The sequence below is a fragment of the Arthrobacter sp. LjRoot78 genome, assembly GCF_964254335.1.
Lineage (GTDB): Bacteria > Actinomycetota > Actinomycetes > Actinomycetales > Micrococcaceae > Arthrobacter.
On record NZ_CAXUTG020000001.1, the window covers coordinates 165,839 to 616,202 of the forward strand.

420 protein-coding genes, 5 tRNA genes, 1 other RNA gene and 3 pseudogenes (2 of these 429 cut by a window edge) are annotated in these 450,364 nt (G+C 66.5%); 255 read left to right on the top strand and 174 right to left on the bottom strand.

Features of this window, described 5'->3' with window-relative positions:
• Both pheA and ACSQ1X_RS00865 read left to right on the top strand, forming a co-directional pair.
• Nucleotides 1–5 carry the 3' end of a prephenate dehydratase gene (gene pheA, locus ACSQ1X_RS00860; protein WP_055801992.1) on the top strand. It extends 979 nt beyond the left edge of the window, so the window shows 5 of its 984 coding nt (coding positions 980–984); its start codon lies off the left edge, out of view; it ends in the stop codon at nt 3–5.
• A gap of 93 nt (nt 6–98) precedes the next feature.
• Nucleotides 99–308 (top strand): hypothetical protein, encoded by a 210-nt coding sequence (locus ACSQ1X_RS00865; RefSeq protein ID WP_055801989.1) that lies wholly within the window; start codon nt 99–101, stop codon nt 306–308.
• A gap of 36 nt (nt 309–344) precedes the next feature.
• Here ACSQ1X_RS00865 and ACSQ1X_RS00870 read toward each other — a convergent pair whose 3' ends face one another.
• Complete coding sequence (locus ACSQ1X_RS00870; protein ID WP_436056303.1) at nt 345–1,439, bottom strand: diacylglycerol/lipid kinase family protein; 1,095 nt, start codon at nt 1,437–1,439, stop codon at nt 345–347.
• 77 nt (nt 1,440–1,516) lie between these two features.
• Here ACSQ1X_RS00870 and serS point away from each other — a divergent pair, with 77 nt between their 5' ends.
• Nucleotides 1,517–2,797, top strand: a complete 1,281-nt coding sequence (gene serS, locus ACSQ1X_RS00875; RefSeq protein WP_055801983.1) for a serine--tRNA ligase — start codon at nt 1,517–1,519, stop codon at nt 2,795–2,797.
• 28 nt (nt 2,798–2,825) lie between these two features.
• Here the strand turns inward: serS and ACSQ1X_RS00880 are convergent, their stop codons facing one another.
• Nucleotides 2,826–3,770 carry a hypothetical protein gene (locus ACSQ1X_RS00880; protein WP_436059232.1) on the bottom strand — a complete coding sequence of 315 codons (945 nt, stop codon included), beginning with the start codon at nt 3,768–3,770 and terminating at the stop codon, nt 2,826–2,828.
• A gap of 370 nt (nt 3,771–4,140) precedes the next feature.
• Here ACSQ1X_RS00880 and ACSQ1X_RS00885 point away from each other — a divergent pair, with 370 nt between their 5' ends.
• A complete protein-coding gene (locus ACSQ1X_RS00885; RefSeq protein ID WP_436056304.1) occupies nt 4,141–5,001 on the top strand; it encodes an HAD family hydrolase in 861 nt (286 codons plus the stop codon).
• A 37-nt stretch (nt 5,002–5,038) separates the two neighbouring features.
• Here the strand turns inward: ACSQ1X_RS00885 and ACSQ1X_RS00890 are convergent, their stop codons facing one another.
• The 6 genes from ACSQ1X_RS00890 to ACSQ1X_RS00915 form a co-directional block, all read right to left on the bottom strand.
• Complete coding sequence (locus ACSQ1X_RS00890; RefSeq protein WP_436056305.1) at nt 5,039–6,802, bottom strand: glycoside hydrolase family 35 protein; 1,764 nt, start codon at nt 6,800–6,802, stop codon at nt 5,039–5,041.
• A 34-nt stretch (nt 6,803–6,836) separates the two neighbouring features.
• Nucleotides 6,837–7,535: a DUF624 domain-containing protein gene (locus ACSQ1X_RS00895; protein WP_436056306.1), complete on the bottom strand. Its 699-nt coding sequence runs from the start codon at nt 7,533–7,535 to the stop codon at nt 6,837–6,839.
• A 5-nt stretch (nt 7,536–7,540) separates the two neighbouring features.
• Complete coding sequence (locus ACSQ1X_RS00900) at nt 7,541–8,482, bottom strand: carbohydrate ABC transporter permease (RefSeq protein WP_436056307.1); 942 nt, start codon at nt 8,480–8,482, stop codon at nt 7,541–7,543.
• Nucleotides 8,482–9,420 (bottom strand): carbohydrate ABC transporter permease, encoded by a 939-nt coding sequence (locus ACSQ1X_RS00905; RefSeq protein WP_436056308.1) that lies wholly within the window; start codon nt 9,418–9,420, stop codon nt 8,482–8,484. Before ACSQ1X_RS00905 ends, ACSQ1X_RS00900 begins: the two co-directional genes overlap by 1 nt.
• A gap of 2 nt (nt 9,421–9,422) precedes the next feature.
• Complete coding sequence (locus ACSQ1X_RS00910) at nt 9,423–10,700, bottom strand: ABC transporter substrate-binding protein (RefSeq protein WP_436056309.1); 1,278 nt, start codon at nt 10,698–10,700, stop codon at nt 9,423–9,425.
• 69 nt (nt 10,701–10,769) lie between these two features.
• Nucleotides 10,770–11,783, bottom strand: a complete 1,014-nt coding sequence (locus tag ACSQ1X_RS00915) for a hydroxyacid dehydrogenase (protein ID WP_436056310.1) — start codon at nt 11,781–11,783, stop codon at nt 10,770–10,772.
• A gap of 165 nt (nt 11,784–11,948) precedes the next feature.
• Here ACSQ1X_RS00915 and ACSQ1X_RS00920 point away from each other — a divergent pair, with 165 nt between their 5' ends.
• Genes ACSQ1X_RS00920 through ACSQ1X_RS00935 form a run of 4 tightly spaced genes read left to right on the top strand, consistent with a single transcriptional unit; the run spans nt 11,949 to nt 17,730 of the window.
• Nucleotides 11,949–13,928, top strand: a complete 1,980-nt coding sequence (locus ACSQ1X_RS00920; RefSeq protein WP_436056311.1) for a heparinase — start codon at nt 11,949–11,951, stop codon at nt 13,926–13,928.
• Nucleotides 13,918–15,069: a LacI family DNA-binding transcriptional regulator gene (locus tag ACSQ1X_RS00925; RefSeq protein ID WP_436056312.1), complete on the top strand. Its 1,152-nt coding sequence runs from the start codon at nt 13,918–13,920 to the stop codon at nt 15,067–15,069. Before ACSQ1X_RS00920 ends, ACSQ1X_RS00925 begins: the two co-directional genes overlap by 11 nt.
• Nucleotides 15,066–15,767, top strand: coding sequence for a ThuA domain-containing protein (locus ACSQ1X_RS00930; RefSeq protein WP_436056313.1), 702 nt, complete (start codon nt 15,066–15,068; stop codon nt 15,765–15,767). The genes ACSQ1X_RS00925 and ACSQ1X_RS00930 overlap by 4 nt, the downstream gene beginning before the upstream one ends.
• Before the next feature lie 37 nt (nt 15,768–15,804).
• The gene (locus ACSQ1X_RS00935; RefSeq protein ID WP_436056314.1) at nt 15,805–17,730 is read left to right on the top strand and encodes a DUF2264 domain-containing protein; all 1,926 of its coding nucleotides are present in this window, start codon (nt 15,805–15,807) and stop codon (nt 17,728–17,730) included.
• A gap of 40 nt (nt 17,731–17,770) precedes the next feature.
• On the opposite strand, the gene ACSQ1X_RS00940 is transcribed toward ACSQ1X_RS00935, so the two are convergent.
• A complete protein-coding gene (locus ACSQ1X_RS00940) occupies nt 17,771–18,370 on the bottom strand; it encodes a MarR family transcriptional regulator (protein ID WP_436056315.1) in 600 nt (199 codons plus the stop codon).
• A gap of 6 nt (nt 18,371–18,376) precedes the next feature.
• Nucleotides 18,377–18,931 (bottom strand): hypothetical protein, encoded by a 555-nt coding sequence (locus tag ACSQ1X_RS00945; protein WP_436056316.1) that lies wholly within the window; start codon nt 18,929–18,931, stop codon nt 18,377–18,379.
• Between the two features lie 175 nt (nt 18,932–19,106).
• On the opposite strand from ACSQ1X_RS00945, the gene ACSQ1X_RS00950 reads away from it, so the two are divergent.
• The gene (locus ACSQ1X_RS00950) at nt 19,107–21,554 is read left to right on the top strand and encodes a phosphoketolase family protein (RefSeq protein WP_436056317.1); all 2,448 of its coding nucleotides are present in this window, start codon (nt 19,107–19,109) and stop codon (nt 21,552–21,554) included.
• A gap of 52 nt (nt 21,555–21,606) precedes the next feature.
• Here ACSQ1X_RS00950 and ACSQ1X_RS00955 read toward each other — a convergent pair whose 3' ends face one another.
• The 3 genes from ACSQ1X_RS00955 to ACSQ1X_RS00965 form a co-directional block, all read right to left on the bottom strand.
• Complete coding sequence (locus ACSQ1X_RS00955) at nt 21,607–22,371, bottom strand: DUF429 domain-containing protein (RefSeq protein ID WP_436056318.1); 765 nt, start codon at nt 22,369–22,371, stop codon at nt 21,607–21,609.
• Between the two features lie 3 nt (nt 22,372–22,374).
• Nucleotides 22,375–23,715, bottom strand: coding sequence for a carboxylesterase family protein (locus ACSQ1X_RS00960; protein WP_436056319.1), 1,341 nt, complete (start codon nt 23,713–23,715; stop codon nt 22,375–22,377).
• Between the two features lie 145 nt (nt 23,716–23,860).
• A complete protein-coding gene (locus ACSQ1X_RS00965) occupies nt 23,861–24,352 on the bottom strand; it encodes an inorganic diphosphatase (RefSeq protein WP_055801965.1) in 492 nt (163 codons plus the stop codon).
• 151 nt (nt 24,353–24,503) lie between these two features.
• Between ACSQ1X_RS00965 and dacB the strand changes: the two genes are divergently transcribed.
• Nucleotides 24,504–25,976, top strand: a complete 1,473-nt coding sequence (dacB, locus tag ACSQ1X_RS00970) for a D-alanyl-D-alanine carboxypeptidase/D-alanyl-D-alanine endopeptidase (protein ID WP_436056320.1) — start codon at nt 24,504–24,506, stop codon at nt 25,974–25,976.
• Here dacB and ACSQ1X_RS00975 read toward each other — a convergent pair.
• Nucleotides 25,973–26,158, bottom strand: a complete 186-nt coding sequence (locus ACSQ1X_RS00975) for a hypothetical protein (RefSeq protein ID WP_055801960.1) — start codon at nt 26,156–26,158, stop codon at nt 25,973–25,975. The two genes, dacB and ACSQ1X_RS00975, sit on opposite strands and share 4 nt — an antisense overlap.
• A 156-nt stretch (nt 26,159–26,314) precedes the next feature.
• Here ACSQ1X_RS00975 and ACSQ1X_RS00980 point away from each other — a divergent pair, with 156 nt between their 5' ends.
• The 14 genes from ACSQ1X_RS00980 (at nt 26,315) to ACSQ1X_RS01045 (ending at nt 40,118) form a co-directional block, all read left to right on the top strand.
• On the top strand, nt 26,315–27,433 hold the full coding sequence (locus ACSQ1X_RS00980) for a zinc-dependent metalloprotease (protein ID WP_055801957.1): 1,119 nt from the start codon (nt 26,315–26,317) through the stop codon (nt 27,431–27,433).
• A 69-nt stretch (nt 27,434–27,502) separates the two neighbouring features.
• A complete protein-coding gene (gene tilS, locus ACSQ1X_RS00985) occupies nt 27,503–28,564 on the top strand; it encodes a tRNA lysidine(34) synthetase TilS (RefSeq protein WP_436056321.1) in 1,062 nt (353 codons plus the stop codon).
• A 29-nt stretch (nt 28,565–28,593) separates the two neighbouring features.
• On the top strand, nt 28,594–29,145 hold the full coding sequence (hpt, locus tag ACSQ1X_RS00990; RefSeq protein ID WP_028270320.1) for a hypoxanthine phosphoribosyltransferase: 552 nt from the start codon (nt 28,594–28,596) through the stop codon (nt 29,143–29,145).
• A gap of 203 nt (nt 29,146–29,348) precedes the next feature.
• Entirely contained in the window at nt 29,349–31,418 is a 2,070-nt protein-coding gene (ftsH, locus tag ACSQ1X_RS00995; RefSeq protein ID WP_436056322.1) for an ATP-dependent zinc metalloprotease FtsH, read from the top strand.
• 9 nt (nt 31,419–31,427) lie between these two features.
• Complete coding sequence (gene folE / locus ACSQ1X_RS01000; RefSeq protein WP_436056323.1) at nt 31,428–32,072, top strand: GTP cyclohydrolase I FolE; 645 nt, start codon at nt 31,428–31,430, stop codon at nt 32,070–32,072.
• An 11-nt stretch (nt 32,073–32,083) separates the two neighbouring features.
• Complete coding sequence (gene folP, locus ACSQ1X_RS01005) at nt 32,084–33,019, top strand: dihydropteroate synthase (RefSeq protein WP_436056324.1); 936 nt, start codon at nt 32,084–32,086, stop codon at nt 33,017–33,019.
• 9 nt (nt 33,020–33,028) lie between these two features.
• Nucleotides 33,029–33,388: a dihydroneopterin aldolase gene (gene folB, locus ACSQ1X_RS01010; RefSeq protein ID WP_055801946.1), complete on the top strand. Its 360-nt coding sequence runs from the start codon at nt 33,029–33,031 to the stop codon at nt 33,386–33,388.
• Nucleotides 33,385–33,939 (top strand): 2-amino-4-hydroxy-6-hydroxymethyldihydropteridine diphosphokinase, encoded by a 555-nt coding sequence (gene folK, locus ACSQ1X_RS01015; RefSeq protein ID WP_055801943.1) that lies wholly within the window; start codon nt 33,385–33,387, stop codon nt 33,937–33,939. The genes folB and folK overlap by 4 nt, the downstream gene beginning before the upstream one ends.
• A gap of 3 nt (nt 33,940–33,942) precedes the next feature.
• On the top strand, nt 33,943–34,470 hold the full coding sequence (locus ACSQ1X_RS01020; RefSeq protein ID WP_055801939.1) for a DUF3180 domain-containing protein: 528 nt from the start codon (nt 33,943–33,945) through the stop codon (nt 34,468–34,470).
• Nucleotides 34,451–34,963 (top strand): PH domain-containing protein, encoded by a 513-nt coding sequence (locus ACSQ1X_RS01025; RefSeq protein WP_436056325.1) that lies wholly within the window; start codon nt 34,451–34,453, stop codon nt 34,961–34,963. The genes ACSQ1X_RS01020 and ACSQ1X_RS01025 overlap by 20 nt, the downstream gene beginning before the upstream one ends.
• A 14-nt stretch (nt 34,964–34,977) precedes the next feature.
• Entirely contained in the window at nt 34,978–36,639 is a 1,662-nt protein-coding gene (locus ACSQ1X_RS01030; protein WP_436056326.1) for a PH domain-containing protein, read from the top strand.
• On the top strand, nt 36,632–37,591 hold the full coding sequence (locus ACSQ1X_RS01035) for a Rossmann-like and DUF2520 domain-containing protein (protein ID WP_436056327.1): 960 nt from the start codon (nt 36,632–36,634) through the stop codon (nt 37,589–37,591). Before ACSQ1X_RS01030 ends, ACSQ1X_RS01035 begins: the two co-directional genes overlap by 8 nt.
• Before the next feature lies 1 nt (nt 37,592).
• Nucleotides 37,593–38,522: a 4-phosphopantoate--beta-alanine ligase gene (locus ACSQ1X_RS01040; protein WP_436056328.1), complete on the top strand. Its 930-nt coding sequence runs from the start codon at nt 37,593–37,595 to the stop codon at nt 38,520–38,522.
• Nucleotides 38,523–38,624: 102 nt separating this feature from the next.
• Nucleotides 38,625–40,118: a DHA2 family efflux MFS transporter permease subunit gene (locus tag ACSQ1X_RS01045; protein WP_436056329.1), complete on the top strand. Its 1,494-nt coding sequence runs from the start codon at nt 38,625–38,627 to the stop codon at nt 40,116–40,118.
• An 87-nt stretch (nt 40,119–40,205) separates the two neighbouring features.
• On the opposite strand, the gene ACSQ1X_RS01050 is transcribed toward ACSQ1X_RS01045, so the two are convergent.
• The 3 genes from ACSQ1X_RS01050 to ACSQ1X_RS01060 form a co-directional block, all read right to left on the bottom strand.
• Complete coding sequence (locus ACSQ1X_RS01050) at nt 40,206–41,042, bottom strand: alpha/beta fold hydrolase (RefSeq protein WP_436056330.1); 837 nt, start codon at nt 41,040–41,042, stop codon at nt 40,206–40,208.
• 61 nt (nt 41,043–41,103) lie between these two features.
• The gene (locus ACSQ1X_RS01055) at nt 41,104–41,988 is read right to left on the bottom strand and encodes an alpha/beta fold hydrolase (protein ID WP_436056331.1); all 885 of its coding nucleotides are present in this window, start codon (nt 41,986–41,988) and stop codon (nt 41,104–41,106) included.
• Nucleotides 41,985–42,932, bottom strand: coding sequence for an alpha/beta fold hydrolase (locus ACSQ1X_RS01060; protein WP_436056332.1), 948 nt, complete (start codon nt 42,930–42,932; stop codon nt 41,985–41,987). Before ACSQ1X_RS01060 ends, ACSQ1X_RS01055 begins: the two co-directional genes overlap by 4 nt.
• A gap of 102 nt (nt 42,933–43,034) precedes the next feature.
• Between ACSQ1X_RS01060 and lysS the strand changes: the two genes are divergently transcribed.
• The 9 genes from lysS to dhaM all read left to right on the top strand — a co-directional run bounded on the left by lysS (nt 43,035) and on the right by dhaM (nt 53,823).
• A complete protein-coding gene (gene lysS / locus ACSQ1X_RS01065; protein WP_055801911.1) occupies nt 43,035–44,567 on the top strand; it encodes a lysine--tRNA ligase in 1,533 nt (510 codons plus the stop codon).
• Between the two features lies 1 nt (nt 44,568).
• On the top strand, nt 44,569–44,781 hold the full coding sequence (locus ACSQ1X_RS01070; RefSeq protein WP_055801908.1) for a hypothetical protein: 213 nt from the start codon (nt 44,569–44,571) through the stop codon (nt 44,779–44,781).
• Between the two features lie 136 nt (nt 44,782–44,917).
• Nucleotides 44,918–45,244: a histone-like nucleoid-structuring protein Lsr2 gene (locus tag ACSQ1X_RS01075; RefSeq protein WP_436056333.1), complete on the top strand. Its 327-nt coding sequence runs from the start codon at nt 44,918–44,920 to the stop codon at nt 45,242–45,244.
• A gap of 393 nt (nt 45,245–45,637) precedes the next feature.
• Nucleotides 45,638–48,130, top strand: a complete 2,493-nt coding sequence (locus tag ACSQ1X_RS01080; RefSeq protein ID WP_436056334.1) for an ATP-dependent Clp protease ATP-binding subunit — start codon at nt 45,638–45,640, stop codon at nt 48,128–48,130.
• 248 nt (nt 48,131–48,378) lie between these two features.
• The gene (locus ACSQ1X_RS01085; protein ID WP_436056335.1) at nt 48,379–50,499 is read left to right on the top strand and encodes a prolyl oligopeptidase family serine peptidase; all 2,121 of its coding nucleotides are present in this window, start codon (nt 48,379–48,381) and stop codon (nt 50,497–50,499) included.
• Nucleotides 50,500–50,521: 22 nt separating this feature from the next.
• Entirely contained in the window at nt 50,522–51,040 is a 519-nt protein-coding gene (locus tag ACSQ1X_RS01090; RefSeq protein ID WP_371745950.1) for an amino-acid N-acetyltransferase, read from the top strand.
• A gap of 475 nt (nt 51,041–51,515) precedes the next feature.
• On the top strand, nt 51,516–52,517 hold the full coding sequence (gene dhaK, locus ACSQ1X_RS01095; RefSeq protein WP_436056336.1) for a dihydroxyacetone kinase subunit DhaK: 1,002 nt from the start codon (nt 51,516–51,518) through the stop codon (nt 52,515–52,517).
• 2 nt (nt 52,518–52,519) lie between these two features.
• A complete protein-coding gene (gene dhaL / locus ACSQ1X_RS01100; RefSeq protein WP_436059233.1) occupies nt 52,520–53,152 on the top strand; it encodes a dihydroxyacetone kinase subunit DhaL in 633 nt (210 codons plus the stop codon).
• Nucleotides 53,149–53,823 (top strand): dihydroxyacetone kinase phosphoryl donor subunit DhaM, encoded by a 675-nt coding sequence (gene dhaM / locus ACSQ1X_RS01105; RefSeq protein WP_055801897.1) that lies wholly within the window; start codon nt 53,149–53,151, stop codon nt 53,821–53,823. Before dhaL ends, dhaM begins: the two co-directional genes overlap by 4 nt.
• A 32-nt stretch (nt 53,824–53,855) precedes the next feature.
• Here dhaM and ACSQ1X_RS01110 read toward each other — a convergent pair whose 3' ends face one another.
• Nucleotides 53,856–54,353: a hypothetical protein gene (locus ACSQ1X_RS01110; RefSeq protein ID WP_436056337.1), complete on the bottom strand. Its 498-nt coding sequence runs from the start codon at nt 54,351–54,353 to the stop codon at nt 53,856–53,858.
• Nucleotides 54,354–54,430: 77 nt separating this feature from the next.
• A complete protein-coding gene (locus ACSQ1X_RS01115) occupies nt 54,431–55,249 on the bottom strand; it encodes an A/G-specific adenine glycosylase (protein WP_436059234.1) in 819 nt (272 codons plus the stop codon).
• A 254-nt stretch (nt 55,250–55,503) separates the two neighbouring features.
• Between ACSQ1X_RS01115 and ACSQ1X_RS01120 the strand changes: the two genes are divergently transcribed.
• Nucleotides 55,504–56,193, top strand: a complete 690-nt coding sequence (locus ACSQ1X_RS01120; protein ID WP_436056338.1) for a hypothetical protein — start codon at nt 55,504–55,506, stop codon at nt 56,191–56,193.
• A gap of 77 nt (nt 56,194–56,270) precedes the next feature.
• On the opposite strand, the gene disA is transcribed toward ACSQ1X_RS01120, so the two are convergent.
• Nucleotides 56,271–57,347 (bottom strand): DNA integrity scanning diadenylate cyclase DisA, encoded by a 1,077-nt coding sequence (gene disA / locus ACSQ1X_RS01125; RefSeq protein WP_055801889.1) that lies wholly within the window; start codon nt 57,345–57,347, stop codon nt 56,271–56,273.
• A 358-nt stretch (nt 57,348–57,705) separates the two neighbouring features.
• On the opposite strand from disA, the gene ACSQ1X_RS01130 reads away from it, so the two are divergent.
• Nucleotides 57,706–59,319 (top strand): peptide chain release factor 3, encoded by a 1,614-nt coding sequence (locus ACSQ1X_RS01130; RefSeq protein ID WP_055801886.1) that lies wholly within the window; start codon nt 57,706–57,708, stop codon nt 59,317–59,319.
• A 99-nt stretch (nt 59,320–59,418) separates the two neighbouring features.
• Nucleotides 59,419–60,813, top strand: coding sequence for a GAF domain-containing serine/threonine-protein kinase (locus ACSQ1X_RS01135; RefSeq protein WP_436056339.1), 1,395 nt, complete (start codon nt 59,419–59,421; stop codon nt 60,811–60,813).
• 8 nt (nt 60,814–60,821) lie between these two features.
• Here ACSQ1X_RS01135 and ACSQ1X_RS01140 read toward each other — a convergent pair whose 3' ends face one another.
• Nucleotides 60,822–62,024, bottom strand: coding sequence for a PucR family transcriptional regulator (locus ACSQ1X_RS01140; RefSeq protein ID WP_055801881.1), 1,203 nt, complete (start codon nt 62,022–62,024; stop codon nt 60,822–60,824).
• A gap of 99 nt (nt 62,025–62,123) precedes the next feature.
• Between ACSQ1X_RS01140 and ACSQ1X_RS01145 the strand changes: the two genes are divergently transcribed.
• Nucleotides 62,124–63,245 (top strand): ferredoxin reductase, encoded by a 1,122-nt coding sequence (locus tag ACSQ1X_RS01145; protein ID WP_436056340.1) that lies wholly within the window; start codon nt 62,124–62,126, stop codon nt 63,243–63,245.
• A gap of 13 nt (nt 63,246–63,258) precedes the next feature.
• Nucleotides 63,259–64,437 carry a fatty acid desaturase family protein gene (locus tag ACSQ1X_RS01150; protein ID WP_055801875.1) on the top strand — a complete coding sequence of 393 codons (1,179 nt, stop codon included), beginning with the start codon at nt 63,259–63,261 and terminating at the stop codon, nt 64,435–64,437.
• Between the two features lie 86 nt (nt 64,438–64,523).
• Here the strand turns inward: ACSQ1X_RS01150 and ACSQ1X_RS01155 are convergent, their stop codons facing one another.
• Nucleotides 64,524–65,165, bottom strand: coding sequence for a class I SAM-dependent methyltransferase (locus ACSQ1X_RS01155; protein ID WP_436056341.1), 642 nt, complete (start codon nt 65,163–65,165; stop codon nt 64,524–64,526).
• A gap of 459 nt (nt 65,166–65,624) precedes the next feature.
• Between ACSQ1X_RS01155 and ACSQ1X_RS01160 the strand changes: the two genes are divergently transcribed.
• Complete coding sequence (locus tag ACSQ1X_RS01160; RefSeq protein ID WP_436056342.1) at nt 65,625–68,042, top strand: heavy metal translocating P-type ATPase; 2,418 nt, start codon at nt 65,625–65,627, stop codon at nt 68,040–68,042.
• Between the two features lie 11 nt (nt 68,043–68,053).
• Entirely contained in the window at nt 68,054–69,415 is a 1,362-nt protein-coding gene (locus ACSQ1X_RS01165; RefSeq protein ID WP_436056343.1) for a phenylacetate--CoA ligase family protein, read from the top strand.
• A 30-nt stretch (nt 69,416–69,445) separates the two neighbouring features.
• On the opposite strand, the gene ACSQ1X_RS01170 is transcribed toward ACSQ1X_RS01165, so the two are convergent.
• Both ACSQ1X_RS01170 and ACSQ1X_RS01175 read right to left on the bottom strand, forming a co-directional pair.
• Complete coding sequence (locus ACSQ1X_RS01170; protein ID WP_436056344.1) at nt 69,446–70,999, bottom strand: multicopper oxidase family protein; 1,554 nt, start codon at nt 70,997–70,999, stop codon at nt 69,446–69,448.
• Nucleotides 71,000–71,112: 113 nt separating this feature from the next.
• On the bottom strand, nt 71,113–71,430 hold the full coding sequence (locus tag ACSQ1X_RS01175) for an SHOCT domain-containing protein (RefSeq protein WP_055801828.1): 318 nt from the start codon (nt 71,428–71,430) through the stop codon (nt 71,113–71,115).
• Nucleotides 71,431–71,615: 185 nt separating this feature from the next.
• Between ACSQ1X_RS01175 and ACSQ1X_RS01180 the strand changes: the two genes are divergently transcribed.
• Nucleotides 71,616–72,377 carry an SDR family NAD(P)-dependent oxidoreductase gene (locus ACSQ1X_RS01180; RefSeq protein WP_436056345.1) on the top strand — a complete coding sequence of 254 codons (762 nt, stop codon included), beginning with the start codon at nt 71,616–71,618 and terminating at the stop codon, nt 72,375–72,377.
• 3 nt (nt 72,378–72,380) lie between these two features.
• Here the strand turns inward: ACSQ1X_RS01180 and radA are convergent, their stop codons facing one another.
• A complete protein-coding gene (gene radA / locus ACSQ1X_RS01185; protein ID WP_055801821.1) occupies nt 72,381–73,754 on the bottom strand; it encodes a DNA repair protein RadA in 1,374 nt (457 codons plus the stop codon).
• A gap of 88 nt (nt 73,755–73,842) precedes the next feature.
• On the bottom strand, nt 73,843–74,970 hold the full coding sequence (locus tag ACSQ1X_RS01190) for an FUSC family protein (protein ID WP_436056346.1): 1,128 nt from the start codon (nt 74,968–74,970) through the stop codon (nt 73,843–73,845).
• Between the two features lie 236 nt (nt 74,971–75,206).
• Between ACSQ1X_RS01190 and pstS the strand changes: the two genes are divergently transcribed.
• The 4 genes from pstS (at nt 75,207) to pstB (ending at nt 79,389) form a co-directional block, all read left to right on the top strand.
• Nucleotides 75,207–76,328, top strand: coding sequence for a phosphate ABC transporter substrate-binding protein PstS (gene pstS / locus ACSQ1X_RS01195; RefSeq protein WP_436056347.1), 1,122 nt, complete (start codon nt 75,207–75,209; stop codon nt 76,326–76,328).
• 193 nt (nt 76,329–76,521) lie between these two features.
• Nucleotides 76,522–77,454 (top strand): phosphate ABC transporter permease subunit PstC, encoded by a 933-nt coding sequence (gene pstC, locus ACSQ1X_RS01200; protein ID WP_028270368.1) that lies wholly within the window; start codon nt 76,522–76,524, stop codon nt 77,452–77,454.
• Nucleotides 77,455–78,564 (top strand): phosphate ABC transporter permease PstA, encoded by a 1,110-nt coding sequence (pstA, locus tag ACSQ1X_RS01205; protein WP_436056348.1) that lies wholly within the window; start codon nt 77,455–77,457, stop codon nt 78,562–78,564.
• A 45-nt stretch (nt 78,565–78,609) separates the two neighbouring features.
• Complete coding sequence (gene pstB / locus ACSQ1X_RS01210; protein ID WP_011690076.1) at nt 78,610–79,389, top strand: phosphate ABC transporter ATP-binding protein PstB; 780 nt, start codon at nt 78,610–78,612, stop codon at nt 79,387–79,389.
• 81 nt (nt 79,390–79,470) lie between these two features.
• Here the strand turns inward: pstB and ACSQ1X_RS01215 are convergent, their stop codons facing one another.
• From ACSQ1X_RS01215 to ACSQ1X_RS01225, 3 genes are all read right to left on the bottom strand, one after another.
• On the bottom strand, nt 79,471–80,487 hold the full coding sequence (locus tag ACSQ1X_RS01215; RefSeq protein WP_436056349.1) for an anion permease: 1,017 nt from the start codon (nt 80,485–80,487) through the stop codon (nt 79,471–79,473).
• Between the two features lies 1 nt (nt 80,488).
• Nucleotides 80,489–81,106, bottom strand: a complete 618-nt coding sequence (locus ACSQ1X_RS01220) for a DUF47 domain-containing protein (protein ID WP_055801806.1) — start codon at nt 81,104–81,106, stop codon at nt 80,489–80,491.
• A 340-nt stretch (nt 81,107–81,446) separates the two neighbouring features.
• Nucleotides 81,447–82,106 carry a hypothetical protein gene (locus ACSQ1X_RS01225; RefSeq protein ID WP_055801804.1) on the bottom strand — a complete coding sequence of 220 codons (660 nt, stop codon included), beginning with the start codon at nt 82,104–82,106 and terminating at the stop codon, nt 81,447–81,449.
• Nucleotides 82,107–82,350: 244 nt separating this feature from the next.
• On the opposite strand from ACSQ1X_RS01225, the gene ACSQ1X_RS01230 reads away from it, so the two are divergent.
• Nucleotides 82,351–82,423, top strand: a tRNA-Lys gene (locus tag ACSQ1X_RS01230).
• A gap of 74 nt (nt 82,424–82,497) precedes the next feature.
• Here ACSQ1X_RS01230 and ACSQ1X_RS01235 read toward each other — a convergent pair.
• A complete protein-coding gene (locus ACSQ1X_RS01235) occupies nt 82,498–83,301 on the bottom strand; it encodes a dioxygenase family protein (RefSeq protein WP_028270374.1) in 804 nt (267 codons plus the stop codon).
• 217 nt (nt 83,302–83,518) lie between these two features.
• Here ACSQ1X_RS01235 and ACSQ1X_RS01240 point away from each other — a divergent pair, with 217 nt between their 5' ends.
• From ACSQ1X_RS01240 to araA, 5 genes are all read left to right on the top strand, one after another.
• Nucleotides 83,519–85,177, top strand: coding sequence for a substrate-binding domain-containing protein (locus ACSQ1X_RS01240; protein ID WP_436056350.1), 1,659 nt, complete (start codon nt 83,519–83,521; stop codon nt 85,175–85,177).
• A 4-nt stretch (nt 85,178–85,181) separates the two neighbouring features.
• Entirely contained in the window at nt 85,182–86,195 is a 1,014-nt protein-coding gene (locus tag ACSQ1X_RS01245) for a LacI family DNA-binding transcriptional regulator (RefSeq protein ID WP_436056351.1), read from the top strand.
• A 128-nt stretch (nt 86,196–86,323) separates the two neighbouring features.
• Nucleotides 86,324–88,087, top strand: coding sequence for a ribulokinase (araB, locus tag ACSQ1X_RS01250; RefSeq protein ID WP_436056352.1), 1,764 nt, complete (start codon nt 86,324–86,326; stop codon nt 88,085–88,087).
• Complete coding sequence (locus ACSQ1X_RS01255) at nt 88,084–88,764, top strand: L-ribulose-5-phosphate 4-epimerase (RefSeq protein ID WP_436056353.1); 681 nt, start codon at nt 88,084–88,086, stop codon at nt 88,762–88,764. The genes araB and ACSQ1X_RS01255 overlap by 4 nt, the downstream gene beginning before the upstream one ends.
• Nucleotides 88,765–88,796: 32 nt before the next feature.
• Entirely contained in the window at nt 88,797–90,332 is a 1,536-nt protein-coding gene (gene araA / locus ACSQ1X_RS01260) for an L-arabinose isomerase (protein ID WP_055801792.1), read from the top strand.
• 4 nt (nt 90,333–90,336) lie between these two features.
• Here araA and ACSQ1X_RS01265 read toward each other — a convergent pair whose 3' ends face one another.
• Complete coding sequence (locus tag ACSQ1X_RS01265) at nt 90,337–91,446, bottom strand: trypsin-like peptidase domain-containing protein (RefSeq protein ID WP_436056354.1); 1,110 nt, start codon at nt 91,444–91,446, stop codon at nt 90,337–90,339.
• 161 nt (nt 91,447–91,607) lie between these two features.
• Here ACSQ1X_RS01265 and arfA point away from each other — a divergent pair, with 161 nt between their 5' ends.
• Entirely contained in the window at nt 91,608–93,125 is a 1,518-nt protein-coding gene (gene arfA / locus ACSQ1X_RS01270; RefSeq protein ID WP_436059235.1) for an arabinosylfuranosidase ArfA, read from the top strand.
• A 17-nt stretch (nt 93,126–93,142) separates the two neighbouring features.
• On the opposite strand, the gene ACSQ1X_RS01275 is transcribed toward arfA, so the two are convergent.
• Nucleotides 93,143–94,141 carry a family 43 glycosylhydrolase gene (locus ACSQ1X_RS01275; RefSeq protein ID WP_436056355.1) on the bottom strand — a complete coding sequence of 333 codons (999 nt, stop codon included), beginning with the start codon at nt 94,139–94,141 and terminating at the stop codon, nt 93,143–93,145.
• 147 nt (nt 94,142–94,288) lie between these two features.
• On the opposite strand from ACSQ1X_RS01275, the gene ACSQ1X_RS01280 reads away from it, so the two are divergent.
• The 4 genes from ACSQ1X_RS01280 to efeB all read left to right on the top strand — a co-directional run bounded on the left by ACSQ1X_RS01280 (nt 94,289) and on the right by efeB (nt 98,942).
• Nucleotides 94,289–95,293, top strand: coding sequence for a LacI family DNA-binding transcriptional regulator (locus ACSQ1X_RS01280; RefSeq protein ID WP_055801783.1), 1,005 nt, complete (start codon nt 94,289–94,291; stop codon nt 95,291–95,293).
• Between the two features lie 133 nt (nt 95,294–95,426).
• Entirely contained in the window at nt 95,427–96,281 is an 855-nt protein-coding gene (gene efeU, locus ACSQ1X_RS01285; protein WP_436056356.1) for an iron uptake transporter permease EfeU, read from the top strand.
• A 34-nt stretch (nt 96,282–96,315) separates the two neighbouring features.
• Complete coding sequence (gene efeO, locus ACSQ1X_RS01290) at nt 96,316–97,545, top strand: iron uptake system protein EfeO (RefSeq protein ID WP_436056357.1); 1,230 nt, start codon at nt 96,316–96,318, stop codon at nt 97,543–97,545.
• Nucleotides 97,542–98,942, top strand: a complete 1,401-nt coding sequence (gene efeB / locus ACSQ1X_RS01295; protein ID WP_436056358.1) for an iron uptake transporter deferrochelatase/peroxidase subunit — start codon at nt 97,542–97,544, stop codon at nt 98,940–98,942. Before efeO ends, efeB begins: the two co-directional genes overlap by 4 nt.
• Here efeB and ACSQ1X_RS01300 read toward each other — a convergent pair.
• From ACSQ1X_RS01300 to ACSQ1X_RS01315, 4 genes are all read right to left on the bottom strand, one after another.
• Nucleotides 98,935–100,152 carry a fumarylacetoacetate hydrolase family protein gene (locus tag ACSQ1X_RS01300; protein WP_436059236.1) on the bottom strand — a complete coding sequence of 406 codons (1,218 nt, stop codon included), beginning with the start codon at nt 100,150–100,152 and terminating at the stop codon, nt 98,935–98,937. The two genes, efeB and ACSQ1X_RS01300, sit on opposite strands and share 8 nt — an antisense overlap.
• Complete coding sequence (locus tag ACSQ1X_RS01305) at nt 100,149–101,621, bottom strand: aldehyde dehydrogenase (NADP(+)) (RefSeq protein WP_436056359.1); 1,473 nt, start codon at nt 101,619–101,621, stop codon at nt 100,149–100,151. The genes ACSQ1X_RS01300 and ACSQ1X_RS01305 overlap by 4 nt, the downstream gene beginning before the upstream one ends.
• Nucleotides 101,618–102,964, bottom strand: a complete 1,347-nt coding sequence (locus ACSQ1X_RS01310; protein WP_436056360.1) for an L-fuconate dehydratase — start codon at nt 102,962–102,964, stop codon at nt 101,618–101,620. Before ACSQ1X_RS01310 ends, ACSQ1X_RS01305 begins: the two co-directional genes overlap by 4 nt.
• Before the next feature lie 134 nt (nt 102,965–103,098).
• Nucleotides 103,099–103,827: a GntR family transcriptional regulator gene (locus ACSQ1X_RS01315; protein WP_436056361.1), complete on the bottom strand. Its 729-nt coding sequence runs from the start codon at nt 103,825–103,827 to the stop codon at nt 103,099–103,101.
• Between the two features lie 301 nt (nt 103,828–104,128).
• Between ACSQ1X_RS01315 and ACSQ1X_RS01320 the strand changes: the two genes are divergently transcribed.
• The 6 genes from ACSQ1X_RS01320 to ACSQ1X_RS01345 all read left to right on the top strand — a co-directional run bounded on the left by ACSQ1X_RS01320 (nt 104,129) and on the right by ACSQ1X_RS01345 (nt 108,135).
• Complete coding sequence (locus ACSQ1X_RS01320) at nt 104,129–105,412, top strand: MFS transporter (RefSeq protein ID WP_235505833.1); 1,284 nt, start codon at nt 104,129–104,131, stop codon at nt 105,410–105,412.
• A gap of 100 nt (nt 105,413–105,512) precedes the next feature.
• On the top strand, nt 105,513–105,845 hold the full coding sequence (locus ACSQ1X_RS01325; protein ID WP_028270391.1) for an ArsR/SmtB family transcription factor: 333 nt from the start codon (nt 105,513–105,515) through the stop codon (nt 105,843–105,845).
• Nucleotides 105,832–106,809, top strand: a complete 978-nt coding sequence (locus tag ACSQ1X_RS01330; RefSeq protein ID WP_436056362.1) for a TIGR03086 family metal-binding protein — start codon at nt 105,832–105,834, stop codon at nt 106,807–106,809. Before ACSQ1X_RS01325 ends, ACSQ1X_RS01330 begins: the two co-directional genes overlap by 14 nt.
• A gap of 40 nt (nt 106,810–106,849) precedes the next feature.
• Nucleotides 106,850–107,332: an SRPBCC family protein gene (locus tag ACSQ1X_RS01335; RefSeq protein ID WP_436056363.1), complete on the top strand. Its 483-nt coding sequence runs from the start codon at nt 106,850–106,852 to the stop codon at nt 107,330–107,332.
• Complete coding sequence (locus ACSQ1X_RS01340) at nt 107,329–107,658, top strand: YciI family protein (protein WP_055801753.1); 330 nt, start codon at nt 107,329–107,331, stop codon at nt 107,656–107,658. The genes ACSQ1X_RS01335 and ACSQ1X_RS01340 overlap by 4 nt, the downstream gene beginning before the upstream one ends.
• A 42-nt stretch (nt 107,659–107,700) precedes the next feature.
• Nucleotides 107,701–108,135, top strand: a complete 435-nt coding sequence (locus ACSQ1X_RS01345) for an SRPBCC family protein (RefSeq protein WP_436056364.1) — start codon at nt 107,701–107,703, stop codon at nt 108,133–108,135.
• 38 nt (nt 108,136–108,173) lie between these two features.
• On the opposite strand, the gene ACSQ1X_RS01350 is transcribed toward ACSQ1X_RS01345, so the two are convergent.
• Both ACSQ1X_RS01350 and ACSQ1X_RS01355 read right to left on the bottom strand, forming a co-directional pair.
• On the bottom strand, nt 108,174–109,136 hold the full coding sequence (locus tag ACSQ1X_RS01350; protein ID WP_055801751.1) for a 1-phosphofructokinase family hexose kinase: 963 nt from the start codon (nt 109,134–109,136) through the stop codon (nt 108,174–108,176).
• Between the two features lie 108 nt (nt 109,137–109,244).
• Nucleotides 109,245–110,096: a helix-turn-helix transcriptional regulator gene (locus tag ACSQ1X_RS01355; protein ID WP_436056365.1), complete on the bottom strand. Its 852-nt coding sequence runs from the start codon at nt 110,094–110,096 to the stop codon at nt 109,245–109,247.
• A 75-nt stretch (nt 110,097–110,171) separates the two neighbouring features.
• On the opposite strand from ACSQ1X_RS01355, the gene ilvD reads away from it, so the two are divergent.
• Nucleotides 110,172–112,034 carry a dihydroxy-acid dehydratase gene (gene ilvD, locus ACSQ1X_RS01360; protein ID WP_436056366.1) on the top strand — a complete coding sequence of 621 codons (1,863 nt, stop codon included), beginning with the start codon at nt 110,172–110,174 and terminating at the stop codon, nt 112,032–112,034.
• A 58-nt stretch (nt 112,035–112,092) separates the two neighbouring features.
• Nucleotides 112,093–112,728 (top strand): DedA family protein, encoded by a 636-nt coding sequence (locus ACSQ1X_RS01365; protein ID WP_055801744.1) that lies wholly within the window; start codon nt 112,093–112,095, stop codon nt 112,726–112,728.
• A 60-nt stretch (nt 112,729–112,788) separates the two neighbouring features.
• Here ACSQ1X_RS01365 and ACSQ1X_RS01370 read toward each other — a convergent pair whose 3' ends face one another.
• From ACSQ1X_RS01370 to ACSQ1X_RS01400, 7 genes are all read right to left on the bottom strand, one after another.
• A complete protein-coding gene (locus ACSQ1X_RS01370) occupies nt 112,789–114,234 on the bottom strand; it encodes a DUF222 domain-containing protein (protein WP_436059237.1) in 1,446 nt (481 codons plus the stop codon).
• Between the two features lie 235 nt (nt 114,235–114,469).
• Nucleotides 114,470–115,561 carry a Gfo/Idh/MocA family protein gene (locus tag ACSQ1X_RS01375; RefSeq protein WP_436059238.1) on the bottom strand — a complete coding sequence of 364 codons (1,092 nt, stop codon included), beginning with the start codon at nt 115,559–115,561 and terminating at the stop codon, nt 114,470–114,472.
• Between the two features lie 38 nt (nt 115,562–115,599).
• A complete protein-coding gene (locus ACSQ1X_RS01380) occupies nt 115,600–116,298 on the bottom strand; it encodes a ThuA domain-containing protein (protein ID WP_436056367.1) in 699 nt (232 codons plus the stop codon).
• Nucleotides 116,295–117,530, bottom strand: a complete 1,236-nt coding sequence (locus tag ACSQ1X_RS01385; RefSeq protein WP_436056368.1) for a Gfo/Idh/MocA family protein — start codon at nt 117,528–117,530, stop codon at nt 116,295–116,297. Before ACSQ1X_RS01385 ends, ACSQ1X_RS01380 begins: the two co-directional genes overlap by 4 nt.
• Before the next feature lie 20 nt (nt 117,531–117,550).
• Nucleotides 117,551–118,447: a carbohydrate ABC transporter permease gene (locus tag ACSQ1X_RS01390; RefSeq protein WP_436056369.1), complete on the bottom strand. Its 897-nt coding sequence runs from the start codon at nt 118,445–118,447 to the stop codon at nt 117,551–117,553.
• Between the two features lie 2 nt (nt 118,448–118,449).
• Nucleotides 118,450–119,295 carry a carbohydrate ABC transporter permease gene (locus ACSQ1X_RS01395; RefSeq protein ID WP_051628832.1) on the bottom strand — a complete coding sequence of 282 codons (846 nt, stop codon included), beginning with the start codon at nt 119,293–119,295 and terminating at the stop codon, nt 118,450–118,452.
• Nucleotides 119,296–119,393: 98 nt separating this feature from the next.
• Nucleotides 119,394–120,719 carry an extracellular solute-binding protein gene (locus ACSQ1X_RS01400; protein ID WP_436056370.1) on the bottom strand — a complete coding sequence of 442 codons (1,326 nt, stop codon included), beginning with the start codon at nt 120,717–120,719 and terminating at the stop codon, nt 119,394–119,396.
• A gap of 236 nt (nt 120,720–120,955) precedes the next feature.
• Here ACSQ1X_RS01400 and ACSQ1X_RS01405 point away from each other — a divergent pair, with 236 nt between their 5' ends.
• The 10 genes from ACSQ1X_RS01405 (at nt 120,956) to ACSQ1X_RS01450 (ending at nt 128,726) form a co-directional block, all read left to right on the top strand.
• Nucleotides 120,956–121,993: a LacI family DNA-binding transcriptional regulator gene (locus tag ACSQ1X_RS01405; RefSeq protein WP_436056371.1), complete on the top strand. Its 1,038-nt coding sequence runs from the start codon at nt 120,956–120,958 to the stop codon at nt 121,991–121,993.
• A 131-nt stretch (nt 121,994–122,124) separates the two neighbouring features.
• Nucleotides 122,125–122,427 (top strand): DUF4193 domain-containing protein, encoded by a 303-nt coding sequence (locus ACSQ1X_RS01410; protein ID WP_028270561.1) that lies wholly within the window; start codon nt 122,125–122,127, stop codon nt 122,425–122,427.
• A 112-nt stretch (nt 122,428–122,539) separates the two neighbouring features.
• A complete protein-coding gene (locus ACSQ1X_RS01415; RefSeq protein ID WP_011690112.1) occupies nt 122,540–122,842 on the top strand; it encodes an urease subunit gamma in 303 nt (100 codons plus the stop codon).
• A 10-nt stretch (nt 122,843–122,852) separates the two neighbouring features.
• The gene (locus ACSQ1X_RS01420) at nt 122,853–123,197 is read left to right on the top strand and encodes an urease subunit beta (RefSeq protein WP_436056372.1); all 345 of its coding nucleotides are present in this window, start codon (nt 122,853–122,855) and stop codon (nt 123,195–123,197) included.
• Nucleotides 123,194–124,939, top strand: a complete 1,746-nt coding sequence (ureC, locus tag ACSQ1X_RS01425; RefSeq protein WP_436056373.1) for an urease subunit alpha — start codon at nt 123,194–123,196, stop codon at nt 124,937–124,939. Before ACSQ1X_RS01420 ends, ureC begins: the two co-directional genes overlap by 4 nt.
• A 23-nt stretch (nt 124,940–124,962) precedes the next feature.
• Nucleotides 124,963–125,448, top strand: coding sequence for an urease accessory protein UreE (gene ureE, locus ACSQ1X_RS01430; RefSeq protein ID WP_436056374.1), 486 nt, complete (start codon nt 124,963–124,965; stop codon nt 125,446–125,448).
• A complete protein-coding gene (locus ACSQ1X_RS01435) occupies nt 125,429–126,130 on the top strand; it encodes an urease accessory protein UreF (RefSeq protein ID WP_436056375.1) in 702 nt (233 codons plus the stop codon). The genes ureE and ACSQ1X_RS01435 overlap by 20 nt, the downstream gene beginning before the upstream one ends.
• Nucleotides 126,131–126,142: 12 nt before the next feature.
• A complete protein-coding gene (ureG, locus tag ACSQ1X_RS01440; RefSeq protein ID WP_390249295.1) occupies nt 126,143–126,760 on the top strand; it encodes an urease accessory protein UreG in 618 nt (205 codons plus the stop codon).
• 83 nt (nt 126,761–126,843) lie between these two features.
• On the top strand, nt 126,844–127,674 hold the full coding sequence (locus ACSQ1X_RS01445) for an urease accessory protein UreD (protein WP_436056376.1): 831 nt from the start codon (nt 126,844–126,846) through the stop codon (nt 127,672–127,674).
• Complete coding sequence (locus tag ACSQ1X_RS01450; RefSeq protein WP_436056377.1) at nt 127,674–128,726, top strand: HoxN/HupN/NixA family nickel/cobalt transporter; 1,053 nt, start codon at nt 127,674–127,676, stop codon at nt 128,724–128,726. Before ACSQ1X_RS01445 ends, ACSQ1X_RS01450 begins: the two co-directional genes overlap by 1 nt.
• A 5-nt stretch (nt 128,727–128,731) precedes the next feature.
• Here the strand turns inward: ACSQ1X_RS01450 and ACSQ1X_RS01455 are convergent, their stop codons facing one another.
• The gene (locus ACSQ1X_RS01455; protein WP_436056378.1) at nt 128,732–129,541 is read right to left on the bottom strand and encodes an MBL fold metallo-hydrolase; all 810 of its coding nucleotides are present in this window, start codon (nt 129,539–129,541) and stop codon (nt 128,732–128,734) included.
• A 146-nt stretch (nt 129,542–129,687) separates the two neighbouring features.
• Here ACSQ1X_RS01455 and ACSQ1X_RS01460 point away from each other — a divergent pair, with 146 nt between their 5' ends.
• Nucleotides 129,688–130,272 carry an HhH-GPD-type base excision DNA repair protein gene (locus tag ACSQ1X_RS01460; RefSeq protein ID WP_436056379.1) on the top strand — a complete coding sequence of 195 codons (585 nt, stop codon included), beginning with the start codon at nt 129,688–129,690 and terminating at the stop codon, nt 130,270–130,272.
• Between the two features lie 74 nt (nt 130,273–130,346).
• On the top strand, nt 130,347–131,834 hold the full coding sequence (locus tag ACSQ1X_RS01465; RefSeq protein WP_436056380.1) for an FAD-dependent oxidoreductase: 1,488 nt from the start codon (nt 130,347–130,349) through the stop codon (nt 131,832–131,834).
• Nucleotides 131,835–131,921: 87 nt separating this feature from the next.
• Here the strand turns inward: ACSQ1X_RS01465 and ACSQ1X_RS01470 are convergent, their stop codons facing one another.
• Entirely contained in the window at nt 131,922–132,530 is a 609-nt protein-coding gene (locus ACSQ1X_RS01470; RefSeq protein ID WP_436056381.1) for a TetR/AcrR family transcriptional regulator, read from the bottom strand.
• A gap of 155 nt (nt 132,531–132,685) precedes the next feature.
• Here ACSQ1X_RS01470 and ACSQ1X_RS01475 point away from each other — a divergent pair, with 155 nt between their 5' ends.
• Nucleotides 132,686–134,143 carry an APC family permease gene (locus ACSQ1X_RS01475; RefSeq protein ID WP_436056382.1) on the top strand — a complete coding sequence of 486 codons (1,458 nt, stop codon included), beginning with the start codon at nt 132,686–132,688 and terminating at the stop codon, nt 134,141–134,143.
• The gene (locus tag ACSQ1X_RS01480) at nt 134,133–135,794 is read left to right on the top strand and encodes an amidohydrolase (protein ID WP_436056383.1); all 1,662 of its coding nucleotides are present in this window, start codon (nt 134,133–134,135) and stop codon (nt 135,792–135,794) included. The genes ACSQ1X_RS01475 and ACSQ1X_RS01480 overlap by 11 nt, the downstream gene beginning before the upstream one ends.
• 105 nt (nt 135,795–135,899) lie before the next feature.
• Here ACSQ1X_RS01480 and ACSQ1X_RS01485 read toward each other — a convergent pair whose 3' ends face one another.
• Together ACSQ1X_RS01485 and ACSQ1X_RS01490 are read right to left on the bottom strand one after the other, a co-directional pair.
• Nucleotides 135,900–136,769, bottom strand: a complete 870-nt coding sequence (locus tag ACSQ1X_RS01485; protein ID WP_436056384.1) for an IclR family transcriptional regulator — start codon at nt 136,767–136,769, stop codon at nt 135,900–135,902.
• 136 nt (nt 136,770–136,905) lie between these two features.
• Entirely contained in the window at nt 136,906–138,159 is a 1,254-nt protein-coding gene (locus ACSQ1X_RS01490; protein ID WP_436056385.1) for a glycoside hydrolase family 1 protein, read from the bottom strand.
• 290 nt (nt 138,160–138,449) lie between these two features.
• Here ACSQ1X_RS01490 and ACSQ1X_RS01495 point away from each other — a divergent pair, with 290 nt between their 5' ends.
• The 13 genes from ACSQ1X_RS01495 (at nt 138,450) to ACSQ1X_RS01555 (ending at nt 156,897) form a co-directional block, all read left to right on the top strand.
• Nucleotides 138,450–140,003: an ABC transporter substrate-binding protein gene (locus ACSQ1X_RS01495; RefSeq protein ID WP_436056386.1), complete on the top strand. Its 1,554-nt coding sequence runs from the start codon at nt 138,450–138,452 to the stop codon at nt 140,001–140,003.
• A 75-nt stretch (nt 140,004–140,078) separates the two neighbouring features.
• Nucleotides 140,079–141,032: an ABC transporter permease gene (locus tag ACSQ1X_RS01500; protein ID WP_436056387.1), complete on the top strand. Its 954-nt coding sequence runs from the start codon at nt 140,079–140,081 to the stop codon at nt 141,030–141,032.
• On the top strand, nt 141,029–143,068 hold the full coding sequence (locus ACSQ1X_RS01505) for a dipeptide/oligopeptide/nickel ABC transporter permease/ATP-binding protein (RefSeq protein ID WP_436056388.1): 2,040 nt from the start codon (nt 141,029–141,031) through the stop codon (nt 143,066–143,068). Before ACSQ1X_RS01500 ends, ACSQ1X_RS01505 begins: the two co-directional genes overlap by 4 nt.
• The gene (locus ACSQ1X_RS01510; protein WP_436056389.1) at nt 143,065–144,072 is read left to right on the top strand and encodes an oligopeptide/dipeptide ABC transporter ATP-binding protein; all 1,008 of its coding nucleotides are present in this window, start codon (nt 143,065–143,067) and stop codon (nt 144,070–144,072) included. Before ACSQ1X_RS01505 ends, ACSQ1X_RS01510 begins: the two co-directional genes overlap by 4 nt.
• Nucleotides 144,073–144,083: 11 nt before the next feature.
• A complete protein-coding gene (locus ACSQ1X_RS01515) occupies nt 144,084–146,813 on the top strand; it encodes a family 78 glycoside hydrolase catalytic domain (protein WP_436056390.1) in 2,730 nt (909 codons plus the stop codon).
• On the top strand, nt 146,810–147,643 hold the full coding sequence (locus ACSQ1X_RS01520; RefSeq protein ID WP_436056391.1) for an alpha/beta hydrolase fold domain-containing protein: 834 nt from the start codon (nt 146,810–146,812) through the stop codon (nt 147,641–147,643). Before ACSQ1X_RS01515 ends, ACSQ1X_RS01520 begins: the two co-directional genes overlap by 4 nt.
• 177 nt (nt 147,644–147,820) lie before the next feature.
• The gene (locus ACSQ1X_RS01525; RefSeq protein WP_436056392.1) at nt 147,821–148,180 is read left to right on the top strand and encodes a VOC family protein; all 360 of its coding nucleotides are present in this window, start codon (nt 147,821–147,823) and stop codon (nt 148,178–148,180) included.
• A gap of 102 nt (nt 148,181–148,282) precedes the next feature.
• Entirely contained in the window at nt 148,283–150,910 is a 2,628-nt protein-coding gene (locus ACSQ1X_RS01530; RefSeq protein WP_436056393.1) for a glycoside hydrolase family 78 protein, read from the top strand.
• Nucleotides 150,907–151,899: an alpha/beta hydrolase fold domain-containing protein gene (locus ACSQ1X_RS01535; protein WP_436056394.1), complete on the top strand. Its 993-nt coding sequence runs from the start codon at nt 150,907–150,909 to the stop codon at nt 151,897–151,899. The genes ACSQ1X_RS01530 and ACSQ1X_RS01535 overlap by 4 nt, the downstream gene beginning before the upstream one ends.
• 101 nt (nt 151,900–152,000) lie before the next feature.
• The gene (locus ACSQ1X_RS01540; RefSeq protein ID WP_436056395.1) at nt 152,001–152,882 is read left to right on the top strand and encodes an alpha/beta hydrolase fold domain-containing protein; all 882 of its coding nucleotides are present in this window, start codon (nt 152,001–152,003) and stop codon (nt 152,880–152,882) included.
• Nucleotides 152,883–152,955: 73 nt separating this feature from the next.
• Nucleotides 152,956–153,843: a fumarylacetoacetate hydrolase family protein gene (locus ACSQ1X_RS01545; RefSeq protein WP_436056396.1), complete on the top strand. Its 888-nt coding sequence runs from the start codon at nt 152,956–152,958 to the stop codon at nt 153,841–153,843.
• On the top strand, nt 153,843–155,675 hold the full coding sequence (locus ACSQ1X_RS01550) for an FAD-dependent monooxygenase (RefSeq protein ID WP_436056397.1): 1,833 nt from the start codon (nt 153,843–153,845) through the stop codon (nt 155,673–155,675). Before ACSQ1X_RS01545 ends, ACSQ1X_RS01550 begins: the two co-directional genes overlap by 1 nt.
• Nucleotides 155,653–156,897 carry a DUF3500 domain-containing protein gene (locus ACSQ1X_RS01555; protein WP_436056398.1) on the top strand — a complete coding sequence of 415 codons (1,245 nt, stop codon included), beginning with the start codon at nt 155,653–155,655 and terminating at the stop codon, nt 156,895–156,897. The genes ACSQ1X_RS01550 and ACSQ1X_RS01555 overlap by 23 nt, the downstream gene beginning before the upstream one ends.
• Nucleotides 156,898–157,029: 132 nt before the next feature.
• Here ACSQ1X_RS01555 and ACSQ1X_RS01560 read toward each other — a convergent pair whose 3' ends face one another.
• The 3 genes from ACSQ1X_RS01560 to ACSQ1X_RS01570 all read right to left on the bottom strand — a co-directional run bounded on the left by ACSQ1X_RS01560 (nt 157,030) and on the right by ACSQ1X_RS01570 (nt 160,524).
• A complete protein-coding gene (locus tag ACSQ1X_RS01560) occupies nt 157,030–158,097 on the bottom strand; it encodes a quercetin 2,3-dioxygenase (RefSeq protein ID WP_436056399.1) in 1,068 nt (355 codons plus the stop codon).
• Between the two features lie 129 nt (nt 158,098–158,226).
• Nucleotides 158,227–159,969: a DUF222 domain-containing protein gene (locus ACSQ1X_RS01565; RefSeq protein ID WP_436056400.1), complete on the bottom strand. Its 1,743-nt coding sequence runs from the start codon at nt 159,967–159,969 to the stop codon at nt 158,227–158,229.
• A 150-nt stretch (nt 159,970–160,119) separates the two neighbouring features.
• On the bottom strand, nt 160,120–160,524 hold the full coding sequence (locus tag ACSQ1X_RS01570) for a (R)-mandelonitrile lyase (protein WP_436056401.1): 405 nt from the start codon (nt 160,522–160,524) through the stop codon (nt 160,120–160,122).
• 180 nt (nt 160,525–160,704) lie between these two features.
• Between ACSQ1X_RS01570 and ACSQ1X_RS01575 the strand changes: the two genes are divergently transcribed.
• The 4 genes from ACSQ1X_RS01575 to ACSQ1X_RS01590 all read left to right on the top strand — a co-directional run bounded on the left by ACSQ1X_RS01575 (nt 160,705) and on the right by ACSQ1X_RS01590 (nt 163,706).
• A complete protein-coding gene (locus ACSQ1X_RS01575) occupies nt 160,705–161,079 on the top strand; it encodes a carboxymuconolactone decarboxylase family protein (RefSeq protein WP_436056402.1) in 375 nt (124 codons plus the stop codon).
• Between the two features lie 100 nt (nt 161,080–161,179).
• The gene (locus tag ACSQ1X_RS01580) at nt 161,180–161,389 is read left to right on the top strand and encodes a hypothetical protein (RefSeq protein ID WP_436056403.1); all 210 of its coding nucleotides are present in this window, start codon (nt 161,180–161,182) and stop codon (nt 161,387–161,389) included.
• Nucleotides 161,390–161,462: 73 nt separating this feature from the next.
• Nucleotides 161,463–162,506, top strand: a complete 1,044-nt coding sequence (locus tag ACSQ1X_RS01585) for an NAD(P)-dependent alcohol dehydrogenase (protein WP_436056404.1) — start codon at nt 161,463–161,465, stop codon at nt 162,504–162,506.
• 237 nt (nt 162,507–162,743) lie between these two features.
• Entirely contained in the window at nt 162,744–163,706 is a 963-nt protein-coding gene (locus tag ACSQ1X_RS01590) for a putative protein N(5)-glutamine methyltransferase (RefSeq protein ID WP_436056405.1), read from the top strand.
• Here ACSQ1X_RS01590 and ACSQ1X_RS01595 read toward each other — a convergent pair.
• The 7 genes from ACSQ1X_RS01595 to ACSQ1X_RS01625 form a co-directional block, all read right to left on the bottom strand.
• On the bottom strand, nt 163,643–164,698 hold the full coding sequence (locus ACSQ1X_RS01595; RefSeq protein ID WP_436056406.1) for a glycosyltransferase family 4 protein: 1,056 nt from the start codon (nt 164,696–164,698) through the stop codon (nt 163,643–163,645). The two genes, ACSQ1X_RS01590 and ACSQ1X_RS01595, sit on opposite strands and share 64 nt — an antisense overlap.
• Before the next feature lie 13 nt (nt 164,699–164,711).
• Nucleotides 164,712–166,871 (bottom strand): amylo-alpha-1,6-glucosidase, encoded by a 2,160-nt coding sequence (locus ACSQ1X_RS01600; protein WP_436056407.1) that lies wholly within the window; start codon nt 166,869–166,871, stop codon nt 164,712–164,714.
• A gap of 331 nt (nt 166,872–167,202) precedes the next feature.
• Nucleotides 167,203–167,697: a hypothetical protein gene (locus tag ACSQ1X_RS01605; protein ID WP_436056408.1), complete on the bottom strand. Its 495-nt coding sequence runs from the start codon at nt 167,695–167,697 to the stop codon at nt 167,203–167,205.
• Between the two features lie 176 nt (nt 167,698–167,873).
• Nucleotides 167,874–168,137 carry a GlsB/YeaQ/YmgE family stress response membrane protein gene (locus tag ACSQ1X_RS01610; RefSeq protein ID WP_011690132.1) on the bottom strand — a complete coding sequence of 88 codons (264 nt, stop codon included), beginning with the start codon at nt 168,135–168,137 and terminating at the stop codon, nt 167,874–167,876.
• Between the two features lie 133 nt (nt 168,138–168,270).
• Nucleotides 168,271–169,101, bottom strand: a complete 831-nt coding sequence (locus ACSQ1X_RS01615) for an aldo/keto reductase (protein WP_436056409.1) — start codon at nt 169,099–169,101, stop codon at nt 168,271–168,273.
• A gap of 64 nt (nt 169,102–169,165) precedes the next feature.
• On the bottom strand, nt 169,166–170,137 hold the full coding sequence (locus ACSQ1X_RS01620) for an aldo/keto reductase (RefSeq protein ID WP_436056410.1): 972 nt from the start codon (nt 170,135–170,137) through the stop codon (nt 169,166–169,168).
• An 80-nt stretch (nt 170,138–170,217) separates the two neighbouring features.
• Entirely contained in the window at nt 170,218–171,063 is an 846-nt protein-coding gene (locus tag ACSQ1X_RS01625; protein ID WP_436056411.1) for an aldo/keto reductase, read from the bottom strand.
• 187 nt (nt 171,064–171,250) lie between these two features.
• Here ACSQ1X_RS01625 and ACSQ1X_RS01630 point away from each other — a divergent pair, with 187 nt between their 5' ends.
• Both ACSQ1X_RS01630 and ACSQ1X_RS01635 read left to right on the top strand, forming a co-directional pair.
• Complete coding sequence (locus ACSQ1X_RS01630) at nt 171,251–172,147, top strand: helix-turn-helix transcriptional regulator (RefSeq protein ID WP_436056412.1); 897 nt, start codon at nt 171,251–171,253, stop codon at nt 172,145–172,147.
• 86 nt (nt 172,148–172,233) lie between these two features.
• The gene (locus ACSQ1X_RS01635; RefSeq protein WP_436056413.1) at nt 172,234–172,431 is read left to right on the top strand and encodes a hypothetical protein; all 198 of its coding nucleotides are present in this window, start codon (nt 172,234–172,236) and stop codon (nt 172,429–172,431) included.
• 10 nt (nt 172,432–172,441) lie between these two features.
• Here the strand turns inward: ACSQ1X_RS01635 and ACSQ1X_RS01640 are convergent, their stop codons facing one another.
• Together ACSQ1X_RS01640 and ACSQ1X_RS01645 are read right to left on the bottom strand one after the other, a co-directional pair.
• Nucleotides 172,442–172,651, bottom strand: coding sequence for a dodecin (locus tag ACSQ1X_RS01640; protein WP_028270601.1), 210 nt, complete (start codon nt 172,649–172,651; stop codon nt 172,442–172,444).
• Between the two features lie 77 nt (nt 172,652–172,728).
• Nucleotides 172,729–173,673 (bottom strand): SGNH/GDSL hydrolase family protein, encoded by a 945-nt coding sequence (locus ACSQ1X_RS01645; RefSeq protein WP_235505824.1) that lies wholly within the window; start codon nt 173,671–173,673, stop codon nt 172,729–172,731.
• Between the two features lie 111 nt (nt 173,674–173,784).
• Here ACSQ1X_RS01645 and ACSQ1X_RS01650 point away from each other — a divergent pair, with 111 nt between their 5' ends.
• On the top strand, nt 173,785–174,042 hold the full coding sequence (locus ACSQ1X_RS01650) for a metal-sensitive transcriptional regulator (protein ID WP_055801628.1): 258 nt from the start codon (nt 173,785–173,787) through the stop codon (nt 174,040–174,042).
• Here ACSQ1X_RS01650 and ACSQ1X_RS01655 read toward each other — a convergent pair.
• Entirely contained in the window at nt 174,039–174,749 is a 711-nt protein-coding gene (locus tag ACSQ1X_RS01655; protein ID WP_055801625.1) for a FadR/GntR family transcriptional regulator, read from the bottom strand. The genes ACSQ1X_RS01650 and ACSQ1X_RS01655 overlap by 4 nt on opposite strands.
• Before the next feature lie 152 nt (nt 174,750–174,901).
• On the opposite strand from ACSQ1X_RS01655, the gene ACSQ1X_RS01660 reads away from it, so the two are divergent.
• From ACSQ1X_RS01660 to ACSQ1X_RS01690, 7 genes are all read left to right on the top strand, one after another.
• Nucleotides 174,902–176,413: a four-carbon acid sugar kinase family protein gene (locus ACSQ1X_RS01660; RefSeq protein WP_436056414.1), complete on the top strand. Its 1,512-nt coding sequence runs from the start codon at nt 174,902–174,904 to the stop codon at nt 176,411–176,413.
• Between the two features lie 29 nt (nt 176,414–176,442).
• Nucleotides 176,443–177,342, top strand: coding sequence for an NAD(P)-dependent oxidoreductase (locus tag ACSQ1X_RS01665; RefSeq protein ID WP_436056415.1), 900 nt, complete (start codon nt 176,443–176,445; stop codon nt 177,340–177,342).
• A 95-nt stretch (nt 177,343–177,437) separates the two neighbouring features.
• Nucleotides 177,438–178,904 (top strand): GntP family transporter, encoded by a 1,467-nt coding sequence (locus tag ACSQ1X_RS01670; protein ID WP_055801618.1) that lies wholly within the window; start codon nt 177,438–177,440, stop codon nt 178,902–178,904.
• Nucleotides 178,904–179,800: a class II fructose-bisphosphate aldolase gene (locus ACSQ1X_RS01675; protein ID WP_436056416.1), complete on the top strand. Its 897-nt coding sequence runs from the start codon at nt 178,904–178,906 to the stop codon at nt 179,798–179,800. Before ACSQ1X_RS01670 ends, ACSQ1X_RS01675 begins: the two co-directional genes overlap by 1 nt.
• Before the next feature lie 42 nt (nt 179,801–179,842).
• Entirely contained in the window at nt 179,843–180,235 is a 393-nt protein-coding gene (locus ACSQ1X_RS01680) for a DUF1304 domain-containing protein (protein ID WP_436056417.1), read from the top strand.
• 105 nt (nt 180,236–180,340) lie between these two features.
• Nucleotides 180,341–181,681, top strand: a complete 1,341-nt coding sequence (locus ACSQ1X_RS01685) for an acyltransferase family protein (protein WP_055801610.1) — start codon at nt 180,341–180,343, stop codon at nt 181,679–181,681.
• Nucleotides 181,678–182,034, top strand: a complete 357-nt coding sequence (locus tag ACSQ1X_RS01690; RefSeq protein WP_055801607.1) for a GNAT family N-acetyltransferase — start codon at nt 181,678–181,680, stop codon at nt 182,032–182,034. Before ACSQ1X_RS01685 ends, ACSQ1X_RS01690 begins: the two co-directional genes overlap by 4 nt.
• Nucleotides 182,035–182,073: 39 nt before the next feature.
• Here ACSQ1X_RS01690 and ACSQ1X_RS01695 read toward each other — a convergent pair whose 3' ends face one another.
• Complete coding sequence (locus ACSQ1X_RS01695) at nt 182,074–182,298, bottom strand: ANTAR domain-containing protein (protein WP_436056418.1); 225 nt, start codon at nt 182,296–182,298, stop codon at nt 182,074–182,076.
• 107 nt (nt 182,299–182,405) lie between these two features.
• Nucleotides 182,406–182,588, bottom strand: coding sequence for a hypothetical protein (locus ACSQ1X_RS01700; protein ID WP_436056419.1), 183 nt, complete (start codon nt 182,586–182,588; stop codon nt 182,406–182,408).
• A gap of 128 nt (nt 182,589–182,716) precedes the next feature.
• On the opposite strand from ACSQ1X_RS01700, the gene ACSQ1X_RS01705 reads away from it, so the two are divergent.
• The 9 genes from ACSQ1X_RS01705 (at nt 182,717) to ACSQ1X_RS01745 (ending at nt 192,847) form a co-directional block, all read left to right on the top strand.
• Nucleotides 182,717–183,400 carry a hypothetical protein gene (locus ACSQ1X_RS01705; protein WP_436056420.1) on the top strand — a complete coding sequence of 228 codons (684 nt, stop codon included), beginning with the start codon at nt 182,717–182,719 and terminating at the stop codon, nt 183,398–183,400.
• Between the two features lie 176 nt (nt 183,401–183,576).
• Entirely contained in the window at nt 183,577–185,547 is a 1,971-nt protein-coding gene (locus ACSQ1X_RS01710) for a glycosyltransferase family 2 protein (RefSeq protein ID WP_436056421.1), read from the top strand.
• Nucleotides 185,544–185,873, top strand: a complete 330-nt coding sequence (locus ACSQ1X_RS01715) for an STAS domain-containing protein (RefSeq protein ID WP_055801594.1) — start codon at nt 185,544–185,546, stop codon at nt 185,871–185,873. Before ACSQ1X_RS01710 ends, ACSQ1X_RS01715 begins: the two co-directional genes overlap by 4 nt.
• A complete protein-coding gene (locus ACSQ1X_RS01720) occupies nt 185,873–186,307 on the top strand; it encodes an ATP-binding protein (protein WP_055801591.1) in 435 nt (144 codons plus the stop codon). Before ACSQ1X_RS01715 ends, ACSQ1X_RS01720 begins: the two co-directional genes overlap by 1 nt.
• Before the next feature lie 205 nt (nt 186,308–186,512).
• Nucleotides 186,513–188,102 (top strand): pyridoxal phosphate-dependent decarboxylase family protein, encoded by a 1,590-nt coding sequence (locus ACSQ1X_RS01725; RefSeq protein WP_436056422.1) that lies wholly within the window; start codon nt 186,513–186,515, stop codon nt 188,100–188,102.
• Nucleotides 188,099–189,463 (top strand): lysine N(6)-hydroxylase/L-ornithine N(5)-oxygenase family protein, encoded by a 1,365-nt coding sequence (locus ACSQ1X_RS01730; RefSeq protein WP_436056423.1) that lies wholly within the window; start codon nt 188,099–188,101, stop codon nt 189,461–189,463. Before ACSQ1X_RS01725 ends, ACSQ1X_RS01730 begins: the two co-directional genes overlap by 4 nt.
• A complete protein-coding gene (locus tag ACSQ1X_RS01735; protein ID WP_436056424.1) occupies nt 189,460–190,062 on the top strand; it encodes a GNAT family N-acetyltransferase in 603 nt (200 codons plus the stop codon). The genes ACSQ1X_RS01730 and ACSQ1X_RS01735 overlap by 4 nt, the downstream gene beginning before the upstream one ends.
• Nucleotides 190,059–191,954 carry an IucA/IucC family protein gene (locus ACSQ1X_RS01740; protein WP_436056425.1) on the top strand — a complete coding sequence of 632 codons (1,896 nt, stop codon included), beginning with the start codon at nt 190,059–190,061 and terminating at the stop codon, nt 191,952–191,954. The genes ACSQ1X_RS01735 and ACSQ1X_RS01740 overlap by 4 nt, the downstream gene beginning before the upstream one ends.
• A 116-nt stretch (nt 191,955–192,070) precedes the next feature.
• Nucleotides 192,071–192,847, top strand: a complete 777-nt coding sequence (locus ACSQ1X_RS01745; RefSeq protein WP_055801577.1) for an SDR family NAD(P)-dependent oxidoreductase — start codon at nt 192,071–192,073, stop codon at nt 192,845–192,847.
• Here ACSQ1X_RS01745 and ACSQ1X_RS01750 read toward each other — a convergent pair.
• Nucleotides 192,791–193,924 (bottom strand): FUSC family protein, encoded by a 1,134-nt coding sequence (locus ACSQ1X_RS01750; protein WP_436056426.1) that lies wholly within the window; start codon nt 193,922–193,924, stop codon nt 192,791–192,793. The two genes, ACSQ1X_RS01745 and ACSQ1X_RS01750, sit on opposite strands and share 57 nt — an antisense overlap.
• 145 nt (nt 193,925–194,069) lie before the next feature.
• Nucleotides 194,070–195,662, bottom strand: a complete 1,593-nt coding sequence (locus tag ACSQ1X_RS01755) for an MFS transporter (RefSeq protein WP_055802430.1) — start codon at nt 195,660–195,662, stop codon at nt 194,070–194,072.
• Between the two features lie 615 nt (nt 195,663–196,277).
• Between ACSQ1X_RS01755 and ACSQ1X_RS01760 the strand changes: the two genes are divergently transcribed.
• Entirely contained in the window at nt 196,278–196,517 is a 240-nt protein-coding gene (locus ACSQ1X_RS01760; RefSeq protein ID WP_055801571.1) for a hypothetical protein, read from the top strand.
• A gap of 76 nt (nt 196,518–196,593) precedes the next feature.
• Nucleotides 196,594–196,848 (top strand): hypothetical protein, encoded by a 255-nt coding sequence (locus ACSQ1X_RS01765; RefSeq protein ID WP_028270621.1) that lies wholly within the window; start codon nt 196,594–196,596, stop codon nt 196,846–196,848.
• Nucleotides 196,849–196,979: 131 nt separating this feature from the next.
• Here ACSQ1X_RS01765 and ACSQ1X_RS01770 read toward each other — a convergent pair whose 3' ends face one another.
• Complete coding sequence (locus ACSQ1X_RS01770; protein WP_436056427.1) at nt 196,980–199,520, bottom strand: ATP-dependent DNA ligase; 2,541 nt, start codon at nt 199,518–199,520, stop codon at nt 196,980–196,982.
• 40 nt (nt 199,521–199,560) lie between these two features.
• Here ACSQ1X_RS01770 and ACSQ1X_RS01775 point away from each other — a divergent pair, with 40 nt between their 5' ends.
• The gene (locus ACSQ1X_RS01775) at nt 199,561–200,589 is read left to right on the top strand and encodes a Ku protein (protein WP_436056428.1); all 1,029 of its coding nucleotides are present in this window, start codon (nt 199,561–199,563) and stop codon (nt 200,587–200,589) included.
• A gap of 44 nt (nt 200,590–200,633) precedes the next feature.
• Here the strand turns inward: ACSQ1X_RS01775 and ACSQ1X_RS01780 are convergent, their stop codons facing one another.
• The 7 genes from ACSQ1X_RS01780 to ACSQ1X_RS01810 all read right to left on the bottom strand — a co-directional run bounded on the left by ACSQ1X_RS01780 (nt 200,634) and on the right by ACSQ1X_RS01810 (nt 206,572).
• Complete coding sequence (locus ACSQ1X_RS01780) at nt 200,634–200,900, bottom strand: DUF7218 family protein (RefSeq protein WP_055801563.1); 267 nt, start codon at nt 200,898–200,900, stop codon at nt 200,634–200,636.
• A gap of 2 nt (nt 200,901–200,902) precedes the next feature.
• Entirely contained in the window at nt 200,903–201,550 is a 648-nt protein-coding gene (locus ACSQ1X_RS01785) for an SRPBCC family protein (RefSeq protein ID WP_055801560.1), read from the bottom strand.
• Between the two features lie 249 nt (nt 201,551–201,799).
• Nucleotides 201,800–202,078, bottom strand: coding sequence for an HPr family phosphocarrier protein (locus ACSQ1X_RS01790; protein WP_055801558.1), 279 nt, complete (start codon nt 202,076–202,078; stop codon nt 201,800–201,802).
• A gap of 56 nt (nt 202,079–202,134) precedes the next feature.
• Nucleotides 202,135–204,189: a PTS fructose transporter subunit IIABC gene (locus tag ACSQ1X_RS01795; RefSeq protein ID WP_436056429.1), complete on the bottom strand. Its 2,055-nt coding sequence runs from the start codon at nt 204,187–204,189 to the stop codon at nt 202,135–202,137.
• Nucleotides 204,190–204,191: 2 nt separating this feature from the next.
• Nucleotides 204,192–205,175, bottom strand: coding sequence for a 1-phosphofructokinase family hexose kinase (locus tag ACSQ1X_RS01800; RefSeq protein ID WP_436056430.1), 984 nt, complete (start codon nt 205,173–205,175; stop codon nt 204,192–204,194).
• The gene (locus ACSQ1X_RS01805) at nt 205,172–205,981 is read right to left on the bottom strand and encodes a DeoR/GlpR family DNA-binding transcription regulator (protein ID WP_055801549.1); all 810 of its coding nucleotides are present in this window, start codon (nt 205,979–205,981) and stop codon (nt 205,172–205,174) included. Before ACSQ1X_RS01805 ends, ACSQ1X_RS01800 begins: the two co-directional genes overlap by 4 nt.
• A 333-nt stretch (nt 205,982–206,314) precedes the next feature.
• Nucleotides 206,315–206,572, bottom strand: a complete 258-nt coding sequence (locus tag ACSQ1X_RS01810; protein WP_028270630.1) for a DUF6458 family protein — start codon at nt 206,570–206,572, stop codon at nt 206,315–206,317.
• Nucleotides 206,573–206,911: 339 nt separating this feature from the next.
• Here ACSQ1X_RS01810 and ACSQ1X_RS01815 point away from each other — a divergent pair, with 339 nt between their 5' ends.
• From ACSQ1X_RS01815 to ACSQ1X_RS01840, 6 genes are all read left to right on the top strand, one after another.
• The gene (locus tag ACSQ1X_RS01815) at nt 206,912–208,132 is read left to right on the top strand and encodes a beta-ketoacyl-[acyl-carrier-protein] synthase family protein (protein ID WP_436056431.1); all 1,221 of its coding nucleotides are present in this window, start codon (nt 206,912–206,914) and stop codon (nt 208,130–208,132) included.
• A gap of 42 nt (nt 208,133–208,174) precedes the next feature.
• A complete protein-coding gene (locus tag ACSQ1X_RS01820; RefSeq protein WP_436056432.1) occupies nt 208,175–208,792 on the top strand; it encodes an alpha/beta hydrolase in 618 nt (205 codons plus the stop codon).
• A 174-nt stretch (nt 208,793–208,966) separates the two neighbouring features.
• On the top strand, nt 208,967–209,977 hold the full coding sequence (locus ACSQ1X_RS01825; RefSeq protein WP_436056433.1) for a LacI family DNA-binding transcriptional regulator: 1,011 nt from the start codon (nt 208,967–208,969) through the stop codon (nt 209,975–209,977).
• Nucleotides 209,978–210,125: 148 nt separating this feature from the next.
• Nucleotides 210,126–210,866, top strand: coding sequence for an HAD family hydrolase (locus tag ACSQ1X_RS01830; protein ID WP_436056434.1), 741 nt, complete (start codon nt 210,126–210,128; stop codon nt 210,864–210,866).
• A 51-nt stretch (nt 210,867–210,917) separates the two neighbouring features.
• A complete protein-coding gene (locus ACSQ1X_RS01835) occupies nt 210,918–213,278 on the top strand; it encodes a glycoside hydrolase family 65 protein (protein WP_436056435.1) in 2,361 nt (786 codons plus the stop codon).
• A 79-nt stretch (nt 213,279–213,357) separates the two neighbouring features.
• Complete coding sequence (locus tag ACSQ1X_RS01840; RefSeq protein ID WP_436056436.1) at nt 213,358–213,810, top strand: DUF2871 domain-containing protein; 453 nt, start codon at nt 213,358–213,360, stop codon at nt 213,808–213,810.
• A 36-nt stretch (nt 213,811–213,846) separates the two neighbouring features.
• On the opposite strand, the gene ACSQ1X_RS01845 is transcribed toward ACSQ1X_RS01840, so the two are convergent.
• Nucleotides 213,847–215,169, bottom strand: a complete 1,323-nt coding sequence (locus ACSQ1X_RS01845; protein WP_436056437.1) for an MFS transporter — start codon at nt 215,167–215,169, stop codon at nt 213,847–213,849.
• 72 nt (nt 215,170–215,241) lie between these two features.
• Between ACSQ1X_RS01845 and ACSQ1X_RS01850 the strand changes: the two genes are divergently transcribed.
• The 8 genes from ACSQ1X_RS01850 (at nt 215,242) to ACSQ1X_RS01885 (ending at nt 225,876) form a co-directional block, all read left to right on the top strand.
• The gene (locus ACSQ1X_RS01850; protein WP_436056438.1) at nt 215,242–215,832 is read left to right on the top strand and encodes a hypothetical protein; all 591 of its coding nucleotides are present in this window, start codon (nt 215,242–215,244) and stop codon (nt 215,830–215,832) included.
• 125 nt (nt 215,833–215,957) lie between these two features.
• On the top strand, nt 215,958–216,860 hold the full coding sequence (locus tag ACSQ1X_RS01855; RefSeq protein WP_436056439.1) for a hypothetical protein: 903 nt from the start codon (nt 215,958–215,960) through the stop codon (nt 216,858–216,860).
• A complete protein-coding gene (locus ACSQ1X_RS01860; protein WP_436056440.1) occupies nt 216,844–217,593 on the top strand; it encodes a LamB/YcsF family protein in 750 nt (249 codons plus the stop codon). Before ACSQ1X_RS01855 ends, ACSQ1X_RS01860 begins: the two co-directional genes overlap by 17 nt.
• Nucleotides 217,594–217,768: 175 nt before the next feature.
• Nucleotides 217,769–221,479 (top strand): nitrate reductase subunit alpha, encoded by a 3,711-nt coding sequence (locus tag ACSQ1X_RS01865; protein ID WP_436056441.1) that lies wholly within the window; start codon nt 217,769–217,771, stop codon nt 221,477–221,479.
• On the top strand, nt 221,479–223,206 hold the full coding sequence (gene narH / locus ACSQ1X_RS01870) for a nitrate reductase subunit beta (RefSeq protein ID WP_436056442.1): 1,728 nt from the start codon (nt 221,479–221,481) through the stop codon (nt 223,204–223,206). Before ACSQ1X_RS01865 ends, narH begins: the two co-directional genes overlap by 1 nt.
• Nucleotides 223,203–223,823: a nitrate reductase molybdenum cofactor assembly chaperone gene (gene narJ / locus ACSQ1X_RS01875; protein ID WP_436056443.1), complete on the top strand. Its 621-nt coding sequence runs from the start codon at nt 223,203–223,205 to the stop codon at nt 223,821–223,823. The genes narH and narJ overlap by 4 nt, the downstream gene beginning before the upstream one ends.
• Before the next feature lie 2 nt (nt 223,824–223,825).
• Nucleotides 223,826–224,653: a respiratory nitrate reductase subunit gamma gene (gene narI, locus ACSQ1X_RS01880; RefSeq protein WP_436056444.1), complete on the top strand. Its 828-nt coding sequence runs from the start codon at nt 223,826–223,828 to the stop codon at nt 224,651–224,653.
• Nucleotides 224,653–225,876, top strand: coding sequence for an MFS transporter (locus ACSQ1X_RS01885; protein ID WP_436056445.1), 1,224 nt, complete (start codon nt 224,653–224,655; stop codon nt 225,874–225,876). The genes narI and ACSQ1X_RS01885 overlap by 1 nt, the downstream gene beginning before the upstream one ends.
• Before the next feature lie 89 nt (nt 225,877–225,965).
• On the opposite strand, the gene ACSQ1X_RS01890 is transcribed toward ACSQ1X_RS01885, so the two are convergent.
• Nucleotides 225,966–227,309 carry a DUF445 domain-containing protein gene (locus ACSQ1X_RS01890; protein ID WP_436056446.1) on the bottom strand — a complete coding sequence of 448 codons (1,344 nt, stop codon included), beginning with the start codon at nt 227,307–227,309 and terminating at the stop codon, nt 225,966–225,968.
• Nucleotides 227,310–227,359: 50 nt separating this feature from the next.
• Here ACSQ1X_RS01890 and ACSQ1X_RS01895 point away from each other — a divergent pair, with 50 nt between their 5' ends.
• Complete coding sequence (locus ACSQ1X_RS01895) at nt 227,360–228,259, top strand: glycerophosphodiester phosphodiesterase (protein ID WP_436056447.1); 900 nt, start codon at nt 227,360–227,362, stop codon at nt 228,257–228,259.
• Nucleotides 228,260–228,273: 14 nt separating this feature from the next.
• On the opposite strand, the gene ACSQ1X_RS01900 is transcribed toward ACSQ1X_RS01895, so the two are convergent.
• Together ACSQ1X_RS01900 and ACSQ1X_RS01905 are read right to left on the bottom strand one after the other, a co-directional pair.
• Nucleotides 228,274–229,917, bottom strand: coding sequence for an ABC transporter permease (locus tag ACSQ1X_RS01900; protein ID WP_436056448.1), 1,644 nt, complete (start codon nt 229,915–229,917; stop codon nt 228,274–228,276).
• A 5-nt stretch (nt 229,918–229,922) separates the two neighbouring features.
• Entirely contained in the window at nt 229,923–230,831 is a 909-nt protein-coding gene (locus ACSQ1X_RS01905; RefSeq protein WP_436056449.1) for an ATP-binding cassette domain-containing protein, read from the bottom strand.
• A gap of 123 nt (nt 230,832–230,954) precedes the next feature.
• Here ACSQ1X_RS01905 and ACSQ1X_RS01910 point away from each other — a divergent pair, with 123 nt between their 5' ends.
• The 4 genes from ACSQ1X_RS01910 to ACSQ1X_RS01925 are packed head-to-tail and all read left to right on the top strand — an operon-like array spanning nt 230,955 to nt 232,849.
• Nucleotides 230,955–231,431 carry a DoxX family protein gene (locus tag ACSQ1X_RS01910; protein ID WP_436056450.1) on the top strand — a complete coding sequence of 159 codons (477 nt, stop codon included), beginning with the start codon at nt 230,955–230,957 and terminating at the stop codon, nt 231,429–231,431.
• On the top strand, nt 231,428–232,183 hold the full coding sequence (locus tag ACSQ1X_RS01915; RefSeq protein ID WP_200939340.1) for an AzlC family ABC transporter permease: 756 nt from the start codon (nt 231,428–231,430) through the stop codon (nt 232,181–232,183). Before ACSQ1X_RS01910 ends, ACSQ1X_RS01915 begins: the two co-directional genes overlap by 4 nt.
• Nucleotides 232,180–232,491 (top strand): AzlD domain-containing protein, encoded by a 312-nt coding sequence (locus tag ACSQ1X_RS01920; RefSeq protein ID WP_055801484.1) that lies wholly within the window; start codon nt 232,180–232,182, stop codon nt 232,489–232,491. Before ACSQ1X_RS01915 ends, ACSQ1X_RS01920 begins: the two co-directional genes overlap by 4 nt.
• A gap of 52 nt (nt 232,492–232,543) precedes the next feature.
• Nucleotides 232,544–232,849, top strand: coding sequence for a hypothetical protein (locus tag ACSQ1X_RS01925; RefSeq protein ID WP_436056451.1), 306 nt, complete (start codon nt 232,544–232,546; stop codon nt 232,847–232,849).
• 39 nt (nt 232,850–232,888) lie between these two features.
• Here ACSQ1X_RS01925 and ACSQ1X_RS01930 read toward each other — a convergent pair whose 3' ends face one another.
• Complete coding sequence (locus ACSQ1X_RS01930) at nt 232,889–233,137, bottom strand: hypothetical protein (RefSeq protein WP_055801478.1); 249 nt, start codon at nt 233,135–233,137, stop codon at nt 232,889–232,891.
• Nucleotides 233,138–233,305: 168 nt separating this feature from the next.
• Between ACSQ1X_RS01930 and ACSQ1X_RS01935 the strand changes: the two genes are divergently transcribed.
• The 5 genes and pseudogenes from ACSQ1X_RS01935 (at nt 233,306) to ACSQ1X_RS01955 (ending at nt 235,194) form a co-directional block, all read left to right on the top strand.
• Nucleotides 233,306–234,043, top strand: a complete 738-nt coding sequence (locus ACSQ1X_RS01935) for a GAF and ANTAR domain-containing protein (RefSeq protein WP_055801475.1) — start codon at nt 233,306–233,308, stop codon at nt 234,041–234,043.
• 79 nt (nt 234,044–234,122) lie between these two features.
• On the top strand, nt 234,123–234,362 hold the full coding sequence (locus ACSQ1X_RS01940) for a hypothetical protein (RefSeq protein ID WP_436056452.1): 240 nt from the start codon (nt 234,123–234,125) through the stop codon (nt 234,360–234,362).
• Between the two features lie 12 nt (nt 234,363–234,374).
• Nucleotides 234,375–234,602 (top strand): annotated as a pseudogene (locus ACSQ1X_RS01945) (GAF domain-containing protein); the annotation flags it as partial.
• Nucleotides 234,582–234,842: an ANTAR domain-containing protein gene (locus ACSQ1X_RS01950; RefSeq protein ID WP_436059239.1), complete on the top strand. Its 261-nt coding sequence runs from the start codon at nt 234,582–234,584 to the stop codon at nt 234,840–234,842. The pseudogene ACSQ1X_RS01945 and the gene ACSQ1X_RS01950, both read left to right, overlap by 21 nt.
• A gap of 61 nt (nt 234,843–234,903) precedes the next feature.
• Nucleotides 234,904–235,194 carry a hypothetical protein gene (locus ACSQ1X_RS01955; protein WP_436056453.1) on the top strand — a complete coding sequence of 97 codons (291 nt, stop codon included), beginning with the start codon at nt 234,904–234,906 and terminating at the stop codon, nt 235,192–235,194.
• Here ACSQ1X_RS01955 and ACSQ1X_RS01960 read toward each other — a convergent pair.
• Entirely contained in the window at nt 235,177–235,812 is a 636-nt protein-coding gene (locus ACSQ1X_RS01960; protein WP_436056454.1) for a TetR/AcrR family transcriptional regulator, read from the bottom strand. The genes ACSQ1X_RS01955 and ACSQ1X_RS01960 overlap by 18 nt on opposite strands.
• A gap of 113 nt (nt 235,813–235,925) precedes the next feature.
• Between ACSQ1X_RS01960 and ACSQ1X_RS01965 the strand changes: the two genes are divergently transcribed.
• The 8 genes from ACSQ1X_RS01965 to ppsA all read left to right on the top strand — a co-directional run bounded on the left by ACSQ1X_RS01965 (nt 235,926) and on the right by ppsA (nt 246,055).
• The gene (locus ACSQ1X_RS01965) at nt 235,926–236,276 is read left to right on the top strand and encodes a thiamine-binding protein (RefSeq protein ID WP_436056455.1); all 351 of its coding nucleotides are present in this window, start codon (nt 235,926–235,928) and stop codon (nt 236,274–236,276) included.
• 56 nt (nt 236,277–236,332) lie between these two features.
• Entirely contained in the window at nt 236,333–237,010 is a 678-nt protein-coding gene (locus ACSQ1X_RS01970) for an O-methyltransferase (RefSeq protein ID WP_436056456.1), read from the top strand.
• An 85-nt stretch (nt 237,011–237,095) separates the two neighbouring features.
• Nucleotides 237,096–237,575, top strand: a complete 480-nt coding sequence (locus ACSQ1X_RS01975; RefSeq protein WP_055801463.1) for a Dps family protein — start codon at nt 237,096–237,098, stop codon at nt 237,573–237,575.
• A 22-nt stretch (nt 237,576–237,597) separates the two neighbouring features.
• Nucleotides 237,598–238,680, top strand: a complete 1,083-nt coding sequence (locus ACSQ1X_RS01980; protein WP_436056457.1) for an acyl-CoA dehydrogenase family protein — start codon at nt 237,598–237,600, stop codon at nt 238,678–238,680.
• Nucleotides 238,674–240,041 carry a PIG-L family deacetylase gene (locus ACSQ1X_RS01985; RefSeq protein ID WP_436056458.1) on the top strand — a complete coding sequence of 456 codons (1,368 nt, stop codon included), beginning with the start codon at nt 238,674–238,676 and terminating at the stop codon, nt 240,039–240,041. The genes ACSQ1X_RS01980 and ACSQ1X_RS01985 overlap by 7 nt, the downstream gene beginning before the upstream one ends.
• Nucleotide 240,042: 1 nt before the next feature.
• Nucleotides 240,043–240,846: a glycosyltransferase gene (locus ACSQ1X_RS01990; protein WP_436056459.1), complete on the top strand. Its 804-nt coding sequence runs from the start codon at nt 240,043–240,045 to the stop codon at nt 240,844–240,846.
• A gap of 105 nt (nt 240,847–240,951) precedes the next feature.
• Nucleotides 240,952–243,681, top strand: coding sequence for a cation-translocating P-type ATPase (locus ACSQ1X_RS01995; RefSeq protein WP_436056460.1), 2,730 nt, complete (start codon nt 240,952–240,954; stop codon nt 243,679–243,681).
• Nucleotides 243,674–246,055: a phosphoenolpyruvate synthase gene (ppsA, locus tag ACSQ1X_RS02000; RefSeq protein WP_436056461.1), complete on the top strand. Its 2,382-nt coding sequence runs from the start codon at nt 243,674–243,676 to the stop codon at nt 246,053–246,055. The genes ACSQ1X_RS01995 and ppsA overlap by 8 nt, the downstream gene beginning before the upstream one ends.
• Here ppsA and ACSQ1X_RS02005 read toward each other — a convergent pair.
• Nucleotides 246,007–247,980, bottom strand: a complete 1,974-nt coding sequence (locus ACSQ1X_RS02005; RefSeq protein ID WP_436059240.1) for a heavy metal translocating P-type ATPase — start codon at nt 247,978–247,980, stop codon at nt 246,007–246,009. The genes ppsA and ACSQ1X_RS02005 overlap by 49 nt on opposite strands.
• A gap of 259 nt (nt 247,981–248,239) precedes the next feature.
• On the opposite strand from ACSQ1X_RS02005, the gene ACSQ1X_RS02010 reads away from it, so the two are divergent.
• Nucleotides 248,240–249,256 (top strand): polysaccharide deacetylase family protein, encoded by a 1,017-nt coding sequence (locus ACSQ1X_RS02010; RefSeq protein WP_436056462.1) that lies wholly within the window; start codon nt 248,240–248,242, stop codon nt 249,254–249,256.
• A gap of 86 nt (nt 249,257–249,342) precedes the next feature.
• Complete coding sequence (locus ACSQ1X_RS02015) at nt 249,343–252,501, top strand: beta-phosphoglucomutase family hydrolase (RefSeq protein ID WP_436056463.1); 3,159 nt, start codon at nt 249,343–249,345, stop codon at nt 252,499–252,501.
• Between the two features lie 36 nt (nt 252,502–252,537).
• On the opposite strand, the gene ACSQ1X_RS02020 is transcribed toward ACSQ1X_RS02015, so the two are convergent.
• From ACSQ1X_RS02020 to ACSQ1X_RS02050, 7 genes are all read right to left on the bottom strand, one after another.
• On the bottom strand, nt 252,538–253,542 hold the full coding sequence (locus ACSQ1X_RS02020; protein WP_055801446.1) for a zinc-dependent alcohol dehydrogenase family protein: 1,005 nt from the start codon (nt 253,540–253,542) through the stop codon (nt 252,538–252,540).
• Between the two features lie 35 nt (nt 253,543–253,577).
• A complete protein-coding gene (locus ACSQ1X_RS02025) occupies nt 253,578–254,486 on the bottom strand; it encodes a universal stress protein (protein WP_436056464.1) in 909 nt (302 codons plus the stop codon).
• A gap of 68 nt (nt 254,487–254,554) precedes the next feature.
• On the bottom strand, nt 254,555–255,685 hold the full coding sequence (locus ACSQ1X_RS02030) for a YihY/virulence factor BrkB family protein (RefSeq protein ID WP_436056465.1): 1,131 nt from the start codon (nt 255,683–255,685) through the stop codon (nt 254,555–254,557).
• Nucleotides 255,686–255,766: 81 nt separating this feature from the next.
• The gene (locus ACSQ1X_RS02035) at nt 255,767–256,363 is read right to left on the bottom strand and encodes a DUF3618 domain-containing protein (RefSeq protein ID WP_436056466.1); all 597 of its coding nucleotides are present in this window, start codon (nt 256,361–256,363) and stop codon (nt 255,767–255,769) included.
• A gap of 32 nt (nt 256,364–256,395) precedes the next feature.
• On the bottom strand, nt 256,396–256,818 hold the full coding sequence (locus tag ACSQ1X_RS02040; RefSeq protein ID WP_055801436.1) for a phage holin family protein: 423 nt from the start codon (nt 256,816–256,818) through the stop codon (nt 256,396–256,398).
• Nucleotides 256,815–257,873 carry a hypothetical protein gene (locus ACSQ1X_RS02045; RefSeq protein ID WP_436056467.1) on the bottom strand — a complete coding sequence of 353 codons (1,059 nt, stop codon included), beginning with the start codon at nt 257,871–257,873 and terminating at the stop codon, nt 256,815–256,817. The genes ACSQ1X_RS02040 and ACSQ1X_RS02045 overlap by 4 nt, the downstream gene beginning before the upstream one ends.
• A 164-nt stretch (nt 257,874–258,037) precedes the next feature.
• The gene (locus ACSQ1X_RS02050) at nt 258,038–259,087 is read right to left on the bottom strand and encodes an NAD-dependent epimerase/dehydratase family protein (RefSeq protein WP_436056468.1); all 1,050 of its coding nucleotides are present in this window, start codon (nt 259,085–259,087) and stop codon (nt 258,038–258,040) included.
• Between the two features lie 226 nt (nt 259,088–259,313).
• Here ACSQ1X_RS02050 and ACSQ1X_RS02055 point away from each other — a divergent pair, with 226 nt between their 5' ends.
• Nucleotides 259,314–260,231 (top strand): spermidine synthase, encoded by a 918-nt coding sequence (locus tag ACSQ1X_RS02055; RefSeq protein WP_055801427.1) that lies wholly within the window; start codon nt 259,314–259,316, stop codon nt 260,229–260,231.
• 237 nt (nt 260,232–260,468) lie between these two features.
• Here the strand turns inward: ACSQ1X_RS02055 and ACSQ1X_RS02060 are convergent, their stop codons facing one another.
• Together ACSQ1X_RS02060 and ACSQ1X_RS02065 are read right to left on the bottom strand one after the other, a co-directional pair.
• A complete protein-coding gene (locus tag ACSQ1X_RS02060; RefSeq protein WP_436056469.1) occupies nt 260,469–261,203 on the bottom strand; it encodes a GAF and ANTAR domain-containing protein in 735 nt (244 codons plus the stop codon).
• Between the two features lie 175 nt (nt 261,204–261,378).
• Nucleotides 261,379–262,275 (bottom strand): LysR family transcriptional regulator, encoded by an 897-nt coding sequence (locus ACSQ1X_RS02065; RefSeq protein WP_055801421.1) that lies wholly within the window; start codon nt 262,273–262,275, stop codon nt 261,379–261,381.
• Nucleotides 262,276–262,407: 132 nt separating this feature from the next.
• Here ACSQ1X_RS02065 and ACSQ1X_RS02070 point away from each other — a divergent pair, with 132 nt between their 5' ends.
• The gene (locus ACSQ1X_RS02070) at nt 262,408–263,787 is read left to right on the top strand and encodes an MFS transporter (RefSeq protein ID WP_055801420.1); all 1,380 of its coding nucleotides are present in this window, start codon (nt 262,408–262,410) and stop codon (nt 263,785–263,787) included.
• Nucleotides 263,788–263,868: 81 nt separating this feature from the next.
• Nucleotides 263,869–264,618 (top strand): 3-hydroxybutyrate dehydrogenase, encoded by a 750-nt coding sequence (locus tag ACSQ1X_RS02075; protein WP_055801419.1) that lies wholly within the window; start codon nt 263,869–263,871, stop codon nt 264,616–264,618.
• A 36-nt stretch (nt 264,619–264,654) separates the two neighbouring features.
• Here ACSQ1X_RS02075 and ACSQ1X_RS02080 read toward each other — a convergent pair whose 3' ends face one another.
• The 3 genes from ACSQ1X_RS02080 to ACSQ1X_RS02090 form a co-directional block, all read right to left on the bottom strand.
• The gene (locus tag ACSQ1X_RS02080) at nt 264,655–265,290 is read right to left on the bottom strand and encodes a LysE family translocator (protein WP_055801416.1); all 636 of its coding nucleotides are present in this window, start codon (nt 265,288–265,290) and stop codon (nt 264,655–264,657) included.
• 26 nt (nt 265,291–265,316) lie between these two features.
• The gene (locus tag ACSQ1X_RS02085; protein ID WP_055801414.1) at nt 265,317–265,595 is read right to left on the bottom strand and encodes a hypothetical protein; all 279 of its coding nucleotides are present in this window, start codon (nt 265,593–265,595) and stop codon (nt 265,317–265,319) included.
• Nucleotides 265,596–265,770: 175 nt separating this feature from the next.
• Complete coding sequence (locus ACSQ1X_RS02090; RefSeq protein ID WP_436056470.1) at nt 265,771–267,234, bottom strand: amino acid permease; 1,464 nt, start codon at nt 267,232–267,234, stop codon at nt 265,771–265,773.
• Nucleotides 267,235–267,506: 272 nt separating this feature from the next.
• Between ACSQ1X_RS02090 and ACSQ1X_RS02095 the strand changes: the two genes are divergently transcribed.
• Nucleotides 267,507–268,229, top strand: a complete 723-nt coding sequence (locus tag ACSQ1X_RS02095) for a hypothetical protein (RefSeq protein WP_436056471.1) — start codon at nt 267,507–267,509, stop codon at nt 268,227–268,229.
• 25 nt (nt 268,230–268,254) lie between these two features.
• Here the strand turns inward: ACSQ1X_RS02095 and ACSQ1X_RS02100 are convergent, their stop codons facing one another.
• Nucleotides 268,255–269,172 (bottom strand): SDR family oxidoreductase, encoded by a 918-nt coding sequence (locus ACSQ1X_RS02100; protein ID WP_436056472.1) that lies wholly within the window; start codon nt 269,170–269,172, stop codon nt 268,255–268,257.
• A gap of 10 nt (nt 269,173–269,182) precedes the next feature.
• A complete protein-coding gene (locus ACSQ1X_RS02105; RefSeq protein WP_436056473.1) occupies nt 269,183–269,521 on the bottom strand; it encodes a hypothetical protein in 339 nt (112 codons plus the stop codon).
• 246 nt (nt 269,522–269,767) lie between these two features.
• Between ACSQ1X_RS02105 and ACSQ1X_RS02110 the strand changes: the two genes are divergently transcribed.
• The 4 genes from ACSQ1X_RS02110 to ACSQ1X_RS02125 all read left to right on the top strand — a co-directional run bounded on the left by ACSQ1X_RS02110 (nt 269,768) and on the right by ACSQ1X_RS02125 (nt 274,620).
• Entirely contained in the window at nt 269,768–270,595 is an 828-nt protein-coding gene (locus ACSQ1X_RS02110; RefSeq protein WP_055801401.1) for an IclR family transcriptional regulator, read from the top strand.
• Nucleotides 270,596–270,830: 235 nt separating this feature from the next.
• Nucleotides 270,831–272,528 carry a urocanate hydratase gene (gene hutU / locus ACSQ1X_RS02115; protein ID WP_436056474.1) on the top strand — a complete coding sequence of 566 codons (1,698 nt, stop codon included), beginning with the start codon at nt 270,831–270,833 and terminating at the stop codon, nt 272,526–272,528.
• A 97-nt stretch (nt 272,529–272,625) separates the two neighbouring features.
• Complete coding sequence (gene hutH, locus ACSQ1X_RS02120; protein WP_055801398.1) at nt 272,626–274,218, top strand: histidine ammonia-lyase; 1,593 nt, start codon at nt 272,626–272,628, stop codon at nt 274,216–274,218.
• 165 nt (nt 274,219–274,383) lie between these two features.
• Nucleotides 274,384–274,620 (top strand): hypothetical protein, encoded by a 237-nt coding sequence (locus ACSQ1X_RS02125; RefSeq protein ID WP_055801395.1) that lies wholly within the window; start codon nt 274,384–274,386, stop codon nt 274,618–274,620.
• Nucleotides 274,621–274,655: 35 nt separating this feature from the next.
• Here ACSQ1X_RS02125 and ACSQ1X_RS02130 read toward each other — a convergent pair whose 3' ends face one another.
• From ACSQ1X_RS02130 to ACSQ1X_RS02160, 7 genes are all read right to left on the bottom strand, one after another.
• A complete protein-coding gene (locus ACSQ1X_RS02130; protein ID WP_055801392.1) occupies nt 274,656–274,889 on the bottom strand; it encodes a hypothetical protein in 234 nt (77 codons plus the stop codon).
• Nucleotides 274,890–275,067: 178 nt separating this feature from the next.
• Nucleotides 275,068–275,928 (bottom strand): phosphogluconate dehydrogenase C-terminal domain-containing protein, encoded by an 861-nt coding sequence (locus ACSQ1X_RS02135; RefSeq protein ID WP_436056475.1) that lies wholly within the window; start codon nt 275,926–275,928, stop codon nt 275,068–275,070.
• Between the two features lies 1 nt (nt 275,929).
• Entirely contained in the window at nt 275,930–276,775 is an 846-nt protein-coding gene (locus ACSQ1X_RS02140; protein WP_436056476.1) for a sugar phosphate isomerase/epimerase family protein, read from the bottom strand.
• A complete protein-coding gene (locus ACSQ1X_RS02145) occupies nt 276,772–277,608 on the bottom strand; it encodes a triose-phosphate isomerase family protein (protein WP_436056477.1) in 837 nt (278 codons plus the stop codon). Before ACSQ1X_RS02145 ends, ACSQ1X_RS02140 begins: the two co-directional genes overlap by 4 nt.
• Nucleotides 277,592–278,062 carry a ribose-5-phosphate isomerase gene (locus ACSQ1X_RS02150; protein ID WP_028270688.1) on the bottom strand — a complete coding sequence of 157 codons (471 nt, stop codon included), beginning with the start codon at nt 278,060–278,062 and terminating at the stop codon, nt 277,592–277,594. The genes ACSQ1X_RS02145 and ACSQ1X_RS02150 overlap by 17 nt, the downstream gene beginning before the upstream one ends.
• Entirely contained in the window at nt 278,059–279,834 is a 1,776-nt protein-coding gene (locus ACSQ1X_RS02155) for a dihydroxyacetone kinase family protein (RefSeq protein WP_436056478.1), read from the bottom strand. The genes ACSQ1X_RS02150 and ACSQ1X_RS02155 overlap by 4 nt, the downstream gene beginning before the upstream one ends.
• 115 nt (nt 279,835–279,949) lie before the next feature.
• Nucleotides 279,950–281,314 carry an MFS transporter gene (locus ACSQ1X_RS02160; RefSeq protein ID WP_436056479.1) on the bottom strand — a complete coding sequence of 455 codons (1,365 nt, stop codon included), beginning with the start codon at nt 281,312–281,314 and terminating at the stop codon, nt 279,950–279,952.
• Between the two features lie 211 nt (nt 281,315–281,525).
• On the opposite strand from ACSQ1X_RS02160, the gene ACSQ1X_RS02165 reads away from it, so the two are divergent.
• Both ACSQ1X_RS02165 and ACSQ1X_RS02170 read left to right on the top strand, forming a co-directional pair.
• Nucleotides 281,526–282,269: a FadR/GntR family transcriptional regulator gene (locus ACSQ1X_RS02165; protein WP_436056480.1), complete on the top strand. Its 744-nt coding sequence runs from the start codon at nt 281,526–281,528 to the stop codon at nt 282,267–282,269.
• Between the two features lie 133 nt (nt 282,270–282,402).
• Nucleotides 282,403–284,385 (top strand): hypothetical protein, encoded by a 1,983-nt coding sequence (locus tag ACSQ1X_RS02170; protein ID WP_436056481.1) that lies wholly within the window; start codon nt 282,403–282,405, stop codon nt 284,383–284,385.
• Nucleotides 284,386–284,400: 15 nt separating this feature from the next.
• On the opposite strand, the gene hutG is transcribed toward ACSQ1X_RS02170, so the two are convergent.
• Together hutG and ACSQ1X_RS02180 are read right to left on the bottom strand one after the other, a co-directional pair.
• Nucleotides 284,401–285,387: a formimidoylglutamase gene (hutG, locus tag ACSQ1X_RS02175; protein WP_436056482.1), complete on the bottom strand. Its 987-nt coding sequence runs from the start codon at nt 285,385–285,387 to the stop codon at nt 284,401–284,403.
• Nucleotides 285,388–285,495: 108 nt separating this feature from the next.
• Nucleotides 285,496–286,938 (bottom strand): NCS2 family permease, encoded by a 1,443-nt coding sequence (locus ACSQ1X_RS02180; protein WP_436056483.1) that lies wholly within the window; start codon nt 286,936–286,938, stop codon nt 285,496–285,498.
• A gap of 112 nt (nt 286,939–287,050) precedes the next feature.
• Here ACSQ1X_RS02180 and ACSQ1X_RS02185 point away from each other — a divergent pair, with 112 nt between their 5' ends.
• Nucleotides 287,051–287,701: a copper resistance CopC family protein gene (locus ACSQ1X_RS02185; protein ID WP_436056484.1), complete on the top strand. Its 651-nt coding sequence runs from the start codon at nt 287,051–287,053 to the stop codon at nt 287,699–287,701.
• On the opposite strand, the gene ACSQ1X_RS02190 is transcribed toward ACSQ1X_RS02185, so the two are convergent.
• Entirely contained in the window at nt 287,698–288,330 is a 633-nt protein-coding gene (locus ACSQ1X_RS02190; protein ID WP_436059241.1) for an FAD-dependent monooxygenase, read from the bottom strand. The genes ACSQ1X_RS02185 and ACSQ1X_RS02190 overlap by 4 nt on opposite strands.
• Nucleotides 288,331–288,803: 473 nt before the next feature.
• Here ACSQ1X_RS02190 and ACSQ1X_RS02195 point away from each other — a divergent pair, with 473 nt between their 5' ends.
• The 5 genes from ACSQ1X_RS02195 to ACSQ1X_RS02215 all read left to right on the top strand — a co-directional run bounded on the left by ACSQ1X_RS02195 (nt 288,804) and on the right by ACSQ1X_RS02215 (nt 295,791).
• On the top strand, nt 288,804–289,835 hold the full coding sequence (locus ACSQ1X_RS02195; RefSeq protein ID WP_028270697.1) for a universal stress protein: 1,032 nt from the start codon (nt 288,804–288,806) through the stop codon (nt 289,833–289,835).
• A 147-nt stretch (nt 289,836–289,982) separates the two neighbouring features.
• Nucleotides 289,983–292,634: a PEP/pyruvate-binding domain-containing protein gene (locus ACSQ1X_RS02200; protein ID WP_436059242.1), complete on the top strand. Its 2,652-nt coding sequence runs from the start codon at nt 289,983–289,985 to the stop codon at nt 292,632–292,634.
• 103 nt (nt 292,635–292,737) lie between these two features.
• Nucleotides 292,738–293,922 (top strand): LolA family protein, encoded by a 1,185-nt coding sequence (locus ACSQ1X_RS02205; protein WP_436056485.1) that lies wholly within the window; start codon nt 292,738–292,740, stop codon nt 293,920–293,922.
• Nucleotides 293,919–294,941 carry an ABC transporter ATP-binding protein gene (locus ACSQ1X_RS02210; protein WP_436056486.1) on the top strand — a complete coding sequence of 341 codons (1,023 nt, stop codon included), beginning with the start codon at nt 293,919–293,921 and terminating at the stop codon, nt 294,939–294,941. Before ACSQ1X_RS02205 ends, ACSQ1X_RS02210 begins: the two co-directional genes overlap by 4 nt.
• Nucleotides 294,931–295,791, top strand: coding sequence for an ABC transporter permease (locus ACSQ1X_RS02215; RefSeq protein WP_436056487.1), 861 nt, complete (start codon nt 294,931–294,933; stop codon nt 295,789–295,791). Before ACSQ1X_RS02210 ends, ACSQ1X_RS02215 begins: the two co-directional genes overlap by 11 nt.
• Here ACSQ1X_RS02215 and ACSQ1X_RS02220 read toward each other — a convergent pair.
• The 5 genes from ACSQ1X_RS02220 to ACSQ1X_RS02240 form a co-directional block, all read right to left on the bottom strand.
• Nucleotides 295,788–297,233 carry a C40 family peptidase gene (locus tag ACSQ1X_RS02220; RefSeq protein ID WP_436056488.1) on the bottom strand — a complete coding sequence of 482 codons (1,446 nt, stop codon included), beginning with the start codon at nt 297,231–297,233 and terminating at the stop codon, nt 295,788–295,790. The two genes, ACSQ1X_RS02215 and ACSQ1X_RS02220, sit on opposite strands and share 4 nt — an antisense overlap.
• Nucleotides 297,234–297,501: 268 nt before the next feature.
• Complete coding sequence (locus tag ACSQ1X_RS02225; protein WP_436056489.1) at nt 297,502–298,428, bottom strand: cation diffusion facilitator family transporter; 927 nt, start codon at nt 298,426–298,428, stop codon at nt 297,502–297,504.
• A 14-nt stretch (nt 298,429–298,442) separates the two neighbouring features.
• Entirely contained in the window at nt 298,443–298,871 is a 429-nt protein-coding gene (locus ACSQ1X_RS02230) for a metallopeptidase family protein (protein WP_436056490.1), read from the bottom strand.
• A 9-nt stretch (nt 298,872–298,880) separates the two neighbouring features.
• Entirely contained in the window at nt 298,881–299,837 is a 957-nt protein-coding gene (locus tag ACSQ1X_RS02235; protein WP_436056491.1) for a DMT family transporter, read from the bottom strand.
• 109 nt (nt 299,838–299,946) lie between these two features.
• On the bottom strand, nt 299,947–300,846 hold the full coding sequence (locus tag ACSQ1X_RS02240) for an ArgP/LysG family DNA-binding transcriptional regulator (protein WP_436056492.1): 900 nt from the start codon (nt 300,844–300,846) through the stop codon (nt 299,947–299,949).
• A gap of 69 nt (nt 300,847–300,915) precedes the next feature.
• Between ACSQ1X_RS02240 and ACSQ1X_RS02245 the strand changes: the two genes are divergently transcribed.
• Nucleotides 300,916–301,518, top strand: coding sequence for a LysE/ArgO family amino acid transporter (locus ACSQ1X_RS02245; protein ID WP_436056493.1), 603 nt, complete (start codon nt 300,916–300,918; stop codon nt 301,516–301,518).
• An 82-nt stretch (nt 301,519–301,600) separates the two neighbouring features.
• Nucleotides 301,601–302,146, top strand: coding sequence for a methyltransferase family protein (locus tag ACSQ1X_RS02250; protein ID WP_436056494.1), 546 nt, complete (start codon nt 301,601–301,603; stop codon nt 302,144–302,146).
• 48 nt (nt 302,147–302,194) lie between these two features.
• On the opposite strand, the gene ACSQ1X_RS02255 is transcribed toward ACSQ1X_RS02250, so the two are convergent.
• Complete coding sequence (locus ACSQ1X_RS02255; protein WP_436056495.1) at nt 302,195–303,217, bottom strand: PHP domain-containing protein; 1,023 nt, start codon at nt 303,215–303,217, stop codon at nt 302,195–302,197.
• 173 nt (nt 303,218–303,390) lie between these two features.
• On the opposite strand from ACSQ1X_RS02255, the gene ACSQ1X_RS02260 reads away from it, so the two are divergent.
• From ACSQ1X_RS02260 to ACSQ1X_RS02310, 11 genes are all read left to right on the top strand, one after another.
• A tRNA-Glu gene (locus ACSQ1X_RS02260) sits at nt 303,391–303,463 on the top strand.
• A gap of 93 nt (nt 303,464–303,556) precedes the next feature.
• A tRNA-Asp gene (locus ACSQ1X_RS02265) sits at nt 303,557–303,630 on the top strand.
• A 48-nt stretch (nt 303,631–303,678) separates the two neighbouring features.
• Nucleotides 303,679–303,754 (top strand) — tRNA-Phe (locus ACSQ1X_RS02270).
• Between the two features lie 459 nt (nt 303,755–304,213).
• Entirely contained in the window at nt 304,214–304,423 is a 210-nt protein-coding gene (locus ACSQ1X_RS02275; protein ID WP_436056496.1) for a hypothetical protein, read from the top strand.
• A 398-nt stretch (nt 304,424–304,821) separates the two neighbouring features.
• Nucleotides 304,822–306,417 (top strand): glycoside hydrolase family 68 protein, encoded by a 1,596-nt coding sequence (locus ACSQ1X_RS02280; RefSeq protein ID WP_055801323.1) that lies wholly within the window; start codon nt 304,822–304,824, stop codon nt 306,415–306,417.
• Nucleotides 306,418–306,638: 221 nt separating this feature from the next.
• The gene (locus tag ACSQ1X_RS02285) at nt 306,639–307,088 is read left to right on the top strand and encodes a hypothetical protein (RefSeq protein ID WP_436056497.1); all 450 of its coding nucleotides are present in this window, start codon (nt 306,639–306,641) and stop codon (nt 307,086–307,088) included.
• 88 nt (nt 307,089–307,176) lie between these two features.
• Nucleotides 307,177–307,638: an Asp23/Gls24 family envelope stress response protein gene (locus ACSQ1X_RS02290; RefSeq protein WP_436056498.1), complete on the top strand. Its 462-nt coding sequence runs from the start codon at nt 307,177–307,179 to the stop codon at nt 307,636–307,638.
• Nucleotides 307,635–307,826 carry a hypothetical protein gene (locus ACSQ1X_RS02295; protein WP_436056499.1) on the top strand — a complete coding sequence of 64 codons (192 nt, stop codon included), beginning with the start codon at nt 307,635–307,637 and terminating at the stop codon, nt 307,824–307,826. Before ACSQ1X_RS02290 ends, ACSQ1X_RS02295 begins: the two co-directional genes overlap by 4 nt.
• A complete protein-coding gene (locus ACSQ1X_RS02300; protein ID WP_055801313.1) occupies nt 307,823–308,206 on the top strand; it encodes a hypothetical protein in 384 nt (127 codons plus the stop codon). The genes ACSQ1X_RS02295 and ACSQ1X_RS02300 overlap by 4 nt, the downstream gene beginning before the upstream one ends.
• On the top strand, nt 308,203–308,871 hold the full coding sequence (locus tag ACSQ1X_RS02305; protein ID WP_436056500.1) for a hypothetical protein: 669 nt from the start codon (nt 308,203–308,205) through the stop codon (nt 308,869–308,871). The genes ACSQ1X_RS02300 and ACSQ1X_RS02305 overlap by 4 nt, the downstream gene beginning before the upstream one ends.
• Entirely contained in the window at nt 308,868–309,479 is a 612-nt protein-coding gene (locus ACSQ1X_RS02310; protein ID WP_436056501.1) for a hypothetical protein, read from the top strand. The genes ACSQ1X_RS02305 and ACSQ1X_RS02310 overlap by 4 nt, the downstream gene beginning before the upstream one ends.
• A 40-nt stretch (nt 309,480–309,519) precedes the next feature.
• Here the strand turns inward: ACSQ1X_RS02310 and ACSQ1X_RS02315 are convergent, their stop codons facing one another.
• The gene (locus ACSQ1X_RS02315; protein WP_156372367.1) at nt 309,520–311,385 is read right to left on the bottom strand and encodes a glycoside hydrolase family 13 protein; all 1,866 of its coding nucleotides are present in this window, start codon (nt 311,383–311,385) and stop codon (nt 309,520–309,522) included.
• 109 nt (nt 311,386–311,494) lie between these two features.
• Between ACSQ1X_RS02315 and ACSQ1X_RS02320 the strand changes: the two genes are divergently transcribed.
• The 5 genes from ACSQ1X_RS02320 (at nt 311,495) to ACSQ1X_RS02340 (ending at nt 316,161) form a co-directional block, all read left to right on the top strand.
• The gene (locus ACSQ1X_RS02320) at nt 311,495–312,781 is read left to right on the top strand and encodes an ABC transporter substrate-binding protein (RefSeq protein ID WP_436056502.1); all 1,287 of its coding nucleotides are present in this window, start codon (nt 311,495–311,497) and stop codon (nt 312,779–312,781) included.
• A 6-nt stretch (nt 312,782–312,787) separates the two neighbouring features.
• Nucleotides 312,788–313,825, top strand: a complete 1,038-nt coding sequence (locus ACSQ1X_RS02325) for a carbohydrate ABC transporter permease (RefSeq protein WP_436056503.1) — start codon at nt 312,788–312,790, stop codon at nt 313,823–313,825.
• Nucleotides 313,822–314,718 carry a carbohydrate ABC transporter permease gene (locus tag ACSQ1X_RS02330; protein ID WP_436056504.1) on the top strand — a complete coding sequence of 299 codons (897 nt, stop codon included), beginning with the start codon at nt 313,822–313,824 and terminating at the stop codon, nt 314,716–314,718. The genes ACSQ1X_RS02325 and ACSQ1X_RS02330 overlap by 4 nt, the downstream gene beginning before the upstream one ends.
• An 8-nt stretch (nt 314,719–314,726) precedes the next feature.
• Nucleotides 314,727–314,996: a hypothetical protein gene (locus ACSQ1X_RS02335; protein ID WP_436056505.1), complete on the top strand. Its 270-nt coding sequence runs from the start codon at nt 314,727–314,729 to the stop codon at nt 314,994–314,996.
• Nucleotides 314,997–315,096: 100 nt separating this feature from the next.
• Nucleotides 315,097–316,161, top strand: coding sequence for a LacI family DNA-binding transcriptional regulator (locus ACSQ1X_RS02340; RefSeq protein WP_055801293.1), 1,065 nt, complete (start codon nt 315,097–315,099; stop codon nt 316,159–316,161).
• A 12-nt stretch (nt 316,162–316,173) separates the two neighbouring features.
• Here the strand turns inward: ACSQ1X_RS02340 and ACSQ1X_RS02345 are convergent, their stop codons facing one another.
• Both ACSQ1X_RS02345 and ACSQ1X_RS02350 read right to left on the bottom strand, forming a co-directional pair.
• On the bottom strand, nt 316,174–317,142 hold the full coding sequence (locus ACSQ1X_RS02345) for a hypothetical protein (RefSeq protein WP_436056506.1): 969 nt from the start codon (nt 317,140–317,142) through the stop codon (nt 316,174–316,176).
• A 10-nt stretch (nt 317,143–317,152) separates the two neighbouring features.
• Entirely contained in the window at nt 317,153–317,959 is an 807-nt protein-coding gene (locus tag ACSQ1X_RS02350; RefSeq protein WP_055801287.1) for an exodeoxyribonuclease III, read from the bottom strand.
• Nucleotides 317,960–318,281: 322 nt separating this feature from the next.
• Between ACSQ1X_RS02350 and ACSQ1X_RS02355 the strand changes: the two genes are divergently transcribed.
• From ACSQ1X_RS02355 to ACSQ1X_RS02370, 4 genes are read left to right on the top strand one after another with little or no spacing between them, the layout of a single operon-like run.
• Nucleotides 318,282–319,781: a CoA-acylating methylmalonate-semialdehyde dehydrogenase gene (locus ACSQ1X_RS02355; RefSeq protein ID WP_055801285.1), complete on the top strand. Its 1,500-nt coding sequence runs from the start codon at nt 318,282–318,284 to the stop codon at nt 319,779–319,781.
• Nucleotides 319,781–320,893, top strand: coding sequence for an enoyl-CoA hydratase/isomerase family protein (locus ACSQ1X_RS02360; protein ID WP_436056507.1), 1,113 nt, complete (start codon nt 319,781–319,783; stop codon nt 320,891–320,893). The genes ACSQ1X_RS02355 and ACSQ1X_RS02360 overlap by 1 nt, the downstream gene beginning before the upstream one ends.
• Entirely contained in the window at nt 320,886–321,818 is a 933-nt protein-coding gene (gene mmsB, locus ACSQ1X_RS02365; RefSeq protein ID WP_436056508.1) for a 3-hydroxyisobutyrate dehydrogenase, read from the top strand. Before ACSQ1X_RS02360 ends, mmsB begins: the two co-directional genes overlap by 8 nt.
• A gap of 36 nt (nt 321,819–321,854) precedes the next feature.
• Nucleotides 321,855–322,634: an enoyl-CoA hydratase gene (locus ACSQ1X_RS02370; protein ID WP_436056509.1), complete on the top strand. Its 780-nt coding sequence runs from the start codon at nt 321,855–321,857 to the stop codon at nt 322,632–322,634.
• A 30-nt stretch (nt 322,635–322,664) separates the two neighbouring features.
• Here ACSQ1X_RS02370 and ACSQ1X_RS02375 read toward each other — a convergent pair whose 3' ends face one another.
• From ACSQ1X_RS02375 to ACSQ1X_RS02390, 4 genes are all read right to left on the bottom strand, one after another.
• On the bottom strand, nt 322,665–323,297 hold the full coding sequence (locus ACSQ1X_RS02375) for a class I SAM-dependent methyltransferase (protein ID WP_436056510.1): 633 nt from the start codon (nt 323,295–323,297) through the stop codon (nt 322,665–322,667).
• 142 nt (nt 323,298–323,439) lie between these two features.
• On the bottom strand, nt 323,440–323,868 hold the full coding sequence (locus tag ACSQ1X_RS02380; RefSeq protein ID WP_436056511.1) for a DUF1761 domain-containing protein: 429 nt from the start codon (nt 323,866–323,868) through the stop codon (nt 323,440–323,442).
• Between the two features lie 87 nt (nt 323,869–323,955).
• Nucleotides 323,956–324,462: a MarR family winged helix-turn-helix transcriptional regulator gene (locus ACSQ1X_RS02385; RefSeq protein WP_028272670.1), complete on the bottom strand. Its 507-nt coding sequence runs from the start codon at nt 324,460–324,462 to the stop codon at nt 323,956–323,958.
• Between the two features lie 25 nt (nt 324,463–324,487).
• The gene (locus ACSQ1X_RS02390; protein WP_436056512.1) at nt 324,488–326,266 is read right to left on the bottom strand and encodes an AMP-binding protein; all 1,779 of its coding nucleotides are present in this window, start codon (nt 326,264–326,266) and stop codon (nt 324,488–324,490) included.
• Nucleotides 326,267–326,425: 159 nt separating this feature from the next.
• Between ACSQ1X_RS02390 and ACSQ1X_RS02395 the strand changes: the two genes are divergently transcribed.
• On the top strand, nt 326,426–327,559 hold the full coding sequence (locus ACSQ1X_RS02395) for an acyl-CoA dehydrogenase family protein (RefSeq protein ID WP_436059243.1): 1,134 nt from the start codon (nt 326,426–326,428) through the stop codon (nt 327,557–327,559).
• 53 nt (nt 327,560–327,612) lie between these two features.
• Here ACSQ1X_RS02395 and ACSQ1X_RS02400 read toward each other — a convergent pair whose 3' ends face one another.
• A complete protein-coding gene (locus ACSQ1X_RS02400; RefSeq protein WP_436056513.1) occupies nt 327,613–328,185 on the bottom strand; it encodes a dihydrofolate reductase family protein in 573 nt (190 codons plus the stop codon).
• 61 nt (nt 328,186–328,246) lie between these two features.
• Entirely contained in the window at nt 328,247–328,789 is a 543-nt protein-coding gene (locus ACSQ1X_RS02405) for a GNAT family N-acetyltransferase (protein ID WP_436056514.1), read from the bottom strand.
• Between the two features lie 171 nt (nt 328,790–328,960).
• Between ACSQ1X_RS02405 and ACSQ1X_RS02410 the strand changes: the two genes are divergently transcribed.
• From ACSQ1X_RS02410 to ACSQ1X_RS02425, 4 genes are all read left to right on the top strand, one after another.
• Nucleotides 328,961–329,362 carry a cytochrome c oxidase subunit 4 gene (locus tag ACSQ1X_RS02410; RefSeq protein ID WP_055801251.1) on the top strand — a complete coding sequence of 134 codons (402 nt, stop codon included), beginning with the start codon at nt 328,961–328,963 and terminating at the stop codon, nt 329,360–329,362.
• 346 nt (nt 329,363–329,708) lie between these two features.
• Nucleotides 329,709–330,002 carry a hypothetical protein gene (locus ACSQ1X_RS02415; RefSeq protein ID WP_436056515.1) on the top strand — a complete coding sequence of 98 codons (294 nt, stop codon included), beginning with the start codon at nt 329,709–329,711 and terminating at the stop codon, nt 330,000–330,002.
• Nucleotides 330,003–330,146: 144 nt separating this feature from the next.
• Nucleotides 330,147–330,881 carry a TetR/AcrR family transcriptional regulator C-terminal domain-containing protein gene (locus ACSQ1X_RS02420; RefSeq protein ID WP_436056516.1) on the top strand — a complete coding sequence of 245 codons (735 nt, stop codon included), beginning with the start codon at nt 330,147–330,149 and terminating at the stop codon, nt 330,879–330,881.
• A gap of 24 nt (nt 330,882–330,905) precedes the next feature.
• Entirely contained in the window at nt 330,906–331,916 is a 1,011-nt protein-coding gene (locus ACSQ1X_RS02425) for a hypothetical protein (protein WP_436056517.1), read from the top strand.
• Nucleotides 331,917–331,931: 15 nt separating this feature from the next.
• Here ACSQ1X_RS02425 and ACSQ1X_RS02430 read toward each other — a convergent pair whose 3' ends face one another.
• Complete coding sequence (locus ACSQ1X_RS02430) at nt 331,932–332,978, bottom strand: helix-turn-helix transcriptional regulator (protein WP_436056518.1); 1,047 nt, start codon at nt 332,976–332,978, stop codon at nt 331,932–331,934.
• Nucleotides 332,979–333,098: 120 nt separating this feature from the next.
• On the opposite strand from ACSQ1X_RS02430, the gene ACSQ1X_RS02435 reads away from it, so the two are divergent.
• Together ACSQ1X_RS02435 and ACSQ1X_RS02440 are read left to right on the top strand one after the other, a co-directional pair.
• The gene (locus tag ACSQ1X_RS02435; RefSeq protein ID WP_436056519.1) at nt 333,099–333,497 is read left to right on the top strand and encodes a DUF1304 domain-containing protein; all 399 of its coding nucleotides are present in this window, start codon (nt 333,099–333,101) and stop codon (nt 333,495–333,497) included.
• Between the two features lie 235 nt (nt 333,498–333,732).
• Nucleotides 333,733–335,439, top strand: coding sequence for an alpha/beta fold hydrolase (locus ACSQ1X_RS02440; protein ID WP_436056520.1), 1,707 nt, complete (start codon nt 333,733–333,735; stop codon nt 335,437–335,439).
• A gap of 1 nt (nt 335,440) precedes the next feature.
• On the opposite strand, the gene ACSQ1X_RS02445 is transcribed toward ACSQ1X_RS02440, so the two are convergent.
• From ACSQ1X_RS02445 to ACSQ1X_RS02460, 4 genes and pseudogenes are all read right to left on the bottom strand, one after another.
• Nucleotides 335,441–335,692 carry a KGG domain-containing protein gene (locus tag ACSQ1X_RS02445; protein ID WP_436059244.1) on the bottom strand — a complete coding sequence of 84 codons (252 nt, stop codon included), beginning with the start codon at nt 335,690–335,692 and terminating at the stop codon, nt 335,441–335,443.
• A gap of 155 nt (nt 335,693–335,847) precedes the next feature.
• Nucleotides 335,848–336,360 (bottom strand): annotated as a pseudogene (locus ACSQ1X_RS02450) (SDR family NAD(P)-dependent oxidoreductase); the annotation flags it as partial.
• Nucleotides 336,361–336,476: 116 nt separating this feature from the next.
• Nucleotides 336,477–336,902: an NAD(+)--rifampin ADP-ribosyltransferase gene (arr, locus tag ACSQ1X_RS02455; RefSeq protein WP_436056521.1), complete on the bottom strand. Its 426-nt coding sequence runs from the start codon at nt 336,900–336,902 to the stop codon at nt 336,477–336,479.
• 30 nt (nt 336,903–336,932) lie between these two features.
• Nucleotides 336,933–337,328, bottom strand: a complete 396-nt coding sequence (locus ACSQ1X_RS02460; protein ID WP_436056522.1) for a hypothetical protein — start codon at nt 337,326–337,328, stop codon at nt 336,933–336,935.
• A 157-nt stretch (nt 337,329–337,485) separates the two neighbouring features.
• Here ACSQ1X_RS02460 and ACSQ1X_RS02465 point away from each other — a divergent pair, with 157 nt between their 5' ends.
• Both ACSQ1X_RS02465 and ACSQ1X_RS02470 read left to right on the top strand, forming a co-directional pair.
• On the top strand, nt 337,486–338,052 hold the full coding sequence (locus tag ACSQ1X_RS02465; RefSeq protein ID WP_436056523.1) for a dihydrofolate reductase family protein: 567 nt from the start codon (nt 337,486–337,488) through the stop codon (nt 338,050–338,052).
• Between the two features lie 10 nt (nt 338,053–338,062).
• Entirely contained in the window at nt 338,063–339,136 is a 1,074-nt protein-coding gene (locus ACSQ1X_RS02470) for a DNA polymerase IV (RefSeq protein ID WP_055801222.1), read from the top strand.
• A gap of 77 nt (nt 339,137–339,213) precedes the next feature.
• Here the strand turns inward: ACSQ1X_RS02470 and ACSQ1X_RS02475 are convergent, their stop codons facing one another.
• Both ACSQ1X_RS02475 and ACSQ1X_RS02480 read right to left on the bottom strand, forming a co-directional pair.
• On the bottom strand, nt 339,214–340,083 hold the full coding sequence (locus ACSQ1X_RS02475; RefSeq protein ID WP_436056524.1) for an AraC family transcriptional regulator: 870 nt from the start codon (nt 340,081–340,083) through the stop codon (nt 339,214–339,216).
• 92 nt (nt 340,084–340,175) lie between these two features.
• Complete coding sequence (locus ACSQ1X_RS02480) at nt 340,176–340,928, bottom strand: hypothetical protein (protein WP_436056525.1); 753 nt, start codon at nt 340,926–340,928, stop codon at nt 340,176–340,178.
• Between the two features lie 344 nt (nt 340,929–341,272).
• Between ACSQ1X_RS02480 and ACSQ1X_RS02485 the strand changes: the two genes are divergently transcribed.
• Together ACSQ1X_RS02485 and ACSQ1X_RS02490 are read left to right on the top strand one after the other, a co-directional pair.
• Nucleotides 341,273–341,575: an antibiotic biosynthesis monooxygenase family protein gene (locus tag ACSQ1X_RS02485; protein WP_055802414.1), complete on the top strand. Its 303-nt coding sequence runs from the start codon at nt 341,273–341,275 to the stop codon at nt 341,573–341,575.
• Between the two features lie 19 nt (nt 341,576–341,594).
• Nucleotides 341,595–341,906: a hypothetical protein gene (locus ACSQ1X_RS02490; protein ID WP_436056526.1), complete on the top strand. Its 312-nt coding sequence runs from the start codon at nt 341,595–341,597 to the stop codon at nt 341,904–341,906.
• Between the two features lie 202 nt (nt 341,907–342,108).
• On the opposite strand, the gene ACSQ1X_RS02495 is transcribed toward ACSQ1X_RS02490, so the two are convergent.
• Together ACSQ1X_RS02495 and ACSQ1X_RS02500 are read right to left on the bottom strand one after the other, a co-directional pair.
• Entirely contained in the window at nt 342,109–342,738 is a 630-nt protein-coding gene (locus ACSQ1X_RS02495) for a suppressor of fused domain protein (RefSeq protein ID WP_436056527.1), read from the bottom strand.
• Nucleotides 342,739–342,794: 56 nt separating this feature from the next.
• Nucleotides 342,795–343,931 (bottom strand): FAD-dependent oxidoreductase, encoded by a 1,137-nt coding sequence (locus tag ACSQ1X_RS02500; RefSeq protein ID WP_055801210.1) that lies wholly within the window; start codon nt 343,929–343,931, stop codon nt 342,795–342,797.
• A 339-nt stretch (nt 343,932–344,270) separates the two neighbouring features.
• Between ACSQ1X_RS02500 and ACSQ1X_RS02505 the strand changes: the two genes are divergently transcribed.
• Entirely contained in the window at nt 344,271–344,930 is a 660-nt protein-coding gene (locus ACSQ1X_RS02505) for a hypothetical protein (protein ID WP_436056528.1), read from the top strand.
• 1,057 nt (nt 344,931–345,987) lie between these two features.
• Here the strand turns inward: ACSQ1X_RS02505 and ACSQ1X_RS02510 are convergent.
• The 3 genes from ACSQ1X_RS02510 to ACSQ1X_RS02520 all read right to left on the bottom strand — a co-directional run bounded on the left by ACSQ1X_RS02510 (nt 345,988) and on the right by ACSQ1X_RS02520 (nt 348,014).
• Entirely contained in the window at nt 345,988–346,395 is a 408-nt protein-coding gene (locus ACSQ1X_RS02510) for a hypothetical protein (protein WP_436056529.1), read from the bottom strand.
• 290 nt (nt 346,396–346,685) lie between these two features.
• Nucleotides 346,686–346,904, bottom strand: a complete 219-nt coding sequence (locus ACSQ1X_RS02515; RefSeq protein ID WP_436056530.1) for a hypothetical protein — start codon at nt 346,902–346,904, stop codon at nt 346,686–346,688.
• An 894-nt stretch (nt 346,905–347,798) separates the two neighbouring features.
• Nucleotides 347,799–348,014: a hypothetical protein gene (locus tag ACSQ1X_RS02520; RefSeq protein ID WP_055801205.1), complete on the bottom strand. Its 216-nt coding sequence runs from the start codon at nt 348,012–348,014 to the stop codon at nt 347,799–347,801.
• Between ACSQ1X_RS02520 and ACSQ1X_RS02525 the strand changes: the two genes are divergently transcribed.
• Entirely contained in the window at nt 348,013–348,696 is a 684-nt protein-coding gene (locus ACSQ1X_RS02525; protein ID WP_436056531.1) for a DUF4166 domain-containing protein, read from the top strand. The two genes, ACSQ1X_RS02520 and ACSQ1X_RS02525, sit on opposite strands and share 2 nt — an antisense overlap.
• Before the next feature lie 1,896 nt (nt 348,697–350,592).
• Nucleotides 350,593–351,187, top strand: a pseudogene (locus tag ACSQ1X_RS02530) (recombinase family protein).
• Between the two features lie 123 nt (nt 351,188–351,310).
• Here ACSQ1X_RS02530 and ACSQ1X_RS02535 read toward each other — a convergent pair.
• From ACSQ1X_RS02535 to ACSQ1X_RS02570, 8 genes are all read right to left on the bottom strand, one after another.
• Nucleotides 351,311–351,514: a cold-shock protein gene (locus tag ACSQ1X_RS02535; protein ID WP_013599688.1), complete on the bottom strand. Its 204-nt coding sequence runs from the start codon at nt 351,512–351,514 to the stop codon at nt 351,311–351,313.
• Between the two features lie 144 nt (nt 351,515–351,658).
• Complete coding sequence (locus ACSQ1X_RS02540; RefSeq protein ID WP_436056532.1) at nt 351,659–352,573, bottom strand: alpha/beta fold hydrolase; 915 nt, start codon at nt 352,571–352,573, stop codon at nt 351,659–351,661.
• Nucleotides 352,574–352,584: 11 nt separating this feature from the next.
• Nucleotides 352,585–355,299 (bottom strand): PEP/pyruvate-binding domain-containing protein, encoded by a 2,715-nt coding sequence (locus tag ACSQ1X_RS02545; protein ID WP_436056533.1) that lies wholly within the window; start codon nt 355,297–355,299, stop codon nt 352,585–352,587.
• A 9-nt stretch (nt 355,300–355,308) separates the two neighbouring features.
• Nucleotides 355,309–355,626 carry a hypothetical protein gene (locus tag ACSQ1X_RS02550; protein WP_436056534.1) on the bottom strand — a complete coding sequence of 106 codons (318 nt, stop codon included), beginning with the start codon at nt 355,624–355,626 and terminating at the stop codon, nt 355,309–355,311.
• Between the two features lie 91 nt (nt 355,627–355,717).
• Nucleotides 355,718–356,869, bottom strand: a complete 1,152-nt coding sequence (locus tag ACSQ1X_RS02555; RefSeq protein ID WP_436056535.1) for a GGDEF domain-containing protein — start codon at nt 356,867–356,869, stop codon at nt 355,718–355,720.
• Nucleotides 356,870–357,009: 140 nt separating this feature from the next.
• On the bottom strand, nt 357,010–358,065 hold the full coding sequence (locus ACSQ1X_RS02560; protein WP_436056536.1) for a zinc-dependent alcohol dehydrogenase family protein: 1,056 nt from the start codon (nt 358,063–358,065) through the stop codon (nt 357,010–357,012).
• An 85-nt stretch (nt 358,066–358,150) separates the two neighbouring features.
• Nucleotides 358,151–358,777: a response regulator gene (locus ACSQ1X_RS02565; protein ID WP_436056537.1), complete on the bottom strand. Its 627-nt coding sequence runs from the start codon at nt 358,775–358,777 to the stop codon at nt 358,151–358,153.
• Nucleotides 358,774–359,934, bottom strand: a complete 1,161-nt coding sequence (locus ACSQ1X_RS02570; RefSeq protein WP_436056538.1) for a sensor histidine kinase — start codon at nt 359,932–359,934, stop codon at nt 358,774–358,776. Before ACSQ1X_RS02570 ends, ACSQ1X_RS02565 begins: the two co-directional genes overlap by 4 nt.
• A 240-nt stretch (nt 359,935–360,174) precedes the next feature.
• Between ACSQ1X_RS02570 and ACSQ1X_RS02575 the strand changes: the two genes are divergently transcribed.
• Nucleotides 360,175–360,768 carry a GlcG/HbpS family heme-binding protein gene (locus tag ACSQ1X_RS02575; protein WP_436056539.1) on the top strand — a complete coding sequence of 198 codons (594 nt, stop codon included), beginning with the start codon at nt 360,175–360,177 and terminating at the stop codon, nt 360,766–360,768.
• An 82-nt stretch (nt 360,769–360,850) separates the two neighbouring features.
• Nucleotides 360,851–361,486, top strand: coding sequence for an ankyrin repeat domain-containing protein (locus ACSQ1X_RS02580; RefSeq protein WP_436056540.1), 636 nt, complete (start codon nt 360,851–360,853; stop codon nt 361,484–361,486).
• A 150-nt stretch (nt 361,487–361,636) separates the two neighbouring features.
• Here ACSQ1X_RS02580 and ACSQ1X_RS02585 read toward each other — a convergent pair whose 3' ends face one another.
• The 3 genes from ACSQ1X_RS02585 to ACSQ1X_RS02595 form a co-directional block, all read right to left on the bottom strand.
• Nucleotides 361,637–362,821, bottom strand: a complete 1,185-nt coding sequence (locus ACSQ1X_RS02585) for an acetyl-CoA acetyltransferase (RefSeq protein ID WP_436056541.1) — start codon at nt 362,819–362,821, stop codon at nt 361,637–361,639.
• Nucleotides 362,818–363,522, bottom strand: coding sequence for a CoA transferase subunit B (locus tag ACSQ1X_RS02590; RefSeq protein ID WP_436056542.1), 705 nt, complete (start codon nt 363,520–363,522; stop codon nt 362,818–362,820). The genes ACSQ1X_RS02585 and ACSQ1X_RS02590 overlap by 4 nt, the downstream gene beginning before the upstream one ends.
• Nucleotides 363,523–363,588: 66 nt before the next feature.
• Nucleotides 363,589–364,308, bottom strand: a complete 720-nt coding sequence (locus tag ACSQ1X_RS02595; protein ID WP_436056543.1) for a CoA transferase subunit A — start codon at nt 364,306–364,308, stop codon at nt 363,589–363,591.
• 201 nt (nt 364,309–364,509) lie between these two features.
• Here ACSQ1X_RS02595 and ACSQ1X_RS02600 point away from each other — a divergent pair, with 201 nt between their 5' ends.
• The 3 genes from ACSQ1X_RS02600 to ACSQ1X_RS02610 all read left to right on the top strand — a co-directional run bounded on the left by ACSQ1X_RS02600 (nt 364,510) and on the right by ACSQ1X_RS02610 (nt 367,466).
• Nucleotides 364,510–365,295, top strand: a complete 786-nt coding sequence (locus ACSQ1X_RS02600; protein ID WP_436056544.1) for an IclR family transcriptional regulator — start codon at nt 364,510–364,512, stop codon at nt 365,293–365,295.
• Nucleotides 365,296–365,593: 298 nt separating this feature from the next.
• Nucleotides 365,594–366,559, top strand: coding sequence for a plastocyanin/azurin family copper-binding protein (locus ACSQ1X_RS02605; RefSeq protein WP_436056545.1), 966 nt, complete (start codon nt 365,594–365,596; stop codon nt 366,557–366,559).
• A 16-nt stretch (nt 366,560–366,575) separates the two neighbouring features.
• Nucleotides 366,576–367,466: an NADP-dependent oxidoreductase gene (locus ACSQ1X_RS02610; protein ID WP_436056546.1), complete on the top strand. Its 891-nt coding sequence runs from the start codon at nt 366,576–366,578 to the stop codon at nt 367,464–367,466.
• A gap of 13 nt (nt 367,467–367,479) precedes the next feature.
• Here ACSQ1X_RS02610 and nadE read toward each other — a convergent pair whose 3' ends face one another.
• Nucleotides 367,480–368,301: an ammonia-dependent NAD(+) synthetase gene (gene nadE, locus ACSQ1X_RS02615; protein ID WP_436056547.1), complete on the bottom strand. Its 822-nt coding sequence runs from the start codon at nt 368,299–368,301 to the stop codon at nt 367,480–367,482.
• Nucleotides 368,302–368,365: 64 nt separating this feature from the next.
• Entirely contained in the window at nt 368,366–369,412 is a 1,047-nt protein-coding gene (locus ACSQ1X_RS02620) for a LacI family DNA-binding transcriptional regulator (RefSeq protein WP_436056548.1), read from the bottom strand.
• A gap of 241 nt (nt 369,413–369,653) precedes the next feature.
• Here ACSQ1X_RS02620 and ACSQ1X_RS02625 point away from each other — a divergent pair, with 241 nt between their 5' ends.
• The 16 genes from ACSQ1X_RS02625 to ACSQ1X_RS02700 all read left to right on the top strand — a co-directional run bounded on the left by ACSQ1X_RS02625 (nt 369,654) and on the right by ACSQ1X_RS02700 (nt 391,650).
• Nucleotides 369,654–370,502, top strand: coding sequence for a sugar phosphate isomerase/epimerase family protein (locus tag ACSQ1X_RS02625; protein WP_436056549.1), 849 nt, complete (start codon nt 369,654–369,656; stop codon nt 370,500–370,502).
• Nucleotides 370,499–371,509, top strand: coding sequence for a Gfo/Idh/MocA family protein (locus ACSQ1X_RS02630; protein ID WP_436056550.1), 1,011 nt, complete (start codon nt 370,499–370,501; stop codon nt 371,507–371,509). The genes ACSQ1X_RS02625 and ACSQ1X_RS02630 overlap by 4 nt, the downstream gene beginning before the upstream one ends.
• A 206-nt stretch (nt 371,510–371,715) precedes the next feature.
• On the top strand, nt 371,716–373,239 hold the full coding sequence (locus ACSQ1X_RS02635; protein ID WP_436056551.1) for an ABC transporter substrate-binding protein: 1,524 nt from the start codon (nt 371,716–371,718) through the stop codon (nt 373,237–373,239).
• 6 nt (nt 373,240–373,245) lie between these two features.
• On the top strand, nt 373,246–374,187 hold the full coding sequence (locus ACSQ1X_RS02640; RefSeq protein ID WP_436056552.1) for an ABC transporter permease: 942 nt from the start codon (nt 373,246–373,248) through the stop codon (nt 374,185–374,187).
• A complete protein-coding gene (locus tag ACSQ1X_RS02645) occupies nt 374,184–376,043 on the top strand; it encodes a dipeptide/oligopeptide/nickel ABC transporter permease/ATP-binding protein (protein ID WP_436056553.1) in 1,860 nt (619 codons plus the stop codon). Before ACSQ1X_RS02640 ends, ACSQ1X_RS02645 begins: the two co-directional genes overlap by 4 nt.
• Before the next feature lie 50 nt (nt 376,044–376,093).
• Complete coding sequence (locus ACSQ1X_RS02650; RefSeq protein ID WP_436059245.1) at nt 376,094–376,939, top strand: ATP-binding cassette domain-containing protein; 846 nt, start codon at nt 376,094–376,096, stop codon at nt 376,937–376,939.
• A gap of 76 nt (nt 376,940–377,015) precedes the next feature.
• Complete coding sequence (locus ACSQ1X_RS02655) at nt 377,016–377,876, top strand: sugar phosphate isomerase/epimerase family protein (protein WP_436056554.1); 861 nt, start codon at nt 377,016–377,018, stop codon at nt 377,874–377,876.
• 31 nt (nt 377,877–377,907) lie between these two features.
• Nucleotides 377,908–379,074, top strand: coding sequence for a Gfo/Idh/MocA family protein (locus ACSQ1X_RS02660; RefSeq protein WP_436056555.1), 1,167 nt, complete (start codon nt 377,908–377,910; stop codon nt 379,072–379,074).
• 130 nt (nt 379,075–379,204) lie between these two features.
• Nucleotides 379,205–380,266, top strand: coding sequence for a LacI family DNA-binding transcriptional regulator (locus ACSQ1X_RS02665; protein ID WP_055801139.1), 1,062 nt, complete (start codon nt 379,205–379,207; stop codon nt 380,264–380,266).
• 115 nt (nt 380,267–380,381) lie between these two features.
• Entirely contained in the window at nt 380,382–381,788 is a 1,407-nt protein-coding gene (uxaC, locus tag ACSQ1X_RS02670; RefSeq protein WP_436056556.1) for a glucuronate isomerase, read from the top strand.
• On the top strand, nt 381,785–383,227 hold the full coding sequence (locus ACSQ1X_RS02675) for a mannitol dehydrogenase family protein (protein ID WP_436056557.1): 1,443 nt from the start codon (nt 381,785–381,787) through the stop codon (nt 383,225–383,227). The genes uxaC and ACSQ1X_RS02675 overlap by 4 nt, the downstream gene beginning before the upstream one ends.
• 208 nt (nt 383,228–383,435) lie before the next feature.
• Nucleotides 383,436–385,274 (top strand): beta-glucuronidase, encoded by a 1,839-nt coding sequence (uidA, locus tag ACSQ1X_RS02680; RefSeq protein WP_436056558.1) that lies wholly within the window; start codon nt 383,436–383,438, stop codon nt 385,272–385,274.
• Nucleotides 385,275–385,333: 59 nt separating this feature from the next.
• A complete protein-coding gene (gene uidB, locus ACSQ1X_RS02685) occupies nt 385,334–386,707 on the top strand; it encodes a glucuronide transporter (protein ID WP_436056559.1) in 1,374 nt (457 codons plus the stop codon).
• A 44-nt stretch (nt 386,708–386,751) separates the two neighbouring features.
• Nucleotides 386,752–387,981, top strand: coding sequence for a D-mannonate dehydratase ManD (gene manD, locus ACSQ1X_RS02690; protein WP_055801126.1), 1,230 nt, complete (start codon nt 386,752–386,754; stop codon nt 387,979–387,981).
• A gap of 10 nt (nt 387,982–387,991) precedes the next feature.
• Complete coding sequence (locus ACSQ1X_RS02695; RefSeq protein WP_436056560.1) at nt 387,992–390,307, top strand: gluconokinase, GntK/IdnK-type; 2,316 nt, start codon at nt 387,992–387,994, stop codon at nt 390,305–390,307.
• A gap of 80 nt (nt 390,308–390,387) precedes the next feature.
• Nucleotides 390,388–391,650: an FAD-dependent oxidoreductase gene (locus ACSQ1X_RS02700; protein WP_436056561.1), complete on the top strand. Its 1,263-nt coding sequence runs from the start codon at nt 390,388–390,390 to the stop codon at nt 391,648–391,650.
• On the opposite strand, the gene ACSQ1X_RS02705 is transcribed toward ACSQ1X_RS02700, so the two are convergent.
• Genes ACSQ1X_RS02705 through acsA form a run of 5 tightly spaced genes read right to left on the bottom strand, consistent with a single transcriptional unit; the run spans nt 391,639 to nt 397,066 of the window.
• Nucleotides 391,639–391,881 carry an acyl carrier protein gene (locus ACSQ1X_RS02705; protein WP_436056562.1) on the bottom strand — a complete coding sequence of 81 codons (243 nt, stop codon included), beginning with the start codon at nt 391,879–391,881 and terminating at the stop codon, nt 391,639–391,641. The genes ACSQ1X_RS02700 and ACSQ1X_RS02705 overlap by 12 nt on opposite strands.
• Entirely contained in the window at nt 391,878–393,275 is a 1,398-nt protein-coding gene (locus ACSQ1X_RS02710; protein ID WP_436056563.1) for a 2-oxo acid dehydrogenase subunit E2, read from the bottom strand. Before ACSQ1X_RS02710 ends, ACSQ1X_RS02705 begins: the two co-directional genes overlap by 4 nt.
• Entirely contained in the window at nt 393,268–394,248 is a 981-nt protein-coding gene (locus ACSQ1X_RS02715) for an alpha-ketoacid dehydrogenase subunit beta (protein WP_436056564.1), read from the bottom strand. The genes ACSQ1X_RS02710 and ACSQ1X_RS02715 overlap by 8 nt, the downstream gene beginning before the upstream one ends.
• Nucleotides 394,245–395,246: a pyruvate dehydrogenase (acetyl-transferring) E1 component subunit alpha gene (pdhA, locus tag ACSQ1X_RS02720; RefSeq protein ID WP_436056565.1), complete on the bottom strand. Its 1,002-nt coding sequence runs from the start codon at nt 395,244–395,246 to the stop codon at nt 394,245–394,247. Before pdhA ends, ACSQ1X_RS02715 begins: the two co-directional genes overlap by 4 nt.
• On the bottom strand, nt 395,243–397,066 hold the full coding sequence (acsA, locus tag ACSQ1X_RS02725) for an acetate--CoA ligase (protein WP_436056566.1): 1,824 nt from the start codon (nt 397,064–397,066) through the stop codon (nt 395,243–395,245). Before acsA ends, pdhA begins: the two co-directional genes overlap by 4 nt.
• Before the next feature lie 137 nt (nt 397,067–397,203).
• Between acsA and pyrE the strand changes: the two genes are divergently transcribed.
• From pyrE to ACSQ1X_RS02745, 4 genes are all read left to right on the top strand, one after another.
• Nucleotides 397,204–397,788 (top strand): orotate phosphoribosyltransferase, encoded by a 585-nt coding sequence (gene pyrE / locus ACSQ1X_RS02730; RefSeq protein ID WP_028272262.1) that lies wholly within the window; start codon nt 397,204–397,206, stop codon nt 397,786–397,788.
• A 136-nt stretch (nt 397,789–397,924) separates the two neighbouring features.
• Nucleotides 397,925–398,689: a GAF and ANTAR domain-containing protein gene (locus ACSQ1X_RS02735; protein ID WP_436056567.1), complete on the top strand. Its 765-nt coding sequence runs from the start codon at nt 397,925–397,927 to the stop codon at nt 398,687–398,689.
• 122 nt (nt 398,690–398,811) lie between these two features.
• On the top strand, nt 398,812–399,405 hold the full coding sequence (locus ACSQ1X_RS02740; RefSeq protein WP_436056568.1) for a hypothetical protein: 594 nt from the start codon (nt 398,812–398,814) through the stop codon (nt 399,403–399,405).
• Nucleotides 399,406–399,455: 50 nt separating this feature from the next.
• The gene (locus ACSQ1X_RS02745; protein ID WP_436056569.1) at nt 399,456–400,499 is read left to right on the top strand and encodes a thioesterase domain-containing protein; all 1,044 of its coding nucleotides are present in this window, start codon (nt 399,456–399,458) and stop codon (nt 400,497–400,499) included.
• Between the two features lie 74 nt (nt 400,500–400,573).
• On the opposite strand, the gene ACSQ1X_RS02750 is transcribed toward ACSQ1X_RS02745, so the two are convergent.
• The gene (locus ACSQ1X_RS02750) at nt 400,574–401,404 is read right to left on the bottom strand and encodes an HAD-IIA family hydrolase (protein ID WP_028272259.1); all 831 of its coding nucleotides are present in this window, start codon (nt 401,402–401,404) and stop codon (nt 400,574–400,576) included.
• A gap of 358 nt (nt 401,405–401,762) precedes the next feature.
• Between ACSQ1X_RS02750 and ACSQ1X_RS02755 the strand changes: the two genes are divergently transcribed.
• From ACSQ1X_RS02755 to ACSQ1X_RS02770, 4 genes are all read left to right on the top strand, one after another.
• Nucleotides 401,763–402,644, top strand: coding sequence for a hypothetical protein (locus tag ACSQ1X_RS02755; protein ID WP_436056570.1), 882 nt, complete (start codon nt 401,763–401,765; stop codon nt 402,642–402,644).
• Between the two features lie 20 nt (nt 402,645–402,664).
• Nucleotides 402,665–403,348, top strand: coding sequence for a TrmH family RNA methyltransferase (locus ACSQ1X_RS02760; protein WP_436056571.1), 684 nt, complete (start codon nt 402,665–402,667; stop codon nt 403,346–403,348).
• A gap of 221 nt (nt 403,349–403,569) precedes the next feature.
• Complete coding sequence (gene fbaA, locus ACSQ1X_RS02765; protein ID WP_436056572.1) at nt 403,570–404,589, top strand: class II fructose-bisphosphate aldolase; 1,020 nt, start codon at nt 403,570–403,572, stop codon at nt 404,587–404,589.
• A gap of 2 nt (nt 404,590–404,591) precedes the next feature.
• Nucleotides 404,592–405,014 (top strand): DUF3151 domain-containing protein, encoded by a 423-nt coding sequence (locus ACSQ1X_RS02770; protein ID WP_055801094.1) that lies wholly within the window; start codon nt 404,592–404,594, stop codon nt 405,012–405,014.
• Between the two features lie 68 nt (nt 405,015–405,082).
• Here ACSQ1X_RS02770 and ACSQ1X_RS02775 read toward each other — a convergent pair whose 3' ends face one another.
• Complete coding sequence (locus tag ACSQ1X_RS02775) at nt 405,083–405,715, bottom strand: uracil-DNA glycosylase (protein WP_028272255.1); 633 nt, start codon at nt 405,713–405,715, stop codon at nt 405,083–405,085.
• A gap of 436 nt (nt 405,716–406,151) precedes the next feature.
• On the opposite strand from ACSQ1X_RS02775, the gene ACSQ1X_RS02780 reads away from it, so the two are divergent.
• Nucleotides 406,152–407,441, top strand: coding sequence for an adenylosuccinate synthase (locus ACSQ1X_RS02780; RefSeq protein ID WP_028272254.1), 1,290 nt, complete (start codon nt 406,152–406,154; stop codon nt 407,439–407,441).
• Between the two features lie 111 nt (nt 407,442–407,552).
• Here ACSQ1X_RS02780 and ACSQ1X_RS02785 read toward each other — a convergent pair whose 3' ends face one another.
• Nucleotides 407,553–407,744 carry a hypothetical protein gene (locus tag ACSQ1X_RS02785; RefSeq protein WP_055801091.1) on the bottom strand — a complete coding sequence of 64 codons (192 nt, stop codon included), beginning with the start codon at nt 407,742–407,744 and terminating at the stop codon, nt 407,553–407,555.
• A gap of 297 nt (nt 407,745–408,041) precedes the next feature.
• Between ACSQ1X_RS02785 and ACSQ1X_RS02790 the strand changes: the two genes are divergently transcribed.
• The 3 genes from ACSQ1X_RS02790 to ACSQ1X_RS02800 all read left to right on the top strand — a co-directional run bounded on the left by ACSQ1X_RS02790 (nt 408,042) and on the right by ACSQ1X_RS02800 (nt 410,327).
• The gene (locus ACSQ1X_RS02790) at nt 408,042–408,491 is read left to right on the top strand and encodes an Hpt domain-containing protein (RefSeq protein ID WP_436056573.1); all 450 of its coding nucleotides are present in this window, start codon (nt 408,042–408,044) and stop codon (nt 408,489–408,491) included.
• A gap of 445 nt (nt 408,492–408,936) precedes the next feature.
• Nucleotides 408,937–409,491 carry an RNA polymerase sigma factor gene (locus tag ACSQ1X_RS02795; protein WP_436056574.1) on the top strand — a complete coding sequence of 185 codons (555 nt, stop codon included), beginning with the start codon at nt 408,937–408,939 and terminating at the stop codon, nt 409,489–409,491.
• Complete coding sequence (locus tag ACSQ1X_RS02800) at nt 409,488–410,327, top strand: hypothetical protein (RefSeq protein WP_436056575.1); 840 nt, start codon at nt 409,488–409,490, stop codon at nt 410,325–410,327. Before ACSQ1X_RS02795 ends, ACSQ1X_RS02800 begins: the two co-directional genes overlap by 4 nt.
• Before the next feature lie 23 nt (nt 410,328–410,350).
• Here ACSQ1X_RS02800 and ACSQ1X_RS02805 read toward each other — a convergent pair whose 3' ends face one another.
• From ACSQ1X_RS02805 to acs, 4 genes are read right to left on the bottom strand one after another with little or no spacing between them, the layout of a single operon-like run.
• Nucleotides 410,351–410,848 carry a CoA-binding protein gene (locus ACSQ1X_RS02805; RefSeq protein WP_055801080.1) on the bottom strand — a complete coding sequence of 166 codons (498 nt, stop codon included), beginning with the start codon at nt 410,846–410,848 and terminating at the stop codon, nt 410,351–410,353.
• Nucleotides 410,845–412,185: an O-acetylhomoserine aminocarboxypropyltransferase/cysteine synthase family protein gene (locus ACSQ1X_RS02810; RefSeq protein ID WP_055801077.1), complete on the bottom strand. Its 1,341-nt coding sequence runs from the start codon at nt 412,183–412,185 to the stop codon at nt 410,845–410,847. The genes ACSQ1X_RS02805 and ACSQ1X_RS02810 overlap by 4 nt, the downstream gene beginning before the upstream one ends.
• Nucleotides 412,185–413,393, bottom strand: coding sequence for a dimethylsulfone monooxygenase SfnG (gene sfnG, locus ACSQ1X_RS02815; protein WP_436056576.1), 1,209 nt, complete (start codon nt 413,391–413,393; stop codon nt 412,185–412,187). The genes ACSQ1X_RS02810 and sfnG overlap by 1 nt, the downstream gene beginning before the upstream one ends.
• 10 nt (nt 413,394–413,403) lie before the next feature.
• On the bottom strand, nt 413,404–415,536 hold the full coding sequence (gene acs / locus ACSQ1X_RS02820; protein ID WP_436056577.1) for an acetate--CoA ligase: 2,133 nt from the start codon (nt 415,534–415,536) through the stop codon (nt 413,404–413,406).
• 304 nt (nt 415,537–415,840) lie between these two features.
• Here acs and ACSQ1X_RS02825 point away from each other — a divergent pair, with 304 nt between their 5' ends.
• From ACSQ1X_RS02825 to ACSQ1X_RS02855, 7 genes are all read left to right on the top strand, one after another.
• On the top strand, nt 415,841–416,266 hold the full coding sequence (locus ACSQ1X_RS02825) for a CoA-binding protein (RefSeq protein ID WP_055801072.1): 426 nt from the start codon (nt 415,841–415,843) through the stop codon (nt 416,264–416,266).
• A 42-nt stretch (nt 416,267–416,308) separates the two neighbouring features.
• Nucleotides 416,309–416,719, top strand: coding sequence for an MmcQ/YjbR family DNA-binding protein (locus ACSQ1X_RS02830; RefSeq protein ID WP_436056578.1), 411 nt, complete (start codon nt 416,309–416,311; stop codon nt 416,717–416,719).
• Entirely contained in the window at nt 416,716–417,312 is a 597-nt protein-coding gene (locus ACSQ1X_RS02835; RefSeq protein WP_436056579.1) for a DUF1990 family protein, read from the top strand. The genes ACSQ1X_RS02830 and ACSQ1X_RS02835 overlap by 4 nt, the downstream gene beginning before the upstream one ends.
• A gap of 14 nt (nt 417,313–417,326) precedes the next feature.
• A complete protein-coding gene (locus tag ACSQ1X_RS02840) occupies nt 417,327–417,977 on the top strand; it encodes a hypothetical protein (protein ID WP_436056580.1) in 651 nt (216 codons plus the stop codon).
• Nucleotides 417,978–417,982: 5 nt separating this feature from the next.
• Nucleotides 417,983–418,300 (top strand): putative quinol monooxygenase, encoded by a 318-nt coding sequence (locus tag ACSQ1X_RS02845; protein WP_055801063.1) that lies wholly within the window; start codon nt 417,983–417,985, stop codon nt 418,298–418,300.
• A gap of 75 nt (nt 418,301–418,375) precedes the next feature.
• A complete protein-coding gene (locus ACSQ1X_RS02850) occupies nt 418,376–418,669 on the top strand; it encodes a DUF503 domain-containing protein (RefSeq protein WP_436056581.1) in 294 nt (97 codons plus the stop codon).
• A gap of 117 nt (nt 418,670–418,786) precedes the next feature.
• On the top strand, nt 418,787–419,728 hold the full coding sequence (locus tag ACSQ1X_RS02855; RefSeq protein WP_436056582.1) for a hypothetical protein: 942 nt from the start codon (nt 418,787–418,789) through the stop codon (nt 419,726–419,728).
• Between the two features lie 70 nt (nt 419,729–419,798).
• Here the strand turns inward: ACSQ1X_RS02855 and purL are convergent, their stop codons facing one another.
• From purL to purS, 3 genes are read right to left on the bottom strand one after another with little or no spacing between them, the layout of a single operon-like run.
• Nucleotides 419,799–422,117, bottom strand: a complete 2,319-nt coding sequence (gene purL / locus ACSQ1X_RS02860; RefSeq protein ID WP_436056583.1) for a phosphoribosylformylglycinamidine synthase subunit PurL — start codon at nt 422,115–422,117, stop codon at nt 419,799–419,801.
• Nucleotides 422,114–422,887, bottom strand: coding sequence for a phosphoribosylformylglycinamidine synthase subunit PurQ (purQ, locus tag ACSQ1X_RS02865; RefSeq protein WP_436056584.1), 774 nt, complete (start codon nt 422,885–422,887; stop codon nt 422,114–422,116). The genes purL and purQ overlap by 4 nt, the downstream gene beginning before the upstream one ends.
• Before the next feature lies 1 nt (nt 422,888).
• Complete coding sequence (gene purS / locus ACSQ1X_RS02870; protein ID WP_011690410.1) at nt 422,889–423,140, bottom strand: phosphoribosylformylglycinamidine synthase subunit PurS; 252 nt, start codon at nt 423,138–423,140, stop codon at nt 422,889–422,891.
• A 264-nt stretch (nt 423,141–423,404) separates the two neighbouring features.
• Here purS and ACSQ1X_RS02875 point away from each other — a divergent pair, with 264 nt between their 5' ends.
• Together ACSQ1X_RS02875 and ACSQ1X_RS02880 are read left to right on the top strand one after the other, a co-directional pair.
• Entirely contained in the window at nt 423,405–423,590 is a 186-nt protein-coding gene (locus tag ACSQ1X_RS02875) for a hypothetical protein (RefSeq protein ID WP_055801054.1), read from the top strand.
• 299 nt (nt 423,591–423,889) lie between these two features.
• A complete protein-coding gene (locus ACSQ1X_RS02880) occupies nt 423,890–427,027 on the top strand; it encodes a S8 family serine peptidase (RefSeq protein ID WP_436059246.1) in 3,138 nt (1,045 codons plus the stop codon).
• A 115-nt stretch (nt 427,028–427,142) separates the two neighbouring features.
• Here the strand turns inward: ACSQ1X_RS02880 and ACSQ1X_RS02885 are convergent, their stop codons facing one another.
• Genes ACSQ1X_RS02885 through ACSQ1X_RS02895 form a run of 3 tightly spaced genes read right to left on the bottom strand, consistent with a single transcriptional unit; the run spans nt 427,143 to nt 429,014 of the window.
• Nucleotides 427,143–427,526 (bottom strand): serine protease inhibitor, encoded by a 384-nt coding sequence (locus ACSQ1X_RS02885; protein WP_436056585.1) that lies wholly within the window; start codon nt 427,524–427,526, stop codon nt 427,143–427,145.
• Nucleotides 427,523–428,467 (bottom strand): 3-methyladenine DNA glycosylase, encoded by a 945-nt coding sequence (locus ACSQ1X_RS02890; RefSeq protein ID WP_436056586.1) that lies wholly within the window; start codon nt 428,465–428,467, stop codon nt 427,523–427,525. The genes ACSQ1X_RS02885 and ACSQ1X_RS02890 overlap by 4 nt, the downstream gene beginning before the upstream one ends.
• A 4-nt stretch (nt 428,468–428,471) precedes the next feature.
• Nucleotides 428,472–429,014, bottom strand: coding sequence for an SSI family serine proteinase inhibitor (locus tag ACSQ1X_RS02895; protein ID WP_436056587.1), 543 nt, complete (start codon nt 429,012–429,014; stop codon nt 428,472–428,474).
• A 279-nt stretch (nt 429,015–429,293) separates the two neighbouring features.
• Here ACSQ1X_RS02895 and ACSQ1X_RS02900 point away from each other — a divergent pair, with 279 nt between their 5' ends.
• Nucleotides 429,294–432,314: a S8 family serine peptidase gene (locus tag ACSQ1X_RS02900; RefSeq protein ID WP_436056588.1), complete on the top strand. Its 3,021-nt coding sequence runs from the start codon at nt 429,294–429,296 to the stop codon at nt 432,312–432,314.
• 45 nt (nt 432,315–432,359) lie between these two features.
• Here the strand turns inward: ACSQ1X_RS02900 and ACSQ1X_RS02905 are convergent, their stop codons facing one another.
• A complete protein-coding gene (locus tag ACSQ1X_RS02905) occupies nt 432,360–432,878 on the bottom strand; it encodes a MarR family winged helix-turn-helix transcriptional regulator (protein WP_436056589.1) in 519 nt (172 codons plus the stop codon).
• Between the two features lie 78 nt (nt 432,879–432,956).
• Here ACSQ1X_RS02905 and ACSQ1X_RS02910 point away from each other — a divergent pair, with 78 nt between their 5' ends.
• Together ACSQ1X_RS02910 and ACSQ1X_RS02915 are read left to right on the top strand one after the other, a co-directional pair.
• Nucleotides 432,957–433,184, top strand: coding sequence for a hypothetical protein (locus tag ACSQ1X_RS02910; protein WP_028272231.1), 228 nt, complete (start codon nt 432,957–432,959; stop codon nt 433,182–433,184).
• A 159-nt stretch (nt 433,185–433,343) separates the two neighbouring features.
• Nucleotides 433,344–433,526 carry a hypothetical protein gene (locus tag ACSQ1X_RS02915; protein WP_156372364.1) on the top strand — a complete coding sequence of 61 codons (183 nt, stop codon included), beginning with the start codon at nt 433,344–433,346 and terminating at the stop codon, nt 433,524–433,526.
• 144 nt (nt 433,527–433,670) lie between these two features.
• Here ACSQ1X_RS02915 and ACSQ1X_RS02920 read toward each other — a convergent pair whose 3' ends face one another.
• From ACSQ1X_RS02920 to ACSQ1X_RS02945, 6 genes are all read right to left on the bottom strand, one after another.
• Complete coding sequence (locus ACSQ1X_RS02920) at nt 433,671–435,029, bottom strand: aspartate kinase (RefSeq protein WP_055801034.1); 1,359 nt, start codon at nt 435,027–435,029, stop codon at nt 433,671–433,673.
• Nucleotides 435,030–435,163: 134 nt separating this feature from the next.
• Nucleotides 435,164–435,751: a GNAT family N-acetyltransferase gene (locus ACSQ1X_RS02925; RefSeq protein ID WP_436056590.1), complete on the bottom strand. Its 588-nt coding sequence runs from the start codon at nt 435,749–435,751 to the stop codon at nt 435,164–435,166.
• Between the two features lie 21 nt (nt 435,752–435,772).
• Complete coding sequence (gene recR, locus ACSQ1X_RS02930) at nt 435,773–436,372, bottom strand: recombination mediator RecR (protein WP_055801029.1); 600 nt, start codon at nt 436,370–436,372, stop codon at nt 435,773–435,775.
• Between the two features lie 60 nt (nt 436,373–436,432).
• Entirely contained in the window at nt 436,433–439,738 is a 3,306-nt protein-coding gene (locus tag ACSQ1X_RS02935; RefSeq protein WP_436056591.1) for a DNA polymerase III subunit gamma and tau, read from the bottom strand.
• 51 nt (nt 439,739–439,789) lie between these two features.
• Nucleotides 439,790–439,886, bottom strand: an RNA gene (gene ffs, locus ACSQ1X_RS02940) — signal recognition particle sRNA small type.
• 68 nt (nt 439,887–439,954) lie between these two features.
• Nucleotides 439,955–440,308, bottom strand: a complete 354-nt coding sequence (locus tag ACSQ1X_RS02945) for a hypothetical protein (RefSeq protein ID WP_055801023.1) — start codon at nt 440,306–440,308, stop codon at nt 439,955–439,957.
• A gap of 404 nt (nt 440,309–440,712) precedes the next feature.
• Here ACSQ1X_RS02945 and ACSQ1X_RS02950 point away from each other — a divergent pair.
• Nucleotides 440,713–440,797 (top strand) — tRNA-Ser (locus tag ACSQ1X_RS02950).
• 70 nt (nt 440,798–440,867) lie between these two features.
• On the opposite strand, the gene ACSQ1X_RS02955 is transcribed toward ACSQ1X_RS02950, so the two are convergent.
• Nucleotides 440,868–441,797 carry an oxygenase MpaB family protein gene (locus tag ACSQ1X_RS02955; protein WP_436056592.1) on the bottom strand — a complete coding sequence of 310 codons (930 nt, stop codon included), beginning with the start codon at nt 441,795–441,797 and terminating at the stop codon, nt 440,868–440,870.
• A 454-nt stretch (nt 441,798–442,251) separates the two neighbouring features.
• On the opposite strand from ACSQ1X_RS02955, the gene ACSQ1X_RS02960 reads away from it, so the two are divergent.
• From ACSQ1X_RS02960 to ACSQ1X_RS02975, 4 genes are all read left to right on the top strand, one after another.
• The gene (locus tag ACSQ1X_RS02960; RefSeq protein WP_436056593.1) at nt 442,252–443,394 is read left to right on the top strand and encodes a peptidoglycan DD-metalloendopeptidase family protein; all 1,143 of its coding nucleotides are present in this window, start codon (nt 442,252–442,254) and stop codon (nt 443,392–443,394) included.
• Nucleotides 443,395–443,511: 117 nt separating this feature from the next.
• Nucleotides 443,512–443,997 (top strand): glutathione peroxidase, encoded by a 486-nt coding sequence (locus ACSQ1X_RS02965; RefSeq protein WP_436056594.1) that lies wholly within the window; start codon nt 443,512–443,514, stop codon nt 443,995–443,997.
• Between the two features lie 234 nt (nt 443,998–444,231).
• Nucleotides 444,232–445,443 carry a formaldehyde dehydrogenase, glutathione-independent gene (fdhA, locus tag ACSQ1X_RS02970; RefSeq protein ID WP_055801011.1) on the top strand — a complete coding sequence of 404 codons (1,212 nt, stop codon included), beginning with the start codon at nt 444,232–444,234 and terminating at the stop codon, nt 445,441–445,443.
• Between the two features lie 196 nt (nt 445,444–445,639).
• Complete coding sequence (locus ACSQ1X_RS02975; RefSeq protein ID WP_055801009.1) at nt 445,640–446,578, top strand: phosphodiesterase; 939 nt, start codon at nt 445,640–445,642, stop codon at nt 446,576–446,578.
• 18 nt (nt 446,579–446,596) lie between these two features.
• Here ACSQ1X_RS02975 and ACSQ1X_RS02980 read toward each other — a convergent pair whose 3' ends face one another.
• Both ACSQ1X_RS02980 and ACSQ1X_RS02985 read right to left on the bottom strand, forming a co-directional pair.
• Nucleotides 446,597–448,072 carry a stealth family protein gene (locus ACSQ1X_RS02980; RefSeq protein WP_436056595.1) on the bottom strand — a complete coding sequence of 492 codons (1,476 nt, stop codon included), beginning with the start codon at nt 448,070–448,072 and terminating at the stop codon, nt 446,597–446,599.
• A gap of 197 nt (nt 448,073–448,269) precedes the next feature.
• Nucleotides 448,270–449,184 (bottom strand): hypothetical protein, encoded by a 915-nt coding sequence (locus ACSQ1X_RS02985; protein WP_436056596.1) that lies wholly within the window; start codon nt 449,182–449,184, stop codon nt 448,270–448,272.
• Between the two features lie 146 nt (nt 449,185–449,330).
• Here ACSQ1X_RS02985 and ACSQ1X_RS02990 point away from each other — a divergent pair, with 146 nt between their 5' ends.
• Together ACSQ1X_RS02990 and ACSQ1X_RS02995 are read left to right on the top strand one after the other, a co-directional pair.
• Nucleotides 449,331–449,630, top strand: a complete 300-nt coding sequence (locus tag ACSQ1X_RS02990; RefSeq protein ID WP_028272925.1) for a type II toxin-antitoxin system VapB family antitoxin — start codon at nt 449,331–449,333, stop codon at nt 449,628–449,630.
• Nucleotides 449,623–450,288 (top strand): LytR C-terminal domain-containing protein, encoded by a 666-nt coding sequence (locus ACSQ1X_RS02995; protein WP_436056597.1) that lies wholly within the window; start codon nt 449,623–449,625, stop codon nt 450,286–450,288. The genes ACSQ1X_RS02990 and ACSQ1X_RS02995 overlap by 8 nt, the downstream gene beginning before the upstream one ends.
• A 61-nt stretch (nt 450,289–450,349) precedes the next feature.
• Here the strand turns inward: ACSQ1X_RS02995 and ACSQ1X_RS03000 are convergent, their stop codons facing one another.
• Nucleotides 450,350–450,364, bottom strand: the 3' end of a protein-coding gene (locus ACSQ1X_RS03000) for a TetR/AcrR family transcriptional regulator (protein WP_055801003.1). It continues 609 nt past the right edge of the window; 15 of the gene's 624 nt are visible here — the last part of the coding sequence; its start codon lies beyond the right edge, outside the window; it ends in the stop codon at nt 450,350–450,352.

The window sequence follows — 450,364 nt, forward strand, 5'->3', positions numbered from 1 at the left end:
CTTAGGCAAATGCCCCTCGGGGTACTTCCCCGCCCGCACAGCAGTGCGTATGCTTGCCTGATCCATTGGGGAAGACCTCTACCGGAAGGAGCGGGTCAATGTCAGGAACCAGCAGCGACAATGACGGCCAGGGAATGATTGTCAATCCCAAGCCGACTGCCGAAAACCAGGACTGGGACGGCGACGATGCAGACAGGGCGGATCGCCTGCGCTTCGAAGAGGAGCAAGCCATGATCCGTGAACAGTCCGAAGCCCGCGCGGCGGCAAAGGCCGCAGCCGAGGCGGAGGAGAAGAAGGCCAGCGCCTGATTCCGGCGTCCCCGCAGGAAGCGTCCTTCCGGAGGCCTACTGCGGGGTGGAAGCTTCCCCTGCGGACGGTTCGCCGCCCTTGCTTTCCGTAACCCGCACCAACAGTGATCCCGGCGCCACCTGGACGGTAACGTCTGTCGCTTCGCCGGAGGGATCGCCGTCGACCTGCGTGGCAACTGGCTCCGCACATTTGATCACGATCTTGCCGGAGCGGTAGTAGCTCATCACCGGCAAGTTCCTCTTGTGCTTGAACATAATCTTTGTGTACATCGCAATCCACCCGATGGCGCTGCGCGGGCTCATCACCACCACATCCAGCATGCCGTCGTCGATCATCGCCTGCGGGATGAAGTCGATGCCACCCGGAATCAGGCCACAGTTGGCGAACAGCACGCTGCGGATCTTCCGGGACTGTTCCGGCTGGTCGTCCAGGGCAATGGAGACCTTCTTCCGCCGACCGGGCAGGTGCCTGACTCCGGCCTCGGTGTAGGCCAGCCAGCCCACTGCCTTCTTCAGCCCGTCGTTGGTGTCCCCGACGACTTCGGCGTCCATGCCCATGCCGGCAATCACCAGGAACACATGCTCCGACGAGGCGCCCGTCCGCGAATTGCGGATGGCCATGCGCGCCGTGTCGATGTGCCGCTGGTGTCCGAAGAGCGCCGTCTGGATGCTGCCGTGGAGGTCGTTGACGTCCAGGTGGATGTTCCTGGCCAGCAGGTTTCCGGTGCCGAGCGGGATGATGCCCATCGGCACGTTCGTGTGGGCCAGCTTCTCGGCCACAACGCGTACCGTGCCGTCCCCGCCGCCCACAAGGACGACGTCGGCCCCGCTTTTGAGTGCCGCCTCGGCCTGCGAATACCCGGGGTCTTCTGCGGTTGTTTCGAAAAAGACTGGGGCGTCCCAGCCGTCCGAGAGGCAGGCGCGCTGGATGAGGGCGCGGGCTTCGGCCGATTTGGCCTTGACCGGGTTCATCACCACGGCCACCTTCTGCTGCACCAGGCCCGGATGGTACGTGTCCTCTTGGACCGCACTCCGTGTGTGCAGCGCCTTGAGCCTCCGGACGCCCCACCAGCTGGAGACCGCGAAAGCCAGGGCCGCAGCAATGATGAGGTAGAGCAGCCAATCGTTCATGGTGCTCCAACACTATCCCGCACGGACCTCCGCACGGCCCACAGTGCCATCCCGGGCGGATTCGATACTCTTGTCTGGTGATCGACGTAAAAGACCTCAGCGAAAATCCGGACAAGTTCCGTGCCAGCCAGCGCGCCCGCGGCGCCGACGAATCCGTGGTGGATGCGATCATCTCAGCAGACGCGGCCAGGCGCGCGGCATTGATCCGCTTCGAAAACCTCCGCGCCGAGCAGAATGTCTTCGGCAAGAAGGTGGCGCAGGCCAAGGGCGAGGAAAAGCAGGCCCTGCTGGCGGAGGTCAAGGTCCTAGCCGCCTCGGTCAAGGCCGCCTCGGCCGAGGCCGACGTTGCCCAGGCCCAGCAGGAGGAACTGCTCCGTGCCATCCCCAACCTGATTGTGGACGGCGTTCCGGAAGGCGGCGAGGACGACTACATTGTGGTCAAGACCGTCGGAGAACCCCGCGAATTCCCGGATTTCGAGCCGAAGGACCACCTGGAAATCGGTGAGCTGATCGGCGCCATCGACATGGAGCGCGGCGCCAAGGTATCCGGTTCGCGCTTCTACTTCCTCCGCGGCGTCGGCGCCCGGCTGGAGATGGCGCTCCTGCAGATGGCCATGGAACAGGCCATCGATGCAGGTTTCGTCCCCATGATCACCCCCACGCTGGTCCGTCCGGAAACGATGCAGGGCACCGGATTCGACGTCAAGCACGACGCCGAGATCTACCGCCTCGCCGAGGACGACCTCTACCTGGTGGGCACCTCGGAGGTGGCCCTCGCCGGCTACCACGCGGACGAGATCCTGGACCTCTCCGCCGGCCCCATCCGTTACGCGGGCCAGAGCTCCTGCTACCGCCGCGAGGCAGGGTCGCACGGCAAGGACACCCGCGGAATCATCCGGGTCCACCAGTTCAACAAGGTGGAAATGTTCATCTACACCACGGTGGAAGAGGCAGCCGCCGAGCACGAGCGCCTGCTCGCATGGGAAGAGGAGATGCTGGCCAAGTGCGAGCTGCCGTACCGCGTGATCGACACCGCCGCGGGCGACCTCGGCAACTCTGCGGCCCGCAAGTTCGACTGCGAAGCCTGGGTGCCCACGCAGGGGGCCTACCGCGAACTGACGTCCACCTCCAACTGCACCACGTTCCAGGCCCGCCGCCTGAACATCCGTGAGCGGGTGCTGAACGAGGACGGTGCGCCCAAGGGAACCCGTGCCGTCGCCACCCTCAACGGCACGCTGGCCACCACGCGCTGGATTGTGGCCATCCTTGAGCACCACCAGAACGAGGACGGCTCCGTAAACGTCCCCCGCGCGCTTCAGAAGTACCTCGGTGGCCTGGAAGTGCTGCCGGTCCTGTAGTTTCGGGTTCTCCAACGAAGAATCCCCGTCACGTGGTCGACTCCCCGGGTAACGCCAGGGGGATTTGGCCACGCGGCGGGGATTTTCGCGCTGTGATCCCTGCGGCTGCGAGCTTGCGACTCAGCAGCCGTGCGTTGGTTGCGGTTTTCCAGTCCCAGCGGACAACTTTGTAGCCGAGCGCCCGAAGCCGGTCCTCCCGTTTCTTCTCGGCCAGAATGGCTTCGCGAGTGCTCCTGTCGCCGAGAAGGGCGTCGTCGAGATACTTTGCGTCGCCGTCGAATTCCCCGATGACGCGTTGTTCGGGCCAGTAGAAATCCGTCCGCCCGATGAGGCCATCGTCGTCGTAGAAACAGTGTTGCAGGACGGGCGCGGGGAGCCCAAGGACGTGGATGAGCGCCCTGCTCCGGGATTCACCGACGGATTCGGATGCCTCGTCGGCCAGCGCGAGTACCTCCAGGACCCGGCGGCGTTTGGCCGCTGAACTGAGTCGGGCCGATTCGTCCAGCAATTCCTGCCGTGTGAGGCCCTCGCCGGTAGTGCGGCGGCTTCCCAGCACCGCATCCGTAACGGCCACAGCCTCCGGCAGCTCCATTCGGACGATGCAGTCAACAACCGTCTGGACGAGCGAAGTGACTGCTACGCCCCGGTGTTCCACGATGTCAGCGGCCCAGTGATGCCGGTAAATTCCGTAGCTTCGCGTGTGCTCCAGCCCGGTGAGGCCTGTCTTCGGATCCCTGGCAGCCCGGGTGGTTGGCGGAAGCCGACCAGCTTTGTGGGGTGACTGAGTGACGATGTGAATGTGCTCCGGCACCCGGGGGAGGGGCAATCGCCAGAGCCGAAGCGCCGTCAGGTAGCAGAAGGCCGCCGACGGGTCACAGCATGCAACTGCAGCAATCGTGGCCGAATATCGTTGCCACGCTTTGAGCGCGAGCCAGGCCGGCTTGTTGTAGTAAACGCCGAATCTGACCCTCACCAATTCGCCATTGTTGTAGGCGCGGCTCAGGCTCCGGCTGCTTCCTGTGAGGGCACGCCTTCGGCTGGCAAGTAAGAGCGTTGGGGAAGTGGAGTCCATGCTCCCATGCTGGGCTGGCCTCCCCAACGCAGCCAGATGCACCCGACCGGATGTGGATAAGTCCCCGCAACTCCCCTTGAAGTGGGCCAATCCCCCTGGAACGCCGCGGGGAGTTGACTGCCCCGCGGGGATTTCGCGCCCGCACACTGCGTCGGGTGACACGCAGGCAAACACTCACAGTGTGGACAAGCTGTGGGTGTTTACCACAAGTTAACACTGGCTGTGGCGTGCGTCCTAGCGGCTGTCCGGGGGCGTCTGCTGTACTAGGTGAATGACAACATTGACTGAAACCTCAGTCGCTGGCAACGATGACCAGCGAAACAACGGCAAGAACAACTCAACCAGGCTCATGGTGGCCCTGGACGTGGACGGCACCCTGGTCAACCACGACGGCCACATGTCGGCTCCCGTGCGTGAAGCGGCCCAGGCGGTTGTAGCTGCGGGCCACGAAGTCATGATCGCCACCGGCCGGTCCCTGAATGCCACCCTGCCCATCATCGAGCAAATCGGGATCGAGACGGGCTACGCGGTGTGCTGCAACGGCGGTGTGACGCTCCGGCTGGATCCGGCCCACCCGGACGGCTACGAAGTCATCCGCAAGGCCACGTTTGATCCGGGTCCGGCGCTCCGTGCCCTCCGCAAGCGGCTCCCCATGGCCAAGTACGCGCTGGAGGACGAGCACGGCAACTTCCTCTCCACCGAACGGTTCCAGGACGCGAGCTTCGGCGTGGAGGCCATCGGTGTGGATTTCCAGACCATGCTCGACGCCACCGCCGTGCGCGTGGTGGTCTTTAGCTCCGAAAATACGTCCGAGGAGTTCAACGAGGCCATCAAGCACATCGGCCTGTCCGGCGTCACGTATTCCGTCGGCTGGACCGCGTGGCTGGACATTGCCGCGGAAGGCGTCACCAAGGCCAGCGCCCTGGAACACCTCCGGGGGCACCTGAGCATCGAGTCGCACCTCACGGTGGCAATCGGCGACGGCCGCAACGACATCGAGATGCTCACGTGGGCCGGCCGCGGCGTCGCCATGGGCCAGGCTCCCGACGAAGTGGTTGCCGCCGCGGACGAGGTCACCATGTCCGTCCACGACGACGGCGCCGCGCACGTTCTTCGCAGCCTGCTGTCCTAGGTAACTGCTTCCCGGGCGCCGCCAGGTAGTGTCGCTTTCACTTTTCGTCCGGTCCCAGGTCGGGCCCGACGGCGAACCGCACCGCCCGCGTCGCGCTTCCGTGCAGTTCCAGGACGGCGAGCTCGTTGGCGCCTTTGCGGATCAAAGGTCCCGGGACATATAGCGTGCGCTGGGGGCCGCGGCTCCAGTAGCGGCCGAGGTTGAACCCGTTGATGAATGCAACACCCTTGGTCCAGCCGTCGAGGCGCAGGAACCGGTCGCCCGGGCCGTCGGCCTCGAACCTGGCAAACGACAGTGACGGGCCCGGCACACCTGCCTCAGCGCCGCCCACCGGCGGCAGTTCCTTGGCCGCATCCCGGAAGCGCTCCAAGTCGCCCACATCGGCATTCCGGATCTCCCAGTCCTGCACTTCGGTGCCGTTCAGCAGCGCCGGTCCGATCAGTCCCTTGGGCTCGCCGATCCGCTCCCCGTAATTGACCCTGCCTTGGTCCTCCAGGAGTACCCGCAGGCGTCCTCCGCCGGGCAGCGTGATGGCGCGCTCGCCGAGGTCGCGGCTCAGGACGCCCACGGGAACGCCGTCCAGGAAGAACTGGGCGCGGTCCCGGACCTCGGCGAAGGACAGGACGCCTCCGCGGGCAATGTCCACCTCGTAAAGATAGAAACCGCGATAGCGCCCGGTGGCCTCGGTAGTGGGCACCGGACCCGGCGCGGAGGACGGGGAACCGAGGAGGGGCGCAAAGTCCAGGAGCGGCACGGACGCCTCCACGGAAACAACCGACACGGGCGCCTCCTTCCGCCCAGCCGGCGCCTCGTCCGGCACGGGGAAATGCTTGGCGATGACATCCCGGAATGCAAAGTACTTGGCGGTCGGATGGCCATCCTCGGCGAGCGGCGCGTCGTAGTCATACGAGGTGATGGTGGGCTCGTAGATGCCTTTGTCGTTGGCGCCGTTGGTGAAGCCGAAGTTGGTGCCGCCGTGGAACATGTAGATGTTCACCGAAGCCCCTGCGGTGAGGAGCGCATCCAGCTCGGCGGCGGAAGCAGCGGCGTCGGTGGTGTGGTGGTGCGTGCCCCAGTTGTCGAACCAGCCGTTCCAGAACTCCGCGCACATGAGCGGCCCGGCGGGCTGTCGCTCGCGCAGGAACCCCAAGCGTTCCACGGCACGCGAACCGAACGTGCCGGTCTTGTGCAGCCCGGGCAGCGAGCCGTCCTCGATCATGGTGCCGAAGGGCTGGTCGCACGTGAACAGGGGAACGTCCACACCCTCCCGCTTTACGAGGTCCACCAGGTGCTGCAGGTACACCTTGTCCTTGCCGTAGGCGCCGTACTCGTTCTCGATCTGCAGGAGGATCACCGGCCCGCCGCCGCTGATCTGCCGCTCCACCACAATCGGCAGGAGCGCTTCGAAATAGGAGTCGACGGCGGCAAGGTAGCCGGGTTCGCTGCTACGGACACCCACGGTGGGGTCAGTGTAGAGCCACGCCGGCAATCCGCCGTTGTCCCACTCGGCGCAAATGAACGGACCGGGACGGACGATCGCCCGCATCCCCTCGGCCGCGACCAAATCAAGGAACCGGCCCAGGTTCAGCGGCCCCTCCGTCAGGAATGTGCCCGGGACAGGCGAATGCTCATTCCACGGCACATACGTCTCAATGGTGTTCAGCCCCATGAGCCGGGCCTTGTGGATCCGGTCCGCCCACAGGTCGGGGTGGACCCGGAAGTAGTGGATGGCTCCGGAGAGGACGCGGAAGGGTTCGTCGTTCAGAAGGAAGTCCCGATCGCCGATGGCAAAGGTGTCCAAGAAGGGTCCTAACAATGGTGCTGCACCGGCGGTGCTAAGCGGAGTGCAGGGCGGCGTGGAAAGCGTAAGACGCATTGCTCCACACCACGAACAGCAGCGGCGCTGGCGCCAGTGCAATGCCGAGCACGGGCTGGAGGATAGCGGCCGAGACAATGATGCCCAGCAGGATCAGCATGGCCAGGCTCAGGTACCAGCGCTGGACGCTGAGGTAGAGGGACGCTTTGAGAATGCTTTTCAGGCTCGCCTCGGGCAAAAGTACGACGCCGGCAATCGCCGTCACCGTCAGGCTCACCGCCACGGCGGCTGCGACGACGATCAGCGGCACCAGTGCGGCCGCAGCCGGCATGGACTGGACGATCGCCAGGTCCACGCCGAGGAACAGCAGCATGGCCACCGCACCCAATCCAATGGGTGCGGTTCGCCGGAAACTGCGCTTGTATCCGCGAAGGAAGGCGGCAACAGGCTTGACCGCGCTGCCGTCGTCGTTCAATGAGCGGAAGGCAGCGAAGATGCCGGCGAGCGAGGGAGCCACGGTGACCGTGAGCGCCAGGAAGAACGGCCAGGCGGCCGCGGGATCGGCCACCAGGGCGAGGCAGAGCACCAACGGTGAGTTGGCCACGGCCAGCAGGACGTTCCCGGCCAGGAAGGTGTAAATAAACCCGAAGATGCTCCCGAAGGTTTCGAATCCCGGTCCCGCCCACCGGTGTCGCCCCGACGCAGACTGTTCAAGCACAGCCGTCATCCCTTCATTCCGCTCGTCGCGATGCCCTGGATGAAGTAGCGCTGGCCAAGCAGGAAGATGATGAGGATCGGGATCACGGAGATCACGGAGCCGGTCATGATCATGGCGTACTCGGCGTCGAACTGGCCCACGAAGGAGCGCAGGCCCAGCTGGACGGTCCAGAGGCGGTTGCTGGTGAGGTAGATGAACGGGCCCATGTAGTCGTTCCACGTGTTGACGAAGGTCAACAGCGCCAGGCTGGCAAGGGCCGGCTTGGACAAGGGCAGGATCACCCGGGCCCAGATGCCGTACTCGCTCAGGCCGTCGATGCGGGCAGCCTCGCACAGTTCATCCGGGATGGTCATGTAGTACTGGCGCATCAGGAATACCCCGAACGCACCGAACGCCTGAAGGAGGATGAGGGCGTTAAAGCTGTTGGTCAGTCCCAGCTGCTGCATCATGATGTACTGCGGCACCATGTAGGCCTGCCACGGCACGGCGATAGTGCCGATGTACGCCAGGAACAGGACATCCCGGCCCGGGAAGCGGACCTTGGAGAAACCATAGGCGGCCAGCGACCCCGTCAGCACCTGCAGGCAGGTGATGATCACGGCAAGGTACAGGGAGTTCTGCAGGTAGCCCATCATGGGGATGCGGGTCCAGATGTCCGTGTAGTTGCTCCACACGAACTCGCTGGGGATCCACTGGATGGGGACCGTGAGGACCTGGTTGTTTTCCTTCAGCGAGGAGGAAATCATCCAGATGAACGGCACCAACAGGGCCACCACCAGCACCACGAGCACGCCGTAGATGATGACGTTGGTGGTCCGCTTCTTCTGTTCGCGCGTGGAGCGTTTGCGCTGTGAGCCACGGCGATCTTCCGGGCTGGTTGCGCCGCCCCTCAACGGTACTCCGCCTGTGAGTTCAGGGGCCTTGAGGTCTTCGGCCATGTTGGTCATCAGCGTTCCCTCCGCTGTTGGATCTTGAATTGCAGGACGGTGACCGACAGGACGATGAGGAACAGGACCAGGGAGATCGCCGATGAGTAGCCGAACTTCCCTTCCCCGATGCCTTCCTGGTAGATGAGCTGGGACAGCACCGTGGTGGAACGTCCGGGACCGCCGTTGGTCATGACCACGATCAGGTCGAAGACCTTGAAGCTGGAGACTGTCAGCATGACCACCACGAAGAAGGTGGTGGGCCGCAGCGAGGGGATGGTGACGTTCCAGAAGCGCTGCCAGGCGCTGGCGCCGTCAACTTCGGCGGCTTCGTAGAGTTCCGTGGGGATGGCCTGCAGGCCGGCCAAATACAGAACCATGTAGTAGCCCATGTCGCGCCACACGCTGGTGATAATGACGGCCGGAAGGGCCCAGTCGGAGCTGGACGTCCAGCCCGGCGCCTCGGCGATTCCGATGGCGTGCAGGAGCTGGTTGATGGGGCCGCTGTCCGGACTGAACAGCATGTTCCAGACGACGGCGACAGCCACCAGCGAGGTGATGTACGGGAAGAAGATGGCTACGCGGAAGAATCCGATGCCTTTGAGCTTGCGGTTCAGCAGCATCGCCAGGACCAGGGCGAGGGCCATGGTGAGCGGGACGTGGCCGAGTGCGTAGACAACGGTGTTGCGCAGGGCCACCCAGAACGAGTCGCTGGCGAACATCCGCTGGAAGTTGGCCAGGCCCACCCATTTCGGTGCGGTGAACGAGGTCCATTCCATGAAGGAGAGGGCGAAAGCGGCCAGGACGGGGATGAGGGTGAAGGCCAGGAAGCCGAGGAAGTTCGGAAGGATGAACGTCCAGCCGATCAGCGTGTTGCGCCTGGCCTGCTTCCTGTTGCCGCGGCTGTGCGGTGCAGTCCGTGCCGGGATAGGAGCCTGGGTGATTGTCTCTGTAGTCATGGTTACTTCAGGACTTCGTCCTTGACGCGCTTGCCCATCTCGGCGATGCCGTCGGCGACGGAGCGCTCGCCGACCATGATGAGGTCGTGCTCCTGGTTGAGGATTTTGTCCGTCGCTGCCGACTTGTCGCTCACCGGCATTTCAAGGGCTGTCTCGTCCGGCGTGAAGGCCTTCTTCGAGAGCTCGTCGGTGGGCAGGCCGTCCAGCTTGAAGTACTCCGCCGTGACGGCGTCGTTCTTCAGGGCTGGCACAACACCGATCTTGGAGATGGCCTTGGCGCCTTCCTCTCCGGCTGCCCACTGGATGAACTTCTTGGCTTCATCGGAGTGCGCTGCGTTCTTGTTCACAGCAAAGGCGGTGGGGGAACCGAACGTGGTGACCTTGCCGTTGGCGTCCTTCTGCGGCAGCGGAGCCAGGCCCCAGTTGACGTTGGTCTTGCCGTCCTTCTTGGCCTGGAGGATGCCGGCGATGTACCAGGTTCCCATGGGCATCATGGCAGCCTGGCCGGATTCAAACATGGTGCGGTAGCTGGTCTTCTGGCTCTTCGCGGTGCCGAAGTCCAGGGTGGCGCCGGCCTTCTGGAGGTCCAGCGCAGTGTTGTACTGGTCCTGGAAGAAGCCGTAGTCGCCGCTGACCTGGTCGCCGTCGTTCTGGGCAGCCGCGATTGCCTGAACCACTGAACGCCAGATGTGGTGGTACGTGCCGTAGACCTTCTTGCCGTCGGCGGTGGTGGTGAGCTTCTTGGCGAGCTCGGAGTACTTCTCCCACGTGAGGTCTTTGGGCTCGTCCACTCCCGCGGCCTTCAACAGGTCCTTGTTGTAATAAAGCAGCCAGAAGTCCTGCCGGTACGGGGCTGCAAAGTACTTGCCGTCCAGGTTGAAGGCGTCCAGGCCTGCAAGGTTGTCCTTGCCCACCTTGTCCACCACGCTGTTGATCTCCTGAAGCTGACCGTTGCTGGCGTACCGGGAGTAGTCGATGACGTTCTTCATGGTGAGGACGTCGGTGGTGTCGCCACCGGCCAGCATGGTGGTGACCTTCTGCGGGTAGTCGTCCGCCAGGATGTCCACGGGTTCAATGTCGACGTCGGGGTGGGCCGCTTCGTAGCCGTCGAAGAGTGCCTTGAACTCCGGGGTGCCCTCGTAGTTCCAGACTGAGACCGTCAGCCGGGTCTTGCCTTCGGCCGCCTGCGGTTCCGCGGGTCCGGCGGCGCCGGCGCAGCCTGTAAGGCCGAGCCCTGCAGTTACCGCCAGTGCGATCCCGGCGAGGGTTGTGCGCTTCATTGCGTTCTCCTTAGTAGGGGTTAAAGTTTGCCGCACGCGCGGCCGTCATGAGGTGGGGCGGGGTGGGGCTTAAGCGCTGAGGCCGAGGTCTTCGTGCATTACCTGGGCCAGGAGGTCCTTGCCGGCGAGGTACCGTTCAAGGTCGTTCAGGGCTGCATCCGACATCCTGCGCGTTTCGGTGCCGAGGGAGCCTGCGATGTGCGGGGTGATGATGACGTTGGGAAGGTCGTACAGCACGGAGTCCGCGGGCAGGGGCTCGGGTTCCGTGACGTCAAGCAGCGCGGTGATGCGTCCCGTGGCGCACTCCGCTTCGAGTGCTTTGGTATCAAGGAGCGAACCGCGTGCGGTGTTTATGAGCGTTGCGTGGTCCTTCATGGCGCGAAGCTCCCGTGTGCTGATCATGTTGCGTGTTTCCGGCAGGGCCGGTGCGTGGATGGTGACGACATCGGACACCGGCAGGAGTTCTTCAAGGGTCACCAGCCTTCCGCCCGCGGCGGCCACCTCGAGGGGATCGGCGTAGGGATCGCTGACCAGGCAGGTAACGTCCTGGAGTTGCTGGACCAGTTGGACCACCCTGCGGCCGATGCGTGAGAAGCCGATGACGCCCACCACACGGCCGATGTTTCCGAGCTCGCCCCGTTCGGTGGCGTAGCGCCAGTCATCACGGGAGAAGCGCGCATCGTTGGCGAGAACCTGGGCCTTCTTGCCGGCCAGGACGATCGATGCGAACGTGAATTCGGCAACGGGGATCGCGTTGGCGTCGGCTCCGTTGGTCACGAGGATGCCCCGGTCCCAGAGTTCTTGGCTGACGAAGCCCCGGACCGTTCCCGCGCAGTGGAAGACGGCGCGCAGCCTGGGCATACGCTCCAGCCGCTCTGCGTTGAGATGCGGCACGCCCCAGCTGGTGAGGAGGATTTCAACCTCCTCCAAACGTCGCGCGAGTTCGGGTGAGTCCAGGGAATCCGTCCACGGCTGACCGCCGAGGTCGACCAGTCCTGCCAGCCGGTCCAGCCGCGTGGAATCAAACTGGTCAGCAAAGGTTCCGCTATTCATTACCAGCAGTGCCTGGGGCTTGAGCGACATTGAGGGGATCCTCCCTTCGAGTTTTGGGTGGCCTGCTCGGCCGGTTATTTATGTGTTGCATCACATCTAATAATCAGTACATACTCATAAACAAGACAATTCATTCAACCCAATCGAACTCGAACCGAAACGATCAGATTCGAACAAACGAGGGACGAATCCACTATGGCAACAACCCCCGGCACCGCAGCCGTGGAAGCGCCGCCACTGTCCAGCACGCACCCGCTGCGCGCAGCGTGGGGCCGTAAAGCTGACGCCTCTGCACTGATTGAGGCACTCCATGGTTCGAGGCAGCGCCTCATCGTGCGTCCCGCGTCCCACGGCGTGTGGCAGCTCGCTGGCTCCCGACCGCTGGGGAAGTTGGCCGCCCGGGCGGAAGGCGAGAAGGGGAGCCCGTGGCCCCAGCCGCTGGTGTCCCAGTACGCGAGGTACTTCCGCGATGGAAATCGCACGTTTTATGAGGGTCTCGTGGCGGATCGCCAGCAGCGGCTGACCCGAGCCGTCGTGATGGCTGCTGTTACCGGAGAGCCTGGCTGGCTGGATGAGGCTATCGACGGGGCGTATCTCCTGTGCGAGCAGAGTTCCTGGAGCTGGGCCGCGCACGACGACGTCAATAGCCGCGCCGGGGAGGTGGTCCCCGACCGTTCGCGCCCGTATGTGGACCTTGGCGCAGGCGAGGTTGCGGCGCAGCTGGCCTGGCTGGACCTGGTGCTGGGCGAACGGCTGGACGAGCGGGCACCCGGGCTGCGGAAGCGCCTGCGGCACGAGACGCACCACCGCGTGATCCGGCCTTTCCTGGACCGCCTTGACTGGCACTGGCTCGGCCTCGACGGGGATGTCCACAACTGGAACCCCTGGATCCACTCGAACATCATCGTTGCTGCGCTGCTCCTGGTGGACGATCCGGCACTGCAGGCCCGCACCATCGCGCGGTGCATCGAGGGCATTGACCGTTTCCTCGCCTCCATTCCGGAAGACGGCGCCATCGACGAGGGTTTCGCCTATTGGTGGAACGGCGCAGGCCGGGCGTTGGAAGGCCTCGCCGTCCTGGAACAAGCCACCGACGGGCTGCTCGACGTCGACCTCCCGGTCATCCGTGCGCTGGCCGCCTTCCCGCACCGCATGCACCTCGGCCACCGCTGGTTCCTCAATGTTGCCGATGGCCCGGCACGCGCAGCCGAGGGGCTCCCGTGGGACATGCTGCACCGGTGGGCCGTTCGCCTGGGCGACGCGGAAGCCGCGCAGCACGCGGCGGCCTTCGCCGGCAAGGAACCTGATGCGACGGCGGGACTCGGCCGGGTGTTGCACTCGCTGTTGGCACCCCGTCCGGAGGCCGGCGGGAAGCACCAGACTGGGCCGCCGCTGACGGCCTTCGCCTACCTTCCGTCCGTGCAGATCATGGTGGCCCGGCAAACTCCGGGCACCGTGTCCGGCCTGACCCTGGCAGCCAAGGGCGGCCACAACGGCGAGCACCACAACCACCGCGACGTCGGGTCGGTGGTGGTGGCCGTCGACGGTGTGCCGTTGCTCGTGGACGCCGGCCAGCCCACCTACACCGCCCAGACTTTCGGACCCGACCGCTACGAAATCCGGGCCATGCAAAGTGCCTGGCACAGTGTTCCTGCGCCGTTCGGGCTGGAGCAGGGGACCGGGAAGGAGTTCGCCGCGACAGTCCTCCAGGAGCCCGCGGCGGACGAACCGGCGCTTGCCCTCGGACTCGGCGCAGCCTACGGGCTGGGTCACGCCGAACAGTGGATCCGCACGTCGCTGCTCAACCGGGAACAGGGCACGGTTGTCATCGACGATCGCTGGTGCCTGCCTGAGCGGCCGCCAGGAGGGCTTCCGCCCGGGGGAACGGACGACGTCGACATCAGCTACCTTGTCGCCGGAACCCTGAGCGTCGGCAACGACGCCACCGCAACAGTCCTGCCGCACGGCATCCCGGGCGGTGGTGAAGGCTGGGGCGTCCGGTTGCGCTGGAAGCCGGCCACCGCCGTCGTGCTGGTGGACGAATGGGACCTTGACGATCCGCTGCTGCGGGACGTTTGGGGCGAAAAGTTGACCCGCCTGCGGTTCCGCATGCCGGCCGAAACCCGCGCCTCCGGCGCATTCACCCTCACTGTGGAGGCAACGAATGAGTACTGAATCAGGCCCGGAAGCGGGCGGCAAGTCCCTGTTCTCGCTCCAGCGCCGTGAGCGGCTCATGGAGGAACTCCGGGCGCACGGCGCGATCACCGTGCGCGACATCGCCGCGAAACTGGGCGTCAGCGAACTGACCATCCGCCGCGACGTGAACACCCTCGCGGACGAAGGACTGGTGTCCCGCGTGCACGGCGGCGCCACGCTGCCCAGCCCGCTGGACCGTTCTGCGGCGATGGGCCGGCCGTCATCGCACAGCTACTCCATCGGCATGGTGGTCCCATCCCTGGACTACTACTGGCCGCAGGTGATCAGCGGCGCCAGAGCCGAGGCCGAGGAGCAAAACCTGCGGATCCTGGTCCGCGGTTCCGCTTACGACGCAGCCGACAACCGCCGGCAGGTGCAGGCCCTGCTCGACACGCAGAACATCGACGGGCTGATTGTGGCCCCGGACATGACCGGGGACCGCGGCCAGGAGCTGCTTCGTTGGTTGAATGCGCTGCCCATTCCGGTGGTGCTGGCCGAGCGCCGTGCGCCCGGCGACAACCCGGCGCACCGCCTTGAGTGGGTTGCCACTGACCACGCGTTCGGCGCCGGCATGGCGGTCCGGCACCTGTGGCAGGAAGGCCACCGGCAGATCGGCTGCCTCACCGATTCCTCCAGTCCCACCAGCCCCCACGTGGTGCGTGGATGGCGGCAGGCCATGAAAGCCCTCAAGATCCCGGTGGAAGACTCCATCCATGAGGATTCGGCCCAGCTGGTCAACGGGGACCGGGCCGCGCACTTCGACCACGTCCTCGAGCTGTGCAAGAAGACGGGAACCACGGCCATGCTGGTTCATTCGGACACCCAGGCGGTGGCGTTCGTGCAGCACTGCGTGGATAGGGGACTGCAGGTGCCGGGGGACATGGCGATCGTGGGGTACGACGACGAAGTGGCCTACCTTGCCGAGCCCGCCATCTCTGCTGTCCGGCCGCCCAAGCAGTATGTGGGCAAGGTTGCCGTCCAGCTCATGGCCGCCCGCCTGGCGGAGGGGAGGATGCGGCCGGTACACCGCATTGAGCTGAACCCGGAGCTGATCCTTCGTGAGTCGTCGGTCGGCGCGCCACGCGTTCCTGCCGAAGGCGCGCTTCAGGACTCCCGGTGACCGCGGCCGTGGCTGCGCCGCGGGCGCTGGTGTTGAGCGGCGCGGGGCGGTACGCGGATCCGTGGCACCCCTTCGCGGAAACCTCCGCGGCCCTTGCGGAACTCCTCCGGGAAGCGCGTTTCGGCGTGGAGACGGCCGACGACGTCGACGCCGCCCTTGCCGGGCTGGCTGCCCCGACAGGGTCATCCCTCTCGGGTCTTCCCGACCTGCTCGTGGTGAACGTCGGCCTCCCGCGTGATGGCGGGCCTTCGCCCGGAACGCCCGAAGCTTCGGCAGGTCTGCGGCGCTGGCTGGCGGACGGCAGGCCCATGCTGGTGAGCCACGTCAGCTCCACCAGTTTCCTTGACGCCCCTGAATGGGCGGACGCGCTGGGCGGACGCTGGATCCGCGGAACGTCCATGCACCCTGACTACGGCCCAGCATCGATTCGCGTGCGGACGGAATCCGGTGACCTGGTTGAGGGCATCACGGACTTTGAGCTGATGGACGAGCGGTACAGCTACCTGCAGACAGCGCCTGTCATCAACGTCCATGCCACGCACACTCACGACGGCCTCGAGCATCCGGTGATGTGGTCCCTGGACCGGGGTCCGGGCCGGACGTTCTACGACGCCCTCGGCCACGACGCCGCCTCCTACGAATCCCCTGAGCACCGCGAGGTCCTGCTCCGTGCCATCGCGTGGCTCACCGCCGGCTAGCCTTCCCGACCGCCAGCCCTCCAACCCTGAGGACCCCATGCCATCCACAGCGACCCCGTTTGCCCTGACCCTGCCCGCCCTGGACCGCGGGCTTTCGCCGCACACCGGCCTGACCCGCGTGCACTGGTGCGCCTACGCCGACTATCTGCTCCGCTCGGCCCAGCGCTACGGCACCGATGACCACGCCAACATCCACCTGCCCGGCGCCAACAGCGCCTATGGCCCGCGCAGCGACTCGCTGGAGGCCTTCGCCCGGACCTTCCTGCTGGCCTCCTTCCGGATCGCCGGCGACCCGCAGGAAACAGGCTGGATCGCAGACTGGTACGCGAAGGGCCTGGACGCCGGCACCAACCCCGGGAACCCGGACCGCTGGCCCACGCCCGGTGAATTGGGCCAGGCGAAGGTGGAGGCGGCGTCGTTGGCCGTGGGGCTGGCACTGACCCGGGACGTGTTGTGGGACAAGCTCCCGCAGCGGGTCCAGGAGCAACTGGTCGCGTGGTTCGAAACGGTGATCGGTGAGGAGTACCCGCCCATCAACTGGGTGTGGTTCCAGATTGTGGTGGAGACGTTCCTTGCCAGCGTCGGAGGACGATATTCGGACGGAGACATCGACGCCGGGCTGGCCATCCATGATTCCCTCTACCGCGGCCACGGCTGGTTTGCCGACGGCCCCGAGCGCGCCTACGACCACTATGTGGGCTGGGCCTTCCAGGTCTACCCGCAGCTCTGGGCGCTAATGGTCCCGGACGATCCGCGGGTGCAGGCCAGGAAGAAGCTTGACGGCGAGCGGCTCGCCGACTTCCTCGACGACGCCGCCTGCCTTGTCGGGGGCAACGGTGCGCCGCTGATCCAGGGACGCAGCCTCATCTACCGCTTCGCCGCCGCCGCGCCCTTCTGGGCGGGTGAGCTTTCGGGACACACCCGGCTGGCGCCGGGGATGAGCCGGCGGGCCGCTTCCGGAATGCTGGACTATTTCGCCCGCCGCGGTGCGATCACCGGGAGCGGCCTGCTCTCCATCGGCTGGCACGGCGAGTTTCCCGGAATGAGGCAGTCCTATTCGGGCGCCGGCTCGCCGTACTGGGCCGCCAAGGGGTTCCTCGGATTGGCCCTGCCGGCGGATCACCGGGTGTGGACCACAGTCGAGGAGCCCCTCCCCGTGGAATCGGGCGATATCCAACGGCTCATCACCGCCCCGGGGTGGCAGGTGGACGGAACCGCGGCAGACGGCGTGGTGCGCATTCGGAACCACGGAACGGACCATGCCAATCCGGGGGTTGAGGCGGCAGACTCACCGCTTTATGCACGCCTCGGTTACTCGACGCACACCTTCCCGGACCTTGAACCGGAATCCCTGGACAACGCCGTCGTGCTGGTGGACAGCGAGGGCCGGCTCACGCACCGCACCGGTTTCGAATCCCTCGGCCAGAGGGATCTCGGCGGCGTCCTCGCCGGCGCATCCCGGGCCGGCACCAACTGGATTGCGGTTGATCCCGACGGCGGGCCCGACCACGGCAGCGGAGCCACAGGGACTGCGACCCGAGGCCCCGAAGTGACAGTGGTGTCACTGACCAGGGGAGCGGTGGAACTGCGGCTCGTCCGAGTCCGCGGCGCAGCCCCGGACACGGACACCAGGTTGCGGATCGGCGGCTGGCCGGTGGATTCCGCGGCCTCCGTAGCCAGCGGGCTTCGTCCACTCGCCGGGTGGGGCTCACCGCTTGGGGACGCCGGAACCTGGCGGCGTGAGGGTCCGCATCCGATGGGGGAGGGCCTGATCATTCCGTGGGTCGGCACGTCGGGGCCGGTGGCGGACGGTGACTACGCCGCCGTCGTCGGGCTATATGGAACGGGCACGGAACAGGCCTTGGACGGTGCCGTTTTGGTCGACGGGGGACCACGGTTCGAGTTCGCGGACGGCACCTCGGTTGACCTGGGCGCCGTATGGGCGGATTTCACCGCACCATAAATTTCACAGCATGGCATGGCATGGCGCTGACGGCACCGGCTCAGCGGACCTCAAGGATCAGCTGGAGCAGCCGTGCCGCGGCGGGGCGGGCCGCATGTTCCTCGTTCCACTGGGCCCTGGCCACGGCCTTGCTGACCGCCTGGGTGGTGATGCCAAGTTCCTGGGCAACAGCCTTTTGCTGGCCCCGCACTCCGGGCGTCAGCAGGTCCAGGACACGCCACTCGGCCGCGCTGCGGCCGTGAACAATGTGGCCGAGCAGCTTCAGGACAGCCTCAGCTTCAGCCGCGAGGTCTGCCAGCGGGCCGTCAACCGCGACGGGGACGCGTTCCTTGCCGTTACGCAGGCGGTTCACGGCACGGCGGGCGTAGATCAGGCCGTGCCCGCTGGCGTCCTTGATCTGGTTGGGCAGCGGCTCATTCACGGGACCTACGCCGATTCCCACGAACCAGCTGCCGCAGCGGAGGGCCACCAACGCTGCCTCCACGGCCTGGTGCGGGAACTCAACGATGCCCTGGACCTCGTCCTCAACGGAGCGGTCAAAGTCAAGGCGCGCCGGTATGTGCCGCAGGTCCTTGAGCAACTGCGGAACCCGGTCACCGTCGCGCCGGCTGTCCGTTTGGTTGATGGTCAGCGTGAACATTGTGGATCACAGAATACCCGGTGGCCGTCCTTCCGGGCCTACCACTGCACGGACGTCCACGGCCGTGAACTTCGCGTCAAAGGTGTCCCCGCTGCCGCCTCCGAGTGCGGAGGCGAACGCCATCAGCATGTAGGCGGGCGCGAACGACCAGCAGACGGCACGCCAGCCGCCGAGCCAGGCGCCCGACGTCGTGCCGTCCGTGATTCTGACAGAACGCATCCCGGCTGCCGCATCACCCAGGCTGCCAACCGCACCGCAGACCATGCCGTAGCCGAAGAGGACCAGGAACCACACGGTCGCCAAGGCCGCAAAAAACAGCCAGTCGCTGGATAGCAATGCCAGCGACAGCGAACCCAAGGCAAAATTCTGGACCAAGGAATTCAGCACGGCCATCAGGATTCCCGAGACAGCCAAGACTACGAAGGCATCCCAGGCGCGGCCCCAGAAATGCGGCCAGCCCGGCATGGGCACGTAAGAGGCCCCGGAGACGGTGTGCCGGCGGACCGGGCGTCCGCTGGCCGGGTCGATCAGTGTGGTGCTTCTTTCATGGACCCTTGCCACGGTGGCTTCCCCTTATTCCAGCGCCGAATCAAAACAGAATGAACTTACCCCGGGACGCGTTGCATCGCGATGGGCAGGACAACCCACCCGCGCATAGGTTGTGCCCGTGCCCCGAAGATGTTGCGATGGGGGAGGACGCTGCCGACGGCGGCATTGACGGAAACGGAGGACCTCCATGGCCGACGCCCTGAGTGGGGACACAGTCAGTGACACCAAGACACACGGTACAAGGACTGAAACAAGGGACAGCAGCGAACTCGGGCTCGTGGACCGCTGGTGGCGGGCGGCGAACTACCTGTCCGTGGGCCAGATCTACCTCCGCTCCAACCCGCTGCTGCGCGAACCCCTCCGTGCGGAGGACGCCAAGTCCAGGCTCCTGGGCCACTGGGGCACCACCCCCGGACTCAACTTCGTCTACGCCCACCTCAACCGGGTCATCCGGCGGGACCGGCAGGAGATGCTGTTCATCGCCGGACCCGGCCACGGCGGCCCCGCCGTGGTGGCCAACGCGTGGCTGGAGGGCACCTACTCGGAGATCTACAGCAACGTGGGCAACGATGAACCGGGGCTTGCTGAACTGTTCCGGCAGTTCTCCTACCCGGGCGGCATCCCCAGCCACGCCGCTCCCGAGACTCCGGGCTCCATCAGCGAAGGCGGCGAACTCGGGTATTCCCTGGCGCACGCGTACGGGTCCGTCTTCGACAATCCGAAGCTGATTACCGCCGTCGTGATCGGTGACGGCGAGGCGGAAACCGGGCCGCTCGCGGCCAGCTGGCACTCGCACAACTTCCTGGACCCCGTGGCTGACGGCGCGGTGCTGCCCATCCTGCACCTGAACGGCTACAAGATCGCCAACCCCACCATCCTGGCCCGGATGCCCGAGGCACAGCTGGAACAGCTGCTGCGCGGCTACGGCCACAAACCGTACTTTGTCACCGTGACGGATCCCGACGACGTCGAACGGGCCCACCGCGACTTCGCCGCTGTCCTGGAAACCTGCCTGGCCGATATCCGCGCCATCCAGGCCGAACGCCGCAACGCCGGCGCCGTGTCGCCAGAGGGCGCCGGTGACGACGCCGGGGCCGCCCAGTGGCCCATGATCGTGCTGCGTTCGCCCAAGGGCTGGACCGGCCCCAAGCAGGTGGACGGCAAGCAGGTGGAGGGCACCTGGCGGAGCCATCAGGTGCCGCTGTCCGAGGTCCGCACCAATCCGGAGCACCTGGCCCAGCTCGAACAGTGGCTGCAGTCCTACCGGCCGGGCGAGCTGTTCGACGACGCCGGCCGGCTCCGCCCCGACGTCGCGGAAAACGCTCCTGCCGGGGAACTGCGGATGAGTGCGACGCCGTACGCCAACGGCGGCATACTGCTGCGCGACCTCAAACTGCCGGACTACCGCAAGCACGCGGTCGAAGTGCCCGTGCCGGGGGTGCAGCGGGTCAGCGCCATGATCACCCTCGGCGGCTGGATGCGGGACGTTGTAGCCCAAAACCCGGAGACTTTCCGGCTTTTCGGCCCCGATGAGACCGCGTCCAACCGCCTCCAGGACGTCTACGACGTCACCGACAAAGTCTGGCAGTACCGGATCGACGACGTCGACGAGCACCTTGCGCGGGCCGGCCGCGTCATGGAGGTGCTCAGCGAGCACCTCTGCCAGGGCTGGCTGGAAGGCTACCTCCTGACCGGCCGGCACGGAGTCTTCAGCTGCTACGAGGCCTTCATCCACATCGTCGACTCCATGTTCAACCAGCACGCCAAGTGGCTCAAGGTCCACCGGGAGCTCGCCTGGCGCCAGCCGGTGGCATCGCTGAACTACGTCCTGTCCTCGCACGTGTGGCAGCAGGACCACAACGGTTTCTCACACCAGGACCCGGGTTTCATCGACCACGCCGTTAACAAAAAGGCCGAGGTCATCCGGGTCTACCTGCCGCCGGATGCCAACACGCTGCTCTCCGTGATGGAGCACTGCCTAGGGTCCAGGGACTACGTCAACATCGTGGTCAGCGGAAAGCAGCCCTCACCCACCTGGCTGGGACCGGCTGATGCCGCCCACCACTGCCAGCGGGGACTGGGGATCTGGGAATTCGCCGGATCCGAGGTGCCGGGCGAAGAGCCGGACGTGGTGCTTGCCTGCGCCGGAGACGTTCCCACCGTTGAGACCGTCGCCGCCGCGGAGTTGCTGAAGGAAGGCGCCCCGGGGCTGAAGATCCGAGTGGTCAACGTGGTGGACCTGATGCGGCTTCAGGACAGCAGTGAACACCCCCACGGGCTGAGCTCACGCGACTTCGACGGCATCTTCACGGCGGACAAGCCGATCATCTTCGCCTACCACGGCTACCCGTCCCTGATCCACCGGCTGGCCTACCGGCGCACCAACCAGGAAGGCCTGCACGTCCGCGGCTACAAGGAAGAAGGAACCACGACTACGGCGTTCGACATGGCCATGCTCAACGGGATTGACCGCTTCCAGCTGGCCATCGATGCCATCGACCGGGTTCCCGGACTGGCAGAGCGGCACTCCCTGCTGCGCCAGTCGCTGCAGGACCAGCGCATCCGGGCCCACAACCACACGCGCAGCCACGGCGAGGACATGGAGGAGATCCGCGACTGGACGCTCGGCGGGTAGCTCGCCTGGACGCTCGGCGGCTAGCCCCGGGGGGTAGCCCGCAGGGCGCCGGCTACCCGGTCCCGGTCCTGCGCAGGTCAGCCAGCGGGCCGGAGGGCACATGGATCCAGCCTTCGCTGAGGGCCGCGGCGGCATGGGTACCCGGCGGCACCAGAGTCTGGCGGAGGCTCACGGCGCGGGCCGTGAGCGAGGCGATGACGGCGTCGAACATGTCGTCAGAGGCCTCGAGGGCATCACGGTATCCGGCCAGGTCAAGCCAGGGCGCAGCGGAGGTCAGGCTGTCCAGGATCAGGCCCAGCCGCTCCGCCTCCGCGGTGCCGCGCCCTTTGTAGCCCCGGGCGTGGATTCCCCAGAGTTTCAGCGACGCTGCCGGGTAGACCTCCGCCAGCCGGCCGGAGCCGTCCCTTGCCTGCGGACCGTAATCCAGCGCGATCTTGGCCTGGATGACCGCGCAGCGCATCGCAGGATGGGCCAGCCGGTCCGCGGAGACGCTGAGCGGAATGAGGCCGGTGGCGCCGGTGACGAACCTGTCGGTGTCCCGGTAGGCCAGCAGCCGGCGGCCCGCAATCCCGTCATGGTCAAGGACCGGATGCGCGTCGAACTTCAGGTGCCCGGCAAGGAAGGGAAGGAGGGCGTCCGGCCAGCCCACCGGGCAGTCGATGCCCGTCATGTCGCTGGCGCCGAACAACTCCACGATCTGCTCGTCGGTGACGTCCAGGGAGAGGTGGACCAGCCGCGCACCACCTTGGGTCCATTCGAGCACCGCCGCCGCGGTCTTCCTGGTGGCCGCAGCGAGGTCCACGCCCAGTGTCCTCACGGGTCAGGCGGAACGGTAGCGGAGTGTGCCGGGGAGTTCTCCCCGGCTGTCGAGGCCTTCCCCGGAGGCGAACCGGGCCCAGACGGCGCGGAGGGCACGGCCCTGAGCGTCGATGTCGTCCCAGGTGGCGCCCGCGACAAGGCCGGCCGTGGCCCACGTCTGTTTGTTGCCGAACAGCAGCGGCAGGTCAACGGTGTGGGCGGCCCCAAAGAAGTTCCCGGGCGCGGCCCAGGTGAGCACGTAGCTGTACGCTTTTCCTCCCGCCCGGGCGTGCCGCCGGGCGAACTTCCGGGCGGCCCGGCCATAGACGGCTTCAGTCACGGCCCGGCTGACTGCGTTGACGGCGGCGGTTCCGACCACCGGGATTTTGGCCAGGCGGCCGGCAACGGGGTTTCCCGGCAGGAACATGCGCGCCTCGTCGGCAGTATGGCCGATCAGGACCTCGATTCCGGGTGCGGCCGAGTTCCATGCGGCTTCAATCTCGTGTTCCGGCGGCAGCGGTGCGTGTCCGTACTGCGTGCCGAAGGGCATGGCGGCCTTGAGCCCGAACTTCCGGGCCACCTGAGAAACACGCCCTTCAATGGCAACAACGTCCATCGCGGGGGTGTCTTCGGTGACATGTTCCGCTGCGACACCCATTGCGGCGCTCATTTTCTCCCGGCCCCGGGTGATGCCCAGGGGCGCGCTCTGGATGATGGCGCGCTGGAACAACGAGGAGGCCTCCGGGGTCGCCATCAGGTGGGCGACGGCGTCGCCTCCTGCTGACTGGCCAAAGGCGGTAACGCGTTCCGGATCGCCGCCGAAGGCATGGATGTTGCGCTGCACCCAGCGGAACGCCTCCAGCTGGTCCAAGAGGCCGAGGTTTCCGGGCCGGCCCGTACCGGTTGCCAGATATCCGAACAGGCCCAGGCGGTACGTCACGGATACAACGATGACCCGGTTCTCGGCGACCAGGGTCTTCGGATCGAAAATGGCCAGGTCGCCGGAGCCCGAGGTGTAGGACCCGCCGTGGAGCCACACCATGACAGGGATGCGCTCGCCGTCGGCAAGGTCGGCCGGGATAGTGATCGAGAGGCGCTGGCAGTCCTCGCTGCCGGGAAGCTCACCGTAGCGGGTTCCGAGGATGTCATCGAGGAACGGCACCGGGCCCTGCGGGCACGCGGGGGACAGCGAGGTTGCTGCCCGGACCTCGGTCCAGTCAGGTGCACTGGCCGGCGGCTGGAAGCGGCCCGCCGTGGCGTACGGGATGCCCGTGGCGCGCACGACGTCGCCGTCGCGCCAGCCGGTGACCGGCCCGCACGGAGGACTAAAGCGCGGGGGATTAAAGGAAGGCACGGAAGTCACAAGGCAACGATTCCACAGATTTACTGGTGCCGGGCAACAGAAATCCCCGCCTCCCGGACCTTTCCCCCTCGCATGATGCGGGGATTTGTCCGGGGGACGGGGATCCGTGTCGCAGGCCGCACTAACGCGTACCTGCCGGCGGAAATTAGTGGCCGGCGGCCGGAACGTAGCGCTTGATGGAGGCTTCCAGCTCGGCTTCGGCAGCGGCGCGGTCGCCCCAACCTTCAGCCTTGACCCACTTGCCCGGCTCCAGGTCCTTGTACCGGGTGAAGAAGTGCTCGATTTCCTTGATCAGGTATTCGCTGACGTCGCTGACCTCTTTGATGTGGTCGAAGCGGGCGTCGGTGGGCACGCAGAGGACCTTGGCGTCCCCGCCGCCGTCGTCGGTCATGTTGAACACGCCGATGGGGCGGGCTTCAACGATGACGCCCGGGTGCAGATCGAAGTCCTGCAGGAGCACCAGTGCGTCCAGCGGGTCGCCGTCTTCGCCCAGCGTGTTCTCGAAGAAACCGTAGTGGGTGGGGTACTGCATGGACGTAAACAGGACACGGTCCAGGCGGACGCGGCCGGTCTCGTGATCGACTTCGTACTTGACGCGTGATCCCTTGGGGATCTCGATGGTCACGTCATGCTTCATGGAATGCTCCTCGACTTCAGGGTGTTCGCGGCACACAGAATGACCAGCAAAAGGAGTGTCGGTGCCGCCGACTACTATTGAGGATATAGCGATAGGCCCAGGTTTCATGAACTAGTGGGGACATTTCAGGACTATAAGGACCAGCAGCAGCATGAAACGCATGATGAGCCACGTGGCCAGCCATCCCTGGACGGCCATCATCAGGCGGCAACTGCCGCTGGCGCTGCTAACCATCCTGATTGTGGCGCTCGCCGTCCCGGCGGCCATGCTGGTGGCCCCTGCCTTCACCGGCCGGGGCCCGGAGCCGGAAAGCACTGAGTCCGCTGTTCCCGCCTGGCAGCAGGTTCCCCGGGACCTTTCCCTCCCGCAGGGAATTGCGCCCCTCAAGGACTCGGCCCCCGTGCCCTGGCCGGACACGCTCGGCGCACAGCTCAACACCACACTGCAGGCCGACGGCGGCGGGTCCTTTACCGGCGTGGTGCAGGACGCCGCCACCGGGCAGGTGCTGTTCGACCGCGGGGGTGCGGAAGCCCGCGTGCCCGCCTCCAACATGAAGCTCCTGACGGCCGCCGCCGCTGTCCGTGCCATCGGGCCGGACCAGCGCTTCAGCACCAAGGTGGTGTCCGGGGCTGAGCCGGGGTCGGTGGTTCTCACCGGCGGAGGCGACGTCCTGCTCGGTGCAGGGGTGTCGTCCCCGGACACCGTGATGGGCCACGCCGGACTGGCCACGCTGGCCCAGCTCACCGTCAAGGCCCTGCAGGAAAGCGGCATCAAGGGTCCGGTGCAGGTACGGCTGGACGATTCCCTGTTCACCGGTCCGGCGCTGAACCCCACGTGGAGCCCGGATGATGTAGCCGCAGGCGAGACCGCGCCCCTGTTCCCGCTCGCCCTCAACTCGGCCAGATACGACCCCGCCGTAACCACCGGACCGCGGCCTCAGGACGCCGCAATGACAGCGGCCGAGGCGTTCTCCGCCCAGCTCACGACGGCGGCCGCCGCCGCCGGGCTGTCCGTCATGCCCGGCGTCGTGCGTGGCCAGGCGCCGGAAACCGGCAAGGTGCTGGCCGAGGTCAAGTCCGCCACGCTCCGCCAGCAGGTGGACCTGATGCTTCAGACCTCGGACAACTACCTGGCCGAGGTGCTGGGCCGGCTGGCGGCGGTCGCCGCGGGACAACCCGGCAGCAATGACGGCGCCACGGCCACCGTGTTCAAACAGGTGCAGGACCTCGGAATCCCCACGGACGGCCTTCGCGTGGCCGACGTTTCGGGCCTGTCGCTGGGCAACCAGGTGTCGGCCGGGCAACTGGCCGAAATCGTCCGGGCCATCACCTCCGGCACGGAACCCAGCCTGCGCGCGGCCATCGGCGGCTTCCCCGTGGCCGGCCTGACCGGAACCCTGGGCAGCAGGTACACGGATGCATCGACGGAGCGCGGCGCAGGGCTGGTCCGGGCCAAAACCGGCACCCTGAACTCAGTGATTGCCCTGAGCGGCTACGTTGTGGACGCCGACGGGCGCCTTCTGGTGTTCTCCTTCATAGGCAACGGGCTGCAGCCCGGCGCGGCGGGCAACAGGACGGCGCTTGACCGCACGGCCTCGGCACTGGCCTCCTGCGGGTGCCGCTAGGCGGCAGCATCTCCTACTTCGGGCATCGCCGCGGAACTCACGCCGGCCTTGGGTGCCGCTTCCGCGGGGGTCCCAAACGCGGCGGTGCCCAGCAGGGCGGCCATCACCACGGCGGACAGGACGGACCTCCAGCCGGTGCTCTTCCCCAGGCTCAGCGGCGGGATCGGACGGTACGCAATCATCGGACTCTCCTTGGCGGTGTGGACTTCTGTACCAACTCTGGCCCGGAACATTTGTGTTCCTCTGTTCCGATCCTGTGCCCTGCCTGTGCGTTGAACCCGTTCGCCGGTCAGCGAACTTAAGGCGTAACGGCAGGGTGCTGTGATCTGATGGACGCTATGGAGTCAACTGCAGGCGATTCATCAGCACAGGCCCAGGCACTGATCAACTGGGAGCTCGCAGCGTCAACTGCCGCGCGCCTGGCTCCCGCCGGCCCGGCGCTGGGGTCCGCCGAAATCGGTGCGGCCGTGGAGAACCTGCGCCTTATGGCCGATATCTCCGTGCCGCACGTCCACGACATCACCGGCCTGGAAGCGGCACGGGACCTCCGTGATTCGTCGGTGCTGGTGGTGGACCGTGCCTCCTGGGCCAAGGCCAACACCCAGAGCTTTGCCGTCATGCTGAAACCGGCGATGGAGAAAATGCTCGAAGGCCGCCGCGGAACCATGAGCCCCGGTGCCGCTTCCGTGAGCGGAGCCATCACCGGAAGCCAGCTGGGCGCCGTGCTCGCCTTCCTCTCCAGCAAGGTCCTGGGCCAGTACGATCCCTTCTCGGCGCTCGCCGAGGACTCCACCGCCCCCGCCGCCGGGCGCCTGCTCCTGGTGGCGCCGAACATCGTCCAGGTGGAGCGCGAACTCAACGTTGCCCCCGAGGACTTCCGGCTGTGGGTCTGCCTGCACGAACAGACCCACCGGGTGCAGTTCGCCGCCGCACCGTGGCTCCGCCACCACATGCTCAACGAAATCGACAACCTCAGCGAACACCTGCTGGGCAACGTCGACACCCTCCTCGAGCGCGCATCGGCCGCGGCCCGGTCCCTCAAGGACCGCACGGCCGCCGGAACCGCGCCGGGCCGCGGCGCCATCCTGGACTTGCTGCAGGACCCTGAGGAAAAAGCCTCCCTCTCGCACCTGACTGCCGTGATGAGCCTGCTGGAGGGCCACGCCAACGTGGTGATGGACGCCGTGGATTCCAGCATCGTCCCGTCCGTCAAGACCATCAGGCAACGCTTCAACGCCCGCGGCAAGGACCGCGGCGTCGTGGAGAAATTCATCCGCAGCCTGCTGGGCCTCGATGCCAAGATGCGCCAGTACACGGACGGCGCCAAGTTCGTCCGCGCCGTGGTGGACGTCGCCGGCATGGAGGGCTTCAACCGGGTCTGGGAATCCGCCGGGAACCTGCCCACGGAGCCGGAAATCCATGACGCCAAGCTCTGGCTCGAGCGGATGGGGCTCTAGTTGTCCCAACCCGCAACCGGACGACGGCGTCCCGGCCGGCTGTCGCCCGTCGTCGGCAAGGCGCGCAAAATGTTGCAGAAGGCCCTGGCCGACGTCGGCTACCCCGGCCGGGTGCTCGTCGCCTGCAGCGGCGGCCCGGATTCCCTGGCCCTCGCCGCTGTCGCGTCCTACTTCGGGCGGCGCGGCCATGTTGACGGGCACCCTGTATCGGTGGGCGCCGTCGTCGTGGACCACCAGCTGCAGCCCGGTTCCGCCGGCGTCGCCGCCCATACCGCCGACGTCCTCCGTGACCTGGGGCTCTCTCCCGTGGACATCCGGCGGGTTGACGTCGCGTCCACCGGGATCGGCCCCGAAGCCGCAGCCCGGGACGCCCGCCACGCCGCCCTGGAGGAAGCCGCCGCCCTGGCCGGTGCCGGCGCGATCCTCCTTGGCCACACCCTGGACGACCAGGCGGAACAGGTGCTGCTGGGACTGGCGCGGGGCTCCGGGACACGCTCGCTCGCGGGAATGCGGCCGGTCCGCGGACTCCTGCTCCGGCCTTTCCTGGGCCTCCGCCGCGCCGACACCCTGGAGATCTGCGCCGTCGAAGGCCTGGAGCCGTGGCACGATCCGAGCAATGCCGACCCGTCCTTTGCCCGGTCACGGACGCGCGTGGAGGTCCTTCCGATGCTGGAGGAAAAACTCGGTCCCGGCGTCGCGGAGTCCCTCGCCCGGACGGCAGCCATCCTGCAGCTGGACGCCGACTACCTCGACGACGTGGCGAACAGCACGTTTGAGCAACTGGCCGAGCGGTCCGGCGTCGAAATCAGTCTTCCCGAAACGGCGTTGGGCAAGCTGGCCCCCGCCATCCGGTTCCGGGTGATCGCCAAGGCGGCCGCCGCCGTCGGGGGCCAGCAACCGAGCTACCAGCGGCTGCTCGCCGCGGAAGCGCTCCTGCGCCGGCGGGGTTCCGCCGGTCCCGTGGAACTTCCCGGCGGTGTGAGTGCCTACCGGCTTTCGCTGGCGGAGATCCTCGCCGGCGAAGGGCGGAATCAGCCGGCCGGGGCGCATGATGCTGCCACCGGCGGTCCCCGCGAAGCCGCCCGCTGTGGGAAGCTAGTATTCCGGCTTCACAAGCCGCCCCAAAAATAGTCGCACCCGCATCTACACAGGAGCCATTGGTGGATTCAAACGACGTCCAGGCAGACCTCAAGCACGTTCTCTACACCAAGGATCAGATCCAGCAGCGGATTACCGAGCTCGCTGCAGAGATCGACAAGGACTACGAGGGCCGGGAGCTCCTCATCGTCGGCGTTTTGAAGGGCGCGGTGATGGTCATGGCGGACCTGGCGCGGGCACTTCACAGCCACGTTTCCATGGACTGGATGGCAGTTTCCTCCTACGGTTCCGGGACCCAGTCATCCGGTGTTGTGCGGATCCTGAAGGACCTCGACACGGACCTGATGGGCAAGGATGTGCTGATCGTTGAAGACATCATTGATTCCGGCCTGACGCTGTCCTGGCTCAAGACCAACCTGGAATCCCGCGGCACCGCCTCTGTGGAAATCTGCACCGCCTTCCGCAAGCCCACGGCCGCGAAGGTCCAGATCGACGTCAAGTACGTCGGCTACGACATCCCCAACGAATTCGTTGTGGGCTACGGCCTGGACTACGCCGAGAAATACCGCAACCTGGACTTCGTGGGCACGCTGGCCCCCCACGTCTACGAGTAGGCGCACTCCCCGGGATCCCTCCCGGCCGGCTGGGCCCGAAAAGGCCGCGGCCATGCACCGCTACGCCTAGAGGGAACTTTTGCCCTACACCGTGCGTGATTCACTCCGAACGGTGTATAGCTAGTAGCTGACGCAGCACCACACGCGCGCAGACCAGTCGCCGTGCAGCACTACCAGGAGGGACGGGGCCAGCCCCCGATCAGATGAAAGCTAAGAGTTTCTTCAAGGGCCCGGGCATCTGGATCGTAGTTGTGGTCGGAATGCTCCTGCTGGCCTTTGCCACGCTCGCCCCCGGCGGGGCTACCCGGATCGACACCAAGCCGGGCCTCGAGCTTCTTGCAGACAGCGGCAAGGTGGAACAGGCCAAGATCTTTGACGCGGAAAACCGCGTGGACCTTGTCCTCAAGGACAACCTGGTCATCGACGGCCAGGACAAGGGCAAGAACGTCCAGTTCTTCTTCGTCAACGCCCGCGCCGCGGATGTGGTCAAGGCAGTCACCGACGCCAACCCCTCAAGCGGTTTCACTGACCAGCCGATCGAAAACAACTGGTTCTCCGGGCTGTTCTCCCTCCTGATTCCGGTACTGCTGCTGGGCGTCCTCTTCTGGTTCCTGCTCTCCCGCATGCAGGGCGGCGGATCCAAGATCATGCAGTTCGGCAAGTCCAAGGCCAAACTGGTCAACAAGGACATGCCCCAGGTGACGTTCAGCGACGTCGCCGGTGCCGACGAAGCCGTCGAAGAGCTCCAGGAAATCAAGGAATTCCTCCAGGAACCGGCCAAGTTCCAGGCCGTTGGTGCCAAGATCCCCAAGGGTGTGCTGCTCTACGGCCCTCCGGGCACCGGTAAGACCCTGCTGGCCCGCGCCGTCGCCGGTGAAGCGGGCGTGCCGTTCTTCTCCATCTCGGGTTCCGACTTCGTCGAAATGTTCGTCGGCGTGGGTGCGTCACGTGTCCGCGACCTCTTCGAGCAGGCCAAGGCCAGCTCGCCCGCCATCATCTTCGTGGACGAGATCGACGCCGTCGGCCGTCACCGTGGCGCCGGCATCGGCGGCGGCAACGACGAACGCGAGCAGACCCTCAACCAGCTGCTGGTTGAAATGGACGGCTTCGACGTCAAGACCAACGTCATCCTGATCGCCGCCACCAACCGTCCTGACGTGCTGGACCCGGCCCTGCTCCGCCCCGGCCGCTTCGACCGCCAGATCACCGTTGAGGCTCCCGACCTCGTGGGCCGCGACCAGATCCTGCAGGTGCACGCCAAGGGCAAGCCGATGGCTCCCGGTGTCGACCTGAAGGCCGTCGCCAAGAAAACCCCCGGCTACACCGGTGCGGACCTCGCCAACGTCCTCAACGAGGCCGCCCTGCTGACGGCCCGCTCCAACGCCAACCTGATTGACGACCGCGCACTCGACGAAGCCATTGACCGCGTCATGGCCGGACCGCAGAAGCGCAGCCGCGTCATGAAGGAACACGAGCGGAAGATCACCGCGTACCACGAAGGCGGACACGCCCTGGTGGCTGCCGCCCTGCGGAACTCCGCCCCGGTCACCAAGATCACCATCCTGCCGCGCGGCCGCGCCCTGGGCTACACCATGGTGGTCCCGGAGAACGACAAGTACTCCATCACGCGCAATGAACTGCTGGACCAGATGGCCTACGCCATGGGCGGCCGCGTGGCCGAGGAAATCGTCTTCCACGATCCGTCCACCGGCGCCTCCAACGACATTGAGAAGGCCACTGGAACGGCCCGCAAGATGGTCACGGAGTTTGGCATGAGCGAACGCGTCGGTGCCGTGCGCCTCGGTCAGGGCGGCGGCGAGCCGTTCCTTGGCCGCGACGCCGGCCACGAGCGCAACTACTCGGACCAGATCGCCTACATCGTGGACGAGGAAGTGCGCCGCCTGATCGACCAGGCCCACGACGAGGCCTACGCGATCCTCACCGAGAACCGCGACATCCTCGATTCCCTGGCCCTTGAGCTCCTCGAGCGGGAAACCCTCAACCAGGCTGAGATTGCGCATGTCTTCCGGGACATCCGCAAACGCGACTTCCGCGAAGTGTGGCTCTCCAAGGAAAGCCGTCCGGTGCAGACCGCCGGCCCCGTTGAGTCCCGGCTGGAGCGGGCCGAGCGTGAGGCCCAGGAGGAAGCCAAGGAAGCCCGCCTGGAAGAGCCGCTGGACGCCCAGCCGCCCCACCCCCAGGGCGTAGCAAGCCAGGAGAACTTCGGCGGCGGTGTTACGGACGTCGGCGCCGACGGACCGCATCACGGCTAAGCTTCTGCTGTGAATCATTTCGACGACAACGACGTTTCCGGCACCGCCAACCCCTCCACTGCAGGCCATTCGCGGCATGGGGGAGGCACGAAGGTGGACCGCCCCAGGATCGAGGCGGCCGTCCGGGAAATCCTGCTGGCCATCGGGGAGGACCCGGACCGCAGCGGGCTGCTTGACACCCCCAAAAGGGTGGCCAAGGCCTACTCGGAGGTCTTTGCCGGCCTCCACCACGACCCCGCGGAAATCCTGGCCACCACCTTCGACCTGGACCACGAGGAGCTGGTCCTGGTCAAGGACATTCCGTTCTACTCCACCTGTGAGCACCACTTGGTGCCGTTCCATGGGGTGGCGCACGTGGGTTACATTCCCTCGCACGACGGCAAAGTTACCGGGCTGAGCAAGCTCGCCAGGCTGGTGGACATGTTCGCCAAGCGCCCGCAGGTGCAGGAACGGCTGACCACCCAGATCGTCGAAGCACTGGTGACGCATTTGAAGCCGCGCGGCGCGATCGTGGTCGTTGAGTGCGAACACCTCTGCATGTCCATGCGCGGCATCCGCAAGCCCGGTGCCAAGACCGTCACCAGTGCCGTGCGCGGTCAACTGCATGACCCGGCCACCCGCGCCGAAGCCATGAGCCTCATACTCGGAAGGTAATAAAACAGACTATGGACTCCCTAGCTGCTGCCCCTGGAACCGGACCCGCAACAAACCCCTTGCCAATCCTGCGTAAACCGCGGCCGGCAGCCAAGTTTGAAGAACTCCCCACGGACCGCACGCTGGTGATGGGCATCCTGAACGTCACCCCGGATTCCTTCAGCGACGGCGGCACGCATCCGACGCCGGACGCCGCCATCGCGGCCGGCCTCCGGATGTTCTACGCCGGTGCCGACATCATCGACATTGGCGGCGAATCCACCCGCCCCGGTGCTGAGGAAGTCAGCCCCGAAGAGGAACAGCGCCGTGTGCTGCCCGTGGTCGAGGCCATGGTCAAGGCCGGCGCCCTGGTCAGCATCGACACCACCCACGCGTCAACGGCAGCCGCTGCCCTCAAGGCAGGCGCCGCCATCATCAACGACGTTTCCGGGCTGACGATGGAGCCGGAGATGGCGGAACTGGCTGCCCGCACCGGCGCCCCGTATGTGCTGACCCACCGCCGCGGCGACGCCAAGACCATGACCTCCCTCACCGACTACGGCAACGTGGCAGAGGAAGTCGCCGCCGAACTGGTGGGCGTGCGCGACAAGCTGTACGCGGCCGGTGTAGCGCCGGAGCAGATCATCGTGGACCCGGGGCTGGGCTTTTCCAAGAACGATGTCCAGAACTGGGAGCTCCTGCGGAACCTGGGACCGCTGGAGGCCCTCGGCCACAGGATTCTCGTGGGAGCTTCGCGCAAGCGCTTCCTTGGCACGCTGCTGACCGTGGCGGGCAAGGCGGCCGCCCCCCAGGAACGGGACCACGCGACCGCCGCCATCACGGCGATCAGCGCCGCCCGCGGCGCATGGGCCGTGCGCGTGCACGACGTCGGACCCAGCCTTGACGCCGTCAAGGTTGCCGCACGGATGTCCGCCGGAACCCTCGGCGACTCCAGACCCGCCAAGTAGGCAGCCACAATGGACACAATCACGCTGAGCGGTGTTACCGCCGTCGGCCATCACGGGGTGTTCGATTTCGAACGCCGCGACGGCCAGCCGTTCATCGTTGATGCGGTGCTGCACCTGGATTTCACCAAGGCGGCCGCCTCGGACGACGTCCTGGATACCGCCCACTACGGTGAGGTGGCCGAACGCATCAAGCACTGGATCACCGGCGAGCCGTTGAACCTGATCGAGGCCCTGGCCGTGCGCATCGCCGAAGACCTGCTGCAGGAGTTCCCGCTTGCCGCCGTCGACATCACCGTGCACAAGCCCAAGGCTCCCATCGAGGTTGAGTTCGGCGACGTCTCCGTCAGCGTGCATCGGCGGCGGTCATGAACCCGCCGTACTCAAACAACCCGTACGTTCGGGCCGTCCTGGCCTTGGGCAGCAACCTGGGGGAGCGGAACGACACCCTCTCCAGCGCCGTCGCAGACCTCGTGGACCGGCCCGAAGTGCGGCTGATCGCAGTGTCCCCGGTGGTGCAGACCAAAGCCGTGGGCGGCCCTGAAGGCCAGCCGGATTTCCTGAACATGGTGATCACGGTGGAGACCTCGCTGCCGCCGTCGGAACTGCTGCGTCATTGCCAGGCCGTGGAAAACAAGCACCACAGGGTGCGCGAAGTCCGGTGGGGTCCGCGGACCCTGGATGTGGACATCATTACCTACGGCGATTTGGTGAGTGCGGACCCCGCCCTGACCCTGCCCCATCCGCGTGCCGCGGAGCGCGCATTTGTCCTGTACCCGTGGTCGCTCATCGACCCCGCGGCGGAGCTCAACGGCGTCCGCGTGGGCGAACTGGCGGTCCGCGCCGCTGACTTTCCCGATCTTGCCCCCTTCGACGGTTTCGGGGACTTTGACGGCCTGCCCACTGCGGGAGCAGTGGAGTAGGCCGTGAAACCCGTCAACCCCTTCCTGCTGATCGTCGTCGGGCTGATCCTGGCCATCGCCGGCTGGTTCGCGACCGTCATGACCACCCGCTACGGCCTGGCCACCCCGGTGCTGCCCCAGACCGGCCTGGTGACCATGGGCGTGATCGTGGCGCTCACGCTGGTGCTCGGAATCCGCGTCCTGCGCTGGCGGAACGGCAACAAGAAGAAGATGCTCAACCCCATCCTGGCCGCCTGGACGCTGGTCCTCGCCCAGGCCTGCGCGTACACCGGGGCCGTGCTCCTGGGCTGGCACGCGGGAATCTTCCTGGACCTGCTGCGGCTCTGGAACCTGCGCAGCGACCAGGGAATCACCTGGCTGGCGCTTTCCATGGCCGGCGGCGGACTTGCCATGATCATCGTGGGGCTGGTGGTTGAACGCTTCTGCCGGATTCCGCCCGAAGACGGCGACGCCGACGGCGCGCCGGGAGCACCCGGAAGGGGAGCCCGCAAGCCCAAGGGGGAGGGCGAATATGCGTACCGAGGCGATTGATCCGCCGGGGATCTCCTGGCTCCGCGTTTCACCCAAATACGTGACCGTCCGCCTGGTCGAATGGGCGGTCGGCAACCTCATCGCCGTGGCATTGCTGTCGCTGCCGCTCGTGTTCACCCTGGCGGGCTGGTGGGAGTGGGTTCCGCTCTGGCTGGCCATCACGGTTCCGGCCGTCATGCTGCTGCTCGCCGTCTGGCGGCTGCTGCTGATACCCCGCCAGGTGCGGGCCATCGGGTACGCCGAGCGCGACGACGACCTGCTGATCCGCAACGGCATTTTCTTCCAGCGCACCCTGGTGGTCCCCTACGGCCGGATGCAGTACGTCGACATCGGCGTGGGCCCCGTGGAACGCGCCCTCGGCCTCTGCACGCTGAAGCTGCACACCGCCTCCGCCGGCACCAACGCTGAAATCCCGGGCCTGCCTGCCGATGAGGGGGCGCGGCTCCGTGAACAGCTTTCCGCCCGGGGCGCTGCACGGCTGGCCGGGCTGTGACCCCAGGCTACGCCGTGACCCCTGAAGGCCCCGTGGCCACTGACGGGGCCGGGCAGGTTTCCGGGAAGCCCGACGGCGAGTGGCTGCGCGTGCATCCTGCGTCGCCGTTCATCCGGGGCTGGGTGGCGCTGGCCGCCATCGGCTTTTTCTTCGGCCGCGACACCTTTGAGCGACTCCTGCAGGGCCGGCCCCTGATGGATGACATGTATGCCGGGCGCGTGCCGTTCCTGCTCGCCGGCGGCGGCCTGGTGCTGCTGCTGTCCGTACTCGGGTTCATCATGACCTGGTACTTCACCCGCTACCAGGTGGCCGAAGGCTACGTCCGGGTGAACACGGGCTTCCTGTTCAAGCAGCAGCGGCAGGCCAGACTGGACCGCGTGCAGGCAATCGACATCGTGCAGCCCCTCCTGGCCCGGGTCTTCGGCCTTGCCGAGCTCAAGTTCGAGGTGGCCGATGCCGGCGAATCGGCGGTCCGCCTGGCCTACCTCAGGATCGACGACGCCCGCCAGCTGCGGGCCACCATCCTTGCCCGCGCGGCCGGGCTGGAGCCTGACCCCGAGCGGCCCGAAGCAGCCCTGCCGGAGGCGCCGGAATACCCCGTCCTGGCCGTCCCGCCGTCGCGCCTTGTCGGTTCGCTGCTCCTGAGTGAACAGAGTTTCTTCGTGGTGCTGGGCGCGGTGGCGTCCGTGGTGCTCTCAGCCATCACCGACAACCGCAGCTTCTACTTTTATCTGATCCCCGCCGTCCTTGGCCTGGCCGCCGCCTATTGGGGGTCCTTCAACAAGGGCTACAACTTCACCGCCGCCATTTCACCCGACGGCATCCGGCTCCGTTACGGGCTGCTGGACACCCAGGCGCAGACCCTTCCGCCCGGCAGGATCCAGGCCCTGAAAGTGACGCAGCCGCCGCTGTGGCGGATCTTCGGCTGGTACCGGATGCAGGTGAACGTGGCCGGCTACGGCGGCCCCGGCAGCAACGGCGAAGCCGCCTCACGCACCACGATTCTCCCCGTGGGCGTCCTGGCGGACGTTATGAGGATGCTCGCCCTGGTGCTCCCCGAGCCCGGAACAGCAGACCCCGCCCGCGTCTTTGGTGCCGGCCTGAGCGGCCTCGCCCCCGGGGGAGCGGTCTCCAAGGGAGGCGTCCCCGCCGGGGAGGCTCCCGCGGCCGGGTCTTCCACCGGAGCGCCCGACGGCGGTTTCGTCACCAGTCCGCAGCGCGTGCGGCTGCTGGCTCCGATGGGCTGGCGCCGCAACGGCTTCGCCGCCACGGACACGGCGCTGCTCATCCGTTCCGGCCGGCTGTGGCGCGAGCTGGTGGTGGTTCCGCACCAGCGCACGCAGTCGATGGCCCTGCACCAAGGACCCCTGGCGAGGCGCTTCCGGGTGGCGGACCTGGTCCTTCACACCACGGCCGGTCCGGTGTCGCCCCGGGTCATCCAGGCCGGGCTGGACGAAGCCCGGGCCCTGTTCGATGCCCAGGCCGCCCGCGCACGGGAAGCCCGCAAGCGCCAGACCAGCGAGCAATGGCTCGCGCAGGTCGCTCCGGCCACGGTGGCTGAGCCTCCGGTGGTCAGGGAGCGGCCGGGGAGCGAAATCCCGTATCTCCACACAACCGATCTCCGGCGTGAACCCGTCGACCTGCAAACCCGCGAGGAAGGCCCGCAACATGGCTAAGCCAGGACGCCTCGGCATTGGAATCATCGGTGCAGGCAAAGTCGGAGCCGTGCTCGGTGCAGCACTCCGCGCTGCCGAGCACGCCGTCGTCGGGGTTTCCGCCGTCTCCGACGCTAGCCGCGAACGCGCCGAAACCCTGCTGCCCGGCGTGCCGGTCCTCGACGTGCAGGACATCGTGGAACGGTCCGAGCTGGTGCTGCTCGCCGTTCCGGACGATGCCCTGGGCGACCTCGTGCAGGGGCTTGCGAAGCTGGGCGCCTGGCAGCCCGGACAAATCGTGGCCCACACCTCCGGCCGCTTCGGCGTTGGCATCCTGCATCCGGTGCGTACCGCGGGTGCCATCCCGCTCGCGCTGCACCCCGCCATGACCTTCACCGGCATGAGCCTGGACCTCACCCGGCTGCTGGACTGCACCTTCGGAGTCACGGCGGACGCCGCGATGCTGCCCATCGCGCAGGCCCTGGTGGTGGAGATGGGTGCCGAACCGGTGGCCATTGCCGAGGGCGACCGCGCCCAGTACCACGCGGCCCTGGCGCACGGCTCGAACCACATGGTCACCCTGGTTGCCCAGGCCTCTCAGCTGCTGCGCGAGGTGGGCGTCGAATTCCCTGAACGGATGCTGGGTCCGCTGCTGCGGGCAACGCTGGAGAACGCGCTTGCCTCCGGCGAGGCCGCCCTGACCGGGCCGGTGGCCCGGGGTGATGCCGGCACGGTTGCCGCGCACGCGGAGGCCCTGCGCGAACACGACGCCGGTGCAGGCGGCGATATTCTCGAGGCATACCTGGCCATGGCGCGGGCCACCGCCCGCCGCGCCGGAAGCCGGGGGCTGCTGAAACCGGACCAGCTGGACGCTATCCGGAAAGCACTGGCCGGCGTAGACGGTCTGGATGACGACGGACCGGACTACAGCGGGCCGGACAACGACGGGCCGCAGGCCACTGGAGGTAACTGACTTGGCGATCAAACTCGTGACCACGGCGGCGCAGCTGCGCGCCGAAAGCGCCCGGCTGCTGACGGAGAAACAGGGTTCGTCACAGGGACTCGTTCCCACGATGGGTGCCCTGCACGAAGGCCACGCGAGGCTGGCGCGCACCGCCGTCGAACAAAACGACGTTGTGGTGGCCAGCATCTTCGTCAATCCGCTGCAGTTCGGCGAGGCCGTGGACCTGGACCGGTACCCCCGGACCCTTGAAGCGGACATGGAACTCCTGGACGCCGAGGGCGTGGACCTGGTGTTCGCGCCGTCCGTGGACGAGGTCTACCCCGGCGGCGAGCCCCTCGTCCGCGTGACGGCAGGACGGCTGGCCGAGAAATGGGAGGGCGCGTCCCGCCCCGGCCACTTCGACGGCGCACTCACGGTGGTGGCCAAGCTGCTGCACTACGGGATCCCGGGGACAGGGCTGCCCGGCGGAGGCGCGTTCGTGACCGGCGCCGGCGCGGGCCTGCCCGCGTACCGCGCCTACTTCGGCCAGAAGGACGCCCAGCAGCTGGCGCTGGTGCGTCGCATGGTGGCGGACCTGAACTTCCCCGTGGAGATCGTGGCCGTGCCGACCGTCCGTTCCGCTGACGGCCTGGCCCTGAGCAGCCGGAACAGGTTCCTGTCCGCGGGGGAACGCGGCGCAGCCCTGGTCCTCTCCCGGGCGCTGCGGCTCCTCGAAGAGCGGGCCAACGCCCACGAACCGCTCGACCTGGAATCCGCCCAGGCCCTGGTGGAATCGCAGCCCCTGGTGGGACTGGACTATTTCGACGTGGTTGATCCGGACACGCTCGAACCCCTGGCCGAGAACTGCAAGGAGACACCGTTCCGCGGCGAAGGCCTGGCCATCATCGCGGCGAAGGTGGGCCCGGTCCGGCTGATTGACAACGTGCCCCTCAGCTCCTGAACTTTTTTCCAATGACGGGAATTACCCCGGCGGATACACTGTTGGAATCTGCAGCGACGAAGCTCGCCGGAAACCACTTCACATCTTCCTGAGGGAATCCCCATGTCTACAGACGTCTCTTCCAACGCCCACGGCGACCCCGTGGCCCCCGCCGCGCCAGCGTCTGAGACGGCAACGGCGGCCGGCCCGGTCAAGATGTCCCGCGAGTCCGTCACCATCATCGTCACCCTGCTGGTTGCCACCTTCGTGGTCATCCTCAACGAGACCATCATGAACGTCGCCCTCCAGCGGCTCATGGTGGACCTTGGCGTCGACGCCCCTACGGTGCAGTGGCTGTCCACGGGCTTTATGCTCACGATGGCCGTGGTCATCCCCACCACCGGATTCATCCTGCAGCGGCTGTCCACCAGGGCCGTCTTCATGCTGGCCATGGGGCTGTTTTCGGGCGGCACCCTGCTGGCGGCGCTTGCTCCGGGATTCGAAGTCCTCTTGCTGGCCCGCATCGTGCAGGCCGGCGGCACGGCCATCATGCTTCCGCTGCTGATGACCACCATCCTGACGCTCGTGCCCATCGAACGGCGCGGTGCCGTCATGGGCAACGTGAGCATCGCCATTTCGGTGGCCCCGGCCATGGGCCCCACAGTGTCCGGGCTGATCCTCGAGCACTTCACGTGGCGCTTCATGTTCGTGTTCGTGCTGCCGATCGCCCTGGCAGCCTTCGCCATTGGAGCCCGCTACCTCACCAACATCGGCGAATCCGAGAAGACCCGGCTGGACATCCTGTCTGTGCTGCTGACTGTGCCTGCCTTCGGCGGCCTGGTGTACGGGCTTAGCCAGGTCGGCGGTGGCCACGGCGGGCAAAGCGGCCCAGGAACGGCAGCCCTGGCTGCGCTGGCAATCGGCCTGGTGGCCATGACGGCGTTCGTCTTCCGCCAGCTGAAGCTGCAGAAATCCGACGGCCCGCTGCTGGACCTGCGCGCATTCAACTTCCGCATGTTCACCGTGTCCGTGCTGCTCCTGGTGGTGGCCATGATCGCCCTGTTCGGTGCCGTCATCCTGCTCCCGCTGTACCTTCAGGAAATCCGTGGGCTGAAGTCCTTGGAGACCGGTCTGGCGCTCCTGCCCGGCGGCCTGGCCATGGGCCTCTTGGGCCCGTTCATCGGCCGCCTTTTCGACAAGGTGGGCCCCCTTCCCCTGACCGTCACAGGATCCGTCATGATGGTGCTGTCCCTGTGGCAGTTCTCCATGCTGAATGCCGAAACAGCCGTCTGGTGGATTGTGACGCTGCACGTGGTCCTCAGCCTCGGCCTGGCGCTCCTGTTCACCCCTGCGTTCACCACCGGACTCAACCCGCTGCCGCCGCACCTCTACTCGCACGGTTCAGCCATTATGAGCACCCTGCAGCAGGTTGCCGGTGCCGCCGGAACCGCGCTCCTGGTGTCGATCTACGCGGTCGTGTCCGCAGGATCGGGCATCGTCGCGGGCATGCACGCAGCGTTCCTGACTGCGGCAATCATCGCCGTCGCCGCCGTCGTGCTTTCCGCCATGATGCGCAAGACCGCCGGCGCGGAACACCCGGTGCCGGCAGCGCACTAGCTCAACCTTCAAGCGCGAACGGACACTTGAGGCCCCCTTTCCGAGGGCCTCAAGTGTCCGTTCGCGTTTGCCGCAGGGAAACCGGGGTCAGCCGGCGAAGAATTCGCTGAGTTCGGTGATCAGCTTGTCCGGGGCGCGGTTGACGCCGTCGTGGCCGGAGCCGGGCAGGATGGTGTAGCTCGACCCGGACAGGACGTCGTGGATCTGGCCGCACGCGATGCCGAAGTAGGCGGGGCTCTTTTCGCCCACAATAATGAGGGTCTCCAGCGGCAGGGCCAGGAACGGCTCGGCCGGCATGTCCGCCGCGATGATCGCCTTGATCTCCCGCACCCCGGTCTTCATCAGCTCGCGCTGCTGCTTGCCGATTGGTGTCCCGGCAATGAGCTTGTTGGCCAACGTCAGCATCGAGAGCGGCATCCGTGAGGACAGGGCGCCTCCCGTTTCGAGTCCCCTGACCAGCACGGCGAGGGCGCGGTCGTCGTCGCCGGCGGCGGTGGCGCGTTCGTATTCGGCAATCCAGTCAGCCTTCACGCTGTGGTTGACGGAGACGGCGGGATCGTAGACTGCGAGCCGTTCCACCGGGAGCGTGCGGGCGGCGTGGAGTGCCACGGCGCCGCCGAAGCTGTGGCCGAAGACGTCCGTGCTGGACGTGTGCCGCATCACGGCATCCAGGTCGCGGATGTCCACGTCCAGGGTGTAATCCTCGGGCTGCGGTGACGATTCACCCCGGCCGCGCCGGTTGAACGTGTGCACTGGCCGGCCCAGCGAGGCACTCAGTTTCTGGGCAAAGCGCGTGTAGTCCGCGGCGGTGACCATGGAAGCCTGAACGACGACGACGCCCGAGCCCGCCGAAGCCAGCTCGGCCCCCGTGGTGTAAAGCTCCAGCGTTCCGCCGTCGGGTGTTTTGATGTTCTCGCGCGTCATGTTCCGAGCCTACCCGGGGCGGCCGGAACCGCGCAGCAGCTTCGGCCCGGCACGCAGTGCGTCAGCCCTTGTAATACGCGGAGATGTCCTCAACCAGTTCCTTGACGGCCGCGGGAATGGAGGCATGGACGCACTTGGGTGAAACCTGGAGGGCGCTGCCGGGCACGGCACGGTGCAGCAGTTCCGCCGTTACCTTGTAGTACCGGGGGCTCTTGGCTCCCACCATGAAACGCGTGTTCGGCGGTAGGACGGAGAAGTCGCGGACGTGGTCGGCCTCGTCGAACACCGCCTTCAGCTCGCCCACCCCGCTGGGCATGAGCTCCTTGAAGAGACGGTTCACCTTGGTCCGCGATACCAGCGCCATCAGCCCGGCGAGGACCGGCTCCGGAATCCTGGCCAGCGCCGCGTTTGGCTGCATGCCCTTCTTGAGCTTGGCCAGGGCGTGCGGGACGTTTCCCTCGTTGACTGAGCGTTCGAAACCGTCCAGCCAGGAGGTATCCACGCTGCCGTCGATGTTGACTGCGGCGTCATAGACCGCAAGCTTGTCCGGCTGGTGGGCGGTGCCGATGAACTCCTGCACCGCGTTGAGCGCCACGGAGCCGCCCAGGCTGTGGCCGAACAGGTTGCGGGCGCCGGTGGCATCCATGATGGTCCGGACGTCGGCAATCTCGGTGGCCATGGAGTAGTCCGCCGGCTGCGGCGTGGAATCCCCGCGGCCGCGCCGGTCATAGACGTCCACCGCCCAGCCGTCGCCGAGGCCCTTGGACAGTGCCTCGGAAAACGGCCGGTAGATCGATGCAGTGAGGAAGGCTCCGCCGATCACCACCACACGGCGCTCGCCGGGGGCATCGACGGTTCCGTAGCTGTACACAGCCAGCCGTCCGCCGTCGTGCGTGGGGATGACCTGCTGTTTGGCTGTTCCCTCACGGGCGCGGGTTTCCTTCACCGGCCCATCCTAAAACGGTTACCCAGGGGAATCCCGGCGGCGCGGAGGCGCGGGAGCCGCAGCCCGGCGTCGTCGGCCAGGAACCGCGCGGTGGTGAGGGCCAGTCGCGCCCCCGGACGGAGCGGGCCTTCGTGCAGCTGCCCGGGTACAAGGGCGAAGTCGATCGCTGGGACTGCCGCCGCGAGCTGCCGGCCTGTTTCGGCGAAGTACGCCGGGCTCCAGCCGCCGCTCAGCATCAGGGTGGGGGTGGTGACGCCGGCGAAATCCCCAAGTTCGGCGTCGGCCTGGAGAACCGCCCGCATTTCGACGACGGCGGTGGGCAGCAGTTGCCGCATTTCCGCGCCGAGGCGGGTCCGGGCCGACAGGATGCTGAGCATGCGCAGGGCCCCGAGCGGGAGTTTCGACACCGGCCCGGCGGTCTCCAGGCCCTGGACAAGGTGCGCCCACGCCTGGTCGAGCTGCCCGGCCGCCATGGAGTGCTCCAGTTCCGGCCGCCACCGGCGGCTGAGGCTGCCGGACAGGGAAACCGCGGCGTCGTAGGTCACGAGCCGCCGGATGGGCTCCGTCCTGGCGGCCTGCAGTGCCACGAAGCCGCCGTAACTGTGGGCCACGACGTCGGCGGCCCCGGTTGCCCGCATGACGGCACGGAGGTCGCTGACCTCCGTCGCGGCCGAATAGTCTTCCCGCTGGTCCGAGGAACCTCCCCGGCCGCGGCGGTTGTACGTGTGCACCGGCCGCCGCAGCAGGCGTGCGATCTTCAGCGCGAACGGCCGGTACAGCGCGTCGGTCACCAGGGTTCCGTGAATTACGACGACGCCGGGTTGCGCCGCGCCGTCCGCTGCGGGAGGTGCCGGGACGGCAAGTGCGGTGGAGGGAGCAGGACTGAAGGAGTGCACCTGAAGGTGGCCTTCGCCGTCGTCCGTCCTGATCGTCCGAGTTTCCACAGCCCCGAGTCTATGCCCCGCTCTTCGATGCGCTCCCGCGGGAGGGGGGATCGAAGTGTGGTCGGAAAACATGCCGGAGAACTCCCGGTAAACTTAGGGATTGTGACTTCCCAAAACACCCCCACCCCGACCAATGCTGCCGAACCGGCGGACGCCAGCGAGCAGATGCGCATCCGCATGGAGAAGCGCGCCAAGCTGATTGAACGCGGCGTCGAGGCCTACCCGGTGGGTGTTGAACGCACGCATTCCCTGAGCGAAATCCGGGAGAAGTACGCGCACCTCCAGGCCGACGAGACCACCGGGGACACCGTGGGCGTCACCGGCCGCATCGTCTTCATCCGCAACACGGGCAAGCTGTGCTTCGCCACGCTCCAGGAAGGCGGCACGGACGGCAAGGGCACCCGCCTCCAGGCCATGCTGAGCCTCGCCAACGTTGGCGAAGAAGCACTGGCTGAATGGAAGGCCCTGGTTGATCTGGGCGACCACGTCTTCATCAAGGGCGAGGTCATTTCCTCCCGCCGCGGCGAGCTGTCCGTGATGGCCGATTCGTGGTCCATGGCGTCCAAGGCGCTGCGCCCGCTGCCGGTGCTGCACGCCGGCCTGAACGAGGAAACCCGCGTCCGCCAGCGCTACGTGGACCTGATGGTCCGGGACGAGGCCCGCGAAATGGTGTACACCCGCGCGGCGATCACCCGCTCCATCCGGGAAAGCCTGCACCGCCGCAACTACGTCGAGGTGGAAACCCCGATGCTGCAGCTGGTCCACGGCGGCGCCCTGGCCCGGCCGTTCGAGACCCACATGAACGCCTTCGACCAGAAGATGACCCTCCGCATCGCCACCGAGCTGTACCTCAAGCGCGCCGTGGTGGGCGGCATCGACCGCGTCTACGACATGGGACGGGTGTTCCGCAACGAAGGCGTGGACTCCACGCACAGCCCGGAATTCACCACGCTGGAATGCTACGAAGCCTGGGCCGACCAGTTCGTGATGGCGGACCGCATCAAGGAGATCATCCTCGATGCCGCCGACGCCGCCGGTGTGGGCCGCACCCTCCAGACCGAAGCGGGGGAGATCAACCTCGACGGGGAATGGAAGTGGCTGGCTGTCTACCCCGGACTTTCCGACGCCGTGGGCCAGGAAATCACGCCGGACACCACTGTGGAGGAACTGCGGGCTGTTGCGGCCAAGCACGAGGTCAAGGTGGATCCCAAGTGGGATGCCGAAAAGCTGGCCGTTGAACTGTTCGGCGAAATCGTGGAACCCACGCTGCTGAACCCCACCTTCGTGTACGACTACCCGCCCTCCGCGCAGCCGCTCGCACGCCAGCACCGCGACGACGACCGCCTGATCGAGGCCTGGGACCTCATCATCGGCGGCATGGAGCGCGGCACGGCCTTCTCCGAGCTCATCGACCCCGTGATCCAGCGGGAGCGCCTCACCGAACAGTCCATGCACGCAGCGGCCGGTGATGTCGAGGCCATGCAGCTGGATGAGGATTTCCTCCGCGCGCTGGAGTATGGCGCTCCGCCCATGGGCGGCATCGGGCTGGGCATCGACCGCCTGGTGATGCTGTTCACCGGCGCAGGCATCCGCGAGACGATCCTCTTCCCGCTGCTGAAGCCCGAAGGGCACTGACGTGGAGTACGTTGCAGTCCTCCTGCCGTCCCTTGTGGTCGGGTTGCTGTTCTGGTTCGCCATGAAGTCGATCTTCAACGCCGATAAGTCGGAGCGCCAGGCAGAAGCGCGCGCCCAGGCCGAGGCGGACGCCCGCGCGGCTGAAACCAATCACGGACCCAATGGCGCGCCGAATACCGGGACGAATGCCGGCAACGGGAACGGCACAAACTAATACTCCCTGTATATTCCTGCCCACCATTCACAGGAACCTTTTGGCGCTTTGACGCGTTGCCATAAACCGGGGGATACTTTTTACAGATACATCCTGCTTTTCTGCATACCCGTCCTTTCCAAAAGAGAGAATTTATATGGCACAGAAAGTAAAAATCATCCTTGTCGATGATCTGGATGGGGGAACCGCGGACGAAACTGTCCGATTTGGCCTTGACGGCGTCAGTTACGAAATTGACCTGTCGGGTGCCAATGCTGCAGAACTCCGCTCCTCCTTGGGTCGGTTTGTTTCAAGCGCCCGCAAGACGTCCACCGGCCGCGCCACCCGCACCAAGGTCTCAGGCGGCAGGAACCAGGACTCTGCACAGATTCGCCAGTGGGCCAGGGAGAACGGTTACGCGGTTAACAGCCGCGGCCGCATCCAGGCTGAAATTCAGGAAGCCTACCAGAAGGCAAATTCCTAGCACTGCCGCAGTTTTGCGTGGAAAATCAATGCCCCTGCCAATCGGCGGGGGCATTGATTTTTGAATACCAGTGCCTGCCGGCGAAGCTGCTCGGGTAAAGCGGTACCCGCTATTCCGGGGATATTGCGGCCGGGAACAAGGCAGTTGCAAGCCAGGGGCGAGTTCCGCGTTCAAGTTCGGGGCGGCCGAGCTGCAATAGGAGTCGTGGAAGTGTCGGGATTCCGGACTGAAAACAAAGCCAATAGGCACGGAGTCCGGGGGCTCCTGCGGCCTTGATGACCTGCGCTGTCAACCCGGGAGGACGACCCCGGGTTTCCCCTGTGGCGAACACGCTCCACAAGTCCGGGTCTGCCACGTAGCATCAAAGTACGTCGTAGCTAGGAGTGTGGCGAAATGTTTGAGCGATTTACGGACCGTGCCCGTCGCGTAGTTGTGCTTGCCCAAGAAGAGGCACGCATGCTGAACCACAATTACATCGGTACCGAACACATCCTCTTGGGTCTGATCCATGAGGGTGAGGGCGTTGCCGCCAAAGCTCTGGAGTCCTTGAGCATTTCGCTCGACGGCGTACGCGAGCAGGTGCAGGAGATTATCGGCCAGGGCCAGCAGGCCCCGTCCGGCCACATCCCCTTCACCCCGCGCGCCAAGAAGGTGCTGGAGCTCTCGCTCCGCGAAGCCCTTCAGCTGGGCCATAACTACATCGGCACGGAGCACATCCTGCTGGGGCTCATCCGCGAGGGTGAAGGTGTGGCTGCCCAGGTGCTCGTGAAGCTGGGAGCGGACCTCAACCGCGTCCGCCAGCAGGTGATCCAGCTGCTCTCGGGCTACCAGGGCAAGGAGACCACCGGCGCAGGCGTCGGCACCGGCCAGCCGGAGGGAACTCCTGCAGGTTCCGTGGTCCTGGACCAGTTCGGCCGCAACCTGACCCAGGCTGCGCGCGAGAACAAGCTGGACCCGGTCATCGGGCGCGAACAGGAAATGGAACGCGTCATGCAGGTCCTTTCCCGGCGCACCAAGAACAACCCCGTCCTCATCGGCGAACCCGGTGTCGGCAAGACCGCCGTCGTCGAAGGACTCGCCCAGGCGATCGTCCGCGGGGACGTCCCGGAGACCATCAAAGACAAGCAGCTCTACACCCTGGACCTTGGGTCCCTGGTGGCAGGCTCCCGCTACCGCGGTGACTTCGAAGAGCGCCTGAAGAAGGTCCTCAAGGAGATCCGGACCCGCGGCGACATCATCCTCTTCATCGACGAGATCCACACCCTGGTGGGTGCGGGTGCCGCCGAAGGCGCCATCGATGCCGCGTCCATCCTGAAGCCCATGCTGGCACGAGGCGAGCTCCAGACCATCGGTGCCACCACGCTGGATGAATACCGCAAGCACATTGAGAAGGATGCAGCGCTTGAGCGCCGCTTCCAGCCGATCCAGGTCAAGGAGCCTTCGGTGGCGCACGCGATCGAGATCCTCAAGGGCCTGCGCGACCGCTACGAGGCGCACCACCGCGTGACCATCACCGACGGCGCCCTCGCCTCGGCAGCCAACCTGTCCGAACGCTACATCTCGGACCGCTTCCTGCCGGACAAGGCCATCGACCTCATTGATGAAGCCGGCGCACGCCTGCGCATCCGCCGCATGACCGCTCCGCCGGAGCTCAAGGCCATGGACGAGCGCATCGCCGAACTCAAGATGGAGAAGGAGTCCGCGATTGACGCGCAGGACTTCGAAGGTGCCGCCTCGCTGCGCGACAAGGAGCAGAAGCTCATTGCCGAGCGTGCCGAGAAGGAACGCCACTGGAAGACCGGCGGCATGGACGACATCTCCGAGGTGGATGAGGATCTCATCGCCGAGGTGCTGGCGAACTCCACCGGCATTCCCGTCTTCAAGCTGACCGAGGAAGAGTCCTCGCGCCTGCTGAAGATGGAAGGCGAACTGCACAAGCGCGTCGTCGGCCAGGACGAGGCCATTAAGGCCCTGTCCCAGGCAATCCGCCGCACCCGTGCTGGCCTGAAGGACCCCAAGCGTCCGGGCGGTTCGTTCATCTTCGCCGGGCCCACCGGCGTCGGCAAGACCGAGCTCGCCAAGGCCCTCGCCGAATTCCTGTTCGGTGAAGAGGATGCCCTCATCACGCTGGACATGTCCGAATACTCCGAGAAGCACACGGTGTCGCGCCTCTTCGGTGCCCCTCCGGGCTACGTCGGCTACGAAGAAGGCGGACAGCTGACCGAAAAGGTCCGCCGCCGTCCGTTCTCCGTGGTGCTGTTCGACGAAGTGGAAAAGGCCCACGCGGACCTCTTCAACTCACTGCTGCAGATTCTGGAAGACGGCCGCTTGACCGACTCCCAGGGCCGCGTGGTGGACTTCAAGAACACCGTGATCATCATGACCACCAACCTTGGAACGCGGGACATTTCCAAGAGCGTTGCCACCGGCTTCCAGTCCGGCACGGACACGCAGACCGGCTACAACCGGATGCGCGCCCGCGTCACCGAGGAGCTCAAGCAGCACTTCCGCCCCGAGTTCCTGAACCGTGTTGACGACGTTGTGGTGTTCCCGCAGCTGACCCAGGACGAGATCATCGAGATCGTGGACCTGTTCGTCGGCCGCCTCGAAAAGCGCCTCAAGGACAAGGACATGGGCATCGAGCTCACCAAGGCTGCCAAGGTGCTCCTGGCCACCCGCGGCTACGATCCCGCCATGGGTGCACGGCCGCTGCGCCGCACCATCCAGCGCGAGATCGAAGACCAGCTGTCCGAAAAGATCCTCTTCGGAGAGATCCACGCGGGCGACATCGTGGTGGTGGATGTGGACGGCGAAGGCGACGACGCCAAGTTCACGTTCGAAGGAAACGCCAAGCCGCGCATCCCGGAAATCGCTCCGAGCGTCTAAGCATTACCGCCAAGGCCCGTCAGCTCCCGAAAGGAGTCGGCGGGCCTTTGCGTTGTCTCTCGGATCCGCCTCACGTGGCTGGGTCCGGCGCCGACCCTCGCCTCCAGCTCGGCGCCGGCAAATGTCTCGGTCGGCCGCGCCAAGCCAACCCCGCGCCCTTCGGCTCATGAAGCGAAGGAGGTGGCCGGGGCGTTTCGCCGGCAGTGAAGTGGTTGTGACGGAAAGCACAACTCGGGTTGAATCTCTTTATGGCTTCCCAAGACTCAGCGATCCTGAGCGAACAACCGGCGACCCCTTTCCACGACATTGACCACTATCTCGCCATACCCCGCGTGAGCGGCCTGGCGCTGAGCCCGGACGGAAAGCGCCTGGTGACCACTGTCGCCACGCTCAACTCCAAGGGCACCGAGTACGTCACCGCCCTGTGGGAACTGGACCCCGCGGGTGAGAGGCACGCCCGGCGGATCACCCGCAGCGCCAAGGGCGAGGCGGGAGCTGCCTTTGCCTCCACGGGTGACCTCTACTTCACGTCCGCGCGCCCCGATCCCGAGAGCCCCGACGATGAACCTGTCAGTGCGCTCTGGCAGCTGCCCGCCGACGGCGGCGAGGCCCGGGTGGTCCTTTCGCGGGCCGGCGGGATCGGCCAGGTGATGTCGGCCCGGGATACCGGGGCCACGTTCGTCACGGCGTCCGTCCTGGCGGGTTCCGCCGACGAGGAGGCGGACGAAGCGCGGCGCAAGAGCCGCAAGGACAACAAAGTGTCCGCCATCCTCCACAGCGGTTACCCCGTGCGCTACTGGGATGCAGACCTGGGCCCGGACCAGCCGCGAATTTTCGCTGTCGAGCCGGGGGAGGAGAAGGAGCGCGGCAAACCTGCCACGGTTGACGCCGCCGCGCCGCTGAAACTCCGGAACCTGACGCCGGACGCGGCAGGACTACTGCGCAACGCAGATTCGGTGGTCAGCCCGGACGGCAGGACGATCTACACAAGCTTCGACAAACCCCTCGCCAAGGCCGATTCGCGCTCCATCCTGGTAGCCATTGACGTGGCCACAGCGACGCATAGGGTCCTGCTGGACCGCGACGGCATGAGCTACTTTGCGGGGCCGGTAAGCCCTGACAACCGCACTCTGGTGGTGATGAGCGAATCCGACACCACTCCCTTCGAGGCTCCGCAGGTCAAGCTCCATCTGCTGGACGTCAGTGCGCCGGGGGATTCGGAGGCGACCCTCCGGCCGCTTGCCCGCGACTGGGACCGCTGGGCCATCAAGGCGGCGTGGTTGCCGGACGGCTCCGCCCTCCTGGTGACGGCCGACGACGACGGCGCGTCGCCGGTTTTCCGGATCGCCGTAACGGCGCCTGCCGCTGAAGGGAGTGTCACCCGGGTGACCCGGGACGCCGCCGCCTACACCGACGTCGTGGTTTCCCCGGACGGGCGGAGCGCCTACGCGCTGCGGAGTTCGTACGAATTTCCGCCCGAGGCGGTCCGGATCGACCTGGCGAGCGGGGATGTCACCCGCCTTCAGGCTCCGGCTGAGCGCCCGCATATCCAGGCTTCCCTGGAGCGCATTGATGCGACCGCCGCCGACGGTACGCGGGTGCCTGCCTACCTGGCCCTGCCGGACGGCGCCTCCGCGCAGGAACCGGTGCCGCTGCTGCTCTGGATCCACGGCGGACCCCTGGGTTCGTGGAACGCGTGGACGTGGCGCTGGAACCCGTGGCTGCTGGTGGCCAAGGGCTACGCCGTGCTCCTGCCGGATCCGGCCCTGTCCACCGGCTACGGACAGTCCTACATCCAGCGCGGCTGGGGTGAATGGGGCAAGGCGCCCTTCACGGACCTCATGGAGATTACGGACGCTGTCGGGGAGCGCCCCGACATTGACGCCGGCCGGACTGCTGCCATGGGCGGCTCGTTCGGCGGCTACATGGCGAACTGGGTGGCGGGCCAGACAGACCGTTTCGACGCCATCGTGACCCACGCAAGCCTGTGGGCGCTGGACCAGTTCGGCCCCACCACCGACGCGTCGCAGTATTGGCTGAAGGAAATGACGGCCGAGATGGCCATGGCTAACTCGCCTCACCTGCACGTCGAGAAAATCAGCACGCCCATGCTGGTGATCCACGGCGACAAGGACTACCGCGTGCCCATCGGCGAAGGCCTGCGACTCTGGTACGAACTGCTGTCCAAATCGCAGCTGGCAGCGGATAGCAACGGCCGGACGCCACACCGTTTCCTGTACTACCCGGACGAAAACCACTGGATCCTGCAGCCGCAGCACGCCAAGGTCTGGTACGGGGTCGTCGAGCACTTCCTGGCGAAGAACGTGCTTGGTCGCGACCTGCCGTTGCCGCCGGAACTGGGGCTCTAGCCGGACCGGGTGCAGCCGTAAGATGGGGGCTGTGACTGAGACCTTCCGCATCCGCCCTGCCCGCACCAGCGATGTAGCTGCCATCAAGCGCCTGGTGGCTCCGCTGGCGGACAAGAGGATCCTGATGGCCAAGGAGACGGTGGCCTATTACGAAAGCCTGCAGGAGTTCAGGATCGCGGAGTCGGCCGACGGCGAGGTGATCGGCTGCGGCGCCCTGCACGTCATGTGGGAGGACCTCGCCGAGGTTCGAACCCTGGCGGCCTCGGACGCGTGGCGGGGCAAGGGCGTGGGCCACGTCCTGGTGGAAAGCCTGCTGGAAGAGGCAAAGGCATTGGGCGTCTCGCGCGTGTTCTGCCTGACGTTCGAGGTGGATTTCTTCAAGAAGCACGGCTTCGACGTCATGGCTGACCAGACGGCCGTTGACCCTGTCGTCTATTCCGAGCTGCTGCGCTCGCATGACGAAGGGGTGGCGGAATTCCTGGACCTTGCCCGGGTGAAGCCGAACACCCTGGGCAACACCCGGATGATCAAGGCCCTCTAGCCTGTCCCGGCACCGCCCATAATGTCGTATTTCTAAACTCTTCCCATATATCGAATCGATGTATAAAATTAATCACGCCTGCCAGTACCACCAGAATCCCGAAACCACTTCAGAGGACAGAAATGCGCGAACACGCCATTTTTCCGGATTTTTCGGCGTTTCAAATGGACCTGCCGACAGTACTGACTCGAAGGGATCCCCTGAGTCAGCCCAGTGAGTCGTCGGCATTCCACATAGGCGCCGCGGCGTGGCCGGATTTCCTCCCGGCCTCCTGGGGGAAGCGCTGAGCCCGGCCGGGGGACACAAGCCTGGAAGGGGAAGGGACAGTCTATTGGGGGCTGTCCCTTTCTTTTGCCCGCGCTGAACCGGTCTCTGGCGCAAGCTGAACCAGCCGAATCGACAGAGCGCTACCGTTGCCCGGGCCGCGGTAGTACTGTCAAGACAAAGCCGCCAGGACACTCCAGGGAGCACTCCAATGAAGAAGCTGATCAATGATCCCCGCGCTGTAGTGGACGAGTCCGTGGAAGGCTTCGGCCTGGCCCACGCAGACCTCGTGAACGTCAGTGCCGAGCCGAAATTCATTACCCGCAAGGACGCCCCGGTGGCCGGGAAAGTGGGCCTCGTCAGCGGCGGCGGCAGCGGCCACGAGCCACTTCATGGCGGATTCGTGGGCCTGGGAATGCTCGACGCCGCTGTGCCGGGTGCCGTCTTCACCTCGCCCACGCCCGACCAGATTATTCCGGCCACCCTTGCCGTGAATTCCGGCGCCGGCGTCGTGCACATCGTCAAGAACTACACCGGCGACGTGCTGAATTTCGAAACAGCGGCCGAAATGGCGGAAGCCGAAGGTGTGCAGGTCCGCACCGTCCTGGTCAACGACGACGTCGCAGTGGAGGACTCACTCTATACGGCCGGCCGGCGCGGCGTGGGCGGCACTGTCCTGGTGGAGAAGATCGCCGGCGCGGCCGCAGAACGCGGGGATGACCTGGACGGCGTCGCCGCCATCGGGGACCGGGTCAACCAAAACGTGCGCAGCATGGGCGTGGCACTGACCGCCTGCACGGTCCCGCACGCAGGGGTGCCCAGCTTTGACCTGGAAGAGAACGAAATCGAAATCGGCATCGGCATCCACGGTGAGCCCGGGCGGCACCGGATCCCCATGGAAAACGCCGATGGCATCACCGACCGCCTCCTGGAGCCCATCCTGTCCGACCTCGGCATCGCCTCGGGCGACAAGGTCCTCCTGTTCGTGAACGGAATGGGCGGCACGCCGCAAAGCGAGCTGTACATCGTGTACCGCCGCGCGGCGCAGGTACTCGCGGAGAAGGGCGTTACGGTGGAACGGTCCCTGGTGGGCAACTACATCACCTCCCTCGAGATGCAGGGCTGCTCCATCACGGTGCTGCGGCTCGACGACGAACTCACCGCACTCTGGGACGCGCCGGTCCACACTGCGGCGCTGCGATGGGGCATCTGACAGTGGGACTGGACGTTGACTGGGCGGTGCGGTGGCTCACCCTTTCCGCGCAGGCCATGGCGGAGCACCGCGTGGAACTAATCGAACTGGACCGTGCCATCGGGGACTCCGATCACGGTGAAAACATGGACCGCGGCTTCAAGGCCGTGATGGAGAGGCTCGCGGACGCGCCGCCCGCCACGCCGGGAGCGGCGCTGAAGCTCACTGCCATGGCATTGATGTCCAAAGTGGGCGGAGCGGCGGGACCCCTGTACGGGACGGCCTTCCTGCGTGCCTCCACCTCGCTGGGCGACACCACGGATATCGACCCCGGGGCACTTGCCGCTGCCATTGAGGCCGCCCGCGACGGCATCGTGGCCCGCGGTAAGGCCGAATCCGGCGACAAGACCATGGTGGATGCCTGGACCCCCGCCGTCGACGCTGCGGCAGCGCAAGCCGCCGCAGGGGACGGGGACGTCCTCAAGGTCCTCCTGGCCGCAGCAGAAGCAGCCGAGGCGGGTGCCGTTGCCACTGATCCGCTCATCGCGCGCAAGGGGCGCGCCAGCTACCTCGGGGAGCGGAGCGCGGGCCACCGCGATCCCGGTGCCGTGTCCACCGCCCTCATCCTGCGCGCTGCGGCCGGGGCGGCCGAGTGACGGTCCGGCTGGTGGTGGTGTCCCATAGCGAAAAGATCGCCGCCGGCGCGGTGGAACTGGCCGCCCAAATGGCACCCGACGTCGTGATCCTCCCGGCTGGCGGTACCGACGACGGCCGGATCGGAACCAGCCTGGAGAAGGTCATGGCCGCCCTCGAACAGGCGGCCGGCGACGACGGAATCGTGGTGCTGACGGACCTCGGCTCCGCCGTGATGACGGCCGAAGCAGCAGTGGAGTTCCTGCCGGACCCGGACTCGGTACTCCTGGCAGACGCGCCGCTGGTGGAGGGGTTGGTGGCGGCTGCCGTTGCCGCGCAGGCCGGGGCGGACGCCGCCGGAGTAAAGCAGGCGGCGGAAGCGGTCCGCCGGGCGGCTGCAGCGGAGATTCCGGCCGAGGCGGAAACACTCGGGCCGCCCGACGCTTCGGGCGATTTTGAGGTGGTCAACCAGGCCGGCATGCACGCACGGCCCGCAGCGAAGATCGCCGGGGGGCTTTCAGGGCTGGAGGCCGAGGTGACCGTCAACGGCGTGGACGGCGCGTCCATGACCGGCCTCATGACCTTGGGCGCGGGCAGGGGATCGATCCTCCACGTCGAAGCCTGGGGGCCGGACGCGGCCAAAGCTGTGAAGTACGTCGGAGGCCTGGTGGAGGCCGGGTTCGGCGAGCCCTGACTGCTCGGCAAGCTATGACTTCGAGCCTCTGTTTACGGTGACTGCCTGAGGCCGTCGGCATCCAGCACTACGCCTGCCGTGATGAACTTTCCGCACTGTTCGCCGTACGGATACTCAGCCCTGGGCATGAAGCTCAGCTTGCGCTCGGGCAGCGGCGTCCCCGCATTGGATGTGCCGGTGGCCGTGGCGTCGATGCGCGATTCAGTCAGGACGTCCATCATCAGCATGCCCGTCAGCGTGCCGTCCGGTGAGGACGTTGCGGAACACGTGCCGTCCGGGCCGGCCGAGGGCTCGCAGCCCTGGTCCACCGTGGTGCTGCCCGGCATCAGCTCAAGGTCGGCTTCCCGGCAGGTTCCGTCCTGGCAGGCTTTAAGATGGATGGCCTCGACCACGGGGGCATAGCTGGAAGCCACGGTCAGCGCCACCACAGACGCCTGCGCGATTGCCGGGCACGGCACTGCCTCGGGCATGCAAGCGGAAGGGATCAGCGACGTCGTGACCGCTGCCAGAAGTACCCCTAAGCTGCGCATGCTTCAGGGTAGATCCGCCGGCGCCGGCCGCACCAGCACAGGGTGATTCCAGTTCCGGAACGAATGTGTAACGGGCGTCAGGCCGGGAGCCTCAGGCCGCCCAAGTGCAGCTCGGCCAGGCCGTCGCTGACCAGGCCAGCCAGCGCGCGTTCCAGCTGTTCCGGCGTGGAATTCAGCCGGTGCAGGGCCGCAAGCGGGACGCCGATGCCGTCGGCTTCGAAGCCAAGGTCCGCGGCGGGCTGATGGAACATTTCCGGTGCCACCGGTGAGTCCGCCAGGCGGAGGACAGCCATCACGGCACCCCGTACCTGCCGGTCGGTGCCGTGCCAGGACTGGCCTTTCGGGGTGTACGACGGCGGCGGTTCGCCGGCCGCCAGCCACTCGCACGCGCTGCGCACCGGGCATTCGCCGCATTTCGGCGCCCTGGCCGTGCAGACCAGGGCGCCCAACTCCATGACCGCCGCGTTCCAGCGGACTGAAAGTCCGACGTCGGCCGGCAACAGTTCGGCGGCGAGCCGCATCTCGGCGGCCGTCAGCGACTGTGACGGCAGCGCCGTGCCCGAAATAAGCCGTGCATGGACGCGGCGGATGTTGGTGTCCACCACTGTCTCGCGGCGGCCGAAAGCGAACGCGGCCACGGCGGCCGCCGTGTAGCTGCCCACCCCTGGAAGTTCCAGCAGTTCCGCGTACGTTCCAGGCACACCGCCGTCGTGCTTCTCCACGATGGCGACGGCGGCGGCATGCAGGCGCAGTGCCCGCCGGGGGTAGCCTAGGCGGCCCCAGTGCCGGACAGCCTCACCGGACGGTTCCGCAGCGAGGTCTGCCGGTGACGGCCAGCGGCGCAGCCAGTCTTCCCACACGGGCAGCACCCGGACAACCGGCGTCTGCTGCAGCATGATTTCGCTGACCAGGACGCCCCAGGGGGAACAGTCGGGTTCGCGCCACGGCAGCTCCCTGGCGGTGTCTGCGAACCAGGCGTCAAGGGTGTTGTGGAGGACTGCCAGCGGCGCCGGCGCGGGGCGACTCGCCGGGGAAAGGGCAGTGGGTAAGGCTAAGGCTTCGATGCAAATACTGTAGTGGATACTGGCCAAGGGCCGTCTTCGCGGCGTGGTGGTGCGCCAATGTGCCCGGCGTTCTTTAGCCTAGAAGGATGGTCAGGCAAGGCACTTCAGGAAAGAACAGTTCGAAACCGAAGGGCACCCCCGGCCGTCAGGCTGGACGGCCTCCGCTGAAGGCCGTCTACCGTCGTCGCAGGCTGTTCGTTGCCGTGGTGCTGCTTCTCGTTGCCTCGGTGGCGCTGGGAGGCTTCGCCGCCGTGTCCGCTGCCATGCGCTCCTCCGAGCAGGCCTCCTCCACCGACCCCGCGGGCCGCGACGGTTCAGACGGGGCGGCAGCGAAGCCGGAAGCAACGCCCTCCGCGTCCGCTATTCCCAGCACACCGGCCACGCCGACGTGCGACCAGGGCCTTGTGACCGTTTCGGCGTCCACCGACAAGGCTGCCTACGCGGCGGGGGAGAACCCGCTGCTCAGCCTGAAAGTCACCAACGGCGGAAAAGTGGCGTGCGAGGTGAACCTGGGCACGTCCCAGATGGAGTACACGGTCACCAGCGGCTCCGACCGGATCTTCTCCTCGGTTGACTGCCAGGTGGAGAGCGGCGACCTGGTCAAAACCATCGCTCCGGGCCAGAGCGAGACCGCCAACTTCCCGTGGGAGCGCAACCGCAGCGTTCCCGGGTGCGGCCCGGTGTCCGCGAAGCCCGGCGCCGGCGGAGCGTATTACATGTTCGTCGCCAGGCTCGGGACCAAGTCCAGCACCAAGGCCGTCTTCCAGCTCCTCTGACCCTTTTGACCATCGATTGCTCCGTGGTTGCCCTTATGGACGCCCAAAACGGCAGTTGTGGAGCAACCGACGAGGACTCAGAGGAAGCGGTCCAGCAGGCTCGCTTCGGCCATCCGGCTCAGTCCCTCCCGGACGGTGCGGGCGCGCTGGTCGCCGATGCCGTCCACGGTCATGAGGTCATCGATGGTGGCCGCCATCAGGTACTGGAGGCCGCCGAAGTGGTCCACAAGCCTGTCCGCCACGGCCTTGGGCACTGCCTTCAGGCCGGACAGCAGGCGGTAACCGCGCGGCTGCACTACGGCGTCGAGCGTGTCCACGCCGCCGGCGAAGCCGATGATGCCGGCAATCTTGCTGAGATCGATCAGTTCGGTGGGGCCGAGGCTGAGCAGGGCACTGACGGCGCCGTCGATGTCCTCCGGGGATGCGTTCGGGCCGGCGTAATCGCGGATGATCACATCGCTGCCGGGTCCGCGGCCCACGGTGAGCTCGTCCAGCTGCAGCGACAGCAGCCGCCCGTCCTCGCCGAGTTCGAGGACGTACTGGGAGATCTCCTCGGAAATCCGGCGCACCATCTCCTGGCGCTGCAGCGTCACGGCGACGTCGCGGACGGTGACCATGGCTTCGATTTCCAGGGCGGAGAGTGAACTGGTGACCTGGTCGAGGCGGGATCGGTAGCGTTCCAGCGTGGCCAGCGCCTGGTTGGCGCGGGCCAGGACCTTCTCGGAGCCCTCCAGGACGTGCCGCAGCCCGTTCACGTACAGGGCGATGATCTGCATGGACTGGCTGACCGAAATTACCGGGACGCCGGTTTGGATGGCGACGCGCTCGGCCGTGCGGTGCCTGGTGCCGGATTCCTGGGTTTCGATGCTCGAGTCCGGAACCAGCTGGACGGCCGCCCGGAGGATGTTGCCCGCGTCCTTGTCGCAGATGATGGCGCCGTCCATCTTGGCGAGTTCGCGGAGCCGCGTCGGCGAGAAGTCGATTCCGATGTCGAATCCGCCGGAGCAGATGGACTCGATGGTGCGGTCCGAGCCCAGAACGATCAGCGCGCCGGTCCTTCCGCGGAGGATGCGTTCCAGGCCGTCACGCAGAGCGGTGCCTGGAGCCACCCTGCCCAGAGTCGCCTTCAGCGAATCTTCAGGGCTCCGAGCCATAGGTTGTCCCTTCAAAGGTGCAGGCCGTTGCCTGCAAGTATGCCGGTTTTACGATTCCGCCGACAGGATCAAAAGTACTCAATTTCCCACTGGCTCCATCCTAGAGGCAAAGGAGTGCATTAACCGCACGGACAAGCCTCAAAGTGGCCCATTTGAGCTGCGCCGGGAACGGTCCCGAAGGCACCGGTTGGCGACGGCGGGAGGCGGCAGTTGGGCGCCCACCGGCGGCCTCCTGCCGCCCTGCGATAAACTGGGAACCTTGGCTGCACAGTTCACGCCTGCCGGCCCCACGTACACAACGCACGTCCACGTCACGCATAAATCCCAGCCCACCCCCTGTCGCAGCGAAAGTAGCACCGTGTCTCAAGAAGTCCTCAGCCCCGCCCGAGTCCAGGAGATTCACAAGCAGGCGGCCCGGCGTCGGACTTTCGCGGTCATTTCCCACCCTGACGCCGGCAAGTCCACGCTCACCGAAGCCCTGGCCCTGCACGCGAAGGTGATCGGCACGGCCGGCGCGTCCAGCGGCAAGGCCAACCGCAAGGAAACGGTCTCGGACTGGATGCAGATGGAAAAGGACCGCGGCATCTCCATCAGCTCGGCCGCCCTGCAGTTCGCCTACCGGGACACCGTGATCAACCTGCTGGACACCCCCGGCCACGCCGACTTTTCCGAGGACACCTACCGTGTCCTGGCCGCCGTCGACTGCGCCGTGATGCTGGTTGATGCCGCCAAGGGCCTGGAAACACAGACCATGAAGCTCTTCGAGGTCTGCAAGCAGCGCAACCTGCCCATCATCACCGTGATCAACAAGTGGGACCGCCCCGGCCTGGATGCCCTGGCGCTCATGGACGAAATCACCGAACGCACCGGCCTCCAGCCCATGCCGCTGACCTGGGCCGTGGGCATCTCCGGTGACTTCCGCGGCGTGTGGGACCTCCGCAACGACCGCTTCGCCAGGTTCCAGCGCAACAACGCCGGCGCGAACATCGCGCTGACCGAGTACTTCACCCCGGAAGAGGCCGCCGCCAGCCAGGGCGACAACTGGTCCAACGCCGTGGACGAAGCCGGGCTGGTCATCGAATCCAACCTTGAGTTCGACACCGACGCCTTCTACGCGGGCAAGGCAACTCCCATCCTCTTCAGCTCCGCCGCCCTCAACTTCGGCGTCAAGGAGATCCTGGACGCGCTGGTGGACTTCGCCCCGCCGGCGGCGCCGCGGCCCGACGTCGACGGCGACCCCCGGCCCGTCGATGCCCCGTTCGCGGGCTTCGTCTTCAAGGTCCAGGCCGGTATGAACAAGGCCCACCGCGACCACGTCGCCTTTATCCGGGTGTGCTCCGGCGTGTTCGAGCGCGGCATGGTGGTCACGCAGACGCGCACCGGCAAATCCTTCGCCACCAAGTATGCCCAGCAGGTGTTCGGCCGTGAGCGCGAGGTCATCGACGAAGCCTTCCCCGGCGACGTCGTGGGACTGGTGAACGCCTCCTCGCTCCGGGTGGGCGACAGCCTGTTCCTGGAAGAGCCCGTGGAGTTCCCCGCTATCCCGCTGTTCGCGCCGGAACACTTCCAGGTGGCACGCTCCAAGGACCCCAGCCGGTTCAAGCAGTTCCGCCGCGGCATTGAGCAGCTTGAGCACGAGGGCGTCATCCAGGTGCTCCGCTCCGACATCCGCGGTGACCAGGCGCCCGTGCTTGCCGCCGTCGGCCCCATGCAGTTCGAAGTGGTGGAGGACCGCATGGCGCACGACTTCAGCGCCCCCATGCGCCTGGAACGGCTCCCGTACTCGATGGCCAGGATTTCGACGGCGGATGCCATGCCCACGCTGGCCAACGTACCCGGCGCCGAGGTGCTCTTGAGGTCCGACGGCGAATACCTTGCCTTGTTCAACGACGTCTGGGCCCTGCGCCGGATCGAGAAGAACCACCCCGACCTGACCCTCGTGCCCATCGGCACGCACAACCCCGCCAAATAGCGGGTTCCCTCCCGGGCTTCGGCACGGAACCGACGACTTCCGGGATATCATAAGCATACTTATTAATTTATAGCTGAGAGGCCAATCATGGCTGCGAGCATGGCACCTGGTTACCTCCTCAGCGGTCGGTACCGGATTGGCGACCTCATTGGCCGGGGCAGCCAGTCGGGCGTCTACAGCGCCTTCGACGAACTCCTGCAGCGGGAAGTGGCCGTGAAGCTTTTCCGGGACGACCCCGGAAACACGGACCATGCGCGCCGGCAGGACGAAGAAGTGCGCATTCTCGCAGGCCTGAGCCATCACGCGCTGGTGACCCTGCTGGATGCCGGGGCGGATCTTAGTGACCCACAGCAGCGCCGCACCTACTTGGTGATGGAACTGGTCCGCGGCCCGGACCTGCGTGAACGGGCGGCCCACGGGCCCCTCCCGGCCGCGCACCTGGCCCTGATCGGCCACGATCTTGCCGACGGACTCGCATACATCCACCATCACGGCATCGTGCACCGCGACGTCAAGCCCGCCAACATCCTCCTGGTGGATTACAGCAATGACGACCACCGGCCGCGCGCCAAGCTCAGTGACTTCGGCGTCGCCATGATCCTGGGCGACGGCCAGCTCAGCGGCTCCTCCGAAAGCTCGGGAACCCCGCAGTACCTCAGCCCTGAACAGGCCGCCAGCGAGCCGGTGGGGCCCGCCAGTGATGTGTACTCCCTTGGGCTGGTCCTGCTCGAGGGGCTGACCGGCAAGCCGGCCTACCCCGGGGCGCCCATCGCCTCAGCCCTGGCGAGGCTTCTGCGCGACCCGCACATCCCGGACGGTGTGGCACCCAAATGGGCAGCGTTGCTCTCCTCGATGCTGTCGCGTGAGCCTTCCGCCCGGCCCGGTGCGCGCGAAGTTTCCCTCGCCCTTCGGCAGGAGGTCATCAACGCCTCAGGACGCCGCCGGAGCGCCGCAACGGTCACGGAAGCGCCGCCGTCGCACGCATCGAATGAGCGCGCGAACGAAGAGGCGCGGATGCGCGCCGTCGAGCGTTACCGGATCCTGGACACGCCCCAGGACGGAACGTTCGACCGGATCGTGGGCCTGGCCGCCCGGATGTTCTCCGTGCCCGTGGCCATCGTCAGCGTGGTGGACCATGACCGGATCTGGTTCAAGGCCCATCACGGCACCGACGTTGGCGAGATCGGAAGGGACCCCGGGCTGTGTGCATCCGCCATCCTCCAGGACGACGCCTGGGTGGTCCCGGACGCACGGACGGACCCGCGCACGCTGGCGAATCCGCTGGTTGCAGGTGAGTTCGGCCTGCAGTTCTACGCCGGTGTTCCGCTGCGCACTCCCGACGGCTACAACCTGGGGACGTTCTGCATCCTGGACCGGGAGCCGCGGGAGTTCACGGCGGAGGACACCCGCGCGCTGGAGGACCTGGCCGCCATCGTGATGAACGACCTTGAGCTGCGGCTGCAAAGCCGGAGCGCGCTGGCAGCCGGCAGATGACCGGGCTCCTAGCGCCGCCCCGCATGCAGGGCCAGTTCCAGCTCGAACCGGGCGCGCGGGTCTTCCAGTGCCTCCCCGAAGAGCTCGCGCAGCTGGGCCGCGCGGTAGCCCACGGTCTGGGGGTGGATGCCGAGCTCGGCGGCCACCGGCGCCCGCTGTCCCCAGTGCCGCAGCCAGGAGAGAAGGGTCTCCGCCAGCCTCTCGCGCTGCGCCGGGCGCAGGCCTTCCAGGGGCGCCAGCCTGCGCTCCGCCAGTTCCGCGATGGCCGCGGGTTCGGAGCCGAGGACAATCTTCGCCAGGTGGTCGTCCGCCCAAATAGGGGGATCTTCGGGGCCCTCCCGCGGCGGCAGCACGGAGGCCGCCAGTACGGCGAGCCGCAGGGAGTCGGGCACTTTTTCCCAGCCGCCCGCCGGACCCACGGCAGCGGACCTGCCCTTCAGCGCCTTCTCCAGCGCAGCACGGGCGGCATCGGACTTCCGGGCCGGAACAAGCGCCACGGCATCTGTTTCGCGTTCAACCACCAGTGTTCCCGGGCCCAGCTGCAGCCGGAGCCCTGCCGACCGGTCCAGCGGGAGCGTGACAACCACGAGCCTGGGCGGCAGGGACCAGTCGGCCATGGATGCCGCCTGCCGCAGGGCGGCCTCGTCCGCCTGGCCCATCAGCAGCAGCTCCAGCAGTTCTGTCCTGCGCCGGTCCACCGCTCCCGCCCGCTCCGACTGTTCGAAGGCGTAGGCTTCGGCGCTCACGGCGGACAGTTCGTCGATGTAGGCCAGGATCGATTCGCCCAGGTCCACAACGACGCTCAGGCCCAGGTCCTTCTCCATCGAGATCTTCGACATTTCCCGGAACGTCACGCGGGCACCCATGCGGTAGGCGCTCAGCAGCGCGTCCATGCTGCGCCCCTGGCGGAATTCGCCGCTGCCAAGCCCTGCCACGAGCTCCCGGCTCTCCTCGGACAGGGCGGGCAGCCGGGTGCCGGGGAGCTGCAGGAAGCGCTCCAGCGCCGCGGCCACGCCGCGCCGCAGGCCGCGGCCGAAGCGGCCCTCGATGGGCCTGGCGTAGGCGGGAACCAGTTGCGGAACAGCGTCGATGATGGCCTCCACAATGCCGGGCATCCTGGGTCGCAGCAGGTCGCTGACCTCCCGGGGCAGGGCCAGCCACGGCGGATCGTAGGCGGGCGCTGCAGGACTCTTCGAGGCCGGAGGGTTCATGAGAGACTTCCATAAGTTGTTTCGGGGGAACAGTTTAGAACGTTCGATCGTATGCCTTGGGAGAAGAAATATGCCTCGATCCAACATAAGGTTAATAACATGATCCGGCTCCGTAAGCTGGCGCGCGCCGCATCTGTACTGACCACCCCGCTAGCTCCAGAAGATATTCTGTCGCTGTTCAATCCTGTGTTCTCTGCCCGCCAGTTGCGCGGCATAGTCACCAGGGTGGTCGCCGAGACGGCCGATTCCGCCACCATCTTCTTCCGTCCTGGCCGCGGCTGGAAAGCCCACCAGGCAGGCCAATGGGCGCGCATCGGCGTCGAACTCGACGGCGTGCGCCACTGGCGTTCCTATTCCCTGAGCGCTCCCGCCGGCCAGGATCCCGCCATCACGGTGACCGACGTGGGCGCCGTTTCCGGCGTCCTGGTCCGCGACACCAGACCCGGCGACGTCCTGTTCCTGGCGCCGCCGCAGGGCGACTTCGTCCTCCCTGAGCACCCCCGCCCGCTGCTGATGCTCACCGCCGGCAGCGGTATCACCCCCGTCATGTCCATGGTGCGCACGCTGGTGCCGCACCGTCCGGATGCCGACGTCGTGCTGATCCATTCAGCCCGGACCCCGCAAGACAGCATCTTCCGGGAAGAGCTGTCGGAGCTTGCCGACCAGTTCCCCAACTTCAAGGTCACGCACTGGTTCACCGGCGAACGTGGCCGGGTGGACTTTTCCTCTGCCGCCGTTCTGGACGAGCTCTGCCCGGACTGGCGCCACCGTGCAGCCTATGCCTGCGGGCCTGAGGGCTTCCTGGACGACGCCGAGGCGCTGTGGTCCGCAGAAGCAGCCGCAGCGGCGGCCGAAGGTTCCGCCGCTGGCGAATCCCACCAGCCGGAAGGGCCGTTTGCGGCCGATCCGATCAACCTCATCATCGAACGCTTCACCACCAGCCTGGCGGCCGGAGCAGGGCACGACGGCGGGCTGGTCACCTTTGAAGCCTCCGACCGCGAGGTGGAGGCAGACGGAAGCACCCCGCTGCTGGACGTCGGCGAAGACGCCGGCGTGCTGATGCCCAGCGGCTGCCGGATGGGCATCTGCCACAGCTGCCTCACCCCCCTGCGGGCGGGGCATGTCAGAGACCTCCGCACCGGCGAAGTCCACGGCGAGCCGGGCCAACTAATCCAGACGTGTGTATCGGCAGCCGCCGGACCCGTTAACCTCGACATTTGAGGAGCACCACCGCATGGCAATAGTTATCAACCACGAAGCCGAGACCACGGAAGACGCCGTTGTGCCGTCCGCGAAGACGCGGCGGGGTGCGCTGGCCACTTCCGGCAGCCCCCTGGTCCGCCCGCCGGCCGCGGCGCACCTCTCCGACGAGCAGGTGGCCGAGCTGGGCCGCGAACTTGATGCCATCAAGGACGACATCCTGGCCAAGCGCGGAGCCTCCGACGCCGCGTACATCCGCCGCATGATCAAGATCCAGCGCGGACTGGAGATCTCCGGCCGCGCGACGCTCCTGGTGAGCCGGAACAAAGGCGCCTGGATTGCCGGCACCACCCTGCTGAGCCTGGCCAAGATCCTCGAAAACATGGAGATCGGGCACAATGTGCTGCACGGCCAGTGGGACTGGATGCGGGACCCGGACATCCACTCCACCACCTGGGAATGGGACTTCGTCACCCCGGCCCGCGCCTGGCAGCACACGCACAACGACCTGCACCACCGCTGGACCAACGTGGTGGGCAAGGACAACGACGTCGGATACAACCTCCTGCGTATGGACCCCCAGCAGGAGTGGAAGCCGTTCAACCTCGGCAACCCGCTGTACAACGCCATCCTGGCGCCGGTCTTCGAGTGGGGCATCGCGATCTACGACCTCGAGCTGCAGGACTTCAAGGACGGTAAAAAGTCCAAGGAAGCCCTGGTCAAGGACCTCAAGGCCCTCGGCGTCAAGGCGCTCAAGCAGTTCACCAAGGATTACGCCGCCACCCCCGCCGTGGCCATGCTGACCGGTTCCGGCAAGCAGGCGCTTTACGGCACGCTGACCGCCAACGCGGTACGCAACGTCTGGGCGCACGCGGTGATCTTCTGCGGCCACTTCCCCGAGGGAACGGACACCTTCACCGAGGAAATGGTGGAAGGGGAGACCCGCGGGGACTGGTACGTGCGGCAGATGATCGGTTCGGCCAACATCTCCGGCTCCAAGTTCATGCACCTCATGACCGGCAACCTTTCGCACCAGATTGAGCACCACCTCTTCCCGGACATTCCGTCCAACCGTTATGCCGAGGTGGCGCCGAAGGTGCAGGAAATCTGCAAGCGTTACGGCCTGCCGTACACCACCGGCCCGATCTGGAAGCAGGTCGGCTCTACGTGGGCCAAGGTCTTCAAGCTGGCGCTCCCGCCCAAGAAGGCCTAACAGCACTACGAGAAGGGCGCCTGCCATTGCGGCAGGCGCCCTTCCTTGTCTTTTCTGGGAGTCTCTTGGCTGGTCTTTATCGGGGCCTATTCCCGGGGCTTGGCTGCCGTGCCAAGAATGTGGGCGACTCGCGGGTTGCCGGGGAGGGCTGAGAAGCCGAAGCGCTCCACGTTCTGCAGCGTGAGGCCCGCTGCTGCGATTCCCGCGGCGGTGTCGCGGTTCAGGTGGCACCCTCCTCCGAGCCGGCTCCACAGCGGTGTGAACAGGTCCTCGACAGCCGCGAGCACCCGGTGTGCCGAGCGGACATGTTCATAGAACAGCAGGAGACCGCCGGGCCGGAGAACCCGCAGCACTTCCGCCAGGGCAGCCTCCTGGTCCGCCACACTGCACAGGACCAGGCTCGAGACCACCACGTCCACGGATTCGTCGGCCGCCGGAAGTTCTTCCGCCACGCCGTCGTAAACCGTGACGGGAACCGGCGCCTTGATGGCTTCGGCCAGCGCCAGCGCCCGCAGCGTCGGGTCCGGTTCGAGCGCCAGCACTCCCGCCACGGCTGGGGGGTAAAAGGGGAAGGTGGCCCCGTATCCCGCCCCGATTTCGACGACGGCGCCGTACGCCGCCTCGACGAGCCGCCGGCGGTGGGCCCCTGCTCCGCGGGCATCCATGCGCGGTCCCACGCGGGCAAAGTACTGCCCGAAGGAGGAATTTCCGCGACCGGTTTCCGGCATTAGTGCCTCCTTGGCTCAGCGATCCTGCGGTCTTTGCTACAACGATCCTGCCCCGGATTCCGTTTCAGGCCCTGCCGGCGCGCTGCCGACGCCGGGATCCTAAGACAGGCTGCCGCCCTAGGACAGGCGTGGGGACCAAAGACTCTGACGCTGCAGGCCGGGCGGGACGATAGTGAACCGCAGGGGTGCTTAGGCAGCGGACCTTGACCGATACCCCCAGGGGGTATATGTTCAGCATAACCGGAAACGGCATCCCGGGCGAAAGCCCTTACGCAGTGAAGGTCCGGCATCGGGTGGGTCAAGCCCGCTGCCCTGCCCGGACCCTCGATTTGCCAAAGGACCCACCATGAACGCTGACCCGAAGCCCGCATCCGGACGAACGCAGGCCAATATCCGAAGCCTCCCTGCTTTCCGGACGGCCCGTCCGGCGGCAGCGGCAGCGGCGTCGAAGGAGGAGCAGTGACCACAGCCCTGAAGAGCACTGTTGTGGAGGTCCGCGGCCTGCACTGGGCCACCTCCAAGGCGGTCGTGGAGCACGTGCTGCTGCAGCGGCCCGGCGTCGCCGCCGTTGACGCGAACCCGGTCGCCCAGACCGCCACCGTGAGTTTTGACCCGGCCGTGACCTCGGTGGAGCAGATCTCCGGGTGGGTACGGGACTGCGGGTACCACTGCCGGGGCGAATCGGTCCCCGACCACGTCTGTTACCCAATGGGCGAAACCACGGGCACGCCCGGGATGAAGCATGCCCACCCGCCGGCGGACGGTCATGCCGGCCATGGCCCGGGAGGTCATGGTGAGATGCCCAGGACTTCGCAGGACATGATGGGCCACGGCGGACACCATGCCGGAATGTCGATGGATGACATGGTCAAGGACATGCGCAACCGGTTCCTGGTCGCCGCGGTCCTGTCCGTTGGCGTGACGCTGTGGTCCCCGATGGGCCGGGACATGCTCGGCTTCACCGCCCCGACGCCGTTCGGTCTCCGCGACGACGTGATGGCCTTGATCCTGTCGCTGCCGGTCATCTTCTACTCGGCGTGGATCTTCTTCGACGGCGCTTACCGGGCGCTGAAGGCCCGCACGCTGGACATGATGGTCCTGGTCGCGATCGCCGTGGGCACCGGATGGCTTTACAGCGTCTGGGTCACGCTCACCGGCGGCGGTGAAGTGTTCTACGAAGCCGCGACCGTCCTTGCCGCTTTCGTGCTGCTGGGCCACTGGTTCGAGATGCGGGCACGGGGCGGCGCGAACGAGGCCATCCGTACGCTGCTGGAGCTTGCTCCGCCGGTTGCGGTCGTCATCCGCGACGGCGACACGGTCGAGGTCCCCACCTCCGACGTTCAGACCGGGGACCTGCTGCTGATCAAACCGGGATCGAAAATCCCTGTTGACGGGGAGGTTGAGGACGGCCAGTCGGAGGTCGATGAGTCCATGGTCACGGGCGAGAGCCTTCCGGTGACCAAGACCATCGGTTCGGAGGTGATCGGCGCGTCCATCAACACCACCGGCACGATGCGTGTCCGGGCCACCAAGGTCGGAGCCGACACCGCCCTGGCGCAGATCGTGGCCCTCGTCCAGGAAGCCCAGAACTCCAAGGCACCGGGCCAGCGGCTGGCAGACAGGGCCGCGTTCTGGCTGGTCCTGGTCGCCCTGATCGGCGGGACCGTGACGTTCGCCGCCTGGCTGGCCCTCGGCGCCGGCGTCCAGGCGGCCCTGCTGTTCGCCATCACCGTCGTTGTGATCACCTGCCCCGACGCGCTGGGGCTGGCCACGCCGACGGCGATCATGGTGGGCACCGGACTCGGTGCCAAACGTGGCGTCCTGTTCAAGAACGCCACCGCCCTGGAAGTCTCCGCGCGGATCGACACCGTCGTGCTGGACAAGACCGGCACCCTGACGAAGGGCGAACCGGAAGTGACCGACGTCGTCGTCGAAGGCATTAGCGAAAGTGAACTTCTGGCGCTGGTCGCCGCGGTGGAGCAGGAATCCGAACACCCGTTGGCTGCTGCGGTGGTCCGCCATGCCCGGGAGCGCGGCGCATCCGCGCTGGCGGCCTCGGATTTCCTGAACGTTCCCGGCCACGGTGCCGTCGCGACCGTGGACGGGCACCGGGTGTTGGTGGGCAACCGCAAGCTCATGACCGACGAAGGCATCGACCTTGGACCGCTGGCTGCGGTGCGCGATGAACTTGCCGCCACCGGACGGACCGCCGTGCTGGTCGCCGTGGATGGAAGGGCTGCGGCGGTGATAGCGCTGGCGGACGCCGCGAGGGAAACCGCGGCCGCCGCCGTCGCCGCCCTGCACGAGGCCGGGATCGAAGTCGTCATGCTCACCGGAGACAACGAAGCGACCGCCCAAAGGATTGCCGGCCAGCTGGGCATCGACACCGTCATCGCCGAAGTGCTCCCCGGCGACAAATCAGCGAAAATCGCCGAGCTGCAACAGCGCGGCCGGGTCGCCATGGTCGGCGATGGCGTCAACGACGCGCCGGCCCTGGCCCAGGCCGACCTCGGCATTGCGATCGGCGCCGGCACCGATGTGGCCATCGAAACGGCCGACGTCGTGCTCATGCGCTCGGACCCGCTGGATGTGCCCATCGCCCTGCGGATCGGCAAAGGCACTTTGCGGAAGATGCGCCAGAACCTGGGTTGGGCCGTGGGGTACAACGCGATTGCCCTGCCCATCGCGGCAGGAGTTTTCGCGTTCGCCGGGATCGTCCTCAGCCCGGAAATCGCGGCGCTGTCGATGTCCGGTTCCAGCTTCCTGGTCGCCGTCAACGCCCTCCTGCTCAAGAGGCTGCGCCTGCCCCGGCCGGAGACGCCCGAGGCCACCACCGCGCGCGCTTCGCGGCCGCTAGCCCCGGCCGGGACCCGCTAGGCCACCGCGCCATGGACCTCCGCCTCATCTCCCGTGTGCTGTACCTGCGGGCCGCATGGCGGAGGCGGGACCACTGGAACGCCGCGCGGATCACCGCCCACCAGGAACGCGCCCTGCTGGAGCTGCGAAGGGCAACTTACGCTGGATCGGAGTTCTATCGGCGCCATCACGCCGGCCTCCACGATGCACCCCTGGACCGGCTGCCGTCCGTGACGAAAGCGGACCTGATGGACCACTTCGACGAGGCCGTCACTACCGCGGACCTGAGGCTTGCTGATCTGGAGAACCACCTGCGGTCCCTGACGGAGCGCGGAGGAGACCCGGGAACGCCGTGGAAAGGCCGGTGGTGGGCTGCGGCAACGGCCGGAACCACGGGCCGGCGCGGAACTTTCGTCTGGAACCGCACCGAATGGGCGACCGTCCTGGCGTCCTACGCCCGCGCGAACGACTGGGCCGGTATCCCCGCCGGGCTCACGAAGCCCCTGAAAATGGCCCTGGTCAGCTCCCGGGTCCCCACGCACCAGTCCGCCGTCGTCGGTGCATCCCTTCGCTCCCGGCTCGTCCCCGCCCTCCGCCTGGACGTCACCGCGCCCATGGATGAGACGGTCGCGGCGCTGAACCGCTTCCAGCCCAGGATCCTGGTGGGCTACGCCTCAGCACTCAAACCCCTCGCGGCAGAGCAGCGGGCCGGACGTCTGCACATCTCCCCGCAGGGCGTGATGTCCGCCTCCGAAGTGCTCAGCCCGCACACCGCCGCGGAACTGCAGGCGGCCTGGGGAAGCGCCCCCTTCGACGTTTACGCCGCCACCGAAACGGCCGGAATCGCCTCACCCTGCACGTACCGGAACCGCCATGTCTACGAGGACCTGCTGATCATCGAGGCCGTGGACCAGGCCGGCAACCCCGTGCCGCCCGGGACAACGGGGGCAAAGCTCCTGGTGACCGTCCTGTTCTCCCGGACCCTGCCGCTGATCCGCTACGAAATGTCCGACACAGTGAGGCTGGGCGGGCGGGGCTGCCCCTGCGGACGGTCCTTCACTCTTCTGGAGGACATCGAAGGAAGGCTCGAAGATGTCCTGCGGCTGCCGGGCAAAGCAGGAAATGTGAATGTCCATCCGATCGTGTTTCACCACGCACTCGATGAAGCAGGGAGTGCGGGGTGGCAGGTCATCCAGGAGCCGTCCGGGCTTCGCGTCCTCCTCGCTGGCCTCGCACCAGGGGCATCAATCGAGGGAGTCCGCGCAGCTGTGGTCAGCGCGCTCACCGCGGCTGGCGTTGTGGGAACCCGGGTGGACGTCCACGTTGTTGAACACCTTGAACGGACCGCTTTGGGCAAGGCGCCGTTCGTTCGGGGACTGCCCCGTCCCCTGTAACCGCGCCCTATCAACGTGCAGGAACCACACCTAACGGACTTCGATCACGCCCATCATTCCGAGGTCCTCATGGTCAAGGATGTGGCAGTGGTAAACGGAACGGCCGGCGAAGTCCTTGAACGCCACCCTGACCTTCACGCGACCCTGCGCCGGAACATTGACCACGTCGCGCCATTCCGGCCGGTCCAGCGCACGGCCGCCCTCCTCAACGACCTGCATCGGCCAGACGTGCAGGTGGAACGGATGATCCATGGGACTGGGGTTGGTCAGGGTCCATTCCTCCACGCTCCCTGCCGCCACCGTGGTGTCCGTCCGCGCCGTGCTGAATTCCCGGCCGTTGATGGTGAAGCCCATCATTCCCCCGCCCATGCCCATTCCCATGCCTGCGCCGGAGGAGAGGGTGAGCTGCCGGTGCGCCGCCACGGCTGCTGACCTGAGGTCATCCGGTTCCCGAACCGCCGGCACGGGCGCCGGGGGTGAGGGGGACGGCGCTAGCTGGGACGGCGACGGCGGCAACGTCGAGGGGGAGGATGCGGTGCTTCCCGCCACCCGCAACGTCGCGAGTGCCGCGCCTGCCGCACCCGGCTGGTTTGGCTGCCGGGGATCGGGTCGCTGCCTCATCATGCCGGCCATGCTGCCCCGGTCGTAATACGCGGCACGCAGGACGGAGTTTCCGGCGGCTGTGGTCACCAATACATCCGCCCGGTTGCCGGGTGTCAGGAACAGTTCCTCCACGTCCGAGGGCGTGCGGTACCGGCCCGAGTCCATTCCCAGCAGCTGCAGTTGCTGGCCGTCGAGCCGCAACGAGAGATACCGGGCTACGCAGGCGTTGATCATGCGCCACCTTTCGCGCGTACCCGCCACTGCCGTGAATTCCGGATTGCTCTGTCCGTTGACCAGGACGAGTTCGCCTTCCCTGCCCAGCATCCGCTCCATCTGCGAAACGGGGACAACGTTCCCGCCGGCGTCCAGCGTGGTATCGGAAATGACCAGGATGCGTTCGGAGCTGACTGCCATGGGTTCCGGATCCTCCACGATGATCGCGCCAAAGAGGCCGGCGAATATCTGGTCAGCAACTGTGCCGTGGTGGTGGGGGTGGTACCAGTACACACCCGGAGGGTGGTCCGCGGGGAGCCGGTACTCGTACTCATGGACCGCACCCGGATTCACCATGACGAACACGTTGTCCCCGGAGCCCTCGGGGGAGACGTGCAGTCCGTGGACATGCAGGTTTGTTGTCTGGTCCAGGCTGTTGGCCAGCCGGATGCTCAGCAGGTCGCCCGGCCGCAGGCGGAGGGTGGGACCCGGAATCCCTCCGTTATAGCCCAGCGCCCGGGACTGCCGACCGGCGAGCTGGAACTGGCCGGGCCCGGCCTCGAGCCTGACCTCCAGCCGTCCGCCGGAGCTGCGCAGCTCGGATGGCTGGGACAGTTCGGCTCCCGGTACGGGGGCCGTCCGGGATGATGACCGGGTAGCCAGCGACCACCACACCCCTGCTCCGCCAACTGTTGTGGCAGCCGCGCCGAGACCGCCCAGGAGCAATGCGCTGCGCCGGCTCAGGGGCCGGGTGACGGGACGACGCACCGCGGGTTGCGGTCTGACGGGCGGTGGCGGGCCGGCAGGTTGTTGCGGGCCGGATGGCGGGCCCGGTTGCGGGCCCGGGCTTGGGTCCGAGGGAGGCATGCTGGCAGTAGGCACTACGGTTCCTCGCCGAGTACCCTGACCTGCTCGCGGTACTGGTCAGCGGTCAGTTCCCCTTTCGCAAACCGTTCGTCGAGGATCTGCCGGGCCCGGCTGCGTCCCCCGGGCCCGCCAAACCCGGGACCGCCGGATCCCGGCCACGGGCCGCCCGCTCCCGGGTGGCCGGAAGGGTTGAACCCGCCGCCTTGGAACCCGCCCCGGCCGCCGCCGGTAAACAAGCGCACGGCGACCAGGACCAGCAGGGCAACGCCCGCCAGCATCAACACGCCCCACAGCCACATCCAGCCCATATCCGGACCGTAACCCCACATCATGGCTGCTCCCTCCGTGGACTGCAGTTTCGTGCCTGCAGTTCGTACGCCAACTCCTACCCCAAGGGTGCACCTGGTCGGCAGGCTCCGCTAGGGTCCTAAGTCGCTTGTGCGGTCCCGTCTTCAGGGCGGAGCCTGTAACCATAGCCACGCCCCGCCCGGGGCCACAGCCGCCCGAGGAGCAGGCCATGCAGCCAGCCGCGTACCCGTCCCGCTTTTCCGGGAGGACTGTCATTGTGACGGGAGCCGGGTCCGGAATCGGACTGGCCACCGCCACCCGCCTCGCACGCGAAGGCGCGAGGGTCATCGCTACGGATGTGGTGGAGCGACGTCTGGCGGACCTTGCCGCCGGACTGCAGGATTTCGACGTCGTCACGGTCACCGGTGATGTCGCCTCCGCTGAGACCACCGCTGCGATTGTGGCCGCGGCCGAGGGTCGGGTGGACGGACTCGCCAACGTGGCGGGGATCATGGATGCTTTCCTCCCGCCCGCCGAGGTGGACGATGCCACCTGGGACAGGGTGTTCAGCGTCAACCTGACGGGCCCCATGCGCCTCACCCGGGCGGTGCTGCCGCTGATGCTGGCTGCAGGAACGGGCACGATCGTAAATGTTGCTTCCGAGGCGTCGTTCAGGGCGTCCGCTTCAGGGGTGGCCTACACGTCGTCGAAGCATGCGCTGGTTGGCTTCACCAAGAGCGTGGCGTTCTTTTACGGTCCCCAGGGGATCCGCGCCAACGCCGTGGCGCCCGGGGCTGTCGCCACGAATATCGAGGCTCCGTGGAAGTCGGACTTCGCGGCCGGGCGGATCGGTCCCATCCTGCAGGCCACTGTGGGCTCGGTGGCGCAGCCCGCCGCGCTCGCCGCCGCCATCACCTGGCTGCTCAGCGACGACTCAGCCAACGTCAACGGGGCCATCCTGCCCAGTGACGGGGGCTGGTCCACCATCTGAGCCTCAGCCGATGAGCAGCCCCAAAGCCTCGGCCAGGTGCCCCACTTCCCGGACGGAGAAACCGGCAGGAACGGGTCCCGGCCCGTTGGGGCTGGACGGAACCACGGCATGCGTGAAGCCCAGCCGGTGGGCCTCCTGGATACGCTGGTTGATGCCCGGAACAGGGCGGACTTCACCGGCCAGGCCGACCTCGCCGAAGGCGATCAGCCGGGTGGGCAGCGGTTTCTTGGCTTTGGCCGAGGCCACGGCCAGAGCCACCGCCAGGTCGGTTGCGGGTTCGCTGAGCTTCACGCCGCCCACCGTTGCCACGTAGGAATCATCCTTGTGCAGCAGGCAGCCCGCACGCTGCTGGAGCACGGCAAGCAGCATGGCCACCCGCGAACTGTCCAGGCCGCTGGTGGCGCGGCGCGGCTGTGAACTGGCGCTCTCGGCCAGCAGCGACTGAACCTCGGCCAGCAGCGGCCGGCGGCCTTCCAAAGTCACGGTGATGCACGTCCCGGACACTGGCTCCTTGGTCCGGGAAACAAACAGGCCGCTGGGATCGGCAAGGCCCACAATGCCGTCCTCGTTGAGGTCGAAGCAGCCGACGTCGTCGGTGGGCCCGTAGCGGTTTTTCACTGCCCGCAGCAGCCGGAGCCGTGAGTGGCGCTCGCCTTCGAACTGGCAGACCACGTCCACCAGGTGCTCCAGGAGCCGGGGGCCGGCGATGGAGCCGTCCTTGGTCACGTGCCCCACCAGCAGGGTGGTCATGTTGCGGCGCTTGGCCGCGGCGATGAGGGAGGCAGCCACTTCCCGTACCTGTGAGACGCCGCCGGCGCTGCCGTCGACGTCGGCGCTGCTGAGCGTCTGGACGGAGTCCACCACCAGCAGCCGCGGCTCCAGCTTCTCCACCTGCCCGAGCGCCTGGCCCAGGTCCGTTTCGGCCGAAAGATAGAGGGACTCCGCAACAGCGTCGATGCGGTCCGCCCGCAGCTTGACCTGCGCAGCGGATTCCTCGCCCGTGATGTAGAGGACGTCCTGGGCCGTACGGGCGAACTTGGCCGCAACATCCAGCAGCAGGGTGGACTTGCCCACGCCGGGTTCGCCGGCCAGCAGGATGACCGCGCCCGGAACCAGGCCGCCGCCCAGCACGCGGTCCAACTCGTCCACACCGGTAGGGAGGAAAGCCGCTGTGGTGGCATCGACGTCGGCAATCCGGCGGGCCGGCTCCAGAACGGTGGTTGCCGCCGTCGTGCGTGCAACGGCGGCGCCGGTTTCCTCCACGGTGCCCCAGGCCTGGCACTCGCCGCAGCGCCCCACCCATTTGACGGCGGTCCAGCCGCATTCGGCGCATTTGTAGGCCGGGGCCTTGGACGCCCGGGAAGTCTTTGTTGCCATTGGTCCACCCTATCCGGGGGCAGCGACACTCCTGGTGATCGAGTGTGCCGAGATCATGGTTTCGACCGGCTCAACCACCGGTCCCGCGCTACAGCGGCGGCAGGATGTCCCGGGCTTCCTTGGAGTCCATTCCGGTGGCTTCGAGCAGGTCCACCATCAGCGGGCGGAACAGCATGACCACCGTTTCGCCCTCGAGCCGCTGCACGTCCAGCATCCGCGGGTGCAGCCGGCCGGCGATTTCGGTCAGCTCCAGCCGGGACGTCCGGAGGTGGGCGCGCCGGACTCCTTCGTGCATTTCAGCGAGGCCCAGGGACAGTTCGTCGATGGCGGCCGCGGTTTCCTGCAGGACCTCCGCGATGTTCTCCGTGGCCTCGTCCGAGAGCGCGGCGTGGTTGATGGCGCTGGTCAGGCGGCGCGCGAAAACCCGGCTGTTACGGAGCGCCAGGTCGATGTAATCCAGCGATTGCTCCAGCCTGCCGATCTCGTCTCGGTGGCGCCGGTAGGCCGGGGCCAGCGTGGCCACCTCACCGGAGGCGCGCAGCGACTGGCGCATCGCGTCCACCAGCGGCTGGCAGTTCCGGCCGCGAACCAGGGCGTGCCACGCCTCGGTGGAGTCGCTGTTCGTCAGCGCGGACGCACAATCACGCAGCACCTCCGCAAGTTCGTGCAGCAGCTTCTGCACATCCTTCCGGGGTTCCCGCCTGGGATCCTTCGGCACGAGGACGGTGAAGAGCAGCGCGAACAGGCCGCCCACGATGGCGTCGATACTCCGCGTGAACGGCCCGCCGGCCGGGGCCGGGAGCAGCACCACCAACAGCGACTGCAGCCCCAACTGAGTGGTGAAGATGTTGCCGCTGTCCAGGAAACGTGCCAGCAGGATCGAGACAAGAAGTACGACGGCGGCAACCCAGATTTCGCCGCCCAGCCAGTGTCGGAGCAGATCACCTACCGCGATGCCGATGGTGCAGCCCAGCCCCACCTCCATCACCCTGCGCAGCCGTGGCTCGCGGGAGAATCCCAGCGCAATGAGGGAAGACGTGGCAGCGAACAGCGGGCCTGAATGGCCGAGGACGTATTCGGCGAACGCGTACGCGCCCACGGCGCAGACCGTCATCTGGATGGCCGGCACCAGGGAATTCCGGCTACGGACCACCCCGGTGCGGATCCTGGTTCGCAGGAATCTTCTGCTGGCGGAAATTCCAGTCGGTTGGGCCATGCGTTCCAGTCTATTCACTGGCATTGCACTACGGCCGGAGATGTGATGTGCGCAATGGTGACGCTGCACATGTAAGCCGATGTCCCGCCGTCGTTAACCCTCCGTTCACCTTCGTCCCCACATCCCGTTACCTAAGGCCCATAACTTCGATAAAGGTACAAAAAGTACCCAACTTCTTCTGTTCGGACGTCTCCGGTCCGGCACGCATCAGAAAATCCCTGGAAGGGGTACATCTAGTGAAGGCACTCCGCTTCGGCCGCCACGCGGCTATCGCTGTCATCGCAGCCGGCGCACTCGCGCTCACCGCCTGTGGTTCAGACAACGCGACGAACACGGCACAGTCCGGTACTCCGTCCGCCTCGGGCGCCAGCGTCACCGGCACGCTGACCGGCATCGGCGCATCCTCCACCGGCGCAGCCATGGATGCCTGGAAGGCCGGCTTCGCTTCAGCCAACCAGTCCGCCTCCGTGCAGTACTCCCCGGATGGCTCCGGCGCGGGACGCAAGGCCATCATCGACGGTTCGGCACAGTTCGCCGGTTCCGACGCCTACCTCAAGGATGAGGAGCTCGCCAGCTCCAAGGAAAAGTGCGGCCCCGAAGGCGCCATCAACATCCCGGTTTACATTTCCCCGATCGCCATCGCGTTCAACATCCCGGACGTCAAGGAACTGAACCTCGACGCCACCACGGCTGCCAAGATCTTCCGCGGCGAAATCGCCAACTGGAACGACCCCGCGATCGCCGCCCTCAACCCGGACGCCAAGCTGCCGGACCTGAAGGTCACGCCGGTCAACCGCTCCGATGACTCCGGCACCACCAGCAACTTCACCGACTACCTGGCTGCCGCCGCTCCCGAGGTCTGGACCGACAAGGCTGCAGGCATCTGGCCCGCTTCCCTGAAGGGCGAGAACGCCAAGGGCACCTCCGGCGTCGTCAAGACCGTCACCGACACCCCGGGCGCCGTGACCTACGCTGATGACTCCGCCGTGGGCGGCAAGCTGGGCACCGCCGCCATCAAGGTGGGCGAGGAGTTCGTCAAGATCTCCCCCGATGCCGCTGCCAAGGCTGTAGAAGCCGGCAAGCCGGTTGACGGTCGCGCCGCCACCGATGTTGCCATCAAGCTGGACCGCAAGACCACCGCCGCCGGCGCCTACCCGGTTGTCCTGGTTTCCTACCACGTTGTCTGCACCACCTACGACAAGAAGGAAACCGTTGACCTGGTCAAGGCATTCGAAAGCTACGTAGTGTCCGACGCCGGCCAGCAGGCCGCCGCCGACGCCGCGAAGTCCGCGCCGCTGTCCAAGACCCTGCAGGACAAGGCCGTTGCTGCGATCGAATCCATCAAGGTCAAGTCCTAGGGAATTCGCTGCACAGCAAGGCATAGTGGAAACACGAGCCTGAACCTGGTTCCCTGTCCCGGAGGGGCGGTCACAGACCGTCATTCCGGGGCGGGGAACCTAGGTGTTTGTCCGAAGTAAAGCCAGTTCCACCGCTGCTTGCCGGATTATCCGGACCAGGCAGTCGGTTCTATTCGAACCCAGAGGATCGTTTGTGACCACCACCTCCCTGACAAAGTCCCGGGGCGCAGGGCGCGCCGGAGACAAGGTCTTTTCCGGAGCCGCCCTGGCCGCAGGATGCCTGATCCTCGCCGTGCTCTTCGGCGTTGCCCTGTTCCTGGTAGTCCAGGCCATCCCGGCCCTCGTGGCCTCGCCGGACAAGATCCAAGGCGGCGAAGGCTTCTTCGCCTACATCTGGCCGATCGTCATCGGCACCGTGATCGCAGCAATCATCGCACTGGTCATTGCCACCCCCGTGGCCATCGGAGTCGCGCTCTTCATCTCGCACTTCGCACCCCGCGGCCTCGCCTCCGGTTTGGGTTACGTGATCGACCTCCTGGCCGCCATCCCGTCGGTGGTCTACGGCGCCTGGGGCGCCGCGTTTTTGGCCAAGGAAATCTCCCCGGCGTACGACTGGCTGGCCAACAACATGGGCTGGCTGCCCATCTTCCAGGGCCCCGCGTCAGCCACCGGCAAGACCATCCTCACCGCCGGCATCGTGCTGGCCGTGATGGTCCTTCCCATCATCACGTCCCTGAGCCGCGAAATCTTCCTGCAGACCCCCAAGCTGCACGAGGAAGCCGCACTAGCTTTGGGTGCCACCCGCTGGGAAATGATCAAGATGGCGGTTCTGCCGTTCGGCCGCCCGGGCATCGTAAGCGCCGTGATGCTTGGCCTGGGCCGCGCCCTCGGCGAGACGATGGCCGTGGCGCTGGTGCTGTCCTCCGGCGCCCTCACCGCCAGCCTGATCCAGTCCGGCAACCAGACCATCGCCGCTGAAATCGCCCTGAACTTCCCGGAGGCCAGCGGCCTGAAGGTGAGCACGCTGATCGCGGCAGGCCTGGTCCTGTTCGTCATCACGCTGGGCGTCAACATGATTGCCCGCTGGATCATCAGCCGGCACAAAGAATTCTCGGGAGCCAACTAAATGACCTCCACCCTCACTCCGGTCCGCAAGCGCTCCGCCCTCACCAAGGGACAGCTGCCCAAGTTAGCGCCGTACGTCGTCCTGGTACTGGCCCTGGTGGTCGGCGCCGCCATCATGGCCGTGATCGGCTTCAACGCCTTCGGCTGGGGAATCGTCTCCGCCATCCTGTTCACTGCCGGCCTTGTAGGCTGGAGCGCCGCCGTCGAAGGGGGGCGCAAGGCCAAGGACAAACTTGCCACCTGCCTGGTGGTCGGTTCCTTCCTCGTCGCCCTGCTGCCGCTGATCTCCGTGATCCTGACCGTCCTCATCAACGGGCTCCCCGGGCTCCTTGATCCTGGCTTCCTCAGCACTTCCATGAACGGCGTCACCGGCGCCTTCGACAACAAGAGCGTGGAACAGGGTGCGCCCGTTATGGGCGGCATCTACCACGCCCTGGTCGGCACCATCCAGATCACGCTGCTGGCCACCGTCATCTCCGTCCCCGTGGGCCTGCTGACCGCCGTCTACCTCGTCGAATATGGCGAGGACCGCCCGCTGGCCCGCGCCATCACGTTCTTCGTGGATGTCATGACAGGCATCCCGTCGATCGTCGCCGGCCTCTTCGCCGCCGCGTTCTTCTTCGCTGTGGTGGGGCCGGGCACCAAAACGGGGGCCGTGGCCGCCGTCGCGCTTTCCGTCCTGATGATCCCGGTGGTGGTGCGCTCCAGCGAGGAAATGCTCAAAATCGTGCCCAACGAGCTCCGCGAGGCAGCGTACGCCCTGGGCGTCCGCAAATGGCGGACCATCCTCAAGGTGGTCATTCCGACGGCGATCTCCGGCATCGCGTCCGGCGTCACCCTGGCCATTGCCCGCGTGATCGGCGAAACCGCTCCGATCCTGGTGACCGCGGGCTTCGCCACCAGTATCAACACCAACGTGTTCAGCGGCTGGATGGCCTCGCTGCCCACGTTCATCTACACCCAGATCCTGAACCCCACCTCGCCGTCCAACCCGGATCCCTCCTCGCAGCGGGCATGGGGTGCCGCGCTGGTGCTCATCATCCTGGTCATGCTGCTGAACCTCGGCGCACGGCTCATCGCCAGGATCTTCGCACCCAAGACCGGCCGCTAGTCCGCCGGTAAAATTCGATTCGTACCCAGCAAGTGAAGGAATACCATGTCTAAGCGCATCGACGTCAAGGATTTGAACGTCTACTACGGCAAGTTCCTGGCCGTTGAGGACGTCAACATCAACATCGAGGCCAAGTCCGTCACGGCATTCATCGGCCCGTCCGGCTGTGGCAAGTCCACGTTCCTGCGGACGCTGAACCGCATGCATGAAGTGATTCCGGGTGCCCGCGTGGAAGGCGAGGTGCTGCTGGACGGGGACAACCTCTACGGCCCCGGCGTGGACCCCGTGACCGTGCGTTCGCAGATCGGCATGGTGTTCCAGCGGCCCAACCCGTTCCCCACGATGTCCATCCGGGACAATGTGCTGGCCGGCGTGAAGCTGAACAACCAGAAGATATCCAAGGGCGAGGCAGATGCCCTGGTGGAGCGCTCCCTGCAGGGCGCCAACCTGTGGAACGAAGTGAAGGACCGTCTGGCAAAGCCGGGGTCCGGCCTTTCCGGCGGCCAGCAGCAGCGCCTCTGCATTGCGCGCGCCATCGCGGTGGAGCCGCAGGTGATCCTGATGGACGAGCCCTGCTCCGCGCTGGACCCCATCTCCACGCTGGCCATTGAGGACCTCATCAACGACCTCAAGGACCAGTACACGGTGGTCATCGTTACCCACAACATGCAGCAGGCCGCACGCGTCTCGGACCGGACCGCGTTCTTCAACATCGCCGGAACCGGCAAGCCGGGCAAGCTGATCGAAGTGGGCGATACCCACACCATCTTCAGCAACCCCACCCAGAAGGCGACGGAAGACTACGTCTCCGGTCGCTTCGGCTAAGGGCTAGTTCCCTTCATCGGTTGCTCCGTAACCGCCGTTTTGGCACCTCATAACGGCATCTACGGAGCAACCGATGGTGCTTTAAAGGTCCGCGAGCGGCGAGAGGGAGAGCTCCAGCACGAAAGCCGCCGCTGCCGTCAGCACGGGGGTGAGGACCCAGAAGGCGAGGATCCTGAGGACCAGCCTGCGGTTGGTCACCGGGAAGCCCTGGTTGCTGCCGGCACCCAGCACGGCTGCCGTCACGGTGTGCGTGGTGGACACCGGCCAGTGCAGCCCGATCGCGCCGAGGAGCAGGATCACCGAGCTGTACAGCTGGGCCACGAAGCCGCGGAGCGGGTCGATCCGGGTGAGCCTGTAGCCGACGGTGTAGGAAATGCGCCAGCCCCCGGCCAGGGTTCCCGCCGTCAGCATTGTCGCGGTGAGCAGGGGCACCCATCCGGGTATGGCGGCGCCGTCGGACAGCCCCGCGGCGAGGAGCGCCAGGAGCAGCACGGCACCTGTCCGCTGTCCGTCCTGCAGGCCGTGGCCGAAGGCCACTGCTCCGGCGGCTATTGCCTGGGTACGGCGGGAGCGGCTGTTCACCACGTTGGGAGGCGTGTAGCGGGCCGCCCAGGTGGCCGGCCAGACGAGCAGGTAGGCGCCCACAAATGCGATCACGGGGGAGAGCAGAAGGGGCAGCACTACCTGGAACAGCAGGGAGTTGTTCACGCCGTCCACTGCATTGCCGCCCACCAGCACGCTGGCCAGGCCTGCGCCGGCCAGCCCGCCCACCAGGGCGTGCGTGGATGAAGACGGGATGCCCCGCCACCACGTGTAGACGCCCCACACCACGGCGCTGAGCAGGCCGGCGGCGAGGATGGTCAGTCCGTTTTCCCCCTGCGGCAGCGAGATCCACGTCCTGCTGACCTGCAGGGCCAGGAGCCCGCTCAGCGCGGCCCCGGCGAAGTTGAAGAGTGCTGCCAGCAGGACGGCCACGGTGGGGGTCAGGGCCCGGGTCCGCACGGCCAGGGCCACGGACGTTGACGCGTCCCTGAAACCGTTCAGAAAGGCGAACGCGGCGGCGAACAGCACCACCACGGCGAAAAAGAACAAGGTCACGTCAGGATTCCTTGACGATGATGCTGCCCACCTGGGTGGCGATACGCCGCATGTCCTTCGTGACTTCCACCAGCTGGTTGGCGACGTCCCGGTTCCGTGCGTACTGGGCCCACTTCATGTCCTTGATCATGTCCGCAACCCACACCCGGTGGGTCCGCTCCGCGCGCTTGGCCAGGCGCAGGATCTCGATCCAGTAATCCTCCAGATCGTCCAGGTCGTTCAGCCGCCGCATTGCGTCCACGGTGAGCTCCGCCTGCCGGCTGATGACTTCCAGCTGGTCGGCGGCCCGCTTGGAGAGGCGCTCGAGCTTGTACAGGGCCACCAGTTCCGCCGCGGCGTCCAGCTTTTCCATGGCCTCATTGAGGTAGCGGGAGAGCGCGTACATGTCCTCGCGGGGGAGCGGGTTCACGAAGCTGGTGCGCATGTGGGTCAGCAGCGCGAACTGCAGCTCGGCGGACTTGGCCTCGTGGTCGTGCATGTCTTCGACCAGGCGGTTGTGCTCTGTGGCCGGGACGCCGAGGATTTCGGCCAGGGTTCCGGTAGCGAGGACTATTTGGCGGGCCATCTGCGAGAGCAGGTGCAGCCCGGCGGGCTCCTGCGGAAAGAGGCGGAGCCTCACCTTCTGATTCCGGCGACGGTAGGGAGCGGCATGGAATGTGGCCCCGGGGCCATGTGACTTGACGTTGACCCGCACATGCGGATTAGTTTACCGGCTGATTCAGCGCGGGCATGAAAGTGGTGCCGAACCGGATACGCCTCTCGGCGGTAGGCCGCTCTAGGCGGCTAAATGTTGAAGCCCGGGGGTTTCGCGGTTCGGCACCGCTTTCAGTTTTCTACTTTGGCTGAACCAAGTCAACATTGACAGCCGGGCTCCTCCGTGCGTAACAGTGGAAGACTTGCGCAGCTTGCTCCGCCCGCACTTGTGCCTCGCCGGGCTGGCCGGTCCGGCTGGAGGGCCGTCAGTCCAGTTCGCCCAGCCGCCAGGCGTTTGCGGCGTGCTCGAGGTCCTCGGCGGTCTTCACCAGGAGGTGGGAATTGCGGGTCAATTTGCTGGCGTGGTTCTCGTTGCTGTGTTCGGCTCCGTCGGCCAGTGTGGCCTGGCCGAGGGCCACCACGCGGCAAAACGCGGCGGAACGTTCCAGCGCGACGTCGAACTCGCCGTCGAACGCTCCGGAGAGGATGGCATCCGCCATCGTCTTCATTTCGTCCGCTCCCGGCGGCTCGGCAGCACCCGCAACCACATTGGAAACCTGCGCCGTGTCCTTGCCGGCCTTGAAGTACACGGAGATGCGCTCGGGGTCCTGGATGGTGGCGGCGCGCAGCGCGTACAGGCGCCAGAGGGCGCCGGGCAGGGACCGGGCGGGGCTTTCGGCCCACATTTCGGCGATGGCCTCCAGGCCCTGCTCATCGGCAAGCTTGACGAGGCGCTTGGTCACTTTGGGGTCGTCGCTGTCGCGACCGTGGCGCACGAGTGCCTGGGCCGCCAGGTGCGCGGCCTCGGACACCCGGGCAGGGTCTGCGCCGCCCGCGAACGGTTCGAAGTCGATGGGCGCAAAAGGCTTGGGCTTGTGATGCCGGTTTGCGCCGCCGTAGGCCTTGGATCCTGCTTGCTCGCTCATGCCCCCACGCTACTCCTGTGCTGTTCTGTTATCGAGCTTGCCGCCGGGCGGTTTAAGGGGTATTGAGGCATGCTGCGGATACCATCGTTTCTGTTTTGGCCGGCGTTCTTAACGCACGACGGCGCCGCGCGGCGTTGTGCCAAAGCTGCCCTCGGCGTGCGGTACAGTGTTTAACGTCCAGAAATGGACTGGGCTGATGGTCCGTTTGCGTGCGCTTGCCGCGCACAAATGTGGCAGTCAGCTGGGGCCTTTAGCTCAGTTGGTAGAGCATCGGACTTTTAATCCGTGGGTCGTGGGTTCGATCCCCACAGGGCCCACTCTTTTAGCGAAGAGTGGAAAACCTCCGGCCTCCTGGTAACAGGAGGCCGGAGGTTTTTTGTTGTCCGGACTTTTATTTGCCGGTGAGTGTCCACGAGCGCTTGGAGAGGCCGAACCAGAACCCGTCGATGGCCGTTTTCGCCTTCAGGTCGCCGGATTCGTAGGCTGCGCCCAGGGCTACGTAGAGCGGAGCCCAGTGCTCGCTGCGGGGATGCGCTTCACGCGCGGCCGGCGCCTTCTTGAGGAAGTCCAGAATGGAGTCGACGTCGCCGGCCGCCATGGTTTCCTCTGCCCAATGGTCGAATTCGCTTGAAACGGAGGGCGGCGTGGTGTCCGGCCCGGCTGCGGGGTTGAACCAGCGCAGGTTGTGCGTGGTGAAGCCCGATCCCACGATGAGCGTGCCGCGGTCCCGCAGCGGCGCCAGCGTCTTGCCCAGGTTGAAAAGGCCCTGCGGATCCAGGGTGGGCATGGACATCTGCAGCACGGGGATGTCGGCCTCCGGGAACATTTCCACGAGCGGCACGTAGGCGCCGTGGTCCAGGCCGCGTTCCTCGTCGCGTTCCACGTGGTGCCCGTGGGTGGAAACGAGCTTCTCCACTTCGGTGGCCAGTTCCCCGGCCTGGGGTGCGTTGTACGTGACGTCGTAGTACTTCTGCGGGAAGCCCCAGAAGTCGTACACGAGCCCGGGGTTCCGGGTAGTGGCGCTGAGGGTCACCGGCGCGTTTTCCCAGTGCGCGGAAACCATCAGGATGTCCTTCGGCTTGCCGAAGGTGCCCGACCATGCGCTGAGCTCGCTGGTCCAGCGGGCATCGTCGGCCAGGGGAGGGGCTCCGTGGCTCAGGAAGAGTACCGGCGGGCGGTCAAGTGTCTGCGTCATGCTTTTATTCTAGGATCATTTACTTGAAACTTCAACTATCAACTTCGACGGCCGTGCGGCGCCGATTGCCGGAGTGGGAGCGGATGTGATGCCAGCCACTCACTTACGTATACTGGAACGGTTTTGCAGCCAGACTTGGGGGTTCCCGCTAGCAAGGGAGAGTGGCCGGCAAACGCCTCCCGCCCTTCAGGATCCCCAGCAGTTAGGTACCGCGCCCATGTCAGGTCGCCGAGCAGCCGGCCCCCAGCGCCACGGCCGATTCCCCCGCAAGTCACCGTTCTTCTGGCCAAGAATCCTCATGATCGCCGGCGTGGTGGTGGCCATTGCCGTTGCCGCCGCGGCTGTCCTCTGGATCACCGGGAACCGGTCGCCCCTGGCCGCCCAACGGTGCGAGGTCCCTGCGGAAGTGCGTGTCGGCGCCGATGCCACCATCGCACCGGCGCTGGAGAGCGCGGCTGCGAAGGTGCCCGCCGGGGCCTGCGTGAAATACACGATCGAAACCCGGACCCAGCCAGAGCTGGCTGCGACGGTGGCCGCGGGCAAGGACGCACCGGATCTGTGGGTGGCCGACTCGGCCGTCCGGGTGCAGCGCGTGGGGGCTGCCATGGCGCCTGAGATCACCGTGCCGTCCCTCGCCTCGACGCCCGGGGTGATTGTTGGGCGCCAGGGGGAGGTTCCCGGATTTGCCACCTGGATCAGCGCCCTGCAGACTCCCGGCGTCCGGTTCAGCGACCCGCTGGTGACCGGTAGCGGGGAAGTGGCGTTGCTGGGCGCCCTCTCCGAAGTGGAGACCGGGCGCGCGGAAGCGAAGACGCTGCAGGCCGCCACCGCACAGCTGGCCCAGAGCGAGAGCCAGCGCACGGGAGAGAAGCTGACCGACGCCAAGCAGCTCGAAGGGGTGGCCTCCGGAGGGGGATTCGCCATCGTCACCGAGCAGGCGTGGCTGTCCTTCGCGCAGACACCCGCCGGCGCAAAGCTTGCCGCGTCGATGCCGCACACCGGGTCCGTGTCGCTGGACTACCCCGTGGCCCTCACAGCCGGGGGCAGGGCCCGCGGCGGTGCCGTCACGGACGCCGCCAGGGCGCTGGCATCCGCCCTGGCAACCGAGGACGGAATGAAAGCGCTCGCCGACACCGGCCTTCGGCCTGTGGACGGCAACCGCACGCCGGACCAGAAGGGCGTGGGCAGCGTTGCGGCCCTCAAGCCGGCATCATCGGAATCCGTGCAGCGGACGCTCAAAGGATGGTCCCTCCAGGCCATTCCCTTCAGATCGCTGGTGGTCATGGACGTGTCCGGCTCCATGAACTTTCAGGCGGGAGAGCAGACCCGCATGCAGCTCACGCAGCAGGCCGCCATTGCCGGCAGCAAGCTGTTTCCCAAAACCGCAGCCCTGGGCATGTGGGCGTTTTCCATTGGGCTGGGAGGCGGCAGCCAGGACTACGTGGAGCTTGATCCCATCCGGAAAATGGACCAGCTGGTTGGCGGCGTCACGCAGCGCGACCGTCTCGTGGCCGATATCTCCGGGCTGGACCAGCGGACCGGCGGTGCCACGGGACTGTACGACACGACCCTTGCCGCCTACCGCACCGTCAAGGCGAACTACGATGCCCGCGCCGTCAACAGCGTGATCCTGTTTACCGACGGCGCCAATGAAGATCCGGATTCACTCAGCCTCGAGGAACTGCTGCAAGCCCTGGAACGCGAACGGGACCCCGCCAAGCCCGTGGTGATCGTCAGCATCGGCATCACCGAGGACGCGGACGCCGAGACCCTCCGGAAAATCTCGGAAGTCACCGGCGGCACGAGCTATGTTGCGAGGAATCCGGAGGACATCCCGAGCGTTTTCGTGGATGCGCTGCAGGCTCGCGCACAATAGCTTCATGGCTTACAGCAGCGAGCGGCGCCTTCCGCGACTTGAAGACGTAGCGGAACGTGCCGGCGTCTCGCACCAGACGGTGTCCCGCGTCATCAACAATCATCCCAACGTCAGCAAGGCAACCAGGGAACGTGTTGAGGCTGCCATTGCCGAACTGGGATACCGGCGGAACACCGCGGCGCGCAGCCTGGTGACGCGGCGCTCGCACACCATCGGCGTCCTGGCCAGCGAGCTGTCCCAGTACGGACCCGCCAACACCCTCCTCGGAGTGGAGCAGGCCGCCCGCGATGCCGGCTATTTCGTGAGCATCGCGGCCATCCGCGAGGTCAGCGCGGAATCGATCGCCGATGCCGCGCGACACTTCATGGACCAGGGCGTTGACGGAATCGTGGCGCTGGTTCCGCATACCGGCACGTTGCAGGCCCTGGACAACCTGAACCTGGACGTGCCCGTAGTGGTGGTGGGTTCCAGCGGCGAAGGCCGGTTCAGCGGCGCCATGGTGGACCAGAAGCTGGGTGCCCGTCTCGCCGTCGAACATTTGATTGAGCAGGGCCATAAGCGCATCGGGCATATCTCCGGGCCCCGGGACTGGATCGATGGCGCGGAGCGCGCCGAAGGCTGGCGCGAGGCGCTGGTGCAGGCGGGACTGGCTGACGACCTGATCGTCGAAGGCGACTGGAGTGCCGGTAGCGGCTACGGGATCGGCCAGCAGCTTGCCGTCGCACATGCTGCCACCGCGGTGTTCGTGGGAAACGACCAGATGGCCCTGGGCCTGCTGCGGGCGTTCGGCGAAGCGGGCGTGCGGGTGCCGCAGGACGTATCCGTGGTGGGGTTCGACGACCAGCCGGAAGCCGGATATTTCACGCCGCCGCTCACCACGGTCCGCCAGGACTTCGAGGAACTCGGCCGGCGCTGCATGGACATGATGCTGGCCCTCCTGGAGGACGGAGCCGGAGCGGGCGCCACGGTGGTGGAGCCCCGGATCGTTGTGCGGGCAAGCACCGCCCCGCCCGCCTGACCACCCCTCACCAACCGCGCCTTTCGGAGCCGGGACCATCCTGGCTCGCAGCCATGCCTTGACAGCAATGTTGTTAGCGCTAACAATTAAGGGCAACCGCAAAGCCGCGGAGACTATTGGAGGAATAGATGGACGTCACAGCAGACGGTTCAGACAGCTTTGTGATCGGCGTCGACTACGGCACGCTGTCCGGGCGGGCCGTCGTGGTCCGCGTCCGGGACGGCAAGGAACTTGGCAGCGGCGTGTTTGAGTACCCGCACGCAGTGGTGACGGATGCGCTCCCCGGCGACCTCGCTGGCGAAGGTGCCGCGCGGCTGCCCGGCGAATGGGCGCTGCAGGTGCCCGACGACTACCGTGACGTGCTGCGCCGGGCGGTGCCCGCAGCCATTGCCGACGCCGGGATCGACCCCGCCGCCGTGGTGGGCATCGCTACCGACTTCACGGCCTGCACCATGGTCCCGGTCACGTCGGACGGCACGCCGTTGAACGAAATTTCCGGTTTCGCCAACCGGCCGCACGCTTACGTGAAGCTGTGGCGCCACCATGCGGCACAGCCGCAGGCAGACCGGATCAACGCCCTGGCCGCGGACCGCGGCGAAAACTGGCTGCCGCGCTACGGCGGACTCATCTCCTCGGAATGGGAGTTCGCCAAGGGGCTCCAGCTACTGGAGGAAGACCCGGAAGCCTACGCCGCCATGGACCATTGGGTGGAAGCTGCCGACTGGATCGTCTGGCAGCTGTGCGGCAACTACGTCCGCAACGCCTGCACCGCAGGGTACAAGGGCATCTACCAGGACGGCCGCTATCCGTCCGAGGATTTCCTGTCCGCCCTGAACCCGGATTTCAAGGACTTCGTTAGTTCCAAGCTGGAGCACACCATCGGACGACTCGGCGATGCGGCCGGGTACCTGACGGCAGAAGCAGCCGCCTGGACCGGGCTGCCGGAAGGGATCGCCGTCGCAGTGGGGAACGTGGACGCCCACGTCACGGCGCCGGCAGCGAAGGCCGTGGAGCCCGGGCAGCTGGTGGCCATCATGGGCACCTCCACCTGCCACGTCATGAACGGCGCCGAGCTCCGTGAAGTGCCGGGCATGTGCGGCGTGGTGGACGGCGGGATCGTGGACGGGCTATGGGGCTACGAGGCAGGCCAGAGCGGTGTGGGGGACATCTTCGGCTGGTTCACCAGCAATGGCGTGCCGCCCGAATACCATCAGGCGGCCGCCGAACTGGGCCTTGGCATCCACGAATACCTGACGGAACTGGCGTCACGCCAGGCAATCGGCCAACACGGGCTCATTGCCCTGGACTGGCACTCGGGCAACCGTTCGGTGCTGGTGGACCACGAACTCTCCGGAGTTGTGGTGGGCCAAACGCTCGCTACCAAGCCCGAAGACACTTACCGCGCGCTGCTGGAAGCCACTGCTTTCGGCACGCGCACCATTGTGGACGCCTTCCGGGACTCGGGAGTGCCGGTCAAGGAATTCATCGTGGCCGGCGGCCTGCTGAAGAACAAGCTGCTCATGCAGATCTACGCGGATATCACCGGCCTGCCGCTCTCCACCATCGGCTCAACCCAGGGACCCGCGCTTGGCTCGGCCATCCACGCCGCCGTCGCGGCCGGCAAATACCCGGACATCCGCGCTGCCGCAGCCGCCATGGGTTCGGAGCCCGGCGGGATCTATATTCCGATTCCGGAAAATGTTGCCGCCTACGAGGAACTCTTCCGGGAGTACCGCACGCTGCACGACTACTTCGGCCGCGGCACGAACAGTGTGATGCACCGGCTCAAGGCCATCCAGCGTGCGGCGAGGCCGTCGTTTGCGGCCGCCGCTGAACCGGGCGCCGCTGAACCAGCCGCCGCTGAACCGGCCGATGAGCAGGTGTCCGCATGAGCGACCTCCTGGAAACCATCGCCCGGGTCCGCCGCGAGGTCTGCGATCTCCACGCCGAACTCACCCGCTACGAACTAGTGGTCTGGACGGCGGGCAATGTCTCCGCCCGTGTTCCCGGCCAGGACCTGATGGTCATCAAGCCGTCCGGGGTCGCCTACGCGGACCTCACACCCGAGAGCATGGTTGTCACGGACCTCTACGGCGTCCCCGCTGAGGGCGAGTGGGGCAACCCGCCGTTCTCGCCGTCGTCGGACACTGCCGCGCATGCATACGTCTACCGGCATATGTCGGAAGTGGGCGGTGTGGTCCACACGCACTCCACCTACGCAACGGCGTGGGCGGCCCGCGGCGAAGCGATCCCCTGCGTGCTCACCATGATGAGCGACGAGTTCGGCGGCAGCATCCCGGTGGGCCCCTTCGCCCTGATCGGCGACGACTCGATCGGCCAGGGAATCGTGGAGACGCTGCGCAACTCCACCTCCCCGGCAGTCCTGATGCAGAACCACGGCCCGTTCACCATCGGCAAGGATGCCCGCTCTGCGGTCAAGGCGGCCGTGATGTGCGAGGAGGTGGCGCGCACCGTCCATATCTCCCGCCAGCTGGGCGAACCGCTCCCCATCGACCAGGGCAGCATCGAATCCCTCTACGCCCGCTACCAGAACGTCTACGGCCAGTAGCGCAGGCCGCCCCAATTCTTCAGGAGAACCCCATGAGCAACGCCAACAACACGTCCGCCAACAGAACTTCGCTCAGCCAGTACGAGGTCTGGTTCCTCACCGGCAGCCAGCACCTCTACGGCGAGGACGTCCTCAAGCAGGTCGCCGCGCAGTCGCAGGAGATCGCCAATGCGCTGAACGGGTCCGCCGATGTCCCCGTCAAGGTGGTCTGGAAGCCGGTCCTCACGGATTCGGACGCCATCCGCCGGACCGCGCTGGAGGCCAACTCGGACGATTCCGTGATCGGTGTGACGGCCTGGATGCACACGTTCAGCCCCGCCAAGATGTGGATCCAGGGCCTGGACCTGCTGCGGAAGCCGCTGCTGCACCTGCACACCCAGGCCAACGTTGAGCTGCCCTGGGCGGACATCGACTTCGACTTCATGAACCTCAACCAGGCAGCCCACGGCGACCGCGAATTCGGCTACATCCAGTCCCGCCTGGGCATTCCCCGCAAGACCGTTGTGGGCCACGTGTCCAACCCTGAAGTGACCCGGCAGGTGGGCGTCTGGCAGCGCGCTTCGGCCGGCTGGGCTGCCGTCCGCACGCTTAAACTGACCCGCTTCGGCGACAACATGCGCAACGTTGCCGTCACCGAAGGCGACAAGACCGAGGCCGAGCTGCGCTTCGGCGTTTCGGTGAACACGTGGTCCGTGAATGAGCTCGCCGACGCCGTGCACGGCGCCGCAGAGTCCGACGTCGACGCCCTTGTTGCGGAGTACGAGCGTCTTTACGACGTGGTCCCGGAACTGAAGGCCGGGGGAGCGCGGCACGAATCGCTCCGCTACAGCGCGCGGATCGAACTGGGCCTGCGCAGCTTCCTTGAAGCCAACGGCTCCGCCGCGTTCACCACCTCCTTCGAGGACCTCGGCGAACTGCGCCAGCTGCCGGGCATGGCCGTGCAGCGGCTGATGGCTGACGGCTACGGCTTCGGCGCCGAGGGTGACTGGAAGACGGCTATCCTGGTCCGCGCCGCCAAAGTGATGGGCTCCGGACTTCCCGGGGGCGCTTCCCTGATGGAGGACTACACCTACCACCTGACTCCCGGCTCGGAGAAGATCCTGGGCGCGCACATGCTGGAGGTCTGCCCGTCGCTGACAGCGACGAAACCGCGCGTCGAGATCCACCCGCTGGGCATCGGCGGCAAGGAAGACCCCGTCCGGATGGTCTTCGATACAGACGCCGGCCCCGGCGTCGTGGTGGCCCTCTCCGACATGCGTGACCGCTTCCGCCTCGTGGCGAACGCCGTCGACGTCGTGGACCTTGACGAACCCCTGCCCAACCTGCCGGTGGCACGGGCGCTCTGGTCCCCGAAGCCCGACTTCGCCACCTCCGCCGCTGCGTGGCTGACCGCCGGAGCGGCGCACCACACGGTGCTCTCCACCCAGGTGGGCATGGATGTTTTCGAGGACTTCGCGGAAATCGCGAAGACCGAACTCCTGGCCATTGATGAGGGCACCACCATCAAGCAGTTCAAGAAGGAACTGAACTGGAACGCGGCCTATTACAAGCTGGCCGGTGGGCTGTAGGCGCTTAGCCGGTCGCTGCGGGACGGGCGGCGAGGGTGACTTTCGCCTCCTTGGATTCCGTGCCCCGGCGGTAGCTCACATTAACCGTCTGGTCCGGGCTCTTGCCGCGGAGCTCGGCCAGCAGGTCCTCCGGCGAGGCCAGCTCCTTGCCGTCCAGGGCGGTGAGGACATCGCCGGGCCGGATGCCGGCACGGTCCGCCGGTCCGTCGCTGACCACCGAGAGCACCAGGGCGCCGCGGGTGTTCGGCAGCCCCAGCTGGTCGGCAATCTGTGAGGTGATCCCGCCCGGGCGGAGGCCGATGAAAGCGTGGTCCGCGGTGCCGTCCTCGCGCAGCTGTTCTGCCACCCGGACGGCCGTTGCAGCGGGGATAGCGAAGCCCAGTGCCACGGCGCCGGACTGCGGCGGAATGTAGGCCTCGCTGATGCCGATCACCTCGCCCCGGGAATTGACGACGGCGCCGCCCGAGTTTCCGGGGCTGATGGCGGCATCGGTCTGGATCAGGTCCACCAGCGACTGGCTGCTGGCCGCCGAGCCGGGAATCTCGCGGTGCAGCCCGGAGATGATGCCCGCCGTCGCCGTGTTCTCGAAGCCCAGCGGCGAGCCGATCACGATGGCCAGTTCACCCACCCGCGGAAGGTCGGACTGGAACTTCGCCGCCGGAAGCCCGGTGCGCTTGGCCTCCACGAGTGCCAGGTCCGAAATGGCGTCCGTGGCCTTGACTGTCCCGGCCACCCGCTGGCCGTCGGCAAAGGCGACCTCCACGTCGGTGCTGCCACGCACCACATGCTCGTTGGTGAGGATCAGTCCCTCCGCCGCGAAGACCACGCCGCTGCCCACTCCGCCGTTGGTCAGGATCGTGACAACGGACGGCTGGACGTTCTCCACGATGGACGGAATGTCCGCGGCCGTCTGCGGGGTGCCCGGCTGGGCCGTCTGCGTGGCACCCGGCTGGGCTGTCTGCTGCGCGGGCTGCACCGGGGTGCTGGCGGCGGACGCGGGGCGCTGGCCCGGCGGCGGACTCGCCGTGCAGCCGGACAGCGCCAGTCCAAGAACAGCTGCCAGGGCCAGGGCCCGCTGCGCGGCACCGCGCGTTCCCGTATTCCAGATCATCATCAGGCTGCCTTTCGTTCGTCTTGGGGTCGACGGAACCGGCCCGTCCCCGGCCGTCCCTTGACGGCAGCGCCTTCACCACCAAGAATAGATTTCTATAACGTTGTAGAGACCGAGAAAACGAGGATGTTTACGTGAACACAACCGAACCTGCCGCAGGCAAGATGACCGCCAAAATCACCCTGGACCCCGCCTTCGCCGTGGGACCCGTCCGGCGCCGCACCTTCGGCGCTTTCGTGGAGCACCTTGGCCGCTGCGTCTACACCGGCATTTTCGAGCCGGGCCATCCCAAGGCTGACGAGGACGGCTTCCGGACTGACGTCCTGGAACTTACCCGCGAACTGGGCGTGTCCACAGTGCGTTACCCCGGCGGGAACTTCGTCTCCGGCTACCGCTGGGAGGACGGCGTGGGGCCGGTGGAACAGCGCCCGGCGCGCCTCGACCTGGCCTGGCACTCCACCGACCCCAACCATGTGGGCGTGGACGAGTTCGCCAAATGGTCCGCCAAGGCCGGCGTCGAACCGATGATGGCCGTGAACCTGGGCACCCGCGGGACGCAGGAAGCCCTCGACCTGCTGGAATACTGCAACATCGACGCCGGCACGGCCTTCTCCGACCAGCGCCGGGCCAACGGGGCCGAAAACGGTTACGGCATCAAAATGTGGTGCCTGGGAAACGAGATGGACGGCTTCTGGCAGATCGGCCACAAGAACGCCACCGAATACGGCCGGCTGGCGGCGGACACTGCCCGCGCCATGCGGATGGTGGAGCCTGACCTGGAACTCGTGGCCTGCGGCAGCTCGGCCCCCGGCATGCCCACCTTCGGCGAGTGGGAGCGGGTGGTCCTCACCGAGACCTACGAACTGGTGGATCTGATCTCGGCACACCAATACTTTGAGGACTTCGGCGACCTTCAGGAACACCTCTCCTCGGGGCACCGGATGGAGGCGTTCATCAAGGACATCGTGGCGCATATCGACCATGTGAAGTCGGTCAAGAAGTCCACCAAGCAGGTGAACATCTCCTTCGACGAGTGGAATGTCTGGCACATGAGCCGCGACGAATCCAAGGCGCCCACCGGCAAGGACTGGCCCGTGGCCCCGGTGCTGCTCGAGGACCGGTACACCGTGGCGGACGCCGTGGTGGTGGGCGACCTGCTCATCACGCTGCTCCGTAACACCGACCGTGTCCACTCCGCCAGCCTGGCGCAGCTGGTCAACGTCATTGCCCCGATCATGACCGAACCCGGCGGCCGTGCCTGGAAGCAGACCACCTTCCACCCGTTCGCCCTGACGTCGGATCGCGCCAAAGGCACGGTGCTGCAGCTCGCCGTCGAATCCCCGCTGCTCAGCGGCGGCAAGACCACGGACTTCGCCGCACTGTCAGCCGTGGCCACCTTCGATGAGGCGTCAGGGGAAGCCGTGGTGTTTGCCGTGAACCGCTCGGCCGCGGACTCGCTCACGCTGAGCGCCGCCGTCGCCGGGCTCGGGAGCGTCAAGGTTGTTGAAGCGGTCACCTTCGCCAACAAGGACCCTTACTGGCAGGCGACGGCGGACGACTCCACCTCGGTGCTGCCCGGCGAAAACGTCAGTGTGAAGCTCGACGGCGGCCGGCTCACCGCCGAGCTCCCCGCCGTTTCCTGGAGCATGATCCGCCTGTCCGTTGACGGAGCTGCAGGCTAGGCAGAATTCGAGCGGAACTAGCTCTCCAGCAGAGCCGGATCAAGGTGAACGGGGGCGTCCAGGTCGCGGGTGCAGACCAGGGCGTCCCCCTCCACGTGGAGCCGCGCCGCATGGATGCTGGTGCGCTGCTCACGGACCGCCCGGGCCGGGTCTGCCAGGCCGCTCACCATTTCGGTGTCCTGCCATTCCGGATGCGTGAAATAGAAGATGTAGGCGTGATCGCCCTGGGTCACCACATCGGCGTGCCGACCGTAAGTGGCGTCGTCCGCTCCCGCGCCGGGGGCGTCCAGGATGAGGCCGTTGTTTGCCTCCTGCCGGGTCCAGGCCAGGCCGTCGGCCGAGCGGTGCACCGCCTGGCCGCGCCACTCGTCCACCACCATCCAGTACCAGCCGCCCAGCCGGAACACGTTGGGACCTTCGTGCGCGGGCAGCCCGATCACCTGACCCTCGGCCCGCCAGCGACCGTCCGCGCCTTCCAGGGCACCTTCCCGGACGGCGGACCATGTGGTGGAGCCGTCCACCTCGTCCTTGAACCAGAGGCGCGCACGGCCGTCCGAGACGACGGCGAAGGCGGCGTCAATGACGTTCTCGGAACCGACGTCCACCCGGCCCGCGAACTCCCACCGCTCCAGATCGGGACTCGTGAAGTGCACCAGCCGACGCCGGGTCTGCTCGGCCCAGCTGCCCGGAGCGCCCTCGCCCCAGGCCAGGAACATGTGGTATTTGCCGTCCTGCCACACCACTTCCGGCGCCCAGTGGGTGTTCAGACCAGGGCAATCCCGGGGATCGAGCCCCTCCGCCACGCCGCGGTATTGCCAGGTGGCCCCGGCGTCCGTAGAGACGGCGATTCCAATCCTGGTGCCGGTAATCCAGTCCACGCCGGCAGTGGTGAGCGTGGCGCGCCGGGCTGTGTAGAACATCCACCACTCGGCGGTGCCGCGGCGGTGGATGACAACGGGATCGGCGGCGCCGTCGAACACGGGGCAGCGGAAGAGGGGCGACGGGGCGAGCGGCATTGCTGTTCCTTCGGTGCGTGCCGGACGCTGGCCGGCTCGGATGCTGACCCGCCAACCCTATAACGTTGTATACAGTGCGGACAGGGCAAATCCGGGGCCGGTCTGCAACGATGTAGCTGAAAGTGTTGCCGGGGAAGGGAATCACCTGTGGCTGTGACCATGAATGACGTTGCGCGCGCCGCCGGCGTCTCGTTGAAGACCGTGTCCAATGTGCTCAACGATTACGAGTTCATCCGTCCAGCCACCAAGCAGAAGGTGCTTGATGCCATTGCGGAACTGGGGTACGAAGCCAACCTGACGGCACGCAGCCTGCGCTCCGGGAAAACCCGCATGCTGGGGCTGGTGCTGTCCGATCTCTCCGTGCCCTATTACGCGGAGCTGGCCTCCCGGCTGATGAGCATCGCCGCCGGTCGGGGCTATCGGGTCCTGGTGGAGCAGTCCGGGGCGGAGGCGGCACACGAGTTGAGCGCGCTCCAGGGCCCGTTCCGCCAGCTGACGGACGGTCTGCTGTTTACCCCGCTAGCCCTCGACGCGGGGACTATCGCCGCACGCCAGGGCACCAAGCCGATCGTCATGCTGGGGGAGCACATCGCGGACCCGCGGTTCGATCTGGTGACCATGAAGAATTCCGAGGCCGCGGCGTCGATCACCGCCCATCTCCTCGCAGCCGGCCGGCGCCGGATTGCCGTCTTGGGCGCGGCGGCAGGGGACACGACGGACAGCCCTGGACTGCGCCTTAATGGTTACCGGCAGGCGCTGGAAGTTGCGGGAGTGGAGTTCGATCCGGCCCTGGTGGTGCAGTGCGAGTGGCGCCGCGACGGCGGGGCCTCCGCCGTCGTCGGCCTGGCCGAAAGCGGCGTCCCGTTCGACGCCGTCTTTGGCCTGAATGACGCAATTGCCCTGGGCGCCATGCACGAACTGCTGATCCGCGGCATCAAAGTGCCGGACGACGTGGCAGTGGCAGGCTTCGACGACATCGACGAGGCCCGTTTCGCATCGCCGTCCCTCACTACGGTGTCGCCCGGCATGGAGGAAATAGCCGAGCGGTCCATCAAGCTGCTTATTGACCGGATCGAAGGTGTGGAGCGGGCAGCCGCCGGGCTCCATGTGGAAGCGGGCTTCGAACTGAAGGTGCGGGACTCGGCGCCCTAAGTTCAGACTTCGCCGGGGAGCCCGGCGTAATGTACTGCCAATTACCTCACGTTTGGTTTGCTTAATTCAGGCACGTGGGTGATCCTCTTATAAGGCAAGCCTAACCTTGGCTGCGATATCTGAGGCTCCACGAATGACAGCAAACTATTTGATCGGCCTGCGCGAAGGCCTTGAGGCGACACTCGTTGTTGTGCTCCTGATGGCATACCTCCTCAAAACCGGGAGGCAGCACCTGCTGCCCAGGCTGTGGGCGGGCGTCGGATTCGCCGTCGCCGTGTCGGCAGGGTTCGGTGCGCTGCTCACCTTCGGTCCGCGCGGGCTCACGTTCGAGGCGCAGGAAGCCATCGGCGGGAGCCTTTCCGTGGTGGCCGTGGCGCTGGTGACGTGGATGGTTTTCTGGATGGCCCGCACGGCCCGTACCCTCGGCACCGGACTCCGCTCGCAGGTGGACCGGGCTGCAGGTGGCGCCGGGTGGGGGCTCGCCGCCGTCGCCGCACTGGCCGTGGGCCGGGAAGGGCTTGAAACCGCGCTCTTCCTGTGGGCGGCTGCCCAGGCCACGGGGCAGTCGGCAACGCCGCTGTTTGGCGCTTTGCTGGGGCTGGCCACCGCCGTCCTGCTCGGCTTCCTGCTGCACCGGGGAGTCCTCAAGATCAACCTCGGCGCGTTCTTCACCTGGAGTGGCGCCGCGCTGATCATAATCGCCGGAGGCGTGCTTGCCTATGCTGTCCACGACTTCCAGGAGGCCGGGATCCTCCCCGGACTCCACAGCCTGGCCTTTGACGTGTCGGCGGCGATCCCGCCGTCGTCCTGGTACGGCACCCTGCTCAAAGGCACCCTGAACTTCTCGCCTGCCACCACGTGGCTGGAAGCTGCGGCCTGGCTGCTGTACGTCCCGGCCGTGCTGTTCCTCTACCTCCGTTCCAACCGCCGTGCCCGCGCATCATCCCGTCCGGACACAGCTGCCCGGGCAACCGTCGCGGCATCCTGACCCGCCCACTCCCGCACCCCCAAGGACCAACTCCATGCCCAGCCCCAGCCTGCCCAATTCCGCCCCCTCAGCAGCAGTACGCACCCCGGACCGCCGGCGTGGGACTGCCGTCCGCCTGAGTGCCGCAGCCGCCGTCGCCGTCCTGCCCCTGATGCTTGCTGCCTGCACGGACAACGCTGCACCGTCGTCCCCGGCAGGGGCCGACGGCCCCATCCAGGTCACCAGCACCAGCGACGCCTGCAAGGTGTCCACGGCGTCCGCGAAGAGCGGCAACCTTACGTTCGCCGTCCAGAACGACGGCGATCAGGTCACCGAGTTCTACCTGCTGGCGGAAGACGGGCTGCGGATCCTGGGTGAGGTGGAAAACATCGGGCCCGGCCTGACGCGGAACCTTGTGGTCACGGTCCCTGCGGGGAAATACAACACAGCCTGCAAGCCCGGCATGGTGGGCGACGGCATCCGGGCCGGTTTTGACGTGGTCGACTCCGGCAGCAAGCCCGCGGTGGACAGCGACCTGAAAGCGCTCACCGACCAGGGGACCACCCAGTACGTGGCCTACGTCAAGGACCAGACGGAGCAGCTTCTGGCCGGTACCAAGAAGTTCGCCGAGGCGTACGCCGCCGGCGATGCTGCCACCGCCAAGGAGCTCTACGCCGCAACGCGCATGCACTGGGAACGAATTGAACCGGTAGCCGAGTCCTTCGGCGACCTCGACCCCAAGCTGGACGCCCGCGAGGCGGACCTGGCCGAGGGCGAGCAATGGACCGGCTGGCACCGCGCCGAAAAGGACCTGTTCCCGCCGGCCGGGTTCCAGCCGCTGGGCGCAGCGGACCGCGAACAGCTCGCGGCCCAGCTGGTGGCCGATACCGAAGAGCTGGCCAAGCGCACTCGGACAGTAGAGCTCACGGCAGACAAGCTGGGCAACGGTGCCAAGGAACTGCTGGACGAGGTGGCCACCGGCAAGGTCACGGGCGAAGAGGAAATCTGGTCCCACACCGACCTCTGGGACTTCCAGGCCAACGTGGACGGTGCCCGGATCGCCTTCGAAAACCTCAAGCCCGTGCTGGAGCAGAAGGACCCGGAGCTTGCCAAGAGCCTGGACACCAAGTTCGCTGCGCTGCAGGCCGAACTGAAGACCCATGCCCGGGGCGAGGGGTTTGCCTACTACAACGAGCTGAGCCCCGAGCAGGTCCAGCGCCTCGCCGCCCTGGTGGATTCCCTCGGCGAGCCGTTGTCCAACCTCACTGCGGCAGTCGTGCTGTGACCGGCTGCCCTTTCGGCGCGGGCCGGGACGGCCAGGATAGCGGCGGCCACGACGGCGGGGTCCAGGACGGTGCCCGGCCGGGCGCTTCGCAGGACACGTCACAGGCCAGCCCTGTTGCCACGCGCGGTGTTTCGCGCCGCGGCCTGCTCTCCTTCGCCGGGGTCGGGGGCGCGGGAGCGCTCGCCGGCCTCGCCGCCGGCCTGTGGGGACGCGACGCCGTCGTCGCGGCAGTACCTGCCGACGATGCGCCGGCCAATGACACCGTCCCGTTCCACGGGGAACGCCAGGCGGGAATTACGACGGCGGCGCAGGACCGGCTGCACATGGCCGCCTTCGATCTCATCACCGAGGACCGCGCCGAGCTGATCCGGCTCCTCAAAGACTGGACGGCCGCCGCGGAGGCGATGACCCAGGGCCGGGAAGCCGGCGAAACCGGCGCTACCGGCGGCTCCTATGACGCGCCGCCGCAGGACACGGGCGAAGCCATGGGCCTCAGCGCCGGCAAGCTCACCGTGACGTTCGGCTTCGGTGCCAGCCTGTTCGAAAAGGACGGGAAGGCACGCTTCGGGCTCGAGGGACGCCGGCCTGAGGCCCTGATCGACCTGCCGCACTTCCCGGGCGACGACCTTCAGGCCGGGCGCAGCGGCGGCGACATCATTGTGCAGGCCTGCGCGGACGACCCCCAGGTTGCTGTTCACGCCATCCGCAACCTCGCACGGCTGGGGTTCGGGAAAGTCCGCGTCCGCTGGTCCCAGCTGGGCTTCGGGCGCACCGCCTCCACGTCCCGGGCACAGCAGACGCCCCGCAACCTTTTCGGTTTCAAGGACGGCACCAACAACCTCAAGGCCGAAGACACGGACCTCCTGGAGAACCACGTCTGGGCTGAGAAGGGCGCCCGGGCCGGTGAAGCCTGGATGGAGGGCGGCAGCTACCTGGTGGCCCGCCGGATCCGCATGCATATCGAAATCTGGGACCGGACGTCGCTGGGCGAGCAGGAAGCCCTGATCGGCCGGACCAAGGCCGAGGGCGCTCCGCTGTCCGGCGGCAAGGAATTCACCGCGCCGGACTTCACCATCAAGGGCAAGGACGGCGAGCCGCTGATGGGCATGGATTCACATGTCCGGCTGGCCCACGCCGACCAGAACGGCGGCGTCCGGATGCTGCGCCGCGGGTACAACTACACGGACGGTTCCGACGGGCTGGGGCACCTCGACGCAGGCTTGTTCTTCATCGCCTTCGTCAAGGACCCGCGCACGCACTACGTGCCCATGCAGATGGCGATGGCCAAGCAGGACACCCTGGCCGTGGAGTACCTCAAGCACACCGGCTCCGCCCTGGCCGCTGTGCCGCCGGGCACCAAACCCGGCGGCTACATCGGCGAGGGACTGTTCAGCTGAGGCTGGCCGCGCCCACAACTGCTGCGCCCACAACTGAAACGGACCGCTCCTGCACTGCAAGGTAGGTGAACAGCTGACGCAGCCCGAAACGCCACGGCGGCAGCTCCTCGGCGGCACCCACGGTGTTGACCAGGGCGCCGAGGTGGCGGCTGCGGATGGTGACGACGTCCCCCATTTTGTGGGTGAAGCCCTGGCCCTGTTCGTCCCGGTCCTGCGTGGGTGCGAACAGCGTGCCGGTAAACAGCGCGAAGCCGTCCGGGTACTGGTGGTGCTTGCCGAAGGTAGCCGCCACCAGCTCCTCGAACGGGCGGCTGATCCGTGCCACGGTGTTCCGGCCCTCCAGCAGGTACCCGCCTGATCCTTCCACCCGGAGCAGGATCTCCTCCTGCCGCAGGGTCTCAAGGGTGAATCCGCCGTCGAACAGCCGGATCAGCGGCCCCAGCGCGCTGGAAGCGTTGTTGTCCTTGGCTTTGCCCAGCAGCAGGGCGCTCCGCCCTTCGACGTCGCGGAGGTTGACGTCGTTGCCGAGTGTGGCGCCCACAACTTTGCCGGCGGACGTGACAATCAGGACGAGTTCCGGTTCCGGGTTGTTCCAGGAACTGAACGCGGGAATCCCGACGCCGGCACCCAGGCCTACGGAGGACAGCACAGGCGCCTTGGTGAAGACCTCGGGGTCCGGGCCGATGCCCACCTCAAGGTACTGCGACCACAGCCCTTCGGCGATGAGCACCCGCTTGGCCTCGGCAGCCTCGGGCGAGCCCGGACGTACGTCGCCGATGCTGCCGCCGAGCGCCCTGCCTACGAGTTCACGCATTTCAGTGGCCCTGCCGGCATCTCCGCCACAGCGCTCCTCGATGACGCGCTCGATCATACTGTCCACGAAAGTCACGCCGCAGGCCTTGATGACCTGGAGGTCAACGGGCGCCAGCAAGTGCGGAAGGGAAGTGTCCTGCGCCAGGGACGCTTCGACGACGTCCGCCGTCTTCCACCGCGGCACAGTCATGGCGGAACGGACGTCTGCAGCGGGGTCCGAACGTTCCAGCAGTTCCGACACTGTGGCGGCGAGGTGCTGCAGGTCGAACACGTCCCCGCCCTGAACCGCCACAACCCGGGGACCGGAGGTTTCCACGTCCCAGAGACGGCCAATGAGCAGGGCGTCCTCCGCGTCCTTCGGGAGCACGGCCGCGACCGACGCCGGCAGCGCCGTCACAGCCGAGCCTCCGGCTGTGCGGACGGGCGCCGCCAGACGCCGTCGACCCTTTGCGGAACGTTCCACGGGTTCGCATCCTGCAGCGGCTCCGGCAGCCGCGGCTGCGGGAAGGACTGGAAGGCCACCGGCCGCAGGAACCGCCGGATGGCGGCCGTCCCCACAGAGGTGGTGCCCGACGTCGTGGCCGGATAGGGGCCGCCGTGGTGCTGGGCGTAACTGACGGTCACTCCCGTGGGCCAGCCGTTCCAGAGCAGACGCCCACTGATGTCCGCGAGCCTGCCGGCAAGCTCCGCGACGTCGTCCTCGGCTTCCGCCTGCAAGGTGGTGGTCAGCTGGCCTTCCAGGAGCCCGGCCAAGGCAGTGAGCTCGGATTCATCGCTGTACTCCACCACCAGGCTTGCGGGCCCGAACATCTCCTGGCGGAGGATTCCGGGGTCGCTGCGGACCGCTTCGGAGGTGGTCAGCAGGACGGTGGGTGCCGGAGCCTCGGCGACGTCGCCGTCGAGCAGCACCCGGACGCCCGCCGTGTCCCGCAGCCCGGCGACTGCCTGCCGGAACCCTACGTGCAGCCGTGCGCTGAGCAGCTGCGCCGGAGCGAAGTCCTCGAGGGCATTCCGGAGAATGTCCCGGACCTCGTCCGTTTGCCCGGCAGGGACGAACAGCACGCCGGGTTTGGTGCAGAACTGCCCCATGCCCAGGGTGAAGGAGCCGGCATAGCCAGTGAGGATCTCCTCCCGGCGCGCAGCCCAGGCGTTGCCGGTGACAAAGACGGCATTGATGCCGCCCAGTTCCCCGAAGAAGGGGATCGGTTCCGGCCGCGCGGCCGCACGGTCGAACAATGCCCGGCCGCCCGCCGTCGAACCCGTGAAACCGATGGCCTTCACCAGCGGGTGGTCAACCAGCGCTTCCGCAGCCGGGCGGCCGGTGACCAGGGAGAAGAGGCCCGACGGCGCCCCGGCGGACTCCAGTGCGGCGGTCACCGTTTCGGCGGTGCGGACCGCGAGCTCCCGGTGGCCGTCGTGTGCCTTGTGCACGACGGCGCAGCCGGCCGCCAGTGACGACGCGGAATCGCCGCCCATCACGCTGAAGGCGAAGGGGAAGTTGGACGCCCCGAAGACCCCCACGACGCCGAGCGGAACGTTGTACCGGCGAAGGTCGGGCCGCGGCCCCATGCCCCAGGCGGCATCGTCATGGTCGATCGTCGCGTCGAAGTGCTCGCCGCGGCGGATTTCGTCAGCGAAAAGCCGGAGCTGGAAGACGGTGCGCTTCAGCTCGCCCTGGAGGCGCGGTTCCGCGAGATGGGTTTCGGCGACCGCAAGATCAACAAGGGCCGCGGCGTCGTCTTCCAGGCCGGCGGCTACCGCCTCGAGCCAGGTTGCCCGGGTTCCGGGACCTGCCAGCCGGGCCTTTTCGAAGGCCGCGTGGGCGGCCTCGACGGATGCGTCCAGCTCGGCTGCGGTGCTGTTCATCGGCCGGCTCCCGCGGGTGCAAGGCTGCCGCCGGTAACGGCCGCACGGTCGCCCACTTCAAGCCAGCCCGCACCGGACGGGAACTCCCAGCGCGTCCGGGAAGCGCTGAGCATTTCCGCCCCAGTGCCAGGGAGTTCCGGGGCGGCATAGCGTCCGCCAACGATCCGGACCGGTTCGGCGAAGTGCTCGTGGAGGTGGTCCACATATTCGATCATGCGGCCGTCCTGGCTTCCGGTGATGGCGGCAAAGTCGAAGAAGGAGAAATGCTGGACAAGCTCGCACAAGCCAACGCCGCCGGCGTGGGGGCAGACCGGGACGCCGAACTTGGCGGCCAGAAGCAGGTTGGCGATGTTCTCATTGACCCCGCCCACACGGGTGGAGTCGAGCTGCAGGACGTCGATGGCCCTTGCCTGCAGCAGCTGCTTGAAAACAATCCGGCTGGCCACGGCCTCGCCGGTGGCGACGCGGACCGGAGCGACTCCCTTCCGGATCTCCGCATGCCCGAGGATGTCGTCAGTGCTGGTGGGCTCTTCGATCCAGTACGGGTTGAACTCTGCGAGCTGGTTGACCCATTCGATCGCTTCGGACACCTCCCAGCGCTGGTTGGCGTCTATGGCGATGGGGAGGTCTCCCACGGCCTGCCGTGCGAGGCCCATGCGGCGGCGGTCGTCAGCGATGTCGCCGCCCACCTTGAGCTTGATCATCGAGAAACCGGCCGTCGCCGCTTCCTTGCTGAGCCGGACCAGTTTTTCGTCGCTGTAGCCCAGCCATCCGGGTGAGGTGGTGTACGCGGGGTAGCCGTGAGCCCGGAGGCTGGCGATGCGGGCCGACTTGCCGTCCTGGCCCGCGCGGAGGATTTCCAATGCCTGCTGCGGGTTCAGGGCGTCGCGGATGTGGGTGAAGTCCACAACGTCCACGATCTCCTCCGGGGACATTTCGCTCAGGAGCAGCCAGAGCGGCTTGTTCTCGCGCCGGGCGCGGATGTCCCAGAGGGCGCTGACCAGCGCGCCGGCGGCCATCTGCGTGACGCCCTTTTCCGGGCCGAGCCAGCGGAGCTGCGAGTCGTGGATGAGGCGCTTGGAAGCGTTGCCCAGGTCGTAGATCAGTTCGTCGATGTCCCGGCCCCGCAGAAGCCCCGCGTAGGACTCGATGGCCGCAGTGAGGATCTCGCTGCCGCGGCCGCAGCTGAAGACGAAGCCGTGGCCTTCGTCCCCCGCGTCGGTGCGGATGACGACGTAGGCGGCGGAGTAGTCGGGGTCAACGTTGACCGCGTCGGAGCCATCGAGTTCCAGCGACGTGGGAAAGCGGACGTCCTGGGTGGTGATGGAAGTGATGGAAGGCATGGATCTCTTCTCTCGGATTGCTGTGGAAGGTGGGCATGATTTCCTATATGAATTTCAGTAATCATATATGAAACGTGATCCAGATCAAGTCCGTGGCAAAAAGAAAACCCCGGCCGCGGGGCCGGGGTTGGGTTCTAATCCACGATGTGCCGCCTGGGCGGCCCGCTGTCCTCCAGTGGCGCGAGGTCGGCGTGTCCTTCGAAGGCCTGGGCGAAGCGGGTAAAGGAGTTTCGGATGTGCTCCGCCATGGCTGCTTCGGCCTGTTCCGGCCGGCAGGCATGGATGGCCTCGCGGACGGCCGAGTGTTCCGCGACGGTGATGGCGCCGTCGACGTCGGCCGGGTAGAGGCGGAAGGTATGCAGGTGGCAGTGCGTCTGGGCGAAGGCGTGGCGGACCACGGTATTGCCGGCGGCGGCGAGGATGGTGTCATGGAACCTGGTGTCATGGGCCACCAGGTCCTGCCGGAGGTCGCCTTCGGACTTCATGGCCCCGCGGAATGCCTTAATTTCCTTCTCGAGGGCCGCGGCCGGGTTGGCTAACCGGTCTACGGCCGCAGACCGCGCTGCCCAGGGTTCCACCAGCAGCCGGAATTCAAAGAGGGAGCGCAGTTCGGCCAGGTCCAGCAGGGGAGTGGTGCTGTAGCCCTTGCCGGGGTTGTAGACCACCAGGTTGTCGCCTTCCAGCCGCTGCAGCACCTCACGCACCGGCGTCTGCGAAACGCCCAAACTTCGCGAAACGGCGTCGATGTTGATCCTGGTGCCGGGCGCGATCTCGCCTTCGAGGATGGAGGCGCGCATCGATGCATACACATCGCTGACGGCGGCTTTGCCTCGGGAGATATCGGAAGACTGACGTGGGGGCACGCGCTGACCTCTTAGTGCTGGTTGGGGTGGTGTCCGGGTTGGAGTCGCTGGGGGAATCATATTCCACCGGACCTTCAGCCGCCCCGGAGGGGGCTGCTGGGGGCGATTTTTCAGGGGGGGCTTGATCCGGATCACATTTTCTATATGATTAACCAGATTCCTATATGATTTGGCATCGATATCTTCGGTGTCTTCCCCCGGCGCCATAGGCGCCCGAAGCCATGTTCACGTCGAAGGAGACCACATGACTGCGCTCGGAAGTAAAGTTGCCAGTACGACATCGACCAAAAATCCCCGAATAATGACCCGGAAGCGCTGGGTCATCATTTGGCTTGCTTTCATCGGGCTGAGCATCAATTACCTTGACCGCTCCAGCCTGAGCGTTGCCTTGCCGTTCATGGGCAAGGACTTCGAGCTGACCGCCACCCAGCAGGGCCTGATCTTTGCCGCCTTCTTCTGGGCCTACGACTTCTGCCAGCTGGCGGCCGGCTGGTACGTGGACAAGGTGGGGCCGCGCAGGTCGTTCTCGCTGGCGGCTGTCTGGTGGTCCATCTTCACGATGGTGACCGCCGCGGCGACGAACTTCTGGTCCCTGTTCGCAGCGCGCTTCCTCCTGGGTGTCGGCGAAAGCCCTGCGCCCAGCACTGCGGCGAAAGTGGTGGCCACGTGGTTCCCGGTCCGTGAACGGGCATTCGCCACCAGCATCTGGGACTCGGGATCCCGCGTGGGGGCCGTGATCGCGTTGCCCATCGTTACCCTGATCGTGGCGCTGACCTCATGGCATGCAGTGTTCATCATCATCGGCGTCGCCGGCCTTATCTGGGCCGCCGTCTGGTGGAAGGTGTACCGCAGCCCCCAGGAGCACCCCGGCGCGAACGCCGCCGAAGTGGCCTACATCGAAGAAGGCGGTGCCCGCGGCGAAGGCAGCGACGACGCCGACGCAGCCAAGCTGCCCTGGCGCTCACTCTTCAAGTACCGCACCATCCTGAGCATGATGTTCGGCTTCTTCTGCCTGAACAGCGCCATCTACTTCTTCATCACCTTCTTCCCCAGCTACCTCGTCAAGGAACGCGGATTCGACCTGCTCAAGCTGGGCTTTTTCGGTGCCATTCCCGGCATCTGCGCGGTTCTGTGCGGCTGGCTGGGCGGATACCTGGCCGACCGCGCGGTACGGGCCGGCGCATCCGTCACCAGGGTCCGCAAGACCGCCATCGCCGGCGGCCTCGCGGGCGGCTCCGTCATCATGTTCGCCGCCCTCGTGCCGGAAGCCTGGATGGCCTTGGCGCTGCTTTCCGTCGCCTACTCGAGCCTCACCGTCGCAGCAACCGGCATCTGGTCGTTGCCCGCGGACGTTGCGCCGAGCTCCAGGCACGTCGGATCCATCGGCGGACTGCAGAACTTCGCCTCCAACCTGGCCGGCATCTTCACTCCGATCCTGATCGGCGTGCTGGTGGACCAGACTGGTTCCTTCGTGGCCCCGCTGGCGGTCATCGGGGCCGTCTCGCTCGTGGGCGCTGCCAACTACCTGTTCGTCATGGGCAAGATTGAACCCTTGAAGGTCAAAGAGCCCGTAGCGGTCGCATAACTGCAAGTGGGCGGCGGCGACCCGGAAGGGTTGCCGCCGCCCTTTTCCATGCCCGGCCTACCCCTTGCTTAATGCGTTAGTGGCGACTAACGTATTTTCTGTGCCTGATCTTCTGGAAGTCGCGACGGAGCCCAACAGGCGGGCGCTGCTTCGGCTGCTGGCGGAGGGGGAGAAGACGGTCACCGAGCTGTCCGGCCATTTTCCGGTCAGCAGGTCGGCCATTTCCCAGCACCTGCTGCTTCTCTCGGAAGTGGGGCTGGTGACCGCCCGGAAAGACGGCCGGAACAGGTACTACCGCCTGGACGGCGCCGGGATGGTCCGGCTGCGTGAACAATTCGAGGCTTTCTGGACAACCGAACTGGACCTGCTGGTGGCCGACGCCGGCCGGCTGGGCCAGCAACCATCACAAGGGAATTCTGATGACATTCAATAAGACAGTATTCGTTCCGGTTGACCCGGACGCCGCCTTCGAGCTCATCACGCAACCGGAGCGGTTGCGGCGCTGGAAGACGGTGGCGGCGCGGGTGGACCTCCGCGTGGGCGGGGAATACCGGTGGACTATTACGCCGGGGCACTCGGCGATGGGAAGTTTCACCGAAATCGAGCCGGGAAAGCGGATCGTCTACACCTGGGGATGGGAGGGCGACGCCGGGCTGCCGCCGGGAGCGTCGACCGTGACCGTGAACCTGGAGGCTGTCGAAGGCGGAACCACGGTCCAGCTCATTCACGAGGGACTGACGGAACAGCAGGAGGTGGGCCACGCCGAAGGCTGGAACCATTTCCTTGAGAGGCTCGTGCAGCTTGCCGCGAACGGAGATGCCGGCCCGGACGAATGGGCTGCAGCCCCGGACCCCATCGACGAACTTTCCAGCGCCGAGGCGGCCCTGGCTGTTGCGCAGCGGGTCCTCCGCGGGGTGGGGAAATCAGACCTGGGTTCACCGACGCCGTGCGAGGACTTCACCGTTGACGCCCTCCTGGACCATCTCTTTGGTTCGATCGCATCGATCGGCAAGGCCCTCGGTGTGACCGTGCCTGACCAGTCGGCTGCGACGCCGGAGGTGCGGATTGCGGATGCTGCGCAGGCCACCCTGGAGGCATTCCGCGCCCGCGGCACGGAGGGAACCGTGGACATGGGCTTCGCCGAACTGCCGGCAACCATCGTTGCCAACATCCTGAACCTGGAACTGCTGGTCCACGCGTGGGACTTCGCCCGGGCAACCGGCCAGGAGCTGAGCGTTTCGCCGGTCCTTTCCGACTACGTCCTTGGCCTCGCCCGGAACACCATCAGCCCGCAGATGCGCGGCAAGAGCTTTGCCGAGGAAACCCTTGTTGATGAATCGGCGGCAAGCCTGGAACGCCTGGTTGCCTTCACCGGCCGGCAGGTTGCCGGGCTCTAGCGTCGTCGAGAGGGAACGAGACCCGCGGAAGGTGCCGGAAATGGTTGATGTGGTGACGGAAACAGAGATCCGCCGACCGCCCGAAGCTGTCTACGCTTACGCGGCCAACCCGGATAATGCGCCGGCCTGGTACAGCAACATCAAGGCAGTCAGCTGGGAAACGGCCCCGCCGTTGGCCGTGGGCTCCAAGGTGGCGTTCAAGGCACAGTTCCTCGGACGGACCTTGGAATACGTCTACGAATTTACCGAGCTGGACCCTGGCAGGAGGCTGGTAATGCGCACGGCCCAGGGGCCGTTCCCCATGCAGACCACCTACACCTGGTCGGCGGCCGACGCCGGTTACACCCGGATGACCCTGCGCAACGCCGGCACACCGGCCGGCTTCTCCGCAGTTGCCGGCCTCGTCATGGCCCCGATGATGCGCCGGGCCATGCGGAAGGACCTCGCGAAGCTGAAGTCCCTGCTCGAAGGGGACGGATCGCGGGCCACAGAGGAAAAAACACAACGAAAGGACAAGTCATGAGCAAGTTCATTTACCTCTACAAGGGACCGGCCACGCCCATGGACCAGTTCACGCCGGAGCAGTCCGCTGAACAAATGGCCGCCTGGGGTGCCTGGATGGAGAAGCTGGGCCCGGCATTGCTGGACGCCGGCGCACCGTTCGCCGCAGGCACCTCGATGGTGGACGACGGATCCGCCGCGGAGGCCTCCGACCTGAACGGCTACTCAATTGTGGAAGCCGAAAACCTCGACGGAGCGAAGGCGCTCGCGGACGGCCACCCATTCCTGTCCGAAGGCAGTGGTAAGTTCAGGCTCGAGATCTTCGAGCTCGCCGATATGCAGATGTAGCAAGTTGCCCCCGCCTTCCGGGAGCCACACGAGAGGCACTGAATGGCCCACGCCGAAAACGAGATCACCATCGACCGAACCGCCGCGGAAGTCTATGACTTCCTGGCCGACGGGCTGAATAACACGGCCTGGCGCAGCGGCGTCAAGGACATCGGGCTGGCCAGCGGCGACGCCGGCCAGCTCGGGGCTGTCTACAGCCAGACGCTCACCGGACCCCGGGGAAAGCCGATCCAGGGGGACTACCGGATCACGGCGGCGGAGCCCGGACGTCTGCTGGCTTTCGACGTGGTCGCCGGTCCGGCACGGCCACACGGCGAGTACATCCTGAGCGAAGCCGACGGCCGCACCACCGTCCGCTTTGTCCTGGACCTAAAGCTCCCCGGTCTCATGAAAGTCCTGGACGGGCTCGTCACCAAAACCATGCAGGGCGAGGTTGCCCAGCTCCGGATGCTGAAGGCCGTTCTCGAGGCACGGTAGGCAGACTGGGTGTCCCTGCCGGAAGCCGCTGCGGTCGGTCAGGGCACTGCGCTGGAGAGCTCAGCCTCCAGGCGTTCGACGTCGGCGCGGTGGCAAAGTTCGGTGGCAGGCGTCATGACCGTGGCACTTCCGGCGGCCACGGCAGCCCGGAACGCCGCTTCAAGCGGGCGGCCCTGCGCGAGCCGGAGCACAAAAGCGCCAAGAAAACTGTCGCCGGCCCCGACCGTGCTGACCACCGGCACGTCCGGCACGGCCAACCGGATCAGGCCCGACTTCGACGCGAGCAAGGCTCCAGCCTCGCCGAGCGTCAGTGCGACGTGTTCCGCGGCCCCGTCAGCCACGAGGGCCGAGGCAGCGTCCACCTGGCTCTGCTCGCTGTCGAGGGCCGCGCCGAAATGCGCCCCCAGTTCGCGGAGGCTTGGTTTAACCAGGAACACGCCCTCGGCAAGCGCCTCGGTGAGGGCCGGTCCGGAGGCATCAACGATGCAGTGGGCACCGGACTGCCGCGCCAGCCGGGCAACCCTCGCATAAAAATCATCCGGCACCCCGGGCGGGAGACTGCCGCTGGCCACCACGTAGCCGCCCACCGGCATCGCCCCGGCAACACGGTCCAGGCAGGCCTGCCACTCCGGTTCCGAGAGCTCCGGGCCCTGAAGGACGAACCGGAACTGTTTCCCGGTGGACGTCTCATCAACGGTGAAGTCCTGGCGTGTGCTTCCTTGGATCGGTACGGCCAGCGTCGGGATGCGCTCCGCTTCGATGAGCCGGCGGTAGGCCTCACCGGTCGGCCCGCCTGCGGTGTACACGGCCAAGGTGTGGCCGCCGAGGCGCTGGATGACCCTTGCCACGTTGACGCCTCCGCCGCCCGGGTCGAGCCGGCTCGCGCCGCACCTGAGCTTGTGGCCGCTGCTGACCTGTTCGGTCGAGGTGCTGATGTCCAACGCCGGGTTCACCGTCAGGGTGAGTATCGGCTTGCTGCCCAACTGCTGTGCGGCTTCCATGGCCCAAGCATAGGAGGCGGCGGAACCGTTCGGGGTTCCGCCGCCTCACGTCTTTAGTAGGGGCCTGGCCGGGCACCTGCCCGCAGCGTGGCCTGAGATCCGGGGCAGCTAACGGCCGGCGGCCAGCAACCGCTCGATTTGCTCCGCGGCATCGCTGCCCGGTACCGGAGTGTAGACCACAATATGGAGGTCCGGCCGGTCCGACGGTGAGACCTGATGGTGCTCCAGCCTCAGGATGCCCACCGCCGGGTGGCGGAACAGCCGTTCGCGGGATTCGAAGCCGAGGATGTCGTACCGGTCCCAGCCCTCCTTGAACCCGGGACTCGTTTCCCTGAGCCGCTCCACCTGGTAGGCCACGTCCGGATCGCCCAGCCGCTGCCCGGCTTCTGCCCGGAATTCTGCCAGGAAGCGCCTGCTGGTGACGTCCCAGTCGGGCAGCAGTTCCTTCACGTAGGGATCGGTAAAGACCAGCCACAGCAGGTTCCGCTCCGCTGCGGCCACGTTCGCAATATTGGGATACAGCGCGGCGTAGGCCCGGTTCCAGCCCGTGACGCTCCAGTCGGGGGCCAGCGCGAAGGCGGGGTTGGGGCCCAGTGCGTCGAGGAGCCGCTGGATGTGGGCCGGCGCATCAACGGCCGCCGGGCCGGCCGACACCGGTACGGAATAGCCGCCCAGTGACAGGACATAGGAGCGGCCGGCCTCTGAGAGGTGCAGGGTGCGGGCCACAGCCTCAAGCACTTCCCGCGAGGGCCGGATGTCCCGTCCCTGCTCCAGCCATGTGTACCAGGTGACGCTGACCCCGGAAAGGAAGGCAATCTCTTCCCGCCGCAGTCCGCGTTCACGCCGGCGCGCCACCGGCGGAAGTCCGTACTCCGACCGCAGCGCCTGCTCGCGGCGTGCCCGCAGGTAGAGTCCCAGTTCCTTGCGCCTCTCGCCTGCCTCTTTCACAGTCACCAACACTAGTAGTCTGGTACTCCTACTACTAGTATCAGTTCTGTCTTCCGCCGTGCGGCCCGGGACGGCATGATCGGTACCATGCCTCCTCTTCGTTCACGTACTGTCACCCATGGCCGCAACATGGCCGGCGCCCGCGCACTGCTGCGCGCCTCCGGCGTCGCCAACTCGGACATCGGCAAGCCGATCATCGCCGTGGCCAACTCCTTCACCGAGTTCGTTCCTGGCCACACCCACCTCGCCCCCGTGGGCCGGATCGTCTCCGACGCGATCCTCGCCGCCGGCGCCGTGCCGCGCGAGTTCAACACCATTGCCGTGGACGACGGCATCGCCATGGGCCACTCCGGCATGCTCTACTCCCTGCCGTCCCGCGACCTGATCGCCGACTCCGTGGAGTACATGGTCAACGCCCACTGTGCCGACGCTTTGGTCTGCATCTCCAACTGCGACAAGATCACCCCGGGCATGCTCATGGCTGCGCTGCGCCTCAACATCCCGGTTGTGTTCGTCTCCGGCGGTCCCATGGAGGCCGGCCGCGTGACCCTGACCGACGGCTCCGTGCGCTCCCTGGACCTGGTGAACGCGATCGCCGACGCCGTGGACGAGTCCATCTCCGACGAGGACATCAACCTCATTGAAGAGAACGCCTGCCCCACCTGCGGTTCCTGCTCGGGTATGTTCACCGCCAACTCCATGAACTGCCTGGCCGAGGCCATCGGCCTGGCCCTGCCGGGCAACGGCTCCGTGCTCGCGACCCACACCGCCCGCAAGGCGCTGTACGAGAAGGCCGGCGCCACCGTCGTCGATCTCGTGAAGCGCTATTACGACGGCGACGACGACTCCGTGCTGCCGCGCTCCATCGCGACTGCGAAGGCCTTCGACAACGCCATGGCCCTGGACATCTCCATGGGCGGCTCCACCAACACCATCCTGCACCTGTTGGCCGCGGCCCAGGAGGCGGGCGTGGACTACGGCCTGGCCGAGATGGACGCCAAGTCCCGCCAGGTGCCCTGCCTGGCAAAGGTGGCCCCAAACGTCGCCAAGGACAAGACCTACTACATGGAGGACGTTCACCGCGCCGGCGGCATCCCCGCCCTGCTGGGCGAGCTGAACCGGGGCGGCCTCCTGCACAAGGACGTCCATTCCGTGCACTCCGGTGACCTGGACGGCTGGCTCGATGACTGGGACATCCGCGGCGGCAAGGCCACCGAAGAGGCGCAGGCCCTGTGGCACGCGGCTCCCGGCGGCGTCCGCTCCTCCACCGCGTTCTCCCAGTCGAACGAGTGGACCTCCCTGGACACCGACGCTGCGGAAGGCTGCATCCGCTCCGTGGAGCACGCCTACTCCAAGGACGGCGGACTGGCCGTGCTCCGCGGAAACGTGGCACTGGACGGCGCCGTGGTGAAGACCGCCGGGGTGGACGAGTCCATTTGGACCTTCTCAGGCCCGGCCGTCGTGTGCGAGTCCCAGGATGAAGCCGTGGAGAAGATCCTGAACAAGGGCGTCACGGAAGGCGATGTGGTGGTCATCCGCTACGAAGGCCCCAAGGGCGGTCCGGGCATGCAGGAGATGCTCTACCCGACGTCGTTCCTCAAGGGCCGCGGCCTCGGCAAGAAGTGCGCCCTCATCACGGACGGCCGCTTCTCCGGCGGCACCTCCGGCCTGTCGATCGGGCACATCTCCCCGGAAGCTGCCTCCGGCGGCACCATCGCCCTGGTGGAGGACGGCGACATCATCAGCATCAACATCAGTCAGCGCTCCCTGCATCTGGAGGTCTCCGACGAGGTCCTCGCCGAACGCCGTGAGAAACTGCTGGTCAACGGCGGGTTCAAGCCCAAGGACCGGGAGCGCCAGGTTTCCGCCGCGCTGCGCGCCTACGCCGCGATGGCCACCTCCGCAGACAGGGGTGCCGTCCGGGACGTGTCGTTGCTGGAGCGCATCTAACAACTTGTTGAGGCGGGCAGGCTGACGCCCGCCCGCCTCAACTGCCACACTGTTCCTGATGCAGGCATTCTTCGACGGACTCCTCAACGCCAGCCCGCTGCTGGTGGCCTGTGTTGTGTTCGCCCTGGTCTTCGCCGAGGACGCCCTCTTCATCGGCTTCGTCATTCCGGGCGAAACGGCCGCCGTGGTGGGCGGGGTGATCGCCGGAAAGGGAGGCTTCCCGCTGCCAGCCATGATTGCCGTGGTGGTTTCCGCCGCGATCCTGGGAGACACGGTGGGCTACGAAATCGGCAAACACCTGGGCCCCCGGCTGGTTACCCGAAAGATCTTTGACCGGAAGCGGCCCCAACTCGAGAAAGCCCGGGAGTTCCTCAGGCGGCGGGGAGGCCCGGCCGTTTTCCTGGGCCGCTTCACCGCCTTCTTCCGCGCCGTGATGCCGGCACTGGCCGGACTCAGCGGCATGCCCTACCGGCGCTTCGCACTCTGGAACATCACCGGCGGCGTGCTCTGGGGGAGCCTCTTCGTAACCCTAGGGTACCTGGCCGGGAACCTCTACGACGAGGTGGCGCGCACTGCCGGCAGCGCCGCCGCCGTCGTTGTCGCAGCAGTGGCGGTCGGCGTTCTGGTCACCTGGCGGATCCGCCGGCACCGGCAGGCGACGGCTGCAGACAGCAGCGCGCGTCCGCAACGGTGACCCCCAGGGCAGAGACTGCTCACCAAGGGTGACCGGGCAGCAGCAGAGTCGCGGGTGATCCTAGGCCGCGATGAAGAGTGCCCAGTCAGGGAAGGGATCCATCGGTAATGGTGGCCCGGGACCGGGGGCACCGGGAAGTCCGTCCGGCCCTGTGGGCGGCTCCCTCTCCGGATCTTCGCCCGTGTGGCCGGGGTGGTCCGGCCAGTGTGGTGGTTCCCAGTCCTGTTGTTCGCTGGGATATGAGCGTCCTGAAGGTGAGATCCAGCCGGGCGGCTGATCCTTGGTGGCGCCAACAGGTTTCCAGCGTGAGCTGTGTTTCAGGCGGTGGTGTTTGCGGCAGGGCTGGCCAAGGTTCGAGATTCCGGTGCCGCCTCCGTCCGACCACGCCAGGAGGTGGTCCGCCTCGTTGTCCAGGGAGTGGTTGCTGCAGCCGGGGAAAGGGCAGCGGCCATCCCGAAGCCGCAACCACTGGCGCATCGCTTTCGGAACCGGGTAGCTGGTGCGTCCTATCTCCAGCGGCGCTCCGCTGCGCGGATCCGTCAGGACGCGCAGGAACGATGTGGCGCCGTCCGCGACAAGCCGGCGGGCCATGCTGGCAGGTATAGGTCCGTAGCCGTCCAGCGTGGCCGGTTCGTTCGCTACCCCGAGAAGCGACAACACCGGAACGGTCACCAGGACCTGCGCTTTGGGTGACGGGATTCCTTCCGCGTCGCCTCCAAGCAGCCAGGATGTGGCGACGTCGGCACGGAGCTGGGTCAGGGTCCGGGCTTCGGCCGGCCCCTGCAGGGCGCGCGCCGCGTCCGTGGCACGGGACCAGACACCCGCCGCCACATCGGCAGTCACGTAGGCGGAGAGCCAGGCCATGCCGTCCCGGTCCGGGACAAGTTCCAGCCGGCGCTCCTTCGCACCCTTGCGGTGGCGGGCTTCGATGCTCACGGGATGGTGCCGTTCGCGCCAGCTGCGCGCTTTAGCCCGGAACCTGCCCGGCACCAGCTCCCCGGCCGGGCAGCCACGCGCCGCAAAGGGGGCCTCGGGGTCCAGGAAGTGAGCCTCGAGGGCGGCGGCCGCGGCGGGGTCCAGACCGGATGTTTCATCGCACATCACCCGAGCGTGCTGCCATGAAATGGTCCCTGCCCCCAGCGCAGCCAGCGTCAGCGGCAAGTCCTCGGTCAGGGTGGCTGAATCCGCCAGGAGCGCGGCTGCCGACCGTTCACTCACCGTCAGGACACAGGCCACCTCTGCTGTCACCGCCATTTCCTGGGCGGTGCACCCCTGCGGGGAACCGGCCGGGGCCGCCAAGGCCGCGGCAGCGTGGGCGTATCCGGCGGCAAAGTGCACCTTCAGCGCGGCCATCCTGGCTTCCAGGCTGCCCACAACAGCCAGGCCGTCCAGGCACGCGTCCGCCTCGTCCTGGAGCGGGTCAGCACCGGCCGGGGCCACGTTCCCGGCAGCGTTTCCATCCAGGCGACCGGCACAGGCAGCCAGCGCAGAAAGGGAGGCCGCCATGGCCTCCAACGTCTCCGCAACCGCACTGCTTTCCACACCCACAGCATGTCAGCAGGCACCGACATTTAAAGGCCTGCATCAGAGGTGCCCTGGCGCGCACTGCCGGCAGCGCCGCCGCCGTCGTTGTCGCCGCAGTGGCGGCGGCCGCCCTGGTCACCTGGCACGTACGACGGCGGCTGGCGGATTCGCCGGTGCCTCGCCGGCGCCTCGCCGGGGTTGCTAACTGCCGGGGCCGCTAACCGCCGAGGTCGGTCAGCGGCACCGCCTCGGGCCGTTCGCACCGGCTGGCCACTTTCACCGACTGCCCCAGGGCCGCTGACTCCAGCACGGATTCCATCACCTCCAGCACGTGGAAGGCCAGCTCCCCGCCGGCCCGGGGCTCCGTACCGGCCGGACTCCGGGCGAGGTCGTGCAGGCCGTAGCCGCGGGCGGAGCCAACGTAGCCGGCTGAGACGGGAAGAACCTCCCACCCCTCGCCGCCCAGGCTGCGCAGCTTGACGTCGCCGTCGAAATGGTTGGGGTCGGGCACCACCAGCGACCCCGTTTCGCCGTGGATCTCCAGATTGGCCGACTGAGTCGCCACGGCGTCGAAGCTCATCACCAGCGTGGACAGCGCGCCGGATTCGTGCACCAGCACCCCCGTCACATGGGTGTCCGTGCTGACCGGCACGGTCTCGCCGGCGCGCGGTCCGGCGCCGATGGTCCGGGTGCCGCGCGTATGGCTCGCCGCCCCGATCACGGACACCACAGGACCCAGCAGCGTCACCAGCGCCGAGACGTAGTAGGGCCCCATGTCCAGCAGCGGACCGCCGCCGGGGACGTAGTAGAAGTCCGGCTGCGGATGCCAGCGCTCATGCCCGGGAGTCACCATCGTGGCCGTCGCCGAGATCGGCGCCCCGATCAGGCCGTCGTCGATCGCCTTGCGGGCCGTCTGGATGCCGGTTCCCAGGACCGTGTCCGGTGCGCAGCCGACGACGACGCCCGCCGCCGCTGCTGCCTCCAGCACCTTGCGTGCCTCGTCAGTCGTGGCAGCCAGGGGCTTTTCGCCGTAGACCGCCTTGCCGGCGGCGACGGCACGCAGGGCGATGTCCGCGTGGGCTGCCGGGATGGTCAGGTTGAGGACCAGGTCAACTTCCGGGTCCGCGAGCAGCTGGTCCACGCCCAGCGCCCGCACCCCCGGCTGCCCGGCCGCCACGGCCTCCGCCCGGGAGGGATCGATGTCCGCAACCGCCACCAGCTTGACGGTGGTTAGCCGCGGAAACGTGGCCAGGTAGGCGGCGATGATGTTGCCGCAGCCCACCACGCCGATCCGCAGCGGTGATCTCAGCGGTGACTCCAATAGCGGTGACTCCACGTCGGTGGTTCCTAGCGGCTGGCCCACAGCATGCCCCTTTCGATGATGGTGCGGACGTTGTTGTCCTTGAGGATCTCCACGCTGTGCCCGGGTGTGGCCACGAAGATCCGGCCTTCGCCCCACGAACGCGTCCATACCGCCGGCGAGACCACGTCCCGGTGCCACGCGTCCTTGTCCCGGGCGGGCAGCGTGGTGGTGGCCAGCACGTCGATGTAGTCGTCCGAGAGCACCCAGTACTGCTCGGTGAAAAGCTCAAAGTCGCCGATCCCCGCAGTGACCGGATGATCCGCCGCGGCCGGCAGCATGTTGACGGTGTACGTCCGGAAGTTGTCCGTGGCATCCCCGTGCAGCTCGCCGTGGTCCTTGACCGGATGGCAGGCGAACTGGCCGCCGATCAGGTGCAGGTAGTCCGAATTGTTCCGATAGGAATCGGCAATGCCGCCGTGCCAGCCGGCCATTCCCGTGCCCGCCTCGATCGCGGCGCGGAGCCCCTCGAACTCGGCCTTTTCGATGGTGGTCATGGTGTTGCACTGCACGATCAGGTCCACCCCGGCCATGTACGCGGCGTCCGCGTACACCGCCGTCGACTCCTCCACGCGGAGGGTGAAGCCCTGTTCGCTGAGGAACGGGATGAAAAGATCCGTGGCTTCGACGGGCTGGTGTCCGTCCCAGCCGCCGCGCACCACCAAGGCGTTCTTTGTAGCAGTCATTGTTTTTGTCCTTCTCGTCCGTCCACTGAGGTCCAGCGGGAATCCTTGCCTGCGCTGTGTTCCACTGCCGCCAGCACCCGCTGCACCTGAAGGGCATCGGAGAACGACGGCGTGGGCTGGGTTCCGGCCCCGACGGCCGTCAGCAGGTCCACCACCTGGTGGGTGAAGCCGTGCTCGTAGCCGAGCCCGTGGCCCACGGGCCACCAGTTCCCGGTGTAGGGGTGGTGGGCTTCCGTGACGTTGATGCGGCGGAAGCCGAGCGAATCCGGGTCGGCGCCGCTGCCGCCGTCGTAGTAGTTCAGGTAGTTCATGTCCTCGAAGTCGAAGGCGATCGACCCGCGTGAGCCGTTGACCTCCAGGCGCATGGCGTTCTTCCTGCCGAGCGCCGCCCGGCTTGCCTCGAAAACGCCGATGGGGCCGCCGTCGAACCGTGCACTGAAGATCACCGCATCGTCCACGGTCACCGGACCGCGCTCGACGTCGGCACCCGCCGCGCCGCTGCCGCCGAGGCCCACGAAGTCGCCGCCTACGGGACGTTCCTTGGTGAAGGTCTCCATGATGGCCGAGACGCCCGTGATGCTCTGGCCGGTGACGAACTGGGCGGCGTCGATGCTGTGTGCGCCGATGTCGCCGAGGGCGCCGGACCCCGATTTCGCTTTGTCCATCCGCCAGGTGAGCGGAGCGTTCTCGTCCGACAACCAGTCCTGCAGGTACTGCGCCCGCACCTGGCGGATGGTTCCGAGTTTGCCGTCCCGGACCATGTTCCGGGCCAGTGCCAGGGCGGGGGTGCGGCGGTAGGAGTAACCGCACATGGCGAAAACCCCGCGGGTTGCGGCCTCGGCGGCAACCTCCGCCATTTCCTCGGCCTCCGCAACGCTGTTGGCCAGCGGCTTCTCGCACAGCACGTGCTTGCCGGCCAGCAGCGCGGCGATGGCGATCTCCGCGTGGGTGTCGCCGGGTGTGCAGATGTCCACGAGGTCGACGTCGTCGCGTTCCACCAGCGCCCGCCAGTCCGTTTCGGTGCCGGCCCAGCCCAGGCGGCGGGCGGCGGCGGCCACCCGGACACTGTCCCGGCCGGCAAGCACACTCAGCATGGGGACCAGCGGAAGGTCGAAGAAGCGTGGTGCCGTGCGCCACGCATGCGAGTGGGCGGCGCCCATAAAGGCGTGGCCCACCATGCCGATGCGGATCGGCGGGGCATCTGTGGCCGTATGCGATTCGTGCGTACTCATGGGCAATTTCTCCATTGAGGTCATTTGCTGAAGCCGGCGGTGAGGCCGCTCAGCAGCTGGCGGCGGCCCACGATGTACAGGACAAGGATGGGCAGGGTGGTGAGGACCACGGAGGCCAGTACGGCGGGGATGTTCACGCTGTATTGGCCCTGGAAGGTCCAGAGCGCCAGCGGAAGCACTCGCAGTTCGGGGCTCTGCGTGAGGATCAGCGGAAGCAGGAAGCCGTTCCACACCCCCAGGCCGTTGTAGATGGCCACGGTGACGATCGCGGGCTTCACCAGCGGCAGCGCCAGCCGCCACATGGTCTGCCATTCGTTGCAGCCGTCCAGCCGCATGGACTCGAACAGTTCGTCCGGTACGTCCCGGATGAAGTTGGCCAGGATCAGCACGGTGAGCGGGATGCCGAAGGCGATGGACGGCAGGATCAGGGCCAGCAGGCTGTCGTAGAGGTTCAGCCGGATGATCAGCAGGTACACCGGGATGATGGTGGCCTGCAGCGGAATGGCCAGGCCCATCAGGAACAGGCCGTTGACGAGTTTCAGGAACTTCCCGCGGCCTCGGACAATCGCGAACGCGGCCATGAAGGAAAACAGCACCGTGGGCAGTACGGCCCCCGCCGTCACCAGCGCGCTGTTGAGGAAGTACCGCGCGAAGTCGGCTTCCAGCACCATCCGGTAGTTGTCCAGCGTGGGGTTCGACGGCGGCGCCAGCGGGTTTTCGCTGAAGTATCCCGCCTGGCTCTTGAAGCTGGTGATGACGATGTAATAGATCGGAATGATGATGACGGCCAGCCAGATCCAGCCGGCCAGGCCGCCGGGAAGGTTCAGCTTCCGGATCCGGCGGCCGAGACCGCGATTGGGCGCCGGCTCCGCGGGCTTCAGGGCCGCGGGCGTTGCTTTGGTGAGGGTGGCGCTCATGGTCAGAGTCCTTCCAGCTGGCTGCCGCCGGCGTTCTTGCCGCCCAGCCGCTGCAGCAGCAGGGCCAGGCCGAGTCCCACCACCACCAGGATGACGGCGATGACACTGGCGGGCCCCATCAGGTTGGCCCGGAATCCGGTCAGGTACATGTCCAGGGCGAGGATCCTGGTGGAGTTGCCCGGCCCGCCGGCGGTGAGCACGAAGATGAGGTCGAAGTAGGTCAGCGATCCCACCACCATGAGGGTGGAGGAGGTAATGATGGTGTATTTCAGCTGCGGCACGGTGATGTAGAAGAACTGCTTGACCCGGCCGGCGCCGTCGATCTCGGCAGCCTCGTACAGCGACTTGGGGATCTGCCGCACACCGCCCTGGTAGATCAGGGTGTGGAACGGGACAAACTGCCAGGCGATCACGAAGATCACCAGGAACAGCACCAGCTGCGGCTGTCCCAGCCAGTCCTGGGCCAGGAACGGCAGGCCCAGGCCTTCCGCCAGTCCGAAGTTGGGGTCGAGCAGCGCCTTGTAGGCGATGGCAATGGCTGCGGAGGAGAGCAGCAGCGGCAGGAAGTAGAGCACCGCCAGCACCGCCCGGTACTTCTGGCTGCCGGCCGTGAAGGTGCCCAGCAGCAGGCTGATGGGCGTCTGCACCAGCCAGGACACCACCATGATCACGAACGTCAGCCACACCGCGTTGTACATCACGGGATCGGACAGGACGGCGAGCCAGTTGTCCATCCCGGCCACGCTGATCGCGCCGATGCCGTCCCAGTTGGTGAAGCTCAGGGCAACGACGCCCAGGAGCGGAAGGACGGCGAAGACTGCGAAGAACAGCAGGGCGGGCAGGACCATCCAGCCCAGCGATCCGCGGCGGGCCTTAATGCCTGTGGTGCTGTGTTGCTCGGCAAGTTGCTGCTCCGCCGGCTCGCGGGCAGTGAGTGCTCCGGCGCTCATTTCCCAAGCGTCGCATTCATGTTTTCAGCGAACTGCGCCGGGGTTATGGACTTGAGGAACAGCTGGTCGATGTTGCTCAGCAGCGCCTCGGCGGCGGTGGGGCTCAGGGCCTGGTCCCAGGACTGCTGCAGGCTGGGCGCGTTCTTGCTCAGCGTGTACACGTACTTCAGGAAGTCCTTGTCCTCGCTGGAGGCGAGCTTGTCCTCGATGCCCTGCACGATGGGCACTGCACCGGAGGAAATGTACGCGGTGATCTCGTCCGTGGTCAGCAGGCCGTCCTTGAAGAACTTCTTGGCGGCCTCCTTTTCAGCGTCGCTGGCCTTGGCGGAGATGGACAGGTACTGGGCGGGGTTGCCCACGGTGTTCAGCGGATCACCCTTGCCGCCGCTGACGGCGGGGAAGTCGAACCAGCCGAGCTTTCCGTCCTTCACGAACGTGCCGCCGTCGTGCTTCATGCCTCCATAGGTCCAGGCCCCGTGCAACATCATGGCTGCCTTGCCGGTAAACAGGAGTGCCTGGTCCGCGTTGCTGTCCGCCGTGATGGAGGAGAAGCCCTTGATGAAGCCGTTGGCGGACACCAGTTCCTGGATCTTGGCACAGGTTTCCAGCACTGCCGGATCGGACCAGGCCTTGGCCTTGCCGTCGAAGATCGCCTGGAAGACTTCCGGGCCGCCGATCCGGTCCAGCAGGTATTCCAGCCACATCATGGACGTCCAGCGCGACTGGCCGCCGAGCGACAACGGGGCCACGCCCATGTCATTGAAGGTCTTGGTCAAGGCCATCAGCTCGTCCCAGGTCTTGGGCGGCTGGGCGTTGGCCTTCGCGAAGAGTTCCTTGTTGTAGTAGAAGACAATCGGAGCCACGGTCTGCGTGGGCACGGCGTAGATTTTTCCGTCAACGGTGGCCGCACCAAAGGAGGACGGGAAGAGCTTGGCCTTGACGTCGGGATTGGCATCGAACCAGCCGGTGAGGTCTTCCACCTGGCCCGCCTGCGCGTAGGTCTTCAGCGTTCCGCCGCCCCAGCCGTAGATGATGGTGGGCGCCTGGCCCGCGCCGATGGCCGTTTTGATCTTGGTCTTGTAGGCATCGTTCTGGAAAACGGTGGCGACGATCTTGGAATCCGGGTTGGCTGCGTTGAAAGCATCCAGGCTCTTTTTCCGGATGGACTCGTTGGGTTCTCCGGTCAGGGACCAGAACGTGGCGCCGCCTGCCGGTGCCGTGCCGGGGCCGGCGGTGCCGCAGGCGGTCACCGTCCAGGCGGCCAGGGGAGTGAAGGCTGCAAGGGCAAGGAATGACCTGCGTGAGGAAAGACGTGATTCCATTCTGATCTCCATTGAAAAGAGCCGCGGCATTGCGGCGCTGGTGGCGGTGCCGCCCGGGGCGGGCGGTACCAGCAATGAACAGAGGCTTTCGAAATATTTCGCAACTAATTCGTTGACTGAGATAGAAGTTAGCGCCGTTTACGCCTCAGCGTCAAGGGTTGTTGCCCAAATATTGACGGGCATGCCACGGCTGGTGCAGACTTCTGCTACCGAAATTTTTCGAGAAAGTTGCTTTGATGCCTGCAAAGACACCGAAGGCCAAGCTGAACCTTGCCGACGTCGCGGCGCTGGCCGGGGTGTCCACTCCTACCGTTTCCAAGGTCATCAACGGCCGCGACGACGTTGCCGAGGCAACGCGCGTCCGCGTCCAGAAGGCCCTCGTGAAGCTTGGCTACGAGTCGCCGATGCAGCGCAGGGTCAGGTCCGCCGGCCCTGTCCTCGTCGACCTGGTCTTTGACGGGCTGGACAGTTCGTACTCCCTGGAAGTGATGTCCGGGATCGTGGCCTGCGCCGCGGAGGAAGGCGTGGAGGTGGTCCTGAGCAGCGTGACTCCGGACAAACTCAAGAACACGGACCATGAGCAGTGGTCCCAGCGGCTTTTCGACGCCGGCCGCAAGGGCCTCATCCTGGTGACCTCCGAAATCACTCCCGTCCAGCTGGAATCCTTCCGGCGCCGAAACATTCCGGTGGTGGTGATCGACCCGCTTAATCCTCCCCGTTCCGGCTTTGTCAGCGTCGGCGCCACCAACTGGGCGGGCGGCAAGGAGGCCGCAGAGCACCTGATCGCCCTGGGCCACACGAAGATTGCCTTCCTGGGCGGCCCGGAAGCCGCGGAATGCAGCGTTGCCCGGCTCCACGGCTACCTGGCGGCCCTGCGTGCCAACAACATTCCGGCCAATCCGGACTACATTGTGTCCGGCCAGTTCCAGCGCTACTTCGGCGTCGCCGGTGCACGCCGGCTGTTCGCCCTTGCGGACAGGCCCACCGCCATATTTGCCGGCAACGACGCGATAGCGCTGGGTGTCCTGGACGAAGCACGCGCGCAGGGGATCAGCGTCCCCGGGGACCTGAGCCTCGTGGGCTTCGACGGGACCGACATCACTGAACAATCCGTGCCACGACTGACATCCGTGGCCCAGCCGCTGCAGGAGATGGGGCGCACGGCGCTCCGGTCCATCCTGCGGCTGGCCAACGGGGAAGCGCTGGAGTCAACCCATGTTGAACTGGCCACTCAGCTGGTGGTCAGGGACTCCACGGCAGCGCCCGCCGGCTGATTTCTTCCCGCAGCGTGCCGAACATTACACCACTTCGACTTAGTTCGTTGTGGTGTATCGGGAATAAGGGTGCGATGGTGTAGGTTGCATTCCCGTCAGGGCAAGAACATCAGAAAAGAGAAACACCCAAAGTGGCAACCGATTACGACGAAGTACGATCCGACGTCAAGGAATCCCAGGAGAACTCCCTGGAGGCGCTCCAGTCCGCCAACGCACCCGACGCGCGAAGTGTTGTCCGGGAACTGGATGAGACCGACGCACTGGATGACGGCATGGTCCCCGGCGGGGAGTTCGTCGCCGAGGAACTGGTGGTCCAGGTCATCCCCCAGGCGCAGGATGAATTCACCTGCTACTCCTGCTTCCTGGTCCGGCACCGGTCCCAGATTGCGCGCGAAAAGAACGGTCACGCGTATTGCGTTGATTGCGAAGGCTAAGGGCCGCCACGCCGTCTCCCGCTGCCCCTGAACCGGGAGACGGGCCCCTGAAATCTCACGGAAACGTGACCGGCCTACTGTTGTCACAAAGCAGTACGTTGAAGGGATTCCGATGCACCTGATGCCCCGTGAGCAGGAAAAGCTCATGATCGTGGTCGCCGCCGACCTTGCCCGGCGCCGCCAGGCCCGCGGCCTGAAGCTGAACTTTCCGGAATCCGTGGCGATCATCAGCTACGAACTGATCGAGGGTGCCCGGGACGGCCGCACGGTCGCTGACCTCATGAGTTACGGCACCACGCTGCTGACCCGCGACGACGTGATGGAGGGCGTGCCGGAAATGATCCACGACGTCCAGATCGAGGCCACATTTCCGGACGGCACCAAGCTCGTCACGGTCCACGATCCGATCCGCTAAGGGGCAGGCGATGATTCCAGGTGAGTACGTTCTCGGTTCAGGGCCCGTAGTGGTGAACGCCGGACGCGAGGCGGTGGACGTCGTCGTGGTTAACACCGGTGACCGGCCCGTGCAGGTGGGCTCGCACTACCACTTCGCCGAAGCGAATGCCGCCCTTGAGTTTGACCGCCAGGCCGCCTACGGCCGGCGGTTGGACATCCCGGCCGGCACTGCGGCCAGGTTTGAACCGGGGGACAGCAAGACCGTCCGGCTGATCGAACTGGCCGGCAGCCGCGAGGTGTACGGCCTCAGCAACGCAGTGAACGGCAAGCTGGCCACCGCTGATCCCGGAGCAGGAAAGGGGGACGCCAAGTGAGCTTCGAACTGACCCGCAGGCAGTACGCGGACCTGTACGGCCCGACGACGGGCGACGCCATCCGCCTTGCGGACACTGAACTTTTCCTGGAGATCGAAAAAGACCTCACCGTGTACGGCGAGGAAGTGGTCTTCGGCGGCGGCAAGGTGATCCGCGACGGCATGGGCCAGAACGGCCAGGTGACCCGGGAAGAAGACGTCCCGGACACCGTCATCACCAACGCCGTCATCCTGGACTACACCGGCATCTACAAGGCCGACGTCGCGCTCAGGGACGGCCACATCTTCAAGATCGGCAAGGCGGGCAACCCGCAGATCGCCGACGGCGTGGACATCGTCATCGGCGCCAGCACCGAAATCATCGCCGGAGAGCGGAAGATCCTCACGGCCGGCGGCGTGGACACGCACATCCATTTCATCTCCCCGGACCAGGTGCCTACTGCCCTCGCCAGCGGCGTGACCACCATGGTGGGCGGCGGAACCGGCCCGGCCGAAGGCACCAAGGCCACCACCGTCACCCCAGGGAAATGGCATATCCAGCGGATGCTCCAGGCCGCCGAAGGAATGCCCATCAACATCGGCCTCTTCGGCAAGGGGCACGCCTCCGCCGTCGAACCGCTGGCCGAGCAGATCCGGGCCGGTGCCATCGGGCTCAAGGTCCACGAGGACTGGGGATCCACCACCTCGTCCATCGACAACTCCCTGAAAGTGGCGGACGAATACGACGTCCAGGTGGCCATCCACACCGACACCCTCAACGAGTGCGGCTTCGTGGAGGACACCATCCGGGCCATCGGCGGCCGGGTGATCCACACCTTCCACACCGAGGGAGCCGGCGGCGGCCACGCCCCGGACATCATCAAGATCGCCGGGCTCCCGAACGTCCTGCCCGCCTCCACCAACCCCACCCTGCCGTACACGCGCAACACCATCGAAGAGCACCTGGACATGCTGATGGTGTGCCACCACCTCAACCCGGACATCCCGGAAGACGTGGCGTTCGCCGATTCCCGCATCCGCGCAGAAACCATCGCCGCCGAGGACGTCCTGCAGGACATGGGCATCTTCGCCATCACCTCCTCCGACTCCCAGGCCATGGGCCGGGTGGGTGAGGTGATCACCCGCACCTGGCAGGTGGCGGACAAGATGAAGAAGCAGCGCGGCGTCCTGAAGGACCCTGCCGGCGGTGCTCATGGCGCTCCCAACGGCTCCGGTTCGGACAGCGACAACTTCCGGCTCAAGCGCTACGTGGCGAAGTACACCATCAACGCCGCCATCGCCCAGGGCATGGCGGACTCCATCGGCTCCGTCGAGGAAGGCAAGTTCGCTGACCTGGTGCTCTGGGATCCCGCGTTCTTTGGGGTCAAACCGGAGCTGGTGCTCAAGGGCGGGCAGATCGCCTACGCGCTGATGGGCGACGCCAACGCCTCCATCCCCACGCCGCAGCCGCGGACGATGCGCCCGATGTTCGCCGCATTCGGCAAAGCCGTGCAGCAGTCCTCCATCACCTTCCTGTCCCAGGCCGCCATCGACGCCGGGGTGCCGGCGGAGCTGGGCCTGCAGAAGGTGATCCGGCCGGTCTCGGGGATCCGCACGCTGTCCAAGGCAGACCTCAAGTTCAACGACGCCACGCCGGACATCCAGGTGGACCCGGAAACGTACCAGGTGACGGTGGACGGCGAGGACGTGACCTGCGAACCGGCGGACGTGCTGCCCATGGCCCAGCGCTACTTCCTCTTCTAACCTCCCGAGCACCGGAGCACCCCGTGATTATCGAAAAGATCCTCGGCAACCTGCACGACCTCCCTGCCGCTGAAACCGCAGCCTTCGCCGGGCTGCACCGGGAGAAGGTGGTGCTGCCCAGCACCCAGCTGGTCAAGCGGATCCAGCGCGTCACCACGGACCACGGCAAGGAGCTCGGCATCCGGCTGCCGTCCGGTTCCGGGGACCTCCGCGACGGCGACATCCTGCACGTGGCCGAAACCAACCTGATCGTGGTGTCCGTGCTGCCCACCGACGTCCTGGTGGTGGCTCCCCGGACCATCCACGAAATGGGCGTGGTGGCGCACTCGCTCGGAAACCGGCACCTGCAGGCCCAGTTCTTCGACGCCGCCTCCGAGTACGCGGCAGAGGTGATGGTGTGCCAGTACGACCACACCGTGGAGGACTACCTCAAGCACGTCGGAGTGCCCTACGACCGCCAGGAACGCGTGATGCCTGTTCCCTTCCGCCATGCCGAACACTCGCACTGAGGCGGTGGCCGTGGCCGGCGGCTATCAGCTCGCCCTGCAGCAGCTGACCGACTCCGCCCTGCCCACCGGGGCGTTTGCGCACTCGCTGGGGTTCGAGACCTACATCGAGCGCGGCCTGGTCCATGATGAGGGGTCCTTCGGGGTGTGGCTGTCCGCGTTCATCGGGCAGCAGCTCACGTACTCCGACGGCCTGGCCATCAGGTTCCTCTATGACGGCGTTCCCGTTGCTGAGCTGGATGCGCTGCTGACTGCGCAGCTCCTGCCGCGGCAGCTGCGGGAGGCGAGCACCAAGATGGGCACCCGGCTGCTGGAGATCGGTTCCGAGGTCTTCCCGTCAGGCGAGCTGGCAGAGTACCGCAGTCTGGTGACCACCGGCCGGGCCGCCGGCCATCAGCCGCTGGCGTTCGCCGTCGTCGCCCGTTCCCTGGGTGTGCCGCTCACCGAAGCGCTCGCCGCCTACCTTTTCGCTGCCGTCACCTCACTGACCCAGAACGCCGTCCGCGCCATTCCGCTGGGGCAGAACGCCGGCCAGCGCCTGCTGCGGAAAGCGTCCGACGACGTCGCTGCCGCCGTCGGGCGGGTGGGGCGCCTGACGCCGGACGACTTCGGGGCCGTCAGCCCCGGACTGGAAATTTCGCAGATGCGGCACGAGCGTCAACGCGCCCGTATGTTCATGAGCTAGCAGGAGGACACCATGACTGAACCCATCAAGATCGGCATCGGCGGACCGGTCGGCGCCGGCAAGACCCAGCTCGTGGAGCGGCTCACCCGCCACATGAGCCGCGAGATCTCCATGGCCGCCATCACCAACGACATCTACACGATCGAGGACGCCAAGATCCTGGCCGCCAACGGCATCCTGCCCGAGGACCGGATCATCGGAGTCGAAACCGGCGGCTGCCCGCACACAGCCATCCGCGAGGACACGTCGATGAACACCGCGGCAATCGAAGAACTCAAGAAGCGCCACCCGGACCTGCAGGTCATCTTCGTGGAGTCCGGCGGCGACAACCTGTCGGCCACGTTCAGCCCGGAGCTCGTCGATTTTTCGATCTACATCATCGATGTTGCGCAGGGCGAGAAGATCCCGCGCAAGGCCGGCCAGGGCATGATCAAGTCCGACCTCTTCATCATCAACAAGACGGACCTCGCCCCGCACGTCGGTGCGGACTTGTCCGTGATGGAACGGGACTCCAAGGAGTTCAGGGGCGAGAAGCCGTTCTGCTTCACGAACCTGAAGACGGACGAAGGCCTCGATGCAGTCATCGAATGGGTGCGGCGCGACGTCCTGATGCTCGACCTGGCCCAATGACGGCTGTTGGACTGGGGCCGGCGGCTTCGGGATTTCGACATGCTCAATCACCGAACCCGGAGGTTGAGCCCGTCGAAACTCCGATGGGGGAGCTCGAGCTAGTCGTCGCCGTGCGGGGTGGACGGTCCGTGGCTGCGCATCAATACCATCGGGGCGCCTTGCGGATCTTGCGGCCGCACTATCTGGACCAGTCCGGGCAGGTTTGTTATGTCATCGTCAATCCTGGCGGGGCGTATCTGGGGGCCGACCTCTACGTCATCGACGTGGAGGTGGGTGACGGGGCCAGGCTGCTGCTGACCACGCAGTCCGCCACGAAGATCTACCGGACCCCGGGGTCGTTCGCCGAGCAGCGCATGACCCTTCGGCTGGGGGAAGGGGCACAGCTGGAGCTGGCCCCGGACCAGCTGATCGCATACCGCGAGGCCAGCTACCGGCAGAACACGCACATCACCGTGCGGCCGACGTCGAGCCTGGTGATGGCTGAAGTGGTGACGCCGGGATGGTCGCCGGACGGGGCGTCGTTCCGGTACGAGGAACTGCGGCTCCGCAACGAGATCAACGTGGAGACACCGGACGGCACCACAATGCTGGCCCTGGACAACGTGCTGATCCGGCCGCCCCTCAACGACGTCACCGGCATGGGATTCATGGAAGGCTTCAGCCACCTGGGCTCGCTGGTGGTGGTGGACGCCCGGGTGGACCAGGCGCTCGCCGACGAGTTCCACGCGCTCACTGCCGGGCACGACGCCTATACGGGGGTGTCCCTGACCGCGTGCGTGGGCGGGACCACCGGCCTGGTGCTGCGGTCGCTGTCCAACTCCACGGAGGAACTCAACCGGCTGCTGGGCACCTGCACTGCCCTGCTGCGTGAACGCTGGTACGGGCAGTCACCCCTGAACCTGAGGAAGTACTGATGACCACGCTCAGCGAGTTCGCCGCGATGTACCGGGAGCGGGAGCAATTGCCGCTCCGGACCCGACTGCTGTTCGCACTGGGTGCGGTGGCCGCTTTGCATCTTGCCGCCGTCGTCCTGTTGCTTGTCAGTTCGGCGGGTGCCGCGCAACCGCTGGCGCTCGGACTGGTACTCACCGCCTACCTGGCGGGCATCAAGCACAGCTACGACTGGGACCACATCGCCGCGATCGACAATTCGACGCGGAAGTTCGTGGCCCAGCACAAGGATCCGGTGAGTGTGGGGTTCGCCTTCAGCCTGGGCCACAGCTCGGTGGTGATCCTGGCCGGAGTCCTGGTGGTGGGCGGCGCCGCGATGGTGGGCCAGTTCATGGAGGACGGCACCACCGGAAACCTGGTCCTGGGGCTGATCGGCAGCGGCGTCTCCGGGCTGTTCCTGCTGGCCATGGGCCTGTTCAACGGCTCGGCGTTCCTGCGGGCCGCGCGTGCGTACCGGAACGTGCAGGGCGGCGGAGAGCTGCGGGACGGAGACCTGGGGGCCCAGGGATTCGTGGCACGGCTGCTGGCCAAACCGCTGTCCAGGGTGCAGCGGCCGCGGAACATCTACGTGATCGGCTTCCTGTTCGGGCTGGGCTTCGATACCGCCACCACCATCGGTCTCTTGGTGATGACGACGGCGGCGTCCCTCGCCGGGGTCTCCCCGCTTGCCCTGCTGGCGCTGCCGCTGGCCTTCACGGCTGCCATGACGCTGTGCGACACGGTCAATGGTGTGGCCATCATGCGCATGTACCGGTCAGCCATCCACAATCCGCAGCGGACGCTGGGTTTCAACGCACTGGTCACCGGTATCTCCGCCGTGTCCGCGCTGTTCATTTCGGCCATTACGCTGGGCGGATTCTTCAATGCGGCGTTCGGGCTGGAGGATCCCCTCACCACCTGGCTGGGCGCGGTGGACCTGGGTGAGGCCGGCCTCCTGTTGGTCGCGGTGCTGCTGGCTGTGTGGTGCGTTGCCGCGTGGCGGGGGCGGTTGAAGGGCCGGTCCCTAGCCGCCTAGTGCGTCTAGTCCTGCCCTCTCTGGGCGAGCCGCTGTAGTTGCCATCGATGCACGTCGGGCAGCCAATCCAACGGGGCCGTTGTACCGACCCGCGGGTCGTCGGTAACACCGCCGTCCCGCAGGTTCTGAACATAGGCGCGATCCTGTTCGATTCGTGCTCGCAGCTGCCCGGCTCCGCCGACTGAGCCGTGACCGGGGATGACGGCATCAACGTCGTCGGCCACGCTCTCGAGCAGACGCAGCGCTGCAAGGTAGTCGTCGACGGGATTCGCGGCCTTCAGGTCGAGGAACGGCATCAGGGTGTCAGAAAGCATGTCACCGGCGACGAGGACGCGGCGCTCCTCGATCAGCAGCGCCGCATGGCCCGGGGCGTGGGCCCGATGCTCGATGATGCGGACTTTGGGGCCGTCCCAAGGAATTTGCGCAGCTTCGGCGGGCAGGCCGGTGATGAGACCGAGCATATCCATCGGGATCGCGTCGGCGTACTCCGGCGGTAGCCCCTCGGCTACGCGGGCCTCCCAATCCGCGTGCGACAGCAGATCCTGGATGGAGGCCGCGCAGCGGGCTGTACCGTAACGGGGCGCGCCGCCGAAGTTCGCGTGCCAGAGCACGTGGTCCCAATGAGGATGCGTCGAGAAGCCTGCCGCGACGGGCTGGCCCAACTCGCGAAGGTCGTTCGCGAGAGCCGCCATTTCGTCGCCTGTTATACCGGGGTCGATGAGCAACACGCCGTCCCGGCCCTGCACGACAACGGAATTGCTCTGGATGAACCCGCTCTCCTGAACGAGGACGCCCGCAGCGACTTGCTTCAGCATGAAATGCCTTCCGCTTGTGGTTTTCAACCGCTTGCTTGGGACGGTATTACCTGGCGGTAGTCGATGACAAGCACCCTGGATCGTCTTCGGAGACCGGGGCTGATTGACCGATGACGCGGGCAGGACCGGGTGGGAGGATAGGACGCATGGAACTGCACATCACAGGGGACCCCGCGGCGGACAAACTACTCAGCGACGACGCGTTTGCGCTGCTCACCGGCATGCTGCTCGACCAGCAGGTGACCATGGAATCGGCATTTGCCGGTCCTGAAAAGATCCGGACGCGCATCGGCTCCATCGACCCTGCGGCGATCGCCGGGTACAACCCCCAGGACTTCGTCGAGATGTTCAAGGAACGCCCCGCCGTCCACCGGTTCCCCGGGTCCATGGCCGGACGTGTCCAGGCACTCGCGGAAACGGTGCACCAGGACTGGAACGGGGACGCCACGGCCATCTGGACGCAGGGCGATCCCGACGGCCAGGAGGTGCTGCGCCGGCTGATGGCCCTGCCGGGATTCGGCGAGCAGAAGGCAAAGATCTTCCTGGCGCTGTTGGGGAAGCAGTGCGGACTCCAGGCAGAAGGCTGGCGCGAGGCTGCCGGACACTACGGCGAGCAGGACTCGTACCTGTCCGTGGCCGACATCGTGGATCCGGAGTCGCTGACCAAGGTGCGCGCCAGCAAGCAGGCGGCCAAGGCCGCCGCCAAGGCTGCGAAGTCCGCCGGGGACTGACGGCCACGGCGCCGTAAGGCTCCAGGCCGGGAAGGCTACTAGTGGGGAAGTCAGCTACGTGAGAGGCGGGGACCGTGAGTGAGCAGCCTGCAGGTAAGTTCGCCTCCCTCTGGGCGGCCACGAGTGCATCCACGAGATACGACGCCCTCGATGAGGTCATTGACGTCGATGTGGCCGTGATCGGTGGCGGGATCGCGGGCCTCACCGCTGCGCTGGCCCTGAAGCAGGCGGGCCAGACGGTGGCCGTGCTCGAAGCGGCCCGGGTGGGCACCGGAGTCACCGGGAACACCACCGGCAAGGTCACGTCCCTGCACCGGCTGGCGTACACCGAACTTGCTGGCTGTCACGGCACCGAGGCGGCCGGCCTTTACGGGCAAGCCAACGAAGCCGCGATTGAACACGTGGCCGGAACGGTGGGCGCGGAGCGAATCGACTGCGGCTTCCGGCGGGTCTCCAACTACACCTACGCGGAATCGGAGGATGCCCTCGCCCTGGTCCGGAAAGAAGCGGCGCTCGCCGGCAGGCTGGGCCTTCCCGCGTCCTTCACCACGGATGTGCCGCTGACGTTCGCGGTCATGGGCGGGGTCCGCTTCGATAATCAGGCGCAAATCCACGCACTCAGGTACGTGCAGGGCTTGGCCCGGGCAGTGGACGGGGACGGCAGCTTCGTCTTCGAGGACTCACCCGCGACGGGTTTCCGGGACGGAACGCCGGCCGTCGTCGACACGGAGCGGGGCTCGGTCCGTGCCAAGGAAATCATTGTCGCCACCAATATGCCGTTCGGGGACAACGGATTCTTCGCCGAGCGATGCTATGCGCACCGCTCGTACATCGTTGCTGCCCGCAGCGGCGCGGCCCCTTTGGATTCCACTTTCGTCAGTGTGGACGAGCCGATGCGCTCCATCCTGACAACCGACGTCGACGGCGTCAGTTATGTTCTGGCCGGCGGCGAAGGGAACCCCGCCTCGGAGCAGGTTGACTCTGCCCAACGCTTCGGCAGGCTCGCCGCCTTTGCGCGGGACCGTCTGGGCGCCGGAGAGATCGCCTTCCGCTGGTCCACCCAGGACGCCATGCCCGCCGACGGGCTGCCGTACGTCGGGCGCCTGTCGCCGGACTTCCGGCATGTCCACGTGATCACCGGACTGCGCAAATGGGGGCTGACCAACGGAACCGCGGCCGCACTGATCCTCCGGGACCTTCTCTGCGGCCGTACCAACCCGTGGGCGGCTTTGTTCGACAGCACCAGGGCCGTCCGCGCACAAGGCGCCGTGCAGCCGAAGGTAACTCCCCCGAAGGCACCGGCTGTACCGTCCGGGATCGCTCCAGGTCAAGGAAGGGTCGTGGACGTGGAGGGTGCAAAGACTGCCGTCTACGTCAGTCCTGCGGGCGGCGTCAGCGCCGTTTCGGCCGTTTGCACGCATCTGGGCTGCACCGTCGAGTTCAACGCGGCCGAGGTGACGTGGGACTGCCCGTGCCACGGCTCCCGGTTCAGCACCGACGGCACCGTGATCCAGGGACCCGCCACCCGGAACCTCGCGGCCAGCCCGGCCCCGCCGACCTGAGCTGAGTCCGGCCCGACGGGCCCGGAGCCGCGGAACCAGCCCTGCGACGGTGTTGCCCCGGCGTTGCCACGGCGTTGCCCTGCGGCGTTACACGGCCAACTTGGCCCGGAGTCCGCCGATGATCACGTCCAGGCCGAAGTCGAAGGCGTGCCCGCCCCGCTCCTCCGGCGGTCCTGCATTGCCGACTGCGCGCTTGAGTGTGGGGTAACCCTCCGCCGGCGGGTCCCAGACAACGTCCGGAGCCGCCAGGTCCAACGCCGCACCGAGGGCGAAGCTGTCGATGGTGGAGATGGCCGCCACCACGTCCCGCCCCCGGAATCCTGCCGCCTCAAGGGCCAGCGCGAGGTCTTCGTAAAGCCCGATGACATCCGGATCGGTGATCGTTTGCAGGACCAGGAGCGGTGCCAGCCGCGGGTGGCGCACGAACGCGTCCCGGTAGGCCCGGATCAGGACCCGCAGGGCCGCTTCCCAGTCGCTGTGGTCCACCGGCGGATAGGGCTCTTCGGTGATGATCCGGTGGCGCAGGAGCTCCAGGATCTGGTCCCGGCCGCTGACGTGGTTGTAGATGGAGGACTGGCTGACGCCGATCTTCTTCGCCAGTTTCGGAAAGCTGAAGTCGCCGCTTTCATCAACCAGCTCAAGGGCGGCCGTCGTCAGGGCCTCCACGGATATCAGCGGGAGGAGCGGGCGCCCCATGGGTTCTCCTGACTGCAGCTCTTGAAGGTCTAGCCCAGCCTAGTCGGCGGGACCAGGCGACGCCGTTTCGAGAAAAGTATTGTGCTCTGCGCCACACGCATTCATAATAAACGAAAGCCTTTCGTTTATTAGGGCTCCCAAGAAAGGACGGACCAGTGCCGGATACCCAAACCAGACCACCGACGTCGTCCGCTGACGGCGCCCTCAAGCGCAACGCCCTGGGAACGGGCGGAATTGCCTTCCTCGTCATCTCCGCAGCAGCCCCGCTCACCGTCATGGCGGGAGTGGCGCCTGTAGCCATCGGCGTGGGCGGAATCGGCGCCCCGGCCGGCTACCTCCTGGCCGGCATCGTGCTCACCCTCTTCGCCATCGGCTTCATGGCCATGACCCGCCACGTCAAGGCATCCGGCGGCTTCTACACGTACATTTCGCTGGCCATGGGCAAGACCGTGGGGCTGGCCTCCGCAATCCTGGCGATCGTCTCCTATAACTGCCTCCAGATCGGCGTTTACGGTCTCTTCGCTGTCCAGACCCACGACATGTTCAAGGTGCTCTTCGGGCTCGAGGTGCCCTGGCCGGCCATCGCGCTCGCAGCCGTTGCAGCCGTCTGGTTCCTCGGCTACCGGGGGATCGACGTCGGCGCGAAGGTGCTCGGCGTGCTCCTGGTCGCCGAGACGGGCATCCTGGCCGTGATGGGAGCGGGCATCCTCAGCAGCGGGGGAGCCCACGGGATCAGTGTGGGGTCCTTCAGCCCGGACCAGGCGTTCGGCCCAGGGGTCCTGGCGATCCTCGGCATCTGCTTCGCCGCCTTCATGGGCTTCGAGTCCACCGTGCTGTACCGCTCCGAGGCCCGCAACCCGGACAAGTCCGTGCCGCGGGCCATGTACATCGCCGTCGGCTTCATGTCTGTTTTCTACGCCTTCATTGTCTGGACCGTGGTTCAGGCCTACGGAGAAGACCGCGCCGTGGAAGCCGCAGGTGAACTGGCCGGCGGGATGTTCTTCCAGACCATCAACCACTACGTGGGCCCGTGGGCCGAGGTGGTGATGTATGTCCTGATCGTCACCAGTGTCTACGCGTCGCAGCTCGCCTTCCACAACGCGATCAACCGCTACGTCTACATGCTGGCGCGCGACGGCGTCCTGCCCGCCTTCCTGGGCCGGACCCACGCCAGGTTCCAGTCCCCGCACCGCGCCGGCCAGCTGCAGACAATCCTCGCCGCCGTGGTCATCACCATCTGCGCCATGCTCAACGCCGACCCCTACCAGCAGCTGCTGATCTGGGTGAACACGCCAGGGATCTTCGGCATTGTGGGGCTCCAGGGCCTGGTGTCAGTCGCGGCGTTCCTCTACCTGCGCCGGAATCCTGCCGCGGCGACGCACAAACTCATGGTGCCGCTCAGCCTGGCGTCGGCCATCCTGCTCTTCGGCGTGGTGCTGCTGATCGGCCTGAACATCGAGTTGCTCACCTTCGCCGACGCCCTGACCAACACCATCCTCATCCTGGTGACGCCCCTCGTCTTCACCGCCGGACTCCTGGCAGCCCGCTGGGTGCGCCGCCACCGTCCCGCGACCTTCGCGCAGATTGGAAGCTTTGAAACCCATGAATCCTGATGTGATCATCCTCGCCGACACCATCCACACGATGGACGGCCTGCCCGCCCAAGGTCCCGCGCCGCAGGCCGTGGCGGTCCAGAACGGCGTGATTGCCGCAGTCGGGAGCCGTTCTGATGCCGAAAGCTGGCCGGCCGCGGAGGTCATCGACTTCGGTGCCGCCGTGCTGACCCCCGGCCTGGTGGACTGCCACATGCACCCTGTCTTCGGCCTGGAGCTGACGCGCGGCCGCGACCTGTCCGGCGCAAAGGACCTTGCCGAGGTGCGCGCACTGTTGCGCGCCGAAGCGGAGGCAACCCCGCACGGGGACTGGGTGCGGGGCTGGGCATTGGACCCCAATGTGTTCGGATCCGCCGCCGCCGCCCACCGCGAGCTGATTGACGACGTCGTCTCCGGGCGGCCGTGCCTCATCCGCCTCTTCGACGGGCATTCCGCACTGGCCAGTTCCCGGGCGCTCGAAATGGCTGGCGTCACCGGACCGCGGGCCTTCGACCAGGCGTCGGAAGTGGTCTGCGATCCCAGCGGCAGGCCCACGGGGCTCCTGCTGGAGGCCGCCGCCGTCGACCTGGTGGCGCGGCTGATGCCGGCGGAGTCCTTCGACGGGCGGAAGGCGAGGCTGGCGGAATTCTTTACGCAGTTCGCGCGCTCCGGGCTGACGGGAGCGCACGTGATGGACTGCGGGGAGGGCTCGCTGGAGCTCTTCCGGGCGCTCGAAGGCGGGACCCCCGAGGACGGCACGGACGGCGGACTCCCGCTGCGCCTGCGAATCTCACCGTGGTGCATGCCCGGCAGCGGCGAAGAAGACTGGCGCCGGCTCGCGGCGCAGATCGGGGTGGGCGGAAAACGCTGGGAGGTGGCCGGCATCAAATTGTTTGTTGACGGAACGGTGGATAACGGCACCGCGTGGCTCTTTGAGCCCGATACCTATGGGGAGTCGGTGACCCCGTTCTGGCCCCGCCCCGAGGAGTACGCGGCAGCGGTGCGCTTCTTCGCCGGCCGCGGGATTCCCACGGCCACGCACGCGATCGGCGACGCCGGAGTGGCTGCGGTCCTGGACGCCTTCGAGTCCCTGCCTCCCGCGGTGCCGTCGGTTGCACCGGAGGCCGTGCACCGGGTCGAACACCTCGAAACCGTCCCGGACGCCCTCATTGAGAGGTTCTCCCGCGCGGGCCTGGTTGCGAGCATGCAGCCGACGCACTGCACCCACTATTCCCGCGCCGACCAGTCGGATAACTGGTCCACGCGACTCGGAACGGAACGCGCGAACAACGCCTGGCGGTGCGCGGACCTCCGCGCGGCGGGAACCACCCTGGGGCTCGGCTCCGACTGGCCGATCGCACCGTTCGAGCCGCTGCCCATCCTGGCGGACGCGCAATTACGACGGCGGTCCGGCCACCCGGGCGAACAACCGGTGGTTCCGGGCCAGGCCCTCACTGCCCTGCAGGCGCTCGAAGGCTACACCTCGCACGCTGCCAAGGCGGCGGGGGAGTGGGCGGTCTCCGGGTCTGTCACCGTGGGCAAGCGCGCGGACTTCACCGTGTTCGACGCCGATCCGCTGGCGGTTGCCCCGGATGACCTGGCTGCCGCCCGGATTCTGGCTACGTTCGTGGACGGGCGGGCGCAGCACCTGACGGTCCGGTCAGTCCGGTAGTGCGGCAGATTTTGAGGCCAGGAAGCCCGCCCTTGGAGCTGTCATCCGGCGCTGGATCCACGACCGCGCCTAAGCCGCGGGGTCAGCCCGGGGCGCATGCCAGGGTCACGCCTGGGCCAGGTGCCGCACTCCGGCGCTGGCCTCGGCCTTGAACCCGAGGTTTCGGGAGACCGCCCGGGCCGTGGCCTGGACTGCCGGCGCCAGCACGTTCGGGGGAGTGGCGCCGTCGGGAACAACGATGGAAAGTGCAGCGGCAACGGCGCCCTGGGCGTCGAAAATGGGCGAGGCCACGGACACCGTCCGGGACGGCGCCGACCTCCTGATCATGGCCACGCCCGTGCGGCGCACGTCCGAAAGCGTGCGCCTGAGCTGCCCCTCCGGCATGGCGTCCACGCCGGCCTCAACGTCAGCGGGCTGCCGGATCACAGCTTCCTGGAAGGCCGTGTCCGCGCCGGCGAGAAGAACCAAGCCGACGGCGGTGGATCGGAGCGGGGCCCGGCCGCCCACGCGGTAGGCCACTTCCGTGGCCTCCTTCGAGGACAGCCGCTCGATGAGCACCGCCTCGTTCCCGTCGCGCACTGCGAGCAGAACGTGGTGGCGCGTCACTTCGAAGAGGTCCTCAAGATAGGGCAACGCAATCTCCCGCACGCCGTGGCCGCGGGGCGACAGTGACGCGACTTCCCAGAGCCGCACGCCCACCACGTACCGCCCGTCGTCGAGCCTTTCCAGCGCACCCCATGCCACCAGCCGGGCGATGAGCCGCAGCGCCGTCGGCGCCGGCATGTCCGCGTACCTGGCCATTTCGGAAAGCGTCAATGCACGACGCCGGTCGGTGAAGACGGCGAGGAGGCTGAGGGCCCGGTCAATCACCGGTTCGCCCTGCTTCGGCCGCTTGCCGCGGGCGGGAGCCGGGACCTCAGCAGAGGGGAGGTCCGGCCCGGCGAGGTCCGGCTTCCTATCCGGGACTGCTGTCATCTCACACCGTTCCTTCTTCGTCGCCAGTGACCCCCACCACAATAGTGTTTCATCCAATGGAACTCCTAGCCGGTGCTCCATGGTCTCCGCACTCATCGGGTGGGGCGTCACCTGCGCCGTTTCAGGCGGACGCGGTTCAGACCGACTGCGCGACGCTGGTTCGGGCCAGGCTGCCCAGGAACCGGGCGCTCTCCTTTGGCGTCCGTTCCTGTGTGGCCCGGTCCACCGCGATGAGGCCAAATTTCGGGCCGTAGCCAAAGATCCACTCGAAGTTGTCGAAGGCCGTCCAGGCGATGTAGCCGCGGACGTCGATGCCGTCGGCCAGGCAGGACTCCACGCCGGCTACAGCAGTGCGGAGGTACGCGAGCCGCTGGGAGTCGTCGTCGGTGGAGAGGCCGTTCTCCGTGACGATGACCGGGATGCCCGCGACGCGGGCCGCCTCGCGGATGGTCGATTCCAGGGCCTCGGGGTAGATTTCCTCGCCCATCTGGTTGGTCTCGGCACCCTCGGGGGCGGGCATGACGCCGTCCGGCCCGAACACCGTCCGGCCGTACGTCTGGATTCCCACGAAGTCGTCTCCGCGGGACGCCTGGAGGAACCGTTCGTTGACGTCGCGGCGGATCCTCTCCGCCCGGTCCTGGCCTCCTTCGGCTGCCTGGATGTCTGTGTTGGCCAGGGTCCACCCGACCGGGAGTTCCGGCCGGATCGCCTTGATGGCGGCCGTGCCCGCACGGTGGGCCGCGAGCTTGATGTCGAAGCCGGCCTCGGACACCGTGAACTGGAAGGGCGCCACGCGGCTTGCGTCGATGCCGAGCCGGTCCGCGGCTGCCGCCCACAGCGGGACGTCCGCCCGGCGCTCCGGGGCCTCGCCGCCCAGGCCGAGTTCCTTGAGCAGCCACGGCAGGTTGGGTTCGTTGAGGGTGCAGGCGACGCCGATGAGATCGCCCAGGTGCCGCATGGCGCGGTCGCAGTAGCGGGCGAAGAGTTCGGGGGTGCGGGCGTCCTCCCAGCCGCCGGCTGCCAGCAGCCACAGGGGCGAGGTGAAGTGGTGGAACGTGACCACCGGGGTGAGTCCGTGCTCATGGCAGGCCTCAAGCATGCGGCGGTAATGGTTGAGTTCCGCCACCGAGAAGTGGCCTTCCTCGGGCTCGATGCGTGCCCACTCCAGCGAGAAACGGTAGCTGGTGAACCCCAGGCCGGCGATCAGGGCGATGTCCTCGCGGTACCGGTGGTAGTGGTCGACGGCGTCCCCGGACGGTTCGGCGAAGATCGTTCCGGGGAGCCTCTCCAGGAACCAGCAGTCACTGTTGACGTTGTTTCCTTCGACCTGGTGGGCTGCGGTGGCGACGCCCCAGAGGAAATCCTGCGGGAAGGCAAAAGAGTCGGTCATCTGGTTCCTTTCGATGCGAGCCCCAAGCGACTGTGCAGGGGGCTGACTGTCCATCCTCGGCGCTCAATGCCGGGCCAGGGGCAGTTGATTTCATTGGTTGAAAGACTCCTCGCCGGGGCTGCCGGCCTTCCGGGCGCCGGTCGTGACGCCCGCCACAGAAGTATTTCAACCAATGAAATCCTCGTGTCTCCATCAAACAGCGCGCGCTGATGCTTGAGGGGAGCCGGCCACACGCCTGGCCCCCATAACTGCTTCCTCCGTTGTCACATCAGAATGCAAAGGCGCACTACATGAAACTTCTGAACTCCACCGTACGAGCGAGCTCCGCCGTCCTGGCCGGAGCGCTCCTCCTGGGATCGTTGACCGCCTGCGGCGGCTCGAGCCAGGCAACTGCCAAGGCGGACACCAGCACCCTGACGCTCGCCATCGATAGCGACTCTGCATCGTTCGGATTTGATCCGCTCCGTGTTTCAGCGGCCCAGCGGCAGTTCTTCGAGGGCCTCTACGACAGCCTGATGACCCTCCAGCCGGACGGCTCCGCAGGACCGGGACTTGCCAAGGAGTTCAGCTACAACGCAGACAACACCGTCCTGACACTGACGCTCAAGGACGGCGTGACGTTCACCGACGGGTCAAAGCTCGACGCCGACCTGGTCAAGGCAAACCTGGACCGCCGGTCCGACCCCGCGCTGAGCGCATACTCCGCAGTCGCCAAGGGCGGCGCCCAGGAGATCACTTCCGTTGACGTCGTTAGCCCCACGCAGGTCTCCCTCACGTTCGCGAAGGCGCAGCCAGGGTTCGAGAAGAACCTGGCCTCCACCACCGGCATGATCGTTGGCAAGACCGGCGTCACCGACACCGCGAGCCTGGCCGCAACCCCGGACGGCTCCGGTCCCTACACCTTGGATCCCTCCACGGTGAAGGGCAACAAGTACGTGCTGGTAAAGAACGACAAGAGCGCGGACGCGTCGAAATATGCCTTCACCAAGGTCATCTTCAGCGTCATCCAGGATCCCCAGGCGCGTGCCAACGCCCTCGTCTCCGGCCAGGCCGACGTCGCCATGCTGACCTCATCTACCGTTGACTTCGCGAAATCCAAGGGTGTTGGGGTGTCCCAGATCGGCGGCACGGTCAACACCATGATTTCCTTCGACAAGACCGGCAAGACAGCCCCGGCCTTCGCCAGCGAAAAGGTGCGCCAGGCCATCCAGCACGCCATCAACCGCAAGGCCCTGGTGGATGCCCTGCACAAGGGTGATATCCCCGCGTGGAATGCCCTGCCCAAGGATTCCGCAGGTTTCAGCCAGGACCTGGAGACCGCGTTCGCCTACGATCCGGCGAAGGCCAAGAGCCTGCTGGCCGAAGCCGGCTTTGCGAACGGGTTCGAATTCACCATCATCGCCAGCGCCCAGACCCAGACGGACCTGCAGGCAGTCCAGAAGGACCTTGCCGCCGTCGGAATCACCATGAACGTCAAGATGGCCGCCTCCACGGATGAAGCGTTTGCCGCGGTGGCAACCACTCCGCTGGGCTACGCACCGCTGAACTGGGACAACCCGGTGGGCGTGATGTACGGAGCGATCCTCAACGGATTCACGAACGTGCAGAAGGCCACCGACGACCAGTTGAGCGCCGCCACCGGCGAGGCTGCGGCCGCGAAGGATGATGCCGCGAGCAAGGCTGCGCTGACCAAACTGAACACCCGGTTGGTGGAATCCGGCTGGATGATCCCGCTCTATGAAGCACTGACTAACCAGGGCTACAACACCAAGAAAATCAAGCAGGTGGAGTTCGCCGGTACCAACGCGTACCCGCTGCTCTCGTCCTACGCACCGGCCAGCTAACACCCGAACCTGCCGATTACCGGCTCTGCCGGGGTGCCCGCGCGCAACGGAGGGCACCCCGGCAGATCCTGACCGATGGAGGTCACCATGGCACTATTCATTACCAAGCGCCTGCTGATGGCGCTCGCCACCGTGCTGGTGGTCGCGGTGCTGGCATTCCTGCTGGTGCACGCAATGCCCGGCAGTCCCGGAGCGGTTTCGCTCGGGGCCGGAGCTTCCCAGGATGCGATTGATGAGGTGAACCGGCGTCTTGGGTGGAACGATCCGCTTCTGGTCCAGTTCTTCCGCTGGCTGGGTGACGCGGTCCAGGGCAATCTCGGTGTCTCCCTCATCGATGGCCGCTCCGTGTCCGCTGACCTGGCCAACAGGCTCCCGGTGACCGCGTCGCTCGCGGCAGGCGCGACTGTCCTGAGCGCTGTGCTGGGCATCCTCCTCGGCGTGACCGCCGCTGTGCGCGGCGGCTTCCTGGATCAGGCCATTGGAGGCTTTGTCGGGCTCCTTGTGGCTCTGCCCGCGTTCTGGATCGGCATCATCTTTGTGTACCTCTTCGCCGTCCAGTCCTCGGTCTTTCCCGCCACCGGCTACGTTCCCTTCGAAGCCTCGCCCCAGGATTGGGCCATGTCCCTGGCGCTGCCGGTGATCACCCTGGCCGTAGGCGGTGCGGCGTTCATCGCCCGCCAGACCCGGGCTTCCATGCTTGAGGCGTTGCAGCAGGAACACATCCGTACGCTCCGCGCGACTGCCACGCCCACGTGGAAGATCCTCTACATCCACGCCCTCCGCTACGCCAGCCTCCCCATCGTGGCCGGCATCGCCCTGCAGTTCATCGGACTGTTCGGGGGCTCCGTCATCGCGGAGCAACTGTTCGCCATGCCGGGCCTGGGCCAGGCAGTCCAGAACTCCGTCAGCACCCACGATGCCCCGTCCGTGCAGGGCGTGGTGGTCATCGCCACCGTTGTAGTGGTGGCCGTGAACCTGGTGCTGGAACTCGCCACCAAGTTCCTCGATCCGAAGTTGCGTGCCTCATGATCCCCTCCGTCGCCCCCGCCCCGCTCCAGCGCAAGAACGCCCTGGCCAGGTTTTCCGCCCACCGCCTCTTCGCTTCTCCGGGCGGCGTGGCTGGCGTTATCTGGCTGGCGGCCCTGGTGGCCGCATCGCTGACTGCCCAGTGGTGGCTGCCGTACCGAACCGAAGACCAAGACTTCACCGCAGTCCTGTCCGGCCCCACCGCGGCCCACTGGCTCGGTACCGACGAACTCGGCCGGGACCTCCTCAGCCGCATTTTCGCTGCCGCCGCAGGCACCCTCGGAACCTCACTGATCACGGTGATTGTCGGCGTCGGGCTTGGAACGGTCCTAGCCATGCTGGCGGCCGCCGCCGGCGAACGCGTCGAAGCGGTCATCAGCCGCGTTACCGAAATCATGATGTCCCTGCCCGGCACGGTGATCATCCTGGCCGTCATCGGCGCAGTGGGGACCAATATTCCGCTGATCATGGCGATCCTGGGTATCCTCATCTCCGCCGGAATCTACCGCGTGATCCTCGGTCAGGCGAAGTCCCTGCAGTCCCAGCTCTACGTGGACGCCGCCAAGGTTGACGGCGTCAGCACGCTGGGCATCAGCCTCCGGCACGTCCTGCCCGGTCTGACGAACACCATCGTGGTGCAGTCCGCCCTCATTTTCGCCGTCGGCATGCTCATCCAAGCGGGCCTGGCGTTCATCGGTTTCGGCCCGCCCATTCCGCAGCCCAGCTGGGGCGGCATGATCCAGGGCGCCTCGCAGCACGTCTACGATGCCCCGTGGCTGATGGTCCCCACCGGCGCGGTGCTGGCCCTCACCGTCCTGGCCGCCAACGCCATCGGCAACGCCCTGGGCAAGGCGCCCAACACCACCGCCTCCCACCTGCCGTCGGCGGCAGCCCGCCGCCAGCGGGCTCGTGCCGTGGCCGCCGTCGGCGCTGCCGTTGGCGCCGCCACTTCTCCCTCCGCTAATCCGGCTGCCGACTCTGACGCCGCACCCGCGAACGGACAGCTCAGCGTCCGCGGACTGTCAGTAGGGGTCGGCGGCGGTCCACGCCTGGTCACGGACGTCTCGTTCGACGTCGAACAGGGAACCGTCCTGGGGCTCGTCGGCGAATCCGGGTGCGGCAAGACCATGACCGCGCTGTCGCTGCTCGGCCTGCTGCCCTCCGGGGTGTCCGCAACGGGCGGCCAGATCCTCTGGAACGGCAAGAACCTGGCTGCCGCCACCGACCGGGAGATGGAAGCCATCCGCGGCCGTGACATCGCCCTGATCTCGCAGGAACCCATGCGGGCCCTGGACCCCATGTTCACCGTGGGCTACCAGCTCACCTCCGCCATCCGGCGCCTCCGGAAAAAGGGCAAGGCGGACGCCCGGAAGGAAGCCCGCACCCTGCTGGAAAAGGTGGGCATCGTGGACGCCGAACGCATCCTCAAGACCTACCCGCACCAGATCAGCGGCGGCATGGCCCAGCGCGTGGCCATCGCCCTGGCCCTCTCCGGACGGCCCCGGCTGCTGGTGGCCGATGAGCCCACCACCGCGCTGGATGTCACGGTCCAGGCGGAAATCCTGTCCCTGCTCCGCTCGCTGGTGAAGGACACCGGCATGTCGGTGGTGATGGTGACGCATGACCTCGGCGTCGTGGCGGACATCTGCGACAACGTCGCCGTCATGTACGCCGGCCAGGTGGTGGAAAGCGGCCGGACCGCCAACATCCTGGACAACCCCCGGCACCCCTACACGCTGGCCCTCCTTGCCGCGGATCCACACGCCAACTCCGCTGCTGACATGCCTGACCGGCTGGCCACCATCAGCGGCCAGGTCCCCCAGCCCAAGGACTGGCCCACCGGCTGCCGCTTTGCGGCCCGCTGCCAGTTCGCCGGATCGGCGTGCGCCGCCCCGGTGCCGCTGCTGGCCTCCGGCTCCGAGGAGGGGCTGGTCCGCTGCGTCAAGGCCGACGAACTGGCCGTGGAAGGCCTGGAATGGCTTGCCACCGAAGTGCCCACCCACCGAGTACTGAAAATCGTTGAAAGGGACCTGGCATGAGCATCAAGACGGTGGAACGGCAGGACACGGCGGCAGTTGCGCCGGTGCAGCCCATGCTGGAAGTCAAGGAGCTGGTGGTCCGCTACGGCCGCGGGCGGAAAGCTGCGGCCCTGCCGGCAGCAGTGGACGGGGTGAGTTTCAGCATCCTCCCCGGCGAGACCGTGGGCCTGGTAGGGGAGTCCGGTTCCGGAAAGTCCACCATCGGCAAGGCCATTCTCGGCCTTCAGAAGAGTGCCGGCGGCACCATCACCTTCCAGGGCAAGGACGTCACGCGCGCGCGAGCGGCAGAGCGCCGCGCCCTGGGCGGAGAACTGCGGGCGGTCTTCCAGGACCCCAATTCCTCGCTGAACCCGCGCCAGACCATCGGGGCTTCGCTGGCGGAGCCGCTCCGCCTCCGCGGAGTCACCGCGGCTGAAGCCCGGGAAAAGGCCGAGGCCATGCTGGAACGCGTGGGGCTGCCCCGCGAAGCAGTGGACCGCTATCCCAGCCAGTTCTCCGGCGGCCAGCGCCAGCGCATCGCGGTGGCGCGGGCCCTGATCTGCGACCCCCAGCTGGTGGTCTGCGACGAAGCGGTCAGCGCCCTGGACCTTTCCACCCAGGCCCAGGTGCTCAACCTGCTGGCAGACCTCCGGGACGAACGCGGCCTGAGCTATCTGTTCATCGCCCACGACATTTCGGTGGTCCAGTTCCTCGCCCAGCGGGTGGTGGTCCTCTACCGCGGCCAGGTGATGGAGAGCGGCCCTGCGGCTGCCGTGACGGAGGCTCCCACGCACCCGTTTACGCAGGCCCTAGTAGCAGCTTCCCCCGTGCCGAGGCCAGCAGAGCAGGCCCAACGCCGCGCTGTCCGCGAGGCCCTTGGGGTTCGGACTGCCGCCGCGGTGTCGGCGTCGCCGGGCGGATGTCCCTTCAGCCAACGGTGCCCGCTGGCCACGGAGCTGTGCACCTCCGAACGGCCCGCGCTCCGCCGCGTCGGTGCATCCGACGTCGCCTGCCATTACGCCTGAAAGGGGCACCGTTGCCTAAACATCACGCATCCGCTCAGCCCGCCCGCCTTCGGACCGAAAATCTGAGCCAGGCCTTCGGCATCACCAACACCGCCCCGCGGTTCAGCTGGACGCCGCCACACGGCACGGTCCGGCAGACGGCCTACCAGCTCAGCTCGAGCAACGGCTGGGACACCGGGCGTGTGGACTCCAGCCTGCACAGCTTCGTGCCCTACGGCGGGCCTGACCTTGGTTCCCGCGACCGCTTCGACTGGAGGGTCCGGAGCTGGAACGCGGCCGCGGACGGCACCGAGGTGCTGTCCGGCTGGTCCGAACCGGTGGCCGTGGAGCTGGGCCTGTTGAACGCCTCGGACTGGAGCGCCCGGTGGATCGGACCCGATGAATCCGAGATTCCGGCACCGGGCCGCCGCCCCGGGTATGCCCTGCACCGCGACTTCACCCTGGACGCCGCACCCGACTTTGCGCGGGCCTACGCCACCGCGCACGGCATCTATGAGCTCTTCCTCAACGGCCACCGGGTGGGGGACCAGCAGCTGACCCCCGGCTCCACGAGCTACCACACCACCCTGCAGGTCCAGACGTTCGACATTGCGCACCTGCTGCGCCCCGGCAGCAACACCGCGCGGGCGGTCCTGACGGACGGCTGGTTCCGCGGGTCCTTCGGGTTCACGCGCGACGCCGACTTGTACGGAACGCAGACTGCTTTCCTGGCGCAGTTGGAGATTGAGTCCGGGGGAGGACGGACGGTCATCGGCACTGACGGGTCGTGGCTTGTTTCTGCGACGGAGATCCTCTCTGCGGACCTGATGGAAGGCCAGCGCGTGGACCTCCGGACAGCGACTGTTCAGGGTGAGGCCGCCCGGCCTGCCGTCCTGCGGGAAGGCAGCTTCAGCACTCTGACCGGCCCGGTGGCGCCGCCCACCCGCGTCGTGGAGGAGCTCGTTCCGGTCTCCATCACGCGACTGGGCGGCGGCAATCAGATCGTGGACCTGGGGCAGAACATCAACGGCTGGGTACGGCTCAGCCGGCTGGGCGCCCCGGGCACCGCGGTGACATTGGTCCACGGCGAAACCCTCGACGCCGACGGCGAGGTCAGCCAGGACCACCTCCGCCCCATCGACTTCAAAAGACCCGGCCAGTTCCTGGATGCCGGGCAAGTGGATACCGTGGTGGCCTCGGGTACCCCCGGCGAGGTCTTCGAACCGCGCCACACCGCCCACGGCTTCCGGTACGTCTCCGTCCGCGGTCTGGCCGAAGCGCTGCAGCCGGGAGACATCGTGGGATGCATGGTGCATACCGACCTGGAACACCTGGGCACCTTCAGCTGCAGCGACAGCCGGCTCAACAAACTCCACGACATCGTGGACTGGAGCTTCCGCGGCAACGCCTGCGAGGTCCCCACCGACTGCCCGCAGCGCGAAAAGGCCGGCTGGACCGGTGACTGGCAGCTCTTTGCGCCCACCGCCGCCTACCTCTACGACGTGGCAGGCTTTTCGCGGAAATGGCTCAACGATGTTCGCGCCGACCAGTGGGACAACGGCGTGATCGCCAACATCTCGCCGTCGCCCGGACCCGGCGTCACCGGCGCCGAATTCATGGCCTTTACCAACGGGTCCGCGGGGTGGGGAGACGCGATCGTCATGGTGCCCTGGGAGCTTTACCTCGCCACCGGGGACACCGGCATTCTCGAAGAGAACTGGGACGCGATGAACCGGTGGCTGGGCTTCATCCGCGGCACCGCAGAGAAGAATAGGCACCCGGCCAGGGCAGCCAGGCGCCCCACCCCCGCGGAGCATGAGCGCTACCTCTGGGACACCGGCTTCCACTTCGGTGAATGGATGGAACCGGGCGGCCCGGCACCGGACCTTTTCGCCTCCCGGTCCATGGACAACGGCATCGTGGCCACCGCCTACTACCGGCACTCGTCCGACCTCATGGCCAGGATTGCCGCCGTCCTGGGCCGGGACGACGAAGCCCGCGAACTCCGGGACCTCTCCGAGAAGGTCCGCGACGCGTGGCAGCAGGAATACCTGCAGCCTCACGGAAGAGTATCCGATAGAAAAGGCGACGGCGGCACCCAGGCCAACTGCGTGCGGGCGCTCGCCTTCGAGCTCGTGCCGGACGCCGCCCGCCCCGGCGTCGCGGATCAGCTCGCCGGCCTGGTCAGGGCGGCGGGCACCCACCTGGGCACCGGCTTCCTGGCCACGCCGTACCTGCTTCCGGTGCTTGCCGACAACGGCCACCCCGGCCTCGCCTATGAGCTGCTGATGCAGGACTCTGAGCCCTCCTGGCTGGTGATGGTGGACCGCGGCGCCACCACCATGTGGGAGGACTGGAACGGCATCGGGGCCGACGGCAGCGCCACGGGCTCGCTCAACCACTACAGCAAGGGCGCCGTGGTCTCGTTCCTACACCGCTACACCGCCGGGCTGCGCCAAGCGCCGGGGAGTGCGGGCTGGGAACGGATCATCATCGAGCCCCGGCCGGGCGCCAGGCTGACGTCCGCCAGCACCTCGCACCGGGGCCCGCAGGGCGTCATCGAAGTGGAGTGGATCATTGACGACGGCGTGCTGACGCTCACGGCCACCGTCCCCTCCGGGACCACGGCGGAGGTCCGCCTGCCCGGACAACCGGGCGCCGTCGTCGGACCCGGAACCCATACCTTTGCCGCCGCAATGCCCGCCTTCGATTCCGCAAGCGGCATTGACGCCCACCCGGACCTCGCAAGGAGCGCACGATGACCCCCCAAACCGCCACCACTGAAACCCCGCGACGGATGCCTGCGCCGCCTCCCTTCCCGGCCTTCCACGCGCCGGGAACTCCTGAGCCGGCGTCGGAGGTGTCCACCGTGCACCGCGAAGTGAGCTACGCCATTGCCGTCGGCTTCCGTCGCCTGGCGATGGACATCTGGCTGCCGCGCGAAACCGCAGGACCTGTTCCCGTGGTGGTGTGGATCCACGGCGGAGCCTTCCAGCTTGGTGACCGCCGCGAGCTGCCGCCCACCTTTCCCAAGGACTCGGTCTTCCGGTTGCTGAACGAGGCCGGCATCGCCTGCGCCACAGTTGACTACCGGCATGCCCTGGAAGCGCCCTTCCCGGCGCAGCTGCATGACCTCAAGGCCGCCGTCCGGTACCTCCGGGAGCACGCCGACGTCTTGGGCATCGACCCGGGCCGCATCGGCGCCTGGGGCGAGTCCGCGGGCGGGCACCTCGCCGCCCTGCTCGGTGTTACGGGGACCCGGGAGGACCTGGAAGGCGGACTCGGAGCGTCGGGTCACTCCAGCGCGGTCAGCGCCGTCGTGGACTTCTACGGCGTGTCCTCGCTGCCGGACATGCCGCCGATGGATATGCCCGCTGGCCTCATGTCCGGCCCGCTCGTGGCCGCCGTACCGCCGGGGATGACCATGGAGCCGGGGCCGATGCTGGTGGGCGGCACCGCCGATCCGGACCTTCTGGCGGCGGCCAGCCCGCTGGGCCACGTCACCCCCGGCGCGGCACCGTTCCTGCTCATCCACGGCGACAGCGACGGCCTGGTCCGCTTTCCCAAAGCGAGCTGCTGGCCGCGGCGCTGACGGACGCCGGCGTCCGCAACGAACTCGTCACCATCGAGGGCGCCGACCACTGCTTCTTCGGTGCCGAGGGCCAGTTGGACGGAATCCTCAACACCGCAGTTGAATTTTTCGCCAGCGAGCTTTAGGGATCCGCGGGCCTTAAGGACAGGCCCGACGGCGGGCCGGTAGCATGCCGCTATGGCTATCGCACGCTTCCCAAGCTTTGTTATCGACTGCCCCGATCCGAGAGCCCTTGCGGGCTTTTACGGTACCCTGCTCGGCTGGAACGAAAGGGTCGATGACGGCTGGGTCGAGATCCGGCCCGACGACGGCAGCAACTGCATTGCCTTCCAGCAGGTGGACGGCTACCAGGCCCCTGAGTGGCCGGGCCAGACCCACCCGCAGCAGATGCACATGGACCTGGTGGTGGCGGATCTGGACGACGGCGAAAAAGAGGCCGTCAGGTTGGGCGCCACCAAGGCGGAGACGCAGCCCGGCACCACCTTCCGTGTCTTCCTGGACCCGGCCGGCCACCCGTTCTGCCTCTGCCTGAGCTGACACTGGTTTCAGTCAATGAAACTCCGCTAGCGGGCCCATCGGCGATTCCGGGACGCTGGGGGAAGCCCTTGAACTTCCCCTTCGTGACGAATCGAGCCGACGTTGACTCAACCATCCAGCCCCTCAGCCCTCCGCTTTGAACACCATGAGGAGCCCTTTGGTATCGGCGAGGAGCGGCCGCGGCTCTCCTGGCAGGTCACCTCCGAAACACCGGGCTGGGTCCAGTCCGCCTACGAACTCGAGCTCGGCCCTGATGAAGACCACCTGATCAGCTACGGTCGGACCGAATCCGCCGAGCAGCTCCTCCAGCCGTGGCCGGCACCGCCGCTGCGGAGCCGCCAGCGTGTTGCCGCCCGGGTCCGGGTGTGGGGCAACGACGACGGCGGTCCCTCCGAATGGAGCCCCGTCACCGACGTCGAAGCCGGGCTCCTGAATCCGGCAGACTGGCAGGCGGCCATGATCCGGCCGGCCTGGCATGAAGCCAGCGAAGACACCGAGCCCGCCTCCCGGCTGAGCCGCACGTTCGAAGTCACGGGCACCGTGGCCTCCGCACGCCTCTACGCCAGCGCCCACGGTGTTTACGTGGCCTGGATCAACGGCCGGCGCGTCGGCCGCGAGCGGCTGGCGCCGGGCTGGACCAGCTACCACCACCGCCTCCGCTACCAGACCCACGACGTCACTGACTACCTGCAGCCCGGCACCAATGTCGTCGGACTCGAACTTGCCGACGGCTGGTGGCGCGGCAACCTGGGCTTCCAGGACAAGCGCAACACCTACGGTGACCGCACGTCGGCGATCGCCCAACTGGAAATCGCCGACGCCGGCGGCAGGATCACGGTCATCGGAACCGACAGCTCCTGGCTGGCTGGCAAGAGCCCGGTGCTCGGCGCCGATCTCTACAACGGCGAAACGTATGACGCCCGGCTGGAGGACTGCGGCTGGGCAGACTCCCAGGACGCCGGGCTCGGCCCTGTAGCCGTGGAGGACTTCAATGCGTCGGTGCTGGTGGCCCCGGACGGTCCGCCGGTGCGCGCGACGGAAGAGCTTCCCGTGACCGCAGTGCTGGGCACGCCGTCCGGGAAGACCATTTTGGACTTCGGCCAGAACCTCGTGGGACACATCCGCATCAGGGTCAGCGGAGAGGCCGGCACGGAGGTGGTCCTGCGCCACGCCGAGGTCCTGGAACACGGAGAACTCGGCACCAGGCCACTGCGGGTCGCCAAGCAGACCGACCGGTACATCCTGCGTGGCGGCCGCGAGGAAATCTGGGAACCTGAGTTCACCATCCACGGATTTCGATATGTGGAGGTGGCCGGCTGGCCCGGTGACCTGGACCCGGACGCGTTCACCGCCGTCGTCGTTCACTCAGACCTGGCGCGGACCGGTTCCGTCGAATGTTCCGACCCCATGCTGAACCAGCTCCATTCCAACGTGGTGTGGGGCATGCGCGGAAACTTCGTTGATGTGCCAACGGACTGCCCGCAGCGCAACGAGCGGCTCGGCTGGACGGGCGACTTCCAGATTTTCGCAGCAACGGCGTCCTTTCTATACCGGATCCCAGGCTTCACAGCGTCCTGGCTGAAAGACCTGGCCGCCGAGCAAGGTACCGACGGACCTCCGCCGCTGGTTGTCCCCGAAGTAACGTTCGACAAGCCGCCGTTTCCTGTCCGCCCGGTGATGGCCGCGTGGGGTGACGCGGCCGTGCTGGTTCCCTGGGTGCTGTACCAGCGCACCGGCGACCTGGAGTTCCTGCGACGGCAGCTGCCGGGAATGATCGCATGGCTGGAGGCTGCTGCCGGGGCCGCCGGACCGGAGCTGCGGTTCGAACAGGGCTTCCAGTTCGGTGACTGGCTGGATCCGGCGGCGCCCCCGAACGAACCAGGCGCTGCCCGGACGCCGTGGCAGCTGGTGGCCCAGGCCTACCTGGCTTACTCGGCCCGCGTGGCCTGCCAGGCCGCGGTGCTGCTGGGGGAGGACCCGGCCGCTCTGGACGAGCTCTCGCAGCGGGCTGCCGAAGTATTCCGCGAGCGTTATATTTCCCGCGGCGGGCTGCTGATGCCGCCGACCCAGACGGCCTACGCCGTCGCACTGAGCTTCGGACTTCTGGAGGGCGGGGAGCAGGCTGCCGCGGCCGACGGGCTGGCTCAGGCAGTGGAAGCCGACGGCTACCGGATCGCCACGGGTTTCGTGGGGACACCGCTGGTCTGCGACGCACTGACCGACCACGGCTACTCGACGGCGGCATACCGCCTCCTGCTCCAGACGGAATGCCCGTCCTGGCTCTACCCCGTGACGATGGGTGCCACCACGATCTGGGAGCGGTGGGACTCCATGCTTCCGGACGGCAGCATCAACGAGGGTGAAATGACGTCCTTCAACCACTACGCCCTGGGTGCGGTGGCCGATTGGATGCACCGCAGCCTGGCGGGGCTGGCTCCGGCTGAACCGGGCTACCGGAAACTGCTGGTCCGGCCCCGGCCCGGCGGCGGGCTGGCCTGGGCACGGGCCAGGCACGAGACCCCGTACGGTGTGGCCGAGGTCAGCTGGAACCTGGCGGGCGCGGACTTCACCCTGGAGGTGACGGTGCCGGCGGGTTGCACCGCAACGGTGGTGCTGCCGGATGCTGACGAGACCACCCATGAAGTTGGATCCGGAACGCATTCGTTCAGCTGTGTGGCGACGCCGGCTGACGAAGCTCTCAGGGCTCCCGAACTCGCGGCACGGCCATGAGCGTGGATCCGGAACTGGCTGCCCTCATGCACCACGTGGCCGGCGCCGGTTCCTTCGCCGAGCTCCTTGCCGATCCCTCCGGGATGGAACGGCTGGAGGCCTTCAGCGCGGGAGAGGCCCCGTATGCGGCGCCTGCCGTCGCGGTCCGGACCGTGGACGTGCCGGGTCCCAACGGCCCGGTGCCGGTGCGGATTTATGGCGGACCGGCGTCGGACTCTTCAGTAGACTTGCCAGCCGCTGCAGGCGGCGGACTTCCGGCCCTCGTATGGGTTCACGGTGGCGGGTTCGCCGGAGGCGGCCTGGACATGCGCGAAGCGGACCAGCTGGCGCGGGAAGTGGCCGACAGGACGGGCGGGATGGTGCTGTCCGTGGACTACCGGCTGGCCCGCGGCGGGGTGCATTTTCCGGTGCCGCACGAGGATGTCCTTGCAGCCTGGCTGTGGGCCGTGGAGCACGCCGCGGAGCTGGGGGCTGACCCCCGGACCCTCTGCCTTGGCGGAGCCAGCGCCGGCGGCAACCTTGCCGTCGGGGCTGCCCTGTTTCTGAAGGATGCGGGAGGCCGGCTGCCCGCGAAGCTGGTGCTCGCCTACCCCTTCCTGCACGCGGAGCTGCCGGAGCCAGAGGATCCGGGGGCCGCGGCCATGGCCGGTCTTCCGCGGATCCTCCGCTTCACGGCGGACGATTGCCGCGCCATGGTGGAGAACTACATCGGAGGTCCCATCCTGATGGCGTCCTCCTATGCCATGCCCGGCTATGCGGACCCGGCCGGCCTGCCGCCTGCAGCCGTCCTGGTGTGCGAATACGATGACCTGCGCTACTCCGGCGAGTTGTTCGTTGACGGTCTCCGGGCCGCCGGGATCGTCGTGGAGGCGCGCGTGGAACCGGGCGCCACGCACGGCTACCTCAACCACTCGGCGGGGCTGCGCATCGTGCAGCGCGGCCTGCAGTTCCTGGCCGATGAAGTGGCGTCGGCGAAGCCATTTCAATGATTGGAATTTCCCGTTTCCGCCGGGGCTTCCGTCCAGCAGGCTTAGGGAAGAAGATGCCGGATCGTTCCTGATTCCGGCCATGGCAACGGATGGAGTCATTGATGACTGCTGGACAAGTCCTGAGGGGGATCGAGTTTTCACGTCCCGGCGGATTGCCGTTGCTGCTGGACCTCTACCTGCCGGCGGCAGGAACCTCCCGGGCCGGCTCCGGGGGTCCGGTGCCGGCCGTCGTACATTTTCACGGCGGCGGCTGGCGCATGGGGGAGCGTTCCTCCCTCGGCCCGGTGACCGACGCCTTTGCGCTGGCACCCTTCGAGCGTCTGGCCGCGGCAGGGTTTGCCGTGGTGTCGGCGGACTATCGCCTGTCCTCGCAGGCCGTGTTTCCGGCACAGCTCGAGGATGCCACAGCCGCCGTCGCCTGGCTCCGGAACCACTCGGCTGAGTTCAACGTGGACCCGGGCAGGATTTTTGCCTGGGGGGATTCCGCCGGCGGGCATCTGGCCTGTCTTGTGGGCCTCGGGGCGGACGGTTCCGGCGCCGGTGCGGGGGCCCAGGCGTCCGGTGTGAAACCTGTTGCTGCCGTCGCCGCCTGGTACCCGCCCACCGACCTTGTCCGGATGGGCAGCCAGGCCCTGCCGGATGCCGTGGCAACGGCGGACGACCCCGGTTCCCGCGAAGCGCTCCTCCTCGGAGCGCAGCCCGCGGATGCCCCGGACATGGCGGCTGCTGCGAGCCCGCTGAGTTACGTGGGCAGCCATGCACCACCGTTCTTCCTGGCCCATGGCACCGCCGACCGGTTCGTCCCGCCAGCCCAGGCCGCCACGTTCGCCGCGGCGCTGGAAGCCGCTGGCGCCGACGTCGAACTTCTCCTCATTGAAGGCGCCGACCACATGTGGTCGCTTCCGGACAAAAGCCCGGCCGCGGCGCAGAAGGTCCTGGACGCCACCATCGATTTCTTCCGCAGGCAAGCCCAGGTCACCTGACCCGGCACTTCCTGACTTTGACCCCAGCCTGACCGGCATTCCTTGTGTCCGGGCTAGACCTGAAAGGCTCCACATGCAGTACATCGGCATCAACCACAGCGGGGAAACCTGGGCAGCGGCCCTGGTGGACTCCCGCGTTTTCCCGCTGGCGCCCGTAGGCGAGTTCTGGGCGGACGCCGCCGGCTGGCAAGACAAGTCTGTCTCCCTGATTGCCGGCGCCTCAGCATCCGGTGCTTCAGCAGCCGACGACGGCGGCTGGCTTGAGCGCGCCAGCGTTACCGAAGTGCCGCTGGTGCCCGCATCGGCCCGCATCATCTGTGTGGGCCTCAACTACAAAGCCCACGCCGCGGAAGGCAGCTACAAGGACCAGGACCTGCCTCCGTGCCCCACGCTGTTCGGCCGCTGGACGGCCTCGCTGTCAGTTGGGAACGTGCCCGTGCCCGTACCCTCCGGCGAAGCGGGACTGGACTGGGAAGGCGAAGTGGCGGCGTACGTCGGCCGGCGTGTGGAATCCGTGGACGAGGCCGAAGCGGCCGAAGCGGTCTTCGGCTACTCCACGTTCAACGACCTCACGGCCCGCCGGGCGCAGAAGCTCACCACGCAGTGGACCCTGGGCAAGAACGGCGACTTCACCGGACCGCTGGGTCCGCTGGTCAGCCGGGACGAGGTGGGCGACCTCCGTGACGGCCTCCAGGTCCGCACGCGGGTGAACGGCACCGAGGTCCAGAACGGCAACACGCGGGACATGATCTTCTCCGTGCCGGCCATCATCTCGCTGATCAGCCAGACCCTCACCCTCCATCCCGGCGATGTGATCGCCACCGGAACCCCGGAGGGTGTGGGGTACGCCCGCACACCGCAGTGGCTGCTGCAGCCGGGCGACACCGTTGAAGTGGAAATCGACCGCCTCGGCACGCTCACTACTCCCGTCGGCGACATCTCGCTCCGTGGCCGTGCCTGATGGTCACCCTGGAAACCGCCTCTCCTGACACGCTGCCGGAGGAGGTGCAGGTCCTGATCTCCGGCGGCGGCCCCAGTGGACTCTTCCTCTCGCTGGACCTCGCATCCCGCGGTATCCCGAGCACGGTGATCGAGCCACGGACCACCGTGGATCCGGCCCGGCCCCGGGCCAAGACCACCAACGCCCGCACCATGACGCACCTCCGCCGGCTGGGACTTGCGGACGCACTCCGCGCCGCGGCACCGCTTCCCGTGGACTATGCCCAGGACGTCACCTTCTGCACCGTGCTGGCCGGTCCCGCGGCCCATGAAATCCGGACGTTCCGGCACGCGTTCCAGCTGGTGCCGGGCCGCTACGGGCCGCAGCCCGAATGCGGCCAGCAGGTTCCGCAGCCCGTTTTGGAGGAGGTCCTCCGCGCGGCGGTGTCCGAGGCCCCGTTGGTTACCTTGCTGACCGGGTGGCATGTGCAGGACGTCAGTGTTAATTCCGGAAGTGGTAATTCAGGGCCGGTTCCTTCCGGAACCGCCAGTACCGGAACCGCCGTCGTGGTGGCGGACGATACCGGACGGACCCGCACCATCACCGCCGACTTTGTGGTCGGGGCCGACGGCGGTTCCTCCGCCGTGCGCCGCGGCCTGGGCATCCGCCTGGAAGGCGGTTCCGCGGAACTGTCCAACATCAGCATCATGTTCCGCTCGAAGGACCTTGGCCCCAGGATCGCGCTGCCACCCGCCGTCCAGTACTGGGTGGTGGGAGGGGAAACCGCCGGAATGGTGGGCCGGATGGACCTGGCCGATACGTGGTGGGCCATCGTGCAGGGCGTGGACGCAGAGGCTGCGGCCGCGCTGGCGGATGACGCCGCCGTCGCCATGGTCCGCGAACTGGTGGGCACAGAGGTGGACGTCGACGTGGTGGCCACCGATCCCTGGACCGCCCGCATGCTTCTTGCCCCCGGCTACGGCCGCGACGGCGTGTTCCTGGTGGGCGACGCAGCGCACCTGAATCCACCGTGGGGCGGGCACGGCTTCAACACGTGCATCGGCGATGCTGCGAACCTTGCGTGGAAGATCGCGGCCAGCCTGGGAGGGTGGGGCGGCCCGGAACTCCTGGCCAGTTACGGGCTCGAACGCCGTCCGGTGGCGGCGCGGACCATCCGCGACGCCGCCACCAACGGCGAGGCGCTCGCCTACCATTTCGCTGATCCGGCCCTGCGCAGCGCCGGCGGCGACGGCATCCGGGCCAGGCAGGCGGCTTACGAGGCGCTCGCGGTCAAACAGAGCGAGTTCGATTCGCTGGGACTGGTCCTCGGCTACGCCTACGCGGATTCGCCCCTGGTGGTGCCTGACGGTTCGCCGGTTCCCGCTGAGGACCCAATCCGGTACGTCGCTTCGGCCAGCCCTGGGGCCATGCTGCCGCACGCCTGGTTGGATGACTCAACCTCCCTCTACAGCCTCCTTGGCACAGGCTTCACCCTCCTGGCCGACGCCGCCGGCCTGGGCGGTGTGCCTGAGGTTCAGGTCTTTGCGCCGGTCGTCCATGCTGCGGCCCGGCAGGGCATCCCGGTGACCATCACCGCCGTCGGGCCTTCCGACGACGGGACGCCGATGGCGGACCTGTGGGGAGCCGACGCGGTGCTGGTCCGTCCGGACCAGCACGTTGCCTGGCGAGGTACGTCCGCTGAGGCTGCCGCGGCAGCGCTAGCCGTGGCCGCCGGCTGGAGCGCAGCGCCCCGGCATTCTTTCGAGCACAGGCCGGAGCAGAACAGCCCGGCGCAGCCCAACCCAACGCAGCCCACCGAAAGGGAGTCCCGTGTCAGCGCCGTCATTCCGTGAATTCCTGTTCGCTCCGGACCATCCGCGGGTGGCCGGGATCCGCGGCCTCACCGCCCGGGACTACGCCGAAGCGGCCAAAACCGACTCCTTTGCCGGCCCCATGATCAAGGGCTGGGACGTGCTCTACCCGGAACCTTTCAGGGGGATAACGAACGACGGCGTCCTCCGCCCGGGGCTCTATCCGCTCGAACCGGCCAGGGCCGGCGAAGAAGCGCCCACAGCGGCGATGGTGGCAGCCGGCCGGAAGCTGCTGTCTGCTGCAACCCTCGATGAAGTCTCCCGGTTGAGCTACGGCGTGGACGCCCACGAGTGGCAGAGCTGGGCGAACCCCGAGTTTATGCAGCACGACACCGGACTGCGCCTTGATGAACTGGACGCCCCGGTCCGGGATGCCGCGCTGGCCGTGGTGGAGGCGAGCCTGAGCCCTGCCGGTTTCGAACTGGCCAGGAACCTCATGCGGATCAACGGATTCCTGGGTGAACTGGTGGAGCTTCCGCTGCTGATGAATGAGTTCAGCTACAACTTCGCCCTGTTCGGTGAGCCGTCCGAGACGGAACCTTGGGGCTGGCAGCTCTTCGGCCACCACGTGGCGCTCAACTGTTTGGTCGCGGGCACGCAGCTGGTGATCTCGCCCGTGTTCCTCGGAGCGGAACCCGACGTCATCGACGCCGGTCCGCACCGGGGCGTCAAGGTCTTCAAGGAACGCATCGCGCTAGCCCGGAAACTGATGGGTGCCCTGCCGGACGGGCTCCGAAAAGAGGCGACCGTGTATGCCGCCATGGTGGACCCGGCCATGCCTGAGGGCCGGATCCACCCCGGGGATGAACGCCATCTGGGCGGCTGCTTCCAGGACAACCGGGTGATTCCCTATGAGGGCATTGCGGTCGGCTCGATGCCGCCCGAGGCGCTAGCCGTGCTGGATGACGTGGTGGAGGATTTCATCGCCTACCTGCCGGACGGACCCAGGGCTGCGCGGCGCAGGGAGATCCGGGAACACTACGGCGAGAGCTGGTTCAGCTGGATCGGCGACTGGGAGGGGCAGGAGGCCTTCTACTTCCGGCTGCAGAGCCCGGTGATGGTGATGGAGCTGGACCACCACACGGGGGTCTTCCTCAGCAACGACGAGCCGGCGCCGTTCCACATTCACACGGTCCTGCGCACGCCCAACGGCAACGATTATGGCCGCGAACTGGTGCGCCAATACCCATCGATTGCTCCGTAACAGCCGTTTTCCGGGGCGAAAAGGGCGCGTACGGAGCAATCGATGACCCCCAGAAACCAGAAATGGACTGGAACCAGAAATGGCCCGGACTTCCTTTCGGAAGTCCGGGCCATTGGCGTTCGTTGGTTCTTCTCAGATGTCCAGGGCCGTGCGACGCTGCGGCGGGGGACCGACGACGGTCAGGTCCATCTCCGCCTGGGCGCGGCCGAAGCCTTCCATGTCCATGTACGGTGTCCCGCCTTCGGTGTACATGTAATCCTCGGTGGGCTTGTTGAAGTACTCAAAGAAGCCGTTGAAGACCGACGGCGTCAGGAAACCCACCATCTGGGTGTTGTGGGAGTCGAACGCGAAGGAGTGGACGGTTCCGGCCGGCGCGTGCACGAAGTCGCCCTTGGTCAGGAGCATCTCGCGGCCGTTGGCGTAGAGCCACATCCGACCCTCCGTGCACAGGAAGTTCTCGGTGTGCTCCGAGTGGAAGTGCAGCGGAATGTAGGGCGACTTGGCTCCCTTGGTGTGCACTGCGAAGTAGTTTGAGCCGGTGTTCGCCGGCCTTGAGAGGTAGGTGAACATGGTCTGGTAGCTGACCAGGCGTTCACCTTCGCCCGCACTGAGGAAGTACGGGCTCTGGATGGGCGGAAGGCCGGCGTCCTGCTGGAAGGTAGGCGCAACGCGCTGCACCTCCGGGAACGTGATGCCGAACTCGGCCCCCACTTCCGCCTGCTCCTGTGCGCTGCGTTTGTGGCCCGCGCGCACCGGCGGAACATGCGAATCGATGGGGGTGCCGACGCGTTCGTAGTAGGCCTCGGCCCCGCCGGGGGTCATCCAGTTCAGGAACCGTGTGTAGTGGCTGGCCATGCGGTAGGCGTGCGGGGTTCCTGGAGGAATGACTACGGAGTCGCCGGGCGTGAGGATGCGGCTTTCGCCGGGCAGCCAGACGTGCAGGATGCCGTCGAAGACGTACAAGGTCTTGTGCTCCACCTTGTGGCTGACGAAGGGAGATTCGGCCCCCATCCCGCCCGAGACGTAGGCGGCACTGAAGATGCCGCCGGTGTCCGCCGAACGGGCGATGACGGTGACAAGCTGCCCGTTGATTTCGTACCGGGCGCCCTCGCCGGAAGCCATGTAGTAGGGGACAGCCTCGCCGGGCAGCGCGTTCGCCACCGGGAGTTGTGTATTCATTTCCTCAACGCTGAGGGACATTGGTTCCTTCTTTCCAGTCCGGAGCTTCGCCGTGGCGTGGTCACCAGCATGCCCTCAAACGAAGGGTCGGGGTGTCAGGCTTTCCAATGAGTGAAATACATTTCGGCACTCCGTCAGAGCACGACAGGGTCACTCGAGTCTGAAGTAGTTGTTTCTTCGCGGGACCTGTCGTGGGTCGATGTGGGGTGGCGGGGTGAACCAGGGGATCCCGGTTTTGATGTGGATCTGCCACTGTTCCTTGTGGATCAGGTGGTGGTGATGGCTGCAGAGCAGGGCGCCGTTGTCGGTGCTGGTGTGTCCGCCGCGTGACCAGTAGGTGATGTGGTGGGCTTCGCACCACGGGGCGGGGATGGTGCAGCCCGGGAAGGCGCAGCCCTGGTCGCGGGCGGTGAGGGCTTTGCGGATGTGCGGCGGGAACACCCGGGTGGTGTGGCCGATGTCCAGGATCCGGCCCTGGCTGCCGAGCAGGACGGGGATGATGTCCGCGTCGCAGGCGATCCTGCGGACGGTGGCGGCGGTGACGGGGCCGGTGAACGTAAACGAGCCCGTGCCCGGGATGCCGTTAGCTGCACTCGCGCCCGTCCCGGTGTCTGCGCCTGATCGGGAGCGGGGTCCTTGGGCGGTGGTGTGCTCGAGGTTCTCCAGCTGGTCGAGGAGGTCGCGGTAGCCGATGGTGACCATGACCTGGGGCCGGAGCCCGCCCGCGGCCGGGAGCGTGCCGGTGGTCAGGGCTGTTTTGCAGGCATTGACGAGGCCGTCCAGGAGCTGCTGCGGGCGGGTGCGCTGATCCAGGTCCTGGTCCAGGTCCTGCTCGCCTGGTTGGGTGCGGGGGTTGGTGGCCGTGTTCATGGCGGTGAGCAGGTGTTCGGTTTGCTCCGTGGTGGCGAGGATTTCCATCCGCTGGAGTCCGCGGCGGGGCTGGCGGAGGAACACGCCCTGGCGGTGCCGGAGTTCGGTTTCGGTGGGTTCGGTGCCGTCCTGGTCGATCGCGTCCGTCCACTGCCGGGCGACGCGGGCGACGAAGTCGGTGTCCTGTTCCGTCGCGGTGCGGGTCAGGGCGTGTTCCATCCTGGCCATGGTGTTTTCGGTGGCGTGGTGGCGGACCCGGTCCAGGGCGAGGGTGATGATGGTCGCGGACCTAGTGCCCACGGTCCCGGATGCCACGGCCTCGGCGAGTTCGGGCTGTTCCGCCGGTTGGGGGTGGCCGGTGATCCCGGTCCCGGGCAGCACCGCCTCCGCCAGTGCCAGCCGGCGCCGGGCTTCGCCGGCACCGATCCGCAACCTCGCGCGGAGGAACTCGGCAGTGTTCCGGCAGCCGTCATCGGCCGGATCCGGTTCCCGGGTCGCAGGAGCTGCAGTTCCCGCGGGCGCCTCGGCAGCCGGACCGCTTGCAGCCCGATCACTCCCTGCATCGGCAAGCTGGCTACTCGTCCAGCCGATGGGCCCGTGCACGGCAGTCTCGTTACCCCACCCGGTGGTCCAGCCAACCGCGGCACCAGAGCCGGCCCTCGCAGAACCCGCAGCAGCCGAGGCCTGGCGCCGGGTCCGGTCCACAGCCCCGGCGGCGACCACCTGTAGGTAGTCCAGGGTCCGGGCGATTTCCTCAACGTTCGCAGCGAAGCCGGCAGCCTCCCGGAAGCCCATCACCCCGGCGTCCTCGGCCGCCGTCGAACTGGCACGTTTGAGCAGCTCAAGGCTCCGGGGAAGATCACCGGACCCGCCGCCGTCGGACGCCAACGCCTGAGAAGTCTGCAGACCGGCGGGGACGCTGCGCAGGCCCGGACCGGAAGCGGGCCGAACAGCAGAAGCGGCGGCGGGCAATGCCGCCCACCGCAACGCCCCTCCTGCTGCGAGTTCCCCCAAGACCTCCATGGGACAACTCTGCCAAAGGGGTCCGACAATTTAGCCCCGCCGCCTGGCCCGGCCCGTCACCACCCCGACGAACGGTCCCGCCAGTCCCGACAGTCCCGCCAGTCCCGCCAGTCCAGCCAGTCCTGCCAGCCGCGCTGCAAACCAGTCCAGCTACTTAGCGCTGTATTCCTCGTCAGTCACGTGCTCGCCCCACGCTGTTTCCGGGCCCTCCTGGCCGTCGCCCAGGGCTTCCCACATGGCCAGGTGGCACATGAAGTGGTCCGCGGCGGCACCGTGCCAGTGCTCTTCACCAGGCGGCGTGTAGATGGTGTCGCCCGGGCGGATCTCAATCACTTCGCCGCCGCGGGCCTGGACCAGGCCGCGGCCTTCGGTGACATGCAGGGTCTGGCCGTTCGCGTGCGAGTGCCACGCAGTGTGCGCGCCCGGGGCGAAGCGGACCATGTTCACGCGCAGCTGCGAGGGTGCCTCGCCCTTCGCAATGACGTCGAACCAGACGTCGCCGGTGAACATTTCCGCCGGTCCTTTGTTGCTTGGCGTTTTGGGCTGGATTTCCAACAGTTCTCCTCAATCGCTGGTTGCCCGCCCCTGTGGGGGCGGCATTCCACCGGTTCAACACTAGGAGCCTTCGCGGGCGGCAGGGAGGCCCTGCCAGTACCTGTATCAACAGAACCTTCCCCGCGCGGTTGCTAAGGGGTTTGCTGGATAGGCAGCGAAAACTTCCTAAGGAGCAGCACCATGGCAACAGAAACCCCGTCGCGGGCCCAGCAGTTGATGGGCGACATCGCGCCCAAGCTAGCCCAGCTCACCGATGATGTCCTGTTCGGCGATGTCTGGGAACGGCCCGGCCTCTCGCCCCGCGACCGCAGCCTGATCACCGTTGCTACGCTGACGGCGCTCTACCGCACCGGCCAGCTGCCCTCCCACCTGCGGCTCGCCCTCGCGAACGGCGTCACCCCCGATGAACTGGTCGAAATGTTCACCCACCTTGCGTTCTACGCCGGCTGGCCGAACGCCATCACCGCCGTTACGGCGCTCAAGGAAGTTCTTGCAGAACAACAGCCGGCTGAACAGCCGGCGAATGAGCAGCCGACGACGGCGCACGCCGGCTAAGCAGCCGGGTCCAGCTATCCATCAACACCTTAAAAGGATTCCCATGCGCGACGGCGGTGCCGTTGGTAGGGTGGGAGCTGCCCAGTACACCGATGTGCCGATGAATTTTGGCACCGTGATGCGCAATATCACCTTGACCGGCGGCGTGGCCCCGGCCGGGGCCCACATCGAAGGACTCATGCCGGACATCCTCTCGGGAACAATCCAGCCCGGCATGGTGTTTGACCACACTGTGGCCCTCGACGACGTCGCTGTCGGCTACCGGGCGATGGCCGACCGCACAGCGCTCAGAGTGCTGATCCGTTCCTGACACTGATGTTCAGCCACCCGAACCGAACTTCATACCCAACGAATCCAACGAACACCCAACATTGGAGAACATATTGCTTACCGCTAACGCTTACGCCGCCCCGTCCGCTGACGGAGACCTGATCCCCATCACTATCGAACGCCGCGACGTCGGCCCACACGATGTGTTGATCGAGATCAAGTACGCCGGTATTTGCCACTCGGACATCCACACCGTCCGCGGTGACTGGGGACCCCAGCAGTACCCGCTGGCACCGGGCCACGAAATCGCCGGAATCGTCACCGAGGTTGGCGCCGAAGTCACCAAGCACGCCGTGGGCGACCGCGTCGGCGTCGGCTGCATGGTGAATTCCTGCCGCGAATGCGTCAACTGCCAGAAGGGCGAGGAGCAGTACTGCCTCAAGGGCAACACCGGCACCTACGGTGCGGTGGACCGCGACGGCACCATCACCCAGGGCGGCTACTCCACCCACGTCGTGGTGACCGAAGACTTCGTGGTCCGGATCCCGGAAGGCATCGAGCTCGACGTCGCCGCACCGCTTCTCTGCGCCGGCATCACCACCTACTCGCCGCTGCGCCACTGGGGTGCAGGCCCGGGCAAGAAGGTGGCCGTCGTCGGACTCGGCGGACTCGGCCACATGGCCGTCAAGATCGCGCACGCCATGGGCGCCGAGGTCACCGTGCTGTCCCAGTCACTTAAGAAGCAGGAAGACGGCCTGAAACTGGGCGCCGACCACTACTACGCCACCAGCGACGAAAACACCTTCGCCGACCTGGCCGGCAGCTTCGACCTGATCATCAACACGGTCAGCGCTTCGATCGACATCAGTTCCTACCTGCAACTGCTGACACTTGACGGCACGCTGGTGAACGTCGGTGCGCCGGCGGAACCGCTCCCGGTAAACGCGTTCGCGCTCATCGGCGGCCGCCGCTCCTTCGCCGGTTCCATGATCGGCGGCATCCGCCAGACCCAGGAAATGCTCGACTTCTGCGCCGAGCACAACCTCGGTGCCGAGATCGAAGTCATCCCGGCCGAGAAGATCAATGAGGCCTACGAACGCGTCCTGGCCTCCGACGTCCGGTACCGCTTTGTGATCGACACCGCGACCCTGAGCTAACCCAGGCCGCGTCGAGCTAGCCCGGCCGCGTCAGCGACCGAAAGCAGTAACAACCGAAAGCAGCGCCGCCCTCAGGAGAGGTCGGCGCTGCTTTTGCGTTTGGACGCCAACCAGATGGACCGCCAGGCCCGCCGCATGATCTAGGCAGATGGCCGGGCGACGGAAACACGAGCCCTTTGCATTCCCTCCCGTTGGGTAGCATGAGACCCACCGACCCGCAGCTGAGGGAGCCTGCTCTTGCCGCCAGAACGCTCATTTCGGCCCGGTTGGGCCGGGTCGCCCGGCCATCCGGAGGACGCCGTCCGCCGCCTCAGGGCCGCAGGCTGCGTGTTTGCCGAGGAGGAAGCCGGCCTGCTGACGGACGCTGCCGCCTCGGCCGCTGAGCTGGAAACAATGATCGAACGGCGCGCCGCCGGGCTGCCCCTGGAGCACATCCTCGGCTGGGCGGAATTCTGCGGACTCCGCATCGGTGTCGCCACCGGAGTGTTCGTCCCCCGCCGCCGCACCGAGTTCCTGGTACGGCAGGCTGAGCTGCTGCTCCGCATGCACGACGGCGGGACTCCCGACGGCGGGCGGCGCGCCGCCGGGCGTGCCGTCGTCGTGGACCTGTGCTGCGGCTCCGGGGCCGTAGGGGTGGCACTGGCAGCCCGGGCAGACGGAATCGAACTGTACGCCTCGGATCTGGATCCGGCCGCAGTACTGTGCGCAAAGAGCAACATCGAGCCGTTTGGCGGACACGTCCATGAGGGTGATCTCTTCGAACCGCTGCCGTCCCGGCTGAGGGGCAGCATCGCCGTCGTGGTGGCCAACGCCCCCTACGTGCCCACTGCGGCGATCGGAACCCTGCCTCCGGAAGCCCGCACGCACGAACCGCGGATGTCGCTGGACGGCGGGCCGGACGGGCTGGACATCCAGCGGAGGGTCATCGCGGAGGCGCCGGCCTGGCTTGCCCCGGGCGGGCACGTGCTGATCGAAACGAGCCGGGGGCAGGCGAGGCAGACTATCGGACTGATGCGACGGGCAGGGCTTACGGCCCGGCTGGCCAGCGACCCGGACGTGGACGCCACAGTAGCGATCGGCACAGCCGCCGTTGGCAGCGCCGCTCAGACCGGCAGTGGCTCAGAACCGGCAGTGGCTCAGAATCCGGCGGCGGCCGTTTCCTCGGCAGCCCGCTGTGATCCCGTGAGCAGCTCCGAGTAGAACCGGAGGTACTCGCGGACCATCCGCTGGGAACTGAAGCGTTGCTCGGCCGCACGCCGGCAGTCGCTGCGGCGCAGCCCGGCGGCACCCTGAAGTGCCTCCGCGAGGGCCTCGACGCTGTCCGCCAGGAACCCTGTTTCGCCGTCGTTGATGATTTCCGGAGCGGACCCCCGGCGGGTGGCCACCACCGGGGTGCCGGTGGCCAGGGCCTCGATCATCACCATCCCGAAAGGTTCCGGCCACTGGATCGGGTTCAGTAGGGCCACGGACTCGCCAAGCAGCCGGTATTTGTCCGCCGTCCCCAGCTCGCCGAGGTATTCAACGTCCGCGCCCAGGAGGGGTTCGATCACGTCGTGGAAGTAGTCCAGCTCAAACGGCTCACGCATCTTGGCGCCGATCCGCAACGGGATGCCCGCTCGGCGCGCCACCATGATGGCCTGCAGGAGGCCTTTGTTCGGATGCATCCGTCCCAGGAAGCATGCTCCGTCGTTGTGCGACGGGCTGTACCGGATGCCCCGGACGTCAATCCCGTGGTGGATCACGGCGTCCACCTTTACCCCGCAGGCCGTGGAGGCCTGATGGTGCGAGATGGCCACGAGTGCTGTCTCCCGTTGCATGGCACGGTAGATCAGCGTCAGTTCGTCGTCGAAAGGCCCGTGCAACGTGGTGACGCGGGGAACGTCGGGCCTGTCCCGCTGGCACAGCGGACCGAGCAGCGTGTGGTCGTGGATGATGTCCACGTCCGCCATGGATTCGTAGGCACGCAGGACGTGCAGGATCTCCTCCCGTCCCGAGTCCATGCTGAGTTCGGACGAGTCGGAGAGGCCCGGAACCCTGGGAACGGGACACGTGCTGTCGCTCGAGGCGGCAAGCACAACATCGTGCCCTGCCTCCGCGAGCCCCGCGGCAAGGGTGTGGACCACGGATTCCGTCCCGCCGTAGCTCGGCGGGGGAACGGGAATCCATGGTGGTGCCAGGATGCCAATATGCATAGTGCCTCCTACATCAGCCGGCCCTCCGGCCGGGGTCATGGCGGACCCGGATGAGGTCCGCCAGGGGTTCCTGCGTCCCCAGGTGCAGTTCAATTGAGGCCGGCAGCCCCGTCACGTGGGCGGCGTTACGCGAAACCTCGATGGTCAGGCGGGAACCTGCCAGCGGCACTTGTTCCTTCTTCAGGTAGCCGAATCCTTCCGGGAAGACAGGGCTCAACCAGAGCCGGCCGGTAGGTGCAGAAGGATCAAGGCGCAGCAGGACGCGGATGAGGTGGATGGGAGTGGCCGACGCCCAGGCCTGCGGAGAGCACGACGACGGATAGGACACCGGGGGCTTGCCTGATTCGCGCGGGAAACCGCAGAAAAGCTCGGGCAGCCTGCCGCCGAATGCCTCCGCGGCGTCGAAGAGGGCCATGGCCACCCGCTGCGATTCTTCGATGAAGCCGTACCTCATCAGTCCGGCAGCAATCAGGGCGTTGTCATGCGGCCACACGGAGCCGTTGTGGTAACTCACGGGATTGAACGCGCCCATGGTCGAAGCCAGTGTGCGGACACCCCAGCCGGAGAACATGTCCGGTTCCATCAGGCGCTGTGCCACGAGGGGTGCCTTCTCGTCATCGACGATTCCCGACCACAGGCAATGCCCCATGTTGGAGGCGCAAGCATCCACGGGCCGTTTGTCCTTATCCAGAGCCACCGCGAAGTACCCGCGCTTCGGCAGCCAGAATCTGCGGTTGAACTCCTCCTTGAGTGCTGCGGCACGGTCACCCCAGCTGCGGGCAAACGCGCCGTCACCGGCGTCGAGGGCAAGCAGGGCACGGGCTACGTACGCGCTATAGGTATAGCCCTGGACCTCGCACAAAGCGATGGGCGGTTCGGCGAGGGTCCCGTCCGCAAAGTTGATTCCGTCGTAGGAGTCCTTCCAACCCTGGTTGAGGAGGCCGTGCCGTGTGGCGCGCTCATATTCCACAAAACCGTCCCCGTCACGGTCCCCGTAGTTTGTGATCCAGTCCAGCGCACGGTCCGCGTTGGGGAGGAGTTCCTGCACGGCCCGCGGCTCCAGTCCCCAGCGGCTGATTTCACCCAGCAGGGTGACGAACAGCGGGGTGGCGTCCACCGTCCCGTAGTACGTCTTGGCGCCGCCCAACGACAGGGCGGCGCCTGAACCGAGGCGCACCTCGTGGAGGATCCGTCCGGGTTCCTCCTCAGTGAGCTTGTTGATCTTTTGGCCCTGGTATTCGGCAAGCGTCTGCAGCGTACCCAGGGCAATTGCGGGATCAACCGGAAGCGCCATCAGCGAGGTCAGCAGGGAGTCGCGGCCGAAGAGCGCCATGAACCACGGTGCGCCCGCCGCGACCACGGTGCGGTCCGGATGGGCGGGGTCTGCAATCCGCAGGGAGCCCAGATCCCGCTGGCTCTGGCGCAGGATCCTTTCGAGCGAGGGGTTGTCCATGCTGATCACCGGCGCAGCGGCGCCCCAGGTCCGGTGGCGGAGGGCGGGAGCCGATTCGTGTTGCGGTGTGCTGGCGGAGAACCTGCCCGCCGGTTCGCTGCCGTCGGAGCTGGGTGTCACCACTATGGTCGCGGTCCATGAACCCTTCGCGGGAACAGTCACCTTGTACATCACGCCGTGGCGGTTCACGTCTGCCCCGGGCGCGCGTACTGTCACGCCCAGCAACCTGTTGTTGTGGCGGCCGCTGATAACCAGCCGGTCGCCTTCCGGCCGGTGGGAGGGGCGCAGTTGGCGGGTTTTCCTGCCGGCCTTGACCTCGAACAGGTCCGCGAAGTCCGCCTCCACCGCCAATTTGACGCTGCAGGGCGCCGGGGAGTTGGAATAGTTGCGCACGGTCAGGGTCTCGCGGATGCCGTCGCCCACCTGCCGGTCCCGCTCAATAACCATGGGCCGGTCGGCGGCCCCGTCAGGCTGCGGCGCTCGGCCGGTGAAGACGGCCCGGTACGGTTCCGGGGTCACCGCCATGAGCCCTTCCACCACGTGGTTGTTCACCAGCAGGTTCCAGCGGGACAGGATCCTTGTGTCCTGGTAGAAAACACCATGGGCCATGCCGGGATCCAGGTCGCCGTTGCCGGCGGAAATGAAGAAAGATGATCCTTCAACGATGGTCACGGCGTTGTGGCCGATTGAACCGGCCGTGTCCAGGTTCCAGCCGTTCATGGCCGCCGCCGGGCAACAGCCCGCACCGCAGCAGCCGGGAAGGCGGGGGCCAGGCGTCGAAAGCTCATGAATTCACTCCGGACCGAGGATTCAATGGCTGACTGCTTAGCCATCCACATTCTAGAATTCCGCGCCGTCCCCCGGCAAGGTTCTTTGGACCCTTGCGGCGGACCGCTGCGGCGGACGCTTGGCTACCCGAGGACGGGCCGTTGTGAACCCGGCTGATGGAGCGCGAGTCCAGGGTGGCAAGGCCGGGCAAAACTGGCAGGAACGGGCCGACCCGCCCGGAACCAAGGGGCCGGACGGGTCGGTGTGACTGCTGTCGGGTTTGTTAGGTCCGCTCAGGGTTCGTGTTGATGGCGGCGCCGGCGGGCGTGGCCCCGCCTTCGTCGGACCAGTCCTGGCCGGTTGAGTCATTGCGGGCCGGATCGCTGGTGACGTCGGGGACGTTGCCATCCGCAGTGCCCAGATTGACGGTCTCCGGATGCGTGCTGTGGGACGGCACGTAGTCGCCGGCGGGCAAGTCGCTTTCTGCCGCGGGAACTGCGGTTTTAGCCGTGTGGTCCGAGGCGCCTGCCTTGTCGCGGTGGACAGCGGAACTGATGACCGTGCCTGCACGGCGGGCTGCCTCGGTCAGCTGGTCTGACACTTCGGGGGCCTTTTCCTTGACCGCTTCGGTTGCTGCCGCGACTTTGTCCTGGACCGGTTTGCTGTCCCAGAGCGCCGCAGCCCTCGCCTTGATTTTCTCGTAGGCGGCGCGGCCGGACCTGGAACCCAGGACGAAGCCCGCTGCTACTCCGGTACCGAAAAGAAGTTTTGCTTTCATGATGTACTCCTGCTCCGTGAGAATCCGTACTCGGGCGAATCCGTGCGCGGGTGAACCCCGTAGGGGAACGCCCGTAGATACAAGGCCGTAGATACAAGGCCGTGGATGAGGGGGCCATAAATGGAAAAACGGCCCCAGGAAAAATCCCGGGGCCGTTTCTCAGGCCGGACTCCGCTTTAGCGGGCCGTGCGCTTGGTGATCATGCCGTAAACAAGCAGGACGATGATCGCGCCGCCAATGGCCAGCAGCCAAGTGGACAGCGAGAAGAACTCGTTGATGCCAACACCGAAGAGCAGGCTGCCAATCCAGCCGCCGAGGAATGCACCTACGACGCCCAGGAGCAGGGTGATGAAAATGCCACCGCCCTGACGGCCGGGGAGGATTGCCTTAGCGATTGCTCCGGCGATAAGGCCCAGAATCAGAAATGCGAAAAAACCCATTTTATCGTTCCTTCTTCTTTCATTGAGGAGGTGCCCGGATCCCGGGCACGCTACATCCTTCTACCTAATACTAATCATGCTTAGTATTAATCTGCCAGTCGGCGGACCTGTGAATTTCTGGGAGCGCCGATTTTCAGTGGCCTTGAACGTCGGAATTAACCCCGGCCTCGTCACCTCCGTCCAGCGTTGCAATGGCGGATGTGTCGTCCGCGTCCAACGCAAAACGGAAGATGTCCAGGTTCTCTTTCATGCGCTGTGGATTGGCCGATTTGGGGATGGCGACGAGGCCCTGGTCGATATGCCAGCGGAGTACTATCTGGCCGGGGGTTTTGCCATGCTTTTCGGCGATCTTCCCCAGTACTGGGGCGTTCAGGAGGTCGCTGCCCGCACCCAGCGGGCTGTATGACTCGGTGACGATCCCATGCCGTCTGTTGTAGGCGATGTCCACTATCCGGGTGACAGCCGGGCTGACCTGGATCTGGTTGACGGCCGGCACAACATCGCACTCGGCCATGAGCCGTTCCAGGTGCGCCGGCTTGAAGTTGGAGACGCCGATTGACCGTGCTTTTCCGGCGGCCTGCAACCGTTCAAAAGTTTTCCACGTTGAGATGAATTCATCCCGCCGGGGGAGCGGCCAGTGGATCAAAAGCAGGTCCACGTAGTCCAGCCCGAGGCGCTTGAGTGACCCGTCCAGTCCTGCCAGGGCCCTCTCCTGGCCTTGGAATTCACCGTCCAGTTTGGTGGTGATGAACACTTCCGACCGGTCCAGGCCGCTGGCTCGGATGCCGTTCCCCACGCCTTTTTCATTGCCGTATTTCACCGCGGTGTCGATATGCCGGTACCCGGCTTTCACGGCATCAACGACGGCGGCAGCCACCTGCTGGTCGTCCAGCGGCCAGGTCCCCAGCCCGATCTGGGGAATCCGGTGTCCGTCATTGAGCTCAATCACTGGTGAAAGCGCCATTTCAAAAGTCTTTCCTATCGGAGCCGGTTTGGACAGATGTCAAAAGGCACGGTCTGCCAATGATTTACCAGGCGTAGTCTTCCGGGGCGGTGCGGTGGCCGGGGAAGATGTCATCGAGGCGCTTGAGCGCATCGGCGTCGAGCTTCACATCGAGGGCCCGGATGGCGGCGTCGAGCTGTTCCTGTGTACGGGGACCGACGATCGGTGCGGTGACCGCGGGCTGGTGCAACAGCCACGCGAGTGCGACGTCGCCCGGCTCATGGCCGAGGTCGTCGGCCAGGTCCTCGTACTGGCGGATCTGGTCCTGGTGCTTCTTCAGCGTCTCGGCCGCCCGCCCTTCGGTGCGGCGGACGCCGTCGCGCTCTTTCTTCAGCACGCCGCCCAGCAAACCGCCGTGCAGCGGCGACCAGGGGATCAGCCCCAGCCCGTACTGCTGGGCGGCAGGGATGACTTCCAGCTCCAGGTTGCGGGTCAGGAGGTTGTAGATGGACTGCTCGCTGACCAGGCCGGTGAAGTTGCGGCGGGCAGCGGACTCCTGTGCCTGGGCGATGTGCCAGCCGGCGAAGTTGCTGCTGCCCGCGTAGAGGATCTTCCCCTGCTGGACGGCCACGTCCATGGCCTGCCAGATTTCGTCCCATGGCGTGTTCCGGTCGACGTGGTGGAACTGGTAGATGTCGATGTAATCCGTCTGGAGCCGCTTGAGGCTGGCGTCCAGCGCCCGCCTGATGTTCAGGGCGGACAGCTTAGACTCGTTGGGCCGGTCCGTCATGGTGCCGTAGAGCTTGGTGGCCAGCACGGTGCGTTCGCGGCGCTCGCCGCCCTGGGCAAACCAGCGGCCAATGATTTCCTCTGTCCAGCCGCGGCGGCCGGTGCCGCCATAGACGTTGGCGGTGTCAAAGAAGTTGATGCCGGACTCCAACGCGGAGTCCATGATGGAGTGCGCGGCCGCTTCTTCGGTCTGCGGGCCGAAGTTCATCGTGCCGAGGCACAGGCGGGAAACCTGCAGGCCGGAGCGGCCAAGGTGGGTGTACTGCATGGTGACGTCCTGTCTGGTTGTGGTTTCGGTGATCGAGCCTGTCGAGATCGGTTTCGACAGGCTCAACCACCGACGGCCGGTTACATCTGGCTGAAGGCGGCGACGGCGGGATCGGCGCCCGCGCGGGCGCCCGACTCCAGCGCGGTGATTTCGCTGAGTTCGGCGGCGGAAAGTTCGACGGCGACGGCACCCAGGTTTTCCCGCATGCGCTGCGAATCGGCGGACTTGGGGATGACGATGGTGCCCTGGGCGAGGTGCCACGCCAGCACGATCTGGGCGGGAGTGGCGTCGTGTGTGCCGGCGAGGTCCTTCACGGCCGCTGCATTCAGGTCCGCGCCCTGGCCGAGCGGGCTGTAGGCCTCCACCGCGATGCCGAGTTCCCTGCACTTGGCGGCCAGTTCCTGCTGCTGGAAGGTGGGGTGGCTTTCGAACTGGTTCACTGCCGGGACCACGTCCGCGGCCGGGAGGAGCGTGTCCAGGTGTTCCGGGAGGAAGTTGGACACGCCGATGGCGCGGATCTGGCTGTTGGCGTAGAGCTTTTCCATCGCCTTCCAGGCGTGGGTGAAAAGCCCTTGGGAAGGCACCGGCCAGTGGATCAGGTAGAGGTCCACGAACTCGACGCCGAGAGCCTTGCGGCTGTTCTGGAATGCCTCGTGCGCGTTGCCCTGTTCGCCGTTGCGGAGCTTGGTGGTGATGAAGATGTCTTCGCGGGGAATGCCCGAGGCGGCGATGGCAGCGCCGACTCCTGCTTCGTTCCGGTAGGCGGCGGCGGTATCGATGTGGCGGTACCCCGCTTCCAAGGCATCTTCAACGATGCGCTGCGTTTCTTCCGGCGGAACCTGGAACACGCCGAAGCCGAGTTGCGGGATCCGGACTCCGTTGTTGAGGGTCAGTTGCGGAATGGTGTTTTGGTTCGTCTGGGACATCGTCAGTTTCTTCCGGTCGTGGGGATCGTCGAAGGGTGTGGGAAACCGCTTTCGTACTGGCTAGGCTTCGAGCCTATGCACTTTGCCTTGCCGTGTCAGCAGGGATGCCTGTTCCTGTTTTTCCTAGGACTGGCAGTCCTACGTTCGTTGTAGAACGCAGGCTTGCGGGCCGTGCACAATGGAAGGCATGGGTCAGAGCGCCGAGTTTGGAAAATTCCTGAAGGCCATGAGGTCGCGGCTGAAGCCGGAGGACGCCGGGCTGGCCGGAACCTCCGGTGCCCGGCGGGTTCCCGGGCTGCGCCGCGAGGAGATAGCGCGGCTGGCGGATGTGAGCACGGACTACTACACGCGCCTGGAGCAGGGCCGCAACATCCACCCGTCCAGGGCAGTGCTTGATTCCGTGGCGCGTGCGCTGCGCCTCGATTCCAGCGAGCAGACGCACATGATGGATCTCCTGGAGAATTGTGCGGCCTCGCAGGGTTCTCCCCTCCCGGTCCAGAGTGTCCGCCCGGCGCTGCGCCAGCTCCTGGACGCGGTGGGTGACGTTCCCGCGCTGGTCCTGGGCCGCCGGAGCGACGTCCTGGCCGGCAACAGGCTGGCCTTCCTGCTGTTTGCCGATTTCCCGGCCATGCCTGCGGGGGAGCGCAACCTGACCCGCTGGCTGATGCTCGATCCGCGCACCCGTGAGTTGTTCCGTGACTGGAAGGCAGTGGCTTCAGATGCGGTCGGCGCCCTGCGCGGGGACGTTGGCCGCCATCCCAACGATGCCCAGGCCAATCAACTGGTGGGCGAACTCGCGGTGCACAGCGAACACTTCCGGCAGTGGTGGGCCGGACACCGTGTCGCCGCTCCGTCGGCGGGCAGCGTACGTCTCCGCCATCCTGCGGTGGGAGACCTGGAACTGAACTTTGAAAACCTGGTGCTTCCGGATGATCCGGACCAGGTCCTGCGGGTGTTTTCCGCGAAGCCGGGGTCGCCGTCGGCCGATTCATTGACGCTGCTGGGCAGCTTCGGTGCCGGCATGGACAGCGTGGCCGCCGGCCCGGCCGATGCGGCTGTGCAGCTGCCACATGAACCCGTCTGATTCTGGGCAAACGCCCATTGGGGAGCGCATCGGGTTTTCCTAGCCTTGGGGTAGACCTTTTTCACTACCAAGGATGGGATTCAACGATGAAGCGCATCGCACTGCTCCGCGAACGAGTGGCCACCGCCGGGGCCACAGGAACCCACTGCCCGGCTTCCGGACTGTGGGCCCCTGTGGACGCACCGCATGATGGTCAAACCTTCTTCGAAGGACACGTTTTTCCGTCCTACAACGGCTCGCCCACCGTCTGGCGGCGGGTCACGGCAGGGGACACGTCCCGCTGAAACTCCGGGGTTAGCGCTCCAGGCGGAACCCCAATTTGATGGTCACCTGCCAGTCGGCCACTTTCCCGTCTTCCAGGTGCCCGCGGATTTCCTTGACTTCGAACCAGTCCAGGTTGCGGAGGGTCTTCGCGGCCTCGGCGATCCCGTTGCGGACGGCAGCGTCCACGCCCTCGCTTGAAGTTCCGACAATTTCAGAAATGCTGTAGGTGTGATTCGACAACTTCGCTCCTCATAATCTCCATTGACACCCGGAACTGCGGGCCGTCCCTGCAGATTAGCGGACGCGCGGCGGCGCGACTAGGGTTTCGCGGGCATCGGACCAGTGGGGAACGGGCCTGCGCGAAGCGGCCCGTGCGCCATGCCCGGGCCGAACACGGGGCCGGGTTCCGGTCGTTTGGCTGTCAGGCCCAGGTTTGCGGGACGTTGCCGCACCCGCCGCACCACCCACGGGAACAGGTAATCCTTGGCCCAGACCAGGTCGCTGCTCCTGGCCTGGCGCCAGCTGCCGACGGGCAGCACCTTGGGTTCCAGCGGTTTCAGGGTGTGCGGGACGTTCAGTGTCTCCAGCACCATGGCCGCGATGGTGTGATGGCCCAGCGGGGAGAAATGGAGGCGGTCCGGATCCCACATGTGCGGAGCCGCCAACTGGCGCAGGCTCCAGAGGTCGGCCACCACGCCGTCATGCCGGGCCGCAATGGTGCGCATGTTTTCGTTGAAGATGGCCACCTTGCCGCGGATGCGTCCGAACACCGGCGTGCTTCCCCAGTCCGGACCGGTGAAGAGCACCACCGTTGCTCCGGTGGCGCTGAGGAGCGCTATTGCCGGCTCCAGCCTCTCCGCCAGCCTGTCCGGATCACTGCCGCGGAACACGATGTCATTGCCGCCCGCGGAGAGTGTGACCAGGTCCGGCTTGAGCTCGAGGGCCGGCCCCAGCTGGTCATCGACGATCTGCTGGAGGAGGCGGCCCCTGACGGCCAGGTTGGCGTAGGCGAAGTCCTGGTGGCCCAGGCTCAGCTCTTCTGCGACCCGGTCCGCCCAGCCGCGCACACCTCCGGGGCTCCGCGGCTCCGGATCGCCATACCCCTCGGTAAACGAATCTCCCAGTGCCACGTATCGGTTCCAGGGGTGCGGAGCCGGAGTGCTCGCCGCGGGGGGTGTCCGCGACGGTCCAGGAATGCTGAACGTACTCACGTTCCCATGGTGACCCCGTCCGGGACCCGAAAACAGGGCCGAAGGTCGCATTTCGGCAGGCGCCGCGGCGGCCGTCAGCGGATGTGATTCCTATTGCATTAGCATCAGAAAATACCAAGGGGGGTATATCATGGAGGGAGTCCTAGAGCCACGGAGGAAGCAATGGAACTCGATCCCGCCGACATGAAGCCGGTCATCAACCGCCTGCGCCGCGCCCAGGGGCAGCTTGCTGCCGTCACGCGGATGATTGAAGAGGGCCGCGACTGCAAGAGCGTGGTCACCCAGCTGGCCGCTGTATCCAGCGCCCTGGACCGGGCCGGGTTCTCCATCATCGCCACGGGCCTGCAGCAGTGCATGCAGCAGGAAGACCCCAGCCTTGACAAAGCCGAGCTTGAGAAGCTCTTCCTCTCGCTTGCCTAGGCGGTTTTAGCCTCAAGCACGTAAGACTTCAGGTCATCGAGCGTCTGCTGCATATGGGCGTCCATGGCGCTGCGGGAGCGTGCGGCGTCGCGTGACTCCAATGCCTCGGCAATGGCCTGGTGGTGCCCGATGGCATGCTCCTGGATGTCCCGGAACTTGGACGTTTCGGTCCGCCGCTTCTCCAGGACACGGTGCAGCGGCTCAAACAGGACGGCGACAAAAACGTTCTCCGAGGCGCGGAGGATGACGTCGTGGAACGCGAGGTCGGCTTCCACGAAACCCGGCAGGTCGTCGGAGCCGTGGGCCTTGCGCATGGCCGCCACATAGCCGTGCAGAATCCCGATGTCCGCGTCGCTGATGCGGCCCGCCGCCAGTTCGCATGCGCCCGTTTCCAGCATCCGGCGGAGCTCGATCAGCTGGATGGCGGCGGAGGCATCATTCACGCCCTCTGACGCTGCGCGGAGCACGGCTTCCAGGGAGGCCCAGCGGTTGAGCGGGTTGACGAACGTGCCCCGCCCCCGCTCCACGCTCAGGATGCGCTGCGCTTCGAGCGTCTTCATGGCTTCCCGCACGGTCATACGGCTGACCTCGTGCTTCGCGCTGAGCTCCAGCTCGCCCGGGACGCTGGAGCCGGGGGGAAACTCGCCGGCAATGATCCGGTCCAGGAGCTCGTCGGCCACCACGCCGACCAGTGATTTACGTGCCAATTTTCCCCCGTTCAGCGGTGAGCGACGATTTGTCCGACAAGTCTACTTGCGCGTCCCTGTGCCTTGTGCCACACTAGCACTCAAATGTTAGATGTCTGACATCTTACAAATACCTAACCGCAGCAGAGATTTCATACACAACGGAGTGCAAAATGCCCCTTGAAGCAGATGTACTGGCAGCCTTCCCGGCCGAGGTCCAGATTCCCGCTGAGCTGGTTGCCGACGCTGTCGCGGCGTCTTCGGCAGCCTCCCCCCGCGTGCTTGTAGTGCTCGACGACGACCCCACCGGCACGCAGTCCGTTGCGGACCTGCCCGTGCTCACCCGCTGGGACGTTGCCGACTTCACCTGGGCCTTCTCCCACATTCGGGAGAACAACCTCAAGTCCGCCGTCTACGTCCTGACCAACACCCGCAGCCTGGACCCGGCCGAGGCCGCCGCACGGAACGAAGAAATCGTCCGCAACGCGCTGGCCGCAGCAGGGAACACAGCCGGCGCCGCCGAAGGACAAGCGCTGCGCCTCGGTTTTGTCAGCCGCAGCGACTCCACCCTCCGCGGCCACTACCCGCTGGAACCTGATGTCATCGCCGCCACCGTGGCTGCCGAGACCGGCGAGGCCACCGACGGCGTAGTGATCGTTCCGGCATTTCCCGACGCCGGCCGCGTCACCATCGGCGGCGTGCACTACATGCGCGGCACCGGGGCAGACGCCGGCACGCTCACCCCCGTGGCCGAGACTGAATTCGCCAAGGACGCAAGCTTCGGGTTCGCCAACTCCGAGATGGCCAAGTATGTCGAGGAGAAGTCGAAGGGCCGGTTCGCTGCTGACTCCGTGATTGTCCTGGACCTCAATATCATCCGTGCCGGTGCTGCCGCCGCGGACCCTGTCATCTCCGCCAAGGCCATCGCGGACGCCATCGAATCCGCCACCGATTCCACGCCGATTGTGGCCGACATCGTCACCGAGAATGACTTCCGCGCCCTGGCCCTCGGCCTGGAAGAAGCAGAACGCCGCGGCAAGAAGCTCCTCTACCGCGTGGGGCCTCCTTTCGTCCGTGGCCGCATCGGCCAGGAAATCCGCGCACAGCTCAGCGGTGAAGAGGCCTACGCCGGCAATACGCCGTCGGAAGCCGGCGGGCTCATCGTGGTGGGCTCCCACGTCGGTGTCACCACCCGCCAGCTCAAGGCACTCACCGAGCAGCACAGCGCGGCACGCATCGTGGAGATCGACGTCGAGAAGCTGCTTGGCGATAGCGCTGCCAGCTACCTGGACGAAACAGTGGAAACGGTGGTGGAGTCGCTGCGCACCGGCGATGTCATCGTGCACACCAGCCGCCTCCTGATCAAGACCGACGACGCCGCCGAAAGCCTGCGGATCGCACGCACCGTGTCTGCCGCCGTCGTGGCCGTCGTCAACCGCACGCTCAAGACGTTCCCGCCGCGCTTTGTGATCGCGAAGGGCGGCATTACGTCCTCGGACGTCGCCGCGCACGGCCTGGAAATCCGCCACGCGATCGTCCGCGGGCCCATGCTCCCGGGCATCGTCAGCCTGTGGGAGCCGGTGGACGGCCCCGCCAAGGGCATCCCGTACATCGTCTTCGCCGGCAACGTGGGAGACGACCAGTCCCTCGCCGACGTCACGCGCAAGCTCAGCAACACCTTCTGAATCCCGACATAATTTCAATGGAGAACACCATGACCAGCAGCTACACCATCACCGTCCTGGGCCTCGGCGCCATGGGCCTGCCCATGGCCACCCGCCTGGCCAGCCAGCTCACCGTCCACGGCTTCGACATCGCCGAGCCGCGCCTGAAGCTCGCCGCGGAAGCCGGGATCCGCACGTTCGATTCCGCCCGCGAAGCCTCCGAGGGCGCCGACGCGCTCCTCCTGGCCGTGCGCAACGGCGAGCAGCTCAACGATGTCCTCTTCGGCGAGAACGGCGTGGCCTCCGTACTCAAGCCGGGCGCCGTCGTGATCCTCGGCAGCACCGTGGGCACCGAGGCCATCCCGGCCACCGTTGACCGACTGGCCGAATACGGCGTCGAGCTCGTCGACGCGCCGCTTTCCGGCGGCCCGAAGCGCGCCGGCGAAGGCGACCTCCTGATCGTGGTGGGCGCCTCACCCGAGGCCCAGGAAAAGGCCCGCCCGGCCCTGGAACTGCTGGCCTCCACCCTCACCGTGGTGGGCGACAAGCCCGGCGACGGCCAGGCGCTCAAGACTGTCAACCAGCTGCTCTGCGGCGTCCACATCGCAGCTGCCGCCGAAGCCCTGGCCCTGGCCGACGCCCTCGGCCTGGACCAGGAAAAGACCCTCAAGGCCCTCGAAGCCGGTGCAGCGGGGTCCTTCATGCTCTCCAACCGCGGCCCGCGCATCCTCGAGGCCTACAACGAGGAAGGTGCCGAGGTGCTGAGCCGCCTGGACATCTTCGTCAAGGACATGGGCATCGTGGGCAAGGCCACCCGTGCCGCCGGCCTGGCCGCCCCCGTTGCCGCCGCAGCCGAGCAGCTCTACCTCCTGGGCCAGGCCCAGGGCCTCGCCGCGGCCGACGACTCCGCCGTCATCAAGGTTGTCGCCCCCACGAAGCGCACCGCATAATCCCCACCTAAAGCCCGACGACGGCGGTCCCCCCTCCGTCGTCGTCGAACCACCTCGCCAGGCGCTGCCGGCGACGTCAAAGGAGACAATTCCCCATGAACCCCCTGATGAACTCATTGATGGTGCGGGCCGCTGATGCCCCCGCCATCAAGCCGGCCGTGGAGCTGGGCACTCCACTGCTGCTGACCATCGCCGCTCTCGGCATCGCACTCCTGCTGGTCATGATCATCCGCTTCAAGATCCAGGCCTTCGTGGCACTGCTGACGGTCAGCATCCTGGTGGCCGTCGCGTCGCAGATTCCGTTGAAGGACGTCTTCACCGTCGTGGCCACCGGTGTCGGCGGCACCATGGGCAAAGTGGCACTGCTGATTGCCCTGGGCGCCATCCTGGGCCGGATGATCGAGGTGTCCGGCGGCGTCCAGTCGCTGGCCTCCCACTTCACCGAGAAGCTCGGTGCCAAGCGCGTGGCAGTGGCGCTCACCGCCGTCGGCTTCCTGGTGGCCATTCCGGTGTTCTTCGAGGTCGGCGTGATCGTCCTGGTGCCGATCGTCTACGCGTTCTCCAAGATCGCCAAGGTCCACCCGGTGAAGTTCGGCCTGCCCATGGCCGGCATCATGCTGTCCATCCACGTCGCCGTGCCGCCGCACCCGGGCATCGTCGCCGGGGCAGGTGTCTTCGGAGCCGACATCGGGCTCATCACGCTGATCTCCCTGCTCATCTGCATCCCGCTCGGCTTCCTGTCCTACTGGGTTGCCAGCATCATGAACCGCAAGGAATACGAACTCCTCCCCAGCGTCAAAGCACAGGTTGACGAGTTCGGTTCCGCTTCCCTGGTGCACGTGGGCCACGACGGCCCCGGAGCCCAGGCTGTTGCCCCGCCGCGCCCCGGCCTGATCATCTTCCTCATCGCCGCACCCATCGTCCAGATCCTCCTCGGCACCGTGGGCACCCTGACCATCAGCAAGGACAACTTCTGGTACGGCGTGGCCGCGTTCGTCGGCAATCCGTTCCTTGCCCTGCTCGTGGCCGTTGGCCTGTCGTTCTTCCTGCTGGCGGTCCGCCGCAACTGGTCGCTGCGCGAAACCGGCGAGATCTTCGAAGGCGCACTGCCTCCCATCGCCTCCATCCTGATGGTTGTTGCCGCCGGCGGCGTGTTCGGCGAGGTGCTGCGCACCTCCGGCATCGGCGCGGCACTCTCGCAGACCCTGGACCACCTCGGCCTGCCGCTGATCGTCCTCGGCTTCATCATTTCCCTGGCGCTCCGTGCAGCGCAGGGCTCCGCAACGGTGGCCATCGTCACCACTGCCGGCCTGCTCACCTCGGCCGTGGCTGAAGGCGGCTACTCGCCCGCCCAGATCGCCGTGCTGGTCATCGCGATCGGCTTCGGCTCCCTGGGCCTGTCCCACGTGACCGACGCCGGCTTCTGGACCGTGGTGCGGTACTACGGACTCACCGTATCCGACGGCCTCCGCACGTGGACCGTCCTCACCACCATCCTGGGCCTGGCCGGCTTCGCCCTGACCTTTGTCGCCTGGATCCTGGTGGGAGGCCTGAGCGCCTGATGCGTGCCCGACTCGACCACCTGGTGGGTTCCGCCCTGCAGCAGGGCGCCGCTGTCCCGGCCTTCACCTGCTACGACTTCACGACTGCCCTGGCCGTGGTGGAGGCTGCGGAAGAGGCCGGCCGCGGAGCCATCCTGCTGGTTGCTCCCAAGACCGCCGGCACCCCCAACGGGCTGCGCCTTATCAGCGCGCTCCGCGGCCTGGCCGACTCTGCCGGCGTTCCGATTGCCGTGCAGCTGGACCACGCCTCCGATCTTCGGGTGATCGCCGACGCCGTCGCAGCGGGGGCGGACTCGGTCCTCGCCGACGGTTCGTCGTTGCCCTACGAGGACAACATTGCGCTTGTCCGCGAGGCGCGCGCCGTGCTGGCCGCGCAAGGCCACGCCGACGTCGTGATTGAAGCGGAACTGGGCGGGCTCGCCGGCGACGAGGACCGCGCCTTCGGTGCCGACGCAACCGGCCCGTTGACGGACGGCGCCGGCGACGCCACAGGAGCCGGCACCGCCGGGCTGACCGACTCTGCCCAGGTGGAGGACTTCGTAGCCCGCACCGGCGCCCAGCTGCTGGCAGTGGCCGTTGGCAATGTGCACGGCAAGTACAAGGGGGAGCCGCAACTGCGGTGGGACGTGCTGCAGGACATCGCAGTGCGCACCCACATTCCGCTGGTGCTGCACGGCGCCTCCGGCATCCCGGCCGAAGAGCTGGTCAAGGCCGCCGCCATGAACGTGGGCAAGGTGAACTTCAACACCGAACTCCGCACCGGCGTGCTGGCCACGCTGGAAGCCGAAACCGGTCCGCACCGTGCCGACGGCGAGAACCTCCAGGGACTGCTCGGAAAGTGGAACGCCTCGGCCAAGGACTTCGCCGCCGGCGCTCTGTCCACCCTCACCAAGTAGCGGAACAGCAAGACTCCCAACGGGGGAGGCTAGGATCGAGCCATGATCCCGGCCTCCCTCGTTTTCGCGTTTGTTGCGGCCCTGCTGCACGTCTACATCTTCACCATGGAGTCCGTCACCTGGACCCGGCCGGCCACCTGGAAGCGCTTCGGGGTCGCGTCACAGGCCGACGCCGAGACCACCCGTCCGCTGGCCTACAACCAGGGCTTCTACAACCTGTTCCTGGCCGTCGGCGCCCTGATCGGCGCGGGCGCGGTTCTCCTCGGCCAGCCGGTGGTCGGCTGGACCCTCATCTTCGCGTCCTGCGGGTCCATGCTGCTGGCGGCCGCCGTTCTCGCCCTGACCGGCCGGAAGTACCTCCGCGCGGCCGCCATGCAAGGAACGACGCCGCTGCTCGCCGTCGTCCTCGGCCTCCTGGGGCTGCTGCTCGCCTAAGCCCGCTGACCGGGTGCCGGAGCAGGGCAGCTTCTGGTCCTTGACGGGCGCCCGGCGGACAATGGAGAGTACGCAGGGAATCGTTCCGCGTCGGTAGGGAGCGCAATGGGTGTTCCGCAGCAGCCGCAGCAGGCAGGCACAGGGCAGGTCATGCCCGCACCGGACCGCGACGCTGTGATCGACCTTGCCCGCTTCTTTTGCCTGGCCCTCGTAGTGGTGGGACACACCATGATGGTCAGCCCCGTGCTACACCCTGACGGCACGGTAACCACCGAAAACACCCTCGCGCTGCAGGACTGGTTCGAGCCGATCATCTGGATCTTCATGGTGATGCCGCTCTTCTTCGTTGCCGGCGGCATCACCGGGCTGCAGTCCTGGCGGCGGCTCAAGGCCCGCGGCGGCGGCGGACTGGAGTTCGCCCAGGCCCGGCTGCTGCGCCTCATCCGGCCCGCCGCCGCCCTGCTGGCCGTGATGTTCGCCGGGCTGTGGGCGGCACGGCTGTTCGGCGTGGAACCGCAGGTGGTGGAGCTGATCGTCACCGGCGCCGGGATGCCGCTCTGGTTCCTGGCCGCATATCTGGCCGCCCAGCTGAACATCCCCCTGCTGGCCGCGCTCCATGACCGCGCACCCTGGCTGTCACTGGCCGGCCTCGCCGCGCTGGTAGTTGCAGTCGACTGCTTCCGCGGTGCCCTGCCGCTGCTGGCGTACGCCAACATCCTCTTCCTGTGGTGCGCCGTTCAGCAGCTGGGGTTCGTGCTGGCCGATGCCCCCGGAGGGAAGCCCCGCGCCTCCACGCTGGCGGGCGTCATTATCGCCAGCAACCTCGTGCTGGGGCTGGTGACGGGCCTGGGGCTGTACCGCGGCAACATGCTGGTGAACCTGAACCCGCCCAATTTCTGCCTGCTGCTCCTTGGCACGGCCCAGGCCGCGGCGCTCCAGCTCTCCCGGCCGATGCTCACAGGTGCGGCCTCGGCCCGATGGGTGCGGGCGGTGGTGGGGCTGGCCGGACGGCGCGCCATGACCGTCTACCTGTGGCACCTGCCACTGCTGGCAGCCATGTCCGGGCTGCTCCTGCTCACCGATTTCCCCAAGCCGTTGGCGGGGACCGCGGCATGGTGGTGGTCGCGTCCGCTGGTCCTGCTGGGCATCATCGCGCTCCTGCTCCCGGTGCTGGCGGTGTTCGGGCGGCTGGAAGAACGTCCGACGGCGTCTGTCCACTCCCGCCGCCGGCCTCCCGCCGCGGTGGTGACCGCCGTCGTCGTCGTTTATATACCGGTGGCCGACGCCGCGCTCAACGGGCTGACGCTCGCCCTGCTGGGCGGGGGAGCGGCGTGCTTCGCCCTGGCAGTGCTCCTTCTCGGCCGGATTCCACTGCGTCCACCCGCGCCGGGAGGCCGCAGCGGACCATTGCCACAAGCGCCTTTAAGTGCCAATGTCGAACCATGACGGAGAACACCGTATCCACCGAAGACACGTTCAGTCCGGACGTCACCACCATCCGGAATGATGAGCTGCACCGCTACGAACTGCGTGTCGGCGGGAAGCTGGCGGTCGAGTCGCGCTTCGTCGACAGACCCGGGCACGTGGACTTCATTCACACCGACACTGCGGCGGATTTCAAGGGACAGGGGCTGGCAAAGGTGCTGGCACATTTCGCCCTGGATGACGTGGTGTCCGCAGGGAAGCGGATCATCCCGCACTGCCCCTTCATCTATGGCTACCTGAAGAAGCACGACGCCTACGAACAGTTCATCGACTGGCCCGAGCACCCGCCCACGGACGAAGTGACCGCGTCCTAGCACGCCCTGGCGTTGCAGGCCCGCCCGGGGAGGGCAAGCTTAGTCGTCGAAGTGGGTGGACGGTGCCCCCGGCGCGAACGACGCCACGAGCTTATCCGCCACGTCCCGAAGCTTCAGGTTCCGGCCGCTGGAAGCCTTCGTGAGGATGGCCATCGCTTCCGCCTGCGAACACCGGTTCTGGCCCATGATGATGCCGGCGGCCAGGTCGATGACGGTGCGGGACTCCATGGCGGCCCGCAGGTCAGCGGCCAGCTTTTGGTGCATGCCGATTCTTACCGCAAGGCGGAGCGCCTTCTCGGCCTGGGCGGCAAACTGTTCGGCCTTCTGGACCGCGACAGCGTCGAAGAGGTCCGGGGCCGCCGCAAAAACGTTCAGTGCGGCGGCGGCTCCGGCTCAGTGTCACGGCGCAGGAAAACGTCCCGGCCGAGGGTGCGCGAGAGCGCGGCAGCTGAAAGCTCACAGAGCTCCGTAAGGAACCCGTTGACGTCCTCGCTGCTGATGACCAGATCCTGCAGCTGTTCGGCCACGGATGTGTCCAGCGTGATCTCGTCCATCCCCCAAGTCTGGGTCTGGTGGGAAGTGAAAGACCCGGCACGGAGGGCAGCTTGTGGCCCGGGCAACTATTTCGTATGGTTTAGGTGAGTTATGAAGCTGGCTCTTGGATGTCTCTGTGGGAGAAGCCTTGAACCATAAACTGCGTGTGCTGGTCCGTGTGGACGTTGATCCCGGACGAGTGACCCTGGAAGTCTCGGGCTGCCTGACCCAGACCAACTATCCCGTCCTGCTGCACATCATGCGCCGCGGGCGGCGCCTCTCCCCGGAGCAGGACATCACAGTGGACCTCCACAATGCTTCCCATCTGGATCCCGAGGTCCTGATGTATCTGCGGCACATCGCCGGACGCAAGGTTGAGGGCGGCGCGAATTCCGGGCACGGCGCGGGCGGCTCCGACGCGTTCCACCTCACTCTCGACGAGCCCGCGGAAGTCCCCATCTGCCTGGAACATGCCGGGCTGGCAGGAGGCGAAGAGGCCACCCTTGACAGCGAAATCAACGCCCTGCTGGATTCAGACGCCACTTCCGGTTTGGGCATCGACGAAAACCTGGCAACAGCCGGGGAACAGCGCACCATCGACTGCCTGGAGCTCGCCGAATACCTTGAGGGGAACCTGGATCCCGCATCCACGGTCCGGGCACTGTCCGACGACGCCCTCGGAAAGCTGGCCGACGCACTGTACCGGCACTTGGACACCCGGAGCCCTTCGTTCGGCGCGCACACCTGGTACGAACTGGCCGCCGAGGAACTTCACCTCCGCCACCTGACGGAGCCCGACGGCCCGTCGCAGGAGGAAGTCGCCGCAGGCTGACGGCCCGGTCCGGCGTCATCAGCCGCCTGGCACCTTAGCCCTTTTCCGGCCGGGCGGATAAGGTTGGACTGACGCAGGATAGTCCACCCTTCCACGCTCCTTTGGTCTCACTTCGGAGCCGGATCCTCATCGGGCGGCTGACTGAACGGACGAGGATCCAGGGGGACAGCCGGGCCATGACACCACGGCAACTGACCATCAGGCTGATTGTTTTGGCTACCGCCATCCTGGGCCTGAACTACATCATTTGGCGTTGGATGGTTTCCATCAACTGGGAAGCCTGGTGGATCGCGATACCGCTGGTCCTGGCGGAGACCTACTCCCTGCTTGACTCCCTGCTTTTCGGCGTCACCATGTGGCGATACAAGCAACGGGACACTCCGCTACCGCCGCCGGCCGGACTCACGGTGGACGTTTTCATCACCACCTATAACGAGCCGTTTGACCTCGTCATGGGAACGGCGCGGGCAGCCAAGAACATTGCCTATCCGCACAGGACCTGGATCCTCGACGACGGCAACCGCGCCGACCTGCGGGCCATCGCCGAGGCGGAGGGCATCGGCTGGATCACCCGGTCCGACGACTGGGCCAACCGTCCCCGGCACGCCAAGGCCGGCAACCTCAACAACGCACTGCTCGCCACGGACGGCGAGTTCATGCTGATCCTTGACGCAGACCAGGTGCCGGACCCGAAGATTCTCGACAACACGCTGGGCTATTTCAACAACCGCAGGATGGCTCTGGTCCAGACCCCGCAGGTGTTTGTGAACGTCCCGCCGAACGATCCGCTGGGCAGCCAGGCGCCGCTTTTTTACGGGCCCATCCAGCAGGGCAAGGACGGCTGGAACGCGGCCTTCTTCTGCGGTTCAAACGCGATCATCCGGCGGGAAGCGCTCATGCAGCTGGGGGTGATGCGCTACGTCTCGGAAACAGAGCTGGCGCTGAACAAGGCGCTCAAGACCGCGGACAAGGTGGTGGCCAAGGCGAGGCGCCAGCTTGGCCCCGGGCAGGAACGGCTGGCGTCCGCGCTCTCCACGTTGGCGACCGACCTGCAGCAGGTCCGGCGCGAGCTCAGCGAGGGGCAGGCCATTGCCGACGTCACCTACCGGTTCCAGGAGCGCGTGGACGCCGTGGCCCGGAACCTGGTGGCGGAAGACTTCGCGGCGCTGCACGCTGAACTTAACTCCATTGAGGGGCTTTCCCGGACCATCGACGTGGACGGTTCCCTCGCCGTCGTCGACGACGTTGCCCTGGACAGGCTCTCCCAGCGCGACTGGTCCCCGCTGGGAGCGGTGGAAACCGTCCGTGTCCTGATCGATTCCGTCAACGCCGAGAAAGCCGGCGAGGCTCAGGCCGTGATGCCGCTGGCTACGATCTCGGTGACAGAGGACATGGCCACCTGCATGCGGCTGCATTCCCTCGGCTGGGAATCGGCCTACCACCACGAACGCCTGGCTGACGGTCTGGCCCCCGAAGACCTCGATTCGATGCTGACGCAGCGGCTCCGGTGGGCCCAGGGCACCATGCAGGTCATGTTCCGGGAAAACCCGTTTATGCAAAAGGGGCTCAGCCTGGCCCAGCGGCTGATGTATCTGGCCACCATGTGGAGCTATTTGTCCGGGTTCGCCGCGGTGGCGTACATAGCCGCTCCCGTCATCTACCTGATCCTCGGGATCCTTCCGGTCCAGTCCCTGAGCAACGAGTTCTTCCTCCGGCTCATCCCGTTCCTGGTGATCAACCAGATCCTGTTCTTGGTGGTGGGACGCGGGGTGAAGACGTGGCGCGGCCAGCAGTACTCGCTGGCGCTTTTCCCCACCTGGATCAAATCCGTCACCTCCGCGTTCGGGAACGTGTTCCTGGGCCGGGACCTGGACTTCCGGGTCACGCCCAAGACACTGCAGGCGCGCAGCCGGCTGCCGTGGCATTTGGTCAGGCCGCAGCTGATAGCCATGGCTGTCCTGGCACTGGCGGCCGTGGTGGGCGTTATCCGGCTGCTGCTCGGCCAAGGGGATCTCCTGGGCAGCTCCGTCAACTTTGTGTGGATAGCCTTCGATCTGCTGATCTTCAGCGTAGTCATCGAAGCTGTCCGCTACCCCGGCTACGATGCCTGGCTGAACAGCAACAAGAAGAAAGAGGGAAATCCATGATCGAATTCAAGAACGAGACGCTGGCCAATGGAGTGGGCGTGATCCGTCCTGTGGGCCGGCTCAATATGGTGTCGGCCCCGCACCTCGGCGCCAACATCGATGCGCTGATCAGCGACGGCACGGTCCGCCTGGTGGTTGACCTTGCCGGCACCGACTTCATTGACTCGTCCGGCCTCGGTGCCCTGATTACCGGGCTGAAGAAGACCCGGCAGGCCGGCGGAGACCTCCGGCTGGCCAACCCCACGGCCCAGATCACGGCGGTCCTGGAAATGACCAACCTCAACAGGGTGCTGCAGCCGGTCGCCTCGGTGGACGGGGCCTATTGATGAGCAGCGAGTTCAGCCTGCGCGCCGCCGCGGTTCCCGAAAGCCTGGAGCTGATCCATAAACTGCTCGAGGACCTCTGTGCAGGTGAACCCGGCATTCAACCCATGGACCGCATCAGGTTCGAAACCGCGCTCATCGAGGTGGCGTCCAACATCATCGAGCACTCCCGCCCGGCCGGCACGGACCCCGTCCGGTTTGTCCTGGCTGTGGAATGCGAACCTGAGCGGCTCTTTGCCGAATTCACGGACAACGCCCGGCCTGCCGGCATCGACCTCACGGCCGCCGAACTGCCGGATGACATGTCCGGGAGCGGCCGCGGACTTGCCCTCGCCAAGGTGGCGTTGGACCAGTTTTCCTACGCCAAGGAGGACGGCGGGAACCGCTGGACACTGCTTTGCCGGCGCAAGTCGACGGCGGACACCGCCACGCACTGAACCGGCCACCAACATGCACTGAGCGGCGAATCTTGCCTCAATCGCCGCCCGGGCGACAGTCAATGACGCTCCATTGAGCCGGCAAGACCCCGCAAATCCGCCAAATTCATAATTAGCTCACAAAAGTTTGACTAAAAGGTTTACCTAAGTAAGGCTTGCCTTGCTACGTTAGCGCGCCTCCAAACGCCTACCAAAGGAAAACCTTGTGACGCTGTTGCCCCGTGTGGACGAGAAACCCCTGGACCTGCCCGCCCCTTCCGGCGGGCACGATTTCGGCTCCCGGGTGGAGCTCGCCCTCGCCGCCACCAACCACCTTTTCAACTCCCGCAACGCGCCCCGCTACGTGGCGCAGGTGCTCCAGGGCGTCAACGCCGTGGCCACCAAGCTGGAGCGGACCACCAAGCCGTTTACCGGCGTCGGGCCCCGGGAGCTTCAGGCGCGCGTCGGCGCGGTTGACCTGGACCTGCCCCTGCCGGACACTGCCGCTGCGCTGGCGGAACTTGAAGAGGTGTACCTGCAGGACGCCGTCTACTTCCATGACGCGAAGTACGCGGCGCACCTGAACTGCCCCGTGGTGATCCCGGCGCTGGTGGGGGAGAGCATCCTGTCCGCCGTGAATTCGTCGATGGACACCTGGGACCAGAGCGCGGGCGCCACCATGATCGAACGCAGGCTCATCGACTGGACGGCGGAGCGGCTGTCCCTGGGGGACGCGGCCGACGGCGTGTTCACGTCCGGCGGCAGCCAGTCCAACTTCCAGGCGCTGCTCATTGCCCGCAACCATGCCGTGGCCGGGCTGCGGAAGCTCCCCGGCAATGAATCCCTCCGGCTTCCTGCCCTGCTGGAGAAGCTGCGGGTCTTCGCGTCCGGAGACAGCCACTTCAGCATCCGCAAATCAGCCTCCATGCTGGGACTGGGGTACGACGCCGTCGTGCCGGTGGCCTACGGGCCGGACCACCGGATGGACCCCGCCGCGCTGGCCGGCGCGCTGGCGCAAACGGCCGACGCCGGGCTGGTCCCGATCGCCGTGGTGGGCACCGCCGGGACAACCGATTTCGGTGCGGTGGACCCGCTCGTCGAGCTCGCCGCCCTCGCCCGGGCGTACGGCGCGTGGTTCCACGTGGACGCCGCCTACGGCGGCGGCCTGATGCTCTCCGGCCGCTACAGCCACCGGCTGGACGGGATCGGCCTGGCCGACTCCGTCACCGTGGATTTCCACAAGACCTTCTTCCAGCCGGTGAGCTCCAGCGCCCTGCTGGTCCGGGACCGGGCCATGCTGCGGCACGTGACCTACTACGCGGACTACCTCAACCCGGAGAGCGCCGCGCTGGCGGACATTCCCAACCAGGTGGACAAGAGCATCCAGACCACGCGCCGCTTTGACGCCCTGAAACTCTGGCTGACCCTCCGGATTATGGGCGCGGATGCCGTCGGTGCCCTGCTGGACGAGGCGATAGACCTTGCCGCACGCACCGGGCAGGCCCTGGCCGCCGACCCCGACTTCGAGCTGGCCGCCCACCCGCAGCTGAGCACGCTCGTGTTCCGCTACCGTCCGCTCCTGGCCGACGGGACGCGCCTCGATGAGGACGCCGCGGACACCCTTAACCCGGCGATCCGCGCCGCCGTATTCGCCTCCGGCGAGGCGGTGGTTGCCGGAACGAAGGTGGCCGGACGGCACTACCTGAAGTTCACCCTGCTGAACGCCGAGGCCACCCCGGAAGACATCACCACGATCATCAGCCTGCTCCGCCGTACGGGTGAAGCGCTGCTTACCGGCCAGGAGGCTGCAGCATGAGCACCTCCACTCCCAGCACCGCAGGCGAGGGGCACGTGTACGACTTCGCCGGTATCGGCGTCGGGCCTTTCAACCTGGGGCTCGCCGCGCTCACCGAGCCCATCGACGGACTGGATGCCGTCTTCCTGGAGCGCCGCGACTCGTTCGACTGGCACCCCGGCATGATGCTGGAGCCGGCCCACTTGCAGGTCCCGTTCATGGCGGACCTCGTGACGCTGGCCGACCCCACGTCGCCGTATTCGTTCCTGAACTTCCTCAAGCAGACCGGCCGGCTCTACCGCTTCTACATCCGGGAAAACTTCTACCCGCTGCGCGCCGAGTACAACCAGTACTGCCAGTGGGTGGCTGGCCGGCTCGCTTCGGTGCGGTTCGGCACGGACGTCCGGGAGATCAGGTACGACGGCGGCGTGTACACGCTGTCCGTCCACGGCCCCGCCGGGCCGGAGGTGCTGCGCGCGCGGCGGCTGGTGCTGGGCACCGGAACATCGCCGTACGTCCCCGCGGCCTGCGACGGAATCGTCGAAGCGGCAGCCAATGGTGGCGGGCTGGTCCTCCACAACGCCGAGTACCTGTCGAGGAAGAGTGAGCTGCAGCAGCAGCGGAGCATCACCATCGTGGGCAGCGGCCAGAGCGCGGCGGAAATCTACTATGAGCTGCTGCAGGAGATCGACGTCCACGGGTACCAGCTGAACTGGGTCACCCGGTCCGCGCGGTTCTTCCCGCTGGAGTACACCAAGCTCACCCTGGAGATGACGTCTCCGGAGTATGTGGACTACTTCCACGGCCTCCCGGAGGAACAGCGCGACGGCCTCATCAGGAGCCAGAAGAACCTGTACAAGGGCATCAACTCCGAGCTCATCGATGCCATCTACGACCTCCTGTATGCCAAGAGCCTCTCCGGGATGGTGGATACCCGGCTGCTGACGCACTCGGCCCTCACCGGGGCCTCGTGGGACCCGGCCTCCGGCACCCACACCCTGCAGCTCCGGCATGAGGAGCATGGCGCCGGCTATTCGCTGGACACGGAGGCCGTGGTGCTGGCCACCGGCTACGGCTACCGCGAACCCGGGTTCCTGAACGGGATACAGGACCGGATCGCCCGGGACGGCCGCGGCAGGTTCGCCGTCGAGCGCAACTACAGCACCGGCGTCGAACCCGGCGAGATCTTCGTCCAGAACGCGGAACTCCACACCCACGGATTCGTCACCCCGGATCTCGGCATGGCCGCCTACCGCAACTCCTGCATCCTGCGCGAGATCACCGGCCGCGAGGTCTATCCTGTGGAACAGAGCATCGCGTTCCAGCAGTTCGGAGTGCCCGTGACGGCTAACGTCGCGGAGCAGAAGCCGGTGAACGCATGAGTTTCACGTTCCGCTGCTTCGACCCCGACGCCGACGCACAACTCCTCCACAGCTGGGTAACCCGGCCATATGCCGCCTTCTGGGGGATGCAGTCCGCGTCCGTGCAGGACGTTGTGCAGGAATACACGAAGATCCAGTCCAGTGGTCACCACCACGCGCTGCTGGGGCTCGACGCCGGCGTTCCAGCCTTCCTGATGGAGGAGTACCGTCCGGCCTTCTCCCCGCTGGCAGGCCGGTACGCCGTGCAGCCGGGGGACATCGGGATGCACCTCCTGGTCGCGCCGCCGGCCGGTCCGCCGCGCCCGGGCTATACCGCCGCCGTGATGGAAATCGTCCTGGACCGGCTCTTCGCCAAGGACAAAGTGGAGCGCGTGGTGGTTGAGCCCGACGCCCGGAACCACAAGATCCACGTCCTCAATGCGCGGCTCGGATTCCAGCCCGCCGGGGAGATCGCGCTGCCGGACAAGCAGGCCCTCCTCAGTTTTTGCACGCGGGAGGCCTTCCATGCCGCCCGCGCCGCCCGCGCCGCCCTTCATTCATCCCCGATCCACCCATCCCCGATCCACCTTTCCGCAAATTGCCAGGGAGCGTCACTTTGACCACCGCAGAACTTGAATCCGTCCTCACCGCAGGAAACGTCGCAACCCACCTCACGCCGGAACGCTGGGCCGCCGCCAACCGGCACCTGGTCCGCAAGGCGCTCGCCGAGTTCTCGCACGAACGCATCCTCAGCCCGGAACGGATCAGCGCCGGGGACAGTGCCGTGGGCAGTGCCGGGCCTGGTGCCGAGGACCGGTCCGGTGCCGGAGCCCAGTCCCACGACTACCGGGTGCTCAGCGATGACGCCACGGTTGAATACCGGTTCTCCGCCAGGATCCTGCACCTTGAGCACTGGTCCGTCGACGCCGCTTCGATCACCTGCAACCGGGACGGGCAGGACGCACCCCTGGATGCGCTCCGGTTCATCACCGAATTCCGCGACGCCCTGGGGATCCGGCCCGAGATGCTCCCGGTCTACCTCGAGGAGATCAGCAGCACTCTTTCCAGCCACGCCTACAAGCAGTGGATCGGCCAGCCGTCCTCCGCGGAACTGGCGGCAGGCGTGACCGGCGGAGCGGACGCCGCCACGGACTTCCAGGCCATTGAGCGCAGCATGACGGAGGGTCACCCCTGTTTCGTGGCCAACAACGGCCGGCTGGGCTTCGGCATCAGCGACTACCGCGCCTTTGCCCCGGAAACCGGCGTGCCCGTGCAGCTGGACTGGATCGCGGTGCACCGGAGCAAGGCAGTGTTCACCTCCAGCGAGGGCCTGGGCTATGCAGCCCACCTTGACGCCGAACTGGGTGCCGGCACCCTGGCCTACTTCGACGCCGAGCTCAGTGCCCTGGGCCTGGACCCGGCCGCGTATTTCCTGATGCCGGTGCACCCATGGCAGTGGGAGAACAAACTGACGGTGACCTTTGCCGCCGAGATCGCCCAGCAGCACATCGTGCACCTCGGGATCGGGGCGGACGGCTACCAGGCCCAGCAGTCCATCCGGACGTTTTTCAACACGACCGCCCCGGAAAAGGCGTACGTCAAGACCGCCATGTCCGTGCTGAACATGGGGTTCATGCGCGGGCTGTCCCCGCAGTACATGAAAGCCACACCGGCCATCAATGACTGGCTCCAGGACCTGATCGGCGGCGACGAGGCCCTGCGGGCCCGCGGACTGGCGATGATTCGGGAGGTGGCAGCCATCGGATACCACAACGGATACTACGAGGAGGCCGCGCCCAAGGAGTCGCCGTACCGGAAGATGCTGTCCGCGCTGTGGCGTGAAAGCCCGCTGCCGCTTCTGGAGGCAGGACAACAGCTGGCCACTATGGCCTCGCTGCTGCACACCGATGCCGCGGGCACACCCTTGGTCTCCGCCCTGATCGAACAGTCCGGGCTGGAACCCGGCGAGTGGCTGCGCCGGTACTTCGAGGCGTACCTCGTGCCCCTGGTGCACTGCCTGTACCGCTACGAGCTGGCGTTCATGCCGCACGGCGAGAATGTGATTCTGGTGCTCCATAACGGGGTGCCCGTGCGGGCGGTCATGAAGGACATCGCCGAGGAAATCGTGGTGATGGGGAACCGGATCGAGCTGCCGGACGCCGTATCCCGGATCAAGGCGGACATTCCCGACGACGAGAAGGTCCTGGCCGTCTTCACCGACGTGTTCGACTGTATCTTCCGGTTCCTCGGCGCCCTCCTTGAGGAAGACGGCGTGCTCCGCGGCGAGGAATTCTGGCGCATCGCTGCCGGGGCTATCCGCGATTACCAGGCGGAGCACCCCGAACTCGCGGATCAGTTTGCCCGGCACGACCTGTTCGCGCCCGACTTCCAGTTCTCCTGCCTCAACAGGCTGCAGCTGCGCAACAACCAGCAGATGCTCGATCTCACGGACCCGTCCGGAGGCCTGCAGATGGCCGGCAGGCTGGTGAACCCGCTGGCGAAGTTCGCCTAGGACGTTCGCCGAGATGGCATGTCACGGCAGTCGTGGTCGCACACACTGCCGTGAGGTGCCATCCCGGCGCTGCTTAGGGGGAGGCGCCGGGCGCAGGGTGCCACTAGGCTTCTGCCATGACCGAACAAGTTCCCGGACCCACAGCCCTGATCACCGGCGCGACGGCGGGCCTTGGCGCCGAGTTTGCCCGCCAGCTCGCGGAACAGGGGCACCACCTGGTGCTGGTGGCCCGCGATGCGGAGCGCCTGCGGGCCGCCGCGCACGAACTGGAGAACAACTACAGCATCACTGCCGAGGTGCTCTCCGCTGACCTGACGGACGACGCCGGGGTGGCCACCGTCGTCGAACGCCTTTCCGACGCTTCACGGCCGGTGGAGATCCTGGTCAACAACGCCGGCATCGGGCTGCTGAAGTCCTTCGACAAGAACAGCTTGGACGAGGAACGCAGGCACCTGCGGCTCCATGTCCAGACGCCCATGGAACTGTGCCACGCTGCCCTGCAAGGCATGCTGGCGCGCGGTTCGGGCAGGATCATCAACGTGGCCAGCGTCGCCGCGTTCGCCAACCGGGGTAGTTACTCGGCGGCGAAAGCTTGGCAGGTGAGCTTCAGCCGCTGGGCCAACCTGGCATACGCCGGCAGCGGCGTGAAAGTGACGGCCGTGTGCCCGGGGTTCACCCACACCGAATTCCACGACCGGATGGGCATGGACAAAACAGTGGCCCCGCGGTGGCTGTGGCTGCACGCGGACCGCGTGGTCCGGGAAGGCCTGGCGGACAACGAACGCGGCCGTGCGGTGTCCATCCCCACCAAGCGGTACAAGGTGGTCGCCGCCGTTTCACGGATGCTGCCGGCGCGGTTTACGTCCGGGCCGCCAAAAAGGCCCGCAAAGTAGCCGCTGTGTGCAGCTGGACGGGCGCAGGCGGACTGTCCGCCGCCGGACCAGCACAATCACCAGGATGCCCACCACCGCGCCCACCACGGTTTCCACGGCACGTTCCGTGATGAGGACATAGGGGTCTGCCGGGGCGGCAAGTTGCGTCATCAGCAGGATGACGGGGGTGAAGGACACCATGGCGAGGCCGTAGTGCCTGGTCATGAAAAGTTCCGTGGTGAACTGGAAGATGATGACCAGAACCGCCAGCACGGAGGCTTCCGCCCCCGGAAAAAACGTCAGCGGCGCCCAGGGCACCGGAAGAAGTACGACGGCGACCAGCACCAGACCGAGGAAGGTCCCCACCATGCGGTGGAGGCCGCGGTGCACGCTGCTGGGCAGGTCTGCTCCGGCGAGGGGAACCGCGGCGGCGGCCATGGCCCAGTGCGGGTGGCCGCTGCCGCTGAGAACACCGATGGAGCCGGCTGTTCCGACTGCCAGGACATAGCGGGCCGCGTGGATCACGGCTGCCTGCCGCCTTAATCCGCCCAGCGGCGCGGCAGCCCGGACCGCTCCCGGCTGCCACTTCCGGCCGCGGACCCAGCCGCCAAAACCGACGGCTATAGAAAACGCCGCGGAGGCGGCTGCAATGACCAGTGCCGCGAACCAGGGAATGGTGATGGGGACGGAGGCGCAGGCGCCCAGGGCCAGGATGCCGAAGAACGGGCCGTTGGGCTTCAGGTTCACCCTGTCGGAGAACACCGAGCCGATGCCGGCGAGGACGGCTTCGACACCCACCAGCCACCAGGAGTGCAGGTGGTTGACGGACAGGAAAATGCCGACGCCAACCCCGCTGAGCAGGACCAGCGCGGCCTGCGTCTGGTGAATGAGGCGGAGCTGGTGGGGCTCGGACCGTCCATACATCCCGGTCAGGGCGCCGAACACGGCATAGATGATCAGGTCCGGGCGGCCGAAAACCAGGAGGGCCAGCGAGGGGACGGCCACACTGACCGCCACGCGCAGGGCGGACAAATGATCATTGTTGGCCGGGCCGAGGCTATGCAGGTCGCGGAGATGCCGCAGGAGGCCGTGCGCCATGGGTACCTCCGTTCTTCCGTGCGTTCGTTCCGAGCGCACTTCCTCAAAAAGTCTGCCAGACGCGCGGAAGGCCTGCTTTGCACGCTGTCACAAAAGAACATCGTGCAAAGCAGGCCTCGTCGGGCGGGGCTGCTGGGCTACGAGGCTAGGCCCTCGCAGGAACCTTTTCGGTTTCGCGCAGCTCGTCCTCAAACGGCATGTCATCCAGGTTGATCAGCGGGTTCTCATCCTGGGTGGCCACGAGCTCGTGCGCCTCTGCCTTGGTGTCCACGCTGGGCATGGAGCCCGGCAGCGGACGGTTGGCTGATTCCTTCAGGAAGTAGATGGCCACCGCGCCGACGGCCGACGTGGCCATCAGATAGTACGCGGGCATCATGTCGTTGCCGGTGCTATTGATCAGGGCGGCGACGATGAACGGTGTGGTTCCGCCGAAGATGGCCACGGAGAAGTTGTAAGCGATGCCCATGGCGCCGTAGCGGCTGGACGTCGGGAACTGGGCCGGCAGGGCGGAGGCCAGGTTGGCCACGTAGAACGTCACCGGGAAGGCGATCAGGCCGAGGCCCAGCAACGTCGACCAGACTTCTCCGATGCCGATCAGGAGGAACGCCGGAGTTGCCAACACCACGGTGCTGAGGGCTCCGATCCAGAGCACAGGTCGGCGGCCGATCCGGTCAGACAGCTTGCCGGTGAGCGGAATGCAGAGGCTCATGACCACCAGCACGGGGATGGTCAGCAGCGTGCCGTGAACCGGATCGTAGCCCTTGGACTCCGTGAGATACGTCGGCATGTAGGACGTCAGGGCATAGCCGGCCGTGTTTGCGGCGGCCACGAGGATCATCGCGACGATGAGCGAACGCCAGTAGGCCTTCACGATGCCCACCGGGCCCTTGGATGCGGCTGCATCGCCGGCGGTGGCGTCCTTTGCGGATGCTTCCTGCGCGTCAAGGGTCGCCTGGAACTGCGGGGACTCCTCGATTTTGCTCCGGAAGTAGACGGCGATCAGGCCCAGCGGGCCGGCGACGAGGAACGGAATCCGCCAGCCCCATTGCTCCATGGAGTCCTGGCCAAGCGTGAGCTGCAGGACGGAGACCAGGGCGGCACCGATTGCGAAGCCGAGGTAGCTGCCCATGTCCAGGAAGCTGGCGAAGAAGCCACGGCGCTTGTCCGGCGCGTATTCGCTCACAAAGGTGGTGGCACCGGCGTACTCGCCGCCGGTGGAGAAGCCTTGGACGAGCTTGAACAGCACCAGCAGGACCGCGGCCCAGATACCGATCTGTGCGTAGCCGGGCAGGAGGCCGACCGCGAAGGTGCTGGCGGCCATGATCATCAGGGTGGCCGCGAGTACCTTCTGGCGGCCGATCTTGTCGCCGAGCCAGCCGAACACGACACCGCCGAGGGGGCGGGCAATGAAGGTGGCAGCGAACGTTCCCAGCAGGAACAGGGTCTGGACGGACTTGTCCGCCTCAGGCAGGAACACCGGACCCATGGTGGTGATCAGGTAGCCGAACACGCCGACGTCGTACCACTCCATCGTGTTCCCCACGATGGTTCCGCCGAGTGCTTTCTTAAGCATCGGCTTGTTGACGACGTTGACATCGGAGACTTTGAGTCTGCGGCGAGGCAACAGCCTCGACTTCTTGGCGCTTTGGGGCGCGATGCCCGGGGGCACAATATTGTTGGTTCCGCGGGCGATGTTCGCGCCTGCTGAAGAGTCGGTCATGCTTCGGTCTTTGGGCATTTGGGCTTCTCCCATGGAGGTCATTTGCTTGCGACTTGTAGCTGCCCCGCTCCGGGCAGGCTTTCAATTTTACGCGATTTCCATGGTGTTTCCGAGTTCGGTGGCGTATGATCCGGGGTTTCAAGGGCCGAACGGCAGCCGGAACCCGAATTATTTTGCGCCGTTTCACCGCGCCAGCACTGGAATCCGTGCATTTTCCGCATCGTTACCAAACCTTTTTCGGCCAGCGGCCGATAGGGTGCCCAAAAACGCCGGATCCGGCCCTTCAGCGCCCACCTGCCGGGCCATGCGTGCGGGGGCCGAATCCATCTGAACCGGGGGTTCCCAACCGGCCGGAATACTGCCTAAGGTTGACCCATGGGAACACTGATCTTTGGATAGGCCGGCGGCCGGCCGCCAGCGGGTGTTCCTGTTGGTCTGTCCGCCCGCCCCATTCACCTGCACACAAGGCTCGTTGAGGCGTACTTACGCGTTGATCCGCTCGGCTGACTCCCGTCGCCGTCACTTCTCCACCGCGATCCGGGCGACAGTGACCCGGCAGCGCATGCGTCCACAACTCACCATCGCAAAACGATTCCGTAAGCCACACGTTTCCGTAATACAAGGAGTGCTTCCATGACCCACCAAGGCAACACCCAGGGCGCCGAACCGAAATCGGGCCAGAACATCGAATCGCCGGAGGCCGGAACATCGGATGCCGGCCAAGGGATCAAGTCACGGCTGACGGACGCCCAGAAGGAAATGCTGGCCAGTAAGTCCCGTGGCGGCGCGGGGTTGCAGAGCGTTTCCCACGGCCACAAACCCACGCACGCGAGCGGAAAGCAAGGCCCTGCCCAGAAAAAAGTCCGCTGGTAGGTTCTGCAGACAAGCGGTAACCGCAGACCTAATATTGGTGGACGCTTCATTTCAACGCGGAAAGGAAGAGCACAAAATGGCTGAGAAAAATCCTGGGGGACAGCTCGAACCGGAGCTTGCCAGTCACCTGGCGGAATCCATGGACGAGGCGCCCGCGCCCGAGATGCCAGCTCCCGCGGGCCCCGTCAATGGCGGCCGGCAGTGGCCCGATGGCAACGGCAAGCGGCGTCATCCGAAGGAACGCGGCACCGCCCACGGCCGGATGGGCCATGAGGCAGCAGTGACCGCAGTCCACCGGACCGGCCGGCCGCAGATGCCGCACTCCTCCTAAAGCGGAATCCCGAAAACACGGAATCCCGAATACCAACCCGGGGCCGGGCGATACCCAGAGCGGGTGTCGCCCGGCCCTTTCCGTGTTCCGGTTCCTGTTTGTCCTTGGCCAGGCTTCGCTGCGCCGCTGTGTCAGCCGGATTCCGCCACCACGTCGTCGGCGTTCTTGTCCAGGCGCCAGCCGCGCCACACCGGGTGCCGCAGCTTCCCGCCGCCGGTCCATTCCCCGAAAGTAACTTCGCCGACCAGTTCGGGAGTCACCCAGTGCGCGTCGGAGGCATCGGCGGCCGGGACGTCGGTGAAGGGCGAGGTCTTCCTCGCCAGCGTGTCCATCTGGAGCCGCAGCTCCGTCAGCTCCCGGTCGCTGAACCCGCTGCCCACGCGTCCTACGTACCGCAGCGTGCCGCCGTCGGGGATGCCCACCAGCAACGAGCCCACGGAGCTGTGCCGTGATCCCTTGCCCGGGCGCCAGCCGCCCACCACCACTTCCTGGGTGCGCTCGAACTTCAGTTTCAACCAGGACCTGGTGCGCTCGCCGCTGACGTAGCGTCCGTCAAGGCGTTTGGCCATGATCCCCTCAAGCCCCAGTTCGCGGGCGCTTTCCAGAATGTGCTCCACCTCGTCGTCCAGGACTTCGGACAGGTGCACGGGGCAGCCGGACGGCCAGTCCAACTGCTCCAGCCGCACCCTGCGCTTCCGGAGCGGCAGCCTGCGGAGGTCCTCGCCGGCGTCCGAGAGCAGGTCGAACACCATTAGCCGGACAGGCGTGGCTGCCCTGGCCCTGGCGACGTCGGGAGCTTTGGTCAGTTTCATCCGCGTCTGCAGCAACCCGAAATCGGGCCGACCGGAAGGCCCGACGGCGACGATCTCGCCGTCGGCGGTGAAGCTCTGCTCCGGCCAGCATGCGCGGTCGGTCAGTTCCGGGTAGCTCGCAGACATGTCGTTGCCGTTCCGGCTGATGAGCCGGATCCGGTCGGCGTCGCCGATGATGAGCGCCCGCACGCCGTCCCACTTCAGTTCGAACTGCCAGTCCATGCCACGAAGGTCGGCCGGGGTCCCGGCGCCCGCGAGCATGGGCCGGAAAACAGGTGAAGAAGCCGGTGCGGGCGGCGGCTCGTCCTCCCTTGCTTCTTTCGGGGTGCTTGAGCCGGCCGCAGCGCCTGACGCTGGCGGGGCACCGTGCCCCCTGCGGTCCATCAGGTGAATCAGCCACTGCGCTTGTTCCGGCTGTTGGGAGGCGTCGCTGTCCCGGGAGGTCCGGATCAGCGCAAACCTCTTGGTCCCGCCAAGGCCGCCGCCTTCAGACCCCGTGAGCGTGGCAATGACTTCCTTGCCTGCTATCCATTTGTCACATTCGTAGTAGCCCTGGTCCCAGATGCTGACGGTCCCGGCGCCGTACTGGCCCTTGGGGATGGTGCCCTCGAAATCGAGATAGTCCATCGGGTGGTCCTCGGTCTGGACCGCCAAGTGGTTCTGCGCTCCGCTTACGGGCACACCTTTCGGAAGCGCCCAGGACACCAGGACGCCGTCACGCTCCAGCCGGAAGTCAAAGTGCAGCCGGCTGGCGTGGTGCTCCTGGATCACGAACCGCTCCCGGATGGTGCCGGCGCCGGGGTCCGCCCGGAGCCGGTCCGCACTGAACGGCTCCGGCGTGCCTTCCGGATCCCGCATCGAGCGGTACTTCTCCAGCCTCGGGTCGGTGCTGCCGCCGTCGGCCGTTCCGCCGCCGCTGTGCCCGCCAGCGCCGTGGCCGCCGCCGTCGGGACGGTCCTGCACATGGCCGCCGCCTGCGGAAACCGATGCGAACGGGTCCTTGCCGTCCTTGACCCGCCGCATGACCTCCCGGTAGTCCAGCTGCCTCAGCGCGGGGGAGGCCAGCTCGCGCCAGGTCCGCGGTGCCGCAACCGTGGGCCTGAGCCGGCCGCGGAGTGAGTACGGCACGATGGTGGTCTTGGCAGAGTTGTTCTGGCTCCAGTCCACCAGCACTTTGCCGGTGCGGAGCGTCTTCTTCATGTCGCTGACGGCAAGGTCCGGGTGGTCAGCTTCCAGAGCGCGGGCAAGTTCGTGGGCGAATTCGGAGATCTGCTCCGAGCCTTGTGTGCCGTCGAGGCCGGCGTAAAGGTGGATGCCCTTGCTGCCGCTGGTCACCGGCACAGGGTCCAGGCCAACGTCCTTCAGGATGGCGCGGGCAAGCCGGGCCACTTCGGCGCACTCGGCCAGCCCGGCGCCCTCGCCGGGATCAAGGTCCAGCACCAGGCGGTCAGGGTTCATGGGATTCCCGTGCGGGTCCACGCGCCACTGCGGGACGTGGATTTCCAGCGAGCCCATCTGCGCCACCCAGATCAGCGTGGCGGCATCGTTGACCAGCGGGTACTGGTTGGTGCGCTCCTTGTGCCGGATCGAGGCGCGCGGAATCCAGCCGGGCGTGGAGTCCTCCAGGTTCTTCTGGAAAAACATCTCGCCCGGCGCCTCCGCGGTGCCCACTCCGTTAACCCAGCGCTTGCGGGTGGCGGGCCGGTTCACTGCGGCGGGGATCAGGACCGGCGCAACGGCGGTGTAGTACGACAGGACGTCGGCTTTGGTGGTGCCCGTCTCCGGGTACATCACCTTGTCCAAGTTGGTGACCACCAGTTCTCGGCCCTGGATCCGAACACGTTCCCTACTGCCGGCCAAAGGTCTTCACCTCCGGGCAACTCTGATGTTCACTTGATCCATGAGAGCCATCTGGAAAGGCGCTATCGCATTTGGGCTGGTCAACGTGCCGGTCAAGGTCTACAGCGCCACGGAGGACCACGACATCGGGCTCCACCAGGTCCACGGCGCCGACGGCGGACGCATCCGGTACCAGCGCCGCTGTGAAGTCTGCGGCGAGATCGTGGATTATGCGGACATCGACAAGGCCTACGAGGAGGACGGCCGTACGGTGATCCTCACCCGTGACGAGCTCAAGTCCATCCCGGCGGAGAGCAGCCACGAGATCGAAGTGGTCCAGTTTGTTCCCTCCGAGCAGCTCGATCCCATGATGTTCGAGAAGAGCTACTACCTGGAACCGGATTCCAAGTCCCCGAAGGCGTACGTCCTCCTCCGCCGGGCACTGGAAGACACGGACCGTGTGGCCGTGGTCCAGTTCGCGCTCCGGGAGAAGACCCGGCTCGGCGCGTTGCGGATCAAGGACGACGTCCTGGTGCTGCAGTCGCTGCTGTGGGCGGACGAGGTCAGGGAGCCGGCATTTCCCGCCCTGGAAGCCACCGTCCGGATCTCCGCCCAGGAACGGGAGATGTCCGCAGCCCTGGTTGACTCCATGGCCGGGGACTTTGAGCCCGGCCAGTTCACCGACGACTACCAGGTGCAGCTCCGCAAGCTCATCGACGCGAAGATCGAGCAAGGCGAGTCCCTGGACACCGAACAGACGTTCGGCGCCGAGGCCGCCGAGACCGGGCAGGGTGAGGTCATCGACCTGATGGAAGCCCTGAAGCGAAGCCTGGAAAAGAAGCGGGGCGGCGGGGCGGCCAAGGCCGCGAGCGAGTCGGGGGCGGCGGACAGCGCCGACGCCGACACCGACGAGGCTCCCGCGAAAACCACGCGCGCCAAGGCCTCTACGCCCCGCTCCACGGCGACCGCTGCCAAGGCAACGGCTGCCAAGACAACCGCTGCCAAGACTCCGGCAAAGACGGCAAGCAAGGCCGCTGCGGCGGAAACTGCAGTCAAGGAGCCGGCGAAAAGCCGGCGAAAAGGGGCCTGATACGGCAGTGCACTGGCCGGTTCGGTAACCCATTGCTGCCGCGGTCAGGAGTTCCTGAGAGCTGAGATAAGCTCACTTTTCTTCTTGGCGGAGTAACCCTTCAGCCCTATTTCCTTCGCTTTGGCTTTGAGCTGGGCGACCGTCCAATCCTCGTAGTCGCCCGCCTTGCCGCCCTTGCGCCCCACCTCGGAGCGTCCCCTCTTGGCGGCGGCGTTGGAAATCCGGGCGGCCTTCTGCTTCGAGGCGCCGTCCTCGCGCAGCTCCTCGTACAGTTGCGGGTCCTTGAGGCTGGGGTTCTTTTTCTCAGGCACGGTCAGCTCGGATCTGATGGTTCGGCGTCGTCGATGAAGGGGTCCACCCCGGCCGGACGCTTCGGCGAAGGCGTGGGTGTATGCGGCGGCTGCGGGTGGGATTCGTGTGCCGCTGACCCGGGTGCCTCAGACACGTGTGCGTGGTGCGCCGGAGCGTTCGCAGCAAAGCCTGCCTCTTCCTCGGTTTCTTCCACTTCTCCGTGGTCCACGGCAGAACGCCAGGCGCCCGTTTCAATGCCGCGCGACTCGATGAAGTGCTTGAACCGCTTGAGGTCGGCGCTGAGCTGGTGGCTGACCGCGCCCACTGCGGAGCCGGCCTTCTCCACCAGCCCCTCCGGCTCCCATTCCAGTGCCACGGTGACCCGGGTGTGCTCCGGCCCGAGGGATTCGAAGGAGATTTCGCCGGCGTTGCGCGGTTTGTCCGTGCTGACCCAGGCGATCCGCCGGTCCGGGAGCTGCTCGGTGATCTGCGCGTTGTACTCGCGCCTGACCCCAGCGATGTCGGTCCGGAAATGCAAGGACGTCTCGTCTATTTGTTCCACGGACTCCACGCCCTTCATGAACTCCGGGAATGATTCGAACTGGGTCCATTGGTTGTAGGCCGTGGACACGGGAACTTCCACCTCGATGGTTTCCTGCAGGGTCGCCACTGTCTCATCCTCTTTCAGCCCGGGGTCGTGCCCCGAATGGGTCTGTTGAACGGCGTGTCGCCACGCTGTCCACGCTAACGGGGCCGTCAGGCAAAAACAAGGAATGTACTAAGTCGGCTTAGTTCATTGTGCCGGGAGTTAAACGCAGCGGCCGGCCCGTGCGCCGTGTGCCCCCTCAAGGGGCCGTGGCGCAGCGTGCCGGCCGCTGGCTGCCGTTCCGGAAGCGGACTGTCTTAGCCCGCCGTGCCGCTACTCGGCGTCGTGATCGGTTTCCAGGATCTGGACCAGGTGGTCCAGTGCCGTATCGGCGCCGTCGCCTTCGGCGCGGAGGACCACAACGTCGCCGTGCGAGGCGCCCAGGCTCATCAGGGACAGGATGCTGGCGGCGTCCATGGCCTCGTCAACCGGTTCGCCCTGACGGGCAATGGTGATCTCGTGCGGGTACTCGCCGGCTGCCTCGGCAAAGATGGCGGCGGGGCGGGCGTGCAGGCCCACGCGGCTGGCGATGGTGGCGGTGCGTTCGAACATGTGTGCTCCTTGGATATCAGGTCGAGACAAATGGTTGGTCAGAATACCGAACCGGGTCAGACAGTTACTGGAACCGGCTCCACGGTATCAACGGACTTGCGGACGGCCCAGCGCTTCAGCGCAATCACTGCCAGGGCGGTGACGACGGTGCCCACGAGGATCGAAACAACGAACATTACGAAGTTGTCGATCGCGAAGAAGACGAAGATTCCGCCGTGCGGGGCCTTTGATCCGACGCCCGCTGCCATCGAGATGGCACCGGTCACTGCGCCGCCCAGCATGCTGGCGGGGATGACGCGGAGCGGATCGGCTGCGGCGAACGGGATGGCACCTTCGGAAATGAAGGACGCTCCCAGCAGCCAGGCGGCCTTGCCGTTTTCACGCTCGGCCAGGCTGAAGCGCTTCTTGTCCAGGACGGTGGAAGCGAGGGCCATGGCCAGCGGCGGGACCATGCCCGAAGCCATGACGGCTGCCATGATCTGCCACGGCGCCTGGTTGTCCAGGGTGGCGGCGCCCAGGCCGGCGACGGCGAAGGAGTAGGCAACCTTGTTGACCGGGCCACCGAGGTCGAAGCACATCATGAGGCCCAGGATGACGCCCAGTGCGATGGCACTGGCGCCGGTGAGGCCGGAAAGCCAGCCGTTCAGGCCCTTGGTGATGGCAACGATCGGAGCGCCCAGGATAAGGAACATCAGGCCGGAGGCAACCAGTGAAGCAAGCAGCGGGATGATCACCACGGGCATCAGGCCGCGCAGCCAGCGGGCCACCTGGATCTGGCCGATGGAGTGGGCGATGTAGCCGGCCAGGAGACCGCCCACGATGCCGCCCAGGAAGCCTGCACCCATGAACCCTGCCACGGCGCCGGCCACGAAGCCCGGTGCGATACCCGGACGGTCGGCGATGCCGTAGGCGATATAACCGGCCAGTGCGGGGACCAGGAAGCCGAGCGAGAGGGCACCGATCTTGAAGAGCACGGCACCGAGGTAGGCGCCGAGCGGGCCCCAGGCGTTTTCAGGGTATTCGGTGGGCAGGTTGAAGATGCTGTTGTCCACCACGATGACGTCTGCGAACTGGGTAATCAGGTAGCCGCCCATCAGGAAGCCCAGGGCGATGAGCAGACCGCCGCCGGCCACGAACGGAATCATGTAGCTGACGCCCGTGAGGAGCGCCTTCTTGAGTTTCTGTCCGATGTGCTCGCCCTTTTCGGTGGCTTCGGCTTCAGCCTGCTCTTCGGCGCCGAAGTGCGGTACGCGGCGGGCGTTGGGGTTGTCCGCCGCGGCCAGTGCCTCCTGCACCATCTTGTCCGGTTCGTCGATGCCGCGCTTGACGGGTGCGTTGATGACCGGCTTGCCGGCAAAGCGCTCCTTGCCGCGGACGTCCACGTCCACCGCGAAGATCACGGCATCGGCTGCGGCGATCACGGCGGGGTCCAGCGGCTTGGCGCCGGAGGAGCCCTGGGTTTCCACCTGCAGGTCCACACCGACTTCCTTGGCTGCGGCAACCAGTGAATCGGCGGCCATGTAGGTGTGGGCGATGCCCGTGGGGCAGGCCGTCACGGCTACGAGGCGCTTGGGGCCGGACCTGGCGCCGGTAGCGGCACCGGCAGAGGGCGCGGCTGCTGCGGCTGATGCCACGGCAGGCTCGGCTGCGGCCGCAGGCTTGTCGGCCAGGGCGCCGTCCACCAGCTCAACGATCTCGGCCTGGGTGGTGGCTGCACGCAGGGAAGCGGTGAAGTCCTTTTTGATCAGCGAGCGGGCCAGCTTGGACAGGAGCTTCAGGTGCTCCTGGTCCGCGCCTTCGGGGGCTGCGATGAAGAAGATCAGGTCCGCCGGGCCGTCCTTGGCGCCGAAGTCCACGGGCCGCGAGAGCCGGGCCATGGCCAGGGTGGGCACCGTCACCGCCGTGGAGCGGCAGTGCGGAATGGCAATTCCGCCGGGCACGCCCGTGGCGGTCTTGGATTCGCGGGCAAAGGCGTCCGTGAAGAGGCCTTCGGCTTCGGTGGCGCGTCCGGTGGCGGCAACCCTGCCGGCCAGATGGCGGATCACGTCCTCGGGCGAATTGCCCAGGTTCTGGTCTAGCTCGACCAGATCAGTAGTAATGAGCTGAGTCACTGTCAGTCCTTCCGGAGGGCCGTGATGGTTACGGCATCAGGGGTGGTTTGGTGGACCGCCGGGACTGTGGAGCCCGGCAGGGAGGCGGCAGCGGCACCATGTGCCACGGCCTGACGGAGGCAGTCGGCCGGGGCGGCGCCCTGGCTGGAGGCGAGCAGGTAGCCGGCAAGGGAAGAATCTCCCGCGCCGACAGTGCTGACCGCCTTGACCGGCGGATGCGTGGCCAGCCACGCGCCGTCGGCCGTCACTAGTACCGCACCCTTGGAACCGAGCGTTGCCAGCACGGCACCTACACCGGAACGCACGACGGCGGCGGCGGCTGCCGCGGCAGCCTCCGGATCCGCTTCCAGTTCGTCAGCGGTGGACGCCGTGGCGAAACCGGCTGCGGCAGCCAGTTCAGCCAGTTCTTCGGCGTTGGGTTTAAGGAGGTCCGGCATGCCTGACGCGTCGCCCGAGAGGGCGGCGGCGAGGGGCGCGCCGGACGAGTCGACGGCGATGCGCGGGGCAGCACCGTCATTGGTGGACCGAAGCCGCCGGGTAACGGTGGCGTAAAAGTCGGCCGGGACTCCGGGTGGAAGCGAGCCGGCGAGGACAACCCAGCTGGCGCCGCGGGAACGCTCCAGCAGAAGCCCGATCAGGGCTTCCTGCTGGTCTTCGCTCAGTACCGGGCCGGGTTCGTTGATTTTGGTGGTGACGCCGTCCGGCTCCGTCAGCGCCACGTTGGTGCGCAGCGGTTCGTGGATGGCGAGGGCGGCGAAGGGGACGCCGCCGTCACGAAGTCCTGCCAGCACCGGATCGGAGTCGCCGCCGGGGAGGACGGCCACTGTTTCCAGTCCGGAGGCCACCAGGGCACGGGATACGTTGACACCTTTCCCGCCGGACTCCTGGCGGACGGAGACGGCCCGCTGTACTTCCCCGCGCAGCAGCGGCGAGGGCAGGGCCACGGTGCGGTCGAGGCTCGGGTTCGCGGTGAGGGTGACAATCATGCGATCACCACGTCCACGCCGGCGTCGGCAAGCGCCGCCGCCAGTTCCGGGCTGGGTTCACTGTCTGTAATCAAGGTGTCCAGATCTTTCAACGAGGCGAACTGGACCAGCGTTTCGGCATCCAGCTTGGACGAATCGGCCAGCACCACAATGCGGCGTGCCGATTGGACGAAGGCCGCTTTGACGGCGGCTTCTTCAGGATCGGGGGTGCTCAGCCCGAAGGCCGAGTGGATTCCGTTGGCGCCGATAAAGGCGATGTCCGGACGGATTCGGTGTGCCGCGTCCACGGTGGACTGGCCCACGGCAGCCTGCGTGAGGCCGCGGACCCTGCCACCCAGCAGGTGGAGGGCGATGCCCGGCTCGCCGGCGAGCTTGGCGGCGATCGGGATCGCGTGGGTGATGACGACGAGTTCGTTCTCCGAGCCGGTGTCGGGGGCGGCGGAAGGGTCGGCAAGGCGCAGGGCGATCAGGTCCGCCAGCGCTTCAGTGGTTGAGCCGGCGTCCACCAGGATGCTGCCCGCCGGATTTTGCGGGATGAAAGCCAAAGCGGCTTCGGCAATGCGCAGCTTTTCCGGCTGCCGCTGCACGGTCCGTTCCAGGATGCTTTCCTCGGTGGTGCTGATCCGGTCCGGGGCGACGGCGCCGCCATGGACCCTGCGTACTGTGCCGGCGGCTTCCAGAGCAGCCAGGTCCCGCCGGACGGTTTCGGTGGTGATGTTGAAGCGCTCGGCAAGCGCAGTGACGCTGGCCCGGCCGCTTTCGGCGACTAGACCCGCGATCAGCTGTTGGCGCTCCTCGGCGAACACTTACCCTCCATTGCGTAAATACTGCTGGTACTTCAGTGAACGGCTTCAGTGACTGCCATCACACGATGTTGAATTGCTTGACTTTATCTTTGTTCTTGTTGGTTTGTCAATGAAAACAACACGAACGCAGATCGCGGTGTGGAGTTTTTGGCCGGATCGGGGATTTGGAGGCTTCCGAAGCCTCGATAGGCGGGCAGAGATTCCGGTGTTGGACGGCGGTCCTTCCAAAGACGGCGAAAGCCGGGCCCGACCGTGTTGGTCTGGCCCGGCTTCCGGGGTACTCGCATTGCGGTTCGCCTGTGTCCGTGGACAGCGGCGGCCGGAGGATCATGGCTAGAGGCTGCCGTCCCGGCTCTCATTGCGGACAATCCGCTCGCCCGTGTTTGGGTCCACCACCGACCGGGTTTCGCTTACCCGCCTGGTGCGTCCCGGCGAAGCCAGCACCAGTGAGGCGATCAGGCCGATGACGCCGACGGCCATCAGGATGTACCCGATCAGCGTCTGGTCCACATAGGGGATGAGGCCGGGGGTGATGGCCCACGCCAAGATGGCGCCGATGGCGATAAGGAAAATAGAGGAACCGATTCTCATGACTTGCTCCTAGCTGTCCGGGGGACGTGCGGGCAAAAAGACGTGCGGCAAAACTTGATCAGCATGCTGTCTAGCGACAGGCTACAGCCCCTTCCCGGCTGTTTCAATGAACCGGAAGGCGCGCGCCGGAGCTGTGTCACAGTCGTTATTTACCGGGATGTTGCCGGCGGCGGCGAAGTAACACCAGCAGCCGGAGGTGTGCCCCGCGTACTGTGGATTGCGCACGCATTCTCCCTGCCGGGCACATTCGCCCGGCCAGGCAAATTTGCCCGGCCAGCGGGGGAGGCGTCCGCGACAAACAGCGCGCAGCGTCCACGGATCCCAGGAGCAGTGTTACCCATGTCTGAACAAGTCCCCGCGGTAGTAGTCACCGGCCTGGGAGCAGTGACTCCCGTCGGCTCAACCGCCGGCGAAACATGGGACGCGCTCCTGGCCGGACGTTCCGGGATTGTGGCCCTTGACGACGGCTGGTCAGACGGGCTTCCCGTACGCATTGCAGGACGCGTCACCGCAGACGTCCCGTCACTGCTGTCCACCTTGGAATACAAAAGGATGGACCGCTGCGGCCACCTGGCGCTTATCGCCGCGCGCGAGGCCTGGGCGCACGCCGGCCGGCCGGAGGTTGACCCGGAACGGCTGGCCGTGGTGATCGGCTCCGGCTACGGCGGCCTGGACACCACCCTTGAGCAGACCCGGACGCTGGACGAGAAGGGGCCGCGCAGGGTCTCACCGCACACGCTTACCCGGATTATGGTGAACGGCCCCTCGGCGTGGGTCTCCATTGACGTCGGAGCCCGCGGCGGGGCGCGGACTCCCGTCAGCGCCTGCGCCTCCGGGGCCGAAGCGATCTCGCAGGCGGCCGACATGATCCGCAGCGGCGCCGCCGACGTGGTGATCGCCGGCGGAGTGGACTCCTGCATCAACGGCCTGACCATCAGCGGGTTCTCGCAGATCCGAGCCCTCTCCACCCGCAACGACAGCCCGCAGGCCGCCTCCAGGCCCTTCGACCGGGACCGCGATGGCTTCGTCATGGCCGAGGGCGCCGGGATCGTGGTGCTGGAGCGCGAGGACCACGCCCGTTCCCGCGGGGCCGAGGTGCTCGGCGTCATCGCGGGCAGCGCCGTCACCTCCGACGCCGTGGACATCGTGGCGGCCGACCCCGCCATGCAGCGCCGCGTCCTGCAGAAGGCCATTGCCGCGGCCGGACTCACCGGGGCGGACATCGGCTTCGTGCACGCCCACGCCACGTCCACTCCAGTGGGGGACCGGCTCGAAGCGGAAGCCATCGGCGCCGTCGTCGGACATTCCGTTCCTGTCACGTCCACGAAAAGCCTTACCGGGCATCTGCTGGGCGGGGCCGGGGCGCTCGGCGCCATCGTCACCATCCAGGCGCTGCGCACGGGCGCCATCCCGGGCACTCTCAACCTCGACAGCCGGGACCCCGACATCCACCTCAACATCGTTTCGGAGACAACCCCTGGGCTGGCTGCGGGGGCCGGCATTGCCAACGCCTTCGGATTCGGCGGCCACAGCGCCTCGCTGGTGATCACCGCAGGCTGAGGCCTGCCGCCGGGACCGCCGGCGGAAAGTTAGGCTGTTGCGATGGAGACAGTCGTATGGTCCAGGCCGGAGAGCCAGCGCGCCGGAACGCCGCTGCTGGTGATGATGCACGGCTACGGCACAGACGAAGTGCGCATGTCGGACCTGTTCGGCCAGCTGCCGCCCGAGTTCACCTGCGCGGCCCTGCGCGCGCCCAAGGTGATCGGCGACGACTACGGCTGGTTCCTGCTGGACTATTTCCTGACCCATGACTTCGCCGACGTCATTTCCGTCAGCAACAAGGTGTTCGACTGGATCAACTCCGTCAAGGCCAAGCACAGCAGCGTGAGCCTGCTGGGCTTCTCGCAGGGCATGGCTATGGCCAGCACCCTGCTGCGGCTGCGGCCCCACGATTTCCGGGCAGTCGTGGGGTTGTCCGGATTCGTCCTGGACAACGAACTGCTGGCCATGAGCGAATCCTTCGACGCCAAGCCGCCCTTCTTTTGGGGCCGGGACAAGGCGGACCTGGTGATCAACGACGACGCCGTGGAGCACACCGAGGAATGGCTGAACCGGAATACGCAGCTGACGGCCCGGACCTATCCGGGCATGGGCCACACGATTTCCAAGGCGGAGATGGTGGACGTGAGCGCCTTCCTGCGCCACTACGTCCTGCGCTGAAGGACAAGGCGCGCGGGTCGTTTCCCCGGAAGCCCGAAATAATCCGCACTCGCGGGTAAAACCAGTTGCGCGCTAAATTTGTAAGCGCTTACACTCTTCTTCGGCCATGTATCGGGCCCACGACTTCCGAAGAAGAAAGGGCTGAGCCCGTGTTGCATGGCTAGAGCACCGCGCGTGACCATCCAGGACGTTGCCGCATTGTCGGGGCTGTCCATCTGTACCGTTTCCCGCGCCCTGCGCGGGCTGCCCAATGTCTCCGAAACGGCACACCTGAAGGTTGCGGACGCCGCCACCAAACTCGGCTACAAGGCATCCTCGGCGGCGGCGCGCCTTGCGGGCGGGACCACGGGGTCCGTGGCCATCATCGCGCCCACAGCCACGGCGTGGTTTTTCGCCCAGGCCGTGGAGGCAGCCGAGGAAGTCTTCGCTGACAGCGGCTTCGACACGATGCTGATCAGCCTGCGCAACACCCCCAGCGTGCACCGGAAGGTCTTCGGAGACCTGGATGCCCTGTCGCAGCGCGTGGACGGCGTCCTGCTGCTGAACATTGCCCTCAGCAGCGACGAAATCGATGCCCTGGCCTCCTCCGGGCTGGCCGTAGCCAGCGTGGGCATGCACAACGTCCCCTGGGACAATGTGGGAATCGACAACGAGGACGCGGCCTGGAAGGCAACCAACCACCTCCTGGGCCTCGGACACTGGGACCTTGCCATTCTCTCCGGCCGCGAATCGGGGGAGCGCTCGGTGGTCACGGCCACGGACCGCCTCAACGGATTCCGCCGGGCGCTGGCCGAGCACCACCTGACCGTGGACCCGGACCTGGTGATGGACGCCGGGTCGAGCATCGAGGGCGGCCGCCGGGCCATGACCGAGCTCATCGAAAACCGCAGAATGCCCTCCGCGATTTTCGCCGGTTGCGACGAAACTGCCTTCGGCGCACTCATGGCCCTGCGCGAGCTCGGTTTGTCAGCACCGAAAAACGTGTCCATCATAGGTATAGACGATCATCAGATGAGTTGGTTCCTGGGACTGAGCACCATAGCGCAGCCGGTAGCCGACCAGGGTGCCTTCGCAGCCAACCTGCTGATCGAAGGACTCCAACGTCCGGGGCAGTTGAATGCCCCCGCCAGCCACGTGCTGGATACCAAACTGATTGAGCGCAAGACCACGCGACGGAAACGCTGAGCACAAACGCTGAGCACAAACGCTGCGTCGCGCAAACACCGAGCAAGGCACCGCCGCCCTTCTGCTCGCCACGGCTCCCACCGCCCCAAAACCCGCAGCATCCATGCACGTCCCCCTGCACGCCGTCTGAAAGGACACCGAGTACCGCATGACTGAGCTTTCAAACAGCACCACCGTCCACGGCTGGACCGGCGCTTCCGCCATCCTCTTCGACCTCGACGGCGTGCTCACGCCCACGGCGATCGTCCACGAGCGTGCCTGGCAGGAGCTTTTCGACGGCTTCCTGCAGGACGTTCCGGAGGTGGACAGCTACCGCGAAAGCGACTACTTCGACCATATCGACGGCAAGCCCCGGTTCGACGGTGTCCGGGACTTCCTCGCCTCGCGCAGCATCGTGCTGCCCGAGGGCCCCTCGGACGACGACCCCGCCAACAACACGGTCCATGGCCTCGGCAACCGCAAGAACAAGGTTTTCAACGACATCGTCGAGGCCGGCGGCGTGGCCCCGTACGAAGGCTCGGTGCGCTTCCTGGAAGCAGCGCAGGCGCTGGGACTCAAGGTCGCCGTCGTCTCTTCCTCCCGGAACGCACCTGCGGTGCTGCAGGCTGCGGGACTGGCGCACCACTTCCCCGTGGTGGTGGACGGCGTCGTCGCCGCTGCCGCGGGCCTGCCCGGAAAGCCCAGCCCGGCCACCTACGAATATGCGGCGCAGCTCCTGGACCTCCCCAGCGAGGAATGCGTCGTGGTTGAGGACGCCGTGTCCGGCGTCCAGGCCGGTAACGCCGGCACCTTCCACTCGGTGATCGGAGTGGACCGCGGAGCCGGCCGGCAGACGCTGCTGGACGCCGGCGCCACCCTGGTGGTCGGGGACCTGAACGAACTCCTCTAGCCCGACCAAACGCCCCTCACCTGCACAACGCCAAAAGGAACCCCAACAGCCATGGCACTCATCACCTCTGACCGTGCTCGTTTCCCCAACGACCCCTGGCAGCTCGTGGAAACCGTCCACCTTCCCGGAAACGCCGGAACCCTGGAAACGCTCTTCAGCCTGGGCAACGGCCATCTCGGCATCCGCGGCGCCCACTGGGCTTCCGCGGACGCAGACCTGCCCGGCAGCTTCATCAACGGCTTCCACGAAACCTGGGACATCAAGCACGCAGAGAATGCCTTCGGCTTCGCCCGCACCGGCCAGCGGATCCTTTACATCCCGGACGTCAACAACTTCACCGTGATCATCGACGGTGAAACGCTGACCCTGAGCGAATCGACAGTGCTGGACTACCGCCGGTCCGTTGACTTCGCCACCGGGATCTACGAATGCCGGATCACCTGGCAGTGCCGCTCAGGGGCCACCGTGACCACCACGGAGCGCCGGGCGGTCGGTTACCAGTCCCGCGGCACCCTGGGCATCAGCCTCGAAGTGGCCGCGGACCGGGACGTTTACGCGGACGTGACGTCCGCCGTGGTCAACCGCCAGGACCAGCCCGTGGAGGACCACTCCACCCACGATCCGCGCCGCGCCGGTCGGCACGCCGGACGCGTCCTGCTGCCGGTAAGGCTCGACGGCGGGGACGGCTCGCTCCGCCTGTCCTGGGAAGCCGCCGAGTCCAGGCAGCGTGTGGGCCTGGCCGTGGACCACTGGACCTCTGCCGAGGTGCAGCCGTTCGAGACCCTGGTGGACCAGGACGACAGCAGCGTCCGGTACGTCCTCGCTGTCGGTGCGGACCAGCCCTTCCGGCTTGAGAAGAGCGCCAGCTACGCCGTGGCGCGGGCCTTCCGCGAGGGAGCCGTGGACGGCGGGTCTGCGCAGGACCCTTCGGAAGCGGCAGAGAACGCTCTTCAGCCCGTCAGCGCGATCTTCGCCGAAAGCGAGGCGCACTTCCGGGAATACTGGGCCACCACGGACATTGTGGTGGGCGGCCAGCCCGAATTGCAGCAGGCCATCCGCTGGAACCTCTTCCAGCTGGCCCAGGCCACAGCCCGCGCGGACGTGGCCGGCATCCCGGCCAAGGGCGTCAGCGGCTCCGGCTACGAGGGCCACTACTTCTGGGACCAGGAGGTGTACCTGCTGCCGTACCTGACGTACACCAGCCCTGACAACGCCCGCCAGGTCCTGGAGTTCCGGCACGAGATGCTGCCGGACGCCAAGGTCCGGGCCAAGGAACTGAGTGTGGACGGAGCCCTGTTCCCGTGGCGCACCATCAACGGGCTCGAAGCAAGCGCCTACTACGCCGCCGGCACCGCGCAGTTCCACATCGCAGCCGCGATCGCCTTTGCCACCAACAGGTACATCTGGGCCAGCGGCGATGCGGACTTCAAGCACGGGATGGGTTCGGAGCTGCTGATCGAGACCGCCCGGATGTGGGTTTCCCTGGGCTTCTTCGGCAAGGACGGCCTGTTCCACATCCACGGCGTTACCGGCCCGGACGAGTACACAGCCGTGGTTAATGACAACCTCTACACAAACGTCATGGCCAGGTTCAACCTGCGCACCGCGGCGGCCCTGGACCACCCGGAGATCGACGACGCCGAACGCGAACTCTGGGAGCAGGCTGCCATCCGGATGCAGCTGCCCTACGACGAAGACCTCGAGGTGTACTCGCAGGACAACGACTTCATGACGCTGGAGCCGTGGGACTGGAGCACGCCCCGGTCCAAGTACCCCCTGTTGCTGAACTTCCACCCGCTGGTGATCTACCGCCACCAGGTCCTCAAGCAGGCAGATACCGTGCTGGCGATGTTCCTGCAGTGGCAGGACTTCACACCGGAGGAAAAGCGGCGCGCGTTCGACTTCTACGATCCGATCACCACCGGCGACTCCACCCTGTCCGCCTGCGTCCAGGGCATCATGGCCGCCGAGGTGGGCTACAGCCAAGCCGCGCTGGACCACTTCACGCACGCGCTGTACATCGACCTGGACGACACCCACGGCAACACGATCGACGGCGTCCACATTGCCTCGACGGGCGGTGTGTGGAGTTCCCTTGTCAGCGGCTTCGCGGGGCTCCGCGACCAGGGCGAGGTTCCCTTCTTCGATCCGAGGCTGCCCGTCGAGTGGGAGGGCCTGACCTTCCACCTCAAGGTGCGGGGCCGCCTGCTCTTCGTGGAGCTGGGCCAGGGATCCATCGGCCTCAGCATCCGCGAAGGCGAACCCCTGGACGTCAACGTCCGCGGCGAGCTGCTCACAGTGGGCCACGACGTTGCCCGGGTACCGCTGGCCCCTGTCGGCGCGCCTGAGCCCACCATCTTCCCGAGCGGGCTTCCGACGGCGTCCATCCCGATCGTGCGCGCCCGCAGCTAAGCAGTAGTAGTCCCAACAGACGCGCGGGATCAACCGAACGGTTGATCCCGCCGTCGTGCTTCGGCGGAAGACTGGGGGAGTGAAAAAACTCTTCCATGCCTCATTTGCCTATGCCATCGCCGGAGTCCTCTCCGGCCTCTACTATCGGGAACTGACCAAGCTCAACGGCTTCACCGGAGACTCCCAGCTGGGCCTGGTGCACACGCACTGGCTGGTGCTGGGCTTCATCGTTTTGCTGCTGGTGCTCGCGCTCGAGAAGGTCTTCGCCATCTCCGCCGCGGCGCCGAAGCTGCTGGCCTGGTTCTTCTGGATCTGGAACGCCGGCGTGGTGGTGACCGGCGGGATGATGCTGGTCAAGGGAACACTGGTCGTGGCTGGTTTGGACGCCGGTTCAAAAGCCTTGGCCGGGATCGCCGGCACCGGGCACATGCTGCTTACCGCCGGCCTGGTGCTGCTCTTCCTGGCCCTGCGGAAGGCGTTGACGGCGGCTCCGCTGGAGGTGCCGCCGTTGCCCGTAGCCGCCAAGGCGTAGCAGCCGCGGGACATAGCAGCCGCGGGACATAGCAGCCTACGGGCTGTCCGCGTGCTCCCGGTCCCCGGCGCTGCGGTCCAGCGGGTGGGCCAGTTCGTCGGCCGGCATCCTGGCCACCACCATTGCCACCACGGCCATGACGGGGCAGACGCCGCCGGCCACCAGGAAGATCACCCACGTGGGCAGCACGGCCGCGGCGGGTCCGGCCAGCGCCATGGAGACGGGCATCAAGGCCAGGGACACGAAGAAGTCCAGGCTGGAAACGCGGCCCAGTAAATGGGCAGGAACCCGGCGCTGCAGGAGCGTCCCCCAGATGACCATGCCTATGCCGCCTGCGGCGCCGAAGATGAACAGCGCCGCAGCGACCGTCCAGAAGCTGTCCATGATCCCGACCGCCGCGAGTGGAAGGCTGCCGGCGCCCCACGAAACCATCATCACGGTGAGGTAGCGGCGCGGCAGCGCGAAGGACGCCGTGGCCAGTGATGCGGCCGCACCGCCTACGCCCATCACGGCCAGCAGGAAACCGAACATGCGCGAGTCGCCGCCCAGCTGGTCGCGGACAACGAACGGCAACAGCACCTCGATGGGGCCGATCAGGAACAGCACCGAGATGCAGGCCCAGAGCAGCGTCCACAACAGCCAGGGTGTCCGGACCGTGTAGCTGACGCCCTCGCGGAGGTCGTGGAAGAAGGACGTTTTGGCGCGTTCGACGGCGGCCCCGCCGGCGGCGCTGTCCGTCCCGGCGGTGCCCGTGGCCGGCGCATCAAGCGCGTGCTGGCCGAGGAAGTTGAGGATGATGAAAGCGAGGAGGTGGCATGCCGCCACGCCCGTGACTGCGTGCGAGGGGGACAATGCGGCCACCAGGATGCCGGCCACGGCGGGACCGGCCGCCTGCTGCAGGATGGGCCGCAGGGTTCCCTCCATGCCGTTGGCCGCCAGCAGGTCCTCCGGCGGCAGGATCCTGGGCAGGATGGCCGAATAGGCAGGGAAGAAGAACGCCGCTCCCACGCCGAGCACGAACGCGCCTACGGCCAGGTGCCACAATTGCAGCCACCCGGCCAGGGCAAGCCCGCTGATGGCGGCAATCACAGCGAGGTTGGTGCCTTCCACGGCGATAATCAAAAGCCGCTGCGGCACGCGGTCCGCGGCGATCCCGCCCGCCAGGACGAACGCCACCAGTCCCACGCTGCCTGCAGCGGCAACAAGGGACAGCTCAAGCGGACCGCCGCCCAAGCGGATCACCTGGTAGACCATGCCCACAGCCCACATTCCGGAGCCGAAAATGGAGACGGCCAGCGCCGCGATCAGCACCCGGTACTCCCGGTGCACAAACGGCCGGAGGGCTCTGGGGGTGGGCATAAGCCTAGTCTAGGCCTGCCCATCCGGCCGCGCCGCGGCTGCCGCCGACCCCTGCCGGGCTAGGCTCTCCGTATGGGGAACAGTCCGGCAGGCGCGTCACGCCGCAGCATGGCATTCATCGGCAGCAACCCGGGCCTGGCGCTGCATCCCGTTAACCCCGACGGCGTCCATATCCCCGGTGAACCCGCCAGTTGCTTCGCCTCCTTCTGGATGGCCGAATGGTCCAGATGGGGCAGCGGCAACGCCCTCCTGGTGGCCACCCGCCAGGGCTGGCGCAGCTACGGCCCCAACGGCTACTTCGCCGAAACCCTGGCCAACGAACTGACCCGCTATTTTCCGGAGGCAGCCCGGTTTCCGCTCTCGGAAATCACCCACACCCAGGACGAGTTCGACGTTGAACTGGACGTGGACCGCGGCTTCCGGGCCGTGGGGCGCAAGGCGGAGCTCGAGATCAGCGGCGTCCTGGACCGCCGCCAGTTCTCGTCGCCCGATTTCCAGCTCGGCGGAACCAGCGCCGCCCTGGCGAATGTCTACCTTCCGTGCAGCACGGGGCGGCTGTCGGAGTTCGGGGTGGAATGGCCCGGTTCGCCTACGGTGTATCCCGGGCCCCGGGGGCCGTCGTCGTCCGCGTACATTGCCGTGGCCGAGTCATGGGTGATGTAGCAAGGTGGCTTAGTGTTAAGGGTGAGCGACAGCCACAAGCTGTCCTTGCCCGGCAGCAATCACGGTTCCGAACCGCGGTTGCGACCCATAGCGGGCGGCTTGTTCCCGTTCCAGGAAAGGTGACGATGGCCATGCGGAAGAACCCGGCAATGAGAATTGCACAAAAAACCGCGCACAAGGCGGTGTTCGACTCCCAAGGCAAGCCCAAACCCGGATTGCACGGCATGCTGCTGCGGGCCGTCGAGGTCCAGCGCCCGCTGGTCCTTGCCAACCTCCGGCGGCTCCAGCGCAGGCACCCGCGCGCCACGGCGGCGCAGCTCGCGGACAAGCTGGAACGCGACTACCTGCTGGCCGTGACCGGTGGCGGCGCGCTTGTCGGCGGCTCCGCCGTCATCCCCGGCGTTGGCACCGTTGCTGCCCTGGGCCTCTCCGCCGCAGCCACGGTCGGCTTCCTCGAAGCCACCGCGCTGTACGCGACGTCCCTGGCCGAGCTGCACGGCATCCGCATGGTGGACCCGGAGAAGGCCGGCACCCTGGTCATGGCCATCATGCTGGGCGAGGAAGGGACCGCCCTCCTCGGAAGCCTGAGCGGCCAGGCCGCCGGCCGGGGCAAAGGCCCCACGGACGCCTGGGGTTCCGCGTTCGCACGCAAGACCTCCTTCCCCGGCTTCGGCTCGGTGCGGGACCGGATCCAGCGCGCGTTCCTCCGCAACCTGCTGCAGCGGCAGGGGACGGCGCTCCTGGGCCGGGCATTGCCGTTCGGCGTCGGTGCCGTGGTGGGCGGCGTAGGCAACCGCGTTATGGGACGCGCCGTCGTCGCAAGCGCCAAGGAGGCTTTCGGCCCCATGCCGGACACGATCCCCGGCGAACTGACACCCGGGGCTGGCGGCACGGGCACCACCGGCAGCGCCGGCGCCCCCGCCGCTATTGACGCCGGCACCAATACGCCCGGCACCAATACGCCCGGCTCCGGCACCCCCGGCGGAGACTCAACACTGAAAGGCGGATTCATTGGATCTGAACGCTGACCTGGGGGAGTCCTTCGGCACCTGGACCATGGGGGACGATGCCGCCATGTTCCCGCTCATCACCAGCGCCAGCGTGGCCTGCGGCCTGCACGCCGGGGATCCCGTCACCATGCTGGACACCTGCCGTGCGGCCTTTGAACTGGATGTCAGGGTGGGCGCGCACGTCGGGTACCCGGACCTGCCCGGTTTTGGCCTCCGGTCCATTGACATGACCTTTGACGACCTCTTCGGGGCCGTGCTGTACCAGCTCGGCGCGCTCGACGGCGTGGCGCACGCCGTCGGGGCATCCGTGGACTACGTCAAGGTCCACGGCGCGCTGTACGACCGTACGGTGCACGACGCCGAACAGGCCTCCGCCGTGATCGCGGCCATCCAGGCCTACGATCCCGGACTGCCCGTCCTTGGCCTGCAGGGGTCGGCACTCCTGTCCTTTGCCGCCGAGGCAGGCCACCCCGTGTTCCATGAAGCCTTCGCGGACCGCGCCTACCTGCCGGACGGGTCGCTGGTGCCGCGCTCAGCCGACGGCGCGCTCCTGGTCGACACCGGGGAGATCGCCGAACGCGCCGTCCGCCTGGCCATTCACGGCGAGGTGGAGGCGGTGGACGGCACGGTGGTCAGGCTGCAGCCGCATTCGCTGTGCCTCCACGGCGACACCCCCGGCTCCGTGGAGACGGCAGCCGCCGTCCGCAAGGCCCTGGAAGCCGCCGGTGTGGAGCTCGAACCCTTCGCCTAGTACGTAGTTCGCGGCCCTCCCTTGAAGCGCGCGGCGTCGGAGCGCGAACGGGCACTTGCGGCCCTCCCTTGAAGCGCGCGGCGGGTGCTCAAGTGTCCGTTCGCGCTGCCCAGGGGGGCGGGCTAGTGCCGTTCGGCCCTATCCGGGGGTTCACGCGGCAACCTAGCTTGAGGGCATGGCTGCCGGACCCCATGCGGGGTTAGATGGACCCGCATCAGATGCAATGTTGAAGCTGGGCCGTTTCTTCACCAAATGGGACCAGACCGACGACGGCAGGGCGGTGTTCCGGGAGGGCGGCCGCAAGGGCGACATCTTCTACCGCGACCGCTGGAGCCACGACAAGGTGGTCCGCTCCACTCACGGGGTGAACTGCACCGGCTCCTGCTCCTGGAAGGTGTACGTCAAGGACGGCATCATCACCTGGGAATCACAGCAGACCGACTACCCCTCGGTGGGCCCGGACAGCCCGGAATACGAACCCAGGGGCTGCCCTCGCGGCGCGGCCTTCTCCTGGTACACCTACTCGCCCACCCGCGTCCGCTTCCCGTACGCCCGCGGCGTCCTCGTCGAGATGTACCGCGAGGCCAAGGCCCGGCTCGGCGACCCGGTGCTGGCCTTTGCCGACATCGTGGGGGACCCGGAGCGGCGCCGCCGCTACCAGCAGGCCCGCGGCAAGGGCGGCCTGGTCCGTGTCTCCTGGCAGGAAGCGATCGAAATCGCGGCCGCCGCCCACGTGAACACGATCAAGAACTACGGGCCGGACCGCTGCACCGGATTCTCGCCGATCCCGGCGATGTCCATGGTTTCGCACGCCGTGGGAACCCGCTTCATCCAGCTGATCGGCGGGGTGATGACGTCCTTCTACGACTGGTACGCGGACCTGCCCGTGGCCAGCCCGCAGGTGTTCGGGGACCAGACCGACGTCCCGGAATCCGGCGACTGGTGGGACGCGCGCTACCTCATGATGTGGGGCTCCAACGTCCCCGTCACCCGGACCCCGGACGCGCACTGGATGGCCGAGGTGCGGTACCGCGGCACGAAGGTGGTCACCGTCAGCCCGGACTACGCGGACAACACCAAGTTCGCCGACGAATGGCTCCCCGCCCAGGCCGGAACGGACGCCGCGCTGGCCATGGCCATGGGACACGTCATGCTCAAGGAATTCTTCGTGGACCGGGACGTCCCCTTCTTCTCCGACTACGTCCGGCAGTACACGGACCTTCCGTTCCTGGTCCGGCTGGTGAAGAACGACGACGGCGCGCTGACGCCGTCGAAATTCCTCACCGCCCGGGACCTCCCGGCCGAAGCCGGGGCTGAGGACGCTGCGTTCCGCACCGTGATGTTCGACAAGAAAACCGGGCGGACCGCAGTGCCCAACGGCTCCATGGGGTTCCGCTATTCGGGTAGCGGCGAGGGCAAATGGAACCTCGACCTCGAAGGGATCGACCCCGCATTGTCGCTCCGCGAGGTGTCCGGGGAAAGCGCCGAGATCCTGCTCCCGTGCTTCGAGGACGCCGGCGGGGAGGGGAGCGTGCTGCGCCGCGGCGTGCCCGTCCTTGAGGTGGAAGGCCAGCTGGTCACCACCGTGTTCGACCTGATGCTGGCCCAGTACGGAGTGGGCCGGGACGGGCTCCCGGGGGAGTGGGCCGCCGGCTACGACGACGCGTCCACGCCCTACACTCCGGCCTGGCAGGAGGAGATCACCAGCGTCCCCGCGCAGGCCTGCATCCGGGTGGCAAGGGAGTTCGCCCGGAACGCCGAGCAGTCCAAGGGCCGGTCCATGATCATCATGGGCGCCGGGATCTGCCAGTGGTTCCACGGCGACACCACCTATCGCGCAGTCCTGGCGCTGGTGATGCTGACCGGCTGCATGGGCCGCAACGGCGGCGGCTGGGCGCATTACGTGGGGCAGGAAAAGACCCGCCCGGCCACCGGCTGGGTGTCGCTGGCCAACGCCCTGGACTGGTCACGTCCGCCGCGGACCATGATCGGCACCGGCTACTGGTACATGCACACCGACCAGTGGCGGCAGGACGGCTACTCCGCGGATGCGCTGAAGTCTCCGCTGTCCACCGGGGCCCTGGACGGCATGCACACCGCGGACGCGCTGGCCCAGTCCGCCCGGCTGGGCTGGATGCCGTTCTACCCGCAGTTCGACCGCAACCCGCTGGACCTCGCGGACGAGGCGGAGGCCGCCGTCGCCGCCGGGACCGCGAAGGACACCCCCGGCTACATCGCGGACGCGCTCAAGAACCGCACGCTGAACCCGGCGATCGAGGACGTGGACGCCCCGGAGAACTGGCCGCGGACCCTGGTGCTGTGGCGCTCCAACCTGTTCGGCTCCTCGGCCAAGGGCAACGAGTACTTCCTGCGGAACCTGCTGGGCACCCACAACAACGTCCTGGGCCAGGACCACGCCGAAGGGCTCAAGCCAAAGGACGTGAAATGGCATGAGCAGGCGCCCGAAGGAAAACTGGACCTGCTGGTCTCCGCCGACTTCCGGATGACCTCCACCACGCTGCTGTCCGACGTCGTCTTCCCGGCCGCCACCTGGTACGAGAAGCACGATCTGTCCTCCACCGACATGCACCCGTTCGTCCATGCTTTCAGCCCGGCGATTGACCCGCCGTGGGAAACCAAGACGGACTTCGACACCTTCCACCTGCTGGCTCAGGAGTTCTCCCGGCAGGCGAAGACCCACCTGGGCGTCCGCCGGGACCTGGTCAGCGTGCCGCTGCAGCACGACACCCCCGGCCAGCTGGCCCAGCCCGGCGGGATCGTGCGGGACTGGCGGGAGACGGACATCCCCGCCGTGCCGGGGCAGAACATGCCCGTCTTTTCCGTGGTGGAGCGGGACTACACGGCCATCGCGGACAAGCTGGCCGCCGTCGGGCCGCTCGCCGACAAGCTGGGCTTCACTGTCAAGAACGTCACCTACAAACTCGCCGGCCCGCTGGACCGGCTCAGCCGCTCCAACGGCGTGATGCTCGGCGGCGCCGCGGACGGCCGCCCGGCGATCGACACCGACGCGAAAATGGCGGAGGCCATCCTCGCCTTCTCCGGCACCACCAACGGCGCCCTGTCCGTCCAGGGCTTCAAGGACCTCGAGGTCCGTACCGGGCGGAAACTGGCGGACCTGTCCGAGGGCTCCGAGGAAAAGTTCATCACCTTCGCCCAGACCCAGGCCGGCCCGGTCCCGGTGATCACCTCGCCGGAGTGGTCCGGCTCCGAAACGGGCGGCCGGCGCTATGCCCCCTTCACCATCAACGTGGAGCGGCTCAAGCCGTGGCACACCCTGACCGGGCGGATGCACTTCTTCCTCGACCACGACTGGATGATCGACATCGGCGAGGCCCTGCCGATCTACCGGCCGCCCCTGGACATGCACCGCCTCTTCGGTGAACCCAGACTCGGCCGGGACGGGGCCATGGAGGTGGTGGTCCGCTACCTGACCCCGCACTCCAAATGGTCCATCCATTCCGAATACCAGGACAACCTGCTGATGCTCTCGCTGTCCCGCGGCGGGCCCACGGTCTGGATGAGTCCGGCCGACGCTGAGGCCATTCAGGTCAAGGACAACGACTGGGTGGAATGCCTCAACATCAACGGCGTCCTCGTGGCCCGGGCGATCGTCAGCCACCGGATGCCCGCCGGCGTGGTCTATGTCCACCACGCGCAGGAACGCACCATCGACGTGCCGAAGTCCGAGGCCACGGGAAGGCGCGGCGGCATCCACAACTCCGTAACCCGGCTGCTGGTCAAACCTTCGCACCTGATCGGCGGCTACGCCCAGCTGGCCTACGCGTTCAACTACCTCGGCCCCACCGGAAACCAGCGCGACATGGTTGCCACCGTCCGCCGTCGTTCCCAGGAGGTGCAGTACTGATGCGTGTCATGGCTCAAATGGGCATGGTCATGAACCTGGACAAATGCATCGGCTGCCACACCTGTTCCGTGACCTGCAAGCAGGCGTGGACCAACCGTGCGGGCACCGAATACGTCTGGTTCAACAACGTGGAAACCCGGCCCGGCCAGGGGTATCCGCGCCGCTACGAGGACCAGGAAAGGTGGCACGGCGGCTGGGTGCTGAACAAGCGCGGCAAGCTGGTGCTCAAGGCCGGCGGCCGGGTGAAGAAGCTCCTGGGGATCTTCGCCAGCCCCGTCCAGCCCGAGCTCAAGGACTACTACGAACCGTGGACCTACGACTACAAGACCCTCGTGGACGCGCCGCTGGGCGACGACTTCCCGGTGGCACGGCCCAAGTCCCTGATCACGGGCGAAGACACCAAGATCACGTGGTCCGCGAACTGGGACGACGACCTGGGTGGTTCCACCGAGAACGGCCACCTGGACCCCATCGTCGAAAAGGTCCGCCGCGAGTCCGAGGACAAGATCAAGTTCGCGTACGAGCAGACGTTCATGTTCTACCTGCCGCGGATCTGCGAGCACTGCCTGAACCCGTCCTGCATGGCGTCCTGCCCTTCCGGCGCGATCTACAAGCGGGTGGAGGACGGGATTGTGCTGGTGGACCAGGACAAGTGCCGCGGCTGGCGGCAGTGCGTCACCGGCTGCCCGTACAAGAAGATCTACTTCAACCACAAGACGGGCAAGGCCGAGAAGTGCACCTTCTGTTATCCGCGGGTGGAGGTGGGCCTGCCCACCGTCTGTTCCGAGACGTGCGTGGGCAGGCTACGGTACCTGGGGTTGTTCCTGTACGACGCCGACGGCGTGACCGCGGCGGCCGCGGTCACCGACCCGCAGGAACTCTACGATGCCCAGATGGACGTGCTGCTGGACCCGAACGACCCCGCCGTCCAGACCGCAGCCCGGGCCCAGAACATCCCCGAGGACTGGATCGACGCCGCCCGGCGCTCGCCGGTGTACGCGCTCGCCAAGGTCTACAAGGTGGCCCTGCCGCTGCATCCGGAATACCGCACCATGCCGATGGTCTGGTACGTCCCGCCGCTCTCGCCCGTGGTGGATCTGCTGCGGGACCAGGGGCACGACGGCGAGGATCACGGCAACCTCTTCGGCGCCATTGAGGCGCTGCGCATCCCGGTGGAATACCTCGCGGAACTCTTCACCGCCGGGGACGCGGACCGCGTCACCGCGGTGCTGAAGAAGCTCGCTGCCATGCGCTCCTACATGCGCGGCATCAGCCTGGGCAACGACCCCGACGACTCCATCCCCGAAGCGGTGGGCATGGACGGCCAGACCATGTACGAGATGTACCGGCTGATGGCGATCGCGAAGTACGACGAGCGCTACGTCATCCCCAAGGCCCACGTGGAACAGGCCCATGACCTGGAGGAGATGGGCTGCTCGCTGGACTTCGAGGGCGGCCCGGGCATGCAGGATACCGCCCACTTCGGCGAGGCCAGCGGCCGGCCGGTCCCCGTGGCGGTGGAAACCTTCAACGCCCTCCGCGACCGGCAGACCTCCGACGAGCCGCCCGGTGGAACCAGCCTGCGCGGCCGGGTGAACCTGCTCAACTGGGACGGCACCGGGGCTCCCTCCGGGCTCTTCCCGGAAAAGGCGCTTTTCCCGGACAAGCAGCATACGGAGGCTGGAGCCAGCCCTGGGTCCGGCACCCCGGCGGGGGAGCAGCCGTGAGCCGGCGCCAGCAGGTGGTCTACCTCGCGGCCGCCTGGTGCCTTTCCTACCCGGACGAGGAACTGATCGGGAGGGTGCCGCTCATGCGGGCCGCGCTGGCCGAGTTCCCCGGCGCCGTCGCGGACTTCGCCGAGGTGCTGGACTTGCTGGAATCCACGCCGCCCATGGAGGTGCAGGCCCACTACGTCCGCGAATTCGACCTTGGCAAGCGCCACGCACTGCACCTGAGCTACTGGACGGACGGGGACACCCGGCGCCGCGGCGAAGTGCTGGGCAACTTCAAGAAGACGTACCGGCAAAGCGACATCCTGGTGGACACCCACGGCGAACTGCCGGACTACCTGCCGATGGTCCTGGAATACGCCGCGGTGGTGGACCTGGCAGCAGGGCGGGAACTGCTCACTCGCTTCCGGGCGAGCCTGGAGATGCTCCGGTTCGGGCTGCTGCGGGACGAGTTGCCGCACGCCCGGATCCTGCAGGCCGTCTGTGCCACCCTGCCCGGGAAGTCGCCCGCGGATGAGCAGGCCGTGATGCGGATGGCCGGCTACGGGCCGCCCACCGAAGCCGTGGGCCTTGACCCCTACGATCCGCGGCTGCTGCCCGTGAAGGGGGCCTGACCATGCTTGCATCCGAAGCCGAGCCCGGATCCGTCGTCGAAATCTCCACGATGGATATTGTGCTCTGGGGCGTCCTGCCGTACGTAATGGTGGTGGTGCTGGTGGGCGGCCTGGTGTGGCGCTATAAGTGCGACCAGTTCGGCTGGACCACCAGGTCCTCCCAGTTGTACGAATCGAAACTGCTCCGCATTGCTTCCCCGCTGTTCCATTTCGGCCTGCTGGCGGTGATTGCCGGGCACTTCTTCGGCCTGGTGATTCCGATGGCGTGGACCCAGGCGGTGGGCATGAGCCAGGACTTTTACCATTTCAACGCCTTGTTCGTGGGCGGGATTGCGGGGGTGGGGACGCTCGGCGGGATCCTCCTGCTGATCTACCGCCGCCGCACCACAGGGCCGGTGTTCATGGCCACCACCACGAACGACAAGACCATGTACGTGGTCCTCACCGCCGCCATTGTGTTCGGCCTCTGGACCACCCTTGCCAGCGTTTTCGAGGGCGAGCACGGGCACAATTACCGGGAGACCGTGGCGCCCTGGTTCCGCTCGCTGTTCATTTTCCAGCCGGACATCGCGGCCATGGCTGGGGCGCCGTTCTCCTTCCACCTGCACACCCTGGTGGGCATGGCCCTGTTCGTTATCTGGCCGTTCACCCGGCTGGTCCACGCCTTCACAGCGCCGCTGCACTACCTCTTCCGCCCGTACATCGTCTACCGCTCGCGGGACCGGGACCGTCAATCCACGGGCGCAGCCGCCTCAGGGACCACTGGTACGGCAGCCCGACGCGGCTGGTCCGCCGTCGGTACCCGCGACCGGGACACGCGGAACCGCTGATGGCCGGATCCGTGCCTCCGACAACGTCCGCCTCCACGGGCCGGACCCGGAACCTGGTGCTGGCAACCGCGGCGTCCGTGGCAGGCTTCTGGGCGTGGAACTCCGTGGCCACCCTCGGCGCTTATTACACCCAGAACCTGCAGCTGAACCCGGCCACCACCGGAGTCCTGGTGGCCATGCCGGTGTTCGTCGGCTCACTGGGGCGGATCGTCGTCGGAACCCTGACGGACCGGTACGGCGGCCGGGCGATGTTCACCTTCGTGCTGCTGGCCGCCATCGTGCCGATCCTGCTGGTGGCCGTCGGCGGAACCTTGCGCTCCTTCGCGCTGGTGCTGGGCGCGGGCCTGCTGCTCGGTGTCGCCGGAACCGTGTTCGCCGTCGGAATCCCCTTTGTCAGCGGATGGTACGAACCGTCCCGGCGGGGCTTCGCCACCGGCGTCTTTGGCGCCGGCATGGGCGGTACGGCGCTGGCGGCCTTCCTGAACCCCCGGCTCGTGGCCGCCATCGGATACTTCCCGACGCACCTGCTGATCGCCGGGGTCCTTGCCGTCATGGCGGCCCTGGTCTGGTTCCTGATGAAGGAATCCCCGGGCTGGACCCGCAGCAACGCCCCCATGCTGCCCAAGCTCCTGGACGCCGCCAAAACACCGGTCACCTGGAAAATGTGCTTCCTCTACGCCGTCGTCTTCGGCGGCTTCGTCTCCTTCGCCACTTATCTGCCCACCTACCTCCGCGACGTGTACAGCTTCGATCCCAGCGGCGCCGGTGCCCGCACGGCAGGGTTCGCCCTCGCGGCCGTGCTGGCACGGCCGGTGGGCGGCGTGCTCGCGGACAAGCTCGGGCCCAAACCGGTGGTGATCGTCTCGCTGTCCGCCGTCGCCGTCCTCGCGTGGGCGGTGAACCTGCAGCCCGACGGTGAGGTCCCGGCCGGCCTGACGTTCGTCGCCATGGCGGCGGCCCTTGGCCTCGGCGCCGGCGGGGTGTTCGCCTGGGTGGGCGTGCTGGCACCGCACGGGAAAGTGGGCAGCATCAGCGGAGTGGTCAGCGCGGCGGGCGGCCTCGGCGGCTACTTTCCGCCGCTCGTGATGGGGGCAACGTACGACGCCGCGACGCACAGCTATTCGATCGGCCTGCTCCTGCTGGTGGTCACCGCGCTCGCGGCACTCGTGTTCACCATCTTCGGCATCAGGGGCCGGACCAGGACAAAGGCGCTCCCTGCGTAGCTTCGCTTCCACTGGAGCGCGAACGGACACTTGCGGCCCTTCGGAAGGGTGCTCAAGTGTCCGTTCGCGCTTGGGCGGTCAGGGCGCGGTCAGCCGAAGGCCAAGTGCGCCAGCGTGAAGATGGCCAGGCCGGCCAGGGCGCCCACCACGGTGCCGTTGAGCCGGATGAACTGCAGGTCCTTGCCCACCTGCAGCTCGATCTTCCGTGAGGTCTCCTCGGCATCCCAGCGCGCTACGGTCTCCGTGATCACGCCGGCGATGTCGGAGCGGTACGTCTTTACGAGGTAGCCCGCGGCGTCCCCGATCCACGCGTTGACCTTGCCCGCCAGTTCGGGGTCCACGACCAGCCGGGTGCCGAAGTCGTGCACGGCCGCCTTGAACTTGACGGTCAGTTCGCTGTGGGGATCGTCGACGGCGCCGAGCAGCGCCGCCTTGATGGTGCCCCAGGTGCGGGATGCCAGTTCGCGGACCTCGGGGTCGCCCAGCACCTGCGCCTTGATGCCTTCAGCCCGGGCGATCATCACCGGGTCATGCTGCAGGTCCTGCGCGAGCGAGGTGAGGTAGGTGTCGATGGATTGCCGGACCTGGTGCTGCGGATCGGCCTGCACGGCCTTGGTGAACTTCAGGATCTCCACGTACACCTTGTCTCCCACGAGGCCGTCCACGAACTGCGGAACCCACTGCGGGGACCGGTCCGAAACCAGCCTGCTGACCGTCTCGTGGTTGTCCCTGACCCAGTCCACGGTCCGGTCCACCAGCAGGTCCACCAGGGTGTGATGGTGCCCGTCGGCGAAGATCCGCTCGGCGAGCCTGCCCACCGGCGGCCCCCACGGCGGAGTGAGCAGGTGCTTGCGGACCATGGATTCGATCACGGCCTGGACGTCGTCGTCGTTCAAGACCTTGAAGGCGCCGCGAATGACGGCGGCACCCTCCTTTGCCACGCGCTCGGCGCCGCCGGGACCGGACAGCCACGCACCGGCCTTCCGGGCGATGTCCACCGAAGCCAGCTTTTCCTGGACCACTTGTTCGGAGAGGAAGTTGGTCTCAACGAATTCACCCAGCGAGGCGCCGATCTGGTCCTTGCGGCGCGGAATGATGGCCGTGTGCGGGATCTTGATCCCCATGGGGTACTTGAACAGGGCGGTCACCGCGAACCAGTCCGCAAGCGCGCCCACCATGCCGCCCTCGGCGGCGGCGCGCACGTATTCCAGCCACGGGTACTGCTTCTGCAGGGCGAAGGCAAAGACGAAAATCACCGCCATGACAATCAGCAGGCTCAGGGCCAGCAGCTTCATCTTGCGCAGGGCGGCCGCCTTTTCGGCGTCACCGCCCAGGCCCCGTTCGACGGCGGCACCGGAACCGGCACCGGGTGCGCCGGCATCCGGGGGTCGGGTTGCAGCGGGACGGGTGGTTTGTTCACTGTTCACCTGCATGTGCCCAGCCTAGCCCCGCATCCGCCGCGGGCGTCCGCTAACGTGTCACCATGACTACCGACGAGTCCGCCCTCACCCGGCCGCTGGTCTACGCCCACCGGGGATCCAGCGCCGCCTTCGCCGAGCACACCCGGGCCGCTTATCTCCAGGCCATTGCGGACGGCGCCGACGGCGTGGAATGCGACGTCCACCTCAGCCGGGACCAGCACGTCGTCCTGCTGCACGACGCGAACCTGGACCGCACCTCGGACGGCACCGGCCCCGTGGCTGACCGGACCCTCGATGAACTGCGGCTGCTCGATTTTTCCTCATGGAAGGGCGCCCGGACTCCCCTCGAATACGGCGGAAAGTTCGACCAGCTGCTGACGCTGCCGGAACTGCTGGACATCCTCCGGGCGGCCGGCCGGGAAATCGGGCTCGCCATTGAGCTCAAGCATCCCAGCCCGTACCTGCTGGCGCTGGAGGACAGGGTGCTGGAGGTGCTGGAATCGGAAGGCTGGGATCCCCGCACTTCACGGGTGGACAACATTTCCGTGTCCTTCATGAGCTTCAGTCCGGACGCCATCAAGCACCTGCTCAAGACTGTTCCGGCCGAGTTCATCTGCCAGTTGGTGGACGACATCAAAGTGGACGAAGTCCGTGAAGAACTGGGGCTGGGAGTCATCACGGGCGGGGCCGTGGCGAACGTCATGCGGGCCGCCCAGGTGGAAGGCGAACGGATCCTGAACGACTGCGAAGTGCGGCTGGCGGGACCGGGCATTGACTACGTGCGCCAGCACGCCCGCGCTGTGAAGCGCTGGATGGATTCCGGCCGCAGGTTCAGGGTGTGGACCGTGGACTCGGACGAGGACGTGGCGCTGTGCCAGGACCTGGGAATCCACGAAATCACCACCAACCGGCCAGCGGAGGTGCTGGCCCAGCTCGGCGAAAGCAGTCATCCCGTCAGCTGAACAGCCGCCCGGATTCAGGCCGCAAGGTCCCGGCGGCGCCAGCCGGCGTAGCCCAGCGCGCCGAGCAGCGCGGCGGCAATAGTGAGGGCCGCCAGCGCCGGAATTCCTTCCGCGTCCACCGGAAGCAGCGGGGTGTGCCGGAACGGCGAAAGATCCATCAGCCATTCCGGAGCGTTCCAGAGCACCCCGAATTCACCGAGGGCGATGAGTCCGAGCAGGAGCACCCAGACGGCCCCGGTCAGCCGCGGCATCCAACCGAACACAGCCAGTGCGGCGCTGGTCAGCACCCAGGCAGCCGGAATCTGGGCCAAGGCGGCCACCGTGGACCGGGACACTAGTTCTGCATCGTTGACGACGGACGCGGCACCGATGCCGATCGAAAGGCCGGTCAGGAGCTGCAGCAGCGCGACGCCGGACAGTGCCACCGCGTAGTGGCTGCTGGCCCAGCGGATCCGGGTGGTGGCAGTGCCCAGCAGGGCTTCGGTGTGCCCGGCCGTTTCCTCGCTCCGCAGATGGTTGGCGGCGGAAATTCCGTAGGCGGCCGCGATGACTCCCATGATGCTGATCTCGGCGGCGAGGAACGCGTCGGTCAGGGCGCGCGGGCCTCCCAGTGCACGCATCAGGTCCTGGGCACCGGGCGAGCTCAGGAAGTCGGCCACGTTGCCGACGAGGGAGCCGATCACCACTCCGAAGAGGACAAACGCCACACACCATGCCAGCAGGACCCGGTACTGCAGCCGGACGGCGAGGCCCAGCACGCCGGAGAGGTTTCCGCGCGCGGGGCCGGGCCGCTCATCACGGAGGCCGGCGCCGAGGTCGCGCTGCGCCCGCAGGAAGAACGCCACGGGAACAAGGACGGCGCAGAGCGCGAGGGACAACGACAGCACCCACCAGTGGTCACCGGCATAGGCCCGCACCTGCTGGTTCCAGCCGATCGGCGAAAGCCAGGACCACACCGAGGGTCCGGGCTCGGCGAGGTCGCCCACCGCGCGCATGCCGTAGGTGACGGCAATGACGCCGATGCTGAGCCCGGTCGCGGCCCGGGCGCTGACCGTCAGCTGGGCAGCCAGGGCTGCCACGGCGCTGTACGCCATCCCCGTGGCAGCCCAGCCCAGCCCGAAGGCGAGTGATCCGGGGCCCGGCAACCCTCCGAGGGAAAGCGCGGCAGCCGACAGCAGCCCGGTCAGGATGCTCGTGGAGAAGCTGATGGCAAGGGCGGACACCAGGGGCGCATCACGGCCCAGCCGTCCGCCGCCCAGGAGCTCCAGCCGCCCGCTTTCCTCGTCTCCGCGGGTATGACGGATGGTGAGGATGACCATTAACACCGCGAGGATGGCGGTCATGAAGGCGGTGTATTTGATGAGCGAAAGGGCGCCGAGCGAAGCCGGATCGTAGATCCGCCCAAAGAGCGCCACCATGGACGCTGTGGCGTTCAGTGCCGTGGCGGCCGCCACCCGGCTGGGCTCATCCGGGTACAGCTCGGCGCCGGCCGCCGCCGTCGAGTAAGCGATCAGCGCAAAGCCCAGAATCCAGAGCGGCAGCAGCCAGCGGTCCCGCCTGAGCGCGAGCCGGACCAGGACGCCGGTGCCGGCCAGCGTCCCGGTCATCGCCGTCCTGGTCATGGCCGTGCCGGCCAGCGGGCCGTTTCGATCGACCATGCCGGTCATCGCCGTGCCGTTTCGAGCGACCCGGCCGGGCCGTAGTGGCGCAGGAAAAGATCCTCCAGCGTGGGCGGCTGGCTGGTCAGTGCGTGCAGGCCGGCGGCTGTGAGGGCCTGCAGGAACGGGGCCAGCCCCGCCGGGTCCACCTGGGCGCTGATCCGGTGGTTCGTCACCACAACGTCGTGGACGCCGGGCAGGAGGTCCAGGCCCGGGGGCATGCGCGCGACGTCGGCCGTGACCGACGTCCGGGTCAGGTGCCGCAGCTGCGCAAGTGGTCCGGACTCCACCACCCGGCCGGCCCGGATGATGCTTACCCGGTCCGAGAGCGCCTCGGCCTCGCTCAGGATGTGGCTGCTCAACAGGATGGTGCGGCCCTGATTGCGGAGCTCGCGGACGCATCCGCGGAACGCGTCCTCCATCAAAGGGTCCAGCCCGCTGGTGGGCTCGTCCAGGAGGAACAGTTCGGCGTCGGTGGCCAGGGCGGCCACCAGGGCGACCTTCTGCCGGTTTCCCTTCGAATAGGTGCGCGACTTCTTGGTGGGGTCAAGGTCGAAGGTCTGCAGCAGCTGGTCACGCCGGGCGCGGTCCTGGCCGCCCTGGAGCCGCCCCAGCAGGTCGATCACCTCACCGCCCGTCAGGTTGGGCCATAGGGCCACGTCCCCGGGTACATACGCCAGCCGGCGGTGCAGCGTGGCAACGTCGTGCCAGGGGTCAAGGCCCAGCACCCTGGCCGAGCCCGAGGTAGCCCGCAGCATCCCCAGCAGCAGCCGCAACGTGGTGGACTTGCCGGCCCCGTTGGGACCCAGGAAGCCATGCACCTCGCCGGCCGCGACCTGGAAGTCGAGGCCGTCGAGGGCAGTTACAGTTCCGAAACGCTTGACGACGCCGGTCATTTCCACCACGTTGCTCATAGTCAATAAGCTACGCCGCGCTGCGCGTCCTGACCCGGGCGGAAAGTCCCGTCCGCCCGTCGTTTCGCAGGCGCTGACGCTCGCGGTTACCGGGAGCGTCAGCGCCTGTGGTTGCATGGATCCATGCCATTCACCTGGTCCGGCCGGGCCACCCAGACCCTCTCAGCTACTGCCCTGAGCGCCCTGCTGCTGGCCAGCGCCATGAAACATTTCCGCGAACCCGCGTTCTTTTACCAAGTGGTTCCCGATTTCCTGTGCCGTGACGACTCCGGCGCCCGGCCCAACGGCCCCTATGCGGTGATGACCCGTGATGAATGGGTGGCGCTCAGCGGCCTGGTCGAGGCGGGCGCCGCCGTCGGACTCCTGATCCCGGCCACCCGCAAACCAGCCGCCTGGGGTGTTACTGCCATGTTCACGGCCTTCGTTGCCGGGCATGCCGACGCCTTGCGCCGGGCGTACGGTCCTGCCGGGACGCCAGGGCAGCGGAAGGTGCACACCGCCCGGCTTCCGCTTCAGGTGCCGCTGATCCTCTGGGCCTGGAGCCTGCGAAAGCCGTTCCGTCCTGCCGGGACGCGGTGTGTTCCCGGGGCCGGGAAGTGAAGCTGCTTCAGTCTCCGGCCGTGCGGGTGGGGCTGTCCATCAGCATCGCCACCGGCCTCTACGGGATTTCCTTCGGGGCGCTCGGCGTCACGTCCGGGCTTGATTTTTGGCAGACCATGGCGCTAAGCCTGCTTCTGTTCAGCGGCGGTTCGCAGTTCGCGTTCATCGGCGTGGTGGCCGGCGGCGGATCCGGGGTGGCGGCGATGGGCGCGGCCACGCTCCTGGGCATGCGCAACGGCATCTACGGCATGCAGCTCAACGCCCTGCTGCAACCGCGCGGGTGGCGCAAGTACGCCGCCGCCCACGTCACCATCGACGAATCAACGGCCACCAGTACCGGGCAGACGGACCCCGACGAACAGAAGCGGGGATTCTGGACGGCCGGCATCGGCATCTTCGTGCTCTGGAATATTTTCACTGCCGTCGGGGCGCTGGCGGGCAGTGCGCTGGGGGACCCCAAGCAATGGGGGCTCGACGGCGCGGCCGTGGCGGCCTTCCTCGGCCTTCTTTGGCCACGGCTCAAGGGCCGCGAACCGGTGGCCATCGCAGTGGTGTGCGCCCTGGCAACGGTGCTGGCCGTGCCGTTCGTGCCCGCGGGAGTTCCCATCTTGATAGCGGCATTTGTGGCGGCGGCGATCGGCTGGTTCAGCCACGGCCGCAGCGACGAGGGGCTGGAGCCCGATGTGGATCCCTACGCCGAGCACCATCAACACCCGCGTCAGGGTCCCGCTGCGGAAGAGGCCGGCAGATGAGCCTTTGGATGTGGCTGCTGCTTGCCTGCCTCCTTGGCTACGCTTGGAAACTCCTTGGCTATCTGGTGCCGGCAACCCTGCTGCGCAACCCGCGGATGTCCCGGATTGCGGGCACCATGACCATCGGCCTGCTGGCCTCGCTCACCATTGTGAACGCAGTGGCATCGGGCCAGTCACTGGCTCTTGACGCCCGGATGGGCGCCCTGGCCGCGGCCGGAATCGCCCTGTGGCTCCGGGCCCCTTTCCTGGTGGTGGTCCTGGCCGGAGCCGGTGCTGCTGCCGGGTTGCGGCTGCTGGGTTGGAGCTGATGACGGCCGTTCGGCCCTAGTAGGTCCGCCCGTGCTGTGGCAGGATGCCACCATGAGCGAAGAACAAGCGCCCGCGGTTCCTGCTGCCGAAAGAGAATCCAAATCCAGGCCCTACGTGCCATCGCCGGGATCCGAATCCACCCGTGAAATGCGCGAGATGTCCCGCCGCCGACGCGACGCCGAGGAGAAACTCCAGCAGCATCTGCAGGAAGCGGATCAGCTGCACGAGGCGCACATGAAGGCCCACCACAAAGAGACGTCGTTGCCCCCTGGGGGCGAGGCCGCTGCCGAGGATCAAGCCCCGGAGGAACACGCCCCGGACGAAGAACGGAAGGCTGGCGCCGAGCCGGCAGAATAGCGCAGCCCAAGTGTATTGACCTGGGCCGAATAGCGCAGCCTAGGCTGCGCCAAACGCATCTGAATCAGCCAAGTCGTCGGCCTGTGGGGAGGCTCCGTTGTTCCTGTTCTCCAACTCTTCCAAGGCAAGGTCGTACCAGACCTGCGCCCCAAACACCGGGTGGGACGTATCCAGGTCCCGGAAAAGGGCGTCTGTGAGGGCCTGCAGTTCCGACGTGCTCGCCGACGAAATAACCAGCAGCGGGTCGGCGTCGCCGTTCATGAGCAAGGCAAGCTGCTGGCGGGTCATGGCAGCACCGGAAGGGAAAATGAGCGTAGTCCGTAGTCCATGTCGAACTCCAAAACGAGGCAAAGTGGCTGACTGCGTAACCGCCACAATTCTAATATCCTGTGACGCCCGCCACAATCTCCCGGCCTCGGGCCGTTGGGCGGCGAATTCGGGAGCCGGGGGCGGGCTGTGACCGGCGCCCGGCTGGGCCAGTACCTGGCGGAACGGCTTCAGGACCTCGTCCTCGAGAGTGCCGATGTGCAGGACTTCCTCCGGGAACTGTGTGTATTCTCGGCCGGCTTCATCGGGAAGGCAACCGGGCTTCCCGTGCTGTGCGCCGTCACCCTGACGCGTTCCCGGCGGCCTGTGACGTCCGCCGGCAGCGGACCAGGGGCGAGGCTGCTTGAGGAAATTCAGCAGGCCACCGGCCAAAGTCCTTCGCTGGCTGCCCTGGAGTCCGGTGCTACGGTATCGGTGCCCGATGCCCGGGCCGACTCCCGCTGGCCGCGCTACAACCGCGGCGTGATGAGGGCCGGACAGCTCAGCGTCCTGTCACTCCCGCTGCGGCTGGATCCGGATGCCGCGGCATCCGTGTCGTTTTTCGCCCCGGAAGCAGGGGCGTTCGACGACGAGGCAGTCGTGATTTGCGAAGCGTTCGCCGCCCGCGCCGGCAAAGCCCTGCGGTTGGCTGTGCGCATCGGTGCCTCGAAGGACCTCAATGAGGACCTGCTCGACGCCTTGAAATCACGCACCAGCATCAACCTCGCCTCGGGAATTGTGATGGGCCAGAGCCGCTGTTCGCAGGCCGAAGCGTTCGCGATCCTGAGCAAGGTTTCCAGCAACCGCAACGTCAAGCTCCGCGTTGTGGCTGAGGACCTGCTGCGAAAATTCGATACGACACCGGACGCCGCCCACTTCAACGGCTAAGGGACGCGCCTTGCGGCTATGCTTTTTAAAGTTCCAGTCAACGGGCGAAGGGCGGCAAAGCAGTGGAGTGGGTGCGGCCATGGTGGTGAAACTACCCCTCGCGGATGAACTTGCGGCAATCTTCGCCCGCGCTTCGGAGCTCCTGCTGACGGACGAGACGGTCTCCAGGGCCCTTGAGCTGATCACCGCTGCCGCGGAAGCGGCCGTGCCCGGCGTCGCAGGCGCGGGCGTCACTCTGATAGACGCTGAGGGCCGGAAACATACGGCGAGTGCCTCCAACACGTTGGTGGAGCTTGCCGACTCGCGCCAGTACAATTAGGGCCAGGGCCCCTGCCTCCTCGCCTGGGCCAGCGGCGAGCCCGTGCTCGTCAGCGACGTCCGGAACGACCGGCGCTGGCCGGAGTGGGCTCGCGCGGCAACCGGGCTGGGCCTGCGCTCCTCCGTCAGCGCACCGCTGCTCGCCGGAGAATCCGCCTTGGGCGCCGTCAAGCTCTACGCCCGCAATGAGAACAGCTTCAGCCCCGGCACTGTGCGCCTGTTGGAACTCTTCGCCGCGCAGGCCACCATCTTCCTGATCAATGCCCAGGCCCGCGACAGCGCCCGGACGATTAGCGAGGACCTCCGCGATGCCCTGGCCCACCGCGAAATCATTGCCGTGGCCAAGGGAATCCTGATGGCCCGCCACGGACTTGACGAGGACACGGCCATGCAGGACCTCCTGATGGAATCGCGGCGGGCCAAGAGGTCGCTGCGAGACATATCCGCCGAGCTGGTGTCCTCCACCCAGCTGCCCCGGTGAGCGGGGGTGCGCTTTGGCCCTGGGCAAGGACGAAGATGAGCAAAGGCTTCGCTTTGAGGAAATGCTCCGGAACGCTGACCTGCGCGTTGAGGAGCTGTGGCTGAGGTATTTCAGCATTGGCGGCATTGCGGGGCAGTTTGAAGTCGAGGCTTACATCCACGGTGCCATGGCGCTGCCGGCGTTGCAGCGGGACATCCTGGCGCATGCCCTGAACGAGCGCCTTGACGAGATCAACGCCCCCGACGGCAGGGCGTCCTACAGCCGCGGGTCCGAGGACGCCGGCCGGCTACATGACGAGCGGTCGCCTGACGACATAGACCGGCCCGAGGAAGAATCAGGGCAGGACGATTGAATCGAAGGCCGTGCCCGGGAGCGGCGACTGGAGAGGCAGCGGCCGGTGGGGCCGTTCCGTGCGGATAGCGTCCTCCACCAGCGCTACGGGGCGCCGCCAGGCATCGGACCCGGGTTCCATGGTGTCCACAACACCGATCAGCATGGCCAGCAGGCGGATCACGTCAGTCATGGAAATGTCAGTGCGCAGGGTCCCCTGACCCTGGCCGCGGCCGAGCAGGACGGCCACGGACTCGAAGAGGCTGCCGGTGATTCCGGTCAGCAGGCCGCGCCGTCCGGCCACGGCGCCGAGCAGGTTGGCATCCTCGCTGGCGGCTGCCATCAGCGCATCGATCACGCGGAACAGCCCGTCGGCGGCATCAGGGCTGGCCAGGGCGTCGTCGATCACGGGGTCCACCATCAGCCGCAGCTGGCGGTTGAGCGCGGCAAGAACCAGCTGTTCCTTGTCCGCGAAGTTCCGGAACAGGGTTGCGGGACCGACGCCGGCTGTGACGGCGATGGTCTGCAACGGCACTTCCGGGCCGTACTCACGGAAGCAGTTGCGGGCGGCGGTGATGATCTTGTCCACATTGCGCGCAGCATCCGCACGGAGGGGCTTGCGTTCCACTGCGAGGTTCATTTTTCAAGGTTAGCAACGCTGGGGCTGAGCGCCCGGGTTACTGATTGGTAGCTGCGAATGTACTCCCTATATGACGAATGTATGGGGAAATTCCGCTGTGGCAGACTGGGTCCATGTTGCTCGCATTCTCAGTTGCACCCTCCGGCCAGCCTGCGCACCTCACCGCTGATTCCGGTGCTGTCTACTCCGCGGCATCCGCAGACGCTTCGGTCCACGACGCCGTCGCTGCCGCCGTCAAGATTGTCCGGGATTCCGGCCTGCCCAACCACACGGACTCCATGTTCACCACCATCGAAGGTGAGTGGGATGAGGTGTTCGCCGTGGTGAAGGAGGCCACCGAAGCTGTCGGGCGTTTCGGCAGCCGCGTGTCACTGGTCATCAAGGCGGATATCCGCCCCGGGTATTCGGGCGAGCTCACCGCCAAAGTGGAGCGGCTGGAAAGCGCCATCGCCGACGCCGGCTAATTCCCGCCTCTGGTTTCTCCTTCCCACGCAGCAAAGACAACTGCGAGACTGGGCCCATGATTGAGCACCGGCCCGAGCCCCAATGGGTGGCTGTGGAGAAGTACCTGACCGACGTCGTCGTCCGCCCCGGCAGCCCGCTGAAACGGGCCGTTACTTCAGCCGTCGACGCCGGAATGCCGGCCATCGAGGTGGCGCCCAATGCCGGGAAGCTGCTCAAGCTGCTGGTGCAGCTGTCGGGCGCCCGGCGGGTCCTCGAAATCGGCACCTTGGCGGGTTTCAGCACCATTTGGATGGCCCAGGGACTGCCCGACGACGGCAAACTCGTCACGTGCGAGTACCTCCCCAAACATGCCCGCGTGGCGCGCGCCAACGTGGACGCTGCCGGAGTCGGGCACAAAGTGGACATCCGCGTGGGTGCCGCACTGGACACCCTTCCGGGGCTGCAGAATGACGGCCGCGGCCCTTTCGATTTTGTGTTCATCGATGCCGATAAGGAAAACAGCCCGCAGTACCTGGACTGGGCCATCAGGCTGGGCCGGCCCGGCACCGCGATTGTGATGGACAACGTGGTGTGGGAGGGCGCGCTGCTCGATCCGTCCCTGGACGAGGTCAACGCGCCGGGGATCATCACCGCACTGGAAATGATGGGGGAGGACCCCCGGCTGGACGCGACGGTCATGCAAACCGTGGGTTCGAAGGGCTGGGACGGCTTCGCGCTGGCCCTGGTCAAGTGACGTCACCCCACCAAAATGCTAAGTATGCTTAGAATAGGCTAATACCGGACGAACCCGTCCCGCATCGCCTGCAGTGGAGGAAGAAATGAAGGCTTCACCGACCCTTGCCAGCAATCTCCAGATGGTCCTCACGGACCTGATCGAACTTCACGTCCAGGGCAAGCAGGCGCACTGGAACATCGTGGGAACCAACTTCCGCGACCTCCACCTGCAGCTCGATGAAATCGTTACCAGCGTGCGGCTGTTCGCAGATGAAACGGCTGAGCGGATGCGCGCCCTGCATGCCCTGCCGGACGGCAGGAGCACCACGGTGTCCGCCGGCACCCGACTGGAACAGTTCCCCGAAGGACTCACCTCCACCAAGGACGCCGTCAAACTGATCACGGCCCGGCTGGAGCGCACCGTGAAGACCATGCGTGACGTCCATGACGAGGTGGACGAGGAAGATCCCACCAGCGCAGACCTCCTCCACGCCGGCATTGCGCGACTGGAACAGCTGGCCTGGATGGTGAACGCCGAGACCATGTCGGCGGGGGCTTCAGTCACGGCACCGGACCACGGCTGACGCCGGCGCCACGGCCAGCGGAATGGATCCCGAGGCAAAGCCGCGCCCGGTGCGCATCGGTTCCGCAGCGGAGCCGCCCGAAACCCTGGCCACGATGCTTGAGGCCGTGCGCGACGCGGCAGGAGACGTGCCGGCGCTTATTGCACTGGCGCGGGACACGGGACGGACGGCGCCCCGGCCCGGCGAAGGCGGCACGGCGCGGCTCTGGGAACTTCTTGCTTCCGTGACTTCCGTCGACGTCGCGGCCGGCCGGGTGCTTGAACCGCACCTCGATGCGCTGGCCATCCTGGCCCAGTCCGGTTCCCAAGCCGGTTTCCCGATCGGTGAATCATCAACGGACGGCGCCTGGGGCGTTTTTGCCGCGGAGGGGCCGGGGCTGCGGCTGGAGGCTACTCCGGACGGCGCCGGGAATTATCTCCTGAACGGATCCAAGCCCTGGTGCTCGCTCGCTGCCCACCTGGACGGCGCCGTGCTGACCGCGCATCTCGCAGACGGAGGCAGGGCCGCCTTCGCCGTCGACCTGCACGCTCCCGGGGTGTCCTGCGAGACCCCGCTGTGGACCAGCCGGGGCCTGCGCGAAATCCCCAGCGGCACCGTGCACTTCGACGGCGTCAGCGCCGTTCCGGTGGGTGCATCGGGCTGGTATTTCCAGCGCCCGGGCTTCGCCTGGGGAGGCATGGGCGTTGCAGCCTGCTGGTTCGGCGGAGCCGTTGCCGTGGCCCGCGACTTCAGCTCCGCGCTGTCCGCAGCTGCGGACAAAGGGCGTGAACCGGACCAGATCGCCCTGGCCCACTTAGGCGAAGCGGACCGGATCATCGCCTCCGTGTCCGGCTACCTGGCGCGCACGGCCGAACGGATCGACGCCGGGGAACTGTCCGGCTCCGGTGCGTGGAGCGAGGCGCTGCGCGTCCGCGGAACCGTCGTCGCCGCCGTCGAACGCATCCAGGCTGTAGTGGCCCAAAACCTGGGCCCGGGTCCCCTGGCCTTCAACGAAAAGTACGGAAAACGCATGGCGGACCTGTCGCTGTACATCCGCCAACACCACGCCATGCGGGACGACGCGCAATTAGGCGCCCTGACCCTGAAGGGGGACCGCTCGTGGTGAGTTTCTCACATGCCGATACCGGCACAGCCGAGGCCGAATGGGAGGGAAGCGGCGTGGCCGTCCTCCCGGAACTCCCCCTGGACCAGGACGAACTCGCGGCCATGGCCTTCATTGTGCTGGCTGCGCATCCGGATGACGAGACCCTGGGCGCGGGAGGGTTCCTCGCACGCCTGAACGCTGCCGGCGCGGCAATCGACGTGCTGCTGTGCACGGCGGGGGAGGCATCGCACCCGGACTCCCCGACCACGACGCCGGACCAGCTGGCCGCCCTCCGGCTCGCTGAGTTCAGGGCGGCGGTGTCCGGGTTGGCCCCGGGAGCCGCCAGGGAGTTCCTGCACTTCCGGGACGGCCACCTTGATGCAGACCGGGACCGGATCGCTGCCGCCGTCAAGGAATCGATCGCGGCATCCGGGCGCCCGGCGGAGCAGGTGGTTATCGTTGCGCCCTACCGCTCGGACGGCCACACGGACCACGACGTCCTGGGCGCCGTGGCCGCCGAAGTGGCGGCCCAGGGCGGCCACGGGCTGCTGGAATACCCCGTCTGGTACTGGTTGTGGGCGTCACCGGCGGACGGCGCCTGGCAGTCATGGGTCCGTGTGCCACTGACGGCGGACGAGCAGCGGGCCAAGGCGGCAGCCCTCCTGGCGCACACCTCGCAGACCGAGCCGCTGTCCGAGCAGCCCGGCGACGAGGCGCTTCTTGCCGCCGGCTTTGTCGATCATTTTTCCCGCCCGTGGGAGACGTTCGCGTGGCACCGGCCCGCCGGCGGGACCAATACTGCGGGCGACGCCGAGCGGATCTTTGACGTCGTGCACGGCGGGAACGCCGATCCGTGGAGCTACACCACCAGCTGGTACGAAAGGCGCAAGCGGGCGCTCACCCTGGCCATCCTGCCAGCCGCCGAGTACGGTTCCGGACTGGAAATCGGCTGTTCCATCGGCACCCTCAGCGTGGAGCTCGCGGCCCGCTGCCGGGAGTACGTGGCGGTTGACGCCAGCAGCGCCGCCCTGGTCCAGGCTGCTGAGCGGTTAGGGGGCCATCCCGCCGCCCGGACCCTGCACCTGACGGTTCCGCAGCACTGGCCCGAAGGCCGCTTCGACCTGGCGGTGGTGTCCGAGACGGGGTACTACCTGACGGCGGAGGAACTGGCCGAACTGTTCGCGCGGGTGCAAGGCTCGCTGAATCCCGGGGGGACCCTGCTGCTCTGCCATTGGCGCCACCCCGTCACCGGCTGGGAACTGGACGGAGACACCGTCCACGCCATGGCCCGGCAGCAGCTCCGCTGGCCCACGGCAGGGCTATACCGGGAAAAGGACTTCGTCCTGGAAGTGTTTGTATCGCCGGGCCCGGATCGGCCCTGAGATGACTAGCGGGACGACCGAACGGGCAGGCGACTGTCCCGCGGAGGCAATCCGGTCCGGCCTGGGCATCGAACGGGTGGCTGTGGTGGTGCCCGCCCACAACGAGGACCAGCACCTCGACCGGGCGCTTTCGGCGCTCCGAACCGCCGCCGACGCGTTGCAGCGGGAACGGCCCGGGATCCAGCTGTCCCTCACGGTGGTGCTGGACAGCTGCACCGACCGGTCGGCGGACATCGCCGCCGGCTATGTTGCCTCAGACCCCCGGTTCGCGGCTGTGCACATACGGCTGGGAAGCACCGGCGCAAGCCGCGCCGCGGGCGTCCTGGCCGCCGCAGGGCAGTGGAAAGGGCTGTGGGCCGGGCATGTCTGGCTTGCCAATACCGACGCGGACTCCGCCGTTCCGGAGAACTGGCTGGTGCGCCAGGTTGAACTGGCCGATGCCGGGGCTGACGCAGTCCTGGGATCCGTTGAGCCGGATCCGGCCGGGACCGATCCTGCCATCCTGCGGCGCTGGCTGGAGCGGCACCCGTTCAGGGAGGACCATCCGCACATTTACGGCGCGAATTTTGGCGTCCGGGCCTCCGCGTACCTGGCGGCCGGCGGGTTTCCCCGGATGCGCGTCCACGAGGACAGGATCCTGGTGGAGAACCTGCGCAAGCAGGCCTACAGGGTGCTGGCCACCGACACCATCCGGGTGCTGACGTCGGGCCGCACCCATGCCCGCGCACCGCAGGGGTTCGGTGCCTACCTCCGGGCGCTGGCGCTGGAGCTGCCGGCGCTGGACCGGGACAGTGGTGACCTTTGACCCTAGGAGCCTGAACTCCTAGACCGCATCCTCGACCCATGGGGTTCCTCCTGAGGGCCATGGTGTCGTGTGCTCGGCGCTGCCCGTGAATAGCGGGCTGCAGCCGTGATCCCGGGCGCCGGCTCCGGTGCATTGCCGCGGGCTGCGGGCCTCAGCTCCGAGGAGGCTGCACTCCGGCTGAAGATGGTCGGGGCCAACCGGCTGCCGCAGGTCCGCCCGGTGCCGCGCTGGCGCAAGCTGCTGGCCGAAATGACCCATTTCTTTGCCATCATGCTCTGGGTGGCGGCCGGACTTGCCTACATGGCCGGCATGCCGCAGCTGGCCGTCGCGATCGTCGTGGTGATCCTGGTCAACGGAATCTTCGCCTACATCCAGCAGGAACGTGCCCAGCGGGCTGCAGCCAGGCTCCGTGAGCTGCTTCCCGCCATTGTGTCGGTCCGCCGGGACGGCCGCATTGTCAAGGTCCACACCACCGAGCTCGTGCCGGACGACGTGGTGGTGCTGGTTGCAGGCGACAGGGTCCCCGCGGATCTCCGGCTGGTGCTGGCCGCCGGATGCTCAGTGGACGAGTCGATGCTCACCGGCGAGAGCGAAGCCGTAGCCAAGGTCCCGGGCGACGCCGTCCTCGGCGGGACGTTCCTGGTCAACGGCGAGGCAGAGGGTATCGTCACGGTCACGGGCAGCGGCACCCGTCTCGCCGAGATCGCCGCACTGACCGGCAAGGTCGAGGCGCCCCCAACCCCGCTGGCGCTGGAACTGCAGCGGATTGTCCGCATCACAGCCACGGTGGCACTGGGGATCGGCGTGCTGTTCTTTGTCCTCTCGCTGCTGGTGGGTATTTCCTGGCGCGACGCGTTCCTCTTCGCGATCGGGGTGGCCGTGGCGCTGGTGCCCGAGGGCCTGCTTCCCACGGTCACGCTTTCACTGGCCGTCGGGGCGCAGCGGATGGCGCAGCGCAACGCCCTGGTCCGGAACCTGGAAGCGGTGGAAACCCTCGGCTCCACCACCTTCATTTGCACGGACAAGACCGGCACGCTCACCCAGAACCGGATGAACGCCGTCGAGGTGTGGACCCCGGCAGGACTGCTCAGCATCATCGGGGCGGGCTACGGGCCCGAGGCCGAAGTCACCGGGAAGGGAACCGGGGAGGCCCGGCACCTCAGCACCGCTGCGCTGGCCGCCTCCGCCGGACGCGCAGTGCTCCACAACGGGCAGTGGATCGCCGAGGGGGACCCGATGGAGGCCGCCATTGATGCGCTTGCCGTCCGGCTGGCCGGCCCCGGGCAGGAACCCGATGAACCCGAGGTATCGCACCGTTTTGCCTTCGACCCGCGACGGCTGCGCGAATCCGCGATCGTCGGCACCACGCTGTACGTCAAAGGTGCCCCGGAATCCGTGATTCCGCTGTGTGGCGAAAGCAGCGCCGAACGCGCGCTGGAAATGGTTGACCAGATGGCCTCGCACGGGCTGCGGGTGCTGGCCGTGGCCGAGCGAAGCCTGCCCGGCCTGCCGGGCGCCAGCTTCAAGCTGGAGAAAGTGGAGGCCGGACTCACGCTGCTGGGGCTGATCGGCCTCCACGATCCGCCCCGGGCCGAAGTCCGCCTGGCGCTCGAGGCGGCCCGCGATGCGGGAATCAAGGTGGCCATGGTCACCGGCGACCACGCCTTCACCGCCGCCGCCATCGCCCGGGAAACCGGACTGATCGGTTCACCCGAGCTTGTGCTGGAGGGACACACCCTCCCGGAAGACGACGCCGTCCTCACCGCCTTGCTGGACCGCGACGGCGTGGTCATCAGCCGGGTCACCCCGGAACAGAAACTCCGCGTGGCACGCCTACTCCAGCGCCGCGGCCACGTGGTGGCGATGACCGGCGACGGCGTCAACGACGGCCCGGCCCTCCAGCAGGCTGACATCGGCATTGCCATGGGACTGAGCGGCACCGACGTGGCCCGCGAAGCGGCGGACCTCGTGCTGCTGGATGACGACTTCGCCACCATCATCGCCGCAGTGGAGCAGGGCCGCGCAACTTACGCGAACATCCGGCGGTTCCTGACCTACCACCTGACGGACAACGTCGCCGAGCTCACTCCCTTCGTGATCTGGGCACTCTCCGGCGGCCGCTTCCCGCTGGCGCTGAGCGTGCTACAGATCCTCGCCCTCGACATCGGCACCGACCTGCTCCCGGCGCTGGCCCTGGGCAGCGAGGCCCCCAGCAAGGGCACGCTGAAACGGCCGCCGGAGCGGAGGCACCTGATGGACCGCGCCCTGATGTTCCGGGTGTTCGGCCTGCTGGGTCCGGTGGAGGCCCTCTTCGAAATGACCGCGTACACCGCAGTGCTCCTCGGTGCGGGCTGGCGGCCGGGCGCGGAACTACCCGTGTCGGACGTTCTCATGGCGGCCTCCGGGGCGGCTTTCACCACGGTGGTGCTGGCGCAACTGGCCAACGCGTTCGCCTGCCGCAGTGCCAGCACCCCGCCGTGGCGGCTGGGCTGGGCCACCAACAGGCTGCTGGTCTGGGCGGTGCTGGCGGAAGTCGGGCTCCTGCTGGCCTTCCTGTTCGTCGGCCCCATCGCCACATTGCTGGGCCATGCGCCGCCGTCGCCCGGGGGCCTTGCGGTGGCGCTCGCCGCCATTCCCGCCGTCATCGTCGCGGACTGGCTGTACAAGGTGTTCCGGCACCGCAGGGCGGGCACTGCGGGCACCGCACGGGCCGTTGCGCGGCCAGCTATACCGCCGGTCCCGCTGCGGCAGGTGAGGTCCAAAGCCTCTGACCCGCCGGGGCCCGGCAAACGAGGATCAAACCATGGACCAAGGAGCGGGAACAGCCATGACTGAAAGCCACGTGGTGTGGTTTGACGAGATCGGGATGGAGCATGTGCCCCAGGTGGGCGGCAAGAACGCGTCGCTGGGGGAGATGACGCGCTCGCTCAAGTCCCGGGGAGTGCGGGTGCCGGACGGATTCGCCACCACGGCGGCCGCCTACCGTACATTCATCAAAGCCAACGGCATCGACGCCGCCATGCGCGCCCGGATCGCGGAGTATCGGGCGGGCGAGATATCGCTGCGGTCCACGGGCGAGGCCATCCGGGAGCTGTTCCTGGACAGCGAATTCCCGGAAGACATCGCCGAGTCCATCCGCAGCCACTACCGCACCCTTGCCGACAGGGCGGGACTGGACCGGCTGTCCGTTGCCGTCCGAAGCAGCGCCACCGCCGAGGACCTCCCGGACGCCAGCTTCGCCGGGCAGCAGGAGACCTTCCTAAACATCTCCGGTGAACGCGAACTCTTGGACGCCTGTCGGCGCTGCTACGCATCGCTGTTCACGGACCGTGCCATCAGCTACCGGGAGGTGAAGGGTTTCGAGCACCTGGACGTGGCACTGTCCATCGGGGTGCAGCGGATGGTGAGGTCCGACGTCGGCGCCTCCGGTGTGATGTTTTCCATCGACACCGATTCAGGCTTCCCCCGCGCGGCCGTGATCAGCGCGGCCTGGGGCCTCGGTGAAACCGTGGTGCAGGGCAGCATCAACCCGGACAAATACGTGGTGTTCAAGCCGCTCCTGGCGGACAAGGGCCTGGCCCCGATCATCGAGAAGACCCTCGGCTCCAAAGCCCGCAAGATGGTCTACAGCCGGGGCGGCCACGCGCGGACCCGGACGGTGGAGACGTCCGCGGAGGAGCGGGGCTCCTTCGTGTTGGGCGATGCCGAAATCCTGGACCTGGCGCGCTGGGCGGTGACGGTGGAGGAGCACTACGGCCGCCCCATGGACATGGAGTGGGCCCGCGACGGCGCCACCGGGGAGCTGTTCATGGTGCAGGCGCGGCCCGAAACCGTGCAGGCGCTCAAGAGCGGGACACGCTTCACCATCCACCACCTCCGCGGCACGGGCACAGTCCTGGCCTCGGGCGCAGCGATCGGGGATTCGATCGCGCAGGGCACGGCGTGCGTCATCCGGGACACCCGGGACATCGAGTCCTTCCGTGACGGCGCCATCCTGGTCACCGAGATGACGGACCCGGACTGGGTTCCCGTGATGAAACGGGCCTCGGGTATCGTCACGGACCACGGCGGGACCACCAGCCACGCGGCCATCGTGAGCCGGGAACTGGGCGTTCCCGCCGTCGTCGGAACCGGGAACGGAACCAGCGTCCTGGGCGAAGGCCAGGCCGTGACGCTGAGCTGCGCGGAAGGGGACCTGGGCCGGGTGTACGAGGGCACGGTCCCGTTCGACACCGAGGATGTGGACCTGGGTGCCCTGCCCGCCACCCGCACGGCCATGATGGTGAACATCGCCAGCCCGGGGGCCGCGTTCCAGTGGTGGCGGCTGCCCGCGGCGGGGGTGGGCCTGGCCCGGATGGAGTTCATCATCAGCAACCTGATCCGGGTCCATCCGATGGCGCTGGTTCATCCGGAACGGGTCACGGACGCGGAGGAAGCCCGGCAGATCAAGGAACTGACCAGCGGCTACGCGGACCCCCGGGAGTACTTCGTGGAGGCGCTGGCCCTGGGCATCGCCAAGATCGCTGCGCCCTACCATCCGCATCCGGTGATCGTCAGGCTCAGCGATTTCAAGACCAACGAGTACGCGCACCTGATTGGCGGCGGCTCCTTCGAACAGCCCGAAGAGAACCCCATGCTGGGCTTCCGCGGCGCGTCCCGGTACTACGACGAGCGCTACCGGGAGGGTTTTGCACTGGAGTGCGCCGCGCTCAAACGCGTGCGGGAAACCATCGGCTTCAGCAACGTCATTGTGATGATCCCGTTCTGCCGCACCCCGGACGAAGCGGACCGCGTGCTGGCCGTCATGGCCCAGAATGGCCTGGTGCGCGGCGAAAACGGCCTGCAGGTGTACATGATGTGCGAGATCCCCTCCAACGTGGTCCTGGCCGAGAAGTTCGCGCCGAAGTTCGACGGCTTCTCCATCGGATCCAACGACCTCACGCAGCTGGTCCTGGGCGTTGACCGGGATTCCGAGCAGCTGGCCGGCCTCTTCGACGAACGCGACGAGGCCGTCACGGCAATGATCAGCGAAGCCATCCGCAAGGCGCACGCAGCCGGTATCAAGATTGGAATCTGCGGCCAGGGGCCCAGCAACCATCCGGACTTCGCGGCCTTCCTGGTGGGCGAAGGAATCGACTCCATCTCGCTCAACCCGGACAGCTACCTCAAGACGGTGCGGGTGATCGCGGACGTGGAGGCCTCCGCCTGAGGCTTTGGCGGTGCCGTGTGCCGGCCCGGGCTCAGCGCGCGCAGCGCATTGAGGATGGTGGCCAGGTCCACCAATTCCTGTGACAGTGCGCCGGCGATGGCCGGCACGTAGCCCGCCGCCGCGGCCACCATGAGCCCCACGCTCAGCACGATGCCGATCCAGATGCTTTGCATCGCCACCCGGACAGTGCGCTGCCCGATCCGCACCGCATGCGCCGCCTTGGACAGGTCGTCAAGGATGATTACGACGTCGGCAGACTCGCCCGCCGCGGTGGAACCGCGCGCACCCATGGCGATTCCGACGTCGGCCACCGCCAGGACGGGGGCGTCGTTGACGCCGTCGCCCACCATCATTACGGGACGGTGCGGCAACGACCTCACCGCTTCCACTTTGTCCGGCGGAAGGCATTCGGCGCGGACGTCAGTGAGCCCCACTTCGGCCGCGATGTGCTTGGCGGTGGCCAGCGCGTCGCCGGTGAGCATCACCGTTTCGGTGACCCCCAGTGCGGACAGCTCGGCCAGCGTCCGGCGTGCCTCGGCGCGCAGCGGGTCGCTCATGACCAGGGCCCCGACGTACACGCCGCCGACGCCCACATAGATGGCCAGCTGGCCGCTGACCAGCTCCGTTTCCACCACGCCGGGCGCAAATTCGGCCACGAAGGAGGGCTTGCCCACCACTACTTCCCGCCCGTCGAACACGGCACGCACCCCATGCGTGGCATGTTCCAGCGCCTCACTGGCAGTCTCGAAGCGGAGGTCGCGTGAGGTGGCGGCCTCCATTACGGACGCGGCCAGGACGTGCGAGGAGTACTGTTCCGCGGAGCCCGCCAGCCGCAGCAGTTCGTCCTGGTCCATGGTGTCGGCCGTGACGATGGCCACCAGCGAGGGCCGGCCGTAGGTGAGCGTTCCGGTCTTGTCGAAGGCGGCGGTGCGGACCTTGCCGAGCTGCTCCAGGACCCCCGCGTATTTGACGATGATGCCGGACTTGGCCGCCTGGCTCATGCCGCCCAGGAACGCCACCGGCGCCGCGATGAGCAGCGGGCAGGGAGTGGCCACCACCAGCACTTCGGCGAACCGGGCGGGGCTGCCGCTGACAATCCAGGCGACGGCGCCCAGCGCATAGGCGAACGCGGTGAACGGGATGGCGTAGCGGTCGGCCAGGCGCACCATGGGGGCGCGGCTTTCCGAGGCCTCCTTCACGAGCGCAACGATCCGGCTGTACTGGGAATCCTCCATGACGGCCGTGACGCGCATCCGGACGGCGGCCTCGCCGTTGACGGAGCCGCTCATGATGCCGTCGCCGGCCGAGCGTTCCACCGGCAGGCTTTCGCCGGTGAGGGACGATTCGTCGAACGTGCCGGCGTCGGAAAGCAGCACGCCATCCAGCGGGACCACTTCGCCGGGCTTGACCAGCAGGATGTCGCCCACGAGGACGTCCGTGGCTGCAACGTCCTCGTGGGCGCCGTTTTCAGGGCCGCCGTTGCTGTCAGTGCCGTTCGGGGCGGTGTTGTTCGCAGGGGTGACGTTCTTTGCGTTGCCGTTCCGCTCCCGGTGGGCTGTCTGTGGAACACGCGCCAGCAGGGCGCTGAGTTCGCCCTTCGCCCGGCCCGCCGCGTAGTCCTCCAAGGCGGTGCCGCCGGCCATCATGAGCACGATGATCATGGACGCAATGAACTCACCCACCAGCACCGTGCTGACGATCGCCGTCACGGCCAGGATATCGATGCCCCAGTGCCCGCTTCGCAGCCTTCGAATCATGCCGATGGACAGGTAGGCCGCCACCGCCAGTGCATAGCCGCTCGCCGCAAGCTGCGCGATCACCGGCTGGCTGGACATCACCAGGACGGCGACAGCCATCAGGGCCAGTACCGTGCCCGCAACGAGCGGATACCGGAGAACAAGTTTCACAGGCAGACCCGCCTTCATCTGGTTAGCTGCCACGTCTGAACACACACTGACAGGACGCATCCATAGGACACTCCAATGGGACACCCACCTATGGGTAACACTCCATTGAACCTGCGATGCGAAACAAGGGGAATAGGGCCCTGATGCGCCGCGGGCGCTGAGCCGCCACGCGTTTGAGCCCGGCAGCGATTCAGCCCGGCAGGCCTTTCAGCCCTGTCAGGCCTTTCAGCCCTGTCAGGGACGGGGCTGCCGCTGTCATGGTTGAAGGGTGTCGAACATGGCCGGTGAACCGTCCGCTTATCCAGGCAAACATCGCAGGCTGGTGGCGGCGGCCGTGGTGGCGGTGGTTGCGATCACGGCGGTGGTACTGGCCGTGATCCTGGCCGGTGCCCCGCGGGAATCGGACCCGGGGGGTGGCCAGCAGACGGACGGCCAGACGTCCTCGGCGCCGCAGCCTTCGGAGCCGGCCGCCTCGAGCCCGGCCGCCTCGCCGTCGTCGGGAAACCAGTCGACGGAACCACAGCCGTCTGATTCCCCGTCCCCGCCGCCCGGAACTTCTGGCGAACCGCCCGCTCCGGCCCCTGTGGCGTCCGGCCCCACGCCGCCGCCCGAAACGCTGCCGGGTCCGCAGCCCCCTCCGCCGGTTGCCCCGTTTCCCCTTGCCTTGGCCGGCCAGGACGTGGAGGTGGTTCCCGGTGCCGGCCCGTCGGTGGCACTGACATTCGACGCCGGCGCCAACTCGGCCGGCCTCCCCTCGATCCTGCAGACCCTGGCGGGCGCAGGGGTCCGCGGGACGTTCTTCCTGACGGGATCCTGGGCTGCGGCCAATCCTGCCGGGGTGGCCGCCATCGTGGCGGGCGGCCACCGTGTGGGCAACCACTCCCAGACACACCCGGACTTCACCGGCCTGCCGGACGCCGGTATCGGGGACCAGGTCCGCGCGGCGGAGCAGGCAATCGTGGCCGCCGGAGCAGACCCGCGGCCGCTGTTCCGGTTCCCGTTCGGGGCCCGCGATGCACGAACCATCGCCGCCGTGAACAACCTGGGGTATGTGCCGGTGCGCTGGTCCGTCGACACGCTCGGCTGGAAGGGAACCAGCGGCGGTGTCACGGCGCAGCAGGTGGCGGACCGTGCGTTGACCGCCCTGCAGCCCGGTGAAATCGTCCTGATGCACATCGGGTCCAACCCGACCGACGGCTCAACCCTGGACGCTGACGCCCTGCCGGGAATGATCGAGAGAATGCGCCAGGCTGGCTACGGCTTCGTCACGCTGGACAGCCTGGTCGCCGGTTAGCCAGCCGCAGAGCTTGCCGGGGAGCCAACCGGAAGAGGGGTCCAACGTCACTGGGCAGGCCCGGCCATCGCTGGTAGGACTGAGCCATGACTGAGTCGCCAACCGTTGCCGCCGCGCTGGCCCCGGTTGACGCCGTGGTGTTCGACCTCGACGGCGTGGTCACGGATACTGCGGAACTCCACGCGGCCGCATGGAAGGAACTCTTCGACGCAGTCCTCCAGGACCGCCGGATTCCGCAGGATGCCCGGCGCGATCCGTTTACGGACACCGATTACCTGCGCTTCGTGGACGGCCGCACCCGGGAAGACGGCGTGACGGCGTTCCTGCAGTCGCGGGGGGTCACACTGCCGGCGGGCGGGCACGCTGATGGCCCGGGGGAGTGGACCGTGGTGGGGCTGGGCGCACGCAAGAACGGCATCTTCGAAGAACTGCTGGGGCGCCGGCCTGTCCCTGTTTTCCCTGAAACGGTCGCCCTCCTGGAACGGCTCAAGGCAGGGAAGGTCCCGGTGGCGCTCGCAACTGCCAGCCGGAACGCCCGGGCCGTGCTGGCAGCCGCCGGCCTCCAGGAGGCCTTCGACCTCGTGGTGGACGGAAACACGGCAGCCCAGCTGGGGCTGGCCGGCAAACCCGACCCCGCCTTGTTCCTCCATGCTGTCAGGGAGCTCGGGGCGGAGCCCGGACGTGCGGTGGTCATCGAGGACGCCGTGGCCGGCGTGGCAGCGGGCCGCCGCGGCGGATTCGGACTGGTGGTGGGGATTGACCGGGCCGGGCACCGGGCGGAGCTGGAAGCCGCGGGAGCCGACGTCGTACTTGAAGACGTCAGCGAACTGGACCTCGGCCTGGTCATCGCGGACCCCTGGCAACTGGTCTATGAGGGATTCGACCCCGCGCACGAAGGCCACCGGGAGGCCCTGACCACGCTGGGCAACGGGTATATGGCCACGCGGGGCGCCGCCCCTGAACACCGCCGGGACGGTGTGCACTATCCGGGAACGTACCTCGCCGGTGTATACAACCGGCTCACCAGCGTGATCCAGGGGCAGGAGACCGAAGACGAACACATGGTCAACATGCCGGACTGGCTGCCGCTGGACCTTTCCGTGGAGGGCGGCCGGTGGTGGTCCGACGGCGGCCTGCAGCTCCGCAGCGAGCGCCGCACGCTCGATCTGAAGCGTGCCCTGCTGACGCGGGAGACCGTATTGGAGGACGACGCCGGCCGGCAGCTTCAGGTGGTCCAGCGCCGGCTGGTGTCCATGGCGGAACCGCACCTCGCCGCGCTCGAGATGACGGTGACCGCCGTGGGATGGAACGGCCGGGTGGCCATCCGCAGCGGCTGCGACACGGACATCACCAACTCGAACGTGCCGGTGGAAGCCCTCCTGTCCAACCGTCACCTGGCAGGCATCGCGGTCTCCGGTGCCGACGACGGGCCAGGAGTAGCTACCCAGGTGGTTTTGGCGCGGACGAGTCAGAGCAGGATCGGCATTGCACTGGCCAGCCGGACCGAAGTACCCGCCAGCTTGCATCCCGCCACGCCTGAAGAGCTCGGCGGACAGTTCGCGCACCGCTTTGATGCGGAGCTCCGGGACGGCATTCCGGTAACCGTCACCAAGACCGTGGCAGTGGTGACGTCCCGCGACCACGCCATTTCCTCACCCCGGACCGCCGCCCTGGACGTCCTGAACCGCGCCAGGGGCGGTTTCGAGGAGCTGCTGGCCAGTCACGAGGCGGCGTGGAGGGGACTGCTCACGCCCTTCATCATCGAGTTCGACGCATCCAACCAGGCCCAGCTGATCCTGAACCTGCATGTCTTCCACCTGCTCCAGACCATATCCGCGCATACCGCGGAGCTGGACGCCGGTGTTCCCGCCCGCGGCCTGCACGGCGAAGGCTACCGGGGGCACATTTTCTGGGATGAACTCTTTGTCCTGCCCCTCCTGACATCCCGGCTTCCCGCCGTGACGCGGGCGCTCCTTGATTACCGGTGGCGCCGGCTGGGGACCGCCCGGGACGCCGCCAGGGCGGCAGGGTTCAAGGGTGCCCTGATTCCTTGGCAGAGCGGCAGCGACGGCCGGGAGGAAACACCCAAACTGCTGTTCAACGCCCGTTCCGGCCACTGGGTACCGGACTACTCCCACATGCAGCGCCACTCGGGCCTCACGGTGGCGTACAACGCCTGGCAGTACTTTGAAGCCACCCAGGACCGGGCCTGGCTGATGCACCACGGTGCGGAAATCATTGTGGAAGTGGCCCGGCTGTTCGCGTCGATGGCCGAACACGACCCTGCCGACGACAGATTCCATATCCGGGCTGTGGTGGGCCCGGACGAGTACCACACCGGCTACCCCGACAACCCCGGGGGAGGCCTGGACGACAACGCCTATACCAACGTCATGGCGGCCTGGGTGTGCGATCTGGCGGTGTGGATCATGAGTTCCCTGCACGGCTTCGACATGGACGATTTCCGCAATCGGCTGCGCGTCACTGAAGGCGAAATCGAGGCCTGGGCGAAGCTTGGCCGGAGGGTATTCGTGCCGTTTCACGCCGACGGCATCATCAGCCAGTTCGCCGGCTACGAAAATCTCCAGGAGCTGGACTGGGAGCACTACCGCCGCACCTACCGGAACATCCAGCGCCTGGACCTCATCCTCGAAGCCGAGGGCACCAGCACCAACCATTACCAGCTGGCCAAACAGGCGGACGTCCTCATGTTGCTTTACGTCCTCGGTGAAGACCAGCTCACCACGTTCCTCGACCGGCTCGGGTATGCCGTGACGTCCGGGCAGATCGCACGGACCGTTGACTTCTACCTCGCCCGGACCGCCCACGGATCCACCCTGAGCCGCGTGGCGCACGCTTCGGTGCTGGCACAGCTTGATCCGGAGAGGGCGTGGGACACCTTCCGGGAGGCGCTCGACGCGGACCTGGACGACACCCAGGGCGGCACCACCAGGGCGGGAATCCACCTGGGCGCCATGGCCGGATCCATCGACGTGGTTCAGCGGAGCTTCGCCGGGCTGCGCATCACGAGGGACGCCCTGGATTTCGCGCCCAGCCTTCCGAAGGAACTCCGCAGGGTCACGTTCAACGTGCGGTACCGGGACCAGCTCCTGGCAGTGCACCTGGAAAAGGACCGGCTCCGGGTTAGCGCGGCCCCGGGTGACGCCTCCCCGGTGCAGGTCCGGCTCGGCACCCAGCAGGTCCTGCTGCACGCCGGGCAGGAACACGAGTTCCGGCTGGGCTAATTCAGGCTGGGACCCGGAACCTAAGGCGGGTCGCGGCTAGGACATATGCAGGACGGCGGCCCCGGTAATACGGTCCGCGGCAAGGTCCTGCAGGGCCTGGCCAGCTGCTTCCATCCGGTAGGGCACGGTGGTGGGGCGCAACGGAATGTCCGCCGCGATGCGGAGGAACTCCTCGCCGTCGGCCCTGGTATTTGCGGTGACGCTGCGAAGCTGCCGTTCCTGGAAAAGCTCGGATCCGTAATGGATCGGCGGGATGTCGCTCAGGTGGATGCCGGCCACTGCAAGCGTGCCCCCTCGGTCCAGGGCGCGCAGCGCCTGCGGTACCAGCCAGCCCACCGGAGCAAAAAGAATGGCCGAATCGAGCGGGACGGGAGGTTCGTCGTCGGCGTCCCCGGCGAAAGCCGCCCCGAGTTCCAGGGCGAGGCGCCGGGCCTCCTCGGAGCGGGTCATGACGTAGACGCTGGCTCCGCGGTGCATGGCCACCTGGGCGGCCAGGTGGGCGGAGCCGCCGAAACCGTAGATGCCGAGGCGGCCGCCGTCCGGGACCTGGGCCCGGCTCAGTGCGCGGTAGCCGATGATCCCCGCGCACAGCAGGGGAGCGGCCTGTTCGTCCGAGAAGACCTCCGGGATCCGGTAGGCGTAGTCCTCGTTGACCGTCACCCGGTCCGCGTAACCGCCGTCCCGGTCCCAGCCCGTGAAGGTGGGGGACAGGCACAGGTTTTCCTGCGAACGGAGGCAGAAGCGGCAGCGTCCGCAGGTTGCCCCAAGCCAGGCGACGCCCACGCGTTCCCCGATCCGGAACCTGGTGGCACCTTCGCCGAGCTCCAGCACTTCCCCCACCACTTCATGGCCCGGAATGATGCCGGGCTGGCGGGGCGGCAGGTCACCTTCTGCCAGATGGAGGTCGGTGCGGCATACTCCGCACACGCGCACGGCAAGCAGGACCTCTCCCGGCCCGGGAATTGGATCAGGGCGCTCGCCGAACACTAACGGATGCCCCGTCACCACGGGCCCCGGTTTGCCAACCCACCAAGCACGCACGGCACACTTCCTCTTCTGCTATTCCGGCACGGTTTTTACCGCGTGATCAGCAGGTTGCACAGCGCCCGCTCCAAGGCCGAGGACACGGTGCTCCCCGGATGGCCTTCCCGGTGATGGGCGCCCAGGACCAGGACGTCGGCCTGCGCCGCGGCGGTCAGGAGTTCCTTGGGAACGGGGTGGGTCTCCAGCAGGATGCCCTCCACGGGAACGTCGGGGGCGAGGCTCCTTGCGAGTTCTACCGCCTGGTCCAGGAGTTCCTTGCCATGCAGCGGCGCGTGCCGCCCGTGCGCTGCGTGGTGCTGATCCCCGGCCACATGGATCAACTGAAGGGGCACGTTGAAGGCGGCAGCCAGCCGGGCCGCCTCCGCCACCACCTGCTCACGCCGGGGTTTTTCGTCTATCCCGGCCGCGACGGGCTGGCCGAGACGGTTCGGGTAGCGGACCACCATCAGGGGGCACGATGAGTGGACGGCAAGGTCGAGGCAGGCGGAACCCACCAGCTGCCCCAGGAAGCGGCCCATGCCGCGGTGGCCCACGGCGAGGACACTCGCGCCGTCCGCCGCAGCGCGGAGAACCTGGCCGGGAAGCCCCGGCTCGATGACGCCGTCGATCTCCAGGTGGTGCGCCACGCCTTCGGTGCCCTCCCGCCCGGCTGCCACTTCGGAAGCCACCTTGTCAGCCACCGAGCGGGCGAGGTCCAGGCCTTCCTGGAGGGTGGCTTCGGCGGCGTGCCGGAGCCCGCTGCCCTCAACGCCTTTTACGGGACCAAGGTTTTTGGTGAAGACGGGCCATACCCACGCATGGATTACCTTCAGTTTTCGGTTGGTGGCGGCGGCATATCCGGCGGCCCAGCGGACGGCAAGCTGTGCCGGTTCGGACCCGTCGTAGCCCACCGCGACCGGTCCGTCCGGATTCGGCGCGTTCCTCGGTGAGGCCGTCGGCATGGGCCCTCCCCTCCATAGGCGATGGCGGCGCAATGTCCACCCAGTAGAGTCGGGAGTGCCCGTCCGCGCTAGGGGCTTTGGTCCCGTTCGTCGTCCCGGCGTTTGCGCTCATGGCGTTCGCGCAGGTCGCGTCCGCGCCGGATGTCCTCTTCTTCCCGGAGCTGAAGTTTGTCGCTTTGCTTGGTGTCCCGGGGCGGCAGCTGGATCGTTTCCTCGGCTTCAATACCGGCCTGCAGCTGGCGGCCGCGTTCCATCTCGGCGTCGAACTCGGCGCCGAACAGCAGGGACATGTTCAGGATCCACAGCCAGAGCAATGCGATGATGACTCCACCGATTGCGCCGTAGGTCTTGTTGTAGCTGTTGAAGTTGGCCACGTAGAAGCCGAACGCCAGGGAAGCCAGCAGGAACACCACAACAGCGATGGCGGATCCCATGCTCATCCAGCGGAATTTCGGCTGTTTGACGTTTGGGGTGGCGTAGTAAAGGATGGCGATCGCCGCGATGACCAGCACCAGCATCACCGGCCACTTGGCGATGTTCCAGACAGCCAGGAACGCTCCGCCCAGGCCGATGACGTTCCCGACGGACTCCGCCACCGGCCCGCTGAGCACGAGCATCGCGGCCAATACGACGACGATCAGCAAATTGACGAGAGTGACGCCGAGCATGGTGCCACGGAGCTTGAGGAACGGCCGGCCCTCATCGATCTCGTACACCCGGTTCATGGCCCGCCCAAAGGCCCCCACATAGCCGGACGCGGACCACAGGGCCGTCAGGATACCGATGATCAGGGTGAGGCCGGCAGCCGAGGAGCTTGCCAGGTCTTCAACCACCGGGCGCATCGTGTTTACGGTCTCGCCCGGAGCGATGCCCTGGACGATGTCGAGCAGTGCGGCGGTGGTCTTCTGGGCGTCTCCGAAAATACCGAGGAGGGACACCAGCGCCAACAGCGCCGGGAAGATTGAAAGCACGGAGTAGTAGGTGAGGGCCGCAGCGAGGTCCGGGCACTGGTCCTTCGTGAACTCCCGCAGCGTCTTCTTCGCGATGTACTTCCAAGAGGGCTTGGTGACGTCGCCGGGGCTGTCGGGCTTACGGGAATCATCCGGCGCGGGCGCCGTGCGGGCCTTGGCGGTGCTGCTCTCAGCGGTCTCGGCGTCGTCCATGGAGCCAGTTTCCGCCTGGGTGAAGTTCTTGGCCATTGGAATCTTCTTTCGTGGTTAAGCGCAGCGGCCGGCTGCCCAGCGCATCAGCGAGGGCAACCGGCCGTCTTCCCGGTCGGGCTACACCTGCTGGACGTTGTCCTTGGCGTCCGCGGCGCGGTACTTGACGTCGTCGACGGCGCCTTGGCCCTCGGCCTTGACATGGTCGGTGGCTTGGGCGGCAGTAGCCTTGACGTTTTCCATGGCTTCCTGCGCGGGTGCCTTCAGGCCTTCAGCGACTTCCTTGGCGGCTTCAGTCAGCTCCGTGGTGAGCGGCTCGGCCTTGGTCTTGAGCGCGTCGGCGGCCTCGCGCTCCTTCTCACTTGCCGGGATCAGCGACGAGAGCAGCATTCCCGCGCCGAAGGCGATCAGCCCGGCTGCCAGCGGATTGCCCTGCGTCTTGGCACGGACCTGGCGGGGAGTGTCCCCGATGGCCGCGCCGGCGTCCGACATGTGGGCTCCGGCGCCGCTGGCGCCCGAATGCACCCGGTCAGTGGTGTGATCCGTTGCTCCCATGACTTTCTCCTTCACGCCGAACACGGCGTCCTTCACTTTGTCCGTCTGGCGGTGGACGATATTCGACGGGGTAACTTTGTCAGCCACGGCGTCGACGTTGGTGCCGAGCCGCGCGCGCGTTGCTTCGATGTCGGCGCGGATGGCGTCCGGGTTTTCACTCATCGTGTGTACCTCGAGCTCTCTTGTACCTGGGTCTAGTGGCTGGGTTTGAGGGTGGGGGGTATTTCCTGGAGCGTCTCCGCCGTCTGCGGCATGCCCTTGATCGCGTTGAGCTGCTTGCGGCCAACGGACGCCAGGACGGCGGCGATGATGCCCCAGAGAACGGCGAGGACGACGGCGGACCAGCCGAGTCCCATGACCGTTCCCAGTGCCCACCAGATGGCCAGGGACAGGAACAGGAGGACGAAGTGGCCGGCCACGCCGGCCCCGGCGAGCATCCCGCCGCCTTTCCCGGCGCGGGAAGCGGACTGCTTCAGTTCGGCCTTGGCGAGGTCCACCTCCTGGCGCATCAGCGTGGAGAGGTCCCGCGTCACGTCGCCCAGCAGGTCACCGAGGGAGGTGTTGTCAGCCTTGGCATGCGCGGCCGTGGAAGGTGTTTCGGGATACTGGCTGCTCATCGCTGCCCTCCGCGCCAGGGGTCATCGCGCAGGGCGTCCCCACGGGACGGATCGTCGGCCAGGGGGTCGGCGGCCAGCGGATCCTTCGCCAGCGGATCTGCGGCCCACTGATCCTGCTGCGTTTGGTCCCGGTGCATTCCTTGGTCCGCCAGCGGGTTGGGCGGGTAGGTGTCCGCCGGATAGCCTTCGGCTCCGGTCTGGGGGCTGTCAGCGTAGGCGCTGTCGCCATAATCGGTGTCGGCATAAGCACTGTCGGCGTAGGCACCTGTGCCTGCTCCAGCCACTCCTGCGCCGGCCATGCCCGCGGTGGTGGCGTTCGGGGCCGGCATCTGCACCGGCGGCGGGGGAACCGCTGTCCCGGTGTCCGGAACGTAGCCGGGCACGCTGGAAATGGGTGCGGTAGTGCTACGGCCGCCGGCTGAGGCGTCCGTCGATTCGGGTGCGCCCGCACTGAGGCTGCGTGTCAGCCGGCCAGCCAGGATGCCAGCTCCGGCCGCCAGCATCAGGAACGTGCCCGGCCGCTGCCGGGCGAAAGTCTTCACCTCGTTCAGCAGTGAGCCGGGGTCGCGGCCTTCCAGCCATGACGCCACGGAGGCGGACCGGTCCGCAGCCTGCCGGATGAGGTCCGTGGCCACGCCGGGCTGTTCGGACGCGTCAGCCATGGTGCGGAGTTCCCCGGAAATTGAGTGGAGGCCGTGCGCTACCTTTTGCTGCTGCGCGCCAGCCTGGTCCGTGAGGTCCGTCTTGGCCTGGTAGAGCAGATCCTTGGCGTTTGCCTTGACCTCGCCGGCGACGTTGGCTGCCTCGGCTTTGGCGGTTTCCGCCACGTGCTGGGCGGAATCGGTTGCCTGGTGGGCTAGGTCCCCGGCCTCGTGTTTGGCCGTCTCCGTCTTCGACGGCGTGCCTTGGGTTATGGGAGCCGCCGGGTAGGCGGCGTCGTTTACCGAAGTTGCCGGGTAGGCGTCGTCGGTTTCCGGAGTCACCGGGTAAGCGGTTTGCTCTGCAACCCCAGGGGTGCCGTAGCTACCGTCCTGCGGCCATCGGTTCTCTGACATCTTCGCGCTCTCTTTCCAAGAAGGTCGGCTGCTGATCAAGAACCAGTAAGAACTGGCCGTTAAATAGTAAGCATGATTACTATCAGATAGTAAGTACCCTTGGTGTATTAGTTTTTCCGAGACTGGATCTTCCGGTGCATTAGCCGTCCAGCCGCCTCCGCGGATCAGCTGCGGGGGTGCAGCAGGGGAGAGCCCGCCATCCCGCGTCCGCCCGTCAGGCCTTCGATCAGCTCGCGGATGGCGTCCACCGAGGAGGTGCGCGGCTCCCACCCGAGCACCTGGCGGGCGCGGGTTGTGTCCATCACGGGCGCGCCTTCAGCCATCGCAATCCAGCCGGCATCCGTTGGCTGCAGATGTAGCCGCCAGCTCAGGTCCACGGCCGCGCGGATCAGTGGGAACGGAATGGGCAGCCACCGCCTCGCATGGAAAATCCGCGCGAGTTCCACCGGCGTAATGACAGGCTCGGCGGCAATGTTGAATGCGCCGACGGCGCGGCGGTCGAGAACGCGCCAGTACGCGTCAGCGAGGTCGTCGGCGTGAACTGCCTGGAAGGCCAGCCCGCGGGGCAGCGGAACGATCGGCAGGCTGGGATTCCGCGGCAGCAGCCGGGGGATGAGGCGGCCGAGGAAGTACCGGCCGATCTGGCTGCCTGCCTCAGCCTGGAAGGAGAGCGCCGGACGCAGCATGGAGACGGTAGTACCCGGGTTCTCTGCCGCAAAGCGGTCCAGCAGGGCTTCCTGTTCGGCCTTGTGCCGGCTGTAGTGGGATTCCTGGATGCCGGTGACCGGCCAGTCCTCGGCCCGCCGCGTTTCCTTGCCGGAACGGCTGTACGCCCCCATCGAGGACGCGCACACCACATGCCCCACCCCGGCTTCTCTGGCGGCGCGGAGGACGTTGGCCGTCCCTGTCACGTTCGTTCGGTGCAGGACCGCCTCGTCGCGGTTCGGCTGGAGGATCCACGCGAGGTGCACCACCGCATCCGCCCCGGAGAGCGCCGCGCGCAGCGGCCCGCCGTCGTCGTCCGCTATGTCCAGCGAGTGCCATTCCACGCCGGCGTACGGCGCCACCGTGTGGTCCGGCGTGCGCCGTCCGATTCCCACAAGTTCCAGCGTGCCCGGCCGTTCGGTGCCGGGGCGTGCCGAGCGCTCCCGCTGGAGGCGCCGCAGCAGGGCCGTGCCCACATTTCCGCTGGCGCCAGTGATGACGATCCGCATGCCCGTCCGCCTTCCGAATGGCTGGAAGCACCGGCCGACGTACCGGTCGGGCCGGCCAGCGTGTTTGGTTCGGAATTAACGCTACCGGCGATCGCACAATGAGCAACCGTATGGCTTTCCGCTTCAGTCCGCCCTGCGCCGAGGCTACGGCCGGGGCGCCGCGGGCGTCGGCGGAGATGCGCCGGTCAACTAGGGTTGAGGCATGAGCAACACGGTGGCCGGCTAGATGGCACGTAAGGGCCGGTCTGCCGGCAGGAACGCTGAACGTTCGACGCCGGGAGTCGTGGAAGTGCCGAAGGGAACCCGCCCTGACGGGCCGGTTGAGGGCGTGTACTACATCGACACCGGGGACTGCGAGCTGATCGCGGACCAGGACAACTCGAACGGCTGGCTCCTGCGGATCAACGGCGTCATGAGCTCGCACATCGACCTGGCGGACCCGCTCTTCCTCGATTTCGAGTACATGCGGTGGATGGCCGCGCTGGTGGAATCGCGGTGGCCCCGGGAGGCCAGGCCCAAACTGCGCGCCCTCCACCTGGGCGGCGGTGCGTGCTCGCTGGCGCGCTACTTCCACGCTGCGTACCCGGAAGCCCGCCAGGTGGTGGTGGAGCTGGACGGGAAGCTTGCCGAGTACGTCCGAGGCTGGTTCGACCTGCCCAAGGCCCCGTTGCTGCGGCTGCGCGTGGGCGAAGCGCGTGAGGTGACGGAGTCGCTGACGCCCGAGACCCGCGACGTGATCATCCGCGATGTGTTTGCCGGTGCCCTGACCCCCCGGCCGCTGACCACTGCCGAGTTCAACGGGCACGCCCAACGCGTGCTGGCTCCCGGCGGGATCTACGTGGTGAATTCCGGCGACGCTCCGGACCTGAAGAATGCACGTGAGGACGCCGCCACCATCGCGGCGGTCTTCGAACACACCCTGATCATCGCCGACCCCGCCATGCTCAAGGGCAGGCGCTACGGCAACATGGTGATGGCCGGCAGTGACCAGCCGTTCGACGACGACCCCCAACTGGCCCGCAGGCTCCTGGGCGGCGGCGTCCCGGCCCATATCTGGGATGACGCCAAAGTGCGTGCCTTTGCAGCCGGCGCAGCCGTCCGTCATGACCCTGCACCGCCGGCACCCGGCTCGTCGGCTGCATAGCCCCCACCTATATAGCTGCCACGCAACGTAGGCGCAAGGCCGGTGCAACAAAAGCCCCGGCAGCCGCAAAGTTGACTCAAGAATCGGCTTTTGTGCCCTTTTTCGCCATCCGGGCCCTGTACTCGCTGTAAGTTTGTGGAAGCTCTCCGCTTTCCCCCAAGACCGGAGGGCAGGAAGCCCCCGCGCTTGAGTCCACTGACTCGCGCAGGGGCTTCCTTCATTCCTCCCTTGTCGCGGTCAGCCCTTGCCGTCGGGAAGTTCGGCGCCGGGAAGTTCGGCCCCGGACAGGATGTCCGCGGCGATGGTGTGAAGCTTGTTGTCGCTGGCCCGTGCCGCCAGGTGCAGGAGCTCCATGGCCTGGTCCCGGCTGCAACGGTTCTGCAGCATGACCAGGGACACTGCGGCGTCAATGACAGCCCGCGATTTGAGGGCTGAGCGGAGGTGCTCGGGATAGATCTCCGCCGGATGGACACGCAGCGCGAGTCGGAGGATCCGGGAGATCGAGTCAGTGTGCTCCTCGACGGAGGCGATCGTGGCGGCGTCGAATGCGTCGGTGCTTCGGGCATAGCAGTTCAGCGCAGCAGCGGCGCCGAGGTCGGTGCGGATCGGAACGGCGAGGACTGACCGGATGCCCTCTCCCGAGACGGCTTGCGCATAACGTTCCCACCGGCTGTCATTCAGCAGATCCGGCACCAGCACCGTGTGCTGTTCCCGGAGGGCCGTCAGGCAAGGACCGTCGTCGAAGGCATACTGCTTCTCATCCATCCGCAGCGCCTCTTCGTCACTGCTGGCCACCGTTGCCGGGCTGCCGTTGCGCTCAACCGTGATGGCACACAGCATCGGATCGCGCCCGCCCAGCCGGGAGGCGGAGATGGTGGTCAGGCCGAGGAGGAATTCCGTGAACCCCGGGCTGTCCAACAGCAGGTCCTGGAGTTGCTCAGCTGTGGGTGCGTCGTCTGTCTCGGGAGCCATGGCGGCCTCGATCCTTGAAAGCCGGGCCTCTTGGGGCTGGGCGCAGGTCGCGGACTCTTGATCGCCCGCAACCACGATGGTGGATATAGACAGATTCGACGCACTCACACCAGCGAAGGCTCTCCGACATCTCCTACTTTTGACACTACGCTGTGTGGGGGCCCGAACATAGTGCTCAGCGCCTGCCCAGCAAGGCCTCCCGGTGCTCTACTGTCTGGTCCCGGAGTGCCTGCACGACGGCGGCCACCGCCGGCCGCCGCATGGAATCGGGACGCAGCACCATCCAGTAAGGGAGCCGCTCGGAGAATGCCTCCGGGAGCAGCCGGACCAGGTCCTGGTGGAGGTCTCCCATGAAGCAGGGCAGGAAGCCGATGCCTGCGCCGGCCCGGGTCGCCTCCACGTGGACGAAAACGTTAGTGGAGCTCAGGCCGTCCTTCATGGCGGGGACGAGCCGGCGCGGGGCATCGAGGTCATCCACCTGGAGCATCGAGTCCACGAAATAGACGAGCGGATGTTCGGTTAGCTCCTCCACTGTTGCCGGGGTTCCGTTTTCGGCCAGGTACGCCCGGGAAGCGTACATTCCCAGCACATATTCGCCCAGTTTGAAGGCCTCGGCACGGTGCACCTGGGGCTCGCCCACCACCACCTCGATGTCGAGTCCGGAGCGCTGCTGCAGGGCCCGCCGGGTGACGGTCACGATCTCCACGCTGAGCCCGGGGTGCTGGCGGCGCAGCCCCGCCACCGCCGGGGCGGCGATGTAGGCGCTGAAGCCGTCAGTGGCGGTCATGCGGACAACACCTGTGATGGGGTCCGGTGCTTTGCCGGGCTGGCCCAGGCTGCGCACGGCCTGTTCAACCTGCTCGGCCACCAGCACGGCCTCCGCGCCGAGTTCAGTGAGCTCCCAGGCGCCGGCCGCGCGGGAGAGGACACGGCCGCCCAGTGTTTTCTCCAGCGCCGCTATCCGGCGCGAAACGGTGGTGTGGTTCAGTCCCAAGGCCTGCGCCGCCGTCGTGAATTTGGCTGAGCGGGAGACGGCCAGCAGGACCAGAAGGTCATCGGGATTAGTGTCCATATCTGCAATTCTGCACACAAGGGGTGCTGGTTTGGCCATTGAAGTGCAGAGTTTCTGCGGCAATACTCATCTGAGCCCATTCAGTGCTGTGGATCACAGCGCGTGTCATCGTGGACACTAAGGAGAACAAACATGAGCGTAGAACAACGCTCGGCAACACCGGCCGATTCCGCCCCAAAGGGCGCGGGCCTCAAGAAGATCGTCGCAGCATCCATGGTTGGCACCGTGGTGGAATGGTACGAATTCTTCCTCTACGCCACCGCAGCAACCCTGGTGTTCGGAAAATACTTCTTCCCCGCCACCGGCAATGAGCTGGACGGCATCATCCAGGCCTTCATCACCTACGCCGTTGGCTTCGTGGCCCGCCCGCTCGGCGGCATCGTCTTCGGCCAGATCGGCGACAAGCTGGGCCGCAAGCCCACACTGCAGCTCACCATCGTGATCATCGGTGTGTCCACCTTCCTGATGGGCTGCCTCCCCGGTTTTGCCGAGATCGGCTACCTCGCACCGGCACTCCTGGTATTCCTGCGGTTCATCCAGGGCTTCGCGCTGGGCGGCGAATGGGGCGGCGCGGTGCTTCTGGTTGCCGAGCACAGCCCCAACAAGTCACGCGGATTCTGGTCCAGCTGGCCGCAGTCCGCCGTTCCCGTGGGCAACCTGCTGGCAACCCTGGTCCTGTTCATCATGTCCAACGTCCTGAGCAGCGCGGACTTCCTCAGCTGGGGCTGGCGCGTGGCGTTCTGGCTCTCCGCCGTGATCGTGTTCGTCGGCTACTACATCCGCACCAACGTCTCCGAGTCGCCGATCTTCCTCGAAGCGAAGGCGCAGCTGGAGCAGGAACAGGCTGTCAGCTACGGCGTCGGCGAGGTCATCCGCAAGTACCCCAAGGGCATCCTGCAGGCCATGGGCCTCCGGTTCGCGGAAAACATCATGTACTACCTCGTGGTGAGCTTCGCGATCGTGTACCTCAAGAGCGTCCACAAGTACGACACTTCCTCGCTCCTGCTGGCGCTGCTGATCGCCCACCTCATCCACTTTCTGGTCATCCCGCAGGTGGGACGGCTCGTGGACAGCTGGGGCCGCAAGCCCGTCTACCTGGTCGGCGCCATCACGGGAGCCACCTGGCCGTTCTTCGCCTTCCCCATGTTCGATACGCGCAACCCCGTCATCATCGTGACTGCCGTGACGATCGGCCTGTGCCTGCACGCCTTTATGTACGCCGGCCAGCCCGCCCTCATGGCCGAGCTCTTCCCCACCCGGATGCGCTACGCCGGGGTGTCCCTGGGCTCACAGGTCACCTCGATCTTCGCCGGTTCGCTGGCGCCGCTCCTGGCCACCCAGTGGCTCAAGGACACCGGATCATGGGTGCCCACCGCCATCTACCTGGTAGTGGCGTGCGCCATCACCACGGTGGCAGTGTTGAGCCTCAAGGAAACCAAGGGCATCGCCCTGGAGGACGTGGACCGGGCCGACGCCGAACGCGAAGGCCTGCCTGTAGCAGCCACACGCTGAGCTGCCTGAGTTTCTTGGCCGGCTCCAGCCCCGCTGGAGCCGGCTGGCTCGTTGAAAATTCTTTGAACTGGAAGGCTGGTTATGGAAAACACGCTGAACGGCCGCAAGGCTCTGGTCACCGGGGGAGCCGGCGGCATCGGCGCTGCCAGTGTGCGGGCCCTCGCCGCGCGGGGCGCCAAAGTGGTGATTGCCGACGTCGACGAGGCCGCCGCTGCGACACTTGCCGATGAAGTGGGCGGCACCGCCTGGGCGGTGGACCTGCTGGATGTGGATTCCCTGGCAACCCTCAGCCTGGACTGCGACATCCTGGTCAACAACGCCGGGATCCAGCGCATCAGCCCCATTGAGGAATACGATCCGGCCGACTTCCGCCGGATCATCACCCTCATGCTCGAAGCGCCGTTCCTGCTGATCCGGGCGGCGCTGCCGCACATGTATGCGAACAACTTCGGCCGGATCATCAACCTCTCGTCGGTGCACGGAATCCGCGCCTCCCCGTTCAAGAGCGCGTACGTTTCCGCCAAGCACGGCCTGGAAGGGCTCAGTAAAGTGACGGCACTGGAGGGCGGGGAACACGGGGTCACTTCGAACTGCATCAACCCCGGCTATGTTCGCACGCCCCTGGTGGAGTCGCAGATCGCCGACCAGGCCAAGGTCCACGGCATCCCCGAATCCGAGGTGCTGGCGAAGATCATGCTGACCGAGTCCGCCATCAAGCGGCTCGTGGAGCCGGAAGAAGTCGCCTCGCTGGTCGCCTGGCTCGCCTCGAACGACGCCGGTATGGTCACCGGCGCCAGCTACACCATGGACGGCGGCTGGTCGGCTCGCTAGTTTCCGTGCCGCCCGCAGTTGCGGGCGGCACGGAAACTAGTGCTTTGTGCCTGTTAAAGCGAGCGTTCCTCCCAGGGCGATCATCATTGCTCCTCCTGTGGTGCTGAGCGTGGAGATGCGCCGGGGGGAGCGGGCGAACCACTGGCGGGCGGTGCCTGCTGCCAGCGCCCAGATGCTGTCCGAGACGAGGGCGATCAGCAGGAACACCGCCCCCAGGGTGGCCAGCTGCAGCGGGATTCCGCCGGCGGAGTACTCCACGAACTGCGGAAGGACTGCAACGAAAAACACCAGCGATTTCGGGTTGGTGGCACCCACAACGAATCCTTGCCGGAGGACCCGGAAAGTGTCGCCGGCACGCGAAGGATCGGCCGCCGTCGTACTTGTTCCCCGGTGCCGGATGGCCTGGATGCCGAGGAACACGAGGTAGGCGGCGCCGGCGAACTTCACGATGGTGAAGAGCAGGACGGACTGCGCCAGGGCAACACCCACACCGAACGCCACCGCAACGATCTGCGGGACCATTCCCAGCGCGTTTCCCAGGACACTCAGCAGTCCGCCCTTGCGTCCCAGAGCCAGGCTTCGTCCGATCACGAACAGCACGCTGGGCCCGGGGACGGCAATCAGGACAGCGGCGGCCAGGGCAAAAGTCAGCAGATTGCTCAGTGGAACCATGACTGATTTTAGCGCCGGGCGGCCCGCTAGTCCGGCGTCCTGACCTGCCGATAGTCGTAGTAGACCACCTCGGGCACCAGGTCGGGGTGGGCGTCAGCCGCCGTCCGCAGGCCCAGCGACGAGCCGTGGATGACCGTCACCACGCCCAGCCGGCGGCCGTTGAACGGGTCGTCGCCTAGGACCACGTCCCCGATCTTGAACGGCACGGTTGCCGTTCGCACTTTTTCGGCGGCGGCGTTCAGCCACGAGATCAAGCGGCGCCGGTCACGGGGGAAGGGAGGCCGGGAGGCTGGATGATCCTTCATCAAAACCACTCCTTTGCAGTGCCTGAACCAGCACGACTCGCAGGCGGTCCGGATGCTGCGACAAGTAGTTCAAGTCCGGTCTGCGCCTGGTGTCCAAGCTAAAGCCAAATCCCACCCGTCGCTTGCGTAACTCCTACCTCTTCTGTACCGTCCAACACTCGAAATTTATTGCGGACTACTTGCCCTGTTCTACAGTCCTCGACGCAGTCTCATCCACGAGTTCGGCGCGGGCGCGGCCATGGCCGCGGACCCACAGGCGGTAGGCCACCACCAGCAGGCCAAGCCACACTGCACCCACGTAGAGGGCAACCCGGGAATCCTCGAACGCACCCAGGATCGCGATCACCAGTGCCATGAACGCGATGGTCAGGACGGAGGCTGCCGGCCACCACGGGGACGGGAATTCCGACGCCGGGAGCCCCTTGCGGGCGATCTCGCGTTTCATGGCCACATGCGATGCCAGGATCATGACCCAGACCCAGACAGTGGCAAAGGTCGCGATCGAAGCGATCAGCAGGAACACGTCCTCAGGCATGACGGCGTTCAGGATCACGCCCACCAGCAGGACGCCGGCCATCATCACCACAGTCATCCACGGCACTCCGTGGCGGGACACCTTGCCGAAGCTGGCTGGAGCATGGCCCTGCCGGGCCAGTCCGAAGAGGATGCGGCCGGCTCCGAATATGTCGCTGTTGATGGCGGAGAGGGCCGCGGTAATCACCACGGCGTTGAGGATGTGCGGTGCGGCGGGAATGCCAAGGCCACTGAAGATCTGGACGAACGGACTGCCGTTGGCGCCCACCTCGTTCCACGGAAACAGGCTCATCAGCACGGCCAGGGTCAGCACGTAGAACAGCAGCACCCGCACGGGCACGGTGTTGACCGCCTTGGGAATGACCTTCTTGGGGTCGGCCGCTTCACCGGCCGTGACGCCGATGGTTTCGATCCCGCCAAAGGCGAACATCACGACGGCGAACGAGGCCAGGAGCCCTTCGAAGCCGTTGGGGAACAGGCCCCCGTGCTCGACGAGGTTGCCGATCCCCGGAGCGACGGTTGCCCCGCCGGCCTGGAAACCGAAGATGATGATGGCTGCACCGCCGGCGATCATGGCGATGATGGCCACGACTTTGATCAGCGAGAACCAGAACTCCAACTCCCCGAAAACCTTGACGCTGAGCAGGTTCAGGGCCGCCAGGAAGAAGATGATGGCCAGGACCCAGATCCAGCGCTCCACGTCGGGGAACCAGAACCCCATGTAGATACTGAAGGCCGTGACGTCCGCGATGGCCACGATCGCCATCTCGAACACATACGTCCAGCCGGTCACGAATCCGGCCAGCGGACCGAGGTAGCGGCTGGCGTACTGGCCGAACGAGCCGGAAACGGGGTGCCGCACGGCCATCTCGCCCAGCGCCCGCATCACCATGAACACGGCGGCGCCACCGATCATGTAAGCCAGGAGGACCGCCGGACCGGCCTTCTGGATCGCGGAGGCAGAGCCGTAGAACAGTCCTGTGCCGATGGCCGACCCCAGGGCCATGAAGCGGATGTGGCGGATGTTCAGTCCGCGGTTCAGGACGGTGTTGACGGCGGTGCCGGCAGCGGCGCGGACAGTGCTTCCGGCGGTGCCAGGTGACATTGTGGTGTCTTCGGGCGCGGTTTGTCCTGCTGTTTTGCTTGCTGTTGGGGCTTGTTGCATGCGAATACCTTCTCGTCATTGGGAGGGGGATCGCTATCCAGCAGACCATTTTCGCGCCCTACGTGATGAGCCTCACGGCGCTTTGGTGTCTTTCATCTCAGACTGTCCGGGCGGCTTCCGGGCGTATTGGCGCGAACGGACAGTTGCGGCCCCGTGGAGGCGTCATGAGTGACACCCTGAATAATGTCGGTGCCTCCGGAGACACTTTGGGTATGAAAAGCAAAGCAGCTGTGAAGACGATGGAGGCCGTCGAGGCCTCCGTCTCCGCGTTGGCTGTTCTTGTTCGCCGCGGGACGGGAAACTTTGGTTCGACCAGTGCTGACCCTCTTCGTGACCGGGCAGATGCGTGCCTGGACGGACTGGCCGAGGTGGCGCGGGCGGAAGCCCGACTGGCTGCCCTGAAGGTGCACTTCGCCGCCGGCTACGCGGATGCTGCCATAGCCTTGGCGCCACCCGCCGTGTCCTCGCAAGCCCACACCGCGCAGGACATGGCCGCGACCGCTGAGGTTGCGTGCGTCCTGACGGTCAGCGAACGCACAGCCGGTGCCCTCCTGGCCGAAGCCCGAACACTGACCAATACCTTGCCGCTGACGATGTCCGCGGTGGCCGTCGGGCCCAACGCAGCGGCTCCCCGCTACATGCACCGCGCGGCAGCCACGACGATGCTGGCGCCCGTGGCGCTGGCCAACGTCTGCAGGAGTGCTGCCGCGCCGGAGCCTGCCAAGGCAGCAGTTGCAGCACCCGCAGATCAGTCCGCGGCCAACCAGTCCGTGCCCAACAAGCCCGCTGAACAGCCGTCCGCCGACACGGCGCCGGCTTCCGGGAACAAGCCCGGCGGCCTCACCGGCTGGACCATCCTGCTCATTCTCGGTGTGGCAGTTCTTGCTGCAGGGGCCATCTTCGGAGTCCTACGGCAGCGGAACGGAGCACGCTAATCGGAGCACGCTAAACGGGCGGACGTCACCGGTAGCCGCTGGCGTCCGCCGGGCGCCCCGCTTCCTGGACCTCAACCAGATAGCGCCAGCAGTCCGGCCGCGAGCCGTCGATATCGGTGAAGCCGTACTCCAGTGCCAGGCCTCCGGAGGAGAACGAGCCACCGGTCCGACCATGCACGTCCGGGTCCGCGGCCAAGGCCGCGACCGCGCGGCCCACAAAGCGCGGGCTTTCGGAGATAGCGGCGAAATGGGGCTGGATGGCCGCAGCATCCCGCCAGTTCTCTTCGGTGACGCCGAAATGCTCCAGCATCATTTCGGAGCGCATCCAGCCCGGCGTGAGCGCCACCGCGGTGCAGCCGAACTGCTTCAGTTCCTCCGCCTGGCTGAAGGCGAGCCGCAGCACTGCATTCTTGGCGAGGTCGTAGAACGTCGACACGCGGTAGTGCCCGGCGTTGTACTCCCGGGTGCCGGCGGTCATTTCCACCACCAGGCCGCCGGGGTTCCGGATGAGCAGCGGCAGTGCGAAATGGCTGGTGATCAGGTGAGTATCGACGGCGGTGTGCAGCATCCGCAGGCCGGAATCCAGGTGGTGGGCCCACACCGGAGCGTCCCATTCGATGAGGTTTTCCCCGCCGCAGATCTCGTTGACCAGAATGTCCAAGCGTCCGTGGTCAGCATCGACCCGCTGCACCAGCGACTGTACGGCCGCAGGGTCCAGATGATCCACCGCCACGGGAATGCCGACTCCACCTGCGGCATTGACCTGCACCGCTGTTTCCTCGGGGGTCTCCGGCCGGTCGTAGTCGGACCTGCGGCCTCCGGCGCTTCGGCCGGTGCAGTACACGGTGGCGCCCGCTTCGCCCAGCGCGACGGCGGTGCCCCGGCCGGCGCCCCGCGTGGCCCCCGCCACCAAGGCGACTCTTCCTGCCAGCGGTTTGGTCATGGCTGTGTTCCTAGCCCTTCTGCTGCACGGCCAGCACGATGATGGCGGCGTTGATGCCGAGGGCAATGAGCCACCACTTGTTGAAGGTCAGCAGGAGCAGCGCGGCTGACAGGGCTGCTCCCGTGATGGTCGCCGGCAGCCACCATGGTGCCCCGGCGATAAGTCCCACGCCGCCGGCCGTCAGCACAACGGCGGCCGCAACGGCCAAGGCGGCCGCGGTGCGCCTGACATTGCCGGCGAAAGGGGAGTGGCCGGCGTCGAACGGGGCCTTCGGATCGGCCTTCGGCAGCCAGATGGCGAGATGGATCAAGCCGTGGGCGATCAGGAAGAGCCCGGCAATCCAAACCATGGGGGCCTCCTCGCAGCAGTCCGTGACCTCCATCGAAGCACCGAATGGGAGAAACGGCATAGGGGCGGAAGCCCCCGGCCAGTGCCCGGCCAGTCCCCGGGAAGTCCCCGGCCTCCCGCAGGCCGTGCATGTCTGGTATCCCGGACGGCAAAGTGGTTCGATGGCCGTTTACGGTGTCACGCAGGGAACACGCTTAAGTACGGGATACCGGACACCCCTTGATCCGGCGCGAACGATGGAGGAAGCATGGCGGACAGCGAATCGCCCGCACGAACAGCGGCCAAGGCGCCTGTGAAGGTGGCGTCGAAAGTCCCGGCGGCGGAAAATACCTTGCGAATCCTCAAACTCCTGGCTTCCAAGCGCGGTCCGATGGCGGCGTCGAACATTGCCACGGCTCTGGGGTTGCCGCGCTCAAGCGTCTACCACCTGCTCGGCGTCATGGAGGCCAACGGCTTCGTGATGCACCTGCATGAGGAGCAACGGTACGGACTGGGCATCAGCGCCTTCGAACTCAGCTCCGCGTATTCGCGGCAGGAGCCGCTGTCCCGGATCGGCCGGCCGATGCTCGCCTCGCTGGTGGACGTCGTTGGCGAAAGTGCGCACCTGGCAGTGCTGCACGGCCGCGATGTGTTGTACATCGTGGAGGAGCGCGCCAAGAACCGGCCGTCCCTGGTGACCGACGTCGGCGTCCGGCTGCCCAGCCACCTCACTGCCAGCGGGCGGGCCATCCTCGCGGCGCTGCCCAAGTCGCAGGTCCGCGCGCTGTACCCGAATGCCGCCGCCTTCACCGCCCGGCACGAGGTGGAGGGCGCCATCATGAAGTACTCGGCGCTGTCCTCGCACCTGGACCAGGTCCGTCAGCGCGGCTACGCCACGGAACACGGCGAGGTGACTCCCGGTTTCGGCTCGATTGCTGCCGCGGTCACGGACCACGTGGGATGGCCGACGGCGGCCGTCGCCGTCACGTTCCTCGAGGACAAACTGCCGGCTGACCAATGGCCGGCACTCGCTGCCCGCGTCCGGAAAGTGGCGGACGAGTTGTCCATACGCATCCACGGCCGCCCGGCCACGTAAGTCCCCCCGAGTAAGCCCGCAGCTCCACCCAACTGACTGGCAGTTAACGTCGTCAAACCGGCGTTTCGCGACGTTAACTGCGAGTCAGTTGGGTACGGATGGGCGCGTCTGTAATCCCGGACAGCGCCGGCTTCAACCCACTGTTTCCGGGGCTGTGGACACGCTTTAGTTGATACAGAACCTCAACGAGCCGGCGGACGCCGGACAAACCATCAAGCACACGAAGGAGCGCCTCATGGCACCCGCCGATTTCACCACCGGTGCCCGCCCGGTCAAAGCAGCCCGCGGCACCGAGCTCACCGCCAAGAGCTGGCAGACGGAAGCACCGCTGCGCATGCTGATGAACAACCTGGACCCCGAGGTTGCCGAACGCCCGGACGACCTGGTGGTCTACGGCGGCACCGGCCGCGCAGTTCGCAGCTGGGCCGCGTTCGACGCCATCACCCGCACCCTGGAAACCATGGAAAAGGACGAGACCCTCCTGGTCCAGTCCGGCAAGCCCGTGGGCGTCTTCCGCACCAACGAGTGGGCGCCGCGCGTGCTGCTGGCCAACTCCAACCTCGTCGGCGACTGGGCAAACTGGCCCGAATTCCGCCGGCTCGAGGCCGAGGGCCTGATGATGTACGGCCAGATGACCGCAGGGTCCTGGATCTACATCGGCACCCAGGGCATCCTGCAGGGCACCTTCGAGACCTTCGCCGCGATCGCCCGCAAGCTCACCGGTGACGAGAACGGCACCCTCGCCGGCACCCTGACCCTCACCGGCGGCTGCGGCGGCATGGGCGGCGCCCAGCCGCTCGCCGTCACGCTGAACGACGGCGCCTGCCTGATTGTCGACGTCGACGAAAGCCACCTGCGCCGCCGCGCCGGCAAGCGCTACCTCGACGAGGTCGAAACCGACCTCGACGCCGCCATCGCCAAGGTCCTCAAAGCCAAGGAAGAGCGCCGCGGCTGGTCCGTGGGCTACGTCGGCAACGCCGCCGAGGTCTTCCCGGAGATCCTGCGCCGCCACAACGCCGGCGAGCTCACGGTGGACATCGTCACGGACCAGACCTCCGCGCACGATCCCCTGAGCTACCTCCCCGAGGGCATCACGGTGGAGGAATGGCACCGCGAGGCAGCCGCCGATCCGGAGGGCTTCACCAAGAAGGCCCAGGCTTCGATGGCCAAGCACGTCCAGGCGATGGTGGAGTTCCAGGACGCCGGCGCCGAGGTCTTCGACTACGGCAACTCCATCCGCGACGAGGCCCGCAAGGGCGGCTACAACCGCGCCTTCGAGTTCCCCGGATTCGTCCCGGCCTACATCCGGCCCCTGTTCTGCGAGGGCCTGGGCCCGTTCCGCTGGGTGGCGCTCTCGGGTGACCCGGAGGACATCCGTGTCACGGATGAGGCCATCAAGGAACTGTTCCCGGAGAACAAGCACCTGCACCGCTGGATCGACGCCGCGCAGGAGCGCGTCGAGTTCGAAGGCCTGCCGGCCCGCATCTGCTGGCTGGGCTACGGCGAACGCGCCAAGGCCGGCCTGCTGTTCAACCAGCTCGTCAAGGAAGGCAAGGTCAAGGCACCCATCGTGATCGGCCGCGACCACCTCGACTCCGGCTCCGTCGCCTCGCCGTACCGCGAGACCGAAGCCATGGCCGACGGTTCCGACGCAATTGCCGACTGGCCGCTGCTCAACGCCCTGCTCAACACTGCCTCCGGCGCCACCTGGGTGTCCATCCACCACGGTGGCGGCGTGGGCATCGGCCGCTCCATCCACGCCGGCCAGGTCTCGGTCGCCGATGGCACCGACCTCGCTGCGGAAAAGCTCGCGCGCCTCCTCACCAACGACCCCGGCATGGGCGTCATCCGCCACGCCGACGCCGGCTACGACCGCGCCGTCGAGGTCGCCAAAGAACGCGGCGTCCGCATCCCCATGAACGAAACCCGCTAACCAAGACCCAACCCACATCGATTGCTCCGTAGGCGCCGTATTGAGCCACCAAAAGGGCGTCTGCGGAGCAATCGATGAGAATTGAAGTAGGAACACCATGACTCTCACCACCCACGAACCGCTGACCGTCACCCTCGGCTCCAGCGGCGTCACCCCCGAGGACGTCGTCGCCGTTGCCCGCCACGACGCCAAGGTGACCATCTCCCAGGAAGCCCTCGACACGGTAGCCACAGTCCGCGCCCACATCGACGACCTCGCGCACAGCGAGGTCCCGGCCTACGGCATCTCCACCGGCTTCGGTGCGCTGGCCAACAGGCACATCCCCAATGAGCTGCGCACCCAGCTGCAGAAGTCCCTGATCCGCAGCCACGCCGCCGGCATGGGCCCGGCCGTGGAACGCGAAGTTGTCCGCTGCATCATGTTCCTCCGCGCCAAGACCCTCGCCTCCGGCCGCACCGGCGTCCGCCCCGTGGTGCTGCAGACCATGGTGGACGTCCTCAACGCCGGCATCACGCCGGTGGTCCGCGAATTCGGCTCGCTCGGATGCTCCGGCGACCTCGCGCCCCTGTCGCACTGCGCCTTGGTGCTCATGGGCGAGGGGGAAGCAGAAGGGCCCGACGGCGTAACTTACGGCGGGCGCGGCGAACGGACTGTCGCCGAGTTGCTCGCCGAACACGGAATCGAACCCGTCACGCTCGCCGAGAAGGAGGGCCTGGCGCTGGTCAACGGCACCGAGGGCATGCTGGGCATGCTCCTGATGGCCATCGCGGACATCCGCCAGCTGCTTACGACGGCGGACATCACCGCCGCGCTCAGTGTCGAGGCGCTGCTCGGCACGGACCAGGTGTTCCTGCCCGAGCTGCATGCAGCGCTCCGGCCGCACCCGGGCCAGGCCGCAAGCGCGGACAACATGCTCCGGGTCCTGTCCAACTCGCCGATCGTGGCCTCGCACCGGATCAACGACACCAAGGTCCAGGACGCCTACTCGTTGCGCTGCGCGCCCCAGGTGGCCGGGGCCGTCCGCGACACCGTGGACCACGCCGCCCTGGTGGCCTCGCGCGAGCTGGCAGCCGCCATCGACAACCCCGTGGTCCTGCCGGACGGCCGGGTCAGCTCCAACGGCAATTTCCATGGCGCACCGGTGGCATACGTGCTCGATTTCCTGGCCATTACCGTGGCGGATCTGAGTTCCATTGCAGAACGCCGCACCGACCGCATGCTGGACCCGGCCCGGTCCCACGGGCTGCCGGCCTTCCTGGCCGCGGATCCCGGAGTGGACTCCGGCCTGATGATCGCGCAGTACACGCAGGCCGGACTGGTCTCGGACAACAAGCGGCTGGCCGTCCCGGCGTCGGTGGACTCGATCCCGAGCTCCGCGATGCAGGAGGACCACGTCTCCATGGGCTGGCACGCGGCCCGGAAGCTCAGGAAGGCCGTGGAAAACCTGCGCCGCGTCCTGGCGATCGAGCTGGTGACGTCTGCACGGGCGATCGATATGCGGACCCAGCTTTCCGGTGGGGAACTGACTCCGGGGCCGGCCGGCGCGGCAGTGATCGCGGCGCTGCGCGACGTCGTCGACGGTCCGGGCACGGACCGGTTCCTGTCACCTGAGCTGGAGGCGGCAGACCGGCTCGTCGCGTCAGGCGAGGTGCGGGCGGCAGCCGAATCCGCCGTCGGGATTCTGGCCTAAAAGTGAATTTTATGCATTCGGAATGACAATTTCCCGGTGCCCCCGAAATACTGCGCGACACAACAGGCGGGGGCCCGGGAATTGTAGTAGAACTAAAGATGTAGTGATGAAGCCCACACCAATGATGCTGTGGCAAAAGAACATATACAAAGGGGTAGAAGTTCAATGAAAGCACGGGGGACGGTTCTGTCCAGGCGGGCGGCATTTGCTGCCACGGTTACCGACTGGAGGAACCTCAAAGCAGGCGAGCGGGTGGAAATCCTCAAGCATGCGCATGTGGTGGCCGCAGGTGAAGTTGAGGAAATTTCCGTGAGCGGAAACGTGCTCTGGCTGGTGCCCGCGGGCCCGTCGGAATCCCAGCTGTTTATGAAGTCAGACGGTGTGCAGGTCCGCAGGACCTAAGACCAGGATCTAAGACCAGGACCGGAGCCGCGTAGTTAGGCGGCGATGTCCTCGTAGGTTTCACCGAAGGGGACGGACTCGTCCAGGGCCACGGTGAACGCGCCCGGCTCGTGGCGGGTTACGCGGATACCGCAGTTGCCTTCTTCTACGGCAGCTTCGATGAGTTCCTTGACGGCGCTCTCCAGTCCGTCGTGGACCTCTTCGGCGCTCGAAAAGGTCAGTCGGATGGACCGAACGTTGGTCTGGGATTCGAGGATGGCTGAGCTCATTGCATGACTTTCTCTAAACGATGTGCCGGTTGGCCACGATCCATTCTACCGGCATTGTCAAAAAAGGTAAGATGTCTGGCATTTGTCCCTCCGGGTTTCGGTTCTGCCGAAGCCCGGAGGGACAGCCTTTTTTAAGCCGCCCTGCAGGGGGCCCGAGCCCTGGTGGAGGGCCGATTGTCTAGCGCTTGACCGCGTCCAGCTTCAGCATCTTGGCGATGACGCCGTCCAGCTCGGAGTCGTCGAAGATCTTCTTCCAGTCGTCCTTGATGATGGTGTCCCTGCCGTACTGGATGGCGATTTCGCAGGCCTCGGAGAACGGGTTGGAACCACGGAGAGCGTTGGTCAGGGCGATCTGCACGTGGCCGAACAGCATTGCCTTGGCAGCTTCCTCCGGGACGCCGGCGGTGTGCACGGTCTCGTGCAGTGCCTCGTTGAGCAAGGTGCCGATCATGCAGGCCACGGTCTCCACCAGGGTGGGTTCCAGGATGGCGAGCTGCTTCACGGTGACCCAGTGCACGTCGATGACGGGAGCGTAGATGGTACGGATAACGGCCTCGGCCGAGTCGCGGGTCGCTGCCGGGGCGTCCTCGTCGATCGCGGCGACCACGTTCTGCGGGGCGCCCTCGCCGCCAAAGGTGTCGGCCCATTCTTCCTTGGTGGTTCGCTCCAGGAACACGGACGGGTGGCACGGGTGCGCAACGGCCTGGACCACGTCGTCGCGCTTGGCCAGCAGCCCGGCGTAGGCGGCGGCGGGGTCCAGGGTGAGCAGGATCGCGCCGGCCTTCATCTGGGGGACAACGCCTTCGGACACCATGCCCAGGACGGTGTCCGGGACGGCGAGGATTACCACGTCGGCGCCCTTGACGGCGTCGTCGGTGGAAGTGATCTCACGGCCTTCAGCGCGGACGCGGTCCTGGCCTGCGGGGGAGTTCTCGCTGTAGAAGACTGTGTGGGCGCTCTTCTGGAGGTTGCGGGAAACGCGCATTCCCATTTTGCCACCGGCTCCGATGACGGCGACGGTCAATTGTTCTGCTGACATTTCACTTGCTCCTTAGGAAATCGATGCCTTGCTGGGTCCACTGGTTTTCGAGGCGGATGGTTTCCGCCTCGGAGTCCTGCCACGGCAGCCAGTGTTCGACGATCTGGTTGATGCTTCTTTCTTTGGGCTGAAGCTTCCCGGCCATGTAGTCGTAGTCGAGAAGGCCTTCGCCGAGGGGTGCGCCGGAGTACGTAAACCCGACCCACCCCTCCTTGCGGCTGAACGCAAAGTCTTTGATGTGCATGTTGAGGACGTAGGGCGCGACGGCGTCAATCACCTCGCGCGGCATCTCCAGCGCCGCGACCGTGTTGGCCGGGTCGCTGCAGATGCCCAGGTGCGGGCTGTCCACTCCGCGGATGACCTCCAAGATGCGGGAGGTGGGGACCTGTTCGTAGGTTTCCACCGCGATCTTCACCCCGGCGGCCTCGAACTCCGGCAGCACTTCCTTGAAGATCGCCACCGCTTCCTCCGCCGTCGGGGTGTGGCCCGGGACGTTGAACATGGTGCGGAGCAGGGGCGAGCCCAGGATGCCGGCGATGTGCAGGAATTTCCGCAGGTGCTCGGGCCGGATGCCTTTGGTGCCGAGCTCCAGCGCTATGCCCAGCGAGTCCGCGGTGGCGCGGACGGCTTCCAGTTCGGCGTCGGTCATGGCTTCCAGCGGGGCGTAGTCGCAGATCTGGAAGAGGTCCACGCCGAGGGCGGCTGTACGTTCCAGCGCCTGGTGGATGCTGAGCGGTTCGGACACCTGGTCCGAGAGCTGCCAGAAGAACGCGTAGCTGCTCAGTCCAATCCGTGAAACCTTGCCACTTGAGCCCGGGCCGCTGATGACGTTGGCGGGCGCGCTCATGCGGCCACCTTCTTCGCGGCAAGCCGTGCGGCGGTCTCGTCCAGGATGGTCTTGAGCGCCTTGGGATCGTGGGCGAACCGGCCCAGGAACAGGCCGGCGACGGCGGTGTCCAGTTCCGTGATCAGGCCGGGGCCGGCACTCCCGCCGTAGATCACCCGGCTGTCCGCCTGGCCGGGCAAAGTTCGCAGGTGCGTGTCCAGGCCGGTGATGACGGCGCTGATGTACTCCGGCGACGCCGGTTCGGGGGCGCCGATGGCCCACTGCGGCTCGTACGCCACGATGGTGCGTCCGGCCGGTCCCAGGGACTGCGCGCGGTTCAGGGCGGCGTCGATCTCGGCGCTGCACCGGGCGATGGCCTCCTCCGGCGAACCGGCGTGGAGTTCGCCGACGCACAGGACGGGGGTCAGTCCGTTGCGGTAGGCGGCGGCAGTCTTGAGCCCGATGATCCTGTCGTCCTCCCCGAAGATCCGGCGGCGTTCGGCATGGCCCACTTCGGCGTAGCGGCCGCCGAGTTCGGCCACCGTCTTGCCGCCCACCTCGCCGGTGAACGCGCCTTCGTCTTCCCAGAAGATGTCCTGGGCTCCGGCGGCGGCTCCGGCCGCGCCCAGGATGCGGGCCGCTTCGGGCAGCACCGGCAGGGTGGGCAGCACGAACAGTTCGATGTCGCCGCTCTGGACTGCCGGGTGGGCGAACGCGATGGTCGCCACGTCGCGGCAGTAGTCGAGCGAGCGCTGGTAGCCGAAGTACATCTTCAGGCTGACCCCGATGATGGCCGTCGCTTGTGGGGCTGTGTCTTCGGCGCGGGCCGAAGCACTCTTAGCAGGAAGTGACACCTTCGTAGTCCTTAATCAGGGTGACTTTTTCGGCCGAGGCGGAGGTTTCGTCGAAGGTGTAGGTGAGCCATTCGCGGGCGAGCCGGCGGGCGAGTTCCAGGCCGACGACGCGCTGGCCGAAGGTGAGGACCTGGGCGTTGTTGCTCAGGACCGAGCGTTCCACGGAGAAGCTGTCGTGCGCGGTGACGGCGCGGACGCCGGGGACCTTGTTCGCGGCGATGGCCACACCTAGGCCGGTGCCGCAGACCAGCAGGGCACGGTCGGCCTTGCCGGCTGCGATGAGTTCGGCGGCGGCGATGGCCACGGACGGGTAGGGGGTGTGGCTGGTGGCGTCCACCCCGACGTCGGTCACGGATTCGACCAGCTCGGAGGCCTCCAGGTCAGCCTTCAGGGCTTCCTTGTATTCGAATCCGGCGTCGTCGGCCCCGATGACCAGGCGCAGTTTGGCGCTCATGCGTTCTCCTTGACTGTGTTGTTGCTGAGGGTGTTCTTGGCGGAAGTGTTCTCGGTAAGCGTGTTGTGGATTGCCCGGACGATCAGTGCCATGGACACCGCTCCGGCGTCCGGGGTGCCCAGGCTCTTCTCGGCGTGCGGGCGGGCGCGTCCCATGAGGGGGAGCAACTGGGCGGTGTCTTCGGCGGCCTGCTGCGCAACGGTGGCAGCGGCGCCCCAGGCCTCGGTGAGGGACATGCCGGCGTTGACGCACGCAGTGAGGGCGTCGCGGAACGGGACCAGGACGTCCACCAGGGTCTTATCCCCGGGCTTGGCCTTGCCGAAGTCCATGATCGCGAACGCGGCACCGGCTACTCCGGCAGCGACAGCACCGGCGTCGGGGGCTTTGGTGTCACCCACGGCGTCACCGACGGCCCGCAGGGCCATGCCCCAGAGGGCGCCGGACGTGCCGCCGGCCTTGTCGGCCCAAGCGTCCGCCGCGAAGTGCAGGGTGGTGGCGGCCCCGGCGCCGCGGGCGACGGCGTCACGTGCGGCGTCGACGGCGGCGCGGACGCCGCGTTCCATGCCGATGCCGTGGTCGCCGTCGCCGGCGATCGCGTCGATCCGGCCCAGTTCGTCGGCATTGGCGTCCACCACGTTCTTCGCGGCACCGAGCGCTGCGAGGACCCGGACGGCGCCGGCGCGGGACTCTGCCGTCGCTTCCGGGATAAGCTGTTCGGCCTCGCTGAGGTCGCCGGCGTCGGAGGCCTCCAGTGCTTCCGCCGTAACGGCGCCCCGGCGGAAGGCGGGAGCGTCGGCGGGGGCGTTCCAGAGGCTCTCGAGTTCGTCGTCGAGCCAGAAGAGGGTCAGGGAGGTGCCCGCCATGTCGAAGCTGGTCACGAGCTCGCCGACTTGCGGATCCACGGCTTCCAGGCCGGCTTCGGCCAGCAGCTGGGCGACGCGGCGGTAGACCACGAACAGCTCTTCGTACTTGACGCTGCCCAGGCCGTTAAGGATCGGAACCACGCGGGCGCCGGTGGAAGTCCGGACGCCTTCGGGGACTTCGGTGAGGAGCTTGGCGACCAGCAGTTCGGCGAGTTCATCCGCCGTCGGGATGTCCGTCTCACCGATGCCGGGCTCGCCGTGGATGCCCATGCCCACGGCCATCCGGCCCTCGGGGACGGAGAAGAGCGGGTGGTCGGCGCCCGGCAGGGTGCAGCCGGTGAAGGCGACACCGAAGGAACGGGTGCGGTCGTTGGCGCGCTCGGCGATGGCCATGACGTCGTCCATTGAATGGCCTGCCTCGGCGGCTGCGGCAGCCACCTTGAATACGGTCAGGTCCCCGGCGATGCCGCGGCGCTTGGTGCGTTCGGCAAGCGGGGCGGAGGAGACGTCGTCGGTGACGGCGATGCTGCGGCAGTCGATGCCATCCTTGCGGAGGCGGTCCTGGGCCTGGTTGAAGTGCAGGACGTCCCCGGCGTAGTTGCCGTAGCCCAGCAGGACGCCGGCGCCGTTGTTGGAGGCTTTCGCCACGTTGTAGACCTGCTGCGCTGAGGGGGAAGCAAAGAGGTTGCCCATCGCGGCGCCGTGCGCCAGCCCCTGCCCCACCAGGCCGGCGAAGGCCGGGTAGTGGCCGGAGCCGCCGCCGATCACCAGCGCCACCGTGTCCGGGGTGCTCTTGGTATTGCGGACGACGCCGCCGGAGACGCGCTTTACCCAGCGGCCGTGGGAGGCTACGAAGCCTTCGATCATCTCGTCAGCGAAAGCTGCTGGTTCATTGAACAGGCGGGTCATGGGAAGCTCCTGGGCCTAACTAAGGAAGTCGTTCGGGGTGGGGCGGATGGGCGGGTTGGAGCGGGGGCGTCCCCGGGCAAGGGGGACGCCCCCGGGCTTGTTACGGCTCAGGCTGTTACGGCTCGGAGTGGTGTCCGGCTCCTGCCGGGTCCAGTGCCTCGGCCGGGACGCCTTCGCTGACCTTGCCGGAGCGGCTCAGCACCACCATGAGGATGGAGGACAGGAGCATGAAGCCGCCGACGACGAACATCGGCACCGTGTACCCTCCGGTGAGGTCCTTGAGCCAGCCGGTGACGTACCCGGCGCTGAAGCCGGCCAGGTTGCCCACGGTGTTGATCAGGGCGATGCCTGCAGCCGCTGCTGCGCCGGTGAGGAACTGCGTGGGTACCGTCCAGAAGTTGGGCAGGGCGGCGAAGATGGACATGGCCGTGATGGTGATGACGGCGATGGTGGCCGCCGGCGAGCCGGCGAACAGTGCCAGCGGGATGCTCAGGCCGCCGATGAGGGCGGGGAGTGCGATGTGCCAGGTCTTGACGCCGCGTCTGGTGGCGTCCTTGGACCAGAAGTACAGTGCGAACGCTGCGGGCAGGTACGGGATTGCGGTGATCAGGCCCTTCTGGAAGACGTCGAACTTGGTGCCGTAGATGCCTTCGAAGCCCGCGATGATGGTGGGCAGGAAGAAGCCGAGGGCGTACAGGCCGTAGATGAAGCCGAAGTAGATCGCGGAGAGCATCCAGACCCGGCCGTTGCCGAAGACAGTGCGGACGCTTACGTGCTTGTTGCTGGCAGCGGTTTCGTTCTTTTCCTTCTCCAGCGCGCCGGTCAGCCAGGTCTTTTCCTCCTGGGTCAGCCACTTGGCCTTGGCGGGGGAATCGGCCAGGTAGAACCACGCGATGACGCCGACGATGATGGCGGGGATGGCCACGCCGAAGAACATGACGCGCCAGCCGGCGAGGCCGAAGAGCCCGTGCTGCTGGATGAGGAGGCCGGCCAGCGGGGCACCGATCACGGTGGTGAGCGGCTGGGCCAAGTAGAACAGTGCCAGGATCTTGCTGCGGTGCCGGGACGGAACCCACAGGCTCAGGAACAGGATGGCGCCGGGGAAGAATCCGGCCTCGGCCACGCCCAGGATGAACCGGAGGGCGTAGAGCTGTTCCACGTTGCCCACCCAGGTGAACAGCAGGGAGACGATGCCCCAGCTGACCATGATGCGGGCAAGCCAGCGGCGGGCGCCGAACTTGTGCAGTGCCAGGTTGCTGGGAACTTCCAGCAGGATGTAGCCGATGAAGAAGACGCCGGAGGCGAAACCGAACTGCGCCGCCGAGAGGGCCAGATCGTTGTTCATGCCGTTGGGGCCGGCGAAGGAGATGGCCGTCCGGTCAAGGTAGTTGATGAAGAACATCAGGGCGACGAACGGCACCAGCCGGATCGCCACTTTCCTGATTGCAGATTTTTCGACCACCGATTGTGTGGTGTCCACGTTGACTCCTAGAGGTTGATGTCCCGGCCGCATCCTGCGCTGGAGGCGTGGGGCTGGTTCGAGGCTTAGCGGCGGGGGCGTATCAAGTGTGGCTAGGCCTGTGACTTCCACCATAAGGCCGGAAAGCTGAATTGGTCAACCGGTTGACTGGTTGGCTTTTTCGTGACGTACCGGACCATGCCTGCCAGGGTGTGGTTGCTAGGCTGTGAGTGTGTCCGCAAACTCCGCCGCCTCGTCGGCCAAAATCAGTGCCGCGCTTGGTTCCATGGGGCAGGGTTCTGTCGTCTCCGAGGTCGCCGAGAGGCTGATGGCCTACTTCACCAGCGGCGACATCGCTGCCGGAACCCGCCTCCCCGCCGAGCGCCAGCTGGCCGCCTCGCTCGGAGTGGGGCGCTCGGCCGTGCGCGAAGCCCTGGCCGCACTGGAAATTTTGGGCATCGTCATTGTCCGTCCGGGCTCGGGTACGTACCTGCGCGATGGCGTTTCGGAGCTCCTGCCCCGGACCCTCAGCTGGGGGCTCATGCTGGGCGAGCCCAGGACCCGTGAGCTCGTCGAACTACGCAGCGGCCTTGAGGTGCAGGCCGGCCAGCTCGCCGCGGCCAGGATTACCGACGAGTCCCTGGCACGAATGCGAGCCAACCTCGACTCGATGGAGAAGAACGTGGGCAACCTGGCGGCATTCGTCGAAGCCGATGCCGCCTTCCACAAGGAAATTGCCACCAGCTCCGGAAACCAGGTGCTGCAGGAACTCCTCCAGAGCATCCGCTCGCTGCTGCGGATCTGGGTTGACCGCGCCCTCACGGACGAAGGGCATGCCGCCGCAGCGCTCGCGGAGCACCGTGCCATCTTTACGGCCCTCGAAAAGCGCGACGCCGCCGCGGTGACCGATGCCATGGCTTCCCACATGGGCACCGCGTCCCGCCGCCTGCTGGCAGGATATGACGCCGCGCAGTAGGCGCACACTAGCCGCACAGCAGGCGTTGACGGACGGCCATTGAGCCTCCGGGCCTCTTCCGATATGGTCAAATCCACAGGACCGGCCCGGGGTCAGCTGGGCGCAGTCACCAGCCACCAGAGAGCAGCTTCCCGTGTCTACCGAGCCCTCCGCAACCCTCCACCCCGCAACACTGTCCGCCGCAGTACCTTCCGCCGCAGCGGATTCCGATCCCCGCCCCGCACTCGAGCGTCGCCTCGATCCGCAGATTCGGAAGCTCGCTGTGGGCGTCTGGACGGCGGAGTTGGTCGGGGACGAACTGGCGAACATCAGCTACGGCGGCCGGCCGGTACTCCGTGCCATCAAGGCGGTGGTGCGGGACCACGAGTGGCGCACCTTGGCGCCGTCGGTGCGGGACATTGAGGAACTGAAGGACGACGACGGCGTCAGCCTCCGCATCCACGTTGACTACGCGGCACCCGGCACTGGCACCCTGGCCTACGAGGGCATGCTGATGCTGCGGGTCACCCCGGCCATCGTTGAGGTGTCGTTCTCCGGCCGGGCGAAGGCGGCGTTCCGCCGCAACCGGATCGGTCTGGTGGTGCTCCATCCCACCAGCGAAGCCGGGCGGGACGTCAGCGTGGTGTCGCCGGACGGCAATGTCGCCAGCGGGGCCTTTCCCACGGACATCAGGCCCGACCTGGTGTTCACGGACATCTCCTCGCTCGAATGGGCCGACTCCGGAACCGCCTTCGACCTTGGCTTCTCCGGAGACATCTTCGAAACCGAGGACCAGCGGAACTGGAGCGACGGTTCCTTCAAGACCTACAGCACCCCCTCGGCGCTGCCCACTCCGGTGGACGTTGCCGTGGGGGACACCGTGAACCAGTCGGTCAGCATCGAAGCCCTGAGCATCGAGACGCCGGACAACCCCGTCCGCGAGAGCCACGAGCAGGCGGCTTTTGCGGTGGGCGGGCCGGTGGGAACGGTTCCGGCGCTGGCATTGTCCGTGGACTCAGCAGACGCCGGGAACACCGGGGACGCACACAACGGCCCGCAGCTGCCGGGCCTCGACGCCATCCTAGTGGAACTGTACGAACCCCGGGAAGCATGGCCTGCCAAGCTTGCCGCCGCAGCCCGGGAGGCGGACCGCCACGGAGCCGCCTTGGACGTGCGGGTGGTGTCGGACTCGGCCGACGGTGTGGCGGAAACACTCAGCCGCGCCCTGGGCGGATCGCTGTCCCGAATCATCCGGCTGGGACTCTTCCGCACCGCGACGCAGTGCACCGATCCGGCAGCATTTGACGCACTGAAGGCTTCGCTCAACGAAGCTGGTTTCAGCGGCCAGTTGCTGGCAGGCACCCGCTCGCATTTCACTGAACTCAACCGGTGGATTGCCGGCAGCGGCGGCGGCAGCGGTGCCGGCAGCCCCGTTCCAAAAGACGCCGATGCCCTGACCTTCAGCCTCGCGCCGCAGGTGCACAGCACGGAAATTCCCCACATCGTGGAGACCGTCCCGGTCCAGCGACTTGCCGCCGCAAACGCCCTGAAGCTTGGGGACGGGCGTCCTGTCCACGTCGGACCCATCACGCTCAAGCCCCGACTTCACGCCCCGGACCAGCATGCGGAGGGCGATGAGCTCCAGGACCACAGCTTCACCGCGGCCTGGACCTTGGCCAGCCTCCACGCCCTGACAGTGGAAGGCGTGGCTTCCGTGACGTACTTCGAGGCAGGACCGCCCCGGGGTATCACGGCCGCGGGCGGGGCCCTTAACCCCGCAGGGGAGCTGCTGCAGAAGCTCGCGGCGTGCAAGGGCGATCCGGTGCTGGCCGCTACACCCGTGCAGTCGCAACGGGCGGCAGGTAAGAGCCCCGTGACGGTCTACCCGGTCCAGTCGGACGCCGGCCTGCAGCTGTTCCTGGGCAACCTCAGCCCCCGCGAGTCCACGGCCCGGCTCGCGCTTCCGCAGGGGACAGCTGCCGGCGCCGCTGCGGGGACGGCGGACGTGACGGTCATCGGTGCCGCTGCAGGCGCCCGGGCTGACGCCGGTCAAGCGGACGCATCATCAGCGGACGACGGCGCCCTGACGGTAACGCTGGGACCGTGGTCCACCGCCGTCGTCACCTTCCGTGCCTGACGACAGGCGAGGGGCCTAGCCCAGCAGGGTGTTGACCAGCCGCGCGGCCACCTTGGCCGTGCGCTGGTCGATGTCGAACTTCGGGTTCAGCTCGGCCACGTCCAGGTGGAGCAGTTTCCCGCTGGCAGCCACCTGGCGGCACACTGCGCTGATCACCGGCAACGGGACCCCGAAGGCGGCCGGCGCGCTGACCCCCGGGGCCACGGCGGCAGGCAGTACATCCAGGTCGATGGTCAGGTAGAGCACGTCCACGGTGTCCAGGAAGTCGGCCACGAACTGCCGGGTTGCTTCGGCCGAGCAGTCCTCGTCGAGAAGATACTTCACGCCCAGCCGTTCGGCGGTCTTGAAGAGCACCCGGGTGTTGTTGGGCTCTGAGATTCCGACGACGGCGTAGTTCAGTTTTCGTTCGGCGGCTTCCTCCGCCCTGGCCATCTGGAGGAAGGGTGTGCCGGAGGATGGCTCAGGGGCGTCGCGGAGGTCGAAGTGGGCATCCAGGTTCAGCACGCCCAGGCGCCGCCCGCCGCGGACGGCGTCGGAACCGGCCACGCCAAGGTAGCTGGCGAACGCGGTCTCGTGGCCGCCGCCGAGCAGCACGGTGAGGTTGCCGGCGTCGAGCATTTCCGTAACGGCCAGCCCGGCGCGGGCCTGCCCGGCCTCCAGCGCACCGTCCCTGACGGTCACATCACCTGCGTCGAACACCTCGCGGGGGAGGTGGAACGCGAGCGGCCCCAGGGCGGCCCGGATGGCGGCGGGGGCCGCGGCTGCGCCCACCCTGCCCTTGTTGCGCACCACTCCGGCGTCGCTGCTGAATCCTAGAATGACGGAAGGACGGTGGCCTGGCTCCGGCGTGCCGGTCGGCAGGTGCTCCGGCAGCGGAGCAACAGGACCGTGGCGGTACGGCTGGACGGCCTGCCACCAGCGGCGGTGCTCGGCGCCGTCGCCATCGAACCGGCCCCGCCAGGTGAGCGGCGGACTATCGACTGTGAGGGCTGTATGCGGCATACATCAAGCTCACCGCAGCGGAGCCCCGAAAACCAGCCCCGCCGCCGTCAGACTGTCCCAAATCCCGGACACCGCGCTTAAATGCCCCCTCGGCGGGAGAAAACCGGACTACAGGACGCCCAGCGCCTGCTCGATGGGGCCGATGCCGAAGAACAGCACGAACGCGGCGGCCACGGCCCACATCAGCGGGTGGACGTCGCGGGCGCGGCCCTGGAACGCGCGGATCAGTACGTAGGCGATGAAGCCGGCGCCCAGGCCATTCGCGATCGAGTAGGTGAACGGCATCAGCGTGAATGTGAGGAACGCGGGGATAGCGATGCCCCAGTCCTGCCAGTCGATCTTGCCCACCTGGGCCACCATCATGAAGCCCACCACCACGAGGGCGGGGGCCACGGCCTCGAACGGGACCAGGTTGATGAGCGGCGTGAAGAACATGGCCACGAGGAAGAGCAGGCCCGTAACGATCGAGGCCAGGCCGGTGCGTGCGCCCTCACCGATGCCGGCGCCGGATTCCACGTAGATCTGGTTGGAGGAGACGGACGCGCCGCCGCCAACGATCGCGCCGAGAGCGTCGACCTGCAGGACGCGGTCCACGTTGGGGATGTTGCCGTCCTTGTCCACGGTGCCGGCCTCGTTGGCCAGGCCCACCATGGTGCCCATGGCGTCAAAGAAGATGCTGAGCAGGATCACGAAGGCCAGCAGCGTTGCGGCCACGAAGCCGAGGTGTTCGAACGCGCCGATGGGGTTGGCCTTGCCGATCAGCGACAGGTCCGGTGCTGCCCACTCGGTGAACTTCGGTGCCACCAGCGACCAGCCCTGCGGGTTGACGTTCTTGCCGTCGAAGCTCGGGCCGATGTGCAGGGTGAATTCCAGGATGACGGCCAGGATGGTGGAGGCGATGATGCCGATAAGGATGGCACCCTTGACCTTGCGGACCAGCAGGCCGATGGTCAGGATGAGCCCGAAGACGAACACCACGGTGGGCCAGCCCAGGAGCTTGCCGTCGAAGCCCAGCCCCACCGGGACGGTGGTGCCGGCTGCGTCCGGGATGCGGCGCACGAACCCGGCGTTGACCAGGCCGATCAGGGCAATGAACAGGCCGATGCCCACCACGATGGCCGTCTTGAGGCCGTCGGGGACGGCCTTGAACACCGCGGTCCGGAAGCCGGTGAGGACCAGGATCAGCATGGTGACGCCGGAGAGGACCACCAGGCCCATCATGTCCGGCCAGGTCAGGCCCGGATTCGTGGCGACTGTGACCGCCACGAAGGCGTTGACGCCCAGTCCGGTGGCCATGGCGAACGGGTGCTTGGCCCAGGCGCCCATGAGGATGGTGAGGATGCCCGCGGCAAAGGCGGTGACCGCAGCGACGGCCGGGAAGCCCAGGACTGCGCCGCTGGAGTCCGGTCCGGAGAGGATCAGGGGGTTCAGCACCACGATGTAGCTCATGGCGAAGAAGGTGGCAAAGCCTCCGCGGATCTCGCGGGAGTAGTTTGACCCCCGCTCGGATATCTTGAAGTACCGGTCCAGTGCAGAGCCCTGCTTAAGCATTAGTCCTCCGGGGAGAGTATTGGGGATTACTTGAATCCTAGTAGGTTGGCGGGTTGCGACCCCGCGATTTCGCCTAGTCTGTAAGGAAGCCAACACACAGGAGTAGCCCCGCATGCGTTCCATCCGCCACCTGCTGAGCGCCCTTATCGGGGCACTGATTTTCGCGGCCGCAGTGCTGTCCGCAGCGGCCCCCGCCTCTGCCCACGATGCCGCGGAGTCCAGCAGCCCGGCCCAGGGGTCCACGGTTGCCACTCCGCCGGAGAAGGTTTCGGTGACCTTCAACAAGGACCCGCTGGCCCTCGGCTCGCAGATCCAGGTGAAGGATGCGGCAGGCGCGAACTGGGCGGACGGCCCGGTGGAGATCGTGGACAACGTGGCGTCGCAGAAGCTCCGCGCGGGCGCCCCGGCCGGGAAGTTCACCGTGGTGTGGCGCGTGGTCAGTTCCGATTCGCACCCTATTGAGGGCACATTCAGTTTCACGGCCACCGCCGCAGCGGCGGGTTCCGGCTCTGCCAGTCCGGTGCCGGGCAGCTCGACGCCGGCGGGACAGACGGCGGGCCAGGTCCCGTCGGCAGGCACCGCACAGCCTGGCACCACCCCCACGGTCCCTGAGCCCGCGCCGGACGCGTCGGAGCCGTTCCCCTGGAGCCTGGTGCTGTTCGCCGGAACCGCCCTGGGCATCCTTGTGGCGCTCGGCGTGCTGGCGAAGCGGAACCTCAAGAACAACGACAGCGACACCTCCGCGGACAGCGACCTCAGCTAAGCCGGTGACGGCAGCGCGGCGAAGCTTCCCGTGAGCACTGACGGGACACTGTCCGGGTAGACCTTCGCGGAAATCGCCTGCCCCACGACTTTGGCCTGGCGGAGTACTTCCTTGGGCGTGGGCGTGATGAGTTCACCGACGCCGACGAGGTAGATTCCGATGGCCCGCATGGCGGCGGCAAGGCTCTGCCCCAGGGCCAGCCCAAAGTCGGCGAGCATGCGGCGCAGCTGGCTGTGCGCACCGCGGGTCAGGACAATGTGGTGGGCCAGCAGGATGCCGTCGGGCGTGTGGACTGCCCACTGGTGATTGGGCGGCTGGGAGAGCCCGGTGCCCAGCAGGTTCAACTGGACGGCGCGGGTGTTGTTGCGGATGTCCAGGTTGTGGCTGCTGGCGTAGTTCCTCAGGTGCCGGAGGATTTCGTTCCGTTCCTGCATGGTGGCTGAATTCGGCGCGTCACAGCGGGGCAGTGACACGGTATTGGCGGACTGGATTCCGCCCAGGGTTTCGAGCGCATCCACGGTGATAGAGTCCACGCCGCGCCGCCGGAGCTCGCTGGCAATTGCCAGGCCCGGAAGCCCTGAGCCGATGATCACCGTGGTGGTCTGCTCGGTTCCACCATAAATTGGCATGCTCGACACTGCTCGTTCCTCCTCGAATGGTTCGCTGTGCAGGTCTGGTTCCCCTGCACTTTCCGTAACCCCCAAAGTCCGGCCGCCGCGCCTGAAGCTGGAAATGTGTTCTGAAACACGTATCTCAGATTCGCAACGCCTCGACATTACAGAACTTTTGGAGCTCTGGATAGCCCTTGCCGGACATTGGCTATCCCAACAATCTCACACTTGTAATTTCGTTCATGGGAGGTGGGATCTTTATGTTTCAGCGCTGTAAAAAGTGGTAGCTGGCTTGGGTGTCCACAGCCTCTCCGAAAGCCTTTGACGGCCCGGCTGAGGGCCGCTTGCTTAGCGTTCGCCAACCGAGAATAGTGGTCTAAAGGAGCGATTATTCGGCCAGAATCAGCCCCTGCCGCCCGGTTCACCCGGCGGGCGCCCACTTCTGGCAGAATAGCGGCAACATCAGGCAGTATCGCGAGGAGGCGGACCCCATGGGCCGAGATCAGGTGCACCCGTCAAGGGATGACGACGGCGGTTCTGCCGCCCCCGAGGGGATCGTCGTGGGTGTGGACGGCTCCGACCATAGCCAGTGCGCCCTCGTCTGGGCCGCACGTGAAGCTGAGCGCCGCCGCCGCCCCCTGCACATCGTGACCGCATACTCCGTGCCGATCTTCGCGGCGTCCGGCCTGGACGGCGGCTATGCCACTGTTGACGACTCGGTGATCCGCGAGGGTGCCGAGGCCATCCTGAAGCAGGCGCTGGATAAGGTGGCCCCGTACGACATCGACGTTGACGCGTCCGTGGAAAACGGCGACGCCTCCGGAGTGCTGCTGGAGATGTCCGAATCCGCCGAACTGCTGGTGTTCGGCACCCGCGGCCGGGGGGGCTTCGTAGGCAGGCTGCTCGGATCCGTCAGCAGCGCCCTGCCAGCACACGCCAAGTGCCCCACGGTCACCGTGCCGCTGATCTGCGCGGACCGCCTGGGCGAGACCACGGATGACAAACACGTCAAAGCCGAGCGGGCCAAGTCCGGCAACCAGCCGGTGGAACACGTTGTTGTGGTGGGCGTTGACGGCTCCGAACAGGCCCGCGTCGCCGTTCTGGAGGCTGCTGACCAGGCCGAACGACTCGGCGCCCCGCTCCGCGTTGTGTGCGCCGTGCCGCAGTACAGCGGTTCGCTGGCGTGGGTCCCCGCGCCGATGGACAGGGAAGCGTTGTTCGCGGACATCAGGGTGCAGCTCGAAGCCGGCGTGGCGTGGCTGAAGAGCCACTACCCCAAGCTGACCGTGGAGACCCAGCTCGTGGACGGTTCCCCCGTCGAGGTCCTGGTGGAAGCCAGCCGGCACGTGGAGCTGGTGGTAGTGGGAACCCGCGGCCGTGGCGGCTTCACGGGAATGCTCCTGGGGTCGACGTCGGACGGCATCCTTCACCATGCCAAGGGGCCGGTGCTGGTGGTTCCGGACCGGGACGACCCGCGGCTCGCCGACCGCGCCAGCTTCGGGCCCATGCTCGGCGCAGCGTAGCCCGCCCTTCCGACTCTCGAGACGGCCGGCCGGGCGCACCACACCAGGCCGGGCGAACACACCAGGAGGTCAGCGGTGACCCAGGGCAGCACTCAGGACGTTTCCGCGGACGGCCTTGTGCTGGGGCTGGAGCTGATCAACGCCGGAATGCTGGCCCGGGTGGGCGGCAAGGCGGCCAACCTGGGCGAAACCATGGGGGCCGGACTCCCCGTGCCACCCGGCTTTTGCCTGACCACGGAGGCCTACCGGCGGGCGGTGGGCCCCGCGGGACTCGAAGACGTGCACGCCGCCCTCGCCGCCACCGGGACCAACGACCTCGCGGGCCTGGCCGCGCTGGCGGCCCGGGCGCGCGAGCTCATCCTCGGCGTGGATGTTCCGCCGGAGATTGCCGACGCCGTCAGGGAATCCTACGCCGCGCTGGGCACGGACGTTCCGGTGGCCGTGAGGTCGTCGGCGACGGCCGAGGACCTGCCGCTCGCGAGCTTCGCGGGGCAGCAGGACACCTATTTGAATGTGGTGGGCGCTGACTCCGTTCTGGCCGCCGTCCGGAAGTGCTGGGCGTCGCTGTGGACGGACCGGGCAGTGACCTATCGGGCCACCCACGGGATCAGCCCGTCCACAGTGGCGTTGGCGGTGGTAGTCCAGACCATGGTGGATGCCGAGGTGGCAGGTGTCCTGTTCACGGCGAACCCGGTCACGGGACGGCGGCTTGAGGCCGTGATCGATGCCAGTCCCGGGTTGGGCGAGGCGGTGGTTTCGGGAGCCGTGAATCCGGACCACTTCGTGGTGGACACGGCCACCAAGGAGATCCTGGAACGGCGGGAGGGGGATAAGGGGCTAGCCATCAGGCCGCTCGCCGGAGGTGGTACCGAGCGGATCAACCTTGTCCCGGATTCCGTCCCTGCCCTCAGTGACGGCCAGATCCGGGACCTGGCCGCCCTGGGCAGCAGGGTGGAACGGCACTACGGGGCGCCGCAGGACATCGAATGGGCCATCGACGCCGCGGACAAGCTCTTCCTGGTGCAGTCCCGGCCCATCACCACGCTGTATCCCCTGCCGGATCCGCGCCCCGACCTGCAGGTGCCCGAGGGTGCGCGCGTCTTCCTATGCTTCAGCCTTGCCCAGGGGCTGACCCGCCCCCTCACCCCGATGGGGATGGCCGCCTTCCGGATGATCGCGTCCTCCGTGGCGCGTGCGGCCGGCTTCGACGTGCCCGAACCGCGCAACGGCCCGGCCCCGTTCCGGCAGGCAGGGCAGCGCCTCTTCGTCGACCTCACCCCGGTGGTCCGCAGCAGCGTGGGCCGAGCCATTGTGCCCCGTGTTTTTGACATTATGGAGGCCAGATCCGCCACGGTACTCCGCCGGCTGTTCGCTGACCCGAGGTTCTCTGTCACGCTCAGGTCGCCGTGGCCGCTCCTCCGGCATGTTGTTCCGCTCGCGGCGAAGGCCAGGGTTCCGGAATCCTTCCTCCGGGCGCTGCTTCGACCGGAAGCGGCGCTTCAGCGTGTGGATAGATTCGGCGCGCGGTTCCGGGCTGCCCTCGTGGTCCCGGCCACGGCCACGCCGGCGGAACGGCTGGACCAGATCGAGCGCATCCTCGGCGAGAGGCTCTTCCACATCGTTCCAGCGGTGATGCCGCTGCCCGCCCTGGGGTTCGGGCTGCTGGCAGTCGCCGGGAAGCTGGCCGGGCAGGGCACCGAATCCGGCGCGCTGCAGGGCGTGCTCCGGGGTCTTCCCAACAATGTGACCACGGAAATGGACCTTGCCCTCTGGCAGCTGGCCACGGACATCCGCTCCCACGCCGGCGCAGCCGCCGTTTTTGAGGGAGCCTCTCCGACTGAATTGGCGCGGCAGTACCGCTCCGGCGGGCTTCCCGGCGTCGTGCAGTCCGGACTGGCGGGCTTCCTGGCACGGTACGGCCACCGGGCCGTGGCGGAAATCGACCTCGGCATGCCCCGCTGGTCAGACGACCCCGCGCACATCCTGGGAGTCCTGGCGAACTACCTCAAACTCGACGATCCCGCGCTGGCGCCGGACCGGCAGTTCGCCAACGCCGCCCGCGAGGCGGAGGCCCAGATCGAGAGACTGACAGCCATCGCCGGGAGCAAGGGCGGCCCGGCCGGCAGGCTGCGGGCCCGCATGGTGCGGGGCGCGCTGAGGCGGACCCGGCTGTTCGCCGGACTGCGCGAACTGCCGAAATACCACATTGTCGAAGGCCTGGCTTCGGTGCGGAACCAGCTGACGGCGGTGGGGGCGGAGCTGGCCGCGGCAGGCCGGATCGCCGAGGCCGACGACATCTTTTTCCTCGACTTCGCCGAAGCGCACCGGGGCCTTGCGGGTGAATCGCTGCGGGGGATCGTGGCGGAGCGCCGGGAGGCCTACGACGCCGAAATGGGCCGCCGTCGCATTCCCCGGGTGCTGCTTTCGGACGGAACGGAACCCGAGGCGCTGCACGCTGCCGCCACCGGCACGGCAGCCGGAGTCCTGTCCGGTACGCCGGCATCGGCCGGAACCGTCACTGCCCGGGCGCGCGTCATCCTGGACCCGCAGGGCGCCGTATTGGAGCCCGGTGAAATTTTGGTGGCTCCGTCAACGGATCCGGGGTGGACGCCCTTGTTCCTCACCGCCGGCGGGCTTGTGATGGAAATGGGCGGCCCCAATTCCCACGGCGCGGTGGTGGCCCGTGAGTACGGAATTCCCGCCATAGTGGGCGTCCCGGACGCCACCTCGGCCATCAGCACCGGGCAGCTGATAACGCTCGACGGCGGGGCCGGCACCGTCGCGCCGGCGGCGGGCTGATCCGCCCCGGTAAACGCAGGACGGCGTCGCCCCAAGGGGTGTAGCGGGCGGGTCCGAAGCGTACTCTGGAATCAATAAGCTGCAATGTTGGAGCGGAGTTGTCATGACCAGAAAGTGGCTGCGGTGGATGCCCGCCGCCGCCGTGCCAGCCGTTATTGCCGCCGCTGCGCTGGCGGGGTCCTTGCCGGCAAGCGCCGGGGACCCGTTGCCCGCCAAAACGCCGCAAGAGGTCCTGGCGCTGATGGCGCAGCACGCTGCTCCGTCCCTCTCCGGGACGCTGGAGCAAACCTCCGAAATCGGCCTGCCCGAGATCCCCAAAGCCGGCCCCACGTCAAGCAGCGGCGCCGCCGCCGCGCTGGAGCTACTGAGCGGCCCGCACACGGCCCGTGTCTTCGTGGACGGAACCAGCAAGATGCGGGTCCAGGTCCTGGACCGCCTCGCTGAACGCAATGCAGTGCGCAGCGGGGACCAGGTGTGGCTGTACAGCTCCAAGGACAACACCGCCACTCACCTGACACTCCCCGCCGATGCAGGCCGTCATGAGGATGTCGGCCAGTACAAGCATCCCGGCGCGGGCATGGATGGCGTGATGCCGACGCCGGAGGACCTGGCCGGGCGGTTCCTTGCGGCCGCTGACCCCACGACTGAGATTTCAGTGCTTCCGGAGGTTAACGTTGCGGGCCGGGCCGCTTACAACCTGGTGGTCACGCCGCGGACGGAAGGCACCCTGATCGCTTCGGTGGCCATCGCAGTTGACGGCCAGAGCGGCCTGCCGCTGAGTGTCGAACTGAAGGCCCGGGGCCAGAGCGAACCGGCCTTCAAGCTGGCGTTCACCAGCCTGTCACTCGAGGCGCCGGACGCCTCCCTGTTCGCCTTTAGCCCGCCGCCGGGGGCTACCGTCAAGGAAGTCGAAGTGCCGGCCCACGGAACGGGAAGCCGGCACGGACACAGCACGGAAGACGCCGTGGTTCCGGAGTCTGTGGTTCCAGACGCCGTGGCCCCGGAGATCGCGGTTCCAGACGCTGTGGCGCCGGATGCTGTTGTGGTCCGGCCCACGGTGACCGGTACCGGCTGGGAGAGCGTGGTCGAATTCCCCGCCAGCGCCGCATCTGCGGAGGCTGGTGCGATGATGTCCAGCGATCCGCTGCTTCAGCAGGCCGCTGTCGCGGTGCCGGGCGGACGGTTGTTCAGCACCGCCGTCGTAAATGTGCTGTTCACCGATGACGGGCGCGTTTTCGCCGGGTCTGTTCCCGCGGAGCGCCTGCTGACCGCTGCAGCCGCGAGGTGACCGCCGCGGGACGGAGCGTAGAGCTGGCCATAGAGACGCGTGGCCTCAGCAAACGGTTCGGCCATCAGCTGGCCGTGGACGGCGTCAACCTGGCCGTCCCGAGGGGTTCGGTGTTCGGTTTCCTGGGCCCGAACGGCTCCGGCAAAACCACCACCATCCGCATGATGCTGGGCCTCGCCGGGGCCACGGACGGGTCGGTCAGCGTGCTGGGGCTGGAGATGCCGGAGCGCTTCCACGACGTCCTGCCGCGGGTGGGCGCCCTGGTGGAAGGTCCCGCGTTCTACCCGTTCCTGTCCGGGGCGGCCAATCTTCGGCGCCTCGATGCGGCGGACCCCTACGCGGTACAGTCCACGCGGCGTTCCCGGGTGGAGGCCGCGCTGGAACGTGTGGGCCTGACGCACGCCGCCGGGAAGAAAGTCCGTGCGTATTCGCTCGGCATGAAGCAGCGCCTGGGCATCGCTAATGCGCTTCTCTCGCCCCGGGAACTGCTGGTGCTCGATGAGCCCACCAACGGCCTGGATCCCCAGGGCACCCGCGAGGTACGCTCCCTGGTCCGCTCCCTCGCGGCCGACGGCGCCACCGTTTTCGTCTCCAGCCACCTGCTCGCGGAAGTGGAGCAGATCTGCACCCACGCGGCGGTCATGAGCGCAGGCCGGCTGGTGGCGCAGGGAACGCTCGCTGAACTGCGGGACGAGGGCAAGGTCCGGATCCGCCTGGTAACACCCGACGCCGGCCTGGCCGAGGGCGTTTTCGCCAGGTTGGGAATGACGCCCATGGGCGGCCGGAGCAACGGCGCGCTGGTTTACGGCGACAGCCGGCAGACCGGCGACGGCGGGCAGACCGGCGACGGCGGGCAGACTGGAGACGCACGGCAGCCGGGGGATGCTGTGGAGCCGGAGGCCGTGGTTGCCGCCATGGTGGCGGCCGGTGTGCGGGTCCGCGGCTTCGCTGTGGAGCAGGGCAGCCTAGAGGACCGCTTTGTGGCGCTGACGGGGGAGGGGTTCGACATTGCCCAATAGGGATATTGCAACGCGGGAGCTACCTGCACGAGCATCCTCCGGCTGGCCTCTGCTGGCCTCCGAACTGAGCGTCCTGTTCCGCCGGCGCCGGACCTGGGCTATGCTGCTGGCGCTCGCGGCCGTGCCGGTCCTGATGGCCATCGCTGTCCGCGTGTCCTCGGCCGTTCCACCCGGCCGTGGACCTGCCTTCCTGGACAGGATCACCCAGAACGGGCTGTTTGTGGGGGTGACCGCGTTGCTGGTGTGCGTGCCGCTGTTCCTGCCGCTCACCGTGGGAGTGGTGGCCGGGGATACGATCGCTGGCGAAGCCGGCCTAGGGACCTTGCGCTACCTCCTCGTGGCGCCAGCCGGCCGCGTGCGGCTGCTGCTGGTCAAATATGCAGGCGCTGCCGCGTTCTGCGTCGTCGCCCCGCTGGTGGTGGCGCTGGCGGGGGCAGGCATCGGTGCGGCGCTGTTTCCGGTGGGGCCTGTGACGCTGCTGTCCGGCGACGTGATCACCCCGGGGGAGGCAGTGGTTCGCCTCCTGCTCGTGGCGGCGTACCTGACCGTGTCGCTGCTGGGGTTGTCCGCCGTCGGGCTGTTCCTCTCCACGCTGACCGATGTTCCGGTGGGCGCCATGGCGGCCACCATCGTGGCGTCCGTGGTGTCACAGGTGATGGGTGAGCTGCCCCAGCTGGAATGGCTTCACCCCTGGCTGTTCAGCCACTACTGGTTCGGTTTTGCGGACCTGCTGCGCCAGCCGATTGCCTGGGATTCCTTTGGCAGCAATGCGCTGCTGCAGGCCGGGTACATTGCGGTCTTCGGGGCGCTTGCCTACGGCCGGTTCGTCACGAAGGACGTTTTGTCCTAGTACCGGGCAACGGTCGGGTGGAGCTGCATTCCGGCCATCCATGTCAGGTCCGTGACCGTGATGCCGTCGTCCGGGCTCAGGGCCTGAACCACGCGTCCGCCGCCAAGGTAGATGGCCACGTGGTAGAAATCGGGGGCCGACCCCCAGACCAGGAGGTCACCGGGCTGCGCCTGGGAAAGCGGCACATGCACCGGCGCCTGCGCGTACTGCTGGGCCGCCGTGCGCGGAAGGTACTTGCCGGCCGCAGCGAAGGCGTTCTGCACCAGCCCGGAACAGTCGAAGCCGAGCGGTCCGGAGCCGCCGTACTTGTAGAAGTAGGGAGAGCCCACCTTGCCCAGCGCCACCGAAATGGCCGTCTGGTTGGAGCCACCCGGAGACGGCGCGGGAACAGGCGCGGGAACAGGTGCGGGGGCCGGAGCCGGGAGGGCCGGAGCCGGGACCACGGGCGCGGGTTCGGCCGGTGCGGGGACCGCGGGCGCGGGCGGACCGGGTGCAGGCGGGGCCGGATTCGCGGGCGCGGGGTTGGCCGGCGTGGGTGCCGCGGGGGCATCCGGTGCGGGTGCGGGGGCACCCGGGGCCGGGCTGTTGGGCGCTGCTTCCGCCTGGGCCGCAGCCTGGGAAGCTGCTGCAGCGGTGACGGCAGCCAGCCGTTCCTGGGCACGCTGGCGGTCCAGGGCATCAACCCTGGCTGACTCGAGTGCCACCGTGGTGTTCTTGAGGTTTGCCAGCTGGTCCACGAGCACGGTGCGCTGTGCCTTCGCCTCGGAGACTGCCTTCGCCTGGGCCGCGTTAGCGCGTTCGGCTTCAACCTTGCGGTCTTCGGCGGACCTGGCGGCGTCGTCAGCGGCACGGTTGGCGTCCTCCGCCGCGGCAGTTAGTGACTGGGCGGCCGAGGCAGCGTTGTCGGCCGCCTCAAATGCCCGGCTCCGGCTCGCGGAAATGGCTTCGAGGGTGGCGGCTTGCTTCAGCACTTCGCCGTTTCCGCTGACAAAAGTGCTCAGTGCAGGATTGAGTCCGCCGTTGCGGTACAGGTCCCCGGCCAGCTGTCCCACCTGCTTGCGGGTCTTCGCCTGTTCGGCCTGGGCGGATACGGCCTTCGCCGAGGCGAGTGCGGCGGCATCGCGGCGGATCCCGAGCGTGACCAGGGCATCCCCGTAGGCATTGTTGGCCTGCATGGCCGCGGCGAAGCTGGCCTCTTGGGCTGCGGCGGCGTCGGCCAGGATCCGGTCGATTCTGGTGACCTGGTCCGCCGTCGCGCTTTCACTGGCTTTGGCGGCCGCGATCTCCTCTGGCGAGGGAATCTCCGGTGATGCCGGAATGCTTAGAGCGGGCACTGCGGCGCCCGTCAGCGGGGCCGCACCGGCGGGCAGGGCGAGGGATCCGAGGAGTACGACGGCGGTGCACAGCACAGCCGCTTTACGGCCGGATCCGGTCAAACCCATCAAGTAACCTCGCAACAGTCGGGCTGGAGCGCGCGAGGAATTGAGTTTCACCCGTGATTTTCACAGGGAATGCCCCGCTGCGGAGAGTCAGCACTCCCGAGGCTACGTGGCCAGTTGCAACTTTGGCAACACTGGTCACATCAATAACATAAACAACAACAGTGTGATTCCGTCGCATTTCCGGTCGGCGTGTCGGGAAAGGACTTAAAACGAGTAGTCGCCACGCCATGGCTGCGGTTCTGTACCGACTCCCGTAGGCTCAAACCCCTCAGGCGTGCTGGTGGGACTCGTGCTCGGAGTGGCTCTCGGGCTCCAGTTGGAACGTGCAGTGCTCGGTGTCGAAATGCGAGCCGAGGCAGGTGGCGAGCTTGTCCAGGACCTGGTCGGCGCCGCGGGCGCTCAGTACGGCGTCCTCCACCACCACGTGGGCGGAGAAGACGGGGACGCCGGAGGTGATGGTCCAGATGTGGATATCGTGCACGGACACCACTCCGTGCACGGACAGGATGTGCTCACGGATCATCTGGACTTCAACGCCCTTGGGGGTGGCTTCCAGCAGCACGTCCACCACGTCGCGGAGCAGGTGCCACGCCCGGGGCAGGATCATCACGGCGATGACGATGGAGGCAATCGTGTCCGCCGTCTGGAAGCCGGTCACCATGATCACCACGGCAGCGGCAATGACGGCGAACGAACCCAGCAGGTCCCCGAGCACCTCGAGGTAGGCGCCGCGCACGTTCAGGCTTTCCTTCTGGGCGCCGCGAAGGATCAGCAGGGACACCAGGTTGGCCAGGGCACCCAGGACGGCGGCCCAGAGCATTACGTCGGTCTGGACTTCGGGTGCCGAACCGATCCGGCGAATGGCTTCGGTGAAGATCACCACGGAGATCACAATCAGCACCAGCGCGTTGGCCAGGGCCGCGAGGACTTCGGCCCGCTGGTACCCATAGGTCCGCTGGTCGCTGGCGGGCCGGGTGGCGATCCACGCGGCCAGGAGGGCGATGAACACACCGGCGGCATCGGACAGCATGTGGCCGGCGTCCGCCAGCAGGGCCAGGGATCCGGAGACCACGGCTCCGACGACCTGGATCAGGACCACGGCCAGGGTGATGCTGAGGACGGCGATCAGGCGCTTGCGGTGCTTGCCGGTGCCAGTGGCTGAGAGGCCGTGCGAATGGCTATGGTCGTGTCCCATGCCTACAAGGCTAGCTAGTCCCAGCCAAGTTCGTGCAGCCGTTCATCGCTGATGCCGAAGTGATGGGCAATCTCATGTGTCACGGTAATGGCCACCTCCTGGATCACCTCCTCCCGGGACGAACAGATTTCCAGGATGGGCTGGCGGTAGATGGTGATGCGGTCCGGCAGCGACCCCGCACCCCACCACGCATCACGCTCGGTCAGCGGCACGCCTTCGTAGAGGCCCAGCAGCACTGTGGCCGGGTCCTCGCCCGGCTGCGGGACGTAGTCGTCCTCGATGAAGACGGCAACGTTGTCCATGGCCTTGGCCACTTCCGGCGGAATCCGGTCCAAGGCGTCGCTGACGGCCGATTCGAAGTCCTCATCGGTCATGGGGAACGGTGCGTCGTTGTCCGCCCCGTCCGGGACGATCGGCAGGCCGGGCGGCAGGTTGGCGGGCATACCAAGACTCTAGCGGGATCTGCGCCGCGTCAGCCCCACTCCCACCAGGCAGGTCACGCCGCCCACCAGGCCCCACACGGTGGGCACTTCGCCGAGCACCAGCCACGAGATGAGGATGGTGGTGCCGGGCACCAGATAGGTGGTGGCGGCCAGTTTTCCGGCATCGATGAGGGACAGCGCATACGCCCACGTGGTGAACGCAATCGCCGTCGGGAAGATCCCCAGATAGACCAGCCCGAGGGTGGCCGGCAGCGGGGCCCGCTGCAGTTCGGCCACCAGCTGGCCGCTGAAGGGAAGGCAGCAGACGGCACCCACCATGATGCCGAACCAGGTGGCCTGGGCCGCCGGGAACTTCCTCAACACCGGCTTCTGGACAATCACGCTGACGGCGGCGAGCACAGCGGCCAGGAGGCAGAGCAGCACACCGGCCACATCCGCCGTCGAACGCTGGCCCGAACTGAGCGCGATCACCGCGACGCCGGCGAACGCTATCAGGCTGCCGATGATCAGCCAGCGGGGAAAGCCCTCCTTGAGGAGAAGGCCGGCCATCACGGCCACCAGGATGGGGTTGACGTTGATCAGCAGGGCCGCGGTGCCGGCGTCCAGCAGGTGCTCGGCGGCGTTGAGGGCCACGTTGTAGCCGCCGAACCACATGACGCCGTACGCGAGGATTGGCCACCATTCCCGGCCCTTGGGCAGCATCCGGAGCTTCGGCAGCACTACCAGGCCGAGTACGACGGCGGCAATCGCCAGCCGTCCCAGGGTCAGGGAACCGGGGGAGAAGCTTGGGCCCACGGCGCGGATGCCCACGAAGGCGGAGGCCCAGAGGACCACCGTGATAGCGACGGCGGCGACGCCCAGTTTGTTGACTGGCGTCCTCTCCTGGGCGGATGCGGGGGCAGCGTGCGGGGACCCTTCGTGGGGGCCTGCGGACGGAGTGGGGCCGGGTGCGGCGGTTGTAGCCATGCTGCCAATCTAGCCCCCGCCGCGGCGGCGGGGCTGGCGGAAATCGGCCACGTCTAGTCGAGATCCTGCCAAAGTCGCCCCGCTACCGGCAGGGCGCTATTGCCGGTCGTCACCTCAGCACGCGGGCCGCGTCCTGGATCGCAGCCGCGACGCCGTCCAGCACGGCCGATCCGTAGCGCCACTGCTGCCAGTGCAGCGGGACGTCGACGAAGGATTTGGCGGCCAGGGTCTGCAGCGTTCGCTGGTCCAGGTCGTCGCCGATTTCGATCTCGGGAAGAAGGCCCCATCCCATGCCCAGCCGGATGGCCTCGCCGAACTCGTGGGCTGCGGGGACGTAGTGGCGCCGTGGCGCGAGGGGCTTCCGGCTGAACCGCCGCAGATAGCGGTCCTGCAGGTCGTCCTTGCGGTCGAAGATGATGACCGGGGCCTTGGCCAGCGCCTCCGCCGCCCCCGCGCCGTCGAACGCGGCCCCGCCGTCGAACCACTGCTCGGCAAAGGCCGGCGTGCAGACCGGCAGGTAGCGCATGACGCCGAGCCGGCGGGACGTGCAGCCCGGGGCCGGTTTGGCGGTGGCCGTGATGGCCGCTGCCGCCGCGCCGCTGCGGAGGAGCTCCAGCGAATAATCCTGGTCCTCGCGCAGGATTTCCAACTGGACCGTCCCGGCCACCGCAGCCAGCCCGGACAGCGCCCACGTGTGCAGCGAGTCGCTGTTGATCACGAGGGTCAGGCGGGTATCCGGGTTGGCGTTTCCCGGCTGCAGTTCATCGGCGAGGTCCGCCGAGAGCATCTCCAGCTGCCGGGCGAACCGCACCACGGCCTGGCCGGACTCCGTGAGTTCAATCGGCCTGGTCCTTCTCAGCACGGGACGGCCGACGGCGACTTCGAGGGCGCGGATGCGCTGGCTGACCGCGGAGGAGGTAACTGACAGATGGCTGGCGGCGGCATCGAAGCTGCCCTTCGCAACGATGGCCGCCAGCGTCCGGGCCTGGTCCGGATGGATGTCTATCATTAGCTCATCTTATCTATCAGCAGAATGTTTAACTGGTTTCATGCTGAGGTTCCTCCTACCGTTGGGAGGGTGATCCTTCCCGTGCTTTCAGGCCTGGCCAGCGGCCTCTCGCTCATCGTCGCCATCGGCGCCCAAAATGCCTTCGTGCTCCGCCAAGGGCTCCAGCGCTCGCATGTCGCCCTCGTCATTGCCGTCTGCGCCGTCTCGGACCTGGTGCTGATCCTGCTGGGCGTGGCGGGCATCGGCGTCGTGATTGAACAGGCTCCGGCCGTGCTGGAGGTGGTGCGCTGGGCCGGGGCTGCCTTCCTGGCGGCCTATGGTGCCTTCGCCGCCTGGCGGGCCATCCGCGGACAGGCGCTTGGACAGCTCGGAACAGGGCAGGCTGCCGGCTGGGCCGCTGTCCTCGGAACCGGACTGGCCTTCACCTGGCTGAACCCGCATGTGTATCTGGACACTGTGCTGCTCCTCGGGTCCCTGGCCAGCACGCACGGCCCGGACGGCCGGTGGTGGTTTGCGGCCGGCGCGGGACTGGCCAGCATCGCCTGGTTCACCGCCCTGGGCGTTGGTGCGCGGTTCCTTGCTCCGGTGTTCCGTCGCCGCAGTGCCTGGCGCATTCTCGACGCCATTATCGCCGCCGTCATGGTGACGATGGCAATCCTGCTGGTCGCCTGATTCCCCCCGTTACCGTTCCGCCGGAACGTCGGGGGCCGGTCGGCCCTTGTCCGCTCAACACGGCGGGTTCACGCTTGCTGGTATGACAGCATCCGATGCCTCGGCCCGTGACAGAAAGCGGGCCGCGATCGGCACGGCGGCCTTCGCCGTTGCCCCCGCGACGGTGGCCGGTGTGGTTCCGTGGCTCCTGACCCGCTGGGAAGTGGCGGCGCCGGTCCCCGGCGGAGTGCCTGCCCAGGTCACGGGCGCCCTGTTGATCGGTGCAGGGGCGGCAGTGATCGCGAACTCCTTTGTGCACTTTGCCGTGGAGGGCCTCGGGACCCCTGCACCCTTTGCCCCGCCCAAGCATCTGGTGGTGGGCGGACTCTACCGTTACGTGCGGAATCCGATGTATGTGGCTATTGCCGCAGCCGTCGCAGGGCAGGGGCTCCTGCTGGGCCAGCCGAAGCTCTTCGTGGCCCTGGCCGTCGGCGCCGTTCCGGTCGTGGCGTTCGTCAGGCTTTACGAGGAGCCGGTCCTGGCCCGGAAGTTCGGTGCCGAATACGAGGAGTACCGCCGGAACGTTCCGCGCTGGCTGCCCCGGCTCACGCCGTGGCGGCCGCAGGGCCCGGAGCCATCCCGGAGCTGAGGCCCCCGGCCGGGAGTCAAGGTCCTGGACTGGGACCCCGGCGGCGCGCTACTTCCCCCGGCCGGTCCACTCCAGCAGCCGGTCCAGGGGCCAGGTGGTGATGATCCGTTCGGCAGGCACACCGTTCAAGGCGGCCCGCTCGGCGCCGTACTGCAGGAAGTCCAACTGGCCCGGAGCGTGGGCGTCACTGTCGATGCTGAAGAGGCAGCCGGCATCGAGGGCCAGCCGGATCAGCTCGTCCGGCGGATCCTGCCGCTCGGGCCGGGAATTAATTTCGACGGCGACATCCTGCTCGGCGCACGCCGCGAACACCCGCTCGGGGTCGAACTCTGACTCAGGCCGTGTTCCCCTGGACCCCTGGAGCAGCCGGCCGGTGCAGTGGCCGAGCACATTCATGTGCGGATCGCTGATGGCGCCCAGCATTCTGGCGGTCATGGTGCGCCTATCGGAACGAAGCTTCGAGTGGACGCTCGCCACCACGACGTCCAGCCGGTCCAGCAAGTCCGGGGACTGGTCCAGGGTCCCGTCCTCCAGGATGTCCACCTCGATTCCGGCGAGCAGGCGGAAGCTGCCGCCGTCGTCGTTGTTTATGCCGGCCACGATGTCGAGCTGTTCGGTGAGGCGTTCGGCGCTCAGCCCGTTGGCGATCTTGAGGCTGGGGGAGTGGTCCGTCAGGGCAAGGTACTCCCGGCCAAGGGTGCGGGCGGCGTTCGCCATCAGTTCGATCGGAGACCCGCCGTCGGACCAATCGCTGTGGCTGTGCAGGTCTCCGCGGAGTGCGGAGTGCAGTTCGGTGCCGCCCGCCGCGAGCGGCTGCTGCCCCCGTTCGCGAAGCCCTTCCAGGTAGTCGGGGACGCCGCCGTCGACCGCCTGCCGGATCACCTCGAAGGTTCTGTCCCCGATGCCTTTCATGCTTTTCAGCCTGCCGCTGCGGGCCCGGGCCGCCACCTCGGCCGGATCCAGGCCGCCGATGATGCCGGCCGCTTTCCGGAAGGCCTGAACCTTGAACGTGGGGGCCAGTTCGCGTTCCAGCCAGAAGGCGATCTCATTGAGGGCATCAACGGCATCCATCAGTCCATCTTGCACCAGCCCTGCACCGAATTCTGCAGGAGTGCGATGCCGATTTTGGATATTCCCAAGGTCTGCCCTACACTTTTATAGTCCAGTTCGGAGCAACTCGAAAGGGCGGAAACGAAAGGCTTCGGCCCTTTATTTTTGCCCTGAATGAGCCGGATTGAGTTCAGGCCCCCATCGTCTAGCGGCCTAGGACACCGCCCTTTCACGGCGGCGGCACGGGTTCGAATCCCGTTGGGGGTACGCAAGGAAGTGGTCAAACCGGATGAAAAAGTCTGGTAGGCTGGAAGCCTTGAAAAAAGCAGTAGAGATACTGTTGAAGCAGTAAACAAGCAAGGCCCTGTAGCGCAGTTGGTTAGCGCGCCGCCCTGTCACGGCGGAGGTCGCGGGTTCAAGTCCCGTCAGGGTCGCTCTGATTGCCAGAAGAAATTCCGGCCGTCAAGGTGACATGTCACCTAGGCTCTGTAGCTCAGTTGGTAGAGCGTTCGACTGAAAATCGAAAGGTCACCGGATCGACGCCGGTCGGAGCCACCACTGGGAAGCATCAGTTCTTCGGAACTGGTGCTTTTCTTCTTTAACGCCCCGCCTGGGGGCAACTTTGGCGCCACCCCTGGAGTGCCGCGCCGCGAAACGCGGGCAGCTTTGACCGGCCGTCCCGGCAAAGTTCCTGACGGAATTCCCCGCCGCATGGTCTTTTCCCTCTGACACCCGCGGGGGAGCTGACTATTTTGAGGGGATTCCGCAATCCGCCACCCGGCCGGCCGCCCGAGCAGTTTCGACGCGCAAATATCCCTGTGACGCGCAAATGCTCCCGCGCCCCCCGTATTCCGGTGTCGCCAGGTAATTTGCGTGTCGCCAGGCGATTTGCGCGTCGTCAGGATCAGGCTGGCGCGCAGCCCCTGATGATATTCCTGCTGCTATCGGGCCCCGAACCTGAGGCTGGCGCGGATCCTCAAGCTGCGTGACGGAGTCTTCAATCCCGTCAGCAGCGTCATGGCGAGTGTCCTGCTTCTGCTGAGCCATGGCGTCGGCTACAGGCTCGAGGCCCAGGCGGCGGTTTCGGGGGAGCGGCTGCCGGTAAAGCTCGACGGCGCCGGAATCCTTTCCGTCGATGATGCCTCCCTGACCTCCGGAAAGGTGGGACTGAAGGTATTCGACCGCCGGGCAGCGTGTCAGGATGTGCGGGCCACAGGCTCCGTTTGAACCCGTTCGGCAGCCGTGCCCAGGTGAATTGCGGGTGGCCAGCGGGTGACGTTTCACACTAAATCTGATTTATCCCGCAACATTTGACTCGAAAAATTGGATGTGGCACGCGCGCGCAATGGGCAATGTAAGCGCTTGCACAAACGGAGCGAAACTCGGTTTTTAGCCGCTCGAAACACGGCTTGATAAGCCTGCTTATGCGTGCCAGCGTAGAGACCGGCGCAGGAAAGGGTTCCTTTCCGAAGCGCCTTCCGGGGCCCTACCCAAGCCCCGTCCCCCTCGACACAAAGGCGTCCTCGATGACGCCTGCCGTGTCATCGGGAACGCCGGAGTTTCGGGGAATGAGGGCAGATGCCCGTCTTCCACGAATGGTCTCAACTCCGCGAGAAGAGCAACAAATGCACAAGCACCCCAATACACACCGGATGCTGCGGTGGCGCCCTGCCGCCGCAGCACTGGCAACGGCCGTGGCGGCTTCCGCCTTCCTTGCGGTTCCCTCGGCCCTGGCCAACGAACCCTCGGACCCGCCCGCCACCCAGCAGATGCCGGCACCCACGCCCGGCTTCCCGCTGCCCACCGATCACAGCCAGCAGGCGTATGATCCGGCGGCGGACTTCACCTCAAAGTGGACCCGCGCCGACGCCAAGCAGATCATGGCGCAGAGCGACTCCACCGTGGCACCCGGCCAGAACTCCATGAGTCCGGATGTCACCATGCCGGAAATCCCCGAGGATTTCCCCGCCATGAACGACGACGTCTGGGTCTGGGACACCTGGTCCCTCACCGACGAAAATGCGAACCAGATCAGCTACAAGGGCTATGACGTCATCTTCTCCCTGGTGGCTGACCGGCACGCCGGCTACGGCTTCGACCAGCGGCACTGGAACGCCCGGATCGGCTACTTCTTCCGCAAGACCAACGCCGACCCGGCCAAGGACAAGTGGAACTACGGCGGACACCTGTTCCTGGACAACACCTCCATCGGCAACACGGAATGGTCCGGTTCCACCCGCCTGATGCAGGGCAACCAGGTCAACGTGTTCTACACGGCCACCACGTTCTACGACGTTGCCGAGCGCAATGCTGGCGGCGGCGGCATCGCGCCGGACGCTGCCATTGCCAAGGCACTCGGCAACATCCACGCCGACAAGAACGGCGTCACGTTCGACGGCTTCAAGCACACCAAACTGCTGGAACCGGACGGCAAGATGTACCAGAACAAGGCACAGAACCCGGGCTTCGCCTTCCGCGACCCGTACACGTTCGCTGACCCCGCCCACCCGGGCAAGACCTTCATGGTTTTCGAAGGCAACACCGGCGGCAAGCGCGGCGAATACGAGTGCAAGCCCGAGGACCTGGGCTACAAGGCCGGCGACCCGAACGCCGAGAGCCTCAACGAAGTCAACAGCAGCGGCGCCTACTACCAGACCGCCAACGTGGGACTGGCCGTGGCAGACAACAAGGACCTGACCAAATGGTCCTTCCTACCGCCGGTCCTCTCGGCCAACTGCGTCAACGACCAGACCGAGCGTCCGCAGATCTTCATCCAGAACGAAGGCGGGAAGAACAAGTACTACCTGTTCACCATCAGCCACCAGTTCACCTATGCGGCCGGCATGCGCGGCCCCGACGGTGTCTACGGCTTCGTCGGTGACGGCGTCCGGTCCGACTACCAGCCGATGAACAACAGCGGCCTGGCCCTGGGCTCGCCCACGGACCTCAACCTTCCGTCCGAGTCCCCGGAAGCACCCACTCCGAACCAGAACGGCCGCCAGTTCCAGGCCTACTCGCACTACGTGCAGCCGGGTGGCCTGGTGCAGTCCTTCATCGACAACGTGAACGGCGTCCGCGGCGGCTCACTCTCGCCCACCGTGAAGATCAACTTCCGTGACGGCGTGTCCAAGGTGGACCGCACCTTCGGCAAGAACGGACTCGGTCCGTTCGGTTACCTGCCCACGAACGTCAAGGTTGGCGGCGAAGGCCTCTACAAGTAAGCCTCGTCTGGCTAGCTAGCAGGCGCAGTAAACGGCAGGGCCGTCCGGAACCTCTCCGGGCGGCCCTGCCGCTTTTTCCCTTATATAGGTAGGACCTTCCGCCCGCCGCTTGGGATCCCGGAGGCCATCCGGGCTAGACTCGCACGCCGGGGACAGAACGCCATCGCCGCCTGAAGCCGGAAACGGAACGGGCGGCACAATCTCGACCAGAAAAGTGACTCTTGAACAACCTCTCACGCACTCTGACCGCAGCCGCCCTCTTCGCCGCACTGGCGCTCACCGCATGCTCCGCGCCCGAAGCCGGTAGCGCGCCGTCGTCGTCCGCTCCCGCAACAGCAGTGGCAACGGCGACACCCACCCCCACCAAAAGCTCCGGACCATACGGGGACTTTTCCTCCGCGGCGGAGGCGTGCACCACCATCTCCCAGCAGGCCACCGGCGCCTCGCTGTTCCCGCTCTCGGCCGCACAGGGCAAAACCGCGGAACTGGAACAGCTCAAAGCGGAGCTCAGCGACACTGCCGAACGCGTGCCGGACGAGCTGAAAGCCGATTTTGCCCACCTCAACGAGGTGGCCGTCGCCGGGCTGAGCGACCAGACGGTGTACTCCAGCGGAAAGTTCGACGCCGCCATGGCCCCCGTTACCGGTTGGCTCGCCGCCAACTGCAAATAGCGGATTCCGGCCTGGCCATTTTCACTGGCGTCCGGCCGCTTGTCGCGGCCAAGGGATAGGGTGGTGTTCAAGAGAAGGGGAGTGCCTGATGGAATACCAGAACCCACATCCCGCGCCGGGGGCCCACGCTGATCCAGCCGTTGCCCTGACGGCCGGCACCGGACGTACCGTCATTTCCGAAACGGCAGTTGCCAAGGTCGCCGGCATCGCAGCCCGTGCCGTTCCGGGAGTGTATTCGCTCGGCACCGGTCCGTCCCGCGCCCTCGGAGCCATCCGGGATGCCGTCGGCAGCTCGGACCATGCCGCCGGCGTCCACGCAGAGGTCGGCGAGACGCAGGTGGCAGTGGACATCAACCTCGTGGCCGTCTACGGGACCCCGCTGCACTCCCTGGCGAACCAGGTCCGTGCCGCCGTCTACACCGCCGTCGAAGAGCTCGTGGGCCTGCAGGTCATCGAGGTAAACGTGGAGATCAATGACGTCTACGTGGCGGGGCCGGCAAAGCCCGGACTGCCCGCGGAAGCCCGGACCGAAAGGGAGGCCATCCAGTGAACCTGACCGTGGTGGGAATTGCAGTGGGCGCCTTCGTGGCCTTTATGGCTTTCCAGTTCGGCGTCTGGGGCTTCCTGGTCTCGCTGCTTTTCATGGGGATCGGAGCCCTCCTTGGCCGTGCCGCGGAAGGGAAACTTGACCTGCGCAGCGTGTTCGACGCCATCACCGGCCGGCGCTCGTCCTCATGAGCAGCACGGCCGGAACCGTGGCCGGCGGCTCCGTGATGGCCGGGCACAACCGCATCAGTACCCAGGCGCTCACCAGCCTTGCCCGGGCCGCCGCCGCTGAAGCGCTGGGCGTCCCGGCACACGACGTCCGGGCAGACTGGTCCGACGACGACGGCCTGCTGGCCCTCTCGCTGGTCCTCCCGATCAGGATTCCGCCGCTCACCACGGTCCTGCGCGACCCCGGCCGGGTCGCCGGCTTCGGCGGCTCCATCCGGGACCGCGCCGTCGCGGCCAGATCCGTGATCCTGCACCGCGTTGCGGAGCTTAGCGGGGCGCAGCTGAGCCGGGTGGACATCCGCATCAGCGGCGCCGCCATCAGCGAAGGGGGAAGGGTCCAGTGAACAACGCCACCGACGTCCGAACAAAGGGCAGCCACGCGGCAGGCAACGGGGAATCCGGTGCAGCCTCCGCGGTCAGCGCCCCGGACCCCCGCGGCGCCGGCATGCGCCGGATCCTGGACCGCGAAACACGCTCCTCCCGTGCAGGGGTGGCCGGAATCGCTGCTGTCCTGGTGATCATCCTGTGCGGCTACGGACTCCTCGAGGCCGCAGTCCGTGCGATCGGGCAGCCGCCGTGGCTCATCGATCCGCAGACCGCCGCGGAACGCATCATCGCGCTCCCGCAGGGCATCCCCCCGCTGCTGCTCGGCGCCATCGGAGCCGTGACGGCCATGGCGGGTCTGTTCTTCTTCCTTAATGCAGTGCTGCCCGGCCGCCGCGCCCGGCACCTGCTTCCGGACCGCCGCGCCGGAGTGGTGGCTGATGACGAAGTGATCGCCTCCGCCCTTGCCCGCCGTGCCAGGCTGGCCGCAAACGTCACGCAGGAACAGGTGATGGTGGTGGTGTCCCAACGGCAGGTGATAGTCAACGTGCGGCCCACCTCGGGCGTGCCGGTCAGCGAAAACGCCGTCCTGGCAGCCGTGCTCGACGAGCTGCGGGACATGGCTCCGGAACCGATGCCCGAAGTGCGCGTCAATGTGGCCACGTCAGGAGTGATCGGCGCATGAACAACACCCCCAGGACGCTGAACAGGATCCTGATCGGAATCCTCGGACTGAAACTGCTCGCCATCGGACTCTTACTGGTTGTGCTGGCCGCCGTCCCCGCGGCGGCATCATGGTGGCAGCAGTGGTCCGCCGGTGTATGGAGCGGAATGAGCCAGCTGCTACAGCGCACCAACATTCCCGGCCGCCAGGAAAGCTGGCTCTGGGCGGTCCTTGCGCTGCTACTCGCAGTGGTCATTGCCTTGATGGTCGCCTGGGTGGCCCAGCAGGGCAAGGGCCGCGCCGGCCTGATCCTTGCCGAGGACGACGCCGAGGGCGTCCCCGGCAATGTGCGGATCGGCGGCGGCGTTGCCGAGCAGGCGCTGCGGGCGGCGTTGGCCGAACGGCAGGACCTGGCCGGCGCCACCGTGGCCACCTACGAGGTCCGGGGGGAGCCCGCGCTGAAGATCCGGCTGCAGCCCCGGCAGGGAGTGGCTCCGCACCTCCTCGCCGCGGATGTCTCGGCCCTCGTGGAGGCGCTCGACGCCGTCGTCGGCAAACGCATCCCGGTGCTGATCCACATCGGCACCGGCGCCCGTTCCCGGTTCAGCCGCGCGGAACGCGTCCGCTAGCCCCCGCGCGCCAGACAGCCACGAGCCAGGTCTCCGTCAGCTAGATCGCCACGAGGTAGGCGGCCGAGTTGGGCGCAAGTTTCCGTGTGCCTCCCGGCACCGTTCCGGATTCCGTCGGGCCGTCCGTCACGGCCTCCGGCCTGCTGGCAAGGGCAACCCGGTAGCCCCCCGGCAGCGCGGCCGCGGCGATGCCCATGTTGGCGACCACCAGGACATCCCTGTTCTGGAAAGCGAGCACACCCTCCTCGGGAGCATGCACATCGGCCCAGCGGAAGGTTCCTGCGCCCAGCCGGTGTTCCTTGCGGAGTGCCAGCGCGGCACGGTACAGCTCTAAGGTGGAACCGTCGACGCCGTCCTGCCGGTCCGCGGCCAGTTCACCGAATGATTTCGGCTGGGGGAGCCAGGGGGCGGCGGGCGCGCTGCCGGTGAACCCGGACGCGAATCCGTAGCCGGGCTCGGCAGCTTTCCATGGGAGCGGCACACGGCAGCCGTCGCGCCCCCGCTCCACTCCGTTGGTTCGGAAGAACGTGGGGTCCTGGCGGGCTTCGGCCGGGACCGTGGTGTGCTCCGGCAGGCCCAGTTCTTCCCCCTGGTAGAGATAAGCCGAGCCGGGGAGGGCAAGTGAAACCATGGTGGCTGCCCGGGCACGCGCGAGGCCCAGCCGGGCGTCGGGCTGTTCGTCTTCGGCGGCGATGCCCTTCGGGAAGGTGGTGGGGTCCTTCAGCCCGAAGCGGGTGGTGTGCCGGACCGTGTCGTGGTTGCTGAGGACCCAGGTTGTGGTGGCTCCCACCGTGGCGGCAGCCCGCAGCGAATCCTCAACGGCCACGGCCGTCCGCTCAGCATCCCAGCCCGCCAGCAGGAAGTCGAAGTTGAACGCCTGCTGCATTTCATCGGGCCGGACGTACCGTGCCAGCCGCTCGGCCGGCTCCACCCAGGCCTCGGCCACCATCATGCGGTCGCCGTCGTATTCGGCCAGCACCCGGTTCCAGTCGCGGTAGATGTCGTGCACGCCGTCCTGATCAAAGAAGGGCGACGGCGGGTAAAGCGGCGAGACCACCTGGTGCTCGTCGGCGGAATCAGCGGCAGCGTGGGCGCGGTGCGGCTCCTCGGCCTCGGTGTGGCCGCCGTGGGCTTCGCCCGGCAGTTCGCTGGCTCCTTCCACCATCGCAGCGGAGCCCTCCCAGTCCGGCAGGCCCGCTTCCTTGACCATGCCGTGGGCCACGTCCACACGGAAGCCGTCCACGCCGCGGTCCAGCCAGAACCGCAGCACGGAGCGCATTTCCTCCTGGACCTCGGCGTTGTCCCAGTTCAGGTCCGGCTGCTTGGTGTCGAAGAGGTGCAGGTACCATTGGCCGGGCCTGCCGTCGGCCTCCGTGACGCGGGTCCAGGCCGGTCCGCCGAAGATGGATTTCCAGTTGTTCGGCGCCAGGTCGCCGTCTCCCGATCCGGGGACGGAATCCTTGCCCGGCCGGAACATGTACCGGTCGCGCTCGCGCGAACCCGGGGGCGCGGCGAGCGCCGCCTGGAACCAGGCGTGTTCGTCCGAGGTGTGGTTGGGGACCAGGTCAACGATGACCTTCAAGCCCAGCCGGTGAGCTTTCTGCAACATCTCATCGAAGTCCGCCAGTGCGCCGAAAAGCGGATCCACCTGCCGGTAATCCGCCACGTCATACCCGGCGTCGGCCTGCGGCGACTTGTAGAAGGGGGACAGCCACACGGCATCCACGCCGAGCCCCTGCAAGTAGTCCAAATGCGCCGTCACACCGCTCAGATCGCCCATGCCGTCTCCGTTGGCATCGGCAAAGGACCGCGGGTAGACCTGGTATACAACGGCGCTGGCCCACCACTTCGGAATCGAGGAACCGTCTGTCGGGACTGGGCTGTGTGCCACAGATATCCTTTCCATAAACTTCGGTGTAAACGCTTGCATTTCTCACCGCAACGTTACTAGTGTGATGGGCACCACTTCAACCGCACCGCCGATTTTGCTCGACACTCAGCGAGGAGTCTCCTTTATGAAATCCCCTAAGTTCCTTTTGCCGGCCGCTGCCGCCGGCGTCCTAGCGTTAACCCTGTCCGCCTGCGGAGGCGGCGGCGGCACCACGGGCGGGGGTGGCGGCGGCGACGCTGAACAAGGCCTCGACGGCCGCGGCCCCATCACCTACGTCCAGGGCAAGGACAACAGCAACGTCGTCCGCCCGCTGGTCGACAAATGGAATGCCGAGCACCCGAACGAGAAGGTTACGTTCAAGGAGCAGACCGACCAGGCGGACCAGCAGCACGATGACCTGGTCCAGCACTTCCAGGCGAAGGACGCCGGCTACGACGTCGTCGATGTCGACGTCGTCTGGACAGCCGAGTTCGCGGCCAAGGGCTGGCTCCAGCCGCTCAAGGACAAGATGGCGCTCGACACGTCCGCCATGCTCAAGCCGACGGTGGAGAGCGGCACCTACAAGGGGACCCTTTACGCGGCCCCGCAGACCTCAGACGGCGGCATCCTCTACTACCGCAAGGATCTGGTTCCCACCGCACCCAAGACGTGGGAAGAAATGATGGGCATGTGCTCCATCGCCAAGGCCAACAACATCGGCTGCTACGCGGGCCAGTTCAGCAAGTACGAGGGCCTGACAGTCAACGCTTCCGAGGCCATCAACTCCTTCGGCGGCTCCGTGCTGGACAAGGACGGCAAGCCCAGCCTGAACACGGCCGATGCCAAGGCGGGCCTAGAGAACCTGGCGAAGGCCTACGCTGACGGCAACATCCCCAAGGAAGCCATCACGTACAAGGAAGAAGAAAGCCGGCAGGCATTCCAGGACGGCAAGCTGCTGTTCCTGCGCAACTGGCCGTACGTCTACAACCTGGCCACCACTGAAGGATCCTCCAAGGTGAAGGACGTCCTGGGCATGACCGCCCTTCCGGGCAAGGACGGCCCGGGTGCCTCCTCGCTCGGCGGCCACAACCTCGCTGTCAGTGTCTACTCGAAGAACAAGGCCACGGCCCTGGACTTCCTGAAGTTCATGACCTCGGAAGAAACCGAGAAGTTCTATGCCACCCAGGGCTCGCTGGCCCCGGTACTGGGCTCGCTGTACGAGGACAAGGAACTCGTCGCCAAGCTGCCGTACCTTCCGGTCTTGAAGACCTCCATCGAGAACGCCGTGCCGCGTCCGGTATCGCCGTTCTACCCGGCGGTTACCAAGGCCATCCAGGAAAATGCATACTCTGCCATCAAGGGGGAGAAAACCGTGGAATCTGCTTTGTCGGACATGCAAAAGTCCATTGAATCCGCTAGCGCGGGACAGTAGCCACTCATGGCAACCGAATTGGGCCCGACGCCGGTAAAGTCACCGGCGTCGGGCGGTACCCCGATCCATCACGGACCCAAGGGGGTCGGTGAGGACAACAAGATCCTCAGTCAGGGCAAGTGGGCTTCCTGGCTCCTCGCCCCCACCATCATCGCCCTGGCCATCGTGATCGTTTACCCGATCATCAGCGCCATCGTGATGTCCTTCCAGAAGGATGCCGGCCTCGATCCGGTCACCGGGCTGTTCACCGCAGGCGGGCCGGCAGGCGTCCAGAACTACGTGAACTGGCTTGCTCAGCAGTGTGCGGCCCCCGGCGGCGGAACGGTGGCATGCCCGCCCGGAACCCTCGGCGGCCAGTTCTGGTCAGCCACGGCAACAACGTTCTTCTTCACCGTGGTCACCGTGACGCTGGAGACCGTTCTCGGTTTCTGGATGGCCCTCATCATGGCCAGGACGTTCCGCGGCCGCAGCCTGGTCCGTGCAGCAGTCCTGGTTCCGTGGGCCATTCCCACCGCCGTGACCGCCAAGCTCTGGCTGTTCATTTTCGCCTTCGAAGGCATCGCCAACAAGCTGTTCAACACCACCATCCTGTGGACGGGCAGTGAGTGGCCGGCCAAGTGGGCCGTGATCATCGCAGACGTCTGGAAGACCACGCCGTTCATGGCACTGCTGATCCTCGCAGGCCTCCAGATGATTCCTGCGGAGGTCTATGAGGCCGCCAAGGTTGACGGCGCCACCACCTGGCAGCGGTTCCGGATGATCACCCTTCCGCTGGTCAAGCCGGCGCTGATGGTGGCGGTCCTGTTCCGTACGCTGGATGCACTGCGGATGTTCGACCTCCCGTACATCCTGACCGGCGGCGCCAACAACACCACTACGCTGTCCATCCTGGTGATCAACCAAATCAGGCAAGGGTTCAACGCGGCTGCGGCATTGTCCACGATTACGTTCATCATCATCTTCCTGGTTGCGTTCATCTTTGTGCGCTTCCTGGGTGCGAACGTCGTGGAACAAAGCGGAGCCACTGGTAAGGGGAAGAAATGAGCGCCGGGACAGCCACGACTGCCCTCAGGGCACAGCAGGACAGGGGCCGGAAGGCTGCCCAGAACAGGGAGAAGTGGGCGCAGGGACGCACGTACATCAGCGCCGTCGTCGTCCTGATCTGGTGCCTGGCGCCGGCCTACTGGATGGTGGTGACGGCATTCCGCGATGTGGGCTTCACCTACGACACTTCGATCCTGCCCACCCATGTCACGCTGGATAACTTCAATACGGCCTTCGATACATCCTTCGGCAACAGGTTCGGCCAGGCGCTGCTCAACAGTATTTTCATCGGCGTCGTCGTCACGGTAGTGTCGCTGCTGATCGGTGTGTTCGCCGCCTACGCGCTGGCCCGCCTGAACTTCCGGTTCAAGTATCTGGTGCTGGGCTTCATCCTGGGGGCGTCCATGTTCCCGGGCGTCGCCCTCATCACCCCGCTGTTCCAGCTCTTCACCAACATCGGCTGGATGGGCACTTACCAGGCGCTGATCATCCCGAACATCTCCTTCGTGCTGCCTCTGACCGTGTACACGATGACCTCTTTCTTCCGCGAAATGCCGTGGGAACTCGAGGAATCGGCACGGGTGGACGGCTGCACGCAGGGCCAGGCGTTCCGGAAGGTCATCCTGCCGCTGGCGGCACCGGCCATCTTCACCACAGCCATCCTGGCGTTCATCTCCTCCTGGAATGAATTCCTGATCGCCAGCCAGCTGTCCAGCGACGCGACCCAGCCGGTGACGGTGGCAATTGCCAGCTTCGCCGGAGCGCAGCCAAACCAGATTCCGTACACGGCCATCATGGCCGCCGGAACCATCGTCACCATTCCACTGGTGATCCTGGTCCTGGTCTTCCAGCGCAAGATTGTTGCCGGCCTCACCGCCGGCGCTGTTAAGTGATCCGTCGCGTGGCAGGTTCGGCAACGGGCAAGGAACAGAACCAGGGGCTCGTTCGCAGTGAGCACAAGCGTGCCCGCTCGGGTGAGGATTTCGACATCATCATCGGCTTCCTGGGCTTCTGGGCCGTCGTCCTGCTGGTGGTCACCGTCTGGATGGAGGTGACCGCCCAGCCGGCCCTCGGCTGGGCGCTGGGCCTGCTGGCCACGCTGCTGGCGCTGTACGGGATGGTGCGGCTCCGCCGGCGCCTGCCGGCCAGGACCGCTACACGTAAGAAATAGGAGCTGATCAAAGGCTCAAAGCTGAAGCGGAATAGACTGGCTTGTTGCCGCAGGAACACCCAGGTAGCAAGAATCTGCGAACAGCAAGCAAGGGGAATCCGTGGCACGCACAACAGACAGGGCTCAACGGGGCGGCCATTCCGGCGTCAGCATTGAGGACGTCGCCGCAGCAGCCGGGGTTTCCACAGCGACAGTCTCGCGCGCAGTCCGCGGACTGCCCAGGGTTTCGCCGGCCACCCGGGAAAAAATTCTCGAGGTGGCCGGCGCTTTGGGCTACGTGGCGTCTTCCTCCGCGTCGGGCCTGGCCACCGGGCGGACAAAAACCATCGGTGTGCTGGCGCCGTTCGTCAGCCGCTGGTTCTTCTCCAAGGCGATCGAGGGCGCGGACCGGGAACTGCACGCGCGCCAGTACAACCTCTCGTTGTTCAACCTGGGCGGCCACGGCAGCAACCGCGAGCGGCTCTTCAGCAAGACCATGGTCTACAAGCAGATCGATGCCCTTCTGGTGCTTTGTATGGCGCTGACCCATGAGGAACTCGAACACCTGCAGAAGATCGACATTCCCCTGGTGGTGGTCGGCGGCCACGTGGAGGAGTGCCCCTACATCGGCATTGACGACTACGCCGCGGCATCCACTGCCGTCCGGCACCTGATCAGCCTGGGCCACAAGGACATCGCGCTACTGCACGGCGACGACGAAACCGACCTCAACTTCGATGTTCCCCGCGTCCGTATCAAGGCGTTCCAGGACGTCATGGCAGGATCCGGGCTGACGGTGCGCCCGGAATGGGACGAGTGGGGCGACTTCACGGTGCGCAGCGGCCAGGACGCCTTCACCAGGATGTGGGCCCGGCCCGGCCCGAAGCCCACCGCCATCTTCTGCGCGTCGGACGAGATGGCCATGGGGGTCATTTTCGAGGCCACCAAAATGGGCGTACGGATACCTGAGGACCTCTCCGTCATCGGGATCGACGACCATGACTTCTCGGACGCCATGGGGCTGACCACAGTGAGGCAGCGGCCTGACGAACAGGCCGAACTGGGCACCAAGATGCTGCTGGACGAACTGGACGGCGCCGTGGGGGCGGTCCACTCGCAGGTCGCGCCCCACCAGCTGATCGTTAGAAGGACGACGGCGCCGCCCCCGTCCCGCGCGCAGGTTTAGCCGCGCACAGGTTTAGGAGGCCCGCGCCAGCTGCCTGATGGGAATCCAGCGCGAGGCCAGCCGGCGGTAGGCCGCCGCGGCTCCGGTCATGTCTCCCTCGGCCAGGCATTCGATGCCCAGGCGCACGTCCATGGGTGACTCATCCGGGTACACCTTGTCCGCCACTGCACCGTAATCCAGTTCCACCACCGAACCGGGGTGGAAGAGTTCCAGCCACTCGGTGAGCTGGGTCATGTCGTCCAGCATGTCCAGGTCGGGGGCTGCCAGGGCAAGGTTGGCTACGGCATATCGGACGCGTTCCAGCGCTGCACCGATCGGTGCCCATACCCGGACCGTGACGATCCGTCCGTCCGACTCCACTACATCTTGGGGATCGGATTCCTGGAAGAGCGAGAACCAGCTGAAGGGGATGCCCCAGGTGGACGCCCGCGTGTGGACGCGGCTGGTGCCCTCGCGGGCCTTCACCAGGTCAATGCGCTCCTGGTGCTTATCCCGCTGTTCCTCCGGAATCAGCAGCTCAGCGAGCGGACCGTGGATACCCTCCATGAGGGCGTTGGCAGCCAGTCCGGCCCGCAGCACCAGCTGGCTGGGACAGTACAGCAGAGCCTGTTCTTCACTATCGGCGCCTGCAGCTGCGGTGCCGGCAACGGCGTCACCCTGCCCGCCGGCGTCGGACGTCCCGGGCGCATCGGGTGCGCCGGAAGACTTCTGCGTCATTGGCTGTTTCGGCTCCGGGGGAGCCGGAATGACCCGGACCAGGTCGGTGCGCCCGGTGGGGAAGGGGTCGCCGCCGGGGCGGGTGATCCGGCCGAGGGACGCCTGCAGCTCAGCGTTTTCCACCGCCGCGCGGGAAGCAGTCCTGGCACCTGCCGCCCGGAGCGCGGCGCGTTGATCCTCCGGAAAAGCGGTGAGCGGCTCGTAGATCCGCAGTGCGGAGGAGAAAGGCAGGCCCGCCTGGCCCCGGTAGATGTTGCCCGTCATCGCGGCCCCATCAGTCGGCCAGTTCCACGATGACTGGTGCGTGGTCCGAAGCGCCCTTGCCCTTGCGTTCCTCACGGTCGATCGAGGCACCGGTCACGCGGGCGGCGAGGGCGGGGGAGGCCAGGACGAAGTCGATCCGCATGCCCTCTTTCTTGGGGAAGCGGAGCTGCGTGTAGTCCCAGTAGGTGTAGACGCCCGGGCCCGGCGTGTGCGGACGGACGACGTCCTGGAACCCGGCGGCTTCGAAGGCGTGGAAGGCGGCGCGCTCGGGTTCGCTGACATGGGTCATGGCGTTGGCGCGGAAGAAGTCAATGTCCCAGACGTCGTCGTCCTGCGGTGCGATGTTCCAGTCGCCCATCAGGGCGATCTGCGCCTCGGGGTTATCAGTGACCCAGGTCTGGGCGTGCGTTTTCAGCATGTCCAGCCAGCTGAGCTTGTAGGGCATGTGCTCGTCATCGAGCGAGCGGCCGTTGGGAACATAGAGGCTCCACACCCGGACGCCGCCGCATGTGGCGCCGATGGCGCGGGCCTCCTGAACGGGGTCTTTTCCGTTCTTGCCGAAGACCGGCTGGTCAAGGAAGGAGCGTTCCACGTCCTCAAGCCCCACGCGCGAGACGATAGCCACGCCGTTCCACTGGCTCACGCCGAAGTGGGCCACCTCGTAGCCCATGCGCTCAAAGAGTTCCCAGGGGAAATTGTCGTCCTTGCACTTGGTTTCCTGGATGGCCAGCACGTCGCAGTCACTGCGCTCGAGCCAGGCCTCCACACGGTCGGCGCGGGCACGGAGGGAGTTCACATTCCAGGTAGCAATCTTCACAGTTCCTAACTTACCGAACTTGGGCGCCGGGCATCTGTCCAGCGCAGCTCTTTGCCGCCGTCGTGACCCTGTTTCGCCAAGAAGGTGGGCAAACACGCGGGGCGCACGGCGACTACGGGGACGGAAGCCAGCAAAGAAGGTCACGACGGCGGGCCCCACCGGGTCGCCACCTCGCCGTCGCCCGCCCCGGCGGCGCTCAGCGGCGCTCGACGGCGGTGGCCAGGTGGCGCGCGCGGCCCTCCCGCACTCTGGAATTTAGTAGGAAGTCCGAGTATATTCAGCTTCAGGATGATGTAGGTCACATGCAAAGGAGCATTCCGCCATGGTTCGCGAGCTTTCCCATTACATAGACGGGCAAAGGGTTGAAGGCACCTCCGGGCGCTTCAGCGACGTCTACGATCCCTGCACCGGGCAGGTCCAGGCCAGGCTGCCGCTGGCCAGCGCCGAGGAAGTCCGCAACGCCATCGCCAGCGCGGAGAAGGCCCAGGTGGAGTGGGGCGCCATGAATCCCCAGCGCCGCGGCCGGATCCTGCTGAAATTCGTGGACCTGGTGAACGAGCACATCGACGAACTCGCCGCGTTGCTCTCCTCCGAACACGGCAAGACCCTCCCGGACGCCAAGGGGGACATCCAGCGCGGCATCGAGGTGGTGGAATTCGCTGCCGGCGCCCCGCACCTGCTCAAGGGCGAGTTCTCGGACAACGCCGGGACCGGCATCGACGTGCATTCGCTGCGCCAGCCCCTCGGCGTGGTGGCCGGCATTACGCCGTTCAACTTCCCTGCGATGATTCCGCTGTGGAAGTCCGGACCGGCCCTGGCCGCAGGCAACGCGTTCATCCTCAAGCCCTCGGAGCGCGACCCTTCGGTACCGCTGCGCCTCGCCGAATTGTTCACCGAAGCGGGAGTCCCGGACGGTGTGTTCAACGTGGTCAACGGGGACAAGGAAGCAGTGGACGCCCTCCTCGAGGACGAGCGGGTGAAGGCCATCGGCTTCGTGGGCTCCACCCCGATCGCCCAGTACATCTACGCCACGGCGGCCGCCCACGGCAAGCGCGCACAGTGCTTCGGCGGAGCTAAGAACCACATGGTGATCATGCCGGATGCGGACCTGGACATGGCTGTGGATGCACTGATGGGAGCAGGCTACGGCTCCGCCGGCGAACGCTGCATGGCCATCTCCGTGGCCGTCCCGGTGGGCAAGGAAACGGCCGACGCCCTGGTGTCCAAGCTGGAGGAACGCGTCAAGCACCTCCGGGTGGGTCACAGCCTGGACAAGGACTCGGACTTCGGGCCTGTGGTGGCAGCGTCCGCCAAGGAACGGATCGAAGGCTACATCCAGTCCGGCGTGGATGAGGGCGCCACCCTGGTGACGGACGGCCGCGGCCTCACCGTGGACGGCTACGACGGCGGATTCTGGGTGGGCCCCACCCTCTTCGACAACGTCACCAAGGACATGAAGATCTATAAGGAGGAAATCTTCGGGCCCGTGCTGAGCGTCCTCCGCGCCTCCGACTACGACGAAGCCCTCAGACTCTGCAGCGAACACGAGTTCGGCAACGGCGTGGCCATTTTCACCCGCGACGGTGACGCCGCGCGTGACTTCGCCAGCCGTGTGCAGGTGGGTATGGTGGGCATCAACGTTCCCATCCCGGTGCCCATCGCCTACTACACGTTCGGCGGCTGGAAGGCTTCCGGCTTCGGGGACCTGAACCAGCATGGGGCCGACGCGTTCCGTTTCTACACCAAGACCAAGACCGTGACCACCCGCTGGCCCTCCGGCATCCGCCAGGGCGCCAGCTACGTGATGCCGGAAGGCAGCTGATGAGCGCAGGACCTACCGCAGGTACGAACACGGCAAGCCCCGATGAGACGCCCACTGACGAGGTCCTGTTTGAGCGGCGCGGCCACCTCGGCGTCATCACGCTGAACCGGCCCAGGGCGGTGAACGCGCTCACCGCAGGCATGGCGGCCGCCATGCTGGAACAGCTCACTGCATGGGCGGACGACGACGGCGTGGCCACCGTTCTGGTGCACGGCTCCGGGGAGCGGGGGTTGTGCGCCGGGGGCGACATCGTGGCCATCTATGAGGACATGCTGGCGGGCGGTGACGCCACTGCGGACTTCTGGCGCACCGAATACCGGCTGAACGCACTGATCGACGGGTACCCCAAGCCGTATGTGGCCTTTATGGACGGCCTGGTGCTGGGTGGCGGTGTGGGGATCTCGGCGCACGGGTCCGTGCGTGTGGTCACCGAACGCACCCGCACCGGCATGCCGGAGACCACCATCGGTTTTGTGCCCGACGTCGGCGGCACCCTGCTGCTGTCCCGCTCGCCGGGGGAGGCGGGCACCCATGCGGCCCTGACCGGCGCCCACCTGAGCGGCGCGGATGCCCTGTTCCTGGGCCTGGCGGACCACTTTGTGGCGTCCGCGAACCTTCCCGCGCTGGCGGCCGCGCTGGAAACCGAACCGGCGGAAGCCGCCGTCGGACGCTTCGCGGAGACGCCGCCGGTATCGGTGCTGGCCGGGCAGCGGGACTGGATCGATTCCTGCTACGCAAGTGACGACGCGGAGGACATCCTCCGCAGGCTCCGCACCTTTGACGGCGAAGCCGCCGCTGAGGCGGCTGAGGCGGCGGACACCATCGAGGCGAAGTCGCCCACTTCCGTGAAGGTGGCGCTGGCATCGCTCCGCCGCGCGCGTGGCCTGAGCCTGGCGGAAGTCCTCGCCGAGGAGTATCGCGTGGGCCTGCGGTTCCTTGCCGGCGCGGACTTCCGCGAAGGCATCCGCGCGCAGGTGGTGGACAAGGACCGGAACCCGCAGTGGAAGCCGGCCACCCTGCACGAGGTCTCCGCCGCCGACGTCGCCAGGTTCTTCGAGCCGCTGGGGGACCGGGAGCTCAACCTGCAATCTAAGGAGGCCCGCAATGTCTGAAACAACAGGAGCCGGGAACCGGGGACACGTGGCGTTCCTCGGGCTGGGACACATGGGCGGGCCCATGGCCGTCAACCTGGTCAAGGCCGGGTACACGGTGGCAGGGTTCGACGTGGTGCCCGCAGCGCTGGACGCGGCCCGGGAGCACGGTGTGCCCACCGTGGCGTCACCGGCCGAAGCTGTGGCCGGTGCGGACGTGGTGCTCACAATGTTCCCCAGCGGCCAGCATGTCCTGGATGCCTACCGCGGGTCGGGCGGCCAGCCGGGCCTGCTGGACGTGGCCGGACCGGGCACCATGTTCCTGGACTGCTCCACCATCAACGTGGACGAAGCCCGCGAAGCGTCAGCGATCGCCGTTGCCGCAGGCCACCGGGCCGTGGACGCCCCCGTCTCGGGAGGCGTGGTGGGTGCCGAGGCCGGAACCCTGACCTTCATGGTGGGCGCCCTCGCTGAGGACTTCGACGCTGTGCGGCCCCTGCTGGAAGTGATGGGCAAGCGCGTGGTCCACTGCGGCGGCCACGGGGCGGGCCAGGCCGCGAAGGTCTGCAACAACCTGATCCTGGGCGTTTCCATGATCGCGGTGAGCGAAGCGTTCGTGCTCGGCGAGAAGCTGGGGCTCACGCACCAGGCCCTCTTCGACGTTGCGTCCGCGGCATCCGGGCAGTGCTGGGCGCTGACCACCAACTGCCCCGTTCCGGGGCCGGTGCCCACCAGCCCCGCCAACCGCGACTACCAGCCGGGATTCGCCGGCGCGCTGATGGCCAAGGACCTCAAGCTGGCCCTGAACGCGCTGCAAAGCACCGGAGTGGCCGCCCGGATGGGCCCGCTGGCATCGGAGATCTACGATACGTTTGCGGCTGAAGGCGGGGCGGGCCGGGACTTCTCCGGCATCATCACGGATATCCGGGACAAGTCCGCGCACTAGGCAGTTTTCGAAGCAGAACCACGTAAGGAGTCAGGCATGACGGAGCAGTACGGGAACATTCTGGTGGAGCGGCGCGGACGCGTGGGGCTGGTGACGCTGAACCGGCCCGAAGCGCTGAATGCGCTGAACAAAGCCACCATGGATGAACTCGTGGCTGCCGTCACGGCCATGGACGCGGATCCCGCAGTGGGCGCCGTGGTGGTCACAGGGTCCGGCAAGGCGTTTGCTGCCGGCGCGGACATCAAGGAGATGGCCGACCAGGGCTACATGGACATGTATGCCGCGGACTGGTTCCGCGGCTGGGAGGATTTCACCAGGCTCCGCATTCCGGTGGTGGCGGCTGTCTCCGGCTTCGCCCTGGGCGGCGGCTGCGAACTGGCCATGATGTGCGATTTCATCATCGCGGGGGACAACGCCAAGTTCGGCCAGCCAGAGATCAACCTGGGCGTCCTGCCGGGCATGGGCGGATCGCAGCGGCTCACCCGGGCCGTGGGCAAGGCCAAAGCCATGGACCTGATCCTCACCGGCCGGTTCATGGACGCGGAGGAAGCGGAGCGCGCCGGGCTCGTCTCCAGGGTGGTGCCGGCGGCAGACGTTGTGGAAGAGGCTGTGAAAGTGGCCGAGGTGATTGCCTCCAAGTCAAAGTCGGCTGCGATGCTGGCCAAGGAAGCCGTCAACGCCGCCTTCGAAACCGGACTGGGCCAGGGCGTGCTTTTCGAGCGCCGCCTCTTCCACTCGCTGTTCGCCACCGAGGACCAGAAGGAAGGCATGGCCGCTTTCACGGAGAAGCGGCAGCCGGTCTTCAGGCACCGCTAGGGAGTTCGGTTCCCAGCGCCCGGGGCGCCGCTAGGGCCTTGGCGCCCGGCGGTGGGCTCGGAGCACTGAGTCGGTGACGGTCACAGTGCCGCCGTCCGCGTCCGTCACGGACCGCCGGCGGGCCTCGCAGACGTCGATTTCCCATTCGTCCGGGTCCAGGCCGGCGGCGATTTCCTCCGGTGTGAAGAGCAGGCCGGGATCGCCGGGGCGGTGGACTCCCGTTTGCAGGTCCGATGGGTGGTGGCCGACGATCAGGAGCGTTCCGCCGGGTGCCACGGACGCGGCGAGCCGGTGATACAGCTCGGTCCGTTCGGCCGCTGGAAGGTGCATGAACTGCGCGGACACGAGGTCGAACGTGCCGGGCGGCGGCGGTGAAGCCGTCAGATCGTGATGCGCCCAGGTGATCCGCGCGGCCGCCTCCGCGTCCTGCGCTGCCCGTTCGGCTGCCCGGGCCAGAGCCACCGAGGAGATGTCCACGGCCGTGACCCGCCAGCCCTGGCGTGCCAGCCAGAGGGAATCGGCGCCTTCGCCGCTGCCCACGTCCAAGGCAGAGCCGGGACGCAGGCCGGCGGCCTCGGCCAGCAGGTTCGCGTTCGGGTTGCGGCTCCAGACCGAGCCGTGCTGGCGGTAGCGCTCATCCCAGAACGACTCGTCAAACTTCATCCATGCTCTCCTTGCTGGCCGGCGCTCGCGTCCCGGCAGGGTGCCCTCAGGGGCGGTCCGCGCTACGCCGTGACAATGCCACGATACGCCGTGACGGCGTCCTCCAGTTCCTCCGGCCCAGCAGCCCGGCTGAGTGGCGCGGCTAGGCGGCGCTAATGCCGAACAGGCCGATAATCAGGCCCATGACCACCAGGGTCACCAGTTCGTGGGCGCAGTTGAGAATGGTCAGCCCGGCCGGGCGGCCCTCGAAGGCGTCGTGCGTGATGAAGCGGGCGGCCGTGAAACCGGCCCAGAGGATGACGGCGGTGATCAGGGTGTTGGGCAGGAAGTTGCCGCCGTAGAAGTGCTGGGAGATGGCGGCGGATCCGGCCAGGACCAGGGCGCTGGTGAAGCTGACCACCAGCGTGATCAGGATGGGTTTGACGGCGTCCTTTGCTTCCCCGCTGGGCGAAACCTTCGCGACCTTCATCCAGTAGTTGCCGAACACCTTCGGGGTGTACCAGACCGAGCCCACCACCATGCTGGACAGGGTGGCCAGCAGTACCGCCCAGATATTGATTTCCGGAATCATTGCGCTCTCCTCGGGTCCAGCGTCAGGTCATGTCCTAGACATCAGCAGTCTAGGGCCGGCCGCGGCTTCTTCAAGGCAAAACGGTAGTCAGTCGCCGAAGTCGCCGGCGTTCTGCCGGAATCGCCCGAGGATCCGGATCAGCTGGTCCACGTCCTGGCTGGCGAAACCGGACTGGCCGAACACCTCCGTGTTGAGCGCCGCTGTCGCCCGTTTGGCCAGGGTGCGTCCTTCGGTGGTGAGTTCGATCAGGGTGGTGCGCCCGTCGGTCGGGTGCGGGGAGCGGACCACGAGGCCCGCATCCTGGAGGCGGTCGACGGCGTTGGTCACCGAGGTGGGGTGGACCTGCAGGAGCGCGCTGGCCTTGTTCATGGGCAGCGCGCCGCTGCGGGCGAAACTCAGGAGCGCCAGGAGTTCGTACCGGGCGAAGGTGAGGCCGAAGGGCTTAAGGACGCCCTCGATCCGGGCCAGCAGGATCTGCTGGGTGCGCATGATGGCCGTGATGGCCGCCATGGGCGCGGCGACGTCGCCCCAGCCATGCCGTTCCCAGTTGCGCTGGGCGTCGGCAATGGGATCGCGCGGGAGCGGGTTTCCCATGGCACCTCCTGACATGTGGGTTGCTTCAGCCTAGCTTTTCAGCCCCGGGGCTTTTCAAACCCGGGAAATCCGTCTCCGAGTACTCGACGCCCAGGCCTTCGGGCTGCGGGCCGCCGCCGTGCCGGAGCTCTTCGCTGTGCCGGAGTTCCACGCGCCGGATTTTGCCCGAGATGGTCTTGGGAAGTTCCGCGAACTCCAGCCGCCGGATGCGCTTGAACGGGGCCAGATGGTCACGGCAGTAGCGCAGGATGTCTTCGGCCAGTTCGGGGCCGGGCTGGTGCCCGGCGGCCAGGACCACAAACGCCTTCGGCACGGACAGTTTCAGCGGATCGGGGGATGGGACGACGGCGGCCTCCGCCACGGCGGGGTGTTCGATCAGGACGCTTTCCAGCTCGAACGGGGACAGCCGGTAGTCGGAGGATTTGAAGACGTCGTCGCCGCGGCCCACGTAGGTGATGATGCCGCGCTCGTCCCGGCTGGCCATGTCCCCCGTGTGGTAATAACCGTCACGGAAGGCGTCGGCGGTCTTCTCCGGGTCGCCGTAGTAGGCCTTCATCAGCCCCGCGGGGCGGGGGTCCAGGCGGAGGCAGAGCTCGCCGTCGTCGGCCTCTTCTCCCGTTGCGGGGTCAACGAGCACCACGTCGTAGCCGGGCAGCGGCCTGCCCATGGCGCCGATCTTGATCGGCTGGCCCGGGGTGTTGGCCACCTGCACTGTGGATTCGGTCTGGCCGAAGCCGTCCCGGATGGTCTGGCCCCAGGCACGGTGGACCTGGTCGATCACCTCGGCGTTGAGGGGTTCGCCGGCGGACACCACCTTGGTGGGCGGGTTCTTCAGGACAGCCAGGTCCGCCTGGATCAGCATGCGCCACACTGTGGGCGGGGCACAGAAACTGGTCACCTTTTCCCGGTCCATCTGTTCCATGAGCGCCTTGGCGTCGAACCGGCTGTAGTTGTAGATGAACACGCAGGCCTCGGCGATCCAGGGCGTGAACACGTTGGACCAGGCGTGCTTGGCCCATCCGGGGGAGGCGACATTGAGGTGCACATCGCCGGGGCCCAGCCCGATCCAGAACATGGTGGACAGGTGGCCCACGGGGTAGGACGTGTGCGTGTGTTCCACCAGTTTGGCCTTCGAGGTGGTGCCCGACGTGAAGTAGAGGAGCAGTGTCTCGTCCGCCTTGGTGGGCGCGTCGGGCGCGAAGTCCGTCGGAGCGCTGTGGGAATCGGCGTACTGCAGCGCGGCTGAGTGTTCATCGGCGCTATCTGTGCTGGACACATCGGTGCTGCTGCGCTCGCCGTCGGCAATTTCAATGAGCTTGTAGTTGCCGGGAACGCCGGCAAACTTGCCGATGTTGGAACTTCCGACGGCGGCCCAGCCCGCTTCGCCGCGCTCCACCCGGTCCGCCAGGTCCGCGGGACCCATGAGCGTGGTGGTGGGGATCATGACGATTCCCAGTTTGATGCCGGCCAGCATGAGCTCCCACAGTTCCACCTGGTTGCCGAGCATGATGATCATGCGGTCACCACGCCGGACGCCGCGGCTGCGGAGCCAGTTGGCCACCTGGTTGGAACGCTCGGAAAGCTCCCCGAAGCTCCGCCTGGTGGCGCTGCCGTCCTGCTCCACGATCACCAGGGCCGGTTTGGTGCCCTTGGCGGGGTCCGCGGCGATCTGGTCGAACCAGTCGAGGGCGAAGTTGAATTCTTCGAAGCGGGGCCACTGGAATTCATCCCGTGCCCGGCTGTAGTCCTCGCGCAGGGCCAGAAGCCTGTCCCTCGCGGCCCGGAAGTCGTCGGTGACTGTCATGGGGCCCTTTCGCCTAGTGATCCATATCACTGTGCAATATACTAGGACATCCAAGGGTTTGGAAGAGCGAAGGGATGCGTGCCGGTGCAGCCACAACGACGTGACGGCGGGGAAATCACAACAGTTGCGGAGCAGCCGCCGTTCCCGGATGCGGACCTCATGTACATCGTGGACCTGCTGCCGGAGGGGGAGCGGTCGCGCTACCTGGAGGTGCGGGACTTCCTGCAGTCCCGTATCCGCGCAGCGTCCATCGAATACTGGAACCGCGAGGAATTTCCGTTCGGACTGCTGGCCGAAATGGGCAAGTACGGGCTGGGCGGGCTGCAGACGGACGGGACGTCGGCTCTCTTCAAAGGCCTGATGTATGTCGAAGTGGCCCGGGCGGATGTGTCCCTGTCGGCGCTGGTGGGCATCCACAATGAGCTGATCGTGGGGATGATCGACGAGCTCGGTTCGGACGAGCAGAAGCAGCGGTGGCTGCCCGGGTTGCAGGCGTTCACCCAGCTGGGAGCCTTCGCGCTGACGGAGCCGGAGCACGGCTCGGACATTGCCGGCGGCCTCGAAACGTCAGCGCGGCTGGAGCGCGGCGAATGGGTGATCAACGGCGCCAAGCGGTGGATCGGTGCCGGGACCATCTCCGACTTTGCGCTGGTCTGGGCCCGGGATGAGGCGGACGGCCAGATCAAGGGGTTCATCGTGGAAACGGACCGGCCCGGCTATTCCGCCACAAAGATCTGCAACAAGATCGGCCTGCGGATCATGCAGAACGCGGACATCGTTCTCGAGGAGGTCCGGATTCCGGAGTCCAACCTCCTGCCCGGTGCCACGGATTTTTCCAAGGCCAACGACCTCCTCCGCGACTCGCGTGCCTGGGTGGGCTGGCAGGCTGCCGGGATCCAGCTGGCGGCGTTCGACGTCGCCCGTTCCTATGCCCTGGAACGGAAGCAGTTCGGCAAGGAGCTGGCCCGGTTCCAGCTGATCCAGCAGCAGCTGGCCGAAATCCTTGGCAATGCCAGTGCCTCCCTGGCGCTCATGGCCCAGCTGGCCCGGATCCAGCAGGACGGCAAGCTGGAAATGGTCCAGGCGGCCATGGCGAAGTCCACCACCACCCGACTGGCGCGGGCCTCAGTGGCGATGGGCAGGTCCCTGCTGGGCGGCAACGGCATCAGCAGCGACTACGAGATGGGCAAGCTGTTTGGCGACGCCGAAATTCTGTACACGTACGAGGGCAGCTACGAGATCAACTCACTGATCGTGGCCCGGGCCGTGACCGGGAAGTCCGCGTTCGTCTGAGGACGCTCGTGGTCCGCCTGAAGCGCCGACGGGGCCCGCCGTCGTACCTTCAGTTAGTCTTGGCCGCGCTCGTAGCGGAGGAGAACCACGCCGTTGCCGAACGCATGTGTGCCGGCCAGCTTGAGGTTCATTCGGACGTCCGGTGACTCGAACAGCGGCCGGCCGTTGCCCTGGCCCAGGACCACAGGGTGGACGTAGATCCTGTATTCATCCACCAGGCCGAGCCGCAGGAACGTCGCGGTCAGATTGGCGCCGCTGAGCGCAATGTCGCCGCCCGGCTGCGCCTTTAGTTCCGTGATTTCTTCAGGCACGACGTCGTGCTTCACGGTTGTGTTCCAGCCGGCTTCGGTGAGGGTCCGGGAGAACACGATTTTGGGAATCTCGCGCCAGATCGCTGCGAACTCGGCCTCGACCGCCGTGCTGTTCGGATCCTGGTCGGCGGTTGGCCAGTAATCGGCCATCAGTTCGTAGGTGACCCGCCCATCAATGAACGCGCCCATCTCCCTGCAGACATCGTTGAAGTGCTGGTGCAGTTCCTCGTCCACCATGTTCCAGCTGATGTCGCGGTTCAGCCCTTCGAAGTATCCGTCCACCGAAACTGACGCGATCAGAATGATCTTCCGCATGTCGATCCCTTCGTGGCAGGGCGGGCACCCGGGCGGGGCCGCCGTCGTACCCTCCAGTGAATCACTCGAGGATGCGTTGGAACAGGACATGGTCCTGCCAGGAGCCTGCAATCTTGAGGTAGGACGGTGCCAGGCCGATCTCTTCAAACCCGGCGCGGGACAATACTTTGCGGGAAGGCGTGTTGTGTTCGAGGGTGGCCGCCTGGACCCGGTGCAGGCCGAGCTCGTCCTTCGCTGCAGCCAGCACGGATGTGATGGCTGAGCTGCAGACGCCGCGGCCGTTGAAGTCCTTGTCCACCCAGTAACCGACGTGGGCGCTGAGGAGCGGGCCGCGGACGATTCCTGTCAGCGTGATCGCTCCGACAATGCGGCTGCCGGCCAGCAGAACCCACGGCACCTCCTGCCCCGCAGCCTGAAGGGCGAGCTTGGATTCGATGACGGCGCGCTGGCCGGCAGCCGTGAAGAACTCGCCAGCTCGGGCCGGTTCCCAGGGGGCAAGATGGTCCCGGTTCAGCACGTACGCCGCACTGAGCCGTTCAGCATCAGCAGCCTGAAGCAACCGCATTTGGACATCGCCGGTCACGGTGGCGGCCTGAGTGGTCATCCTCCGACTCTATCCGCGGGAGGCTGCCCTGCCCGGGGAGGGGCCGGTAGGGGATGGTGCCCCGGCAAGGGGGGTCCTTCGTCCCTTCCGCGGGGCGGGGAGTGAAGGCCACAGTTGGATCAGGAGGGTTGCGCTTGCCTAACCCCGGTTTGATTCGCGGAAAGAGGAGTCATGAAAATCGAATCCTGGATTTTCGGAGGCATGGCCATTTTCTTCGTACCCGTTGGGGTGGTCTACGGCTTCGTCACTGAGTGGACCGAGCCGGTTGGCTTCCTGGCCTTATGGCTGGTGGGTGGCCTGGCGGGGCTGATCGGGGGCTACCTTGGCTACACAGGCCGGCGGGTAGGGATGCGTCCCGAGGACCGTCATGATGCGGAGATCCACGAAGGCGCAGGTGAGCAGGGCCAGTTCAGTCCCTGGAGCTGGTGGCCCATTGCCCTGGGCTTTTCCGCGGCAACCGGGTTCCTGGGCCTGGCAATTGGATTCTGGATCCTATACATCGGTGCAGGGTTTGCACTGGTTGCGCTGATTGGCTGGGTGTTTGAATACAGCCGCGGAGACCACGCCCACTAGCTAAGAGGTGCAAGGCGCGCGCCCGGAGAGGGCGTCGAGCAAAAAAATTCGCCCATCGACTTGAAACTAAGCCTACTTATGATTAGGGTTGAAGTTATGAAGGGGTGCGGCGTTATGCGCACTGACGCCCTTTCGGGAGGTCCCAACGGGATCGGACAGCTTGGGAGAATGGCCTGTTCCATAGGCGCTCCCGGTGCCCGCCGAGGCGAAGAGCTGTAAGCAACCAAAAAGAGATGCGGTGAACCGCGGCCTGAACCTGGGCTGCAGCCACCTTGGTAATCGCGTAACCGCGGTGCCGGGGGAGGGTTTGCGTGCATCAAAATCGAGGGAGCAAAAGATGTCAGTTATGAAGAAAGCTACTACCGCCGTTGCCGGATCACTGTTCCTGGTGGGGATGGCCGCAGGGCCTTCGATGGCCGCGGACAACAGCACTGTCAATGACGGCCTGGTGAACGTTACTGTCGGCGATGTGACAGTCCTCAAGGACGTCAATGTTGGCGTAGCCGCTGATGTGACGGCACAGATCTGTGGCGTGGAAGTCGGGCCGGTCGCCGTTCTGGGTGAGGCTGTCGACGCCACGAGCACCGAGTCTGTCGTCTGCGACGACAACGGCGGTCCGGTCACCATTATTCAGAACTGACGGACTGCACCTGCGTAGAGGGCGTTGATGTCCTCTAGCGCAAACAAAAAGCGGCGGGACCATCTGGTCCCGCCGCTTTTGCCGTCCGCAAAGCTGGTGTACGTAGTACACTCGTGGCAACAAAATCGCAAGTAAGGTGCCCACATGACGCAGCAGACGGAAGCCACGCGCCGGATCCCGCTGAACCGGGAGCGGGTGCTGACTGCCGCCGTCGTGCTCGCCGACGAAGCGGGCATCGAAGCGCTCAGCATGAGGCGCCTGGCGCAGGAGCTCGGCGTCGTACCGATGGCGCTCTACAAGCACGTCGCCAACAAGGAGGAACTCCTCGACGGCATGGTGGACGTCCTGGTCGGCGAAATCGATCCTCCCGCCCGCGATGCCGGGTGGCAGAGTGCGGTCCGGTTACGGGTGCTTTCAGCGAGGGAAGCCCTATTGCGGCATCCGTGGGCACGGCAGGTGCTTGAATCGCGCACCACCCGGACACCGGCGGTCCTTGGCTACATGGATTCGTTCATCGGGATGTTCCTGGCCGGCGGCTTCTCCGTGGACCTCACCCATCACGTAATGCATGCACTCGGCAGCCGCATGTGGGGGTTCACCCAGGAGCTGTTCGAGGATTCCGCCGGCAATGCGGCGGCCGGCGCGGCGCCGTCAGGGGTAACGCCGGAAACGCAGGAGGCCATGCTCCGGGAGATGGCGCAGCGCTATCCGAACATCCTGCAAGTGGCCATGGCGGCCAATCACGACGACGGCTCCGTGGTGTCGCAGGGCTGCGACGACCAGTTTGAATTCGAGTTCGCGCTTGACCTCCTCCTGGCCGGGTTCGAGCGCTTCCACCGGCAGGGCTGGACGTCGGAGCGGGCGAAGCTGGAGCGGTAGCCCGCCGGATGCTAGCTTGTGGGGATGGAGGCACTCGACTGGCTGCTTGACTCCGATCCCGCGATCCGCTGGCAGGTCCTGCGCGACCTCACGGACGCGCCGCCTGAGGAAGTGCAGTCCGAGCGTGCCCGCGTCGCCACCCAAGGCTGGGGCGCCCGCCTGCTCGCGCTGCAGGACGGCAACGGTCAGTGGGACGGCGGAACGTACTTCCCGGCGCAGTTCGACGAGTCGGAGCCAGGCCAGCCCTGGACTGCAACCACTTACAGCCTGTTGCTGCTGCGCGATTTCGGGCTTGATCCCCGCAGCGGCCAGGCACGCCGCGCCGTCGAGCTCGTCCGCGACAACTGCCGCTGGGAGGAAGGCGATCAGCCGTTCTTCGAGGGCGAGGTGGAGCCGTGCGTCAACGGCATGGCCGTGGCACTTGGCGCCTACTTCGGTGAGAAGATCGACGGCGTCGTGGAGCGTCTGCTGGGTGAGCAGCTCGCCGACGGCGGATGGAACTGCGAGGCGGAACGCGGTTCGGTGCGTTCGTCGTTCGGGACAACCATCAACGTGCTCGAAGGGCTGCTGGAACACGAGCACGCGACCGGCGGGTCCCCGGACTCAATCGAGGCCAGGCAGCGCGGCGAGGAGTACCTGCTGGAACGCGGGCTCCTTCGGCGCAAGGCCACCGGCGAACTGATCGACCGAGACTGGCTGGAGTTTTCCTACCCCACCCGCTGGTTTTACGACGTGCTGCGCGGCCTCGACTACTTCCGCGCGGCATCCACCAGTCCGGACGAACGCATCGCCGAGGCGGTGGAGGTGCTGCGCTCCAAGCAGCAGCCCGATGGCACCTGGTTGCTGGAAAACACGCATCCGGGCCGGATCCACTTCGCCTTGGAGGACGGTGACGGGCGCCCGAGCCGGTGGAACACCCTAAGGGCGCTGCGGGTGCTCGGATGGTATGAGGGCAGTATCGCTGGCGGCAGTGCTCGAGCGATGCGGCTGCGGGAAACCACGGGGGGCAACGGGCCGGGCTGGCCTCGTAGCTAGCCGGAACCGGCCACCTCAGCCGAGAAGTCTCGCCACCAGTTCGCCGCGGCTCCCGACTCCCACCTTGTCGAAGAGGGACTTCAGGTGGTCATGGACCGTGTGGGGCGAGATGAACAAATGGTCGGCTATGTCCGTCGTCGCCGAGCCGGAGACCACCTCAAGGCAGACCTCCCGCTCCCGGGCCGTGGCGCCGTAGGCGGCGAGCAGGAGGCTCACCATTTCGTGGGTGGTGGCGGGTTCCACGGTGACCACCATCTGCCCGGGGTCGTTCCCGGTGATGAGCCGGCTGGCCTGGAGGACCACCCAATGATCTCCGGCGTCGCGCATCCTCATGCGGGCGGTCCCGGAAACAGAAGCCTTCGCGGCAGCCACCACCGCGTAGAGCGTCATGCTGAAACGGCCGGGCGCCTCATCGTCCAGCTGAGCCAGCCAGGTGGCGGCTGCCTCAGTCGCGGCACGCAGCTCACCGCGCGGTCCGACCAACACGATCACCGGACCCTCCGGACCCCCCGGCCCGTCCGCCGCGTGCCGCTCCGCGCGGACTGCGACCCGGGTGGCCGCGGCCAGGGCTGATGCGATGGAACTCAGGAATTCCACTTCCCGGTCGGTGAAGTCCGCGCCCGGCTCACGGAAGAGCCCGCCCACGGCCCAGCAGGCGGCATCGGCCCGGAACACCGCACGGAGTTCGTGCTCCAGCCCCTGCGGACGGAGCAGGTCGTTGAGCCGCACGCTCCTGACCACGTCGCGGTGCGGCACATCGGAGAGCCGGGCGGCCGGTACCGGCCGCCGGATCAGCGCCGCGAAGGCATTCGGCTCCGTGCCCGCATATTCGGTCTCGGCGAAGCGCGCGGCGTATTCATCGGGCACAGGCCAGGGCGGCCAGTTGGTGATCGACGTCATGATGAGGGAGTCCGGGTCGACGCCGGACCAGCAGGCCTGCTGAAACGGCACGGTGTGATGGACGACGGCGAGCGCTGCAGCATGCAGCTCGGCTACGCCCATGCCGGTGGTCGCCATGGCCGAAATCTCGCGCTGGGCCCGCTGTGCACGATCTGCCCACATGCTTTCAGTATCCGCCCCCAAGGACGGACTGCAATCCCCAAATTGGGGGATGGCGGAGGCGCTGGCGGAACCCCCTGGGCGGGGATGGGACAGGCTTCGCGGCGGACGTAGTCTTCGACCATGAACGCCGTTGCCCAACTGTTTGCGCTGCTGGAAGCCCTGATCTACATCGCGGTGTTTCCCCTTGAGGCCTTTCTCCTGCGCCGCCCCGCTGTGCAGAGATTCCTCAGCACCCCTGCAGAAAATGTCCCCGCCGTCATGATGTGGGCGATTCCCGTCGGCTTCCGCAATCTCCTCATAGCTTTGGGGGTCATTGCGGGACTCGTGGCGTTGAATACCGGGAACGACGTGGTCGGCCGGACGCTGGTTACCTACTGCTGCGCGTACATGGTCCTGGGTGGATCCACCATGGCCATGGCCGATGCGCTGGGACACTACCCCAAGAAGGGCGACAGCATTCCGGGAACTCTTGCCGCCACTGTGCCGGCCCTCATTGCGCTCGCAGCCTCGGTGTTCTGAGCGGGCATTGGCCGCCGTTCTGAACGCAGGGACAAACGAAGGCCCGCCTATGGGGGACAGACGGACCTTCGCAGTTAAGACGGTACGCCTCTTCTAAATACCCATCGAGTGGAGATGCATTACTGCCGCGCGCCGGCAACTTCGGGACCTGATCGCGGCGTGCGTCACCGTCCTTTCCGAGTCCCGGCCTGCGGCGTAGTCTGCCTCTTATCACGACACCCGGGCGGGAGGATCTTTGGACGGCTATGCCGAGCTGCGGGCGTTCCGCGGCACGCACCCGTATCGATCGGTGACGGTCGGCGGCGTCGAATGGAAGTACATCGCCGGACCGGTGCCCGGGGAGGCAAGCCCGGCACTTCTCGTCCTGGGCGGCGGGTTCTCCTTCGGTGATTCCGCGTTCCGCACGATCACCGCTTTCGAATCGCACTTCCGGGTGCTCTCACCCTCGTATCCGTCGGTGCGGACAATGGCCCAACTCGTGGAGGGGGTTGCGGCCATCCTCGACGCCGAGGGTATCCATTCCGCGAGCATTTTCGGCCACTCCCTTGGCGCCGGCGTCGCGCACGCCTTTGCCTGCCACTATCCGCAGCGCGTGGACAAGCTCATCCTGTCCGGGTTCGGTCTCTATACCCGTGGTCACGTGCGTCTGGTGAGCGCCTTCGTCGGTCTGTTCTCGATATTGCCCAAAGATGCCCTGGCGGCTTTCTACCGTCCGAGAATCGCACGCCTCGTCGCAGGGGCGGAAGGCGACGAACGTGCTTTCCTCAGCGCCTACACGGAAGATCTTTTCGCAGCACACACGAAGGAATCGGCCCTTGCCCGCCTGGCAGTCGTGCTGGATCTGGCGGCGCATCCGGACCGTTACGCCGCCTCGTCCACCTTCGAGCGTCCGGACGACGTGCTGGTGATCGCCGCTGCCGACGACCGCGGTTTCACCCCGCGCGAACGCGAAGCGTTGCTTGCCGCCTACCCCGGCGCCCGTGCCTATGTTTTTGGCGAGGGTGGCCACCTGACGGCCGTCACCCATCCGGCTGAATACGCCGACGTCGTCGAACGCTTCCTCAAGGGCCGTCCCCTTCCCGCGGGGCGTAGCGAAAACCCGGCCGTGGCGGCCCTGGAGGCCAGGCTGGCCGGCTTCCGTGCCAGACACCAGTACCGCACGCTCGACGTTGACGGTGTGCGCTGGCGCTACCTTTCGGGCGGCTCGGGCGAACAAACGGTGCTTCTGCCCGCCGGTGGTACACGGATGCCGGACATGTACCTGCTGCTGATCGAGGCGCTGGAGCGGGACTTCCGTGTCCTCGCGCCGGCCTACCCCGCCGGTGCCGGCATCGCCGGGCTCGCGGACGGACTGGCTGCGATCCTTGACGCCGAGGGAGTCAATCAGGCGGATGTGCTGGGCTCGTCTTTCGGCGGATTTGTGGCCCAGACGTTCGCCCGCCGGCATCCGGAGCGCGTGCGGCGCCTGGTGCTGGCGAACACCGGCAGCCCTGCCGCGGCCCCGCTCCCTTGGCTCCCGCTCCTCATTCGCTTCCTCTCCGTCCTTCCCGAAAGCGCCGTGCGATCCCTGACCGGCCGGAACTGGCGCCGCTGGTTTGTCCCGGACTCACAGGACGACGCGAGTTTCTGGACCATGCTGCTGTCGGACGTACTCAGCCGGCTGGGCAAGGAGGATCTGCTGTCCGGCCTACGGGAGATGAAGGAGTTTGCCCATCTTCCGGCCGAACGGGCAGGCGGGGTGCGCACGCCCACCCCGCCTGTACCGGTGCTGCTGATCGAATCGGAGCGGGACGAGGCGTTCCCGCCCCGGGCACGTGCGGCTCTCCGGGCCCTTTATCCGTCTGCGGAGATCCGTCTTTTCGCGGGCGCGGGCCATGGGGTCATGGCGACGCGGACCGCCGAGTACCTCGCCACCGTGGGGGAGTTCCTTCGCCGACCCTGAGCTAGGCAGCCCTGATTTTCACGGGAGCCCGGCCAGGTGCGAGCAGGCGTCCCACAAGCGCTTGCGGACTTCGGGATCCGATCCCATGCCCGGCGTCGGGAGCTCCTTGCGCTTTGCCCAGAGCTTGCCGGAGACCGCCGCCGTTTCCCCCGAGGTGGCGAGCCAGAGCGCTGTGTCTGCCGCCTTTTCGGCCGGCGCACCGAGCGCGTTCGTGATCCAGCGAAAGGGGCCCCCGACGTCGAGCAGCAGCGATGTGTTCTTGACCAGTCCCGGATGGACGGCATTCGCCACCACGCCCGAGCCGTGCAGGCGCTCAGCGAACTCTTGGGTGAGCAGAACCCTGGCCAGCATTGTGGGCGGGGTGGAGCGCAGGTAGCTGTACCTGCCCTTGGCTGTCTGGAGGTCGTCGAGAGTGAGTTTGGTGTTGCCGTATTTGGACGCGATATTCACGATGCGGGACGTGCGCGCGGCCCCGGACGGCCGGCCCGCAACTCCGCCGTCCCCTGGCGGTACGGCCGCGGCGTGTTTGAGTGCGTCCAGCAGGAGGTTGGTCAGCAGGAAGTAGGCCATCACATTGGTGGCGAAGGTCAGTTCGAGCCCGTCGGGGGTCACATTCCGCTCCTTGCGGAACACGCCCGCTGCGTTGACGAGCACGTCGAGCCGGTCATGGCGCGACAGGAACCCGGCGGCCGCCGCACGGATTGAGGACTGGACTGAAAGGTCACAGGTCAGCGGCTCAAGCCGGGCGTCAGGGACGAGGAGGCGGATGCCCTTAACCGCCTCTTCGGCCCGGGCCCCTGAGCGCGCCACCACCACGACCAACGCGCCCTCGCGGGCAAGTCCGGTTGCCACGGCTTTTCCCAGGCCGCTCGCCGCCCCCGTCACCAGCGCCACGGTTCCATCCATGGAAGCCATCGTCATCGCCTCCTGAGGCTTGTCCTGCCAACTAGGTCGCCGCCTTGCCGCCGGGCGCTTTAGGCCCTCCGTCTCGACTGGTCACATCACAGCACACCACAGTCGGGTTGACCAGCTTTGAATCAGTTGATTGCCTCAATGCCAAGCCGCTTGAGTTCTTCAAGGTGGTTCCGCATGTTCTGAAGCACCTCGGGGGAGTGGGGCTGCCAATCCAGGATCTCGTCAACCACTCGCAGTGGCGCTCGGGTGCGGTAGGACCTCGTCGGGTTGCCCGGGAACTTCTTGTCCGTCAGATTGGGGTCGTCCTCAAAGGGGCCCGTGGGTTCCACAAGGTAGATTCTGCCGGGTCCCTCGCCCACGCCGAGTTCCGCTCCCCAAGTAGCCGCATCGAGGGTTGCGGTCAGGTAGATGAAGTTCGCCCGCTTTCGCTCCCCGAAATTCGAACTGTAGCCGGGTTCCAGCAGGTCCCCCGGCTTCAGCTCAGCCTTCGTGCCGTGGTAGAAGGGCCCGGGATCCTTGGCCTCGGACGACAGCGGTTCGATGTCCATGCACACCCTCCTCGAAGTTGGGCTACCACTCTAGCTCGCCGACGGCTCATGCCACGGTTTTTGGGCCGGGGTCATGAGGGAGGCGAGCGCGGCCGCCAGGGCGGGCACGTAGAACCAGCCAATGGTTGCGGAAGCGAGCATGGTGAAGATGGTGAGGGCAACGGTGGTCGCGACGGATGCGGGCATCCGTGCCGGTCCCCTCACTAGGAGAGGCAGCCCGGTCAGAGCGACGGGGATCAGCAACAGCACAAAGACGTAAGGCCCTACGATCTCGAGCAGGGTTGAGGCAGTGACTTGGTCTGGCCCGTCATTCGAAATTATCGCTGTGCTGTACACAGGAACCAGGAGTAGCACCAGGGAGGCTGCAATCGTGAGCGAGAAGGCAACGATCTGGCGAACACTTTTCGGATCCGAGCGGTATCTCATGTGTCCCCTCCAAAGTGGAGTTGCGTCTAAGCCAACGAAAGCACGGTTTTAGGCATCCGACCAGACGATTTCATCGCTTTCGATGTCCGCTCGGATGCCGTCCAGCCCGACGAATTGGGGCTCGTTGATCGCGCGCCAGCGGGCTACAGTTGGCGCCATGCGAAAACTCATAGTTCAGCAGTGGGTCACCGTGGACAACATCGCCGCGGAGGAGAACGGCGGGCTCAGCTTCGTGTCAGGAGAGCCGTTTTCCGAGACCACCAACAAGGCGTTCAAGGCAAGCCTGATGGGGTTCATCGACTCTGTCGACACGATGATTCTCGGCGCGAATACCTACAACCAGAACAAGGACTACTGGCCGTCTGCCAATGAACAAGGTGAATACGGTGAGAAGCTCAACAACCTGACCAAGTTCGTCGCCTCGTCGACGCTGGCTGACGCGCCATGGGGTGACCTTCCCGCCGCGACCGTAACGCGAGACCCGGCCGCCACCATCCGGAAGCTCAAGGAGGAGAGCGGCAAGGACATCTGGCTGTGGGGGAGCTTGAGGCTCATGCACTCACTGATGGACGCCGGCGTCGTCGATGAAGTCCGGATGCTGGTCTGTCCGGCGTCACGCGGCAAGGGAAAACGCATTTTCGAGGATTGGCAAGACCTGCGGCTGCTTGGGGCCACCCCGTTCGAAAACGGCGTGGTACTTCTGCGCTACGAGATCAAGAAATAAGCGCCAAGGAGTGAGTGGAATCCGGTGGGTACTGCACGTCGATCTCGACCAGTTCATTGCGGCTGTCGAAGTGCTCCGGCGGCCGGAGCTTGCGGGCAAACCGATCATTGTCGGCGGTCGGGGCGACCCCACGGAACGAGCTGTGGTGTCGACCGCCTCCTATGAAGCAAGGGCGTTCGGCGTGGGTTCCGGAATGCCCTTACGCATTGCGGCCCGGAAAGTGCCCGACGCCGTGATCCTGCCGGTCGATCACGAGGCGTACCTCGCGGCGTCTGAAACGGTGATGGCTACCCTGCGTTCGCAGCCCGGCGCCACCGTGCAGGTGCTGGGTTGGGATGAAGCCTTTGTAGGCATTGAGACAGAGAATCCGGAAGCCTACGCCCGGCAGGTGCAGGCCGCTGTCCTGGAGCGGACGCAGCTGCATTGCAGCGTGGGCATCGGCGATACCCTGGTCCGGGCCAAGGTAGCCACCGGCTTCGGCAAGCCGGCCGGAGTCTTCCGCCTCACCGCCGGGAACTGGCTGGAGGTCATGGGCAGTCGGCCCACCAAGGATCTGTGGGGCGTCGGAACCAAAGTGTCAGGCCGGCTGGCCAGACTCGGCATCAACACCGTCGCCGAGCTCGCCGCGTGCGACCCCCAAGACCTGGTCCCGGAGTTCGGCCCCAGGATGGGTCCTTGGTACGCGGAGCTCGGACGCGGGGACGGCGCCAGCGTTGTGGACGACACCCCGTGGGTTGCCCGCGGGCATAGCCGGGAGACCACCTTCCAGCGGGACCTGACCGAGCCCGCCCAGGTGGACGACGCCGTCAGGGAACTGACAGCGCGCGTCCTTGAGGATGTTGTGGCTGAAGGGCGGCCCGTCATCGGATTAACCCTCAAAGTTCGGTACGCGCCGTTCTCCACCAAGACCCACGCGAAAAAGATCCCCGAGACTTTCGACCGGCACGAAATCCTCGCGCGGGCTTTGGACCTCGCGGCCGGAATCGAAGCGGGCCGACCGATCCGGCTCCTGGGCCTGCGGGCCGAAATGGCCATGCCCGATGATGCCCGAAAGGGACATACGCCGACCCGCGGCGGCTGGTGACGGCGTCGGTCCTTTCTTACTTCCGCGAATGAACCCTCGCGGAAGCAACCAATACCGGAACGTTTCCCCGAATGCAGCTATCTGGTATCGGTGGTGATTGCTTCGATGGGGATCCATAGTTGGCCGCGGCCTTTAGAGCCGTCTGGTTCCGACTGGACGCTCAGCAGTTGTGGTCCGGGCGCCCAGCGATATGGATTCGCGGGGAACCATTCGGCCGCTGCGTCAGCCCAAAGATGCTGCAGGACCTCGGGAAACTTGCCTTCTGTCTCGAACACAACCCATAGCCCGGCCGGGATATCCGTAGAGTCGTATCCGACCGGCGCCGTCCGTGATGATGCCGCAGCGCGCCAGTAATCCAATTCGCTTCCCTCTGTTCCCGGGTCCTCGAGATTTTCGGTGACAGCGAGCAGCCCGAACGGCTCCGTGTCCGATAACTGTGCCAGTCGCGGCCTCACCGTCGAGTCCAGGTTCCGCTCGAACTCTTCGATTAGCGGATTCGGACCCTCGTAGATGAGCCGGACACGTGTCTTGAGCCCGATAAGGCGGAAGGCGTCCTTCTTCACTATGCGGTGCTTCATGTGGGCACTCCCTTCGATTCGAAGATGGAATCTCAATTGCGGTTGTGAATGGAGCACGGCGCCCGGGCGTCGCGCCTGTGACGGAGTGAGCCCGTGCATGGATTTGAAAGCCCGGGTGAACGCTTCGGCCGACCCATACCCGTACCGGATCGCTACGTCCAGTACGGCCTGGCCAGCGACAATTTCCGCTGCCGCTGCCGTCAGCCGCCGGCGCCGGATGTATTCGGACAATGGCAAGCCCGCGAGTGAGGCAAACATTCGCCGAAAGTGGTACTCCGAGGTGAGAGCCACCTGTGCCAGACGTCCAACGTCGATCTGCGAGGCAAGGTCAGCCTCGATGAGCTCGATAGCCCGGTTCCATTCCTGCACGGCTGCCTCCTTCCTTCACTACGGTACGGAGACTCCGACCCGTTGACCCGACAATGCCTGCCCGAAAAGATCAGTCGTCGGTCGACGCGAGGTCAGACGTAGGCCAGGCTCATCAGCAGTGCCTTGAGTTGGACGTATTGGTCAGTTGCCATCCAGGCTCTGGCTGCGCCCCTGTTTGGGAAGGCAGGGTCATTGAACAGAACTCGGGTGCTCAGGCCGCCGTTCGCCGTTGAAACGAGATTGCACCACGATGAGACGCCCTCACCTTGCGCCAGTGAGCGGGGATCGCTTAGCCCCATGAAGTAGGCGTCGCCATCACCATAGGACTCTACGACGAAGCCGAAAACGGGCTCGGCGTCGTCCGGTGCAGCCATTCCAGGAACAGCCACTTGATCGAACACCCGACGCGATACGGGACCGCCAGCACAACCAGCGGTCAAGCCATTTCCCAGGGAGAGCAGATCATTGCCTCCGCTGTCAGTGACGATCGCTTCAACGCCGGGGAGGCCTGCAGGGGGGAGCACGGTTCGCACCGTCCATGCTTCCGGATAGGTGAAGGAGATGTGTCCGTCCGGGAAAGTGAAGGTCTTCAGTGCTGGAGCTGCGTGCTTCGCCGACGAAGCGGGCAGCTCTGACCCTGATACCGCACTGGCGGCAGAGGCCGCCGGTGCCGCAGCTGACAGAAATGCTAGCGCTGGTGTGGGTTCGGCCGTGTCGTTCACGGTCACGTTCGAGGCGGCGGCAGGGCCGGTTCCTGGCTGTGGCCCACATCCGGCGAGTACAAGGCCGACGGCGAAACCCGCCATGCTGACGGCCGTGAAGATTCCGGCGCGATTGGAATTCATTGTTATAACCCCCAATATCTGTGACGGCGGGCCGAATGTCCCGCTCGGTAACTAAATTTCCGGAACCTCGCCTGGAGTTACAGTCAGTGCAAAAACATCCGGTGATGGCCACCAGGGACAATTCGGTCCACGACGAACCGCGCGCAGCGCCAAGATGGATGCTTCTGTCAGCGAAAGCACCCCCTCCGTGAGACGGCACGATGGGTAACGGGTGTCGGGTTAGCTAGGCAGTCGCGGTCATAGGAACCGCCCCAAATGCCATCAACAGGATGAATTCTCCATCATGGCCGACCGAGTGGAGCGTTCCTAACTAACGATCTATGCGAACCTGCGAGACTTGCCTAATGATTACCGAGCACGCGCTGCTTCCCGTCATTTCCGGTCATGAAGAAGATTTTGAGGCAGCGTTCGACCGGGCTAGATCGATTATTGCGTCGACGCCAGGCTTTATCTCGTTGTCGCTCTCGCGTTCGATCGAAACTCCCAGCACTTATTTGCTGCTCGTGCAGTGGGACAGTTTGGAGGACCACACCGTTGGTTTCAGGGGATCCCCGCAGTACCAGCAGTGGCGGCAGCTACTGCACAGATTTTACGAACCGTTTCCCTTGGTCGAACACTACGAGCTCGTGAACTCTGCTCCTCGATAGAAAGCCTTAGGGGGCAGATGTGAAATACATCCTCGTTTTGCAATGGCCAGTTACCTCTGAGGCCGACTTTGATGCGCTCATCTCGATGGAGGATCTGCTTGAGGCAGACCTCCCGGATGCACACGGTTTCGTGGACGGCCACGACTTCGATGCCGGCGAGATGAACATCTTCGTCCACACCGACCGACCACTCGAAGCGTTTCAGGACGCGATGACATCGCTGCGCCGTGACCCACGATGGGTCGGCGTACGGGCGGCATACAGGCCGGCCGATGGAGATCGTTATGTGGTCGTGTGGCCCAAGACGCTTGAAGTGTTCTCAGTGTCGTGACGCGGAGAATCCGTGCTCTGCTTTCATGGCTGCGACAATCCTCTGGACGTTGGACATGCTGCCGGGCACCACTGCGTCTGACACTCGGATGGTAGTCCCACAGACCCACACGTCCTCCCTAAAGTTTGCCGAAGGGCTACGAGGCCAGACACAACGGGCGCACATATCGATGCCCTAAGGGAGTCGGATCACAGGTTAGTTATCAAGGTCTTTCATTGCGCAGTGCCCACGAGGGCCAGCGAAGGATTGAGCGTCTTTCTATCCCCGCTGGCAAGTCTCTGTCCAGGTCCCAGGATCTAACGCCGGTCTCTTCCCAGATTCCGAAGAGCTCGTCGGATCGGTTACCGTGCCTGTACTCGGCTTCCTCGGGAAAGACCGGCAAGGCGTCGAGGAACACGACGTGCCGGCCGTTCGTCAGCTGGAGTTCCGGGATCAGGTCATCGGGACGTTCGGTTAGCACCCATCCCGTGAATTTCCGACCCTTTATGACTTTCCAATTGCCTGCCACAAGGACGCCGTGTTGAGGCACTGTGTTGCTTTTGAGGACGCTCAAAACCATGTTGGCGAACGCCTCTTTTACCGCCTCGGAACCGGACTTCACTCCCACGAAGAGCTCAACGGCGTGCTGTCTGGCTCCCGGGCCATGGCGGGTGGCGCCAGCCGAAGCATAGAGGTGGACGCCCATCCGGCTCGTACCTTTTGGCCACTCGAAGACGCCCACAGATTCCCCTGAGCGCGTACGCATATCGTGGTACTCCGGCTCAGATCCGACTACTGCAACGTAGTGCTCGCGCAGCTCCTCAACCACCGACATGCTCCCCATGAGTTCCATCTAACCATCGACTAACGGTCGCCAAGTGACATTTAGGGCTGCGAATAGTCCGCCACTTATCGCTGCGAATCTGGGGCTCGTCGCTCGTTCCGAAAGGGGAGCGCGTTTAACACCGCATTGCGCATCGTGATGCCCGATCGGGTCTTGGGTACGAGGAGGCGCGATGCGATGCCGGCGCGCCGTTGTAGCGGTCGGATGTGTTTGCGGTGCGTGTGTTCATAGCCAGCGAAAGCGGCGGTGTGGTCGTCCGGGTGGGCGGCAATCGCGTCGGCGAGGGTCTTGGCCCCGACGATCGCGCTGCTGGAGCCGTCACCGAACAACGAGATGCAACTCGCCGCGTCACCGAGCAGCACCACGCGGCCGGCAGTCCACTGCGGTACGTCCACGCGGGTGACGGCGTCGAAGTACCTATCGTCGGACGCGCCCCATTTCTCAAGCGCGAGCGTGGTGAACCATCCGCCGCCGGCGTAGGTGGACTCGACGAGGCGTCTGCCTTGGTCCGCGTCGCGGTAGTCGAAATCGTGCTGTCCCCGGAAGATGAATGCGAACCCGGGCTTCCCGCCGGCCGGATGGATGGTCAAGGAGGTTCCCGGTTCGTTGTACAACAGCACGGTGCGCGCATCCTCGATCGGTGCAGGGGCGCGCACGGTGCCCACGAACATGCCGAACGGGCGGGAAAAACGTTTTTCGGGGCCGAACGCCAAGCGCCTAACGGTGGAGTGGAGTCCGTCGGCTCCGACGACCAGGTCGAAGCGACGGGAAGGAGTCCGCTGAAACTCGACGTCGATTCCGCCGCCGTCCTGGTGCAAAGCGGTGATCGAGTCGTCCCGGATGATGAGACTTGTCTCTTGGGCCTTCTCAAGCAACAGGGCGACGAGTTCATTGCGTGCGACCTCGACCTCCTCGTGGCGGTCGACACGCTGGCGCGTGCGGATCGTGGCCTGTGGCCGCCCGTCGGCGCCGACGAAGACCAGGCGCTCGACACCGGTGGCAGCCTCCTCCAGGCGCGACCAGATGCCCATCTGCCGTGCAACAGCGACCGCTCCTGCGCGTACGTCGACAGGGTTGCCGCTAGATGGTGTGTCGGCCGCTCGTTCCACAATTGTGACCGACCAACCGGACTTCGCCAGCCAGTACGCGGCGGTCGAGCCGGCAATGCCGCCGCCGGAGAGCAGTACGCTGCGATCCACCATGCCCTCATTCAAGCACTCAACGCCAGAGGTAAGTCCGCATCGCTGGGGATTCCACGTCGGCAACCCTGACCGGGCCGAAAACTGGTCATTCGACTCGTGGGATTAGTTGTTGCCGAGAACTGGTCGCTCAGAGAGATAGCAACATTGAGCGGGCATCTAACTGGTTGTGCGGGTGCCGATGAGGCCGGCATCAACCTTGGTTTGTTAAACCCTGTCGCGAACCTAGTCGCTGTGGAGACGTGTCCCTTAGTCCTCCGGGCGCTAGGATCTGCACAGGACGCATCAGCAGGTTTTCAGGGGCGCCTTGTCAGCGTTTGTGCTTCGGGGAAGAAGAAGACGATGAGCGGTATTGACGATCTCATGGCGGAGGCCAATGACCGCTGGGCAGACGCGAAGAGAAGAGCGCAGGGCGTCGAGGACAACGGCCTGGGCGAGGCCGTGAAAACCTATTACACCCGCTATTTCCCTGCCGGATTCTTCATCCTGGTCGCGGCCGGGACCATCGGCGCAACCCTGGCTTTCCCGGGCACACCGGAGAGGTTGCCGACCTTCCTAACCTTCGGGTTTCTCCTTGGATTTCTAGGCGCCCTGATTGGGGGCTTGGTCCACAACGCGAAGAAAGTGGCACCCGCAGTAAAGTTCGGGAGGATTGATGTGCTTCTTTCCTTGGAAAACGAGGAAAAGAAGCAGGTCCGTCGTCAGATCGCAGGGAAGGGACCCATCGATCCGGAACATCTTTCAGTCAGCCGGGCCGCCGCGGTGCAATTACGAAAGGGCCTCGCCACGCAACTGCTTCTGGCGCCGTTGTATCCTCTCATCTTCATTCCCCAAGTCATGAACTCAGCTCTCCGCGGTGACAGTCTGTTCGCTTGGCTGATGGCAATTGGTGTGGGAGTAATAGCGGCCGGGGTAGGGTTTCTCGTCCGTGACTTCCGGCGGGCGGGCCGGTTCCTGGCCCACACAGCGGAGCGGGCAGCCCCGGGCAACGCGCCGTTTTAGTGTTCCAAAGCCGAACCCCGACTGGGGCCGAAAAATGGTTGATCAGGACGTCTGGCGAAAATAGCCAGGAGAGAGCAGCCCATAGGATTGCAACCCTGACCGGGCCGAATATTGGTCATGCGACGAGTGAGGCTAGTTGTTGCCAGGAATTGGTTGCGGAGAGCGATTGCGACCTCTACCGGGCATCTACGCGGGGCCGGAGGATCAACTGGTATGGGCCCTATCGGAATGCTTTCGCTTGTGGTTCAGTACACTCATGCCAGAGCGATCCCCACGAAAGCCGACAGGCAAGCCTCCGGTCAGCGCAAGCCCTGAGCTGAGGCGCAGGCTCCGCCGCCTCACCTACTATGGGTCAGCCTTGGCCTTGGCAATGATTATTCTGAACTTCCTACCCATTGAGCCCGAGCCGTGGGTTTGGGGCAAGGTGGCAATTCTTGCCGTTGGCACGATCATATTCATCATCTGGGCGACTCGGTTTTCATTGTGGCAACGCGATGAGTACTGGCGCGAACGCGGCAGAGACCCTAAGCATCCCGAACGCTTCCCTGAGCGCTCAGACGATAACTAGCTGCACACCACAAGAGGCAGGAGTACATGTGAAGAATTTTTCTCCCAGCTATGGAGGAGCGGGACTTGACCCTCTGTTCGTCGTGGTTTTTCCGCCGTCATGTTAGTGATTCTGGGAATCAGCGCGTTCGTGATCATGAGGCGGCGCAAATAGAGAGAGGAGCTCTTGGTCGATGTTCGTTGAAGTGGCCATGAATCCGATCCGGTGGGGTTCTCCCCAGACGCCGAGCAAATGTTATGCCCCCTGCTAATGCGTCGCTGAGGTTGTAAGTCGTTTATGCGACGTCGTGGCAGTGGTGCACCAGCATTGACCTACTCGCGAAGGACCTTCCACCGGCCGAACCCTGACCGGGCCGAAAACTGGCAGACCACTACAACGGGCGAAAATATCGCCAGGATTGACCAGCCTCGTGGAATGCGACCCTCTACGGGACGCTTCTGGACGCTGAGCAGCTCAGTTTGATGCCATCAAGCCTGACTCGGAATTGCTTTAGGCTTTCGGAGATGCCTCTGCAGCGGCAGCTGCCTGGCGAAGTAGAACCTCGAGCCGATCCTCAAAATTTTCTCGGGCTCCGAAAAATGTGTGGTCGGTTAGTCGGAAACCGAAGGTGTCGAATGCGTGCGCATCAATATGGACGCCGTGCTCCGCTGCTCGCATGCGCACTGTCAACGCCACCGGTATTTTCCGGCGGCTCCATGAAAATAGGTTGCCCCAGAGGCGATACTGCAGATTGGATCCCGTTTGTATTTCAAGGAGTTCACCGTCCTGGTGGATCCTTGCCTTGTCCGACGCAAACGCTTTGGAGATTGCCGTCAGCGCTTCGTCCTGAGTGAGCGGCGACGACCAGTGTTCGGTCTTTTCAAACAGCGGCTTTGTTCGGCTTCCGTCTATCTCCATTGCACTACTCCTCGCGCCAGTAACGTAATGACAGCCTAGTCTTGGGGCGTGGGAAGCGGAGAGCAATCTCTGCGTTCTCGCGGTCATCGGTCCAACGGATGGAAGCCAGCCACTGGAGGTATGGTCCGAAGCTGTTTCGTCATCAGCCGAACCCTCTACGGGACCGTTTGTGGAGGGGCAGTCCGTAAGGAAATCCTCCACCGGGCACTCCGATTTTCCACTGGGAGGCGAAGACCGGCAGTTGGGACCCGGCCAGAGACCCTGAGGAGGAGCCTACCGTGCAGCTTCCCTTAACCCGGGGTCCTGTCGGACGGAAGGTGTCCTGGAAAGCGCTCCGGATGCTTGGGATCCCGGCCCCGCTCGCGCCAGTACTCAGCACGCTGCCAGAGCGAGAACCTGATGACGGCGACACCGAGAACAATAACGAAGACGATCTCGACAGCGACCTTTGCAATCACCCAGGGCAGCGGTATGTCCGGGAAGAAGTTCAGGACTCCGAAGATGATCATGAACGGCAACGACCAGTAGGTAATGCGGGTAATTTTCCGTCTGGCCGCCTGCTTAGACGCGGGAGGATCGGCCCTCTCTGGTTTCTCCGCAGATCGTGGCATGAAAGAACTGAACCACCCGTCGGGGCTTCCGGCAAGGTGGCCGCCGGCATGCTTCTACGTCGCGTATGAGGAACCTACAGCGCGACAGTTTCAACCCACTGAAGGGAATCAATGAAAACATTTGAACGGCCGAGGCTAGTAAGCCACCGAATGCATGCACCTTGTCCGCTTCGACTGCCATTTATGATTCTCGAATGGGGGAAAGCGCAAAGCGAGAAACATCGGGAAAGCACAAGCCGATCTTCGTAGAGATTGGGATTCGGGCTTCCATGGACCGGGTGTGGGTGCTGAGCCAGGACCTGGCACTCCATCCTCGCTGGGATTTGCGTTTTTCCCGCATCGTCCCGATGGGCGGTGACCAGCAAGGTGAACCTGTTCGTTTTCGCTACGAGTTCTGGTTGCCATGGCATACCGTTCGCGGGACCGGGACCTCGCTAGGTCACCGGTATCGCAAGGATGGGCAGGCGACGTCAGTGCTCAAGTTTGATACCTCGGATGCTTTGTCACCTATCGGGGCAGGATCGGGGTACTGGCGCTACATCCCCACGGAAGATGGCGTGCGTTTTATCACCGGGTATAACTACCGGCCGGGAATGGGAATCGTAGGGAAGGCCTTTGACGCCAGGCTCATCCGGCCCGCTTTGGGATGGGCCACTGCCCTCAGCTTTGACCGACTGCGTCTATGGGCAGAATCCGATATTGACCCCGGCGACTCCCGTAACCGCTGGATTATTGATGCGGCAGTGAGAGCCGGTGGTGCCGTAAGCGCCGGCGTTCTGCTCAACAAAGCAATTAACGGCAGAAACACAGGTTGGGCTTTTCTGGCTGGTACTGCCCTTTTGACAGCATCCGCTCTCCCGGCGCATTGGACAGTGCCTCGGGCAGGACGTTGCCGCCGGGCGCCATCTGATGCGCACTTTGGTCGTGCCCCATCAGCTCTGGATGCGCTGCCATCACCTTCAACACCAAGAATTGCTGCTCAGTCAGGGACGAAAGACGAGTAACCATGCCTTCGATTTTCGAGCTAGCCCTGGGCCAAGACTTCCGGAAGTTGCACCCCATGCTCCAGAAGCGCTTCGGCGTGGACATAGACAGCGGATATGCCTGCGTAGGCCGAGGGGTCTTCTCGGAAGTCCGCTGTGGCGCATGGTGGACAGTTCCGTTCCTTCGTCTGGGGGCCTTCCGCAACATCCTCTTCCCCGACCAAGGACGGAACATCCCGTTCACTATCGAGAACTATCCGTACGTTGATGGTTTCGGCAGACCCACGGTCACCTTCGTGCGGACCCTCGAGCTGCCCCGGGCCAGGAGACGCCGCTTCGATGCCACCATGATCTACAGCCCTCAACGTGGCGCGGTTGTCGATTACCTCGGAACGCACCAACATCTGGCTACTGACCTGAAACTGGAAGTTCTCGCCGACGGAACGTTGCACCTGCAGTCAACAGCCCAGCGGTTTTACGAAGGTGTCATAGGTTTCACCTTCCCTGCGGCCTTGACTGGCACCGCAGACCTTTATGAAAGCTTCGATGACGACCGTGGCGTCTACACCATCCAGATGCAGGTGCGGAACCCGGTCACGGGCTTCCTGTTTGGATACCGGGGCGAGTTCTCCTGCACATTTCCCCGCCTGTCGGATGAAGATTTCCCAGAGCACCTAAAACCACATAGAGAAGAAAGCCGCCAATAGGAGTCCCGTCGCGGCACAGACGACCCATTTGAGGAACCCTTACCGGGCTGAAATTCGGTGTTCCCACGCGCCTCGAACCGAAAATAAGGCGGCATGAGCAGCCCCAAGGAAAGCGACCTTGACCGGGCGCCCGTGACGGGGAACCGAGGTAAAACTATGGTTATGCCAGTTGCGGAACCTTAGGCTGTCAGCATCAAGCCTGCGTGGCTTGGGAGCTCGGCCGGACACGCCGGGCAAGGCGACAAGGGTGACACATGCTCCAAAAAGATGCTGGCCACGAAGACAATAAACGGGAGAGCGCCCGGCTCCTGCGGATGTTGATGTTCTTTGGCAAATACAACTATTAGCCATCATTTTGGTCGTCATCCTTGCGCTAGTCGGCCTCGTGTTGACCGTTTTCCTGCAATGACGTCAACGGAAGCCAGCCAGGCGCAGCAGGATGAACCGATGGAAGGAGCGTCATCAAAACTATCCGTGGGATCAAGCGACTCCTGACCGAATTGCCCCAACCCGCCAGGACCTTCTATTGGTGCTCTTACGCGATGTTTCTTGCGACCTTCGTTATCGGCGCAGCAAGCGGATGAACTCGGCTGTTCGCTGAGTTCCACGACGCCAGGCCTCTCACGCGAAGACGACGCCGCTGCGGATGGGCGTGCTTGTTGACCTACAGCACGACGGCTACCGGGGCTAGGGTTGGGCCATGACAGACGGTGGGCGCCGCAACGTTTGGTTGCGGATGACGGACTCGATAGGCGTGACCGAACCAGGGAAGAAGCCGGCGCGGCCCGGCCCCCGCATCTTGGTGCTCCAAATAGTGGGCTATACCGTAATGACCGGGTGCTTCACGGCGCTAGCGTTTGGGACACAGGACAACATTGTTTTTCTCATCGCCGCTGCCCTGTCCCTCACAGTTGCGGTCGCCTCTCTCGTGATGTGGATTCAGTACATGCGCTCGGACCGTCCCAAACCGCATAGGAACCCTGAGACTGACACACGATAATGTCCAGCTTCATGCCCGACGGGGGCCACTGCGGGCGGCCCCGGGGATGTGGATTTGATCGCTTCGTGGCGGTGTTCTGTCATCGCTTGGTGTCGCACCTGCCCGTTAGCTGATCGTGAGCCCAACCCTCTGCGGCACGGTCCACTAGGCGATCCCGTGGGGAACCCAAACCGGGCCGAAAACTGGCATCTGCCGACGGGAACCGCTCGGGGCTAAGCTCGCACCATGAAGCCTCGCGGGTTACTTCTAGTCGGACTTGGCGTCGGTGCCGCGGTTGTGGCCTTGGCACTCCTGCTGTTTAGCCGGCCATGGAGCAGGGCGTGCCCGGCCATGGGATACGCGTACGTCGGCCCAGTGGAGCTCCAGTTTTCCTATGAACCCACGTCGGTCGCAGCCTGTTTCGAGGAAAACTGCACTCCAGCGCCGGTGGCCAAAAGCCCCGATGGCAAGTGGATGATGCCCCAGTCAGCGCCTTACCTTGTCCCACCCGCCAGCGTGAGGACTGTCTACGTTGAAGCCGTGCTGGCTTCGGGTTCCCGCATTGCCCGCACATTTCCGATCGAAACGGAGCCCACCGGGGAGTATCCCTATGGCCGCGAGTGCGGAGGTCCGTACACGTTCCTGCCAGTTAAGGTACCGATCGGCTGAGCGAATCGATGGACTCGGGTCCGGGCACTCGTGCAGCACCCCCGACGGCCGAGGTACCCTTCCGGGCACCCGCGCGCACCCACCACCCCACGAAACACAGCGAAACATTTCTCGCACACCCGCCCGTAGAAGCCGTCCCGTAGGACGGTCCTCCTCCGGGCGGACCCACCCCTCACCAGCACAAACGCAGTGCCCGGTGACGGTGACCTATCTGGTCCACCTAAAAGTCGCGTGGCACACTGTTGCGCATGACCGCTTTGCTGGTCGGCTACGCGCGGGTGTCAACGGAGCAGCAGGACCTCACGGCGCAGCGCGACGCCTTGGCAGCCTTGGGGATCACTCCGGACCGGATCTACGTGGATCACGGGCTGACCGGTACTGACCGGAACCGTCCGGGCCTCCGTGAAGCGATGGCGGCCTGCCGGGACGGGGACACGTTCGTGGTGACAAAGCTGGACCGCCTGGCCAGGTCGGTGCGTGACGCCCACGAGATCGTCGACGAGCTTGCCCAGCGGAATGTGAAACTCAGCATCGGCGGATCGGTGCACGATCCAACTGACCCGGTCGGAAAACTGCTGTTCAATGTCTTGGCCATGGTGGCTGAATTCGAGAGCGACCTGATTCGTGCCCGCACGCGCGAAGGCATGAAGATCGCGAAAGCCAAAGGCCGCCTGCGCGGAAAGAAGCCCAAGCTGTCACCTGCGCAGGAGGCTCATTTGAGTGAAACTGCACGACGCCGGCGAACACACCACGGGCGAACTCGCAGAGCTCTTTTCCGTGGTCAGGTCCACGGTGTACCGGGCAGTACAGCGCGCCAGGCACAAGACAGGACCGGCCCGCTAACCGCCGGCCCTCCGGGAGTTGCGGGATTGCCAACGCAACAGCCCCTTCGAACCGGATGGTTCGGAGGGGCTGTTGTTGGTGCAGGGTGGGCCGGCTGGGCGCCGGCGCCTTTACCCTAAGCCTTTAGAGAGGGCGGATGTTCTCTGCCTGCGGGCCCTTCGGACCCTGGGTCACATCGAATTCGACCTTCTGGTTCTCATCCAGTGAACGGTAACCGCTGCTTGCGATCGCCGAATAGTGGGCGAAAACGTCAGCTGATCCGTCATCGGGGGCAATGAAGCCAAAACCCTTTTCGGCGTTGAACCATTTAACTGTGCCTGTTGCCATGGCTGCATTCCTTTATGTGACTCTGATTTTCTCTGCAGACACGGAGGCCCGCAGAGCGGAGAACGTCCCCCGCTGTCCCCAACGTACGGGGCTGACGCATAACGTGCAAGGGTATAAGTGCCCTTGCGACACTTTGTGTCTCTCTCAGTTGTCCGCGGCATACATGGCAAGCAGGTCCCGGCCGAACTGGTGCGGCGATGTTTCGGACGGGCTATGGCCTCCGCGGTAGACCGAAATCCGGGCACCTATCGACTGCGCGAACTGGCGGTGCAGCCGTAGCGGCCAAAGATCGTGCTCTCCCACGGCCACGAATTTCGGCACATTGGCGGCGGCGATGGCCCGCCGGAGGTCCGGCACTTGTTTCATCAGTTCGTAGATGTCCCGGACCGATTGCCGCCGCGTAAACCGGAACCGTTCCCGGACAAACCGCAGCCGGTTGGGGGAGACCTTGTTGACGTTCCTGCGGATGCCCCAGATCATCATGGCGGCCCCCACCCGGCCGTTGGCCCAGCCGGTGAACCGCCCGATCCTGCTGACTCCGCGGAAACACTGCCCTGTCAGGGGCGGGCAGCTAAGGAGCGTGAGGCTGCGGAACAACTCCGGGCGCCGCGAGTAGGCAATCTGCGCCAGGATCGCGGCGAAGGAGTAGCCCACCACATGCGACGGACCTTCGCCCGATTCAAGAACAGCGATGAAATCGTTCACGAAGAGCTCATAGTCATAGTGCCTCCGGGGCGGGACGAGGTTCTCCGGGCCGGCGGCTGCGGATTCATACTGGCCCGCCAGATCGTAACTCACCACGTAGAACCCGGCCTCGGCGAGCTCGGGCATCATCACTGCGAAATCCTCCTTGGAGCCCGTGGCCCCGGGAACCAGCACCACCCGCGGGTTCTGCGGCTTGCCCATAGTGACCATCGCCAGGCCGCCGCTCGGTGCTGCAAAGCGGCTGCTCGTCGAACCCTCCGGAAGGACTGCCCAGTCCCAGTCGCGGATCTCCGCGTCCCTCTGCGTTGCGTCATCCGCAACCCCACCGGCGGAACGGGGTTCCTCCTGCGCCATGGAAAAGAGCCTCACCACGTTACGGTTCCGGCCGCGCCGTCCACGGTGACGGTCTGCCCGTCGCGCAGCCGACCGGTGGCATCGGCAACACCCACGACGGCGGGGATGCCGTACTCGCGGGCCACCACCGCCCCGTGTGAGATGACGCCGCCCATCTCCATCACCAGTGCGCCTGCAGTCATGAACAGCGGCGTCCAGCCGGGATCAGTGGAGGGGGCCACCAGGATTTCCCCGGGTTCCAGATGAGCCCCGACCGGATCCATCACGACCCGGACCTTCCCGGTGGCGGTGCCTGCGGACGCGGGCGTCCCTGACAGTCGGTCCGGCGCCGCGGTCCCGGGCAACGCGGAGGCCGCCGCCATCATGGCTGCCTCGACGTCGGTGCCGTCCGAGAGCAGGAGGCGCGGCACGCGCCGCCGCCGCAATTCGACGTCGTACAGCCGACGGCGGCTGGCGACGATTCCTTTCAGGTCGGCCCCGCGCAGGCCCACCCGCAACTCATCGAAGTCCAGGAAGAACACGTCGCCGGCGTCCGCGACGGTGCCGGTCCCCGCCAGCTCGGCACCCACGGCCGTGAGCTGCCGGTGCATCTCCGCTAGCACCATCACGATGTAGTACTTGGGCAATTCACGCAGGCCGCACAGCTGGCGTGCCCGGCGCAGGCACAGCGCCACGAGTCGCCCACGCAGCCGGCCCTTCTTCCCGGCCCGTTCCACCAGCTCGCTGATCCGGGCCTCCGCATGATCGGCGGCCCTCGCAAACTGGCGGTCCGGCGCCTGTTCGGGATCCTCCACCCGGAGATAATTCGAGATCATTCCCAACAGATGGTCCGGTTCCTCAGCCCACCTCGGCATCCCCAGGTCGATCTCCGCCACGGCCCGGTGGCCGTACTTGGTCAGGAACTTCCGCAGCCCGTCCTGGGCAGCGGCTGGCAGCGTGCCCGCCTGGTAGAGGTCAGCAAGCCCGTCAGGCCGCAGCTCCGAAAACACCCGCCGCGCTTCCGGGTCCCGGCCCAGGGAGACCGCCAGGTGCCACAGTTCCAGGTCCATAATGGTGGTCACGTTATGCGGAAGCCCCCGAAGGACTGCCTCAAGTTCGCGCGGCTGGGCAATCCCGCGGAGCAGCCTGCGGGCCGCGGCCAGCATCAGGTACCCCACGGACGGACCCGGCAGAGTGGCCTGGATCAACCCGTTGATGACATCGGTTCCCAAGACGTCCTCCGCGTGCTGGAGCCGCCTCGCCGCAGAGGCCGGAAGGGGGAGCGTCAGCCGGGCTTCGAGGCGGTCCTGGAAGCGGCGGGCCCTGCGCAGTTCCCCGTCCGGCCACAGCAGAGTACGGGTCATCGCCGGAACGAGCCCTGCCATCAGGCCCAGGCTCTGGGTTCCTTCGCTGCCCTTTGCTTCCGTCCTGGCGGGGCCCGGAGTGGCCTTCCGGTCCGATCTCTTGCGGGCCGGCCGGACAATGTTGAACCTCGGGTCCTCCAGCAGCCACGGGAAGACGGCAGCCGACCTTCCGTCCGCGAGCGGCAGCATCCTCACCAGTGCCTTCCGGCCGGATTTGCTGCGGATGATCGGTGTCAGGTCGATGTACATCCGCAATCCCGGGTTCACGTACTTCCAGGGACCCTTGTTGCCCCGCATGAGTCCAAGGACCGAGAGCCCCATCGGGGTGATGGGGCGCGTGAGTCCCTGGAGCAGCGTGCCGCACAGGTAGACGCGCGTATCCGCGCCGGCCGCGCCCGAGGCCGCATCCGTTCCCGCTTGTCCGCCGAGCGGGTCGTCGTCCGGCAGCGGATACAGCGTGGTGATGGGCCGCGACTGGGTCAGCCAGGCCTTCCCGCCGGGGTCGATCACCCACTCCACGTCCTGGGGTGCGCCAAAAAGCCGCTGGGCGGCGTCGCCGAGGGAGGTCAGTTCGCGCAGCTGGTCCTCGCCCAGGCTTAGCGCCGTGCCGTCCGGCGGCTGCAGGGTCCGGCCCGACGCGGTGTCCACCACGAAATGGTCGGGATTCACGGCACCGGACACCACCGCCTGTCCCGGCCCGGCAGCGGCGTCTATGACGGTCTCGGTGCGCGTCCCGGTCACCGGGTTGGCGGTGAACAGCACGCCGGCCATGCCGGCGTCGACCATTTGTTGAACGACGACGGCGAGGCCCACCTCGCGGTGACTGATCCCGTTCGAAGTGCGGTAGGCCACCGCACGGTCGGTCCACAGGGAGGCCCAGCAGCGCCGGACGGCCTCGACGACGGCATCGGCGCCGGCGACGTCCATGAAGGAGTCCTGCTGCCCCGCAAAACTTGCAAACGGCAGGTCCTCGGCGGTGGCCGAAGACCGCACCGCCACCGGTGTGTTGCCCATCGCGGCGTAGGCCCCGCGGACTGCGGCCTCGACGTCGGACAGCACCGGTGTTGCCGCCACCGTCTCCCGGGCACGCCGCGCGAGTTCGTCACGGTCCCCGTCCGACAGCCCGTCGGCGCCCTCCGGGCCGGCACCGTCCAGGCGGGCGGCAATGGCGTCCAGCTCCGCCGTCGCGGCCATCCGGTAACCCGCCGTCGTCAGGCAGAAACCAGGCGGAACCGGAAAGCCGGCCGCCACGAGTCTTCCGAGGTTCAGGGCCTTGCCGCCCACCAGGGCCAGCGACCCAGAGGGCAGCTCATCGAGCTCAATAACAAGGCTCCCGCGGCCGCCGACGTCGTCCGGTTCCGGACCAGGGGTTACCGAAACCATGCCCTGCTCCTAGCTGTTGTCCGCATCCTCTCCGGTGTCCTCCCACATGACGTCCAGATTGTGGAAGATCACGGGGCCGTCGCACAATGCGGCCATCTTCGCTGCGAACTCCGACGTCTCCGGGCGGCCGGAGTTCTCCATCGCCGAGTCAAAGGAATCAAAGTCGACGATGGTGAAGTAGGTCCCTGGATGGTCCCGGTCCGCGGTGGCAACAATGCGGCGGAACGTGGGCGTCGTGCTGCCCTCTGTTCTCGACGGACGGCCCAGCTCTTCAATTTCCTTGATGCGGGAGGACTGGAATTGGATGATCTGCACAAACCCGGCCATGACGGCTCCTTGACGGCGGTGGATGCTGATGCGGATCACGCTAGACCCCGCGGCGGGGCGCGCAAAGGGGACAAGTGCCCTACTTTGCGGGCTACGGCGCGGGGAGTCCCCGGACTGTGCGGTTGCGGCCCTGCGATTTGGCCTCGTAGAGGGCGGCGTCCGCCGTCGCGATCAGCTCATCGAGGCCGGACGGGCCGTGGCCGATGGGCGCGATGCCGTAGCTGACCGTGGGCATCCGGGAACCGTCGGGACCGCGGACTGCCCTCAAATGCCGGTTGATTTCCTTTGTGATGGCTTCTGCCCGGTCCGGGCTCACACCCGGCAGAAGGAAGATGAACTCCTCGCCGCCGTAGCGTCCCACAAGATCTGTTGAGCGGACCGTGCCGTTGCAGGCGGCGGCGAAGGACTGCAGAGCCGTGTCGCCGGCAGCGTGGCCGTAGGTATCGTTGACCGCCTTGAAATGGTCCAGGTCGGCCAGGATCAGGGAGCCCAGCGCCCGGGTGTGCCGCAGCCGCTGCAGCTCATCGGAGGCCAAATCCAGGAACGCCGCACGGTTGAGGAGCCCCGTGAGGCCGTCCTGGGTGGCCACGGCCCGGAGCGCGCGCGTCTGCTGTTCGCTGCTTAGGGCCGCCATGCTGAAGGACACCACTACCAGCAGCGCCATGGTGACCAGGGTGGTGACCGCCGAGCCGAAATAGGTCACGAAGATCCGGCCGTCCGGGCCTTCGCCGAGATACACGATCAGCCGGCAGGAGTAGTAGGCCGAGAAGAAGGCAGCGGCGATGGCCAACGGGATCCGGACCCTGGAGTAGCCCGGTTCCAGCCGCCAGAGTTCGCGCGAGGCAAGGCCCAGCATGAGGCTCATCAGGGCGAGGAAGACGGCGCCTCCGGCCCAGATGTTCACGCCCGGATTTTCGAAGGCTGACGACACGGTCACAACGGCAGGACCCGCCGCCAGCTGCCAGGAACGCGGCCGCGAAGCCCGCAGGGACCTGGCACCGGCCCACACGCACGCCGCCCCGGCCACTAGCAGGCAGTTCCCCAGCGGATTGGCCCACACCTGGTGCGGTGTTCCGTTGAAGAGGTAGGAAGCGGATCCCGCGAGGAAGAGCGTCAGGGCCACGCACCACCAGCCGCTGTACGGGGACCGCGTGCTCCGGTACGCAGCAAAGTAGAACAGGAGCGCCAACGTGAACGCGACAATGGCGAAGGCAACCCTGAGGGTTAAGGTGTCGAGTTGCATTCAGTTCCCCCGGCTCGCAACGAAGCGACGTCCCGGACGGCACGCGGCCCGAGACACTACGCAGACTTAGTATCGCATTCTGCGCCACCGGCGGAGCGCCGGCGTCGCGCCTGTTAAGTGCGTGCGGGCTGTCGGCCGAATCAGGGAGTCAGCAGCACCTTGATGGCGCGCCTTTCATCCATCGCCCTGTACGCCTCCGGCGCTTCCTCCAGCGGCATCACGGAGTCAAAGACGCGGCCGGGGTTGATGGCTCCGGCCAGCACATCCGCCAGCAGTTCGGGGATGTACGTCCGGGCCGGAGCCATGCCGCCGGCGATGGAGACGTTGGAGTCGAACAGGTAGCGCAGCGTGACCTCGGCTCCGCCCGTGGGAACGCCAACGAAACCCAGCGCCCCGCCGGGCCGGACACAGTGCAGCGCCTGCTCCATGGATTCCTTCGTGCCGACGCATTCCAGCACCGAATCGGCCAGCACTCCGCCCAGCAACTCGCGGACCTTGGCCACGCCGTCGTCGCCCCGTTCCTCCACGATGTCCGTGGCGCCGAACTCGCGGGCCAGCGCCTGCCGGTCCGCGTGGCGGGACATGGCAATGATCCGCTCTGCCCCCAGCCGTTTGGCCGCGAGGACACCGCAAAGTCCGACGGCGCCGTCGCCCACCACGACAACGGTGCGGCCCGGTGCGACTTTGGCCGCAAGTGCCGCGTGGTGGCCGGTGGCCATGACATCGGACAGGGTCAGCAGGTTGGCTGTGAGCGCAGCGTCCGGCTCGGTGACACCCGGAACCTTGACCAGGGTGCTCTCCGCCCGCGGAACCCGGACGGCCTGGCCCTGGCCGCCGTCGATCTTGTGCCCGGTGTCATCCCGGCCGCCCCAGCCGGCCAGGTGGTCGCAGGCGACGGTGACGCCATTGAGGCACTGCGGGCACTCGCCGCAGCTGATCACGAACGGCGCGATGACAAAATCGCCCTCCGCCAGCTCGGTCACGCCTTCTCCGATGCTCTCCACCACGCCGACGAATTCGTGGCCGATGGCCGTCGGCTTCTTCGTGGGCCTGACGCCGCGGTACGGCCACAGGTCCGAGCCGCACACGCAGGACGCGGTGACCCTGACCACCACATCGGTGGGCAGCTGGATGGTGGGGTAGTCCCGGTCTTCAACCCGGATGTCTCCGGGGCCGTGGATGATGGTGGCGCGCATGGGTGGGCTCCTTCGATGGGGTGCTGGGCCAGGTCCGAGTCTAAACCCGGCTCCGGGACGCGCGCTTGGCTGCGGCAAGGATCCGCTAGCGCATTCCCTCGCGCCGGATCGCAGTAGCAATCGCCGCGGCCCGGGTCTCCACGCCGAGTTTGGCATAGATGTGCGCCAGATGGGTTTTCACGGTGGCCTCGGAGATGAACAGCCGCCGGCCGAGCTCCCTGTTGCTGAGGCCTTCAATCAGCAGGCTCAACAGCTCCGCCTCACGGGGCGTCAGGATCTCGTCCGGGTTCCGCAGCTGTTGGAATAGCCGCGACGCCACGGGTGCGCTCATCACGCTCTTGCCCTGCACCGCCCCGCGGATGGCGGCGAAAATCTCCTCCGGTGCCGCGTCCTTGAGCAGGTAGCCCATGGCTCCCGCGTCGACGGCCCGGACAATGTCGGCATCCGAGTCATACGTGGTGAACACCAGCACGGCCTGCCTGGCGTTTTGCCGGCGCAGCTGCTTGATGGCCTCGATTCCGTCCATGCCCGGACCCATCGCCAGGTCCATCACCACCACCGCAGGACTGAGCTGCTCCGCCAGGGCCAGGGCGTCCTCGCCGGAAGCCGCCTCAGCCGCCACCTCGATGTCCGGCTGCGTTCCCAGCAGCGCCTTGAGACCGCTGCGGACCACCAGATGGTCGTCCACCAGCAGCACGGTGATGGGCTTCACTGTTCGTCACCCGTGGGCAGTTGCGCGGCCACGATCGTCCCTTCCCCGGGGCTGCTTTCCACCGAAAATACTCCGCCCAGCTGCTCCACCCGCTGGCGCATCGCCCGGAGGCCGTAGCCTCCGGCGTCCGACGGCGGTGCCAGCGACAGCGGGTCGAAACCGGCGCCGTCGTCGTACACATCCAAAGTGACGGCGCCCGGCAGGAAGCCCAGCGTCACGGTGGCGTTCGCCGCCGCTGCGTGCAAATGCGTGTTCGCTGCGGCGCTCTGGACCACCCGTATTAGCGCGTGCCGGACATCGGCGGGGACGGCGCGCGGCTCGCCGGTGACCAGCAGGCGCACGCCCGGGAGGTACTGGGAAGCTGCCTGGCTCAGGGCGTCAGGCAGCGGCGCGGTGTCCAGGCCGGGGCTGGCGAGTTCGTGGACCAGGCTGCGCGTGTCAGCGAGGTTCCGGCGCAGCATCCCGCTGGCGCTGAGGACGTCGTCGCGCGCGGCTTGGTTGGGCCACGACCGGTTCGCGGCCTCCAGCAGGAGGAGGCTGCTGGCCAGGCCCTGCGTCACGGTGTCGTGGATTTCCCGGGACACGCGTTCGCGCTCCTCGATGGTGCCGGCCCGGCGCTCGCTGGCCGCCAGCCGCCCCTGGGCCAGGGACACCTCGGCGTGCAGCCGGCGCTGCTCGGCGGCGTCCTGCTCGATCCGGTCATAGATGAGCGTAAGCATGACGCCCACGGCCACGGGCCCCAGGAGCATGGCAACATCGCTGCCGCCGCTCAGCCGGAACAGTCCGACGGCCGTGGCCGCCGCCGTCGCGCCCCCCGCCAGGTAGGCCACCCAGCCGGTGAACGCGGTCCGGCAGAGGAAGAACAGCGCAAACGAGCACCACGCGAAGCTGGGGGCCGCAATCACCAGCACTGCCCAGAGCGCCACCAGGGCGAACATCCACACCGCCCACGGCCGCCTGCGCTGTGAGAGCACGGCGATCACGGCATAGAGCGAACACACCGCCGCGGCGAGAGCCAGCACCCACAGGTTGTCCGCCGGGCTGTGGCGCATCACGTAGCGGACGGCCGACGCCACCAGCAGCACGGCAAAACCAAGATGGACGACGGCGTCAATGCGGCCCAGCGGTGTCCGAAGGGCTGGTGGTAAGGAGGGCATGGGGGTCCGGTTCCGGTGGAGGAGTTCTCTTCACCATGCTAGGGCCCGCGCCGTTATTGGTCTCTCAGTCTTTTGGCTGATACGTCCAGCCCGATGGGGGAGCCTGCGGCAGACCATTGCCGGATGCCGGCTCCGTCCCCGGCCGGAAGGATGGATTCGAGGCCCGGGAACGAACCCGGGCAGTGCCGCTGAGGTCACCGGAAAACGCAAGCCCCTGATGCTCATATCCAAGGAGAACCCGTGAAGAAGTCCAACAAGATCGCCGCCGCTGCCGCCGCCGGAGCGCTGCTCCTGACCGGCGGGCTGACGGCTGCGGCCAACGCCGTGCCCGCACCTGTTGCTGCGCCGGCAGCGGTTGCCGGCGCGGTGCCCGCCGTCGATGTCCAGCCGGCGCCAGAAACCGTGGTGGCGCAGAACCGGATCAGCGTGGGTGCCTCCGCGGACGCCGTCAAGTCCGCCCTCGCCAAGTGCCAGGCCGACAAGCTGCCGTTCGTGACGGTGGCCCTGGTGGACAGGTTCGGCACCGTCCAGGCACTCCTCCGCGGCGACAATGCAGCCGAGCACACCATCGAGGCGGCGCAGCAGAAGGCCTACACCGCTGCCGCCTTCGGAACGCCCACCAGTGAGCTCGCCAAGCGCATCAACGGCAACGGCCCCAGCATCGCAGACCTTCCCGGCACCCTGTTCCTTGCCGGCGGCGTCCCGCTCAAGGTCAACGGGGTGTCCGTGGCCGGCATCGGCGTAGGCGGCGCCCCCGACGGTGCCCTGGACGAAGCCTGCGCAACGGCGGGCGCCGAGGCCATCGCCGCTGCGGCCGCCGGAACCGCGAAGTAGGCTCTGGTTCATGGGGCGGTCCAGGACCTGGCGCAGGACGTCGAGCAGGCGCCGATTGGCTGTGCTCGTAGCCACCGGCGGCATGGCAGCTTTCCTAGCTGGCTGCCAGGCGAGTCCGGGACAGCCGGAGCGGCTGGACTCCCCGCCGTCGACCGTGAACGTCACTCCCGCGACGCCCACGGCAACGCCGTCGGCAGTGGCTCCGCCGGCGTTGCCCCCTGGGGCGCAGGCGGAGCTCGACCAGCGGCTCATCCGGGCGGCCAAAGCCAATGACGCCGGTGCCGTTGCGGAGCTCATCCGGGCCGGCGGCAACGTCAATGCCAAGGACGCCATCCAGGACTCGGCGTTCCTCTATGCCGGGGCCGAGGGCTTCAACGAAGTGCTGCAGCTGACCCTGGCAGCCGGGGCGGACGTGCGCAGCACCAACCGCTTCGGCGGAACGGCGCTCATCCCCGCGAGCGAACACGGGCATGTGGACACCGTGCGGATCCTCATCGCTGCCGGCGTGCCCGTGAACCACGTGAACAACCTCGGCTGGACCGCTATGCAGGAAGCCATCCTGCTCAACGACGGCGGTCCCAGGCAGCAGGACGTGGTCCGGTTGTTGCTCGAAGCCGGCGCCGACCCCGGCATCCGGGATCCCCAGGGACGCACCGCGCTGGAAAATGCTGAGCGGCTGGGGTTCAGCGGGATCGCCGCCATGATCCGGGGCGGCTAGCCCACCTGCTGCTACTTACATGGGTGGGGCTAGACGGCCTAGCGCCGTCCCGACCTTCTTTCGACGGCCACAAGGCCCGACACGCGAGTACATGCGCGTGTCGGGCGCGGCCTGTGGACAAAAGAAGGTCATGGCGGGGGAAGACTCCGGTTAGACGGCCTCGAGGACGCTGACGTAGTTGGCGATCCCGACGCCACCCATGTTCTGCACCGCAGCCCGGCGCGGGTTGGCCAGCTGCATGTCGCCGGCGGTCCCGGTGAGCTGCATCGCGGCGATGACGTGCTGCGAGACGCCGGTGGCGCCCACGGGGTGGCCCTTGGCCTTGAGTCCGCCGGAGACGTTGATGGGCAGCCTGCCGTCCTTGAACACCCAGCCCTCCTCGATGGCGCGGGTACCCTGGCCCGGTTCTGTCAGTCCCATGGCCTCGTACATCAGCAGCTCGGCGATGGTGAAGCAGTCGTGCACTTCGGCGAAATCCAGGTCGTCAAGCCCGACGCCGGCCATCCCCAGCGCGCGCTGCCAGGACGCGCGCGTCGCTGCGAACGCGGTGGGGTCCCGGCGTTCCCCCGGGAAGAAGTCGTTGGCCTGGCCGAAACCGGCGAGCCGCACCGGGGCGGTTGCCCCGCCCGTCGGCGAGACGGACAGCACGACGGCGGCGGCGCCGTCGGACACGGGGGAGCAGTCAGTGCGGCGCAGCGGATCGGCCACCATCGGGTTCTTGTCCGAAACAGTGCGGCAGAACTCCTCGCCGAGGTCCTTGCGGAGCTGGGCATACGGGTTGTCCACACCGTTGCGGTGGTTCTTCGCCGCGATGGTGCCCAGGACGTCGGACACCGGTCCGTAGCGCTTCTCGTAGTGCTTGGCCACTTCGGCGAACAGGCCGGTGAAGCCGGTGGTGGAGGCTTTGCCGGCCGTGTCGTAGTCGGCGCCCAGCAGTGCCGCCCCGACGACGTCGGCCCCGGCGTGCGTCATCTTTTCGGCGCCGATGACCAGCACGGTCTTGGCGGTGCCGGCGAGCAGTGACTTGGTGCCCTGCTGGAACGCGGCCGACCCGGAGGCGCAGGCGTTCTCGACCCGGGTGGACGGGACGTTGGCCAGCTGCTCCGAAACCTGCAGTGCCAGCGAGGACGGGAACGCCAGCGGCATCATGCCGGAGTTGAACTGGCCGAGGTAGATCTCGTCAATCTGGCCCGGCTCGATCCCGGCGTTGGCGATCGCCTCCGTGGCGACCTGGACGATGAGGGATTCCAGGGTCTCGTCCGTGAGTTTGCCGAAGCGGCTGTGGCCCCAGCCGGTCAGCAGGACGTCTTTGCCGAACTGTTCGCGCAGGCTCATGCGATGGCTCCTTCAAGGGTGCTGGCTTCTATGATCGGGGTTGCGTCGAGGGAGGGGGCGACGTCGAAGTGGGCCTCGGTCTTACCGCGTAGTTCCTCCACGGAGACGCCCGGGGCAAGGCGGGTCAGCGTGAGCTGCCGGACGCCGTCGTCCGTCTTGTCAAGGTCAAACACTGCGAGGTCGCTGATGATCCGGTCCACGCAGCTCAGTCCGGTGAGCGGAAGGGTGCACTGCTTGACGATCTTGGCGGTGCCGTCCTTGGCGTTGTGTTCGGTCAGCACCACAACGCGCGGGGTGCCGGCCACCAGGTCCATGGCGCCGCCCATGCCCTTGACCATCTTGCCGGGTATGGTCCAGTTGGCGAGATCGCCGGCTCCGGACACCTGCATGGCGCCCAGGATGGCGACCTTAACGTGGCCGCCGCGGATCATGCCGAAGGAGGCAGCGGAGTCGAAGATGCTGCCGCCGGGGAGGACCGTAACGGTCTGCTTGCCGGCGTTGATGAGGTCGGCGTCCTCGTCGCCTTCGTAGGGGAATGGTCCCATACCGAGCAGACCGTTCTCGCTCTGCAGGACCACGCGGACGCCGTCGCGCAGGTTGTTGGCGACCAGCGTGGGGATGCCGATGCCAAGGTTCACGTAGTCGCCGTCGTTCAGTTCTTCGGCCGCGATGGCAGCCATTTCGTCCCTGGTCCAGGCCATGGGGTTCTCCTTGGGTCTTGAAGTCTTGGGGCTTAAGTGTTCGTTCGCGCTGTGTGGCGGGGCGGTTCAGGCGGGAACGGGCTCGGAAGCGCGGGGCCGAACCGTCCGCTGTTCGATGTCCTTGACCCGGCCGCTGGCCTGGACAAGGCGCTGGACGAAGACGCCGGGGGTGATGATGTTGTTCGGGTCCAGCTGGCCGGGTTCGACGATGACCTCGGCCTCCGCGACGGTCACGGCGCCGGCCGTGGCCACCACCGGGTTGAAGTTGCGGGCGGTGTAGCGGTAGATCAGGTTGCCGTCGGTGTCGGCGGTGTGCGCGTGCACCAGGGCGACGTCGGCACGGATGGCGCGCTCCTGGACGTACGTTTCGCCGTCGAACTCGGCGAGCGGTTTGCCTTCGGCGACGAGGGTCCCGACGCCGGTCTTGGTGTAGAAAGCCGGAATGCCGGCACCGCCGGCGCGGAGGCGCTCGGCCAGGGTGCCCTGCGGGGTGAACTCCACCTCCAGCTTGCCGGCAAGGTACTGCTCGGCGAACAGCTTATTCTCGCCCACATAGGAGGCGATCACCTTGCGGACCTGTCCGGCCTCAATCAGGATGCCGAGGCCTTTGCCGTCCACGCCCATGTTGTTGGACACCACGGTGAGGTCCTTGACGCCCGAATCGCGCACCGCCTCGATCAGGTCCGCCGGGATGCCGCTGAGGCCAAAGCCTCCGACGGCGAGCGTCATGCCGTCCCGCAGTACGTCCTGCAGCGCGGCGGCCGCTCCGGATTTCAGCTTTGACATCGCATCTCCTCATTGAGCTCGTGACGCAATCCACTTTGTGGACTGTTCTTCTGCTGTTGGAGCCTACGGTGCCGAAATGGGGGCTGTCAATGGACGATTTAGGCCTAAAAGATGCCGTTTTTACAGTGTGGACGGTAGGCTGGTGAGTGTCCATAATATGGATGGTCTGGGCAGATTAAACGTAAACTGCGAGGAAAAAAGATGTCTTCATTACCGGTCCAAGGCGCACAAGTCGTCAGCCGTGTCGCGTCCCTGCTGCGCATTGTTGGACGGAAACCGGAAGGTTCCCCGCTCGTGGAACTCGTCAGGGAATCCGGGCTCACGCGCCCCACCGTGCACCGGCTGCTTTCCTCGCTGGCCTCCGAAGGCCTGCTGGACCAGGACCCGCAAAGCGGAAACTGGGTGCTGGGACCGGAGATCCTGCTGATGGGTTCCGTTGCCTCAGCCCGCTTTCCGCTCGAGGACATTGCCCGGCCCAGCCTCCGCCGGCTCGCCGAGGAGACCGGCGAAAGCGCGTTCTTCTCCATCCGCCGCGGAGCGGAAACGGTGTGCCTGCTCCGCGAGGAGGGCAGCTTCCCGGTGCGTTCCTTTGTGCTTCACGAGGGCGTCCGCTTCCCGCTGGGGGTGGCGTCTGCCGGAACCGCGATCATGGCCTTCCTGCCTGAGGCGGAGCAGGAGGAGCTTCTGGCGGACTGGCCCACGCAGGCGGGCAATTTTGCTGCGGCGCACACCGAAGCCCTGGTCCGGGATAACTTGGCCAAGACCCGGCAGGCCGGCTACTCGGTCAACCCCGGACTGGTGCTGGAGGGCAGCTGGGGGATGGGCGCAGCGGTATTCGACCAGCGCGGGCGCCCGGCCTGGGCGTTGTCGCTGACCGGGATTGAGCCGCGGTTCCGCGGCGGCAGGCAGGAGATGCTGGGCCGCCTCCTGCTGGAGGAGGCGCACCGGATCTCCACGCTGCTGACCCGTTCGCAGGGCCGTTCCTAGCGCCCGGACGATTGCGCCGGACTATCGACAAATGGTGCGCCCCGGAGCACGATTTAAACTGCAACGGCGATGTCCAACCGTCCGGACCGGCCGCCATGACGCTGGCGTCATCCGGTCTTCTCCGTGGCCAACGAATCTACAGTCGCATCCCTCAGGGGAGCGCGGGCGGGCCGCCGGAGCATAGTGACTGCAGACCCGCCCGAGCCTGGGTAGGCGCGGGCGCAGGAGAGTGCCGGAACCGGCCGACCGGTTCCCGGCGTAGACGAAAAACAGGGAACACAACGAAGGAATGAGTCTTATGGCTCTCCACCAAGAAAGCCGCCACATTCCGCGCCTGGTGCGCGCCCTCGTGGCGGCGTTAATCTCGCTGCTAATGCCCGTGGCACTTGGCGGCATCGCCGTCGCCGACGGCGGAAAGTCAGCCCGGACCTGGACTGTGCAGGTCGGTTCCGAATCATCGGACCAGGCGATTCAGGGGATGTCGTTCCTCCCCGAAAATATTTACATCAATGCCGGGGACAAAATCACCTGGAAGGCGAACTCAGCGGAAATCCACACCGTCACCTTCCTCGCTGAAGGCCAGTCGCTGGAGTCCACGCAGCCGTTCAACCCGGCCAATCCGCAATACGTGAATCAGCAGGGCGGAAAGTCCTACGATGGAAAGTCCTACTTCAACTCCGGTGTGATGACCAACGTTTCCGACAGCGGTTTCAACGAGGTGGGACGCTACACCCTGAAATTCCCGGATTCCGGCGAGTTCACGTACTACTGCCTGGTCCACGGGATGGCCATGAAGGGCACCGTGCATGTGCGGGTGGCCGGGACAGACTACCCGTACACTCAGTCGCAGTATGACCGTCAGTCACAGAAGCAGGAGCGGAAGATCCTGCGGGACGGCAAGGACCAGTGGGAGGCGGCGCGGGCCAAAGCCGACAACCACACCGTCATCGCGGGAACTGACAATGAGACGGCCATGCTCATGCGGTTCGTCCGCGACCACATCGTGGTGCATGTTGGCGACACGGTGACGTTCGTCAATGACGGCATGGGAGCCCCGCACACTGTCACCTTCGGTGAGGAACCGGCAGATGAGTTTGCCGCCGTGGGCGATCCCGCTGACTTCACCGGCGGGGACCTCAGCTCCGGCCTGATGCTGCCTAAGAGCACCTTTACCGTGAAGTTCAACAAGGCCGGAGAGTTTGATTACATCTGCGCCCTGCACGACTTCATGGGAATGAAGGGCACTGTGGAAGTCAGGGACTGAACCTATGGGCGTCAGAATGCAGTTTGCGGAATTTGGCAGCCCCGACGTGGTCACCCCGGCTGAGGAGGAGCTGCCGCCGCCGGGCAACGACGAAGTGCAGGTGGCCGTCCGAGCCGTCGCCGTCAACCCGGTGGACTGGAAGGTTGTTGCCGGCTACCTGGAGCGGTTCTTCCCGCTGCAGCTGCCCGCGGTTCCGGGCTGTGAAGCGGCGGGAAAGGTCACGGCTGTCGGCAGCGGGGTCACAGACTTCGGGGTGGGCGAAGATGTCATCTGGAACGGGATCGTCGGCGGCTACCGTTCCGTTGCCAACTTTCCGGCCGGCCAGCTCACGCCCAAACCGGCGGGCCTGGACGTCGAGCAGGCAGCATGCATGGCGATAGCCGGAGGTGCCGCGTATTCCGCCTTGGTCCAGCTGGGGGCCGGTCCGGGGGATACGGTGCTGGTCCACGGTGCGGCGGGAGGCGTGGGCTCGGCAGCCGTCCAGATTGCCCGGAACCTTGGCACCCGCGTCATCGGCACTGCGTCGGAACCGAACCATGAGTATCTGCGCGGGCTCGGAGCCGAGCCCGTGACCTACGGCGACGGGCTCGTGGAGCGCGTCCGCTCCCTGGGCAGCATCACCGCGGTGGTGGACACCGTTGGCGGGGAGGAGTCGACGGCGGCAACGGTCGCGTTGCTGGGCGGCCACGGCACCGCGGTGACCACGGTGCCCGGGAAGGTATCCAACGCCGCCGGAATTGCCCCGCTCCGGCTGCTCGACGGAAGGGTGGCGGAAGCTGCCAGGCTGGGCGCCGACGGAAAGCTGCGTTTCAACATCCAGGAACGGCTGCCCCTCACCGGCGCGGCGCGGGCGCTGGACATCAGCCGGGCCGGCCACGTCCGGGGCAAGCTCGTGCTTATTCCGTAGGAGTCGAGCCGCGCTACTTCCACCACGTATCGAAGATGGTGACCGGGACAGTGCGCTTGTGGCGGGTGCGGAGGTACTTCTGCTCGATCGATTCGGCAACGGCGTCCGGGACGTCGCGGCCTTCCAGGTAGTCGTCGATCTGGTCGTAGCTCAGTCCAAGCTCGTCCTCGTCCGTGCGGCCGGGCTTGCCGTCGAGCAGGTCTGCCGTGGGCACCTTCTCCCAGATCCGGGCAGGGGCGCCAAGCTCGGCGAGGAGTGCCCTGTTCTGGCGCTTGTTCAGCCCGAACAGAGGCAGGATGTCCGCGCCGCCGTCGCCAAACTTGGTGAAGAAGCCGGTGACGGACTCGGCGCCGTGGTCCGTACCGATGACCAGGTAGTTGTGCTCGCCGGCGAGGGCGTACTGCGCGATCATGCGGGTGCGGGCCTTGGTGTTGCCCTTGTGGAAGTCGGAGATACCGTTGCCCACGGTCTTCTCGAATTCGTCCTCAAAGCCGTCCACCGCAGCGGAGATGTTGAACGTCCACTCGGTCTTGGCCTTGATGAAGTCCAGGGCGGCCTGGGCGTCGTCCTCGTCGTGCTGCACGCCGTAGGGGAGACGGACCGCCACCAAATTGGCGTCCGTCCCTTCCGCCGCGAGCTCTTCAACGGCCAGCTGGGCAAGCCGTCCCGCGAGCGAGGAATCAAGGCCTCCGGAGATGCCCAGGACGAAGCCTTTGGTATTTGTGGCCTTGAGGTAGTCCTTCAGGAACGTGACGCGTTTGCGCACCTCCCCGGCGGGGTCGATCCGGGGCTGGACGCCCATTTCTTCAATGATCCTGGCCTGGAGTTCGCGCATGTGATCCAGACTAGTCAGCAGTGTCAACCATGCTCAACTGTGTCTGCCTGAATCAGCCCCGGAATTACTGTGTCCCAAGCGTCGGCGCAGCCGGCGTCGGCGCAGGCCCGGTGGAGCCGCGGACGGTCAGATGCGTGGGCATCACGGAACGGCTGCGGGTGCCGCCTCCCGCCAGCGGGTTCAGCTGGGCCAGCAGCATGGAGACTGCCACGCGGCCGGCCTGTTCGATCGGGGAGGCCATGGTGGTCAGTGGCGGATTACAGAAGTCAGCGCCGAAGATGTCGTCGCAGCCCACAATGCTCATGTCCTGCGGAACACGGATGCCTCGTTCGCGGAGGCGCTGGAGCATTCCGATGGCGATGAGGTCGTTGAACGCGATGCAGGCAGTCACCCCGCTGTGCACGGCGGCGTCCGCGGCTGCTGCGCCGGACTGCGTCTTGGGAGCGAAGGGCCCCAGCCTGCGCACCTCCACGCCGCGTTCCTTGGCTGCCTCGGACAGGGCCGTCCAGCGCCGCGTGCTGGACTGCGACGTTGCGGGTCCGGCGATGTAGGCGATGCGCGTGTGGCCCAGCGAAACGAGGTGGTCCAGGGCCTGGCTGGTGGCTGACGGGGTATCAATGAGGACGGCGGGAACGCCGGGGACGTCGCGGTTGACCGTGACCATCGGCATCTTCGCCGCAGCCGCGAGCAGGGCGTCGTCGCTCAGCCGGGAGGCGGCCACCACAATCCCGTCAGCACTCTTGCGCAGCTGCTCCATGGTGCTGGCCTCCACCTCATCGGATTCCTCCGTGTCCACCAGCAGCTGGGTGTATCCGGCCGCCTTGAGCTGGAGCTGGGTGCCCCGGATGAGGTCGAAATAGAAGGGGTTGGTGATGTCCGGAACCAGCACTCCCACTGCGCCGGTGCGGCCGGAGCTCAGCGCCTTGGCCTGGCTGTTGGGGATGTAGTTCAACTGCGCCGCGGCCGCCTCGATCCGCTGCCGTGTCCTGATGTTGACACGGTCAGGCGTGGAGAGCGCCCGGGACACGGTAGAGGCCGCCACACCGCAGAGCGCGGCAATGTCGTGGATGGTGGGCGGGCGGTCCACAGCTGCTGGTTGCGTCGTAGCCACGGCGCTCCTCTCTGAACGTGGTGGCCGGGCCGTGACGGCCGGGTCGGGTAGGCGGGCCTGTGACTGCCGCCACAGAACCGTTCTGCAAAGGATGCCACAGATTGTCAAAGTTTGGCAACCGGTTGTCATGCGGGATCCGGCTGGCTAAACTGGGCTGGACACCGTTTGTGAACTGCGTCACCGCACTGGAGCCTGAATGACAGCTGCCCGGCGCGGCGGCCGCGAGCCCCAGGAGATCCGCGTGAGCGAAACAACCACCGCAGTCTGGCCCCTCTCAGGTTTCGGGGACGAGATAGATCCGGATCCTGCGGTGCAGGCCGCGGTCCTGCTGGCACTGGGGGCAAGCCACATCGAAGTGCGCAGTGCCTGGGGTACCAGCGTCTCCGAGCTTGAACCGCCGCAGGTCGCGGCCCTCAAGGAAATTCTTGATGAAAAGGGCCTCAAGGTCTCGGCCGTCGCCAGCCCCATCGGCAAGGTGGACGTGAGCCTCCCGGTGGAACACGAACTGGACCGGCTGCGCCAGATCATTTCCGTGGCCAAGGGCCTGGACACCAAATACATCCGGATCTTCTCCTTCTACCGCGCCGGGGACCAGAGCGCCCAAGACATCCGCGACGACGTCATGGTCCGCATGGGTGCGCTGGCAGCGCTGGCTGCGGAGTCCGGCGTCGTGCTCCTGCATGAAAACGAAAAAGGCATCTTCGGTGACACTCCCGAGCGGGTCCTGGACCTCATGAAGACCGTGGATTCCCCGGCACTGCGCATTGCCTGGGACAACGCCAACTTCGTCCAGGTGGGCGTTAAGCCGTACACCGACGGCTATGCCATGCTGCGGCCGTACCTTGAGTATTTCCAGGTGAAGGACGCTCTGGCCGGCACCGGCGAAGTGGTTCCCTCCGGCGAGGGCGACGGCGAACTGGAAGCCACCATCGCCGCGCTGAAGGCGGACGGTTTCACCGGCTTCGCCTCGCTGGAACCTCACCTGGCCAGCGCCCATGAGCTGGGCGGTTTCTCGGGCCCGGTTGCGTTCGGCATCGCGGCCCGGGCCTTCGCGGCGCTTGCTGCCAAGAACGGGGTTGAACTCTCTTGAGCACGACGGTGGCCGTCATCGGCTGCGGCGATGTTTCCGCCGTGCACTTCGAAGCGGTGGCAAAGCTCGACGGCGCCACGCTGGTTGCGGTCTGCGATTCGGATCCGCACCGGCTGGCGGCCGCGACGGCCGCCCATGGCGTCCCCGGCTTCGCCGACCACCTCAGCCTCATCGAGGCGGTCCGGCCGGACGTTGTGCACATCTGCACCCCGCACGACCAGCATGCCTCGCTGGCCGCGGACTGCCTGGAACGCGGCGTCAATGTGATCGTCGAAAAGCCGCTGGCCCACACGCTGGCGGAGGGCCGGCGGCTGGTCGAGGCCGCCTCAGCAGGTACCGCGAAAATCGCGGTGTGCTTCCAGAACCGGTACAACGCGACGTCGCAGGCCATGCACGCCCTCCTGCGGTCCGGCGAGCTGGGCGCGGTGGTGGGGGCCTCCGCAACGGTCATGTGGCAGCGCTCCGCCGAGTACTACGAAAGCCGGCCGTGGCGCGGGACCTGGGCAGGCGGCGGTGGCGGTCTCATGATGAACCAGGCCATCCACACCGTGGACCTGCTTCAGTGGCTGGTGGGGGATGTCGTGTCCGTCACCGGCAACGCTTCCACCCGCTTCCTGGCCGGTGCCATCGAAGTGGAGGACACCGCGGAGTTCGTCGCAGAACATGAGGGCGGGGTCCGGAGCGCGTTCTACGCCACCCTGGCCAATGCCTACAACGCCCCCGTAACGCTTGATGTGGTCACGGAAAAGGCGGTCCTGAGCCTGCGCGGCGACCTTACGGTGACGCATGCGGACGGCCGCGTGGATGTCATTCCGGAGCGCACTAGCGAGTCAGGCGGCCGGTCCTACTGGGGGGTCTCGCACGAATTGCTGATCAACGACTTTTACGGCCGGCTGGATGACCCGGAGCCGTTCTGGATCAGCCCCGCAGAGGCCGAAAAATCACTGCGCATCATCAAGGATGTCTACCGGCAGAGCTACCCGGAGTCGGCTGACAGGGTGTCCTGAGGCCACTGAAGCAACCGGTTGTCGGACATCAGATGGCCTGAGAATGTTTCATTCCCGCCCTCGAAAAGTAATTCTGCAACATCTTTGACAATCGGTTGCCAAACGAAGCAACAATGCGTACTGTGAGTCTCACAAGGCCGGTGTGGCCTACGCCACACCGGCCTTACTCTGCAAGTCTCCCGTTCCACAGATCCAAGGAGCCAACAATGAAGTTAGGTCCCAAGGCGGTAGCAACCGCCCTCACCGTCAGCGCGGCGCTCGCCCTGACCGCATGCGGCGGGACGGCAAACTCCGGCCCGAAAGCCGCTGCTGCCACTGCGCTGACCATCGGCACCATCCAGGACGTACGCTCCTGGGACCCGGCCCAGGCGCACGTGGGTCACGTCCTGCAGCCCTACCAGGCTGTGTACGACACCTTGATCCTCCGCGAGCCGGACGGAAAGCTCAGTCCGATGCTTGCCACCGAGTGGAAGTACAACGAGGCCAACACCAAGCTGACGGTTGACCTGCGCACGGACGTCACCTTCAGCGATGGCGCCAAGTTCGACGCCGAGGCTGCCAAAGCCAACATGGACCACTTCAAGAAGGCCAACGGCCCGCAGATGGCCCAGCTCGCATCAGTCTCCGACGTGGCCGTGGTGGATGCGGACACCATCGACATCAACCTTTCCGTCCCGGACCCTGCCCTGGAGTACTTCCTCAGCCAGGCCGCCGGCCTGATGGGCAGCCCCAAGGCACTCGGTACCGAAGGGATCAAGACCGAACCCGCCGGCTCGGGACCGTATGTCATGGACAAGGCCGCTTCGGTCAAGGATTCCCAGACCGTGTTCAAAGCGCGAAAGGACTACTGGAACAAGGACCTGCAGAAGTACCAGAAGCTCACGTTCAAGATCCTGACGGACATCACGGCGCGCACAAATGCCCTGGTCTCCGGCCAGGTGGACGCCACCATCCTGGACCCCAAGACGGGCAAACAGGCCGAGGGCGCCAAGATGAAGCTCGCCGCCAACGAGGTGGACTGGCAGGGGCTGCTGCTGCTTGATCGCGACGGCACCAAGAACCCTGCGCTCAAGGACGTCAAGGTCCGCCAGGCCGTCAACTACGCGTTTGACCGCAAGACCATCCTCGACCAGGTCATGCTGGGCCAGGGCACTCCCACGTCGCAGCCGTTCGGCAAGGCCAGCGGAGCCTGGACCGAAGAGCTGGAAAACCACTACAGCTACGATCCGGCAAAGGCCAAGCAGCTCCTCAAGGAAGCCGGCTACGAAAACGGATTCACGATGGAAATCCCCGCCGTCCCGAACTTCGAAACCCAGATTTCCGTGGTCAAGCAGCAGCTGGCTGATGTGGGCATCACGCTCAATGTCGGCGCTGCGATCACGAATACCTTCACCTCGGATGTTGCAGCCCAGAAGTTCACCACCATGTACTTCTCCCTTTTCCAGGGCGAGCCGACGGTTGCCATCAACCAGATCATCTCCACGAAGGCGCTCTACAACCCGTTCAAGAACGCCAACCCGGAGCTGGACAAGGAGATCGAGGCAGTGCGCGCCGGTGGAGCCGACGCCGGCAAGCTGGCCCAGGACGTCAACAAGTACGTGGTGGAGCAGGCATGGTTCGCGCCGCTGTTCCGTGTGAACCAGATGTACTACCACAACTCCAAGGTTGAGGTAACGCCGCAGATCCAGCAGGCCGTCCCGTCCATCTACAACTACTCACCCGCCAAGTAGGGCACCATGATCAGGTTCATTGCGAAAAGGCTGGGCAGCGGGGCGGTGGTGCTGCTTGTTGTCTCTGCGCTCACGTTCTTCCTGCTGTATATGTCCAGCGGCAGCATCGCCCGGAACATTCTGGGCGACCAGGCCACCGCTGAACAAGTGGCCTTGAAGGAACAGGAGCTGGGACTGGACCAGCCACTCGTTGTCCGCTACCTCGCCTGGGTGGGCGATGCCCTGGCTGGAAACCTTGGCGCATCCTGGTTCACCTCCGAACCGGTAGCCAACTCCCTGGCCAGCCGGATTCCGGTCACCATGACCATGGTTTTCGTAGCAATGATCCTGATCGCCATTTGCGCCGCACTGATCGGTGTAGCCGCTGCAGTCAAGCGCGGCTGGGTGGACAGGGTGGTCCAGGTTGGCGCCATCATCGGCGACTCCGTTCCGGGGTTCGTCATCGGCGTCATCCTGGTCACCATCCTGGCCATCCAGCTGGGCCTCTTCCCCGCCACGAGCACCATCTCACCGGACTCCGGCGCGGACGCCTGGGTCTACTCGATGTCCCTCCCGGTGATCGCCCTGCTGATCAACGGAGTCACCGGCGGCGCGCAGCAGATCCGCAGCGCCGTCATCAAGCAGCTCGAGCGGGACTATGTCCGCACGCTGCGGAGCCGGGGCATCGGCGAGCGCGAAATCCTGTTCAAGCACGTGCTGCGGAGCGCCGCCCCGGCCGGACTGACCGTGCTGAGCCTGCAGCTGATCGGCATGCTCGGGGGTGTGGTCATCATCGAGCAGATCTTCGCCCTCCCGGGTATGGGGCCGATGGCGGTCACGGCAACCACCCAGACGGATCTTCCGGTGGTGATGGGCGTCGTGATGTACACGGTGGTCGTCGTCATTGTGGTGAACCTGCTGGTGGACATTCTTAATGGCTGGCTGAACCCGAAGGTACGTGTGTCATGAGCGATTCTGTAGAAACAGCGGCTGTCGCCGACAGCGCCGTCGCCGTCGCCCCGCCCACGGGCCAGTCCGGCACGGTGGTCCGCTCCACAGTGATCCGGCGCCTGGTCAGGAACCCGCTCGGCATCGCCGCGCTGCTGATCCTGCTGACCATCTCCGTGCTCGCCGTCCTGGCTCCCGTCCTGGCGCCGTTCGATGAGAACTACGCGAATATTGCTAAGACCCTGGCCGAGCCGGATGCCGTGAACATCCTCGGCACGGACAGCGCCGGCCGCGATGTCTGGAGCCGGCTTCTCTTCGGCGCCCAGCTGACGCTCCTTTCCGCCTTGCTCTGCGCCGGGGTTGCCATCACCATCGGCCTGCCGGCCGGGCTGATCGCCGGCTACTACTCCGGGAAATTCGAGGCAGTCTCTAACTGGATGGTCAGCATCACCATGAGCCTCCCCGGCCTGATTGTGCTGCTCACCATCCGGGCCGCTTTCGGTCCGTCGGTTTGGATTTCCATGATTGCCTTCGGCATCCTGATCAGCCCGGCCTACTTCCGGCTGACTCGGACCGCCGTCCAGTCGGTCCGCAACGAGCTGTACGTCGACGCCGCCCGCGTGTCAGGGCTGTCTGACTGGAGCATCATTGTCCGCCACATCTTCTCCGTGGTCCGGGCACCGATCATCATTCAGACTGCAGCCATCGCCGGCGTGGCCATCGCCATCCAGTCCGGCCTGGAGTTCCTTGGCCTGGGCGACCCTTCCAAAGCCACCTGGGGTGTGATGCTCAGCGAGGGCTTCAAGAACGTCTACCTGAACCCGACACTGCTCTTCTGGCCGGCGCTGGCTATGGCGCTCACCATCGGCGGCCTGGTGCTCCTTGGCAATGCCATCCGCGATGCCCTGGAAGACGGCGAGAAGATCAAGCATCGCAAGAAGAAGGTCCATGCAGCGGAAGCCGCTGCTTCAGCCAGCGCCTCTAAGGTAGCGCGCAAGACCCTTGCCGCCGTCGAAGCCGGAACCGAACACCACCTGGTCAAGGTGACCAACCTCGGCGTCGGGTACCCGCAGGCGGACGGCTCGGTCAAGAAGGTAGTGGACGACGTCTCCTTCCACGTGGACCGCGGCGAAATCCTGGGCATCGTGGGCGAGTCCGGATCGGGCAAGTCCCAGACGGCGTTCTCGATCCTTGGCCTGCTGCCTGACACCGCCCGTATAGTGGGCGGCGCCATCCAGTTCGACGGCAACTACACCGTGGCCCCGGGCGACGACAAGGTCAACCAGGACCGGCTGTCCAAGCTTCGCGGCAAGCGGATCTCCTACATTCCGCAGGAACCCATGAGCAACCTGGATCCGGCCTTCACCATCGGCTACCAGTTGGTCACGCCGATGGTGCGCGTCCTGGGAATCTCCAAGGCGGAAGCCACCGAACGTGCCATGAAGCTGCTGTCCGACGTCGGAATTGTCCACCCCGACCGCACCTTCAGGGCGTACCCGCACGAAGTCTCCGGCGGTATGGCACAGCGTGTGCTCATCGCCGGCGCCATCAGCTGCGAACCGGACCTCATCATTGCCGATGAGCCCACTACGGCCCTGGACGTCACCGTGCAGGCCGAGGTCCTGGACCTCATCCGTGACCTTCAGCGCCGCCTCGGCGTCGGCGTGATCCTGGTGACGCACAACTTCGGCGTGGTGGCCGACCTTTGCGACCGCGTGGCCGTGATGCAGAACGGCCGCCTGGTTGAGGAAGGATCCGTCCGCGACATCCTCCGCAACCCGAAGGAGCCCTACACCCAGACCCTCCTGGCGTCGATGCTGGAAGGCAAAACCCCCATGTCCATGCTTGTATCCAGCCAGAAGGAGCCGCTCGCGTGAGCACTGTTGAAGTCAACGAAATTGCCCCGCTCCCCACGGGCCCGCTTCTGATGGTGGACAACCTGGTTGTCGAATACCCAAGCAAGAAGTTCCGGGCCAAGCCCTTCCGGGCCCTGACTGACATCAACATCACCATCGGCCGGGGCGAGACCCTCGGCCTGGTGGGGGAGTCCGGTTCCGGCAAGACCACCCTGGGCCGTGCGGTCCTGGACCTGGCGCCGGTGACGGGCGGCAAGATCACCTTCGAAGGCAAGGACATCAGCCACGCCACCCGCAGGCAGCGGCGGACCCTGAGCCGTGACCTGCAGGTGGTGTTCCAGGACCCTTACACCTCGCTCAACCCGGCCCTGGAGATCGGCGCCATCCTGGCCGAACCCCTTGGCGTGCAGGGCATGGAACAGGCTGCCGCCAAGAAGCGCGTCAGGGAACTCCTGGACCAGGTGGGGCTGCCTTCGGATGCCATCCACCGCCTGCCGCGGGAGTTCAGCGGCGGCCAGCGCCAGCGCGTGGCCATTGCCCGGGCACTGGCCCTTTCGCCAAAGCTGATCGTCTGCGACGAACCCGTCAGCGCGCTTGACCTCTCCACCCAGGCACGCGTGCTGGACCTGTTCCTTCAGATCCAGAAGGACACCGGAGTTTCGTACCTGTTCGTCTCGCACGACCTTGACGTGGTCCGGCACATCAGCCACCGTGTGGCAGTGATGTACCACGGCGAAATCGTCGAGCAGGGACCTGCCGAAGTGGTGACCCGCGACCCCGAACATCCCTATACCCAGCGTCTCCTGCTGGCGTCCCCAGTACCCGATCCGGACCGGCAGGAACAACGCCGGGCGGATCGCCACCGCCTGCTGGACATCCAGCGGCAACAGACCGAACAGGCCGGCGCGCTCGCCTGACACCGGGCGTCAGCCACGGCAGCAGCAATAACAGCAAAGCGGCCCTCGAGGGTCCGGAACATTACGGAGGAACACAGTGGCCAAAATTGGCGTACAGGCGATGATGCTCAGAGACAGCTTCGCCGAGGTGGGGGCGTTCGAGACGCTCCGCAAGGTCAGCGCGATCGGTTACAACGCCGTCGAGATTTCCCAGATCCCGATGACCCCGGAGAACGTCGCCGAGCTGGACCGCTCCCGGACTGAACTGGGCATGGACATCGCGGCGCTGTCCGTCGCGACGGAGACCCCCAAGGGCCGCCCTGGCGACTCCCTGGCAGAGCACTTCGACAAGATCGTGGACGACGCCAAGCGGCTGGACTCAAAGCTCCTGCGGATCGGCATGCTGCCCTTCCCGGCCATGAAGTCGATCGGTGCCGTGGTGGATTTCGCCAAGCAGGCCAACGAATACGCTGAGCGCCTGCAGGAACAGGGCCTGGGCCTGTACTACCACAACCACCACATCGAGTTCGCGAAGTTCGACGGCAAGTACGTGCTGGACATCATCGCCGAGAACTCCCCGGCCATGGGTATGGAAATCGACGTGCACTGGGTGCAGCGCGGCGGGCTTGACCCGGTCCGCACACTGGAAAAGTACGCCGGCCGCACCGCCATGGTGCACCTGAAGGACTACCGGATCGGCGAGCTGCCCGAAGCCTCCTTCGACATGCTCGATTCCGGGGACATCATGGGATTCATGGCCGAATTCAAGAACGTTGTCCAGTTCGCGGAAGTAGGCGAAGGCAACCTGGACTTCGCCTCCATCATCCCCGCCGCGCAGGCTGCCGGCGCCGAGTACATGCTGGTGGAGCAGGACGAGCTCTACGGCCGCACCGTCTGGGACGCTTTGCAGACTTCGTACGACAACCTCGTGGCTCTGGGCCACTCGAACCTTTTCTAGACCGCACCGACTGACTACGGAGAATCAGCACATGAGTAAGAAAGTACGCCTCGGCATCATCGGCCTGGGCCAGCAGGGCGGCGCCTACGCCAAGTTCATCACGGACGGCCTGGTCCCCAACATGGAGATCGGCGCCATCTGCGATATCGATCCCGCGAAGAAGGACCTGGCCTCGGCCGCGTACCCGGACGTTCCCTTCTACGATGACTACATCGCCATGCTGGAAAGCGGCGACGTGGACGCCGTCGTCACCTGCGTGCCGCACTTCCTGCACCCGGAGATGGGCATCGAGACGCTCAAGCGCGACATCCACGCGCTCGTGGAGAAGCCGGCCGGCGTTTACACCAAGCAGGTCAAGGAGCTCAACGAGTTTGCCGCTGGCAAGCCTGAGCTGTCCTTCGCCATCATGTTCAACCAGCGCAACAACCCGCTATACCAGAAGCTGAAGGAAATCGTCGACAACGGCGAGATCGGCAGCATCCGCCGCAGCAACTGGATCATCACCAACTGGTGGCGTCCGCAGGGGTACTACAACTCCAGCGAATGGCGCGCCACGTGGGGCGGCGAAGGCGGCGGCGTCCTGGTCAACCAGGCACCGCACCAGCTGGACCTGTGGCAGTGGATCTGCGGCGTCCCCAAGTCCGTCTACTCCAAGGTTGCCTACGGCTTCCGCCGCGACATCGCAGTGGAGGATGAAGTCACCGCCGTCGTGGACTACGGCAACGGCGCCACCGGCGTCTTCGTCACGGCCACGCACGACCTCGTGGGAACCGACCGCTTCGAGATCCTGGGCGACCAGGGCAAGATCGTCGTCGAAAATTCCAAGACCGCAACGGTGACCCGCCTGAAGAAGCCCGAACGCGAACTCAGCGACGCCATGGACATGAATGATGTCCGCAAGCTCTTTATGGGCGAGCTGAATCCCGCGGAGTACTACACCACCGAAGTCATCGAGTTCGAGTCCGTATGGGGCGGCCAGCACGCCGGTGTCCTGGAGAACTTTGCCGCCAACATCCTGGACGGCACGCCGCTGCTTGCCCCGGGATCGGACGGCATCAACGGTGTCCGCCTCGCCAACGCCATCCACCTCTCCAGCTGGACCGGCACCGAAGTGGGGCTGGACTTCGATGAGGACGTGTTCCTGGCCGAGCTGAACAAGCGCATCGCGGACGAAGGCAAGTTCCCCGAGCGTTCGTAGCCCGGGTCGTGGCCGGCGCGGCAACCGCTGGCCATCCCAAGCCCAACTATCTCGCAGTTAATGTCGTTTTGAGCCCTGAAAACGACATTAACTGCGACCCAGTTGGGGTGTTCCTCGTTAGGATGGGGCGGTGACTGAACCCAAGACGCCGGACGCTGCCGCCCCAACAGCTCCGGCGAAGAAGCACGCCCGGGACGGCAAATCCAACGCCACAATCTACGACATTGCCAAGGTTGCCGGCGTCAATCCGTCCACGGTTTCCCGGGCGCTCAGCAAGCCGGGCCGGGTCAGCGCCAAGACGCAGAAACTCATCGAGGACGCCGCCGCCGAGCTGAACTACCAGGTCAACCCGTTTGCCCGGGCGCTGCCCACCGGCCGGACCAACACCTTCGGCCTGATCGTCGCGGATATCACCAACCCCACGTTCTTCGACATCATCCGCGGCGCGGAAACCACCGCCACGGTGCGGGACTACACCCTGGTGCTGGCCGAGTCCGCTGAGTCCGCCGTTACCGAGCTGACGGCGGCGCGCCGCATGATGGCCACCGTGGACGGCCTCATTCTGGCCAGCCCGCGCATGGATGACGACGACATCCGCGCCCTCGCCCGCGACAAGCCGGTGGTGGTCATCAACCGCGAGGTCGACGGCGTGCCCTGCGTGGTGCCCGACGTGAACAAGGGCATCAGCGAGGCAGTCCGCAGCCTGGCCGCGAACGGCCACCGGAAGGTTGCCTTTGTTGCCGGGCCGCCGCAGTCGTGGATGTCCGCCCGCCGTTGGGAAGGCGTGCAGGCCGCCTGCGAGTGGTCCCGGCTGGAAGCCGTACGGCTGGAATCGAGCAAACCCACGGTCGACGGCGGCAGGCAGGTAGCGCGCGACGTCCGCGCCAGCGGCGCCACGGCCGTGCTGACGTACAACGACCTCCTGGCCATCGGCCTTATGCAGGAACTCCAGGCTGCGGGCATGGTGGTGCCGGACCAGATCAGCATCGTGGGCTTCGACGACATCTTCGGGGCGGATTTCACCACACCCCCGCTCACCACCGTCCGCTCGCCGCTGGGGGAGTGCGGCTCCGGCGCCACAACGCTGCTCCTTGACCTGCTGCACGGCACGGGTGACCCGGCGGGGACGCTGCGCGTCGAGACGGAGCTGGTGCTGCGGGGCTCCAGCGGACGGCTCCTCCCCGCGGGCTGAATCCGGGCCGCCCGTCCCGGCCACCCCACCCCGGCCGCGCGGCCGCCCTCGCAACCTAATGGCAATTTATGGCAACCGGTTGACAAAAGGCTGGAACAGGCCGGACCATTGAGCTATGTCACAGTCGATTGCAGCCAACCCAGACCGGCTCCTGCCCGCGGATCCCGGAACGCGCAGCATTGCGCGCGACCTCCTGCAGCGCGTCCAGGACCTGCCCATCCTTTCCCCGCACGGGCACGTTGACGCCGCAGTCATCGAGCACAACACCCCCTTCCCGGACCCGGCAGCGCTGCTGGTCAGCCCGGACCATTACGTCACCCGGCTGATCCACGCCAGCGGGGTCCCGCTGGACCGGCTGCGCGGCTCGAACACCGCGGAGCCGGACTCCCGCACCGTCTGGCGCGAGTTCTGCCAGGCCTGGCCGCTGTTCGAGGGCACCGCCTCCGGCTACTGGCTCCGCACCCAGTTCGACAGCGTGTTCGGCCTCCAGCAGGAGATCAGCGCCGAAACTGCCGATGCCAGCTACGATGCCATTTCGGCCAAGCTGCTGGAGCCCGGCTTTCGGCCCCGCCAGCTCTTCAAGGACTTCAACATCGAGGTGCTGGCCACCACGGACGATCCCCTGGACAGCCTGGCCAGCCACAAAGCAATCGCCCAGGACCCCACGTTCCACGGCCGCGTCCTGCCCACGTTCCGCCCTGACCAGTACCTGAACATCGCGCATCCCGCATGGTCCGCCAACGTTGACCGCCTCATCGCGGCAGCGGGCGACGGCGCCACCGGTTACGCCGGCTACATCACCGCGCTGGAAAACCGGCGTTGTTATTTCGTGGAGCACGGCGCCGTTTCCGCGGACCACGGCGTCCGCACGCCCGCAACGCTGAAGCTCGACGCCGGTGACGCGGCAAAGCTGTTTGACCGCGCCCGTTCCGGCCAGGCCACGGCGCAGGACCGCGAAGACTTTGAAGCGCACATGATGTACCAGATGGCGCGGATGTCCGTGGAAGACGGCCTGGTCATGACCATCCATCCGGGGTCTTACCGCAACCACCACGAACCCACGTTCAATGCTTATGGCGCCGACACCGGCCACGACATCCCGTTCGCCGTCAACTACACCGAGGCGATCCGCCCGCTGCTGCAGGACTTCGGCACGGCCAAGGACTTCCACCTGGTGCTCTTCACCCTGGACGAGACCGTGTTTTCCCGCGAACTCGCGCCGCTGGCGGGCTTCTACCCGTCCGTTTACCTCGGCGCCCCGTGGTGGTTCCTGGATGCACCGGACGCCATGCTGCGCTTCCGCTCGGCCGTCACCGAGACTGCCGGGTTCTCCCGCTCGTCCGGCTTCATCGACGACACCCGCGCCTTCTGCTCCATCCCGGCACGGCACGATGCGTCCCGCCGGATCGAGGCCTCCTTCCTGGCCCGGCTCGTGGCCGAGCACCGCGTCAGCGAGGACCGCGCCCATGAACTGATCGTCGACCTCGTCGACGGCTCGCCCCGAAGGGTCTTCAAACTGTGAGCACCGAACTGCAACCTAATGCTGCCGAGGAAGCAGGGCCCGCTACGGACCTTCCCCGGCTGAACCGCCGGCTGCGCCCGTCCGCCAAGGCGCCAGTGCGCATCGTCCACCTGGGGCTGGGCGCCTTCCACCGCTCGCACCAGGCCTGGTACACCCACCAGGCGGGGGACGCCGCAGACTGGGGCATCGCCGCCTTCACCGGCCGCCGGCCTGACGCAGCGCTGGCGCTGGCCGAACAGGACGGGCTGTACACCGTGGTGGAACGCGCCGACGGCGGCGACACCTTCGCCGTGGTCAGCAGCATCGTGGAGGCCGTGGACGGCGCCAACGTGCAGCGCCTGGCGGAGCTGATAGCGGCTCCCGCCACCGCCCTCGTCACCCTGACCATCACCGAAGCGGCCTACCGCCTCGGCGCCGACGGGCACCTCGACGCCAAGGCGCCCGACGTCGTCGCCGACCTTTCGCTGCTGGCCGGCAATGGATTCCCGACGACGCCGTTGGGCCGGCTGGTGCTGGCCCTCGCCGCCCGCCGGGCTGCCGGAGCGGGACCGCTCGCCGTGGTCTGCTGCGACAACCTCTCCAACAACGGCACCGTGGCGCACAACGCCGTGGTGGGCATGGCCGGCGCGTGGGACGCGGGCCTCGCTGACTGGATCGATGCCAACATCAGCTTCGTCAGCACCTCGGTGGACCGCATTACGCCGCGCATCACTGACGCGGACGTCGCCGCTGTCCAAGCCGCGTGTGGCTATCGGGACACTTCGCCCGTCGTTGCCGAGCCCTTCGCCAACTGGGTGCTCAGCGGGGAATTCCCCGCCGGCCGCCCTCGCTGGGAAGACGCCGGCGCGGTGTTCGTGGCCGACATCGAGCCGTACGAGAACCGTAAACTGTGGCTCCTGAACGGCGCCCACTCGCTGCTGGCGTACGCGGGCCAACTCCGCGGCCACACCACCGTGGCGCAGGCCCTGGCGGATCCGCTGTGCCTCCAGGCCGTGGAAAAGTTCTGGGACGAAGCCGAAGCGAACCTGTCCGGGCCGGGCGGAAACGCCGCCGGGCTGCAGATCCCGGAGTACCGTGCCGCCCTGCTGGCACGCTTCAGCAACGCCAGGATCGAGCACCACCTCGCGCAGATCGCCATGGACGGCAGTACCAAGCTGCGGATGCGCGCCGTTCCGGTGCTGCAGGCCGAGCGTGCCGCGGGCAGGAGCGGGGCGGCGGCCGCACTCATGATTGTCGCCTGGATGGACTACAGCGCTGCCGCCGCCGCGTTCCAGGATCCGCTGGCCGGGGCCGTGGCTGCAGCCAACCTGCTCGGCGGCACCGAACGGATCCGCGCCCTGCTCAACATCGTGGACCCGGTCCTGGCAGGGGACGGCGCCGTCGTGGACCTGATCGAAGACCTGTGCGGAACGTTCGGGGAGCTGGCTGTCTCCCGCTAGCGTCCTCCGCACGCGCTGCTGCCCGGCTCCCGGATCACCGGGACCCGGGCAGCGGTGTTTAATGAACTTTCAACAAAATTAAATGGCAACCGCTTGCCATTTGATTGCCAAGTGATTAGGATTACAACACGAGCAAAAACCGGCGCACCGCCGTACTCGCCAGAATTCTCCCCCGGCACAGACCGCAAAGACGCGATAGGACCCCCAGATGCTGAAGCCCCAAGCCAGCGAAACGCGCGAACTGGTCAACCTCGACGGCCTCTACGCGTTCAAGGTGGACTTTGACCGCGCCGGCCACCGCGAGGAATGGTTCAAGGCGTCCCTGGACACCGGGCTGGAGATGGGCGTCCCCGCCAGCTACAACGACGTCTTCCCGGACAAAGCAATCCGCGACCACGTTGGCTACGTCTGGTACCAGCGCGAAGTCCGCGTCCCGCGCGGCTGGGCAGGTGAGCGCATCCACCTCCGCCTCGACTCGGCCACCCACGAGGGCATGGTGTGGGTCGATGAGGTCCTCGTGGCCCAGCACACCGGCGGCTACATGCCCTTCAGCGCGGACATCACGGACCACGTCACTGCGGGCAAGACGTTCCGGCTCACCGTCGCCGTCAACAACGAGCTCACCCAGGCCACCATTCCGCCGGGCAGCATCACCGTCACGGAAGACGGCCGGCGCCAGCAGAGCTACCTCCACGACTTCTACAACTACGCCGGCCTGCACCGCAGCCTCTGGCTGTACAGCACTCCGGCGGTCACCGTGGACGACATCACGGTGGTTACCGGCTTCGACGGCCCCACCGGCACGGTGGACTACACGATCGCGACGGCGGACGCCACCGCCGGTGGGACGGATAGTACAACGGTGACCGTTTCGCTCAAGGACGCCGACGGCGTCGAAGTTGCCAGCGCGGACGGCGCCAGCGGCGCACTGGTGATCAACGACGTCGTGCTCTGGCAGCCCGGCGCCGCGTACCTCTATAGCCTGACCGCCGAAATCCGCGAGGGCGGCCGGCTGCTGGACAGCTACACGCTGCCCGTCGGCGTCCGCACCGTCGAAGTCCGCGGCAAGGAATTCCTCATCAACGGGGAGCCGTTCTACTTCACCGGCTTCGGCATGCACGAGGACCACGTCACCGTCGGCAAGGGACACAGCAACGCCCAGATGGTCAACGACTTCCAGCTCCTGGACTGGGTGGGCGCCAACTCGTTCCGTACCTCGCACTACCCCTACGCCGAGGAAGTCATGGAGTTTGCCGACCGCCACGGGATCGTGGTGATCGACGAGACCGCGGCCGTGGGCCTCCACCTGGGCTTTGGCGCAGTGTTTGGCGGCATCGCCAAGAAGACCTACGAGGACGGCGGTGTGGACGCCAATACGGCGGCCAACCACCGGCAGGCGATCACCGAGCTCGTGGCCCGGGACAAGAACCACCCGTCCGTGGTCATCTGGTCCATAGCCAATGAACCCAACGGGTCCGAGGAAGGGGCACGCGAGTACTTCCAGCCCCTGGCGGAACTCACCCGCGAACTGGACCCCACCCGGCCCGTGGGCTACGTCAACGTCATGTTCGACACCCCGGACAAGGAACTGCTCGGGGACCTCTTCGACGTCATCATGCTCAACCGCTACTACGGCTGGTACCTGAACAACGGGGACCTGGAATCAGCGGAGCAGGTCCTGGAGAAGGAACTGCGCGAATGGGAAGCCAAGTACGGCAAGCCCATGATCATGACCGAGTACGGGCCGGACACCATGCCCGGCTTCCACTCCATTTATGAGCAGCCCTGGAGCGAGGAATACCAGGCCGCCTTCCTGGCCATGTACCACCGGGTGTTCGACCGGGTGGACGCCATGGTGGGCGAGCAGGTCTGGAACTTCGCGGACTTCCAGACGTCAAACGGCATCATGCGCGTGGACGGCAACAAGAAGGGCGTCTTCACCCGCGAGCGCCGGCCCAAGCCCGCCGCGTACGCCCTCCGCCAGCGCTGGACCGCGCTGGCAGCCACCAAGAACGCCACCCCGAACAGCAGCGTCACCACCCCCTAGCGTTTTGACCATTTTTTCGCCGGCTCCGCGGAGCCGGCACCGGGTAAAGGTGCCCAATTATGAAAAAACTCGGCAAGCTCAGCATCCTCGGCTACGGCGCCGGCGATGCCGCCAACAACCTCGCCTTCACCACGGCCACCATGTTCCTCCTGGTCTACTACACGGACGTTGCAGGCATCTCGGCCGCCGCGGCAGGCACCCTGCTGCTGGTGGTCAGGATCTTTGATGCGTTCGCCGATGTTTTCGCCGGACGCATGGTGGACCGCACCTTCAGCAGGCGCTTCGGGAAGTTCCGTCCGTTCATCATGTTCGGCTCCATCCCGCTGCTGCTCCTGAGCGTGGCAACGTTCTCCGTCCCGCAGCTGGGCGAATCCGGCACCCTGCTCTACGCCTACGTTACCTACGCGGCACTCGGCCTGGCCTACAGCCTGGTCAACATCCCCTACGGCTCCCTGGCCGGCGCCATGACCCAGGACCCGGGGGAGCGCGCCAAGCTCGGCTCCGCCCGCATGGTGGGCGGCCTGCTGGTCGGTTCGGCCCTCGGCATCTTCGTGGCACCGCTGATCAAGCCGGGCGCTGACCTGCAGTCAACCTTCACCACCATCACCCTGGTGTTCGTTGTCATCGGCGCGGCCTTGTACTTCTTCACCGTCATGACCGCCAAGGAACGCGTCCACCGCGCCGTCCCGAACGTCTCGGTCAAGCAGAGCATGGAAACCCTGAAGGGCAACAAGCCCCTCCTGATGCTGTGCATCAGCTCGTTCTTCTTCCTCTCCGGCTACCTGGCACTGACCTCGGTGCAGCTGTACTACCTGCGCGACGTCCTCGGCAACCTGGGCCTGTACCCGGTGCTGTCCATCATTCAGCTGGCCGCCACCTTCGTACTGGCCGGGTTCATGCCCAGGCTGGTCCGCACCATCGGGAAGAAGCGCGTCTACATCTACTCGTCCGTGCTCACCGTCATCGGCGGCACCATCATCTTCTTCACCCCTGCCAGCCAGGTCTGGATCGGCTTCTCCGGCCTCGTGATCAGCCTGGTGGGCGTCCTCGCGGTCAACATCGTGGTGTGGGCACTGGAAGCAGACACGGTGGAATACGGCGAATGGAAGACCGGTGTCCGCACCGAGGGCATCACCTACGCACTGTTCTCGTTCACCCGCAAGACCGGCCAGGCCGTAGGCGGCGCCCTCGCCGCCTACGCACTGGCACTGGGCGGCTACAAGTCCGGCGGTGCACAGACTGCCGACGCCCTCTTCGGAATCCAGCTGGCAGCCGGCGCCATCCCGGCAGTGCTGACCATCCTCGCCGTCCTGGTCATGTCCAAGTACAAACTGACCGACGCCATGCACGCCGAGATCCTCACCGAAATCCAGGCACGCCGCACCAGCGAAGAACGCGCAGACGCCGCCAAGCCTCTCACCACTTCCAACTAAGCCCCGACCTACCCTCGACCCAGCCCCGCTCGAAAGGAACAGCTGTGAAAATCATTGCCGCGGAAGTCTTCGTGACAAGCCCGTCCCGTAACTTCGTGACCCTCCGGATCACCACGGAGGACGGCGTGACCGGCATCGGTGACGCCACCCTGAACGGCCGCGAACTCGCCGTCGCCGCCTACCTCAAGGAACACGTCGCGCAGCTGCTGATCGGCAAGGACCCGCACCGGATCGAGGACACCTGGCAGTTCCTGTACCGCAGCTCCTACTGGCGCCGCGGCCCGGTGACCATGGCTGCTATCGCCGCCGTGGACATGGCGCTCTGGGACATCAAGGGCAAGGTGGCCGGCATGCCGGTGTACCAGCTCCTCGGCGGTGCCTCCCGCAACGGCCTGCGCGCCTACGGCCACGCCTCCGGCGCGGACATCCCCTCCCTGTTCGACTCCGTCCGCGAGCACCTGGAACTCGGTTACAAATCCGTCCGCATCCAGACCGCCGTCCCCGGCATCAAGGCCGTCTACGGCGTCGCTGCCCAGGCCCAGGCCTCAGGCGAGCGCTACGACTACGAGCCCGCCGGCCGCGGCGCGTTCCCGGTGGAGGAAGACTGGGACACCCGGGCGTACCTGCGCCACCTGCCCACCGTTTTCGAAGCCGTCCGGAACGAGTTCGGCCCGGAACTGCCGCTGCTGCACGACGGCCACCACCGCATGACCCCGATCCAGGCCGCCAAGCTGGGCAAGGCTCTGGAACCGTATGACCTGTTCTGGCTCGAGGACTGCACCCCGGCTGAGAACCAGGAAGCCCTGCGCCTGGTCCGCCAGCACACCACCACCCCGCTGGCCATCGGTGAAATCTTCAACACCGTGTACGACTACCAGACCATCATCAAGGAACAGCTGATCGACTACGTCCGGGCAGCCTCCACGCACTTCGGCGGGATCTCCCCGCTGAAGAAGGTCATGGACTTTGCCGCGCAGTACCAGATCAAGTCCGGCTTCCACGGCCCCACCGACATCTCCCCGGTCGGTTTCGCCGCGCAGCTGCACGTGGGCCTGGCGATCCACAACTACGGCATCCAGGAATACATGCAGCACTCGGACAAGACCAACGAGGTCTTCGAGCAGTCCATGACCTTCAAGGACGGCTACCTGCACCCGGGCGACAAGCCGGGCATCGGCGTCGAATTCAACGAGGAAGCAGCAGCCGCGTTCCCGTACCAGCAGGCCTACCTGCCCTATAACCGTCTCGTTGACGGCACCGTCCATGACTGGTGAGGCCCGTCCTGTGAAGAAGCACCGCATCATCGTCATGGGCGTCTCCGGCTGCGGTAAGACGACCATCGGCGACCTGGTGGCCCGCGAACTGGGCGTGCCCTTCCTCGACGGCGATTCGCTCCACCCCGTGGAGAACGTCGCCAAGATGGCCGCCGGCACGCCGCTGACGGACGAGGACCGCTGGCCCTGGCTGGCCACCGTCGGTTCCGAACTCGCAGCCGCCGGGAACGGAGGCCTGGTGCTGGCATGCTCGGCGCTCAAGCGCAGCTACCGTGACGCCATCCGGGAACAGGCGCCGGACACCGTGTTCCTGCACCTGCACGGCAGCAAAGAGGTGCTGAGGGCACGGACTGAAGGCCGCTCCGGGCACTTCATGCCGCCCGCCCTGCTCGATTCCCAGCTCGCTACGCTGGAACGGCTCGTCGCCGACGAAGCCGGCATCGTGGTGGACATCGCCGCCCCCGTAGACCGGGTGGTGGCCGAAGCACTGGCCGGGATCGCCGCCGCCGTGCGTTCCACGGCTGCCGCCGTCGGCACCGCTCCTGCCGGTGCAGCTCCCGGTGCCGCAGGCACCCAGCCGCGCCAGTTCGACGTCGACCTCCAAGCCGCGCCGTTCAACCTCGACGACGCAGCGGTCCAGTGGGTGAACAGCACACTGGAGTCGATGAGCCTCGAGGAAAAGATCGGGCAGCTGTTCATCAACCACAACAACGACTACTCCCCGGAATACCTCGACGGCGTGCTGGAGAACTACCACGTGGGCGGCATGCGCTACCGACCCGGCCCCTCCGCCGCGGTGCAGGAGCACATCCGCTACGCGCAGTCCAAGACCCGCATCCCGCTGCTGGTGGCCTCCAACCCGGAAATGGGCGGAGCCGGAAGCTGCGACGACGGAACGTTCGTGTCGACGCACCTACAGGCCGGCTCGCACCCGGACAAGGCCATCGCCCGGCAGATGGGCCAGGTGGCCGGCGTCGAAACCGCCGCGCTGGGCTGCAACTGGGCCTTCGCGCCGATCGTGGACATCCACTACAACTGGCGGAACACGGTCATCTCCACCCGGGCCTTCGGCAACACGCCGGAGATCGTGGTGGAGCGCGCCAAGGAGTACTTCGACGGCATCAGCGAGTCACCCACCGCCTGCGCCATGAAGCACTTCCCGGGCGACGGCATGGACGAACGCGACCAGCACGTGGTCACCTCGTACAACACCCTTGGCTATGAGGAGTGGAACCGGAGCTACGGGCACGTCTACCGGGAAATGATCGGGCACGGCGTGCAGTCCATCATGATCGGGCACATCGGGGCGCCGGAACTTTCCCGGCATTTCCGTCCCGGCCTGGCGGACAAGGACATCCGGCCGGCCACGCTGGCGCCGGAACTGCTCCAGGACCTGCTCCGCGGCGAACTCGGCTTCAACGGGCTTATCCTCACGGACGCCTCGCAGATGATCGGCCTGACCCAGGCCATGAAGCGCAGGGACCTGGTGCCGGCCACCATCGCGGCGGGCTGCGACATGTTCCTGTTCTTCCGCAATCCCGCGGAAGATTTCCAGTACATGCTGGACGGCTACAAGTCCGGCGTCATCACCGAGCAGCGCCTGCATGACGCGCTGCGCCGGATCCTGGCCCTCAAGGCCTCGCTGGGGCTGCACCAGAAGGCGCGCAACGAGCTGGTGCCGCCGGTGGAAGCACTCGCCGTGATCGGCAGTGACGCCCACTGGGCCATCGCCGCCGAAATCGCGGACAAAACCGTCACCCTGGTCAAGGACACCGCCAACAACCTGCCCATCACGCCGGCGACGCACAAACGCATCCGCCTGTACGGCATCTCCGGCGGTTCGGACTTCACCCGCGCCGACCCGCTGGCCTACCTGGACACCGTCAAGGCGGAGCTGGAAAACGCCGGGTTCGAGGTGCACCTGTTCAAGACGGCGGACCAGCGTGAGGCGGCAGGGGAGACCGGTGTGAACTTCATGTCGGTCATCTCCGAGGAAGCCACCGGCGACTACGCGGACAAGTACGACGCCGCCTTCGTGTTCGCCAATGTGAAGGGCTTTGCCCAAGAGGCAGCCATCCGGATCAAGTGGTCCACCCCGATGGCCGCGGAGATCCCGTGGTACGTCACCGAGGTCCCCACCGTGTTCGTCTCGCTCAACCAGCCCAACCACCTGATTGACGTGCCGATGGTGAAGACCGCCATCCACGCCCACGCAGGGTCGCCCGAGGCCATTCGGGCGACCATCCAAAAGATCATGGGCAGTTCGGAATTCCAGGGAACGTTCAACGAGAACGTGTTCTGCGATTCCTTCGATACCCGCCTCTGATCTGGTTCAGGCAGGATACCCGGGCCGCACGCGCAGCAATTGCGCGTGCGGCCTTTGTGTGTCCGGCGTAGCGTGGGTGCATGGAGCAAACGGGGTGCGTTGTTGCCGGCGGAGGGCCGGCGGGGATGATGCTGGGCTTGTTGCTGGCCCGGGCCGGGGTGGAGGTCACTGTGCTCGAAAAGCACGGCGATTTCCTGCGCGATTTCCGAGGCGACACCGTGCACGCCTCCACCATCAGGCTCATCGACGAACTGGGACTCGGCGACGAGTTCCGGAAGCTTCCGCAGAGCAGGTTGAACGCCGCCGCCTTCCCCCTCCCCAACGGCGGGATGCTGACGCTCGGCGATTTCGCCTCCTTGAAGCCGCCCTACAATTACATCGCCATGATGCCGCAGTGGGACTTCCTGAATTTCCTGGCCACCGAGGCCGCGCGCGAACCCACATTCCGGCTCCTGATGAGGCATGAAGCCACATCGTTAATGTTCGACGACGGCCGCGTCACCGGCGTCCGCTACCGGACACCTGCGGGCAACGACGAGGCAAGTACCGAAGGGGCGATCCACGCGGACCTCGTGGTGGCCACGGACGGGCGCCATTCCGTGCTGCGCCGGTCCGCCGGCCTGCAGTCGAAGGAGTACCCCGTTCCCTTCGACACCTGGTGGTTCAAGCTCCCGCGCCACGCGTCGGAAAAAGGCGCCGTGGCGGGCATTGTCCCGGCGTTCCGAGGCCGCGAGGCCATGATTGCGCTGTTCCGCGACGACTACTACCAGATGGGATACCTCGGCCCCAAAGGAACGGATGCCCGGATCCGTGCCGAGGGAGTTGAACGGTTCAGGGAACGCGTCGCCGCCCTGCGGCCGGACCTGGCCGACCGTGTGGACGCCATCCGTTCGCTGGAGGACCTTCACTTCCTGGATGTGCGGCTGGACCGGCTGCGGTGCTGGTACGTGGACGGGCTGTTATGCATCGGCGACGCCGCCCACGCCATGTCCCCGGCAGGCGGGGTGGGCATCAACCTGGCCATCCAGGATGCGGTGGCCGCAGCCGCGAGGCTGGCACCGGGCCTGCTCCAGGGCCAGGTGACGCTGCATGATCTGGCTGCGGTGGAACGGCGGCGCCGGATGCCCACCGTTCTTCTCCAGACCGTTCAGCGCATCATGCACCGGGCGGTTTTCGTGCCCCTGTTCGCCGGGAGGAGGTCCGGGGTTCCGGCAGTGGTGTTTTTTCTTGCCAGGCACGTTCCGGCGCTGACAAGGCTCATGCCGCGGCTCATCGCCTTCGGACCCAGGCCGGAGCATGCACCCGACTTTGCCCGCCGAGCCCAGCCGCGCTCAGCCGCGTGAGGCGACGTAGTCGATCAGGCCCCTCACCGTGGCCACGGAGGCGTAGTCGCGTTCAGGGATGTCGACGCCCGTGGCCTCATCGATGGTCTCCACCAGCCTCAGGAAATCCAGCGAATCCAGCTCGAGGTCCTGCCGCAGCCGGGACCCTTCGTCGAGAGCGTCAAGGTCCACGTCCGGGGCTACCTGGTTGATGGCCGCGTGCACGGCCTGCCGTGCGTCCTGCTCATTCATAGCTCCTCCGGTTTTTGCAGCAGTTCGTCGATCCGGGCCAGGAAGCGGGCCCCCCGGAGTCCGTCGCTCACCCGGTGGTCGGCTGACAATGTGGCAGTGACGGCGGGCCGCACACCGAGCATGCCGTCCTGCGCCCAGGGCTGCTCCACGACTTTGCCCAGGCCCACCATGGCCACCTGCGGCGGGTAGATGACGCCGTACACAGCCTCCACCCCCAAGTCGCCCAGATTAGTGACCGTAATGGTGGGGTCGGCCATTTCCGCGCGCTGCAGGCGCCCCGCCCGCGCCCGGCCCACCAGGTCCCGCAGCTTCTGCATCAGCACGTCCACGGCCAGGGTGTCGGCATCGTGGATGGCAGGCGCCACCAGGCCGCCGTGCCGCAGGGCCACGGCAACGCCGAGGTGCACGGTGCTGCTCGGCCGGAACACCCCGTCGGTGAAGAAGCCGTTGACTTCCGGAATCTCCCGGGCGGCCACTGCTGTGGCCTTCAACAGCAGGGCCGAGGGAACCAGCCGCGAGGCCACCGGCCGCTGTTCGTTGACCTTCTGCATCCATCCGATGGCGGCACGAAGATCCAGCGTGGTGCTGACGTAGTAGTGCGGGATGGTCTGCTTGGACCGCGTCATGAGCGAGCCGATGGACCGTCGGAGGCTGGACAAGCGGTCCTGCGCGTCCGGCGACGGCGCTTCTTCCGCTGCCGGTGCCGCTTCCGCTTCCGCTTCCGGTTCTTCTTCCGCTGCCCGGGCCTCCGCGGGAGCCGAGGCCCCGGCTCCCTGCACGGCACGCTGGATGTCAGCCTCGGTGACGGCGCCGTCCGGGCCCGTCCCCGGCACCGTGCCGATGTCGACGCCGAGCTGGTCCGCCAGGCGCCGTGCCCGGGGCGAGGACCGCACCCGGGTTCCGTGGGGTGCCGGCGCGGCCTCAGGAACCGGCGCAGCCCCAGGAACCGGCCGATCGGACCGCGCGGCCGCCGCGCGTTCCACGTCGGCGCGGGTGACCGCCCCGTGCTTGCCTGTCCCGCGGATCCCGGACGGATCCACGCCGAGCTGGTGGGCCAGGTGCCGGACCGGGGGAGGAACCTGCGCCGCGGCTGCTTCCGGACCAGCCTTTGCCGGCGGGACCGCCGGCTGCCCTCCTGCCTGGCCGGCGCCGTCGTCCGGGGTCCGGGTGATCCGGGCCAGGGGAGTTCCGATGGGAACAGTGGTGCCCACATCCACCAGGAGCTCGGCCACGACGCCCTCTTCGAAGGTTTCGACGTCCATGACGGTCTTGTCCGTGTCCACCACGGCCACCACATCTCCGCGGTGCACGTAGTCGCCGGGTTTAATCAGCCACTCCACCATCTTGCCGTGCTCCATGTCCGCACCAAGGGACGGCATCCTGAAATCACCCACGGGCGCCTACCGCTTCCCGGGCTGCGGCGACGATGCGCTCCGCCGTGGGCAGTGCCGCCAGTTCCAGGTGTTTGGCGTAGGGCAACGGCACTTCGGCGCTGCAGACGCGGCCCACCGGTGCGTCCAGGTCGAAGAAGGCGTTCTCCGTGATCCGGGCGGACAGCTCTGCGGAGATGCTGCCGCTCCGCCAGCCTTCGTCCACCACCACTGCGCGGTGGGTCCGGGCCACGCTCCCCAGGACGGCGGCGTCGTCGAGCGGGCGCAGCACGCGCAAATCCAGCACCTCCGCGTCGATACCCTCGGCTGCCAACTGGGTTGCGGCGTCGAGCACTGCCGGTAGCGTTCCGCCGTAGGTGATGAGCGAAATGTCCTTGCCGGGGCGGCGGACGGCGGCCGTGCTGATATCCACCGGGCCGGCGCCGTCAGCGAGGTTCCCGGCCACGTTGTACAGGGTTCCGTGCTCGAAGATCAGCACCGGATCCGGGTCTTCCAGTGCCGTCCACAGCATCCCCCGGGCATCCTCCAGGGTTGCGGGGGTGAGGATCCGCAGCCCCGGGATGTGGGCGTACCACCCCTCCAGGCTGTGTGAGTGCTGGGCTCCCAGCTGGCGCCCGGCTCCCGTGGTCATCCGGATGACCAGCGGCACGTTGAACTGCCCGCCGGACATGTGCAGCAGGGTGGCCGCGTTGTTCACCAGCTGGTCCAGCGCCAGGAGGCTGAAATTGACGGTCATGATCTCCACAATGGGCCGCATCCCGCCCAGGGCCGCCCCGATGCCGGCGCCCACAAAGCCGGATTCGGACAGCGGAGTGTCCCGGATCCGCTCCGGGCCGAACTCCTCGAACAGGCCAAGGCTCACCGCGAAGCATCCGCCGTACGCGCCAACATCCTCGCCCATGAGGAACACCCGTTCGTCGCGCTGGAGGGCGTCCCGGATGGCAGCCCGCATGGCTTCGCGGTAGGTGGTCTTCATTGCGGGCTCCGCTCGCTGTACACGAACCGGGTCAGTTCCTCCACCGGTTCCAGCGTGCCGGCTTCGGCAAACTCCACGGCGGCCTTCACTTCCGCGTCCACGTCCTGCTGGATCTTCTTCCAGTCCTTCTCCGTCAGCTGGCCGGCGGTTTCCAGGGCGTTCCGGAGCGTGCTGATCGGATCGCGCTCCATCCAGCGGGAGACCTCCGTTTTTTCCCGGTACCGTTCGGGATCGAACATGGAGTGGGCCCTGAACCGGTAGGTCCGGAGCTCGAGGAAGTGCGGTCCGCCGCCGGCCCGGACGGCGTCCACGGCACGGCGCGCAGCCTCTTCGACGGCGAGCACATCCATCCCGTCCGCGGACCACGAGGAGATCTCGTAGGCGGCGGCCTTGAGGGCAATATCGGTCTGCGATTCGGAGCGGCCCAGCGCGGTGCCCATGGCGTACAGGTTGTTCTCGCAGCAGAACAGGACCGGCAGCTGCCAGAGCGCGGCGAGGTTCAGGCTTTCGTGGAATGCGCCTTCGGCTACGGCGCCTTCGCCGAAAAAGCAGGCGGTCACCCGGGAGCGTCCGGACATTTTATCGGCGAGCGCCAGGCCCACGGCCAGCGGCAGCCCGCCTGCCACGATCGCGTTGCCTCCGTAGAAGCGGGTGGCGGCGTCGAACAGGTGCATGGAGCCGCCGCGGCCGCGGCAGCAGCCTTCCACATAGCCGTACATCTCGGCCAGGATGGCTCCCGCGGACACACCGCGCAGCAGCGCATGGCCGTGTTCCCGGTATGTTGCCACCACGGCGTCGTCCGGAGCCAGGGTGCTCATCACACCCGCGGCGACCGCTTCCTCTCCGATATAGACGTGCAGGAACCCCCGGATTTTCGCCGCGCTGTAGAGCTCCACGCACTGCTCCTCGAGCCGCCGCACGCGCAGCATCTGATGGAGCAGGTGGCGTGTATGGTCGGAGTCCGCGCTTCCGGATCCGCGCGCTGATGTGCCGCTCACGCCGGCGCTCCGGGGTAGCTGCCGGGCGGGGTCTCGATGGTTGACGTGTCACCTTCGGGGAGGCCGAGTTCGCGGGCTTTCAGGAGCCGCCGGAGGATCTTGCCGCTCCGGGTCTTGGGCAGCGCGTCAGTGAAGTCCAGCAGCCGGGGGGCAACCGCCGGGCCCAGCCGTTTGCGGGCAAAGCCGATGATGTCCAGCTTGAGCGCCTCCGAGGGCTGCCACCCGGTGCGGAGTTCCACGAAGGCCTTGACCACTTCGCCGGCAACGGGATCGGGGACGCCGATCACCCCGGCCTCGGCCACCGCTTCGTGCTCCATCAGCGAACTCTCCACCTCGAATGGTCCGATCAGGTGCCCGGAGGACTTGATGACGTCGTCGCCCCGGCCGACGAACCAGAAGTACCCGTCCGCGTCCTGCTTGGCCAGGTCTCCGGTGAGGTACCAGCCGCCGGCGAAGCAGCGCCGGTACCGTTCGTCTTCATGGAGGTAGCCGCGGAACATGGACGGCCAGCCCGGCCGGAGCGCCAGTTCGCCCACCGCATCCGGTTCGGTGACCAGCACGGCCTCGCCGTCCCGGAGCACCGGCTTGCCGTCCGGATCCCGCGCCACAATCGCGGCCTCAACGCCAGGCAGGGGACGGCCCATGGAGCCGGGCCGGATCTCCATGGCGGGGTAGTTCGAGATCATGATGCCGCCGGTTTCGGTCTGCCACCAGTTGTCGTGGACGGGCTGGCCGAACGCTTCCTGTCCCCACACCACCACTTCGGGGTTGAGCGGTTCGCCCACGCTGGCCACAAACCGCAGGGCGGACAGGTCATGCCCGGCGGCGTGGCCGGCACCGGCCTTCATCAGCATGCGCAGGGCGGTGGGGGCTGTGTACCAGACGGTGACGTGCTGCTCGGCGAGGATCCGGTACCACCGGTCCGCGTCCATCTCCTCTTCGTCCACAATGGTGGTCACGCCGTGGGTGAGGGGAGCGATCACCCCGTACGAGGTGCCGGTGACCCAGCCGGGGTCCGCCGTGCACCAGTAGACGTCGTCCGGGTGCAGGTCCAGCGCAAAGAATCCGGTGGCGCGGTGGGCGGTGACGGCGTCATGCACGTGGATCGCCCCTTTGGGGGTGCCGGTGGTCCCGCTGGTGAAGTGCAGCAGGGCCATTTCTTCGGCGAGGGTGGATGCCGCCTCGAGCGGCTGCGCGTCCCGCATGAGTTCGGCCAGGTCCAGCGTTCCGGGGTCCGGCAGGCCCTCGGCATCGATCAGCAGCACGTGCTCCAGTTCAGGCAGCAGGTCTCGGATCTGGGCAACCTTCCGCCGGTACAGCGCCCGGGTGGTGACCAGGGCGCGGCCGGCACCCAGATGAAGGCGCTGGCGGACGGGCTCCGGGCCGAAAGCGGAGAACAGGGGGCAGAAAACGCTGGCATTCTTGAGCGTCCCCAATATCGCGACGTACAACTCCGGGCTGCGGCCCATGAGCGAAAAGACCCGTTCCCCGCGGCCGATTCCCAGCCCGTGCAGGACGCCGGCAAACCGTCCGGTCTGTTCGGCCAGTTCCGCGTAACTGAGGGAGCGCGCCGTACCGTCGGCGCGGATGAAACGCAGGGCCTCATGGCCTGCCCGATCGCCCGCGGCGTGGCGGTCCACAGCCTCGTAGGCTATGTTGACGCCGCCATCCGGCAGCCCTGCCAGCTCATGACGCGCCTCATCCCAGGAGAAAGCGGCGCGGCTGGCGTCGTAGTCCACCATGTTCGGGCGGACAGCCAGGCCATGGACGTCCTTCGGGATTGCGGGCCAGCGGGTAGATGGAGCGGTTCCGGCCGTCATGGTTCAATCGGACTCCTCGCCGGGAGAACTGGCTAGAGTAGAAAGTCCCGTGGGACGCGCCGGCCCGCTCTCCAGCCCGTTCTCCCGCCAGCACAGGACGCGCCGTCACAAACCGCGGAGCCACTAAACTGGACCCCATGACTGCCACCAGCCCCCGTGCAGCTGACGCTGCTGCCGCCCGTGCCCGCCTGCTTGAGCTCATCAAGGAACTCGCCGTTGTCCGCGGCAAGGTGATCCTGTCCAGCGGGGCCGAAGCCGACTACTACATCGACCTCCGACGCATCACTTTGCACCACGAGGCGTCCAAGCTGGTGGGCCAGGTCATGCTCTCGCTGATCGACGACGCCGGCATCGACTTTGAGTGCGCCGGCGGCCTCACCATGGGCGCCGATCCGGTGGGCACCGCCGTGATGCATGCCGCCGTGGACGCCGGCCGCACCGTGGACGCGTTTGTTGTCCGCAAGGCCCAGAAGTCCTACGGCATGGGCCGCCAGGTGGAAGGACCCTCCGTCGAAGGCCGCAAGGTCCTGGTGCTCGAGGACACGTCCACCACCGGCGGGTCCGCACTGACCGCCGTCGAGGGCGTCCGCAAGGCCGGCGGCAACGTTGTGGCCGTCGCCGTAATTGTGGACCGCGACACCGGCGCCAAGGAAAAAATCGAAGCGGAGACCGGAGTTCCCTACCTGTTCGCGTTCGGCAAGGATGAGCTCGGCCTGAGCTAGCGTGCGTGCCGCCGGCGGCGGACAATTCAGCGGCGGACAATTCAGCCGGGAGCTAACCCCGCTTGAATGGCCAAGAGGCGGCACCCTACAATTTGCGTAGCTCAAATTCAAGTCACGCACCTGGAGAGACCGCGCCATGCTCCCGTCCAACCCAGCACCCAACACCGTCGAACAGATCCAGAACCTCATCCTGGAGAGTGCCGACTTCGAGGACTTCCTCAACGAACTGGCGCGCTTTTCCGCGCACCAGATGGCGGGCGACGGCGACGACGCCCTGTGCGGCATCACGCTGCTCAGGGACCGCAAGGCGGCCACCATCGGCTGGAGCAGCGATTCCGCGCGCGAGGTGGATGAGATCCAGTATTCGCTCTCGCAGGGGCCCTGCCTGACGGCCGCCGAGGAAGAACGGGAAGTCCACGTTCCGGACCTTTTCGAAGAGGACCGCTGGGGCCCTGACTACGCCGATGCGGTTGCCTCGCACGGACTGCGTTCGGTGTTGTCCCTCCCGTTCCACCTCCAGGGCGATGCGAAGGCCGCCCTGAACCTCTACTCGGATGTCCCGCACAAGTTCGATGAGAAAGCGGCGGCGCGCGCCCGGGGGTACACGCGCGAAGTGTCGCAGGCCCTGCGCCTGGCCGTCAGGTTCTCGCTGCACACAGACAGCGCCACCAACCTCCGGGCAACGCTGGAGTCCCGGACCACGATCGACATCGCCGTGGGCATCGTCATGGCGCAGAACCGCTGCAGCCAGGAGGCGGCCGTGCAGATCCTGACGGACGCGTCCAGCAACAGCAACGTCAAGCTGCGGGACATCGCCAAATCCTTGGTGGATTCCGTCGGCGGAGCGGGCACCCGGACCCACTTCGAGGAGCCCAGGCAGGGCAAGTCCCGGGTCGGCTGACCGCACGGCAGGTCCGGGTCGGCTGACCCGGACCACGCCGCAGGCTTGTGTTGGACGGGCCGCGGAAGCTACGCTGTCCGAGGTTGAGCCGTCGGCCATAGACACCCTTTTTTGGAGTACCTATGGACCGCAAACTTCACGCCCTCGTTAAGCTGGACGTCGCTGCAAATGTTGTTCGGATCGACGTCCGGGGCAGCCTCAACCAGGAATCCCGACCCGCCCTGGTGCACGTCATCCGCCGTATCCGCCGCATGGGTGTCACTGCCCACATCCGGGTGGATCTCTCGCAGGCCGCGTTCGTGGAATCGCCCGCTTTGGTGGGGCTCCGCAACGACCTCAACGCGGTCGACGGCGACACCTCCGGCGGCGGCTCCGCGGCGGGTTCAGGCGTTTCGCTCGAATTCATGCCCAGACCGGACGGCCTGGGCCCTGATGCCGGACCCGGTGTGAAGACCGTTGAAATCACCGGTGAATTCGCGGCCTCCATCGACCCTTCCGGATGCGGACCGCTGGCCCAGTACTCCGACGACGAACTCCTGGCTGCCAGCGACTCCGTCTTTGGACTGCTGGACGATCCCGCCGCGATTGCGGGCACCGAGCTGCTGGCGCAGTATGACGCGATCGGGGTGGAAATTTCGCGGCGGGAGAATGCCGAAGCCGGCCGGAACGCCGCAACGGATCCCCTGCAGGCGCTTCCGGCCGAGCCCGCGAACTAGCCGGTTCCGCGCGTTTCATATCCGGCTTCCGCTGTGGCTACGGTAGAGGTGTGCCGAAAGTCCAGGAGCCACCACAGCCTGAGGGCGGCCCTGGAACAGCCGAGGGCCGCCTCCTCAAGCATGCCGCCGAACTCAGGAGATTTTCCCGGCGAAACTTCCTGGCGGGATCGGGGGCGGCAGCGCTGCTGGCCACCGACATGTTCTTCACCCGTTATGTCCAGGCAGAGCGGCGCACCAACAGGATCCTGACGTTGGGCGACGATTTCGCGGAGAGCTACTACCCGAACGCCAGCTGGATCCTGTTTCCCGGCTACAAGACCAGCTGGGAGGAAGCGCAGTGGATCCTCAATTCCCTGCGCGGTGCGCTGCGCCAGCGCGGCCAGCTGGCCGCCGTCGGCTATTCCAACCAGGGGCTGGACATTGACCAGATCGTGATCGCGGTGATTGAGCATGTCCGGGCTAAGCAGCTGACCAGCCTGTACTTCTACGGCCACAGTTTCGGCGGCATGGTGGCTACACAGGTCGCTGCCCGGCTTCGCGAGCTGCACGGCGTGGAGGTGAAATTCATCCTGCTGGACTCCAGCCCGTACAGCAAGTACGACGTCCTGGACCAGAGCTGGTTCGAAGGCGTGGTGGTGCTCTACGAGGGCGGGTTCCGGGTTCCCACGGTGCTGCGCGGCGGGTACGAGCTGGGCGAACGCATCGTGCACAAGGATGAACGGTCCTGGCGCCAGGTGGTGGACCAGAGCCTGGAGCAGCTGTCACCGATTGCGCCGTCCAGCGTGCTGATCCAATCCGAATCCGCGTACATCTACCACTTCGACGCCACCCGGTTCGCCGACAAGCTGGGCGGGACCCGGATGGCGTTCATCGGCAATCCCCGGGACGGCACCGTGAACTATCAGACGGCCCGCGAATCGTGGGCGCGGACCTTTGCGGCCAACATGGTGTCCAACGACCGCCGTACCGATGACGCCCTGCCGGCGCACGCCAGTCCCCAGTGGAACCCGTTCGTTTACCGGCCCATCCTGGAGGAGTTGCAGGATGAGATCTTCCCGCTGCCTACCGGCGGGCCCAAGATGACTGCATTCTGACCCTGCCGCCCGGGCCCTTCGGCCCGACCCCGGAAACCCGGGCCGGCGCGCCCGGGCCCGCGCCTTGAACCCGGCTAGATCTGGCTCTTGAGGTCAGCCACCGAGTTCAGGATCTGGTTGGGCCGGAACGGGTAGGCGGCAATGTCGTCCTTGTGCGTGATTCCGCTGAGGACCAGCACGGTGTGCAGCCCGGCCTCCATTCCGGCGATGATGTCGGTGTCCATCCGGTCGCCGATCATGGCGGTGGTCTCGGAGTGGGCGTCGATCTGGTTCATGGCCGAGCGGAACATCATGGGGTTCGGCTTGCCCACAATGTAGGGTTCGCGGCCGGTGGCCTTGGTGATCAGTGCTGCGATGGCGCCGGTGGCGGGCATGGGGCCGTCCTTGGACGGTCCGGTGGCGTCCGGGTTGGTGGCGATGAAGCGGGCGCCGGCAAGGATCAGCCGGATGGCCATGGTGATCGCCTCGAAGGAGTAGGTGCGTGTTTCGCCGAGCACCACGAAGTCAGGGTTCTGGTCGGTGAGGATGAAACCGGCCTCATGCAGCGCCGTCGTGAGTCCTGCTTCGCCGATGGTGTAGGCGCGGTTCCCGGAATCCGAGCCGCGGACCTGGTCCTTCAGGAACTGCGCCGTGGCCAGCGCCGAGGTCCAGATGTTCTCCTCGGGAATTTCCAGGCCGGAGGACTTCAGGCGGGCGGCCAGGTCGCGGGGAGTGAAAATGGAGTTGTTGGTGAGCACCAGGAAGCGCTTGGAGGTGTCCACCCAGCGCTGGATCAGTTCCGCGGCTCCAGGGATGGGCTGGTTTTCGTGGACCAGCACTCCGTCCATATCCGTCAGCCAGCATTCGATCTCCTGGCCGCTCCGGTAAAGCGCTGCCGATGAACGTACTTCGTCTGACTTTGCCATGGTGATCCTCCAACGATGATGTGCCGGTTCCGGCTCCCAGTCTGTCATTTTTGGGGCGCCGGAACATCCGGCACCGAAGAATGACAGACCCGGTGCGGCGTTGTGGCGCCATTCGTTGGACTAGGCTCGTGGCTGGCACCAGTGTGCCAGCGGCCGCGGATCGGGGGAGTCCGCGGTGGTTGCTGTGCCGGCCTGCGCCGGGAGGTCCCCAAGGATATTCCGGGCATCCAAAGAACCGCAGGATGCCCGCCAGCACCTGAAAGGGACAGCCATGAGCAACAACTACGGCCCGCCGCCACCGCCCCAGCAGCACTACCCATCGAACAACTTCCCGCCGCAGCCGCCGCAGACTCACCCCATGCCAGCCCCTCAGCCTCGGAACAAGAAGAACCTGATCATTGTCCTGGCTGCCGTCGCCGCTGCCGTGACCGTTGCGCTGGTGGCCGTGTTTGTCTGGGTCATTCCCGCGTTCAGCAAACCGCAGGCTGAGGACAGCCCGGCGCCCGTGGCCACTTCCGCCGAATCCGCGTCCCCGGACGCGGCAGAGGAAAGTGCTGCCCCCGAGGAATCCGTGGCACCATCCGAAGACGCCGGAGCGGATGACATGCCGGCCGGGGCCTTCCCGCTTCCGCCCGGCTGGGATGACCTGCAGGGTCCCGCCAACATTCCAGCCAGCGACGACCCGCTTTACAACCGGTTTGTCACCGGGGAATCCTCATTCTCCTACCTGTCCGCCTGGAGCAGCGACGACACGTTCGGGATCACCAAGGACCCCGCCACCGGCGCCCCCATGCAGCAAGTCGCCAAGGGCACTGAAGAGCGCGACGGCGACGGCATCTCCACGGCGTTCTCGTTCTTCGCCGAAGCAGAGGAAGGCAAATACGGCAAGGAGCCTGAAAAGGTCCAGGCAGCCATCAAGGAGATCGAGGCAAAGCTCAAGGCCATCCCCGCCGCCGAACTGCCGCAGCACCTGGTCGGCCACAAATGCACCGGCAATTTTGAGGCGTCGACGCCGGAAATCAGGGAGTTCCGCCGGGCGGCCGCCGTGGTGGTCGGCTTCACCTGCACCAACGCCGGGGGAGACGCCATCCGCGCCGTCAACCTGTTCACCGTGACGCCGTGGGGCACACCGCAGATGATGGGCGTCAGCGGGCACGAGAGTTACTGGACCGCCAACCCGGAGGCATTGGAGAAGATCGGCAACTCGTACCGGGCGAACCGCTGGAAGCTGGACGGCTAAGCCGCGGCTAAAGTTGAAGCGTGACTGACCCCCAGACCCCTACAGCGCCCGCCTCCCCGCCTGATTCCCCCTCCGGCGGGGAACCGGAGCCCAAGGCGGAGGTCGGCGTCGGCCCCTGGGAAGGCGAGCTTCCCGAAGGGGAACACTGGGACCCGGACCTCCTGGCCGACGGCGACCGCCGCAATGTGGTGGACAAGTACCGCTACTGGAAGCACGAGGCGATCGTGGCGGACCTGGATTCGAAACGCCATGACTTCCACATCGCGATCGAAAACTGGCAGCACGACCTCAACATCGGCACCGTGGTGCGCACCGCCAACGCGTTCCTCGCCAAGGAAGTGCACATCATCGGACGACGCCGGTGGAACCGCCGCGGGGCAATGGTCACCGACCGCTACCAGCACGTCCGCCACCATCCCACCGTGGAGGACTTCGTGGCGTGGGCGCAGGGGGAGGGGCTGGCGATTATCGGCATCGACATCTTCCCCGATTCCGTGCCGCTGGAAACCTACGACCTCCCGAAGAACTGCGTCCTGGTGTTCGGCCAGGAAGGTCCGGGCCTGACTCCGGAGGTCCACGAAGCGGCCCTGGACACTCTGTCGATCGAGCAGTTCGGCTCCACCCGGTCCATCAACGCGGCGTCCGCGGCCGCCATCGCCATGCACGCCTGGATCCGCCGGCACGTGTTCAGCCAGTCCGTCTAGTCCCCGCCGAGGTGGCCCGGGAGATGATCGATCGCGGCAGTTGGAGGGCCTGAAACTGCCGCGGAGTGCCACCACGAGGCAGCGGGCCCGGTGCAAAGTGTTACCCGGCCAGTGACCCGAAACACTGCCCCTTCGCAGAAATGGCTAGGATGGGTGCTAGCCGACGAGGTCCACTCCAGGGTCAACACAACCCGTAGACGAAATTCACTTTAGGAGTCAGCATGCCCATTGCAACCCCAGAGATCTACTCCGAGATGATCGACCGCGCTAAGGCGGGCGGCTTCGCATTCCCGGCCGTGAACGTCACGTCCTCGCAGACGCTGAACGCAGCCCTGCGCGGCTTCGCCGAGGCAGAGTCCGACGGCATCGTCCAGGTTTCCACCGGCGGTGCGGCCTACTGGTCCGGCGCCTCCACCAAGGACATGGTTGCCGGCTCCCTGGGCTTCGCCGCGTTCGCCCGCGAAGTCGCCAAGAACTACGGCGTCAACATCGCGCTGCACACCGACCACTGCCCCAAGGACAAGCTGGACGGCTTTGTCCTGCCGCTGCTGGCCGCCTCCGAAGCCGAGGTCAAGGCCGGACGCAACCCGATCTTCAACTCGCACATGTGGGACGGCTCCGCCGAGACCCTGCAGGAAAACCTGCGCATCGCCCGTGAACTGCTGGAGCGCACCGCTGCCGCCAAGATGATCCTCGAGGTCGAGATCGGCACGGTCGGCGGCGAGGAAGACGGCGTCGAAAACGAGATCAACGAGAAGCTGTACACCACGGTGGAAGACGCCCTGGCCACCATCGAAGCCCTCGGCGCCGGCGAGAACGGCCGCTACATCACCGCCCTGACCTTCGGCAACGTGCACGGCGTGTACAAGCCCGGCGGCGTGAAGCTGCGCCCGGAGATCCTCAAGGACATCCAGGCCCAGGTCGGCGCGAGGATCGGCAAGGACAGCCCGTTCGACCTCGTCTTCCACGGCGGCTCCGGCTCCTCGGACCAGGAAATCGCGGACGCCGTTTCCTACGGCACCATCAAGATGAACATCGACACCGACACCCAGTACGCCTACACGCGTCCGGTGGCGGACCACATGTTCAAGAACTACGACGGCGTGCTGAAGGTTGACGGCGAGGTCGGCAACAAGAAGACCTATGACCCGCGCGTCTGGGGCGCCTCCGCCGAAGCAGGACTCGCCGCCCGCGTGGTTGAGGCCACCAAGCAGCTCGGCTCGGCCGGAAAGACGTTCTAACCATGTCCGACGAATTCCGCAGGAACCTGATGGGCCCGGAGCCCACGCTCCTGCCCGCGGAGTCCGAGATCTACCAGCACCTGGCCCTCGGCCAGGAGGCACTTGATCTTGTGGCGAAGCACCCCACGTCCTCGCTCCTCTGGGCCATCCTGGCCGAGGAGGCCTGGAACGAGGGGCGGACCGTCGACTCCTACGCCTACGCCCGCGTGGGCTACCACCGGGGCTTGGATTCGCTGCGGCGCAACGGCTGGCGCGGAGTGGGACCCATCCCCTGGGAGCACGAGCCCAACCGCGGCTTCCTGCGCGCCCTGTACGCCCTGGGCCGCGCATCGTCGGCCATCGGCGAGGCGGAGGAACCGGAACGCATTGAGAAGTTCCTCAATGACTCCGATCCCGCCGCCAAGGCTGCCATCGAAGGCAAATAACTGAACATACGACGGCGGCTCCCCACCTTTCCGGGTGGGGAGCCGCCGTCGTTGTTGGTTCAGCGCAGTTAGTTCGCCTTGGTCAGGCCGGTGCGGGCCATGGCGTCAGCGTACGCAACGTGCATTTCGTCGAGGTACTGCTGCTGGCGGGCCTCGGTGCCGGCGAATGCGCGGCCGCTGAGTGAACGGACCTTGTAGGTCTTGAGGCCGCGGCGCCAGAGCAGCGGCACTTCGGTCTTCAGGAGCAGCTGGGCCAGGCGGTTGGCCTCGGTGCCGTGGGCCACGATGACGGAGGCGCGGGGCACCAGCGCAAGGAACTTCAGCAGCGGCTTGAGGCCGGCCGAAATCTGGTCAGGCGTGAACTTGCCGTTGGGCTCGCCGGGGATGTGCCACGGGTGCACGTTCCAGGGCATGACGAATTCGGGGCGGAGGCCCAGCTTCCACTGCACGCCGAGCATGCGGGTGGCAGCTTCGCTGTCGCCGGCGGTGATGAAGCCGGATTCATCGGCCGTGCCGATGTTGGAGTACAGGCTGATGATGCGGCACTCGTCGACGTCGTGCATCGGGTCCACGTACGGGACCACGGTGTCCGGCTTGAGGCTCTGGAAGGTGTCGCACAGCTCGTTGACAACTGCGACGTTGGGTTCGTAACGGCGGCTCAGAAGCTGCTCGCGGAATGATTCAGTAGCCAGGGCTGTCATGTATTGCTGTGTCTCCTGCGGGATCGGTGACGCTGCCAGACCGGATTAAGGCATGCCAAGTACCGGGCACGCCATATACGGTGTGGTTTGAAAATGTGGTGAGTGGACCGATTCCTGATCGATCATTACCAGTCTATCAAGCCCAGCGAAATGCCGGGCGGCGGTAGCATCTCGCCACATTGTCGTCCCCGGAGCAGGCGCAGAGCGCAGCCCCGGTGTGAAGCCGCTCCGCCAACGGGCGAAAGCGGTGCTTGTCACTCATATCGGCTAAACTTGGGTGGTAAGAGCCCCGGAACTCTTGCGTTGCGCGTGACGGCCAGTCGGCCGGACAGGCGCGGCAGTGGAATTCGGGGCATTCTCATGAACGGCGCTGTCCCCTGGCGGTCACCTCGGTGAACCGGCTGCGGTCCAGCCCGAACGAATGGGGGAGGATCCCATGCCAGCAATCGTGATCGTCGGAGCCCAGTGGGGCGACGAAGGCAAAGGTAAAGCCACTGACCTGCTTGGCGGCCGCGTGGACTACGTGGTCAAGCCGAACGGCGGCAACAACGCCGGGCACACCGTCGTCGTAGGCGGTGAGAAGTATGAGCTCAAGCTCCTTCCTGCCGGCATCCTGAGCCCGAACGCGGTTCCGATTATCGGCAACGGCTGTGTGGTGAACCTCGAAGCCCTGTTCCAGGAAATCGACGGCCTGGAGGCCCGCGGCGCGGACACCTCCAAGCTCCGCGTCTCCGCCAATGCCCACCTCGTGGCGCCGTACCACCAGGTGCTGGACAAGGTCACCGAGCGGTTCCTGGGCAGCCGGGCCATCGGCACCACCGGCCGCGGCATCGGCCCGGCGTACATGGACAAGGTGGCCCGCCTGGGCATCCGCGTCCAGGACGTTTTTGACGAGTCCATCCTGCGCCAGAAGGTGGAAGGGTCACTGCGCCAGAAGAACGAACTCCTCGTCAAGGTTTACAACCGCCGCGACATCGAGGTCGAAGAGATCGTCAGCTATTTCCTCTCCTTCGCCGAACGCCTGCGCCCGCTGGTCATCGACAGCACCTTCGTCCTGAACAAGGCACTGGACGAGGGCAAGGTTGTCCTCATGGAGGGCGGCCAGGCCACCTTCCTGGACGTGGACCACGGCACCTACCCGTTCGTGACCTCCTCGAACCCGACCGCCGGCGGCGCGTCGGTGGGCTCCGGCATCGGCCCCACCCGGATCTCGCGCTCCATCGGCATCATCAAGGCGTACACCACGCGTGTGGGCGCCGGCCCGTTCCCCACGGAACTGTTCGATGAGATGGGCATGTACCTGCAGAAGACCGGCGGCGAGTTCGGCGTCAACACCGGCCGCCCCCGCCGCTGCGGCTGGTACGACGCCGTCCTGGCACGCCACGCCTCGCGCGTCAACGGCTTCACCGACTACTTCGTCACCAAGCTGGATGTGCTCACCGGCATCGAACAGATCCCTGTCTGCGTGGCCTACGACGTGGACGGCGTGCGGCACGACGAAATGCCCATGACCCAGACCGAGTTCCACCACGCCAAGCCGATCTTCGAGTACTTCGAGGGCTGGACCGAGGACATCACCGGTGCGCGCACCCTGGAGGACCTTCCGGAGAACGCCAAGAACTACGTGCTGGCCCTCGAGAAGCTGTCCGGCACGCGATTCTCGGCCATCGGCGTCGGCCCGGACCGCGACCAGACCATCGTGGTCAACGATTTGATCAACGACTAACGATTCAGAACAGATGTTCGACGGCGGCGGGTCACCTGGAAAGGTGGCCCGCCGCCGTCGTCGTTAACCGGGGTGCCGGCGCACGCGGTTGCCGGCGCACGCCGGTGCCGGCTAGGCGCCGGACTGCTTGTTGCGGATCTGAAGCAGGTGCTGCTGCAGTTTTGCTTCGGCATCCCGCCGGCGTCGGGCCTGCTCGCGCATGGCCCGCGTCGCGGCGGAACCCAGTGGATTCATCAAACCGGTCACATGTTTGGGGGTCGCTGCCGGACCGGCGGCAGGGACGGCCATCACTTCCTCGCTCATGCCGGTATCCTGACACCCGCGCCCGCCGCACGTAACCCCCCGGCACGGGAGCGTTACAGGATCGGAACCTGCCCCTGTCCGGACGAGCCGCCGTACTCGTGCCGCCGGCCACGAGGCTGATACGTAGTGGTGCGCATGATGCAGGTGGTAGCGGGTGTGTTTCGGGTAGGGGCCACTCGTGACCGCCGCTGTCCTCCCTCCCTATCTTGGACTCACCGGCGCTGTGCTGGGAGTGGGGCTTCCACAGGCAAATCGTCGGACTGCTAACGGGAGGGGATGGACGTCATGGGTCTCAGCGTGAAGTCAGGAAAGAACAAGACCGCTCCGGAGCCCGGGCAATCGGACCGGACCGCAACGGTCGAACTGGGGCCGCGGCGGTACCGCGCCCGCATCAACAGGGCACCGGTCCTGGACCGCACGCGCGTGCAGGAGCTTGCCGGGGATATCCATTCCCAGAGCCGGCTCCTTGAATTCCTTAACCTCTTCCTGGTCCTGTTGCCCTCCAGGGTGAACAATGTGGCGGGTGCCCTGGCCAGCGGAGACCTTGAGGCCGCGAGTGCGGCCGCCCAGAGCCTTGCCTCGTCTGCCGCGATGGCCGGAGCAGCCCGGCTGGAGCTGGTGGCCCTGCTCGTCGACAGCGATCTCCGCATCGGCCGGATGGACCGGGCCCGCGAGACCGGCCGGCGCCTCGGACCGGATGCTGCCGAGCTGGCATCAGCCCTGTCCCGGCTGCTGACGGGCCGCTGACAGCGAACCCGGAATTCCCGGACATTGTTGCCCGTTCCTCCTCTGATCCATGCCCGGATCCGGTCCCTGAGCCAGCCCCGGATCCGATCCCGGAACGGTGCTCAAAACTTTTTTAAAAGTTTTTTGGATTCCGCGTAACCCTGGACCGTGCCGTGACGATTACCACTATGAAAGCGCCGGGTTCGAAGTTGTCCCCCATCAGGTTCGTACCTGGCGCTTGACTGCAAAAAGAGAGCCGGGCCGGAACTGTCCCCCATCATGTTTCCGGCCCGGCACTTTTTTGTCCGGGGCCGGTTCAGCGGGACACCTGCCCAGGAGTGCGCGGCCTCTGTGGGCTTTCCCCTTCTTTACCCGGGGTAAAGTTGTTGAGCGGGTTCAACCCACAGCCGCCACATGATGGCCATACAATGATGTAGCCATCTCCCTTGAACGAAAGCCCACGTCCGTGACCGAAGCGCTGACCGACGATGCCTTGCGGGCCCTCAAGGGCCGAGATGGCGAGTTGTTCAATCTGGTCTACCGGAGCTATGCGTCCCAGGTACTGGGATACCTGACCGCCCGTGGCGTCGAGGACCCGGAGGCCACCATGCAGGATGTGTTCCTGGCCGTCCTGCCCCGGATAGATACCATCAGCGGCGGAGCCGGCGGCCTTCGGACTTTCCTGTTCTCGGTGGCCCATGCCCGGATGGTTGACGATCACCGAAGGCAAAGCCGGACACCGCCGAAACAACCGTTCGAACCTGAGTTTGACCGGCGGGAATCCTCCTCGGCTGAAGCCGCGGCGATGCTGCTGGTTGCGCCGGGGGAAGTGCTTGAACTGCTTGAGGTCCTGGGTGAGGACCAAAAAGAGGTGCTGACCCTGCGGATCATCGCTGATCTTACTGTGGAGCAGGTGGCCGAAATCATGGGGAAAAGTGCCGGAGCCGTCAAACAGCTTCAGCGACGTGCTTTGGACAGACTCCGTGAACACTCGGCCGTAAAGGACTACGTAGCGCCATGACAACCAGGGAAGACTTTTCTGGTGGGACCGTTGACCGGATTCTCCTCGACGCCGGCCACACGGACGTGCCCGAACTCAGGACCGCCCTCCTGTCCATCGCTTCGCTGGCGCAGATGCCGGTTCCCGCTCCCGGGGCCGAGCTTGCGGCCATGCTGGCCGGTCCACGGGATGAACTGACCCGGAAGCGTTGGCTGCGTCAGCACCGCCCAACGGTGGTGGGCCTTGCAGTCCTTGCCGGCATGGGTCTCGGCGTTACGGGTGTTGCCGCCACCGGCCAGGTGTCCGAAGACGGCTCCGGCCTCTGGTCCGTGCAGCAGCTGACCACGGACTGGGCCCCCGACTGGACGCTGCCCCTCGCCCCGGCCGCAACGGACCAGGACGGGCCGGCGGGGTGGGCTTCACCGCTCTTCCTGCGGCTTGACCAGGATGGTCCTTCCCCCGCGGACGGGGCAGCCGAACCGCTGACACCCCCGGCGGCCCAGGAGCATGCCAATGGCCAGCCGGCGGCAACACCGCCGGATACCCGCGTGCTTCCGCCGGCCAAACGTCCGGAATGGGCTCCGGGCGTGGCTTCCGGCCATGGCAAAGCAGGGCAGCCGGGCCCCGAAACTGCCGGCGCAGGCAAGGGCGACGCTTCAGCGGAGGGGCAGTCCGCTCAGGGCTCCGCGCAAGAGGCCGGCATGCTTTCCGAACAAGCCGCTCCGGCTCCGGAGGAAGGCAGCGAGGTCCGCGGCGAGTCCGGCCGGAAGCAGGAAAAGTCCGGCGCGGGCCTGCTCGACTCCGCGCTGGACTCTTCCCTGGATCCAATCAGCCGCTGGCTCGGCAAGCTGCGGTAAAACCGCCAGGGGCTATACAGGCTTTAGGCCAGTACCTGCCGCTTAGAGGAAATAACGCCCGTGTCGAAACCGGCCAGGTGGAGACCGCCGTGGAAGCGTGCGTGCTCGATCTTGACGCACCGGTCCATCACGACGTCGAGCCCGGCGGCTTCGGCTTCCTTGGCCACGTCCTCGTGCCACGAGCCCAGCTGCAGCCAGAGTGTTTTGGCGCCCGCGGCGACGGCCTCGTCCAGGACGCCCGGGAGGTCGTCGTGCTTGCGGAACACATCCACGATGTCCGGGCTCTCGGGAAGGTCGGCCAGGGAGGCGTAGGTAGGCTGGCCAAGGATCTCCTTAACAACGGGGTTCACGAAGTACACCTTGTACCGTGTGGAGGACTGCAGGTACGTGGCCACGAAGTAGCTGGCCCGCGACGGCTTGTCCGAGGCGCCCACAATGGCAATGGACTTTGCCTGCCGGAGCAGGTTCAGCCGTTCCGGGGCAGTAGGGCCTTCCCAGGTCCTGGTTTCTGCTGCGCTCATGCGATTGCTCCGATCGTGCAGGTATCGGCGGCGACGGTTTCGGCGGCACCAAGGGCCGACGCCGCATCCAGCGCCTGGTCCAGGTCCCAGAGGATGTCCTCGATGTCCTCCAGGCCCACGGAGATGCGGACGAGGTCTTCAGGGACGCCGGCGGACTCGAGCTGGGCGGGGCTCAGCTGCTGGTGGGTGGTGGAGCCGGGATGGATCACCAGGGTCCGCGAGTCGCCCACATTGGCCAGGTGCGAGGCCAGCTGCAGGGACTCGATGAACTTCTGGCCCGCCGCCCGTCCGCCCTTCACGCCGAAGGAGAACACCGAGCCGGGACCCAGGGGCAGGTACTTCTGTGCCCGCTCAAAGTGCGGGTGCGAGGGCAGCCCGGAGAAGTTCACGTACGCCACCCGCTCGTCCGCTTCGAGCCATTCGGCCACAGCCTGGGCATTCTTCAGATGCTCGTCCAGACGCTGGGGAAGCGTCTCCACGCCCTGCAGCAGCTGGAAGGCGGACTGCGGTGACAGCGCGGGACCGATGTCGCGCAGCTGCTCGCAGCGGAGCTTGGTCAGGAAGCCGTACTCGCCGAAGTTGCCCCACCAGGAGACATTGCCATAGGACGCCACGGGCTCGGTCATGGTGGGGAACTTGCCGTTGCCCCAGTTGAAGCGGCCGCTTTCGACGATCACGCCGCCCAGCGTGGTGCCATGTCCCCCCAGGAACTTGGTGGCGGAGTGGATCACGATGTCCGCCCCGTGTTCGATCGGCCGCACGAGGTACGGCGTGCTCAAGGTGGCGTCCACCACGAGGGGGATGCCGGCGTCGTGCGCTACCTTTGCCAGCCCGTCAAGGTCCTGGACTTCCGATGACGGGTTGGCCACCACCTCGACGAAGATCGCCTTGGTGTTGTCCCGGACCGCGGCGGCGTAGTCCGCCGGATCGGTGCCGGGGACGAATGTCGTGTCCACCCCGAAGCGGCGCAGCGTGACATCGAGCTGGGTGACCGTTCCGCCGTACAGCTGGGAGGCCGCCACGATGTGGTCGCCGGCCTGGGTCAGTGCGGCGAAAGTGATGAATTCCGCAGCCATGCCCGACGACGTCGCAACAGCGCCGATGCCGCCCTCCAACGAGGCTATGCGCTCTTCGAACGCCGCCACCGTGGGGTTGCCGATGCGCGAGTAGATGTTGCCGTACTTCTGCAGCGCGAAGAGGTTGGCAGCGTCCTGGGTGTCCTTGAACACGAAGGACGTGGTCTGGTAGATCGGGACCGCCCGGGCGCCGTGCTCGGCGTCGGGCGTGCCGCCGGCGTGCAGGGCGCGGGTGCGGAAGCCGAACTTGCGGTCGGCCATTACGCGTCCACCAGCTTGCTGGTAGTGCCGGCGTTTGCCACCGGGGTCTGGGAAAGGTCCAGTTCCGTGCCGTTCCTGCGGGCGAGGTCCGCCTCGAGTTCGCGGACGATCGGCAGGACGTCCTGGCCGAATGCGGCCACTTCCTCCTGGAAGTGCAGGTAGCCGGTGAGGAACAGGTTCACGCCGATCTTCTTGTACTCCACGATCCGTTCCGCGATCTGCTCGGGGGTGCCGATCAGCTGGGTCTTGAAGCCGTCGTTGTACTGGACCAGGTCCTCGAAGCTCGAGTCGGCCCACATGCCCTTGCCGTCCTTGGTGGACGCGCCGGCTTCCTGGACTGCGTCGCGGAAGCCCTGGACTGCAGGCTTGTGCGCCTTTTCCACGATTTCGCGGAGGGTGTCGCGGGCTTCCTTTTCGGAATCGCGGGCGATGACGAAGCCGTTGAGGCCAAAGCGGGGTGCGGCCAGCTGGCCGGACGTGCCGCGCAGGGTCTCCCCGGACGCTGCAACAACACCGGCGATGTTCTCCTTGAAGCCCTCCAGGTCCTTGCCGTTGGAGAAGTACCAGTCCGCCACACGGCCGGCGGTTGCCTGGGCCGCGGTGGAGTTGCCGCCGAAGAAGATCTCCGGGTGCGCACGGCCCGGAACGTCCACCGGCGCCGGGTTCAGGGTGAAGTCGGTGATGTTGTAGTACTTGCCGGACTGGCTGTATTCCTGCTCGGTCCAGAGGCCGCGGAGCACCTTGATGAATTCCTCGGTGCGGACATAGCGTTCGTCGTGCTCGAGCCATTCGAGGCCGAAGTTGGTGAACTCGTTCTTGAGCCAGCCGGAGACGATGTTGACGGCGGCGCGGCCGTTGGAGATGTGGTCCGCGGTGATGATGTACTTGGCAAGCACGCCGGGGTGCCACATGCCGGGGTGGACGGCCGAGATGACCTTAAGCCGCTCCGTGGCCGCCAGCAGCGCCAGGCTGAAGGACGTGGCCTCGTGCTGCTTGTCCGCGCCGTAGGAGGCGGCGTACCGCGTCTGCGTCAGGGCGTATTCGAAGCCGGAGTTCTCGGCGATCCGTGCAAGCTTCTTGTTGTAGTCGAAGTCCCAGCTGGTGCGCTGCTCGATCGTGGAGACAACCAGGCCGCCGGATACGTTCGGCACCCAGTAGGCGAACTTGAGCGGTTCGGAAAGACGGGCAACGTTGCTGATGTCGTTCATGATGGTTCCTTTACTTCTGTCCGTTGAGGGGAGATGCCGGGACGGAGGCGGCGTAGCCGGCCAGGGCATCCTGGATGCCGGCGATTGCCGGCTCGTTCTGGAGTGACGTGGTGTCGCCGAGGGTGGTTCCCTCGAAAAGCTGGGTGAGCAGCCGGCGCATGATCTTGCCGCTGCGGGTCTTGGGCACATCGGGAACCACGACGACGTCGCGCGGCTTGGCGATCGGCCCGATCGCCTGGGCGACGTGGTTGCGGAGCTCGGCAGCTACTTCCCCGGAAACCCCGCCCTTCAAGACAACAAAGGCCACCACCGCGTGGCCGGTCTTCGGATCCGCCACCGGGCAGACGCCCGCTTCCACCACGGCCGGGTGGGAGACGAGGGCGGACTCTATTTCGATCGTGGACAGCAGGTGGCCGGAGACGTTGAGGGTGTCGTCCACCCGCCCCAGGATCCAGATGTCGCCGTCGTCGTCGTATTTGGCGCCGTCCCCGGCCAGGAACCAGCCCTGCTCGGCGTACTTGCGCCAGTATGAATCGAAGTAGCGCTGCGGGTTGCCCCAAACGGTGCGGGCAATGGCCGGGCCGGGGGAGTCCACCACAATGAAGCCCTGGACGCCCGGTGGCACGGTATTGCCGGCGTCGTCCACGATCCGGGTGCTGACGCCCGGTAGCGGGCGGGCCGCGCAGCCGGGCTTGAACTCGGTGTCCGTCGGGGCGGGGGAGAGGATGGTGGCGCCGGTCTCGGACTGCCACCAGGTGTCCACCACGGGGGCGGTGCCGGCGCCGACGTTCCGGCGCAGCCAGCGCCAGGCTTCGGGGTTCACGGCTTCGCCCACGGTGCCGAGCATCCGGATGGAGGAGAGATCGTAGCTGTCCGGGACGCCGTCCGGGAACCAGCCCATGAGCGAGCGGACCAGAGTGGGTGCCGTGTAGTACTGGGTTACGCCGTAGCGCTCGATGATCTCGAAGTGCCGGCCCGGGTGCGGAGTGTTCGGGGTGCCTTCGAAGATCACCTGGGTGACCCCGTTGGAGAGCGGGCCGTAGATCTCGTAGGTGTGGGCCGTGACCCAGGCGAGGTCGGCGGTGCACCAGTGCACATCCTGGTCCCGGAGCGCCGGGTCCGGGTTGCTGAACAGGTGCTCGAAGCTCCAGGACGCCTGCGTCAGGTAGCCGCCGGAGGTGTGCACCAGTCCCTTGGGCTTACCGGTGGTCCCGGAGGTGTACATGATGAAGAGCGGGGTCTCGGCGTCGAACGCTTCGGGTTCGTGCACGTCGGATTCCCGTCCGACGGCGTCGTGCCACCACACGTCGCGGCCCGCGGTCATGGGGACGGTTGCCAGCTGGTCAGCAGGGGTGGTGCGGTTGACCACCAGGACGTGCTCGACGGCGTTGTCCCCGGCAACCGCGGCGTCCGCGTTGTCCTTGACCGGTACGGCCACACCGCGGCGGAACTGGCCGTCCGTGGTGACCAGGAGCTTGGCCCGGGTGTCCTCGACGCGGAATTTCAGCGCCTCGGCGGAGAAACCCCCGAACACCAGGGAATGGATGGCGCCGATGCGCGCCACGGCGAGGGTGATGATGACGGTTTCGGGGATGACCGGAAGGTAGATGACCACGCGGTCGCCCTTGGTGATGCCCAGGGCCTCGAGCGCGTTGGCGGCCTTGGACACTTCGCGCTGCAGTTCGGCGTACGTGATGGCCCTGCGGTCGCCGGGCTCGCCCTCGAAGTGCAGGGCCACTTTGCCGCCGCGGCCGGCGGCGATGTGGCGGTCCACACAGTTGTAGGCGACGTTGAGCTTGCCGCCTTCAAACCAGGTGATGTCCGGGCCGGTGCCGGCGTCCAGGTCTGCCGGCACTCGCCGGTGGGCGGTGTGCCAGGGCTCCGCCCAGTCGAGGCGGAGGGCCTGTTCTTCCCAGAATGCAACGTTGGTGGTACTGCCGTGACGCGCCGGTCCGTCAATGGGGACGCCGTGCACTGCGCCGTCCGTGGGCTCGGTCAGGGACCATCCCGAAGAGCCGCGAGAGGAGCCGGGCGCGTCACGCAGCCCTGCTTCGTTCGCCGTCGCGTCCGAAGTGGTTTGTGGGGTTGCCTCGGACGGACTCCGGGCAAGGGTGGGCAGGGCGGAAGAAATCTCTGGGGTCATTGCAGCACTCCATCGGTCCTGGCAGTAGCACCCTTAGTTCCCTGGGCTCCTTCGAAATTCATCGAGAGAGAAGGAACAGTTCCGTGGGAATGGTCGTCTCACGTCACCGGGGGTTGCTGCGGCTTCATCGATCCAGGTCTCTCGGCCGCTCGGGATGGTCACTACCAACTAGAACCGAGATGCACGATTTCACAAAATCTGCGGCTTTGGGGCTGTAATATTCGTTCATCGCTTAGCTGTGCTCGGTTGATTCATTCATATATTCGGGGATATGCCGGAATCGCCGCAGGAGTAAGGTTGATGCATGGCCCATGTTAACGATCCGGCAGTCATTGACCGACTCATGCGAACCAAAGGCACGTGGGCGGTGGTGGGCCTGACCACCAACGAATGGCGCTCGGCGTATGACGTTTCCCTGTACATCCGTGACCGGATGGGCATGGAAATCATCCCTGTCAACCTTCCCGGCGACGACGTCCACGGCGAGAAGGGGTACCGCTCCCTTGCGGACATCCCCGCGGAGAAGCACCCGATCGACGTCGTGGACTGCTTCGTGAACTCCCACAGAGTGGGGGCTGTCATCGACCAGGCAATAGCCGTGGGTGCCAAGTCGGTGTGGCTGCAGCTCGGCGTGTTCGACGACGCCGCCGTAGAGCGTGCCAAGGCAGCCGGACTGGACGTGGTGGTCAACGAGTGCCCTGCCCGCGAAGGGTGGCGTGTGGGCATCTAGCGCCCCTGCCTAATGCCCCGGGAGTCCGGATAGGCTCGTGCCATGGACGTTGCCACCCTCCGCGATATCTGCCTGAGCTTTCCCGGCACTTTCGAGGACTTCCCGTTTGGGCCTGAAACCTCCGTCTTCAAAGTGCGCGCGGCGGTGCCGGGCGGAGCGCGGCACGACGCCAAGATGTTCGCTGCGTCCGCCATGGACCTGGCGGACTGGTCCGTGAGCCTCAAATGCGAACCGGCGCTGGCCGAACAGCTGCGCGCGATCCACCCTGAGATCACCGGTGCCTGGCACATGAACAAGACCCACTGGAACGGGGTCAGGCTGGATGGATCACTGCCGGACGACATGATCCGGGACATGGTGGAGGACTCCTACGACCTGGTGGTGGCCACGCTGAGCCGGAAACAGCGCGAACAGCTGGGATGGGCAGGGCTCGCCCGGGGTGAAGCCGAATGAGGCGTGACCGCGGGGCGGGCCGGACCGGCAGCCTCCGCCTGAGCCGCGGCTCCCGCAGACTTGCCCGCGGCAGCCTGAATTACCCCGGCATCGGGTCCACCGACGACGGCAGACCGCCGGACGGCATGCCCTGCGTGGTCACGCAGGCCTACCTCGGCGAGGGGCCGGCCCTCTACCGGAGGGTGGCCCAGGGAATCCTGGCCTGGCAGCTGCAGAAACGGTCCGGGCTGCGCGTCCGCACAGACTCCGACACCGTGAGGCCCGGCGCGCGCGTGGTGAGCGGATTCGGCGTCGGGCCTTTCCGGATCAACGCTCCCTGCGAGGTGGTGTGGGTGCGGCGCCCGGTCCCCGGAGGGGGCCCGCAAAGCGCCGGTTTCGGCTACGGAACCTTGCCCGGCCATCCGGTCCAAGGCGAGGAAGCCTTTGTGGTGGAGTTAGACGGCCAGGGCCGGGTGTTCCTGAAGATCACTGCTTTCAGCCGGCCGTCGAACTGGTTTTACGCCGCTGGCAGCGCCGTCACGGCCCGCGCACAAAGGCATGTCACTTCCCGATACATTGGGAGTGCACACGAACTGGCCGCAGGTGAAAGCTGAGCAGGAGCAGGTGGATGCTGGAACAGAAAACCCTTGACCAACTGTGGAATTTTGACGACCCCGCCGGATCGGAAGTCCGCTTCCGGAAGGCCGCTGCAGATGAACACTACGACGCCGACGAACAGGCGGAACTCGCCACCCAGGTGGGACGGGCCATCGGCCTGCAGGGCCGCTACGAGGAAGCCGATGCGCTCCTGGACGCGATCGACGCCGACGAGCCCACCGTGGCCGTGCGGGTGCTGCTGGAACGCGGCCGGCTGCTGAACTCCAGTGGCCATGCCGCCATGGCCGTGCCTCTGTTTGAACAGGCCGCAGAACTCGCGGACCACCTCAGCGAGGAATTCCTGGCCGTTGACGCGCTGCACATGCTGGCCATCGCGGACCCTGCGCATGCCGAGTCCTGGACCCGCAGTGCCCTCGAGTACGCCTCCACGGTTCACGATCCGCGGACCAAACGCTGGATGGTCTCGCTGCACAACAACCTCGGCTGGACGCTGCACCAGGCCGGGCGCTTTACCGAAGCCTTGGTGGAGTTCCAGCTGGCCGAGCAGTGGGCTGAACGCGTCGGCACTCTCCAGCAGCAGAAATGGGCCCGTGAGGCGATCGAGGAGTGCGAGCATTCCCTTGCCGACGGGCTGACAGCAGAAACACAACGAAAGGCATAACCCCCGTGATCTTTATTGTCGTCAAGTTCAAGGTCAAGCCCGACTGGTCGGAGAAGTGGCTGGGCCTGGTGGAGGACTTCACCCAGGCGACGCGGCAGGAGCCAGGCAACCTGTGGTTCGACTGGTCCCGCAGCGTGGAGGACCCCAACGAGTTCGTCCTCGTGGAGGCCTTCAAGGACGACGCCGCGGGCGACCACGTCAACAGCGCACACTTCCAGAAGGCCATGGCGGACATGCCGCAGGCCCTCGCCGAAACGCCCCGGATCATCAGCCGCCAGCTCGACGGCGACGGCTGGGACCAGATGGGCGAACTCACCGTCTGATTTCATCGATTGCTCCGTGGCGGCCCTTTTGAGGCCTCAAAACGGCCGCTACGGAGCAATCGATAGGCTTATGGCATGTGGATCGGATGGATCGAGTTCGACATACTCCTGGGCGACGTTCACAGCCTCAAGGAGAAGCGTTCCGTGGTGCGTCCCCTGCTGGCGGAGCTGAAGCGGCGTTTCGAGGTGTCCGTTGCCGAGGTGGGTGACCACGAACAGTACCGGCGGGCGCAGTTGGGCGCGGGCCTGGTGGCTGCCGACCGCGCGCACCTCGTGGAGGTGCTTACCGCCGTCGAACGCTTCGTGGCCTTCCGCCCCGAACTCGAGCTCCTTAGCGCCCGCCAGCGGGAGCTCCGCAGCGACGACTGACTCATCGATTGCTCCGCACGGGCCCTTTTGACACCCCAAAACGGCCGTTACGGAGCAGCCGATGGGTCTTGTGGATAACTTCTGCGGGCTCGGGTGGCGTTCTGCTCTGATGAACCCATGAAGACTCCGCGCCCACTGCCCGTTGATTTCCAGGATCGACCCTTCACCGTGGTGGACGCGGCGCGCGCCGGAGTATCACCCAAACGGCTGCGGCACAGCTCCCTGAAGCGCCTGGGGAAGGGAATACGCGCGGAAAGCGCGACGGCGGAGCTCCCCTTGAGTATCAGGGTGCGGCCCTTCATTGAGGTCAACGAGCGATGCGCCGCATCGCACCTCACTGCGGCGGAACTGCTCTTGCTGCCGCGACGTCTGCAGAAGGGATCGCAGGATATGTTTCATGTCATCAGGCCTGAGGGCGAAGCCCATCTGAACCGGCCCCATGTCATTGTGCACCGGATGAAGCTGTACAGCGACGAGGTCACAACCGTCGAGGGCGTGCCCGTGACCACTCCGGAGCGGACCTGGCTGGACATGGCGGAGACGCTGTCAGTGGACGAGCTTATAGCCATGGGCGACAGCTGTGTTCGAGTGCCGCGGGCGGGCCTTGAGGACAGGGCCTTGCCGCTCTGCTGTCTGGCTGACCTTCAGCGGATGATTGACAGGCACAAGGGAAAGCGCGGATTGCGCAAGGCGAAGGAAGCCATCAAGCTCATCAGGGTGGGCTCCGACTCACCGCAGGAGACGCTCCTTCGGTTGGCAGTGGTCAGAGCCGGGTTGCCGGAACCGGAGTTGAACGTGCCCATCATCGGCCATGATGGTCTCCGCCATCACGAGCCTGACTTGTCATACCGCGAGTACCGGGTCGGGATCGAGTACGAAGGCGAGCATCACGGTGACGAGGTGCAAATCGTCATGGACATTGCCCGTTCTGAATGCTACGAGATGCTGGGATGGACTGAGGTTCGAATTTCCAAACGGCACATGCTGAACGACGCCAAGCCGGCGGTGGCCAAGGTTCGTACCGCGCTGGTCCAAGCAGGTTGGCGGCCCGGGCGTTAAGCAACGATTGCTCCGTAACTGCCGTTCTGAGGGTTCAAAAGGGCGGTTACGGAGCAATCGATGAGGGTGCCTAGTCGAAGTACTTCGGCAGCGTGGCCTCGTGCGCTTCGCGGAGGGCGGCGAGGGACAGGGTATCCACGCCGTTGATCTCCAGCTGGCCGCTGGCCGCGTCCACCACACCGATGCGGGTGTGGGCGAAGCCGCGGGCGGTGCACATGTCCGTGAAGCGGACTTCCTCGGAACGCGGCACACCAACAACGGCGCGGCCCTGCGTCTCGGAGAACAAGGCCGTGAACAGGTCCACGCCGTCGCGGTCCATGACGTCCTGCAGGGCAATCCGCGCACCGACGCCGTAGCGCAGCGAGGACTCCACCAGGGCTGCCGCGAGGCCGCCCTCGGAGAGGTCGTGGGCGGAGTCCACCATGCCGTCGCGGGAGGCGTTGATCAGGATTTCACCCAGCGCGCGTTCGGCGGCGAGGTCAACCTTGGGCGGCAGGCCGCCGAGGTGGCCGCGCATGTTCGCCCATTCGGATCCGTCCAGTTCTGCCGCGGTGGTGCCCAGCAGGTAGATGGCCTGGCCGTCTTCGCGCCAGCCCGACGGCGTGCGGCGGGCAACGTCGTCGAGCTTGCCCAGCACTGCCACCACGGGGGAGGGGTGGATGGGGGTGGTGCCGGTCTGGTTGTACAGCGAGACGTTGCCGCCGGTGACCGGGATGCCCAGCACCATGCAGGCGTCGGACAGGCCGCGGATGGCCTCGGCGAGCTGCCACATGACATCCGGGTCCTCGGGGGACCCGAAGTTCAGGCAGTCGCTGACGGCCATCGGCACGGCGCCGGAAGTGGCGACGTTGCGGTAGGCCTCAGCCAGGGCGAGCTGTGCGCCGTGGTACGGGTCGAGGTAGGTGTAACGGCCGTTGGCGTCGGTGGCCAGGGCCACGCCCAGGCCGGTTTCCTCGTCCACCCGGACCACACCGGCGTCGTCCGGAAACGCCAGCGCGGTGTTGCCGCCGACGTAGCGGTCGTACTGGTTGGTGATCCAGTCCTTGCTGCACATGTTCGGCGAGGCAATGAGCTCGGTCACGGCAGCGGCGAGTTCCGCAGGGGCGGCGGGTCGGCCGGCGTCCTGGACTGATCCGGTGAAGGAGTCGGCCTGGACGGAGTCCTGCCATTCAGGGCGGGCGTACGGACGGTCGTAGACCGGACCGTCGTGGGCAACGGTGCGCGGGTCGACGTCGACGATGACTTCGCCTTCCCAGGTGATGATCAGGCGGCCGGTGTCGGTCACCTCGCCCAGCCAGGAGTACTCCACGGCCCACTTGTCCATGGCTGCTTCGAAGGCGGCGATGTTCTCGGGGGTCACCACGGCCATCATGCGTTCCTGCGACTCCGACATGAGGATCTCGCCCGGGGTCAGGGTGGGGTCGCGCAGCAGGACCGAGGTCAGCTCGACCTGCATGCCGCCGTCGCCGTTGGAGGCGAGCTCGGACGTGGCGCAGGAGATGCCTGCGGCGCCCAGGTCCTGGATGCCCTCAACGAGTGAACCCTTGAACAGCTCCAGGCAGCACTCGATCAGGACCTTCTCGGCGAAGGGGTCGCCTACCTGGACCGCGGGGCGCTTGGACGGCTTGGTGTCGTCGAAGGACTCCGAGGCCAGTACCGAGGCGCCGCCGATGCCGTCGCCGCCGGTGCGGGCACCGAACAGCACCACTTTGTTGCCCTTGCCGGAGGCGTTGGCGAGGCGGATGTCCTCGTGGCGCATGACGCCGACAGCCAGCGCGTTCACCAGCGGGTTGCCCTGGTAGACGGAGTCGAAGACCATTTCGCCGCCGATGTTCGGCAGGCCCAGGGAGTTTCCGTAGCCGCCGATGCCGGCAACGGCACCGTGCATGACACGGGCGGTGTCCGGGTGGTCGATGGCGCCGAAGCGCAGCGGATCCATCACGGCCACCGGGCGGGCACCCATGGAGATGATGTCGCGGACGATGCCGCCGATGCCGGTGGCGGCGCCCTGGTAGGGCTCCACGAACGACGGCGAGTTGTGGGACTCGATCTTGAACGTCACGGCCCAGCCGTCGCCCAGGTTGGTGACACCGGCGTTTTCGCCGATGCCCACCAGCATGTCCTTCTTCATTTCGTCGGTCACCTTTTCGCCGAACTGGCGCAGGTGGTTCTTCGAGGACTTGTAGGAGCAGTGCTCGCTCCACATCACGGAGTACATGGCGAGCTCGGCGCCGGTGGGGCGGCGGCCCAGGACCTTGACGACCTCGTCGAACTCGTTCTGCTTCAGGCCCAGCTCGGCCCAGGGGAGTTCGGTGTCCGGGGTCTTGGCAGCGTTCTCGACCGTGTCGATGTTGAACTTCCTGCCGACGGTTTCAGCTGAAGTACTCACTTGGCGCCTCCCACAATCTTGTTCAATACGGAGGTGAAGAAACCGAGGCCGTCGGTGTCCGAGCCGCCGATGCCGTCGAGGGATGCCGGGCCGAAGCCGGCCTCCACGGCGTGCTCGGGGTGCGGCATCAGGCCCACCACGTTGCCGGCGGCGTTGGAGATGCCGGCGATGTCGCGGCGCGAGCCGTTCGGGTTGAAGCCCACGTAGCGGAACACCACGCGGCCTTCGGCCTCCAGGGCATCCAGGACCTTCTCGTCCGCGATGTACTGGCCGTCCTGGTTCTTCAGCGGAACGGTGATTTCCTGGCCGGCCTCGTAGTCGAGCGTCCACGCAGTGTTGCTGTTTTCAACGCGCAGGACCTGGTCACGGCACATGAATTTCAGGTGGTCGTTCTTGATCATGGAACCGGGCAGCAGGTGCGATTCGGTCAGGATCTGGAAGCCGTTGCAGATGCCCAGCACAGGCAGCTTGGCGTCGGAGTTGGCCGCATCGATGATCTTGGACATCAGCGGCGCAAAGCGGGCAATGGCGCCGGCGCGGAGGTAGTCACCGTAGGAGAATCCACCGGGAATCACGACGGCATCGACGTCACCCAGCGCGCTGTCCGCGTGCCAGAGCGGCACTGCGGTGCCGCCGGCCAGCCGGACTGCACGGGCGGCGTCGCGGTCATCCAGTGTGCCGGGGAAGGTGACGACGCCGATCTTCGCACCCGCGAGCTGGGGGTGCGCGGCGACAGCGACCGCCTCGCCGATCAAGGGAAGTTCAGTCATCTCAGGCCTCGACGACCTCGACGTTGACGACATCCTCGATGACGGGGTTCGACAGCAGGGTTTCTGCGGCGTTCCGGGCCTGAGCCAGGATTTCCTCGGTCACCTCGCCGTCGACAGTGAGTTCAAAGCGCTTGCCCTGGCGGACAGAGCTAAAGGCAGTGAAGCCCAGCCGCGGGAGTGCACCCACGATGGCCTTCCCCTGCGGGTCCAGAATCTCGGGCTTGGGCATGACGTCGACGACGATCCGGGGCATCCGGTAACTCCTGTGCGTGAGCGTTGGGTAAGGGCGCAGCGGAGTGATGCCGTCTCACGCTGGTCTGCTGCTGTATTCACAGCCACTGCGGACTCCAAACATAAGACAGCGGGAACGAGCGCTCCGCGAGCTTGCCTGCCCATTCTACCGGGCGCAATGCGTCAAGCCGCATTCGTGCGTGGACTGTGAAATGGGGCACTCGCCGGAGTGCGCAGAACGACGCCGGCTCTGGTGGTGCGCTGGTGCGCTCAGTAGGATTGCGGCATGGCTCAGAAACCCAGATCCGTCCTTCTTCCGGTCATGGCCGCGGCAGTGTTCGCAGGCCTGGGCCGAATGGTCATCCAGAAGATCAAAGCCGATCGCGCGGCCCGGGAAACAAACGTAGCCGGCCCCATCGACGCGAAGACACGCGAGTGGATCAGCGAGGTTGTCCGGACTCCGCGCCAGTAAGGCCGGTTTCCCGATCCCGGGACCTGAACCCGGGACCTGAACCCCTGACCTGAACATCTGACTTGAACTGAGGGCGGTTTCCACTGCGGAAACCGCCCTCAGTCGTGCCCTGCCCAAGCCCGAGATGACAAAAGCAAAACGATACTTGTGTCCTATGTCATATCCGGCTCTCACTCTGTACTGTTTGACTCGGCTGGTCTCGCCGGATGACAGGAACTGTCGATCCGGCTGTCATTTCCCAGCTGACCGAGACCGGCCGCACCGCCGGACCCGTACCTCATGAAAGGTTTCAGTCGCTCGTGAAATCAAAAGGAATAAGCCTTGTCCGGGGCGGGGGACTCCGGAAGGCTGCAGCGTTGGCTGTGGGCCTCCCGCTGCTGCTCTCCTCCGTCGCGGTGGGTCCCGCTACCGCGGCACCCACCGAACCCAACGGGGTTGAACAGGCAAAAAACGTCAACCCGACAGATTACAAGGACGGCCGCTACATCGTTGTCCTGGCTGAGAAAGCCGCGGCAGCCTACGAAGGCGGAACGGACGGCATAGCGGCAACCAAACCGCAGCAGGGCCGCAAGCTGGATGCCGGGAGCCAGAACTACAAGGCGTACGACGCACACCTCCGCAAGGCCCAGCGTGACGTCGCGTCCAAGCAGGGCGTGACCCCGTCCAAGCAGTTCACTGGCGCGCTCAACGGCTTCGTCGCTGAGCTCACCGCGCTGCAGGCAACCGAACTTGCCAAGGACGCCAATGTGCTCCTGGTGGCACCGGATGTGGAGAACACCCCGGACTACACCACCACTGACTTCCTGAAACTCACGGGCAGCGAGGGAGCCTGGGCGAAGCAGTTCGGCGGCGAAGCCGGTGCCGGGAAGGGCGTGGTGGTCGGCGTGATCGACTCCGGCTACGCCCCGGACAATCCCTTCCTGCAGGGGGACGCGGTGCAGCCGCTCAAGGGCAAGGCTGAGGTGGGCGTCCCCTATCTCACGGCGGGCGGCAAGATCGCCATGCTCAAGTCGGACGGCACCACCTTTGAAGGCGAATGCCAGAAGGGCATCGAGTCAGGGGCTTCGTTTGACGGGACGCTCTGCAACTCCAAGGTGGTCGGCGCCCGCTACTTCGCAGACTCCTTCCGTCAGTACGTGACGCCCGAACACCGCGCCCCGGAGGAACTGATCTCCCCGGTGGACGTGGGCAGCCACGGCACGCATACGGCCACCACCGCCGCCGGCAACGCCAACGTGGAGCAGGTCATCGACGGCGCCAGCTTCGGCAGGAGCTCCGGCGTTGCACCGGCCGCGAAAGTCTCCGTCTACAAGGTCTGCTGGGAAGACGACAATCCCGCTACGGGCGGCTGCTACTCGTCCGCCTCGGTCGAAGCTGTTGACGCGGCCATCAAGGACGGGGTGGACGTCCTCAACTACTCCATTTCCGGCAACACCAACAGCACCTCGGATCCCGTTGCGCTGGCCTTCCTGAACGCGGCCGCGGCCGGCGTGTTCGTTTCGGTCTCGGCCGGCAACTCCGGACCCACCGTTTCCACCGTGAACCACGCCTCGCCGTGGCTGACCACCGTCGCAGCCTCAACGTTCCCCAGCGACCTGCTGGGCACGGTCAAGGTATCCGACGGCAGCATGTACCGCGGTGCGTCCATCATGAAGACTGAAGTCAAGGACGCCGGCGTGGTTGTTGCCGCCGACGCTGCGGCCCCGGATGCGCCAACGGCCGCGAACCTGTGCGGCCCGGGAACGCTGGACGCCGCCAAGGTCAGCGGCAAGGTCGTAGTCTGTGACCGCGGCGTCGTGGACCGCACGGCCAAGAGCCTCGAGATCCAGGCAAAGGGCGGTGTGGGCATGATCCTGGTCAACCTGTCCTCCAGTTCCGAAGATGCAGACAACCACGTGCTGCCCACCGTCCACGTCAATGCCCCCAAGAGCCTGGAACTCAAATCCAAGCTTGCTGCCAATCCGGCGCTCACGGTGAGCCTTCTCAAGGGTGACCTCACCGGCCAGCCGCTCGCCCCGGCCCCTCAGGTGGCAGGGTTCTCCTCGCGGGGCCCCAGCCTGGCCTCCGGCGGCGACCTCCTGAAGCCGGACATTTCGGCTCCCGGCGTGAACGTCCTCGCGGGCGTTTCCACCATCGGCAACAACGGCGCGCAGTTCGGCTTTATGTCCGGCACCTCCATGGCTGCCCCGCACATCGCCGGCTTCGGAGCCCTGGTGCTCAGCAAGCAGCCCAAATGGTCGCCTGCCATGGTCAAGTCCGCGATGATGACCACCGCCTACCCGCTGGTCAACGCCGACGGCACCCCCAACCGGAACCCGTTCGAAGGCGGCGCCGGGCACATTGACGCCACCCGGGTCCTGGACCCGGGACTCGTGTACAACTCGGACATCAAGCAGTGGCTGGCCTTCCTGAACGGCCAGGGCGTGGCGACCGGTGCACCCCAGGCCGGCACCATTGCCGCGCGCGACCTCAACCTGCCGTCCATTGCACTGGGCAGCCTCGTGGGCGAGATCCAGGTCAAGCGCCAGATCACGGCGCTGATGCCGGGAACATACCGGCCCGTGGTGGACCTGCCCGGCGTCAGCGTCCACGTGGAGCCGCAGATGCTGAACTTCGCCAAGGCAGGGCAGACCCGCGAGGTCACCCTCACCATCAAGAACGTCAGTGCGCCGGTGGGCAAGTTCGCCACGGGCACCCTGACGTGGAAGGGCCCGCGCACGGTCAGCTCGCCCATTGCGGTCCGTCCGGTGGACGCCCAGATTGCCCCGTCGTTCGCCTTCAGTTCGGCCACCGGCACCGGCAGCGGAACCCTGGACCTGGTCTCCGGCTCGGACGCACCCATCGCGGTGGGAGTCGAAGGGCTTGCGCCCTTGTCCGAGACGGCCGTCACCAAGACACCCGGCGCCTATGCGGCAAAGAATGACGAGCACAACGCACTCGTCAAAGTGGACGTGCCCGCCGGCGCCACCTTCGCCCGGCTGGGGATCCAGGCCGGAACGGACGACGTCGACTGGGACATGGTGGTCTACGCACCCAATGGAAGCGGCGGCCTCGTGGCAACCCAGGTAGCAGCGGCATCCGCCAGTGAGTTCCTGGACCTTGAATCGCCGCGTGCAGGCACCTACTACATCGTGGCGAACCTCTACTCCACCCCGGATAACGGACCTGCCTCGGCGGTCGTCCAGGCGGTTTCGTTCCCTGGCAAGCCGGAGGCGAAGCTCGCCGTCAACCCGAACCCGATCGTTGCCCCCAACGGCACGGCCACCACGGCGACAGCCAGCTGGACCGGCCTGGAACCGGGATCCTACCTGGGACGCCTGAGCCTGGGCACAAACGGGATCAAGACGTGGATCAACGTCAAGGTGGGCACCGCAGCGGCGTCCAACCCTGCCGGAGTCCCGGCGATCACGACTGCTGACGCGGTTCCGGGAACCTAACCCCGAGCACCGACTGTAAACAGCCGTAAGGAACGTCCCGGCAGCCGCAAGGCCCCCGGGACGTTCCTGCGTGATGGGCCTGTTCGCTCAGGTCCGGCAGATTAGACCGGACTGCTCAGGTTTGGCCGGTGGATCCGGGTGTGCCGCCGAAGAGCGGCGCGAGGGAGCGCCACCGCGCAATTTCGCACCCGTCGGTCAGGCTGAAATGACTGTTGACAGGGCGGCCATGGAACATCCCCGTGACCACGGCCACCTGCGGGCCGCCGTACTGCTGCGTGCAGAGCATGTCGGCCCGCCGCGGCGTGAAGAAGGCTTCCTCACCAAAACGTTCGACGGCGGCAAGCGCCGCCGCAGGGTCCGGCAGCGTTGCGCCGTCAACCGCAGCGGCCTGGGGCGATGTACCCCTGCGCACGACCAAGCGGAACTCATACTGCGGCGCGCCCGGAGCCTCCGTCAGCCGGACGGTCAGGTCCACGTCCAGGTCCACGTCGGCCGTCATTCGCCGTCCCCAAGCTCGTCGATCAGGGGCGCCAGGGCTTCCAGTAGCCGTCCCCGCAGTTCCTGGGCCTCGGCGGAGAATCCACGCTGATATTCAACGTACTCCGCCTTGCCGGCGGCGGTTTCTATCGGTATGGGCGGGTATCCCCACTCTTCGAGGTCGTAGGGGGACGCCTGCATATCCATGGCGCGGACGCGCCAGGACAGTTCGAAGCAGTCCATCACGAGTTCACTGGGAAGGGCGGGCGCCAGCTTGTAGGCCCACTTGTACAAGTCCATGTTGGCGTGCAGGCAGCCGGGCTGCTCCATGGACCGCTGGTTGTCCCGGCTCGGAGTGAGTTCGTTCAGGGGTGCGGCATCCGGAGTGTAGAAGCGGAAGGCATCAAAGTGGGAGCACCGGATCCTGTTGTCCTCCACCACCCGGTCGGTGCCAGCCGCCCCCAGGCGCAGCTGCAGGTATTCGTGGCGCAATTCAAACTTGTCCTGGCGGTACACCATTGCCCACTCGTGCAGGCCGAAGCAGCCAAACTGGGCGGGCCGCAACGCCGTGCCGCGCAGGATGATCCCGGCGAACTGCAACGCCTCCTTGCGTTCGGCGAGGAACGAGGTGAGGTCGACAGTCGCGGCCGTGGTGCCGGGCGGCAGGCCAGCGGCGGCAAGGTCGCCGTCGTCGAGCATTGTGTAGTACTTCCAGCCGGAGCGGGCGGCGGCTTCCGGCCCGGTCAGGACGACGCCGGCGCCCGGGTGCCAGCGCAGGAGCTGGCCCGGTTTCTGGGTGTAGTACGTGAAGAGGAAATCCTCCACGGGGTGTTTCTTACCGGCCGAGCGGCGGGCAAGGTAGGGGTCGGCATAGCGCCGGACCCGGGCCTGATGGGCTGCTTCGAGGCGCTGCCAGGCGTCCGCCGGCAGCGCCTTCTGCTGGCCGTGCTTCAGAATCTGCATCAGCCTAGGAAACCCCGCCTGCGGAGCCCAGGATGTCCTTGGCCGCATTCCACAGGCCGATTTCGCAGCCGTCCCTGCGGGCGAAGGATGAATCCACCGGCGACCCGTCCACGATCCCGGTGACAGTGGCCTCCTGCGGGCCGCCATATTGCTGGGTGCAGGCCTGGTCCGTGCTGCGGGGAGCCGGGCTGAGCGCCGCCGGGTTGTCCTTCAACGCGGTGCAGGCCGCAGCAGCCGAGGGGTGGCTGCTTTCGGCCGTCGGAACGCCGCCTTTACACACCAGCGTGTAGTTCAGCGCGGCTTCCGATTCCGACGGCTTGACCATAATGGCGAGCTCGGCGTCCCCCTTGCCGGGCCCGGATGTGGCGGGCGCCGACGCCGGCGGAGGAGAGGGGGCCGGGACCGTAGTTTCTGTGTCCGGCGAGGGCGTAGCCGAGGGGCTGGAGGTAGCAGAGGAAGAAGGGCTTGGGCCGCCACCGCCCGGCGAGCAGGCAGCGAGACCGGCGACGGATACCAGGACGAGCGCGTGAATCCATGCCTTACGCATTACCGGTCCTCCTCATTTTGGTCCATTCTATCGCCGCAGCCCCACGATGAACCCTGCCGTTCGGCCCGGCCCCGGTCTTGGGCGCGCCAGTCCGGGCACCCCGGCGCGGCCGGCGATTAAATCTGTCCCGGACATCTCGATTCCGCGGCCCCACTCCGGTATGTTTCTCACATCACTGGATGTATGGCCTCACGCCCACGTTTCGCCGACGTGGACGGATACATCCGGGAGGTGGGACCGGTTATGCCCCCGGTCCGGCAACCTAGGAGGCCGTTCGTCATGACTCACCCGCCTGTGGGCTCCCGCCTTCAAAGCAGAAATCCAGCCACACGCCTCGGCGCCGCCGTCGCTTTGGGAATTGCACTCATGATCGGCCAGGGGCTGGCGGCGCCCGCCCAGGCAGCCGCGGACCCCGTTGTGGAAGACACGCCGTCGCTCGACGCCGGACGCTACATCGTGATGTTGAAGGACAAACCCCTGGCCGCCTACACGGGCGGCATCGAAGGCATCCCCGGGACGGCCGCGTCCAACGGCAGAAAGCTCGACGCCGGCAGCGCTGAGTCCCAGCGCTACTCGGCACACCTGGAGTCAGAGCAAAGCAGGCTGGCCGCGGAGGAGGGTGTGGCCATCGACGACAACTACACACTGGCGGTGAACGGCTTCAGTGCGGAGTTGTCCGCGAAGCAGGCCAGCGCGTTAAGCAAGGACGGAAGCGTCCTTGCTGTCGTTAAGGACAGCTTGAACAAAATTGACTACTCCAGCACCGAATTCCTGGGTCTGCCAGGTCCTGATGGGGTCTGGGCACAACAGTTTGCCGGCGTCGCCAACGCAGGCAAGGGAACTGTCGTGGGAGTCCTGGACACGGGCTACACACCGGGCAATCCGTTCTTTGCCGGCGAACAGGTGAAGCCGCTGGCCGGAGCGCCCCAAGTGGGCGAGCCGTACCTGTCGCCCGCAAACCAGATCACCATGCTGAAAGCGGACGGCAGCACTTTCACGGGCGTCTGCGAGGCGGGCGTCGAATTCGCCGGAACAGAGTGCAACAGCAAGGTTATCGGCGCCCGGTACTACGACGAAGCCTTCAAGGCAGGCGTACCACCGGGGCTGCGCTCGCCGAGGGAAACGTTCTCACCACGGGACATCAACAACCACGGGTCGCACACCGCCAGCACCGCCGCGGGAAACACCGATGTCAGCCAGGCCGTGGGCGGCCGGGACTTCGGCAAGGGTTCTGGCGTTGCCCCGGGTGCGAAGCTCGCCGTCTACAAGATCTGCTGGGAGGGCGTCAGCCCCGCAACCACCGGCTGCTTCGCCTCCAGCGCAGTGGAGGCCATTGAGGATGCGATCAGGGACGGGGTCGACGTCCTGAGCTACTCCATCTCCGGCACCAACAACTCCGCCGCCGACCCGGTGTCCATCGCGTTCCTGAATGCTGCGGCGGCCGGGATCTTCGTGGCCGCTTCAGCCGGCAATTCCGGCCCGGCGGCCGGCACCGTCAACCACGCCGCTCCGTGGGTTACCAGCGTGGCTGCCTCCACCCACAGCAGCAGCCTCCGCGGCACGGTGGAGCTGTCCAGCGGCGAGAAGTTCGCGGGCGCCAGCATCATGGCCACGGAAGTTGCGGATGCGCCCATCGCGCTCGCTGCCACTGTGAAGGCCGCAGGTGCACTGGATGCCAATGCCGCACTGTGTGCGCCCGGCACGCTTGACCCGGCCAAGACAGCCGGCAAGATCGTAGTCTGCGACCGGGGTGTGGTGGACCGGACGGCCAAGAGCATGACCGTGGCCCAGGCCGGCGGTGTCGGCATGGTCCTGGTCAACCTGACAACCAACTCACTGGATGTGGACCTGCACAGCGTTCCCACGGTCCACCTCGACGATCCCGCCATCAAGGAGGCCGTAGGGGCGGACACGGCGTTGACGGCGAGCCTGGTGTCCACCGACACCACCGGCCAGGACCCGCCACCGGTCCCGCAGATCGCCGGGTTCTCCTCCCGCGGGCCCACCCTTGCGGCCAGTGGTGACCTCCTGAAACCGGACATTGCGGCTCCCGGCGTGGGCGTCCTTGCTGCTGTCTCGCCGGCAGGTTCCAACGGCCAGAACTTCGGGTTCCTGTCCGGGACGTCCATGGCAGCGCCGCATATTGCCGGACTCGGGGCACTGTTGCTAGGCAAGAACCCCCTGTGGTCCCCGGCCACGGTCAAATCAGCCATGATGACCACGGCCTACGATCTGGTGGATGCCGAGGGATCTCCCGTCCACGACGTCTTCGCCCAGGGCGCCGGACAGATCGATCCGGCACGGATGGCAACGCCGGGGCTGGTGTACGACGCCGGCCCCAGCGACTGGCTCGGTTTCCTGCAGGGCCAGGGCTATCAGCTGGGCGTTGCGCCGGTGGCCGCCAAGGACGTCAACCTGCCCTCCATCGCGATCGGCGGGCTCACCGGCACGCAAACCGTGACGCGGACAGTGACCGCGTTGACGGCCGGAACCTACAGTGCGGAAGTCGATGTTCCCGGAATCACGGCTGAGGTGACCCCGGACGTGCTGACCCTGGCCGAAGGCGAGAAAGCCACATTCACGGTGCAGTTCACGAACTCCGGCGCGGCCCTGGACGCCTTCGTTGGCGGATCGCTGACCTGGAGCTCTGGTGAAGCCACTGTCCGAGTGCCAGTGGCCATCCGTTCAGTGACCGCTGTTGCGCCGGCGGTGGTTAATGCCGCTTCCGCGGGCGGCACGGGCAGCATCGTCATTCCGGTAACGTCCGGCAGCCCCGAGCCGATCGACGTCACCGTCAAGGGGCTCGCCAAGGCAAACTCGACGGCGATCAGCCTGGTTCCCGGGCCATACACCGGGGTCAAGGACGCCGCGAACGACGTTCAGATCGTCACGGTTGCGGCAGGTTCGTCGCTGGCCAAGTTTGCGGTGAACTCCGCCAATCCGGCAGCGGACTTCGATTTATACGTGGTCTCTCCGGCGGGGCTCTTGTATCCGGGGGCTACGCCTGCTGCCAGCGAGGCAGTGTCCATCACGGATCCCGTGGCAGGTGACTGGAAGGTGACCACCAACCTGTTCGCCAGCCCCGGCGGCGCGGCGACTGCAGCTTCGGTTGACGTGATGATCCTTGGGGGAGACGCCGGAAACCTGACGGTGAGCCCTAATCCACTCAACATTGAAAACGGCACCACCGGTGAGCTTACGGCCAGCTGGGCCGGACTGGCGGCGGGCAACTGGGTGGGCCTGATCAAGTACGGAACGGGGCCGACAACGCAGCTGAATGTCGGCGTAACAGCGCAGTGATTGCCGGCCGCGGCTGCCATCCGGGCCGGGCGGGGCGGGTCCGGGCTAAGCTCGTGCGGACTCTTCGCCTGTGTTGTCCCATCCGGCGGCGTCCCGTTCGGCTGCGGTCCTGGTGGCGGCGATCAGGTCCGTCATCGCCTGGTGCAGTGCGCCTACCTGGTCGCGGGTCAGGCCCAGGCGTTCCATCATGGTGCCGGGAACCGCCGTCGCCTGCTGCCGGAGAGCAGCGCCACTCGGTGTCAGCCCCACGGCCAGAGCGCGCTCGTTGCCGGCAGCGCGGCCGCGGGTGATGTATCCGGCCGCCTCGAGGCGGCGCAACAGCGGCGAGATCGTGGCCGGTTCCTGGGCCAGCGCATCGCTGATGTCCCGGACGGTGCGGGGGCTGGACTCCCACAGGCACAGCATCACAAGGTACTGCGGATGGGTCAGTCCCAGTGTGTCCAGAACCGGCTTGTACGCGCCCACGACGCTTCGGGACGCTACCGTCAGGGCGAAGCAGAGCTGGTGTTCCAGCAGGAGGTCTTCGTCAGACGCTTCGATGGCCGCGGCCGAGCGCTGATTCATCGGCATACTCTCAATCGTTAGGGGGCTAATCATTAGCGTACACTGGATTGGACTCGACCGTTCTGAAGGGAACCCGCAATGGCTAACAAGGAAAACGCCTCCCAAAGGTTCATGCGCGCCACCGGCAAGCTCCGTGCCATCTTCGGGCCGGCGAACCGCAGTGCCTTGGGCCATGAGATGACCGACGAGAACAAGGCGCTGCTTTTGCGCCGGGAAGCGGAGTCCCAGCAGTGGGAAACCATCCGCAGGCCGGACGGCAGCACGTATGTAGTGCCCAGGAATCCGGAGGATAAGTCCCTCCGCTAGCCTGCGAACCGGGGTGCCGCACACTGGCATGCGGGCCGGGGCCTTTTTCTGTCCCCGGGCGTAAAATATGGGCACAGATACCAACCGGCCAATGCATCACTGCTTGACCCGAGCAAGGGAAAGGGGGTGGGAATTGTGGCAAAGGCGATACAGCGCTTCATGATGAAGACCGACAAGCTGCGGTTCTTCTTTGGACCAGCCACCCGCGGTGATCCAACAGTCCCCGTTGTTCACAAGCACGACGACTTTGAGGCTGCTTCCGAAGAGGACCTCGCCCATTTCGAGGTAGAGACAGACTCCGAGGGACACCACTACGCAGTCCGCAAGGAAGACATCACGTAGGCCGTTGCGGCGCAAGGCCGGAGCTGCAACCCCTTTGCAGCCCATCAACACCACAAAAGGAACGGCACCGCGGGTTCCCTGCGGTGCCGTTCCTTTTGTGGTGTTCTTTTATTGCACTGGTCCTGGGACCCGGGCGGGCCTGCCTTAGCGGCCGGTGCCGCCGTACACAGTTGCTTCGTCTTCGCTGTCCAGGTCAAATGCCTTGTGGATGGCCCGGACTGCATCATCCAGCAGGTCGGCGTGCGTCACCACGGAGATGCGGATTTCCGACGTCGAGATCATGTTGATATTGATGCCGGCATCGGAAAGCGCCTTGAAGAACGTGGCCGAGACGCCGGGGTGGGAGCGCATGCCGGCGCCGATCAGCGAAAGCTTGCCGATCTGTTCGTTGTACTCGATGCTTTCGAAGCCGATTTCCGGCTGGGCCGCACGGAGGGCGGCGAGGGCGTCGGCACCTTCCACGATGGGGAGCGTGAAGGAAATGTCCGTCCGGCCCGTTCCATGCGTGGAGACGTTCTGAACGATCATGTCGATGTTGGAGTGTGCATCGGCGATCACCTGGAAGATCGCGGCGGCCTTGCCCGGGATGTCCGGGACGCCCACCACAGTGACCTTGGCTTCGGAACGGTCGTGTGCAACGCCGGAGATGATTGGCTGCTCCAAGGCAACTCCCTCTTGAGTCTTGATCTTGTCGTCGGCTCCGGGCATGACCCAGGTGCCTTCGTTCTGGCTGAATGACGAACGAACGTGCAAAGGCACGCCGAATCGCCGCGCGTATTCCACGCAACGCAGGTGCAGGATCTTGGCGCCGGAAGCTGCCAGCTCCAGCATTTCTTCGCTGGAGATGCGGTCGATCTTCTGGGCGGAGGGCACAACGCGGGGATCCGCCGTGTAGATGCCGTCCACGTCCGTGTAGATCTCGCAGACATCGGCGTCCAAGGCGGCGGCGAGGGCCACCGCGGTGGTATCGGATCCGCCGCGTCCCAGGGTGGTGATCTCGTTGGTGGTGCGGCTCATTCCCTGGAAACCAGCCACGATGGCGATGTGCCCCTTGTCCAGGGCGGTGCGGATCCGGTGGGGGTCGACGTCGATGATGCGCGCCTTGCCGTGGATGCCGTCGGTGATCATGCCGGCCTGCGAGCCCGTGAACGACTGGGCAGAGGCACCGAGCTTGTTGATGGCCATGGCCACCAGGGCCATGGAAATGCGCTCACCGGCGGAGAGGAGCATGTCCATTTCACGCGCGGGGGCAGCGTCGGTGACCTGGGCGGCAAGGTCCAGCAATTCGTCCGTGGTGTCACCCATGGCGGAGACCACCACGACGACTTCGTTGCCGGCCGTTTGTGCATCGACGACGCGCTTGGCAACCCGTTTGATGCCGTCCGCGTCGGAAACTGATGAGCCGCCGAACTTTTGCACGATGAGCTGTTTGGTGCGGGCAGTAGCGACAGGCAGCACGCCGGGCTGGTTCTCGGTTTTCACTTCGGTAGTGGGCATACTCATGCGCGCACCCTCACTGCATCAAATCGGGGTTCCGGGGCCAAGCAACCAAAAACGGCGCGACGGCGTAACTGATGTGCCCAGTTTATCGCCGGGAACAGCGCCGCGCTGAATTGTGACCGCATGGTGGCCTCCCGTTAGTCATCTTCGACAAGGGGCGACGCGGCGCGGTCCAGGCGGTAGCGCCACGAGGCCAGCCCCTTGCCATAGGTGTCCTGGGCGGCGGTGAAATATTGATCCTGGACGAAGCCGAGACCTTCCAGGAGGCGCCGCGAAGCGGTGTTCGGTTCGTAGACGCCAGCGTAGATGGCGTTCGTTCCGCGCTCGGTGAAGAGCCAGCGGACCAGTGCCCCGGCGGCTTCGCTACCGTACCCCTTGCCGTGGTGGTTCGGGTGGAGGAGGTAGCCAAGGCTGGCAAAGTCCGCCGGAATGCCGCCCGGCAGCGGCGGCTCGGCCGTGTTCCATGTGCGGGCGTCGCCGATCACGGCGCCGGTCGAGCGGAGGACTACCGCCCAGGCGTAGTGGAACCAATCGGCCGTGGAGCGTTCAGCGCGGACCAGCAGTTCAGCAAGGAGCCGGTCCGTTTGCCCCGCCGTCAGGGGTTGATGCGACAAATAGCGGACTGCGTCGGGATGGCCCCGGAATCCTCGGAGGGCGGCTGCGTCGGCTTGCGCCACGAGGCGCAGTTCCAGGCGTTCAGTGACAATGGAGGCAATCGATTCCATGGTGTGCCGTCGCTGTCGGGATCAGCTCAGGGCGTTGCGGCGGCCCTCGAAGGCGCGCCCCAGGGTGACCTCATCCGCGTACTCCAAATCTCCGCCCACCGGCAGACCGGAAGCCAGCCGGGTGACGGTGATGCCGATCGACTTCAGCATCCTGGCCAGGTAGGTGGCGGTAGCCTCGCCCTCAAGGTTGGGGTCCGTGGCGATGATGATTTCCTGGATGGCGCCGTCGTTCAGCCGGGTGAGGAGTTCCCTGATGCGCAGCTGCTCCGGGCCGACTCCGGCGATGGGGTTAATCGCGCCCCCGAGGACGTGGTAGCGGCCTCGGAAGGAACGGGTTCGCTCGACTGCCAGGACGTCCTTGGACTCCTCCACAACGCAGATGACCGAGGGATCCCGGCGCGTATCGCGGCAGATGTTGCACAATTCCTGCTCGGTGACGTTGCCGCACACCGTGCAGAACTTCACCCGTTCCTTCACCGTGGTGATGGCTTCGACGAGCCGCTTCATGTCCTGCGGGTCCGCCTCGAGGATATGGAAAGCCAGCCGCTGGGCGGACTTGGGCCCCACCCCGGGAAGGCGGCCCAGTTCGTCGATCAGCTCTTGAACTGCACCTTCGTACACAATGTCCTCGTTCGTTTGACTCGTTGGTTTGAAGGATGCCCGCACATCCCGCGGGGAAGGCTAGAAGCGGGGGGCGATCGGGCTGCCGTCCAAGGACCGTTCCTCCACCAGTTTTCCGCCCAGAATACGCTCGACGGCGGCGCGTCCAAACACGCTCGATTCCTCGATCGTTTCGTCGTCCGGGCTGGGTGTGTCCTGGACATAGGTCTTGACCGCCTCGGCCTGTCGCGCAGGGGCCTTGGCCCTGCCGGCTTCCGCCTCGGGGCTGTTGGACAGCCGCTGGTACAGGCTCTGCTTCACCGCGCCGGGCGCGGTTGCAGGGGCCGGGGCCGTCTGGGCGGGAGCGGACGCGTAGGCCGCCGGTGCAGTTGCGGACGCGATGTTCCGGACATCCGGGCCGGCCATCGCTGTCGACGGGTCAGTGGCCGTGGCGGGAACATACTGCGCGGACGTTGCCCAGCCTGCGCCGGGGGCACTGTTCGCACCAGCCAGTGCACCCACCGGCTGCCGGATTTCGGCCGGACGCGGGGAGCCGTCCGGTTGGTGGGCGGAGGCTTCGTCAGTCGTCCCGCCGGGCCGGGGGAGCTGGGCCGCCGCCGGCTCGTACTGGGGCGCCTGAGGTTCTGGAACCACAGGAATGCCGGCGCGGTCCGGGTCTTCCACGGACTTGCCGACGTTCGACTCGGCACCTACGGTCCAGACGCCCGGAGCCTCTTCCTTGGCACGGGACCATGGATCATCGTTGGAGAGCTCGCCCGCCACACGTGACGAGTCGGCGGAAGTCGACCTCCGGGAAGGCTGTTCGCGGGAGATCCTACTATCCGTTCGTGCACGTTCCGGTGCGCCGGGAGAGGTCCTGCCGGACTGGGCCGGCACTGATGGGACCGGCCCTGACTGCGCCGAGCCTGACTGCGCCGAACCTGACTGCGCCGAACCTGACTGCGCGGAGCCTGACTGCGCAGAGCCTGACTGCGCCGGAACGGACGGAGCCCAGTCCATGGGCGGCTCCTCGTCCAGTGGGGGAGCATCTTCGTCCAGGGGCGGGCCCCAGTCATCGTCGGGGTAGCTGTAGGAACCGGACGCGTCATCTTGCGGCCGCTGTGCCGGGCGGACCTGCGCTGGCTCAAGTTCGTTGGCGGCGTTGGCCTCGTTGGCAGCGGTGGCAATGTTTGTGGCCTTGAGCGTGTCGGCAGGGCCGGCAGGCTCGGCGGCACGGAGCGGAGAGGTGTCCGCGACCTGACGGCCGGCAGGCGTGGCGGCCGGGCGGTGAGCCGCAGGGCTCACCGCGGGGCCTGCGGCCGGCGCAGCGGTTGCGGGGGCAAGACCCCAGGCAACGTCAGCGGACGTCGCCGGAGGTTCCTGGCTAGCGGGTGCTTTTGGGTTTGGCTCAGAGCTCGCTGAGCTGCTGGCGCCGCCGGACACTGCATTGATCTGGCAGTCGATCCCCACGGTTTTGTGGATTGCCTGGCGAAGATTTTCCGAATGGTCTGCCCGGCCGAAGGCACCGGCCAGTCCGGACGTGGTGAAGGCCAAGGTGAGCACCTGGCCGTCGAACTGGCTCACCTGGGCGTTGGGTTCCACAAGGGCCCAGGTGCTTCGCTTGATTTTGCTCAGGGTCTGCAGGACATCAGGCCAGGCGCGGCGCAGGACCTCGACGTCGCCGGCGGGGCCGTGGGCCGCAGGGTTGCCGGCCGCCGCCGTCTGGGCCGCTTCGGACTTCAGGGGTGTGCGCTCAGCCGCAACCGGTTCAGCCGGTATTGGCGTTGCGGGCGCGGAAGCCGCGGCAGGTGCAGGCGGGACCTGCTGAGCAGCGGAACGTGAGGGCGCCTGGGTGGCCGGGCCCCGATTCGCGGAGGGCTCGTCAACAGGCCAGTCGGTGGTGGAAACCCGCGGCGGAGTGATGGATTCGCGCGCGGGCGCTTCGCTTCGTCCTGCGGCGGCTTCGACCGCGGGGACGGGTGCCTGAACCGGCGCTGCCTGAACCGGTGGTGCCTGTACCGGCGCTGCCTGAACCGGCGGTGCCTGAACCGGTGGTGCCTGAACCGGTGGTGCCTGTACCGGTGCCGCCGGAGCTGGTTCGGGTGCGGCGGCGGGCGCGGGGGAAACAGCGGGGCCAGCGGAAGCCGCCGGGGCAGGCACAGGTGCGGCCGGCGGGATCGGCGCTGAAGCAGCGGCGGGAGCACCGACGTCGTTCCCGCCGTAGTTCAGGCGCCGCTCCACGCGGTCGATCCGGGCGGCGATGCCGCGTTCGGTCTGCTCGGAATTGGGGAGAAGGATTCGGGCGCACAGTAGCTCAAGGTGAAGCCGCGGCGACGTTGCCCCGGTCATCTCGGTGAGTGCAGTGTTGGTGACGTCTGCCGCCCGGGAGAGCTCGGCTGCGCCCAGGTTGTGGGCCTGGTTCTTCAGCCGGGCTATCTGGTCAGCCGGCATGCCGCGCAGGATCGACTGGGCGCTCTCCGGCATTGCCTGGACGATGATGAGGTCGCGGAAGCGCTCCAGCAGATCCTCCACGAAGCGGCGCGGATCGTGGCCGGTCTGGATGACGCGGTCCACAGCACGGAATACAGTGGCTGCATCCGAGGCTGCCACCGCTTCAACGACGTCATCCAGAAGGGACGCGTGGGTGTAGCCCAGCAGTGCCACAGCGAGTTCATAGTCCAGTCCCGCGGGGCCGGCGCCGGCCATCAACTGGTCCAGGACAGACAGCGAATCCCGGACGGAACCGCCGCCGGCGCGGATCACCAAGGACAGCACTCCCGGCGCCACGGGAACGTTTTCCTGGTTGCAGAGCAACTCAAGGTAGGCCATGAGGGGCTCGGGCGGGACCAGCCGGAACGGGTAGTGGTGGGTCCGCGAACGGATGGTGCCGATCACCTTGTCCGGCTCGGTGGTGGCAAAGATGAACTTGATGTGTTCCGGCGGCTCTTCCACGATCTTGAGCAGGGCGTTGAAGCCTGCCGAAGTGACCATGTGGGCTTCGTCGATGATGAAGATCTTGTACCGGTCCCGGACAGGGGCGTACGTGGCGCGTTCGCGAAGGTCTCGGGCGTCGTCCACGCCGCCGTGACTCGCGGCGTCGATCTCGATCACGTCAAGGGAACCGGAGCCGCCGCGCGCAAGCTCGATGCAGCTGGGGCAGGTGCCGCAGGGGGTGTCCGTGGGGCCCTCGGCACAGTTCAGGCAACGGGCCAGGATGCGGGCCGAGGTGGTCTTGCCGCAGCCGCGCGGACCGGAAAACAGGTAGGCGTGATTGACGCGGTTCTTGCGCAGCGCCGTCATCAGCGGCTCCGTGACGTGTTCCTGCCCGATAACGTCAGCAAAGGAGTCTGGACGGTATCTGCGATAAAGGGCGGTTGTAACACTCACAGAGAAAACCCTACCAATCCGGGCTGACAGTTTGCCGCCCTGTGGGGGAATAGTAAAGACCCCCCATGCACCCGCCAGAGCCCATTTACCCTTGCTACCTTCCGGTCCTGGGGGAGTTCAACAGGATGACGCCACATGAGGGGCCGTCAATGAGTTTACCCGATGATTTGGTGTGCCCCGAATCGGCTCCTGGCGGCCCGTTTCAGCCCGCTCCGGTTACCTCCCCGGGCCATTCTGCGCTGTCGAGAATGGGTGCCCGTTGACCGCCCAGCTCATCAGTGCGGGCTCCTCGTAGGGGTGGGCCAGACGCAGGGCAGCCACGACGGCGTCGAGCACGTCTTCGTCAACAACGCATTCGATCCTTATTTCCGGAACCTGTTCGCTGTGGCCCTCCGAACCGATAAACGGCCGGGACCCGGCGAGCGGAGTGAACCGGCCGGTGCCAGGGGCGGTGAACGCGCAGTGCGAATAATTCCCGATCCGCCCGGCGCCCGCATCGCCCACGGCTGCCAGGACAGCCTCCGCGTGGTCTGCGGGAACGTAGGTCACCAGGGCATGCAGTTGCGTCATCCGCCCATCTTCTCAGTAGCTGCGGAAGGGCAGTGACAAATGGCTAACGCCACAAGTCGATAACGGTCGGCCGATAATGCGGTAGGAACCCTTGCTTATCATCGGCACAAAGCGGACGATGGATATGTACACCGATTGGGGCAATCTCAACTTGAACTCAAGGTTGTGAGCTGCAGGGCCTGGCGCGAGGGCCGGACCCGGCAGCTCAACGGTGTTCCGGAAGAGTGGGCGCATTGGGGGCGTCCATTTTTGCGTTAATGGCGCTTTCGGGCAGTGGGATTGCCCTTGCAGTGCACGGGTGTGGGCGGCCGCTGAACTCGCAGCCGTCACGTTCAATCCGGCCCAATTGGGTGATGCCGAAAAGTTCAGGTATTCTAGTATCTGCTTTTGATTCAGAAGCTACTGGAGAATTCGCCTAGCGGCCTATGGCGCACGCCTGGAACGCGTGTTGGGTTAACGCCCTCGGGGGTTCAAATCCCCCATTCTCCGCGTATTGGCCCCGGTCCTTGGACCGGGGCCTTTTTGCGTTCCGGACCTTGGCGGCACATCCGTTCCGCACCTAGGCGGCAAATCCCAGCCGACGAAGCCGCCGTCGTGCGGCCTGCTCGCTCGGTCCCATCCTGCCGCCGGGACGGACCCCGCCCAGGGCCACCCCGACGACGGCGAGCGTCACTTTGGTGCCAAACCTCACCGGAAGCGGGAAGGGGCCCAGCCGAGGCGCCCGGAGTCCCAGCATGTCCCGGTATTTCGGTTCGAGGCTTGAAACCGCGGCGGCAAACAGCATCTTGTATCCGGGCCGCAGTGATGGGTGAAGCGGGGGATTGCGGATGAAGGCCACAATTTCGGCCACCCTTTCATCGGAACGGAGGTCGCCGGCGCAGTACCAGCTGTCCAGCTGCTCCCGCATTTCCGCCTCACTGAGGGGCGGCGAATCCACGCCCATTAGCCGTCCCGCGTGCGCCCACTCCCGAACGTAGGCATCCGGGCCGCCGGGGATGGGCCGGCCCCAGATCTTGTGTGCCGAGAGAAACGCGTCAGTGAACGCGATGTGTACCCACCGGAGCAGCTCGGGGTCGTTGGCCGCGTAGCTCCTGGCGATGCCGTGGGCGTCCACGTAGTCTCCCCGCACCGATTCGTGCAGCCGCAGGACGAAGCCGGATGCTTCATGCGCGGCGGACGTGGAGCCATAGGACACGGTGAAGATCCAGCGGATTGTTCCAGCCAGCCGCCCCAGCGGATCTTCGCGGAACCGTGAATGGTCCTGGACGCCGGCAAGGGCGCCCGGATGGAGGGCCTGCATCAGGAGGGCGCGGATTCCCGCCACAATGGTGGTCATGGAGCCGTGGACCGCCCAGACGGCGGACCCCGGAAGGTGATAACCGGCGTCGTCACCCTCTTCCAGCCGGGGAACCCAGCCCGGCACTGCCCCCCGTGTACCGGTGAATGTTTGCCTGAGCTCGGCCTGCCACTCCCTGAGGACATTGCGCATGGTCCATTCTTGCGCATTCGGGTCCAAATATTCGTCCGGGCTCAGCTCCGGACGAGCCCAAGGAGCCCCCGGCGCCTGTGAATCAGCTGGGAATTCCGGCCGGAAATGGCGGAATCCCGCGGTAGCGTTCTGACGGTCCCGATGTTGGGGGTTCACAGACGGGAGGGGGCTGTGTTCCCATAGGAATCGTAAGTCCGTCGAGATTGGGGTCTGGCGGGCCTATCGCAGGAGTCAGCACGTGGGAAATCACTGGGGATATGGACACGACGAAAATCCCGGCAGGCCTTGCCTCGTCGCTGCACGGATACTTGGCGTCTGCGCTGTGTCAACGTTTGGCGTGATTGCCTTTGGCCTCCAGGGCCCCGCCTCACCGCCGTCGGCAGCGGTTGGTGCAACCTCGCAACAGGCCCCGATGGGCGGTGCAGGAAATGCGCCTTGGTGGCCGGATGCCTTTATGAAACCGCTGGGTATTGCACCGGCGGCCATTAACGCCAATATCAATGCTCTGGTTTCCTACAGCCGCAGCGATATCCGGACCATATCCAAAAGCGGCCACCGCGAACTGAACGTTGCCTCCGACGAAGCGCGGCGGCCACCCGCCGGCTCGCTGATGGCCCCCCTTGAAGTGCTGACGGAAACCTCAGGCTTCGGCCTCCGGGTCAGCCCTTTGACCGCTACTGCGGGTGAGTTCCACTGGGGGCAGGACTTCGCGGCTGCCTGCGGCACCCGGGTCTACGCGGCCGACGCCGGCGTGGTCAGGGCCGTTGGCTGGCACCCCTGGGGCGGTGGCAACCGCGTGGAGATCGACCACGGCAACGGGCTGATCACCACCTACAACCACCTGGAGGGAATTGCCGTCAAGAAGGGCGACTCCGTCCAAGTGGGCGAGGTCATCGCGAAAGTGGGCACCACAGGATCATCCACGGGGTGCCACCTGCATTTCGAGACCATCCTCAACGGCGTCCATGCGAACCCGTTGGACTGGACGCTCCTGCCCACTAAGCAAGTGGATGAGCTCGGGAACATAGACATGATCAGTTACGTCCCCGGGGCCGGCGCCCCTGCGGGAGATCCCACCTGGGCCATTCCCGTCTCGGCAAGCAATTCGCACGCGGTGGAGGGCGGGGACGCGGAAGCACCCGTTCCGGGGTCGCCTTCGGCGTCGGCCACGGCGACGCCTTCCACCTCGGCGACGCCTTCGCCTTCGCCTTCGCCTTCGCCTTCGCCATCGGCGAGTGCGGCGGCGACGACGACTACGTCGGCCGCTCCGGCGACGTCGGGAAGCCCGACGGCGACCACTACGCCGCCACCCACGGGCACCTCAACGGCAACACCGTCGACCACTCCTTCACCGACTGAAACGCCGTCGCCAACCCAGACAGAGCCGTCCACTGCGACGGCGACTCCGACGGAGACCGTGCCGACGGCGCCCCCGGCCGAGCCCACGTACACGCCGACAGCCGAGCCCACGCTCATCCCGACAGCTGAGCCCACGCTCGCGCCGACAGCCGAGCCCACGCTCACTCAAACAGCCGGGCCCGAGCCGACAGCCATTGTTGAACCGTCACCAACCGAGACAGCCACGCCCACTCCCTGACAGCACCTCCCTTCACCGGCTGGAAGCCGGCCGCCGAACTCACCCCGGGCACCAACCCATACACTTGGCCGTTGTCAACGAATAGCAGCCATGACCAGTTTCTTAAGGAAGCCCACCGTGAATTCGATCCACTCCATTCCGCTGACCCTCAACGACGGCACGAAAACTGAATTTGGCCGCTTCAAGGGAAGCGTGGTGTTGGTGGTCAACGTGGCTTCCCAATGTGGTTTCACGCCGCAGTACGCCGGCCTGGAACTGCTGTACGGGAAGTTCCGGGACCGCGGATTCGAAGTCCTGGGCGTCCCGTGCAACCAGTTCGCCGGGCAGGAGCCGGGCAACGACGCTGAAATTGCCGAGTTTTGCGAACGCAACTTCGGTGTCACCTTCCCGCTGACCGCGAAGGCAGACGTGCGCGGCAAGGACCAGCACCCGCTGTACACCGAGCTCACCCGGTTTAAGGCCGGACTCCTTCCCGGCCTCGTGAAGTGGAACTTTGAAAAGTTCCTCGTAAACCGCGACGGCGTGGTGGTGGCACGCTTTGCTCCCACGGTGGAGCCTGACTCACCTGAGGTCATCGCCGCCATCGAAGATGCACTGGCCTGACGGGCTCCCGCCGGAGCAATCTGTTCCGGCCGCTAGGGCCCAACGACCCCTGTTCCTAAGTATGCTTACCGCCTAGACTGGCCGGACCCTCCAATCTGTCAGCACGGCCGCGGCTTCCCGGCGGCGGCACAGCGGACGGCGCGGCCGGTCAATACCTGCCTGGGAGGGCGCATCAGTACTTCGTGAATCACACGGGGCATCCTTGCGGGTGACCGTGAAACCAGGAGGAAAGAGATGACAGGGAACAAAGCCGTTGCCTACAAGGGGCCTGGCAAAGTCGAACTGATCGACATTGACTATCCCAGCTTCGAACTCAAGGACGGGCCGGGCGTCAACCCCGCCAACGTGGGCCGTTCAGTACGTCATGGCGTCATCCTCAAGACCGTCGCCACCAACATCTGCGGCTCCGACCAGCACATGGTTCGCGGCCGGACCACCGCACCTCCGGACCTCGTGCTGGGCCACGAAATCACCGGTGAAGTGGTGGAAGTAGGACCCGACGTCGAATTCATCAAGGTGGGGGACGTCTGCTCCGTTCCCTTCAACATCGCCTGCGGCCGCTGCCGGAACTGCAAGGAACGCAAGACCGGCATCTGCCTCAACGTCAACCCGGACCGGCCGGGAAGCGCCTACGGCTACGTCGACATGGGCGGCTGGGTGGGCGGCCAGGCCAACTACGTCCTGGTGCCCTATGCGGACTGGAACCTGCTGAAATTCCCGGACAAGGACCGGGCCATGGAAAAGATCCTCGACCTGGCCATGCTTTCGGACATCTTCCCCACGGGATTCCATGGGGCTGTGAGCGCCGGCGTCGGGGTCGGCTCCACCGTCTACATTGCCGGGGCCGGCCCGGTTGGCCTGGCCGCGGCAACGAGCGCCCACCTGCTCGGTGCCGCCGTCGTGATTGTGGGCGACCTGAACGAGGGTCGTTTGGCGCAGGCGCGCAGCTTCGGCTGCGAAACCATTGACCTGTCCGAGGGCGGCCCCGCCGAGCAGATCGAACAGATCCTGGGTGTCCCGGAAGTCGACTGCGGCGTCGACGCGGTCGGCTTCGAGGCCAGGGGCCACGGCCACGACGCCAAGGAGGCTCCGGCCACGGTGCTGAACTCGCTGATGGAACTCACCGCGGCCGGCGGCGCGCTGGGCATCCCAGGGCTCTACGTCACGGGAGACCCGGGCGGCATTGACGAGGCTGCCAAAAAGGGCGCGCTGTCCCTCAGCCTGGGAACGGGCTGGGCCAAGTCGCTGAGCTTCACCACGGGCCAGTGTCCCGTCATGAAGTACAACCGCCAGTTGATGATGGCGATCCTGCACGACAAGGTGCATATCGCCAAGAACGTTAACGCCAAGGCAATCACCCTGGAAGATGCGCCCAAGGGCTACGCCGAGTTCGACGCAGGCGCCGCCACGAAGTATGTCCTGAACCCGAACGGCTACCTAAGCTAAGCCGTCAAGGACCGAGTAACCACGTGCCGGCGGACGCATTCTGAGCACGGAGTGTGTCCGCCGGACTACTCGTTTTTTCCATATTTTCAAACATGCCTACTGGAGTTTGCACATTGTTGGCCGAATGTCTGGTTGGATAGACCTTACTGAGAGGGACACTGGAAGCACCAGCTTCCAACCAACCACGAAGGCAGTAATGGAGCTCATCGAGGCCGAACACCCGCGGCCGCGTCATTTTCTTCTCCACCTGAGCGACCCCCACCTGTTGGGAGGTCCGGATCATCTTTATGGCGCAGTAGACAGCGAAGCCCGCCTGAAACAATTGTTTGAGGAAGTCAAAGCCTCAGGGGCCCGTCCGGAAGCCGTGATTTTCACCGGCGATCTTGCTGACCAGGGCGAGGCCGAGGCGTATGCGAAACTCCGGGCCATCGTTGAGCCCGCGTGCAAGGCAATGAACGCTCAGGTCATCTGGGCCATGGGAAACCACGATGACCGTGAGAATTTCCGGACCGGGCTGCTTGACCAGACCGGCAACGACGCGCCGGTGGACCACAGCTACTTCATCAACGGGCTCCGGGTGATCACCCTGGATACGTCAGTGCCGGGATTCCACCACGGCGAACTGAGCCAGGCGCAGCTCGACTGGCTTGCCGAGGAGCTCTCCACTCCCGCTCCGGACGGCACCATCCTGGCCCTGCATCATCCTCCGGTGCCGTCGGTGCTGGACCTTGCCGTCCTCGTGGAGCTCCGGGACCAGCCGGCCCTCGCTGCAGTGCTCCGCAACTCGGATGTCCGCACCATCCTGGCCGGGCACCTGCATTACTCCACCACTGCCACCTTCGCCGGCATTCCGGTATCGGTGGCCTCTGCCACCTGCTACACCCAGGACCTGAACGTCCCTGTGGGCGGCACCCGGCCGCGCGACGGCGGACAGGCTTTCAACCTGGTGCACGTGTACGAACACACCATCGTGCATTCCGTGGTGCCGATCGGCAGCGCGGCGGCAGTGGGCGAAGTGGTCAGTGCGGCCGAAACCCAGCGCCGGCTGGCCGCGGCCGGCATCCGGATCCCGCGGCAGGCGAAACATGGCAACCCGCCGACGCAGACCATCCCGATGATCCGTGCGGGCCGCTGACCCGTACTGCTTTTCGCCCTACTTTTCCCAGGGCGCCTTGATGGGGTAGTACTTTTCCAGGAAGTCCGTCACCAGTTCGGCGCGCTCCTCGGCCTCGACCTCGGGGAAGCTGCCGTCATTTAGGCAGAAGAAGTCCATATTGCGCTTGGCCAGGAGCTTGGGCAGGTAATTGAGGCCGGACCGCATGGTGGTGTCGATGTACCTCACCTTTGCTGCCGTCTGGGTCACCGCCCGTCCGGTCAACAGGGCGTAGTAGTGGTAGAACGAATTCGTCACGGAAATGTTGTCTGCCGCCCGGAACCGGCTGGCGGCGGTTTTGGCGAACTCCTGCGGGAATTCCTTCTCCATGGTGGCCACCACGCTGCGCCGCAACGGAGCTGCGGTGTGCTCCAGGTGCCGGGTGGTGATACGGCCGAACCGGTCCCACAAGAGCTTACGGTTCACCCTGGCGGCATTTTCGAAACCGCTTCGCTCGGCGTCGTTGTCGCCCAGGCCGATGCGGGTTTCCGCCTCGATGAACTTGGTGACGCCGCCCGGGGTGAAGAACATGTCCGGGCCCACGGCGCGGCCGAAGAACATGTCGTCGTTGGAGTACAGGAAGTGCTCAGAGAGTCCTTCGATGTGGTGCAGCTGGCATTCGACCGCCTGCGAGTTGTGGGTCGGGAGCACTGACGGGTCCGCGAAGAATTCCTCGCTGCGCACAATGGTCACCGAGGGGTGGTCAGCCAGCCACTCGGGTGCGGGTGAGTCTGTTGCGATGAAAATGCGCCGCACCCACGGCGCGAACATGTACACCGAGCGCAGGGCATACTTCAGTTCGTTGATCTGGCGGAAGCGGGCCTCGTGGTCATCGCCTTCGCCCACCACAACGCCGGCCATCCGCGCGCGCCGTGCCGCGATGTACTCCGGCGAGCTGCCGTCCACCCAGGAAAACACCATGTCAATATCGAAACTGATGTCGCTGGCGTGGTCCGCGAACATGTTCTCGATGGTGGGCCAGGTGTGGCCGTACCGCTCCACAGTGCCACGCTTGGCGTCGCTGGTGAGCATGGTGCGGCGGGTGAGCGAGTTTTCGATCGGCAGGATCAACTGGTTGCCTTCGAAGCTCCACAGCTCGATCTGCACGCCGGCGGACGAGCCGAAGTCGAAGCCGCCGTCCGGTTCCACGCGCGGGCGGTAGAGCCGGAAAATCCGGGCCTGGCGGTTGGGGGAGAGCTCGCCGTCGGCCACCAGGACGGAGGACTTCTTTTTGGCATCCACGGTCATGGAGTAAACGGGCTCGTCGCGGCACGCCTCAACCAGCGCGTTGCGGAGCTTCTTCCGGTTCTCCCAGTCCAGCGCGATAACGGGCCGGTGGTTGTTGCCGCGGACCAGCAGGTAGTCCAGGCCCGCGTTGGCGAGGACGCCGCGGATGAACAGCAGGTCCTCCACCATGGCCTGGTACGGAGTGCGGGTGGAATTGATCAGCGCATAGCGCCCCCGGTGGCGGACCACGTCGGGGCGGTTTTTCAGCCGTGCGACAGCGGCCGGCGACGTTACCTCGGCGTGGCTCCTGCCGTCGTCGGACGGCTGGCCGCCGTAGTAGATCTCATCCTGTACCAGTGCGTCTGTAATGGTGTTTCTCCGAGCTTTTGTTTATAGAGGTCCTACCTGCATGATAACCCGCCTAAAAAAACTGGACTAATCCGGACTTAGCCGGCCAGGGCGTCCCGCCAGCTGCGCAGGAAAGCCCCGCCGGCGTCGTCGTGGATCACGTCTTCGGCGAGCCCCAGGTCGGCGGCCGTCAGGATCGTGTACGGCTTGACGGGCACTCCGTCCGCGGGGCGGACGTCCACGTGTTTCACGGCGTGGTCGTTGTGGTGCAGCCAGTCGGCCATGGCGTAATCGGTGCGTGAATCGCCCACGGTGCGCCACGCGAGGGGCCGGATGCCCTGCGCTGCGAGCATTTCGACGGCGCGGCTGGCCCCCAGGTCTTTGCCCAGGCGAACAGACTCGATGTCCGTGGAAATGATGGTGGGATCGACACGGTAGTCCACCTGGTCGTCTGAATCGGGTGCGTGGTGGTCCAGCCGGACCACGCCCAGGCCGTGACGGGCCATCAGTTCCATGGCGTCGGCGTCGAACAGTTTCTGTTCTTCGAGGTAGTCCTTGCTGGCCACCTCGATATGCTGCTCCACGGAGACCATGGCACGCTTGGTTTCGTCGTAGAACATGTGTTTCGCGTAGTCCTCGGAGACCAGCCGGCGGACGTCATCGCCGTAGGCGCGGGGAACGGCGAGTTCGTGGTCCACATGGACGGGACCGGGTCCGGCAGCCGTGTAGCTGAACCAGACGGCACCTTTTTCGCAGATGGCGTGGATGACGGTTCCGGCGGGCATGCCGGCAGCGATCATCGGCTCCATCACCTGTTCGCGGATGAATGCGTCCGAGCGGCCCGTATTGAAGATGACGGGAATGCCCGCGGTGGCCAGCGCCACCATGTCCGCGATGATCTCCGGCTTGACGTTGCGGGTGACGGGACTCGCCACCGGACCGTCGACGTCGAGCAGGAGGGCAAGGGGAGGGGCCGACGGCGACGCGGCCGCCTGGTTTTCGGGTGCAGTCATGGCTCCATTCTCTCAGTCCGGTAGGGGCCGGTGCAGAATGTTGCCTTGAGGGTTTCTGCCGGTCAATGGTCACTGTTTGGCTACAACCTTGGAACTGTGCGCGGTCATTCGTTCCCTTGGGCGGGCAACGTCTTTAGGCTTGCAGGGTGATATTCAAAGCTGTGGGCGAGGGCCGCCCTTACCCCGACCATGGTTACAACACTCCCAAGGAGTGGGCCGCCCTTCCTCCGCGCCCCGTCAGGCTAGATGAGCTGGTGACCACCAAGCGCACCCTCGACCTCGAGGCCCTCCTCGCCGAGGACTCCACGTTCTTCGGTGACCTCTTTCCCCACGTTGTGCAATACCGGGGAACCCTATACCTCGAGGACGGCCTGCACCGTGCCGTCCGGACCGCACTGCATCAGCGCACCGCCATCCACGCCCGTGTGCTGGTGATAGATGGCTAGGAAACCCAAGGACATCACTGTCCTGCACGGCCACCGCGTGGTCTCAGGGCAGGAACTCAGGGCCACTTTCGTTGAGCATGACGACACCGAAGAAAACCCTGTCCGGCTGCGCCGGCGGATCCTGCACGGGGTGGTGCTGGTCCTGCTGGTGGGGCTGATCATCTCCGCGATCATCGTAGCGCTGGCCATCATCAACGGACAGATCAAGATTCCGACGGCGGAGCGGAGCCGGTCCGCAGTCTCGGCGTGTCCCGCAACAACGTTTGACTACACACCGAACGACAAGGTCAGCCTCAACGTCTACAACGCCACCAACCGGCCCGGCCTGGCGCGGTCCGTGGCCGACGAGTTCCTGGCCAGGAAATTCGCGGTGGCCGTGGTGGACAACACCCAGTCCGGTTACCGGGGTGTGGCCGCAGTGGTTTCCGGTGCCGCGGGCCAGTCGGCCGCCTTCAGTGTCCAGCGGAACCTGCCCAAGTCGGACTACTTCCAGGATGGCCGTTCGGACGGCAGCGTGGATGTGATCCTGACCGGAGAATTCAAGGAACTGACTGCGCCGGACCTCGTGGACCAGACGCCCGGCCAGCTCAGCTGCCCGCGGGAGAGCCGCCGGATCGTCGACAGCTCCAAGTGGCCGGTGATTCCGAAAGCGGGCTGAGCCGGGGATGTTGACCAGGGGTGCTCTGCGGGGATGCTGGAGCCGGCGAGGCTGAGTCCAGCTACGGCGTGGCAAG

Coding starts and splice junctions, on each gene's coding strand:
- ACSQ1X_RS01885 (WP_436056445.1), top strand. CDS start 224,653: ATGGCCGGATCCGTGCCTCCGACAACGTCCGCCTCCACGGGCCGGACC.
- ACSQ1X_RS01660 (WP_436056414.1), top strand. CDS start 174,902: ATGCCCCTTGAAGCAGATGTACTGGCAGCCTTCCCGGCCGAGGTCCAG.
- ACSQ1X_RS02435 (WP_436056519.1), top strand. CDS start 333,099: ATGAACGCCGTTGCCCAACTGTTTGCGCTGCTGGAAGCCCTGATCTAC.
- ACSQ1X_RS01665 (WP_436056415.1), top strand. CDS start 176,443: ATGACCAGCAGCTACACCATCACCGTCCTGGGCCTCGGCGCCATGGGC.
- hutH (WP_055801398.1), top strand. CDS start 272,626: ATGACTCTCACCACCCACGAACCGCTGACCGTCACCCTCGGCTCCAGC.
- ACSQ1X_RS02010 (WP_436056462.1), top strand. CDS start 248,240: ATGGCCGGTGAACCGTCCGCTTATCCAGGCAAACATCGCAGGCTGGTG.
- ACSQ1X_RS02835 (WP_436056579.1), top strand. CDS start 416,716: ATGAGGCGTGACCGCGGGGCGGGCCGGACCGGCAGCCTCCGCCTGAGC.
- ACSQ1X_RS02775 (WP_028272255.1), bottom strand. CDS start 405,715: ATGACAGCCCTGGCTACTGAATCATTCCGCGAGCAGCTTCTGAGCCGC.
- uidA (WP_436056558.1), top strand. CDS start 383,436: ATGCTGAAGCCCCAAGCCAGCGAAACGCGCGAACTGGTCAACCTCGAC.
- ACSQ1X_RS01690 (WP_055801607.1), top strand. CDS start 181,678: ATGACGGAGAACACCGTATCCACCGAAGACACGTTCAGTCCGGACGTC.
- ACSQ1X_RS01225 (WP_055801804.1), bottom strand. CDS start 82,106: ATGAGCGAGCAAGCAGGATCCAAGGCCTACGGCGGCGCAAACCGGCAT.
- ACSQ1X_RS01390 (WP_436056369.1), bottom strand. CDS start 118,447: ATGAGCGCCACCCTCACCAAAGCAACGCCCGCGGCCCTGAAGCCCGCG.
- ACSQ1X_RS01755 (WP_055802430.1), bottom strand. CDS start 195,662: ATGCCCAAAGACCGAAGCATGACCGACTCTTCAGCAGGCGCGAACATC.
- ACSQ1X_RS02610 (WP_436056546.1), top strand. CDS start 366,576: ATGCAGTTTGCGGAATTTGGCAGCCCCGACGTGGTCACCCCGGCTGAG.
- ACSQ1X_RS01700 (WP_436056419.1), bottom strand. CDS start 182,588: ATGGACGAGATCACGCTGGACACATCCGTGGCCGAACAGCTGCAGGAT.
- ACSQ1X_RS01895 (WP_436056447.1), top strand. CDS start 227,360: ATGACTACCGACGAGTCCGCCCTCACCCGGCCGCTGGTCTACGCCCAC.
- ACSQ1X_RS02055 (WP_055801427.1), top strand. CDS start 259,314: ATGGCACGTAAGGGCCGGTCTGCCGGCAGGAACGCTGAACGTTCGACG.
- ACSQ1X_RS01380 (WP_436056367.1), bottom strand. CDS start 116,298: ATGACTGCTACAAAGAACGCCTTGGTGGTGCGCGGCGGCTGGGACGGA.
- ACSQ1X_RS02955 (WP_436056592.1), bottom strand. CDS start 441,797: ATGCGCAATGTCCTCAGGGAGTGGCAGGCCGAGCTCAGGCAAACATTC.
- ACSQ1X_RS01905 (WP_436056449.1), bottom strand. CDS start 230,831: ATGAGCAACGTGGTGGAAATGACCGGCGTCGTCAAGCGTTTCGGAACT.
- ACSQ1X_RS01350 (WP_055801751.1), bottom strand. CDS start 109,136: ATGGAAGCCGCACAGCAGTTGGGCAGCAAGCCGATACTCACCCTGACG.
- ACSQ1X_RS02035 (WP_436056466.1), bottom strand. CDS start 256,363: ATGAGTGAAAACCCGGACGCCATCCGCGCCGACATCGAAGCAACGCGC.
- ACSQ1X_RS01175 (WP_055801828.1), bottom strand. CDS start 71,430: ATGATGTGGGGTTACGGTCCGGATATGGGCTGGATGTGGCTGTGGGGC.
- ACSQ1X_RS01365 (WP_055801744.1), top strand. CDS start 112,093: ATGCAGGCATTCTTCGACGGACTCCTCAACGCCAGCCCGCTGCTGGTG.
- ACSQ1X_RS02085 (WP_055801414.1), bottom strand. CDS start 265,595: ATGAAGGATCATCCAGCCTCCCGGCCTCCCTTCCCCCGTGACCGGCGC.
- ACSQ1X_RS02850 (WP_436056581.1), top strand. CDS start 418,376: ATGTGGATCGGATGGATCGAGTTCGACATACTCCTGGGCGACGTTCAC.
- ACSQ1X_RS02910 (WP_028272231.1), top strand. CDS start 432,957: ATGGCTAACAAGGAAAACGCCTCCCAAAGGTTCATGCGCGCCACCGGC.
- ACSQ1X_RS01720 (WP_055801591.1), top strand. CDS start 185,873: ATGAGCAGCGAGTTCAGCCTGCGCGCCGCCGCGGTTCCCGAAAGCCTG.
- ACSQ1X_RS02400 (WP_436056513.1), bottom strand. CDS start 328,185: ATGCGGAAGATCATTCTGATCGCGTCAGTTTCGGTGGACGGATACTTC.
- fdhA (WP_055801011.1), top strand. CDS start 444,232: ATGACAGGGAACAAAGCCGTTGCCTACAAGGGGCCTGGCAAAGTCGAA.
- ACSQ1X_RS01110 (WP_436056337.1), bottom strand. CDS start 54,353: ATGCGCAGCTTAGGGGTACTTCTGGCAGCGGTCACGACGTCGCTGATC.
- ACSQ1X_RS02545 (WP_436056533.1), bottom strand. CDS start 355,299: ATGGTTTCGGTAACCCCTGGTCCGGAACCGGACGACGTCGGCGGCCGC.
- ACSQ1X_RS02700 (WP_436056561.1), top strand. CDS start 390,388: ATGGAGCAAACGGGGTGCGTTGTTGCCGGCGGAGGGCCGGCGGGGATG.
- ACSQ1X_RS01120 (WP_436056338.1), top strand. CDS start 55,504: ATGGTCAGGCAAGGCACTTCAGGAAAGAACAGTTCGAAACCGAAGGGC.
- ACSQ1X_RS01255 (WP_436056353.1), top strand. CDS start 88,084: ATGAGCGACCTCCTGGAAACCATCGCCCGGGTCCGCCGCGAGGTCTGC.
- ACSQ1X_RS00865 (WP_055801989.1), top strand. CDS start 99: ATGTCAGGAACCAGCAGCGACAATGACGGCCAGGGAATGATTGTCAAT.
- ACSQ1X_RS02280 (WP_055801323.1), top strand. CDS start 304,822: ATGCACAAGCACCCCAATACACACCGGATGCTGCGGTGGCGCCCTGCC.
- ACSQ1X_RS01340 (WP_055801753.1), top strand. CDS start 107,329: ATGAGCAAGTTCATTTACCTCTACAAGGGACCGGCCACGCCCATGGAC.
- ACSQ1X_RS01605 (WP_436056408.1), bottom strand. CDS start 167,697: ATGAAAGCAAAACTTCTTTTCGGTACCGGAGTAGCAGCGGGCTTCGTC.
- ACSQ1X_RS02255 (WP_436056495.1), bottom strand. CDS start 303,217: ATGGATGCCGTTGATGCCCTCAATGAGATCGCCTTCTGGCTGGAACGC.
- ACSQ1X_RS01745 (WP_055801577.1), top strand. CDS start 192,071: ATGACCGAACAAGTTCCCGGACCCACAGCCCTGATCACCGGCGCGACG.
- ACSQ1X_RS02555 (WP_436056535.1), bottom strand. CDS start 356,869: ATGCAACTCGACACCTTAACCCTCAGGGTTGCCTTCGCCATTGTCGCG.
- ACSQ1X_RS02605 (WP_436056545.1), top strand. CDS start 365,594: ATGGCTCTCCACCAAGAAAGCCGCCACATTCCGCGCCTGGTGCGCGCC.
- ACSQ1X_RS02200 (WP_436059242.1), top strand. CDS start 289,983: ATGCTGGCCCGGGTGGGCGGCAAGGCGGCCAACCTGGGCGAAACCATG.
- ACSQ1X_RS02495 (WP_436056527.1), bottom strand. CDS start 342,738: ATGGAACTCATGGGGAGCATGTCGGTGGTTGAGGAGCTGCGCGAGCAC.
- ACSQ1X_RS01855 (WP_436056439.1), top strand. CDS start 215,958: ATGGCCATGCGGAAGAACCCGGCAATGAGAATTGCACAAAAAACCGCG.
- ACSQ1X_RS02420 (WP_436056516.1), top strand. CDS start 330,147: ATGACGCAGCAGACGGAAGCCACGCGCCGGATCCCGCTGAACCGGGAG.
- ACSQ1X_RS02770 (WP_055801094.1), top strand. CDS start 404,592: ATGTCCGACGAATTCCGCAGGAACCTGATGGGCCCGGAGCCCACGCTC.
- ACSQ1X_RS02250 (WP_436056494.1), top strand. CDS start 301,601: ATGACAGCATCCGATGCCTCGGCCCGTGACAGAAAGCGGGCCGCGATC.
- ACSQ1X_RS01670 (WP_055801618.1), top strand. CDS start 177,438: ATGAACCCCCTGATGAACTCATTGATGGTGCGGGCCGCTGATGCCCCC.
- ACSQ1X_RS01155 (WP_436056341.1), bottom strand. CDS start 65,165: ATGCCGGAAACCGGTCGCGGAAATTCCTCCTTCGGGCAGTACTTTGCC.
- ACSQ1X_RS02190 (WP_436059241.1), bottom strand. CDS start 288,330: ATGCCAATTTATGGTGGAACCGAGCAGACCACCACGGTGATCATCGGC.
- ACSQ1X_RS01560 (WP_436056399.1), bottom strand. CDS start 158,097: ATGTCCCTCAGCGTTGAGGAAATGAATACACAACTCCCGGTGGCGAAC.
- ACSQ1X_RS01085 (WP_436056335.1), top strand. CDS start 48,379: ATGGCTTCCCAAGACTCAGCGATCCTGAGCGAACAACCGGCGACCCCT.
- hutG (WP_436056482.1), bottom strand. CDS start 285,387: ATGCCGCATACAGCCCTCACAGTCGATAGTCCGCCGCTCACCTGGCGG.
- ACSQ1X_RS02225 (WP_436056489.1), bottom strand. CDS start 298,428: ATGGGACACGACCATAGCCATTCGCACGGCCTCTCAGCCACTGGCACC.
- ACSQ1X_RS02220 (WP_436056488.1), bottom strand. CDS start 297,233: ATGGGTTTGACCGGATCCGGCCGTAAAGCGGCTGTGCTGTGCACCGCC.
- ACSQ1X_RS02025 (WP_436056464.1), bottom strand. CDS start 254,486: ATGCCGACGGCCTCACCGAGGAACGCGCCGAATCCGGACGGACCGGTC.
- ACSQ1X_RS01320 (WP_235505833.1), top strand. CDS start 104,129: ATGACCCGGAAGCGCTGGGTCATCATTTGGCTTGCTTTCATCGGGCTG.
- ACSQ1X_RS01090 (WP_371745950.1), top strand. CDS start 50,522: ATGGGGGCTGTGACTGAGACCTTCCGCATCCGCCCTGCCCGCACCAGC.
- ACSQ1X_RS01930 (WP_055801478.1), bottom strand. CDS start 233,137: ATGACCCGCCAGCAGCTTGCCTTGCTCATGAACGGCGACGCCGACCCG.
- ACSQ1X_RS01900 (WP_436056448.1), bottom strand. CDS start 229,917: ATGGTCGATCGAAACGGCCCGCTGGCCGGCACGGCCATGACCAGGACG.
- ACSQ1X_RS01335 (WP_436056363.1), top strand. CDS start 106,850: ATGGTTGATGTGGTGACGGAAACAGAGATCCGCCGACCGCCCGAAGCT.
- ACSQ1X_RS00900 (WP_436056307.1), bottom strand. CDS start 8,482: ATGACCAACATGGCCGAAGACCTCAAGGCCCCTGAACTCACAGGCGGA.
- ACSQ1X_RS00935 (WP_436056314.1), top strand. CDS start 15,805: ATGCCATCCACAGCGACCCCGTTTGCCCTGACCCTGCCCGCCCTGGAC.
- ACSQ1X_RS02005 (WP_436059240.1), bottom strand. CDS start 247,980: ATGAAGGCGGGTCTGCCTGTGAAACTTGTTCTCCGGTATCCGCTCGTT.
- ACSQ1X_RS01620 (WP_436056410.1), bottom strand. CDS start 170,137: ATGCAGTACACCCACCTTGGCCGCTCCGGCCTGCAGGTTTCCCGCCTG.
- ACSQ1X_RS02070 (WP_055801420.1), top strand. CDS start 262,408: ATGAGCGTAGAACAACGCTCGGCAACACCGGCCGATTCCGCCCCAAAG.
- ACSQ1X_RS01565 (WP_436056400.1), bottom strand. CDS start 159,969: ATGGAGGTCTTGGGGGAACTCGCAGCAGGAGGGGCGTTGCGGTGGGCG.
- ACSQ1X_RS01180 (WP_436056345.1), top strand. CDS start 71,616: ATGCAGCCAGCCGCGTACCCGTCCCGCTTTTCCGGGAGGACTGTCATT.
- ACSQ1X_RS01140 (WP_055801881.1), bottom strand. CDS start 62,024: ATGAACCCTCCGGCCTCGAAGAGTCCTGCAGCGCCCGCCTACGATCCG.
- ACSQ1X_RS02535 (WP_013599688.1), bottom strand. CDS start 351,514: ATGGCAACAGGCACAGTTAAATGGTTCAACGCCGAAAAGGGTTTTGGC.
- ACSQ1X_RS02560 (WP_436056536.1), bottom strand. CDS start 358,065: ATGCGCGCCACCATCATCCACGGCCCCGGAGACATCCGGGTTGAAGAC.
- ACSQ1X_RS02045 (WP_436056467.1), bottom strand. CDS start 257,873: ATGTCAGAGAACCGATGGCCGCAGGACGGTAGCTACGGCACCCCTGGG.
- ACSQ1X_RS02830 (WP_436056578.1), top strand. CDS start 416,309: ATGGACGTTGCCACCCTCCGCGATATCTGCCTGAGCTTTCCCGGCACT.
- ACSQ1X_RS02425 (WP_436056517.1), top strand. CDS start 330,906: ATGGAGGCACTCGACTGGCTGCTTGACTCCGATCCCGCGATCCGCTGG.
- ACSQ1X_RS02825 (WP_055801072.1), top strand. CDS start 415,841: ATGGCCCATGTTAACGATCCGGCAGTCATTGACCGACTCATGCGAACC.
- ACSQ1X_RS01890 (WP_436056446.1), bottom strand. CDS start 227,309: ATGCAGGTGAACAGTGAACAAACCACCCGTCCCGCTGCAACCCGACCC.
- ACSQ1X_RS01240 (WP_436056350.1), top strand. CDS start 83,519: ATGTCAGGTCGCCGAGCAGCCGGCCCCCAGCGCCACGGCCGATTCCCC.
- ACSQ1X_RS02150 (WP_028270688.1), bottom strand. CDS start 278,062: ATGAGCGCCAAACTGCGCCTGGTCATCGGGGCCGACGACGCCGGATTC.
- ACSQ1X_RS02715 (WP_436056564.1), bottom strand. CDS start 394,248: ATGAAGACCACCTACCGCGAAGCCATGCGGGCTGCCATCCGGGACGCC.
- ACSQ1X_RS01080 (WP_436056334.1), top strand. CDS start 45,638: ATGTTTGAGCGATTTACGGACCGTGCCCGTCGCGTAGTTGTGCTTGCC.
- ACSQ1X_RS01190 (WP_436056346.1), bottom strand. CDS start 74,970: ATGGCCCAACCGACTGGAATTTCCGCCAGCAGAAGATTCCTGCGAACC.
- ACSQ1X_RS01305 (WP_436056359.1), bottom strand. CDS start 101,621: ATGAACAGCACCGCAGCCGAGCTGGACGCATCCGTCGAGGCCGCCCAC.
- ACSQ1X_RS02140 (WP_436056476.1), bottom strand. CDS start 276,775: ATGAGCGCGCCCGCCAACGTCATCAGCGGCCCGGGCTCAAGTGGCAAG.
- ACSQ1X_RS02030 (WP_436056465.1), bottom strand. CDS start 255,685: ATGGCCAAGAACTTCACCCAGGCGGAAACTGGCTCCATGGACGACGCC.
- ACSQ1X_RS02660 (WP_436056555.1), top strand. CDS start 377,908: ATGAGTAAGAAAGTACGCCTCGGCATCATCGGCCTGGGCCAGCAGGGC.
- ACSQ1X_RS01835 (WP_436056435.1), top strand. CDS start 210,918: ATGGCACTCATCACCTCTGACCGTGCTCGTTTCCCCAACGACCCCTGG.
- acsA (WP_436056566.1), bottom strand. CDS start 397,066: ATGACGGCCGGAACCGCTCCATCTACCCGCTGGCCCGCAATCCCGAAG.
- ACSQ1X_RS00940 (WP_436056315.1), bottom strand. CDS start 18,370: ATGTTCACGCTGACCATCAACCAAACGGACAGCCGGCGCGACGGTGAC.
- ACSQ1X_RS02735 (WP_436056567.1), top strand. CDS start 397,925: ATGCTCCCGTCCAACCCAGCACCCAACACCGTCGAACAGATCCAGAAC.
- ACSQ1X_RS02640 (WP_436056552.1), top strand. CDS start 373,246: ATGATCAGGTTCATTGCGAAAAGGCTGGGCAGCGGGGCGGTGGTGCTG.
- folB (WP_055801946.1), top strand. CDS start 33,029: ATGGACACAATCACGCTGAGCGGTGTTACCGCCGTCGGCCATCACGGG.
- ACSQ1X_RS02500 (WP_055801210.1), bottom strand. CDS start 343,931: ATGGTGGATCGCAGCGTACTGCTCTCCGGCGGCGGCATTGCCGGCTCG.
- ACSQ1X_RS01145 (WP_436056340.1), top strand. CDS start 62,124: ATGATCCGGCTCCGTAAGCTGGCGCGCGCCGCATCTGTACTGACCACC.
- ACSQ1X_RS02395 (WP_436059243.1), top strand. CDS start 326,426: ATGTACATCGTGGACCTGCTGCCGGAGGGGGAGCGGTCGCGCTACCTG.
- uidB (WP_436056559.1), top strand. CDS start 385,334: ATGAAAAAACTCGGCAAGCTCAGCATCCTCGGCTACGGCGCCGGCGAT.
- ACSQ1X_RS02430 (WP_436056518.1), bottom strand. CDS start 332,978: ATGTGGGCAGATCGTGCACAGCGGGCCCAGCGCGAGATTTCGGCCATG.
- ACSQ1X_RS01485 (WP_436056384.1), bottom strand. CDS start 136,769: ATGACAGCAGTCCCGGATAGGAAGCCGGACCTCGCCGGGCCGGACCTC.
- ACSQ1X_RS01645 (WP_235505824.1), bottom strand. CDS start 173,673: ATGCGACCTTCGGCCCTGTTTTCGGGTCCCGGACGGGGTCACCATGGG.
- ACSQ1X_RS00915 (WP_436056310.1), bottom strand. CDS start 11,783: ATGTCGCTCAAGCCCCAGGCACTGCTGGTAATGAATAGCGGAACCTTT.
- ACSQ1X_RS02065 (WP_055801421.1), bottom strand. CDS start 262,275: ATGGACACTAATCCCGATGACCTTCTGGTCCTGCTGGCCGTCTCCCGC.
- ACSQ1X_RS02095 (WP_436056471.1), top strand. CDS start 267,507: ATGAAAAGCAAAGCAGCTGTGAAGACGATGGAGGCCGTCGAGGCCTCC.
- ACSQ1X_RS01500 (WP_436056387.1), top strand. CDS start 140,079: ATGGAGGTCACCATGGCACTATTCATTACCAAGCGCCTGCTGATGGCG.
- hutU (WP_436056474.1), top strand. CDS start 270,831: ATGGCACCCGCCGATTTCACCACCGGTGCCCGCCCGGTCAAAGCAGCC.
- ACSQ1X_RS01865 (WP_436056441.1), top strand. CDS start 217,769: ATGGCTGCCGGACCCCATGCGGGGTTAGATGGACCCGCATCAGATGCA.
- ACSQ1X_RS02785 (WP_055801091.1), bottom strand. CDS start 407,744: ATGAGCGAGGAAGTGATGGCCGTCCCTGCCGCCGGTCCGGCAGCGACC.
- tilS (WP_436056321.1), top strand. CDS start 27,503: ATGTTGCAGAAGGCCCTGGCCGACGTCGGCTACCCCGGCCGGGTGCTC.
- ACSQ1X_RS01035 (WP_436056327.1), top strand. CDS start 36,632: ATGGCTAAGCCAGGACGCCTCGGCATTGGAATCATCGGTGCAGGCAAA.
- ACSQ1X_RS01370 (WP_436059237.1), bottom strand. CDS start 114,234: ATGGCGGCCTCCCTTTCTGCGCTGGCTGCCTGTGCCGGTCGCCTGGAT.
- ACSQ1X_RS02325 (WP_436056503.1), top strand. CDS start 312,788: ATGGCAACCGAATTGGGCCCGACGCCGGTAAAGTCACCGGCGTCGGGC.
- ACSQ1X_RS02570 (WP_436056538.1), bottom strand. CDS start 359,934: ATGCCCTCCTTACCACCAGCCCTTCGGACACCGCTGGGCCGCATTGAC.
- ACSQ1X_RS02370 (WP_436056509.1), top strand. CDS start 321,855: ATGACGGAGCAGTACGGGAACATTCTGGTGGAGCGGCGCGGACGCGTG.
- ACSQ1X_RS01675 (WP_436056416.1), top strand. CDS start 178,904: ATGCGTGCCCGACTCGACCACCTGGTGGGTTCCGCCCTGCAGCAGGGC.
- ACSQ1X_RS02155 (WP_436056478.1), bottom strand. CDS start 279,834: ATGACCCGCCTGTTCAATGAACCAGCAGCTTTCGCTGACGAGATGATC.
- ACSQ1X_RS02075 (WP_055801419.1), top strand. CDS start 263,869: ATGGAAAACACGCTGAACGGCCGCAAGGCTCTGGTCACCGGGGGAGCC.
- ACSQ1X_RS02375 (WP_436056510.1), bottom strand. CDS start 323,297: ATGAAGTTTGACGAGTCGTTCTGGGATGAGCGCTACCGCCAGCACGGC.
- ACSQ1X_RS02750 (WP_028272259.1), bottom strand. CDS start 401,404: ATGGCAAAGTCAGACGAAGTACGTTCATCGGCAGCGCTTTACCGGAGC.
- radA (WP_055801821.1), bottom strand. CDS start 73,754: ATGGCAACAAAGACTTCCCGGGCGTCCAAGGCCCCGGCCTACAAATGC.
- ACSQ1X_RS02360 (WP_436056507.1), top strand. CDS start 319,781: ATGAGCGCAGGACCTACCGCAGGTACGAACACGGCAAGCCCCGATGAG.
- ACSQ1X_RS02590 (WP_436056542.1), bottom strand. CDS start 363,522: ATGGCCTGGACCAGGGACGAAATGGCTGCCATCGCGGCCGAAGAACTG.
- ACSQ1X_RS02460 (WP_436056522.1), bottom strand. CDS start 337,328: ATGAGATACCGCTCGGATCCGAAAAGTGTTCGCCAGATCGTTGCCTTC.
- ACSQ1X_RS02595 (WP_436056543.1), bottom strand. CDS start 364,308: ATGTCAAAGCTGAAATCCGGAGCGGCCGCCGCGCTGCAGGACGTACTG.
- ACSQ1X_RS01455 (WP_436056378.1), bottom strand. CDS start 129,541: ATGCTGAAGCAAGTCGCTGCGGGCGTCCTCGTTCAGGAGAGCGGGTTC.
- ACSQ1X_RS02885 (WP_436056585.1), bottom strand. CDS start 427,526: ATGACGGCCGACGTGGACCTGGACGTGGACCTGACCGTCCGGCTGACG.
- ACSQ1X_RS01275 (WP_436056355.1), bottom strand. CDS start 94,141: ATGCCGCTCGCCCCGTCGCCCCTCTTCCGCTGCCCCGTGTTCGACGGC.
- pstA (WP_436056348.1), top strand. CDS start 77,455: ATGACCTCCACCCTCACTCCGGTCCGCAAGCGCTCCGCCCTCACCAAG.
- ACSQ1X_RS01460 (WP_436056379.1), top strand. CDS start 129,688: ATGGAACTGCACATCACAGGGGACCCCGCGGCGGACAAACTACTCAGC.
- ilvD (WP_436056366.1), top strand. CDS start 110,172: ATGCCTCCTCTTCGTTCACGTACTGTCACCCATGGCCGCAACATGGCC.
- ACSQ1X_RS00925 (WP_436056312.1), top strand. CDS start 13,918: ATGAGTACTGAATCAGGCCCGGAAGCGGGCGGCAAGTCCCTGTTCTCG.
- ACSQ1X_RS02110 (WP_055801401.1), top strand. CDS start 269,768: ATGGCGGACAGCGAATCGCCCGCACGAACAGCGGCCAAGGCGCCTGTG.
- ACSQ1X_RS01980 (WP_436056457.1), top strand. CDS start 237,598: ATGGATCCCGAGGCAAAGCCGCGCCCGGTGCGCATCGGTTCCGCAGCG.
- ACSQ1X_RS01940 (WP_436056452.1), top strand. CDS start 234,123: ATGGTGGTGAAACTACCCCTCGCGGATGAACTTGCGGCAATCTTCGCC.
- ACSQ1X_RS01820 (WP_436056432.1), top strand. CDS start 208,175: ATGGAGACAGTCGTATGGTCCAGGCCGGAGAGCCAGCGCGCCGGAACG.
- ACSQ1X_RS02185 (WP_436056484.1), top strand. CDS start 287,051: ATGCGTTCCATCCGCCACCTGCTGAGCGCCCTTATCGGGGCACTGATT.
- ACSQ1X_RS02925 (WP_436056590.1), bottom strand. CDS start 435,751: ATGGAATCGATTGCCTCCATTGTCACTGAACGCCTGGAACTGCGCCTC.
- ACSQ1X_RS01615 (WP_436056409.1), bottom strand. CDS start 169,101: ATGGCGCTTTCACCAGTGATTGAGCTCAATGACGGACACCGGATTCCC.
- ACSQ1X_RS01580 (WP_436056403.1), top strand. CDS start 161,180: ATGAATTTTGGCACCGTGATGCGCAATATCACCTTGACCGGCGGCGTG.
- ACSQ1X_RS02635 (WP_436056551.1), top strand. CDS start 371,716: ATGAAGTTAGGTCCCAAGGCGGTAGCAACCGCCCTCACCGTCAGCGCG.
- ACSQ1X_RS01630 (WP_436056412.1), top strand. CDS start 171,251: ATGGGTCAGAGCGCCGAGTTTGGAAAATTCCTGAAGGCCATGAGGTCG.
- ACSQ1X_RS01395 (WP_051628832.1), bottom strand. CDS start 119,295: ATGGTCCTGCCCGCCCTGCTGTTCTTCGCAGTCTTCGCCGTCCTTCCG.
- ACSQ1X_RS01490 (WP_436056385.1), bottom strand. CDS start 138,159: ATGACCGACTCTTTTGCCTTCCCGCAGGATTTCCTCTGGGGCGTCGCC.
- pstB (WP_011690076.1), top strand. CDS start 78,610: ATGTCTAAGCGCATCGACGTCAAGGATTTGAACGTCTACTACGGCAAG.
- ACSQ1X_RS02205 (WP_436056485.1), top strand. CDS start 292,738: ATGACCAGAAAGTGGCTGCGGTGGATGCCCGCCGCCGCCGTGCCAGCC.
- ACSQ1X_RS02855 (WP_436056582.1), top strand. CDS start 418,787: ATGAAGACTCCGCGCCCACTGCCCGTTGATTTCCAGGATCGACCCTTC.
- ACSQ1X_RS01385 (WP_436056368.1), bottom strand. CDS start 117,530: ATGAGTACGCACGAATCGCATACGGCCACAGATGCCCCGCCGATCCGC.
- ACSQ1X_RS02100 (WP_436056472.1), bottom strand. CDS start 269,172: ATGACCAAACCGCTGGCAGGAAGAGTCGCCTTGGTGGCGGGGGCCACG.
- ACSQ1X_RS02230 (WP_436056490.1), bottom strand. CDS start 298,871: ATGCCCGCCAACCTGCCGCCCGGCCTGCCGATCGTCCCGGACGGGGCG.
- ACSQ1X_RS02405 (WP_436056514.1), bottom strand. CDS start 328,789: ATGACCACTCAGGCCGCCACCGTGACCGGCGATGTCCAAATGCGGTTG.
- ACSQ1X_RS01775 (WP_436056428.1), top strand. CDS start 199,561: ATGAGAGCCATCTGGAAAGGCGCTATCGCATTTGGGCTGGTCAACGTG.
- ACSQ1X_RS01730 (WP_436056423.1), top strand. CDS start 188,099: ATGAGCACCTCCACTCCCAGCACCGCAGGCGAGGGGCACGTGTACGAC.
- ACSQ1X_RS02915 (WP_156372364.1), top strand. CDS start 433,344: ATGATGAAGACCGACAAGCTGCGGTTCTTCTTTGGACCAGCCACCCGC.
- ACSQ1X_RS02900 (WP_436056588.1), top strand. CDS start 429,294: ATGACTCACCCGCCTGTGGGCTCCCGCCTTCAAAGCAGAAATCCAGCC.
- ACSQ1X_RS02130 (WP_055801392.1), bottom strand. CDS start 274,889: ATGAGCTCAGCCATCCTCGAATCCCAGACCAACGTTCGGTCCATCCGA.
- ACSQ1X_RS02780 (WP_028272254.1), top strand. CDS start 406,152: ATGCCAGCAATCGTGATCGTCGGAGCCCAGTGGGGCGACGAAGGCAAA.
- ACSQ1X_RS02525 (WP_436056531.1), top strand. CDS start 348,013: ATGCCTTCGATTTTCGAGCTAGCCCTGGGCCAAGACTTCCGGAAGTTG.
- mmsB (WP_436056508.1), top strand. CDS start 320,886: ATGTCTGAAACAACAGGAGCCGGGAACCGGGGACACGTGGCGTTCCTC.
- ACSQ1X_RS02740 (WP_436056568.1), top strand. CDS start 398,812: ATGGACCGCAAACTTCACGCCCTCGTTAAGCTGGACGTCGCTGCAAAT.
- ACSQ1X_RS01790 (WP_055801558.1), bottom strand. CDS start 202,078: ATGTTCGAACGCACCGCCACCATCGCCAGCCGCGTGGGCCTGCACGCC.
- nadE (WP_436056547.1), bottom strand. CDS start 368,301: ATGCGCGAACTCCAGGCCAGGATCATTGAAGAAATGGGCGTCCAGCCC.
- ACSQ1X_RS02600 (WP_436056544.1), top strand. CDS start 364,510: ATGTCTTCATTACCGGTCCAAGGCGCACAAGTCGTCAGCCGTGTCGCG.
- ACSQ1X_RS01480 (WP_436056383.1), top strand. CDS start 134,133: ATGAATCCTGATGTGATCATCCTCGCCGACACCATCCACACGATGGAC.
- ACSQ1X_RS01575 (WP_436056402.1), top strand. CDS start 160,705: ATGGCAACAGAAACCCCGTCGCGGGCCCAGCAGTTGATGGGCGACATC.
- ACSQ1X_RS01715 (WP_055801594.1), top strand. CDS start 185,544: ATGATCGAATTCAAGAACGAGACGCTGGCCAATGGAGTGGGCGTGATC.
- ACSQ1X_RS02520 (WP_055801205.1), bottom strand. CDS start 348,014: ATGGTTACTCGTCTTTCGTCCCTGACTGAGCAGCAATTCTTGGTGTTG.
- ACSQ1X_RS01435 (WP_436056375.1), top strand. CDS start 125,429: ATGCCGAACACTCGCACTGAGGCGGTGGCCGTGGCCGGCGGCTATCAG.
- araB (WP_436056352.1), top strand. CDS start 86,324: ATGGACGTCACAGCAGACGGTTCAGACAGCTTTGTGATCGGCGTCGAC.
- uxaC (WP_436056556.1), top strand. CDS start 380,382: ATGTCACAGTCGATTGCAGCCAACCCAGACCGGCTCCTGCCCGCGGAT.
- ACSQ1X_RS02645 (WP_436056553.1), top strand. CDS start 374,184: ATGAGCGATTCTGTAGAAACAGCGGCTGTCGCCGACAGCGCCGTCGCC.
- ACSQ1X_RS02060 (WP_436056469.1), bottom strand. CDS start 261,203: ATGGCTCCCGAGACAGACGACGCACCCACAGCTGAGCAACTCCAGGAC.
- ACSQ1X_RS01535 (WP_436056394.1), top strand. CDS start 150,907: ATGAGCGTGGATCCGGAACTGGCTGCCCTCATGCACCACGTGGCCGGC.
- folP (WP_436056324.1), top strand. CDS start 32,084: ATGGACTCCCTAGCTGCTGCCCCTGGAACCGGACCCGCAACAAACCCC.
- ACSQ1X_RS01600 (WP_436056407.1), bottom strand. CDS start 166,871: ATGAACGGCTGGAACCTGGACACGGCCGGTTCAATCGGCCACAACGCC.
- ureG (WP_390249295.1), top strand. CDS start 126,143: ATGACTGAACCCATCAAGATCGGCATCGGCGGACCGGTCGGCGCCGGC.
- ACSQ1X_RS01815 (WP_436056431.1), top strand. CDS start 206,912: ATGTCTGAACAAGTCCCCGCGGTAGTAGTCACCGGCCTGGGAGCAGTG.
- ACSQ1X_RS02390 (WP_436056512.1), bottom strand. CDS start 326,266: ATGACAGTCACCGACGACTTCCGGGCCGCGAGGGACAGGCTTCTGGCC.
- ACSQ1X_RS02090 (WP_436056470.1), bottom strand. CDS start 267,234: ATGTCACCTGGCACCGCCGGAAGCACTGTCCGCGCCGCTGCCGGCACC.
- ACSQ1X_RS02105 (WP_436056473.1), bottom strand. CDS start 269,521: ATGGTTTGGATTGCCGGGCTCTTCCTGATCGCCCACGGCTTGATCCAT.
- ACSQ1X_RS01765 (WP_028270621.1), top strand. CDS start 196,594: ATGGCTGAGAAAAATCCTGGGGGACAGCTCGAACCGGAGCTTGCCAGT.
- ACSQ1X_RS02810 (WP_055801077.1), bottom strand. CDS start 412,185: ATGGCCGACCGCAAGTTCGGCTTCCGCACCCGCGCCCTGCACGCCGGC.
- purQ (WP_436056584.1), bottom strand. CDS start 422,887: ATGACTGAACTTCCCTTGATCGGCGAGGCGGTCGCTGTCGCCGCGCAC.
- efeU (WP_436056356.1), top strand. CDS start 95,427: ATGACAGCAAACTATTTGATCGGCCTGCGCGAAGGCCTTGAGGCGACA.
- ACSQ1X_RS02800 (WP_436056575.1), top strand. CDS start 409,488: ATGACAACCAGGGAAGACTTTTCTGGTGGGACCGTTGACCGGATTCTC.
- ACSQ1X_RS02330 (WP_436056504.1), top strand. CDS start 313,822: ATGAGCGCCGGGACAGCCACGACTGCCCTCAGGGCACAGCAGGACAGG.
- ACSQ1X_RS01970 (WP_436056456.1), top strand. CDS start 236,333: ATGATTGAGCACCGGCCCGAGCCCCAATGGGTGGCTGTGGAGAAGTAC.
- ACSQ1X_RS02080 (WP_055801416.1), bottom strand. CDS start 265,290: ATGGTTCCACTGAGCAATCTGCTGACTTTTGCCCTGGCCGCCGCTGTC.
- ACSQ1X_RS02355 (WP_055801285.1), top strand. CDS start 318,282: ATGGTTCGCGAGCTTTCCCATTACATAGACGGGCAAAGGGTTGAAGGC.
- ACSQ1X_RS01680 (WP_436056417.1), top strand. CDS start 179,843: ATGATCCCGGCCTCCCTCGTTTTCGCGTTTGTTGCGGCCCTGCTGCAC.
- araA (WP_055801792.1), top strand. CDS start 88,797: ATGAGCAACGCCAACAACACGTCCGCCAACAGAACTTCGCTCAGCCAG.
- ACSQ1X_RS02905 (WP_436056589.1), bottom strand. CDS start 432,878: ATGAATCAGCGCTCGGCCGCGGCCATCGAAGCGTCTGACGAAGACCTC.
- ACSQ1X_RS01400 (WP_436056370.1), bottom strand. CDS start 120,719: ATGGAATCACGTCTTTCCTCACGCAGGTCATTCCTTGCCCTTGCAGCC.
- ACSQ1X_RS01075 (WP_436056333.1), top strand. CDS start 44,918: ATGGCACAGAAAGTAAAAATCATCCTTGTCGATGATCTGGATGGGGGA.
- ACSQ1X_RS02480 (WP_436056525.1), bottom strand. CDS start 340,928: ATGAATTCCAATCGCGCCGGAATCTTCACGGCCGTCAGCATGGCGGGT.
- ACSQ1X_RS01920 (WP_055801484.1), top strand. CDS start 232,180: ATGAGCCTTTGGATGTGGCTGCTGCTTGCCTGCCTCCTTGGCTACGCT.
- ACSQ1X_RS02385 (WP_028272670.1), bottom strand. CDS start 324,462: ATGGGAAACCCGCTCCCGCGCGATCCCATTGCCGACGCCCAGCGCAAC.
- ACSQ1X_RS02985 (WP_436056596.1), bottom strand. CDS start 449,184: ATGACTGCACCCGAAAACCAGGCGGCCGCGTCGCCGTCGGCCCCTCCC.
- ACSQ1X_RS02995 (WP_436056597.1), top strand. CDS start 449,623: ATGGCTAGGAAACCCAAGGACATCACTGTCCTGCACGGCCACCGCGTG.
- ACSQ1X_RS01650 (WP_055801628.1), top strand. CDS start 173,785: ATGGAACTCGATCCCGCCGACATGAAGCCGGTCATCAACCGCCTGCGC.
- ppsA (WP_436056461.1), top strand. CDS start 243,674: ATGACTGAAAGCCACGTGGTGTGGTTTGACGAGATCGGGATGGAGCAT.
- ACSQ1X_RS02975 (WP_055801009.1), top strand. CDS start 445,640: ATGGAGCTCATCGAGGCCGAACACCCGCGGCCGCGTCATTTTCTTCTC.
- ACSQ1X_RS02755 (WP_436056570.1), top strand. CDS start 401,763: ATGCCAGCCCCTCAGCCTCGGAACAAGAAGAACCTGATCATTGTCCTG.
- ACSQ1X_RS02195 (WP_028270697.1), top strand. CDS start 288,804: ATGGGCCGAGATCAGGTGCACCCGTCAAGGGATGACGACGGCGGTTCT.
- ACSQ1X_RS02320 (WP_436056502.1), top strand. CDS start 311,495: ATGAAATCCCCTAAGTTCCTTTTGCCGGCCGCTGCCGCCGGCGTCCTA.
- ACSQ1X_RS01115 (WP_436059234.1), bottom strand. CDS start 55,249: ATGCTGCAGCAGACGCCGGTTGTCCGGGTGCTGCCCGTGTGGGAAGAC.
- ACSQ1X_RS00920 (WP_436056311.1), top strand. CDS start 11,949: ATGGCAACAACCCCCGGCACCGCAGCCGTGGAAGCGCCGCCACTGTCC.
- ACSQ1X_RS02380 (WP_436056511.1), bottom strand. CDS start 323,868: ATGATTCCGGAAATCAATATCTGGGCGGTACTGCTGGCCACCCTGTCC.
- ACSQ1X_RS01495 (WP_436056386.1), top strand. CDS start 138,450: ATGAAACTTCTGAACTCCACCGTACGAGCGAGCTCCGCCGTCCTGGCC.
- ACSQ1X_RS02485 (WP_055802414.1), top strand. CDS start 341,273: ATGATTACCGAGCACGCGCTGCTTCCCGTCATTTCCGGTCATGAAGAA.
- ACSQ1X_RS01525 (WP_436056392.1), top strand. CDS start 147,821: ATGGCTATCGCACGCTTCCCAAGCTTTGTTATCGACTGCCCCGATCCG.
- ACSQ1X_RS02125 (WP_055801395.1), top strand. CDS start 274,384: ATGAAAGCACGGGGGACGGTTCTGTCCAGGCGGGCGGCATTTGCTGCC.
- ACSQ1X_RS02890 (WP_436056586.1), bottom strand. CDS start 428,467: ATGCAGATTCTGAAGCACGGCCAGCAGAAGGCGCTGCCGGCGGACGCC.
- ACSQ1X_RS01135 (WP_436056339.1), top strand. CDS start 59,419: ATGGCACCTGGTTACCTCCTCAGCGGTCGGTACCGGATTGGCGACCTC.
- ACSQ1X_RS02050 (WP_436056468.1), bottom strand. CDS start 259,087: ATGCGGATCGTCATCACTGGCGCCAGCGGAAATGTGGGCACGGCCCTG.
- ACSQ1X_RS01520 (WP_436056391.1), top strand. CDS start 146,810: ATGACCCCCCAAACCGCCACCACTGAAACCCCGCGACGGATGCCTGCG.
- ACSQ1X_RS02960 (WP_436056593.1), top strand. CDS start 442,252: ATGAAACCGCTGGGTATTGCACCGGCGGCCATTAACGCCAATATCAAT.
- ACSQ1X_RS00965 (WP_055801965.1), bottom strand. CDS start 24,352: ATGAAGCATGACGTGACCATCGAGATCCCCAAGGGATCACGCGTCAAG.
- ACSQ1X_RS02300 (WP_055801313.1), top strand. CDS start 307,823: ATGAGCAGCACGGCCGGAACCGTGGCCGGCGGCTCCGTGATGGCCGGG.
- ACSQ1X_RS01545 (WP_436056396.1), top strand. CDS start 152,956: ATGCAGTACATCGGCATCAACCACAGCGGGGAAACCTGGGCAGCGGCC.
- fbaA (WP_436056572.1), top strand. CDS start 403,570: ATGCCCATTGCAACCCCAGAGATCTACTCCGAGATGATCGACCGCGCT.
- disA (WP_055801889.1), bottom strand. CDS start 57,347: ATGGCTCGGAGCCCTGAAGATTCGCTGAAGGCGACTCTGGGCAGGGTG.
- folK (WP_055801943.1), top strand. CDS start 33,385: ATGAACCCGCCGTACTCAAACAACCCGTACGTTCGGGCCGTCCTGGCC.
- ACSQ1X_RS02315 (WP_156372367.1), bottom strand. CDS start 311,385: ATGGAAAGGATATCTGTGGCACACAGCCCAGTCCCGACAGACGGTTCC.
- ACSQ1X_RS01990 (WP_436056459.1), top strand. CDS start 240,043: ATGACTAGCGGGACGACCGAACGGGCAGGCGACTGTCCCGCGGAGGCA.
- ACSQ1X_RS01845 (WP_436056437.1), bottom strand. CDS start 215,169: ATGCCCACCCCCAGAGCCCTCCGGCCGTTTGTGCACCGGGAGTACCGG.
- ACSQ1X_RS01800 (WP_436056430.1), bottom strand. CDS start 205,175: ATGATTGTCACCCTCACCGCGAACCCGAGCCTCGACCGCACCGTGGCC.
- ACSQ1X_RS01810 (WP_028270630.1), bottom strand. CDS start 206,572: ATGAGAATCGGTTCCTCTATTTTCCTTATCGCCATCGGCGCCATCTTG.
- ACSQ1X_RS01750 (WP_436056426.1), bottom strand. CDS start 193,924: ATGGCGCACGGCCTCCTGCGGCATCTCCGCGACCTGCATAGCCTCGGC.
- ACSQ1X_RS01510 (WP_436056389.1), top strand. CDS start 143,065: ATGAGCATCAAGACGGTGGAACGGCAGGACACGGCGGCAGTTGCGCCG.
- ACSQ1X_RS01830 (WP_436056434.1), top strand. CDS start 210,126: ATGACTGAGCTTTCAAACAGCACCACCGTCCACGGCTGGACCGGCGCT.
- ACSQ1X_RS02040 (WP_055801436.1), bottom strand. CDS start 256,818: ATGAGCAGCCAGTATCCCGAAACACCTTCCACGGCCGCGCATGCCAAG.
- ACSQ1X_RS01625 (WP_436056411.1), bottom strand. CDS start 171,063: ATGTCCCAGACGAACCAAAACACCATTCCGCAACTGACCCTCAACAAC.
- ACSQ1X_RS01635 (WP_436056413.1), top strand. CDS start 172,234: ATGAAGCGCATCGCACTGCTCCGCGAACGAGTGGCCACCGCCGGGGCC.
- ACSQ1X_RS00975 (WP_055801960.1), bottom strand. CDS start 26,158: ATGATTGCGTACCGTCCGATCCCGCCGCTGAGCCTGGGGAAGAGCACC.
- ACSQ1X_RS02235 (WP_436056491.1), bottom strand. CDS start 299,837: ATGGCTACAACCGCCGCACCCGGCCCCACTCCGTCCGCAGGCCCCCAC.
- ACSQ1X_RS01450 (WP_436056377.1), top strand. CDS start 127,674: ATGACCACGCTCAGCGAGTTCGCCGCGATGTACCGGGAGCGGGAGCAA.
- arr (WP_436056521.1), bottom strand. CDS start 336,902: ATGGACATCGAACCGCTGTCGTCCGAGGCCAAGGATCCCGGGCCCTTC.
- ACSQ1X_RS01540 (WP_436056395.1), top strand. CDS start 152,001: ATGACTGCTGGACAAGTCCTGAGGGGGATCGAGTTTTCACGTCCCGGC.
- ACSQ1X_RS01505 (WP_436056388.1), top strand. CDS start 141,029: ATGATCCCCTCCGTCGCCCCCGCCCCGCTCCAGCGCAAGAACGCCCTG.
- ACSQ1X_RS02895 (WP_436056587.1), bottom strand. CDS start 429,014: ATGCGTAAGGCATGGATTCACGCGCTCGTCCTGGTATCCGTCGCCGGT.
- purS (WP_011690410.1), bottom strand. CDS start 423,140: ATGCCCCGGATCGTCGTCGACGTCATGCCCAAGCCCGAGATTCTGGAC.
- ACSQ1X_RS00885 (WP_436056304.1), top strand. CDS start 4,141: ATGACAACATTGACTGAAACCTCAGTCGCTGGCAACGATGACCAGCGA.
- ACSQ1X_RS02310 (WP_436056501.1), top strand. CDS start 308,868: ATGAACAACACCCCCAGGACGCTGAACAGGATCCTGATCGGAATCCTC.
- ACSQ1X_RS02945 (WP_055801023.1), bottom strand. CDS start 440,308: ATGACGCAACTGCATGCCCTGGTGACCTACGTTCCCGCAGACCACGCG.
- ACSQ1X_RS00950 (WP_436056317.1), top strand. CDS start 19,107: ATGGCCGACGCCCTGAGTGGGGACACAGTCAGTGACACCAAGACACAC.
- ACSQ1X_RS01310 (WP_436056360.1), bottom strand. CDS start 102,964: ATGCCTTCCATCACTTCCATCACCACCCAGGACGTCCGCTTTCCCACG.
- pyrE (WP_028272262.1), top strand. CDS start 397,204: ATGACTGCCACCAGCCCCCGTGCAGCTGACGCTGCTGCCGCCCGTGCC.
- ACSQ1X_RS01165 (WP_436056343.1), top strand. CDS start 68,054: ATGGACCTCCGCCTCATCTCCCGTGTGCTGTACCTGCGGGCCGCATGG.
- ACSQ1X_RS02465 (WP_436056523.1), top strand. CDS start 337,486: ATGCGAAAACTCATAGTTCAGCAGTGGGTCACCGTGGACAACATCGCC.
- ACSQ1X_RS01345 (WP_436056364.1), top strand. CDS start 107,701: ATGGCCCACGCCGAAAACGAGATCACCATCGACCGAACCGCCGCGGAA.
- ACSQ1X_RS02015 (WP_436056463.1), top strand. CDS start 249,343: ATGACTGAGTCGCCAACCGTTGCCGCCGCGCTGGCCCCGGTTGACGCC.
- ACSQ1X_RS01405 (WP_436056371.1), top strand. CDS start 120,956: ATGCCTGCAAAGACACCGAAGGCCAAGCTGAACCTTGCCGACGTCGCG.
- ftsH (WP_436056322.1), top strand. CDS start 29,349: ATGAAAGCTAAGAGTTTCTTCAAGGGCCCGGGCATCTGGATCGTAGTT.
- dhaK (WP_436056336.1), top strand. CDS start 51,516: ATGAAGAAGCTGATCAATGATCCCCGCGCTGTAGTGGACGAGTCCGTG.
- ACSQ1X_RS01420 (WP_436056372.1), top strand. CDS start 122,853: ATGATTCCAGGTGAGTACGTTCTCGGTTCAGGGCCCGTAGTGGTGAAC.
- dacB (WP_436056320.1), top strand. CDS start 24,504: ATGAAACGCATGATGAGCCACGTGGCCAGCCATCCCTGGACGGCCATC.
- ACSQ1X_RS01850 (WP_436056438.1), top strand. CDS start 215,242: ATGGGGAACAGTCCGGCAGGCGCGTCACGCCGCAGCATGGCATTCATC.
- narI (WP_436056444.1), top strand. CDS start 223,826: ATGCTTGCATCCGAAGCCGAGCCCGGATCCGTCGTCGAAATCTCCACG.
- ACSQ1X_RS00980 (WP_055801957.1), top strand. CDS start 26,315: ATGGAGTCAACTGCAGGCGATTCATCAGCACAGGCCCAGGCACTGATC.
- ACSQ1X_RS02505 (WP_436056528.1), top strand. CDS start 344,271: ATGAGCGGTATTGACGATCTCATGGCGGAGGCCAATGACCGCTGGGCA.
- ACSQ1X_RS01025 (WP_436056325.1), top strand. CDS start 34,451: ATGCGTACCGAGGCGATTGATCCGCCGGGGATCTCCTGGCTCCGCGTT.
- ACSQ1X_RS02410 (WP_055801251.1), top strand. CDS start 328,961: ATGAAAATCGAATCCTGGATTTTCGGAGGCATGGCCATTTTCTTCGTA.
- ACSQ1X_RS02580 (WP_436056540.1), top strand. CDS start 360,851: ATGGCAGCTTTCCTAGCTGGCTGCCAGGCGAGTCCGGGACAGCCGGAG.
- arfA (WP_436059235.1), top strand. CDS start 91,608: ATGACCGCCAAAATCACCCTGGACCCCGCCTTCGCCGTGGGACCCGTC.
- ACSQ1X_RS02920 (WP_055801034.1), bottom strand. CDS start 435,029: ATGAGTATGCCCACTACCGAAGTGAAAACCGAGAACCAGCCCGGCGTG.
- ACSQ1X_RS01445 (WP_436056376.1), top strand. CDS start 126,844: ATGGGGGAGCTCGAGCTAGTCGTCGCCGTGCGGGGTGGACGGTCCGTG.
- ACSQ1X_RS01910 (WP_436056450.1), top strand. CDS start 230,955: ATGCCATTCACCTGGTCCGGCCGGGCCACCCAGACCCTCTCAGCTACT.
- ACSQ1X_RS01265 (WP_436056354.1), bottom strand. CDS start 91,446: ATGATGATCTGGAATACGGGAACGCGCGGTGCCGCGCAGCGGGCCCTG.
- ACSQ1X_RS01150 (WP_055801875.1), top strand. CDS start 63,259: ATGGCAATAGTTATCAACCACGAAGCCGAGACCACGGAAGACGCCGTT.
- ACSQ1X_RS01470 (WP_436056381.1), bottom strand. CDS start 132,530: ATGGGGCGCCCGCTCCTCCCGCTGATATCCGTGGAGGCCCTGACGACG.
- ACSQ1X_RS01975 (WP_055801463.1), top strand. CDS start 237,096: ATGAAGGCTTCACCGACCCTTGCCAGCAATCTCCAGATGGTCCTCACG.
- ACSQ1X_RS02275 (WP_436056496.1), top strand. CDS start 304,214: ATGGCGAGTGTCCTGCTTCTGCTGAGCCATGGCGTCGGCTACAGGCTC.
- ACSQ1X_RS01710 (WP_436056421.1), top strand. CDS start 183,577: ATGACACCACGGCAACTGACCATCAGGCTGATTGTTTTGGCTACCGCC.
- ACSQ1X_RS01245 (WP_436056351.1), top strand. CDS start 85,182: ATGGCTTACAGCAGCGAGCGGCGCCTTCCGCGACTTGAAGACGTAGCG.
- ACSQ1X_RS01415 (WP_011690112.1), top strand. CDS start 122,540: ATGCACCTGATGCCCCGTGAGCAGGAAAAGCTCATGATCGTGGTCGCC.
- ACSQ1X_RS02840 (WP_436056580.1), top strand. CDS start 417,327: ATGCTGGAACAGAAAACCCTTGACCAACTGTGGAATTTTGACGACCCC.
- ACSQ1X_RS00910 (WP_436056309.1), bottom strand. CDS start 10,700: ATGAAGCGCACAACCCTCGCCGGGATCGCACTGGCGGTAACTGCAGGG.
- ACSQ1X_RS01550 (WP_436056397.1), top strand. CDS start 153,843: ATGGTCACCCTGGAAACCGCCTCTCCTGACACGCTGCCGGAGGAGGTG.
- ACSQ1X_RS02415 (WP_436056515.1), top strand. CDS start 329,709: ATGAAGAAAGCTACTACCGCCGTTGCCGGATCACTGTTCCTGGTGGGG.
- efeO (WP_436056357.1), top strand. CDS start 96,316: ATGCCCAGCCCCAGCCTGCCCAATTCCGCCCCCTCAGCAGCAGTACGC.
- ACSQ1X_RS02240 (WP_436056492.1), bottom strand. CDS start 300,846: ATGATAGACATCCATCCGGACCAGGCCCGGACGCTGGCGGCCATCGTT.
- ACSQ1X_RS01235 (WP_028270374.1), bottom strand. CDS start 83,301: ATGACGCAGACACTTGACCGCCCGCCGGTACTCTTCCTGAGCCACGGA.
- ACSQ1X_RS01965 (WP_436056455.1), top strand. CDS start 235,926: ATGTTGCTCGCATTCTCAGTTGCACCCTCCGGCCAGCCTGCGCACCTC.
- ACSQ1X_RS01330 (WP_436056362.1), top strand. CDS start 105,832: ATGACATTCAATAAGACAGTATTCGTTCCGGTTGACCCGGACGCCGCC.
- ACSQ1X_RS01760 (WP_055801571.1), top strand. CDS start 196,278: ATGACCCACCAAGGCAACACCCAGGGCGCCGAACCGAAATCGGGCCAG.
- sfnG (WP_436056576.1), bottom strand. CDS start 413,393: ATGAACGACATCAGCAACGTTGCCCGTCTTTCCGAACCGCTCAAGTTC.
- ACSQ1X_RS01960 (WP_436056454.1), bottom strand. CDS start 235,812: ATGAACCTCGCAGTGGAACGCAAGCCCCTCCGTGCGGATGCTGCGCGC.
- ACSQ1X_RS01955 (WP_436056453.1), top strand. CDS start 234,904: ATGCTCCGGAACGCTGACCTGCGCGTTGAGGAGCTGTGGCTGAGGTAT.
- ACSQ1X_RS01045 (WP_436056329.1), top strand. CDS start 38,625: ATGTCTACAGACGTCTCTTCCAACGCCCACGGCGACCCCGTGGCCCCC.
- ACSQ1X_RS02135 (WP_436056475.1), bottom strand. CDS start 275,928: ATGTCAGCAGAACAATTGACCGTCGCCGTCATCGGAGCCGGTGGCAAA.
- ACSQ1X_RS01735 (WP_436056424.1), top strand. CDS start 189,460: ATGAGTTTCACGTTCCGCTGCTTCGACCCCGACGCCGACGCACAACTC.
- ACSQ1X_RS02585 (WP_436056541.1), bottom strand. CDS start 362,821: ATGAGCCTGCGCGAACAGTTCGGCAAAGACGTCCTGCTGACCGGCTGG.
- ACSQ1X_RS01595 (WP_436056406.1), bottom strand. CDS start 164,698: ATGCATATTGGCATCCTGGCACCACCATGGATTCCCGTTCCCCCGCCG.
- ACSQ1X_RS00870 (WP_436056303.1), bottom strand. CDS start 1,439: ATGAACGATTGGCTGCTCTACCTCATCATTGCTGCGGCCCTGGCTTTC.
- ACSQ1X_RS02805 (WP_055801080.1), bottom strand. CDS start 410,848: ATGAGCGCAGCAGAAACCAGGACCTGGGAAGGCCCTACTGCCCCGGAA.
- ACSQ1X_RS02290 (WP_436056498.1), top strand. CDS start 307,177: ATGGAATACCAGAACCCACATCCCGCGCCGGGGGCCCACGCTGATCCA.
- ACSQ1X_RS02510 (WP_436056529.1), bottom strand. CDS start 346,395: ATGGAGATAGACGGAAGCCGAACAAAGCCGCTGTTTGAAAAGACCGAA.
- acs (WP_436056577.1), bottom strand. CDS start 415,536: ATGACCCCAGAGATTTCTTCCGCCCTGCCCACCCTTGCCCGGAGTCCG.
- ACSQ1X_RS00905 (WP_436056308.1), bottom strand. CDS start 9,420: ATGACTACAGAGACAATCACCCAGGCTCCTATCCCGGCACGGACTGCA.
- ACSQ1X_RS01695 (WP_436056418.1), bottom strand. CDS start 182,298: ATGCACCAAAAGCTGGCCGCTGACCTGCGGGCCGCCATGGAGTCCCGC.
- ACSQ1X_RS02705 (WP_436056562.1), bottom strand. CDS start 391,881: ATGAATGAGCAGGACGCACGGCAGGCCGTGCACGCGGCCATCAACCAG.
- ACSQ1X_RS01685 (WP_055801610.1), top strand. CDS start 180,341: ATGGGTGTTCCGCAGCAGCCGCAGCAGGCAGGCACAGGGCAGGTCATG.
- ACSQ1X_RS02515 (WP_436056530.1), bottom strand. CDS start 346,904: ATGATCATCTTCGGAGTCCTGAACTTCTTCCCGGACATACCGCTGCCC.
- ACSQ1X_RS01610 (WP_011690132.1), bottom strand. CDS start 168,137: ATGGGTTTTTTCGCATTTCTGATTCTGGGCCTTATCGCCGGAGCAATC.
- ACSQ1X_RS01050 (WP_436056330.1), bottom strand. CDS start 41,042: ATGACGCGCGAGAACATCAAAACACCCGACGGCGGAACGCTGGAGCTT.
- ACSQ1X_RS02550 (WP_436056534.1), bottom strand. CDS start 355,626: ATGGCCGGGTTTGTGCAGATCATCCAATTCCAGTCCTCCCGCATCAAG.
- ACSQ1X_RS02875 (WP_055801054.1), top strand. CDS start 423,405: ATGGCTCAGAAACCCAGATCCGTCCTTCTTCCGGTCATGGCCGCGGCA.
- ACSQ1X_RS01925 (WP_436056451.1), top strand. CDS start 232,544: ATGAGCGAAGAACAAGCGCCCGCGGTTCCTGCTGCCGAAAGAGAATCC.
- ACSQ1X_RS02540 (WP_436056532.1), bottom strand. CDS start 352,573: ATGGCGCAGGAGGAACCCCGTTCCGCCGGTGGGGTTGCGGATGACGCA.
- narH (WP_436056442.1), top strand. CDS start 221,479: ATGCGTGTCATGGCTCAAATGGGCATGGTCATGAACCTGGACAAATGC.
- ACSQ1X_RS02345 (WP_436056506.1), bottom strand. CDS start 317,142: ATGACGGGCAACATCTACCGGGGCCAGGCGGGCCTGCCTTTCTCCTCC.
- ACSQ1X_RS02180 (WP_436056483.1), bottom strand. CDS start 286,938: ATGCTTAAGCAGGGCTCTGCACTGGACCGGTACTTCAAGATATCCGAG.
- ACSQ1X_RS02650 (WP_436059245.1), top strand. CDS start 376,094: ATGGTGGACAACCTGGTTGTCGAATACCCAAGCAAGAAGTTCCGGGCC.